The following is a 457294-nucleotide window of genomic DNA, read 5'->3' as shown; positions in this document are numbered from 1 at the left end:
ACGGGATGGTGTCTGGATCGAAATGGAAATTTGCACGCGAATAGTGGCACTTTTCGCGGTGAACTGAGTGGTGCTTCTGGTTCGTTTTCCGGGAAGTTGACGGCAGAAACCGTTATTGCCGGACGTGGTCAAAACGAAAATAATACGACGTTCATCGATTTTAATGCTACCGGCAGTATGCCGTTTATTTATGCCGGTTCAGGAGCAGTGCTTATCACCGCCGATGGAAAAGGGTCTTTCGCTCGCGAGATATTATCGCCGCCGAACGTCAGGGCCAAGGGTGTGACGAAAATTGCGCCGGGGCGTGTCGGATTGATTAACGGCGAATACCGCCCGTTTACCGTTTATATCGATACCGAAGTACCTTTCGATCCGACGTGGAACCAGGTTGCTTCGGATACCTTTTTGGCCAACGCGACCATTGCACATGGCTTAACCCTTCCAGGTATTGGATGCAATGGATACAGCGAATCAACCGTTGTTGTTGGCGATGGCCTCAACAGTGGCAATGTGTTTTTGCCTGTTGATGGTCGAATTTACATTCGATTCACATGGACACCTGTCAATGGTAACGGGTGGATCGAGCCAACTGAGGTCACATGGAAACTGGTGAAAGTTTAATGAAAAATCTACGTATTCTCTACGACAACGCCGCGGACCGCGCGATCTTGACTGCATCGAGTCAGGCTGGCACCTTGGGACCGGCTAACCTGCAACGCGACCACAAGTCTTCCGTGCTGCGCTCGGCGGGTGCTCAGTTGAACATTGTGGCGACCTGGCCGACGGCTGAACTGGTGGCCTGTGTGGCGCTGATCTTCACCAACATGACCAGCAGCGCGCGCATGCGCGTGCGCGGTTATGCCCAGCCGGGCGACGCCGTGCCGGTACTCGACACCGGCAGCATTTTCCCGTGCCCGGCTGCTGTGCACGGTTCTTACCCCTGGGGTGTGTTGCCGCTTGGATGGAATACCTATCAGTGGGGTGGCGTGAACACTTGGCCGCTCGGCGGAGGTTCCGACGGCGTGGCATGGTTCGCCCCTGTGCGCGTGCGTCGCCTAGTGATCGACGTGTCTGCGCCGCAGAGCCCGGAAGGCTACCTGGAAATCTCGCGTCTGGTGGTGGGCAACTACTGGTCACCGCAACATAACGCAGAGTATGGCGCCCAGGTGCAGATGCAGGATAGCAGTGAAAATTACCGCACGGGTGCAGGCAACCTGAAAACCGTGCCGGGTACAACCAGCGACAAGCTGAGCATTAACTTGGCGCACCTGACACCGATGGACCGCGCGCGCTTCATGCGCATCCTGCGCGAGAACGGCAAGGGCAAGGCGATGCTGTTCAGCTTGTTCCCTGAAAATCCGGACCCGCTGCTGGAGCAGGACTACATGCTATATGGCAAGGTCAGCAATATCGAGGCCGTTACTACGCCGTACTTTGAAACTTATTCTGCACCACTACAAATCGAAGGAATTTAAATGGCTGATAAATTTTATGATGGTATGCCTAACGTCAACGAGAAATTGAATGACATGGATCGGGCGTTTGCGGCGGGACCGTACAATGCATTGCCATTGTCCGGGGGGAATATGAAGGGCACGATCTATTCGAATGCCCCGATCGTCACATCTCAATATGTGCAAGCTTGCGCGTATGGCCCAGGCCCAATTGTGAATACTGGTATGAAGACAGGCTGGTGGCGAATCGGGAAGTTTAATTCCGCACAGCAGGGAACGGAGGCATCAATTCGTGTAAGTGGAACCACGTCATACGGCGCTATTGTCGGGATGTCGAACGCCATGGCAACCATTATCCAGCTCCGGGTAGACAACGACAGCAAGATACGCGGTGTTTTCCATAACGAAGGTGGCACGACAAATAACACGGTATCGGAAGTGACCATCGCGGATGATGGTCAGGTATATATCCTGTGCGGCACCTTCTTCTCCCTTGCCGTTTATTGTGAGTCCACCTGCTGGCAGGATTCTGACGTATCGTATTACGGCGTGGCTGCTGAACCCCCGGCCGGAACCTTGGCTAGCTCCATCTTCGGCTTGAAACTTGGTGCGCAGAATACTGTAACCTTCGAGCGGCAGCGGACTACTTTCGATTCTTCGTCAGTTTTGGTTGGTCCAAAACAAATAATTGCCGGAGGGATATCTAGTACTCTTTGGGCAAGCGCTCTTCGGGCGCCGAATGATGGGGCGGCGGGGGGCGCTGGCATATATTATGAGGTGCTCTCCATGGGCGTCGCATCGGTTCCAGGCTATTCCAATGCAGGTAGATTTTTTTGGAGTGCCCGTAGTCATCCGGGGAGCTCTGGAAAAGGATTCCAACTACGTTTGAATGCTGTCGATGCAAGCTTGCCTGACAATGTCACATCAGTTCTGGATATTAATGGCACCGGCGACCTTACCCTGCCAGGCGTTATTACTGCTGGCCCAGTTCTCCCGTTAAGTGCGCATCAGTTAACCCGTAGGACTGTAGAGTTCGGCGAACTTTGCTACGTCGGGCGCGTAGAGACGGGTGTAACTTCCTCGTGTTTTGCCATTCGAGCGTCCAATGGCGCCGGCGGTTGGGGCAACAGTGCTTCGGTTGCATACATAGGGAGAAACTCCACGACATCGCGCTCGATTAGCGCCGCTGGCACCATCAACGCCGGCGGTACCGATTACGCTGAGTATATGTTAAAGGCACCTGGATGCACGGGTATTCTTCCGGGGCAGATTATCGGCATTGATGTTGATGGAAAACTAACCGACCAATGGCAGCGCGCCATTGCCTTTGCTGTCAAATCGACTGATCCTTGTATGGTTGGCGGGGACCGGTGGGCGCGGCATTTGGGGGAGCGGCCAGTGCCTGTTGAACGTCTCATGCCTTCCACGCGTCAAGTGCTGCTCAGTGAGGCTGTTGCTGGCATTGACGCCGTGCTGGAAGTGGTCGATGGCAAGCTGGTTGAGGTTGCGCCTGCCGTGCCGGCCCGCGAAGCGCAATATCGCCAAGAAACAATACCTGGAGATACCGATGAAGAATGGGGCCTTAAATGTGCACCTGGCCTGGCATTTGAGGCGGCTCTGGAAGCGGCGCGCCAGCAGGTTGACCGTATCGCTTTCTGCGGCCAGGTACCTGTGAACGTCTTGGATGCCACGCCGGGGCAGTACATTGTCCCGGTGCAGAAAGGTGAGGGCATCGGCGGCCTGGCCGTGCGCGAGGACGACATGACGTTCCAGCAATACACGCGTGCCATCGGCAAGGTCATCGCCATCGAAGACGATGGCCGTGCTCGTGTAATCGTGAAGGTGGCATAAAGATTGTGCTTGCTATATCCAAACCCGCTTCGGCGGGTTTTTTCATTTCCACCACCTGAAAGGCAACCATGGCCCTCGAAACCACCGCCGCCGGCGGCGCATTGATCAAACTGTTTGGCGTGCCCGTGCTGGCCGGCGCCGCCGCCACGTCGCTGGGCTTCATGTTCATGTGGCCCCGATCCACCAAGGAGGCATTTATTCGTTTTTGTTCCAGCATCATCATTTCCACCTTTCTCGGCCCGGTATTGGTGGCCGTCGTGCTGTCGTGGTGGCCCAGCCTGTTCGACAGCGCGAAGACCGTGGCGGGTTTGTATGGCGGCGACCCGTCCACGGGGTTTTTATTCATCGCCGCCCCAGTGATGGTGGCGGCCGGCTTGCCTGCCTGGTGGGTCCTGGGTGCCTGCGTGCGCTGGTTTGATAAGCGACGCGGCAAGGATATCGGCGAACTGGCGGCCGACGCGGCCGCTGCCGTCAAGGATGTGCGGGGCATGCTGTGACAGGCGCCCAATTGATGCAGATCATGCCGCTGGCCGGTCGCCGCGCTACGCTGTTCCTGGCGCCCTTGAATGCGGCGATGGCCGAATTCAGTATCGACACGCCGCTGCGTAGGGCCTCGTTCCTGGCGCAGGTGGGCCACGAATCGGGACAGTTGCGCTATGTGCGCGAACTGGCCAGCGGTGCGGCCTATGAAGGACGCGCGGACCTGGGCAATGTGATCGCCGGCGATGGTGTGCGTTTCAAGGGGCGCGGCTTGCTGCAGGTGACGGGGCGCGCCAACTATGCGGCGTGCGGTGTGGCGTTGGGCCTGGATTTGCTGGCGGCGCCGCAACTGCTGGAGCAGACGTTTTTCGCTTGCCGCTCGGCGGGCTGGTTCTGGCAATCGCGCGGCTTGAACCGCCTGGCCGACGCGGGTGACCAGGAACGGGTGACGCGCCGCATCAACGGCGGCGTGAACGGCCTGGCCGAGCGTCTGGCCTTGTACCAGGCAGCGCGCAAGGTGCTGGCATGAAGCCGTCATTGAGCATTGTGGCCATGCTGCTGTTGCTGGGGGCAGCCGTGTTTTGCGCCCAGCGCTGGGGTCGCGAAACGGGCCGTGCCGCGTGCGCGGCGCAAGTGCTGGAGGTGCAAGCTGTGTTGCGGCGCCAGAACCAGGCCCTGAATGCGATGCGCGAGGAGGGCGCGCGCCGGTCAGCGCGGGTAGGGCAGGCGCTGGCCACGGCGCAGGCCGGGCAGGCAGATGCGCAAGCGGCTGCGGCGCGTATCCTGGCGCTGCAGCCCGAAGGCGACGCCTGCCGTGCCGCCGAGGCGCTGATCGCCAGCGAAATGCCATGAGGCCGCCGCGTGAAGGTGCCGAAAGGCATGCAGGCGGCCTCGCCAGCAGGCTAGCTACTTTATTGCTGGGGAGCTTGTTGACCGGCTGCGCGGCTTGGGCACCGGCATCGACGCTGGAAGCTTGGCCCGTGAGCGCGCCGTGCATAGCCACGCGCCCCGCCGCGCCCGTCTTGCCGACGGTGCCATCGCACGGCATCTTCGAGCAAGTGCAAGCCTTGCTGGCGCGCGAGCAATTGCGTGCCGCCCATGTACGCCAGCTGGAATCGCTGCTCGATGCTTGCGGCGGCTAAGCGGTTAGCAAAGGCTAACAACGCCTGGCAACGCGTAAAATGCCTGGCAACTAACAAAACTGCTGCGGGCGGAAGGAGGGCTTGGCACCGCTGCTGGCCCAAGAAGCGCAACTGCACGAAGTACGGAGCCGCCGAGATAGTGAGCATCGCAGGCCGCAAATCACGACGGGCAGCAGGTATTGACAGGCACTCCAAGCAGCAGTCACCAGCGGCCTGCCAGTGCCGCCGCCTTTGCCGCCTTCTGGTGCAGGTGCGCGGGGCGGCATGCGAGAAAACGGTGCATCCACGGTCAAATTGACCAATCCCTGGTGATTTTTGCCACAATTTCTGTATACAATCCACCTGGCACGAAGCATGCATGGCTATCTTGGTCGTCCCATCCAAGGAGCTTCGCATGCATCAGCCGTCACCGTCGTGTTCCTGCCGTCCTGTTTCTGTCTTGCTTTTCCCTTTCACCTGCGCCCATCCGGGCCGCGGTAACCCAGGAAGTGGAGCGTAAATGGCCTCTCCCCGTCTGAAATCCATCCACCGCAGCGTGCCCGGCAGTACGCCTGCCGCGCCATCTCCCGTCGATGAAATCCTGCCAGCTGGCAAACTGTTTACCTTGGGCTTGCAGCACGTGCTCGTCATGTATGCGGGCGCCATCGCCGTACCGCTGATCGTCGGGCGCGCCCTCAAGCTGCCGCCCGAGCAGGTGGCGGCGCTGATCAGTGCCGACCTGTTCTGCTGCGGTCTCGTGACCCTGATCCAGTCCCTGGGCATAGGCAAGCATTTCGGCATCCGCCTGCCCGTCATGATGGGCGTCACCTTTGCCGCCGTCAGTCCCATGCTGGCCATGGCGAACAATCCTGCCCTGGGCATCACGGGCATCTTTGGCGCCGTGATCGGCGCCGGCGTCGTCTCGATGCTGATCGCGCCCTTCATCAGTCGATTGCTGGCGCTGTTTCCGCCCGTGGTTACCGGCAGCATCATCGCCGTGATCGGCGTGTCGCTGATGCGCGTGGGCGTGAACTGGGCCATGGGCGGGCCGCCCGCCATGGCGCAGATCGCCGATCCCGCTTTCGTCAAAATGGCCGCGGCCGCCACGGCGGCCGGCTTGCCCGCGCCGGCCGGCCCAGTGCCCATGATCGCCAACCCCGGCTATGGCGCGCTGGACAACATGGGCATCGCCTTCTTCGTGCTGGCCGTCATCTTGTTGGTGGCCAAGTATGGCCGCGGTTTCCTGTCGAATATCGCCGTGTTGATCGGCATCATCGCCGGCACGGCCCTGTCGTTTGCGCTGGGCAAGGCCGATTTCGCCAAGGTGGCCAGCGCCAAGGCTTTTGCCATCGTCACGCCGTTTCAGTTTGGCATGCCGACTTTCGACGTGGTGGCCATCGTCACCATGAGCCTGGTGATGATCGTCGTCATGATCGAGTCGCTGGGCATGTTTTTGGCCTTGGGCGAGATGACTGGCAAGCGCATCGAGCAGGCCGACATCAGCCGCGGCTTGCGCGTCGATGGCCTGGGCACCTTGATCGGGGGTATCTTCAATACCTTCCCGTACACCTCGTTCTCGCAAAACGTGGGCCTGGTGGGCGTGACGGGCGTGCGCAGCCGCTGGGTCTGCGTGGCGGCCGGCGTCATCCTGCTGGTCATGGGTGTGATACCGAAGGTTGCGCAGACGGCCGAAGCCGTGCCGGCGTTCGTGCTAGGCGGGGCGGGGCTGGTAATGTTCGGCATGGTTGCCGCCACGGGCATCCGCATCCTGGCCGGCGTCGACTACAAGAGCAACCGCAACAACCTGTTCATCGTAGCCCTGTCGATCGGCTTCGGCATGCTGCCGCTGGTGGCGGAACAGTACGCGCAGCACATGCCGAAAGCCCTGTCGCCGCTGCTGCACAGCGGCATCCTGCTGGCCGCCATCGTTGCCGTGCTGCTCAATCTGTTCTTCAATGGATTGGTGTCGCAGGAAAAGGCGCAGGAGCAGGCGCGCGAGAACAGCCATGGCAGCGATTGAGGAGTCGCCCCACGCCGTGAACGCGGATTAGCCAGGCGGCAGAATTCTCAGCACCACGCAATTGCGCCCCGCATCCTTGGCGTAGTACAGCGCGGCATCGGCCAGGCGCAGCAGGGCGTCCGGATCGGCGGCACCCGGTGCCGACTGGACCGCGATGCCGACGCTGATCGTTACCTGCAGTGCATCCGCGTTCACGTGGGCGATGCCCAGCTCTTCGATGGCGCGCCGTAGCGCTTCGCCGATCTGGCGCGCTTCGTCCGCCCCGGTGTTTGGCAGCACGATCGAAAATTCTTCGCCGCCGTAGCGCGCCGTCAGGTCGCCCGCGCGCCGCATGCCGGCCGCCAGCGCCTGCGCGACCCGGATCAGGCATGCGTCGCCGGCCTGGTGGCCGTGACGGTCGTTGAAGCGCTTGAAATAGTCGACGTCGAGCATGACGACGGCAAGCGGCTGGCCGACGCGCGTGGCACGCGCACATTCGGCGCGCAGCACGTCGTCGAAATGGCGCCGGTTCGCCAGGCCCGTCAGGCCGTCGGTGATGGACAGGGTCGCCAGCTTGCGGTTGGCGTCCTCCAGCTGTTCCGTGCGTTCGGCAACGCGCCGTTCGAGACTGTCATGCAGCCTGGCGCTGGAAATCGAGATCATCGCCTGCGCGCCAAGCATGCGCAGGAACGCCACGCGTTCTTCCGTGAACGAGGCGTCGGCAAGCCTGTTCTCGAAGTACAGGATGCCGCCGATCTGGCCGCCGTGCCGGATCGGCAGGCACATGACGGCGCGCGGCAGGTGCAACTGCACGTACGGGTCGGCGGCAAAGCGCGAAGCGCCCGTGATGCAGTCTTCGATCACCTCGGCACCGGTGCGCACGACGTAGCGCAGCAGCGATAGCGGGAACTGCGGGTCGCTGGCGGCGCTCAGGTCGAGCTGGCGCGATTGCAAAACGGTGACGCCATCGCCATCGATATTGGCCTCCAGCTGGTAGCTGCCTTCGGACAGCAGCAGCAGGCGCGCCACCTGCGCACCGGCGTTTTCGCATACGATGGCAATGAGGCGTGTCAGCACCTTGCGCAGGCCCACCTCGTTCGACAGGATCTGCGATGCCTTCAGCAGCGACACGAGGTCGAGCGCGGAACTGCCGTGCGTGTGGGAGACAGAATGCCGCTGCGTGCTGCGGCCTTCCATCCTTGACAACAGTACGCCGTGGCGCGCATGCAGCTGCGCCACTTTGCCCTGCGCACCCCACTGGCCGTAATGCGCGATGGCGTCCTGGATAAAGACGCCGGCCACGCGCGCATGTCCCTGGTCGAACCAGCATTCGCCGCACAGTTCATTGCCCAGCGCTTGCATGTTGACGTAGCCGGCCAGGCCTGCCGCGTCGATCGCCTGTTGATAATAACGTGTGGCCAGTTGCAGCTCTTCCCGGTAGCGTGCCATCTCGGCCTGCACCAGCAGGTGTTTGGCTTTGCTGTTGTCCGAGCCTTGTTTGGCCCATTTGGCGAGACTCGCCTGCAGCGTGCCGATCACGGTCAGCATATCGCCCGCATCGGGGCGCGCAGGATCGCGCCGCAAGGCACGGATCAGGATCAGCGCGGCGTAGAAGCTGCACTCGACAACCTTGGCCTGGCCGCGCATGATCTGGGTGACGTTGCCGAGCTGGCCGGCTAGCTGTTCGGCGTCGGCGCCGTCGAACAGGTAGGCGTTGCGTATCTTCCCCTGCAAGAAGTAGGCGCGGTACAGGTGCGAGCCGCCATACTGATCGAGGAAGCGCGCCTCGCTGAAGGCCCCATCGTCGTAGCTGTCGTGGCGGGGCAGGAGACCCATCAGGCACTTGATCGGCTGGATCGCGGCGGCGACGCAGCAATCGGCCATCGCCTGCTGGCCGTTGGCGCGCATCAGCGCCAAGTCATGCTCGATGTCGTGCATCAGGTGTGGCAGGTAGTCGCCGAGGATGAGCCGGTCGGTGGCGCGCACGGCCGCCACCACGCCGACCTGCACGAAATCGGCGATTTCCAGCGCCCAGCCAAACGCTTCTTCGTACAGGGCGTCGGAGCTGCGCAGCGGCTGCGTCCAGTGGTTGCTGAGCGCGCCGAACATCAGGCCCGTGAGCGTGCGCGTCTGCAGGTTGGCACGGCGCCTGGCCAGCGCCATCGCCATCGCGCCGAAGGCGTAGCCGCGCGCGATGTCGCCGCTGTACAGCGCCACCATCATCGCGTAGCCGACATAGGCGACGGCGCTGAAATCGCTGTTCCCCCGCTGTATGGACAGCCGCGTCATCGACACCACCATCAGCGCGCTGAGATCCTGCTGGCCGGCGTAATAGCTGGCCATCCACAGGCCCTGCATCATCTGCATCGCGGCCACCGCGTCCGGCTCGCACATCTCATCGGCCGCCAGCAAGGTGTCGGGCGCCTGCGCGCCGGGCTGCCGCCCGATGTCGGCGAGGATATCGGCGAAGCGCGCCTTCATCTGCGTCACATCGTGCGGAATGTCAATGTGCAGCAGCGCCAGGCCGTCGCGCTGGACGGCAATGGCGTCGAGCAGGCGGCCCTGCAATTGATACTGGTGCGCCTGGATGGCAATGCAGCGCACCTGCAGCAAGGGAATCAGGGTACGGGCGCGCACCTGCGGGTAGATCGCCTCGGCCGCATCGAACTGGCCGCACAAATAGGCCGCTTCGGCCGCGCCCAGCTGCAGGTCGAGCCAGAGGTCGGCGTGGACGCTCCATGCCTGCGCCGACAGCAGGTCGAGACCGGTGCGCATGTGCTCCAGCGTGGACTGGAATGCGGCGGAGCGCCGTGCCTTGACGCCGGCCTGGAGATTGAGCATCGCCAGCTGCGCGCGCTCGTCCGCATCGTTGATCAGCGCGCGGCCGGCATTGAGCTGCTCGACGATCTCGAACAGTGTCTCGTCCCGACGCTCCGGCGTCGCATGCCGCAGGAGCAGGCGGCCGATGAGAAGATGGTTGGCCGCGCGCGCATCGTCGTCAGCGACCAGGTAGGCGGCCTGCTGCACCCGGTCATGCAGGAAGCGGTAACTGACGCCGCTGTTGGCCGCATCGGTGTCGCCACTCACGTATTTATAGCGTTCGTCGAGCGGCTGGATCAAGCCTGCACTGAGCGCCGGCCACAGGTCTTGCTGCGTTTTCCGGGGCGCGCGGTCCACTGCCAGCGCGAGCGTGTCGAGTGCGAAGCGGTTGCCGCACGAGGCGGCCAGTTGCAGCAGGTGCTGCGTCGCGATGGGCAGGCGGCGGATTTTCTCCAGCAGCACCTCGACCACGTTGTCGGTATATCTGGCCTGTTCTATCGCGGGCAAGTCCCAGTCCCAGCAATCGTCGGTGGCCCGGTAGCGCAGCTGGCCCGTCTCATTGAGCGAAGCGAGAAACTGGTTGAGGAAAAACGGATTGCCGGCCGTCTTGCGGTAGCAAATGCTGGTCAGTGGCGCGCAGTCGGTGGCAGCCACGCGCACGGTGGCCGAGACCATTTGCGCGACCTGCGGCTCGGTCAGTGCGCCCAGTGACAGTGTCGACAGACGTACGTCACGGGCGAGCAGCTTGTCGCGCAGTGCGATGAGTGGATGCGCGGGACTCACCTCGTTGTCGCGGTACGCGCCGATGAACAGCATGCAGCTCTTGTCGCACGAGACCATCAGCAGTTCGATCATCCGCAAGGTGGCCGCATCGGCCCATTGCAGATCGTCGAGGAACAGCACCAGCGGATGCCCGGTGCAGGCGAATACTTCGACGAAGCGGGGGAAGAGGCGGTCGAGGCGCAGCTGGGCCTGTGCCGGCGCCGACGCGGGGATCGGGTCCGTGGGGCCGACGATCAACGCCAGTTGGGGAATCAGCTCGACCAGCATGCCGATGCCGCTGCCCAGCGCCTGGTGCAGTTTGGCGGACCACTGGCGCAGCGTTTCCTCGGGCTGGCCGAGCAGCTGGCGCACCAGCCCCTGGAAGGCCTGGATCAGCGAGGCATACGGCACGTCGCGCTGTAGCTGGTCAAATTTGCCGGACAGGAAACAGCCGCGCCGGGCGATGATGGGCTTTTGTACTTCGTTGATGACCGCCGACTTGCCAATGCCCGAATGGCCGGCCACCAGCAGCATCTCGCACCTGCCCGCGGCGCTGCGCTCAAACGCCGCCAGCAGCTCGGCGATGGCATCCTCGCGCCCATGCAGCGTTTGCGGCACGAGGAAGCGGCCGTTGTGGTCGGACAGCTTGAGCGACAGCGCCGGCTCTTGCGCGCGGCAGGCTTCGAGGTCGCTGCGCAAGCCCTGCAAGCTCTGGTAGCGCTGGTCGGCATTTTTTTCCAGCAGCCGCTGGATGATCGGCAGCAGCTGGCCAGGCAGGCTTGCCAGCGCCGGGTGCGACCAGTCGGGACTGCGCGCAATGTGGCAGTGCACGAGTTCCATCTCGTCGCCCGTCTCGAACGGCGCCTGGCCGGCCAGCAGTTCGTAGAAGGTGGCGCCCAGCGCATAGAAATCGGCGCGCCAATCGACCCGCCGGTTCATGCGCCCCGTCTGTTCCGGCGCCATGTAGCGCAGCGTGCCTTCCAGCGTCTGCAGATTGACGATGCCGTGGCTTTCGTACGGCAGTTCGCAGGCGATGCCGAAATCGATCAGTTGCAGCCGCCGCCGCTCGCCATTCCACACCAGGTTGGAGGGATTGATGTCCTTGTGGATCACGCCATGCGTATGGACCTCCTCCAGCGCCGCGCACAGTTGCAGCGCGATGTCGAAAAAGTCGTCCAGCGCCAATGCGGGCTGCGACGGCGTCCTGCGCGCCGCCACCTGCGCGCGCAATACGTGGTCGAGCGCCTGGCCGCCAGTATCCTCGAGGACCATCGTCCAGCACCCGCCGTGCAGCTGCAGCGCCAGCGGATGCGCCACGCCAGGATGGCGGCAGCGGCGCGCGATCGCATACTCGCGCTTGAATTGCGCCAGTTGCTGAAAGGAGGGGAACGGCTGATTGGGTTTCTTGACGATCAGCGCGGCACCATCCGCAGCCCTGGCGCGGTAAACCCGTGAGCGGGCACCGCTGTGTAGCTGTTTGATGATCTCGTGATCGAAAAGGGAGCGCATGGGCTGGGCTAGCAGTACACAGACGGTTGCGGGAGCCGGAAGGCGCACATTTCGGAATATTACTTGATTGTAAGTATTATATCAGCAGGGAACCGTGGGGGAGACGGCGGGTTGATGGGGGGTGTTGTAAAAATGCCAGTGGAGAGGTTAGTGCGGAGGCGGGAACTTATCGTGATGACAGTACGAACTTGCGGCGCATCCCCGTACCGGGTGGGGTATACGCCGCAGTCTTATTTGCACCTTCAGGATCAATTTTTGAGCTATGAAACTCCCAGCGACGGGTCGCTCACGGAATCCTTGCCATTCTCGATTCGCCCTGCGACACGGCGCCGGAAAGTCTTCTGAGTACTGCAGGTAATCGAGAAGTCATACCAGTTGCCGCTGTCGGCCAACGACCAGTTAAGCGTTCTCACCTCGCCGGCGGGTACCTCTACCATCCAGGGACCGTCGCTTCGATATGCTTCTGCCGCTACTATGAATGAGCAGCGCGCGCTGCTTTTGTTGTGCAGTTTGAGCGCGAGTTCAGTAGGGCTGCACGTCATATAGCAGGCCTGAATTTCCGGGCCTCTCGGATCGCCCTGTTCCTTGAGGTCGCCAATAAAGTGGCGGTGGAAGCCGTTGGGGCCGAGCACCCACAGGCGGTACGCTCCCCCATCGGACGCAACTTCCCAACTTCCCTCCAGTGTCTTTCCGGCCTCTACGACATAGCGCCGCGGGATCCGGTCGAGATGCAGCTCGTCATACACATGGAACACCGCGCCGGCCTGGTTGCCGCTGTCGTTGGCAAACACCAGCGTCACTTTTTTTGCGCCTGAGTCGGCGCGGGCCGTCACATGCAGTACATACGGCAGGGCACGCGATGGACGGGTACCACCAGCCTGCACGGGTAACCTCGATGTTGTAGACGCCAACGGTCTCGCCAGCGTGCGGGCAGTGCTCTGGCTTAGTGCCAGCGCGTCGACATCTGCTTTGCTGCCATGCCCGGTGAGCGTTGGCAACGCCCCCGCATTCGGGTTGACAAAATTAAAGCAGGAGGTCAGGTCACCACAGACGGCACGCCGGTAAGCGCTGATCTGTGGCTCGAGGACGCCGAACCGCTTCTCGAGAAATTGCAGCACGGAGGTATGGTCGAAGACCTGCGAGTTGACCCAGCCGCCACGGCTCCACGGTGAAACGACCCACATCGGCACACGCAGTCCTGGCCCATATGGCCGGCCATCAATGCCCGGTTGAAGATTGGTTGCCGGCTTGTGGTTGTGGTACTCGGCCGCGATGTCGGCCTTGCTGAGCGTGGTGGCACCTGCGACGCTGCCGTCAGGATTGACCGATGGTGCGCACGGCGGTGGCAGGTGGTCGAAGAAACCGTCGTTCTCGTCGAAATTGATCAGCAGAACGGTCTTGCTCCATACATCCGGATTCGCCGTGAGCGCATCGAGAACCTGCTGGACATACCAGCCGCCCTGGGCAGGACTGGAACACTCAGGATGCTCGCTGTAGGCCGAAGGTGCAATGATCCATGAAACGGCTGGCAGCTTGCCTTTGTTGATGTCTTCGCGGAAGGTTTCCAGAAAGCCATGGGGCATGGTGTTGTGGAATCCCTTCGCCAACGGGCTGAGGGCGTCGTCGATGCTGGATTCATAGAATGGACCTGCGCGGGTGACATCCTGGGTGATGTCGACTGCGGAAACATGGAGTGGACGGCGACTGGCGGGCAGTTTTTCAATTTCAGCGCGCCAGTGGCGAAAACTCATCATCTCATTGCAACCAAAGTTGTCGATCAGACTCTGGTAGACCTTCCAACGGACCCCGGCCTTTTCCAGGCGGTCTGCATAGGTGGTCCAAGTCCATCCTTCGCTCGAAGGCCCGATGTCATTGCCTCCGTTGTACTGGTTGTTGAGTACAGCGATCTCCACTTTTTTGCCATCGATGGGGCTCCGGCCGTTGGGGCCGTTTGTGCCCGTAAAATAGAATAGCCGGTTTGCAATTGTCCCCGTGTGCATGCCACAGTGATAGTGGTCACAGACGGTAAAGGCATCGGCTAGCGCGCGTTGAAACGGCACTTCCGCTGTATCGAAATATCCCATGGACAAGGGGCCTTTGGCGTCTGGCCAACGATTCATCCGGCCGTGGTCCCACGCTGCCTGCGAGTCGGCCCATGTGTGTGGTGTGCTGCCGGCGCGTTGCGCATTGCCCTTTGTTTCATCAAGGCGGAAGGGAATATACGTTCCGGCAGGTTTTGCCTGAGTATAGGTCTGGTACATGATGTTGTACCCGTTCGGCGATGGTGCTGCGAACCGGTCACCGTATCCCCGAACGCCCTTGAAGGTTCCGAAGTGGCTGTCGAATGAGCGGTTTTCCAACATGATCATGACGACATGTTGAACATCCTTGATCGTCCCGGTGACGTTGTTGGCTTCGATCGCCAGGGCACGACGGATTGCCGGTGGGAATGCGGACAATGCGGCAATAGACGCCATCGTACCGAACGAATTACGCAGGAACGTGCGTTTGGAATTGTTTGTGGACATGGTGGAGTGGCTGCAGGGCGCGATGTTTGGTGGATAGATGATCAGGTGGCAAAGGTTGCTTGGCGAAGCTGACGCGGGCTGGCACGTCTATCCTGGATGCCAATCGGACGATTCGCGTTCATGGCGTCAGGGAGAGGGGGCGCACTGCGATTTCTCGCATGTTGACGGAGTCGTGCCCGGAACCAGGATCGGAGCTGGGGTCGACGCCGAAGTTCCGCCTCCGCCGCCACAGGCTGCGAGTGCGCATAGCAGTGACAATGGCAATACGCGCTGGAAGCGGTCACGCGAAAGGCACAAGGTTGCAAAAGTTTTTTTCATTTGAGTACGCAAAAAGTTGATTGCAAACGCAACGACCTGCCTGGGTGCATCGTGTGATTACCCAGTCTTGGCCACTGTCGCAAGTTTGTTCATGGGTATTTGCTTTGCACCGCAATACCGTTAGCCAGGGAAATGCTGATCAATTCCCTTTCCTGGCGAGGTTGACGTGCCAAATGGTCGAACGGCGAGTCATTCGCCGGGGCAGTTTTTTTTGGGCGGCGTATTCAAGGTCGGAAAAGCTTTTTTGCATGATCAATGGCGGCCTATTGTGATATCGATATTGTCTCAGATCAATGCGTCGTAGGGAATGGCGACCGGTGAAATAATCAATGCTTCCTTAAGAAAACTGAATGAAATCTCTAAATTTCATCCAGGAAGATGAGTGGGTAGACCCGCAGGAAAAATGCCTGACATATGGTAATGAGAATGACGTTTGTTGGGATGTGCAATCAACCGAAATAGAAGCACCGGCTCGCCATGCATATAATTACTGCGTTCTGCATTGGAGTCTATTCTTGCGGCAATCCACAATGTTGATGTAAAGCAGCTCTTTAGCATGGAAACCATCATGGCGCCTCATGCCACTTGACCACTGCGAAGCGCCGGCAGTAGATGAAAAATGACCTGATCCTTCATTTCCTCCACACTTGCGGACCGGTTTGCCGCGTTTGGCAAGGTCTTGCGTCGGTTAATAAGTGGTACTGATTTATCGTCTATCCCGACCAATTCGAGCATTCATTTCCGCAGCAAGGCCATGGATAATTTGGCGCAATATGTTCTGTTGAAAACTTAATATTGCAAATTCCTTTGATTTTCTCCAAAGAAGCGGAGTGCGTCATCTCGATTGCGCTCTTTGCCTCAAGAAGATCGAATCAATTTAGCATGCGCATATAGTTTAAATTTCAATAATTCATAACTTGCATGGTTGATAATGAATCCTATCTCGCATAGAACGCTTGTCAAAACCGCCTGCGCGTCGTAATTTATGGCCTGAGATGCTTGCTGCTCCGGCGGCCCCGTACTTCGTAGAGTTGCGCTTCTGGACCACAACTTCCTTCCGATCGAGGCGATTTTGATAAGAATTGTTAGCCGCTGGCTTTTGCCGGGTTTACTCTCGATTAAGAGAAATGCCAGGGCGAAAAAAAACCACTAACCCCTTGGGAGTTAATGGCTTTTCTGACGTTTCCAAATTCTGTGCGCTGGTGCCCGGAGCCGGAATCGAACCGGCACGCCCTTACAGGCGGGAGATTTTAAGTCTCCAGTGTCTACCAGTTTCACCATCCGGGCAGCGCGGCGAGATTCTAGCACAGGTGATGTGCATCACGCCATCTTGTGCCTGAGCCACGCTGTCCGGTTTATCTACCCGCCGTCAGAACGTCGCCTTGAACTGCACCCCATACGTGCGCGGTTCGTTGACGATGCCCGTCAGGTTGTCGAAATCGATCGCTCCCAGCGACTGGACCTGGTTGGTGATGTTGCGGCCGTATGCGGAGAGCTCGTATTTGTCCCATTTGTAGCCGACGCGCAAGCCGCCTTCGAGCAGTTCCTTGGCCTTGTATTCCTTCGCTTCATACAGGAAGAAGTTGTAGCTGGTGCGGTAGGCCCAGTCCGTGTAGGCGTAGAACTCGCCATTGGCGAGGGGAATGCTGTACTTCAGGGTGAAGTTGGTCTGCCATTCCGGCGCGCGGGGCAGCGGGTTGCCGTCGATGTAGGCCGTACCCTTGAACGGGCCCAGCGGGTCGGTGACGGTGCAGCCGCTGGCCGGGTTGTTTTGCGCATTGCCGCAGCTTTGCACGAACAGCTTCTTGTCCTGGATTTCCGTGTGGTTGTAGCTGCCGCCCAGGGTCATGCTGAGCGAATCGCTGAGGTTAGCCTGGAAATCGAGTTCCACGCCACGGCCCGTGGCCTTGTCGGCGTTGATCAGCTGGTTCATGTTGACAGCGCCGCTGCCGGCCGTCAGTTGCTTGTCCTTGACGCGGTACTGGAACACGGCCAGGCTCAGGCGTGCGCGTTTGTCGAACAGATCCTGCTTGATGCCCGCCTCGACGGACAAGGCTTTCTCGGCGCCCGCAAACGAAGGGCGGTCGGCCAGGCCGTTCAGGCGTCCCTGCATCGACGGCGCGCGGTAGCCGGTGGCGATGCGCGCGTAGGCATTCGTTTCCGGCGTGAGCACATAGGTGCCGCTCAAGTCCCAGCTGACGTTGTGCGACGTGTCGTTGAGGTTGAAGGGGCCGGCCGTGGTCGCTTCCACGCGCTTGGCCGAGAAATCCTTCTTGTCGGTCGTGTAGCGCAGGCCGGCGCGCAGTTTCAGGGCGTCCGAGACCGTGTAGTTGAGCGAGCCGAAGGCCGCGTACGACTTCGAGCTCTGGTTTTGCGTCGCGTAGTTCGGGCTTTGCGGATTGCCGGGCGCCAGGCTGTTGAAGCCGATGCTGTCGATCTGGATATCTTCCTTGAAATAGAACAGGCCGCCTATCCATTGCAGCGGGCCGCGGGCAGACGACTCGGCGCGGAATTCCTGCGAAATCTGCTTGTGGTTGGGGATGACGTCGGCCGTTTCCACGACGAAGGGGATGAAGCCGGGGCCCATCGGCGGCGCGTACACGGCGCCATAGCCGCCGTCGACGTCGGCGCGGCTGAAGAAATCGAGTTTTTCGTAGCCGGTGATCGAATGCAGGGTGACGCCCGGCAAGTCCCATTTCAGGCGCATGCTGCCGCCCTTGGTTTTCAGGTGCTGGCGGTTGATGCCGTCGGTCGGGTAGTTATCGTAATCAAAGCCGTCGACCAGGTCATTGGTGCCCTGTTTCAGGATATTCGCGCGGAACAAAGTGGCCGTGCCATCGAGGTTGCGCGCATGCACGTTGAACAGGGCGCTGAAGTCGCGCGTGGGCTTGACCAGCACCTGCAGACGGGCGGCGCTGTCTTCATAGCCTTCGAAGTCGCGCGTGCCGGTGGGGCGCGGGTTGTGCACGCGCTCGTCGCGGCGTTGCGTCTGGCCGGAAAAGCGCAGGGCGACGGTGTCGCTGACGGGCACGTTGAAGGCGCCTTCCAGGTTCTTCATGCCATCCTTGCCGAAGCCGCCGCTCAGGTAGCCTTCCGTCTTGAAGACGGGCTTGGCGGAATCGAACTTGATCACGCCGGCCGGCGAGTTGCGGCCGAACAGCGTGCCTTGCGGGCCGCGCAGCACCTCGACCTGGTCGACGTCAAACACGGGAAAACCCTTGAGCATGGCGTTTTCCTGTACCACGTCATCCATCACCAGGCCCACCGGTTGCGAGGCGTTCAGGTCGAAGTCGGTATTGCCCAGGCCGCGAATGTAGAAGCGGGGGAAGGTGCGGCCGTAATCCGATTCGACGGACACGCTGGGCGAGCGGCTGTTGAGGAAGCGGATGTCGGCGCCGCCGGCCGTCAGGGTGTCGAGCTTGTCGCCCTTCAGGGTGGCGATGGACATGGGTACATCCTTGATATTTTCCGCGCGCCGCTGTGCCGTCACGATCACCGTTTCCAGCTGGCCAGGACCGGCCTGTGCCGCCGGAGCGGCAGGGGCGTCGGCGGCCGGCGCCGGGATGTTGTCCTGTGCCATCGCCTGCAAGGGGAAGGCGGCAGCGATTGCCAGGGCAATCAGGGTGTGGCGTACTGTGCTGGCATGCGGTGTCATCATGAAACGGCTCCTGTCGGTCGAGGTTGTTGGGGGCATGCAAGCTGGCGCTGGCCAGCTGAACGAAAAATCATGCTAGCACGGAAAGTTTTGGTATTCATGCCATTTTCCAGCGGCGGCTATTCATATCTGTTTCGACTGAATACACGAATAAAATCGTATTTGTCGTCAATATCTGGTGGGTGCATAGTGGAGTGCCGGCAGGCTTGTGCGAGCGCAACAGCGGCCTGGCATGGTGATGGGGTTTCCTGCGGGAGCGCAAACAGAGCGATGGTTTTTGCGGCGCTGACCGTGCCCGGGCACGGGAAATACAACAGCTGCCGCGGATTTTTTTGGAACGGGGCTTGTTGTTGCTGCGCGACAGGGAGGCGCCGCCTGCGACTATCTCCCTGTGCGTGTGACGTGGGGCATGCGTGGCCGCATGCCCGGTCTGGTCAATTAAAACTCTTCCCAGTCGCCGGCCGTCACGGCTTCCGCTTGTACGGAACGGTGTTTTGCCGGTGCGGCCTGGCGCTTGACGGGGCTGCTGGCAGGCGCCGGTACCAGGCGCAGCGGCTTGCGGCTGGCGCGCGCAGGTGCTGGCGCGGGTGCCGCCACATGGCTGTCGTGCGTCTTGAAGATGCTCACGGTTTGTACCAGATGGCTGGCCTGGTCGCGCAGCGATTCGGCCGCCGCCGCCGCCTCTTCCACCAGGGCCGCGTTTTGCTGCGTGACGTTATCCATCTGGGCGACAGCCTGGTTGATCTGCTCGATGCCGGTGGACTGTTCCTGGCTGGCCACCGTGATTTCCGCGATGATGTTGCTGACGCGGGCGACGCTGGCGACCACCTCGGACATCGTCGTGCCCGCTTGCGCTGCCAGCCTGGAGCCCGCATCGACGCGGCTCACGGAATCATCGATCAGCGCCTTGATTTCCTTGGCCGCGCTGGCGCTGCGCTGCGCCAGGCCGCGCACCTCAGTGGCCACGACGGCGAAGCCGCGGCCCTGTTCGCCGGCACGCGCCGCTTCCACTGCCGCATTCAGGGCCAGGATATTGGTCTGGAAGGCGATGCCGTCGATGACGCTGATGATGTCGACAATCTTGCGCGACGACTCGCTGATCAGGTCCATGGTGCCCATCACTTGGCCCACCACGGCGCCACCCTTGCTGGCGACGTCCGATGCGGTCGTGGCCAGCACATTGGCTTCGCGGGCATTTTCCGCATTCTTGCGTACGGTGCTCGTGAGTTCTTCCATCGAGGAAGCGGTTTCTTCCAGTGAACTGGCTTGCTGTTCCGTGCGCAGCGACAGGTCGCCATTGCCGGTGGAGATTTCCTCGGCGGCCAATGAGACCGTGTCGGAATCCTGGCGCACGGAGGATACGACCGTGGTCAGCGACTCCTGCATGCGCTGTAGCGCCGACAGCACGCTGACGCTATCGGTCGGTGCAACACTGAGTTTGCCTGTCAGATCGCCAGCGGCAAGCAGGCTGACGGCGTCGCACAGCTGTTTCGGTTCTGCGCCCAGCGCCTTGAGCAAGCTACGCGTGATGAGCCAGCCAGCCAGGCCCGCCAGCACGATGGACAGCAAGCTGGCGCCGATGAGGATATTCCTGTTGAGAATGTAGTGCTCCTTGTCTTCCTGCAGGATGACGGCGGAGTGCCTGTCCGTCAGGGCGAAATATTCATCGCTGGCGGCGACGAGGGCGGCCAGCAGGGGACGGCATTCCTCGTTCATCTTGACGATGGCTTGTTCGGTTTTCTTTTGCAGCGCCAGGTCGACGATGCCCAGCGCCACGGGAGCATAGCGTTTTTCGATGCTGTCGATCTTGCTGATGATGGCGCGCACCTCGTCCGATACTTCCGGCCGCTGTGCCAGTTGCAGCAGCAGCTGCATGTTCTTGACGACATCGGCATGCGCCTGCAAGACCTGCTTGCGTTCGATTTCCAGGTCTTCCGGCTTGGTGACGAGCACCAGGTTCCTGGCCGCCACGGCGCGCATGTCGATCGCGTCACGCACGCGGTGCGCCGTATTGGCGCGGGCCGTGATGCCGTTGACATACTGGTCAAAGCCGGCGTTGAAGGTGGAGAAACTCCGCACGGACAGGATCGAGATGCCGATGAGGAAAAAGACCAGCAGGCCGAAAGCCAGAGTGAGCTGGGTGCGTACGGTGAATTTATCCATGATGTCTCTCCCAAAATACGTGGTGACGATTAGAAAGGGGGCTTGCGTGGGACCAGTGGCAGGCGCTTGCCTGGCAGCGGGTCGTTCCCTGCGCAGTGCTTTTCTATCCAGGACACGGATTCGTGGTGTGAGGATCGAATTAATTCAAAAAACCGATTTCAATAATTTATTTGTTTTATTTATTAAATTCATTGTTGCACAAAAAATTCAGTAAATCAATGACATTTTGCGTGTCAAAAAACAACTTTTCGACATCGGATACTTGTTCAGACAGGTATCGGCGTACCTTGGTGAAATGTCATCTGCCAGCGGCCATCGCGCCACTTCCACAGCGAACTGCGCAAGCTGGCGCTGGCGGGCAGGGCGCCATTGGCGTGGCGCTGCGAACGGTAGGTAACGAAGGCAACGTCGTCGGCCAGCAAGCGGGCCTGGAAATCGCTGATGCTGCGCGGGCAAAAGTCTTCCGCCGGCAAGTCCGCCAGGGTCGCCGCGCGCGTCCATAGCGTGCCCGAGCTGCCGAATTCGATGAACTCGTCGGCCAGCAATGCCGCCAGCCTGGCGCTGTCGGCGCGCACGGCCTGGCTTTGCAGCGCCGCTTCCAGCGCCTGCAGCTGCGCCGCCAGATCCGCGGCGTCCGGCCCCTCCGGCCCCGTCATCAGATGGGAAACGCGCCGGCGCCCGATACATTCAGGCAGGCGACCTTGTCGCTGGAAAAATACTTGATTTGTCCCAGGCCGATGGCGTAGCAGCCGTCGCTGAGCGGGGAAATGGGGCCGGTGAGTTTTTCACCGTTGATCAAGGTCACCACCCAGGGCGTGGTGGCCGGTTTGCCTGCGTGGGTCAGGGCGTGTTGTACCAGGTCTGACATGCTGCCTCCAAAGAAATGTGGTTGGGCAGATGATAGCAGTGCGCGGCCGTTTTAAGCGTCGGCCAGCAGATTCTTGGGCAGCGCCACCGACGTGAGTTTCCAGCTCCACAGGCCATCGCGCGTCAGGGTCAATTCGCCGATATGGCTTTTGCTGTGGGCGCGCTGCACCACGACGCTGTTCCAGGAGGTGTAGCGCAGTTTGTAGTCGGGCTTGGTGTTGCGCTTGCGGCCGCTGATGTCGCTGACCTTGGCGAGTGGTTTTTCGTAGCGGTCATTGAGCTTCATCAAGGCGACGATGCCTTCGGGCATCAGCATGGTGTCGAGCAAGGGATCGATCACGTCGGGTCTGATGTCGTCGGCCACTTCCGGCGCCGAGAACAGGGCATGCAGTTGCTGCCCGAGACTGCCGCGCAGCTGTGGCAGGTCGATCTGTGCAGCCAGAGCCTGGCTATCCTCGTCCATGGTGGCCGCGCGGATCTTGTCCATGGTGAAATACGGGCTGCCATAGAAGACGCCGGCCAGCGCGACCAGTACCGCTACAGCGAGAAGCATCATTCTTTTCATCTGCGATCTCTCGGATCCCTGGCGACCCGGTGCGCCTGAAGTGTTGGCATTCTACATAATATTTCCCAAAATCAATATGGCGGTTTAGGTAAGTGTTGTTTTAGATCAAGTTTCGTCAGAGTAATTCCGGCGGCAAGGTAATGTCCGCCAGTTTCCAGTCCCAGATGCCATGGCGGCGCAGCAGGAACTGGCTGGCCGCAGAGCCGGCGCCGCTGCGCCGCAGCACCACTTCATTCCACGAGCGGTATGCCATGCCGAAGTCGTGGCGCTTGCCGTCCGCCCCCTGCTTGCCGTGCAGGATCAGCACCGTGATGCCGGGCGGCGAGACGATGGTGTCGAGCATTTCCTTGAAATCGTCTTCATTGGCCGTTTCGCCGGCCGCCCGCAGCTGGCGCGCCACGCTGGCCCGCACGGCGGGCAGGTCGGCCTGCTGCGCCAGGGTTTCCAGGCGCACGGATTTTGCCGCGATGCTGATGCGGTACATGGCGATGTAGGGGCTGACCCAGGTGAAGCCGATGGCGGCAACGCCAAAAATGATCGCGGTGGCGTACTTTCTTTTCATGGTCCGTGTTTTTGTATGAGCTGTGCCGCCGTGATTTTACCCGGCCAGGCATGTCGGATGGTGTAGCATTCGTGCCGGCGCGGACCATCGCGCCGCAATATTGAGGACAACCATGAATATCACTATCAATCAGGTGCTGCAGTCGTATATCGACCCGCTCACCGCCAGCGAGTACGCGGCGCTCGAGCGCAGCCTGCTGGCCGAAGGCTGCCGCGATGCGCTGGTGCTGTGGAACGACGTGCTGATCGACGGGCATAACCGCTACGCCATCTGCCGCCAGCACGGCATCGAATTCAAGACTATCCAGAACACCAGCTTTAGCTCGCTCGACGACGTCATGCTGTGGATGATCGACAATCACCTGGCGCGCCGCAGCGTGTCGGACTTCCAGCGCGGCGTGCTGGCCCTGCGCAAGAAGGAAATCGTCGCCGCGCGCAGCCCGGCACCCGTCAGCGCCCAGGATGCGCCCGACGGCGAAAACGCGCCCAAGCCCCCCATGAGCACGCGCGAAGAGGTGGCCAAGGCGGCGCGGTTGAGCAGCAACCAGATCAGCCAGATCGAGAAGATCCAGAAAGCGGCGTCGCCGGAACTGGTGGAAGCCGTCCGTTCGGGCACGATCTCCATCAATGCGGCGGCCACCGTGGCATCCCTGCCGCCGGAAGAACAGGTGGCAGCCGTCGCCGGTGGTAAAAAACTGCTGCGCCAGGCGGCCAAGGAAATCCGCGAACAGCGCGCCGCCACGCGCACGCCGCGCGAGCCGAAGGTGCATGTATCTCAGGATACGCCGGAGACGGGCAATGAGCCTTGGGCGGACAACGCGGCCCAGGCTCCGTCCGAAGCGGAGCGCCTGCGCGGCGAGATCGCCAGCCTGAAACAGAAGGTGGCGCAGCTGCAGGCGGAAAATGTGGAACTCAACCAGCGGATTGCAACTCTCATCGACGCATCCTGATTATTGGAGTAGTGAATGCCAGCTCGCCGTGCCTTGTTTGCCGCCATCGCCTGCGGCGCCGTCGCCGCTCCTCCCGTGCTGGCCGCGCCCGCCGTTTCTGTCACTGACATGGCCCGCTGGCAGGCGCAGGCCGCCCATGTCAGTATCGCGCGCGACACGTGGGGCGTGCCCCATGTGACGGGCAAGACGGATGCGGATGCCGTCTTTGGCCTGATGTATGCGCAGGCCGAGGACGATTTCCCGCGCGTGGAACTCAATTACATCAACGCCATGGGGCGGCTGGCGGAAGTGGAGGGCGAACGGGAGCTGTACCGCGACCTGCGCATGAAGCTCTTCATCGACCCGCTTGAGCTGCAGGCGCAGTACCGCGCCAGCCCGCCGTGGCTGCGCAAGTTGATGGATGCGTTTGCCGATGGATTGAATTTTTACCTGGCCACGCATCCGCACGTCAAACCCAGACTGATCGCGCATTTTGAGCCGTGGATGGCCTTGAGTTTCAGCGAGGGCAGCATCGGCGGCGATATCGAATCGATCAACCTGGCGCAGTTCGAAGCGTTTTATGGTCAGCAGGCCAGGCCCGCCACCGTGGCGCTGGCCAGCGTGGAAACTGGATTGGAGCCTGAACCGAGCGGCTCGAACGGTTTCGCCATCGCGCCCGCGATCACGAAAAATGGCCATGCGCTCTTGATGATCAACCCGCACACCTCGTTCTACTTCCGTCCCGAAGTGCAAGTCACCAGCGGCGAAGGCTTGAATGCATATGGCGCCGTTACCTGGGGTCAGTTCTTCGTCTACCAGGGTTTTAACGACCGCCTCGGCTGGATGCATACCTCGGGTGGCGGCGACGTCATCGACGAATACCTGGAAAGCATCGTCGACAAGGATGGCGCCTGGTTCTACCGCTATGACGGCGGCCTGCGCGCCTTGAAATCTGTGCCGATTACCTTGCCATATAAACTGGCGAACGGCGGCATGGGCTCGAAAACCATCACCGTCTACTACAGCCATCACGGCCCCATCGTGCGCGCGCTGGATGGTAAATGGGTGGCCGTGCGCCTGATGAACGAACCGTTGAAGGCGCTGACGCAGTCGTACACGCGCACCAAGGCGCGCGATTACGCGGCGTTCTACAAGACGATGGAACTGCGCACGAATTCGTCGAACAATACCGTGTACGCGGATGCGGATGGCAATATCGCCTACTTTCATGGCAATTTCATCCCCGTGCGCGACCCGCGCTTCAACTGGAAGCAGCCCATTGACGGCAGCGACCCGGCCACGGAATGGAAAGGACTGCACACGGTGGCGCAGACCATCACCCTGTTCAATCCGAAGAATGGCTGGATCCAGAACACGAACAACTGGCCGTATTCGGCGGCCGGCGCCAACAGCCCGCGCCAGCACGATTATCCCGCCTACATGTCCGTGTATGGCGAAAACGCGCGCGGCCTGCATGCCGTCAAGGTTTTCCAGAATAAAACAGGTTTTACCCTCGACAGCCTGATCGCCGCCTCGTACGACAGCGAACTGACGGCGTTCGAAGCGCTGCTGCCGCCGCTGTTCGCGGCGTACGATGCGTTGCCGGCCGGTGACGCGCAACAGCTGGCGCTGGCCGACAAGGTGGCCTTGCTTCGCGCCTGGGACTGGTGCTATTCACTGACGTCCACGGCCACCTCGCTGGCCGTGTTCTGGGGCCAGGAGCTGGCCGAGCTGGCAGGGAAACAGGCGCGCGAGCAGGGCGTACCCGTGGTCGATTTTCTGGCGACGGAGAAGGTCACGGCGGCGCAACGGCTGGCTGCCCTGGCGACGGCGGCCGATAAACTGCAGCGCGATTTCGGCAACTGGCAAACGCCCTGGGGCGAGATCAACCGCTTCCAGCGCCTGACGGGCGACGTGGTGCAGCCGTTCGACGATGCGCAAGCCAGCTTGCCCGTGCCTTATGCGTCGGGCAACTGGGGCGCGCTGGCCGCGTATGGACAGAGCAGCAAGAGCACCACGCGCAGGATTTACGGCGAGCGTGGCAACAGCTTTGTCGCGGCCGTGGAATTCGGCCCGCGCATCAAGGCGAAAAGCATCCTTGCCGGTGGCCAGAGCGGCGACCCGACATCGCCGCATTTCAAGGACCAGGCGGCCATGTATGCGCGGGGCGAATTCAAGGAGGTGCTGTTTTATCCCGAAGACGTGGCGAAGCACCTGGAGCGCAGGTACCGGCCCGGGGAGTGAAGTTGGTGAGGTGTCGGATTACGCACGGCGTTGCCGTGCTAATCCGACCTACCTGCCACGGCATACCGTAGGTCGGATTAGCGCAGCGTAATCCGACAATCACCCCCTCAAATCGCATCGAGCGCCGTGCGCAGATCATGCCGCAAATCCTCGATATCCTCGATCCCCACCGACAGCCGGATCAAGCCATCGCCGATGCCCAGCCTTGCCCGCTGTTCGGCCGGGATGCTGGCGTGCGTCATCAGGGCGGGGTGCTCGATCAGGCTTTCCACGCCTCCCAGGCTTTCGGCCAGGGCGAACACCTCGCAGCGTTCCAGGAAGCGGCGCGCGCCGGCCAGATCCGTGTTCAGGTCGATCGAGATGATGCCGCCGAAACCGTCCATCTGGCGCTGCGCCAACGCGTGCTGCGGGTGCGAGGCCAGCCCCGGATAAAACACTTTGTGCACTTCCTTTTGCTGCTCCAGCCACTGCGCCAGGGCCAGGGCGCTTTCGCAATGGCGCTGCATGCGGATGGCCAGGGTTTTCACGCCGCGCAACGCTAAAAAACTGTCGAACGGGCCGGCAATCGCGCCCACCGAGTTTTGCAAAAAGCCCAGCTGTTCGCGCCAATCCGCCTGGCGTTCTTCCGCGCCGACGATGGCGATGCCGCCGATGATGTCCGAGTGGCCGTTCAAATACTTGGTGGTCGAATGGACGACGATGTCGAAGCCGTGTTCCAAAGGGCGCTGCACCAGCGGGCTGGCAAACGTGTTGTCGGCCACGGCGATGATGCCCCGTGCGCGGCAGATGTCGGCGATCGCGCGCAAGTCGGCCAGCTTCAGCATCGGGTTGGTGGGCGTCTCGACCCACACCATCTTCGTTTCCGGGCGCAGCGCGGCCAGCAGGTTCTCGGGATTGGTCAGGTCGGCATAGCTAAATTCGTGACCGGCCGAGCGGCGGCGCACGCGCTCGAATAAACGGTAGGTGCCGCCGTACATATCGTCGCCGGCGACGATATGGCTGCCTGCATCGAGCAATTCCAGCACGGACGAAATGGCGGCCAGGCCCGAGGCGAACGCGAACGCGGCGCTGCCGCCTTCCAGGTCGGCCACGCAGCGCTCGAGCGCCCAGCGCGTGGGATTGTGCGAGCGGCCATAGTCGAGGCCCTTGTGCACGCCGGGGCTGTCCTGTACGAAGGTGGAGGTGGCGTAAATGGGCGGCATGATGGCGCCCGTCGACGGGTCGGGCGACTGGCCGGCGTGGATGACGCGCGTGGCGAGGCGGCTCTTGCGGGTGGTTTCCTGGCTCAAGATAGTGTCCTGCGTAAGTGGTTGAGAAGGTCGAAGCGAGTGATCAGGCCATAGAAGGCGGCATCGTCGGCAACGACGGCCGTCAAGCCCCGGTCCAGGGTGGCGCGCAGGGCGGGCAAGCCGCTTGACGGCGCCAGCGTTTCGATCTGCGTCGTCATGGTGGCGCCCACCAGCGAGGCGAAATGGGCGGCGTCGCCGGAGACGTGCAGCAGCAAGTCCGATTCGTCGATGATGCCGGCCAGTTTTCCGCCGTCGATGACGGGCAGCTGCGCCAGGTCGCTGGCGCGCATGCGGTTGAAGGCCGTGAGCAGGGTGTCGCCCGGGGCCACGCTGACGACGTCGCCCTCGTCGTAGCGGCGTCCGATCAGGTCGCGCAAGTCGCCGGACACGGCGCGCTGCAACAGACCCTGGTCGCGCATCCAGCCATCGTTGTAGACCTTCGACAGGTAGCGCGTCCCCGTGTCGCAGACAAAGGTGACGACGCGCTTCGGCGTCGTCTGCTCGCGGCAGTATTTGAGGGCGGCGGCCAGCAGCGTGCCGGTGGACGAGCCACCTAAAATGCCTTCGGCGCGCAGCAGGGCGCGCGCGGAATCAAAGCTTTCCTGGTCCGTGATGGTGTAGGCCTTGGTGACGCTGTCCATGTCGGCGATAGCCGGGATGAAATCTTCGCCGATGCCTTCGACGGCCCACGAGCCGCTCGTGTCGGCCACTTTGCCCGTGTCGATGTATTCGGTGAGGATGGACCCTTGCGGGTCGGCCAGCACGAATTCGAGCTTCGGCTGCGCCTTGCGGAAGTAGCGGGTCAGGCCCGTCAAGGTGCCGGACGAACCGACGCCGACGACGATGGCGTCGACGTCATGGCCGCTTTGCTCCCAGATTTCGGGCGCCGTCGTCGTTTCGTGGGCCAATGGATTGGCGGGATTGTTGAACTGGTCGGCGAAGAAGGCGCCCGGCAGTTCGCGCGCCAGGCGCGCCGCGTAATCCTGGTAGTACTCGGGATGGCCCTTGCCCACGTCCGAGCGCGTGGTGTGCACTTCCGCGCCCAGGGCTTTCAGGTGCAGCACTTTTTCCGTCGACATCTTGTCGGGTACGACGAGAATCACGCGGTAGCCCTTGATGCGGCCGACCAGCGCCAGGCCGATGCCCGTGTTGCCGGCCGTCGCCTCGACGATGGTGCCGCCCGGCTGCAGGCGGCCGTCCGCTTCGGCCGCCTCGATGATGGACAGTCCGATGCGGTCCTTGATGGAACCGCCGGGATTTTGCGATTCCAGTTTCAGGAACAGCTGGCACAGGCCCGTGTCGAGCCTGGTCACTTCGACCAGCGGGGTATTGCCGATCAGCTTGTATAGCGCTGGCGGCTGGGATGGGGATGGCATTCGATCATTCATGGTGGCTCCTGTCAGAGAAACAACGGCTCCGGATTGTGTCCCGAGCCGCCTTCCGTGCCGCGCAGTGTAGGCGGGCGGACGAGTGCGGCGAACGAATGTTTATATGCTTGCATATGCGCGCTTCGCATATCGGCGGCAAGGTTCGCGATGCGAGTATGCGCCGTTTTTTGCCCGCTTGCCGCGCCAATGGCGCGACTATTAAGCTGCCGCAAGCGCGCCATTGCGATTTATAATCACGCCTCGAAAAGATGCTGAACAGTATCCAGAATAATCAGACAGACAGGGCAGGCGGCAGTGGCAAAACTTTATTTCCGGTATTCCGCGATGAACGCGGGCAAGTCGACGGCCTTGTTGCAGGTCGCGCACAACTATGAAGAGCAGGGCCAGCAGGTGCGCCTGTACACGGCCGCCATCGACAGCCGCTACGGCGTGGGCCGGGTCACCTCGCGCCTGGGCCCGCAGCGCCAGGTCGATATCTTCCATGCCGACACGAATTTCCTCGACGATATTCCCCAGGTCGCCTGTTTGCTGGTGGACGAGGCGCAATTTCTCAGCACGGCCCAGGTGCAGCAGCTGCACCAGCTGGCGCAAGTGAAGGGCGTGCCCGTCATCTGCTACGGCTTGCGCACGGATTTCAAGGGCGAACCGTTCCCCGGCTCGGCCTATCTGCTGGCGCTGGCCGACGATATCGAAGAATTGAAGAATATTTGCACTTGCGGCAAGAAAGCCACGATGAACATCCGCGTGGATGAGCAGGGCCGCCGCATCAAGGAAGGTGAGCAGATCAGTATTGGCGGCAACGAAAGCTACCGCCAGGCGTGCGGGCGCTGTTTCTACTCGTAAATTAATCAGCGACGGGCGCACCCACGTCGGCATCATCCGACAGCGCCAGGTCGCCCCGCTCGAAGGCTGCCAAGATGTCATTGGCGCGCGCCACGTCGTGTTCGCGCACCATGACGCGGGCGCCGCCGATGGCGGCCGCCAGCAGCATGTCGGCCTGCATGTGCTGGTCGTCCGTCAGCAGCACGTCGATGCCGGCCGCTGCCAGGCAGCCGCGGATGACGTGCGCATCCGTGGGGATCATCAGCCGGGCAATCAAAACATAGTCGTCGTGCATCGCGTCTCCTGGCAAGGTGGTATGCGCCATCTTAGCACCGCGCCCGCTTTTACAGCTTGAACACGCTCACCACCTGGTTCAGCTCCTGCGCCTGCTCCTGCAAGGCGTCGGCGGCCGCGGCCGCTTCTTCCACGAGGGCCGCGTTCTGCTGGGTCACCTGGTCCATCTGGGCGATGGCCTGGTTGACTTGCTCGATGCCGCTGCGCTGCTCTTCGCTGGCCTGCGCGATTTCGGCCATGATGGTGCTCACTTGCTGCACGCTGGCCACCACGGTATCCATGGTGGCGCTGGCCTGGCTCACCTGGGCGTGGCCCAGGTCCACCGTGCTGGCGGACGCCTGGATCAGGTCCTTGATGTCTTTTGCCGCTGCCGTCGAGCGCTGCGCCAGGGTGCGCACCTCGGTGGCGACGACGGCAAAGCCGCGTCCCTGCTCGCCGGCCCTGGCCGCTTCCACGGCCGCGTTCAAGGCCAGGATATTCGTCTGGAAGGCAATGCCGTCGATGACGCCGATGATGTCGGCGATCTTGCTTGACGAGCTGCGGATGGCGTCCATGGTGCTGGCCACCTGCGCCACGGCCGCGCCGCCCGTCGCCGCCAGGCTGGACGAGTCGTGCGCCAGCCGGCTTGCCTGCTGGGCGTGATCGACGTTCTGGCGCACGGTGGAACTCAGTTCCTCCATCGAGGCGGCCGTTTCTTCCAGCGAACTGGCTTGCTGTTCCGTGCGGCTCGACAGATCCAGGTTGCCGCTGGCAATTTCACCGGACGCCGTGGCGATTTGCCCGGCGCTGCCGCGCACGTTGCCGACCACTTGCGACAGGTTGTCGCTGATGCGGTTCATGGCCAGCAGCAGGCGGCCGATTTCATCCAGGCTGCTGGTGTCGAGGTGCACCGTCAGGTCGCCGGCGGCGATTTGCGCGGCGGCCGTTTCGGCGGCGGCCAGCGGACGCGACACGAGGGTGCGCACGAGCCAGTACAGCAGCAGGGCGAAGACGAGCAGGGCGATGAAGCCGGAAACGGCCAGCTGGTTGCGCATCTGGCGCGCTTCCGCCGTGATCTCGTCCGTGAACGTGCCGCCCGCGATGATCCATTGCCAATCCTTGAATTGACGGTAATACAGCTGCTTTTCGCGCGCGCTGGCAGCCGTTTCGCCGGGCGCCGTCCACGTGTAGCGCATGGCGCCGTCTTTTTGCGCCAGCATGTCCTGGATGAACAACCGGCCGTCGCTGGCCTTGAAGTCGAGCGCGCTCTTGCCTTCGCTGTTCGGGTGCAGCATCAGGTGGCCGTAATTGGCGCCGGGGGCCGTGTCGACGATATAGATGTAGCCCGTCTGGCCGATCTTGACCTGGCGAATCTTCTCTTTCAGCATGGCCAAATTCTTGCTGATATCGAGGCCGATGAACAGCACGCCCACCACCTTGCCGCCCGCATCGCGCACGGGATCGTATTGCGTGATGTATTGCTTGCCGAACAAGGTGGCCATGCCGACGAAGCGCTGGCCCGCGCGCAGCGGCGCATAGCTGGGGTGGTTGTGGTCGAGCTGGGTGCCGATGGCCCGTTCGCCATCCTGCTTTTTCAGCGAGGTGCTGATGCGCACGAATTCATCGCCATTGGCGGCAAAAATGGTGGCGATCACGCCTGTCTGGGCCGTGTAGCGGTCGACCAGGGCCGTGTCGAGGTTGAGCACCTTGCCGCCGTTGGCCAGCGCGGGCGTGGCCTTGCCAGCGACGGCCACCATGGCGCCCGCGTCGACCGTGAACGGGCCGGGAAATTCGGCCGCGAACAGGCGCGCGAAGCTGGCCGCCTCGTTGACCATGGCCGTATGGAACACTTGCGTGGTCGTCATGACGCTATTGAGTTCGCTAGTGACGGCCGCTTCGGCACGCTGTTCCAGGGCGGTCGAGGTGCGGATGCTGATCAAGGTCGTCAGGCTGGCGAGGATCAGGCTGACGAGGGCAAACGTGAACACGGTAATCTTGCCGCCGACACTCCAGTGGCGGGGGGAGAACGAAATTGTAGGCATAGTTTGAGTCTGGCAAAGGGTAATCAGCTCGGCCATTCCTGGTCATGACATGACACGCGGGGAGGGGATCTGGTGGGGATACTGCTGAAACGGAGGCGCGCCGGCTGTGGGAGCCGCGCACGGGCAAGCTGGATTTCAGGCCGCGATGATAGCATGTTGCTTGCGTTTTGTTACTAAGTGTTTCCCGCAGGAATTAATTTTTCGCGTAAAAACATCATCCACATCAAGAATCGGAAAAACAGCCCATTGACTTTTTTGATTCCAATAAAGCGCTTTGGTCTTCGCCGCTGAGCGGTGATGCAATTTTTGTCACGAATGTTTCACTTTGTAATGAATGAGACGCCATCCTTAATCCGCGTTTAAGCTTCCGGGAAGAAACTGATATTCCTTGGGAGACTGCCAGGCCGTATCCTGTAGAATAATATGCAGACCAGTCGTGTATTCCCCTTACTGTCTTGCTGGCTGGCGCATGAATAGCTGCGCCGCCTGGAATTGATTCAACTAATTTTCGGAGAAGCCGATGAAGAAGCAAATGATGCTGGTCACCCTGGTGCTTGCCCTGTCAGCCAACGCTGGCGCAGCCCAGACGGACAAGAGCGCCGCTCCTCCGCTACCCATGAAGCCGCTGGCCCAGCAAACGCAGGCCGCCTTGTGGGCATCGCGCGTATTGACGCGCGTCCATTACAAGGCCATGCCGCTCGACGACGCCATGTCGGAGAAAATCTTCGACCGCTATTTCAAATCCCTGGACGCGGAAAAACTGTTTTTCGTGCAGGCCGACATCGACCGTTTCGCCCCGCTGCGCACTAAGCTGGACGACGCCATCATCAATGAAGACCTGACGTCGCCGTTTGCCATCTACAACTTGTACCAGCAGCGTTTCGACGAGCGCATGGCGTATGCGCGTGAATTGTTGAAAACCAAGTTCGACTTTGCCGCTGACGAGAGCTACCAGATCGACCGCGAAAAAGCCGCCTGGCCGAAGAATGACGAGGAAGTGCGCGACCTGTGGCGCAAGCGTGTCAAGAACGACTGGCTGCGTTTGAAGCTGGCAGGCAAGGAAGACAAGGCCATCCGTGAAACGCTGGACAAGCGCTATGAAAGCTACACGACCCGTGCGCGCAAGCTCAACAGCGAAGACGTGTTCCAGATTTTCATGAACGCCTACGCCATGTCGATCGAACCGCATACCAATTACCTGGGTCCGCGCGCTTCCGATAACTTCGACATCGCCATGCGGCTGTCGCTCGAAGGCATCGGCGCCGTGCTGCAGACGCGCGACGAATACACGGTCGTGCGCGAAGTCGTGCCTGGCAGCCCGGCCGGCTTGTCGGGCAAGCTGAAAGTCGGCGACCGCATCGTCGGCGTGGGGCAGGGCGAAAGCGGCCCCATCACCGAAGTGCTGGGCATGCGCATCGACGACGTGGTGCAGCTGATCCGCGGCGCCAAGGATTCCGTCGTGCGCCTCGACATCCTGCCGGCCGACGCCGGCCCCGACGCCAAGCACGTGATCGTGCCGCTGGTGCGCAAGAAAATCAGCATGGAAGAGCAGGCGGCGAAGAAATCGATCATCGAAGTGCGCGACAACGGCATCAAGCGCCGTATCGGCGTCATTGCCCTGCCGACGTTCTACCAGGACTTCGAAGCGCGCCGCCGTGGCGACAAGGATTTCAAGAGCGCCACGCGCGACGTCAGCCGTTTGCTGGCCGAGTTGAAGAAGGATAAGGTCGACAACGTCCTGATCGACTTGCGCAACAACGGCGGCGGTTCGCTGAACGAAGCCGTCGAACTGACGGGCCTGTTCATCGACAAGGGCCCTGTCGTGATGCAGCGCAATGCCGAAGGCAAGGTCGACGTGGAAAGCGACACCAATACCGGTCTGGCCTGGGATGGCCCGATGGGCGTGCTGATCAACCGCGGCTCCGCCTCGGCGTCCGAAATTTTCGCCGCCGCCGTGCAGGATTACGGCCGTGGCGTCATCATCGGCGAAGGCAGCTTCGGCAAGGGTACGGTACAGACCTTGTTCAACCTCGACCGCTTCGGCGGCAGCGAGAAAGCCCGCTTCGGCGAGCTGAAGATGACCATCGCCCAGTTCTTCCGCATCAATGGCGGTACCACGCAGTTGCGCGGAGTGACTCCCGACATCAAGCTGCCCGCCATGTCGGACACGGAAAACTTCGGCGAATCGAGCTATGACAATGCCCTGCCATGGGTGGCCATCAAGCCGGCGCCGTACATGCCGACGGGCGACCTGAAGGATATCGTGCCGCTGCTGGACAAGAAACATGAAGCGCGCGTGGCCAAGGACAAGGATTTCCAGTACCTGCTCGATGACATCGCTCTCGTCGTCAAGCAGCGCAAGGAAAACCAGATTTCGCTCAATGAAACCGTGCGCCGCAAGGAGCGCGATGCCCAGGAAGCGCGCGCCAAGGCCCGTGAAAAACGCCTGATCGCGCAGATTTCGAATCCTGCCGACGACCTCGTGGTGATTCCCGATCCGAAAGACGTGCTGAAGGGCGCGAAAGCGGCCAACAAGACGGCCAAGCAGATCGCGGCCGTGAAGGGCGCCTTGCGCACCGACGATGGACTGCAGGGCGACGAGCGGGCCCTGAGTGCCGAGCTGGACGCCGAAACAGCCGCCAAGAGTGCCAAGGACGTGCTGCTGAACGAAGCGGCGCGCATCCTGGCCGACGAAGTGGCGCTGATCAAGGCAGACACCCGCCTGGCATCCAAGGTCTTGCCGTATGCCGCGGATGTGAAGGCGACGCCGGTGGCGGCGACAGCGAAGTAATGAATGCGGGGTCAGACCCGTCGGGTCTGACCCCAGCTTTTGCTTTGGGGTAAACAGTAGTTATTCGTTTCGCGAATTTCTATCATTCCAACAATCAATTGGATTGATATGCCGCGATGCAGCATAATTCACTTGTCTCCTCTATTCTCCTCCAAGAAAATAGATTCAGCCCGCTCCTTGTAGCGGGCTTTTTTTTGCCTCAGATATTGTGCGTGGGCAGTTGTACGTCGGGGTGGGCGGCCAGCAGGGCCGTGATCCAGCCGGCGAACGCCTGCAGCTTGGGCGTGGCCAGGCGGCCTTGCGGCGTCAGCAACGACATGGGCATCGGCGTCGGCGGGCAGTCGGGCAGCACGGCCACCAGCGCGCCGCTGTCGAGGTGCTGGCGCACCTGGTACATGGCCGCCTGCGCCACACCGAGCCCTTGCAGTGCGCAATCGACGCTGGCATCCGCGTCGTTGACGGCGATGGGGCCGGCCATCTGCACGCGCACCACTTCCTTGCCTTGTTGGAAATCCCAGTCGAAGGCGCGTCCCGTGCGGCCCGAATAATGCATGATGCCCTGGTGCTCTGCCAGGTCGGCCAGGGTGTGCGGCGTGCCGTGCCGCGCCAGGTAGGCGGGCGCGGCGCACGTGGCGAAGCGCATCAGGCCGACCTGCTTGCCGATGAAGGCGGAATCCTGCAAGGTGCCCACGCGCAAGGCGCAATCGATGCCTTCCTGCGTCAGGTCAACCAGGCGGTCAGTCAGGCTCAGCTGCAAATGCACGTCGGGATACGCGGCATGGAATTGCGCGATATGGGGAATGATCAGGCGCCGGCCCACGGTATTGGGCAGGTTGATGCGCAGCAAGCCGCGCGGTTTTTTCGCGTCGGGACCACGAAACGCCAGTTCCGCCGTATCGACGGCTTTCAGGATGTCGATGCAGTGGCGAAAGTACTCGGCCCCTTCCGGTGTCAGCGACAGGCGGCGCGTGGTTCGCTGCAGCAATTGCGTGCCCAGATAGGCTTCCAGCTTTTGCAGGGTGGCCGTCAGCGCGGCGCGCGGTAAATTCAATGTTTCGGCCGCCTTGGAAAAACTGTTGGCCTCGACGATGCGCACGAAGGTTTGCATGGCCTTGATCTTGTCCATGGTGATTGTTCATCTTATGTGAAAAGTATGAGTAGATTATGCCCTAATTATCTTTGCCACAGTTTTGCCTAGAATGGCAACATCCCTACCGAACCGAGGAAACAACATGAACAAGGCCTCACCGTCTGCTCCCCACGACATTTCACCCGCCATGGTGCTGCTGCTGGCCATCGCTTCCGGCCTGATCGTGGCCAATCTGTACTACGCGCAAACCCTCGTCGGACCCATCAGCGCCTCGACGGGCCTGTCGGCCAAGGCCGCCGGTCTCATCGTCACCCTGACGCAAGTCGGCTATACCCTGGGCCTGCTGTTTGTCGTGCCTTTGGGTGACTTGCTGGAAAACCGCCGCCTGATCGTCACTGCCTTGCTGGTGACGGCCACGGCTCTCGTGGCGGCGGCCCTCTCGACGGGCGCCATCGTGTTCCTGGCCGCCGCGCTGGCCATCGGGCTCGGTTCCGTGGCGGCGCAAGTGATCGTGCCGTTTGCCGCCCACCTGTCGCAGGAAGCGACGCGCGGCCAGACGGTGGGCAAGGTGGTCAGCGGCTTATTGCTGGGCATCATGCTGGCCCGCCCCGTGGCCTCGCTGGTGGCTGCGCACGCCAGCTGGCACGTGGTGTTTGGCGGTGCCGCCGTGCTGATGGTACTGCTGGCGCTGGTCCTGCGCCGCGCCTTGCCCGTGCGCCAGCCTGTGTCGAGCATGAAATATCCCGCCCTGATGGCTTCGCTGTGGCATCTGCTGCTGGGCACGCCCGTGCTGCGCCGCCGCGCCGCCTATCACGCGGGCCTGTTTGGCGCTTTCAGCCTGTTCTGGACCGTCACGCCGCTGGTGCTGTCCAGCCCCGCGTTCGGCCTGTCGCAAACGGGCATCGCCATCTTTGCCCTGGTGGGCATGGCCGGTGCCGTCGCTTCGCCCATCGCCGGCCGCCTGGCCGATGCGGGCCACACCTTGCCGGCCACTGCCGTTGCGCTGGCGCTGGGCATCGTCGCGTTTGCCTTGCCGATGTTTGCGCCTGAATCGAAACATGTGGCGCTGGGGCTGCTGGTGGTCGCCTCCATTGTGCTCGACATGGGCGTGGCGGCCAATCTGGTGCTGGGTCAGCGCGCCATCTTCAGCCTGGGCGCGGAAGTGCGGGGCCGTCTGAATGGCCTGTATTTCGCGCTGTTCTTCGCCGGCGGCGCGGCCGGCTCGGCCATCGGCGCCTGGGTATATGCCAGCTACGGCTGGCAGGCAACATTGCTGACCGGCATGGCGTTTCCAGGCTTGGCCTTGCTGGTGTGGCTGGGAGAATTTATACCGCAGGCCGCGCGCCGCACGGCTTGAAACCCTGATGGGGCCTCATTATCACTGATGAGTATTTCTATCATCATGAAGATAAAGTGGCGTGATATGCCGCAATGCCGCAAGATGCACTTGTCTCCTCTATCTCCTCCAAGGAAATAGATTCAGCCCGCTTCCGTAGCGGGCTTTTTTTTTGCCTGTTCAGATCAAATCACCACCAGATCGAGCGCGCGCATGAAGTTCGCCGCCTGCGCATGCGTGATGACGGCGCCTTTCAGCAGCGCCGCTTCGCTCAATTTGAAACCGTCGATATCGGCGCCGCGCAAGTCCGCGCCCTGGAACTTCGCCAGTTTGATGGTGGCATTGCGCAGGCTGCCGCCTTCGAAGACGGCTTCGCGAAAGTCGCAGCCGGCCAAGTAGGCATCGGAAAAATCCAGCTGTTTTAATGTCGCCTTGCGGAACGAGAAGCCGCGCAAGTCGGCGCCCACCAGCAGGCTGTCTTCGAAGGTGAGACCCAGGTGGGCCACTTCCTCGAAAGACGCGCCCGTCAGCTTGCAGCCGCGGTAGGTGGCCGAGGCCAGCTTGGCGCGCCGCCATTTCGTGTTGTTCAGGTCGCAGCCTTCGAAACTGGCGTCGACGGCGTCGACGGATTCGAAATCGGCGCTGCCGGCGCGGCAGCGGCGCCAGGTGCTGCGTGCCAGTTTGCTGGCGAACAAGCTGGTGTCGGCAAAGGTGCAGCGCTCGAAGGTGCAGCCTTGCAAATCGAGGCGCGACAGGTCTTCGCCGTCGAACGCGCAATCGATGAAGTGGCGTACCGGCAAGGCCAGTTGCTGTTCCATGCCGGTGCGGTCCAGGGTCATGCCAGTTACTGCGGTGTCGTGTGTTGCCATCCGTCTAATTCCTAAAGTAAAAAACAGGGGAGGGATGGCGCGGCGGGAAAAATGCACGAACCAGAACACCTCCCCGGCTGGTGGTACAGCCAAGGGTCAGCGCCGTGGGTCCGCGTGGGCGGGAGCATGCCGGACTGTGCCGGGCACTTACCGGGTTACCAACCGGTGCGCTCATTTTCGATCAGCCTGCATTGTAACGGCTTGACTACACACTTGCCAGTTCTTGCGAAGCCGGGTTAGTATCGTTGCAGGCACACGCATTGTGCCAACGTCGCTCGGACGGATCCGGGCGCTTACGTATAGAGATACCATGACCGACAGCCAAGCTCCGCGCAGCTTTTCGCGCATCAATCGCCTTCCCCCCTACGTTTTCAATATCACCGCCGAACTCAAGATGGCCGCGCGCCGCCGTGGCGAGGACATCATCGACATGTCGATGGGCAATCCCGATGGCGCCACGCCGGCCCACATCGTGGACAAGCTGGTCGAGACGGTGAAACGCCCAGACACGCACGGTTATTCCGCGTCAAAAGGCATCCCCCGCTTGCGCCGCGCCATTGCGCACTGGTACAAGAAGCGCTATGAGGTCGACATCGACCCGGACAGCGAAGCCATCGTCACCATCGGCTCGAAAGAGGGCCTGGCCCACTTGATGCTGGCGACGCTCGACCGTGGCGACACGGTGCTGGTGCCCAATCCCAGCTACCCGATCCACATCTGGGGCGCCGTGATCGCGGGCGCCGATATCCGCTCAGTGCGCATGGGGCCGGGCGTGGACTTCTTTGCTGAACTCGAACGGGCGATCCGCGAAAGCTACCCGAAACCGAAGATGATGGTGCTGGGTTTCCCGTCCAACCCCACGGCGCAATGCGTGGAGCTGGAATTTTTTGAAAGAGTCGTCGCGCTGGCGAAGCAGCACAATATTCTGGTGGTGCATGACCTGGCGTATGCCGACATCACTTTTGATGGCTGGAAGGCGCCGTCCATCATGCAAGTGCCCGGCGCGCGCGACGTGGCCGTCGAGTTTTTCACCATGTCGAAAAGCTACAACATGGCGGGCTGGCGCATCGGCTTCATGGTGGGCAACGCGGAACTGGTGGCGGCCCTGGCGCGCATCAAGAGCTACCACGACTACGGCAGTTTCACGCCCGTGCAAGTGGCGGCCATTGCCGCGCTGGAAGGCGACCAGAGCTGTGTGACGGACATCTGCGCCCAGTACCAGCGCCGCCGCGACGTGCTGGTGAAAGGCTTGCATGAAGCGGGCTGGATGGTGGAGAAACCGAAGGCGTCGATGTATATCTGGGCGCATATCCCGGAAGCGTATCGCCACCTGGGTTCGCTGGAGTTCGCCAAGCTGCTGCTGCAAAAGGCCAAGGTCAGTGTGTCGCCCGGCATCGGTTTCGGCGAATATGGCGATGAATACGTGCGCTTCGCCCTGATCGAAAACGAGGCGCGCGTGCGGCAGGCGCTGCGGGGCATCAAGAATATGTTGCGTTCTGGCGACGGGAAAACGGAAGCGGCAGCATAAAAGTTGCCGTGTGGAATGCTTCGTTGCCCCTAATATCACTATCGCGTATTTCTGACATCACGAATATAAAGTGGTTTTATATGCTGCGACGCGGCATCATTCATCTGTCTCCTCTATCTCCTCCAAGGAAATAGATTCAGCCCGCTCCCGCAGCGGGCTTTTTTTTGCGCGTCCCCATCGCCGCTGTCCACCGCCGGCAACACCAGCGGCCCGCCGCCAGATCATAGGGCCAGACCTTGCCCCTGCAAGAAGATCAGGTCGCCGCAAAAGCTGCAAAAATGACATTGTTGAGTGCTAGTATTTCGACTCGCCTGCCGATGCGGGCAGCTCGTCACCACTCTCCAATCATATCGGGAATCATCATGACCTCATTCATCAAGCCATTGTCCATTGCCGCCGTCGTGGGTACCTTGTTCGCCAGCGTCGTTCCTGCCAGCCCGGCTTCGGCGGCGGGCGCCGTCAAGCCCACCATCGTCTTGGTCCATGGCGCGTTTGCCGATGCATCGAGCTGGGACGGCGTCGCCGCCATCCTGGCAAAAGACGGCTACACCGTCATCGGCGCGGCCAATCATCTGCGCAGCGTCAAGAGTGACGCCGATTCCGTGGCCCGCGTCGTCAACAGCGTGCCTGGCTCCGTCGTGCTGGTGGGGCACTCCTACGGCGGTTCGGTGATCAGCGCGGCTGCCCAGGCAGGCGGCAACGTCAAGGCGCTGGTCTACGTGGCGGCTTTTGCGCCCGATGCCGGCGAGACGGCCGCTGGCCTGTCGGGCAAATATCCGGGCGGCACCTTGGGTACGGCCTTGGCCAAGCCCGTACCGCTGGCCGATGGCAGTAACGACCTGTTTATCGAGCAAGCCAAGTTCCACGACCAGTTCGCCGCCGATTTGCCGGCGGCCAAGGCGCGCCTGATGGCGGTCGGCCAGCGTCCGATCACGGATGCGGCGCTGAACGAAGCCTCGCCTGCGCCAGCTTGGAAGGGTATCCCGTCCTGGTTTGTCTACGGCAAGGCGGACAAGAATATTCCCGCAGAAGCGCTGGCCTTCATGGCCAAGCGTGCCAACGCGAAGAAAACCGTCGTGATCGACGGCGCTTCCCACGTGGTGATGAGCTCGCATCCGGCGGAAGTGGCCAAGCTGATCGAGGAAGCGGCTGGCAGCGTCAAGTAATCAACCAGGGCGTCACGCCAAGATATTGATGGGGCTTATCTTGCTCATCACAACACATGATTGGCGTGATATGCCGCAATGCGTCAAGATGCATCTGTCTCCTCTACTTCCTCACAGGAATTAGATTTAGCCCGCTCCCGCAGCGGGCTTTTTTTTGCGGCTATGTCACCGTCAGATGTGGGAATCCTCCCAGCGTTGCTCTCAATAACGTTTCTGGCGAGCGGATGCGCCTGGCATCGAGTATCCAGCGCCACCCCAGATAATTTGGCAGGTAGCGCGTCGCCACGCCGTGAAACGGACCCAGCCATTGCCGCAAACGGCTGTGATAGGCGTTGACGTTCTGCACGTGGGCGGCGCCCTGTACGCGGATGCCTGCGCGCAAGTTGACGGCCTGGTGGCTGATGCCAGCCTCCCTGGCAAAGGCCCGATAGGCGGCATGGCCATCGGTGACCAGCAGCACGTCCTTGTCGATGACAGGTAACAGGCAATGATGCAACTGCGCCTTGGTCAGCGCCCCTTTGCCCGTGATGAAGTCCAGGGTCTGGCCCGTGCGGTCGCGCGCCACCAGGATGCAGACCTGCTCATTGGAAATGCCGCGCTGGCGGGCATGGCCGCCTCGGCGGCGTGGCGGACGCGTCATGTTTCTCGATCCCTTTTCCGATTCCAGCAGATATAACTCGTCGGCTTCGGCGATGCCGTGCAGGCCATGCGGCCGATCCGTCTTTGCCAACGATAAAAACCGGTGGCGCCAGCGAAACGTGGTGTTGCGGTGTACGCCCAGTTGGCGCGCCGCCTTGCGCACGGAATCCGATGCCAGCAGGCAATCGGCGTAGTCGAGCCACAGCGCCTTGTGGCGCAAGCGGGCCAGCGGCGTGCCCGTCAAGGCATTGAAGGTACGCCCGCAGGGAACGCAGCGGTAGCGCTGCAGGCCGTGTGTATGGCCATGCCGGTGCAAGTGCGCCGATTGGCAGGCGGGACAGGCCAATCGCGGCTGCGCCACACTTTCCAGCAGCGCGACGGTCGCGTCGTGTGGCGCGTTGCCACGCAGCAGGGCAATGCCTGCCTGCCGCTGGCGTCGGTTCAACTGCGCAAACTGCGCGATAAAGCTGATCCATTCGGCTAGCTGCATGATCTGCTCCCTGCGTGGTGAGTATGCAGAGTCAGACAGCACAAGCAAGGGAAGATTCCGGCATTTCCCCTATTTGCCGATGACATAGCCTTTTTTTTGGCCCGACGTTTGTCAGTGTTCCCCGGTACCGGTAAACCGCCGCACGGCCACCTCCCACTGCTGCATCAGGCTGGCCGCCTGGTCGCGTCCGATGGTGGGCAAAAATGTCCTGTCGGCGCGCCAGTGCGACGCCAGTTCATCGGTGCCTTGATACAGGCCGATGGCCAGGCCCGCCAGGTAGGCGGCGCCCAATGCCGTCGTTTCGATCACTTGCGGGCGCACGACGGGGATGCCCAGCAAGTCGGCCTGGAATTGCAGCAGCAGGTTGTTGGCGCAGGCGCCGCCGTCCACGCGCAGTTCCGTGATCGGCGCTTGCGCGTCGCGCGTCATGGCGCCCAGCAGGGCGGCGCTCTGGAAGGCGATCGCTTCCAATGCCGCGCGGGCGATGTGGCCCACCGTGCTGCCACGGCTCAGGCCCAGGATGGCGCCTTTCGCCGACGGCACCCAGTACGGCGCACCGAGTCCCGTAAACGACGGTACGAAGACGACGCCGCCCGAATCGGGCACGGAGGCGGCCAGGCCTTCCGCTTCGCCCGCGTGGCCGATGGCACCGAGGCCGTCGCGCAGCCATTGCACCACGGCGCCGCCGATGAAGACGCTGCCTTCGAGCGCATATGTCGGTTGCGCGCCCACCTGGCAGGCGGCCGTGCTGATCAGGCCATGCTGCGATTGCGCGCACTGTTCGCCAGTATTGAGCAACAGGAAGCAGCCCGTGCCATAGGTATTCTTGGCCATGCCCGGCTTGAAACAGGTCTGGCCGAACAGCGCCGCCTGCTGGTCGCCGGCGATGCCGCCGATGATGACAGGGCTGCCCAGTACGTCCGCATCCGTTTCGCCATATACGTGGCTCGATGGGTGGACGGATGGCAGCAGGCTGGCGGGAATGCCCAGCCAGTCGAGCAGCTGGGCATCCCAGCAGCCTTCATGCAGGTTCCACAGCATGGTGCGCGAAGCGTTGCTGACGTCGCTCACGTGCAGGCGGCCGCCCGTCATTTTCCACGCCAGCCACGTATCGATGGTGCCGAAGGCCAGTTCGCCGCGCATGGCCCGCGCGCGCACGCCGGGTACGGCGTCGAGTATCCAGCGCAGCTTGGTGCCGGAAAAATACGGGTCGAGCACCAGGCCCGTTTTCGCGTGGATGGCGCCGGCCAGGCCGCGCGCGCGCAAATCCTCGCACAGCGCTTCCGTGCGGCGGTCTTGCCAGACGATGGCGTTGTACACGGGTTCGCCCGTGGCGCGGTCCCATACCACCGTCGTTTCGCGCTGGTTGGTGATGCCCAGCGCACCGAGCTCATCGGCCTGCAAGCCTGTCTTGGCCAGCACTTCACGGCAGGTCGCCAACTGGCTATGCCAGATTTCCATGGGATCGTGTTCGATCCAGCCCGGCTGCGGGAATAACTGGCGAAACTCGCGCTGTGCCACGGCGACGATGGCGCCTGCTTCATCGAACACCATGCTGCGCGAGCTCGAAGTGCCCTGGTCGAGGGCCAGCAAATACGTCATGCCGCCACCTCCTGCGCCAGATGCACCGCCAGCCACTGCTGCAGGCGCGCCACGTCGGCCGGCGTGCAGCGCAATCCCAGCTTGCTGCGCCGCCACAGGATGTCGTCGCTGCTCCTGGCCCATTCCACCTCGATCAGATAGCACGCTTCGGCTTCGTACAGGCCGGGCGCCAGCTGCGCGCCCAGGTCGGCCATCGAGGCGGCGCCCGTCAGCAGGCGCGTGGCGCGGCTGCCGTAGGCGCGCGCATAGCGGCGCGCCAGCGCGGGCGGCAGCCATGCGTGGTCGCGCTGGAAGCGGGCGAGGAAACCATCGAAATCATGGCTGTCCACCAGGCGGTTCGCCTGCTGCAAGTCGCCGCCGGGCAGGGGCGCCTCGGCCGTCCACGCCGCGGCGGTATTGTCCAGCAGGGGCGCCAGCAAGCCCAATGCTTCCTCGGCCAGCTTGCGGTAGGTGGTGATCTTGCCGCCCCAGATATTGAGCAGCGGCGCGCCCGTCGCCGCCTTGCCGCGCGCCACTTCCAGCAGGTAGTCGCGCGTGATGGCCGACGCGTTCTGCGCGCTGTCGTCGAGCAGCGGGCGCACGCCCGAATACGTCCACACGACGTCGGCGGGGCCGATCTCGCGCTTGAAATAGCGGTTCGCAGCCTGGCACAGGTAATCGATTTCCATCTGGCTGATTTTGACCTGGCTGACCTCTCCCTTGTATTCCTCGTCCGTGGTGCCGATCAGGGTGAAGTCATCCTGGTAGGGAATGGCGAAGATGATGCGCTGGTCCGGGTTCTGGAAGATGTAGGCATGCGGATGCTCGAACAGGCGCGGCACGATGATGTGGCTGCCTTTGATCAGCCGCAGCCCCTGCGTCTTGCCGCCGCCGGCCGCACCGGCAAATTGCGCCGTCCACGGTCCCGCCGCGTTGACGATGGCGCGTGCGCGCAGCGTCTTGCGCTGGCCATCCTCGGCTTGCAGGGTGGCTTGCCAGTCGCCGCCATCGCGGCGCGCATCGACGCAGGCCGTGCGCGTGAGGATATGCGCGCCGTGTTCCTGCGCATCGAGCGCATTGAGCACCACCAGGCGCGCATCGTCGACCCAGCCGTCGGAGTACACGAAGCCCTTGCGGTAGCCAGCCTTCAGCGGCGCGCCCGCCGCGTGCTTGTCCAGCGCGATGCCTTGCGAGGCGGGCAAAAAAGCCCGCTTGGCCAGGTGGTCGTACAGGAACAGGCCCGCGCGTATCATCCAGGCGGGGCGCTGGGCGGCGTCGTGCGGCATGACGAAGCGCATCGGCCACATGATGTGGGGCGCGGCGCGCAGCAGCACTTCGCGTTCCTGCAGCGCCTTGCGCACCAGCTTGAATTCATAGTATTCGAGGTAGCGCAGGCCGCCGTGTATCAGCTTGGTGGACGCGGACGAGGTGTGCTGCGCCAGATCGTGCTGTTCGCACAGCACCACGCGCAAGCCGCGGCCGGCCGCGTCGCGCGCGATGCCGGCGCCATTGATGCCGCCGCCGACGACCAGCAGGTCGCAGTCGGCGGGTAGGGAGGAAAAGCGGGAAGCGGACATGGAAGACTCGTCTGGTAAAAGTAAAAGAAAATTAAATGCCGTATCAGGCGAGCAGCGACAGCACGGGCGGCAGCACGAGGGCCAGGCCGGCGATCAGCAGCAACACGAAGACGGCGCGGCGCACGTGTTCGATGGGCAGGCGCGAAGGGTGGCGGCGCGCCAGCCACGTCAAGCCCATCACCAGCGGCAAGGCCTCGAGCGTCAGCCAGAATGCCGTCATGCTGAACTGGCCATGCGCCAGCACGAGGGCCAGGCGCAGCACGGCATTCGCGGCGAACAGCACGATCAGCGAATGGCGGATCATGTCGGCCGGCCATGGCTGGCGGTACAGGTGGTAGACCATGGGCGGGCCGGCGCTGGCGAACAGGCCACCCATCACGCCGGACACGCCGCTGAAGAACAGGAACGAGGGCAGGCTTGACTGCTGCGCACGCGCGCTGGCGCGCAGCACCAGCATAAAGGCGCAGATGACGATGGCGCAGCCGAGCAGGAAGCGCAGCACGCTCACCTGCTGCGCGCTGAACCAGCCCAGCAAAGCCACGCCCGCGCCCACGCCCAGCTGGCTGACGGCCAGCGAGGGGCCGAACACGGGCCAGGCCAGCTGCGGGCGCGTGCGGCCAAACGTGATGGCCGCGTTGACCAGCACCAGCACGCTGACCACGTTGGCGACGTCGCCCAGGCTGGCCAGGTGCAGCACGGCCGTCAGGCCCAGCAGGATCAGGCCAAACGCAAATCCCGTCAGGTTCTGCGCCACGCTGGCCAGCGCCACGCAGGCCAGGAACAGCAGGTGCGACGCCACGCTCATGCCAGGCTCATTTCGCCAGCGACAGGTAGAAGTCCTGCTGCGCGCAGCCGCGCCGCACGAAGACGGGCGGCTGGCCCAGCGGCGCATCGACTTCCACGCACTGGCCGCCGTCGAATGCCGTGCCGCTCCACAGGTGGATCCAGGCATCGCCTTGCGGCAGGTAGGCGCTCCAGCGCGCGGCGCCGGCCGCGTGCACGGGCGCCACCAGCAGGTCGGGGCCGAACAGGTACTGGTCCTGGATGGCGTAGGTGGCGCGGTCGTGTTCATAGTGCAGGAACAGTGGGCGCTGCAGCGGCAGGCCGCGCGCCACGGCCTCTTCGGCCAGGGCGCGGATGGTGGGCGCCAGCGCCACGTGCAGTCGCGTCATGCGGGCGAAGTGGCGGAACACGTTTTCATCCTGGTAGAACTGGAAGTTTTCGTCGGGACGGTTGCCTTCGTGCGTGCGCATCATCGATGTGAATACGGCCATCTCCGTCCAGCGCTGGAACAGTTCCGCCGTGCGCAGGTTGCCGAACAAGCTCGTATAGCCGCCGATATCGCTGTGGTGGTAGGCGTTGCCCAGGAGGCCAGACGACAGGGCGCCGCAGATCACCGTCTGCAAACCGTCATGGCGGCTGAAGTCGACCGACTGGTCGCCCGCCCACAGCAGCGGGCAGTGCGCCTGCACGCCCGTGTAGCCGGCGCGCATGAAGAAGGTGGCGTCGCCCGTCTTGCCGGCCCGTTCGATGGCGCGCGCATTGACCTCGGCCCACAGGGTCGGCCACGCGTTGTGCATCAGGCGCGCGTCGGCGCCATTGTGCAGGCGCAGGTCGATCGGCAGGTATTCGCCGAAATCGGCCATCCAGCCGGACAGGCCGAAGTCGAGCATCTCCTGGCGCAGGATGCGTTCCTCGAACCACAGCGCGGCGGCCGGATTGGTGAAGTCGACGACGCCGCAATCGAATTCGCCGAAGTCCACCAGGTAGGCGCCGCCATCGATGGCGGTCGCCAAAAAGCCCTGCTGCAGCGCTTCCTGGTACAGGGTGCCGTCGTTGCACAGATAGGGATTGACGTAGCCGAGGAAGCGGATGTCCTGCCTGGCCAGGTCGGCGATCCAGTTCTTCAGGTCGGGGTAGCGCTGCGGCTGCCAGCGCCAGTCCCAGAACAAGCGTTTGCCGAACGAGGTCTGGCGCAAGCCGACCCAGTCTTCGCACCACAGGGCGCTGACGGGCAAGCCGTGTTCCTGCGCCTGTGCGAGGATGGAGCGCGCGTGCTCTTCGCCGCCTTTCAGGCCCAGCATGGCGCCATTCTGCAGCCATGCTGGCAGCTGCGGCTGGCGGCCGAAGCGCTGCGAGACGACGCCGACCAGGTCGACGAAGGTGTCGGCCAGCATGAATTCCAGGCGCTCTGGCATGGCCCAGAATTGCAGTTCGTGGAAATCGGGCTGGCGGAAATCGAAGTCCGCATACGCCGTCGTTTCCGCATGCAGGCAATAGCGCTGCGAAGAGATGAAGCTCGGTTGCGGATAATTCGTGTGGTAGTAGTCGCCGCCCGACTTGGACGTCACGTCCGCCTGCCATGTCAAATGCGTCGACTTGTCGCGGCCCACGCCCGGCTCCGACGTCCACAGGGGGAAGTGGCGGCCGCGCAGGTCGAAGTACGACATCTGCTCGCCGCAGCCCCAGACATGTTCGTCCTGTTCCGCCGGCAAGCGCAGCCACAGCCGGTTCCAGCCCGGCGCCGCGTAGCGCACCACCAGGTGCACGCCATGCGGCGTCGCTTGCACGGCCAGCACCAGTTGCGGTGCGTCGCCCGCATGGCGCGCAAAGCTCAGGGTGGCGGCGTCGTCCTCCTGCGTGACGGCCAGCGCGCGCAGGGCATTGCGCTCCTCGACGTAATCCTCGATCTCGAAATTACCTCGGTACATTTCCATGCTTTCGCGGCCCTGGCCGACGAACACGCATGGAGCAGCGGCACTGTGGCGCAGCAGCAAGCGGCCGGCGCAGCGCAGGGCGACGCTGTCATTTTCCTGGTGTAGTGTGTACTGCATGACGATCAACTCCTGTGAAAACCGGCCGCCGCATGGCGGGGCATGCGGGCGGGCCGGCGGTGCATCAACAATTAAGTACTAATTAAAAAACGAGGAACATGCCGGCGGTCAGCTCGACGGGACTGTAGCCGAAGTAGTTATTGTCCCCCCGGAACTGCAATACGCCCAGCTTGGCGTGGCTGTTGTTGGCGATGCGCGTGGCATAGGCATAGAACGACAGGGTAGGCTGGAAGTTGTACAGGTAGCCCAGCGAGTAGGCGGTCGACTTCGGTTTGCCCACGCCGTCGCCCGTGTTCGCGCCGAACGCGCCCCTGGCGTTGGCGCCGTCATAGCTGATGTGCGCCAGGCTGCCTTCGATGCGGTGCTTGCCGATGTCGTACGCGCCCGACACGCCGAAGGCGTCGGCCGCGTAGCCGCCCGCGTTCGACACGCGGTAGGAGGTGTAGGAGCCGCCCAAGGTAAAGTCGTTCCACTTGTAGCGCGCGCCGACGATGTCCGTGACCTGGTTGCGCTTGATGAAGTTCGGCGTGCCGGCCGTGCTGATGTCGTTGCTCTGCTGGTAATCCATGTGCGCATAGCCGAGGAACAGATCGCCCTTTTTGTACAGCACGTTGGCGGCCCAGCTGCGGCCATCGTTTTCCAGGTCGGTGGCGGAAGACGCCTGCTGGCCGGCCGAATACGATACCTCGGCCGAGATATTGTTCCAGGTGGGGCTGCGGTAGCGCAGCGCGTTGCCGTAGAACAGGGCCGTGCCCGAGTTGTTGCCGGCCAGGCTAGTCGTCTTGCTGGCGTTGCCCGTCACGGGGTCTTTCAGGTAGCGGCCCAGCGATTCGGGGCGCGTGAGCGAGAACAGGGCGCTGAAATCGTTGGCGCCATAGTTGTGCGCCGAGGCCAGGTCGGCACCCAGCGAAACCCAGAATGGCGCCATGTACATGGTGCCGCCTTCGATCGAGCCCCAGGTGGTCGAGGCAAAGCCGACGGTGGAGCCGCGGTTGAACAGCACGGACGAGGTGGTGTTGTTTTGCGTGCCGCCGCCCGCATTGCCGTTGAACAGGTTCAAACCCGTCTCGACGCCGAAGATGGCCTTGTATTCATCGCTGAAGACCCAGGCGCCCGTCAGGCCCAGACGGCTGGCCATCTCGCCCTGGTTCAGGCGATGGTTCGTCAGCTGGCGCCCGCTGGCATCCTTGCCGCGCGAGACCGTGTAGCCGATGTCGCCACGGCCGTACAGTTTCCAGTTGAAGCCGGTGACGGGTTTCACGGATGCCGCCGCTGGCGCTGCTGCCATGGCTGCGGCAGGTGCCGCTGCGGGTGCAGGCTGGGCCGCCTTCGCTTCCATCTGCGCTACCCGGTCCTGCAATTGGGCCAGCATGGCTTTCATGTCGCTCAGTTCGTCGGCGCGCGCGTTAGCGCTAACAAATGACGCCGAGAAAAGGGCGCCCGTGATGGCCGCGGCCAATGTGGTCTTGCGTAATGTCGTTTGCATGATCCTGTCTCCTGTGTTTTTATAGGTGTATTGTTGCTGATCCCTGCCTTGCCTACATTAAATAATCAAATCCCTCCCATGCACAAATATTTGATATCGAGGAAGTCGTCCATGCCGTAGTGCGAGCCTTCGCGGCCCATGCCCGAATGCTTGACGCCGCCGAATGGCGCCATTTCATTGGCGATCATGCCCGTGTTGATGCCGACCATGCCCACTTCCAGTTCTTCCGCCACGCGCCAGACCCTGCCCAGATCGCGGCTGTAGAAATAGCCGGCCAGGCCGAATTGCGTGGCATTGGCCATGGCGACGACTTCGTCTTCGCTGCCGAAGCGGAACAGGGGCGCCAGCGGGGCGAAGGTTTCCTCTGTGGCCACCAGCATGTCGCTGTTCGCTTCCAATACCACGCTGGGCTCGAAAAAGCTGCCGCCCAGCGCGTGGCGCTTGCCGCCGATGGCCAGCTTGCCGCCCTTGGACAGCGCGTCGGCGATATGCTGCTCGATCTTGCGCACGGCGTTTTCATCGATCAGCGGGCCTTGCGTGACGCCAGCGTCCAGGCCATTGCCCAGTTTCAGCTCGGCCACCTTGGCCACCAGGCGGGCGGCGAAGTCATCGTAGATGCTGTCCTGTACGTAGATGCGGTTGGCGCACACGCAGGTCTGGCCGCTGTTGCGGTATTTCGACATCAGCACGCCTTCGACGGCCGCGTCGATGTCGGCATCGTCGAAGACGATGAAGGGCGCGTTGCCGCCCAGTTCCAGCGACAGCTTCTTGATCGTGCCGGACGCTTCGCGCGACAGCCAGGCGCCCACTTCCGTCGATCCCGTAAACGTGATCTTGCGTACCAGGTCGTTGTGGCACAGTTCCGTGCCGATCGCTTGCGCCGCGCCCGTCACCACATTGAACACGCCGGGCGGCACGCCGGCGCGCAGCGCCAGTTCGCCCAGGGCCAGGGCCGACAGCGGCGTTTGCGACGCCGGTTTCAAGACCATGGCGCAGCCGGCCGCCAGGGCGGGGCCGGCCTTGCGCGTGATCATGCCGTTCGGGAAATTCCACGGCGTGATGGCCGCGCACACGCCGATCGGCTGCTTGATGACGACGATGCGCTTGTCGTTCGACGGCGGCGCGATGACGTCGCCATACGCGCGCTTGCCTTCCTCGGCAAACCACTCCAGGTAGGCCGCGTTCGAGACGATCTCGCCCTTCGCTTCGGCCAGCGACTTGCCTTGCTCGCTGGTGAGTATCAGCGCCAGGTCGTCGGCATGCTGCAAAATCAAGGCGTGCCAGGCGCGCAGCACCGTGGCGCGCGCCTTCACGGTCTGCTTGCGCCACAGCCGGAAGGCCGCATGCGAGGCGGCGATGGCGCGCCGCGTCTCGGCCGCACCCATGCGCGGCACGGTGGCGATGACTGCGCCCGTGGCCGGGTTGGTGACATCGATGGTGGCGCCGTCATCGGCGTCGCACCAGACGCCATCGATCAGGCATTGCTGTTTCAACAGGCTTGCGTCTTGCAGGTTCAACATGGGGTTCTCCTTGAATGGGTGATGCGGCTTAACCCGCGACAGATACTTGCGCGAGTCCCGCGTCGACGATGATGTTCTGGCCCGTGATGCCGTCCGAATCGTCGGCCGCGAGGAACAGGGCCGTGCGCGCCACGTGGCCTGCATCGAGCCGGTATTTCAGGCATTGCAGTTCGATGAAACGCCGGTCTTCTTCCGGATCGCGCCACAGGGCGGCCTGGCGATCCGTGGCGATGGCGCCCGGGGCGATGGCGTTGACGCGGATATTCTGTTCGCCCAGTTCGCGCGCCAGGGTGCGCGACAGGCCCGCGATGCCGGCCTTGGAGGTGGTGTAGCCGACCAGGTTGGGGCGCCCGCGCATCCATGAAATGGAGCCGAGGTTGATGATGGCGCCGCCGCCGGCGGCCGCCATGCCGGGCGCCACCTGCTGGATGGCGAACACATGGTGCTTGAGGTTCAGGGCCAGGCAGTTGTCCCAGTACTCGGGCGTCAGTTCGGCCAGGCTGTGGCGGTCGTCGCGGCCCGCGTTATTGAGCAGCACGCGGATGGCGCCGAAGCGCGCCTCGACGTCGGCCAGGCTGGCCTGGTAGGCGGCGATGTCGCGGATGTCGCTGTACACAAAATAGGGCGCATGGCGGCACAGGGGCGCCAGGCGCGTGGCCAGGGCGGCGCTGGCGTCGCGGTCGATGTCGCAAAAAGCCACTTGCGCGCCTTGCAGGGCGAAGTGTTCGACGAGCGCAGCGCCGATGCCGGAGCCGCCGCCGGAGACGAAGACCACGCGGTCCTGCAGGCTGGGGTAGAGAGTGATGTTGGCGTTCATGCTGTCCTCGGGGGCAAATTGTGGGGATCAATCCCGGTAAAGGGGTTCGGGGCGGCCGGCCACGTCCAGGCGCACGGCAAAGAGGCCGCCGGCCTGCGGCTGGTGCGCCAGTTCGTCGTCGCCTGCGCCTTCGCGCGCGCTGGTGATGTACAGGGTGCGCAGGTCGGCGCCGCCAAAGGCGATCATGGTGGGGCGCGTGACGGGTACGTGCACGACGCCGATGATTTCGCCCTGCGGCGAAAAGCGCAGCACCCGGCCGCCTTCGTATTGCGCGCTCCAGTAGCAGCCTTCGGCGTCCAATGCCGCGCCATCGGGACGGCCGCCATACACGGCTTCTTCACCCTTGACGGGAAGGCGCGCGAATACCTGGCGCTCGCCGACCTGGCCGCTGGCCGCGTCAAACGCGAAACGGTAGATCACGTGGTTCGGCGTGTCGGACTGGAACAGGGCTTTTCCATCTTCTGCGAAGGCCAGGCCGTTGCTGACCTTGACGCCGAAGCCTTGTTCCGGCCCCCAGCCCAGGCGCGTGGCGCCCCGTTCCAGGCAAAACATGGCGGCCAGTTCCGCCGTGCGCGGTTCGTACATGGCGCCGGCCCAGAAACGCCCGGCGCTGTCGCAGCGGCCGTCGTTGAAGCGCATGTCGCGGCTGTCGTACGGTGCATCGGCCAGCTTGTCGAGCAAGCCTTCCTGCGGATAGAAACGGTAGAAACCGTCGCGCAGGGCCGCCACCAGGCCGCCTTTTTCAGCCAGGGCGATGCAGCCCGGCTCGCACGGCACCCACCAGACGCGGTCGAGGTTTGTCGCCGGATCGTAGCGGTGCACACGGCGTCCGGCGATGTCGATCCAATATAAACACTGCTCGGCCACGCTCCACAGCGGGCATTCGCCCAGCTGGGCGCGCGCGTCGAGCACGAGTTCGGCTTGCCATTCACGCATGCTGTTTCTCCTCGATTGCCAGGCGCATGGCGATGTGCAGGCTTTCGCCGGGCGCCAGCAAGCGCATGCCCGTGCCCTGCGCGCCGCGCGCGGCCAGCGCAAACGCGTTATTCGCGTGCGTGACGGGTTCCAGCGCAATGAAGCTGCGCTCGTCGTTGGGCGCGAAGCACACGAGGTGGCCGCAATTGTCGCTGGCCGACAGGTGCACGGCATAGTCTCCGTAATCGAGGCTGGCGCGGCCCGTCCAGCCGCTGTAGCAATTGTCCGCCTGCCAGCCGGCCACCGGCTGCGGCGTGGCGAATGGCGATGCTTGCGCCACGGGGGCCAGACCGGCCGGCAAGTGGTCGTCGCCCATGCTCCACACGCCATCCCACTGCGTCTGCAGGCGCAGGCCAGGTGCCAGCGGAAAGTAGGGGTGAAAACCCAGGCCGGCGGGCATGGTGCGCGCGTCGTCATTACGCACCGATAAAGTCAGGCGCAGGCCGGCTTCGTCGAGCAGCACGGTTTGCTGCACCGTGCAGGCAAATGGCCAGTCCGCGTCGCCGCCATGCACGAGCAGCAGTTCGGCGCTGTGGGCCGTGCGCGCCGCCACATGCCAGGCGCGCTGCCAGCCGAAGCCGTGGATGCTGTGCGGCTCGGGCGGGAAGTTGGCGCGCAGCGCATGCGTCTGTTCCGGCGCCTGCAGCACGGCGTTGCCGATGCGGTTCGAATACGGCGCCAAGGGATAGCAGGCCATCTGCCGCACACCGGCGCTGGCCGGCGCGGCGCGCAGGATGTCGCGCCCGCGCCAGCGGAGCGCCGCCAGCGCTCCACCTGTGGCCGGGTGGACGTCGGCGCGGCAGTCGCCATGCGCGAGGGTGAAGGGAGGCTGGTGGTTCATTTTCAGCCTCAGCCCTTCAAGCCGCCCGAGGTCAGGCCGCTGACGACCTTTTCCTGGAAGATCACGATCAGCACGACGATGGGCACGATGGCCACCACCAGCGCCGCCGAAATGATCGGCCACGGGAAGGCGAACTCGCCCTGGTACAGCTGGATGCCGACGGGCAGGGTGCGGTATGCCACGGCCGAATTCATCGACAGCGCCAGCAGGAACTCGTCCCAGGAATTGACGAACGCGAGGATGGCGGCCGTCGCCACGCCAGGCGCGGCCAGCGGCAGCACGATGCGCCACAGGGCGCTCAGGCGGGTGCAGCCGTCGAGCATGGCCGCGTTCTCGATGTCGCGCGGGATATCCTGGAAAAAGCTCACCATCATCAGCGTGCAAATCGGCAGGTTCAGCACCGTGTACGGCAGCACGAGCGCCCAGTAGGAGTTCAGCAAGCCCAGGCTGCGCATGATCTCGAACAGCGGCACCATCAGGGTCACCAGCGGGAACATCGACACGCCGATGATGGCGGTGAGGATCAACCCGCGGAAGCGCAGGCGCAGGCGGGCGATCGCATAGGCGGCCAGCGCGCTGATGAACAGGCTGAGCAGGGTCGACAGGCCGGCCACGATCAGGCTGTTGGTCAGGAACGTCAGCAGCGGCTGGTCCTGGAAGGCCGAGATGAAATTGCCGATGGTCGGTTCGTGCGGCCAGTAGGTGATCGGCTTTTGCGTCAGTTCGCTCTCGGTTTTCAGTGAGGTGAACAAAATCCACAGGGCGGGGAAGACGCCGTTGAGGATGACGATCGCGGCGGCGAACCAGCGCAGGCGCTTCGATGAAAACAGGCCGCTCATTCTTTGTCTCCTCTTACATATTTCAGATATACGAACGTGGTGGCCATCGACAGCAGGAACATGAACACGGCCAGGGTCGAGCCATAACCCACATCAAGGTAGTCGACCGTATTGGACTGGATATACATGGCCAGGGTCTTGGTTTCGTCGCCAGGGCCAGGCATGTTGTACGGAATATCGAAGGACTGGATGGCCGTCAAGGTGCGGAAGATCAGCGCCACCAGCATCGATGGCACCAAGAGCGGCAGGGTCACTTCCGTAAATTGCTTCCACTTGCTGGCGCCGTCCACCTCGGCCGCTTCATACAGCGAGGCGGGAATGGTTTGCAGGCCGGCCAGCAAAATCAGGGCCATGAACGACGAGGTTTTCCAGATGGTCGTGATGCAGATGGCGGCCATCGTCAGCGCGGGCGAGTTGAACCAGATTTGCGGTTCCCAGCCCAGGCCGGGGATCAGCAGGTCGATGCGGCGGATGATGTCGTTCACCAGGCCGTATTCGCTGTGGAAGAACCAGGCGAAGATCAGGCCGACGAAGGCCAGCGGCAAGGCCCACGGCAGCAGCAGCGCCAGGCGCACGGGCCAGCGGTATTTGAACGGCATGTTGGCCAGCATGGCCAGGCCCAGGCCCGCCACCAGCGCGCCCGGCACGGTGACGACGGTGATGATGACGGTGTTTTTCAGCGACTTCCAGAACAGGCTGTCTTCCAGCGCCATCTTGTAGTTGTCCAGGCCCACGAAACTGGGCAGGCTGCCGCCGGACAGGCGGATGTCGAAAAAGCTGTTGTAGATCAGTTTGCTGACCGGGTAGGCCACGATCAGCAGTAAAAACAGAATCGCCGGCGTCAGCAGGACCCAGGCCAGCGTCGTTTCGCTGGGGTCCGTGATGCGGCTTTTCAGGGTGCGTTGCCTCATGATTTCCTCGTCTGTTGCGGTGTGCGTATGCGTGTGCCGCCCGGGCCGCCGCCGTGGCGGCACGGGCGCATGCGCGGTTAGCGCAGGATGCGCTTGACCCGGTTTTCGATCTCGGCCACGCCGGCCGCCGGCGTCTTCACGCCCGCCATCACGGCATTTGTATTGACGCGCACGGCTTCGGACACTTCGCTGTAGCGGGGCGTGACGGGGCGCGACCGGGCGCTTTGCACGACCGGCAGGGCATCGGCGAACCAGCCATTGACGGCCAGCACTTCCTTGTCCTGGTAGACGGATGGGTAGACGGGCAGGTTGGAGGCCTTGATGGCCAGCTGCTTCGACACTTCCGGGCTCGACAGCCAGCGCACCAGCTTGGCCGACGCTTCCTTGTTCTTCGAGAACGAAGACACGGCCCACTGCCAGCCGCCGATGCACGAGGCCGGTTTGCCGCCCGCCATGGCCGGCAGGCTGACGACTCCGACTTTATCCTTCACGCTGCTGTCGGCGCCATCCTGGAAGTGATTCCAGGCATAGCCCCAGTTGACGGCAAACAAGACGTTGCCGGCCTGGAATTCCTTGCGCGTATCGTCAGTGGCCACTTCGGCGATGTTCTTTTTCGCCACGCCCTGGTCGACCAGCTTGCGCCACATGGCCAGGCCCGCTTCCGCCTTGGGCTTGTCCAGGGTCAGCTTGCCGTTGGTGACCAGTTCGCCACCCTGGCTCCAGTACGGCAACAGGAAGGTGCAGACGGCGCCTTCGATGGCCTTGCCCTGGAAGCTGATGCCTTGCAATTCCGGATTCTTTTCGCCGGCCTGGATGGTGCGCGCCACGGTGGCCAGCTCATCCCAGGTTTTCGGCGCCGCCAGCTTGTACTTGGCCAGCAAGTCCTTGCGGTAGTAGAGGAACATGGCGTCGGCAAAGGCGGGCAGGGCCACGACCTTGTTGTCGACCATATTCGCCTGCTTGTAGGCGGGCAGGTACTGGCCCATGATCTTGTCGCGGTCGGCGCCCAGGTATTTATCCAGGCTTTCGATCCAGCCGGCCGACGCGTACTGGGCCGGGCGGATGATGTCGATCAGGAACACGTCCAGGGTGGTGTCGCCGGCCGACAGCACGGTGTTCAGGTATTTCTGCTGCAATTCGGAGGTGGCGCCGCCCGTTTCCAGGTCGATCTTGACGCCGGGATTGGCGGCCATGAACTTGGCGAACAGTTCGCGCATGACTTCGGGGCGCTCCTGGCCGCCGACAAAGACCTTGACGGTTTGCGCATGAACGCTGGTGGCGAGGACGAAGGTGGCGCCGAGCGCCAGGACGAGGGATTTGATACGCATGATGCTTGTCTCCTGTTTTTTGGAATGGGTATGCCGCTTGTGCGCGGCTTATCGGGATGGCAAAACCGCGCCGCCCTGCGGATCGAACAGATGGAATTTCTCCATGTCCAGCTGTACCGTGACTTGCTGCCCTGGCGCCAGCGCAAACGTGGGCGGCAGGCGTGCCGTCAATTCGCCGCCTTCGCACTGGAAGATGACGAGGGTTTCCGCGCCCAGCGGTTCGACCACCACGACTGTCGCGGCCAGGGCGGCGCTGGCGCTGCCGGCCGCTTCCAGGGTGATGTCTTCCGGGCGGATGCCGAATTCCACGGCGCGGCCATCGAGCTTGCCGCAGGCAGCCTGACGTTCGGCCGGCAGGGCCAGGCGGGCCGCGCCCAGCACGATTTCAGCCTGGCCGGCGCCATTGCGTGCCACCTTGGCGCCGAGGAAGTTCATCGGCGGCGAACCCGTGAAGCCGGCGACAAATTTCGACACGGGTTCGTTGTAGATCTGGTCCGGCGTGCCGACCTGCATGATGTTGCCACCGGACAGTACGACGATGCGTTCGGCCAGGGTCATCGCTTCGACCTGGTCATGCGTGACGTAAATGGTGGTGGCGCCGATGCGCTGGTGCAGCTTCTTGATTTCCGTGCGCATTTCCGAGCGCAGCAGGGCGTCCAGGTTCGACAGCGGTTCATCGAACAGGAACAGCTTGGCCTGGCGCACGATGGCGCGGCCCATGGCCACGCGCTGGCGCTGGCCGCCGGACAGGGCGCGCGGCTTGCGGTCGAGCAAGTGGTCGATTTTCAGGATGGCGGCGGCGGCGCGCACGCGCTGTTCGATTTCCGCCTTCGGAAACTTGCGCAGCTTCAAGCCAAAGCCCAGGTTGTCGAACACGGACTTGTGCGGATACAGCGCATAGTCCTGGAACACCATGGCGATGTCGCGCTCGCGCGGCGGCAAGTCGTTGACGACCTGTCCCTCGATGGAGATGGTGCCGCCCGTGATGGACTCGAGCCCCGCGACCATGCGCATCAGGGTGGATTTTCCACAACCCGAAGGGCCCACGAAGACGACGAATTCGCCTTGCTTGATTTCCAGGTCGATGCCATGAATGACTTCGACGCCGTTGTCGTACTTCTTGACGACCTTTTCCAGTTTTACACCTGACATGCTTGTCTCCAAAAGATGCGAATGACGCGTCTGAGCGCGCTGCGTGCGTTGCAACAGAAATAGATTAGTAGGCGCCCGTGTCGAGGGCTTTCGCCAGCGACGGTTTCAGGGCCGTGATAAAGGCATTGGCCTGGCGCATCATCATGCCCATGTCCGAGGCGATGGCCACGTAGTCATAGCCGTAACTAATGAAAGTGTGCACCATTTCCGGCGAGGGGCCGACAATGCCGATGGGTTTGCCAATGGCGCGGGCGCGGCGGGCCGCGTCAGCAATCGCCGCCTGCACTTCCGGGTGGCCGATATTGCCAATATGGCCCATCGCTGCCGACAGGTCGCCGGGTCCCACGAACAGGGCGTCGACGCCATCGACGGCGGCGATCTCTTCCAGTTGCGCCAGGGCGGCCGGCGTTTCCAGTTGGATAATCGAGAAGACGGCGCCGTTGGCGCGGGTGGCGTAGTCGGGTACGGTGCCATAGCGGCTGGCGCGGTGCATGGCGGCAAAGCCACGCGTGCCGGCAATAGCCTGGCCCGGCTGGGGATAGCGGGTGGCGGCCACGGCGCTACGGGCTTCTGCCGCGTTTTCCACGAACGGGAACATCAGGGTTTGCGCGCCGATGTCGAGCGCGCGCTTGATTTGCACGAGGTCGTTCCAGGCCAGGCGCACGACGGGGCAGGCCGGTGTGCCGCCCACTGCCTGCAGGATCTGGTAGGCGTCCTGGTAGTCGATGGGCACGTGTTCCATGTCCAGCACCAGCCAGTCGAAGCCGGCGCAGCCCATGGCTTCGGCCGTCACGGGCGTGCCGGCCATCAGCCAGCTGCCCAGCGGTACTGCTTTGTCCGCCAGCAAGGCGCGGAAGCGGTTGTCCAGGATATCCATATTTACTTTGTGCTCTCTCTATATGTGTAGGGAAGACGGCGGCGTCAGAAGATTGGCGGCTCGGGCGTGGCGGCGTTGCCCAGCAAAAAGTCCAGGTCGCAGCCCTGGTCGGCCTGCGTCACGTGCTCCATGTACAGCTTGGTGTAGCCGCGCGCATATTTTTGCGCCGGCACCTGCCATTCGGCGCGGCGGCGCGCCAGTTCCTCGTCCGTCACGTCCATGTTCAGGCTGCGTGCGGCGATGTCGAGTTCGATCATGTCGCCGTTGCGCACCAAAGCCAGCGGGCCGCCGACGGCCGCTTCGGGTGTCACGTGCAATACGCAGGTGCCGTAGTGGGTGCCGCTCATGCGCGCGTCGGAGATGCGCACCATGTCGCGAATGCCTTGCTGCAGCAGCTTTTTCGGCACGGGCAGATTGCCCCATTCCGGCATGCCGGGCGCGCCGATGGGGCCGCCGTTGCGCAGGATCAGGACCGTGTTTTCATCGATGTCCAGGTCGGGCGCGTGGATCTGCGCCAGCATCTCCGCGTTCGAGTCGAACACGAGGGCGCGTCCCCGGTGTTTGGCGAACTTCGGATTGGCGGCCGACGGCTTGATGACGGCGCCGCCAGGACACAGGTTGCCGCGCAGCACGGCCAGCGCCGCGCCGTCGGCCACCGGCTGCGACACCTTGCGGATCACGCTGTCGTCGAGGCAGACGGCGTCGGCGATGTTCTCGCCCAGGCTGCGGCCCGTGACCGTCAAGGCCGTCAAATCCAGCTGCTGCGCGATTTCCTTGAGCAGGGCCGGCATGCCGCCCGCATAGAAGAAATCTTCCATCAGCTTGTCGCCGGACGGGAACAGATTGGCGATGACCGGTACTTTTTGCGCCATCGCATCCATTTCATCGAGCGATAGGGCCAGGCCGGCGCGCCCGGCGATGGCGACCAGGTGGATGGCCGCATTGGTCGAGCCGCCGAGCGCCATGTAGGCGGCCACGCCGTTCGACAGCGCGGCGCGGGTGAAGAAGCGCGACGGCTTCAAGTCTTCCCACACCATGCCGACGATGCGCTCGCCGCATTGCGAAGCCATGCGCACGTGATTGGCGTCCATGGCGGGAATGCTGGTGGCGCCGGGCAAGGTAAAGCCCATCGCTTCGACGATGGACGTCATGGTGGACGCCGTGCCCATGGTGTTGCAGGTGCCGGGCGAGCGCGTCATCTTCGCTTCGAGCTTGATCCACTCGGGCTTGGCGATGTCGCCGGCCACGTAGTCGTCCCAGAATTTCTTGGTGTGCGTGCCCGCGCCCACGCTCTGGCCGCGGTAGCGGTCATTGAGCATGGGGCCGGCAGGGCAGAAGATGGCGGGGATATCCATGCTGATGGCGCCCATCAGCATGCCGGGCGTCGTCTTGTCGCAGCCGCCGAGCAGCACGGCGCCGTCGATCGGCAGCGAGCGCAGCAGTTCTTCCGTTTCCATGGCGAGGAAGTTGCGGTAGATCATGGTGGTGGGCTTGACCATCACTTCGCCCAAGGACAGGGCAGGCAGCTCGACGGGGAAACCGCCGGCCAGCAGGATGCCGCGCTTGACGGCTTCGGCCCGTTCGCGCAGGTGCGAGTGGCACGGCGACAGGTCGCTCCAGGTATTGATGATGGCGATGACGGGGCGGTCGAGGAATTCCTCGCGGCGCAAGCCCATCTGCTGCAGGCGCTGGCGGTGGGCGAACGAGCGCATGTCGTCTGGGGCCAGCCAGCGCTGGCTGCGCAGGGATTCCAGCGTGCGGCGGGAAGTAGCGGAGCTCAATGTGTGTCCTTTTCGGTTGCCTGGCGCGCTGCGTATGGCGTTCCAGTGCTGCTGTCTCGGGTCTTGCTTGCCGCCTTTGTTAGCGCTAACATTGCAAGTACAGCGAAATATAATTTGAATCGCAAGGGGCTGTCAACAGATTTAATGCAGGGTGCAGGCGCAAAGCCCTTACACTATCGGCATGATTTCATTGACGCCAAGTTCCAGGGTGGAATTTCTGCGGCCCAGCCGGTGAACCGTAGCGCAGCGGCGTTACGCCGGCATCCCCGTGCGCCCGGCCATGGCATGATGCGTGGTGATTACCGATTTTTGAGAAGGCAGTACCCATGAACGACCCAGTACGCAAGCGGCGCGGCCTCGGCCGCAGCACCGTGTTCGATGTGGCCAAATTGGCACAGACCTCGGCCATTTCCGTGTCGCGCTATTTCAAGGAACCGGACCGCGTGTCGCAGGAAACGCGTGACCGTATCAAGCGCGCCATCGACCAGCTCGGCTATATCCGCAACGAGGCGGCCGGCGGCCTGGCCTCGACCCAGGGCCGCATCGTGGGCGCCATCGTGCCCAGCGTGTCGAACTCCATCTTTGCGGAAACCATCCAGGGCTTGTCGACCACCTTGTCGCAGCACAATTACCAGTTGCTGCTGGCCACCCACGATTACTCGATCGAGACGGAAGAAAAGGTGGTGCGCGCCTTTCTCGGCTGGTCGCCGCGCGCGCTCGTGCTGACGGGCGCCGATCACAGCGCCGCCACGGAAACCTTGCTGGCGGGCTTGCAGATTCCCGTCATTGAAACGTGGGACATCCGCCCCGAGCGGCCGTATCCGCAGATCGGTTTTTCGCATATCGCCACGGGGCGCGACATGACCTTGTATTTGCACGGGCAAGGCTACCGGCGCATCGTCTACGTCGACAGCGGCATCGGCAGCGATTTCCGCGCGCGCAAGCGGGCCCAGGGGTATGAGGAAACCATGCGGCAGCTGGGTTTGCGTCCGGACATCGTGCAAGCGTCGGTGACGGCGCCGCTCGATGCGGGCGGGCAAGTGTTCAGCGAGCAAATGGCGCGTGCCGAGCGGCCCGATGCCCTGTTTTTTGCCAACGACAACATGGCGGCCGGTGCCATCTATGAAGCGGCGCGCCTCGGCATCCGTATTCCCGAGCAATGCGCGGTGGCGGGTTTCGGCGACTTCCCGTTCTCGGAAAAACTCATGCCGGCGCTGACGACGATACGCGTGCCCCGCTATGACATCGGCCGCCTGGCCGCGCAAGCGATCCTGCAGCGCCTGGGCGAAGTGGACGAGGGCGCCGCGCCACCGGCCTTGGCGCCGCTGCCTTACGAGCTGATCGCGCGTGCCAGCGCTTGAGATACCGTGCTTGCCGCAGATATTGATGAATCGTATTTCTATCATCACAACATGCAATTGGCTTGATATGCTGCGATGCGGCATCATGCACCTGTCTCCTCTACTTCCTCACAGGAATTAGATTCAGCCCGCTCCCGCAGCGGGCTTTTTTTTGCCTGTTTTTATGGCATAAAGCTGCGCACGCTTGCTTGCCATCATCGCCATCGTGTTGCTTTTGTGCATGCTAAACTGGGCCTTCCCCAGACCAAGGTTGTTCGATGCTTCCATTATTTCGCCACACGCTGGAGTCCACGCCGATCCTCGCCCTGTTTCTCGTCATCGGCGCCGGTTATGCGCTGGGGCGCATCAGCGTGTTCGGCTTTTCGCTGGGCGTGGGCGGTGTGCTGTTCGCGGGGCTGGCGCTGGGCGCCTTTGCTCCGGGTTCCGTGCCGCCGCCGATGGTCGGCTCCATCGGCTTGCTGCTGTTCCTGTATGGCATTGGCGTGCAGTACGGCGTGCAGTTTTTCGCCGGCTTGCGCGGCGCGGGGCAGAAACATAACCTGATCGCCTTCGTCGCCGTCATGGGTGGCCTGGGCGTGTCGATCTGGGGCGGACAGTGGATCGATATCTCGCTGCGCATGGCCAGCGGTGTGTTTGCCGGCGCCATGACCAGCACGGCCGCCTTGCAGGCGGCGCTGGAAGCGTCGCACGGCAATGGCGATGCGGCCGTCGGCTATGCGGTCGCGTATCCGTTCGGCGTCGTCGGCCCCATGCTGGGCCTGTACCTGGCCGGGCGCATCTTGAAACCCGTGCTGACGCCGCCGCCGGCGCCCATCGTCGTGTCCGAAATTACCATCGACGAAGCCAAACTGGCGGGCGCGGCCCTGTCCGAACTGGCCGATGGCCCCTTGGCGGGCGTGCAAGTGATCGGCGTGCGCCAGGGCCACCAGAACCGCTTGCCCGATCCTGGTCTTGTGCTTGGCGTGGGCGACGCGCTGATGGTGTCGGGCACGGTGGCGGGCGTGGAAGCGGCGCGCACGGCGCTGGGCCATTTGGACCCGGGTCGGCTGATGAAGGACCGCAGCGATTTCGACGGCACGGAAGTGTTCGTGTCAGACGCGGAAATCGTCGGCGTGCCCTTGGGCGAGTTGAACCTGGCAAAAGACTTTCCCCTGCAGATCGCCTTCATCCGCCGCGGCGACGCCATGATTTTGCCGCACCCCTTCCTGACCCTGGAATTTGGCGACAGGGTGATGGCCATCGCGCCGGCCAAACATGCGGCCGACGTGCGCAAGCTGTTCGGCAACTCCATCACGGCCACGGCCGAGTTCAGCTATGTCTCGCTGGGCATGGGCATGGTGCTGGGCGTGCTGCTGGGGTTGGTGCCGATTCCGTTGCCGTGGATAGGCTCGTTCAGCCTGGGCCTGGCCGGCGGGCCGCTGGTGATGGCGCTGATTTTGGGGCGCCTGGGCCGAGTCGGCAAGATCAGCTGGCGCTTGCCGCTGTCGGCCAACCTGGTGATGCGCAACTATGGCTTGACGATTTTCCTCGCTTCCGTCGGCATGGCCTCCGGCTTGCCCTTCGTGCAGCAAGTGGGCGCCGACGGCTTGCCCATGCTGGCGCTCGGTGCCGTGACGGTGCTGGTGGTGGTGGCGCTTGTCGTGATCCTTGGCAAGGTCTTCCTGCGCCTGCCATTCCCTGAACTGCTGGGCATCGCGGCTGGCGCCACCGGCAACCCGGCCGTGCTCGTGTTCGCCAACCGCCTGGCCAAGTCGGACCGGCCGAACCTCGGCTATGCGATGATTTTCCCCAGCATGACCATCGTCAAGATCGTCGCCGTGCAGGTGTTGCTGCACTTGTATGGCTGATGGCGGCTACCATCAATCCCTCGCTGCGCCAGGCCGTTTATTGGTTCCAGCAACGCTGATGCCAAACGACAGCAGCAAGGCGGCAGCGGCAAAGCCTGCGGCAAGCCACAGGTTGGCGGAGAGGCCCAGCCTGTCGACGGCTTGGCCACCGGTCCACGCCCCGAGCGCAATGCCGATATTGAAGACTCCCACGTACAGCGCGGCGACGATCTCCACGGCCCCGGGCGCCGCCTTCATCATCAAGGTCATCAGGCCGACCGATACGCCGCCGTAGGCCAGTCCCCAGGCCAGCAACACCACGCCGCCGCCGATGCCGGAGTCGCCGGCAGCCAGGAACAGCAGTGGCGTGAGCAGCAGGCCGCCCGAGATGGCGATGATGGTGGTCGCCGTGCGCCGCGCCGCGACGACACCGGCCAGGAAGTTTCCAATGATGCCCGTGAAGCCATAGGCAAACAGCAGTGCGCCCAGCCATTGCGCATCGAACCCCGACACGGACAGCAGTAGCGGGCGCACGAAGGTAAAGGCCATGAAATGGCTGCTCACCAGCAGCAGGGTCAGAAGCAGCCCCGCTTGCAACCGCCTGTTGCGCAGCTGTTGGCCGAATTGGCGCAAGGTCGTCGACGCGGCAGCGGGCAGGGCGGGAATGACGGCCAGGTGCAGCGCCAGTACCAAGCCGCTGAACAGCGCCATGACGCCGAAAGCCCAGCGCCATCCTGCAAGGTCGCCGATGTGTGCGCCTAGCGGCACGCCCAGTACGGAAGCGGCCGCCACGCCGCCGAAGATGACCGACGTTGCCAGGCCAACTGAGCGGTCAGGAACCAGGCGGGAAGCGAGGCCGCCGGCGATGGCCCAGATGCCGCCCATGCAGAAACCGACGAGAACACGGGCCGCCAGCATCCACGCCATGTTCTGCGCCAGGGCCGAGGCAATGTTCGCGATCACTAATAGCGTCAGCAAACCGCAGAGTATCTTGCGCCTGTCCAGGCGTCCCGATGCGAGCACGACCAGCGGCGCGAACAAGGCCGCCAGCAATGCGGGCAGCGAGATCATCAGGCCGGCCGTTCCCGTGGAGGTGCCCAGGGTGTCGGCAATCGGCGTCAGCAGGCCGACCGGCAGCATTTCCGTCGTCACGACGGAAAAAGTGGCCATGCCGACAGCGGTGACCGCCAGCCACGGGTGGCGGGCAGAAGTTTCTGCGGCAGCGCAGGAAGACGTACTCATGGTGCATATCCTTATGTGATCAGGCGATAAACGGGTGGGGCCCGCTTGCAATGGAAACACGCCGCAGCGATAATACATACATCGCGTATGAATAAAGTATATATACATACGCAGTGAATGTAAACAATCATACGCTACGTATGTAAGGAGAAAGCAATGGTTCGCCGCACCCGTGTGGAAATGGAAGAAACCCGCGCTTCACTGCTGGCCACCGCCCGCAAAGTGTTCAGCGAGCGCGGTTATGCCGACACTTCCATGGACGACCTCACCGCGCAGGCAGGGCTGACGCGTGGTGCGCTGTATCATCACTTCGGCGACAAGAAGGGTTTGCTGCTGGCGGTGGTGGAGCAGATCGATGCGGAAATGAATGGCCGCCTGCAGACCATCTCCGACAGCGCCGCAGACTTGTGGGAAGGCTTTCGCCATCGTTGCCGTGCCTATCTGGAGATGGCCCTGGAACCGGAAATTCAGCGCATCGTCTTGCGCGATGCAAGGGCGGTCCTGGGCGGCGCTTCCCCGGACTCGCAGCGCCATTGCCTCGAGTCGATGCAAGCGCTTATCCAGCAGCTGATTCAGCAAGGCATCGTGGCCGACGCTTGCCCGCAGGCACTGGCTTCGCTGATCTACGGCAGCCTGGCCGAAGCGGCGTTCTGGATCGCCGACGGCGATGAAGGCAATGCGCGCTTGGTAAAAGCAGTGGCGGCATTGGAATTGCTGTTACGCGGGCTTTTGCTGAAAAGGTAGTCGCGAAAAGTGCTAATCTCGCCAGTAGCGGACATGCCTGCAGAAGTCGATGACGATATTGAGCAGGGTGGGGGAATAGCGTCGAAGCTTATATTGATACGGAGGAAAACTATGCAAGTCACGCGTATCGTTGCAAATTTCCCGGCGTCGGATCCGGGCCTGGCGCGGACGTTTTACGAGGACGTGCTGGGCCTGAGCCTGTTGATGGACCATGGCTGGATCATGACGTATGGTTCGCAAGCCGAGATGAGCGTTCAAGTGAGCTTTGCGACGGAAGGCGGCTCGAACACTGCCGTGCCTGACCTTTCCATTGAAGTCGATGACGTGGATACCGCCTTCGAACGCATGTCCGGAGCAGGGTTTCCTATTGAATATGGCCCTGCCGATGAACCTTGGGGTGTCCGGCGTTTTTTCGTGCGCGACCCTTTCGGCAAGCTCATCAATATCCTGTCGCACACATAGACGCGGCGCCACGGCAGCCAGCCGATTCCACCCGCTTGCCTTGCCGCGCCAGCCATTGTAAAAGGCCTGGCGCCGCTCGCAATCTGTTGTACAATCCTTGAGAACGGTCGTGCTTTTTTGTGCGCTGAGCTTCCTTGCGTGCAGTTATCACGGCAACCGACAAGAACAAGGAGACAGACATGGACTTGCATTACACGGCCGAGGAGATGGCCTTCCGCGACACGGTGCGCGCCTTCCTCGACACCCATTTGCCGGCGGATTTGCAGCGCAAGGTGCGCCAGCATTTGCGCTTGAACCGCGACGATTACGTGCGCTGGCACAAGATTGTCGCGCAGCAGGGCTGGGCCGCGCCGGCCTGGCCCGTCGAATATGGCGGCACGGGCTGGACGTCCGTGCAGCGCCACATCTGGGAAGACGAGTGCGCGCGCGCCGCCACGCCGCCGATCCTGCCATTCGGCGTCAACATGGTGGCGCCCGTCATCATGGCTTTCGCCAGCGCCGAACAAAAAGCACACTACTTGCCGCGCATTTTGAACTGCGACGACTGGTGGTGCCAGGGCTATTCCGAGCCGGGCGCCGGTTCCGACCTAGCCTCGCTGAAAACTACGGCCGAGCGCGACGGCGACCATTACATCGTCAATGGCCAGAAAACCTGGACGACCCTGGGCCAGCACGCGGACATGATCTTTTGCCTGGTGCGCACGGACAGCACGGTGCGCAAGCAGGAAGGCATCAGCTTCTTGCTGATCGACATGAAAACGCCGGGCATTACCGTGCGCCCCATCATCATGCTCGATGAAGAACATGAAGTGAACGAAGTCTTCTTCGACAATGTGCGCGTACCGGTCAGCAATCTGGTTGACCAGGAAAACAAGGGCTGGACGTACGCCAAATACCTGTTGGGCCATGAGCGCACGGGCATCGCCGCCGTCGGCCGCTCCAAGCGCGAGCTGACTTTCCTCAAGCAGCTGGCCATGCAGCAGAACAAGCGCGGCGCGCCGCTGCTGCACGATCCCGCTTTTGCCGCCAAGGTGGCCCATCTGGAAATCGAATTGATGGCGCTGGAAATGACGGTCTTGCGCGTCATCAGCGACGAAGGCAAGGGACCGGGACCGCAGGCGTCGATGCTGAAGGTGCGTGGTTCGGAACTGCAGCAGCAGCTGACGGAACTGATGCTTGAAGCCATCGGTCCGCAAGCCTTGCCTTTCGACCCGGATTTTCTTGACGGCAGCGCGCCGCACGGGGCTGGCGGCGACGACCTAGCCGCGCCGCTGGCCGCGTATTACTTCAATTACCGCAAGACATCGATCTATGGCGGCTCGAATGAAATCCAGAAAAACATCATCACGCAGATGATCCTGGGCCTGTAAGCCAGAAGGAGACGACATGGACTTCCAATTTAATCAGGAACAGCAGCAATTCGCCGACGCGCTCAGGCGCTGGGTCGACAAAGATTACCCGTTTGAAACGCGCAAACAGATCGTCCACTCTGCCACGGGTACGTCCGACCTTGCCTGGGCCACCCTGGCCGAACTGGGCATGACGGCCTTGCCGCTGCCGGCCGGCGCGGGCGGCTTCGACGGCACGGCCGTCGACATGCTGCTGGTGATGCAGGAACTGGGCCGCGGCCTGGTGGTCGAGCCCTATCTGGCCACCGTGCTGGGCGCGCGCTTCTTGAGCCTGGCGGGCGGCCACGATGCTATGCTGGAACAGGTCGCCAGCGGCAGCCTCAAACTCGCGTGTGCGCTGGGCGAGCGCCAGTCGCGCCACGACATGCACGCTATCGCCACCACGGCCAAGGCCAGCGGCGACGGCTTCGTGCTCGACGGCGAGAAAACCGTCGTCATCCACGGCGCCCAGGCGGGCGCCTTGATCGTCTCGGCGCGCAGCAGCGGCGGCCAGAGCGATACGGATGGCATCTCGCTGTTCCTCGTGCCCGCCGACGCGCCCGGTGTCAGCGTGCGCGACTACCGCACCATCGATGGCCAGCGCGCCGCTACCGTCACCCTCGTGCAAGTGGTGCTGGGGCATGAGGCCCTGATCGGCCAAACGGGGCAGGGCTGGCCCGTGCTCGACGCGGCAGTGGATTACGGTGCCGCCTTGCTGTGCGCGGAAGCCGTGGGCGCCATGGACGCCATCTTTGCCGCCACCCTCGAGTACCTGAAGACGCGCCAGCAGTTCGGCGCGCCGATCGGCAAGTTCCAGGCCTTGCAGCACCGCATGGCCGACATGTTCATCCACCTGGAGCAGGCGCGTTCGATGGCCATGCTGGCTGCCGCCAAGGCCGACAGCGACGATGCGGTTGAACGCCGCCGCTCGGTGTCCGCCGCCAAGGCGCGGGTGGGACTGGCCGCCACCTTTGTCGGCCAGCAAGCCGTGCAATTGCATGGCGGCATGGGCGTCACGGACGAATTGCCCGCCGCCCACCATTTCAAGCGCCTCTCCATGATTGCCCTGACCCTGGGCGACGTGGAGCACCATATCGAGCGCTTTATCGCCCAGCCGGGCTTCTTGCCGACGGAGACCGCATGACCGCATCGCCTGCCATCACCCCGAAACACTGGTATTTCGAAGACTTTACGCAAGGCCTGGAAATCGACCTGGGCCAGCGCCATGTGACGGAAAAGGAAATCATCGCCTTCGCCACGGATTTCGATCCGCAGCCATTTCACGTCGACCATGACGCCGCCGAAAAGACCATCTTCAAGGGCGTCATCGCCAGCGGCTGGCATACGTGCGGCATGATGATGCGCCTGGTGGTGGACAATCTGCTCAAGCATTCGTCCAGCATGGGCTCGCCCGGCCTGGACAGCATCCGCTGGCTCAAACCCGTGCGCGCGGGCGACACCTTGCAGCTGACCTACCAGGTCAAGGAAGTGCGCCCGTCCACGTCGAAACCGGACCGCGGCATCGTCATTTCCGTGTGGAGCGTGCGCAACCAGCATGGCGACGTGGTGACAACGGTGGAAGGCATGGGCATGTTCGGCCGCCGTCCTGCCGGAGCGCAGCATGCGTGATATCGCCGGCATCGCCGGTTTTCAAGCGCTGGCGGGGCAGCACGTGGCCGTTTCCGACTGGCTGACCATCACCCAGCAGCGCATCGACACCTTTGCCGACGCCACGGACGACCATCAGTGGATCCACGTCGATACGGAGCGCTGCGCGCGCGAGTCGCCCTATGGCTGCACCGTGGCGCACGGCTTTTTGACGTTATCCCTGCTGCCCGCCATGTTGCAGGGCGCATTGCACATGGCCGGCATCCGCATGGCCATCAACTACGGTTTAAACAAGGTGCGCTTTCCCGCACCCGTGCCCGTCGGCAGCCGCCTGCGCGCGCGGCTCGACATCCTGTCCGTCGACGACTTGCCGGAAGGGGCGCAAGTGAACTGGGCCGTCACCATGGAGCGCGAAGGCGACACGAAACCCGTGTGCGTGGCGGAGTTCCTGATGCGCTGCTATCCCTGAGCGATAAGCCTGGCTCGCCGCGTAGGTCTGAGTAGGTTGGCGTAGGTCGGCGTAGGTCGGCTTAGCCCGCAGGGCGTAAGCCGACGCAGGCAGGCAGGCATGCAGCAGGCGCGCGCCTCCTCTTCACTCCCCCTCCGACGCGCAATACCTGTCCCGCCCCGTATGCTTGGCGCGGTACAGCAGGGCGTCGGCGGCGCGGATCAGGGCGCTCGGGTCCATGCCTTCCGTGGGCATGACGCTGGCCATGCCCAGGCTGACGGTGACGTGCGGGCCGACGCTCGATTTGGCGTGGGGAATCTGCAGCGCGCGCACTTCGTCGAGGATGCGCTGGGCTACCACCTCTGCGCCGTCGCGCGTTTCCTGCGGCAGCAGGATGATGAATTCCTCGCCGCCGTAGCGCGCCAGCAGGTCGGGCGGGCGCACGGCGCAGCGGCGCAGGGCGGCGCTCACCTGTTGCAGGCACAGGTCGCCCGCCTGGTGGCCATACGTGTCGTTGTAATCCTTGAAGTGGTCGATATCGGCCATGATGAGGGCCATCGGCACGCCGTCGCGCGCGCAGCGCCGCCATTCGCTGTCCATCGTGTCGTTGAAGCTGCGCCGGTTGGCCACGCCCGTCAGCGAATCCGTCAGCGACAGTTCGCGCATGGCATCGGCCTGCCGCTTGATGGTCAGCTGGCTGCGCACGCGGGCGCGCACGACGGCCGCGTTGAACGGTTTCGTGATGAAATCGACGGCGCCCGCTTCCAGCGCCCGCGTTTCGTCTTCGGGCTGGTTCAGGGCCGTGACGAAGATGACGGGAATGGCGCTGAGGATGGCCGACTCGCGCAGCGCATTGCAGACGGCATAGCCATCCATGCCGGGCATGACGGCGTCGAGCAGGATCAGGTCAGGTAGTTGATTGTGCGCAATTTCCAGCGCCTTCCCGCCGCTCAGGGCGAACAGCACGTCGTGTTCCTCGCGCAGCAGCTGGTGCAGGATCTGGATGTTTTCCATGGCGTCATCGACGATGAGGATGCGCCCGTTCATGGCAAGGTTGGTCCAGCTCACTTGTTTTCCTCTCGTTTCAGCTGATCGAGCACGAGTTTTTCCGCGGCGGAAAAATTCAGGGTCTCGATCGCGTTGGCCAGCGCCAGGGCCGCTTCCCGGTCTGATTGTTGTAGGGCGGGGTGCAGGACGTGGAACTGGGCCAGCGCCTTCAGGTTATTGTTGCGGATCAAGACCAGCAGCTCGGCCAGGCCGGCGTGCAGGTCGACCGCTGCGCTGCCGGACGCGGCCTGTGCCGGCTGCCCGCGCCGCAGGGGCGAGGGCAGGGTGCGCGCCGCATCGATGACTTCGGCCATCGCCCGTTCCAGCTGTTCCAGCAAGGCGGCCGTGGTGTGCGATTGCCCTGTCTTCAGCGCTTTTTCCGTCTCGGCGGCCAGGCTGGCGACATGGGCGGCGCCCAAGTTGGCCGCCACGCCGCACACGCGGTGCAGCAGCTGCGCCGCCTGCGGCGTCTGGCCGGCGGCCAGCAGGCGCCGTGCTTCCTCGACGGCGTCGCCTTGCGAATTTTCGAAGCGCTTGAGCAGCGCCAGGAAGGCGCCATAGTCGCCGCCGAAGCGGTGCAGGGCGGCCGCCAGGTCGATGCCGGGTATCGAGGCCGGCATTTCCAGCACCTCCGTGGCGGCGCCGCCTGGCTGCGCGGCGCTGCTGCCGCCAGCCTGGTGCGCCGGCACCAGCCGCGTCAGGGTCTCGATCATGTCGTCGACATCGATGGGCTTGGCCACGTGCGCATTCATGCCGCTGGCAATGGCGCGCAGGCGGTCTTCGTCCATGGCATTGGCCGTCATGGCGACGATGGGCAAGTCCGGCAAGCCCAGCGCGCGGATGGCCAGGGTGGCGTCGTAGCCGTTCATGACGGGCATCTGCAAATCCATCAGCACCACGTCCCACGCTTGCGGGCTGTGCGCCAGCATGTCGACGGCCAGCCTGCCGTTGGTGGCCACGGCTACGCGCGCGCCCGAGTGCAGCAGGATGTACTGCGCCACTTCCTGGTTGATTTCATTGTCTTCCACCAGCAGCACGCGCATGCCTTCCAGCAAGCCCGACAGGGGCGAGGACACGGGCAGCATGGATGGCGCGCTGCGGGCATTGCGTCCATCCCGCACGGCGGTGACGGCCGCCAGCAGGCGCGCTGGCGTCGCCGGTTTCGAGACGATGCCGGCCAGCATCAGGCTGTCGGCCAGCCGTTCGAGGTTTTCGCTGTCCTGGTCGGCCACCAGCATGATCACGGGCGGCAGCGCCAGGTGTTCGTCGGTGCGCGCCTCGGTGAGCATGGAAATGCCATCCATGCCCGGCATGGCCGCGTCGAGCAGCACAAGATCGGCCGCCGCTTCGCCGCTGGCCTGAGCGCGCAGCAGGGCCAGGCCGGCCGCGCCGCTGTCGGCGCTGCGGCTGCGCCAGCCCTGCGCCGCGCACCAGTCTTCCAGCATGGCGCGCACGCTGGCGTTGTCGTCGATGATCAGCAGCGACAGCGCCCTGGACGCGCCCTTGCCGTGCGGCTCGGGCGGCGGCGCCACCTTGTCGAAGCGGCAGCGGAAGCGGAAGTCGGAACCCTGGCCCAGCGTGCTTTTCACGCTGAGCTGGCCGCCCATCAATTCCACCATGCGCCGGCAGATGGCCAGCCCCAGCCCCGTGCCGCCGTATTTGCGGCTGGTGCCGCTGTCGCCCTGGGAAAACGCGTCGAAGATGTGTTCCTGCTCGGCCGCGCCGATGCCGATGCCCGTGTCGCGCACGGAAAACTCGAGGGTGGCGCTGGCCGCATCCTCGGCCACCATGGCGATGGCCAGCACCACTTCGCCATGCGAGGTGAACTTGACGGCGTTGCCCATCAGGTTGATGAGGATCTGTTCCACGCGCAGGGCGTCGCCGATCAGTTCGTCGGGCACGCGCGGGTCGAGCACGAACACGGGCTCCACGCCGCGCGCCCAGGCGCTGCTGGCCAGCAGCACGCCGACGCTGCCCAGCATGCGTTCGAGCTGGAAGCGGCGCTGTTCCAGCACCATTTGTCCCGCCTCGATCTTGGAAAAATCGAGCACGTCGTTGACGATATGGAGCAGCGACTGCGTGGCCATCTGGATCTTGCCGACATAGCTGCGCTCGCGCCGTTCCAGCGGCGACTCTTCCAGCAGGCGCGCCAGGCCGATGATGGCGTTCATCGGCGTGCGGATTTCATGGCTCATGTTGGCTACGAATTCGCTCTTCGCCGTGCTGGCCGCCTCGGCCTTGTCGCGCGCGCGCACCATTTGCTCGTTGAGTTCGTGCAGGCGCAATTCCGTGCGCTTGAGTTCGGACACGTCCGAGGCCAGCACGAAGAAGCCGCGCACGCCGCCGCCGTCGTCGAGGTCGGGAATGTAATTGGTCCACGTGTGGCACACCTGGCCCGTCGGATCGAGCAGGTCGCGCTCGAAGCTTTGCGGCCGGCCCGCCAGCACGCCCTCGACGTGGGGCGCGTACACGTCGAACAGTTCCTGCCCCAGCAATTCGCTCATGTGGATGCCGGCCATCTCGGCGCTGCTGCGGCCAAACCATTCATTGTAGAAATTATTGGCGAAGCGGCAGCGCAGATCGGCGCCCCAGTACGACACCATGCCGGGCAGGTTGTCCGTGACGGTGCGGATGAAGCGCTCGCTCTGTTCCAGGCGCAGGGTGGTGGCGTGCAGCACCTCGGTGGCGCGCTTGCGTTCCGTGATGTCGATCGATACCCCCAGCACATGGCTGGCGCGCCCCGCATCGTCGCGCAACACCACTTTGCGCGTGGTGAAGTGGCGCGTCGTGCCGTCGGCCGTGTTGATCGCTTCCTGTTCGATTTCCACCATCTGCCCCGTGGCCAGCAGCTTGCGGTCGGCGCTGACGAAGGCGGACGCCTGCTGCGGCGGGAAGAAATCGTGGTCAGTCTTGCCCAGCAATTGCTCGCGCGAGCGTCCCAGGGTCAGTTCCGCGTGGCGGTTGATCATTTCAAAGCTCAGCTTGTCGGCGCGCTTGACGAAGACCATGGCCGGGATGTTTTCGATGATGGTGCCGAACAGGTGTTTCGAACGGCGAAACTCCGCTTCGCTGCGCTTGCGCTCGCTGATGTCCAGCCACAGCCCCGACACGCCCAGCAATTGCTGCTCGGGGCCGAAGATCGGGTGAAACGAGACGATCCAGTGACTCGGATGCTCGCGCTGCCGCCCGCCATGGCCTTGTAATTCGAGGTCGACGATGGGCGTTCCCGTATCCAGCACCTGGCGCACGCAGCGTTCGACCTGCACGCGCACGGCGTCGTCGAACTGCATGGCGCCCACGGGCTGGCCCAGATGCTGCGCCACGCTGGCCCCGCTGATGGCGGCCAGGTAGTGGTTGATCATGACGATGCGCAAGTCCAGGTCCACGAACAGCATGCCGATGGGCGCCGTCGCGTACACGGTTTCCAGCAGGCGCGTGGATTTTTCCAGGGCCAGCGTGCGTTCGGCCACCAGGCTTTCGAGCTGCGTGCGGTGGCGCCGCAAGTCGCGTTCCAGCGCGCCCAGGGCGCCTGCCATGTCGGCCGATTCGCGGTCCGCATGGCGGTTCGAGAGCAGGGGCTTGCCCTGCGCCAGCGCGTGGATCTGCTGTGTCAGTTCCTGCAGGGTGCGGGCCAGGCGGCCGCCCACGCGCCAGGCCAGGGCAAAGCCGGCACCGAGCAGCAGGGCCAGGATGAGGGAACCAGTGACCACGGAACCCAGCAGGGCTTCGGCCACCGTGCTGGTGCGCATGGTAACGGCCACCGTCCAGGCGTCGTCGGGCGCGCGGCGAAAGCCCGTATACACGTCGAGGCCTTCCAGGGTGGTATGGCGCAGCACGCCTTCGCGCGCCTGGCGTATCTGCTCGAGCAGGGACGCCGAGCTGCGCCGGCCCACATAGCGCTGCGGCGCCAGGGTGCGCGCCACGTTGATGCCGTCGGCATTGACGATCGCCGCGCCCAAGTAGGCGGGCAGGTGCAGCTCGCGCAGCAGCAAGGGCAGGTAGTCGGGCGGGTATAGGGCCGTCAGCACATAGGCGGGCCCCTTGTCACGCGGCAAGGGCAGGTTCAGGGCCAGACGCGGCACCTCGTCCGGCGCCATCAGCAAACTGGTCAGCCGGGGCTTGCCGGAGTCGCGCGTGCGCTCCATGCTGGCGGCCCATTTCTGCGGCAAGGGAGGCGGTGCCTGACCGGCTGGCAGGGCTGTATTGACCAGCTGGCGTCCCTTGGTGTCGGAGACGATGAAGGCGCTGACGGCCAGGCCCGGCTGCAGCAGGCTGCCGGCCAAGGCACGCAGGGCGCCGATGTCGTCGGCTTGCAGGGCTGGCGAAGCGGCCAGGATGCGCGCGGCCATCTGCGCGCCGCTCAAGTCGCGTTCGACGGCGGCCGTGACGGCCCGCGCCGCCTGCGCCGTTTCGCTGACGACATGGTCGCGTTCGCGCGTGTAGCTTTGCGCCACGAGCAGGAGAAACACGAGGGCCGTCGGAATGACCCAGGCAAGCACCAGCCATGAAATTCTTGAGCGTATCGAAGGCAAATCTTGCACCCGGAAAGCTCCCAGAATGGATGAGTCGACAGGCAGGCTCACGCTGGCGCTGGCTGACCTTGAATGAAAAGATGCTAGACGAAATTGATTGTTCTGACAAGCCTAGTTTCTGGAATGGAAAAAAGGTTGCGCAAGGCATACAGAAGAGGGTGACGCCCATCCCGCCATGGCGGCGGGATGGCAAGGCAGCTTACGGGACGACGGTCAGTACGTCGACATCGATTTCCGGGCTTTCCATGAAATCTTTTTCCACTTCGCCACGGATTTCCACGCGGGTCCTGGCGTCGATCTTGCGGTTCATGAAGACCTTGTCGTCGATGTCCACGCGGATTTCCGCCGTGCCGTCTGAGAAGGTATATTTCTCGTTGCCCACTTTGCGCAGCAGGTTGCCGCGCAGCACAACAGCCTGGTCGTCGACGGGATTTTTCAGGATGGCGGCCACATTGGCGGGCGCGGCCGGGCCGGTCGTCGGTCCCACATATTGGGCTTGCGCGCTGCCGGCCAGCGCGGCGCAGGCGGCCAGGGAGACGATGAGTGTGCGGTGCAGTGACATGGTATTCCTTCGATAGTGACTGGTGGCTCAGAAAAATACGGCGGTGCGGGGAATGATAGCACCGGCATTGCCATAGGGCATGTTCGCCCGGACGCTGCCCGTGCTGGCCACGCCATCGTCGAGTTTGCTGTCGATCTGCTCGGCATAGCTTTCGGGCAGGTTGTCGAAACGGATGCCGTTGCCGGCCCGGCCGCCCACTTCGTCGTTGTACAGGTAGACGGCGCCGCCCTGGGCGCTGGTCATGAATTGTGAGGTGCCGTTGAACGAGCCTGTGATGAAGCCGCCCAGCGCCAGGTGCTGCGGCGCCAAGGTGAATTCGCGCGGCTGGCCGTCGCCGATCTGGCCATCGCCATTGCCGTTGCCGGCCGAATTGGGCACATGCACGGTGCCCTGGATATCGTCGCCGGGCAGGGCGCGGAACTTGTCCTGATAGGCGTTGACGGCGGCCGTCAGCGCATTCGACTGCTGGATGATGTTTTTCACCTTGGCGCTGTCGATCAAGCCTTGTCCCTTGAGCACGCCACCGAGCAGCAAGCCGATGATGACCAGGACGATGGCGATTTCTACGAGCGTAAAGCCGTGCTGGCGGCGTGGGAGCATGGGATTTCCTTGGAAAAAAGTGCTGGTGCCTGGTGTGGCGTCTTCAGAATGGCAGTTTACTGCAAATGGCGCCGCGCGCGCATGGCCTGGCTTTCTTTTTGGCCAGTTCATCGAGCTTGCGCGCAAGGAAAGCGAGCTCGTGCGGGTCGCTGATCTGGCCGCTGGCGATCAGCCCGCCGATCACGAGGCGGGCGCTGTCGAGCTGGTCCATGTCTTCCAGGATGAACGCTTCCATTTCGCGCACCCACGGCGGCACGTGCGGCCCCGTCGCCAGCTGGCGCAGCGCACGCGCATAGCCGAGCGCCAGCGGCAGGTCGTGCAGCTGGTGCTTCGCCACCAGCACCGCCTGCGCCATCGCGGGCCAGCGCTGCTGCGGGTTGGCCGCGAAGCTGGCGGCGACAAAGGCCAGCATGCGCCGCGCGCGCTGCGGATCGGCCACGCCCGCGTAGACTTCGCTGGCGGCCACCAGCGCGTAGCGGCTGCGCGGGTCGAGCGTTTGCGCCGTTTCCAGCCAGCCGGCCAGGCGGTCATAGTCGAGCGCGCGCCACGGCAGGCTGACGCCGGGCTGGTCCTCGAACGACTGCAGGTACAGCAGCATGGCCTTCGACATGGCCAGCGGTTCGCCCAGGCTGGCCAGGCGCGCCACGCCAGGTGGCGGCGCGGCGGGCAGGGGCCGCGCCTGTGCGGGGGCGTGCTGCTGCGCCAGGCGCCAGCCCAGCTGCAGCAGCAGGCAGGCCGCCAGCAGCCAGCACAGGGGGCGCGGCACGCTGGTCCAGGGACGCTGGGCGGCGGCCATCAGATGTTCCTGCGGTAAAAGTCGCACAGCGCGCAACTGGCCAGCAAGGCCACATAGATGGCCGTTTGCGCCGCCACGCCGGCCAGGGCTTGCCAGTCGCCGGTCGCGTACAGCAGCCATTCCGTGCGCGTAAAGGCGTCGAGGCGGGGCAGCAGCAAGGCCAGCATGTCGATGGCGCCGGCCGTGGCCCGCTGCGGCCATGACTCGCCCGCTTGGGGGCCGTGCGCCAGCAGTTGCAGGCTGCCCAGCATGCGCGCCAGCACATAGAAGCCGCCCGTGGCGGCCAGCGCGGGCAAGGCCTGCTGCAGGCTGGCCGCGCACAGCAGGCTGAAGGCGGCGACGATCCACAGTTCACCCAGCAGGGACAGCGCCCACAGCGCGCTTTGCGCGGGTGCGGCGAACAGCGCCATCATCAGGCCGAACAGCACGGCGGGCACGGCCGCCAGCGCCCCGTAGCCCAGCAGTTTGCCCAGCAGGTAGGCCGCGCGCGGCATGGGTAGCGCCAGCAGCAATTCGAGGCCCCGGTCGGCCGCTTCGCGCGCCATGCTGGTGATGATGAACGTGGCCAGCAGGAAGACGCTGGCCAGGCGCAATGCGGCGGCCAGCAGGGACGTTTGCACGGCGCCGCTTTCCGTCAGCGCCAGTTGCTGCAGGAAGCCGGCCAGGCCGGCGCAAGCGCAGGCCACCAGCACGAACAGCCACGGCAGGCGGCTGCGCAGCGCTTCGAGCAGCGTGTAGCGGGCGATGGTGAACGAGGGCAAGAGCATGCGCATCAGCGGGGCAGCCTTTGCGCCGCCACCATGCGGTTGAACAGGATGTTGGGCGACAGCCAGACGATGATATCGTCGAACTCGCCGCCCGGCTGCTGCGGGCCGCTGGCGGCGCGGCTGATGAAGGTGGTGGCGTTCGATGCATTGTTGCGCTCGTCGACATTGTTGCCGAAAGGCACAGCCTGGCGCTGGCCCTGCACGCCCGTGGCGCCGAAACCGTTTTTCCCATGCGACATGATCATGGCGGGGATGTCCCGCAAGGCCGTCGCCTGCAGCAGCGCGCCGCCGTTGCGCGTGACGATGCTGATGTCGCGCGGCGTGCCCAGGTTGAACTGCTGCTCGCTGTCGCTGAAGGCCGGCGTGACGCTGTAACGGAACAGATTGTTCCAGCTGTCACCCTGGCGCAGCCCCAGGGTGGCCCAGGGCAGGAAGCCCGCGCGTTTTTCGCCCGTGCAGCGCGTGCCGCGCCGGTCTTCCAGGCCGCTCATTGCGGAAATGGCGGGACACGGCAGATAGCCGTAGCGCAGCGCGTAGCCCGTCAGCGCTTCCTTCGCTTCATTCAGCGCCTGCTGCGTCTCGGCCACCTTGCGCTGTTCCAGTTGCACCGTCAACGGCGTGACCAGGCCGCCTATCATCAGGCCGACGATGACGAGCACGATGGCGATCTCGATCAGGGAAAAGCCGCCCGGGCGGCGCGGATGGCGGGCGCTCATGGCAGGTTGCGCGCGGCGCGCATGCGTTGGTACAGGGTAGGCAAGGTAATCCAGGTCAGCATGTCGTCAAAGGCGCCACCGGGCAGCGTGGCAAGGTCGGTGGCGGGGCGGGTGATGAAGCTGCGGCTGGCGCTGTCGTTGGCCGCTTCATCGATATTGCCGCGCGCCGTATTGATCTGCGGCACGCCGCTGGCGGCCGTGCCATAGTGATCCTTGCCTTGCGAGAACAGCACGACGGGCAGGCACTGGGCGCTGACGTCGCACTGCTCCTGTCCCGCCACGAAGGAGATGGCGCCGCGGCCGTCGCGCGTGAGCACGACTCTGTTGGCGACGGCGGAAAAGGAGACGATGGGCGCGCGCGCCATTTCCGGCGTGACGCTGTAGCGCAGCAGCTTGCCCCAGGCATCCACGCCATCCACGCCCAGCGCGACCCACGGCAAAAAGCCGCTGCACTCGGTATCGTTGGCGCAGTCGGCGGCCCGTTCGCGCCCGTCGAGGGCGGAGGCGGCCGGACGGGGCAGGCGGCCATTGGCCGCCGCAAAGCCCAGCAAGGCGTCGCGCGCCTGCGCCAGGGCGGCCAGGGTGCGCTGCTGGCGTTCGGCTTCGCCCGTGTTGCGCCCGAATGCGCTGATCAGCAGGCTGGCCGTGCCCAGGCCCAGCACGGCCACCAGCAGCAGCAGGGCGGCGCCGCGCTGGCGACGAAGTTGACGATGCGCTTGGCGCGGCGTCATGGCGGCGCCTCGGTGACCGTGCCGCTGGCCGGATCGTAGCGCTGGCCCGGTTTGAGCAGCAGCACCTGGCCGTTCGACAGGCGCAAGGTCAGGGTGCCTGGCTGGCCACGCGCGAGATGGTTGTGCGGCTCGTTCTGCGCTTCCTGGTTCAGCCAGACGGTGGTGCGGCCGCTGCTGCGCTGTACCACGCCATTCAATTCCACGGGCGGGGCGGGCGGCGGCGGTGGCGGCGGGGACGGCGGTGCCGCCAGGGCCGGATCGGGCGCCGGCGGGCCGTAGCGCTGCGCGTCGAGCTGGGCGCGCTGCTCGGGCGACAGGAACAAGCGCCCCAGTTGCGGTGGCTGCGCCTGGGCCGTGAGCGCGGCGCCAGCCAGCAGCGCACACAGGACGAGGGTGCGCTTCATGGCCGCCCCGGCACGGGCGTGCTGCCCAGGGTCAGCCACAGCAGCTCGCATTCGGCGCCCAAGGTGGGCGCCGCCCCGCTCGCACCGCCGCTGCCTGGCCCGGCGCCGGCCGTGGCATGGCGCTTGAGCGAGCAATCCTGCACGGCGAAATAGCCGGCCTGGCGCAAATCGTCCAGCAGGTTCAGCAAATCCATCTCGTGCAGCAAATCCATCTGCAGGCGCATGCGGCTGCCGCGCAAATGATATTGCCCCATCACCATGGGCAATGGCACTTGCAGCCCTTGCTGCGGGCTGATGTCATAGCTGATCGGCAGCAGTTTGCGCTGTTCCTGGCTGCGGCGGATGGCGTCGATCCAGGCGAGGCGGTTTTCCTCGCCGATCAGGCCGCGCTGGCGCAAGGCGAGGAATCGCGGTTCATAGGCGCGGATTTCCTGCTTCTCCGCTTCCACGTGGTTGAACAGCATGGCGGCCGCCGAACGCGTGCGCTGGGCCAGGTCCAGCTGCTGCGCCTCGCGCTCGCGGTAGGCGATGCTCAGGCTCAGCAGCACCAGGCTGGCCAGCATGGTCAGGGTAAAGCACAGCAGGGCGCGGCGTATCAGGTGCAGTTCGCCCAGCCACGCGGGCAGGGCGCGCGCGGGCGTGCTGGTCCGCTGCATGCCGGGCAGGGGCGGCTGCTTGACGGGGCCGCTCATGGCTGCCACGCCAGCAAGAGGGTGAAGCGGGCCTGGCTGGCTGGCGCCGGCACGGCGCTCTTGCCGGACAGGGCCGCGCTGGGGCGCAGGTCGAGCGGCGTTTCCTCGATCGTCACCTGCAAGCCCGGCTGGCGCGCCAGGGTTTGCGCGAAGGCCGTGATGGCGGCCAGGGCCGCGCGGTAATCGTTGTTCGGCATGGCCACGTCCGCTTCCAGGCGCAGCGCCTGCGGCGGCGCGACGGGAATGCCGGCCAGGGCGCTGCCGGTCGGCCCGCCCGTACTTTGCTGCTGTTGCTGCTGTTGCGGCGGCTGATTGCCGGCTACGCGCGCCGGTGCCTGGCCCGCATGCCAGTGCAGCTGGCCGAGCGCCACCTGCGGCGCCTGGTCCAGCGCGGCGCTCAGCATGCCCAGCAGCCGGCCCGGCTCCGGCGCCTGGCGGGCGATCATGTGACCGAGGGTCACGGCCACTTTCATGTTCTGCGTCTTGGCCGGCGCCGGCGGCTGGGTCGACATGACGCTGCGGTAGCGCTCCTGGTAGGACGCCGTTTCCTGCGCCAGGCGCTGGATGGCGGCCCCGTCGGCTATGCCGCCGAGCAAGTTAATCGCGCACCACAGGGCTGCCGACGCGCCGATCAGCGTGCTGGCGCCATACAGCGTCTTGCGCGCGCGCTGGAAGTGGTAGTAGCGGGCCAGCGCGCCTGGCGGATAGTGGCTGGACGGCGGATGCTTGCCCAACAAGGTCAGCAGCAATTCATCGGCCAGCGCCGGTGTCTTGCGCAAGCCCACTCTTTCGGCGGCCAGTTGCAGGTCGATGAAGTGGTAAGCCACTTCGACGCCGTTGTCGCACAGCAGTTCGAGCTTGGCGATCTGCGCGGCCGGCGCCAGGATGACGGTATTCAGGACGTCGCCGCGCGCCAGCATGCGCGTGCTGGTGAGAAATTGCCGTGTCTTTTCCGTTTCCAGCGCAATATTCACGGCCACGCCGTCGAGCGCGATGGTGGCCGTCTGGCGCGAAAAGCGCAGTTGGCCCTTTTCATAGTAGCTTTGCCGCAAGCCGCCCGACTGCTGCGTCACGAGCAGCAAGTGTTCATGCGCGATCGACAGCTTTTTGACCAGCGCGATACTGAGCAGGCTGGTCGAATAGATGCCAGCCACGGGCACGCGCAGGTGCTCGAGCGCCTCCGTCCACGGCTGCAGCAAGGATGGGTTGGTCAGGGCGAAGAACAGCACCTGGTCGTCGTGGCGGCCCGTGCTTTCACGGCCCAGCAGGGTGCTGCCCCGGTAGGGCGTATCGCGGTGCAATTGCTGCTTGCGCCGCTCCAGCAGCGCTCGGCCCGCCTTGCCGCGCACGTGGGGCAGCAGCTGGCGCTGGAAATCCTCTTCGATCAAGTCCGTCAGCAGGTAGGCGGGCACGTCGAGGCGGTGCGCCTGCGGGTCTTCCAGCCACGCGGCGAAACCGTCCAGCCCGGCCGCGCTGGCGGGAAAGGCCTGGCCCTGGCCCAGCACGCCGTGGTCCCAGTCGTAGGCGCACAGGGCGTCGCTGGTGATGTAGAGTAATTGTTTGCGGAACACGGCGGCCTCAGGTCTTGATTGTACTGATGGTGTCGTAGATCGGCCCCAGCACCGACAGCATGATCCAGCCCAGCAGCAGGCCCAGGATGACCGTCATGGTCGGCTCGATCATGGCTTGCACTTTTTCAATCAATTCCTTCACTTCGCGGTTGTAAAAGTAACTGACATTGCGCAAGGCCGTGTCCAGCGATCCCGTGGCCTCGCCCACCTTCAGCATGCGGATCACGAGCGGCGGGAAGATGCCCGTGTGCTGGAACGCGGCCGTCACGCCATAACCCTCGCTGATCAGCTGCGCGGCGCGGCGCAGGCCCGCCGCCACCACCTGGTTGCCGGCGATGCCTTCGGACAGGCGGATGCATTCGAGTATCGTGATGCCGGAAGCATACATCAGGGCGAAAAACGTGGCGAAGCGGGCCAGGATGATCTTGTGCAGCACAGGTCCGACCAGCCACAGCCGCAGCTTCAAGCCATCCCAGGCATAGCGGGCCGCCTCGCTGCGGCGGATGAGCGCGCGCAGCCCGAAGAACAGCAGCACGGGCAAGGCCAGCAGCACATACCAGTAATTGATGAAGACATTCGACACGGCAATCAGCACGCGCGTGTGAAGCGGCAGCTCGCCGCCCATGTTGCGAATGAACGCCGTCAGTTGAGGCACCAGATAGATCATCAGGAAAAACGTCACGGCCGCCACGACGATGGCCACGATGACCGGGTACATGATGATCTTGCGCGTCTGCGAGGCCAGCTCGTCCTGCCATTTCAGACTTTCCGACAGGTTCTTGAAGACTTCGGCGATCTTGCCGCTCTGTTCGCCCGCCAGTATCAGGCTGGTGAACGTGGCGTCGAAGATGTCGCCATGCTGGGCCAGCGCGCCCGACAGGGGCAGGCCGCCTTCGATGCTTTCGATCAGATCCGTGACGACTTCGCGCAGGCGTGGGTGGTCCGTGCTTTCGCGCAAGTCGTTCAAGCCATCCAGGATGGGCACGCCCGCGCCCGTCAATTGCTCCATGTGGAAGCAGAAATTGATCAGGTCGCGGCGGTGGATGACCCGCTTGCCCAGCAGCACCAGATACTGGCCCGTGATCTTGCAGTCGATCAAGTCGAGCTGCATGCGGTGCAGGCGCGCTTCCAGGTCCGGCACGTTGGCCGCCTCCATGCTGCCGGGAATCAATGTGCCGGCGGCATCCATGGCGCGGTAGACATATTGCGCCATCAGGCCAGCCTTTCCGTCAGGTCGACCACGCGGCCCACTTCTTCCAGCGTGGTGACGCCTTCCATCACGCGGCGCATGCCGTCGTCGACGAGGCCCTTGAAGCCGCCCGCGCGCGCCGCATTCTTCAATTCGCGCGAACTGGCGCGGCGCGCCGTCAATTCATCGAGTTCGGCCGTCATCTTGAGGATTTCCATGATGGCCAGGCGGCCCTTGTAACCCTGGTGCGCACAGCGCTCGCAACCGACGGCACGGCAGATGGACACGGGCGCATCGGTTGCCGCCAAGCCCAGCAGGCGGCGCTCGACGTCGTCGGCGATCACGGTCTCCTTGCAATGCGGACACAATCGACGCACGAGGCGCTGCGCCACGATGCCGATGATGTTGCCGGCCATGATATCGGGCAGGATGCCGATATCGAGCAGGCGCGAGATGGAGCCGATGGACGAGTTCGTGTGCAGGGTGGAATACACCTGGTGCCCCGTCATGGCGGCGGCAAAGGCCATTTCCGCCGTTTCGCGGTCGCGGATCTCGCCAACTAAAATGATGTCCGGGTCTTGCCGCATCATCGAGCGGATGCCGTCGGCAAAGCCCAGCTTGACGGATTCGTTGACGGAGGTCTGGCGTATCATGTTCATCGGATACTCGACCGGGTCTTCCAAGGTCATGATGTTGACGCTTTCCGTATTGATGTGATTGATGATCGAATACAGGGTCGTGGTCTTGCCGCTGCCCGTCGGGCCCGTCACGAGGATCACGCCGTCGGGCCGCGCGATCATCAGTTTCAGCAAGTTCAGTTCCGCCTCGGCCAGGCCCAGGGCGTCTAGCGGCACGATGCCTTTCTGGCGGTCCAGCACGCGCAGCACGAAGTTTTCGCCATGCGTGGTGGGCTGCGCCGACGCGCGGAAGTCGATTTGCCGCCCGGAAAACTTGATGCTGATGCGCCCATCCTGCGGCGCGCGCGCCTCGGCGATATTCATGTTCGACATCACCTTCAGGCGCACGGCCATGGCCGGCCAGTACGATTTGTGCAGGCTGCGGATTTGCCGCAGGATGCCGTCGATACGGTAGCGGATGCGCAGGAACGACTGTTCCGGCTCGAAATGGATGTCCGAGGCGCCGTTTTGCACGGCATCGGCCAGCAGCGCATCGATCAGGCGCACCATGGGCTGGCTGTACTCGTCCGACGGTGAAGCCATGCTCTGATAGCTGACTTCCCCCGTTTCGATTTCGTGCAGGATGCCGTCGATCGACAGTTCAAAGCCATAGTACTGGTCGATGGCGCGCGAAATGTCCGACTCGTTGACGAGCACGGTGGAAATCGTGATGCCCTTGACCAGCATGGCGCTGATCTGGTCGAGCGCGACGATGTTGCTGGTGTCGGCCATGGCCAGGATCAGATTGTCCGCCTGCCGTTCATACACGATGGGGAAGACGCGGTAGCGCTTGGCCACGTCCTTCGGGATCAGTTTCAGGGCGATGGCGTCGACCACCAGGCTCGACAGGTCCGCGCTGACCTGTTTCAGGTTTTCGCTGAGCGCCTCGCGCACGGTGGCTTCCGTAACGAAACCGAGCGTGATCAGCAGCTTGCCCAGCGGTTCGCTGCTGCGCCGCTGCTCGATCAGGGCGATGCGCAGCTGGTCTTCGCTGATCACGCCTTTCTGGATCAGCAATTTGCCCAGCGGAAGTTTTGCCTGTTCTGCCATGTAGTGCTTATTCCTGACGGGGTGTGATGGTGGCCGGCTCGGCCAGTTCGCGCAAGCGCGTTTGCACGACGGCCTGGTCGAACGCGGCCGGCGTGGTTTGCGCCAGGGTCAAGGCGCGCTGGTAATAGGTGGCGGCCAGTTTCGGCTGGTTCAGCCGGTCCAGGCCCACGGCCAGGTTGAAGGCATAGTCGGGATTGCCGGGCGCGGCGCTGTAGGCGCGGAAGAATTGCTGCTGCGCTTCGTTCCAGCGGCGCTGCTTGGCGTACACATTGCCCAGTGCAAACAGCACGGGGCCGCTGTCGGGGGTACGCGCCAGGATGGCTTTCAGTTTTGCTTCGCTCTGCACGACGTCGCCCTGGCGCAGGCCGATCAGGCCGGCCAGCGCTACGCCATCATCAGGATTGATTTCCAGCAAACGCACGTACAGCGACGCCGCCTGCGCGCCCTGGTTCTCGCGCTGGGCCACGGCTGCCAGGCCCAGCAGCGCATCGCGGTTGTTGGCGTCCTGCTGCAGCACGCTTTCATATTGCTGGCGCGCCGCGCCCAGCTGGCCTCCGTTGAAAGCCTGGTAGGCTTGCTGCACGCCGGGGTTGATCTGCGGCGCCGTATCGTTGCGTACTACCTGAATCTGGCTGTTGTCGGGCGCGGCCACCGGTGGCAGGCTGGGCGGAGCAGGCGGCTGCAGTTGCGCCAGCTGGGCGGCCACGGCCGCTTGCGCGGCGGCTTGTATCATCGCCTGCTGTTCCGCTGCGCCGGCCGGCTGGCGCTGTTCGCGCGGCATGTCCTGCGGCAGCGGTGCGGGCGCCGTGGCATCCGGCAGGGCGCCGCCGGCCCCGGGCAGCACCACGATGGGCCCGGCAACGCCGGACGTGCCCGGGGCGTCCGTCAGCGGCATGGGTACGCCGGGCAGGTTGGCGCCCGCGCCGGGGCTGCTGCTGGCGCGCCAGTACCAGTACGCCATGGAGCCGGCCACCAGCAGCAGGATCGCCAGCAGCACGGCCAGGCGCACGGTGGCCGGGTCGACGCTGATGGGACCGGTGGGACCTTTCGGCGGCGGATTGCTGCGGCTGGCGCGTGGCTTGGCGGGCGGCGGTTCCGGACGGGCGCGTGGTGGCTCGGGGGGCGGGCCGGCTTGCGGACCGGGCTGGGCGCTACTCGACTCGGGCTGCGGCGCCGGAGCGTCCGGCAGCGGTTCCAGGCGCAGGGTGCTTGCCGGCTGCACGGGCGGTGGCGCAACCGGCGCGGGACGGGGCGGCGGGGCGTCGGCCGGCGCCAGTTCCAGCACCTGGTCGTAGGCTTCGGACGGCTTTTCCAGTTCCTCGTCGGAAAGGCTGTTCTGCTTGGCGCGCTCGGCTTTCTTGAGCGCCTGCATCAGCAAGCTCATGGGACGTCTCCCTGCAGGCGTGCCTGCGGCTGGACGGCGGGCGCCGGCGGGCCATCCGTGTACGGCTGGCTGTTGAGCGGCGCCTGGCCGGGCAGCAGATAACGGTAGTCGCGGTAATCGCCCTCGACGCTGGCATCCTTGACGACGACGGGGCGCATGAAGATCACCAGTTCCGTCTTGCTGCTTGCTTCATTGCGATAGGTAAACAAATTGCCGACCAGGGGCAGGCTGGACAGGCCCGGCACGCCATCCTTGGCATTGTCGACGGAGTCCTGCATCAGGCCGCCCATCACGGCGATCTGGCCATTGCCCACTTTCATGATCGATTCCAGTTCGCGCGCCTGGATCACGGGCACGCGGTTGCGCACGTTTAGCGCGGCCAGGGCCGGATTCGGGTCCTGCTCATAGCCGACGATGCGCGTGATGGTGGGGCGCACGTTCAGGGTCACTTCATCGCTGTCGGAAATCTGCGGCGTGACGCTCATGACGAAGCCGACGGGCACGGTTTCCAGTTTCGATTCATACGTGGCGGGCGTGGTGATGGTGCCCGTCGAGCTGATCACGGCAGGCGTTACCTTGATGGTAAAGAAGACATTGTTGTCGACCACCTTCAGCATGGCCGTCTGGTTGTTGAGCACGCTGATCTTCGGGCTGGACAGCACTTTTACCTTGCCGAACGACTCGAGCAGCTGGATGGTCGTGCTGAAACTGTCCTTCAGATAATTGAGCACGAAGATACCCGGCGTGGCGCCGGGCGTGACGCCGCTGCTGAGGGCAGTCGTACCCACTTGCTGCTGCCGCAACTGCAAGCTGCCCGTCAGGCGCGACCAGTTGATGCCTTGCTGGTATTCATTGCTCAGGCGCACTTCCATGATGGTCGCCTCGATCAGCACTTGCCGCTTGGCGCTATGCAATACCGCATCGAGGAATTCGGCGATCTTTTCGTGCTGGCGGCCCGTGGCCCGCACGGCGATCAAGCCGCCTTCCACGTTGACGACGACCGACGAGGGGCTGCCCTTGTTGGCCAGTTTCAGCAGCGGCAGGCCGTTCGCGTCGAGCGGCTGGGACGGGGTCGCGTTGCTATTGCCCTGCTGCTGGCCTGGCGCATACTGGCCGCCAGTCTGCATCGGCGCCTGGCTGCCGTATTGATTGCCGGCCTGATTCTGCTGCTGGAAAGGCTGGCCTTGCTGTCCCTGCTGTCCCTGCTGCCCTTGTTGACCGGGCATGCTCGTCAACTGCTGGTTCAGCTGCGCCAGCGGGTCCACCTGCACATCGTTGAGTGTGGTCTCGCGCAGCAGGTCGCGGATATTCTTTTCCAGGCTGTACCAGAAATTATTTTCCGAACGATTCACGACCAGGGTGGTCGAGTTGTTATTGCCGTTGCCGCCGCTGCCTTGCGTGCCGCCGACGGGGTTGCTGGCGCTGTTCGACCCGCCGCCCGCCGTGGAAATTTGCGTGGCGATATTCACGCTGCTGTTGGTGCTGCGCGCCATGTTGACGTAATCGACCTTGTAATTGCGCCATACGGGCGCGTCGGGCAATACCGTCAGGTTCTTGCCATCGATTTCGTAGCGCATATCGACTTGCTTGCCGATACGCGTCAGCAATTGCGGCAGGGTCTGGTTCAGCGCATTCAGGGTGACGCTGCCTTCGATCTGCGGGTGGATGTCGACATTCATGCCCGCGTCGCGCGCCAGCGCAAACAGCAGCGACTGCACGGGCACCTTGTGCACGGTGACGCTGTAGGTTTCCACTTTGGGCGCAGGCAGGGGCGCGGCCAGCGCGCTGCTTTGCTGCACCGGTTCGGGAATGGCGCCGGCTGGGCGGGGCGGGGTATTGATGTGGGCAGGCGACAGCGGCGTTTGATGCGTGGCGCAGCCGGACAGCACGGTGCTGCAGGCGAGGGCGACCCAGGAGGCCAGCACAGGAATAGGGTGTTGATTCATGGAAAGTTCGCCCTTGAAGTCGTGTTGTGCTTTTGTAATTTTACCCAGCATGATCGCCTAAAAGCAATCGGCTGTGCAGGCCAGGAAGGCAATATACCGAAATAAAGTCAGGGGGCGCCACGTCCCGTTTGTGCCGGTGTCACGGCTTTCATTTCCGTGCGGATACTACCTATGTCGTTAAGCAATATTTTCTGTGGCGACGTTGGGGCCAGCCGGGCCCAAACAGCTTCGGCGCTGGCCCGGTCGGCGAAGCTGCCGTAGACGATATCCAGGCGCTCGGCGGCGTTCGCGGACGCCGCGCCGGGCAGGCGAAACACGTGCAGGTCGCGCAAGCCGATGGCTTGCTGCGCCTGCTGCAGGAATGCTTCCGCCGCGGCCGTTTCGGTGGCGGGCAAGCTGGTGATGTGCAGCACCAGTTGCTGCGGTCCTTGCCGCGCCAGCCAGCCGCGCGATTCGGCCAGCTTGCTGTCGAGCAGCGTCGACGGTGCTGGCTGCGCTGGCCGCGGTGTACGTGGGACTGCTGCCTGGCCCGGCATCAGCCATTGCCACAGCAGCGCAGCGGCCAGCAGCAGCATCAGTGCGCTCAAGGCGCCCGCCACCAGCTTGCCCGCATGCCAGGGCGGGCGGTGGAAGGGACTGTCGGCAATGGCCAGGCGCACGTGGCGTGCGCCGATTTCCTGCGCATCGTCCGCAAACGCGGCCAGCAAGGCCTTGTCGGCCAGGATATTGACCCTGCGTACGATGCCTTGCGCCGCGTGCGCCAGCCGGCGCAGGGCGGACGGTGTGAAGACGAGCGGCGCCATGCGGCCGGCGGCGGCCAAGCGGCAGGCCAGATAATCGTTCAGCAAGGCTTGCGGCAGGCGCGGCACGGTAAAACTGTGGGTGATGCGTTCCTTCAGTTGGCGGAACTGGGGCAAGTCCAAGGTGTGCTGCAATTCCGGCTGGCCAAACAGGACGATCTGCAGCAGCTTGTGGCTGGCCGTTTCCAAATTCGTCAGCAGGCGCAGCGCTTCCAGGGTGGCGCCCGGCATGGCTTGCGCTTCTTCGGCCAGCAGTACCACCTGGCGCCCCGCCGCATGCCGGGCGATCAGCTCGCCGTGCAGGGCGCGCAGCACGGCATCGGCGCGGCAACCGTCCAGTTCCAGGCCCAGTTCGGCGGCGATGGCGTGCAGGACTTCGTCCGGCTCCAGGCAGGGATTGAGCAGGTACAGCACGTCGACCTGGGGCGGCAGGCGCTCGGCCAGCATGCGGCACAGCATGGTCTTGCCGCTGCCCACTTCGCCCGTCAGCTTGATGATGCCTTCGCCTTGCGTGACGGCATACAGCAGCGCGTCGAGCAGTTCGCCCCGTGTATTGCCCCTATAAAAAAAGGCCGGGTCCGGCGTGATGCCGAACGGCGCCGTGCGTAAGCCGAAATGGCGCAGATACATGCCGTGCGGCGATGGCGCGTAGTGGCTGGAAACCTGCGTGTCGGCGTTCATGTCGCGATGCAATTGAGGAAAGCCTGCTCCAGGCTGGCGTCTTCCGCGCCGCCATGGCGGGCGCGGCATTCGGCGGGCGTGCCTGTAAACACGATGCGGCCCGCATGCAGGATGGCCATGCGGTCGCACAATTCTTCCACGTCGGCCAGCGCATGCGAAGTGAGCAGGGCGCCACGGCCTTGCGTTCGCGCTTGCCGCAGCACTTGCTTGAATTGCGCGCGCGCTTTCGGGTCGAGTCCACTCATCGGTTCATCCAGCACCAGTTGCCGCTTGCCCGACAGCAGGCACGCGGCCAGCCCCAGTTTCTGCATCATGCCTTTCGAATACTCGCGCGCGGGGCGCAGCAGGGCGTCCGGCGCCAGGTCCAGTGCGCCCGCGACTTGCTGCACGGCTTGCGCATCGGGGCGCACATCGTGCAGGCGCGACAGGTAGCGCAGGAAGTCGCCGCCCGTCAGGTAATACGGCGCCTGGAAACGTTCCGGCAGAAACGACAGCGGCTGGCGCGCGGCGCCGTGCCTGTGCGGCTGGCCGAAAATGGCGATGTCTCCCCGCTCGGGCGCGCAAAAGTCGAGCAGGCATTTCAGCAGGGAAGTCTTGCCCGCGCCATTCACGCCGACCAGGCCGAACAGTTCCCCCGCGCGCACCTGCAGGTCGATGCCGCGCAGCACGGCGCTGCCCGCCAGTTGCAGATGCACGTTGTGGAACTCGATGGCGCAGGCGTTCATAGGGGCAATGGTCGGCAGGAAAGGCGGTGAACGACCGCCATTATTGCCACGGGCGCAGGTGGGCGGCAAGCGTTTCCTTGCAGTGTGTTGAAATGCGCAAAAATCAAACGTTGGAATGTATTTTCTTTAAGAAACAACAGGTTCTGGAATAAAATACCTGCGCGCGCCGCTGGCGTGTATCGTCTGTGGAATTTGTTTGTCGAGGAGTATGCAATGGCAAGGCCAGAGAAAGTCCGGCTCGGTGAAATTTTGGTGCAGCAGAAACTGCTGACGGAAGAACAGTTGGGCCAGGCCTTGACGGAACAGAAGCGTTCGGGACGCAAGCTGGGCCGCGTTTTTGTCGAGCACGGCTTCGTTACGGAAGAGCAGATTTCGGGCGCGCTGGCGCGCCAGCTCGACATTCCCTACATCAATCTGAAGTTTTTCAACATCAATCCCGAACTGGTGCGGCTGCTGCCGGAAACCCAGGCGCGCCGTTTCCGCGCGCTGGTGCTGGAAGACCGCCGCGAGGGTTTGCTGGTCGGCATGTCCGATCCGACCGACCTGTTCGCGTACGATGAAATTTCGCGCCTGGTCAAGCGCCAGATCGAGCTGGCTGTGGTCAATGAGACGGAAGTGCTGGCCGCCATCGACCGCATCTACCGCCGCACGGAAGATATCTCGACCCTGACGCGCGAGCTGGAGCAGGACCTGGGCGACGTGTCCGTCGACTTCGGCGCGCTGGCCGCCAATCCGGGCCTGGAAGAGGCGCCCATCGTCAAGCTGCTGCAATCGGTGTTCGAGGATGCCACGCAGGTGCGCGCTTCGGACATCCACATCGAGCCGCAGGAAGGCCGGCTGCAAATCCGTTTCCGCATCGACGGCGTGCTGCACCTGCAGACGGAAGCGGACAGCAAGATCGCCAGTTCGCTGGCGCTGCGCTTGAAACTGATGTCGGACCTCGATATTTCCGAAAAGCGCTTGCCGCAGGATGGCCGTTTCGCCATCCGCGTGAAAAACCAGCGCATCGACGTGCGTATTTCCACCATGCCCACGCAGTACGGCGAATCCGTCGTGATGCGCTTGCTGAACCAGGGCGGCACGACCTTGCGCCTGGACGCCATCGGCATGCCGCCCAAGCTGGTGCAGCAGTTCCGCGCCATCGTCAGCCGCCCGAACGGCCTCGTGCTGGTAACGGGGCCGACCGGCAGCGGCAAGACGACGACTTTGTACTGCGCCTTGTCCGAACTCAATTCCGTGGAAAAAAAGCTCATCACGGTGGAGGACCCCGTCGAGTACCGCTTGCCTGGCATTAACCAGGTGCAAGTGAACGAGAAGATCGAGCTGAACTTTGCCAGGGTGCTGCGCTCGGCCCTGCGGCAAGATCCCGACATCGTGCTCGTCGGCGAGATGCGCGACCAGGAAACGGCGCAAATCGGCCTGCGCGCCGCCATGACGGGCCACTTGGTGCTGTCGACCCTGCATACGAACGACGCCATCAGCACGCCGCTGCGCCTGATGGACATGGGCGTGCCCCGCTACATGGTGGGCAGCTCGCTGCAAGCCGTGCTGGCGCAGCGCCTGGTGCGCGTGATCTGCGAAAGCTGCAGCACGCCGTACCAGCCCACGCCGAACGAATACGAATGGCTGCGCCTGGAACTGGGCGAGCTGGTCGAGCGCAACCAGTATTTCCACGGCAAGGGCTGTTCGCATTGCAACGGCATGGGTTACCGGGGCCGCACAGGCGTGTACGAATTACTGGAAATCACGCGCGCCGTGGCCGATGCCGCCAACCATGCCGACCCATCGCATTTCATGAAGGTGGCGACGGCGCAGATGGCGGGCGAAACCTTGCGCCGCCACGCCGTGCAACTGGTGGTACAGGGCCGCACGACGGTGATGGAAGCGATGCGCATCAGCAACCAGAGCGAGGATTGAGGTGCCGTTTTTCTCCTACAAGGCACGTAGCGCCAGCGGCGAACTGCTGACCGGCGTGATGGAAGGCGCCGACAGCGGCGCCGTGGCCGACCAGTTGATGGCGGGCGGCAGCACGCCCGTCGATATCAGCGCCACGAAACAGACGGTGACGAAGGCCGGCGCCAACCAGCTGGGCTGGTGGGCCAGGCTGACCGAGAAAAAAGTCACGCCCATGGACGTGCAGCTGTTCAGCCGCCAGCTGTACACCCTGCTCAAGGCGGGTGTGCCCATCATGCGCGGCCTGGCCGGCTTGCAGGAGTCCGCCATCAGCCCAGCGTTCGGACGCATCATCAAGGATGTGCGCGAGTCGCTCGACGCGGGGCGTGAGCTGTCGGCCGCCATGGCGCGCCATCCCACGATCTTCACGCCGTTTTACTTATCGATGGTGCGCGTGGGCGAAATGACGGGGCGCCTCGACGAAGTGTTCCTGCGCCTGTTCAACCACCTGGAATTCGACCGCGACATGCGCGCGCGCGTGAAAACGGCGACGCGCTACCCGACCTTCGTCGTCTTCGCCATGCTCGCCGCCATGATCGTGGTGAATATCTTCGTCATTCCCCAGTTCGAGAAAGTGTTCGCCAGCTTCCACGCGGAACTGCCCCTGATGACGCGCATCCTGATCGGCACGTCGCGCTTCACGGTGACGTACTGGCCCATCCTGCTGATGCTGGGCGTGGGCGGCTTTTTCGGCTGGCGCGCCTGGCTGCGCACGAAAGAGGGCCTATATAAATGGGACCGCGCCAAGCTGCGCCTGCCGATCGCCGGCAAGATCATCCTGAAGGGGACGATGGCCCGCTTTGCGCGCAGCTTTGCCTTGTCGAGCACGAGCGGCGTGCCCATCGTGCAGGCGCTGACGGTGGTGTCGCAAACGGTCGACAATACTTACCTGAGCGCGCGCGTGGAACAGATGCGCGACGGTGTCGAGCGGGGCGAAAGCATCTTGCGCACCTCGGTCGCGGCCGGCGTGTTTACGCCCGTGGTACTGCAGATGATCGCCGTGGGCGAAGAATCCGGTTCGCTCGACGACCTGATGGACGAGATCGCGGACATGTACGAACGCGAAGTCGACTATGAATTGAAGACCCTGTCGGCGCAGATCGAGCCGATCTTGATCGTCTTCCTCGGCGCCATGGTGCTGGTGCTGGCGCTGGGCATCTTCTTGCCGATCTGGGACCTGGGCCGGGCGGCCCTGCACTGATGGCAAAGCCGTTCCGCCAGCGCGGTTTCACCCTGTTCGAGCTGGCGGTGGTGGCGGGCGTGTTCGCCATCCTTGTGGCGGTATTGTTGAACCGGGTCGGCTATTACCAGCAGCAGGCGCAGCAGGTGGCCGTGGCCCAGATGCTCGGCGTCTTGCGCACCAGCTTGCGGGTGCAGGTGCTGCAGCTGTACCTGGCGGACCGGCGCGACAGAATGCCGGCGCTGGCGCGGCAAAACCCGTTCGACTGGCTGATGGATAAACCGGCCAACTACCTGGGCGAGTTCGCGCAGCCGGACCTTGCAAAATTACCGGCAGGGAATTGGTTGTACGACAAAAAAGAACAAAAAATTATCTATTTGTTTAGTAATGGCAATATTTTTCCCACTACAAGGGTTGATTCAGTGAAATTTAAGGTAACCTTGCCGGGTGCGGACGCCGATCTTGACAAGCTCTCCCGGGAGCCCGATATCGTGGTGTGGAAATCGCCGGACTCGGCAGCAAACTGACGCGCTTCCTGGTCCGGTGCGGCGACAGTTTCATGGCGTTGGTTTTAATGTTTTTATTTGATTTTGGAGAGCAGGTATGAATAAGTCTTTACGTAGTATGAAAAGCGGCGCCCAGGCAGGTTTTACCCTGATCGAACTGATCGTCGTCATCGTGATCCTCGGCATCCTGGCGGCGACGGCGATTCCTAAATTCATCGACATGTCGACCGATGCGCGTATTGCCAAGATGAATGCGGCGGTAGGCGCCATGAAGGCGGGTGCGGCGCTGTACCATGCGCAGTGGCTGGTCAAGGGCTCGGTCGATACGCCGAAGGTGCAGATGGAAGGCAAGGAGATCGAGGGTGCATTTGGCTACCCGACAACTGCCAGCATCATCGATGCTGCAGGCTTGACCGATCCTGATTACAAGTTTTCCGGTGGTGTCGTGACGCCTGATGCAACGCGTACAGGGTGCAAGGTTACCTATGTCGCCCCTACTGCCGCAGGTGGCGCGCCGACCATCACGCCTGCTCTGGATATTGCAGATTGTAAATAATTTGCACTGATTTGCAAGGATGGCCAGCTAATGCCCGGCTTTCCTTGCGCACCACCAGCCCAACCCCAGGCGCCAGCCCGTTGGGCTTTTTTACGGGCCATCCATTGCAGCAGCCACCGACAGTTTGTCCGCATCGCCACGCAGTGCCGCCAGGCTCGCTGAGGCGTACGCCTGCGCGCGGCTTTACCTTGATCGAACTGGTGGCCGTGATGGTGATCGCCGGCCTGCTGGCGACCTTTGCCGTCAACCGGTTTTTCCAGCGCGACACTTTTGATGTGCGCAGTGCCAGCGATCAGGTGGCAAGTATCGTGCGCTATGGGCAAAAGCTTGCGGTAGCGCAAAACCGTCCCGTGTATGTCCGCATCAATGCCAAAAGCATGGCCCTGTGTTTCACGCAGGCCTGTGACAGCCCGGCCAGCCGCACCGTGCCACCCACTGGCACGAACAGCGGCAGCAAGGAAACCCTGCTCGCTTGCGGCGGGTGGAGCAACTGGCTGTGCGAAGGATGGCCGTCGTCCGTCACGCTGTCGGACGGCCCCGCCGGCTTTTACTTTGACCCGCTGGGGCGTCCGTATTACACGGTGTATGGCGATTTTCGCGAGATACTGGTGCTGGCCGTGGCGGGTGGCGGGCAGCAATACCAGATCAAGGTATCACCGGAGACCGGCTATGTGTACCGCTAGGCGCCATGCCGCCAGGCGCACCCAGGCCGGCGTGACCTTGATCGAACTGGTGCTTTTCATCGTCATTGTGGGCGTAGCGGTGGTGGGCATCCTCGGCGTGATGGACCTGACGACGCGCAACAGCGTCGACCCGCAGCTGCGCAAGCAGGCGCTGGCCATTGCGGAAGGCATGCTCGACGAAATCGAGGGCGCGCGGTTTACTTTTTGCGCAGTGAACGACCCGGCAGCCGAGACGGCCATCAGTGTGGCCGACTGTGGTGTCGTGGAGGCGCCCGGGATACAGGGTGGTGCAACGCAGCGGCCTTATGACAACGTCAACGATTACGTGGCCAAGGATGGCAGCGCCATCACGTACACCACGGATGTGGCCGGCAATCCTTTTTCATCGCTTGCCAACCAATATGCGGCGACAGTCAGCATGAATTCCGTCGCGCTGAACGGCATCGCGGCACCGAATGTGCTGCATATCCAGGTCAGCGTCGCTTATGGCGACAAGCAGCAGGTCGTGCTCGACGGCTACCGCACGCGCTACGCGCCGAACAGCATCCCATGAATATCTATTTTTCCCGGCGCCGCGCGCGCGGCTTTACCCTGGTGGAGATGATCATCGTGATCGTCATCACCGGCATCATCGGCGGCATGGTGGCCATGTTCATACGCCTGCCCGTGCAAGGTTATGTTGATGCCAATGCCCGCGCCGACCTGGCCGACGTGGCCGATACGGCCGTGCGGCGCATCGCGCGCGACGTGCGTCTTGCGCTGCCCAATAGTGTGCGTGTCAGCACGAATGGCAAGTACCTGGAGCTGCTGCTGACGAAATCCGGCGGCCGCTACCTGTCTGAGGATGATCCGCCAGGCCTCGGGGCCGTACTGGCTTTCAATCCCGTCGGCCCTGGTGTCGATCCCAATCAATTCACTGTCGTCGGAAACGTGCCGGCGATCGCGCCCGGCGACTTTATTGCCGTCTACAATATGGGCGATAACCTGCCGGACGCCTACGGCTGTGCTGTCAACGGCGGCATTTGCAATCTGGCGCAGGTCGCGGCTGTCAGCGGCGCCGTGGTGACCTTGCAGGGCAATCCCTTCCTCGCGCAGTCGCCGCAAAAATTTCCTTCGCCATCGCACCGTTTTCAGGTCGTGACGACGCCTGTCAGCTATGTTTGTGATCCGCAGACCGGTACCCTGACGCGCTATTCCGGCTATACCATCCAGGCAGCGCAGCCGCTCAATGCGGCGGCTGCGCCGCTGTCGACTGCTCCTGTGCGTGCCTTGCTGGCGCAAAAAATCCTGAAGAACACGCTTGGCAGGTCTGGCGTTCCCGCGACGGAAGCAACTCCGCCCGAAGGTTGCTTTACCTATGAAGTACTGAAAAATGTGCCGCGCGGCTTGCTCAGCATCGTGCTGAGCCTCGGCGCGGAAAACAGCAACACGGGAACGCTGCGCCTGGTGCAGCAGGTACAGGTCAGCAATACGCCATGACGACATTTTCCTTGCGCCGCATGCGCGGTTTCAGCCTGGTCACGGCGATTTTCCTGTTGGTGGTGCTGGCGGGTCTGGGCGCCGCGATGGTGAATATTTTTACCCTGCAGCAGGTTGAGTCTGCACTGGACGTGCAGGGCGTGCGCGCCGAGCAGGCCGCCCGTGCAGGTATCGAGTGGGGCGTGTACCGGCAGTTGGTCGATGGACAGTGTGATCCCGTCAAGTCGTTTGCCTTGCCTGCAGGCACCTCGCTGTCTATCTTTTCCGTCAACGTGCAGTGCAGTCGCGGCACCGGTCCCGGCACCTTGACCAGTTGGACCATCACGGCCACCGCTTGCAACCAGCCTGGGCCTGCCGGCTGCCCGAACGCGGGCAATAACCCCGATTACGTCCAGCGCCGCCTGCAAGCCGTGTTGTCGCAGTAAGGTCAACTGCGTGAAAAAAAGATCGCTAATTTATTGTTTTTACACAATAAAGTTGGCTTCATGAATTAAAATTGGCTGGATGCATTAACTGCGCGACAAGATCGGGCAGGCACTTACACTGGATAGTTCGCATGGGTTTATTCGCAAGAGCAAAGAAGTACGATGGCTGGCTGGCCACGGCGTTTGGCCGCGAGGGCGTCAGCGCTGTCGTTGTCGAACGTCCCGCCGGCGGGATGCCGCGCGTGCTGCGTGCCAGCTACCAGGCGGCCGCACGACCGGCGCCGGCCGAGGTGCTGGAAAAACTGGGCAAGGAGCTGCAGGCCCCCTCGCGCCATTGCACCAGCGTGCTGGCTGGCGGCGAATACCAGCTGCTGTCGCTGGAAGCGCCGGCCGTGCCGCGCGAGGAGTTGAAGACGGCCGTGGGCTGGCGCCTGAAGGATATGCTGGACTTTCCGCTGGCCGACGCCACTATCGACGTGTTCGACATTCCCGGCGATCCGAACGGCACCCAGCGGGGCAGCAGCGTGTTTGCCGTCGCCGCGCGCAACAGCGCCGTGTCGCGCCGCCAGGCGCAGTACGCCGAATGCAAGATCGGCCTGTCCGTGATCGATATCCCCGAAATGGCGCAGCGTAATATCGCCACCTTGCTGGAAACGCCGGGACGCGGCATCGCCGTGCTGTTCTTCGATGGCGACGGCGGCTTGCTGACCATGAGTTTCAATGGCGAGCTGTATCAGGCGCGCCGCATCGACGTGACCCTGGCACAATTGCAGTCGCCCGACGCCAGCCAGTACTACGACCGCGTTACCCTGGAACTGCAGCGCTCGTTCGACCACTTCGACCGCCAGTTCCATTTCATTTCGCTGGCCCGCTTGATGCTGATGACGGGCGCCAGCGATGGCTTGCACGCCTACCTGGCCGACAATCTCTACATGCCCGTCGAGCAGCTGGACCTGGCCACCGTGCTGGACTTGTCGCAGGCCGCCGAATTGCGCGATCCCGCCATGCAGGCGCGCTACTTCCTGGCCATCGGGGCTGCCTTGCGCGAGCTTGGCCCGCATCCGGGCAAGCACGAAGGGAAGGGCGCATGAGCCAGCAGATCAATCTGTTCAATCCCCAGTTTGAACTGAAACAACACCATATGTCGGCAAGCACGGCCGGCCTGGGCCTGTGCGCGCTGGCGCTCGTCTTGCTGGTCCTGGGCGTGCTGGCCCGGCAGGCAATGGCCGGCCTGGAACAGCGCGAAGCGGGCGTCAAGGCGGCGCTGGCGCAAGTCGAGGCGAAGCGCGACCAGATTTTGCGCGATTACCCGCCACGCAAGAAAGATCCGGCCCTGGCGCAGGAACTGTCGGCCGTCGAGGCGCAGCGCCAGTTGCTGCAGGACGCTTCAAGCGTGCTGGACAGCGGCAAGCTGGGCAATACCCTCGGCTATGCCGGCTATTTCCGCGCGCTGGCGCAGGCCAGGGTCGAAGGCGTATGGCTGACGGGCGTGAACATAGCCGGCGCCGGCAATGACTTCGGCTTGCAGGGCCGCGCCTTGCACGCGTCGCTGCTGCCTGCGTACATCACGCGCCTGGGCCAGCAGGAGGTACTCAAAGGCAAAACCTTCGGCAGCCTCGACATCAGCCAGCCCGAGCAGCCGGCCGTGGCCGAGGGCAAGGCGGCCAGCCTGCCGTATGTCGCGTTCAGCCTGCAGTCGGCGGAGCGTGCCGCCACGCCGGCCAAACCTGTTGCGGGAGGAACACGCTGATGCTGCCCTTGCTGAAGAAATGGGCCACCGCCTTCGACGCTCTCAGCCTGCGCGAGCGGCTGATGGTATTTGGCGCCGGTGCGGCCGCCATCCTGTTCGTGTTTTATTTCATGAGCCTCAATCCCTTGCTGGCGAAGCACGCAGCGCTGGAAGCGAGCATTGCGCAAAAGCAAAGCCTGTTGACCGCGACGAACAAGGAAATCGAGCTGACCATGCTCGCCCATGCCACCGATCCCGACAAGGAAGCGCGCGCGCGCCTGCTGGCCCTGCAGGCGGAAACGGCATCTCTGGCGCAGGCGCTGCGCGAGAAGCAGCATGGCCTGGTGGCGCCCGAGCGCATGGTTACCTTGCTCGAGCACCTGCTGCGCCGGCACGCGGGATTGCGCCTGGTGTCGCTGAAAACCTTGCCCGGCAGCGCAGTCGGCGCACATCAGGCTGAAACGGCGAACGGCGAGCCGGCAGCCAAGGCGGATGCAGCCAAGGCGCCGGCCCCGGCGCCGTTGCTGCACCAGCATGGCGTGGAAGTGGTGCTGCAGGGCAGCTATGCGGACATGGTGCAATACATGCAGGCGCTGCAAGCGATGCCGACGCGGGTCTTCTGGGGCGCCGCCCACCTCGACGCTGCCAGCTATCCAAGCGCCACCCTGACCCTGACCTTACATACCCTCAGCATGGACGACACATGGATCGCACTCTGACCTTTGGTCCCGCGCTGCTGGCGCCTTTGCTCATGCTGAATCTGGCATGGCCTGGCGCGCAGGCGCAGGCGCTCGATGATCCGACGCGTCCGCCCGCGGCCCTGTGGGCGCCCGCCAGCGCCGCGCCTGTCGTTGCGGCCCGGCCTCAGCTGCAATCGGTGCTCATTTCCACCCAGCCGGGCGGACGCCGCCTGGCCGTCATCGATGGCCAGACGGTCAAGGTCGGCAGCAGGGTGGGCGACGCCGTGGTGACGGAGATCCACGACACGGCAGTGCTGTTGCGGCGTGGCAAATCACTGGAAACCTTCAAGCTGTACCCGAGCAGCAAGACCGATAACAAGGCCGATCGCAAGACCGATAGCAAGACCGGCAGCAAGCAGGAGTAGAAGAAGTGGCCAAGCAACTCAATCAACACAAGGCGAGCATGTTCAAGATCAGTACGATGGCGGCTGTCATCAGCGTCAGCCTGGGCCTGGGCGGCTGCAATGTCGCGCCCGTCAAGCGCGACACCTACAATGCGATCTCCGATGCCGTCAAGGGCGCGGCGGCCACCACGGCGCCAGCGGCCCAGCCCGATGCCGTGGAAGCGGCGCTGCTGCCGCCCGTGGCGGCCCTGGCCCAGCAATTGCCAAAGGCCCGCGCCGCGCTCGACGAGCGCTTCAACGTGGCGTTCAACAATGTGCCGGCGCGCCAGTTCTTCACTTCCATCGTGGCCGGCACGCGCTACAACATGCTGGTCCACCCTGACATCGGCGGCACGATTTCCGCCAACCTGAAGGACGTGACCCTGTTCCAGGCGCTCGATGCCGTGCGCGAACTGTATGGCTACGATTACAAGGTCGAGGGCACGCAGATCTACATCAAGCCCTTGACCATGCAGACGCGTTTGTTTCACGTCAATTACCTGACGGGCGCGCGCCGCGGCAGTTCCAACCTGCGCGTCTCGTCGACGTCCGTGGGTTCGGTGGGCTCGACCAATTCGGGCGGCTCGGGCAATGGCGGCAATAACAACCAGGGCAATAACCAGAATAACGAGCAGAACCAGCAAACCAATGGCGGCCAGGGCGGCCGCACCCTGGACAGCAGCAACCTGACCACCTCGTCGACGGCCGATTTCTGGCCGGAATTGAGAGCGGCGCTGGAAGCCATCGTCGGCAGCAGCGAAGGCGGGCGCCAAGTGGTGCTGAGCCCGCAGTCGGGCGTGATCGTCATCCGCGCCATGCCGGAAGAGTTGCGCAATGTCGACATGTACCTGAAGGCCACGCAATTGTCCGTCGACCGCCAGGTGATACTGGAAGCGAAAATCCTCGAAGTCGAGCTCAACGACAATACGCAGACGGGCATCAACTGGGCCTCGTTCGCCTCGATCAAGAGCGGCCACACGAACCGCATCTCGACCGGCTTCATCCAGCCGGGCGGCACCCTGGCGCCGCTGCCGTTCAACGGCGGCCAGCCGCCCAACATGACCACCGGCAATGGCCTGACGGCCAGCAGCGGCTTTGGCCTCAGTTCGGCGGCCAACGCGGCCGGTTCCATGTTCGGCCTGGCTTTCCAGACGGCCAATTTTGCCGCCATGATTTCCTTCCTGGAATCGCAAGGTTCCGTGCACGTGCTGTCGAGCCCGCGTATCGCCACCATGAACAACCAGAAGGCCGTGCTGAAGATCGGCACGGACGAGTTTTACGTGACGGGCGTGTCGACCACGACGAACACGACGGCCAGCGGCGCGACGACCAGCCCCAACGTGACCTTGCAGCCATTCTTTTCGGGCGTGGTGCTGGACGTGACGCCCCAGATCGATGCGGATGGCAACATCATCCTGCACGTGCATCCGTCCGTGAGCCAGGTGTCGACCATCAGCAAGGAAATCGACCTGGGCAGCGCCGGTTCGCTGAAACTGCCGCTGGCCGCATCGAGCACGTCCGAGATGGACAGCATGGTGCGCAGCCAGGATGGCCGCATCGTCGCCATCGGCGGCCTGATGCGCCAGGCCACGACGGCGGACCGCTCGCAAGTGCCGGGCGCGGGCGATCTTCCCGTGCTGGGCGCGCTGTTCCGCAACACGGGGCAGGTGATCCAGAAGCGCGAGCTGGTGGTGCTGATCAAGCCGACCATCGTTGATGGCGCCAATAGCTGGAACGAGGACTTGCTCGATTCGGGCAAGCGCATCGAGGCGCTCGACCCGCGCCGGCCGTCGGAGCGGCGCTAAATGTACCAGGCCCATTTCGGCTTGCGCGAGGCGCCGTTCGGCCTCACGCCCGATACCAGTTTCTTCTTCAACGGCCCGCAGTCGCAAAAGGCCCTCAATACCCTGCTGGTGGCGGCGCGCAATGGCGAGGGCTTCATCAAGATCACTGGCGAAGTGGGGACTGGTAAAACCTTTTTGTGCCGCAAGTTCATGCAATCGTTGGGGCCGGATTTCGTCACGGCCTACATCCCGAATCCGAACTTGCCGCCCCGTTCGCTGATCCTGGCGCTGGCGGACGACCTCGATGTGCTGCTGGAGAAAGATGCTGATCAGCATCAGTTGCTCAAGTCCCTCAACCTGCGCCTGCTCAACCTGGCGGCGCAAGGCAAGCGCGTGCTGCTGTGTCTGGACGAAGCGCAGGCGATTCCCGTCGACAGCCTCGAAGCGCTGCGCCTGCTGACGAATCTGGAAACGGAAAAGCGCAAGCTGCTGCAAATCGTGCTGTTCGGCCAGCCGGAACTCGACGTCAAGCTGGCCCTGCCGGAAATCCGCCAGCTGGCGCAGCGCATCACCTTTCACTACCACCTGGGTCCGCTGTCGCGCGACGACGTGGATTTCTATGTGGCGCACCGCCTGCGCGTGGCCGGCTTCGATGGCGCGCGCCTGTTCAGCCGTGGCGGCGTGCGCAAGCTGTACCAGGCTTCCGGCGGCATTCCGCGCCTGATCAACATCATGGCGCACAAGGCGCTGATGGTGGCGTATGGCGAAGGGCGGCAGCAGGTCAGCGGGCGCCACGTGGCGCTGGCCGCCAGCGATACCCTGGCCAGCAAGCCGCGCTTCTGGCAGAAGCCCTGGCCATGGCTGGCCGGCGCCGGCGTGCTGGCCGCCGCCTGCGGCGTGAGCTGGACTTTATTGAACCGATGACGAAGATGAGCCTGTAGATGAGCCTGATTAACAAGATGTTGCAAGACCTCGATGCGCGCGGCACCCCCGATGGACGCGGCGACGCGGCCGGCATCCGCTCCGTGCCCGAACGCGAGCGGGGCCTGCCGCGCGCGCTGGTCTTCGGCGGCGCTGCCGGCTTGACGGCCGCCGCCATCGCCCTGGGCTGGGTCTACCTGAAGCGCCCGGCCGTGCCGCCCGTGCTGATCAATGTGGCCAGTACGCCTGTTCTGGCACCGGCACCGTTGCCTGTCGTTGCAACCGCTCCCGTGGTGGCTGCACCAGTTGCGCCCGTCGTGGCGGCTGAACCCGAGCCCGTGTTCCAGGCCGAGGAAGTTGCCCCCGCGGCCGCCAAGGCGCGGCCCGCCGAGTTGCGCCGCATCGTGGAAAAAGCGGCCAAGCCTGCCGCTGCGTCGGTGGTAAAAACGCCAGCACCGGCCGCCAGCGAGCGCATCATCGACGGCAAGCACGTCACTGCCCAGCAGCGCGTGGAGAACGAATACCGGCGCGCGCTGGCCCAGTTGCAGGATGGCCGCGTCTCCGACGCCATGCTGGCCTTACAGCAGACCCTGCAGCTGGACCCGCGCCACCAGGGCGCGCGCGAAACTTTGGTGCGCCTGCTGCTCGAAGCGCAGCGCCCCGACGAGGCGGCCCGCCAGTTGCAGCTGAGCCTGGCATTGGACCCGAAACAGCCGGCGCAAGCGATGATGCTGGCCCGTCTGCAGCTGGACAAGGCCAACGGCGGCGTGGCCGCACTCGATACCCTCACGCGCAGCTTGCCGTATGCGACCGACAACGGCGAATACCACGCCTTCCTGGCCGGCGTGCTGCAGCGCGAACAGCGCTACCGCGAAGCATCGGAACATTATCAGCAGGCCCTGCAGACGGCGCCCGACAACAGCGTCTGGTGGATGGGCCTGGGCATCGCCTTGCAAGCGGACAACCACCCAGCCCAGGCACGCCAGGCGTTCGAGCGGGCCAAGGGCTTGCAAACCCTGTCGCCGCAATTGCAGGCGTTTGTCGAACGCAAATTGGTGCAACTGACGGCGGCTGCGGCGAAGTAACTTTTACCTCAATGAAAGACACCAGCTTGAAACCTCGCAATCTGCTCATCGTCCTGTGCTGCCTGGCCAGCAGCGCCCTGGCCGCACCCGCCAGCCCGCCTGCCAACTACGTGCTGGAAAATACGGAAGTGCGCGACATCCGTGCACAAGCCCTGAAACGCGACTATCAGCTATATGTCGCCTTGCCCGATTCCTATCGGCAGGGAAATAAACGCTATCCGGTGCTGTTCGTCGTGGATGCCAATTACTCGTTCGCCATCGTGCGCAATATCGCGCAGCGCCTGAACAAGCATGCGGGGATGGAAGAAGTCGTGGTGGTCGGCCTGTCGTACGCCAACGGCGATGGCGGGGTGTACAGCCGCCGCCGCGACTACACGCCCACCACGCCGCGCAAGCACGACTACCGCTCGGACATGCCGGGGCGGCAACCGGCGTTTGGCGAAGCGAAGGCGTATGGCCAGTTCATCTCGGGCGAGGTGTTTCCCTTTATCGCCAGTAACTATCGCGTCAACATGCAGCGCAAGGTCTTCATCGGCCATTCCTACGGCAGCCTGCTGGGCCTGCAATTCCTGCTGACGGAACCACGCACCTTCGAGCACTACATCCTCGGCAGCCCGTCGCTGTGGTACGACGCCGGCGTCATGTTCGACCGCGAGCAGGCGTATGCCGCCAGCCACAAGGACTTGCCTGCATCCGTGTTCTTCGGCATCGGCGGCCTGGAAAAGCTGGCGGCGGGCAAGAAGCGTTCGCGTTTGGAGGAAGAGGCCGACATGCTGGCCGACTTGCGCGAGTTCGATGGCAAGCTGAAATCGCACAAGTACCCTGGCCTGAAGACGCGCTTGCGCGTGTTCGAGGATGAAGACCATGCGAGCGTGTTTCCCTTTATTTTGACGCATGGCTTGCGCGCGTATTTGAAGTCTTCAAACTGACGGCTTTGGTGCTGACCGTTTGAATTCGCAGCCACGCAGTGGGCGGGGGTATAATTTCCCCAGTTGAAGGTTGTAAACCAAACGACAATATCCCCATGAAAACTTCTGATGCTGATAAAAAAGCGACTTCGCCACTGAAAATATTGGCGATTTCATTTCTATTGACAAACGCTGTATTCGCCAATGCCCATGCTGAAGGTAATTCATCTGCGGACAAGTCGGGTGACTACGCTGTGGAAATTGACAGCTTGATCAAGGAAACAAGCCCTAGAAGTTTCAATGGGGTGATTCTCATCACGCAACATGGGAAAACAATATACTCAAAAGCCTATGGTTATGCGGATTTTGAAAATAAGGTGCCGTTGAAACTGGACGATAACTTCAGGATCATGTCGAATAGCAAGCAGATCACGGCAGCGTTGATTTTGCGGGAAGTTGAAAAAGGCAGGATCGACTTGCATAGTCCCGTTAGAAAATACTTGCCTGATTTGCCGCAGGCGTGGGCCGACAAAGTGACCGTGCATCAGCTGCTCAACTTTTCGGCAGGAATCACTGAGATTGACCAGCCACTGAGCTTCCAGCCCGGGACGGATTTTTTATACGGCGTGACAACGTACGCCATGCTGGGACATATTTTTGAAAAAACAAGCGGGAAAAAGTATATCGAAGCGGCAAATGACTTGTTCAAAGAGCTGGCAATGGACAATAGTTTTTGCTATGAGGAAGGCAAGAATAATAACGTCATCAATGGGTACGTCAATTCGAAAAATGTATTCGAATTGAAAGTGCATCCGGTTCAGGGGCAAGGCTGGGTTGATTTTATTCCCGCTGGAGGCATTGTTTCAAATGCAAGGGATTTGAATGCATGGGATGAAAAACTTCATAAGGGGAAAATCTTAAAGCCGGAAACCTACAAGCTGATGACAAATTATGACATATCCAGTCAGCACGTCGCTTTCGGTGCTGAAAAAAATGGCTATGGTTATGGTGTCTATGTCAGTGACAAGACGCCGATCAAATACATCGGCCACTCCGGAAAAGGCTTGGGCTTTGCATCAATCAAAATGTATTTCCCTGAAAAAGATGTCGACGTTGTTGTCCTGGAAAATCAGTTCAGCGAAGACAGCGCCCTTCATTACTATTTTGAAATAAAAATAAGAGAAATAGTGATGAATAGCAATCTTTTGAGATAGTAAAGATCACTTCGAATCATCAATTTTGCAGGCTGCCTGCGAAACTTGTCATCAAGGCATTCGCGTATTGCGACCCATGCCAATAAGCGCTACAACCGCGCTTCATCCCCCCACACATGCCGCATGCTGAAGCGCACGCCCGCATCATCTTCGTGCAGCGACGAAACGATGGCGAACTGGCTGTCGCCCGTGTCGCGCGGCGTCATCTGCGATAGCTGGGCGGCGGCCAGCGGCGCGCCCAGCGGGTCGCTGAGCGGGTGGACCTGGCCGGCGCCCCGTTGCGTGACGACGCCCAGTTCGCCGCTGCGCAGGCGCACCAGAGTGCCCGGTGGATATTTGCCCAGCAGGTTGACGAACTGTTCTCCCAGCAGCGGATCGATGGGCACGCCCTGGTCGAGGAAGATGTGCTGCAGCGCCTGGTCGGGCACGATGGAGCGCCGGTAGTTGCGCGCCGAGACGCGGGCGCAATAACGGTCGGCCAGGCCGATCAGCTTGGCATTTTGCAGGATTTCATCGGCCGTGCGCCCCTGCGGGTAGCCGCTGCCATCGTCGTTTTCATGGTGCAAGAGCACACAGCTCAGCCATTCCTCGTCGTCGACACCGGCGCATCGCAACAGTTCCGTGCTTTCCTGCGGATGCTGGCGCACGATGCGCATTTCTTCGTCGTTCAGGGGGCCGCGCCGATCCTGGAAACTGTCGTGGTGGCGCAGCATGCCCACGTTCATCGTCAGCGCGGCCGCGCCGATCAACAGCAATTCATCGTGGGACTTGTGCATGCTGCGTCCTACCAGCATGGCCAGCAGCGCCGTTTCGATGCAGTGGCGCACGGCGTAGCTGCCGGCGATCTGGTTGAGCAGGATGCTGGCCAGGGCGATATCGGCATCGTGCTCAAGCGCGCGCAGCAGTTCGCGCGCGATGTCGCGTACGTCGCGCTCGGCATTGTTTTCGCTGCGCAAGGCCAGCAGCAAGCGTTCCAGGCGCTGCGCCGCCTCGTTGAGCAAGCGCAAGACGGATGGCTGGTCCGGCGCCCCCACGTACAGGCCCAGCTGCATTAGCCGCCCCAGCTGCGCGCCATCCGTGATGATCTGCCCCTTGCGCAATTGCGGGCCGGCACTATGGTCAGCCAGAAACAGATCCCAGGGCAGGGGTTCGCCGGGAACCAGGTCGGCCGGGCCGATGCGACGCTGTACCATGCTTGTCATCCTTTGCCCCGCCGCAGCGAAGCCATGTTCAGTGCTCGGTTATATGCTGCGCAGGCGCTCGAGCGCCAGGCGCAAGGTTTCGTCTTTTTTGGCAAAGCAGAAGCGCACGATGCCCGACTCCTTGCCCTGCGCATAAAACGCGGACACGGGAATGGCGGCCACCTTGATTTGCGTCGTCAGCCATTCAGCGAACTGCGCTTCGCTCTCTTGCGAAATGGCATCGTAGCGCACGCACTGGAAATACGTGCCGTCGGCCGGCAGCAGGGTAAAGCGGCTGCCCGCCAGGCCATCGCGGAACAAGTCGCGCTTGCGCTGGTAGAACGCGGGCAAGTCCAGGTAGGGCTGCGGGTCGGCCATGTAGCCGGCCAGGCCGTGCTGCATCGGCGTGTTGACGGTAAACACGTTGTACTGGTGCACCTTGCGAAACTCCGCCGTCAGTGCGGCCGGGGCGGCTACATAGCCGACTTTCCAGCCTGTCACGTGATACGTCTTGCCGAAGCTGGAGACGATGAAGCTGCGTGCCGCCAGTTCCGGGTTGCGGCTCAATGAGGCGTGCGGCACGCCGTCGTACACCATGTGTTCGTAGACTTCGTCGGACAGTATCAAGATTTGCGTGCCGCGCACGATGTCGGCCAGCGCGGCCACATCGGCGGGGCGCAAGATCGTGCCAGTCGGGTTGTGCGGCGTGTTGATGATGATCAAACGCGTCTTGCTGCTGACGGCAGCGGCCAGCTTGTCCCACGGCACGCTGTAGCCGTGTTCACCCACCTCCATGGAGACGAGCACGGGCACGCCGCCGGCCAGCGCGATGGCGGGCAGATAGCTGTCGTAGGCCGGTTCGATGACGATGACTTCGTCGCCCGGGTGCACGCAGCAGAGGATGGCCGTGGTGAGCGCCTGCGTGGCGCCGGCCGTGACAGTGATTTCCGTGCCGGCATCATAGCTGTGGCCGTACAGGCTGGCGACCTTGGCGGCGATGGCCTCGCGCAAGGGCGCGGCGCCCGTCATCATCGGATACTGGTTGTGGCCTGCGCGCATGGCGTTGCTGACGCGGTCGACCAGTTCAGGCGCGCAATCGAAGTCGGGAAAACCCTGGCCCAGGTTGACGGCGCCATGCTGGGCCGCCAGGCTGGACATGCGGGTAAACACGGTGGTGCCGACAGCAGGCAAGCGGGTGGTCAGGGCGGGAGTCGTGTAGGGCAGGGACGGGCTGTTCATGAACGGTAGGGGCGCGGTGCGGAAAGTGGAATCGTGTCCCATTCTAGCGCAGCGCGCCCCGTTGCGTGCGGGGCTTTAAAGGCTCAGCCTGGCAATGCCCAGCCTTCCGGCACCATGATCTTGAACATGCCGGCCTTGGCCGTCTTGCGGGCCAGTTTCAGCAGCGCCTTGTCCTTGGTGATCAGGATGTCGGCGTTGGCGTCGCGCGCCAGTTCGAGGAATTTCTGGTCATCCTTGTCCGTGCAGACGGGCAGGCGCACGCCGGAGACGGGCGGCGCCACGACCGTGATGTGGGCGTCGAAGCGGGCGGCGGCAACGGCGCGGCTCGCTTCATCGAGGGGCAGATGCTTGTAGTGCAGCACGACCAGATATTCCGCGCGGCAATCTTCGCGCGTAATGGCATGCACGGCGCCGCTTTCCATGGCCGCCAGCAGCCCCGCCCAGCGCGGGTCGTTGAAGACGAACAGGTCGAGGCAAACGTTGGTGTCGAGGACGAGTTTTTGTGGAGCAGGTATCATGTCGGCAATTCTATTCTGTAGTGATAATTTATGTTGATCGTGCTTTCGCCCGCCAAGAGTCTCGACCTGGAGACGCCGCCAACAACCTCGTTGCACAGCACTCCCGATTTTCTCGACCATTCCGCCCAGCTCATAGCCCGCATGCGCCAGTTTTCGCCCGCCGAAGTGGGCAGCCTGATGGGCATTTCCGACGCCTTGTCGGCTCTGAACGTGGCCCGCTACGCGTCCTGGACACCCCAGCTTGACGACGCGCGCCAGGCCATCATGGCCTTCAATGGCGACGTGTATGCCGGTTTCGAGGCGCGCAGTCTGCAGCCGGCCCAGCTCGACTATACCCAGTCGCGCGTGCGCATCCTGTCGGGCCTGTACGGCTTGCTGCGCCCGCTGGACCTGATCCACCCGCACCGCCTGGAAATGGGCACGCGGCTGTCGACCACGCGCGGCAAGGATTTGTATGCGTTCTGGGGTGACACCATCACCAACGGCCTGAATCGCACGGCGAAGGAGCAGGGCGCGAAAGTGCTGGTCAACCTGGCTTCCGAAGAATATTTCAAATCCGTCAAGCCGCGCCAGCTGGACGTGCCCGTCATCGCGCCCGTGTTCGAGGACTGGAAGAACGGCAAATACAAAATCATCTCGTTCTACGCCAAGCGCGCGCGCGGCATGCTGGCTCGCTATGCGGCCGTCAACCAGATCCGCGATCCCGAGCAGCTGAAGCAGTTCGACGTCGATGGTTATGCGTATGTGCCGGAGGCGTCGAACGATACTAACTGGGTGTTTCGGCGTAAAATTGGCAACTGAATGCAACAGACGGCTGGGGTCAGACCCGACGGGTCTGACCCCTTGGCATAAAGAAAAAAACCGGGCTAGCCCGGTTTTTTCTTATCTTACTGCCAGAATTTCCACCACTTGCGTTCCTTGTTCACCCCTTCCGGGCTGAGGAATGCCGTGTTCGGGTAGTTCTTGGTCAGCACGCGCAAGGCATCGTCGCGCAGGTCGGTCAGGCCCAGCTTGTCATACGAGCGGTACATGATGAACAGCGCTTCTTCGATGGCCGGCGAGGCACGGAAGTCGCTGACCGTCGTTTGCGCGCGGTTGGCGGCGGCCAGGTAGGCGCCGCGGCGGTAGTAATAGCGCGCCACGTGTACTTCGTATTTCGCCATGGCATCGATCAGATAGTTCATGCGGGCCAGCGAATCGGGCGCATATTTACTATTCGGGAACTTGTCGACCAGTTGCTTGAAGGCTGCAAACGCTTCGCGCGTGGCTTTCGGATCGCGCTCGGTCGGGTCTTGCTCGTACAGGAAGTTCAGGAAGCTGATCTGGTCGTTAAAGCTGATCAGGCCCCGCAAGTAGTACATATAGTCCACATTGGCGTGGTTCGGATGCAACTTGATGAAGCGTTCGACGGCAGCCAGTGCCTGCGCCTGGTCTCCCGACTTATAATACGCGTAAGCGATCTCCATCTGCGCTTGCAGAGCATAGTTGCCGAAAGGATAGTTAGCCTCCAGCTTCTGGAACAGGCCGATTGCAGCTTCATAGTGCTGCCCGGCCATTTCTTCACGCGCCTCCGAGTATAATTTCGTAACGGACCAGTTTTTGGTCTCATCCACTTTTTCAGGCAACAAGCTGCAAGCGGACATGCCGAGCAGAACGACTGAAGCGACTACCAACGATAATTTTTTTTGCATGACGTTTTGCAAGAAGGTTTTAACCAAGATTTTACAATAGGCTGATTATAGCCGATGGGAATGCTGTGATATTAACTCCGAAGCCTAATTTGGCTGACCCCGCGTTTGACTCCCTTTCTGACCATGCTGCCGAAGAGGCGTTTGACGGCGATTTTGCCGCCGACGACGTCTTCGAGGAAATGGCCCCGATTACATTGGAACTGACGCCGGACGCCTGCGGCCACCGCCTCGATAAAGTCATCTCCAAGCTGGTGCCGCAATACTCGCGCAGCCGCTTGCAATTGTGGCTGGAAGCCGGTTTCGTGACCGTCGATGGAAAAGTTGCCAAACGCAACATGACCGCCTATGGCGACGAAAAGATCGTCATTCTGCCGCAAAGCGCGCCGGAAGACGAGGCTTTTAAGCCGGAAGCGATGGAATTGAACATCGTGCACGAAGATGAGCATATCATCGTCATCAATAAACCGGCCGGACTGGTCGTGCATCCGGGTCCCGGCAACTGGTCGGGCACCTTGCTCAACGGATTGCTGCACCACTGTCCGCAGCTGGCTGGCGTGCCGCGCGCGGGCATCGTGCACCGTCTGGACAAGGATACGAGCGGCCTGATGGTCGTCGGCAAGACACTCGCTTCGCAAACGGACCTCGTGCGCCAGTTGCAGGCGCGCACCGTCAAGCGCGAATATTTCGCGCTCGTGTGGGGCACGCCGAAAATGGCGGGTACCATCGATGCGTCCATCGCGCGCCACCCGCGCGACCGGGTCAAGATGGCCGTCTCGGAAAACTTTACCGCCAAGCCCGCCATCACGCACTATGAATTGATCGGCAGCGGCGAACTCGACCGCCGTCCCGTGAGCCTGATGCAATGCCGCCTGGAAACAGGCCGCACGCACCAGATCCGCGTGCACATGCAGCATCTGGGATTCGCGCTGGTCGGCGACTACGTGTACGGCAAGCAGCACCTGGTGTCCGTCTTCTCGCGCCAGGCATTGCAGGCGCGCCGCCTGGGCCTCGTGCATCCGGGCACCTTGGAAGCGTGCGAGTGGATCGTGCCGCTGGCCGATGATTTCGCCGAGCTGATCGCTACCGCCGGTATTCCCGAGCCGGAACAGGTTTGATGACGTCGCCGTTGCCTTGCCTTATACCCGATTGGCCCGGCTTGCCCGCGAACGTGGGCGCGCTGGCGACCGTGCGCGCGGGCGGTGTCAGTGAAGGGCCGTACGGTGACGGGCAGGGCGGCGGCGGCTTGAACCTGGGCACGCACGTGGGCGACGATCCCGCGCACGTGGCGGCCAACCGCGCGCGGCTGGGTGCCATATTGCCTGCCGAGCCGGCCTGGCTGTCGCAGGTGCATGGCGTGGCCGTGGCCGATGCTGGCAAGCTGGACGGCCATGTGCCGGACGCCGACGCCAGTATCGCCGCCTTGCCTGGCGCCGTGTGCGTGGTGATGACGGCCGATTGCCTGCCGGTGCTGTTCTGCTCAACGGATGGCCTCGTCGTCGGCGCGGCCCATGCGGGCTGGCGCGGCCTGGCCAACGGCGTCTTGCAGCGCACGGTGGAAAGCATGCGGGCGCAGGGCGCGACGGATATCCTCGCCTGGCTGGGGCCGGCCATTGGTCCGCAGCAATTCGAAGTGGGTCAGGACGTGCTGCAAGCGTTCCGCGATGGCGCGCGTGATGATGTTGAACGGCAAGTACTGAGCGCCGCCTTCGTCGCTATCGCTGGCAAGCCGGGCAAATACCTGGCCGACATCTATGCACTGGCGCGTACCATGCTGCTGCGCGATGGCGTGGCGCAAGTGGCGGGAGGGGAATATTGCACCGTCAGCGATGCGGCGCAGTTTTACTCGTACCGGCGCGATGGCGTCACGGGAAGACAGGCCAGCTTGATCTGGCGCAAATAATCTGCACGGCAGACACTTATGTGTCTGCCGTTTTTGTTTTATCGTCTGCTGATGCTTGGGCACGCGCCTTCTGTTCCGCGATGCGCACGGCCTTGCGTTTGCGTCGCCGCGAGCCCGTCAGATAGAATAGGATGGACAGCGGGATGACGCAGTACAGCACGAAGGTCATCACCCCGGCGACGATCGATGGTTCCGTCAGCGCCATGAGGCCAACGACATAGATCCAGGCAACAGCGGTCATGAGCATCATTGGTATTGCCAGTCAGTAAAAGTTTGCATGCAGGTGGCCCGGAAGTAATTATTTATTAATTCTTGAATGGACTTACATATACCTATGAATATGCCCGATCCTCAAATGATGACCAAAGAATGGATGGCGCAGATCAGCAATCCTGAGCAGTGGAAGACGTGGTTCAACATGGTACCGCAGCCCCAGGGCAATCCGATTGCCGGCATTTTGCAGGATGCGGGCGCCAGCATCAAGCCGGAAGCGATCGAGCAACTGAAAAACGCCTACGTAGCCAAGCTGACGGGCTTGTGGACCGACTTTATGGCAGGCAAGGCGCCGGAACTGAAAGACCGCCGCTTCGCCGCGCCCGCCTGGCACGCCAGCCCTTTGTCGGCCTTCAATGCGGCCGCCTACCTGCTGAATGCGGAGTTTCTCAGCGCCATGGCCGATGCCGTGGAAGCGACGCCGCACCAGAAGCAAAAGATTGCGTTTGCCGTGCAGCAAATCGTCGATGCCATGTCGCCGGCCAACTTTCTTGCCACCAATCCCGATGCCCAGCAAACCCTGATCGAGACCAAGGGCGAAAGCCTGACCAAGGGCTTGAGCAATATGCTGGCCGATATGCAGAAGGGCCGCATTTCGCAGTCCGACGAATCGGCCTTCGAAGTGGGCCGCAACGTGGCCACCACGCCAGGCACGGTGGTATTTGAAAACGCCTTGTTCCAGCTGATCCAGTACACGCCGACGACGGCCACGGTACACCAGCGGCCGCTGTTGATGGTGCCGCCGTGCATCAATAAATTCTATATCCTTGACTTGCAGCCGGAAAACTCGCTCGTGCGCTACGCAGTGGAGCAGGGCAATACCGTGTTTCTGATGTCCTGGCGCAATCCCGACATGAGCATGCAGCACCTGACGTGGGACGATTACGTCGAGCAAGGCGTGATCGAGGCGATCAAGGTGACGCAGGAAATCTCCGGCCAGGACAAGCTCAATATGTTCGGCTTTTGCGTGGGCGGCACCATCGTCTCGACGGCGCTGGCCGTGCTCAAGGCGCGCGGCGAGAACCCGGCCGCCAGCCTGACTCTGTTGACCACTTTCCTCGATTTCTGCGACACGGGCGCGCTCGACGTCTTTATCGACGAGCCACAAGTGGCGCTGCGCGAGCAGTCTCTGGCCAAGGGCGGCCTGATGTCGGGCCGCGACCTGGGCAGCACTTTCTCGAGCTTGCGGCCGAACGACCTCGTGTGGAACTACGTGCAGTCGAATTACCTGAAGGGCAAGGAGCCGCCCGCGTTCGACTTGCTGTACTGGAACGGCGACGGCACGGGCTTGCCGGGCCCCATGTTCTGCTGGTATCTGCGCAACACGTACCTGGAAAACAGCCTGAAAGTGCCGGGCAAGCTGACGGTGGCAGGGGAAAAGGTCGACCTGAGCAGCATCGACGCGCCCGCTTTCATCTACGGTTCGCGCGAAGACCATATCGTGCCTTGGGGCGCGGCCTACGCCAGCACGGCCTTGCTGAATCCGAAAAAACCGAAAGCCAACCGCTTTATCCTCGGTGCCTCGGGCCATATCGCCGGCGTGATCAATCCTGCCTCGAAGAAAAAGCGCAGCTACTGGAGCAATGACAAGCCACGCACGGCGAAAGCCAAGCCCTTGACCGCCGAGCAATGGATGGAAGGCGCGACCGAACACGTGGGCAGCTGGTGGCCCGAATGGGCGGCCTTCCTTGCCGAACACGGCGGCACCCAGGTGAAGGCGCCGGGCAAGCCAGGCAACAAGCGCCACGCGGCTATCGAGGCGGCGCCGGGCCGGTATGTTAAAGTCAGAGCGGATTAATTCACAAAGCGTTTTTGCTGGCAAGACCGGCGTAATCTCCGGTCTTGTCAGGAATCTACTTTTAGTTGCGTTGCAATAAATGCGGGAATCTACTACCCTGATGTGCAATGGAGTTGTTTTCCACTCTATAATGCAAAAAGTAGGCAGGTGCGAAAGCGAACCCTGGTTCGCTTTTTTTTCGAATCAACTCAGTATGCGCTGCGGCGCAATAAGTGGAACTTGTGATGAGTAGTGCAAAAAAAAGTATAGACCGCCTGATTAAAAAATATCCCAACCGCCGTCTGTACGACACGCAAACCAGTTCCTACATCACCTTGACGGACGTCAAGCAGCTGGTGTTGGACAATGAGGTGTTTACCGTCGTCGATGCCAAATCCAATGAAGATTTGACGCGCAGCATCTTGCTGCAAATCATTCTGGAAGAGGAGGCGAATGGCGCACCGATGTTCTCGAGCAGCGTGTTGTCGCAGATCATCCGCTACTATGGCCACGCCATGCAGGGCATGATGGGATCCTACCTGGAAAAGAACGTGCAAGCGTTCACCGATATCCAGCACAAATTCACGGGCACCTCGGCCGGCAGCTTCGAAGGTAAGCCATTCAGCCCTGAAATGTGGACCCAGTTCATGAATGTCCAGGGCCCGATGATGCAAGGCATGATGAACAACTACATCGACCAGAGCAAGAGCCTGTTCGTGCAGATGCAGGAGCAGATGCAAAGCCAGAGCAAGAATCTGTTCGGCACGTTCCCGTTTGTTCCGCCTGTCCCGCCAACGGACAAGAAATAGTCTATGCCACACGCTCACCGGGCGATTTGATCGCCCGTGAGTTGTATCGGCGTCATCAAAACAGCATAGTTCTGCCAGCAAGGGGCTGCTCGGGGTACAATAGCCGATTCGCCTCACCATTTTACTAGCTGCCAACTATGTCTGAAATTCACCGTATTCCTGTTCCTTCCGCCCAGCCCGAGGCCATGCTGGCCATGCCAGGTGCGGCGCCGAAAGTGGGCTTTGTCTCGCTCGGCTGCCCGAAAGCGCTGGTCGACTCCGAACAAATCCTGACCCAACTGCGCGCCGAAGGCTACGAAACGGCGAAATCCTACGCTGGCGCCGATCTGGTGATCGTCAATACCTGCGGTTTTATCGATGCCGCCGTACAAGAGTCGCTCGACGCCATCGGCGAAGCGCTGGCTGAAAACGGTAAAGTGATCGTCACCGGCTGTCTGGGCGCCAAGAAAGATGCTGCCGGCGACGACATCATCATGAAGGTACACCCGAAAGTGCTGTCCGTCACGGGCCCGCACGCTTTGGCCGAAGTGATGGATTCCGTCCACTTGCACCTGCCGAAACCGCATGCGCCGTTCCTCGACCTGGTGCCGCCGCAAGGCGTCAAGCTGACGCCGAAGCACTATGCCTACCTGAAAATTTCCGAAGGCTGCAACCACCGCTGCAGCTTCTGCATCATCCCGTCCATGCGCGGCGACCTCGTTTCGCGTCCGATCGGCGAACTGATGATCGAAGCGGAAAACCTGTTCAAGTCCGGCGTCAAGGAATTGCTGGTCATTTCGCAAGACACGTCGGCGTATGGCGTGGACGTGAAATTCCGCTCCGGCTTCTGGAATGGCCGTCCCGTGAAGACCCACATGACGCAGCTGACGGAAGCGCTGGGCGAATTGGCCAAGTCCTACGGCGCCTGGGTGCGTTTGCATTACGTCTATCCATACCCGCACGTGGACCAGATCATCCCGATGATGAGCGGCGGCCACATCCTGCCATACCTCGATATTCCGATGCAGCATGCGCATCCTGACGTCCTGAAACGCATGAAGCGTCCGGCCAGCGGCGAGAAAAACCTCGACCGCATCCAGGCCTGGCGCGCCATCAACCCGGACCTGACGATACGCTCGACCTTCATCGCCGGTTTCCCAGGCGAAACGGAAGCGGAATTCGAATATCTGCTCGACTTCCTCAAGGAAGCGCAGATCGACCGCCTCGGCTGCTTCGCCTATTCGCCTGTCGAAGGCGCGACGGCCAACGCCATCGCCAACCCCGTGCCGGAAGAGCTGCGCGAAGAGCGCCGCGGCCGCGTCATGCTGCTGCAGGAAGAAATCTCCAAGAAACGCCTGCAGGCCAAGGTCGGAAAGACCGTGCGCGTGCTGATCGATGAAGTCACCCGCTCCGGCGGCGTGGGCCGCTCGTCCGCCGATGCGCCGGAAATCGATGGCGTCGTGTATGTGAAGCCGCCATTTGAGCCGCACCGCAAGCTGGCGGTGGGCCAATTCGTCGACGTGACCATCACGTCTGCGGATGCGCATGACTTGTGGGGCGCCGCGGAATAATGCTGTCCTGGTCTGGCCGACAGCGTTGATACTGTTTTGAAAAGAGGGATCGCCAGTTTGGCGGTCCCTTTTTTTTGTGTTGCTTCAGATGGCGCGACGCCGGCGCTGCATCCAGCCGATACCGGCCAGGCCGAGTAGTAACATGGCATAGGTTTCAGGCTCGGGTACCGGGACCAGTACGGGACTGATCGTCAGCTTGGTGTCTGGCGACCAGCGTACGCTGATGCTGCTCGAACCGGGATCAAAAGGATGGTAATAAGTGTAGGCAAAAGAGTCACCCGTCTTCAATCTGCCAAAATAGGTTTCGTCGGGATAGCTGCCGGTGAAATACGCGGAGATATTCAAGCCGCCTGCAGCAGAATACTCCAGTATATCTACTCCACAGCGCATGTAGATATTGCCATTGTTGCAGTCATGGTAGTAGTTCCGGCCATTGAATACCAAGTTGTAGGCTTCGTTTTTCGTGATGACATTGTCGCCATTGGCATTGTTGAAATTAAAGCTCCCTTCCAGCCGCAAGTCGGGGTTCCACGCACCGCCATTCAATTCATCATAAAAACCGGTATAGGAAAAGTTGACCACATTAGGCTTGGCCGGAGCGGCCAGCGCCGTTGTCGTGGCCACAGCCAGGACGCAAGCGAGCACTGCATTTTTCAACATGGGATATCCTTCAGATTGGAATGTATAAAATTAAAATATTAAAAATAAAGCATGCTAATAATACATGATAAATGTGTAGGCATTATTGGATTTATTCTTCCGTTCGCTATACATCTGGCGCCAGTTGTACGGCAGTTTTTGAGCAAAGCCCTTACAATCAATGCGGACCTGCACTGTGCGGTCCGCTTTTTTATTGCCTACGACCCGTTGCCGACGCCATGACCACACCCAAATCTCCGCAGACCGCGCTGATCCACAGCGATTACCAGGCGCCGCAAGGCTTTGCCGCGTTTCCGAACGCCATCCACCATGCATCGACCGTGCTGTTCAAGGACGTCGCGGCCATGCGCTCGGGCGACTGGAAAGAGAAGAACGCCTACACCTACGGCTTGCACGGCACGCCCACCACCTTCACCCTGGAAGCGCGGCTGGCCGAGATCGAAGGGGGACAATACTGCCTGCTGGCGCCGTCGGGCCTGGCGGCCATCGCCATGGCGGACTTTGCGCTGCTGAAAACGGGCGATGACGTTTTATTGCCGGAAAATATATACAACCCGAACCGCGAGCTGGGGCGCTGGCTGTCGCAGGACTTCGGCATCACGGCCCGCTATTACGATCCGCTGATCGGCGCCGGCATCGCCGCCCTGATCCAGCCAAACACCAAACTGATCTGGGCCGAAGCGCCAGGTTCCGTGACGATGGAAGTGCCGGACTTGCCCGCCATCTGTGCGGCCGCCCATGCGCGCGGCGTGCTGGTGGCCCTGGACAACACCTGGTCGGCGGGCCTGGCCCTGCGCGGTTTCGACCTGGGCGTGGATATCATCATGCAGGCGCTGACGAAATACCAGTCGGGCGGCTCTGACGTACTGATGGGTGCGCTCATTACGCGCGAGCGGACGCTGCATGACCGTCTGGCGCAGGCGCACATGCGTCTGGGCATGGGCGTGGGGGCGGACGATGCCTACCTGGTGCTGCGCGGCTTGCCCACCATGAAGCTGCGCTTCGACGCGCACGACGCGGGCGCGCGCACGGTGGCCGCCTGGCTCAAGGGGCGCGGCGAGATCGCCACGGTGCTGCATCCGGCGTTCGCCGATTGCCCGGGCCACGCCATCTGGCAGCGCGATTTCACGGGCGCGGGCGGCCTGTTTTCCGTGCTGTTCGATGCCCGCTACACGGAGGCGCAGACGGACCGCTTCGTCGATGCCTTGCAGTTGTTCAAGATTGGCTACAGCTGGGGTGGTGCGAACAGCCTGGTGATGCCGTACCGCATCGCGGCCATGCGCAAGGGCTGGCAGATGCCGGGACAGCTGGTGCGCCTGAACGTGGGGCTGGAAGATCCGCAGGACTTGATCGCCGATATCGAACGGGCGTTCGCGGCGATGTAGGCGGCAAGCCGTTGGCTTGCCGCGAAGCACCTGTTACATGGGCACGGGCTTGTTGTTGTTCAGGTCGAGGAAGCCGCGCAGCAGGCGGTACGCTTTCCACAGCCAGGCCACGCCCCACACGATGATGGCCAGCGGAATGCCGATCAGCGTGACCCACAGGATGGCGCCGACGACGACCCAGGCCACATACCACCAGAAGGAACGGATCATCCAGCTGTGATGGCTGTACACGAAGGTCCCGGCCGCCTCGTCCCGCTTCACATAATTGATGATGAGGGGAATGAAGGAAAACGCGCCCAGCGAAAACACGAAGCTGGCGCCATGTATCAGGTACAACCACCAGGCCAGGTTTTTGGTCTGCTGGAGTTGGGTATCCAAAATAATATCTTGTGACATGAAAGCTCCCGTCGTTGCTCAATTTTTAATTGTAACAAGCAAAGCGGCGCAGGAGCGCAGTCCATGGAAAAAGGCAGAATACATTGTTGAAACGAGATCGATATCTTACCGTGGCCGCGCGCGCGAGGTCATGGCTGCAGCGCGCCGTGCCAGCCTTGCTGCTGTGTGTCACGGCTGCCCATGCGGCCGGCCCCACCCTGGAGGCGGAGTTCGCCGCCGGCTTGAAGGACGAGGGCCTGGCGGGCGCCGTCTGGAGTGAAGTCTTGCCTGACGGAACAGTCAAAGTCGGCGCGTCCGGCTTGCGCGATGCCGCCAAGAATATACCGATGCAGACCGACACGCGCATGCAGGTGGGCTCCGTGGGCAAGGTGGCGCTGGCGCTGGGCGTCTTGCGCCTGGTCAGCGAAGACAAGCTCACGCTCGACACGCCATTGCAGCAGGTGCTGCCGGAACTGGCGCTGAAAAATCCGTGGCAGGCCAGCGACCCCGTGCGCATCCGCCACCTGCTCGCGCATACGTCGGGTCTCGATAACGTGCGCTTCTGGCAGGCGTTCAGCCTGAACCCGGCGCCGGAGACGCCGCTGGCCGAGGGCTTTGACGGTGGACGCAATCTGCTGCGCGTGCGTGCCCGGCCCGGCAGCCGCTATGCGTACTCGAACATGGGCTATGGCTTGCTGGGCATGGTGATCGAGAAGGTCACGGGCCAGCCGTATGAACGCTACCTCGATGCGCAGCTGCTGCAACCGCTGGGCATGGCGGACAGCACGTTTGCCTATGTTACGCAAATGAGTACGCAAATGAGCACCCAGGCGGGCGCGCATGCGGACCCGCGCCTGGCCATGGGCCACTTCGAGCATGGCGTGGCGCAGCCGGCCGTGCCCCAGTATTTGCGTCCGGCCGCGCAATTTACCACTACAGCGGCCGACATGGGCAAGCTGGCGCAATTCCTGATGGGCGATGGCAAGCTGCAGGGCACGCAGTTCATCGACCTGGCGCTGATGGGCGCCTTGTCCGAACCGGCCGGCACGGATGCGGCGCAGGCGGGCCTGGCAACGGGTCACGGCCTGGCGCTGGCCGTACGCGACCGCCATAACGTGGTGGGTGCCTGCCATCCCGGCACGACTGTCGGTTTTCGCGCCATGCTGTGCATCTACCCGGAGCAGGACAGCGCCTTCTTCGTGGCCTTCAATACGGATGCGGAGCAGGCCGACTATGAGCGCTTCAACCGCCTGCTGCTGCGTGACCTGGAACTGCCGCTGCGCGCGCCGGCCCCGCGCGGCACGCCCGCGCCCACGGTGGAAAACTGGCAGGGCGTCTACGTGCCGTCGCCCAGCCCCATGGCCAGCATGGCCTGGGTCGACGCTGTCTTCGGCTTTACGCGTGTGAAATGGGATGGCGAGTCGCTGTTCCTGATCCCGTTCCAGGGCGAGCCGAAGGAGCTGGAACCGGTGGGCGGCCTGCTGTTCCGCGCCAGCGACCGCAGCACGCCATCGCACGTGCTGATGCAGGAGGATGGCAAGCATGTGCTCAGCGATGGCTTGCGCAGCTATGAGCGCGCGTCGATGCTGCGCATGCTGGTGCTGTGGGGCAGCCTGGCCCTCGGGGCGGCCGGCTTGCTGTACGTGCTGCTGGTGGGCGTGTGGCGGGCCGCGCGGCGCAGCCTGGAACGGAGTGACCATCTGTTCGCGCCTTTGCTGGCCACGCTGGCGCTGCTCTTGCCGCTGCCGTTTTTCTATTTCCAGTCCTACCTGCGACTGGGCGACGTCACCATCGCCAGCGTGCTGCTGGCATTGGCGACGGGCGCGCTGCCGCTGGCGACGGCGTTCGGTTTGGCCCGCTGCTGGCGCAGCCGCGGCACGGCGGCCGAGGCGGGCTCGCTGGCGAAATGGGATTGGGTGGCCTTGCTGGCGGCCTTGCAACTGCTGCTGGTGCTGGCTTGGTGGGGCTTGCTGCCGCTGCGTATGTGGCAGCTGTAGCGGGCGCTTAGCGCCACATTTGCAGCAGCCGGCGCCACCAGCGTTGCGCTGGTTTCGTCTGGCCAGCGCGCCCGGCGCGCTTGGCGCGGTAGCTGGCCGCCGCCATCTGCAGGCCGATGGGGTCCATCGCCGCCATCGCCTCCGCTTCCTGCGGCGACAAGCCATGCTGCAAGGCTTGCGCATGGGGATCGAGCAGGAAGGCGGCACGCAGGGCGTCGTCCGTGTACAGCCTTGCCAGCAAGGTTTCCAGTGCGGGGGAACTCATGCGTTTCGCCCCGCGCGCAAGGCCGCGCGCGCCGATTCCAGCTGGCCCAGCACATGCTCGAACGACGGGTAATTGCCGTCGCGTTCGACTGTCACCGTCAACGGTTGCGGCGCATGGCGCGCCAGCACGGTCAACAGATCGAAGACTTCGGGCGGCACATCGTGCAGATGGTCGTCCAGCAAGCGCTGGCCGCCGCCCGGCGCTTCGATCCAGTGGCCGCCGCTCAGGTGCACGGCGCCGACCCTGTCCAGGGGCAGGCGCAGCAGCAGTTCCTGCGGCGCCTCGCCAGCATTCACGGCATTCGCATACAGGTTGTGCAGGTCGAGCAGCAGCGGCACTTGCGCGCCGTGGATAATCTGCGCCACCCACTCGGCTTCGTCCATGGTGCTGGCAGGCGGCTGGACGAGGGTGGCGATGTTTTCCATCAGCGGCGCGCTGCCGACGATGCGCGTGGCCAGCGCGATATTGGCGATGGCGCCAGCGGCGCTGTGCTGCGTGCGCGGCGGCGCCGCCAGGTGGCCGATCTCGATGCCGCCGGCACGCACGAAACTCAGGTGCTCGGACCACGATTCCGCCTGCACCGCTTGCATCAGGCGCGCCATCGCATGCAGGCGGCGCGGGTCGGCGGGAATCGTCGAGGCCAGCCCCATGCCCACGCCATGCAGGCTGACCGGCACCTGGCGCGCCAGGCTGCGCAAGGCCGAAATGCCGGCGCGCGAGGCGCCGTAATAATCGTCGGCGATCACTTCCAGCACATCGATTCGCGCCAGATTGGACAGGATGCCGGCGGCCAGTTCGCCGCGCCAGCCCAGGCCGACGCGGTCGCGCGTGGCGTCCTGGCTAACTGCCACAGCCGCCGCCACCGCCGCAACCGCCACAGCCGCTGCTGCCGCCGTCACCGCCGCCGCCCGATGACGAGTCGCCCGAGTCGCCCGTGCTGCTGGACGAGGAGTCGCCACCGCCATTTTGCCGGGGCGCCGGATACAGCTCGGCGACATACGCGTACACGGACAAGGGCAGGGCGCCGATGCCGAAGATGGCGGCCAGCAGGGCCATGTCGGCACTGCTGCTGCCCGCCTGCAGGCGCGCCGAGCGCATGTTCAGCCGGCCGAACAGCATGCGCAGGTCGGTCAGCAGCCGCTGCGCGCTCCAGCTGGTCGCCTGGGTGCGCAAGCCGCGCAGCATGAGGAGAAAAATCGCCAGCAGGGCCGCCAGGAACAGCAGATTGTAGTGCTGGCGGCTGATGGCGATGACGGCTTTGACGCCGGCCACCGTCAGCAGCAGCCAGTGCGCGGCCCAGGTGATGCGTTCGCGCCGGCGCAGCAGCGGCGGGCCGACCAGCAATTCCTGCTGCGTCAACGTCTCCTGGTAGGCGCGGCACGATGGCAGCATGTCGGCCTGCACGGCCAGTTCCTTGCTGTGGCCTTGGCGGCCCAGGTACAGCCGCAGCACGTCGCGTTCGATGTCGTGGCTGGCAAAGCGCAGGCTGTCGGCGCTGGCCGTTTCCAGCAGCGGGCCGTCGGCGCGCAGCAAGCCCCGGTCGACCAGCACGATGGCGGCGATTTTCACGGCTTCGAGGGCGCCGCCACGCAAAAAAGCAATGCGGTAGGGATCATCGGCCAGCGACAGCTGGGCGTGCGGATTGCGCAGCTCCTGGCGGATCAGCAGCTCGCGCGCCAGGTAGTACACGAGCGTGCCGAAGATCAGGTAGGCCAGCAGGAACGATGGCCCGCTCCAGTCAAAGGGATTGTAGCCGTTCACCGCATCTGCTCCGCGTGTTCGCGCAGGCGTTCGGTAATCGCCATCAGGCTTGTGAAGGCGGGGAGGGCCTGCCCCGGCGCCAGGCGCGCCGTTTCGCGCGCGGCCGACATGGCTTGCAAGGCAGAGTGCAGGGCCGGGTCGCCCAACTGGTCGACAAACGCTTCGAGCGCCTGCTTGCCGGACTGCGCAGGTTTGCCCTCGAGCTGCGCCAGCGAGGCCGCCGCCGAACGCAGCGGGCCGGCCGCGTCGGCGATGGCGCCGGCCAGCTGTTCTTCATTCAGGCTCAATAGCATATACCGTTCGCGCATGCGCAGCTGCTGGTTCAGCAGCACTTGCCGCAGGCGGCGCAGCACGGCGTCGCGGCTCGTGTGCAGGCTGGCGAAAGGATCAACGCCATGCAGCACCCGGTGGCGCGCGATGATGTCGGCGAACTTGACGGCGAAAGCGTCGGCGGCCTGGGGCAATTCGCTTTCGAGCAGGAACATCACCTGCAAATCGATGGCGGCGTGCGCCAGGCGCAAGGGGCCGCGCAGCGCATCGGCCGATGCGGGCGTAAAGCGCTTGAGCAGCAACAGCAGGTTGACGTCGGAGGTGGCGCGCAGCTGGCCATCGGCGGCCGAGCCAAACAGCACGGCGGCGGCCAGGTCGGCGCCGAAGGCCGTTTGTGCGGCGGCGACGAATATATCGAGGTGGCGTTGTATCTCTTCTGGCAGCGGTGGCGGCATGCGGTGTTCTTTCACGATGGGCTGGCGGGGTGATCACAAGTTTGCAATATAGCAAACTTGTGCCGCCGTGCGCGCACCGCCCGCCAGATAGCGCTAAGCTGGCGCCGGCTCAGCTCAAGACGTTGAGCAAGCCATCGAGTCCGACAAAGTTCAGCGCCACGTCGGCCTGCGAGCGCACCACGGGCTTGGCGCGGAAAGCGACGGACAGGCCGGCGATGCCCATCATTTTCAAGTCGTTGGCGCCGTCGCCCATGACGATGGCCTGCGATGGCGTAATGCCCATCTCTGCGCACACGCGCTCCACCGTGCGCTGTTTTTCCTCGGCGTCGACGATGCCGCCCAGGACTTTGCCCGTCAGCTTGCCGTCGATGATTTCCAGTGCGTTCGCATGCGTGTAGTCGAGGCCCAGGCGCTCCTTCAGGCGTTCGGTGAAGAAGGTGAAACCGCCCGACACCAGCAGGGTTTTCAGGCCGGCCTTTTGCACGGCCGCCAGCATGGCTTCCGCGCCCGGCGACAGCTTCAAACGCTCATCGTAGACGCGCTGCAGGGCCGACGCATCGAGGCCTTCGAGCAGGGCCACGCGCTGTTTCAGGCTGGCGGCAAAATCGAGTTCACCGCGCATGGCCGCTTCCGTGATGGCCGCCACTTGCGGTTTCAATCCCTGCATGTCGGCGATTTCATCGATGCACTCGATGGTGATCAGGGTCGAATCCATGTCCATCGCCACGAGCTTGAATTCGCTGAGTTCACGCTGTCCCATCATGTAGGTGGCGTCCAGCTGCGCCGCCTGCGCCGCCACTTCGATCGTGGGGCGCAACGCGGGCGAATAGGCGATCTGTTCGCAGCGCACGGCGTTCGGACCGAGGCGCGTGACGGACGTCGGCGCGGCCAGCGCGGCGATGCGTTCGAGGCGGGCGCTATCGCCGTCCAGGCCCTGCAGGATCAGATTCATGGTGATGGTCTTGGTATTGGTCATGGGGCAGTCCTGCATTAATTATCGAAATGGTCTACACCGTCAATTGCTTGATGGTGGTCTTGATCTGCGTCACGCGCGCGGCCAGGTCCGGCATGGCGGCCGTGATTTTCAGCTTGTCCTGGCCATGCAGCTTGATATGGCGGTTTTTCTGGATCAGGTCGATGATGCGCATCGGGTCGATCGGTGGCTTGGCCATGAATTGCAGAGTGGCCGCCTCGCCATGCACGTCGATCTTGACGATGCCCACGGTTTTCGCAGCGATGCGCAAGCGGTGCGTCTCGACCAGGGCCTTGACGGCGTCGGGCAGCTTGCCGAAGCGGTCGATCAGCTCCTCCTGGATATCGTCGATCTTCTCCTGCGTGGCGCAGTTGGCCAGGCGCTTGTAGATCGACAGGCGCTCGTGCACGTCGCCGCAGAAGTCGGCCGGCAGCAGGGCCGGCACGTGCAGGTTGATCTCGGTGGTCGACGCCAGCGGCGCGGCCAGGTCCGGCTCCTTGCCCGCTTTCAGCGAGCGCACGGCTTCGTTGAGCATGTCTGAATACAGCTGGAAGCCGATTTCCGTCATCTCGCCCGACTGGCTCTCGCCCAGCACCTCGCCGGCGCCGCGGATTTCCAGGTCGTGCATGGCCAGGTAAAAGCCGCTGCCCAGTTCTTCCATCTGCTGGATGGCGTCCAGGCGGCGCTGCGCCAGTTTCGTGAGGCCTTGCACGTCGTGCACCAGCAGGTAGGCGTAGGCCTGGTGATGCGAGCGTCCCACACGGCCGCGCAGCTGGTGCAGCTGCGCCAGGCCGAACTTGTCGGCGCGGTGCATGATGATGGTGTTCGCCGTCGGCACGTCGATGCCGGTCTCGATGATCGTCGTGCACAGCAGGATATTGAAACGCTGGGCGACGAAGTCGCGCATGACTTTTTCCAGGTCGCGCTCGTGCATCTGGCCATGCGCCACGGCGATGCGCGCCTCGGGCAGCAGTTCCGTCAGCATGGCCAGACGGTTCTGGATGGTTTCCACTTCGTTGTGCAGGAAGTAGATCTGGCCACCGCGTTTGAGTTCGCGCAGGCACGCTTCGCGGATGATGGCTTCGCCCTCGCTGCGCACGAACGTCTTGATGGCCAGGCGCTTTTGCGGCGCCGTGGCGATGATGGAAAAGTCGCGCAAGCCTTCCAGTGCCATGCCCAGTGTGCGCGGGATCGGCGTGGCCGTCAGGGTCAGCACGTCCACTTCCGCACGCAAGGCTTTCAGCGCTTCCTTCTGGCGCACGCCGAACCTGTGTTCCTCGTCGATGATGACGAGACCCAGGCGCGTGAATTTCACGTCGTCGGACAGCAGTTTATGGGTGCCGATGACGATGTCGATGGTGCCGTCGGCCATGCCCTTGAACGCCTGTGTGATTTCCTTGCCGCTACGGAAGCGCGACAATTCCGCGATGCGCACGGGCCAGTCGGCGAAACGGTCGGCAAAGGTTTGCGCATGCTGCTCGGCCAGCAGGGTGGTGGGCGCCAGGATGGCCACCTGCTTGCCACCCATGACGGCGATGAACGCGGCGCGCAGCGCCACTTCCGTCTTGCCGAAGCCGACGTCGCCACAGACGAGGCGGTCCATCGGTTTACCGGAAGTCATGTCCTTGATGACGTTGTGGATGGCCTCGGCCTGGTCCGGCGTTTCATCGAAGCCGAAGCTGTCGGCGAAGCGCTGGTAGTCGTGCGACGAGAATTCGAACGAGTGGCCCTGGCGCAGCGCGCGGCGCGCATACAGGTTGAGCAGCTCGGCGGCCGTGTCGCGCACCTGTTCGGCCGCGCGCTTCTTCGCCTTTTCCCACTGGCCCGAGCCGAGCGAGTGCAGCGGCGCGTCTTCCGGCGACGCGCCCGAATAGCGCGAGATCACATGCAGCTGCGACACGGGCACGTACAGTTTGGTGTCCTTCGCGTATTCCAGGTGCAGGAACTCCGTTTCGCCTTCGCCCAGGTCCATGCTGGTCAGGCCCATGTAGCGCCCGATGCCGTGGTTGATGTGCACGACGGGGTCGCCGATTTTCAGCTCCGACAGGTCGCGCACCATCGATTCGACCTGCGTCACGCCTTCCTGCTTCTTGGTGCCGACCCGGCGGCCGGAACCGGCGTACAACTCCGTTTCGGTGATGAAGGATAAATTTCCATCCGGCGTAAACAGCTCGAAACCCGCATGCAGCGGCGCCACGCCTAACATCAGTTTGGCGTCGGATTGCAAAAAGCCATCGCTGCCTTCGACGGGCGTCAGGTGCAGATCGTATTCGCTGAAGTACTGCTGCAAGGTTTCGCGGCGGCCGTTCGATTCGGCGCAGATCATCACGCGGCGCCCCGATTGCAGCAAATAGCTGCGCAGGTTGGCCAGCGGATCGTCGGCGCGGCGGTTGACGGCGATGTTTGGCACGGGCGCCGACAGTTCGGACGCCAGCGCATCGTTCGACTTGGCGATCGCCAGGCGCGCATACGGCTTGGCCAGGCCGAAGAACTGCTCGTCGGACAGGAACAGCGATTCGGGCGGCAGGATGGGCCGCTCGCGGTCCGCTTTCAGGAAGCGGTAGCGCGACTGGGTATCGGTCCAGAAGCGCCCGATGGCAGCGTCGATTTCTCCCACCAGGGCCAGCGAGGCGTCGGGCGGCAGGTAGTCGAACAGGGTGGCCGTCTGCTCGAAGAACAAGGGCAGGTAGTATTCGATGCCGGCCGAGGCGATGCCGCTGCTGATGTCCTTGTAGACGACCGAGCGCGATGGATCGCCTTCGAACTGTTCGCGCCAGCGGTTGCGGAAGGTGGTGCGCGCCGCTTCGTCCATGGGGAATTCGCGGCCCGGCAGCAGCCGTACTTCATGCACGGGATACAGCGAGCGCTGGGTGTCGGCATCGAACGTGCGGATGGTCTCGATGGTGTCGCCGAACAGGTCCAGGCGGTAGGGCAGGGCGGACCCCATGGGGAACAGGTCGAGCAGGCCGCCGCGTACCGAGTATTCGCCCGGCGACATCACTTGCGAGACATGGCTGTAGCCGGCCAGGGTCAGCTGCGACTTCAATCGCGCTTCATCGAGCTTTTCGCCCTTCTTGAAGAAGAAGGTGTAGGCGGCCAGGAACGATGGCGGCGCCAGGCGCACGAGCGCCGTGGTGGCCGGCACGATCAGCACGTCGCACTGGCGCGTCTGGATTTCGTGCAAGGTGGCCAGGCGCTCGGAGACCAGGTCCTGGTGCGGCGAGAACGCATCGTAGGGCAGGGTTTCCCAGTCCGGCAGCAGATGGCAGCGCAGTTCCTTGCCGCCAAACCACGGGATTTCATCAAGCAGGCGCTGGCCGTCGCTGGCCTGCGCCACCACCACGGCCAGCATCTGGCCCCGCGCTTTCAAGGCCGAAGCGGCCAGCGCCAGGGCATAGGCGTCGGATGAACCATACAGGGCGGGCAGCGCATAGCGGTTGCCGGGCTTGGGGAGGGCTTTTGTTAAGTCTAAGGACATGCAGGCGATGACACTAGTGGCAGAGGCAGTTGAATGGGACAGCTGTGGTGCGCGCCGCGCCGCCAGTGACGGCGCTGACAGGCAGGATTATAGACCATCGCCTATATCTCCGCGCTTGAGAAAACCGTCGCGAGCGGAAGTGATTTGCGGTCGAGAAGCGCAACTGTGCTTTGCACGGGGCCGCCGAGGCAGTGAGCATCGCAGGCCGTAAAGCACGACGCGCAGCAGGTTTTATCATGTGCGCATATTTGCAACGCCGAAGGGAACATGCACCATCGGTATCGTGCCGCCCGCCGATTTGAGGTGGCTCAACTGGTCGTCGAAGAAGATATGCGGCTTGAACACGGCCAGCACGCGCGACTTGTCCATGCCGCCCAGGAAAAACGTCTCGTCGGCCGCCACGCCCCAGCTTTTCAGGGTCGTCACGACTCTCTCGTGCGAAGGCGCGTTGCGCGCCGTGATGATGGCGATGCGCAGGATCTTTTTATAGCCGGGGTCGCGCCGCTGCGCCCTTTCTTCCAGGCGCTGCATCGTGGCCAGCTTCTGGAACAGGCCAGCCAGCGGTCCGGGGCGGTGCGGCGTGCCCACGTTCAGGGTTTCATGGGCGTGGAATTCTTCGACGTCGTTGTTGCGCTTGAAGACGGTTTCCGCTTCGTCGTCGGCGATCACGCCGTCGAAATCGAAGGCCACGCGCAATTCCTCGTCGTCCTCGTCGTCTTCCGTGCGCGATGGCAGCACCAGGCCGGCCGGGTAGTCGCAGGCCAGGGCGCTGCGCACGTCGCCTTCATTCGCGCTGAGGAACAGCGAGGCGTTGAAGGCGGGCAGGTAGGGGTAGGGCGACTTGCCCGTCATGAAGGCGGCGCGTGAAATGTCCAGGCCGTAGTGGGCGATCGAGTGCATGACGCGCAAGCCGGTTTCCGGCGAATTGCGCGAAAACAGCACCACTTCCACGGGCGACTGGCGCGGATAGTGCTTGTTGATGTTCAGGAAACGGCGGATGAAGGGGAAGGCCACGCCGCGCGGCAGGACCGTGTCGATATGCGTTTCCTGGTACTTGCGGTACTCCTCTGGGCCGTTGTCGAGGTAGACCTGGTGCGATTCGGCCAGGTCGAACAGGGCGCTGGAAGCGACCCCGATCACCAGTTTGTGTTCGATAGGATAAGCCATGGTCTGCCTGTTGTTTGCTTGTTGCTCATCTTATACGACTATCAACTGCGTAGCCAATAGTGAGGCACGGGGATTTTTTGCACCAAAGCGGGGCGCCCTGTCATTTTTTTTGACCGATGTGCAATACGCGCCACAGTAAAGAAATAAATCTTGTCTTGTATCAAGTATTTGACAGCCAGCACGCTTGTTTTCCACTATGCTTCCACTTATGAAATCTCGCCAATTGTAACGAAGCGTACGCCTTATCCCCGCCACCTTTATACAAGTGTCAGCTGTTTTACTCGAACATGCCAGCCCCGACTTCGCCAGCAGTCTTCGTGACTTTATAAAGGACCTCGCCATGTTTAAGAATTTACTGATCAAATGGAAGCTGGCGACGCTTGTCGCCGTGATGATGACGGCCTTGCTGGTGGTGGGCGTCAGCGGCTATTCGGGCATCGCCACCGTCGGGCGCGCCGTCAATGAAATCGGCGTGGTGCGCCTGCCGTCGATCCAGGGCCTGATGATGATGAGCGAAGGCCAGACGGCCGTCGCCGCCGCCACCCTGACGGCCGCCATGTATGAAAACAATTACCAGGCACAGGACAAGTTCGCGGAAGCGCTGCAATTGCGCACCAAGGCATGGACGAATATCGAGGCGGGCCGCAAGCTGTACGAGCCGCTGCCGCAAACCCCCGAGGAAGCCGTGCTGTGGCAGCGCTTCCAGGGCGAGTGGGCGGCCTGGAAGGGCGATGACGACAAGGTGCGCGCCATCCTGCGCCAGCTGGCCGACAACCGCGACGAGCCGCGGCAGAAAGAGTTGTTCGCGGCGTTCTACAAGCAGTACCAGGATTCGCGTGCGCTGTTCGGCAAGGCCGAAGGCACGCTCAACGAAATCATCAAGCTCAATAACGGCGTGGCCGATGCCAGCGTCAAGGATGGCAGCGCGGCCGTGATCCGCTCGGAAAGCCTGATGGTCATCCTCGGCTTGCTGGCCTCCGCGCTGGGCATCGGCTGCGCCGCCTACATCACGCGCGCCATCACCCAGCCGATCAATGCGGCCGTGAAAGTGGCGCAGACGGTGGCTTCGGGCGACCTGACGAGCCAGATCGAGGTGCACACGACGGAAGAAACGGGCCAGCTGCTGCGGGCGCTGAAAGACATGAATTCCAGCCTGGTCAGCATCGTCGGCCAGGTGCGCAGCGGCACGGAGACCATCGCCACGGCGTCGTCGGAAATTGCCAGCGGCAACCTGGACCTGTCCTCACGCACGGAAGAGCAAGCCAGTTCGCTGGAAGAGACGGCGTCGTCGATGGAAGAACTGACGTCGACCGTGCGGCAGAACGCCGACAACGCCCAGCAGGCGAACCAGCTGGCGCTGAACGCCTCGGGCGTGGCGGTCAAGGGCGGCGCCGTGGTGGGCAAGGTGGTCGAGACCATGGACGCCATCAATGATTCGTCGCGCAAGATCGTCGACATCATTTCCGTCATCGACGGCATCGCCTTCCAGACGAATATCCTGGCGCTCAACGCCGCCGTGGAAGCGGCGCGCGCGGGCGAGCAGGGACGCGGTTTCGCCGTCGTGGCGACGGAAGTGCGCAATTTGGCGCAACGTTCGGCGGCGGCAGCGAAGGAAATCAAGACCCTGATCGGCGACTCCGTCGTGGCCGTCGACACGGGCAGCAAGCTGGTGGCCGAGGCGGGCAGCACGATGGCTGAAATCGTCTCCAGCGTGCAGCGCGTGACGGACATCATGGCGGAAATCAGCCTGGCGACGCAGGAGCAAAGCTCGGGCATCGACCAGATCAACCAGGCCATCGGCCAGATGGACCAGGTGACGCAGCAAAACGCGGCCCTGGTGGAAGAGGCGGCCGCGGCGGCCGAATCGCTGCAGGAGCAATCGGGCCAGCTGGCCCAGGTGGTCAGCGTCTTCAAGCTCGATGGCGCGCAGGCGCCTGCCGCGCACGAAAACACAAACGCAAAGCCGGCCGCGCCGCGCACCGTGGCGGCCAGCGCCGCGCTGAAGCGTCCGGCACCGGGACAAGCTTCGCGCCCAGCCGCAGGCCGCCCGGCCCTGCACGCCGTGCCGTCCCAGCGCCAGGGCGCGCCGCGCGACGACGAGTGGGAAGTGTTTTGATCGATTGACGGCGCCCGCAGGCGCTACCGGACGGCCGCCTTGCGCGGCCGTTTTTACATGCGCGCACTGCGGTTACTACTTACTAAAAAAACAGCGTTATTAAAATAGCTGTTTTGCCATCTAAGCAAATCTTTGCAAAACTTAACGCGACATTGCTTGTGAGATAACTCACACTGCCAGCCGTACCGCCCTTGTTCCCGCCTCGGCCACATCCCGGCTGACCCTTCCGCCTGCTGCGTCCGGCCATACCTGGCAGGCGGCAGCCATTGCCGTCAGCCTTGCATGCGAGCCCGGCACGATGACCGATGTACCACACAGAAGGATGCGAATAAAGATGGCAAATATGAAAATCGGCACGCGCTTGCGCTGTGCCTTTGCATTGTTGACCTTGCTGCTGCTGGCGACCGCCGTGCTGGGCATGCTGCGCCTGTCCAGCCTGGAACTGCGCATGCGCGACGTGATCGATGACAAATATCCGAAAACCGTGCTGGCCAACGACATCATCAAGAATGTCAACATCATCGCGCGCTCCTCGCGCAACCTGCTTTTGATGACGGAACCGCAGCAGCTGGCGCAGGAACGCGCCACCATCGCGAGGGCGGGCGGCGACACGGAAAAAGGACTGGCGCAGCTGGAAAAGGCGGTGCAGTCGCCGCAGGGCCGCGAGCTGATGGCGGCCGTGACGCAGGCGCGTGCCGCGTTCAACGGCGGGCGCGACAAGGTACTGGCCCTGCTGGACGAGGGCGCGCGCGATGAAGCGACCGGTTTGCTGCTCGGTACGGTGCGCGGCGAGCAGTTGCGCTACATGGCGGCGCTGGAAAGCCTGATCGCGTACCAGCATGCGCTGATGGAGGAGGCGGGCGACCAGGTGCATCACGAATATACGACGGCGCGCAACATGATGCTGGCGCTGAGCGCGCTGGCCGTGCTCTTTTCGCTCGTCACCGCCTGGCTGGTCACGCGCAGCATCGTCGATCCGCTGCGCCATGCCTTGAACGTGGCGCAGACCGTGGCCGCCGGCGACCTGACGTCGGCCTTTGGCCGTCACGGCGGCGATGAAACGGGCAAGCTGCTCGACGCGCTGTGCATCATGAACGGCAACCTGCTCGACATCGTGCAGCGCGTGCGCAGCGGCACCGACACCATCGCCACGGCCTCGTCGCAGATCGCGGCCGGCAATATCGACCTGTCCTCGCGCACCGAGGAGCAGGCCAGCTCGCTCGAACAGACCGCGTCGGCCATGGAGGAACTGAGTTCCACGGTGCAGCAGAACGCGGACAATGCCCGCCATGCGAGCGTGCTGGCCGTCGAGGCGGCGAACATCGCCGGCGCCGGCGGGCAAGCCGTGGGCCAGGTGATCCATACGATGGACGCCATCAGCGCCTCGTCTGCGCAGATCGCCGACATCATCGGCGTGATCGACATGCTGGCCTTCCAGACGAATATCCTGGCCCTGAACGCAGCCGTGGAAGCGGCGCGTGCGGGCGAGCAGGGGCGCGGCTTTGCCGTCGTGGCAACGGAAGTGCGCAACCTGGCGCAGCGCAGCGCGGCGGCGGCGCGCGATATCCGCGCCCTGATCGCCACCTCGACGCAGCAGGTGGACGCGGGCGCGGCGCTGGTTGCGCAAGCCGGCGCCACGATGCAGGAAGTGGTGGCGGCCGTGGGGCGCGTGAGCCAGATGGTGGCCGACATCACGGCGGCCAGCGCCGAGCAAAGCACGGGCATCGGCCAGGTCAGCCAGGCGGTCGTGCAGATGGATGAAGTGACGCAGCAGAACGCGGCCCTGGTGGAAGAAGCGGCGGCCGCGTCGCAATCGCTGGAAGGCGAGGCGGCGAATCTGCTGCAGGTGGTCAGCGTGTTTCGCCTGCGCCAGGGGCCGGCGGTTCTGGCGGGCCGCCCTGCGCCTGCCGTGCCGCGCCTGCTGGCTTAGTGGCGCGCCTGGCAAGGTTCTGGCACGGCGCGCTGGCGCTGCTGTGCCGGGCGCCGGCGCGCAGCCGGGAGTTGCAGGGGCGCCTGGACAGGGCCATCGTCGGCGGCGAATTCTGCTTTCATTACCAGGGCAAGTTCGATACGGCGCGGCTGCGCCTGGTCGGCCTGGAAGCGCTGCTGCGCTGGAACCATCCGCGCCACGGCCTCGTCTACCCGAACGAATTCATCGGCCTGGCCGAGCGGACGAACGTCATCGCCGCGCTGGGCAACTGGGGCATCGACGCCGCTTGCCGCCAGCTGGCGCAGTGGCGCGCGCAGGGCCTGCCGGTGGTGCCGGTCGCGGTGAATGTCTCGGCGCGCCAGCTGTGCCAGCCGCAGTTACCCGATTTTGTGCTGGGCTGCCTGCGGCGTCACGCCATTCCGCCCGGCCTGCTGGAGCTGGAAGTGACGGAAAGCTGCTGCATCGACGACATGGCGCAGGCGACGCAGGGATTGCGCCGGCTGCGCGCGCTGGGCCTGTCCATTTCGCTCGACGATTACGGCACCGGCCATTCTGGCCTGAGCCATGTCAGGCTGCTGCCGATTCATACCATCAAGATTGACCGCTCCTTCATCCACGACCTGGGCAGCGGTGGCAGCGCAGATTGTGACACTGTCATCGTCGCCTCGACCCTGGCGCTGGCGCGGGGACTGGGCTTGCAGGCGCTGGCCGAGGGCGTGGAAAACGGTGAACAGCTGGCGCAGCTGCGGCGGCTGGGCTGCCCCCAGGTACAGGGCTTTTACCTGCACCGCCCGGAGCCCGCGGCCGACGTGGCCGCGCTGCTGGCCGCTGGCGCGCCGGCCGGCCCTGTAACAGTGCCGAAACATGGCGCCATGCGGCATGGCGCGGATGCTCAGTAGAATATGGCCACTGCAAGCCGCGTGCTTTAACACCTACTCCCCCACGCAAGAATGATAAACAGTCCTGCCCCGGCCTATGTCTTCGGCCCGTTTCGCCTTTTGCCGCTGGAGCGCGTGCTGTTCGAGGGCGAACGCGCGCTGCGCCTGGGCAGCCGGGCCATGGACTTGCTGCTGGCCCTGCTGGAGCGCGCCGGCGACATCGTCGACAAGCATGAACTGGTGGCCATCGTCTGGCCCAATGCCGTGGTCGACGACGCGACCTTGCGCGTGCATCTGGCGGCGCTGCGCAAGGCGCTCGGTGACGGCCGCGATGGCCAGCGCTACATCACCACCATTCCCGGGCGCGGCTACGGCTTCCTGGCGCCGCTGGCGCACACGGGCCGGCCGGCGCCCGGTGCGGCCGGCGCCGAGCCGCGGCACAACCTGCCCGTCATGCTCACGCGCATGCTGGGCCGCGCCGAGGTGCTGCAGACGATGGCCAACCAGCTGCTGCAATTGCGCCTGCTGTGCATTGCCGGCCCGGGCGGCATCGGCAAGACCACGCTGGCCGTCGTCCTGGCCACGCGCGTGCTGCGCCGCTATGCCGACGGCGTGTGTTTCGTCGACCTGTCGCCGCTGGACGAGGGGCGCCTGGTGCCGCTGGCGCTGGCCACGGCGCTGGGCGTGGCCGTGGCGGCCGACGACGCCATGCCGGTGCTGCTGGCCTACCTGCGCCCGCGCCACATGCTGATCGTGCTCGATAACTGCGAGCACGTGATCGGCGCGGCCGCCGCGCTGGCCGACGCCTTGCTCAAGGGTGCGCCGCTGCTGCACGTGCTGGCCACCAGCCGCGAGCCGCTGCGCCTCACCAGCGAGCAGTTGCAGCGCCTGCCCGCGCTGGAATTGCCGCCGGCCGATGCCGTGCCCGATGCGGCGGCAGTGCGCCATTTCGCCGCAGTGCAGCTGTTTTGCGAACGCTGCGCGGCCGTCGACGATGCTTTCGTGCTGGCCGACGCCGACGTGCCCGTGGTGGTGGACATCTGCCGGCGGCTCGATGGCATCCCGCTGGCGCTGGAGTTGGCGGCCGGTCGCATCGGCCATTTCGGCCTGCACGAATTGCGCCGCCAGCTTGATGACCGCTTTCGTTTGCTCACGCGGGGCGCGCGCAACATGCCCTTGCGCCACCAGGCCCTGCGCGCCACCCTGGACTGGAGCTATGGCCTGCTCGACGCGCAAGAGCGCCAGGTGCTGCAGGCGCTGAGCGTGTTCAGGAGCCGCTTCCGCCTCGAGTCGGCCAGCGCCGTGGCCGGATGCGACGTGTTCGACACCCTGGCCGACCTGGCGGCCAAGTCCCTCGTCAGCATCGAGTTTTGCGGCCAGCATGTGTATTACCGGCTGCTCGACACCACGCGTGCCTATGCCGGCGCGTTGCTGTCGGCGGGCGGGGATGCGGGCGCCGTGCTGCTGCGCCATGCGCGCCATTGCCTGGGCCTGGCCCAACGCATCGCGGCCGACTGGGGCAGCATGCCGCCGGCCAGCTGGAGCGCGCGCTACGGCCGCCATGTCGACGACCTGCGCGCCGCCATCGACTGGGCTTTCGGCGAGGAGGGCGACGTGGCGTTGGGCGTGTCCCTGACCCTGGCCGCGCAAACCCTGTTCTACCAGCTGTCGCTGATGGACGAATACCGCGTGCGCGTCGGGCGGGCGCTCGAGCGCATGGCCGCGCGTGGGCTGGACGACCCGGACAGCGAGATGCGGCTGCATGCCTCGCAGGCGCACCTGCTGCTGCATACGCAGGGCATCACCGGCACCATGCTGCGCTCGTTCCAGCACGGTTATGCGCTGGCCATGCGCACGGACGATGGCAGCCGCCGCTGTGAGGCGATTTGCGGCATGTGGATCTGCTGCCTGAAGCTGGCCGATTTCCAGCGCGCCGACAGTTACGCCACCGAGCTTGCCGTCCTGTGCGACGCGCGCGAGGCCCGCGATGACGCGCCGATGCGGCTGGTACTGGCGCGCATGCGCTCCGTGGGCGAGTATGTGCAGGGACGCTACGCGCAGTCGGCGGCGCTGGCGCGCATGGTGCTCGCGCATCCCGAGGGTGCCGCGCAGCTCGGCTTCAACAATGCCTTGCTGGCCGATCACCAGGTGTGCCTGCGCGGCACGCTGGCGCGCTGCCTGTGGATGCAGGGCCGCCCCGACGACGCACTGGCGCTGGCGCGCGAGGCGGTGACGGTGGGCTTCGAGCACAATGGCGTCACGCTGTGCGTGGCGCTGGCCATCAATGCCATTCCCGTCGCCCTGTGGTGCGGGCAGCGGGAACTGGCGCATGCGTGGATTTGCCTGCTGTGCGAGCACGCGGCCCGCTATGGCTTGCTGTACTGGAGCGCCTGGGGCGCCGCCTACCAGCGCCTGCTCGACGGGGGCGAGGCGCTGGCGCAGTTCCCCTGGCCGTCGGTGCGCAGCTGGCCGATACAGGTCGATCTGATGGCCACCCTGCACGACGCGGCCGCCGATAGCCAGGCGCTGCGGCGCGCGCGCATGGGCCTGGCGCCGTGGAGCGCGCCGGAAGTGCTGCGCCGCGACGCGCACCACCGCTGGCGGGCGCTGGCGCAAGATGATACGGCGGGCCTGGAAGCGGTGCGGGTGCAGCTGGAAGAAGCGCTGCGGCTGGCCAGGGGCCAGCAGGCGCCTGGCTGGGAGCTGCGCTGCGCCACCAGCCTGGCGGCCGTGCTGCAGGCGCAAGGCCGCCGCGCCGCCGCGCATGCCGTGCTGGCTCCCGTCCATGCGGGCTACCGGCAGGGGCGTGACACGACGGACGTGATGGCGGCCGCCGCTTTGCTGGCGCAGCTGGCTTGAACGCTATTCGTAGGCGCCCAGCCGGCGCTGTTCGTCCGGGGTAAAGCTGGCGTCGCGCAGCTGCTGCAGGGCAGCCGCATCCTGTGCGCCGCCGGGCAGGCTGGCCTTCTGGGCTTTGAGCGCTTGATAGGCGATGATGCGCTGCTGCCACTGCGATTCTTCGCGGTCCAGTTCCGCCAGGCGCGCGGCCGCCGCCGGCGTGAAGGTGCTGGCACGCAGGCGGTACACTTCATTGTCGCCGCCGCCCTGTGCCCGCAAGGTCCTGACGGAGGCGTCCAGCTGCGCCACCTGCAGAGGCGCATCGCGCGCTGCGCGCTGGGCGGGCGTCATTTTTTGATCGAGCGCCGCCAGTTGCGCCTGGCGCTGCGCTTCATCGAGCGACGTGTCGCCGAGGATGGCCATGCGCGCCACGGCATCGTCGTCGTACGCGTCGCTGGCGCCGAACAGGCCCGCGCTTTCCTCTGGCGTAAAGTAATTGCCGCGCAAGGCCCGCATGGCTTGCAGGCGCGCGCGCGCCGCCAGGGCCGCATCGGCTTGCGCCGGCAACGCCTGTTCCGCGCCGGCCAGCGCCTGCTTGTAGGCCAGGTATGCGCCCAGCAGGCGCTTGGCTTCGCGGGCGGGGACGGGCGCCAGGCGCCGGTCCAGTTCCGCCTCGATCTGGCTGCGGATGGCGGCCAGCGGCTTTTCACCGAGGCCCGCCAGGTAGTAGTCGAACAGGTGCGCCAGTTCCGCGTCGACCACCAGCTTGTCGCCGGTGGCCACCGTCACGTTGCCGTCGGGCCGCGTGCCTTCCATCGAGCGCACGAACGCGAACAGGTCCGGTTCCGCCTTTTCCGGCGGCGGGGCCGGCGCTTCCCCAGGGCGCAGCGCCAGGTACAGGGCCAGGGCCGCCAGACTGCCGCCGATGATCGATTTCGCGTGCATGCGCTTCTCCTTACAGTCCCAGGCCTTGCAGGCGGTTGGCCTGTTGGCGGAAGACGGTGACGGGGTTCGTTTCGAACAGGTTGACGATGCCGACGAACTGGTTGACTTCATCGAGGTGGTTCATGGCGTAGTCGTCGCGGATTACCTTGCCCAGGTGGCTGGAGCAGCTGCTCACCAGGCCATCGTTCTTGGCACCGCCGAAGGCCAGGCTGATGGCTGCCAGTACCGGGTCGCCCACGTCGAGCACGTTCGTGTACGGTTGCGCGCCGCTCCAGGAAAAATAGTGCACGCCTTGTACCTGGTACGCGCCTTCGCCGCAGGCGGAGGTGGGCACACCTTGCGGATGGCGGCTATTAAAAGCGAGCGAGCCGGCCGTGGACAGCGACGCCAGCGAGGCGCCCGCGTTTTGCGGCAATCCCTTGTTGCCCGACAAAATGCCGATCAGGGAGGCGAGCGCATTGCCCAACGCGTTGCTGGTGTTGGGAATGGCGCCGCTGAGGATGTCTGCCACCTTGGAGCCTTTGTTCACGCCGGCCACGCTGGTGACGGACGCCACCAGGTCGGGGCGCACGGAGGCGACATAGCGGGCCGTGGGGCCGCCGTGGCTATGGCCGATCAAATTGACCTTGGCCGCCCCCGTGGCGGCGAGGATTTGCCGCACCTGCGACAGCAGCTGCTCGCCGCGCACTTCCGTGCTGTTGGCGGCCGACACGGTGGTCACATACACTTGTGCGCCGCCGCTGCGCAAGGCGTCGGAGACGCCATAAAAATAGTCGACGGGACCGAGCTTGTCGAAGCCGAACAAGCCGTGCACGAGCACGATCGGGTACTTCGTTTGCGTGTAGCCGGCGGCGCTGGCGCTGCCGGGCAGGATGGCGAGAGTGAACAGCAGGGTGGATAGCAGTTGCCAAAAGCGAGTCTTCATTTTGTCTCCGTTATTTGAATAATATGGAAATGTCGATGCTGTAGCGATGAACCGTGCGCTCCTTACATTCTCGATGCATTAAAAATAGCGAGCGCTCGGTTTTTTAAATGTAGCACCGCTCGATGTAAATTGCATTTGAATTGCATGATGCAGCGCAATAACTGTGGGTATTTGGCGTGGCTTATGCGCCCATTGCATAGTTGAAAAGTAAAATAGTTGTTTTCCTGAGCTATAATCGGCCCCGCAGCAGCCGTCCCGCCGTCTTGCAGTGCCTTGCCCAGGCATTGCATGGATATCGCTCTTACACCGTTATTTGGGAATGCACTTGTCGACCCATTTTAATTTTGAACAGTTTCAGCAGATGACGCCTTTAAATGGCGAAAACATCTGGGAATATATTCTTGACCGCCACGCGGAACGTATCGGCGTCAAGCGCCGCAAGCCGGCGCTGGAAAATCTTGAGCGCATCTTCGTCGCCACCTTCCGCCTGGCCAATGACGTGGGCTTCCGCGCCATGAGCTTGCGCGACCTGTGCCGCGAGACGGGGCTGTCGATGGGCGGCCTGTATGGCTACATCACCAGCAAGGATCAACTGGCCGAAATGATCGAGGACGTGGTGCGCCACGCCACGCAAGCCTTGCCGCTGCTGTTCGTCGACGTGAAGTCGCCGCTGGACCGCCTCGAAGCGATGATACGCTCGTCGATCTACCTGTCCGAAGTGCTGCAGCCGTGGTTTTATTTTGTCTTCATGGATTCGCGCGTGCTGCAGGTCGAGCAGCGCAGCATGGCGAAGAATTCGGAACTGTATGTGCAGACCCTGATCGCCGCCACCATCGCCGAAATCGAACCGAAGCCGCAGGGCGATCCCACCTTGCTGGCCGCGCACTGCCTGGCCCTGTTCCAGGACTGGTACGTGAAACGCTGGAAGTACCGCGCAGCGAAGGTCAATGTCGACGATTTCGCCGATAGCGTCGTCAGTACGGCGCGCGGGTATTTGAGCATGGTCAAGGCGCCGTAAAAACGCCGCCGACGGCGACTTGTCGGGTTACGCCGTTCCGGCTAACCCGACCTACTGATCAGTTCGTGGTTTCCACGGGCAGCGTCTCCGGCACGGCTGCCGGATCCGTCGGCGTCTCCACGTCCATATCCAGCGTCTTGATCCCGTTCATGTCGATGAATTCGTCATATAGCCACTCGCCATCGACCTGGCTCAGGCCATCCGGCACGGCGCGCGTGACTTGCGGGCGCGTCGACAGGGCCGTGCGCATGTAGTCGATCCAGATCGGCATGGCCAGGGTGGCGCCGAATTCGCGTCCGCCCAGGGACTTGGGCTCGTCGTAGCCCATCCACGCCACGGCCACGATGCCGCCGCTGTAGCCGGCGAACCAGCCGTCGACGGCGTCGCTGGTGGTGCCCGTCTTGCCGGCGATGTCAGTCCGGACCAGTTTTTTCGTTGCCGCCGCGCCCGTGCCCGTGCGCGCCACTTCGCGCAGCATGCTGTCCATCACGAAGGCGTTGCGCGGGTCCAGCGCCAGGGTCTTGTCGTCGTTCGGCGCGGGCGGCTTGGTCTGCATCAGGATGGCGCCCTTGGCATCGACGATGCGGTCGATCAGGTAAGGTTCCACCTGGTGGCCGCCATTGGCGAACAGGGCGTAGGCGCCCGCCATCTGCACGGGCGTGACGGAACCCGTGCCCAGCGCCATGGTCAGATTGTTCGGCTGGCGGGCCGGGTCGAAGCCGAATTTTTCCATGAAGTCGTGCGTGTACGACACGCCCAGCGCGCGCAGGATGCGCACCGAGGCCACGTTCTTCGATTGCGCCAGCGCATAGCGCATGGTGATGGGGCCGTCGAACTTGAAGTCGTCGTTCTGCGGCGCCCACACCTTGCCGCCCGCCTGCATTTCCAAAGGCACGTCATTGATCAGGGTGGCCGGCGAAAAGCCTTTTTCCAGCGCCGCCGAATACACGAACGGTTTCATGGCCGAACCGGGCTGGCGCCACGCTTGCGTCACGTGATTGAACTTTTGCAGGTTGTAATCGAAGCCGCCCACCATGGCGTGGTAGGCGCCCGTGTCCGCGTCGAGCGACACAAACGCGGCGGCCACCAGCGGCACTTGCGTGATGGCCCAGTTGTCCTTGCCATCCCTGGTGATGCGGATCACGGCGCCCGGGCGCAGCTTGATGCCGGCGCTCGCTTTGGCGGACAGGGCGGGGGCGGCAAAGCGCAAGCCATCGCCTGTGATCGTCTTGGCGTCGCCGTCGCCCGTGTCGGCCACCACCTTGCCGCTGGCCACGTCCGTGACGACGGCGGCGATCAGGCCGTCGCTGTCCGGGCGTTTTTGCAGCGCTGCATCGATGGCATCGTCGCGCTGCTCCGGGTCGGCCGGCATATCGATGAAGGTTTCCGGGCCGCGGTAGCCGTGGCGCTGGTCGTAGGCGATGACGTTGCGGCGCGTCGAAGCATAGGCCGCGTCCTGATCCGCTTTCAGGATCGTCGTGTAGACGCTGATGCCCTTGGTGTAGCTGTCTTCCTTGAACTGCGCATAGACGGCCTGGCGCGCCAGTTCGGCCACGTATTCGGCGTGCGTATCGAAACCCTGCTTGCCGCGGCTATTGATATGCAGCGGCTGGGCCAGCGCTTGCTGGTACTGGCCTTCGCTGATGTAATCGAGTTCGCGCATGCGTTTCAAGACCAGCCGCTGGCGCGCGTGCGCCTTTTTCGGATTGCTGATCGGGTTGTGGCGCGAGGGGTTTTGCGGCAAGCCGGCCAGCATGGCCATTTCCGCGATCGACAGTTCGGACAAGGGCTTGCCGAAGTAGGTCTGCGCCGCGCTGCCGAAGCCGAACGAGCGCTGGCCCAGGTACATCTGGTTCATGTACAGCTCGAGAATCTGGTCTTTCGACAGGGCCGATTCGATTTTCAGGGCCAGCATGATTTCATTGAGCTTGCGCGAGGCGACTTTTTCGCGCGTCAGGAAGAAATTGCGCGCCACCTGCATGGTGATGGTGGAGCCGCCGCCGTGGCCGAAGCCGTGGCGCAGGTTCGACAGCACGGCGCCGCCGGCCCGCACGAAGTCGATGCCGTGGTGTTCATAGAAGCGGCCATCCTCGATGGCCAGCAGAGCCTTCTTCATCATTTCCGGCACTTGCGCAATCGGCACGAAGTCGCGGTGTTCTTCGCCGAATTCGCCGATCAGCACATTGTCGGCCGTGTACACGCGCAGCGGTATCTTCGGCTGGTAATCGGTAATGACGTCCAGTTCGGGCAGGCGGGGGCGCACGTACAGGAACAGGTAGGCGGCCAGCAGCAAGGCGGCGGCCAGCGCGGCGCAGCTGGCGATGATGATAGCGCGCATGGTGGCGCGGCGGGAAGGCCAGGGGAATCCGGTTCGTTTGGCAATCAAGGCAGTCTCACGTGGGCGTGCAAGGCACGGTGGCAGCGATTATAGACCAATGCGCCAGCCGTTCCGGCGCGGGCGGGGTGCCAGGGCTGGCCGCCGGGACCGGGAGCAAAAAACCTTTTCATCGAAACGCGGCTGTGCGATAGTCTCGGCTTCAAGAAAATAGCCCGGGCGTCAATCCGGGCTGTTTATTTTTAAAAATTAAGGAAATATCCATGGCAAAAGATGCAACACCGAGCGTCGTGAAGCCGTACATTCCGGCCGATGCGAAGCTGCCCGAGATGACCTTCCGCGCGCTATTCATGGGCGTCATCCTGGGGATGGTCTTTGGCGCCTCCTCGCTGTACCTGGTGCTGAAAGTGGGCCTGACCGTCAGCGCGTCGATTCCCGTCGCCGTGATCGCCATCACCCTGTTCGGCCTGGCCAAGAAGGTGGGCGGCAAGGATTCGTCGATCCTGGAAAACAGCATCACGCAAACGGCCGGTTCGGCCGGCGAATCGCTGGCCTTCGGCCTGGGCGTGACCATGCCGGCCATTTTGATCCTCGGCTTCGACCTGGAAATCTCGCGGGTCATGCTGGTCGGTATCCTCGGCGGCTTGCTGGGCATCCTGATGATGATTCCGATGCGCCGCACGATGATCGTCGACCAGCACAAGGAACTCAAATTCCCCGAAGGTACGGCGTGCGCCGAAGTGCTCAAGGCGGCCGCCACGGAAGAATCGCGCATCGCCGCCGGCGAAAGCATCGAGAAGGATTCGGCCGCCGCGCTGGACGCGAAGCGCCGCGCCAAGATCATCTTCGGCGGTTTTGCCGTCGGCTTGCTGTACAAGGTGTTCAATATTTCGTTCAAGGGCTGGAAGGATACGCCGGGCGTGGAATTTGCCGCGCCGCTCAAGGGCGGCTCCATCGGCGCCGAGATTTCCCCTGAATTGCTGGGCGTGGGCTACATCATCGGCCCGCGCATCGCCGCCACGATGGCGGCCGGCGGCGTGCTGTCCTACCTGCTTTTGATCCCGATGATCAAGTTCTTCGGCGACAGCCTGACCACCGTGCTCTCGCCTGGCACCAAGTTGATCAGCGAAATGGGCGCGGACGACGTGCGCAGCGCCTATGTGCTGTACATCGGTGCGGGCGCCGTGGCCGCCGGCGGCCTGATTTCGCTGGTGCGCGCCATGCCCATGATCTGGCGCAGCCTGTCGGCCGGCCTGAAAGGCATCGGCAAGGGCGTCAAGAGCAATTCCACCTTGCGCACGGACCAGGATATCCCCCTGAAATGGGTCGTCATCGGCTGCCTGTCCATCATCGCCGTGATCACCTTCGCCACGCCGCTGCACATGAATTTCCTCGGCGCGCTGCTGATCCTCGTCTTCGGCTTCCTGTTCGCCACCGTCTCGTCGCGCCTGACGGGCGAAATCGGCTCGTCGTCGAACCCGATCTCCGGCATGGCCGTGGCCACCTTGCTGTTTACCTGCCTGATCTTCCTGATCATGGGCTGGACGGGCGGGCGTTACTATGTGACGGCCCTGTCGGTGGGCGCCATCGTCTGCATCGCCGCCAGCAATGCGGGCACCACGTCGCAAGACTTGAAAACCGGCTACCTGGTGGGCGCCACGCCGCGCCTGCAGCAGTACGCGATCCTGGCGGGCGCGCTGTCGTCCGCGCTGATCCTCGGTCCGATTCTGCTGAAACTGAACGAAGCGAGCACCGTCTACGTGCCGGCCGCGCAAGTGGCGCCCGGCCTGACGGTCGACGCGTCTAAGCTGACGGTGACGGGCGAGCTGCACGGCCCGCAAGCCGATACCGACCACAATACGTATAAAGTCTGGCAAAAGACGGACACCGTGGGTGGCCCGGCCGGCAAGTATTTCGTCAAGGAAGATGGCCAGCTGGCTTACCTGGTCGATCCGGGCATTAACGGCCATTACAGCAAGCGTCCGGACGGTTCGGAAGTGAAGAAATACGATGCGCCGAAGGCCGTGCTGATGTCCTACATCATCAAGGGCATCCTCGACCAGCAACTGCCCTGGACCCTGGTGCTGTTCGGCGTGATGATCGCCGTGGTGCTGGAAATGGCCGGTATCCCGTCGCTGGCGTTTTCCGTCGGCGTGTATCTGCCGCTGTCATCGACCTTGCCGATCTTCGTCGGCGGCCTGGTGCGCTGGCTGGCGGACCGCCGCAACAACAAGCTGGAACACAATGCGAAACTGAACGAGGAAGAGCGCCAGTTGGCGGGCGACCGCAGCTCGGGCGTTCTGCTGGCCTCCGGCTACATCGCCGGCGGCGCGCTGGCCGGCATCATCATCGCCATCACGGCCGGCGTGCTCACGCACTTCGACCAGATGATGGCCGACTGGGCCGAGCACGGCAACCCGTTCTACGCGGGCCTGCACTCGGACGCGCTGTCGCTGCTGCCGTATGCCGTCATCATCGTGCTGCTGTATATCGTGGCGCGCGAGAAAAAGGCGGACCGCCCGCAGGCTTGATGTTGTAGCCAACCCAATGAGAACCGCCCGGTGTCATGACGATCCGGGCGGTTTTTTTTTGCCCGTCGCCGGCCGGCTTAGGTATTTTTGTTATAAAAATGGAATCAAATATCGCCAGGTGGTGTATTGTTGTTGCTGTTTAAAATACAACAATCTGGAGTTCTCCTCATGTCCCCACTGCGACGCGGTTTTATCTCTTTTGCCTTGCTGGCAGCCAGTCCGGCCCTGCATGCCACGCCTTTTCCCGTCGAGGCCATGTTTGAGGCGGAAAGTACGGCGCCTGGCGCGCCATGGGTGCTGGAAAGCCAGGGCGGCAACGTGGTTTCCGGCGGCGGCTATCTGAGTACGCCGGCTGACCTGGCGCGTGCCGAGTCTCCAGGCGCGGCGACGCAATTGTCGTACAGCGTGGCCGTGCCCCGCGATGGCAACTATACGATCTGGCTGCGCGTGCTGGCGCCGGCGGCGAACGCCGCGTCCTTGTACCTGGCGGTCGACAATGGCGCCTATGCCAGTGCATCCGTGCCGTTCACCACCGGCCAGCCACCGAAGTGGACCTGGCTGCCCGTCACCCGCTGGCTCGCGGCGGGCGAGCGCGAACTGAAACTCCAGTACCGCGAGGGCGGCCTGGGGATCGATTGCTTGCTGGTCACGGCGCTGGCCGATTTTGTCCCGCAAGGCTATGGCGTGTATCCGCTGCCCACCGTGCTGCCGCCCGCCGGCGAGCATCCGCGCGTGTTTGCCCGGGTGGGGGACCTGGCCGCGATACGTAGCCGTTTCGAGTCCGGCGCGCAGGAAATGGTGCAGCATCGCGCTGTCCTGAACGGGTTTGTCGCGGCACCGGCGGTGGTGGCGTTGCCCGTGTTCGTGCCTGGCGGCCCGGCCAGGAGCAATCACCAGGTCGATGCCGTGAGCGCGATCAAGGCGAAGGCGCTGTACTCTCTGCTGTACGAACGCGGCGGTTCGGCGGCGCAGGCGCAGCGGGGCCGGGAAGCCGTGCAGATGCTGCTCGACTACCTGGCGGCCGTGCAGTTTGCGCCTGGTTACAATCACCCGAACGAGAAAGGCGATATCATCCTGGCCAGCGCCATGGTGTATGACTGGTGCTTCCATCTGATGAGCGCGCAGCAGCGCGCGTATGTCGTCGCGCGTTTTACGCAGCTGGCGGCCACGATGGAAATCGGCTTTCCGCCATCGCGGCAAGGCCCCGTCGTCGGCCATGGCAGCGACAACCAGCTGCTGCGCGACCAGCTGTCGGCCGCCATCGCCTTTTATGACGAGGCGCCGCTGGTCTACAACATCGTTGCCGGGCGCTTCTTTGCCGACTATATCGCGCCGCGTAACTATGCCTACGCGGCGCAAGCGTATCACCAGGGTGCGTCGTATGGCACGGTGCGTTTCCTGGCGGATATGTACGCCGCATGGATATTCCGGCGCATGGGCGCCGCGCCCGTGTTCGATCCCGTACAGCAGATGACGCCATATCACTGGCTGTACACGCGCCGCCCCGACGGACAATGGATGCGTGATGGCGACGTCTATCACTCCTCCTACACCAACAGCAGGGAGTATTGGAGCGAACCGCTGGCCTTCATGCTGCCCGCCACCTACTACAACAATCCCACCTTGAAGCATGAGTATTTGAAGCAGTCGCTGCAGCCGTCGACCAGCTTTATCCACCCGAAGGACAGCATCTGGCCTATCCTGCTGGGCAATACGGCCATGGGCAGCACGCCGAGCCCGGTGGCATTGCCCTTGACCAAATATTTTCCGGATCCCGCCGGCCTGATGATCGCCCGCACGGGGTGGACCGATGGCATACATGTGGAGTCAGGCAATGTCGTGGCGACGATGAAGCTCGGCGGCGACTGGTTCGGCAACCACGAGCATTATGACGCCGGGCATTTTCAGATTTACTACAAGGGCGGCCTGGCCATCGATTCCGGTATTTATAGCGGCAGGGATGTGGCCGATCCCAGCATCCCCCTGGAATACGGCAGTGCGCACGACATGAATTATCACAAGCGCAGCATCGCGCACAACACCATGCTGGTGCATGACCCGGACGAGAATTTCGACGGCTATGCCAATGATGGCGGGCAGCGCTTTCCGGGCGACGAGCCGTCATCCGTGGCGGAACTGGCCAATGGCTACAAGGTGGCCACTGTCCTGCGCCAGCAGCAGGTCGGCGGCGCGGCCGGGGCGCCCGACTTCAGCTACATCAAGGGCGACCTGACTGCCGCGTACAGCAGCAAGGTGCGCCAGTTCCAGCGCTCATTCGTGTTCTTGAATCTCAAGAATACGGATCACCCGGCGGCCCTGATCGTGTTCGACAAAGTCAGCGCCAGCGACGCGGGGTTCAAGAAGACCTGGCTGCTGCACAGCCAGTTTGAGCCGCAAATCAGCGGCGACACGGTGCTTATCCAGCGCACGGACTGGGATTACAACAGCACCTTGCAGTACAACGGCAAGCTGATCAACCGCACCTTGCTGCCGGCGAATGCGTTGCTGGCCAAGGTCGGCGGCAGCGGCAATGAATTCAGCGTCGGCGGCACGAACTATCCTATCCAGCCTGAAGCCGATTATTCGACCGAGGAAGCAGGCGCGTGGCGGCTGGAAGTGTCGCCGCCGGGCGGGAACGAAACGGATGTGTTCCTGAACGTGATGCAGGTGATGGATGCCAGCAGCACGCTGCCTGCGCTGCCGACGACGGCCATCGATTCGGCCCTGCTGGCTGGCGTGAAAATCCAGGACCGCGTGGTGCTGTTTTCCAAAAGCGGCTTGCCGCTGGGCGGGACCGTCACCGTCGAGTTGCCGGCGCACAGCGCATCCATGCAGGTGCTGGTGGCGGATTTGCAGGCGGGAAGCTGGACGGTGAGCAAGCGTGGCACGGATGGCCCCATCGAAGATGAGGTGAGTGACGGCGGCGGCACCCTGTATTTTGTTGCGAATGGGGGCGGTGTGTACGACCTGCAGCGCAAGTAGTCGCTGGCGTGTCACTGCCTCACCGGCCGTGCCGCCAGCTGTGCCGCTGTGGCGTAGATCGTCACGTCGTCGAACGCGAGCCGGCCCAGGTGCGCATAAAACGCCAGCGCCGGTATCAGCCACGACGCCGCGTCGCCCACTATCCCGTTGACGCGCAGGCCGGCCGCGTCGAATTCCCGGTGAAAGTAGTCGCGCAGGTCGGCGCGGCCGGGATGGTCGATGCGGCGCTGGGCGACTGCCGAATCGAACGGGCGCACGGGCACGTCCCAGCGTCGGCCGTCATGGTCCAGGCAGGCCAGCAGCTGTGTATCGTCTTCCCATACGCGCACGGGAAAGGTGTCGCCCATGGCGTCTTCCAGCGCGTGATAGAACGTCACCGGTCCCATGGAAATGCCGAGGCCCAGCACCTTCGCCTGATCGCAGCCGATGAAGCGCTGCCAGGGCGAGTCCATGCCGAAGATCGAGGGCGCGTGGTGGTGTGCCTCGGTAAGGTGAACGGCATGGCGGCCCCACGCGGACACGGAGTGAGTAGGGTGGATGCTGCGCCGGACACCGGCGCTGGCCAGGAAGGCTTCGGGCAGGCGGCCCATGTGCGTGCCATGGCGGCGCGGGTCGAACACATAGTCGGACATGGCGCAGGTGGCGCGCACCGTGCCGCCGGGCAGATAATAGGTGGGCAGCAGCAGGGTGCCTTGCGGGCCGACGGCGTCCTGCAGGGCATGTACGACGGCCGGTGCGCCGCCTTCCACGTAGCCGAGGCTTTTCAGCGAAGAATGGATGAACAGCGTATCTCCGTGCGCGATGCCCAGCCGCGCCAGATCGGCGGCCAATCCGGCACGCGTCACGTGGGGCGCACTGTGGCGCACGCGCCGGGCGCTGGCGGCGCGGCGCCATGCTTCCAGTGCGGCCCTGGCGGCGCGCTTGGCCTCGTCAAGCATCTCCGATTTCCATTTCCAGCAGGTTGGCATCGATGCAGAACTTGGCCGCCCAGTTCAGGTAAGCCCATGTCCCGTAGTCGCCATCGACGGGAAACGAGCCCTTGACGCCGCCGCGCGCATGCGCGGGACCGTCGATGCTGATGGAGCGCCGCACGAAACGGTTCAGGCGGCGCCCTGCGTCGAGGTAGCGCCGCTCGCCCGTGAGCTGGTACAGCAGGAACAGACAATGGGCGTTTTGCGCGGAACCTGTGAGGCAGGCGTAGCCGGCCCCCGGCTGGAAGTCCGGGCCGAGGCGACCCGCCAGATAGCCGTCGTCCCTCACGGCCTTGGCGACGCTCGTGCCGGTGCGCGCGGCGGCGTCCAGCAGGCCGGCGCGCGCCGAAAAGCGGTGCGCTTCGAGCAGGCCGCGCAAGGCGTAGCCGATGGTATGGGTCAGCGGCAGCAGCGGGTTGTCCAGGCAGTTCGAGGCGAACCAGCCGTTGGGGCGCTGCTTGGTCAACGCCCAGTCGACCTGGCGCAGGCCGGCCGCGCCATAACCGTGGCCCGGTGCGACGCGGTCCGCTTCAAACAGGCCCCACGCCACGTGCGTTTCGTAGGCCTTGTCGCCGGCGCTGGCGAAGGGCGTCGGATGGCGGCGCCAGCAGCCGTCGGCATCCTGGCTGTCGCGCAGCCACGTTGCCGCGCGGTGCATGGCGTCCTGGTAGGCTTCGCCGTACGCTGCCACGCCGGCGGCCAGGCCCAGCAAAATCTGCCCCGTGTTGAAGGTGACGGGCACGCGCGGCGTGGAGTCGATCTTGCCGCCCTGGAAACCGCCTTCGGGGAACTGGATGGCCACGCACCAATCGAGCATGCGGCGCGCCCGCCCGTGAAGGGCATCGTCGCCCGTGCGCTGCGCCAGGGCGATGACCGTGGGGATGATGTAGCCGGTGGTCTCCGGGTAGGAACTCGACCAGCCTGTCAGCAGGCTGTAGTCGCGCGCGACGCCGCCGTCCTTTGAGCTGGAATGGTCTTGCGCCGCGCACAGCCAGGCCGTGCAAGCCTTGACGATGGCTTGCGGCCCGGGGTCAAGGGCGGGCAGGCCGCGCCGGTCCGACAGCCGCTCCATGCGCGCCGCGGCCGGCAGGCTTGCCTGCGGCGCCAGTGTGTTCCGTATTTTCGTGAGCAAGGTGCGCATGGCAGTGACGGCGTAGTGGTGGGCTCCGGCTACTGTAGCGCCGGCAGCCGGCACGGCTATTGACTTGCCGCAAGGATCAGCCGCCGCATCGCCGCCGCCGGAATTGACGCATAATGGACGCCTCACCACCGTTGACGAGGCCCGCCATGAACAATGTCACGCTTGAGTACTCGATCGTCACCAATCCCGATTCCTTTGTCGGCTTCAAGTATTACGTCAAGGCGGGGCAAGCATTCGATGCCGATGATTTCGCCTATTCCTACAAGCTGAAACGCTCGGACCTGGACCCCGACAGCGTGCTGGCCACGCGCGAGGCGGCGGAAAATCTTCGGCCGGGCGAGTGGCTGACGGTGTCGCATTCGATTGCGGCGTAGCGATACGCTGTGTGTTTTTACTTTAACTTTACCGGCCTGCCAGGGACCTATGCATCTGACTCTTTCAGCATTTCCTGATATTTTCATTGTTCCAACCTTGCCTGAACACGCCGAAGCGCTGGCCGCCTTGGTGGCGCAAAACCGTGAGCCCCTGCAAGCTTATCTGCCCGCCGTGGTGCAGCTGGACTCGTTCGGCGAGGCGCAGGCCTATCTGCAGGCCGCTGCCGCGCGCGTGGCCAGCGGCGAAGTCCTGGAATGGCATGTTTTCTCCGGCACGGCCTTGTGCGGCAGCATCCGCCTGAAAGACATCGACACAGTGGACCGGAAAGCGAAAATTGGCTACTACCTCGGACACCAGTTCCAGGGCCGGGGCATCGCCAGCGCCGCGGTGCGCGCCGTCCTCGCGCATGCGTTTGGCGCGCTGCAGTTGCACCGCATCGAATTGGAGTGCGCGGCCGGCAATCACGCCAGCATCGCGCTGGCCGAGCGGCTGGGATTTGCGCATGAAGGCGTGCTGCGGCAGGGAGAACTGTTAAATGGCGTATTTGTCGACCTGCATGTCTTTGGTTTGCTGCAGCCGGACTTTGTGTCGGAAGGCGCAGCGTTGCCTATTTAATGGCGCTTCCAAATTGTAAAATTGCGAGAGCGTTAATCATTTCCCACGTAAAATAGAGTGGATATAAGGTTAGCGTCTGTAATAAAATGGATGATCGATAAGAGAGCATGTGAAGAAAAATTGTTGAATGTAATTGTCCGATATTTAAAGGAATAAATGATACGTATCCTTTCTGTCTTAATGTTAATGTCGGCAATTGTTGGATGTGCGACCTCCAGTACCGGACCAGTTGCAGCTGGGCCTGATACCTTTGTTGTTTCTCGTCAAGCTGGCGCATTTCCGAGTGGAAGGGAGCCACTTCTGGCAGAAGCCCTTGTAGAGGCAAATGCCAAATGTGCGACTGTCGGGAAAGCAATGAAATTGTTATCGATCGTTGAAAACCCCGGGCCTTATGTCTTCGGGAATTACCCGAAGGCTACCGTTATATTTTCGTGTACGTAATTAAAAATAAACTCAATGGGATATTGTTTGGTATGAAGAAATCTGTTTTTGTCTCTTTTTCCTTGTTGGCCGCGTTATCCGGCTGCGCGACGCAGTTAGATGTTGGTGCGGAAAAAGTACGTATAGTAACGGCTACTCAAAAAGAGTATTGTGAATCGTTGGGCATCGTTAGTACAGATCAACAACTTGGACTCAATAAAGCGTCCAATTCGATGAATAAGGCAATTAATGAAGTTGCACGACGGGGTGGGAATGCGATATTTTTGGTTTCGACGGGAACGAGCGGTTTGGATGGCGTAGCAGTCACTGCTGAAGCTTTGCGCTGCAAAAGTCGCTAGTTGCTTCTATTTTAAGTCTGAATGACCTGCCGATACCACCAAGGCTTGATTTTTCTACTACTGCCCGAGTCAGGCCGTAGCGATAGCAGCAATGCACAGTATATGGCCACACGGACCGATGACTTTTACATTCTTGCTTACCTCGATTGATTCATTGTCGAGTCATTTTTTCGTTATTGCCTCAGGTGGGTGGGGCTGGGGCAAACCACACCCGCAGCTCATCCTCGGCCCTCCGCGCCGTTGCCTGCGTCAAGGTCAGCACGATGATCTTTTCCCGCGCCGGGCGGTGGTCATCGCCGACGGCCAGTTCGATGGCTTGCTCGAAGCTCGTGTAGCCGTGGCCGAATTCACGCGGGCATTGCTGCACGATGCGCGCCGCCTTGTCGGCGTTTCTGTCCGCCAGGTTGACGATGGGATTGCCGTCATGGAATGGCTGGCCGGCTAGATGCCGAACACTTTCAATATCGCGTCCGTAACACCCTCGAACCAGCTGCCCACCTTGCCCGGCTGCTTGCCATGGCGCGGGGTTTCTTCGTACAGGTAGACGCCGTTGCCGCCATCGAAGCGGTCGTTGAGCAGCGCCTGCTGGCCGCGCAGATAGGGGATGAAGGTTTCGCTGCGCAGGGTCGAGTACAGCACGTCGGTGCTGAAACCCAGAGTGGCGGACTGGCTGATGGAGCGTCCCTGGCCGGCCCGTTCCAGGCGCACGCCGCGGCAGCCGCGCACGATCAGGGTGACGGGGCCGCGAAAGACGATGAAGCGCAGCTGCAGGGTGAGCCAGGCGTGCAGGCTGCCCAGGCGCCAGTGGCTGCTGATCGCCAAAGGCTGACCCGCATCGGCAATCAATCCGACCAGGCCCCGCGGCTGGAATACCAATGCGCTGCCGGCCGGCAGGTGGAGGATCGCCACTTCCAGCAGCGGGTCGTCGCTGGCGGATATCGTCACGGATGCCGGCTCGCTGCTTTCCAGCCGGGTCAGCGCCACCATGCCGGCGGCCAGGCTGGTGAACGGGAAGCGCCAGTCCAGCAGCCATTGCGTGCGCTTGGTGCTGCTGACGGGCGACGATTGCAGGTATTCGGGATGGATCAGCATCCGCTGGCCAGGCTGCAGCAGCAATGCTTGCGAGACGGCGGAAATGCGCGATTCGCCCTGCGGCGGCAGGGGCAGGGAGGTGCCATTGATCTGCAGCTCGCGCGCGATCGACAGCGGCGGCAAACGGGCAGCAATGGGCGCCAGCACGAAGTAAAAGAAGGCCTTGATCGCCACGGGCAGCAAGATGGCCGACAGCACCAGCAGGGCGGCCGTGGGCGCCACGTCCATGACGGGTGCGCGCCAGCGGGCGATCCAGTTGCGCGCCAGTTGCGTTTCGCCGGCCGCGATGGCCTGTTGCACGGGCGCCAGCGCACCGGCCAAGGCTTGCTCGTCGATGGCAAATGGCACCGGACGGGCGGCGTTGCCGGTACGTCCGTGCTGCGTTACCCAGGCCTGGTAGGCTTGCAGGTTGATCTCGCGCAAGCGCTGGCCTTGCGCTTCAAGCTGCGACAGCTGCGCATAGGCGTCGCTGCCGGGCAGGCGCGCCGCCAGCGGGTGCCGCGCTTCCAGTTCCCGGCGCTGGCGCAGATTGGCTTGCAGCGCGGCATACGCGCGCACATGTTCCGCGTGCAGGCGCGCCAGCGTCTGCCGCGCATCTTCGCCGTTGACCGCCGCTTGCAGGGCCGTCAGATAGCGGGCTTCCTGCGCCAGTACTTCGATCTCCACGCGCCGCGTGGCTTCTTCCTGCGCGTGCAGGGCCAGGGTGTGCGTGTCGGGCAGGGGAAGCGTAAACAGCGACGGTTGCTGCCGCGCGCGCAAGGTGGTCAGTTGCGCCTGCACTTGGGCCAGGCGCGTGGCGATGGCCGCTTGCGAGGCCTTTTGCAAGGCGTTGACACGGGCCGTGGCGGCAGCGGCCAGGCCGGCGGTGTGGCTATCGGCGCCATCGGCGGCCAGCCTCAGTGCGGCCATGGCCTCGCTGCCGGCGCTGTAGGCGCGCCATTCGGCCAGCAGCATGCGTCCGGCCAGCAGGATGACGATGAACAGCGCGAACTGCAGCGCGTGGCGCAGCAGGAAGCGCAGGATAGCCGTCAGCAGCTGGCGCAAGGAGATACCGTCTTAGGCGGCCGCGCTATCGGCGTCGGCGCAGCATTTTTTGTACTTCTTGCCGCTGCCGCAGTGGCACGGGTCGTTGCGGCCCGTCTTCGGCAGTTCGCGCAAGACCGTGGCGCCGGGCTGGCTTTGTTTCAGGTGGCGCTGGCGCGCCCAGGCCGCGTTGATGGCGATGACGGCGGGAATCACGCCATCCATGGCTGTTTCAGCCGCATCGTCATCGAGTTCGCTGGCCGTGGCCAGGTGCTGGAACGGCGCCAGGTATTGCGGATGGCTGACGGCCAGGGCCGCCCACTGGGGCTTGTCCAGGCTCGTGCCAAGCACAAAACCGGCGCACCAGGCGGGCACGCTCCATTCGGGGCCGCACACATAGATGGGCTCGAAGCTGTCCGGGTCCTTTGCCAGCCATTCGACCATGTAGGCGTGGTGGCGCTGCGCCAGGCTGGCCGCCCGTTCGCTGGCCTCGTCCTGTGCTGGCAAGACGCTGCCGGTCGCCTTGTCCCACACCCACGGCAGCCACTGTTCCGGCGCGATCTGTTTCGGGCTCAGGGCGACGGCCGTGAGAAAACCTTCCAGCATCGATACATCCATGGCGCGGTTTTCCAGCGCAGGCGCGGCCAGCAGGGTGTCGAGTTCGGCGTATTCGTCGTCGGAGAGGGGCGTGGTGGTGGAGATGCTGGACATAATATTCTTTGGTGATGTGGGTGGAGTGGCCGGCGGCCCTGGCCGTATTGTACCGCCCGGCCGGGCAAAAACCGGCGCTGGAATGAAAAACGGCGGCCCGCAGGCCGCCGTTGTCAGCTAAGGCAGTAGCTTACTTCACGCCGTGCATCAGTTTGTTGATCAGCGGTGCGATCAGGAACAGCACGACACCGGCGCCCAGCAGGGACCAGAAGCCGAAGGTGTAGCCGGACAGGGCCGACTGCACCGACATGCCGCTGGTGCCGCTGACGTGGCTGGCGAAGATGCCCGACAGGTTGTTGCCGATACCGGTCGACAGGAACCAGCCGCCCATGCCCAGGCCGACCAGGCGCACTGGCGCCAGCTTGGTGACCATCGACAGGCCGATAGGCGACAGGCACAGCTCGCCGATCGATTGCAGCACGTACACGGTGGTCAGGGTCCAGAACGGGATCTTGTTATCGGCGCCAACCAGGCTCGACAGAGCGAAGATCAGCAGGCCGAAGGCCAGCGCATTGCCCAGCAAGCCCAGGCCGAATTTGCGCGGAATCGAAGGATTGACGTTGTGGCGCGCCAGGAAAACCCAGATGGCGGCGATGATCGGCGCGAAGACGATGATGGCGACCGAATTGACGGTCTGGAAGTAGGCGGTCGGGAAGATCCAGAAGCCCAGGTCGCGGTTGACGATCTTGTCGGCCAGGAAGGTAAACGAGCTGCCTGCCTGTTCGAAGAACATCCAGAACAGGATGTTGAAGACAAAGATCAGCAGCATGGCGATGACGCGGTCACGCGCAACTTTACCGTTGCGTATGCCTTCGATCATCAGCATCACGGCCAGGCCGACGAACAGCACGGTCAGGACGATTTGCAGCTTTTCAGCGCCGACGGTCAGCAGGAAGTACATCAGCGGGATCACGCACAGGGAACCGACGGCCACCCAGACGACGCGCATCGGGTTGCCGGAACCGGCTTCCGGAGCGCCGATGCCTTTCAGGGCGCGGCGGCCGATGGCGAACCATACCAGGCTAATCAGCATGCCGAAACCGGAGGCCATGAAGACCATCTTGTACGACGGCATGGCGCTGGTGCCGAAGATCGACTCGGCCAGCCACTGGGTGAAGACAGGGGCAACCATGGCGCCCATGTTGATACCCATGTAGAAGATCGTGAAGCCGCTGTCGCGGCGCGGATCGGCTGTCGTGTACAGCTTGCCGACCATGGTCGAGATGTTCGGCTTGAACATGCCGTTACCGACGATCATGGTGGCCAGGCCCAGGTTGAAGATGTCCTGGTTTGGTACCGAGATGCAGAACAGGCCGGCAGCCATGAAGACGGCGCCCAGCAGGATCGAGCGCTGGTAACCGATGACACGGTCGGCGATGTAGCCGCCGAACAGGGCGCCGGCGTACACCAGCGCGAGGAAGGAACCGTAGGTAAGGTTGGCCGCTGCCTGTCCCGAACCGTCGCCAGCGTGGAACTGGGCCACGATGTACAGGACCAGCGCCCAGCGAACTCCGTAGAACGCGAAGCGTTCCCAGAATTCAGTCATGAACAACATCCACAATGGGCTTGGATGGCCCATAATCTGCTTGAACTCGGGAATAACGGCTTCCTTGTTGGGCGTAGTCGCACCGCTCATGCGGTTCCTCCTGAAAAATTATTATAGTCAATCGATACAACAAACTTATGGAAGTCTGCGGGCGGCGGGGACTCTCATGAAGAACCTCACGCACGGGAATTCCAATAGGCTGGCATTCTAATCTACAAATTGCGCTGAGCGAAGGTTTCGATTCGCATTAGCAAGAATGACTGTTTCATATTAGTCAAACCGGTTTGCAGGCAAGGGCGGGCCCGGCGATTTTGCGGCGGCACAGCACAACTTGCCTGACTTGTCGTATATTAAGGCTGCAAGACCTTCGAGCATCGATTTTTAAAGGGATTTTTCGCATTATGGAACACGACGTTATCGATACTCTGGTTTCACCGGAAGGCCGCCTGGACGTGCTCTCCAAGACTGAAGTCAACAAACTGCTCGACACCAGCCAGGGGGGCCTGTACAACACCTTCCGCCGCTGCGCGCTGGCGGTCTTGAATTGCGGCAGCACCATCGACGATGGCCGCGCCCTGCTGGAGCGCTACCAGTCGTTTGAAATCTCGATCATCCAGCGCGAGCGCGGCATCAAGCTCGACATCAAGGGCGCGCCGGCCATCGCCTTTGTCGACGGCAAGATGATCAAGGGCATCCACGAGCACCTGTTTGCCGTGCTGCGCGACATCATCTTCGTCAGCGATGAAGTGACGGGCAACCCGAAATTCGACTTGCAGAGCACGGAAGGCGTGACGGACGCCGTCTTCCACATCCTGCGCAACGCCAACGTGCTGCAAACCCAGCTCAACCCGAACCTGGTCGTGTGCTGGGGCGGGCACTCGATCAACCGCGCCGAATACAACTATTCGAAGGAAGTGGGCTACCAGCTGGGCTTGCGCGGCCTCGACATCTGTACCGGCTGCGGCCCCGGCGCCATGAAGGGCCCCATGAAGGGCGCCACCATCGGCCACGCCAAGCAGCGCCTGCACAATGGCCGCTACCTGGGCATCACCGAGCCGGGCATCATCGCGGCCGAGTCGCCGAACCCCATCGTCAATGACCTCGTCATCATGCCGGACATCGAAAAGCGCCTGGAAGCGTTCGTGCGCGCCGGCCACGGCATCGTGGTGTTCCCCGGCGGCGCGGGCACGGCCGAAGAGATTCTGTATATCCTCGGCATCCTGCTGCATCCGGACAATGCCGAGATTCCTTTCCCGCTGATCTTCACGGGCCCGGAAACGTCGCGCGAATACTTCGTGCAAATCAACCAGTTCATCCACGACACCCTGGGCCCGGAAGCGCAGCAGCGCTACAAGATCATCATCGACGACCCGGAACTGGTGGCGCGCGAAATGCTCGAAGGCATCCGCCAGGTGCGCGAATTCCGCAAGGCGCACAGCGACGCGTATTACTTCAATTGGCTGTTGAAGATAGACCACGAGTTCCAGAAACCGTTCCAGCCCACGCATGAAAACATGCGCAACCTGAGCCTGCACAAGAACCAGCCCACGCACTTGCTTGCAGCCCAGCTGCGCCGCGCGTTTTCGGGCGTGGTGGCGGGCAACGTCAAGGATGACGGCATCCGCTCGATCGAAAAGTACGGCAACTTCGAGATCCACGGCGACAAATCCATCGCCGGCCCCATGGATGCGCTGCTCGCTTCATTCGTGGCGCAGCACCGCATGAAACTGGCGGGTACGGCTTACGTGCCGTGCTACACCGTGGTCCAGTAAACAGTCTTGAAACCACCGCGCCGCCCGTCCCCTGCGTTTGCAAGGGGCGGGCGGCGCCTTTACATTGATGCCCCCATCTTGTTCCTTCGCCGCCACAGGCAATCAAATCGCTTGCGTCATCGATTCGTGGGTGCTATCTTTGGAACCGGTTCCAAAATAAAAATATGCAAGTCAACAGGTAGTGGAGAACAAGCTTGGATTCAGTACACGGCAATAAAAAAACAGTGTCCGGCGAGCCGGCGCGGCCCGTGACCATCGCCCAGGTGGCGCGCGAGGCGGGCGTGTCGAAGACCAGCGTGTCGCGCTTTCTCGGCGGCGAACTCGATGCGCTGTCCGAGAACATCCGCCAGCAGATCACCAGCACCATCGCGCGCCTCGGCTATCAGCCGAACCAGATGGCGCGCGGCCTCAAGCGGGGACGCACGCGTTTGATCGGCATGGTCGTGGCGGACATGCTCAATCCCTACACGGTGGCCGTGCTGCAAGGCGTGGAAGCGGCTTGCCAGCAGCATGGCTATACCTTGATTTTATGTAATACCGGCAATGACGAACAGCGCGAACGCCAGTCGCTTGCCGCGCTGCGCTCGTACAGCGTGGAAGGGCTGATCGTCAACACGCAGGGACGCAATATCGAGTCGTCCGACTTGCAGCAGGCGGGCATGCCCATCGTGCTCGTCGACCGCCGCATCGAGGGCGCCGATTTCGACCTGGTGGGCCTGGACAATGTGCAGGCGGGCCGGCTGGCCACGGCGCACCTGATCGAGCAGGGTTTCGACGCCATCGCCTTCGTTGCGCCGCCCTTGACTGGCGTCAGTTCGCGCCTGATGCGCGCCGACGGTTTCCAGTCCGTGATGGCCGAGCATCCGGGCTGCGTGGGCGAAGTACTGGCGGTGGACCTGGACGACCGGCCCTCCATCGATGCGCAGGTGCGTCTATGCCTGGCGCAATGGCGCGGCCGCCGGGTGGCGCTGCTGGCCTCGAACGGCATGGTGGCGCTGGAACTGGCACTGATGCTGCAGCGCCTCGCATTGCGCATGCCGCAGGACGTGGGCTTGCTGGGCTTTGACGAATTGCCATGGTCGCCGCTGGCGGGCCTGAGCACGATCGAGCAGCAGACATACGAGATCGGGTTTTCGGCGATGACGTGCATGCTGTCGCGCCTGCAGGGCGAGCAGTGCCCGCCGCGTGAGGTGCTGTTGCCGGGCAAGCTGATTGTGCGCAACTCCACCCGGGGCGGCGACTGACGGGGAAGAGGGCCTTGCCCTTTTTTTTGGGAAGGTTATGGAACCGGTTTCATAGATTGTATTCAGCCAGGAAAGGGGCATGGATAGACAGGCAGGGCAATGGTTGGCAGGAGCTTGAAATAAGTTGAAACGACACGGCAAGAGACGAAATAAATCGTCCATTTGACAATATTCCCGGAAGTGCCTCGACGAGGCCGGTACCGGGATCACAGGAGACTGAAGCATGAAGATGACGACACTGTTTTACGCGAAATTCGTGGCCTGCGCGCTGGCAGCAACATGCGCCTTCGGTGCGGCGGCCGACGCCGGCGCCCAGACGCTTGGCGACCTGATCAAGAAAGGCAAGCTGACCATCGGCGTGGTCAGCGGCACGCCGCCGTTTGGCAGCATCGACGCCAAGGGCGTGCCCGTCGGCTATGACGTCGACGTCGCCAACCTGATCGGCAAATACCTGAACCTGCCCGTGGAAATCGTCCCGCTGACGGCGCCGTCGCGCGTGCCGTCGCTGGAATCTGGCAAGGTCGACTTCCTCGTGGCGACCCTGGCGCCCACGCCGGAACGGGCCAAGACCCTGATGTTCACCATGCCCTACAGCGCGTTCGAGCTGGCCATCGTCGCCCCGGTCGGCGGAAAATTCAAGGCCCTGGCCGACTTGAAGGGCAAGAAGGTGGGCGTGACGCGCGGCACCACGAATGACACGGCGCTGAGCCGCATGGCGCCGGCCGGCACCAGCATCGTGCGTTTCGAGGATGACGCCACCGTCACCCAGGCCTTGCTCAGCAAGCAGGTCGACGCCGTCTCGATTCCCAGCACAATGGCGCTCGACATCATCAAGACGCGCGGCGCGGGCAAGATCGAGGTCCGCTTCTCGTACTCGCTGCAACCGAACTCGATGGCCGTGCGCCGCGGCGACTTCGAGCTGCACCAGTGGCTCAACAACTTCATCTACTACGTCAAGCTGAACGGCGAACTCGATGCCATCGCGCGCAAGTGGAGCGGCGCGCCGCTGCCGGCGCTGCCGACCTTCTGATACCGCAACCCGCACAGCGATAGTGCTCGTCCGCACGGCGCGCCGCCATGGTGGCGCGGCCGGGGACGCGCACGTAGAAAGGAGTTGAGTATGCCGTATGAATTTCATTTCGAACTCGTCATGCAATCGCTGGACCGCCTGTTGTGGGGCGCGGCGCTGACGATACGCCTGAGCGCCCTGTCCATGGTGCTGGGGCTGGCGGTGGGCGTGTGCGCCGCCGTCATCCTGAAGAACGGTCCCGCCTATGCCCGCGCGGTGGTGCGCGCCTATGTCGAGATCATCCGCAGCACGCCGTTCCTGGTGCAGCTGTTCATCATCTACTTCGGCTTGCCGTCGCTGGGCCTGCAGCTCGACGCGAACGGCGCCGCGCTCGTCGCCATGACGGTCAACCTGGGCGCCTATGCGGCGGAAATCGTGCGGGCCGGCATTGGCGCCGTGCATCCGTCACAGCTCGAGGCGGCCCAAGCCTTGGGCATGACGCGCTGGCAGGTGATGCGTCACGTGGTGCTGCTGCCGGCGCTGGAAAAAGTGTATCCGGCGCTGGCCAGCCAGTTCACCCTGATGATGCTGGCCTCGAGCGTCGTGTCGGCCATTTCCGCCGAAGAGCTGACTGCCGCCGCGCACCTGCTCGACTCGGAAACCTTCCGCAGCTTCGAGATCTACATCGTCGTGATGGTGCTGTACATCGTGCTGGCCCTGCTGTTCCGCTTCAGCTTCTGGGTGCTGGGCCAGATCGTTTTCAAACGCCGCCGCCGTCTGGGCGCGGTGCGCATGGGAGCATGACATGATCAGTGATTTTTCCTGGGATAACCTGCAATTCCTGCTCGAGGCCACGCGCTGGACCATCGGCCTGTCGCTGATCGTCTTCATCACGGGCGGCATCGCCGGCTTCGCGGTGGCGCTGCTGCGCACGGCGCGCAGCCCCTTCCTGCGTTTCATCAGCGCCCTGTACATCCAGCTGGTCCAGGGCACGCCCGTGCTGATCGTGCTGTTCCTGACCTATTACGGGCTGGCCCTGTTCGGCTACAAGCTGTCGCCGGTCATCGCGGCCGGTGCGGCGATGACGATCTTTGCCAGCGCCTACCTGGGCGAGATCTGGCGCGGCTGCATCGAAGGCGTGCAGCGGCAGCAGTGGGAAGCATCGGCCGCGCTGGCGCTGAACCGCTACCAGCAGCTGCGCTACGTCATCCTGCCGCAGGCGCTGCGCCATTCGCTGCCGCCGACCGTGGGCTTCATGGTGCAGATCATCAAGAACACGTCGATCACCTCGATCATCGGCGTGGTGGAACTGACGCGGGCAGGGCAACTGGTCAGCAATGCGACCTTCCTGCCGTTCATCGTCTTCCCCATCGTCGCCCTGATCTACTTCGCGATGTGCTATCCGCTGTCGCGCTACAGCCATTCACTGGAAAGGAAATTCCATGCCCATCGTTGAAATCGACAATATCAGCAAGAGCTTCGGCGCCAACCACGTGCTCAAGGGCGTGTCGTTCGCCGTCGAGCGGGGCCAGGTGATCGCCGTGATCGGCCGCAGCGGCTCCGGCAAGAGCACCATGCTGCGCTGTATCAACGGCCTGGAAACCATCGACAGCGGCAGCATCGTCGTGGCCGGCCACACGCTGACGGCGCGCCAGGAACACCTGCTCGACTTGCGCAAGGATGTCGGCATGGTCTTCCAGAGCTACAACCTGTTCCCGCATCTGACCGTGGAAGAAAACGTCATGCTGGCGCCGCGCATCGTCAAGAAGGTGCCCGATGCGCAGGGCCGCGCCACGGCGCTGCGCGTGCTCAAGCAGGTGGGCCTGGATCACAAGCGCGAAGCCTATCCCGAGCAGCTGTCGGGCGGCCAGCAGCAGCGCGTGGCGATCGCCCGTTCGCTGGCGATGGAGCCGCAAGTGATGCTGTTCGACGAAGTGACGTCGGCGCTCGACCCGGAACTGACGCAGGAAGTACTGAAGGTGATGGAAGAGCTGGCGCAGGCGGGTATGACGATGCTCCTGGTGACGCACGAGATGGAGTTCGCCCGGCGCATGGCCGACGTCACCGTCTTCATGCACCAGGGATTGGTGTGGGAAAGCGGGCCGTCGGAAGCCTTCTTCAGCAACCCGCAAACGCCCGAAGCGCGCCAGTTCGTCGGCGCGGGAGCGATCAAGTGAGCCCCGTCCTGGTGGCGGCGTCGGCCTACGGCGCAAGCAGGGTAAGGCAGCTGGGGCAGAGCCATTTCATCGACGTGGTGGCCGATGCGGGCGGCGCCGGCATCGAGATCCGCCGCGAACTGTTCACGTCCGACTTGCCGGACCTGGCGCGCATGGGCGCGGCGGTGGCTGCGCGCGGCCTGTACTGCGTGTATTCCACGCCCATCGAATTGTGGGATGCGGACGGGCGGTTGCAGCACGAACTGCTGCGGCAGATGCTGGACGAGGCGGCGCGCCTGGGCGCGCGCTACCTGAAGGTGTCGCTGGGCCATTACCCGGCCGCGCCTGACTTGCCGGACTTGAAGGCCCAGCTGGAGGCCGCGCCCGTGGCGCTGCTGGTGGAAAACGACCAGACGGCGCATGGCGGCAAACTGGCGACGATGGCGCGCTTTCTGGCGGCGGCGCACGACATCGGGCTGCCCGTGGGGCTGACCTTCGACATCGGCAACTGGCGCTGGGTGGGCGAGGACGCGCAGCAGGCGGCGCGCCTGCTGGCGCCGTACGTGCGCTATGTGCACTGCAAGGCCGTCCTGGACGACGGGGGGCGGCTGTCCGCCTGCGCCGTTTCCGACGCCGATCCGGCCTGGCGCACCGTCTTCGCGCACTTTACGCCGGGCGTGCAGCGGGCCATCGAATTCCCGCTCGAGGGCGCCGACCTGGTGGCCGAAACGGGCCGCTATATTCAGATACTGGAGGCTGCATGATGAAGCTTGACGTTGTTACCTACGGCGAGGCGATGGCGATGTTCGTTGCCGAGCAAACGGGCGATCTGGCGACCGTGGCGCACTTTACGCGCCGCCTGGCCGGCGCCGAGACGAATGTCGCCATCGGCCTGGCGCGCCTGGGTTTGAAAGTCGGCTGGCTGAGCCGCGTGGGCGACGACTCGTTCGGCCGCTTCATCCGCGCCAGCGTGCAGGCCGAGGGCGTCGATTGCAGCCGCGTCGTTGCCGTCGCCGGCCAGTCCAGCGGTTTCCTGCTCAAGGAAAAGGCCGAGAACGGCGCCGATCCGCTGGTCGAATACTTCCGCAAGGGTTCCGCCGCCAGCCGGCTGGCGCCCGAACACTTCGACCCCGCCTATTTCCTGTCAGCGCGCCACTTGCACGCCACGGGCGTGGCTGCGGCGCTGTCCGAGACCAGCCTGGCGTTCGCCGGCCAGGCGCTTGACTTCATGCGCGCCAACGGCCGCACCGTGTCGTTCGACCCGAACTTGCGGCCCTCGCTGTGGCCGTCGCAAGCCGTCATGGTGGAACAGATCAACCGTCTTGCCGCCAAGGCGGACTGGGTGCTGCCCGGCCTGGGGGAGGGAAAAATTCTCACCGGCCACGACTTGCCGCACGACGTCGCCGGCTTTTATCTGCAGCAGGGCGCGCGTCTCGTGGTCATCAAGCTGGGCGCCGAGGGCGCCTATTACCGCACGGCCGAGGGCGACAGCGGCATGGTGCCGGGCGAGCGCGTGGCCAACGTGGTCGACACGGTGGGCGCCGGCGACGGCTTCGCGGCCGGCCTGGTCAGCGCCTTGCTGGAAGGCTTGCCGCTGGCGCAGGCGGTAGGGCGCGGCAACCGGGTCGGCGCCTTCGCCATCCAGGTGGCCGGCGACATGGAAGGCTTGCCGACCCGCGCCCAGCTCGACGCGCTGGTCCCATCTTGAACCGAACAGGGGAAACACTCGTGAAAAAACATGTGGTTGTCTATAAAAAGCTGGCCGAGCCGCTGCTGGCGCGCCTGCGGGCCGAATGCGAGGTGACGTACTTCGAAGCGATCGACGCGGGCAACCGCGCCGCATTTGCCGCCGCCATCCGCGGTGCGCACGGTTTGCTGGGCGCCAGCGTGCGCCTGGACCGCGAACTGCTGGACCCGGCCGCCAATCTGCGCATCATTTCCACCATTTCCGTGGGCGTCGACCAGTTCGACGTCGATTACCTGCGCGAACGGGGCATCTTGCTGGCCAATACGCCGGACGTGCTGACGGAAACGACTGCCGACACGATCTTTGCGCTGATCCTTGCCAGCGCGCGGCGCGTCGTCGAACTGGCTGAATTCGTCAAGGCCGGACGCTGGACGCGCAGCGTGGGCGAGAGCCAGTACGGCGTCAACGTGCACGGCAAGACCATCGGCATGCTGGGCATGGGCCGCATCGGCCGCGCCGTCGCCCGCCGGGCCGCGCTGGGCTTCGGCATGCAAGTGCTGTACGTGAATGGCGAAGCTGTGCCCGAGGTGGAGGCGTCGCTGGGCGCGCGACAGGTGGCGCTTGACGACTTGCTGGCCGGCTCCGATTTCGTCTGCGTCGTGCTGCCGCTGACGGCGCAGACGGAACGCATGATGGGCCGGCGCGAGTTCGCGCTGATGCGCCCCGGCGCCATCTTCATCAACGGCTCGCGCGGGCGCATCGTCGACGAGGCGGCGCTGATCGAGGCGCTGCGGCAGGGCACCATCCACGGCGCCGGTCTGGACGTGTTCGAGCGCGAACCGCTGGCGCCGGACAATCCGCTGCCGGGCATGGCCAACGTGGTGGCGCTGCCGCATATCGGCTCGGCCACGCATGAAACGCGCTACGCCATGGCGCAGCAAGCCGTGGACAACCTGCTGGCCGGCCTGCGCGGCGAGCGTCCGCGCTACCTGGTCGGCTAAGAGCAGTATCAATAAAAAATAGACAGGGAAAGAAATGAAGAACAAGGTAGCAAGGGCAATGATCATCGGCGCAGGCGCTTGCGGCGGCCTGTGTAGCGCGCAGTCGAACGTGACCATGTATGGCATCGCGGACCTGGGCGTGGTGTCCGAGAACGGTGGCCCCGGCGGCAGGGTACTCAAGGTGACGAGCGGCATCGCCAACGGTTCGCGGCTCGGTTTCAAGGGCAGTGAAGACCTGGGCGGCGGCACGACGGCGATATTTACCTTCGATGCGGGCATCCTGGCCGACACGGGCGCATCGGCCCAGGGCGGCCTGCTGTTCGGACGCCAGGCTTTCGTCGGCTTGAGCAGCGCGGCGGGTACGCTGCGGCTGGGCCGCCAGTACACGTTCATCGACAGCAGCCTCGGGGCGCTGGACCCGTTTTACCTGGGTTTCGCGGGCAGGATAAGCAATGTCTTCACGGCCGGCTACATCAGCCGGGTCGACAACAGCATCACCTACAGCTCGCCCGTGCGCGGCGGCCTTTCCGGCGAACTGGCGTACGGCTTCGGCGAAGTGCCGGGCGACGCCTCGGCCAAACGCTACGCGGGCGCGGCGGCCACCTATGCCAGCGGGCCGCTGTATGTGCGCATGGCGCACCAGGACGCCAATACGCTGTCGACCGCGCTGGTGGCGGGCAGGGCGAGGAACACGGTGCTGGGCGCCACCTGGGACTTCGGCGTGGTCAAGGCGCATGGCGCCGTTGCCGTCAGCAAGAGCACGGCGGGCGCCGCCACCACGGTCGACAGCGCGGACCTGATGCTGGGCGCCACGGTGCCTGTCGGGCCGCACAGAGTCCTGTTCTCCTACGTGCGGCGCGACGACAGGCGCGCCGCCAACGGTGACGCTACCCAGATCGGCATCGGCTACACCTATGCGCTGTCGAAACGCAGCACCTTGTATGCGGCCTACGCGCACATCGACAACCGCAACGGCGCCGCCTATGTGGTGGGCAACGCCACCGACAACGGCACCGGCAACCAGGCCTGGAACCTCGGCCTGCGCCACACTTTTTAAGGGGAGAATCGAATGAAGAAAACCGGATGGATACTGGTCGGCGCCAGCACCGTGGCGCGCGAATGGATGGTCGACGCGATCCGCCAGCAGGGCGACGCCGAAGTGCTGGCCGTGGTCAGCCGCGATGCCGCGCGCGGCGCCGCCTTTGCCGAACAGTTCGGCATCGCCGCCAGCTACACGGACCTCGATGCGGCGCTCGCGCATCCGGGGGCGGACGCGGTGTACATCAGCACCACCAACGAGCTGCACATGGCGCAGACCTTGCAGGCGGCGCGCGCGGGCAAGCACGTGCTGTGCGAAAAGCCGCTGGCGCTGAGCCTGGAAGACGCGCGCCGCATGGTGGACGGCTGCGCCGAAGCGGGCGTGGTGCTGGGGATTAACCATCACCTGCGCAACGCGGCCAGCCACGGCAAGGTGCGCGAGCTGATACGCGCCGGCGAGATCGGCCAGCCCCTGTATGGCCGCGTGCTGCACGCGAACAACCTGCCGCAGCATTTGCGCGGCTGGCGCCTGGACGCGCCCGAGTCGGGCGGCGTCACGCTCGACATGTTCGTGCACGATGTCGATACCTTGCGCTTCCTGCTCGACGCGGAACCGCGCCACGTCACGGCTTGCGCCACCAGCGGCGGCATGACGGTGGCCGGGCTGGAAGAGGGGCTGATGGCCGTCATCGAGTTCGACAACGGCGCCCTGGTGCAGGTGCACGACGCGTTCAACGCGCCGCATTCGCTGTCCGGAGTGGAAATCATCGGCACCAAGGGCACCATCTTCGCCACCGGCGTGATGACGCAGCGCCCCGTCGGCACCATCAGCCTGACGCGCGACGGCGGCAGCATCGATATCCCCGTCGAGCATGAAAACCTGTACGTGCGCTCGGTGCGCGCCTTCCAGCGCGCCATGCGCGGCGAAGGACAGCCGGCCGCCACCGGTGACGACGGCATGCGCGCGCTGGCCACGGCATTGGCGGCGCAGCAGGCCAGCCGCAGCCACCAGCGCGTGACCCTGGCCGGCTGACACGGCCGCAGACGTAAAAGAGCCGCCTGATCGCAAAATCAGGCGGCTTTTTATCGGCTTGCGTCCGTGATTACTCTTCGCGGCGCAGATGAGGGAACAGAAGGACGTCGCGGATGTTCGGCGAATCCGTGATGATCATCATCAGGCGGTCGATGCCGATGCCGCAGCCGCCGGCTGGCGGCATGCCGTATTCCAGCGCGCGGATGTAGTCGGCGTCGTAGAACATCGCCTCTTCATCGCCGGCGTCCTTGGCGGCCACTTGTGCCAGGAAGCGGGCCGACTGGTCTTCCGCATCGTTCAACTCGGAGAATCCGTTGGCGATCTCGCGGCCGACCATGAACAGCTCGAAGCGTTCGGTGATGCCGGCCACCGTGTCGGACGCGCGCGCCAGTGGCGACACTTCGACCGGGTAGTCGATGATGTAGGTCGGTTCCCACAGCTGCGCTTCAGCCGTTTCTTCGAACAGCGCCAGTTGCAGCGCGCCCAGACCGGCCGTGGCGAACGGCTTGACGCCGAATTTCTTCAGCTCTTCCTTGATGAAGTCCGCATCGTTCAGCTGCTCCGGCGTGTAGCCCGGCGCGTACTTGTTGATCGCTTCGACGATAGTCAGGCGGTGGAACGGTTTTGCCAGGTCCAGCTCGCGGCCGCCGTAGGTCAGGGTGGCGGTGCCGTGCGCGTCGATGGCGGCCTGGCGGATGACGGCTTCCGTGAAATCCATCAGCCATTTGTAGTCGGTGTAGGCCGCGTAGAATTCCATCATCGTGAATTCAGGATTGTGACGGATCGACACGCCTTCGTTGCGGAAGTTGCGGTTGATCTCGAACACGCGGTCGAAGCCGCCCACGACCAGGCGCTTCAGGTACAGCTCGGGCGCGATGCGCAGGAACATCTGCATGTCGAGCGCATTGTGGTGCGTGATGAACGGCTTGGCCGCCGCGCCGCCAGGAATGGTGTGCAGCATCGGCGTTTCCACTTCCATGAATTCGTTCTTTTCCATGAAGCGGCGGATCGACGAGATGGCGGCGGTACGCGCCTTGAAGGTGCGGCGCGTCTCTTCGTTCATGATCAGGTCGACGTAGCGCTGGCGGTACTTCGTTTCCTGGTCGGCCAAGCCGTGGAATTTGTCCGGCAGCGGGCGCAGCGACTTGGTGATCAGACGCAGTTCCGTGACCTTGATGGTCAGCTCGTCCGTCTTGGTCTTGAACAGGGTGCCTTGCACGCCCAGGATATCGCCCAGGTCATAATGGTGCAGGGCGGCCATGGCCGCTTCGCCGGTGAGGTCCAAGGTGGCGTAGATCTGGATGCGGCCATCGGCTTTCGGGCCGGATGCGTCTTGCAGGGTGGCGAAGGCGGCTTTCTTGCCAGCTTCGCGCTTGAGCATCATGCGGCCGGCCAGCACCACGTGTACGGGGTTTTCTTCCAGCTCTTCGCGCGTCTTGCCGCCGTATTGCGCGTGCAGATCGGCCGCCTTGTGCTCAGGGCGGAAATCGTTCGGGAAGGCGACACCTTGTTCGCGCAGTGCTGCCAGCTTGACGCGGCGCTCGGCGATGATCTTGTTTTCATCGGGGGCGGCGGCTTGTTCTTGGATATCCGTAGTCATGGTGTTCTTCGTTGGTGATTATTGATGATGTGGTGCCAGCGCTGGCGCCACGCTGGCAAACAGTGCGTCGACGTCGAGCGAGGAGAAATCCGGCACGATGGCAATGACGTTGTCGAAGGCGGCAAATGCCTCGGCCGGCAGGGTGGTGGTGAGTACCACGACGCGCATGCCGGCACGGCGCGCCGCTTCCACGCCCAGTGGCGCGTCTTCAAAGACGATGCAGTTGTGCGGCAGCGCGCCGGCCAGCAGCGCGCCTTTCAGGAAAACGTCCGGGTGCGGCTTGCCCCGTTCCACGTCGGCGGCGCCGACGATGGCGTCGAAGCGGTGGCGCAGGTCCAGGCCGTCGAGCGTGAACGCGATGTTCTCGGCCGGTGCTGCCGTCCCGACCACCAGCCCCACGCCAGCCTGCCGCGCGCTGGCGATCAGCCGGTCGAAACCGGCGACTGTCGCCAGGTGCGGGCCATACAGTTCGCGGTAGACGATTTCCTTTTCAGCCAGCAGGGTGACGTGGTCGGCATCTTCGCCCAGGTATTTGGCGATGATTTCATGTCCCTGCCGTCCTGCCGTGTCGCGGAAAAAGGCGTCCGCATCCAGCGCATGGCCGTGGCGTTCAAAGAACGCCAGCCACGATGTCGTGTGGAAGGCCATGTTGTCGACGATCGTGCCATCCATGTCGAACAGGAAGGCGCGCTGCGCTGGAGCGGGTGCGTTCATCCTTATACGCCTTGCTTGAGCGAGGCGGAAATGAAGTCGTCGATGTCGCCATCGAGCACGCCCTTGGTATTGCCCGTCTCGAAACCGGTGCGCAAGTCCTTGATGCGGGACTGGTCCAGCACGTAGGAGCGGATCTGGTGACCCCAGCCCACGTCCGTCTTCGAGTCTTCCAGCTTTTGCTGTTCGCTCATGCGCTTGCGCAGTTCATGCTCGTACAGCTTCGCTTTCAGCATTTCCATCGCTTCGGCGCGGTTGCGGTGCTGCGAACGGTCGTTCTGGCACTGCACCACGATACCGGTCGGCGCATGGGTCATGCGGACGGCGGAGTCGGTCTTGTTGATGTGCTGACCGCCGGCGCCCGACGCGCGGTAGGTATCGACGCGGATGTCGGCCGGGTTGACGTCGATCTCGATCGAATCGTCGACTTCCGGATACACGAACAGCGACGTAAACGACGTATGGCGGCCGTTGGCCGAGTCGAACGGCGACTTGCGCACCAGGCGGTGCACGCCCGTTTCCGTGCGCAGGAAGCCGTAGGCGTGATCGCCCTCGACCTTCAGGGTGGCCGTCTTGATGCCGGCGACCTCGCCGTCGGACTGCTCGAGGATTTCGACCTTGAAGCCCTTGCGTTCGCAATAGCGCAGGTACTGGCGCAGCAGCATCGAAGCCCAGTCCTGGGCTTCCGTACCGCCGGCGCCGGCCTGGATGTCGATGAAGCAGTTGTTCGGGTCCATCGGATTGTTGAACATCCGGCGGAATTCCATGCTTTCGATGACCTTGCGGATTTCCTGCACGTCCTGCTCGATCGCTTCGAGCGTGTCGTCGTCGCCTTCTTCGCGGGCCATGTCGAACAGGTCGCGGGTGTCGCGCAGATCGGCATCGGCCTTGGCCAGGGTGAAGACGATGGCTTCCAGCGCCTTCTTCTCTTTACCGAGGTCCTGGGCGCGTTTGGGATCGTTCCAGACGGTAGGATCTTCCAGTTCTTCGTTGACTTGCTCTAGTTTCTCCGACTTGACAGTGAAGTCAAAGATACCTCCGAAGTTCGGCTTCGCGGACCGTCAGGTCGTTGAGCAGGGCGGAGATGATATTGATGCGTTCGGCTTCCATAATGTTCTGGTCTTCTATGGTGAAATCAAACCCTGAATTATACGCGAGCGCGGCGCGTTTCTGATGCCGGCGGTGCCGAATCGATGCCGCACAGGGCAATAAAATCATCATTTCGCTGTATTTGCGACAATATTTTTGCCTTGATAGGGGCTGCCGTGCTGCGTATGATGCTGGCGATATTGTCTTTCCACAGGAATACATCATGCTTCAATCTCCCCGTCTTGCCCTGTTACCGTTGCTGCTGGCCGGCTGCGGCACCTTGCCGCCCGCCGCCACCGGACCGGTCCAGCCGCTGGCCGCGCCGGCCGGCAGCAGCGCCACCCTGGCCCTGCTCGAGACGACGGACTTGCACGCGAATGTGCTCAGTTATGATTACTACAAGCTGCAGGCGGAGCCGTCGATCGGCCTGGAACGCACGGCGGCCCTGATCGCCCAGGCGCGCGCGCAGTTCCCGAACAACCTTTTACTCGACAACGGCGACACCATCCAGGGCACGGCGCTGGCCGACTATCAGGCCCTCGTGAAACCGCTGGCCTGCGACCAGACCCTGGCCATCTACAAGGCTATGAACCTGTTGAAAGTGGACGGCGGCGGCATCGGCAACCACGAATTCAACTATGGCCTGGCGTTCCTGAGCCAGGTGACGGGCAACCGCTTCGACGTCGACAGCGTCGACGCCGGCAAACCGCGCTGCGCTGGCCCCACGTTCCCGCAAGTGCTGGCCAACGTCTACAGCGTCAAGACGGGCCAGCCCCTGTTTGCGCCATACCACATCATAGCCAAGCAGATCACGGCAACCGGCCCCGATGGCAAGCCCGTTACGAGCAGCGTGAAGGTGGGCATCATCAGCTTTGCGCCGCCCACCATCATGGCCTGGGACAAGCGCTGGCTCGAAGGCCGCGTTTACACGCAGGGCGTGCGCGAGACGGCGGAAAAATTCATCCCCGAGATGCGCGCCAAGGGCGCCGAACTGGTGGTGGCGATCTCGCACGGCGGCCTCGATGACAGCCCGTATTCGCCGAGCATGGAAAACGGTAATTACTACCTGTCGCAAGTGCCGGGCGTGGACGCCATGCTGATCGGCCACTCGCACCAGCTGTTCCCGAACGCCGCCAGCACGGTGCCGCAATTTAATTTGCCCGGCGTCGACAAGGTCAAGGGATTGGTCAATGGCGTACCCACGGTGATGGCCAATCTGTGGGGCAAGCACCTGGGCGTGATCGGCCTGCGCCTGCGCCACGACGGCAAGCAGTGGGTCGTCGACAAGAGCGCCACGACGGTGGAAGCGCGCGGCATCCAGAACGCGGACAAGAGTTACGTGCAGCCCGATCCTGCCATCGCCAGACTGGTGGCCGAGGAACATGCGGCGACGATTGCCTACGTGCAGACGCCCGTGGGCAAGACGGACTTCCGCATGTCGACGTATTTTGCCGACGTGGGCGACGTCAGCGCCATCGAGGTGGTGAATCAGGCGCAAGCGGGCTATCTGGCCGCGTATGTGAAGGCGAACTTGCCGCAGTTTGCGCACTTGCCCGTGCTGTCGATGTCGTCGCCGTTCAAGAGCGGTTCGGCCGGCGTGTCCGACTACACGGACGTCAAGGCGGGAAATGTGGCGCTGAATAACGCGGCCGATCTGTATTTGTATCCGAATGCGCTGTACGGCGTGAAGATGAATGGCGCGGACCTGAAAGCCTGGCTGGAACAGTCGGCGCAGCGTTTCAATACCATCGACCCGAACAAGCTGGAAGCGCAGGAATTGGTCAATACGGCCCATCCGAGCTACAACTTCGACGCGATCACGAGCGCGGACGTGTGCTACCAGATCGACGTCACGCAGCTGCCGGGCCAGCGCCTCAAGGGCCTCACGTACAAGGGCAAGCCGGTGGACGCCAGCCAGGAATTTTTGATCGCGACGAATAACTACCGCGCCAGCGGCGGCGGCAATTTCCCTGGCCTCGACGGCAGCAAGACGGTGGTGGCTTCGCCCGACAACAACCGCGAACTGCTGATCGCTTACGTCACGCAGCAGAAAAACCTGACACGCGCGAAAAACGGCTCGGCGCGCAGCTGGCGCTTCGCCAAGGTGGCTACGAAAGGCCCCGTGGTTTTCCACTCGGCGCCAAACGTGATCGACCTGGCGAAAGCGGCCGGCATCGACAACGTCACTCAGCTGAAGGCTGACGACGGCGCTGGCAAGGGCTTTGCGCTGTACCAGCTCGACCTGTCGAAATGATGCTGGCAAACTTGCTGCTGGCCGCCGCGTTGGCGTCGCCCGTTGTGGCCGCGCCCGATCTCACGGCCCGGGCCAAGGTCCTGATGCGCGCGGGAGAATCGACCCAGCCGCAGGCACGCGCCCTGTTCGAGCAGGCCGCGGGGCAGGGCAGCGGCCCGGCCGCATATTACCTGGGCCTGATGCACAAGAACGGCATGGGCGGCCCGCAGGACGGCGCCGCCGCGCTGCGCTGGCTGGAACTGGCCGCGCAACGCGGCGTGGCGCCAGCCATGTTCATCGTGGCGAACATGCTGCTGGACAGCGATGAGGTGCGGGCGCGTTACTGGCTAGACGCCGCCTGCGACCTCGACTACCCGGAAGCGCTGCAGCAGAAATCCGTGGCCCTGGCCGAGGGGCAGATGGGTTATGCGCACAACGAGGAGCAGTCGTTCCTGTATCTGAAGATGGCGACGCATGCGATGGGGCACCGGTCCGCCGAGCCGTAATGATGCGGCTGGGGAATTGCTTATTTTTCTCAAGAAATATTAATTTTCTTAAATAGCGTCCTTCCTTATATTTTATTTCTCTTCATTGTAAATTTATTATCAATCAAGGAATATTCATGGCATTATACTGTAGATATCTTTTTGATAATATTGAATAGAGGAAGCGCATGGCATTCCGGGCAAAGGCAAGGCAATCTTTCCCCCTCGTGAGTCGGAGGGCGCTGGCGAAGAAATGGCGGCATGCGGGCCTGGGCCTGCTGCTGGTGGCGATGGCATCGTCGGCCGTGGCGCAACTGCCGGCGCCGCTCAAAGCCGGGCATCCCAAGTTGTTCCTGACGCAGGCGGGAATTGATGGACTGAAACGGCAATTGCCATACTATCCATCCGCTAAATTTCCTGCAGTTAAAGGCAGCATACAATTCAGTTTGCTGGCAAAGCACAAGGATAGCCAGGATGGCGGTGATCAAGCCATTTTTGGACAGTACCGCGGCACGAATAACACCATCCTCGTCCGTCATGTGGATCACCTGGACACGCCCGGGACGATCAGTCTGCAAATTATGTTTATCGGCAAGCCGACATCTCCGTCGACCACGACAACGATGTCGTCGACCGTCGTTCATCTTAAGGCGGACGCGTGGACCGAGATCAGGGTGGCGTGGGACGCCCAGCTGCATGCGATCGATATCAAGGTTAATGGCCTCCCGGTGCGTGCATTTTGGGGCAAGGCCGACGCTCCGTTCACCGACTGGACGGCGAACGAACAGATATTCGATGTCGGTGCGCGGCGCAATGAAGTCATGAGTAATTTCATCTTGCGCGACGGCCAGGGACAGGAATTGATGCAGCATGCATCGCTCGATACCGGTCTGAGAAAGTCCTGGACCGATTACCGTGATGCCGCCGACATCCGCCTGGCGGACATCCGCAGCTGTGCCACGATCGCACCGACGTCGTCCGACTACCCGAAACCATGCAAGGTGGCGACCGGACATCGTGGAACGATTTATGAAAGCGCGCAATTGCTGTCCATGGCATGGCTGCTAACGGAGCAGGACAAATACAAGCAGGGCCTGCTGACGTATGTCGACATGTTGCTGGCGAGCCCGCTTCCCGCTGGTAATGAATGGTCGATGGGCGGCAGGGTGGCCGCCATGGGCCTCGTCTATGACTGGCTGTTTGATCTGATGGGCAGTGAGAATGTGCCTGCCGCACTGGGTACCGGGTCTTACCGGTCCGCATTGGCGCAGAGGATCAAGGACACGATTGCTGCTGAAAATACGGCAGTTGTGGGCGACCATCTCGTGGCATCCATGTGTGGCAGCAAGCAGCACTTGCGCGACACGAGTACAGTCTTCGATTGCGAGCAGAAACCCATATATGAACACTGGAACCGCACTGATGGACCCTCAGTAGCCCAATACTATGTCAGTGGCCACGCCTTCAGTGCCGTGACAAACATGGCGGTGGGATTGCTGGCCATCGCGGAAGAGTATCCCGAAGTCGTGCCGATGATTGACACGGCGTATGCGCATTTCGACAAGGGCTTCATGGCCGCGCGCGCCGCCATTTCGGCCGATGGCGGCCATCAGATGGGCTTTGCCTATGGCGTGTCGAGCATCCCCGAGCGCTTGTTGCTGTGGCGTACGGCGCTCGATAATTCAAATGGTACGCCGCTGTTGCAGGCGGATTGGCAGGCGCAGCTGCTCTATCCGTATATCTACGGTTTGCGTAGCGACAGTCTTTTTCCTGCCAGCGGAGACAATTATGATTTGCGTGTAGGTAATCCACTGCTCGGACAATTGTCGCGTGGCGTGGCCAGTGCTGGCGATGACGGCGTGGCCTGGTCTTTTTACCGCGAGCAAGTGGGCAAGCGTACTTACTGGAACGACGAGATCCTGGAGCGTTTGTTCTGGCCAGCGGAAGTGGCGGCCGTGCCGATAGCAAGCTTGCCCTTGGCGCGCCATTTTCGCGTGTCGGGCCAGGTAGTGATGCGCGACACGTGGGAGTATGCGAATGCCACTTTGCTGGACTTCAAATCCTCCTCGTTCGCGGCACAGAATCACCAGCACGCCGACCAGAACAGTTTTGCGCTGTATTACAAGGCGCCATTGCTGCTCGATACGGGCTTGTACGATAGCTATGAAAGCGTGCACTGGTGGAATTACTACACACGCAGCGTGGCGCACAACACGATCACGGTCTACGATACGGCGGACGATCAGACTGAGCGTCTCATGACGGGGACGAGCGGCCTGAGCCGCGATGGCGGACAGTGGATGCAAGCGCTGCAACAGAACTATCCGACGATAGACGAGATACAGCCCGGTGGCGTCAATGCCCTCGATGGCATCGTGCGCTATGAAAATACGCCGGAATATACCTATACCAGTGGCAATGCCAGCAAAGCCTATTCGGCAACGCGGCTGGATCGCAACAATGGTTTCGTGCGTCAAGTGCTGTTCCTGCGCCAGCCGGCATTCTGGAGCAAGCCGGTGACGGTGATCTTCGATAGCGTGCGCAGCAAACGCGGCTTGCCGGCCACGTTCTTGCTGCATACGGCGCACGATCCGGCGGCCAATACCGCCAGTACCAGCAATCTGGGGGATGGCCGCTACAAGCTCGGCTACAGCGCGGGACAGCGGCGCATCGCCACCGTGCGCAACGGCGAGGGCATGCTGATCGTGCAAACCGTACTGCCAGAAAATGCTGTCGTGCATAAAGTTGGTGGCCTTGATCATGATGGCACCGTGTGTAGGCAGATGAGTCCGGTCACGGCGAACCAGTCGATGCCCAGCAGCGGCGATTGCCGCTTCATGGTGCGCCGTCGCCAGGCCGATGGCAGCGACCTGTGGTTCAACCACCCACCACAAAAGAGCGAGCAAAAGACCACCAATGAGGATGTGGGTGTCTGGCGTCTGGAAGTCACATCGCCTACCGCGCTCGCCGTGAATGGCCCCGAATATTTCCTGCACACGCTGTTTGTCGCCAACAACGATGGTTCCACAGGCACAGCGCAGCCGCCCGATACGCGGCGCCTGGCGGCCGCGGCCAACACCGAGGCGCTGTTGCTGGGCAGTCAGCTGCAGGTGCTGTTCAACCGCGACGTGGCGCCAGCTGCCCGCATGGACTGGACTTCGCCGTTGGCCGCCGGCGCCATCCTGGCCACGGGCCTGAAACCGGGCGTCCATTATGCGTTGACGTCGGCAGCGGCGGGTAGCGCCTTTGCCAGGAGCCTGGTTGAAACGCAGGAAGGGACAGGCACGCATCTGAGTTCCGACCAGGGCGTGCTCAGTATCGAGTAAGCCGCTTGTCTGCCGGCTGGGTCAAGCCTGATCGTCTTTTTTAGGCTTGACCCGCAGGCTGGCCGCCGCCTCGCCGATAGCGAACGGGTCGCGCGACAAAATGGCGGCGCCCAGGTCGACCAGTTTGGCCGCCGCACCGATGGCGGCCTTTATGTCGGCGATGCGCTTGAGCTGCAGCTTGCCCTTGACGATGGCGCCCTCGATATCGCCGCGTGCCTGCTCCGCGCCTTCGGCCGTCAGGTAAATGCCATACGCGCGAAACAGGGACACCATCTGGTCCAGGTGATTTTCGTATTGTTCCAGCAGTGCGCGCTCGTCCGGCGCCAGAGCCTCCCGTTCGCGGATGCGCAATTCCAGCACCAGGCTCGAAGCCTGCGCCAGGCTGTCGGCGATGGCGTAGCTTTGGTCTTTTGTCAGTTCGGTCAGTTGGGCCATGAGATACTCCTGTGTGCGCGCCGTTTACCAGCGGGCGGGGGCATAGAACGCCGCTTGCCGCTGCAGCGCTTCGACGCCGCGTGAAAACTGCGCCAGTTGCCGTTCCAGTTCGGGTGCCTGCAGGTGGTCGAAATTGGCCCGCAGCGCGGCCACGCTCGCTTGCAGCGCGTCGACGGCGGCGACATATGCGGCGACGATCTTTTCCCTTTCTTGCAATTGCCGGCCTTCCAGGTGCAATCGAGTGCGGATGTAGTTGGCGGCCAGCGGTTCGCGTGGCGCGGCCTTGTCGACGGCGCCGCGCAACAGGTCCAGGTCGCGCAATTCATCCTGCAAACCGGCGCGGTAGCTGCGCTGTGCATACTCCTTGAGCGCATTGCTGACGATGTCGACGGCCTCCTGCTCGTCGAGCAATTCGCGCAAGGCCGATTTCTGCAGGCGCTGCGTGGCCAGGCGGCTCAGGTGCTCGCTCAATTTGACGACCTTCGACAGCTTGCCCGCATCGAGCAGGGGCGCGCCGCCACCTGGCTGCGCCAGGCCGCCCAGCGCATCGCCGAGTCCGGCAATCTCTTCCTTGTAGACGGGCAGCTTGTCATCGGCCAGCGCTGCCATGGTGTGAGCATAGCGCAGCAGGAGGTCGTTCAGGCTGGCGATCGAGGTGCTGGCTTGCGCGATGGCGGCGCAATCGGTGCGCGCCGCCTGTTCGCTCGCTTGCGCATCGAAACGCTCGGCCAGGATCAGGCGTTTGCGCATGGCCTTGTCCATGCAGCTGTGGACGCCGCCCGCCAGCATGGGTTCGAACTGGACCGACATCTTTTGCGTCTGTTCGGCAAACGTGCGCACGGGCGCCAGGTTGGTGGCGCAGCCGCCCAGCAGCAGGCTGGCGATGGCGCCAAGTAGCAGGGGAGAAATGGACGAGTTCGACGGGCGCTGCATATCGCCTCCATGCGGTGGGAGTGGCTGATCGGACCTGCGCGTACGCGCTGGCAAGGGCGACGTTAGCATGCTGGGCAGTGCCAGTATTGCGCCAGATCAGCGTCCTGATGAATCGCCGAGCTCGCCTTTTTCCTGTCGCGTTTTGCCACAGCAGTGTTGCCCGATGGCGCAAGGTGCACCAATTTGCGCCATATTTTCCTTACAAAAGACTGACATCGGGCCCGCAATCTGGTCTTTTTCGCATGTTGCGACGCGTCATATGTAGTTGTTGCTGGGGCATGTTTACTCACCTACAATGATTTATCGATGGGGCGGTTATCCAGCGTACGACAATAAAAATAAGTGGCATTAAAAACGTTGTAACAGAGGAGATGACAATGAATTTGAAACAGAAATTGCTTGTAGCAAGTTTGGTTTTGGGTTTCTCGCAGGCGGCAGTCGCAGCCGACCCCATCAAGATCGGCGTGTCCGGTCCGTTCACGGGCGGTTCCGCGCCGATGGGCGTGTCGATGCGCGACGGCGTCAAGCTGGCCGTCGCTGAAATCAATGCCAAGGGTGGCGTACTGGGCCGTTCGCTGCTGCTGATCGAGCGCGATGACGAAGCGAAGAATGAACGCGGCGTGCAGATCGCCCAAGAGCTCATCAACAAGGAAAAGGTCGCCGCCACCGTCGGCTATATCAATACGGGCGTGGCCCTGGCCTCGCAGCGCTTCTATCAGGAAGCAAAAATTCCCGTCATGAACAATGTGGCGACGGGTTCCATCGTCACCAAGCAATTCGCCGACCAGCCGGAAAACTACGTCTTCCGCAATGCGGCCAATGACACCATCCAGTCCGGCATGATCGTGCATGAGGCGATCGAGAACCGCAAGTTCAAGAAAGTAGCGATCCTGGCCGACTCCACCAACTACGGCCAGCTGGGCCGCGAAGACCTGGAAAAGGCGCTCGACAAGAAGGGCATCAAGCCCGTCGTCGTTGAAAAATACAACATCAAGGACGTCGACATGACGGCCCAGCTGCTGAAAGCCAAGCAGGCGGGTGCGGAAGTCGTGCTGACCTACGGCATCGGCCCGGAACTGGCGCAGATTGCCAACGGCATGGAAAAACTGGGCTGGAAAGTGCCGCTGATCGGCAGCTGGACCCTGGCCATGGGTAACTTCATCGACAACGCGGGCAAGAACGGCAATGGCACGCGCATGCCGCAAACCTTCATCCAGGATGCCAGCACGCCTAAACGCAAGGCCTTCATCGACGCCTACGTGGCCGCCTACAAGCCATCGGGCGGACGCATGCCATCGGCCGTCTCGGCCGCGCAAGGCTACGATTCCATCTACCTGCTGGCAGCCGCCTTCAAGCAGGCAGGCGGCACGGATGGCCCGAAAGTGCGCGCCGCGCTGGAAAACCTGAATGAGAAGGTGGAAGGCGCCGTCACCACCTACAGCAAACCGTTCAGCAAGACCAACCATGAAGCGATCACGGCCGAGCTGACAGTCTTCGGTGAAGTCAAGGACGGCAAAGTCGTCCTCGCGAAATAAGCCTGGCAGACATTCGCCGCGCAGTGGCCAGCCTTGAGGAATCAGGACTGGCCATTTTTTCATCGTTCGTCTTCCGGGGAATACCATGGAAATCTTCCTGCAGCTCGTCTTCAGCGGCATCGCGCTGGGCATGATCTATGCCGTCATCGCCTTCGGCTACCAGCTGACCTTTGCCACTTCCGGCACCCTCAATTTCGGCCAGGGCGAATCCCTGATGCTGGGCGCGCTCGTGGGCCTTTCCCTGGTGGGCACCATCCACGGCGGCCCGTACATGAGCTATCTGTTGATGATCCCCATCGTCATCGTCTTCGGCGCCTTGCAGGGCGTGTTCGTCGAATGGATAGGCGTGCGGCCCGCCATCAAGATCAAGTCCGAATTCGGCTGGATCATGTCGACCATCGCGCTGGCCATCATTTTCAAGAACGTGGCGGAAAACATCTGGGGCAAGGACGACCTGATGTTCCCGTCGCCGCTGTCGGCCGCGCCGTTCCAGGTGTTTGGCGCCAACGTGCAGCAGATGCAGGTGGCCGTCATCGTCGGCGCGCTGGCCATTATGCTGGCCGTCGAAGTGTTCAACCGCAAATCGATCTACGGCAAGGCCGTCGTGGCGACAGCCAACGACCGCGACGCGGCCGGCCTGATGGGCATCAACACGGGCATGGTCATCACGTTTTCCTACGCGCTGTCGTCGGCCACGGCCGCCTTTGCGGGCGTGCTGGTGGCGCCGCTGACCTTGACGGGCGCCACCATGGGCGCGTCGCTGGGCTTGAAAGCGTTTGCCGTGGCCATCATCGGCGGCCTGACCTCGGGCGTGGGTGCCATCGTCGGCGGCCTGATCCTGGGCATCGCGGAAACGACCACCGGCTACTACATCTCCACCGGCTACAAGGAAGTGCCAGGCCTGCTGCTGTTGCTGCTGGTGCTGGCCGTCAAGCCGTCCGGCCTGTTCGGCAAAGCCGCGATCAAGAAAGTCTGAGGACGACATGAACAAGAAAATCACCATGCTGGCGCTGAGCGCGGCGGGACTGGCCGCGCTCGCGCTGTTCCCCATCGTCATCCCGAACCCGTATTACATCCACCTGGCCGAGACCATTCTGATCTACGCCATCCTGCTGTTCGGCCTCGATATCGTCGTCGGCTACACGGGGCAGGTGTCGCTGGGCCACGCAGGCCTGTTCGGCATCGGCTCCTACGTCACGGGCGTGCTGGTGTTCAAGCTGGGCGTGTCGTTCTGGCTGGCCATCCCCGCCAGCATCCTGGGCGCGGCCGTGTTTGGCGCCATCCTGGCCTTGCCGGCCCTGCGCGTGACGGGCCCCTACCTGGCCATGGTGACGCTGGCTTTTGGCACCATCGTGCAAATCCTGATCAATGAAATGAGCTTCCTGACGGAAGGGCCGATGGGCATCAAGATCCACAAGCCCGTCCTGTTCGGCCACAAACTGACGGAAGTGGAGTACTACTACATGGTCGCCGCGCTGCTGGTGATCTCGCTGGTGGTGGTGCACCGCATCTTGAAATCAAACCTGGGCCGCGCGTTCGAAGCCTTGCGCGACAGCCCCATCGCCTCGGACTGCATGGGCGTGTCCGTGTACCGCTACAAGGTGTACGCCTTCGTCATCAGCGCCGGTTTCGCGGGCCTGGCCGGCAGCCTGTATGCGTATTCGGAAGAGTATATTTCGCCCAATACCTACAACTTCGAGCTGACCATATTGTTCCTGCTGGCCGTCATCATGGGCGGACGCAAGACCCGTTCGGGCGCGCTGATCGGCGCTCTGATCGTCGTCATGCTGCCCAGCCTCTTGTCGGACATCGAATTGTTCCGCAAGATCGCCGTCGGCGCCGCCGTGCTGGGCGTGATCGGTTCCGCCTTCATGCTGGCGAAAAAGCGCTCCACCTTGCGCGGCGTGATCGTGCCTCTGGTGGCCACCATCGGCCTGGCCGCGTTTTCCTACAAGCTGGAAAACATGGTCGACTGGCGTTTGACCATCTTCGGTTTGATGACCCTGTTCGTCGTGTACTACCTGCAGGACGGCATCGTGGGTTTCTTGATGAGCTTTATCGGCAAGGGCCGGCGCCATGTGCAGGCCGTCGCTTCCCACGGTGTGGCGCCGTTCGACCACGCACAAGGCGGGCAGCAGGGCGCGACCCTGCTGCGCGTGGATCAGGCCCTGATGCAGTTCGGCGGCCTGAAAGCGCTGAACCAGGTGGATCTGAACGTCACGCAAGGTTCCGTGCACGGCTTGATCGGGCCGAACGGCTCGGGCAAGAGCACGATGATGAACGTGCTCACGGGGATCTACAAGCCGACGGCGGGCAAGGTGGAATTTGCCGGCGCCGTGATCTCCGGGCGCACGCCATCCGAGATCGCCTTGGGCGGCGTGGCGCGCACCTTCCAGAACGTGCAGCTGTTCGGCGAGATGACGGCCACCGAGAACGTGCTGGTGGGCCTGCACAACACCTTCAAGTCGAACGTGCTGGACGTGATGCTGCATACGCCGCGCTACAAGCGCGAAGAGACGGCCGCGCGCGAGCGGGCCGCCAGCATCCTCGAATTCGTGGGCCTGGCCGACCTGGCCAACGAAGAGGCGCGCAATCTGCCGTATGGCAAGCAGCGGCTGCTGGAAATCGGCCGCGCGCTGGGCCTCAACCCGCGTTTGCTTCTGCTCGATGAACCGGCGGCCGGCTTGACGGCGCCCGACATCAAGGAGCTGATGGCCATCATCCGCAAGATCCGCGAGCACGGCATCACCATCATCCTGATCGAGCACCACATGGACGTGGTGATGGCACTGTCGGACGTGGTGACGGTGCTGGACTTCGGCCAGAAGATCGCCGAAGGCGCACCCGCGCTTGTCCAGAGCGACCCGAAAGTGATCGAAGCCTACCTGGGCGGCAGCGCCGAAACCCTGGCGCCAGCGGCGCACTGAGAGGAAGACCATGCTGACCATTAGTAATCTGCACGCCGCCTACGGCAAAGTCGAAGTCCTGCACGGCATTTCGCTCGACGTCCCGAAGGGCAAGCTGGTGACGCTGATCGGCTCGAACGGGGCTGGCAAGACCACCACCATGCGCGCCATTTCCGGCATGCTGAAGCCGAAATCGGGCACCGTCACCCTGGGCGGCAAGGACGTCACGGGCCTCGATTCGCACAAGATCGCGCGCGCGGGCCTGGCCCATTCGCCGGAAGGCCGGAGGGTGTTCGCTTCGATGTCGGTGACGGACAACCTGCTGCTGGGCGCCTTTCCCCGCTTTACACGGGCGCGCCCGAAAGGCGATATCAAGCGCGACCTGGACAAGGCACTGGAGCTGTTCCCCCGCCTGAAGGAGCGGCGCGACCAGTTGGCCGGCACCTTGTCGGGCGGCGAGCAGCAGATGCTGGCCATGGCCCGCGCCGTGATGCTGAACCCGGAAGTGATCCTGCTGGACGAGCCGTCGATGGGCCTGGCGCCGATTCTGGTGGAAGAAGTCTTCCGCATCATCACGCGCTTAAAGGCCGAAGGCGTGACCATGCTGCTGGTCGAGCAATTCGCCGCCGCCGCCCTGAACGTGGCCGATTACGGCTATGTGCTGGAAAACGGCAGCATTTCCGTGCACGGCCCGGCGGAAAGCCTGAAAACCGATCCGAAGGTGATCGCGGCGTATTTGGGGGGAGGGCATTGATGATGGCCTGACAATGCGCTTGCTGCGCATTGTCAAATCCAATACAGCCGTGTGCCTGGCAGGACTTGCCGGCTACGAATTGAGCAGACGATGGCGAATCAATGCTTCCAGGTCACGGCTGGTATGGGCAATCATATGAACATGGACGATATCGTTATGTCCGTACTCGATGATGATACGATTCTGGCCGGCCAACAGTTGGCGGTGAGTCGTCAAGTGAAGGTCTTCAAGTTCAGGAACAAAGCTATCTTTAATGTTCCAATCTTTGAGAGAACTGACTTCAGCCAGAATCTCTTGCGTCACCTTCCTGGCAAAAGCAAGGGATTCGCTCTGCTTCAGATAGGAGCGAATGTCCTGTAAATCGTTCAGGGCGTATTGAGTCCAAATGATTTTCATTTGCGTAATCAGTTGTCGTCGTCTTCAGCTTCCAGAAGGGCCACAACGTCATCATGACCGATGACTTTACCTTGCTCAATCTGCTTGCGGCCGAGAGCAAGGATGCGGAGCATGGCAAGCTGATCTTGGGTCTTTTGATAGCTAACGGGGTCTAGCACAACTGCCTGAACTCTGCCATTTACCGTGATGGCTACCGGGTCATGAGTCTCCAGTACCTGTTTGACCACGTCGCTGGTGTTGGTCTTCAAGTAACTAATTGGCTGAATGTTTAGAAAATTCATACTTCCCTCCATAAGTTGGCAGGCCGATGATAGCTCCGGATGATCAAATTAAGTACTGAATTTAGTTGGTCGCATATTTTCCTTGTTTCTGGCGCAGCCTGTCAGCGTCAGTGTTTCGTCGGCTTTTCCTGCTGCACCAGAATAAACGGGCTGACGACGACGGCCCATAGCGCCGCGTCGGCCGCCTGCCAGTCCAGCGCCTGCTGGTCGGAGACTTTGGCTACCTTGCCATCGGCCATCCATTGCGTGATGGTGGCCTTGTCGTCGTGCGAGATGCGCACGGCGACTTCGACCAGGTCCAGCTCGTTGGCGACCCAGACAACGTTGCCTTGGGCGAAGTGCTTTTCCAGTTCGCTCCAGGCCAGGCGGGCCGTTTCGCTGTTGACTTTGAGGCGCAGTTCGGTGTCTTTTTCAGGATTGGTTTGCATGTGAGATCAGGTTGCGGTGAGTCGGGTGCCGATGCGCGCGGTTTATTTGCCTGGGAGGGCTTCCACGTGCGGTATCGGCGTACCCCGCCATGTTAACCGATAGGCGGTGCCTTTGCGAACATTGCCGACCAGAGCAGGGCGGAAGCAGGCCAGGTTGGTGCCGCCCGCCAGCCGCGTGCTGGGGAAGATGATGCCCATGGAACCGGCCTCGAGCAGGATGGCGGCCAGGTCTTGCGAAGCGATGTAGCTGGCCGGGTCGAGACAGGCCGCATAGCGCTCCTGGCCGCGCAAGTCGTGGAAGCTGGCGGAGAAATCGGCCAGCAGCGACTGGTAGCTGACGCTGTCGGCGAAATAGTCGATTTCCTGGTATTCCACGGTCTTGTGGAAAATGATCTCGGCCAGCGCCGTTTTCATGTCGAAGGCGCAATACCAAGCGCCCCGTTCGCCATCGTTGAAGCGCGCTCCTTCCGGCCGGGCATAGGTGTACGCGGCGTTGATGATGCGAAAGTGCGGCACGCCAAAAACCAGTTCGTCCACGCCAATTCCTGGCGCGCCGCCATACTCGGCCACCAGGCGGGCGTTCGTCGCGTTATCGAGTTCGAACAGCTCGCGCAGGTGATCGTCATCCTCGGCCAGGGGCGCCAGCACGGAGTCTTCCATGTCGGCGAAGCGCGATGGAATCAACCGGCAAGTGTCGATCTGGCGCAGCGCGGCCAGCGGCGGCAGGTGGGTATTCGGGGCTGCAGGCACGATTACAGTCCTCCGCGGCGCGCGTCGAGCAGCTTGCGCACCGTCTGCATGGCCAGCAAGCCGCCGGCCAGCATCTGCGACAGGGGCGTGCGGCCGCCAAACACGGGATTCTTGTTGGGCAAGCTGACCCATTCGTCGGCCAGCTTGTCGCCATACAGGATGTGCAGGGCTTTATAAATGCCCAGCAAGTAGGAAATGCGCGTGATGCGGTCCACTTCCAGCACGCGGTCCGGATGTTTTTTCCACTCGTAATAGGCGCTGCTGGAAAGGCCGCCCAGCAATTCGCGCGCATCGTCGTCGCGCAGTTTCCAGGCGGCGGCCAGTTTGAAAAAGCCTTTCAAGGCCGCCTGCGACAATCGCTCGCGTTCGGCTTTGGCATTCAGGTCGACGAGCACGGCCGGTTCGAAGCGGCTCTTGGGGTAGGCGTAGGCAAGATTCATGATGAACTCCTTTTATGGAATAATATTACTCCTTTTCGGGAATTTGTGCTGTCCTCGTCCAAATGTGCGCGCCTATACCCTTAGCCGTCAAAGAATTGCATGCCAGCATAGGGCGCCGCCCGGCAGGCTGCCAGCCGCTGCGCCAGGCTGCCCGCATGGGCTTCCAGCTGATGGCCGTCGGGATCGAGAAAATACAGGGAATCGCCGTCGCTGCGGTTTTGCTGCCATTCGGGCACGCCGGCGGCGCGCAGGCGGGCGGCAAACGGGGCGAAGTCGGCGGACGCGATGGAGAACGCGTAATGCGTGTAGCCGGGGCTGGCCAGCACAGGCGTGTCTTGCGCGTCAAGCGACAGGCATAGCCACAGCTCCCCGGCCGACAGATACGCGCCCCTGTCCCAGCGCGCATGCAGACGCAGGCCCAAGGTGTTGCGGTAAAAGGCGACGCTGCGCGCCAGGTCGCGCACGGACAGGGTGAGGTGGTTCAGGCCGGTCAGCATGGTGCTGCTTTCAGGTGGTGTTTCGGGGTGTTCCAGCCATCGTTGTACCTAGCAAGAATAAGATCACAAACGTTGCAACACCTGACAGTACCGTAGCGAGCGGAAGGGAGAGGTGGCCGAGAAGCGCAACCGTACTTCTAGTACGGTGAGCATCGCAGGCCGCCTATACCGACGCGCAGTAGGTACTGTCAGGTGTCACTACACAGGTTCGGCGTGCTCCACCATGAGCTGTACTTTTGTCGTGCCATTGTATTCATTCGCATCCAGTCTGAACGCGACCCTCGTGCGTTCGCCCAAGGCATCCGTATGCCCGAACCAGATGGCGTCGAAGCGCACGCCGTTCTTTTCCAGCAGCAGTTTCAAGTGGCGCTCTTTGAGGATGCGCTGGCTGACGACGCGGAACTCGTCGCAGAAGACGGGCGGGGCGAAGCCCTGGCCCCACACTTGGCCATCCATCAGCTCGATGAAGGCCGTCGTGTAATAGGCGTCTTCCAGCGGGCCGTCCGTTTCCACGACCCGTTCCAGCTGTTGCTGGCTGAGCCAGGCCTGGCCCACGGCTTCGAAGGCCTTGGAAAACGCATCGAAGGCGTCGGCGCGGATGGTCAAGCCTGCCGCCATGGCGTGGCCGCCGAACTTGTCGATCAGGCTAGGTGCCCGTTTCGACACGAGGTCGAGCGCGTCGCGCAAGTGGAAGCCGGGGATCGAGCGTCCGGAGCCCTTGATCCAGCCGTCAGCGCCGGGCGCAAACGTGATGGTCGGGCGGTAGAATTTTTCCTTCAGGCGCGAGGCCACGATGCCGATCACGCCCTGGTGCCACGATTCATCGAAGACGCTGATGGTGCTGCTGTTGGCCGGCTCGAAAGCGTCGAGGTGCAGCAGGGCCGTATCCTGCATTTCCGCTTCGATCTCGCGGCGCTTCAGATTGATGTCGTTCAATTGCTGCGCCAGCGCCCAGGCGCGGCCTTCGTCGTCCGTGACCAGGCATTCGATGCCCAGCGACATGTCTTGCAAGCGGCCGGCCGCATTCAGGCGCGGTCCCAGGGCAAAGCCCAGGTCGAACGGCGTGGCGCTGCGCGCTTCGCGGCCCGCCACGCGGAACAGGGCCGCCACACCCGCGTGCATATGGCCCTTGCGCATGCGTTTGAGGCCTTGTGCGACGAGGATGCGGTTGTTGGTATCGAGGCGCACGACGTCGGCCACCGTGCCCAGCGCCACCAGGTCGAGCAGGTTGTCGAGCTTCGGTTGCGTTTGCGCATCAAAGAGGCCGCGCCGGCGCATTTCCGCGCGCAGGGCCAGCAAGACGTAGAACACGACGCCCACGCCCGCCAGATGTTTACTGGGGAAACCGCAGGCGGGCTGGTTCGGGTTGACGATGACGGCTGCGTCGGGCAGGGTGTCGGCCGGCAAATGGTGGTCGGTGACGACCACCTGGATGCCGCGCCGGTTCGCTTCGGCCACGCCATCGATGCTGGCGATGCCGTTGTCGACGGTGATGATGATGTCGGGCGACTTTTCGCGCGCCGTCAGTTCGACGATTTCCGGCGTCAGGCCATAGCCGTATTCAAAGCGGTTGGGCACGATGAAATCGACGTCGGCGCCCATGGCGCGCAAGCCGCGTATGGCCACGGCGCAGGCGGTGGCGCCGTCGCAATCGTAGTCGGCCACGATGACCATGCGTTTCTTGGCGGCAATCGCGTCGGCCAGGAAGACACCGGCCGCGCCAATGTGCAGCAAGCCGGACGGCGGTATCAAGTCTTTCGGCTCGATCGAGAGTTCTTTCGCGTCGGACAGGCCGCGCGACGCGTACAAGCGGGCCAGCACGGGATGGATGCCGCCCTGGCGCAGCAATTCGGATTCGCGGTAGGGGCAGGGACGGGTGGTGATGCGGGTACGGGTCATGATGCTTTCAACTTGTTCAGGGTAATCGCGCGCCAGAATTTGCGCTGCGCATTCTTGCTGGTGGTGCAGTCCAGCCAGGCGTCGCGGTGGCTCAGCACCAGGCGCAGCTGGCCCAGACGGCCATCCTTGAGGGCCGCCAGCAGGGGCGCGAACCAGTCCGCTTCCAGCGCTTGCAACTGCTGCAGCCACATGCCCCATTCCTGCGCCTGCGCCGCTTCGGTCAGGCCGCCCAGCACGACGATCGCGTCCTGTTCGCTTGCCAGCACACTGTTTGGACTGGCATCGCGCTGCGCCGGTTCCGCCAGCGCGGCCAGCCAGCCCGGTGCGTCCTTCGTAAGCAGGCTGGCCGCGCAGCGCGCCGATGCAGGTGCGGCCGTGGCCGTGGCCAGGCTCCCGCCCCAGATCCAGAAGGAATTGATGGCTTTCAAGCCCCGCTCTTCGCGCGCCGCATTGACCGGATGTTCATGCCACAGCATCTGCACTTCGTTTTGCAGGCGGCGCGCGGCGCGCGCATGCTCGCCTTCCGGCATCCACACGGACAGGTCTTGCGTGGTGGCGGCGTCCGGCGTGGCGCACTGCAAGTCGGACCAGGCGTCGGCGCGCATGAACCAGGTGCCCGCGTCGCCATACGCGAGGGGCTGGCCGATCTCGTCGAAATACGGAGCCGCAATGTCGAACAGGGCGCGGCCATCGGCCTCGCTCAGCTTGAGCTGGCGCAAGTCTTCCAGGCTGATATGGCTGCGGGCGATGGCCAGGTGGGCCGGATGCAGCATGAAGTAGCGCGCGCCCGGTTCCGGCACGAGGCCGTAGCCGCGCATGGCCTGGGCGGCAAAGGCCGATTGCGCCGCCTCGCCGTTGGGCGCGGGCGACAGGCTCAAGGCGTGCGCCAGCCACGCTTCGTGCGGCAGCAGGCGGTTGGTGTTGTCAAAAATTTCCAAATTGCAAGTGGAGGTGCGCGACAGCAGCGCCGCCAGCGCGGGCGCCTGCAAGACCTTGAGCAGGTCGGCAGCCAGTTCGGCATTGGGCAAGGCGAAGGGCAGGACGAGGGTAAGTTGATTCATCCCGAGATTGTAGGCGATTGTGGTGGGGGCCGAGAAGGTGCATCTATTTTCAGGCCCCCGATGGCAACACCGCCCGCGCCGGGTATGCGAAAAAATTATAAAAATTTTATTGATATTGATGGAAATTAATTTGCTTTTGAAAAGATACTGGATATAATTGCGACAACTTAAATATTAGAAAGACAATCACCCCCTGCTGCGTGGTTGCGTCGTCTGGCTCCTGTGTCCCTCGAAACTGTATACAAGATCTGCCGGCTTCATTTTTAAACAAGTCCCTTCTTGGAAGCCCACCTATGTATACATTCGCCGCTTTGCACGGCCAGGCTGATCGCGCCCTGGCCCTCCGTATTTCCGCTCCTGCCGCCGCCGTGGCATGCCGTCAGGAGGCCGCATGACTACCTACAACCTGTCGACCACGGTCCACGTCTGCGAAGACATCAACAAGAATTTCGATATCCGCGACCTGCTGATCCAGGCCGGCTACTCGGTGCAAGGCGAACTGAATATCAAGAATTTCACGGTTTTGTTGCCGGACGATACGGAATCGACGGAAAACACGCCGCTGTTCGGCATGCAGGACGCGGACACCGTGTACGTGCGTCCCGGCGACTGGGCCGCCAACTACAATGGCAGCTTCTCGACCATCCAGGTGACGATCGACAAGGGTAATGGCGACATCGTCCAGCTGAGCCTGCAAGTCATTATCGATCCCGTCAATGATGCGCCCGATGCGGCCGACAAGACCTTCACTCTGGTCGACGGTGCCAGCGTCGTGCTGAGCGAAAGCGATTTCGGCTTCCACGACGACGTCGAGCACGACGGCTTCAAGTCCATCGTCATCACCAATACCACCACGGCGGGCCAGGTCTTGCTCAACGGCGTGGCCGTGGCGGTGGGCACGGAAGTCTCCATCGACGATATCCGCGCGGGTCACCTGGTCTTCGTGCCCAGCCAGACCGTGGCCGGCGACTTCGACCTCGGTTTCAAGGTGCGCGATGATGGCGGCACGGAAGGCTGCAATGCGCAAGACCTGAGCCTGGCGCCCCATTACCTGACCTTCAAGGTGCCGATGGCCCACCTCGGCGATTTCGTGTGGGAAGACAAGAACGCCAACGGCGTGCAGGACGCGGGCGAGGCGGGCATCGCCAATGTTGTCGTGCAATTGAAGGATACGGCCGGCAATGTGGTGGCCTCCACCACGACGGACGCCAGCGGCGGCTACCACTTCGATGTCAATCCGGGCACCTATTCGGTGACCGTGGTGGCGCCCGCCGGCTACGTGCCGACGGCAGCGAACCAGGGCGGCGACACGGCCAAGGACAGCAATATCGATGCGGCCGGCAAGATGGCGTCCGTCACCCTGGCGCCGGGCGAAACCAATTTGAGCCTTGATGCGGGCCTGTACCGCACGGCCGAGCTGGGCGACCGGGTCTGGTTCGATACGAACAGGAATGGCGTGCAGGACGCGGGTGAAGCGGGCGCCGCAGGCGTGAAAGTGACCTTGCTCGATGCATCGGGCAACGCCATCGGCAGCCCGCTGCTGACGGATGCGAACGGCAACTACCTGTTCACGAACCTGAAACCGGGCGCCTACAGCGTGCAGTTCGATAAAACCACCTTGCCAGCCGGCTACGCCTTCACGGGCCAGGACCAGGGCGGCGATGACCAGCGCGACTCGGACGCCAATGCCGACGGCCGCACGGCGCAAGTGCTGCTGGCCTCGGGCGACAGCAACCACAGCGTGGACGCCGGCATCGTCGCCTTGCCAGCCACCCTGGGCGACCGGGTCTGGCATGACAGCAACATGAATGGCGTGCAGGATGCGGGCGAAGCGGGCATAGTCGGCGTCACCGTGCAGCTGAAAAACGCGGCCGGCAGCGTGATCGGTTCGACCTTGACGGACGCCACCGGCTATTACAACTTCAATGTCGACCCCGGCACGTATTCGATCGCCGTCGTCGCCCCCGCCGGCTATCTGACGACGGTCAAGGATGCGGGCGGCAACGATGCGCTCGACAGCGACATCAATACGCTGGGCAACAGCGGCCAGGTGACGGTGGCTGCCGGCCAGAACTACAGGGATCTCGATGCCGGCCTGTACAAGACGGCGTCCATCGGCGACCGCGTGTGGTTCGATGCGAACGGCAACGGCACGCAGGATGCGGGCGAGACGGGCGTCTGTGGCGTGAAAGTCAACCTGTACAACGCGCAAGGTGCCGTCGTGGCCAGCGCCACCACGGATGCCAGCGGCAATTATCTGTTCAGCAACCTGGTTCCCGGCAATTACTACCTGGGCTTCGTGCCGCCGGCCGGCTACGGCTTCACCAAGGCGGACATCGGCGGTTACGCCACCGATTCGGACGTCAATCCGGCCACCGGCTTCACCACCACGTGGACCACCCTGAAGTCGGGCGACGTACAGCTGGACTGGGATGCGGGCCTGGTGAAACTGAACACGGCTTCCATCGGCGACCGCGTGTGGGAAGACAGGAACTACAACGGCGTGCAGGAGGCGGGCGAACTGGGCGTGGCGGGCGTGAAAGTCAATCTGCTCAACGCGTACAACCAGGTCATCGCCACGACGACGACGAATGCCAGCGGCAATTACCTGTTCAGCGAACTGGCGGCCGGCGGCTACAAGGTGGAAGTCATCCGTCCATCGGGCTTCTATTACACCAAGGCCAATGTGGGTGTTGACACGGCCGATTCCGACGTCGATGTCAGCACGGGGCGCTCGGGCCTGATCAACCTGGCCGCAGGCCAGAACGACATGAGCTGGGATGCGGGCATCTACCGCAAGGCCAGCCTGGGCGACAAGGTGTGGCGCGACGCCGACCATGATGGCGTGCAGGACTACAACGAGGCGGGCATCGCCAACATCAAGGTGCAGCTGTACTCGGGCAGTGGCGTGCTGCTGGCCACCACCTACACGAATGCCTACGGCAACTACCTGTTCAGCAACCTCGATCCGGGCAGCTATTCGCTCAAATTCGACAAGTCGGGCGTGTATCACGCGGGCTACGCCATGGATACATGGCGCTGGGGCGCGAAGAACGTGGGCACGAACGACAACATCGATTCTGACGTCAACAGCAATGGCACGACGGGCAACGTGGTCTACACGGACATCCTGAAACTGGCGTCGGGCCAGAACGACATGAGCTGGGATGCGGCCATCACGCCCATCGTCATCGACCTCAACGGTGACGGCGTGCACACGATCGCCCGCGCCGACTTCCACGGCAGCTTCGACTTGCTGGGCACGGGCAGCGCCATCCAGACGGGCTGGGTCTCGGCCCAGGACGGCTTGCTGGCCATCGACGGCAATGGCAATGGCAAGATCGATAACATCTCCGAACTGTTCGGCGGCAACGAGAAGGGCACGGGCTTTGCCAAGCTGTCGAGCTATGACTCGAACGGCGACGGCGTGGTCGATGCCCACGATGACAAGTTCGCGGAACTGCGCATCTGGCGCGACGCCAACAGCAACGGCGTGACGGACGACGGCGAATTGATGTCCTTACACGACGCCGGCGTGGCCAGCCTGACGGTCAGCTACACGGAACTGCCGTTCCTCGACGCCAACAGCAATTTGCACCTCGAGCGCAGCAGCGCCACCCTGGCCGACGGCAAGACGGTCGACATGACGGACGTGTATTTCAACGTCGATGCCAAGGATGCGGCCGCCGCCGGCGTGACCTTGCCAAGCATGGCCGACCTGCTGCGCGACGACAGCACGCTCGACGTGGTGCTGGGCCAGGATGGCACGGTCAACACGGTCGCTGCCGCCCAGGCTGCCCCGGCTGCCGAAGCCCATGCCCAGTGCGAGATGGCCGACCTCTTGCGCCGCGCCATGGCCCACGCAAATACCCAGCCCCAGGAAATGGCTGCCTGATGTCCCTTGCCGGCCCGTAATCCTGCCCGGCAATGCCGCACCGGCGCACCCGTCACGGGGCGCCGGCGCTTTCCACGCTTTTTCCACACTTGATAATAGAAATAGGGAAACCAATATGAAACAATCCATGCACCTGTTCGTCCGCGGCGCCATCGCCGCCGCCACGTTCGCCCTGGCCAGCGGCAGCGCCCTGGCCGCCTCCAACCTGCAAGTCGTCGATTCGCACAGCGTCAGCCTGTTTACGGCTACCGGCGGCGCCTTCGGCTCGGGCAGCGCCATCTCGCCAACCTTGTGGGAAGTCAAATACGACAGCAACACCTTCCTGGCGTTTTGCCTCGATCCCCATGTCGCACTGAGCAACAATTCGAACAGCTACAGCAGCGGCGCCTTCGCCGCCAGCGATTCCGTCAAGCGCTTGTATGAAGGCTATTACGCCTCGTCCGTCGCCAGTGTGTCGACCAGCGCCAACAGCGCCGCCGCCTTCCAGTTGGCCCTGTGGGAATTGAATAACGACAACACGAACCTGCTGACGGGCGACCTGCGCTTCAAAAGCCTGAGCAATGCCGTCGTCAGCCAGGCCAACACCATGCTGGGCGTGGCCACGGGCAATGGCGCCATCCAGAACCTGTACAACTACACGAGCTTGAGCAGCGTCAACCCGGCTTCGCAAACCTTGCTGGCTGTGTCGCCGGTGCCGGAAGCGCAGACTTGGGCCATGCTGGTCGCGGGCCTGGGCCTGCTGGGCTTCATGGCGCGCCGCCGCAAGGGCGCTTCCGCGCTGATTTAATTATTGCTCATTAATTATTGCTTATCGCTCATCGCGCAAGCGATAGCGTTCCCGCTGCGGCGCGCCCGACCGGTGCGCCGCAGCGTTTTATTGTGAATCCATTATGACCCCACCCCCCGATACTTCCACCGCTTCCGCCGGCGCGTCCACCGATGCCATCGCCGATGCCATCGTCTTCCTCGCGCGCTTTTTCGGCGTGGCCGTGCAGGCCGAGCGCCTGCGCGCCAGCGTGGCGGCCCAGACCAGCCCGGCCGCCGCCGATTTCCTCGACCAGGCGCTGGCGCAAGCCACCCTGGCCGGCACCGCGTTGCCAGCAGGCACGCCGCGTCGCCCGACGGAAATGCCGGCCTTGCTGCTCAATGGGGAAGGGCAGGCGCTGGTGGTGTTGACTATTGCTGACGGCAAATACGAATGCCACGTGCCCGGCATCGAAGGCAGCGCCTGGCTGGACGCGGCCGCGCTGGCGCGGGAAGTGCCCGACGGACGCTGGGTGGCCGTGCGGCCCGTACTGTTTTTCGACCAGCGCAGCCTGCTCTACAGCATGCCGGTGGCGGGGCGCTGGTTCTGGGATGTCTTCAACCGCAGCCGCTGGGTCTTCCGCTGGGCCTTGCTGGGCACCCTGGTGCTCAATATCATCGGCGCGCTGGTGCCGTTCTATGCGATGGCCGTGTATGACCGCGTGATCCCGAACAATGCCACGTCCAGCCTGTGGGTGCTGACGATCGCCGTCGTGGTGCTGACGGGCTTCGAGCTGGCCCTGCGCCTGCTGCGCGGCGAACTGGTGGAAACGGCGTCGCGCCGCATGGACGTGGCGTTGTCGTCGAACATCTTTGCCCAGTGTTTGCGCCTGCGCGCGGCCAGCCGGCCCGCTTCCGGCGGCACCCTGGCCAATACCGTGCGCGATTTCGAATCCGTGCGCGAATTCTTTGCCTCGACCACCCTGACGACCCTGGGCGACTTGCCGTTCCTGCTGCTGTTCCTGCTGGTGATCGCCCTGGTGGGCGGCTGGCTCGTGCTCGTGCCCCTGGCCGTCATCCCGATTTTGCTGCTGGTGGCCTTTGCTTCGCGCGCGGCCCTGGCGCGCCACGTGGCCGCCTCGATGCAGGAAAGCGCGCAGCGCACGGCGCACCTGTTTGAAACCATGAATGGCCTCGACACCATCAAGGCGCTGGGCGCCGAAGCGTGGAGCCGGCGCAAATGGGAGAGCCTGACGGTGGCCATCGCCGCCAACAGCGTCGAGACGCGCGAAATCGTCAGCCGCGTCAATTACATCAACACGGCCGTGCTGGCCCTGTCCGGCGTGGCCGTGGTGGCCACGGGCGCCTTGCTGATGGGCGAACACCTGCTGACCCTGGGCCAGATCATCGCCGTGAGCATGCTGACAGGCCGCGCGCTGGCGCCCGTGAGCCAGATCGCGGGCCTGATCATGCGCTGGGAGCAGACCAAATTGTCCTACCACGCTCTGAATAAAATCATGGAAGCGCCGACCGATGACGACGCGGCCAGCCTGCAGGCGCCGCCCCTGTCCGGGCGCATCGAGTTTCGCGACGTGGGCTTTGCCTACCCGAATTCGCCGCCGCTGCTCGATAAACTCAACCTGCACATCCGCCCCGGCGAACGGGTCGGCGTGATCGGCAAGCTCGGTTCCGGCAAGAGCACCTTGCTGCGCTTGCTGCTGAACCAGTACGGCCCGCAAAGCGGCAGCGTGCTGTTCGACGACCTGGCCAGCACCCAGCTCGAACCTTTGAGCCTGCGCCGCCAGATCGGCTACGTACCGCAGGACGTGACCCTGTTCCACGGCACCCTGCGCGAAAACATCGAACTGGGACGCAGCCAGCCCGACGACGCCAGTCTGCTCGACGCCATCCGCCTGGCCTGCCTCGACGACATCATCACCCAGCTGCCCAACGGCGTGGCGACGGAAGTGGGCGAGCGGGGCGAACGCCTGTCCGGCGGCCAGCGGCAAGCTGTGGCCATGGCTCGCGCCTTGCTCGCGAAACCGACCATGCTGCTGCTCGATGAGCCGAGCAGCATGTTCGACCCGGCGACCGAGCAGCGCCTGATCGGTCGCCTGCGGTCATTGAAAGACACGACCATCGTGCTGGTCACCCACCGCATGGCCATGCTGGCGCTGGTGGACCGTCTGATCGTCTTCGACAAGGGGCGCATCGTGGCCGACGGCCCGCGCGATGAGGTCATGCGCGTGTTGAACAGCCAGGCGGCCAGGCCTGCGGCGGAACAGGGAGTGGCGGCATGAGCGCCCTGAACGCCCGTCCTTTGCCGGCGGCCCACCCGGACCCGGAACGCGAACCGCAGCGCATTGTTCTTTGCATGCTGGCCCTGATCGCCGTGCTGCTGGTGTTGATCCTGGCCTGGGCCACCTTCGCCCAGCTCGACGTGTCCGTGAATGGCCGTGGCGCCATTACGCCGCCATCGCATTTGCAGGAAGTGCAAAGCCTGGAAGGGGGCATCGTGCGTGAAATGCTCGTGAAACCGGGCCAGCGCGTGCGCCGCGGCGACTTGTTGCTGCGCCTGGACACGGCCCAGTACGAGGCCAATCTGGGCGCCAGCGTGCAAAACCGCCTGGCCGCGCTGGCGGGCAGGGCGCGCCTCGACGCGTTGCTGTCCGGCGGCACGCCCCGGTTTGCGCCGGAATGGCAGCAGGAAGCGCCCGAGCTGATCGCCAAGGAAACGCAGTTGTGGCGCGATGGCCAGCGCGAGTTCGCATCGGCCACGGCGGCCGCGCGCGAAGGCGTGACGCGCCGGCGCGGCGAGCTGGCCGAGGCGCACGGCCGCATCGCGCAACTCGACACGGGCCTCAAGATTGCGCTGGAAAGCCTGTCGATCGAAGAGCGCCTGTTCAAGGAGGGCGCCGGTTCGCGCGGCGATTATCTGAACGCGCAGCAGCGCGTGCAGCAGCAGCGCACGGAACTCGACGGCCTGCGCGCGTCCGTGCCACGCCTGGCGGCCACCCTGGCCGAGGCGCAGGCGCAGGCCGGCGAAGTGGAAGCGCGCATGCGCGGCCAGTGGGGCGCCCAGCGCAGCGAATACGAAACCAAGGCCGGCGCCCTGGCCAGCACCGTCAAGGGGCAGCAAGACCAGGTGAGCCGACGCGACGTGACGGCGCCCGTCGACGGCGTCGTCAACCGCGTGCTGGTGGCGACCGTCGGCGGCGTGGCACAGCCGGCCAAACCTATCCTGGAAATCGTGCCCGCCGATTCGGAAATGCTGATCTCCGTGCGCGTCAAGCCGTCGGACATCGGTTTTATCCACGTGGGGCAGCGTGCATCGGCCAATGTGCTGGCGTATGACGCCACCACGTATGGACGCATGCAGGCGCAGGTGGTGCGCGTGGGCGCCGATGCGATTCCCGATGAACGCAACGAGCCGTATTTCGAGGTGCAGCTGAGTACCGACCGCAGCCAGTTGACGGCGCACGGCAAGGTGCTGCCGATTACGCCCGGCATGCCCGTCGACGTGGGCATCCTGACGGGGCGCCGCTCGGTGCTGCAATATGTGTTCAAGCCCGTGCTGCGCGGCTTGCAGTCTTCCCTGCAGGAGCGGTGATGCGTGCTTTTTTACTTTTCATGGCATTCGCCTGCGCAAACGCGGCCGCCCAACCAGCGCCACCGGCCGCTTTCCAGGCGCAGTCCGTGCGCGGCTTGCCGGCCTTGCTGGCCCGCGCCGTGCCGCGCGATCCGCAGGTGATCGCGGCGCAGGCGGCGCTGGCCACCGCCGAAGCGCGCTACAAGCAGGCCCGCTCGCGTTTGTTCCCGACGGCGGCGCTGCAGGCCACGCGGGGGCGCAGCAACGACCTCGACGGCACCCTGGACGTGGAACGCCGCACGCACCAGGTGGAAGCGAGCGTGCGCTGGAATGTCTACAACGGCGGCGCCGACCGCGCCGAACTCGATGCGGCCGAGCGCGAGATGGCGGGTGCCGCCTTCGACGTGGAGCGCGCACGCGCGGACAGCGCGGAAAAGCTGGCCGAAGCGTATTTCGACATGCAACGCCTGGATCGCAGCCTGCAGCAGTCGCAGGAACGGCTGCGCGACGTGACGCAACTGGTGCTGCAGGTGACGCGCCAGGCGGAGCTGGGCAAAGCGTCGGAAGTGGACCGCGAACTGGCGCAAAGCTCGCAGCTGGACGCGGAACTGGTGCACGACGGCTTGCTGACGGACCAGCAGGCGGCGCGCATCAAGCTCGAAGCGCTGGCCTTCGAGCCGGTGGCGCAGTTTGCCGATTTCGCCTTCGCGCCGCTGCCGGCGCAGGCTTTGGAGAATGCTGATACGCAGCACGCGCAATTGCGCGCCGCGCGCGAGCGGGCGGCGGCGGCCCAGCTGCGCGTGCGCAGCGTGGCGGCCACCCTGGCGCCAAAAGTGGACCTGAATGTCAGCCACCTGTTGAATAACAAGACCACGCCGCCGCCGTCGACCATCCAGCAGCGGGGCTGGTCGGTGGGCGTCTCCTGGGAATTCCCGCTGGGCGGGGGCAGCCTGGCGCAGCGCGACGAGAGCATCAGCCGCGCCCAGGCGGCCGAGGCGGACGTGGCGCGCGCCGAGCAGGGCACGCGCGCCGACCTGGCCAGCATGCTGCCGCGCATCGCCAATGCGCAGCGCACCCTGGCCCTGCTCGACGAGCAGGAAAGAAAGATGGCCTTCGTCGTGCGCGGCGGGACCATCCAATATGAGGCAGGCCGGCGCAACCTGCAGCAGGTCATCCAGACGCGCGACAGCTATTTCACGATACAGCAGCGGCGCAGCGACCAGCTGCACCGTCTGACCGTGGCGCAGATGCGCCAGTACGCGCTGGCGGGGCGGCTGCTGGACGCGTTCGGCCTGGCGCAGGAGGCAAAATAGGGCCGGCGTGCGCGGTTTCACACATGGATCACGCAGACTTGATGCATGAAATGCCCATTATGTGGCACACTGCGCGCTCGCATATCATCGTTGTCGCGGGAGCGCATGAGCATCATCAAACAATTTCCCTTCGAGTGGCAGGTCGGCGTGCGCTATACGCGCGCCGGGAAACGCAGTGGCCGCAACAGCTTCATTTCCTTCATCTCCCTCATTTCCGTGGCCGGCATCGGCCTGGGCGTGGCCGCCCTGATCGTCGTGCTGTCCGTCATGAACGGGTTCCAGAAGGAGGTCACGGACCGCCTGATGTCGGTGCTGGCCCACGTCGAGGTGTTCGATACCAGCGGCTCCATGCCGAACTGGCAGGCGCAGGAGCGCGCCGCCTACGCCAACCCGCAAGTCAAGGCCGTGTCGCCGTTCGTGGAAACCCAGGGCATGCTGCTCAACGACGAAACCATGCGCCCGTCCGTCGTGCGCGGGGTGCTGCCGCAGCAGGAAGCCACCGTCTCGAGCGTGGCGAGCCAGATGAAGCAGGGCAGTTTCAACGATCTGACGCCAGGTTCGTACAACATCGTGCTGGGCATCGACCTGGCCAAGGCGCTCGATGTGAAAGTGGGGCAGAACGTCACCCTGATGCTGGAACGCGAGCCGAGGGCGGGCGATCCGGCCAATGGCATCGTCATGCCGCGCATGCGCGCGCTCAAGGTCGCCGGCATCTTCGAGGCGGGCCACAATGAACTCGATGGCAGCCTGGCCTTCGTCAACATGCAGGATGCGGAGCAGCTGCTGCAGCTCGACGGCCCGTCCGGCCTGCGTTTGCGCCTGCATGACATGAACAAGGCGCCGCAGGTGGCGCGTGAACTCAAAGCGTCGATGCCCGGCCAGCTGTGGATGCGCGACTGGTCGCGCGCCAGTGCCAGCTGGTATGCGCTGGTGCAAAGCCAGAAGAACATGATGTTCATCATCCTCAGCATGATCATCGCCGTGGCCGCGTTCAACCTCGTCTCGACCCTGGTGATGTCGGTCACTGACAAGCAGGCCGATATCGCGATTTTGCGCACCCTGGGCGCCTCGCCATTCTCCATCATGAAGATTTTCATGATCCAGGGCGCGCTGGTCGGCTTGCTGGGCAGTGCCCTGGGCGTGATCGGCGGCGTCGTGCTGGCGCTGAACGTGGGCGTCATCGTGCCTTTCATCGAAGGCATCTTCGGCCTGCACTTCATCTCGAAGGAAATCTACCAGATCAGCGCCGTGCCGTCGGACGTGCACTGGCTGGACGTGGCGCAGATCGGCCTGATCGCCTTTGGCCTGGCGCTGGTGGCGACCATCTACCCGAGCTGGCGCGCCGCGCGTGTCAAGCCGGCCGAGGCGCTGCGGTATGAGTAATTGGCTGATCAACAAACTGCCGGGGTCAGACCCGGCGGGTCAGACCCCTGAGAATTAACGAATCAATGAGCATGTTAAAAAATCTTCCCTTCGAATGGCTGGTCGGCCTGCGCTACACGCGGGCTGGCAAGCGCAGTGGCCGCAACAGTTTTATCTCCTTTATCTCGCTCATTTCCATGGCCGGCATCGGCCTGGGCGTGGCGGCGCTGATCGTCGTGCTGTCCGTGATGAACGGCTTCCAGAAGGAAGTGACGGACCGCATGCTGTCCGTGCTGGCCCACGTGGAAGTGTTCGACAACAGCGGCAGCATGCCGGACTGGCGCGCGGAAGCTGCGCAAGCGTTCAAGAATCCGGCCGTGAAGGGCGCCGCGCCGTTCGTGGAAACGCAGGGCATGCTGCTGCGCGACGATGCGCTGCGCCCCGCCATCGTGCGCGGCGTGCTGCCCGAGGAAGAACCGAACGTTTCCGACGTGGCTGGCCAGACGCGCATGGGCAGCTTCAAGGCGCTGCAGCCGGGCACCTTCAATATCGTGCTGGGCATCGAGCTGGCGCGCGCTTTGCGCGTCAACCTTGGCGAAAAAGTCACCTTGATGCTGGCTCAGGGCCAGGTCACGCCGGCCGGCGTGCTGCCGCGCATGCGCAGCTTTACCGTCAGCGGCATCTTCCAGGCGGGCCACAATGAATTCGATGCGGGCCTGGCCTTCATCAATATCGAAGACGGCCAGCGCTTGCTGCGCCTTGACGGCCCGTCGGGCCTGCGTCTGCGCCTGGCCGACATGAACCAGGCGCCGCAAGTGGCGGCGGAGCTGAAAAAAACCATGCCGGGCGACCTGTGGCTGCGCGACTGGTCCAAGCTGAACGCCAACTGGTTTGCCGCCGTGCAGACGGAAAAGCGCATGATGTTCATCATCCTGACCCTGATCATCGCGGTGGCCGCCTTCAACCTCGTCTCGACCCTGGTGATGACGGTGACGGACAAGCAGGCCGATATCGCGATTCTGCGCACCCTGGGCGCGTCGCCCCGTTCCATCATGAAGATCTTCATGATCCAGGGCGCGCTGGTGGGCATCCTGGGCACGATCCTGGGCGTGGGCGGCGGCGTGCTGGTGGCCATGAACATCGACGTCATCGTGCCCTTCATCGAGCATCTGCTGGGCGTGCAGTTCCTCTCGAAGGACATCTATTTCATCAGCACCGTGCCGTCCGACCTGCGCTGGCCCGACGTCACCAAGATCGGCGTGCTGGCCGTGATCCTCGCCTTTTTGGCGACCCTGTACCCAAGCTGGTGGGCTGCCCGCGTGAAACCTGCGGAAGCCCTGCGCTATGAATAAACCACTGACTACGACCATGACCGATCTGAACAAACCTGCCTCCAACGGCGCTTCCGCCGATTCCGCCGTCCTTTCCTGCCGCGGCCTGGGCAAGACTTTCACGCAGGGCAGCTATAAGGTGCAGGTGCTGGCCGGCATCGATATCGACGTTCACCGTGGCGAACGCGTCGCCATCGTCGGCGCCTCCGGTTCCGGCAAATCGACCCTGCTGCACTTGCTGGGCGGCCTCGATACGCCCACCAGCGGCAAGGTCACCTTGCTGGGCAAGGACTTCGCCAATCTGAGCGAAAAGGCGCGCGGCGACTTGCGCAACGCCTCGCTGGGTTTTGTGTACCAGTTCCACCACCTGCTGCCCGAGTTTTCCGCGCTCGACAACGTCGCCATGCCACTGATGATACGGCGCATGAAGCGCGCACCCGCCACCGAGCTGGCGCAGCAGATCCTCACGCGCGTCAACCTGGCCAAGCGGGTCACGCACACGCCCGGTGAATTGTCGGGCGGCGAGCGCCAGCGCGTGGCCCTGGCCCGCGCCCTCGTCACGCAGCCGGCCTGCGTGCTGGCCGATGAACCGACGGGCAATCTCGATCACGCCACGGCCGAACAGATTTTCGACCTGATGCTGGAACTGTCGCGTACCCTGGGCACGGCCTTCGTCATCGTCACGCACGATATCGAACTGGCCAAGCGCTGCGACCGCGTGCTGCGTCTGACGGACGAAGGGCTGCAACCGTACCAATACTAAGGAGCCGCCATGCTGTGGATCGACACGCACTGCCACCTCGACGCGCATGAATTCGGCAGCGAATCGCTGCAGGTGGCGGCGCGCGCCCAGCAGCAGGGCGTGGGCATGATCGTCATTCCCGCCGTCGAACGGGCCAATTTCGCCATCGTGCGCGACTTGGCGGTAGCGGCGCCCAACGCCTGCTATGCGCTTGGCATCCACCCGATCTACGTGCCGCACGCTACGGATGACGATTTGATCGCGCTGCGCGAGGCCGTGGCGCTGGCCATGAATGACCCGCGTTTTGTCGCCATCGGCGAAATCGGCCTCGATTTCTTCATTCCCATGCTGTGCGAACCGGCCATGCGCGCCAAGCAGGAACACTTCCTGCGCGAGCAGCTGAGAATCGCCCGCGACTTCGACCTGCCCGTGCTCACCCACGTGCGCCGCTCGCAGGATATCGTCCTCAAGCACGCGCGCCAGATCCGTCCGAACGGCGGCATCGCCCATGCGTTCAATGGTAGCTTCCAGCAGGCGCAGGGCTATATCGACCTCGGTTTCAAGCTGGGGTTTGGCGGCGCCATGACCTTTACCCGGGCGCTGCAGATACGCCGCATGGCCACGGAATTGCCACTGGACGCCATCGTGCTGGAGACGGACGCGCCCGATATTTCCCCGGCCTGGATACACCCTGGCCGCAACAGCCCCGAAGAATTGCCGCGCATCGGCGCCGTGCTGGCCGAGCTGCGCGGCCTGGCATTGGCCGACGTGGCCGTTGCCACCAGCGCCAATGCGCGCGCCGTCATGCCCCGACTACCTTTGATGGAATGAGACCACAATGAATAACAAGATCATCCTGGCCGCCTGCCTGTCCGGTGCGTTCGCTCCCGTTATGGCGGCGACCGGCGCCCAGTGCGATGGCTTGCCGCGCCTCGACGTGACCACGCCGGCCGGCTTTTGCGTGGCCGTGCTGGCCGACGGCCTGAAATTCCCCCGCGGCGTGCTGCCGCTGACGAATGGCGATATCCTCGTCACCGACATGACGGGATGGGCGCCGAAGCAGGGTAAATTGTGGCTGTTGCAGCCCAAGGCGGCCGGTGGCGGCTACGAGCGCAAGCTGCTGCTCGACAAGCTCGATCGCCCGAACGGCATCGTGCAGGGACCGGACGGCATGGTCTACGTGGGCGAAGTAGGGCGCATCTTCCGCTTCGACCTGCGCGACACCACCCGCAAGCTCACCGACGTGATCGGCGGCACGGCCAAGACGCCGCGCCTGCCGGGCCTCGGTTTGCACCTGCTGACGAATATGCGCTTCAGCCCCAAGGGCGACCTGTACGTGAACGTGGGCTCGAGCACCGACCATTGCGAGAACGACGGCAAGGCGCCCGATCCAACCAAAGCCTGTCCTTCGGCGGAGGGACTGGAAGCGCTGGGCGCCATCCGCGAATACACGATGGCCTGGCCGGCTGGCACGGTGACAAGCTGGCGCACGCATGCGCGCGGCTTGCGCAATTCGATGGCACTGGCTTTTCACCCTGCGACGGGCGAGCTGTGGCAGGCGGAAAACTCGCGCGACGCCATCCAGGCCGCCATGCCGCAGTTGAAAAGCGACGAGAACCTGCCGCACGAGGAACTCAACCTGATCAAGTCCGACCGGCACTACGGCTGGCCGTACTGCTATGACGACAATGTCGCCAGTCCCGAATATCCGAAGACGGCTTGCGACGCCCAATATGCGGCGCCCGAGCGCCTGCTGCCAGGCCACGCCGCGCCGCTGGGTATGACCTTTTACACGGCCAGCCGCTTCCCGGCGCTGTACAAGAATAGCCTGATCATCGGCTACCACGGCTACCGCAGCAATGGCCACCGCCTGGTGGCCCTGCTGCCCGACAAGGCCGGTGCGCCGCTGGGCAAGTCCGTCGAGTTGATCAGCAACTGGGAGCGCAAGGGCAAGCAGGGCAGGGGCGCGCCCGTCGACGTGAAGCTGGGGCAGGACGGCGATATTTATATGGCTGACGACCATAATGGGCTGGTGCTGAAATTGCATTATACGGCGCCGGGCAAACCATAACTTTCACCGGTCTCGTACGTGTAGGTCGGATTAGCGGGGCAAGGCCGCGCGTAATCCGACATCATTGTTGGCGTTACAGGTGTTGTCGGCTTACGCTTGACCTCGCTCAGTGCAGGGCGGCCGTATCGTCCTACAATCGGCCTGATGTTCCTGTCGACCAGGGACGACGGGAGGCTGGCGTGAAACCTGCATTCATCAATCTGCATGAAAATTACTCGAGCGTGGACGCCGTCGACCAGGCGGCCCTGTTCCGCGAAATCGGCTGGGAAGACTTGATCGGCAAGGACAGCTTTGCCAACACCTGCGCCATCCGCGTCAGCCTGGCCCTGATCAAGGCCGGCGTCCAGGTCAAGGGCCGCATGGCCATCCGCAAGGGACCGTTCAAGGGCGCGCTGATCGAGCCGGGGCAGGCCAAGCTGGCGCACATGCTGGCCAGCCCGTCGATGTTTGGCGCACCCGAAAAATTCGCTGCCGATGCGGCCATCGAAGGCATCGGCCAGCGCCAGGGCATCGTCGCCTTCTTCCGCATTCCCGGCTACCTGGGTGGTGCCGGTGGGCATATCGACATCCTGTTGCCCTCCATCGACGTGAAGATCTGCGGCACCGAATGCTACTGGGATTGTGGCGAGGTCTGGTTCTGGCCAATCCGTTGACGTTTACCTGAATTTCTTCGAGCGTCCGCGCGAGGCCGCATTGTGCGCGCGCAGGATGGAATCGACCCGCTCCGACGCATCGCGCGACAGGTTTTGCGCCACGTCGATATCGGGGAAGAATTCGGGCAGGCGGTAGCTGAGCCACGCATACGCCGAGTAGTAGCGGCAAGTGTCTTCCACCTGCTGCAGATTCTGCGTCCCTCCGCCGTACGCATGCTGGCGCAGGGTGCTGACTTTTCCCTGCGACAGATTCTTCGCCCAGTGTTCCCACGCCGTTTGCAAGGACGGCACCTTGCTCGATATCGGTACCAGCGACAAGGTAAACTTGTCGGCCACGGACAGGGGCAGGGTATCGAGCCAGACGGCGCGTTCCTTCTGGTCTTCCGTAATGCGGGGGAAGAAGAAGCCGTCCGGCACGTCGATATTGTGGATGAAGCGGCGCAGCAGTTTTGACAGCGACAGTTCGCCCGTCACCGATGAAATGCGGTGCAGATGCTCGAGCGACGGCGCCACGGCAAAGCCGCTCGTGTTCAGCGGGTGCAGTTTTTCCTTGAGCAGGGCGCGCATTACTTCATGCGTCTCGTTGTCGTAGCCGGCCACGAGTCCCTCTTCATGCACGCCATAGCGGCCCGCGCGCCCGGCGATCTGGCGCGCCAGCGCGGCCGAAATCTCTTCCTCTTCGCGGCCATTGTATTTGACGCAGGTGGTCATCACGATGCGCGCGATCGGCATGTTCAGTCCCATCGCCAGCGCATCCGTGCCGACAACGATATCGGCCGTGCCGTCGCGGAAGCGCTGCGCCTGCGCGCGCCGCACTTCGGGCGACAGGTTGCCGTAGACGGTGGCCACCGACAGCCCCGTTTCCGTGATCATGTCGCGCCACATCAGCACTTCGCGGCGCGAAAAGGCGATGACGGCGTCGCCGCGGCGCAGGTTGCGCACCTTGCGTACGGCCGTAGGCTCCATCGACAAGGGCGCCATGCGTTTTAATACGTGCACTTCCAGCGGGCATTCGAGGCGCTCGGCCAGCGCCTCGATCGCGCGCCGCGCTTCGGGGGCTCCTACCAGATACACGGTGTGGGCCGGCGCGCCGCACACGGCCGCCGTCCACGCGGCACCCCGATCAGGGTCGGCCAGCATCTGGATTTCATCGATGACGGCTACTTCGACGACGGTTTTCGTGTCCAGCATTTCCACCGTGCTGGCCACGTGCGTGGCGCCGTCGACGACCCGGCGTTCCTCGCCCGTGATCAGGCTCACTGCCAGCGGTTTGCCGTGCGGCGCGGCTTCCTGCAAGCGCTCGTAGTTTTCCAGGGCCAGCAATCGCAAGGGCGCCAGGTAGATGCCGCTCTTTGCCTTGACCAGCGCTTCCATGGCGCGGTGCGTCTTGCCGGAGTTCGTCGGACCCAGCAGCGCGATGAAGCGGCGCGGCAGGCGGCGCGCCATCTCGAACGAGGCCGGATACTCGGCCAGGTTGATGCTCTGGCGCGTGCGCGCCGCGTGCTGTTCTTCCTGCTGGCGCTCGATGGCGTGATTGAAGCGCTGGCGGATGCGGTCGAACACCATGCCCGCCGGCTCCGACGTCTGCATGTCGGCCAAGGTGTGCAGGAAAACCATCGGGTCCGTGTCCACGTCCTCGCTCAGGCCTGCGATATCGGCGACGAAGTCGATCACATGCTGGCGCAGCTCCTCGAACACGGCCGCGCCGGCCCGTTCGCGCACAAGGGCCAGCTTGGCCTCGCGGTCCATTTTGCGCCACTTGGCCGGTCGCGCCAGCACGCCCTGTGCCGGCACCAGCGCATACGGCACCACCAGATGGGCCGCCTTGACTACGCCGGAAAAGCGCACGAAGACGCGGCCTTCCATCTTGACGAGGCGGATATGCTCGGCCAGCTCCCCCAGTTCCGCGACGAGGGTAGCGTCGTTATTGTCGTCGCTGCTGTCGGAGATGTCGGTGGATGTATCGGGAGGAAGCGGGGAGGAAGTCATGTCGTGCCTGGGTGTTGAAGTAAGCGAGGCCGATTATACCGTGCGCCGGGCAAAGATTTTTTGCGGCGCACGGAGTGGCTGTGGCAGGAGCGCTGATTCTTAAAGTGCTGATTCCCCGGCCCGGATAAAAAACTGGCAGGCATTCAGCGCGGCGCTTCCATTGTGTCGAATTCAATTTGCTTGAACACGGAGTGCGATATCTGGTGCTTCGTGTTTTATCATTTTCTTTTCTCTGAATTTTATTCGTCCGGAATTTAGTGAATGTATTTTTATTAAGTTTGTTTTATTCTGTGAATTTTATTATTAAAATTTAACTGCCGATAATGACAAAGAGTAAGTTTCTATTGATATCCATGGTGATGATATTCGTATCACGTGCAGATTGTTTTCTTGCGTCTGCCAGGCAGTGAGTCGTTGTCGTCGCGCTCCCATGCGCCAGCAGCAGCCGGCATGACTGAGCGAACCTTCCCATTCTATCGATTTTATTGCGACCGTATTTTTCATTGCGCGAGAAATTATTCGATAGTACGAAATGAATTGAATTGTCTTGACAATTAATAATGGCGGGCTGATCATGACCTCAGATTTCGCGAGGAGAATTTTCGCATGTTTTCAACATATCGGAAATTGACGGCGATGCGCGGCATTATTATGGATGCTGGTCTGGCTATCGGCCGGGACGCGCCGCGTTTATATGAACGGCTTTGATTTGGCGGTGCTCCAGTATCCGCTGGCGGCCGCAGGACTTTTCACTTCGCGCTGACGCACGGCCAGCTTGCGATGACACCCGACATACTTGTGTATGTGGCCCTGCGCCAGTCGATGGCGCGCGCAGGGATTCATCAGCCATCCAACTTTGGAGAACACCATGAATAAAAAGCTCGCTGCATTTCTTTTTGCGTCCGGCCTTGGTTTGGCGGTGACCGCGACGCCAGCCTTTGCAAGCTGCGCTAGCGCCTGTGCTGCCGAATGGCGTGCTTGCATTGCTGGCGGTACCGCTCAAGCAGAGTGCAACGCCGAACGGTCCGCCTGCCAGCAAACCTGCAATGGACAGTAGCAGTGCTGCGCGCAGTGGCAGCCACTATCGCGGCCTGTTGCCGGTGATGCCGGCAGTCACTGGCGACGATGGCAGTTCAGGCCGCCCGAGCGCGTACGGCGCGTAGCCCCCAGCCGGTGGCGATCAATCCGTCACCGGTTTGCAGCGGCGCCACGGCATCCAGGAACGCGTTGCGCAGGCGTTGCCTGGCGCCGTCGTCCAGGCGGTCGATATCGTAGGTGTCCAGCAGGGCCGTCCACAGTTCGCTCGGCGTGGGCGTCCATGGTACGTCGATGTCGTCGAATTCGACGTCCGCAAACGCGCCATCGAGCAGCCCGCGCCAGCCCGCTTCGGACCCTGTGCGGCGGTCACCAAAGCGCAGCGGCGGCAGCTCGGTGCTGGCGATGGGCTTGAACACGCGCATGAAAACGTCGTTGACTTCGCCCAGCAGGAAAGTGCGGCCGACGATGGCCGCAAAGTGACCATCGGGACGCAGCACGCGGCGCATTTCGCGCACGACTCGTTCGATGTCGTCCATCAGCATCAGCGCCATGTGCGAGACGAGATAATCGACGCTGGCCGATGGCAGTTCCAGCGCCTGGCCGCGGCCATGCAGCAGCCGCACGGAGGCCGGCAGGGCGGCGCGCGCGGCAGCCAGTTCACCCTGGCTCATGTCGACGCCGAGCAGTTGCAGCCGGGGCTGCCGCCTGGCTGCCAGCAAACCCAGCAGATGGCCATCGCCGCAGGCCAGGTCGAGTACGGTCAAGGGCGTGTCCACGGCCGGTATCAGGCTGGTCAACACTTCGTAGGACGAAGCCCAACTCCCGACAGGCGAACTGGCCGGCAGATGGGCAAACGCGGCGCTGGTCGCGCCGACTTGTCTTTGGTGAAAGTCTTGCAAATAGGTTTCGGCCGCTGTCAGTGGGGTCATGCCAGGTCCGCTAAGTCGTGGCGCCCAGGCGCCGGATGGCCATCTTAGCATGGGGGAAGTTTCGCCTGCGGTGGTGCCGGATGGTGTGCTGAACTTCTATCCTTGGCATCATTGCGCCAGATCAGACGGCAAACAGTCGAAAGCGATCACAGTAGCTGAGCCCTTTTCGCAACGAGCTGATTCTGCCTTGATTCTGCCTCCCTATGCGCACCCTGATACTCGGCTTTGCCGCTGGCGCCGCCTGGTTGCAGACGCAGGCAAGCTTGCCTGCGCAGGCGGGCGCGCTGCTGTGGGTAATTGCTGGTGCAGGGTTGACGGCTAGTCTGGCGCTGCGTCGCTACGCGCGCTGGCGCTGCGTTGTTGCGCTCGCCGCTGGCGTAGGCCTCGGCTTTTACTGGGCCGCGTGGCTGGCCCAGGCGGCCATGGCGCCGCAACTGGCGCTGGCTGACGAAGGGCAGGACATTGTTGTTACGGGCACCATCGCCAGCTTGCCCTACCGCTTCGAGCAGGGCGTGCGCTTCAACTTTGCCGTAGAAAAGGCGGTTGGGGCGAAGGTGCCGCCCTTGATCGCCCTGTCCTGGTACGCGGGTTTTCGCGATGCAGTGACGAACGCCGTGGGCGACGTGCAGCCGGGCGAGCGCTGGCGCCTCACGGTGCGGCTGCAGCGTCCGCACGGCAATGCGAATCCCATGGGTTTCGATTACGAGGCGTGGCTGCTGGAGCAGGGCGTGCGCGCCACCGGTTATGTGCGGCCGCAGCCGCGCGCGGACATGCCGAACCTGCGCCTGGCTGCCTTCGTGCCCGGCTTCGGCAACGTGGTGGAGGCCAGCCGCGCAGCCCTGCGCGCGCGCATCGCCCGCAGCCTGGAAGGCAAGCAGTATGCGGGCGTGATCGTGGCGCTGGTGGTGGGCGATCAGCGCGCCATTCCCCAGTCCGACTGGCAAGTGTTCAACCGCACGGGCGTCAGCCATCTGATTTCGATTTCCGGCTTGCACATCACCATGATCGCAGGACTGTTCGCGTTGGGCGCAGGCGCATTGTGGCGCCGCTCATTCTTTACCGACTGGCAGCTGCCCTTGCGGTTGCCGGCGCAAAAAGTGGCGGCGCTGGCCGGTGCGCTGGCGGCCTTTCTTTATGTGCTGCTGGCCGGCTTTGGCGTGCCAGCGCAGCGCACCTTGTATATGTTGCTGGTGGTGGCGCTGGCCTTGTGGCTGGGGCGCATCACCAGCATCGTCCATATCCTGTGCCTGGCGCTGGGCGTCGTCGTGCTGCTCGATCCGTGGGCCGTGCTGTGGCCCGGTTTCTGGCTGTCGTTCGGTGCCGTCGCCACCATGCTGTACGCGACGGCGGGCCGTACCACGGCGCCCATGCCGCCGCAGGCTGGCCGCTGGCGTCGCCTGCGCGGGGCCGTGGCGCTGGGCGCGCGCACGCAATACGTGGTGACGGTGGGGCTGGTGCCGTTGACGATGCTGCTGTTCTCGCAAGTGTCCTTGGTCAGCCCCGTGGCCAATGCGCTGGCCATTCCCGTCATCAGCCTGGTCGTCACGCCTTTGTCGCTGGCGGGCAGCCTGCTGCCTGCGCCTTTGTCCGATGGACTGTTGCTGCTGGCGCACGCCATCGTGCAGATGCTGGCGCAGGTGCTGGAATGGCTGGGCGCGCGCCGCTTTGCCGTGTGGACGGCGCCCGCGCCGCCAACGTGGAGTTTTTGCTGGGCATTGTTTGGCACGGCATGGCTGCTGGCACCACGCGGATGGCCGCACCGCTGGGCCGGCATGCTGGGCTGGCTGCCGCTGCTGACGGCCTTGCCGTCCAGCCCGCCACCTGGCCAGATGTGGATCACGGCCTTTGACGTGGGACAAGGCATGGCTGTGCTGGTGGAAACGCATGGCCACCGTCTGCTGTACGACACGGGACCCGCCTACAGCCTCGATTCCGATGGCGCCAGCAGGGTCATCGTGCCGTATTTGCGCGCACGCGGCATCGCCGAACTTGACGGCGTCATCATTTCCCACAGCGACCTCGATCACGCGGGCGGCGCCATGTCCCTGCTCGAGAACGTGCAGGTGGGCTGGCTGGCCTCGTCGCTGTTCGATGGCCATCCGGCCGTCGAGTTCCAGCGGGAATCGCACCGGCCTTATCTGCACTGCACGGCGGGCCAGAGCTGGACCTGGGAAGGCGTGCACTTCGCCATGCTGCACCCATTGCCCGCCAGCCATACGGACATTGCCCTGAAGCCGAACGCCCGCAGCTGCACCGTGAAAATCACGGTAGGCAAGCACGCGATCCTGCTGGCCGGCGACATCGAAGCGGCGCAGGAGGCGCAATTGCTGGCCCGTTCTGCCGAGGGGGAACTGGCAGCCGACGTGTTGCTCGCACCCCATCATGGCAGCGGTACGTCATCGACGCCGGCATTTTTGAGTGCCGTCCATCCGGCCCTGGCGATTTTCCAGGTGGGACACAGGAATCGCTATAAACATCCGAAGCCGCAAGTGTATGCGCGCTATGGCGACATGGGCATTGCCCGGCTGCGCACGGATGTGACGGGGGCGGCGGTGCTGGAATTCGGGGGCAATATCGATGTGACGCAGTATCGGGCCAGCCGGCCGCGGTATTGGTATTATTAATGCTGTAAGGCAATTTTATGATGTGCCCCTTGGCCGATCACTTTTCCCATTTACTAACTCGTATATTTTTAAAAATGAATAATTATCGCTACCCCCATGAAATGAATGGGCCTGATGCTAAAGGAATTGCACTGTTTCATCGACCGCCAAGCTTTTCGGAATGGATTACTTTGTTGTCCAATAGCGAGAAGAAAAAAACGCCAACTTCATGGAAAATTTCCCTTTCGGTAATGGGATGCTGTTTTTTAGTAATTTTGGTATTACTTTTGGCGCATGAAATGAACTGGTGGAGCCGCGAGCTGCTAAGCAATGCTTCACTTATCTGTTTGCTTATCATGTGGATCACTTGGATAGTAGTAACGTTATGGGATGTTTGGAAGCTGATTCGAAGTTTAACGAGCCCTAGTAAATTTATGGCCCAGCAATTGGACCGGCAGTATTTTAGAGAGCGTGACCTCGTTGCTAGGTTTCGGGCCATTCCGAACGCAGTTTTAATCGGGCAATATAGACGATTGGATGCCTATCTAATTGTGTGGGAGAAGTGGCTCGATATAGCCCGTATCTTTGGTTTGCTGGGAACCGCATTGGTATTGATGTTAAAAGGTGATGCCTTAGGATTGCCTATGGCTGTGAGGCAGTATGCTGAAATTTATGTGTCAGCCACTGTAATAGGCGTACTGTCCGGTGCACTGATTGTTAGAACAGGTATCCGGGACCTTCAACAGATTCTTGCGGCCCTTAAGACCATATCCGCGCAAAAGGAGGGAAAGCGCTCGCGATCAGAGCGGAAGGCAACTTCTGAATCGTGACTTGGAAATCGGTTAATCAGATAGCCATTGCATCCTTTCATCCGGTATCTCCAGCCCCCGCTGCCGCACATATTCGAGAAACAGCCGCGCTCCCTTGGCCATCCTCGACGTGCCGTATACCGCATGGATGCTGGGATCGAGTTCCTTTGACGACGTCAGCCGGTACGCCGTGCAGACCCGGCGCAGGGTGCCGGCGGCCACGGCGGGTTCCGCCAGCCAGCTGGCCAGGCGCACGATGCCGGCGCCTTCCAGGGCGGCCTGGAAAGTGGCGATGCCCGAGGTGAAGCGGAAGCGTGGCTGCACCTGGTAGCGCACGTTGCGTTCGCCGGAAACGAAGTGCCAGTCGCGCAGGATGCGGGGGGCCGAGTGCATGATGATGTCGTGGCCGGCCAGCTCTTCCGGTTCCTCGGGCGCGCCCATGCGGGCTATATAGTCGGGCGAGGCGTACATGTAGCGGCGGTAGTTCCACAGGGGGTAGCCGATCAGCTCGCTCGACTGGGGGAAGGCGCCGCGGATGGCGAAATCGAGCTTTTCCTGGATGGGGTCGATCGATTTGTCCGAGAAATGGATGTCCACCGAGACGTTCGGGTAGTCGCGCGAAAATTGCGCTACCACTTTCGGCAAGAAGCCCAGCGACAAAATTTCCGGCGCCGAGAGGCGCACCCAGCCTTGCGGCGAGTTGCTTAGCTCGGCCAATTGGTCTTCCGCCTCGGCCTGCGTTTCCAGCAAGTGCTTGGCCGACGCGTAATATGTTTCGCCGGCCGTCGTCAGGGTGAACTGCTTTTGCGTGCGCAGGATCAGCTCGGCGCCGATGGCTTCCTCGAGGAACTGGATGGCGCGCGTGACGGCCGACGGCGAGCGCCCCAGCATGCGCGCCGCGTGGATGAAGCTGCGCTTTTCCACCACGGTGCAGAAGGCGCGGATCTCCCACATCAGTTTCATCGACATCGTGACTCCCGGCAAAAGAGGCCAGTAGACCGCATGGGGCGCATTCCGTCAAGCGTTACGCCTGATTGCGTTTTCCGCAATTTGAAGTTGCATCGGAAAAAATCCACGGCGCCTATACTGCCGCTGTCGATCATTCCATATTGCCTATCATGCTGACCATCTCGCTGCTGTGTTTATTTGCCTTCTTTGCCGGCCTCATCGATGCCGCCGTAGGTGGGGGCGGACTGATACAGCTGCCTGCCCTGTTCAACCTGATGCCGAACATGGCCTCGACGTCCTTGCTGGGCACGAATAAACTGGCCTCCGCCTGCGGCACCACGTTTGCCGCCCGCTCGTTTGTCGGCAAGGTGCATATCCCGTGGCTGCTGGTGCTGCCGGCCGTGGCCAGCGCCTTTGTCATGTCCTTCATCGGCGCGGCGGCCGTGTCCTACGTGCCGCAGCAAGTGGTGCGCCCGATGGTGCTGGTGTTGATCATCATCATGGCCATCTACACCTTCATCAAGAAGGATTTCGGCACGACCCGCGAAGCGCGTCCCATCGGTCCGCGCGAACGCATCCTCGCCATCGTCATCGGCGGCGCCATCGGCTTTTATGACGGCCTGTTCGGGCCAGGTACGGGCAGCTTTTTGATTTTCCTGTTCATCCGCGTCTTCGGCTTCGATTTCATCCTTGCCTCGGCCTGCTCGAAGCTGGTGAATATCGCCACCAACGTGGCCGCGCTGGCCTTCTTCATTCCCGCCGGCCACGTGGTGTATGCGGTGGCCGCACCGATGGCCGTATGCAATATCCTGGGCGCGCTGACGGGCACCTGGATCGCCGTGCGTCGCGGCGCCGCCTTCGTGCGCATCCTGTTCCTCGTGCTCCTGGTGCTGCTGATCGTCAAGTTGTCCTACGACATCTTCTTCAAGTAAGTTTTTGAACGATAACAAGCCATGAAAACCATCCAGGGCGTGCTGTGGGACAACGATGGCGTGCTGGTCGATACCGAACAGCTGTTTTACGAAAGCAACCGCGACTTGCTCTTGCCTTACGGCATAGACCTGACGCCAAAGCAATTCTTTGACTGGTTCCTGGACAATAACTACGGCGCCTGGCATGTGCTGCTGGGGCAGGGCCACGAGATCGAACTGGTCGAGCGCCTGCGGGCCGAGCGCACGGTGCTGTTTGCCGAACGCTTGCGCCAGGCGCGCCGGCTGGCCATGCCCGGCATCGGGCAAGTACTGGCGGCGCTGCGTCCGCACGTGGTCATGGGCGTGGTCACCAGTGCTTACGAACAGCATTTCCGGATCAGCCATGCGGCCACGGGCTTGCTGCAGCACTTCGACTTCGTGCTAACGCGTGAAATGTATGGCGAAAGCAAGCCGGCGCCCGACGGCTACGAGCTGGGCTTGCAGCGCCTGGGCCTGGCCGCCGCCGACTGCGTGGCCGTGGAAGACTCGCCGCGCGGCTTGCGCGCCGCCAATGCAGCGGGGCTCGAATGCATCATCGTGCGCAATCACATGAACCGCGAGCATGCATTTGATGGGGCATTCTGTGTAGTCGAATCGATGGCCGAGCTCGGCGAAGTGCTGGCTTCGTTCGTGCCCGGCATGGCGCCGGCGCACGGGCAATTAGAGGCCTTCCTCTGATCCGTCTTGCCGGCATGCCATTACAATTGCCTATCGCATTCACCGGCACCGTCCCACGATGACCCTCCCGCAACTGCACTTTGCCCACGCCAACAGCTATCCTGCCGGCACCTACCGCAAGCTGTTCGGCTTGCTGGGCCGCCACTACACCGTGCAGGCGCTCGACATGCATGCGCACGACCCCGCATACCCCGTCAGCACGGGCTGGCCCGAGCTGGTGCGCGAGTATATCGACGACCTCGAGCGCCGCTACAGCGGCCCCGTGATCCTCGTCGGCCACTCGCTCGGCGGCATGCTCAGCGTGATGGTGGCCAAGCAGCGTCCCGACCTCGTGCGCTGCGTGGTCTTGCTCGATTCGCCCGTGGTGGCGGGCTGGCGCGCCTTGCTGGTGCGGCTGGCGCGCAACACGGCGCTGGGCGAGCGCTTCTCTCCATCACGTTTTTCCGCCAGGCGCCGCAAGCTGTGGCCCGATGCGCAAGCCGCGTATGAGCACTTCGCGGCCAAGGACATGTTCGCCATCTGGGCGCCGCAGGTGTTGCGCGACTACATCGACAGCGGTCTGGTTCCTCATCCGGAAGGGGTGCAGCTGCGCTTTACGCGCGAAGTGGAAACGCAGGTGTATCGCAGCTTGCCGCACCATATCGGCGGCCTCGTCAAGGACGGTTTTCCAGTACCCATCGGTTTTATCGGCGGCACGGAATCGGTGGAATGCCGCCAGGCGGGCTTGACGGCTACGCGCAAGCTGGTCGGCAAGTTTTTCCGCCAGGTGCCGGGCGGCCATCTGTTTCCCATGGAAAACCCCGAGCTGACGGCGCAAGTGGTGCGCGAGATGATCACGGCATTGCTGGCGAAACAATAGAATATCGCCGAGGATTTTCAGGGGATGGGGGCCAACAGCGGTAGATTTTCGCGTAAAATCCTGCCATCCGGGCCGCGCCTGCACCAGATGTGCGGCCCCAGCCATTCCGATATTCTAGAAAGATACCCCTGCGATGACGATTAAAAGCGATAAATGGATACGCCGCATGGCGGAAACAACGGGCATGATCGAGCCGTTCGAACCGGGCCAGGTCAAGGAACGCGACGGCAACCGCATCGTGTCCTACGGCACGTCCAGCTATGGCTATGACATCCGCTGCGCCGACGAGTTCAAGTTGTTCACCAACATCAACACGACCATCGTCGACCCCAAGGATTTTGACGCGAACAATTTCGTCGACGTGTCGGGCAAGGGCTATTGCATCATCCCGCCGAACTCGTTTGCGCTGGCCCGTACCGTGGAATATTTCCGCATTCCCCGCAACGTGCTGACGATTTGCCTGGGCAAGAGTACCTATGCCCGTTGCGGCATCATCGTCAACGTCACCCCGTTCGAACCGGAATGGGAAGGCTATGTGACCTTGGAGTTTTCCAACACGACACCGCTGCCGGCCAAAATCTACGCCAACGAAGGCGTGGCGCAAGTGCTGTTCTTCGAGTCCGATGAAGTGTGCGAAACGTCGTACAAGGACCGTGGCGGCAAATACCAGGGCCAGGTCGGGGTGACATTGCCGAAGACCTGATTGCGGCACAGGGCGGGGTGACCGCCTTCTTTACATGCCTTTACCTGCCTTTACACCGGCCGCACTAGTTCCGCGCCCCATGCCTGCCGTTAACCTTGGTATCGAAACACTGAGGAGGCAGTATGGTAGCGGCAATCGGTTCGGGCGGCGCAGTCGGCGCGGCCGGTAGCGCCAGTGCGGGCAGCGGCTCGCAGATCGCGGTGCTGCAAAAGCAGATCACGGCGGCGCAAAAGCAATTGGCGGAATCGCAGAAGGGCGAGCAGACGGAGGCGTCGCAAAAGCTGCAGCAGCAGCTGGCGCAGCAAATCCAGGCCTTGCAGGCGCAGATTGCTCAGTTGCAAGCGGCGGCCGCACAACAGGCGGCGCAACAGGATGCTCAGACGGCCAGCAGCGCCGAGGCGGCGGCCAGCCCGGCCAGGTCAAGCGCGTCGACCCTGGGCAGCATCATCGATACGCAGGCCTAACAGCACATCCACAAATAAGACGCCAGGCTCGCCGACAGGTCAGCTTGGCGTTTTGACGGGCAACAGCATTTCCACGCACAAGCCGCCACCGCTGCGCAAGCTGGCCCCGATGCGGCCGCCATGGGCGCTGATGACGTGCTGGGCGATGGCCAGGCCCAAGCCGTGGCCATCCGTGCTGTGCTGGGTATTGCTGGCGCGGAAGAATGGTTCAAAGATGCGGGCCAGGTCGGCGCTGGCGACGCCGGGGCCCCGGTCCAGCACGGCGATGCGCAGCCAGCCGGTCTGGCGCGACAGATCCACTTCCACCGTGCCGCCATCGGGGCTGTGCTTGATGGCATTGCGCACCACGTTTTCCACGGCGCGCGCCAGCAATTCGGGCTGGCCCGTGACGCTGGCGTCGGCCATGGCCGCGTCGCCCGCCAGCGCGATGTCCAGCTGGCGCGCCCGCGCTTCATAGCGGGCGTCGTCCACGATGTCGTGCACGAGGTCGGCGATGCCGACGTCTTCGCTGTGCGTGTGCCCGGCCCCGGCTTCCAGCCGCGACAGGGTCAGCAACTCACCGATCAGTTTATCCATGCGTTCGCTTTCGCGTTCGATGCGCTGCATCGAGGCAGCCATCTTTTCCGGCTGCTGGTGCGCCAGGCCGATGGCGGCCTGCAAGCGGGCCAGCGGCGAGCGCAGTTCGTGCGATACGTCATGCAGCAGGCGCGTCTGGCTATCCATGAGGTTGCGCAGGCGGCCCGTCATGCGGTCGAAATCGCGGCCCAGGTCCGTCAATTCATCGCCGCGCTTGCCGTTGGCCTGAAAGCGCGGCGCCAGGTTGCCCTGCGAGGCGGCCTCGAACGCCTGCCGCAGGTCGCGGATGGGGCGCGCAAAATACCAGGCCAGCAGGAAAGAGAACAGCAGGCTGGCGGCGATGGCGGCGCCCAGGGGAATAAAGGTGCGGTAGGGCGTGTCCATGCGCGGGGGCGGGCCGCGGCTGAATTCGCCGCGCGGCGGCGCGCCCGCTTCGTGGGGCTGCGGACCGGGTCCCATGGCGCGCGGGCCGCTCATGGCGACGGCGTTCAGCGTGTCGCGCGCGGCGCCCGCCTCGGCATTGCGGAAGCGTTCGGACGAGGGCAGGAACAGCAGGTAGCGCTTGCCGTCGCTGCCGGCCGCGTCGCGCACGACGGGATGGGCCTGGCCCTCTCCCTGTCCCAGCATGGCGCGCGCCTTGGCCAGCATGGTGGCATGCACTGTGCGGCCCATCAATTCTTGTCCTTTGGCATCGACGGCAAATACGCGCATGCGTTCGAGCTTGCTGAGGAATTGCCGCAAGGCCTGGCTGCCACCCGCTTCCAGGGTGGCGCTGGCGGCCTCGATGATCATTTGCGCGGGCGGACTGGTGTCGATGTCGAGGGCCCGCTCCTGCTGCGCGGCCCGGTTTTTCAGCCAGAAGGTGCCGCCGATGCCGATGGTGGCCGTCACTTGCGCCAGCATGATGCACAGAAAAAACTTCCAGAACAAACGGCCCACGCTTACTCCTTGATCAGCTGGTAGCCGAGGCGGTACACGGTCTGCAGGCAGGAACGGCCGTCGGCCAGGCTGCCGAGTTTGCGGCGCAGGCTGCTCAAGTGCACGTCGATATTGCGGTCGAAGCGGGCCATGGGCCGTCCCAGACCCAGTTCCGACAATTGATTCTTGCTCACGGGCTTGCCCGCATGGCGCACCAGCACTTCCAGCAAATTGAATTCCGTGCTCGTCAGCTCCAGGTGCGCGCCGGCCCAGGAAACGCGGCGCTGTTCGGGCCACATCGTCAGTTGCCCCACGGTCAGCGGCGCCAGGCCTGACGCATCGTGCGGCGCCGCTTGGGCGCGGCGCAGGATGGCGCGGATGCGCGCTGTCAGCTCGCGCGGCGTGCACGGTTTTGTCACGTAATCGTCGGCGCCCAGCTCCAGGCCAACGATGCGGTCCGTATCGTCGCCGCGCGCCGTCAGCATCAGGATGGGCAGGTTGCTGCCGGCGCGGATGCGGCGCAGGGTTTCCAGGCCATTCATGCGCGGCATCATGACGTCGAGGATGGCGATCGCGTACAGGCCCGTCAGCGCTTCGGCCGCGCCGCTTTCGCCGTCATGCACGGCGCGCGCGTCAAAACCTTCCTGCGTCAGGTATTCCTGGAACATGCCGACCAGTTCCACGTCGTCATCGATTAACAAAACCTTGCTCATGCCTGTGCTTTTTTCGGGTGAATATCGTCCGATGATAGCAGTCAACAGGCGCTGTTCAGCGTGGTTTTACCCGCTTTTACACACGTTCGCTTACATTTGCTGCCCTTCCTTTACGTGCTTTTACGCGGCCCTGACGTTGCTTTACACGCCAGGCGCCGACAATCAGGGCTGACCGTTACGAAAGGAAATCCCGATGAAATACCTGAGCATCATGCTATCCCTGTTGCTGTTGTCCGCCTGCAGCATGCCCTTGCTGGCGCTGGCCCAGCCAGGACCGCCGCCCGGCTTGCCGCCGTTTCTGCATGGCATCGAGTTGAACGAAGCACAGCAGGACAAGGTTTTTGCCGCCACCTACGCCCAGGCGCGTCTCGAGCAGCAATTGCTGGCCGTGCTGACGCCGGAACAGCGCCAGCAGGCGCAGCAGCGGCACGACGGCCGCCCGGGCCCGCGCCACCTTGAGCGCGCTGAGTAAGCGGCAGGCGCGAGCATAGGGAGAGCCAGCATGCGCATCCAGGCGCTCTCGCGACGGACCACGCAGGTGTTGTACCTGTGCGCCAGCCTGAGCCCCGCCCTAGCGGGCTTGCCCCATTTGATGGAATATATATGGAATTACATGATCACGGTCTGGCATCCGACCTCGAAATGATGCGCCGGCAGGCGGCTGAACGGCGGCAAGTGCTGCGCTGGCTGCTGGCCGGCGCCGCCACCTTGCCTTTGATCAGTTGCGGCGGCAGCTCGGACGCCAGCGATACGACGGCAGGCAGCAATGCCGGCACCGTCACAATACCGACTGCGGGCGCCTGCACGGTGATCCCCGAAGAAACGGGCGGGCCCTATCCGGCCGATGGCACGAACACGCATGGCGGCAGCATCGTCAACGTGCTGAACCAGTCGGGCGTCGTGCGCGGCGATATCCGCGCCAGTTTCAATGGCGCCACCGGTATGGCAGCGGGCGTGCCACTGACCATCCAATTGCAGTTGCTCAACGCCAGCGGCGGCTGCGTCAGCCTGGCCGGCTACGCCGTATATGTATGGCATTGCGACCGCGACGGTCTGTATTCACTGTATTCGAGCGGCGTCACGGCGCAAAATTACCTGCGCGGCGTGCAGCAAACGGACAGCACTGGCAACCTCAGCTTTACGACCATCTTTCCCGGCTGTTACGCGGGACGCATGCCGCACGTGCATCTTGAGGTCTATCCCAGCCAGGCAAAGGCGGCCTCTGCCTCGAACCGCATCAAGACCTCGCAATTCACGTTCCCGATGGCAACCTTGAACGAAGCCTACGCGGCCAGTGGCTACACGGCCAGCGTGCGCAACCTGGCGCAGATCAGCTATGCGAGCGACAATATTTTCAGCGACGGCACCAGCCTGCAGATGGCCTCGGTGACGGGCAATGCCACCGATGGCTACGTCGCCACCCTGGTGATCGCCGTGAACGGTTAAGTCACCGTCATGAAACCCAGGTCGCGCCGGCTGAAGTTGCCGATGTTCGGGAACACCTCGGCCAGCTGGCTGTCGGCCACGCCGAACCATTTGGCCAGGGTGGCGCCGTACTGGTCGACGGACGTGGTCGGCAGCAGGGCGCCGGAACCGACGTCCAGCGCATGGCCGACGCCCGTGACGGGGAAGGCGCCATAGATGTCGCGGCCCTTCACGGCACCGCCCACGACAAAGTGGTGGGCGCCCCAGCCGTGATCCGTGCCATCGCCGTTGCTGCTGAAGGTGCGGCCGAAGTCCGACGCCGTAAACGTCGTCACCTGGCGCCGCAGATCCACACCCTGCAGGGCTGCCAGGGTTGTGTCGAAGTACGCGAGCGCATGGGCCAGGCGCGCCATCAGGTCGCCATGCAGCACTTTTTGCCGGTCATGCGTGTCGAAGCTGCCCAGGGTCACATAAAACACTTGCCGTTTTGCCCCCAGGGCGCCGCGCCCGCCGATGATGCGCGCCACCGTCTGCAATTGCACGGCCAGCGGATTGACGCCGGACGCGCCCGTGTTCGGATTGATGTAGGGCGGCGGATTGGGCACGCCGCCCGTGCCGGCCGCCAGCATGGCGCCGCTCAGTACGCTCTGGCTGGAAATGGCGCGCTGCACGACGGCCACGTGTTCCTGTTCGATCAGGTCGCTGCCCGCCTCGTTGATGATGGCTTGCAGCGCGCCCGCGCCGCCCGTGCTGCCATACAGGCTGCCGCTCATGCCACGGATGGGCACGGCGCCTGCCTGGCCCACCTGGAACTGGCGCACCTGGCGTCCGCTGAGGAAGACGGTATTGCCCGCAGCGGAAATGGCCGTGAACATGGCATTTGTATTCAGCGAGCCGGCCACGTCGGCCACCCGGCCGCCCCAGCCCACGGTGGCGCCTTCCGGCGAACCCGACTGCCATGTCGATTGCTGGTCGTTGTGCGAAAACAGCTTGGGTGGCAAGGCCACGCTGCCTGCCTTGTACTGCGCCAGGGTGGCCGGCTGGATCAGCGTGCCTACATTGGCCACGATGGCGGCGCGGCCATTGTCGAACAGGCCTTTCAACGGCGCCAGCTGGGGATGCAGGGCGAAGGCGCGGCCCGTTTGCGCGGTGGCGGGCACGATGGGCAAGACGCCGCCCGTCTGGCCCACATCGGGCAGATGGATGGAATCGCCGCCGCCCGTGTTGCGCAGGCGCGTGTATTCAGCCCACGAGGTGGGATCGGTGGCCAGCACCGTGTTGAAGGCGTCGTTGCCGCCTGCCATGAACAGGCAGACCATGGCCTTGTAGTCGCCGGCCGATTGCGCGGCGGCATTGCCCATGGCGGCCAGGTTCAGGGCGAACGGGGCGGCCGTGGTGCCGGCCAGGCTCAGCATGGAGCCGAGGAAGCGGCGGCGGGAAAATGGGGTGTTTTGCATGTGATCGCTCTTACTTTTGTACCAGGTAGGCTGGCGAGGCCATGGTCAGGAAAATGGCCAGCTTGACGCGGTTGGCCTGGGCCGTGGCAACTTGCGTGGCATTGCTGGCCGTGGCCGCAGGGATGCTGACGCCATTGACGGCGGTCAGGATTTGCCCGCGCAGCCTGGCGGGCATGCTGCCATGCATCAGGAGTAGGTTGATGCGGTCGAGCAGGGCGCCCGGGTCGGCGGCCAGCGCCAGTTCGCGCGTATAGTCGGGCTTGATAGCGCGGCCGTCGCCCACGCCGCTGTTGATGGCTTCCTGCATGAAGTTCAGATAGCCGGTCACCGATGGTTCAGCCGTGATCTGCAGTTCCGGCGCCACCAGGCCCGCGCCGGCCAGGGCGGAGTTGGGCGGCGTATAGCCGGGGCGGAAAAAACTGAACACGGAGGATGGATTCAAGGGACTCTGGCCCAGGCCGCTCAAAGGGTCGTCGAGGTAATACAGAGTGTAGCGGCCGCTGGCCGGCTTGGCATCGAAGGCGCGCATCCAGCCAGCCAGGCGCAGCAGCGGTTCGCGCAGCTTGCCCGTGCGTAAGGTGGTGCCGCCTGGGGCCAGCGCTTCCGGATCGAGCAGCACGGCGCGGATGATGGCTTGCATGTCGCCGCGCACGCCGCTGCCATTGTTGGCAAACACGGCTGCCACGCGGCCCACGTAGGCGGCGCTGGGATTGCTGCTGACCAGGCGCTGGATCAGCTGGCGGGCAAAGAATGGCCCCGTATTGGGGTGGTTGAACAAGGTGTCGAGCGCCAGTTTCAGATCGGCCTGGCCGCTGCTGGCGCCGGAGATGCTCTGGCCCAGGAAGCGCTTGTCGCCGCTGGAATGAAAGGCCGCGTAGTTCTGCATCGGCTTCCAGTCACGGTCGGGGTCGGTCGTGCTGGCATAGAAGCGCGCGTCGCTCTGGTCCGGACCGGCCCAGCTCCAGCCCGTAAAGACGCGGGCCAGGCCTGCCACGTCATCGTGCGTGTAGGTGTCGATAGGCTTGCCACCGGACAGTTTCAGGCTGCCATCCGCATTCAACTGGTACAGGCCGATGGTAAACAGCTGCATCACTTCGCGGGCGAAGTTTTCATCGGGCGTACGCGTGGCCGATTCCTTCTGGTTGCGCAGGTGGGACAGGTACAGTCCCATCATCGGATGCAGGGCCACGCCTTCGAGCAGGTTGCGGAAGTTGCCAAAAGCATGCTGGCCCAGCATGTCGTAGTAACTGGCCACGCCACGCACTCTTGGGCGCACGGACTCGTTCTGCATGGAAATGACGAAGATTTCGGAAAGGGCAAAGGCCATGCGCTGGCGCAATTGATCCTCGCCGCGGATGCCCTGCTGCCAGAATGTTTCATACACCCCCGTAAAGCCGACCGCTTGCCCGCCGGCGGCCTGCGTCGCCAGCATGGCGTCGATATATTTCCGGTGCAGGGTTTGCGGCTTGGAAAACTGCGCGCGGAACCACGCTTCGCTGTCGCTGGCGGCCAGCGCATCGATGGCCGCCATATTGGGCCCGAACGTGGCGCGGCCCAGGAAACGCGACGCTTCCTGGCGGGTGAAGGTGACGGCCGTCCGGCTGGCTGGGGGCGTGGTCAGGGGGGGAGGCGGGATGGTATCGCCCGTCGAGCTGTCGGAGGCGTTGTTCGCTGGCGGCACGACCGAGACGTCCGGGTTCTGGATGGAGCCGGTTTTGCTGTCGCCGCCACCGCCGCAGGCGGAAAGCAGGCTGAACAATGTGATGGCCAGTAAACGGCGCAAAGTAGGATCAGTCATTAAGTTTCTTTCAGGCAATCAAATTCTAGCCCGTTAATTGTAGGCCTTAGCTACCAAAATCCTGTTTTCAATTAACTATTTACGTGTTGGCCACGTTTTCAGTTGCCGGACGTTGGCATGATGTTGTGGTTGTTTTTGATGCTGTAGAGCGAACTTTACTGTTTGAAAATAAAAAATATTTTTTGCCGATCGCAGCCATTGTGGCGGATAGGCGACGTAATAAATTTCATCGAATTAAGCTTGTTTGAAAGCTCATGGACAGAGCGAAAACAGCTTCGCCGGAAACCATGGTTTTTACGCTATCGGCGAAACGCCGTTCGCCGCTACCCGCTCCTCTCCCTTGTCCTTGCTGGCACGGCCCTTGCGATAACAGGGCATGGGCCGCGTGCCTTCCCTTGTTGCCGGAGCCTGCCATGACCAGCCGTCTGCTCGCCTATCGTCCCGAAATGGAATTGCCTGAAGCGCCGGGCATGCTGCCTTTGCAGCAGGAAGATGAACTGGCACTGGCGGCGCAGTTGCTGGAATTGCAGGCGCCGGCCCAGTTCGATGGCTTTTTGGCGCGCCAGCTGGGCGCCACGGCGGCGGGGCAGCAAGTGCGCGGCACGCCGTTCGAAGGGCCGCTGCGCCAGTTGCTGGGCAAGGTGGTGGCGCCCCTGCTGCCCCTGCATGGCGGTTCGCCGCAGGCGCTCAAGCGGCGCGCGGCCGGCATCTTCGGCATGGAACTGGAAGGATTGAGCCCGGAAGACAAGGAATTCGAACTGGCGCGCCAGGTCGTGCACCTGATCGATGCCGTCAATACGGCGCTGGCGCAGGACGGCGGCACGGACGCGCGCACGCCCAGGGCGAGGGTCGAAACGGCCTTGCTGCAAGTGGCACGCAGCGTGGCGCCAGGCTTGCTCAGGCAGGCGGCGCAAACGCCGGGGCCGGACGGTGGCCGCTGGCGCCGCGAGGGCGGGCACATCGTCGTGCTCGATTGTTAACCGGACGGCCATCTGTCCGGCGCTGTAGTGTCAACTGAGGTGTCAACTGAGGTGTCAACCAAGGTGCTAACTTTTAGGAGCTCATCATGCATGACTTAGATCGTACGACCCTGGAATACGGGCAGGAGATGTCCGGCTTTGAAGCGGAACAGTTCGAGTTTGGCCAGGGCGAGTGGAGCGGCGAGGGGGGCGCGAACGCCATGTTTTCCGAGACCGAGGAGATGGAACTGGCGAATGAACTGCTGTCAGTCAGCAATGAAGCGGAACTGGAACAGTTTCTCGGCAATTTCCTGCGCAAGGCCGCCTCGGTGGCGGGCGGCATCATCAAGTCGCCCGTGGGACAAGCGATCGGCGGCGTGCTCAAGGGCGTAGCGAAAAAAGCCATCCCCCTGGCCGGCGGCGCCATCGGCGGTTATTTCGGCGGCCCGCTGGGGGCCAAGATCGGCAGCGGCCTCGCTTCGGCCGCCGGCAACGCGCTGGGGCTGGAAGCGGAAGCGTCGTCGAATGAAGACCGCGAATTCGAGGGCGCCAAGCAGTTCGTGCGCCTGGCCGCCGACACCGTCAACCGCGCCGCGCAGGCACGCGGTGCGGGCGACCCGCGCGCCATCGCCCAGGCGGCCGCCAGCGCGGCGGCGCGCCAGTTCGCGCCCGGCCTGCTGGGACGCCCCGGCAGCCAGGTGGCCACGCAGGGCGGCAGCGGCGCCGGTGCGGGCGGCGGCATGACGCAGGGGGGCGGACGCGGCCAGGGCCAGGGCGGCATGCGCCCGGCCAGCGGGCGCTGGGCGCGCCAGGGCCACAAAATCGTCCTGTACGGCGTCTGACATCATGGCCATCGGCGCTTACGCAGCCTGGATGCTGGCGCAGGAGGCGCGCTCGCTGCTGACGCGGCTGGCGCGGCTGGAACCGTTCGCGCTGATCGAGCCGACGGTGCTGGCGGCCGCCCTGATGCCCAGCGCCCAGTCGGCCATCGAAAGCCAGCTGGTGCAGGGCCGGCGCGCCTTGCGGCGCATGGTGGCCCAGTTTCAGTGGTGGCTGCGGCGCGAGCACGCCGACGGCGCCAGCATGGCCACGGCCGCCGAGGCACAGCGCCGCTTCACCTTCCTGCGCCTGAAATTCAATGCCGCGCTGACCCAGTTCGACCTGTTCAACGAAGTCATCACGCAGCGCAGCGAGCACAAGACGGGTGTGTGGCTGGCCGGCCTCGACATCGTTGCCGCCGACGCGCTGGCGCTGCCCGGCAATGTGTACCAGGCGCCGCCCGTGATCTGCTACCTGGACCGGGGGCCGGGCGCGGCCATCCGCCGCGCACGCACGCGCCTGCCGGGTGGCGGCGACAATCCCGTCGCCATCATCCGCCTGCCGCGCGAACGCATGATCGGCAGCAGCATCGCCTCGTCGCTCGTGCACGAGGTAGGCCACCAGGGCGCGGCGCTGCTGGACCTGGTGGCGTCCTTGCGGCCCGTGCTGCAAGCCATGCAGCACGGCGGCAGCGGTGCCGTGCACGTGTGGCAGCTGTGGGAACGGTGGATTTCCGAGATCGTGGCCGATTTCTGGTCGCTGGCGCGGGTCGGCGTGGCCGCCACCCTGGGCCTGATCGGCGTGGTCAGCCTGCCGCGCGTGTTTGTCTTCCGCCTCAATATCGACGATCCGCACCCGGTGCCATGGCTGCGGGTACGCCTGAGCTGCGCCATGGGGCGGGCCCTGTATCCGCATCCGCAGTGGGACCGCCTGGAGCAGCTGTGGCTGTCGTACTACCCGCTGGCTGGTCTGCCGCCGGCCCGGCAGCGGCTGCTGGAACAGTTGCAGGCCAGCATGGCGGCCCTCGTGGGCTTGCTGGTGCAGCACCGGCCGCCGGCCTTGCGCGGCGGCTCGCTGGCCGAAGCCATGGCCGTGCGCACGCGCCAACCGGCCATGCTGGCGCAGCTGTTGCGCAGCTGGACCCTGGCGCCGGCGCAGATGTACCAAGCCGCGCCGACCCTGGTCTTCGCCGTGCTGGGCCAGGCGCGCGCCAGCGGCACCTTGAGCCCGGAAGACGAAAGCGAGCTGCTGGGGCGTTTGCTGACCCACTGGGCCCTGCGCAGCACCCTGGACACGTCGGAGCTGTGCGCCGATGTCGTGCGGCATGGCCGCCAGTCCGGCAGGCCGCTGCCGCCCCTGGCATCCCGTTTGATTATCCATTGAGGAGAATGACATGAGCAGCAAGATGAGCAGCAATATGGGTGGCAAGAACAGGGGGGCGGGCCAGGCGGGTCCGAAACACCACGGCGGCAGCATCGCTGTCACCGTGCACGAGCAGGACAGCGGGGCCATGGTCGTCAATGCCGCCATCAGCCTGTACCGGGGAGCCGAGGCGGACTGCCATCTGTTCAATGCCGCCACCTGGGTACCCGACCCCGCCATGCTGGTGGGCGTGCGCTGGACGGACGGGCGTGGCGGCACCGTGTTTACCGACCTGGCGACGGGCAGCTACGTGGGGGTGTATGGCAATTTCCCCTCCACGCCGCCCCAGTGCGTGACGGTGCAGGCCGACTGCAGCGCCGTGCTGTGCTTCACGCCCCAACTCAATCCGCAGGTGACGCTGGCGTTTGAAACGGCCGACTGCCATCCCAGCGACTGCCATTTCGGCAGGGTGGGCGACCGCGCCGTGGCCACTATCTCGTTTGACGGCGACCAAAGCGCCGACGGGCGAGATCAGGTGCAAGTGCTGGCCGCCGCGCCATGGGTACCCCTGCGCGGCACGCCGAACTCCTTTTCCACCCCGGTGCGGCGCGCCGGCATGCATCGTTTCATGGGGCAGATGATGCTGTCGCAGCGGCCCGAACTGCGCAGCGCCTTGCCCGTGCCGGAAGGGCTGAGCCCGAACGCCATGCTGGCGCTGGATGCGGAATACGAGACGGAAGAGCGCCAGCCGCAACCGATTTCGGGCAATGTGGGCGTGTCGCTGACGCGCACGGAAACGGAGCCGACGGAAGACTTGCCGCTGTGGACCCTGATACGCAACAGCACCGAGGCGATGTCGTTTACAAATTACCTGCATTTCATGGACAGCCTGTTTTGCGGCGACCTGGCCAGCGTGCGCGGCTTCGAGCAGGAACGCTTCGTCAAAAAGACGGAGATGTTCCAGCAGCTCAAGCAGCGCCGCGCGCTGCCGTTTTCCGATGCCGATTCCTACCGCGTGCTGAAAGTGGCGACGGAAGCGTTCGTGATGGTCAATTGCGGCGTGCTGAACCAGCCGCTGGCCTTCAATCCGGCCGAAGACAACGCTTACCTGGACCGGCGCGACATCCCCCAGGGGCGTGACCTGGAAACCGTGCTGCGCAATGACTACCTGGAAAACATCGACGGCTTCCAGACCTTGCCCTACCTGGCCGTGATCCGCCGCAAGCTGCCCGACATTCCCATCAGCATCCCGCGCGGCCAGGAAGGCGAAGTGGACCTGTGCTTTGGCATCATCCAGGAAAAGCTGGCCAATCCTTGCCTGCTGGAACTGATCTGGTCGTACTGGCATGAAGAGGGCATGCTGGTGCAAACCATGAACGCCATCGCGCAACGCTTCCAGAACCTGCGCGCGCCGGGCAACCATCTCGATCCCCTGTCGAACACGGAAATCGATATGCTGCGTCCGCTGAATAATTTGCTGTGGGGATACACGCAGGATGAACAGCATCGGCTGACCGTGATGCGCCGGAACTATGAGTATGACCATCACTACGGTGTGCGCCTGGACGGCAAGGCAGTGCAGCACTTCCGGCCAGCCGATAGCCGCTCCAAATTCCTGGAAGCGTTCCACCACTTGCTGCGCCTGCTGACTTCGTTCTACAAGCAGGATGACGATACCACCGTGAAGGCCGACGCCTTCCCCGTGCTCAATGCCTTGAAAGAAATCCACCTGATCCTGTCGCAGGGCGCGCATAACCAGTTCGGCGACTTGCCGTCGACGGCGCGCATCGAGATGCTGATGCAGCAGTGGATGCTGGCGCGTCCCGAATTCCGTGAATTTTTACCGACGCGCGTGATGGTCGCGTATCCGGAACCGTGGATGGACAGGGTTGACGCCATGAAGAAACTGCAGGGCTGGACGGATACCAGCGTGATGCATTTCCGTAACCTGGCCATCTTTGGCGAGCAATTGCTCCTCTCCGTGCGCTACGGCAACTGGAGCGACATCTATGAGCCGACCCAGGCGTTCAACTGGGCGCGTTTCTGGCGCCCGCAAGTGCAGGGCTATATCCACGGCTACCGTGCCGCCACCGGGGTCGACCTGTCCGTCGACAGCAGCGACCCGGTGGTCGAATCGACGATGCCCTCGGTGTTGTTGCGCCAGCGCCTGAGCCAGCAGCTGCGCAGCGTCTAGGGCGGGAGCGGGGCGCGTGCATGCTCGACTTTACCAGTGCCCTGTATCTGGGCATGCGCCATCCGGCGGCCGCGCTGGCGCCGTGGAGCAGCCTGACCCTGGGCCAGCCGGCGGCGCTGCAGGAGCCGCCCGGCGCGCTGGCCCTGGCTGCGGATCTGGCGGCTCTGCAAGGCTGCGAGGCGGCCTGCGTGCTGCCGTCGACCCTGCACCTGTTCTGGGACCTGTTCGGCATGCTGGCTGCCGAGCGCCTGGTGATCCTTGTCGATGGCGGCAGTTACGCCATCGCGCGCTGGGGCGCCGAGCGGGCGCAGGCCCTGGGCTTGCCGCAGCAAGTGTTTCCCAGCGGCGAGATGGCGGCGCTGCGGCAACTGGTGGCGGCCTGGGGCAGGCAAGGGCGGCGTCCATTGATACTGGCCGATGGCTATGTGCTGGGCAGCGAACAGGTCTTGCCGCTGGCCGGCTATGCGACGCTGGCGCGCCAGGGCGGCGGTTATCTGCTGCTCGACGACACGCAAGTGCTGGGCGTGGCAGGTACACAGGGCGGCGGTTCGGCGCGGCTGCATGGCTTGCATGGGGAATCGCTGATCATCGGCGCCTCGCTGGCCAAGGGATTTGGCGTGCCGCTGGCCGTGCTGGCCGGCAGCCGCAAGCTGCTGCGGCGCTTCGCGGCGCACAGCCAGACGCGCGTGCATGCCAGTCCGCCTTCGGCGGCCGTGCTGGCGGCGGCGCGGCGGGCGCTGGCGCTCAACGCGCGCCATGGCGACACCTTGCGCGCCAGGCTGGCGGACAGGGTGGCGCAATGGCGGGCGGGGATGGCGGCGGCTGGCATCGCTTGCCGGGGCGGCAGCTTCCCCGTGCAGCGCCTGCCCGGGCGCGCCCATTTGCAGCTAGCCTTGCGCGCCGCGGGCGTGCTGGCGCTGGCGCAAGCGGGGGACGGTCCCGGCGCGCTGACTTTTCTGCTGCGGGCCGACCAGACGCCCCGGCAACTGGAACAGGCGATGAACTTGCTTGAACATCATACGAGGAGGCGATATGAACGAAGCGTTTGAAATGCTGCCCTTTGGGGGACAGGCGGGAGCGGCCGGCGAGCAGGAGTGGCTGGGGGAATGGTCGCAGGAGTGGTCGCAGGAGTGGTCGCAAGAGGGGGAGGAAGAGGGCGAGTGGGAAGGTGAATGGGAGAGCGAATGGGAAGGCGAGCGTGCGCGCCCTGGCGGTGGACGCGGCGCCATGCGCGGTGGCGGCCTGCGTGCGAGGCCGCCGCTGCGGGGCCCGCGCCGTCCCGCGCCGCCACGCTACCAGGGCCAGGGGCGCCGGCCACCCCGGTATCCGCCGCCGCCCTTGCCGTATCCGCCACGCTACCGGGGCTGGGGCGGCTATGGCGCCATCTATCCCACCATTTATCCGGCGCCGTATCCCGTGTTCGGCGGCCAGCAGGAGCCGGCGCCGTATCAGGATACGGGCCAATATCAAGACCAAGACCAGGGGCAGGATCAAGGAGCGGATCAAAACCCGGACCAGGATGACGGCCAGATGCAGGGCGAAGTGCCGCCCATCCTGGCGTCCACCCTGGGCCGCGTACCGGGCGCGGCCGCCTTGCGCTACCAGGCGGTGGGCGCGATTCCGCAGGCCGTCAACGATGCGAACGCCACGGGGCCGGGCCTGTATGTGATCGAGTTTGACACCAAGGATGGCCGGCGCGCCTACAGCGGCCAGACCGACGATTTGCGGCGGCGCCTGAAACAGCACCATCTGTGCGGCAAGATGATGGGCATCGACATGAGCGCGCATGACGTCTATGTGGCGCCGCTATCGTCGGCCGCTCAGCGGCGCATTCTGGAAAAGGGTATCCACAGCGACATGTTTACCCACCGGCGCGGCGTGTTGACGAACCAGCGGCGCGAACTGGAAATGGCCGTGCTGGGCGAAATGTGGGGCTGACGATGACAGTAGCTTGACGACTGCGAAGGAGAGCATCATGCACCAACTCGAATGTGAATGCGGGCAATGCCGGCAGCGGGCCGGCGCCGCGTTTGAAGTGCTGGAATTCGGCCGGGAGTGGCCGGGCAAGGGCCGCGCGGCGGCCGTCTTCAGCGAAGAGGAAGAACTGCAGCTGGCCATGGAGTTGCTGGAAGTGGCCAGCGAGGAGGAACTGGAGCAGTTTCTCGGCAATGTCTTCAAGAGCGTGTGGAAGGGCGTCAAGAAAGTGGGCGCTACCATCGCCAAGGTGGCCAAGCCGCTGGGCGGCGCCTTGAAGGCCGTGGCCAAGACGGCCTTGCCCTTTGTCGGCGGCGCCCTCGGTTCGATGATCCCGATACCGGGTGTGGGCACGGCGCTCGGGTCGGCCCTGGGGCGCGCGGCCAGCAATGCGCTGGAGCTGGAAATGGAGAACGCGGCGCCGGCCGACCGTGAACTGGAGCTGGCGCGCCGCTTCGTGCGCATCGCGGGACAGGCGGCGCGTCTGGCCGGTGACAGCGATGGCAGCACGCGCGCCGTGGAAAGCGCGCTGACGCGGGCCCTGCACCAGCAATTGCCGCACTTCCGCTCGCCTGCGCCGCAGCAGGAAGATGAAAGCGGACGCTGGCGCCGGCGCGGCAACCGCATCGTCGTCATGGGCGACTGGCAATAGCGCGGCAAGATGATCATCGATTGCCACTGCCATGCGGGTCCGGGAGACGGTTTGAGCGGGCCGTGGGACAGCGATGCGCCGCTGCAGGCCTACTTGCGCCGCGCCCAGACGGCCGGTATCGCCCGCAGCGTGCTGTTCGCCGCCTTCCACTCCGATTACGCCATCGCCAACCATGGCGTGGCGCGCCTGGTGGCGTCCGATCCGCAGCGTTTCTACGGTTTTGCCTTCGTGCATGCGCGGCGCGACCGTGGCCGCATCCAGGACATGGTGCGCACGGCCGTCGAGCGTTACGGTTTTGTCGGCATCAAGGCGCACCGGCTTGACTCTCGCATCAGTGGCGAACTGTGCGAGGCGGCGCGCTTCTTCGGCTTGCCCGTGCTGTACGACCCGGCCGGCGAGGTGGCCGTGGCCGAGCTGCTGGCGCAGCAGTATCCCGACGTCAATTTCATCCTGCCGCACCTGGGCAGCTTTGGCGACGACTGGGCGGCGCAGCTGGCGCTGATCGACCACCTTGTGCGCCATCCGAATATCCATACGGACAGCTCGGGCGTGCGCCGCTTCGACTTGCTGCAGCAGGCCGTGCGCCGCGCGGGGCCGCACAAGGTCCTGTTCGGCTCGGACGGTCCGTGGCTGCATCCGGGACTGGAATTGCACAAGATCGAGTTGCTGGGATTGCCGCCGCTCGATGCGGCGTTGATCACGGGCGGCAATTTTTTGCGGCTGGCGCGGCTGGCGTGAGGCAGATCAAAAGGCAGCCGGCGGTGTCGCGGCAGTAGCGGCTTGCTCCGCGCAGGTAGCCGCCTTGCGGCGTATCTGCAGGGCGCGGTCGGTCACGCCCAGGCGGGCGGCCGCGCGCTGGTTATTGCCGTGTTCCTCGGCCAGCACCAGGCGGATGGCCACGTCGGTGGCGCAACGCGTGATGTGCGACAGCTTGCAGCCCTGGGCCAGGGCCCGCCGCACGGCCGCTTCGAAATACTGGTCAGGCCAGTGCGGTGCCAGCAGCTGTTCGTTTGGCGGCAGGGCGCCGATGGTGATGGGGCCGGGGCCGCAATGGCGGTGCCAGATGCGCGTGACGGTCTGGCGCAACTCGCGCACATTGCCCGGATAGTCGCGCAGCAGCAGGTATTCGCGCACGGCCGCGTCCAGCGCGGGCGGAGGGCGCTGCGCCAGCTCGGCGAGGAAATGCCGGGCCAGCGGCAGGATGTCGTCCTGGCGCTCGCGCAGGGGTGGCGTCTGGCAACGCCAGCCGGCGATGCGGTAATACAGGTCGGCGCGAAAGGCGCCGCGCGCCACCTCATGTTCCAGTTCGCGGTTGGTGGCGCAGACGAGGCGAAACTGGGTCGGTTGCCAGGTATTGCCGCCCACGCGCTTGTATTTGCGCTCCTGGATGGCGCGCAGCAGCTGCGCCTGCAAGGGCAGCGGCAGTTCGCCCACTTCGTCGAGAAACAGCACGCCGCCGTCGGCCAGGGCGAAAGCGCCATCGCGCGCGGCCGCCGCGCCCGTAAAAGCGCCCCGTTCATGGCCGAACAGTTCGCTGCCAGCGAGGTCCGGCGACAGGGTGGTGCAGTCGAGGATGGTGAAGTCGCCGCTGCAGTTGCCGAGGCGGTGGACCAGTTGCGCCAGTAAATCCTTGCCCGTGCCCGTCTCGCCCGTGATCAGCATCGACGCCTGGCTGAAGGCGGCCATTTCCACCACCTGGTGCAGCAAGGCGGTCCAGGCCGCGCTCTCGCCCACCAGCTGCTGGCGCACGGCGCCGGACGCCAGCAGCTGCGCCACGGCCTGCCAGCGCTGCAGGCGCGCCAGCACCTGGCCCGCATCGATGCTACCGGCCGGCCACAGCAGCACATCGAGCGCGCCAGCCGCCAGCAGGGCGCGCTTTTGCGCGCAGCTGGGGGGCTGGCCGCAGGCGGCAATGGCCATCACGGAGGCATGGCGGCACAGTGCTGGCAGCGCTTGCAGCAGCGCGGCATTGGCCTCGGCAAACAGGACGATGCCCGCCCCATCCTCCTCGCCATCGTGCCGCCGGGCTACAGTTACCTGAGCCTGCTTCAAGGCCGTCATCAGCAAGGCGCCACTGCCAGCCGCCGCCTGCTGCACGATTTCCAGCCACACCTTGAGCGTCATATGCCAGCCATCACGAGGGCACGAGTGGCCCATCTTAGAAGCCCGATACCCCAGCCGTTTGATCTGGCGCAAGCGTGCGCGGTAGTGCATAAAATGAAAAACGCCGCCTGATTTGCATCAGGCGGCGCTATTTAATGAAGTTCAACGAACGTCAACGTCTTTAGACGTTCTCATCCAATTTCACGCAATCAACAAAATATCCGCGCTTGCCATCGACTTCGCGTTTCACGAGACCATGCACATCCGTTTCGAAGCCTGGGAAGCGCTCGTTGAAGTCGCGTGCGAAGCGCAGGTAGTCGACGATGGTCTTGTTGAAGCGCTCGCCCGGGATCAGGAGCGGGATGCCCGGTGGATACGGCGTCAGCAGGATGGACGTGATGCGGCCTTCCAGTTCGTCGATGGCCACGCGCTCGATTTCGCGGTGCGCCATCTTGGCGAAGGCGTCCGACGGCTTCATGGCCGGAATCATGTCCGACAGATACATTTCCGTCGTCAGACGCGCCACGTCGTAGGCCTTGTAGAAATCGTGGATCTGCTGGCACAGGTCGCGCAAACCCATTTTTTCGTAGCGTGGGTTGGCCGCCGCGAATTCCGGCAGGATGCGCCACATCGGCTGGTTCTTGTCGTAGTCGTCCTTGAACTGCTGCAACGCGGTCAGCAGGGTATTCCAGCGGCCCTTGGTGATGCCGATCGTAAACATGATGAAGAACGAGTACAGGCCGCATTTTTCAATGATGACGCCGTGCTCGGCCAGGTACTTGGTGACGATGGACGCGGGGATGCCCGTGTCGCCGAACTGGCCGTCCAGCGACAGGCCCGGGTTGACGATGGTCGCCTTGATCGGGTCGAGCATGTTGAAGCCGGGAGCGAGGTCGCCGAAGCCGTGCCAGTCATCCTCGGCGCGTATCATCCAGTCTTCCTGCTGGCCCATGCCTTCGTCGTTGAAGCTGGACGGACCCCAGACCTGGAACCACCAGTCCTGGCCCCATTCCTGGTCGATCTTCTTCATGGCGCGGCGGAAATCGAGCGCTTCCATGATCGACTCTTCCACCAGGGCCGTCCCGCCTGGCGCTTCCATCATGGCCGCGGCCACGTCGCACGAGGCGATGATGGAATACTGCGGCGACGTCGAGGTGTGCATCAGGTAAGCCTCGTTGAAGGCGTCCTGGTCCAGCTTGACCGTGTCCGATTCGCGCACGAGGATTTGCGATGCCTGCGACAGGCCGGCCAGCAATTTGTGCGTGGACTGGGTCGAGAAGATCATCGATTCCTTGGCGCGCGGACGGTCCTTGCCGATGGCGTGCATATTCTTGTAGAAATCGTGGAAGGTGGCGTGCGGCAGCCATGCTTCGTCGAAGTGCAGGGTGTCGATCTTGCCGTCCAGCATTTCGCGCAGGGTTTCCACGTTGTAGATCACGCCATCGTAGGTCGATTGCGTGATGGTCAGAATGCGCGGCTTCTTGTTCTTCGCTTCGCGTGCGAACGGGTTCGCCTCGATCTTGCGGGCAATGCTTTCCGGCGTGAATTCATGCAGCGGGATAGGGCCGATGATGCCCAGGTGATTGCGTGTCGGCATCAGGAACACGGGAATGGCGCCGCACATGATGATCGAATGCAGGATCGACTTGTGGCAATTGCGGTCGACGACGACGATGTCGCCTGGCGCCACGGTCGAGTGCCACACCATCTTGTTCGAGGTCGACGTGCCGTTGGTGACGAAATAGCAATGGTCGGCATTGAAGATGCGCGCCGCATTGCGCTCGGACGCGGCGACAGGACCCGTATGGTCGAGCAGCTGGCCCAGTTCTTCGACGGCGTTGCAGACGTCGGCGCGCAGCATGTTTTCACCGAAGAACTGGTGGAACATCTGGCCGATCGGCGACTTCAGGAAAGCCACGCCGCCCGAGTGGCCGGGGCAGTGCCACGAGTAGGAACCGTCGTTGGCGTAGTGCACCAGCGCGCGGAAGAACGGCGGCGACAGGCCGTCCAGATAGGATTTCGCTTCGCGGATGATGTGGCGCGCGACGAATTCCGGCGTATCTTCGAACATGTGGATGAAACCATGCAGTTCGCGCAGGATATCGTTGGGGATATGGCGCGAGGTGCGCGTTTCGCCGTACAGATAGATGGGGATGTCGGCGTTCTTGTAGCGGATTTCCTCGACAAAGGCGCGCAGCGATTTCAAGGCGTGGTCGGTTTCCTCGATGGAACCGCCGCCGAATTCTTCATCGTCGATCGACAGCACGAAGGCTGACGCGCGCGATTGTTGCTGGGCAAATTGCGACAAATCGCCGTAGCTGGTCACGCCCAGCACTTCCATGCCTTCTTTTTCCATTGCGGCGGCAAGGGCGCGAATGCCCAGGCCGGACGTATTTTCAGAACGGAAATCCTCGTCAATGATGACGATAGGGAAACGAAATTTCATGCATGTCTCCAAAAAAGCAAGCCGCCCCTGACAGATGTGAAGGGGCGGACTAGGGCGCGACCTCAGGCGGTGATACAAGCCGGCAGCCGCAGAAAAAAAATAAGAACGGGATTCTCGCAGAAATGCGGCCTCTGCGGGAAAAAAATATCGTAGTAAAGCGTCACAAACGTACGCTAGCGTGACGCATGGGTGTGACAGGGGTATTACAGCAACATTCTGGCCATAATTCTCAACCTTATCAGGCTTTGCGTTCCAGCGTGACAAAGGCGTAAGGCAGGCCGGATTTCTCCGAAACATGCTCTTCGCGCGCGGTCTCTTGCCACACGGCATGGTCAACGGCGGGGAAAAACGCGTCGCAGTCAAATGTCTGGCCGATTTCCGTGATGAGCAAACGCTGTGTCAGGGGGAGTGACTGCTTGTAGATCTCGGCGCCGCCGATGACATAGGCTTCCGCGCCATCGAGCAGGGCGATGGCCGCTTCCACTGATGGCACCGCTTCCACGCCTTCATGGCGCCACTCCGGATTGCGCGTGATGACGATGTTGCGGCGGTTCGGCAGCGGACGGCCGATGGAATCGAAGGTCTTGCGGCCCATGAGGACGGGGTGGCCCGTCGTCAAGCGCTTGAAGTGCGCCATGTCTTCCGGCAATTTCCACGGCAGGGTGTTGTCGATGCCGATGCCGCCTTGCTGGTCGGTGGCGACGATGATGGTCAGATGGCTCATTGGTTCTGTCAAAGTGGTGGGGGCGATGCCCGATGCCCGTCATTATCGTTGAAATTGCCCGCTGCCTCCAGATGCGCACGCATGGCGCCGGCCAGCGGTCCCGGCGCCTCCAGCGGAATCATGTGGCCGGTGTTCTCTTTCAGCAGGTGCAGGGTGGCCTGCGGCAAGCGGGCGGCCATGGCGCGCAGGTCGTCGGGATTGACGAGCTTGTCGTCTTCGGCACCCACGATCAGCACGGGAAAATCGAGTTCCGGCAAGCGCGCCATCAGGTCCGGGCGGGCTATGGTGGTGATGAATTGCGCCAGCAGCACGTCCTTGCCCAGGTCCAGACCCATCTGCTGGATCAGGCCCGTGATGCCGGTGTCCTGTAAGTGCGCGGGATGCAGCAGTTCGCGCAGGCGCTGGCGCGTGATGCCCGCATAGGCATTGCGTTCGAGCATGGCGACGATGCGCTGGCGCGCTTCGATTTCCGCCGGCAGCAAACCTTTGGCGGAATTGGCGATCAAAGTAAGGGACTGGACACGCTGCGGGTGCGCCAGCGCGTATTCGAGCGCCAGATAGGCGCCCAGCGAAAAGCCCACCAGATGGGCCTGTTGGGCGCTGTGGCTGGCGATCAGTGCCTGCATCTGCGTGCGCGTGCGCGCCTCGTGCAGGGGCACGTGCCGCAAATCAAAGGCGCCGCCCAGGGCTGGGGCCAGGCGCGACCACAGGCGTTCGTCGCACAGGGTGCCGGGGATGCAGTCGAGCCGTATCTTGGTATTGTTCAAGGGCAAGCTTGGTTGGGAAAATTTTTGTCGAGCGGCATTATCCGTCATTTTGCGTATTGGGGCAGCGGCATGGTATTTTCTGCATGGCATTATTTTCAATAGTGCGCGGCTGGCAAGCAGCCACTTTATGGTAGGCTCATGGCTCATCAAGCCAGGGTACCGGCGACGTGACCTGAAACACCGAATGCAACCCACTAATTATACAAAGAGGAAACACCATGGCGATCAGTTTGCAAAAAGGCGGCAATGTCAATCTGAGCAAGGAAGCTCCTGGCTTGAAGAAAATCGTGATTGGCCTGGGCTGGGACCCGCGCGCCACCGATGGCGCCGCATTCGACCTGGACGGCAGCGCCTTCCTGCTGAAAACGGATGGCAAGGCCCGTTCTGATGCCGATTTCATTTTCTATAACAACCTGAAGTCGGCCGACGGCTCCATCGTCCACGCGGGCGACAACACGACGGGCGGCGGCGATGGCGATGACGAGAAAATCGCCGTCGACCTGGCCAACGTGCCTGCCGACATCGACAAGATCGCCGTGGCCGTCACCATCCACGACGCGGAAAACCGCAAGCAGAACTTCGGCATGGTCGGCAAGGCCTACATCCGCTGCCTGAACGGCGACAACGGCGCGGAAATCGCCCGCTACGACCTGTCGGAAGACGGCTCGACGGAAGCGGCCATGATCTTCGGTGAAGTCTACCGTGCCGGCAGCGAATGGAAATTCAAGGCGATTGGCCAGGGCTTCAAAGGCGGCCTGGGCCCTCTGGCCCGCTCGTTCGGTATTAATGCTTAACAACCAGTTGTTTGCGTAAATGTACCGGGTGGCACCGCTGCCCGGTTCTGTCTTTCCCATCTTTCTCCCTGACTCCATGGAAAACCTGATCAAGGGGCAGCGCCTGGCGCTGTCCGGCCTCGTCACGGGCAATATTGTGCAACTGGGTCTGGCCAGCGCCGGCGTGACGCTGGATTTCGCCTGTTTCGGCCTCGACGCCGCTGGCAAGCTGTCCGACGACCGCTACATGACTTTCTTTAACCAGCCGCGCACGCCGTGCGGCGGCGTGGAAACTGCGGCGCCGTCCGGCGATGCGGCCGGTTTCAGCTATCAGCTCGACCGTTTGCCTGCGTCCATCGAGCGCCTGGTCGTCACGGCCGCCATCGATGGCGACGCCACCATGGCGCAGCTGGGCAGTGGCTACCTGCGGCTGCTCGACGGCGGCAGAGAATTGGCCCGATACACGTATGCGGACGCTGATTTTGCGCAAGAAAAAGCCGTCATGCTGGGCGAGTTCTACCGCAAGGATGGCGGCTGGCGCTTCATGGCCGTGGGCCAGGGTTTCAATGGCGGCCTCGATGCGCTGGTCGCGCATTTCGGCGGCGAAGTGGCGCCGGCGGTAGCGGAACCGGCGCCCAAGATTTCCCTGTCCAAAATTTCGCTGACCAAGGCGGGCCAGACGCACAAGGTGTCGCTGGAAAAGGGCGCGGGCGCGCCGAAGAAACTCATCGTCAAGGCGACCTGGGTCGATAACGGCGATGGCGACGACGATAACGACGACCTCGATTTGCGTGTCGGCATCCTCTTGCCGAATGGCCAGATGCGCTTCATCCAGGCGCCGGACACGGCAGGCAGCTTCGACGCCATGCCCTACGTGCGCCACCTGGGCGACGTGGCGGGCGCGGCGGGCAAGGGGCCGGCCACGGAAACGGTGGAAGTCAACCCCGCGCTGGCGCAGCATTACGGCGGCACGGTGGGCCTCGTCTTCAGCGTGTATTCGGCGGTGGCCAATGGCGCCGTCTCGGTCGCGTCCATGCGGCCGAAGATGGTCATGCAATATGGCGAGCAGATCGTCGAGTGCGCGTTCGACTTCCGCCTGTCCAAGGCGGCCGACGATGATTCCGTCTACACCTATGTGATCGGCATGGCGCGCATCACGAACGACAGCATCATCCTCGAGCCGTCCGGCAAGACGTCGGAGCCGGGCAGCGAAGCGACGCCGTGGCTGAGCTGGCAGGGCGAGAACCTGCAGCTGGCCTTCAACGGTCCCGTCGTCTTCAAGGGCGAGGACAAGGAAGACGAAGATGACTGCAATGCCGATAATCCGCGCCGCTACATCGCCTAGGAGACACTGATGGAAACCTTGTCCAAGGGACAGCGCTTGCCGCTGGCCAATCTCGTTCCCGATGGCGTGCTGCAGATCGGCGTGGCCGCGCAGGGGCTGGCGCTCGACGTGGCCTGCTTCGGCCTCGACGCCAGCGGGAAACTGTCCGACGAACGCTACATGACCTTTTTCAACCAGCCGCGCACGCCGTGCGGCGGCGTGGAAGCGCGTGCCGGCAGCGGCGGCGACACGACGGAGTTTGCCTTGCAGCTGGCGCGCTTGCCGACCGGCATAGACCGCCTCGTCGTGACGGCGTCCATCGATGGCGGTGGCGTGATGTCGCAGCTGCAAGCTGGCCACGTGCGCCTGCAGGCGGGCGGACGCGAACTGGCCCGCTTTGCCTTTGCCGGTGCGGATTTCGCACAGGAAAAAGCCGTCATGCTGGCAGAGATCTACCGCAAGGATGGCGGCTGGCGCTGCATGGCCGTGGGACAAGGTTTTAATGGCGGACTCGATGCGCTGGTGCGCCACTTCGGCGGTGAAGTCGAGCAGGCTGCCCCCGCAGCGGCTTCGGCTGTCATGCAGGCGAAGATCAACCTGGAAAAGCGCGTGGAACGCGAAGCGCCGCAACTGGTCAGCCTCGTCAAGCAGGCGGGCGTGTCCCTGCAAAAAGTGGGACTGCTTGATCACCGCGCCAAGGTGTGTCTGTGCCTCGATATTTCCGGCTCCATGGGACGGCTGTATAAAGAGGGGCTGGTGCAGCGCTTTGCCGAGCGCATCCTGGCCCTGGGCTGCAAGTTCGACGACGATGGCGAGATCGATGTTTTCCTGTTCGGCAAGAACGTCCACCATCCGGCGCCCATGGCCTTGAGCAACTGCAATACCTATGTGAGCCAGGCGATACAGCGCCATCCGCTCGAAGGCGATACGCGCTATGGCGCCGCCATGCAGGCAATCCGCGCGTTTTATTTCCCCGACAAGGCCGGCGGCGAGCGCACGCGGCCCGTCGCGGCCGAGTTGCCCGTGTACGTGATGTTCGTCACCGATGGCGGCACGAGCGATCAGGCGACGACGGAGAAGCAATTGCGCTGGGCCAGCAATGAACCCATCTTCTGGCAATTCATGGGCATCGGCAAGGGACGCAAGTCGAAAAGCAAGTTTCTTTCCGCCTTTGCCGATTCCGATTTCCCGTTTCTGGAAAAACTCGACGAATTGCAGGGACGCCTGGTCGACAATGCCAATTACTTTTCCGTCAGCTCGCCCGACGAGCACAGCGATGCGGAACTGTATGACTTGTTGATGACGGAATATCCGGGCTGGCTGAAACTGGCGCGCGGCAATGGCTTGCTGAGGTAGTGGCCATCGGATGAGGCTGTATGACCACAAGTGCAAGAGATTTGTAAATTGAAGTAAATAACAATGGTTCGCATTTGCTTTGCGTAATGGAGTCGTGGCATGCTTGAACTGTGCCCACACCTGTGCCCTCACGCCACGGCGTAGCGCCTCATCCGTAGCGTCTCCATTATTTTTTAAGCAAATGCATAAAATCCTCTTTCACTGTCTGGCGGGCGGCAGCCTGCTCGTCTCCGGCGCCGCTGTCCAGGCCCAAACCACGACTACCAGCGGCGACACCGTCGTTAAGCCCGCACCGGCCAAGGCGCCCGCCGCCGAGTCTACGCCTTCCGTCAGTGTGACGGCCGAACGCCCCACAGGCCGTATCGACCGCCAAGTCTACGACGTCAAGTCCGACGTGGGCAGCAGCAACGGCACGGCGGCCGATGCCCTGAATAATGTGCCTTCCGTGGCCGTCGATCCCGATGGTTCCGTATCCTTGCGCGGCAGCAGCAATGTGCAGATATTGATCGACGGTAAACCGTCGGCCATGCTGCAGGGCGACTCGCGCGGCGCCACCCTGAATGCCATGGCGGCCGACGATATCGAATCCGTGGAAGTGATCAACAATCCCGGCGCCCAGTTCGGCAACGAGGCCGGTGGCGGCCCGATCCTGAACCTGGTGATGCGGCGCAACCGCAAGCCGGGCGGCTTTGCCACCGTCAACGCGAACGCGGGCATCGCGGGGCGCTACAACAGTGCCGTGTCCGGCACCTACAACGAAGGCCCGTGGGGCTATCAGGGCGGCATCAATGTGCGCCATGACGGCCGCAATTCCGTGGGCGAGGTCAGCCGCGAGCGCCTGGAACGCGGCACTGGCGCCTTCGCCCCCAGCAGCCAGCAATCCACCAACAATGGCTTGAACGACTCGCTGGGCTTGCACGGCACCGTCAATTACAACCTGAACGCCAACGACACCCTGGCCGCCAGCGTGTCGTATAACGGGCGCAGCAACGACCAGCGCTCGCTCGACCGCTACATCAATGGCGACAGCACGGGCAGCACCATCGGCGACTATGTGCGCAGCACCGTGCGCAATGGCGACAGCCGCAACTACAGCTGGGGCGCGCGCTACGACCACAAGGGCGAATTGCCGGGCGAAACCCTTAAAATCGACTTGCGCGTGTCGTCGTCGACCAACGAGAGCGACAGCGATTACGCGAATATCTACGCGGTGGCGCCCGTCAACACCTTCGACAGCCGCGCACGCCAGCACAGCGAAACGGGCAACCGCATCGTCGACTTCAGCGGCGACTACGAGCGTCCGCTGGCGGGCGGCACGGCCAAGCTCGGCTACAAGGTGGCTGACAACAAGAGCAGCTTCGACACTTTATATACGGACATCAACCCGGCCAGCCTGGCGGAAATCGTCAACCCCATGCGCAGCAACCGTTTCGAGCTCGACGAGCGCACTGTGGCCCTGTATGGCTCCTACCAGATGCGCCTGACCGAACGCTGGGGCGCGCTGGCCGGCTTGCGCGCCGAATACGCGGACTTGAACGTGCGCCAGATCACGAGCGGCATCGAGGCCAGCAACAATTACGTCAACTACATTCCCAGCCTGTTCGCCACCTACAAGGTCAGCGACGAGAGCAACTTGCGCTTCAGCTATGCGCACCGCATCCGCCGCCCGAATGCGGGCGACCTGAATCCGTACGTGGTCTACCGCGACGAGTTCAATGTGTCGGCCGGCAACCCCAAGCTGAAACCCACGCAGACGGATTCGTTCGAGATCGGCTATGAAACGAAGATCGCTGGCCTGGAAAGCAGCTTGCGCGCCTATCACCGCCGCGACACGGACGCCATCGTCGATTATCGCTACTTTATCAGCGACAATGTGCTCTTGACCACGCGGGAAAACGGCGAGGGCAGCCATTCGAGCGGGCTCGAGTTCAGCGTCAGCGGCAAACTGACGCCGTCGCTGACCCTGAACACGAGCGGCAACCTGGCGCGCAGCCAGCAGACGAGTTCCGACGACCTGGGCAACCGCAGCACGCGCACGGCGAACGCCCTGAGCGGCCGCGCGCGCCTCAATTACCAGTTCAACACCGCCAACCAGCTGCAGCTGGCCCTGCAAATGCAGGGCAAGATGCTGTCCGGGCAGGGCTACCGCTCGCCGAACAATACCCTGAATGTGAGCTGGCGCCACACGGTGACGCCGCAGCTGAGCCTGGTCATGAATGTGACCGATGTGTTCAGCAGCAACAAGATGGAAACCGTCATCAACAGCGCTTCCTTGCGCGAGACGAGCACGCGGCGCTTCGATGGACGCATGATTTATGTGGGGCTGTCGTACCGCCTGGGCGGCGCCACGTCGGCGGCGAAAGAGGGCGAGCGCGAACCGCGCTTCGGTCCGCCGGGCGGACGCGGGCCAGGCGGGCCAGGCGGTCCCGGTCCGGGCGGCCCCGGTGGCGAACCGGGCTAAGCAGCTTTGGCGATTTCCTTGAGGAAGTCGACAAAGCTGTCCGCGTGGCGTTCAAAATGCCATGCGCCTGCGCCGTGCTCGGCCGTGTAGACGGGCGCGTCGCCATTTTCAATGGCAGATAGATCCAGGCAATACGGATCGGCGCCCGCATCGGCAATCACCACGTAGTGGGCCGGCCAACCGGCGATGACTTCCTGGTCAACCGGATTGTACGAGTAGCCGTGCTGTGCCTTGAGCAGCTCTGCCGCGCCGTACAGGTTCAAGCCCTGGAAGTAGCGCTTGCTGTCGATATACACGCGCAGCGGAGAGTAGCGGGCCAGGAAGCGCCGGTACTGTTCCGGCAAAGCCCAGCGCTGGTCGATGGCGGCCAGGTCGGCATTATCCGCAATGACCAGCCAGTTCGATGGGCGCGCCAGGTCCTGGTCCTTCTTGCGTTCGGCCGCCAGTTTTTTTTCCAGTTTCGCTGCCGCTTTTTCCAGTGGGGAGCGAGGGTCTTCCAAAGACGCATGCGTGGCCGGTGGCGCAAACCCCGCACCGTCCGGATAGCCATCGCGCTGCCAGGCCAGCACATCGTCGAGGGGCAGGCTCTCGGCTTTCCAGTAGTCGGGAACGGCCGACAAGCCGGCGTCAAATGGCTGGCGGCTCAGCACGGCCAGGCTTTTCACGGCCTTGGCCCTGACTTGTAGCGGTTGCGAGTCCGAGAGAGCCAGCGCCACCACGGTCTCGTAAGCATCCTTGCCCTGGCTTTTCAGCAAGCCGTCGATGCCCCAGTAGGCCAGTTGCGGCATGGTCACGGCCCAGCTGAAAAATTCCTGCAATTCCTGCGCTTGTATCAGGTCCGCCATGGTGTGTACCAATGAGGTGCGCCAGTGCAGCAGCTGGCCGTCGCGCGCGTAAGCGCTCAATATGTCAAGCACGGCCAGCCGGTCGGTCTCGCCGTGTTTCTTGATCAGCCTATCCTTGAGCGTGGCGAACTTGACGCCGTCGGTTTCGTCGAACAGTTTGCGGTGCAGTGCTGCCAGTGGTGTGATCGCCATCGTCTTCCTGATTAATTTGTCTGCTGACTTCGGTTGAATGGATACTGTCCCTGACGGCCGCCAGTAGAAATTCTGGACAATGCCGGACAGGTCAAATAATATTTTTATTGTAATATGTTGCCTGCTTCCATGATGGCATGTTCGATCAAATGATGAAATTGTATTTCAAGACCAGTGCATTTTTATGCTGTCTGCTGGCTATCGTCTATTTGTTCTTGATGCGCAAGACCTTCCCCATGGCCAGTGATGGCAGTGGGCCCAATGGCGATGCGTTAATTGCCTTTTTCATCTTCGTTATCGCATGCATACTGCATGTCCATACTTTCATTCTGGCGATTTTTCTATACAGGAATAATAAGAATGGCACCAGGATCGCATTGGGCATGCTGGCTGCAAGTGCGCTTTTATTGTCATCGCATGAAATCAGATCCATCGCCAAAAGACAGCTGTCCGATTATCGATACAATTCCAGTGCGACCACCAAAACTTTCAAAGCGATCAGTTCAGGGACGCCTGCCGAGTTTTTCAGCTATTTCGATCAGATCCCGGACCGGGAAAAAACGTGGCGCTATGTGCGTGACCTGATGGCAGACTTGGCCAAGGCAGGCAGGATCGATCTGCTTGAAGCACTGGAGATAAAAGGTTTTCCTGTCGTGGAGGCCGGTCACGAGCAGGACTGGACTGACGTGGTGTACGCGGCTGTTTACAGCGAAACGCTGTCACCGGAACAACGTCTGAAGGTGCTGGAATGGCTGTTTTCCAGGGCAGAATCTTTTGAATTCTCCCTGAAACAGTCCAGGCATGCGTTTTTCTCGATTGAGAATTTTTCAAATGCGTTCAAGGATATCAATAATCCGAGTACCAGGAAAGTCTTTGATCTCCTGGTACGCCACGACGCCGACTTCAGGGGCAGCAATACCGGATATGTGCTCTGGTATTCGACCCGCTTCGGGAACCTCGATCACGTCAAGTTTTTAGTTGCCCAAAAAGTCGACCCCAATTACGTTGACGGGAACTGGCATACAACCGCCCTGGACGAAGCCATCGATAAAAAGGACCAGGCTATTGTTCAGGAACTTTTGAAGGCCGGCGCAAAGAAGGCGAGTGAGTTGAAAAGCGCGGTTCAATAATATGAACTGATCCGCGCGTTACGCTACCCGGCTCAGACGGCCATCGCGGCCTTGATGGGCGCGTGGTGTTCATAGCCTTCCAGCGAGAAGTCGGACGGTTCGATCTTTTCCAGCCATTCCGGCTCGTACTTGCCCGTCTTGGCGTAATCGGGTACGCGCTCGGAAATGACAAACTTGGGCGCCGGGAACGGCGTGCGCTTCAATTGCTCTTCCACCATGTCGAGGTGGTTTTCATAGATGTGCGCGTCGCCGATGAAGTAGGTGAACCAGCGCGGCGTGTAGCCCGTCAGGCGCGCCACCAGATGCAGCAGGGCTGCGCCTTCGGCGATGTTGAACGGCGTGCCCAGGCCGATGTCGTTGCTGCGCACATATAAGCACAGCGAGATTTCGCGCGTGCTGGCGTTCGGGATGAACTGGTACAGCAAATGGCAGGCGGGCAGGGCGACGGCATCGAGCACGGCCGGGTTCCAGCCGTGGAACAGGATGCGCCGGCTGCCCGGGTTCGTCATGATGGTGTCCAGGCATTCGCGCAACTGGTCGACGGCCTTGTACAGCAGCACTTTTTGCACGCCATCTTCGACGATGGGAGCAACGAGCGTAAAACCGTTCGCTTGCGCGTCGGCGATTTGCGCGGGCTGCGCCGCATCCAGCAGTTTATACGCAGGCCACTGGCGCCATTGCACGCCGTACACGGGGCCGAGGTCATCCTCGCCTTCGCGGTAGGGGTTGGCCAGCCACTGCGCGTTTTCATTGGCGTTCTGGTCCCAGACCTTGCAGCCCAGCGCGCGGAACTCGGCCGCGTTGCGCGAAGCGCGCAGGAAGGCGCACAATTCGCCGATCACGGATTTGAAAGCCAGTTTCTTGGTCGTCACGGCAGGGAAGTTGCCGTTGGCCAAGTCGAAACGCATCATGGCGCCCGGCACGCTCAGGGTGCGGATGCCCGTGCGGTTGTCTTGCCAGCTGCCCGTTTCGAGCACGGTCTTGATCAAATCTTGGTATTGCTGCATGTATTTCTCCAACGGTAAGGATGGTGATTGTAACGCAGGCGCGACAGGCGGGCTGCGGGTCACGTACATAATTACGCTGCTGTCTTACCTGCAAACATGACTCTGTGGTAATTTGTGTGTCCTTAAAGAAATACACAGAAACGGCAGACGCTGCACCATGTTCTTGCGACAATTTGTAAACAATAATAACGGCGCCATGGTGGAGATGAGCAGGGGCGATTTTCTCAAGGCCAACTTGCGCCTGATCCTCGCCTGGCCCCTGCTGGGACTGGTCCTGTGCGCGGTGCTGTGGACGGCCACCTTGCTGCAGCTGGAAGCGGAAAAGAAGGTGGCGCAGCAGCAGGCGCTCGACAGCGTGTCGTCGCTGTCGAAAGCGTATGGCCAGTATCTGCTGCGCACCCTGGAGCAGATGGACCAGCTGACCTTGCAGCTCAAGTATGAATGGGAAAATTCGCGCGGCCAGCTGCGGCTCGACCAATTGAAGACGCAGGGCATGTATGCCTTGCCGCAATTTGCCATCGTCGCCATCCTCGACCGCAAGGGGCATCCCGTGACGGCCACGGCGCCGCTGCAGCGCCTGCGGGTCAACGAGCGCAGCGATTTCCTGCTGCGCCACTGGCGCAGCAATTCCAGCGCCCTGCGCATCGCGCTGGGGCGGGCCAATGCCGCCAATGTGAACGATCAGGCTACGGTGCCCGGCGCCGACGAAAGCCTCGTGCATTTCACGCGCCGGCTGGAAGACGAGGATGGCAATTTCGACGGCGTGCTGCTGATCTCGATTCATTCCGGCTATTTTTCCGAATTCTATAACAGCGTCAGTTTCGGCAAGTTCGGCATGTCGGCCATGGTGGGCGAGGAGGGCGAGCTGTTCAGCACACGTCTCGGCTCGCGCGTGCTGCCGGCCCAAAGCGCCCAGGGCACGCCGTTTCTCGACACCAGCTTCCTGGAAACGGAGAGCGGCGCCCTGCATTCGGGCGGCAGGATCGCTTTTTCCGACAAGCAAAGCCGCTACGTAGGATGGCAGGCGCTGAAAGCCTATCCGTTCACGGCCGTGGTCGGATTGTCGGACGGTGAAATGCTGCACCCCTACGAGGAAACGCGCACGATATATATCGGTATCGCCCTGGCCGTCACCATGCTGCTGCTGGCCTTTACCGCCATCGCCACCATGCTGTCGCTGCGCCTGGCGTGGCGCCACCATCAGTCCGAAGGCGTGCGCAATGCCTACCGCATGGCTACCGAAGGCACGAGCGACGGCTTTTATATTATTGCCGCCCTGCGCGGCGCGGACGGCAGCATCCTCGATTTCGAGATGGTCGACTGCAACGAGCCGGGCGCCGGCTATTTTGGCGTGCGGCGCGAACAATTGCTGGGCATGCGCCTGCAGTCGCGCGCCCATGAGCCGTATTTCCGCGACCTGATCCATAATTACCGGGCCGCCATGGTTTCCGGTTTTTCCGAGGAAGAGATCGAGCTGCCGGAAGGCAACCCCTTCAAGCTGCGCTGGATACGCCGGCGCGTGGTGCGCAGCGGCGACCGCCTGGCCGTCACCCTGCAAGACATCAGCACGGCCAAGGAGCACGAGCACGACTTGCGCCGCCTGGCCAACGAGGATGGCTTGACGGGCTTGCCCAACCGCTACTGGCTGCAGCAATTCCTGCCCGGCGCCCTGGGCCGGGCCGCCATCGCGCGGCGCATGCTGGCGCTGCTGTTCATCGACCTCGACGGCTTCAAGGATATCAACGATACGCAGGGCCACGCCGAGGGAGATAAAGTGCTGCGCGCCGCCTCCTTGCGCCTGAAGGCCGTGCTGCGGCCGGGCGACCACGTGGTGCGCCTGGGCGGCGACGAATTCGTCGTCGTGCTCGACCCCGTGGAAGACGACAGCCGCGCCGAGCAGGTGGCGCAGCGCATCGCCATCGCCTTCGACGAGCCGTTCTACCTGGGCAGCGAGCGCCACAAGATGGGCGCCTCGATCGGCATCAGCCTGTATCCGCGCGATGGCGCCGAAACGGACGTGCTGCTGAAGAACGCCGACATCGCCATGTATGCCGTCAAAGTGGCGGGCAAGGGCCATCACCGCTTCTTCCAGCCCGAACTGTTCGAAACCATCCGCAGCCGCCGCGAACTCGAGCAAAGCCTGGTGGCGGCGCTGGAGCTGGACCAGTTCCTCGTCGTCTACCAGCCGCGGGTCGACGCCATGAGCGGGCAGCTGTGCAGCATGGAGGCGCTCGTGCGCTGGCACCATCCGCAGCACGGCATGGTGCCGCCGCTGGAATTCATCCCCGTGGCCGAGAGCAGCGGCCTGATTTCGCAGCTGGGCGAAGTCGTCATCGAGAAGGTGTGCCTGCAGATGGCGCGCTGGCAGGCGAGCGGGCTGGAACTGGTGCCCGTGTCGATCAACGTCTCGGCGCGCCAGTTCGGCCGTGGCGACGTGCACCAGGTGCTGGCGTCCGCGCTGGCGCGCCACCGCATCGATGCGCGCCTGATCGAGGTGGAAATCACGGAATCGGCCATGATGGATGAACAGAACCGCGCCGTGGAGCAGCTGTCGGCCATCCGCGCGCTGGGCGTGCGCCTGCTGGTCGACGATTTCGGCACCGGATACTCGTCGCTGTCGCAGCTGCAGAAGTTTGCCATGGATGGCTTGAAGATCGACCGCGCCTTCACCATGGAGCTGGGCCGCTCGGAGCAGGGCGAAGTCTTCGTGCGCGCCATCCTGTCGATGGCGCATGCGCTGGGCATGAGCGTGGTGGCCGAAGGGGTGGAGACGCGCGAGCAGCTCGACATCCTGCGCACGCTGCAATGCAACGAAGTGCAGGGCTATTTCATCTCGCGCCCCGTACCCGCCGAACAGATGCTGGCGCTGATGCATCAGCGCTTTCTGATACCGCTTCCAGCCCCGGCGCTGGCCCTGTAGAACGGCGTGATGGGTGTGGAAAACAACGCTGTTTCATAAAAAGAGCGAACGTTCGCTTTTTTCTAAAAAATATTATATGCTTCGCTCATGCCGTCAGTGAATTGGAGTTCACGGCGGCAAGAAAAGTGCAAGACGGGGCGGCTTGAGATGCCCGCGACAGTGTGCCGAAGACCTTCATATAATAAAGAGAGACTAACTTGAAACATAAATATCTGCCCCTCCTGATCGTTGCCGCGTTCGCCGGCATCTCCTCCACCGCACAAGCATCGGGCTACCGTTTTGGCTCGCAAAGCGTTTCCGCGCAAGGCTCGGCTGATGCCAGCGGCGCGGAAGCGGCCGACGCATCGACCATTTTCTACAACCCGGCCGGCATGTCGCGCCTGGAAGGCACGCAATTCCTGGGCGGCGGCACCCTGGTGGTACCGCATTCGACCTACCAGGACACGGGTTCGAAGACTTTCACCGGCCGCAATCCGGGCGGCACGACCAAGGACTATGCGCCGGACGCCGTCTTCGCGCCAGCCCTGTATGCGAGCAAGAAGCTCAATGATCAATGGACCGTCGGCATGGGCCTGTTCGTGCCGTACGGCGCCAAGCTCGATTACGGCAATGACTGGAGCGGCCGCTATGCGATCACCAACATCAAGCTCGAAGCGATCGCCCTCAATCCTTCCGTTTCCTTCAAGGTCAATGAACACCATTCCTTCGGTTTCGGCGTCACCGCTGAACACATGAAGGCGGAACTGGGCCAGGCGGTCGACGTGCCGGGTTCCGTGGCCTTCCTGGCCCAGCACGCGCCAGCCGCGTCGCAAGCCTTCTTGGCCAATATCGCCAAGACGCAGGGCCTGGCCGCCGCGCAGGCAGCCGGCGCCGCGCTGAAGGGCGCCAAGGACGGCCATGCATCGATGGATGGCGACGACTGGGGCTTCGGCTTCAACCTCGGTTATTTGTACCAGATGAATGAAGGCACGCGTTTCGGTATTTCCTACCGTTCGTCGATTTCGCACAAGCTGAAAGGCGACACGATCTGGGACTTCTCGCAAGTGTCGGACAACGCCGCCGTCAATACCTTCATCGCCAAGGCATCGAACAAGGTCAATTCCAAGGCGCTGGTGGAAGTGCGCACGCCGGAAACCCTGTCGATCAACGCCTTCCATCAGATGGATGACCGTTGGGCCTTGATGGGCGACGTCACCTGGACCCGCACTTCGCGCCTGCAGAACCTGGACATCCAGTTCCCGCCGACGGCCGAAGGCGCCGAGCGCATCCGCCAGCAGTGGAAGAACACCTACCGCGTCTCGCTGGGCACCAACTACAAGTACAGCGAAAACCTGCTGCTGCGCGCCGGTATCGCCCACGACCAGGCGCCAGTGCGCAGCGCCGAGCTGCGTCATCCAGCGCTGCCGGACAGCGACCGCATGCAGTACTCGATCGGCGCGAACTGGAAGCTGAACGCCAATTCCTCGCTCGACCTGGCTTACAGCTTCATCGACTTCAAGGATGCCAACGTCAACTACAAGAATGACTGCTCGCCGGTGACCCCTGGCTGCACCGGCAACGGTGAAACCACCAAGGGCCTGTTCAAGACCCGCATGCAGTTGATCGGTCTCGCTTACAACTACAAGTTCTAAGCAGGTAGTGGCGGCCAACCCGGCCGCCATGAAATGAAAAAAGCGCCTTCGGGCGCTTTTTTTTTTTGGTCACCATTGTGGTGGCGTCGGGTTACGCGCTGCGGGCTAACCCGACCTACGCCGCTCAGGCTTTGATGCGCATGGCCTGGTCCAGCAGGGTCAAGGCCAGCCGCACGGTGTCGTCGGGCAGGTCCAGCAAGTTATCCCCTACATACCATTCCACCACGCTGTGGCCGGGCAGGGCGGCGTGGCTGGCGCGGCCGAACAGCCAGATGCCGTGGTCTTCCGCCACCTGGTTGCGGATCGCGATGGCCCGCTCGCGCGAGACTGGCAAGTGCAGGTGCAGCATGTTGGCTTGCGGGGCGGCGGGATTGACGGCAATCGATGGAAAATCGCGCAGCAGCGCGTACAGCCACTGCGTGCGCGCAAAATACTGCGGCATGGCGGCGAGGCGCGCGTCGAACTGCATGGCGGCGGCCACCACGTAGGGCGTGCGGTGCACGATATTGCCACCCTGGCGGCGGAACCACTCGCGCGCCCGTTCGACAAACGGGCGGCTGCCGGCCAGCACGGCGCCGCCGAGGCCGCCGATGCCCTTGTACAGCGACACGTAGACGGAATCGAAGCCGCCGCAGATGGCGGGCAGGGACTGGCCAAAACCCGCTTGCGCTTCCCACAGGCGCGCGCCATCCATGTGCAAATGGATGTTCTGCTCGCGGCAGTGCCGCTTGATGTCGTTCAATGCGTCCCACGACGGGCACTGGCCGCCGATTTCGCGCATCGGCAGCTCGACCTGCGCGGCGCCCAAGGCATCGGGCACGGCGCGCAGGTCGTCCACCGTCCACGGACGGTGCGGGTCGCCCAGTATCAGACCTTTGAAGTGGTCGAGCAATTCGTGGTTGCCGCGCTCGTGGCGCAGGATGTGCGAGGTCGGGTGCAGCGCCACCAGGCGCGAGCCCCGGTCCTGGCACGCCAGGCGCAAGGCGGTGACCTGCGTCATGGTGCCCGTGATGCAGAACACGGCCGCCTCGAAACCGAGCAGGCTGGCGATCTTGTTCTCGAACTGTTCGATCAGCGCGCCTTCGCCATAGGTGTCGTGTGCAACAGCGTTGGCGTCGCACCAGGCGGCCATGGCGGTAAAGGTGGCCGCTGGCGTTGGCTGGCGGTGGCCCGGCAGGACGGTATGGCAGCGCTGGCGCAGCTCAAGCTCGTTCACGGTGTTTTCCTCACAAGGTGGCCGTGGCCAGTTTCGCGCCAAAGCCGATGAACATGGCGCCCACGCCGCCACCCATGCCGGCCGACAGGCGGCGACGGCGGCGGAAGGTGTCGGCCAGGCGGGCGCCGACAAAGATGATGGCCGTCAGATAGCTAAAGCTGATCACCTGGCAAATCAGGCCCAGGCCGACGAAGGACAGCACGGGATTCGGGAAGGCCGGATCGACGAATTGGATGAAGAACGAGATGAAGAACAAAATGGCTTTCGGATTCATCAGGCTGATGATCAGCGCCTTGCGGAATGGATCGCTTTCTTTCACGGGCGCTGGCGCGGCAGGCGCTTCACCGTCGGCCGGCGCGGGCGCGCGCAGCTTGCGCCAGCAGCCGATCAGCATTTGCAGGCCGATCCAGCCCAGGTAGGCCGCGCCGATGTATTTCACCACGTAGAAGAGGGCAGGGCTGGCTTTCAGCAGGGAGGCCACGCCGCAGGCCGACAGCACCATCAATATCAGGTCGCCGGCGAAGATGCCGAAGGCGCCCTGGTAGGCGGTGCGCACGCCGCGCTGGGCCGCGACCGACAGCACATACATGGAATTGGGGCCGGGCAGGATGACGATGAAAATCGTCCCCAGTAAAAAGGTCCAGAAATCGGTGATGCCCAGGTTGGCGTGGAAAAGTGCGTTCATGATGGTTCTGTTTAATTGAGTTGTACGTGATGGAATTGCAGGGCCGCCAGATTCGCATAGATGCCACCCAATGCGACCAGTGACGCGTGCGTGCCTGTCTCGACGATCTTGCCGTCTTCCATGACGATGATGCGGTCGGCCCGCTGGACGGTGGCCAGGCGGTGCGCGATGATGACCGTGGTGCGTCCCACCATCGCCGCTTCCAGCGCCTTTTGCACCAGGCGTTCCGATTCCGCGTCCAGCGCGCTCGTCGCTTCATCGAGCAGCAGCAGCGGCGGGTTTTTCAGCAGGGCGCGAGCGATGGCGATGCGCTGGCGCTGGCCGCCGGACAGGCGCACGCCCCGTTCGCCGAGGAACGATTTGTAGCCGTTCGGCAGGCGCTCGATGAATTCGTGGGCGGCCGCCATTTTCGCGGCCGCGATCACTTCCGCGTCGCTGGCGCCGGCGCGGCCATAGCGGATGTTTTCCATGGCGTCGGCCGAGAAGATCACGGTATCCTGCGGCACGATGCCGATGGCGTCGCGCAGGGTGTGCAGGTCCAGCTGCTTGATATCGACGCCATCGAGGCGGATGCTGCCGCTTTGCGGATCATAGAAGCGCAGGAACAGCTGGAACAGCGTGGTCTTGCCGGCGCCGGACGGGCCGACGACGGCCACCGTTTCGCCAGCGCGGATGTCGAGGCTGACGTGGTCGAGCGCGTGGGTATCGGGACGCGACGGGTACGAGAACATCACGTCGTCGAGCGACAGCGCGGCGCCGGTGGCGGCGCGCGCGGGCAGCGGCAGCGGCGTGGCCGGGGATTCGATTTCCGATTTGACGGCCATCAGTTCCAGCAGGCGCTCGGTGGCGCCGGCCGCGCGCTGGGCTTCGCCCATCACCTCGGACAGGGCGCCGATGGCGCCGGCCACGATGGAGGCGTACAGGATGAACTGGCCCAGGTCTCCGCCCGTCATCGAGCCTTCCAGCACGGCGCGCGCGCCCAGCCACAGCACGAACACGATGGTGCCGAAGACGAGCAGGATGGCGATCATGGTGAGCAGGGCGCGGGCGCGGATGCGGCGCATGGCCGTCATGAAAGCGCCTTCGACGGAGTCGCCGAAGCGCTTCGATTCGATTTTCTCGTGCGTGAATGCCTGCACGGTGGGCATGGCGTTGAGGATTTCGCCGGCCATGGCCGACGCGTCGGCGATGCGGTCCTGCGAGTCGCGCGACAGCTTGCGCACACGGCGGCCAAAGACGATGATGGGCACGACGACGAGGATCAGCAGGCCGATGATGATGCCGGCCAGCTTGGCGCTGGTGACGAACAGCATCACCAGGCCGCCGAGGAACAGCAGCACATTGCGCAGCGCCATCGAGATGCTGGTGCCGACGACGGCCTGGATCAGGGTCGTGTCGGTGGTGATGCGCGACAGGACTTCGCCCGTCTGCGTCGTTTCAAAGAAGGCGGGGCTTTGCGTGACCACGTGGCGGTACACGGCGCTGCGGATGTCGGCCGTGACCCGCTCGCCCAGCCACGACACAGTATAGAAGCGCGCGGCCGTGGCCAGCGCCAGGATGGACGCCACGCCGAACAGGGCGAGGAAGACCAGGTCGACGTGCTGGATGCTGCTTGAACCGGCCGCGCCGCCGAAACCGAGGTCTATCATCTGCTTGAAAGCGGCAGGAATGGCCAGGGTCGAGGCGGCGGCCACCACCAGCGCGATACCGGCCAGGAAGAACTGCTTGCGGTACGGCGTCAGGAAAGGCATCAAGCCCTTGAAGGCGGCCAGGCTGCCTTTTTTCAGTTCGCGGCTGGTGCCGGTGTCGGGCGTGGGTGCGGTGCTTGCGGCGGTTGTTGAACTGGTGCTGCCTGTTTCTGTGCTGGTTGTCATTGTTTTTCGCTTTGATTTACATATTCGGTAGTGCTTATAACTTCATCGGCTGGACATAGCCCGTCATCTCCAGGTAGGCGCGGCCCACCGGCTGGCCGTCGCGCTCCACCGTCACGGCGCCTTCCCAGTACACGGCCCCCGTCGAGCGGCGCGAATCGAGTTCCTGGTCCGGCTGCAGCGGCTTGATGTGCCAGCGCGTGGGGCCAGTGCGGATCTCGGTGGCGACCGGGTATTCTGCCTGCGTGCGGGGCGAGCGCCACAGCTGCGTGGGCGTGAAATCGACGTCGCCAGGCGCGAACTGCGTCATCTTACCGGAGGCATCGCGCCATGTCGCGTGCGCCCATAGTTTAGCACCTGTCTTGCTGCGGATCTGGAAGGCCATCAGGGCGCCGCCGTCATCGAGGTTGGCGCCTATCCAGTTCCAGCCGCTGGCGTCCGCATCGAGCACCTGGCTCGACCACTCGTGATCGAGCCAGGTGGTGCCCGTCACGGCTTCCGGCTTGGCGCCCGCGCGCGCGATCGTGCCCGTCGTGCGCAGCTGCGGCTCGCTGTAGTAGTAACTCGATTGCGCGGGCCGCGCGCCCTTGCGCGAATAGCCGTTCTCGCCCTGCAGCAGCACGGGCTGAGTGGGGGCGAGGGTCAGCTGCAAGTTGAATTCGCGCGCGGCCAGGCTGACCCGGTAGCTGCCGTCCGCCTGCCGCCGCATGCGCCAGTCGTCGAGTTTGACGTCCGTGTCGCCGACCTTGGCGTAGGCCAGGCCGAAGCCCTCGCGCGCGCTTTTCTCGTCGTGCAGCAGCTTGCCCACCTTCGGGTCGGACAGGGCCGCATGGCCGATGATCAGCTGTTTCGGTGCAAACGCGCTGGGGTTGTCCGCGTCGGTGGCCGTGGCGCTGCGAAAGAAGGTTACCTGGTAGCCCAGCTGCTCGCCGCCGGCGGTTTTTACCCAGCCCGTGGCATACCACCATTCCGTTTTATAGGCGGGATGGGCGCCGAAGTCGTGCGGCAGGCGCAGGGTCTGGCCGGCCGGCAGCGGCGTGACGGGGGCGAAGGCGGGTGGCGCGGCCAACGCAGGCAAGGCCAGCGCAAGCAACAAGATGAAAGTATGGCGCATTACCAGTCCTCCCTGACGGCGCGGATGGGGCCAGCGGACAGTGCCTGGCGGCCCGCGATCAGCGCCGTGGCGGCGGCTGCCGTCAGCAGAGCGCCGGCCACGGTGGCGATCAAGGGCCACGGCAGGTGCAGCTGCATGGTCCAGTGGAACGATTGCGGATTGACGATGAAGACGAGCACAAAGCTGATCAACAGGCCCAGGACAAAACCGGTGGCGATGCCCAGCGCCGTCAGCGCGCCGCCTTCGAGCGCCAGGATGGACAAGATCTGGCCGCGTGTCACACCCACATGGCGCAGCATGCCGAATTCGCGCGCGCGCGCCAGGGTTTGTGCGGAAAACGTGGCGGCCACGCCGAACAGGCCAATGACGATGGCGATGGCTTCCAGCAGATACGTGACGGCGAAGCTGCGGTCGAAAATCTGCAGGCTCAGGGCGCGGATGGCCGACGGGTTCGATACTTCCAGGCTGGCGCCGAACGGCAGCGCTTTCAGATGCTGTTGCAGCGCGTCGCCCGTGGCGTCCTTGGCCAGCCACAGGGCCGCATCGCTCACGTCATTGTCGCCGGTCAGGGCGCGGTAATCGCCGAGCGGCATCTGGATGGCGCCGGACGAGCGCGCATAGTCGCGCCAGATGCCGGCAACAAAGAACTGGTGCAAGCCGCCCGCCAGCGGCAGGGCGATCTGTTGGCCAGGTTTGACGTTGTACAGGTCGGCTGCCGCCTCGGATAGCCACACGGGTTTCGCGCCATTGGGCACGGGCAGGGTGTCGCCCACCAGCACCATGCTCTTGCCCGGGTCTTGCAAATTGATGGGGCGCGCCAGCAGCGCCACGTTCGGCCGGTCGGGCGCCAGAGACAGCGAACGCACGCGCTGGAAATCCACCCTGGCCACCTCGGGCAAGGCGGTGATGCTGGCCTGTTCGCGCGGGTTCAAGCCTGCCGTGCCGCCGCTGGCGGCCGTGCGCGCATACACGTCGGCCGGCAAGATCTGCAGCAGCCAGTCGTCGACGGAGACGCGGAAACTCGACACCATGATGGCCATCGCCACCATCAGGCTAAAGCTCGACAGCACGCCACCGAGGGCGATGCCGGCCTGGCCCGAGGCGTTTGCCAGGCGGGCCAGGGTCAGGCTGCGCACGGGCGCATGTTTGCTCGTTTCCGTGCGCAGCCAGGCGCGTTGCAGGAAACGGAAGACGACGGCGGCCAGCTGCGGCATCAGGGCGATGGCGCCGATCAGCAGCAGCGCGATGGACAGGTAGCCGAACAGGGGCAGCTCGAACACGGGCGGCAGGAACGTCAGGGCGCCGGCCAGCAGCAAACAAGCCAGGGCCGGCCAGGTCTTGGCCAGGCGCGTCGTCACGACTTCCTCGCTGCCCGATTTCAGTGCAATGGCGGGGGCGGCGCGGGCCGCTTCCAGCGCGGGCGCGGCGCAGCCCAGCAAGGCGACGCCGAGGCCCAGGGCGAAGTAGACGAAGGCGGCGACGGGCGTGAACTGTACCTGCGGCTGCACGCCCGCGAAATAGCCGGCGCCCAGGTCGCCGCCGAAGAAGCGCAGGGCCACGGCGGCCATGGCGTAACCGCCGGCGATGCCGAGAGCCGCACCGACGACGCCGAGGCTGGCGCCTTCCAGCAGCACCTGGCGCAGCAACTGGCCCCGCTCCATGCCCAGTACGCGCAGCAGCGCGAATTGGCCGCGGCGGCGGATGACGGACAGGGCCTGCGTGGAAAAGACCAAAAAGGCGCCCGTAAACAGGGCGACGAGGGCCAGCACCGTCAGGTTGACGCGGTAGGCGCGGCTCAGGTTATTGTTGCGGCTATTCTGGTTTTCATCGTTGGGCTGGCCCACCTGGAAACGCCCCGGATACTGCGCTTCCAGTGTGCGCGCCAGATCCGCCTGGAAGGCGTCGCGGTTCACGCCCTGGCGCAGTTTCAAGTCGATGCGCGACAGCTTGCCCAGCTTATTGAAGCGCCACTGCGCCGCGCCGACATCCATCACGGCGATGCGCTGGCCGGCGCGCGCGCGCTGCAGCGAACCGGCCACGCGCAGGGACACCGTGCCCGTGCCCGATTGCAGGGCGACCTGGCCGCCTTCGGCCACGTCGAGCCAGCGCAAGGCGGCCGGCGACAGAAAGACGGCGTCGTCGGCCAAGGTGTCGAAAGGCTGGCCTTCGGCCGGCGCGCCGATCAGATCGGGCGAGATGAAGCCGGCGCGGAAGACGTCGAGCGCCAGGATGTGCAGCGGGCCGCCGTCCTTCTTGCCGGCCACGCCGGCTTGCAGTTCCAGCACGGGCGAGGCCACGGCCACGCCGTCGCGCTGCGCCAGCCACGGGTAGATGGCTTCATCGAACAGCGCTTCGCGCCCGGCCACTTGGACGTCGGCCTGGCCGGACAGGCTTTTGACGGCCGTGGAAAATTCATTGAAGGCAGCCGCGTTGATCAGATGGATGGCAAAGCCCAGCGACACGCCGATGGCGATGGCCAGGATGGCGACGAGGGCGCGCACGGGGTGAAAGCGCCATTCGCCCAGCAGCAGCCAGCGCGACAGCAGGCGCGTCGTCGCCGGGCTTTCCACCTGCGCACTCAATTCAGGCATTCGACGGCCAGGCGTTCGCCAGCGCGCCGCGCTTTCAATTGCGCCGCGTCGCGGGTTTTATCGCCCGCGCCGCCGGCGTCCTGTGCCGCCCATTTCTGCTCCAGGCGCAGCTGCGCGCAATGCTTGTCGCGCGCCTCCAGCTGTTTTGCGGCCCGTTCACGGGCCTGGTCTTCGAGCTTCTCGCGCTGCTTGCGCGCCGCTTCCATCTGGCTGGCCACCCGTTCCTGGCGCGTGGCCGCGCCCTTGTCGACGGCGGGCGGCGGCGAGGGAACTTCCAGTATCTGCAGCTGCCCGCCCGTGCAGGGCGTGGCGCTGTAGCTGGTCTGGCCATCCTGCACGCATTTGTAGACGTCCTGCGCACTGGCGGAACCGGCCAGCAAGACCATGGCACATAGCAGGAGGGACGGCGATTTCACAATATCTTCCCCGGATTCATGATGTTCTGCGGGTCCAGCGCCTGTTTGACAGCGCGCATCAGCTGCAGTTCCAGCGGCGACTTGTAGCGGGCCAGGTCGTCCTTCTTCAGCGCGCCGATGCCGTGTTCGGCCGAAATCGAACCGCCGAAACCATGGACCTGGTCGTGCACGATGCGGTTGATCGCATCCTGGTTGGCCAGGAAGTCGAGGTCCGTCATGCCGGCGGGCGGCGCCACGTTGTAGTGCAGGTTGCCGTCGCCCAGGTGGCCGAAGCACACGAGCTGGCAGCCGGGGAAGGCCGTTGCCAGGGCCGCATCCGTGACGGCGATGAAGTCGGCGATGCAGGAAATCGGCAGCGAGATATCGTGCTTGATGTTCTTGCCCGCCTGCGCCTGCGCCAATGGGATGTGTTCGCGCAGCTGCCATAGCCCCTCGGACTGCGCCACGGAACTGGCGACGACGGCGTCCTCGATCAACTCATCCTCCAGGGCCGCGCCGATGCTCGTTTCCAGCAATTCCACGGCGTGCGCCTCGGACTGGCTGCTCGACAATTCGAGCAGCACATATTGCCCATGCTGCTCCGCGAAAGGACGCGGCAGTTGCGGGAACTGTTCCGCCACCAGCTGCAGACAATACTGCGACATCAATTCAAAGCCTGTCAGGCTGGCGCCGCAATGGTCCTGCATCAGCGAGAGCAGGCGCAGCGCGTGGGCGGGCGAAGGCATGGCGGCCAGCGCCGTGATGCAGGCTTTCGGCTGCGGGTACAGTTTCATGACGGCGCCCGTGATGACGCCCAGGGTACCTTCCGCGCCGATGTACAGGTCGCGCAGATCGTAGCCCGTATTGTCCTTGCGCAGGCCGCGCAAGCCGCTCCAGATCTCGCCCTGCGGCGTGACCACTTCCAGGCCCAGGCACAGCTCGCGCGTATTCCCGTAACGCAGCACGGCCGTGCCGCCCGCGTTCGTCGCCAAATTCCCCCCGATGGTGCAGCTGCCTTCGGCCGCCAGCGACAGGGGGAACAGACAGCCGGCGGCGCTGGCCGCTTCCTGGATGGTTTGCAAAATGCAGCCCGCATCGACCGTGATGGTACGGTTGACGGGATCGAGCGCGCGGATGCTGTTCAGGCGCGCCAGCGACAGCACGACGGCCGTGCCGGCGGCGTCCGGAATGCTGCCCAGCACCAGGCCCGTATTGCCGCCCTGCGGCACGACGGGCACCTGCCATTGCGCGCAGGCGCGCAGCACGCCGGCCACCTGTTCTACGGTGGCGGGGCGCAGCACGGCCAGGGCCTTGCCCGTAAACCGGTCGCGCCAGTCGGTGAGGAAGGGTGCCGTGTCGGCGTCGTTGGTGAGTACATAAGTGTCGCCCAGCAGGTCGCGGCAGGCGGCGAGGAAATCTGTTTGGTCAGTCATTTCTTGATGCTCACTTTATTCACTTTTTCCAGCAGCTCTTTGGCCATGCGCTTGGCCGCCTTCTTATAGGGGCGCAGATACAGCACGGCGCAGACAAAATAGATGCAGACGATGGCTGCCTCGCCCCAGGCCATCATGGCCGAGGTGGCGTTCGTGTCGCTGTAGCCGCGCACCACGCCTTCCGTGAAGTACAGCAGGATCACCATCGACGACCATTGCAGGGTATAGACGTCGCGCTTGATGACGCCGTACAGTGGGATGAGCAGGGGCGCGGCCTTCAGGACGACCCAGGAGCCGCCCGGCTGCAGCGGGGCGACGACGGTTTCCCACAGCACGCACCAGACGATCAGCGTGACGAGGCTGGCGATGGCGCCCCAGTGAAAATACTTGTGCAGTACGCCGTGCATCATGCGCCTGCCAGTTTCGCGGCGGTTTCCGCCAGGCGCCGGCCCAGGGCGATGGCCAATCGCTTTTCATCGTCGCTCAGGGTCTTGTCGCCGTCGATGCCCGACCAGTGCGTGGCGCCATACGGCGAGCCGCCCGTGGACGTCGTCATCAGTTCGGGATGCGTGTAGGGCAGGCCCATGACCAGCATGCCATGGTGGAAGAGGGGGATCATCATCGACAGCAGGGTCGATTCCTGGCCGCCGTGCAGGCTGCCCGTGGACGTGAATACGCAGGCGGGCTTGCCGGACAGGCTGCCGGCCAGCCAGTCGCTGGCCGTGCCATCCCAGAAGTACTTCATGGCAGCGGCCATGTTGCCGAAGCGCGTGGGCGAGCCCAGGGCCAGGCCCGCGCATTCCTGCAAGTCTTCCAGTTCCACATAGGGCGCGCCATCGGGCGGCACTTCGGGCGCCGTTGCTTCGGCCACCGTCGAGACGGCGGGCACGGTGCGCAGGCGCGCATCGCAACCGGGCACGCTTTCCACTCCCTGGGCTATCAGCTCGGCCAACTGGCGCGTGGCGCCATGGCGTGAATAAAACAATACGAGAATAATCAGATTGGTTGGCTTCATCATTGGTATTATAGGGCGCTTTACAGCCTGATACGACTGCTGTCATGGCGCCGTTCTGATTTTGCACATGTTTTCAAAATATATATTCCCGTTCTTTCAATACCTGTGGCGCACCCTGCACATCGGTGCCGACATTGTGCGCGGCCTGACGTGGTCCGAAACGCGCGACCTGCTGCAGTTCGCGCGCCGCCGCGTGCGCGAGGAAAGCCTGCCGCAAGTGGCCGGCAGCCTGACGTTCGCCACCGTGTTCGCGCTGGTGCCGCTGCTCACACTGGCCCTGGCGATCTTCACCACCTTCCCCCTGTTTAATACCTTCCGCCACGCGCTGGAAGATTATTTCGTGCAAAGCGTGATGCCCAAGGGGATATCGAACACCATCCTCGATTATCTGACCACGTTCGCCTCGAAGGCCACGCGCCTGTCGGCCATCGGCGCGGGCGCCCTGATCGTCACGTCGGTGGGCATGATGGGCTTGATCGAGCGCGTCTTCAACCGGATCTGGCGCGTGCGCCAGGAGCGCCGCTGGACCAAACGTCTACTGGTTTACTGGGCCATCGTCACCCTGGGGCCGCTGCTGGTGGGCGTGTCGCTGACGGTGACCTCGCGCCTCTTCATGGCCACCAGCGGCGTGGTGGGCGCCGTGCCTTTCATCGGCGCCGTGTTTTATACGCTGGTGTCGATCGGCCTGACCATGCTGGCGTTTACCCTGCTGTACATCGCCGTGCCGAACCGCGACGTGGACTGGCGCGACGCGGCCTGGGGCGGCTTGCTGGCCGCGCTGGCGTTCGAGGTGGCCAAGCGCGGCTTCGGCGAATTCATCCAGGAATTCCCCACGTATTCGCGCATCTACGGCGCGCTGGCCGCCTTGCCGCTGTTCCTCGTGTGGATATACCTGAGCTGGATGATTACCCTGGTGGGCGCCTTGCTGGTGGCCGCCTTGCCCGTCGTAAAATATGAACGCTGGTGGTACGAAGCGGCGCCGGGCAGCGAGTTCGTCGACGCCGTCGCCATCCTGAAAGTGCTGCACCAGGCTTGCCACTGCGCCGATTCGGCCCTGGTGGGCGCGGCCGAGATCCGCCGCAGCACGCGCCTGGGTTTCGAAGAAATGGAAACCCTGCTCGACAAGATGGTGCAGCAGGGCTGGGTGGGACGAGTCAACGTGGATGGCGCCGTGCGCGTGCAGTGGGGCAAGCGCGTGGCCGACAGTTCCGACCACTGGGTCTTGCTGGGCAACGTCAACCGCATCAGCCTGGCCGATGTCTATCGTTTATTCGTCTTCGGCGGCATGCGCGTGAACTCCGGCTATCCGGCCGGTTCCACGAATGAACGCGACATCAAGGCGGCCGAAGAAGCGGCCGCGCTGGCGGCGCAGGTGGAAAACGCCGTGGAGCAGGGCTTGGGCTTGAGTCTGGCGCAGCATTTTGGGGAGGTGCGCTGCGCGTGACGGGCCCCGGCCGCGTGCTTCCTTGCCGGCCTATGCCCCGCACGATAGGGCGAGCATGTCATAAACTGGTCACCGAAGGCCGGTAAGCTTTCCTCTTCATTCATCTTGTTGAGGAAGCAAATATGCGTTGTCATTTGAGCGGTTTGAATGTGTGCCGCGGCCTGGCCATCGTGGTGGTCAGCGGCGTGCTCGCTGCCTGCGGCGGCAGTTCCTCTGCCGCTCCTGAGGCTGCGCCCAAGGACGGGGAAGGCCTGCCGCACCAGCTTGCCGGCTGGGCAGCGTTGCCTGACACGGCGCGCTGGCCAGGGCCGGTTACGGGACAGTTCACAGCCGCAGTGCTGGGCGTCACCCCGCCGTTTGCCAGTGGCGTGCCGATTCCCGGCTTTTCCGCGCTGCTCAGGAATGACGACGGCAGCTGGACTGCCATGGCCGACAATGGCTATGGCGCCAAGGGCAATTCGGCCGATTTCGTGCTCGGCCTGTATAACGCCAGCATCAACTTCCGCACGGCCGCTGACGCCAGCAAGACGCCTGGCAGCATCAAGCTCAACAGCTTCCTGGCCTTCAACGACGCCAAGGGTTTCTTAAACGATGGCAAGGGCGTCGATCTGAAAATCACGGCCGACTACGTCAACTACCCCAGCAACACCACCGGCGGCCTGGTCTTTGCCGACAGCGGTATCGCCGTGGATGCGCGCATTCGCGCTGGCCGCTTGCTGACCGGTTTTGATTTCGACATCGAGTCGCTCGCGCGCGCTGCCGACGGTACTTACTTCGTAGGCGAGGAATTCGGCCCCTATATCCTGCACTTCGACAAAAACGGTACGCTGATGGGCGACCCGGTTCCCCATCCTTTCCTGCGCAGCCCGGCCAACCCGGAAGTGCTGGGCAAGGGCGCCAGCATCACCTTGTCAGGCAGCCGCGGCTTCGAAAGCCTGGCCTACAACGCCGACCGCAGCCTGCTCTACGCGGTGCCGGAAGCGGCGCCAAGCGACCCGTCGCTGCGGCCCGTCGCAGCCGATGAGCGCTACCTGAACATCTTCGAGTTCGACCCCGGCACCATGCGCTACACGGGCAAGAACCTCGTGTACCGCAAGGATGGTGCGGTCAAGGACAATGGCGTCGTGATCGGCGACATGACCAATGTCGGCGGCAGCAAGTTCGTGCTGATCGAACGCGATGGCTTCTGGGGCGCCAAGGCCGTGATCAAGCGCCTGTACCTGGTGGACTTGAAAGAAAAAGACGCTGACGGCGCGCTCAAGAAAACGCTGTTGGTGGACTTGCTGAACATCTCCGACCCCAAAGGCATAGGCGGGCAGGTGAGCAATATGCCCGTGGGTAAGTTCAGCATGCCTTTCGACTCGGTGGAGAGCGTCGAAGTACTCGACGCCCAGACGCTGGTCGTGGCAATCGACACGAACTACCCGGGTGAAGACGGCCGCAAGCCAGGCAAACCGGACGACACCGAAGTCATTACCCTGCGTTTTGACAAGGCGATATTTGATCGTTCCGCCAAATAAAGACGACGGGCCGGCAATCCCTCATAGCAGGACCGGCCGCAAGGCCGCCTGCAGCGCCACTGCCTTGAACGCTTCCGCATCTTGCGCCCGCACCAAGCCCAGATAATACGTATCCTCACCGCCGTGCATGTTCACCAGGCGCAGCTGGTGCGGCGCCAGGTGGGCGGCAATGGCGGCCAGTCCCTCGGCCATGGCGTCGCCGTCTTGCTGGTCCGCCCAGCGGAAGTCCCGCAGCGCGGGCAGGCCGATATGCTGGCCGATGAGGGCGATCTGTTCGACCGATTTCCAGTCCAGGGTGGTGCCGTGGCCCAGCGTATCGGCGGCTGTCGACCACAGCAGGAAAAAGCAGGCCGCTTCGGGCGAGTCGCCTTCGTATTCCTCTTCCGGGTCGTCCTCCGCTAGCGCTTCCAGCGTGATGTCCACGCAGCGCGCGGCCAGGTCCGCATCGCCTTGTAAGAGCAGGGCGGCCATGCTGCGCAATTGCCCGCGGTCGGCCTTGGCCAGGATTTGCGCCGGCGTGAAGCTGCGGCGCTTGGCCGGTTTCTTTTTGCCCAGTCCCATGGCTTCGCTGAGCTGCGCCGTGATGTTGGCCTTGAAGTTCTCCACGGTGTCGAACTGTTCCAGCAGCTGGCCCGTGAAATCCATGCTCCAGGCCATGCCATCTTTCACCACATATAAAAAGTCGCTTTGCACGGCTACGCCGCGCAGATGGTGGGCCGGTGGGTACAGCGGCGTGAAAGCCGGTTTTCCATCGAGGGTCAGCATGCAGGCGAGGCCTTGCGCATCGATGGCGAAGATCCGGTTCTTGCGCAGCTTCGGTGGCGACGAGGTGGTGGCGCAATCGATGGCTTCGTACTGGCACGGCGCCAGCAGCTCGCCCTGGTTATTCGCCAGGCCAAACAGGAAGCGCCCGTCGATGCGCTGGCTGACGATGGCGATCTTTTTCTTCGTGCCGAAATCCTGCACGGAGCTGTAGGCTGGCGGCACCACGACCTTGCCCATCTTGTCGACCACGCCATACACATTGCGTTTGTTGTCATCGTCAGCCTGGTCTGTCTGGCGCTTGATGTCGATCAAGCCATCTTCGCGCAGGCATATGTTATCCACCCTGTCGATGAGCAGCGCGCCGTCGGGCAGGCGCAGCAGGCGGCTGGCGCCGTCCGGATCGATTCTCTGCAGCAGGTGGGGGCTGATCACGTACAGGGCACCGGGGGCGGGCGGCAGCACCAGCGTGCCATTCAAGTCCATGACGCCGTGCGCGTCGGGCGCGTCCGCCGTGGCAAAGGTGATCCAGCCATCGTCCGCATAATAAACGCCCAGGTCCACATAGCGCTGCGACAGCGGCACGATCCAGCGGCCATACGGCGTGACCAGGCCGGTGACGTCCGGTTCGCCGGCGGTGCTCACTTCATAGCACAGCGCGTCTTCTTCCCAGCCCACCACTTCCAGGCCTTGCAGGAACGGCAGTTCGTCCGCGCCCAGTTCCTCGACATCGGCCAGCTGCGCGCTGGCAGTGGCCGACCAGTAGCCGCTGGCCGGCGATGCGGCGCCGATGGTCAGCAACGGCGCCAGCGCGTCCCGGTCGCCGCGCAGCAGGGCGGAGTGCAGCATTTGCGCTTCGGCGCGCAGGGCGTCGAGCGCGACGGTGTAGTCCGGCGTGCCGATATCGTGCGCGATCAGCTGCACGCCATCGAGGATCAGCCACGGCTGGCCGCCCGCCAGCAGGGCGCTGATGGCGCCGCGCGCGACGATGGCGGCCGCGTCGCGTGGCCTGTCCATCAGGGCGGACAACGCTTGCCAGCTGGCCTGCGCCTGCGCCATTGGCGCGGCCAGTACGCAGGGGCAGTCTTCGCCATCGCCGTAGATGGGCCAGGCGACAGCTTGCGTGCCGGCGCCGACGAGCAGCTTGAACAGCGTAGGTACGTCCAGCCGCCACTCGGCCAGGCCCGTGATTGCGTCGGTATCGAAGCCGGCCTGGCCGGGTAAAAAGGCGGTGCTGAACAGGGCTGCGGTATTGATCATGTCTCTTCGTTAAAAATGTTGGGGGATCAGGGCGACGGCGGCATGAGCCAGTGCGCCAGCGCGCCGCGCTCTAGGCCCAGCTGCTTGGCCGCGGCGGCTGCCTCGAAGGCCCACAGGCCGTAGTAGCCGCCCAGTCCCTGCGCGCGCAAATGGCCGTTGAACCAGTCCTCGTGGACCAGCGCACCGTGCCAGCTGGCCAGGTAGTGGCGCAAGTGCTCGAGCTGTTGCGCCGGGTCTTCTGCGTCCAGGCAGTCGTACAGGGCGGTATACGGCTCGGCGAAATACCATTCGTCGACGGCGGGACGCTGCGGGTCGACAGCCGACAGCAGCGCTTCGTACACGCCGTCTTCGCCATCGAAGGCCGTTTGCAGGGCGGCCAGGCGCATGGTCAGGTCGCGGCGGCCGAACAGCAGGGTAGCGCCCAGCAGCTGCAGGGTGCGCGCGTAATCGGTCAACTGTTCGAAGTCGAAGGCGGGCAAGGTATCGTCATCGTAGGCCGCAGCCAGGGCCGCGCGCGCCGTCTCGCAGGCGGCGACGGCCGCTTCCAGCGCTCGCTCCACTTCCGGCAAGGGCAAGCCTGCCGTGTAGCGCAGCGAGAATACCTGGTAAGCCGTGCTGGCGGCCGCGCATGCCCAGTAGGCCGCGTCGCCGCCGTCGTCTTCCGCCTGCGTCTGTGCGCGTGCGTAGGCGGCCAGCAAGGCGTCGAGGTAGGCGAGGTTGCGGGCAAAATCGAACGGTGCGGGCGGCGTCTGGCGCGGCGTGCAAGGCCAGGGCGTGGACGAAACCGGGCAGGCGTCGGCGCAAGCGCGCTGGATGGCCCAGTCGGCGAACACTTGCTGCAAATATTGCGCCGTCTCGTCGTCGTGCGCGATGGCGCCCGCGCCTACCAGGGTCGTGCCCAGCAAGGTGTAGCCGGGAAAGCGGCTGCTTTCGTAGGCGATGGTGGTTACGCTCTGGATGGCCTTGCCGTCACTGAGGTCGCGCACGCGGAAGTACACATCGTCCCAGCCGGCCAGCGGTGGCGCTGGCGGTTCATTCGGCAAGGTGGTCCAGCGGCCGTCGGCCTGTTCTTCATAGGCGTCGAGCAGTTCATCGATGCCACCGGGGCGGTCGATGCGGTTGTTGGCGTCGTATTGCAGTCCCAGTTCGGCCGCGAATGCCGCCGCGTGGCGGCCCGCGAAGACCAGGTATTGCGCGTTCAGGGTGCCGACCAGGAGGTCCGTTTGCTGGCCTGCCACGGCCAGCGCCTGCGGCAGCCGGTACCAGTGGTGGCCGGGGATGCCCGCCATGGGGCCGTTTTCGTCCGCTTGCGGGTTGGCGCAGCGCAGCTGTTCCAGCCAGTTGTAGCGTTCGTGCCGCGCCGCTTCCGTGCCGCTGCCGCGGCCAGTCAATTCATCGAACAGGGTATTCAACAACATGTGCATCTATCCTAAAAAAAAGCGTTCATGCCGCTGCCGTTTGCGCAAACGCAAACAGTGCGTCGAGCACGGCGTCGGGCTGCTCGGCCATCAATTCGTGCCCGCTGTCGACCTGCACCACGGTGCCATGCGCTATTGACGTGGTCAGCAGCCGGGTCGATTTGGGCGGCGTCATCATGTCGCGCGCGCCGAAAATGAATAAAGTGGGGCAGTGTACCGAAGCGGCGGCGATTTCGCCGTTCGCGTAGGCATTGCATGCATAAAAATCCGTATGAAACACGTGATCGGGGTTGAGGGCGGCGATGCGCTGTTTCAGGCGCCGCGCGCCGCCCATGGCATAGAAGCCGGGGCCGGGGAACGACGGCTTTTGCGCGATCGACGAGTGCGACCAGATATTGACCATGTCGATGGCCGCCTGTTCGTCGTTCAATGACGTTTCCAGCAGCGCCGGCGAGACCTTCATCGGATAGGTGGAGCCCAGCATGGCCAGGTGGCTGACCCGATCGGGCGCGAGGAATGCCGCTTCCAGCGCGATTAATGAGCCCATGCTGTGGCCGATCAGCATGGCCTTGGCCGCGCCGGCAGCGTCCAGCACGGCCAGTATCCAGCGCGCCAGCTCTTCAACGCTGCTTTTCGCCGCGCCCAGGCTGCGCCCGTGGCCTGGCAAGTCGACGGCCAGCACGTTCCAGCCATGGTGGGCAAAATAGCGCGTTTGCAGCGCCCACACGGAGTGGTCGTTCTGCGCGCCGTGGATGAAGACGGCCGTGGGCTGATGTGGGTTAAAAGCCTTGCCGCCCGTGTAGCAGTAGGCGACGGTATTGTCGATGGTGAACAGCATCTCAGGCGCCTTTCTGCGACAGTTTCAGGCCACGGGCCAGGTCTTCGATCAAATCGTCCGCGTCTTCCAGTCCCACGGACAAGCGCATGGTGCCCTGCGTGATGCCCGCCTGGGCCAGCTGGTCGTCGGGCACGCGGAAGTGCGTGGTGGAGGCGGGATGGATGACGAGCGACTTGGCGTCGCCCACATTGGCCAGGTGCGAGAAGATCTTCAGGCTGTCAACAAAGCGCTGGCCGGCCGCACGGTCGCCGCGCAGGCGGAACGTGAACACGCCGCCCGCGCCTTTCGGCAGCAGGGTTTTCGCCAGTTCGTAATCGGGGTGCGAGGGCAGCTCCGGATAGGACACGGATTCCACGGCCGGATTGGCCAGCAGGAAATCGATCACCTTGCGCGTGTTGGCCACGTGGCGGTCCATGCGCAGGCCCAGGGTTTCGATGCCCTGCAGGATGGCGAAGGCATTGTGCGGGCTCATGACGGCGCCGAAATCGCGCAAGCCTTCGCGCCGCGCGCGCAGGGCGAACGGTGCCACCGTCGATTCCTCGGCGAAGACCATGCCGTGGAAGCCTTCATACGGTTCGCACAGTTCGGCGAAACGGCCCGTCTTGTCGTACGCCGTTTGCCAGTCAAAGGTGCCGCCATCGACGAGCAAGCCGCCGATGGCCGTGCCGTGCCCGCACAGGAATTTGGTGGCCGAGTGGAACACCAGGTCGGCGCCATGCTCGAAAGGGCGCAGCAGATACGGCGTGGTAAATGTCGAATCGAGCATCAGCGGCAAGTGGTGTTCGTGCGCCAGGGCGGCAATCCGGGGGATGTCCAGCACGTCGAGACCTGGATTGCCCAGGGTTTCCGCGAACAGTATCTTGGTATTCGGGCGGATGGCGGCGCGCCAAGAGTCCACGTCGCGCGGGTCGACAAAGGTCGTCTCGATGCCGAAGCGTTTCAGTGTGTAGGCCAGCAGGTTGTGCGAGCCGCCGTACAGGGCGCGCGAGGCAACGATGTGCGAACCGGCGCCGGCGATGGTGGACAGGCCCAGGTGCATGGCGGCCTGGCCGCTGGCCGTGGCGATGCCGGCCACGCCCCCTTCCAGTGCGGCGATGCGCTCTTCCAGCACGGCGTTCGTGGGATTCGAGATGCGCGAGTAGACGTGGCCGGCCCGCTCCATATTGAATAGCGAAGCCGCATGTTCCGAACTCTTGAGGGCAAACGAGGACGTGAAATGGATGGGCGTGGCGCGTGCGCCCGTGGCCGGATCGGGCGCGGCGCCCGCATGCAGGGATAAAGTATCGAAACCGGGGTATTTCGGGCCGCTCATGGTGTCTCCGCCAAGTTTTTATAGTGGCAAGATCGTAACCTGATTTGCAGCGGAGCAAAAGGGCTCCTGTGCAGGGCGCATGGCGCCGTGCTGGCGGGCAGGGCGTGTAACCTGAAGTGTAAAAAAAGTGACCGGCAAGGCAGGGCGGTGGTAGGATACCGGATCAGTGATATTCGGGCTGTTTGACCTGTGCGCGTGCGCCGCGCCGCAGGGAAGGCGGCTACGTGCCAGCGAATTCCTGGGCTTCAGGCGAACTCTCATCGCAAGTCCACCAGGAAAGATTTTATGCCCGCAATATCGTTCGACGGCTCCCTTGCCGTTCCCGGACTCTCTATCGTCGACGGCCTGTGCCAGGCAGGCTGGCTCATGCAAGAGCATTTTATCTCCCCTGAACTGAGCCGCCAGCTGGCCGCCGAATGCGTGCAATCCATGCTCAGCGGCAAGATGAAAGGTGCCGGCGTGGGCAGCGGTCATGCGCCGCTGCTGCAGCCCGATATCCGCGGCGACCATATCGAATGGCTGGAAATAGGCCGTTCCGAGGCGTGCGACCGCTACCTGGCACACATGGAAACGCTGCGCTGCATGCTCAACCGCGAGCTGTTCCTGGGGCTGGAAGAATACGAAAGCCATTTCGCGCTGTACGCGCCGGGCGCCTTTTACCGGGCCCATCTTGACCGTTTCCGCGACGACGACAAGCGCACCGTGTCCGTCGTGCTGTACCTGAACGACGACTGGCTGCCCGAGCACGGCGGCGCGCTGCGTCTGCATCCGCAAGGCGCGCCCGTGGTGGACATCCTGCCGCAAGCGGGCCGCATGGCCATGTTCATGTCGGGCGAGATGCTGCACGAAGTGCTGCCGACGGCGCGCCAGCGCCTCTCCATCGCAGGGTGGTTCCGCCGCCGCGCGTGATGGAAGGTGGCGCGCAATCCCCCTCGATTTGATTGCGCGCAAGGCTGGATTTTTCCGCAGGCATAGGCTACAGTCGCAGTAAGGGCTAGAATAACTAAAATACCAATCACGCGGACAGGACGGCCAATATGAAAGTATCTGAAATTCTCCAAGTCAAGGGCAATATTCTCTACACGGTCACGCCTGACCAGCCCCTGCTTGACGCGGCCAATACCATGGCTGAAAAAGACATCGGTTCGCTGGTGGTCATGGAATTTGGCGACCTGGTCGGCATGCTGACCTTCCGCGAAGTGTTGAACGCGCTGCATGAAAACGCGGGCCAGATCGGCGGCGGCACCGTGCGCAAGCACATGGATGACCACCCGATCACCGTCACCCCCGACACGGAAGTCAACGAAGTGCGCCGCATCATGCTGGAAAAACATGCGCGCTACCTGCCCGTCATGAACGCCAAGACCCTGCTGGGCGTCATCTCCTTCTACGACGTGGCGCGCGCCGTGCTCGAAGCGCAAAGCTTTGAAAACCAGATGCTCAAAGCGTATATCCGCGACTGGCCTGCCGAAACGACGGACTGATATCAGCATGCTGTAAAAACGACGCCGGCAACTGCCGGCGTTTTGCATTGGCTATCCAGGGTGGCGCCTACGCCGCTCCCTGCAGCGCCTCGTTGTTCAGCCAGGTGCCCAGCGCCGTGGCCGTCATGGGGCGGGCGAACAGAAAGCCTTGCGCCATCGGGCAGCCCAGCGCCTGCAAGATTTGCGCTTGCCGCTCGTCTTCCACGCCTTCCGCGATCACGGCCAGGCCCAGGTTGCGGCCCAGCTGGATGACCATCTCGGCGATGCTGCTGCCGCGCGCGGAACCGGTGATTTCCGTCACAAACGCACGGTCGATTTTCAAGCGGTCGACCTGCAGGCGCTGCAAATAGGACAGCGACGAAAAGCCCGTGCCGAAGTCGTCGATGGCGATGCTCACGCCCGTCTGCTTGATCTGCCACAGCATCTTGATCAGCAGGTCCGGCTCTTCCATGGCCATCGATTCCGTGATTTCCAGCTCGATGAATTCGGGCGGCGCCTGCGTCTCTTCGAGTGCCGCGCGCAGCATTTCCAGGAACAGCGGGTGGCGGAACTGCACTTGCGACACGTTGACGGACATGACGAAGTTGCGGTGGCCCTGCTCGCGCAGCAGCACCAGTTCGCGGCAGGCCGTGCGCAGCACCCATTCGCCGAGGTCGATGATGATGCCCGAATACTCGGCGATCGGGATGAAGCGGTCGGGCGAGATGAACTTGCCGTCCGGCGTCTGCCAGCGCAGCAGCGCTTCCGCGCCCACGGGGCGGCGCGTCGTTAGGTCGATCTGCGGCTGGTAGACGACAAACAGCTGGTCCTGGCTGAAAGCCGTGCGCAGCGCGTGCATCATGCGCACCCGTTCGCGGATTTCGATGCCCATGCTGCGCGAGAAATAGAAGTGGCCGGCGCGCTGCTGGCTTTTTGCCCGCTTCAGGGCGATATCGGCATCCTTGAGCGCATCGGCGCCCGTGCCCGTATGTTCACCGAGCCGCACGAGGCCCAGGGTGGCCGACAGCTGCACGTCTTGCCCATCGATGCAGAACGGCGGCTGGAACAGGGCCAGGATATTGTTCGGGTTGACTTGCGACGAGTCGCCCAGCACGCAAAAGATGTCGCCGCCCAGGCGCGCCACCGTCAGCTGGGGGCCCAGCTGGGTTTGCAACCGGCCCGCCACGGCGATCAGCAGGGTGTCGCCGAACTGGTGTCCCAGCGCGTCGTTGGTCTCGGCAAAGTGGTCGAGGTCGACCAGCGACAAGGTGGCGTCGTCGCGCGCGGGGCCGGACAAGGTGGCGTCGAGGATTTCCACCAGGCGCGTGCGGTTGGGCAGCTTCGACAACTGGTCGTAGAAGGCGGCATTGTGCAGGTGCGACACCAGCTCGACATTGTCCAGGCCCACGGCAACGTTGCTGCAGAAGACTTCCAGCAGGCTTTCATCGATGGCGGAAAGAGGGCGTGGCAGCACCAGGTAGGCGGCCGCATCGCGGCTGGCCTTGCCCGCGAAGTACAGGGTGGCGTAGTCGTGCGCATACACATTGCGCCGCTGCGCCAGCGTGTGCTCGATGGCGGCCATGACGCGGGGGTTTTGCAAGCCGCACAGGGCGCTGTGCGGCAGGCTGGAAAAGCTGCCCGTGCAGGCCGAGACGAGCAGCTCCTTGCTGCCATTGTCCTGCAAGTTCTGCACGCACAGCACGCCGTCGGCGCGGATGCCCAGCAGGTCGGCGATCTGCGCCAGCACGCCGGCCGAGAAATTCTGCACGCCGTGCAGCGCCATCAGCTGCGTGCTGGCGTGGACGATACGGTCCAGGCCGCGCCGGCTGCTGTTGATCGAACGGATCTGCTCGTATGAGCGGATGGCCGCCGTCACCGTCGTAAACAGCTTGATGCGCGTCAGTTCGGACTTGGTCTTGTAATCGTTGATGTCGAAATCGCGGATGGCGTCGATTTCCGGCGCATAGCCTGGCTGGCCCGTGCGCAGGATGATGCGCACGTCCGTCATTTTCAGGGTTTCGCGGATGTAGCGCACCAGGTGCAGGCCCGCGTCATCCTGTTCCATCACCACGTCGAGCAGGATGACGGCGATGTCGTCTTCGTGCCTGAGCAGTTCGCGCGCCTGGCCGGCTGAATACGCATGCACGAATTCCAGCGGGCGGTGCTGCATTTCCAGGTTGCCGAGGGCGAAAGTGGTGGTGGAGTGGACGTCTTCATCGTCGTCGATGATCATCACCCGCCAGACGCTGCGCGGTGCGGCCGTCAGGGGCGCAGCCGGTTGCTCATCGAGGAATACCAGGTCGTCGTGATCGTCCTTGTTGGCGTCAAGGGGGATGATCGGTGCGGGCATGTATAGCTTCTCCAGGATGACTCGATGTTTATACGAGCGCGTCGCAAAAGCCCATGGCGTTGTTGCGTTGCCTTGCCGTACTTGCGTACTGTCTTCGACAACGACGCCTAGCCCTGGGCATTTGTGACGTGCTCTCGGCGCAGCCCAAATCGGTTTGATAACCAGTATTGTGTGGCGCGCTTTGATCCAAGTATATAGCTATTTAATAAGCAAAATGTTTTTTTAAATCTATTCTGTGGAGCAATATTTCTTGTTTTGCATTATTGCAACTCATATTTGGTGTTTTTGTGTGAAAAAATACACGGGATTAAAAAATGGCGATTTGGGCGGGGGAATATCGGGCCTCGGTGTGGCATTAGCGGCATGGCATGCCCCGCAGGCTGGTAGAATTGAGTTTTCCAGTCCTCACACTTCCTACTATGTCCGGCAATTCTTTTGGCAAGCTGTTTACTGTTACCACTTTCGGCGAATCGCATGGTCCGGCCATCGGCTGCGTGATCGATGGCTGTCCGCCGGGATTGATCCTGTCGGAAGCCGATATCCAGCCCGAGCTGGACCGCCGCAAGCCGGGCACGTCGCGCCACGTGACGCAGCGCCAGGAATCCGATACGGTCGAGATCCTCTCCGGCGTGTACCAGGGCGTGACGACGGGTACGCCCATCGCGCTGCTGATCCGCAATGAAGACCAGCGCAGCAAGGATTACGGCAATATCGCGGAAAGTTTCCGCCCCGGCCACGCCGACTATACGTACTGGCACAAGTACGGCGTGCGCGATCCACGCGGCGGCGGGCGCTCGTCGGCGCGCCTGACGGCGCCCGTGGTGGGCGCGGCGGCGATTGCCAAGAAATGGCTGCTGCAGCAATACGGCACCACGTTCAAGGGTTGCATGAGTCAGCTGGGCGACATTCCCGTGCCATTCCAGTCTTGGGAACACGTGCATGCGAATCCGTTCTTTGCCGCCAGCGGCGACGCGGATCTGATCGCGCGCATGGAAGAAGCGATGGACCAGTTGCGCCGCGATGGCGATTCCATCGGCGCGCGCATCGACGTGATCGCGCAAAACGTGCCCGTCGGCCTGGGTCAGCCCATCTACGACAAGCTCGATGCGGACATCGCCTATGCCATGATGGGTATCAATGCGGTGAAAGGTGTGGAAATCGGCGCCGGTTTCGATTCGGTGGCACAGAAGGGTTCAGAGCATGGCGACGAACTGACGCCGGAAGGCTTTATCGGCAATAACGCCGGCGGCGTACTGGGCGGTATTTCGACGGGGCAAGATATCAGCGTCTCGATCGCCATCAAGCCGACGTCGTCGATCCGCACGCCGCGCCGCTCGATCGATAAAGAAGGCAATCCCGTGATGGTGGAAACGTTCGGCCGCCACGACCCGTGCGTGGGCATCCGCGCCACGCCGATCGCCGAAGCCATGCTGGCGCTGGTGCTGATCGACCACGCCCTGATGCACCGCGCGCAATGCGGCGATGTGTCGGTGAGTACGCCGAAGTTGAAGTAAGTTGAATGTTCTGGTGTCGGATTACGGGCCTGCGGCCCTAATCCGACCTACGGCCTATGCCATGCGTAGCGGCAAAATGTAGGTCGGATTAGCGGGGCATCGCCCCGCGTAATCCGACAACATCGTTGGCGCTTCCGGTCACGCCACCTTATTCGCCACCAATTCCAGCTGGTGCCGCATCTCCACCGATTGCACCAGCAAAGCCCGGATATCGTTGATCAGGTTGAATTCCGTCTGGTTCAATTGGATCGGCGGGAAGCTGTCGTCCCAGTCGCCATATAAAAATCCCGTGGGATGGCCGTTGGCCGACAGCGGCAGCACGACGAAGCTGCGCGCTTCCGACAACGTCGCTTTCCACCATTGCGGCAGTTTGGCGGCAAATTTCGGGTCGCGCGCATTGTCGATGAAGATCACGCGGTCGCTATTGAGGGCCGCGTGGAAGACGTTCGGTTCATACGCGTCGCCAAACACCATCAAATCCTGCAAGTCGGCCATGCCTTCGCCCATGCTGATGCGCGCCGAATACAGATGATCCCTGTGGTTGCGCACGAACGCCACCGAGCGCGAAAAATCGAAGCCCTGGTGCAGCGTTTCGAGCGCCATCGAGACCATCTGTCCCGGGCTGGCGCTGCCGATGGCGCTGCGCAGGTCGGCCAAGCCGCCGATCAATACGCGGTTGCCTTCGGCGCGCATGCGCGTCGACGCCAGTTGGCGCGCGCGCCGTTCGGCCGGTTTCGACAGGGGCGCGATCGACAGGTCGGCCGCCGCCATCGCCTTGGCCTTGTCCACGGCCACCACGAGGTCGGTCGCCGTGATGCCCAGTGTGCCCGCATAATCGTCGATCAGCGCATGCACCTGCGCCGCGCCAGCCGCGTCGTCATGCCACAGCGAGTCGGCGCAGCGCGCCGCCATCGTCGACAGGCCCGCCATCCAGTCGGCGCCGCTGACGGGAGAGTTGTCCGGCGACGGGTCCATCGGACGCATGCCGTTGATCAGGTGCTGCGGCAAGCCCCAGTGGGCGGCCGTGGCATAGCCCACTTCGGGCAGCGACAGCCCTAAAATTTCGCGCGCGGCGGCAGCCTCGTTGCCGGGACCCGCATGCGCCTGCATGCGCGCCCAGAAGTCCGTCATGTAGAACGTCACCATCATGCGGCCCAGGGTGTGCAGCATCGAGCAGACGACGGCCTGCTCCGCCTGCAGGCTGCCAGCGCTGGTGGCCACCTGCTGCGCCACCATCCCGGCCAGCACGGCCTTTTCCATTTCCACATGGGCGCTGACGGAATCGGGCGACGCCTGCGAAAGCTCTTCGATCAGCTTCAGGCCCAGCGCCAGATGGCCGATGGCGTCGATGCCCAGCACCAGCACGGCCTTCGACACCGTGTTGACCCGCTGGCCGAAGGCCGAATACATGCCGCTGTTGGCCAAGCGCAGCACCTTGTGTGTGAGGACAGGGTCGGACAGCACCGTTTGCGTGATGTCGAATTCGTGGTCGTCCTCGCCGCGCATGGCGCCGAGGATGGCGCTGATGGCTTTCGCGAAGCCGGGCATGTCGCCCTGCTGGCGCGTGCGCGCCCACAGCAGGTCGAGGGTGTTCTTGCCCAGCTGTGTCGGTACCGTGAAATGACCTGGATTCATTGCACCCCTCCGCGCGGTTCATTGGCAGACGGCACAGGCACCAGCGCCGCATAGGTTTTGTCGCTCAAGGCCGCTAGCGCGGCATGGGCCGGCATCGGTTTGCCCGTCAGGTAGCCTTGCACGTACTGGCAGCCGCGCGACTCGATGAAATGCATCTGCTCTTCGGTTTCCACGCCTTCGGCCACCACGGACAAATTCAAATGCTTGGCCAGGTCGAGAATGGTGTTGCAGATGGCCGCATCCTTGCTTGATGCGGGCAAGTCCTTGATGAAGGTGCGGTCGATCTTCAGCACGGAAATGGGGAAGCGCTTCAGATACGCGAGCGAAGAATAGCCGGTGCCGAAATCGTCGATGGCGATGCGCGCGCGGCGCTCCGTCATCTTGACGAGGATGGTTTCCGCATGCACGGGGTCGATCATCAAGGTGCCTTCCGTGATTTCCAGCACCAGGTGTTCGCCCGAGAGTCCCGAAAACGCGATCGCGTCATCGAGCACGTCGAGGAATTTGTCGTTGCGGAACTGGCGCGGGCTGATATTGACGGAGATGTACAGCGGCCGCTTGGCCACTTCCTGGAATTGCTTGAGCTGCACGCAGGCCGCCTTCAATGCCCAGGCACCGAGCAGATTGATCAGGCCATTGGCTTCGGCAATCGGGATGAAGCGCACGGGCGGCACCAGGCCCAGGGTCGGATGCTTCCAGCGCATCAGGGTTTCGAAGCCCTGGATTTGCCGCGTGTGCGCATCGACGATGGGCTGGTAAAAGAGCAGGAATTCGCCTTCGCGCACGGCTTGGAACATGGCCGCTTCCAGCGAGATGTCGTGTTCCGACGGGCCGTTCAAACGCGGGCTGTAGACCAGGCAGCGGGCCTTGCCCGTTTCCTTGGCGCGCGACATGGCCGCATCGGCCAGCGCCACCAGGCGCACTTCATCTTCCGCGTGCAGCGGATAGATCGACACGCCCACGGAGGCGCCCACGTAGATCGTGTGGCCGTCGACTTCGAATGGCGCCTGCAGGGTGGCCAGCAGGCGGCCCGTCACCAGCTTGATCTGCGCGTCCGTGGCGCTGCCGGGCAGCACGGCGACGAATTCATCGCCGCCCACGCGCGCCAGCGTGTCGCTGTCGCGCAGGGTCTTGCGCAGGCGCGCGGCGGCCAGGCGCAGCACGGCGTCGCCGACGGGGTGGCCCAGGCCATCGTTGACCTTTTTAAAGCCATCGAGGCCGATGGTGGCGACGGAAAAGCCCTGGCCCGAACGGGCGGCCTGGGCGATCACCATGCGGATGCGGTCCGACAGCAGCAAACGGTTCGGCAAGCCGGTCAGCGCATCGTGCGTGGCCATATGGCGCAGCCGTTCTTCCGTATTGTGCTGGGCCGACGTGTCGCGCCCGACCACCAGCAATTCGGCCACACCGGCCGCGTTCATATAAGAAGACAGGCGCAGCTCGAACCAGATTTCCTGGTCCGGCGTTTGCAGGCGCACTTCCAGGCGGCCCGGTTCTTCCAGCGCGTCTTCCAGCGCAGCCTGCAGCGCCGCGCGCGACGCTTCGGTGGCCAGCGGCAGCAGCAAGTGGCCGGTCAGGCCCGATGGCGCGCCAAACAGGGTGGCCGCGCGCTTGCTGGCGAACAGGATCAGGCCGTCCGTATCGAGCCGGAACACGACGTCGCCTGCCTCTTCCATGAGGTTGTCCAACTCGTGGCGGGCCTCGCGGTGGGCGGCGGATGGGGTACTGGAAAACATCGTGCTGGCTTTTACCTTTTTATTATCAGTGCCGGCGCTCGCTGCAGGGCAGGGCGCCAACGGAAAGAGTGCGTCGTGCGTGACGCGCGCCATAGGGGCCGAAAGAGCGGCTATCGGAACGCGATCCACACGAAATGTATCATTGAAAAGCACCCGATTACATGAAATAGAGCAACATTGCTTCAGGTTTTGTAAATATTCCTGCCTTCCATGAAAAAAATCATGCTACGCGACACACACAGGCATTTTCATTCCCCATGGAAACATTTATCTGCGCTTGCTTCCACTGGCGCGCTTGCCCCGCCATGCGCTTTACGCTAGTCTGGCTGGCAGGCGGTGTTGACGGTGCGCCAGCGACGGCAAGGGCGCCATGATAACAAATCGCGGGAGACCCCCATGAATGCTTTTGACACGCATGAAGTTTTCAACCAGGCTACGCCGTTCGAAAACGTCAATCTGTTTGCCTGCGACCCGGCGCTGATCGAAGCGCTGCTGCGCGAGGGCGGCGGCGCGGCGCTGCAGGAGCTCGACGCGCTGGGCGAGAAGCTGGGCCGCGCCGAGACCTATGCGCTGGCGCGCCTGGCCAATATCCATGCGCCCGAGTTGCAGCAGTTCGACCGGGCCGGGCGCCGCATCGACGAAGTGCTGTTCCATCCGGCCTGGCATGAACTGATGGCCATCCTCGTGGGCGCGGGGGCGCACGCTTCGCCGTGGGCCGCGCCCGGTTCCGGTGCCCAGGTGGCGCGCGCGGCCGCCTATCTATTAGTGGGGCAGGTGGAAAATGGCACGCAGTGTCCCGTGACGATGACGTATGCCTCGGTGCCGGCCTTGCGCCAGGCGCTGGATCTGCCGCAGATCGCGCAGCGCTGGCTGCCGAAAATCCTCTCGCGCGACTACGATCCCCGCTCCCTGCCCGTGGAGCGGAAGCGGGGCGCCCTGGTCGGCATGGGCATGACGGAAAAGCAGGGCGGCTCGGACGTGCGCAGCAATACCACGCGCGCCGTGCCCGTGCAGGCGGCCGAGGCGCAAGCCCTGTTCGGCGGCGAGGCTGATGGCGTCTGGCGCATCGTCGGCCACAAATGGTTTTTTTCGGCGCCCCAGTGCGACGCCCATCTGATCCTGGCGCAGGCGGATGAGGGCGGATTGTCGTGCTTCTTCCTGCCCCGCTACCTGCCCGACGGCAGCCGCAATGCCATCCGCGTGCAGCGTCTGAAAGATAAATTGGGCAACCGCTCGAATGCGTCTTCGGAAGTGGAATTTACGAATGCCTACGGCTGGCTCGTGGGCCAGCCGGGGCGGGGCATACCCACGATTCTGGAAATGGCCAGCCATACGCGTCTCGATTGCGTGCTGGGCAGTGCCGGCATCATGCGCGCCGCCTTGACGCAGGCGCTGCACCATGCGCGCCAGCGGGCCGTGTTCGGCAAGCCGCTGGCCGAGCAGCCGCTGATGCAAAACGTGCTGGCCGACCTGGCGCTCGAATCGGAAGCGGCCACGGCCTTTGCGCTGCGCCTGGCCCGCTGTTTCGATGAAAAGGACGACCCGCGGCAAGCGATGCTGGCGCGCGTGCTCACGCCGGCCGGCAAATACTGGATCTGCAAGCGCGGTCCCGGCTTCGGCTTCGAGGCCATGGAGGTGCTGGGCGGCACCGGTTATGTGGAAGAGGCGCCGCTGGCGCGCCTGTACCGCGAACTGCCCGTCAACTCGATCTGGGAAGGCTCGGGCAATGTGATGTGCCTCGACGTCTTGCGCGCCTTCGGCAAGTCGCCGGCCGCGCGCGACGCCCTGGCGGCCGAGCTGGCGCTGGCCGGCGATGATGACGCCGCCTTTGTTGCCTACCGCGCGCGGCTGCTGGACGACCTGGACGGGCCGCAAACGGATGAGTTTAGCGCCAGGCAATTGTCCGAACGCATCGTGCTGGCCGTGCAGGCGGCCTTGCTGCTGCGCCATGCGCCGCCGTTTGTTGCGCAAGCATTCCTGCAATCGCGGCTGGTGCAGGCGCCGGGCGGCGCGTATGGCCGCTTGCCGGTTGGTACCGATTGCACGGCCATCCTGGCGCGCGCGCTGCGCGAGTATTGATTTCAATAAAACCGATTATTTCGAAAATTCCGGCCACAGGCGGGCTGCGGGCTGGGATAATGCCGCAATCCATCATTTTATCGATACACAGCGCGCTTGCGGCCATGCTTGCCGCCGCGCCAGACAGTAGAGAAAGAAAAACAATATGAAACAAGACCCACGCTTTCCGAATTTGTTCATTACCGATCACCCTTTGATCCAGCACAAACTGAGCCACATGCGCGAGCACGACACGTCGACGCGCACCTTCCGCGAATTGCTCAAGGAAATCACTCTGCTGATGGGCTATGAAATCACGCGCGACCTGCCGCTGACTACGCGCGAAATCAAGACCCCGCTCGTCACCATCGACGCGCCTGTTATCGCCGGCAAGAAACTGGCCATCGTGCCCATCCTGCGCGCCGGCATCGGCATGAGCGATGGCTTGCTGAACCTGGTGCCATCGGCACGCGTCGGCCACATCGGCGTGTACCGCGACCCGGCCACGCACATGCCCGTGGAATACCTGGTGCGCCTGCCGGACCTGAATGAGCGCACCTTCATCCTGTGCGACCCGATGGTAGCGACCGGCAATTCGGCCGTGTACGCCGTCGACGTGCTGAAAAAACGCGGCGTGACGGACGAGCAGATCATCTTCCTGGCCCTGGTGGCCGCACCGGAAGGCGTGACCGTGTTCCAAAACGCGCATCCGAACGTCAAGATGTTCTGCGCCGCGCTCGATTCGCACCTGGATGACCACGCCTATATCGTGCCGGGCCTGGGCGACGCCGGCGACCGCATCTTCGGCACCAAGTAAGCAGCGTCAGGCGAGTATTGCGATGGCAACCTTGATCGACCCGGACTTTCGCGCGCGTTTGCGTGCCCTGAATGAAAAATATGCGGCTGGCGTGCCGGCCCTGTTGCAGGCGATCACGCAGGCAAGCAGCCGCTGCGACAGCGAAGGCCCCCGTTTGGAACCGTTGACGGAGCTGCACCGCGCGCTGCATGCGGTGGCCGGCTCGGCCGCCACCTTCGGCTTTGCCGCGCTGGGCCAGGAATGCCGGCGCATCGAACAGCTGGTGCGCGCCATGCTCAATGCCCCTGCGCAAGCAGTGGCGGAATGGCCCGGCGTGCGGGCGCAAGTGACGGCGCTGCTGGGCTGGGCGGGACGCGATGCGGCGGCCACCGATTTCATTGCGTGAGCGACAGCACTATAGAGATGTGGTTGCAATGATTCATTTGATACAACGCAAAGCACCCGCGTCGAAGATTAGGATATAGTGTCTCCATGCCGCTGGTACAGGGCGCCGCAAGACGGGGATTTGGCTATTAAAGTAGTGTTCGTAAGTTTATTTTGCGAAAGAATGGTTTTTCTCAGTTTTGTTGGTATAATTGGGCATCGTTGGATTCGAGGTAGTAGTGCAGTTTGTCTGTCATTTCTTTCTTGCTTCAAACGATATAACGGGCGCAAGCCCAACTTAACTGAAATAGGAAATTGTAATGGCAACTGGCATCGTAAAATGGTTCAATGATTCGAAGGGTTTCGGCTTTATTACCCCTGACGAAGGCGGCGAAGATCTGTTCGCTCACTTCTCGGCTATCCAGTCGAACGGCTTCAAGTCCCTGCAAGAGAACCAACGCGTTTCTTTTGAAGTGACCGCTGGCCCTAAAGGCAAGCAAGCTTCGAACATTCAGCCAATCTAATACGCTGGATCAAACGAAATAAAGAAATCCTCGGTCTCCGAGGATTTTTTTTCGCCTAAATTTCCGTGAAGTTGCGGTTTTGCGAGTGTTTTATGGGCTACGCGGCTCTTTTCAGCGTGCTTGCCATCACTGGTAGGTCGGCTTAGCGCTTGCGCGTAAGCCGACAAGAGTGGCGTTGGCAAGATGTGTGGGCTGGTGTCGGCTTACGCTGCGCTAAGCCGACCTACGCTTGCCAATGCTGATCCGGGAGTTGTTGTTTCCTCATGCGTCACGACGCCGGACAAAACCGTCGCGAGTGGAAGGAAGAGGTGGCCGAGAAGCGCAACCGTACTCTAGTACGGTGAGCATCACAGGCCGCCTATGCCGACGCGCAGCAGGTTTGGTCCCGCGTCTTCAAATAGCCCGTTCGCGCCAGTAGTCGGGTTGCGAATAACTGTGCCTTAAAAAATCCACGAACGCCCGTATGCGCAGCGGCAAGTGGCGGCGCTGGGCGAACACGGCGTAAATGTCATTGCCCGGGGCGGCGAACTGGTCCAGCACCGTCACCAGCTGGCCCGAGGCGATCTCGGCGCCCACTTCCCACATCGAGCGCCACGCCAGGCCCTTGCCGGCTAGGGCCCAGTCGTGCAGCACTTCGCCATCGTTGCAGACCATATTGCCCGCCACCTTTAAAATGATGTTCTTGCCATTTTCGCGGAAGGTCCAGCCCCGCTGGCTGCCTTCGCTGCTGATCGCCAGGCAATTGTGTTTCGCCAGGTCGGCCGGGATACGGGGCGTGCCCGCCCGTTTCAAATAGGCGGGCGAGCCGACGAGCACGCGCTGGTTGTCCGCCAGCTTGGTGCTTACCAATGAAGAATCGGACAGGCTGGCGATGCGGATGGCCACGTCGATGCCTTCGCCGATCAGGTCGACGAGGCGGTCGTTCAGGTTCAGCGACACCGTCACGTCGCGGTGCTCGGCGACAAACGAGGGAATCAGTGGTGCCACGTGCTGGCGTCCGAAGCCGGCCGGCGCGGAAATGAGCAGATGGCCGCTGGCCTTCACGCTGCGTTCGGCCACGGCCGCTTCCGCCTCTTCCAGTTCACCGAGGATGCGCTGGCAATCTTCGAGGAAGGCGGCGCCTTCATTCGTCAATGCCAGCTTGCGCGTCGTGCGCTGCAGCAATTTGACGCCCAGGCGCTGCTCCAGCGCATCGAGGCGCCGGCCTATCATGGCTGGCGCGATGCCTTCCGCGCGCGCGGCGGCCGACAGGCTGCCCTTGGCCACCACTTCCACGAACGTTGATATCTGTCTGAACTGCCCCATGCCGTGCTCCCGCGATGCCATCACTTGTGATAAAAACGCATAGATGAAGTGATTTTTAATCTCGTTTCCATGCCTTATAGTGCAATACTATAGAACAAACGCGCCGCCCGGCAGAGTGTTTTTGCGCCTCTGTCCAGCTTGTCCGCGCAGTCGTTCAGCTTATACTTGGATCACCAGATTACCTTTGCTTATATTGACTAAAAACCGGAGAACTTCATGACGCAGAACACGATCGCACTTCCAGAAGGCATGCAAATCACGGGTGATATCCAGCCCGGTTACGAACAGATCTTGACGCCGGCCGCGCTGGCGCTGGTGGCCAAGCTGACGCGTGAATTCGAGCCGCGCCGCCAGCAATTGCTGGCCGTGCGCGTGGAGCGGGCCAAGCGCCTCGACGCGGGCGAGCGTCCTGATTTCTTGCCAGAAACCGCGCACATCCGCGAAGGCGACTGGAAGATCGCGCCGATCCCGAAGGCGCTCGAATGCCGCCGTGTGGAAATCACGGGCCCCGTCGAGCGCAAGATGGTCATCAACGCCTTCAATTCGGGCGCGGACAGCTATATGACGGACTTCGAGGATTCGAACACGCCGAACTGGGACAACCAGATCACGGGCCAGATCAATATGTTCGATGCCGTGCGCAAGACGATTTCGCTCGAGCAAAATGGCAAGTCGTACAAGCTGAACGACAAGATCGCGACACTCGTCGTGCGTCCGCGCGGATGGCACCTCGATGAAAAGCACGTGCTGGTCGACGGCAAGCGTATTTCCGGCGGCATTTTCGATTTCGCCCTGTTCATGTTCCATAACGCTAAGGAACAACTGGCGCGCGGCGCCGGCCCGTATTTCTACCTGCCGAAGATGGAATCGCACCTGGAAGCGCGCCTGTGGAACGATATTTTCGTCATGACGCAAAATGAATTGGGCTTGCCGCAAGGCACGATCAAGGCGACCGTGCTGATCGAAACCATTTTGGCCGCGTTTGAAATGGATGAAATCCTATACGAGCTGAAAGAGCACAGCTCGGGCCTGAACGCGGGCCGCTGGGATTACATCTTCTCGTGCATCAAGAAATTCAAGCTGGACAAGGATTTCTGCCTGGCCGACCGCGCGAAAGTGACCATGACGGCACCGTTCATGCGCGCCTATGCCTTGCTGTTGCTGAAAACTTGCCACAAGCGTGGCGCGCCAGCTATCGGTGGCATGGCAGCCTTGATCCCTATCAAGAACGATCCGGAAAAGAACGATATCGCCATGGGCGGCGTGCGCAACGACAAGGCGCGCGATGCCACCGACGGCTACGACGGCGGCTGGGTGGCCCATCCGGGCCTGGTGGAACTGGCCATGGGCGAGTTCACCAAAGTGCTCGGCGACAAGCCGAACCAGATCGAGAAACAGCGTCCCGACATCGACGTGAAAGCGTCGGACCTGCTGAATTTCCAGCCGGAAGCGCCGATCACGGAAGCGGGCTTGCGCTACAACATCAACGTCGGCATCCACTACCTGGGCAGCTGGCTGGCTGGCAATGGTTGTGTGCCTATCCACAACCTGATGGAAGATGCGGCCACGGCCGAGATCAGCCGCTCGCAAGTGTGGCAGTGGATACGCTCCAGCAAGGGTGTGCTGGAAGATGGCCGCAAGGTGACGGCCGAGATGGTGCGCGCCATGATTCCGGAAGAGCTGGCCAAGGTGCAGCGCGATGCGCCAGGCGGCAACGGCCTGACCTATGTGCGTGCCGGCCAGATTTTCGAGGAAATGTCGACGTCGGAATCGTTCGCCGAATTTCTGACCTTGCCGCTGTACGAGGAAATCTGATCCTGATCAAATAGATCAATAAAAATCCCGGCGGTGCCTGATGGCGCCGCCGGGATTTTTCTTTTTGGAAGCAGAAGCTTAAAAGCTGTTCTTCCACATCCGTAGCGCGGCAAACGCTTCCACGGGCGAAGCATCGGTGGCCAGCTTGCCTTCCACCTTCAGGCTGGTCAAAATCGCCGGTTCGCGGTAGCGCAGGAAGGGATTCGTGGCCTTTTCCAGGGCAATGGTCGACGGCACGGTGGCTAAACCTTGTTGGCGCTTTTCCGTGTCGATGGCGATGCGTTCCTGCAGGGCCACATTGCCCGGCTCGACGGCGTTGGCAAAGCGCAAATTGGACAAGGTGTACTCATGCGCGCAAAATACCTCGGTATCGTCGGGCAGGGCGGCCAGCTTGCCCAGCGAATCGGCCATCTGGCCCGGCGTGCCTTCGAACAGGCGGCCGCAGCCGCCCGCAAACAGGGTGTCGCCGGAAAACAGCCACGGTGCGCCGCTGCGCTCGTCACGCTGGCGCACGTAGGCGATATGCCCCTTCGTATGGCCGGGCACGTCGATGACGTTCATCTGCAAACCCAGCTCGGGCACATGGGCGACATCGCCTTCGGCAAGCGGTTCCGTGATGGCTGTGATAGCCTCATTGCGCGGGCCGAAGACGGGGACGGCGAAATGCTGCAACAATTCAGGCACGCCACCCGTGTGGTCGGCGTGGTGATGCGTGAGTAAAATGGCGGACAAGGTCAACTGATGGGCTTGCAGCGCATCGAGGATGGCCGTCGCATCGCCGGGATCGACCACGGCGGCGTGGCGGCCGTCGTGGATCAGCCACAGGTAATTGTCGGCAAAGGCGGGCACGGCAAGTACCGATAGAGCGTGTTCAGGGGAGTGTGTCATGAGCAAAAGAGAAAACTGAATGGACAGTGTGGCATCCGAAAAATCCATTATAGCGCTTGACGGCTGGCTGCAGACGCCGGCCGGTCTGTACGTGCGCGCCTGGGAGCAGCAATGCCTCGACAGCCTGACCGTCGATATCTTCGGTTTTAATGCCGTGCAGATCGGCTTGCCCCAGCTCGACGCGCTGGCCGCCAACCGCATGCCGAACAAATGGCTGCTCGATGCGCGCCTGCCTCCGCGTCCGCCGCAAGAGAAGCGCCTGACCCTCGTGTCGGCCTTCGATGAGTTGCCGTTCGATTCGCAAAGCCTGGACCTGGTGGTCTTGCCGCACGTACTCGAATTTGCCGCCGAGCCGCACCAGGTCTTGCGCGAAGTCGAGCGCGTGCTGATCCCGGAAGGGAGAGTGATCGTCTGCGGCTTCAATCCGGCCAGCCTGTGGGGCATGCGCCAGGGGGTGGGGCGGGTCACGGGGCGCCACTACCTGCCGCAAGCCGGCGAGCTGATCTCTATGCCGCGCATGAAAGACTGGTTAAAATTGCTCAACATGGGCGTCAGTCAAAGCTACTTCGGCTGCTACGCACCTGCCTGCAGGACAGAAAAATGGCTGCGCCGTAACGCTTTCATGGACAAGGCGGGTGCGCGCTGGTGGCCATATCTGGGCGCAGTGTATATAGTGCAGGCGATCAAGCGCGTCAAAGGGATGCGTTTGATCGGTCCGGCGTGGACCAAGAAACCGGCGACGGCGCCCGCAGGCGCACCGGTCACGAATAAAAGGCGGGAACAGCAAGATGGATAAGGTTGAGATTTACGCCGATGGCGCATGCAAGGGCAACCCCGGCACAGGCGGTTGGGGTGCGCTGATGGTGGCCGATGGCGCCAAGAAAGAAATTTATGGCGGGGAACTGAATACGACGAATAACCGCATGGAATTGAAAGCCGTGATCGAAGCCTTGACGGCGCTCAAACGTCCGTGCCAGGTGGTGTTGTATACCGATAGCCAGTATGTCCAGAAGGGCATCAGCGAATGGATCCACGGCTGGAAGGCGCGCGGCTGGAAAACGGCGGCCAAGGCGCCCGTGAAAAACGTCGACCTGTGGCAGGCGCTCGACATCGCCCAGGCCGTGCACGAAGTGGAATGGCGCTGGGTGCGCGGCCATAATGGCCATCCGGGCAACGAGCGGGCCGATCAACTGGCCAACTTGGGCGTGGAAACGGTACGTGCCTGAGAACTAAATTTCTGCCCTGCAGCAGCGGGCGGGACGTAACCGGAGGGCACAGGTTTGCTATACTGTGCCCTTCGCTTTTTGCTTTTAAGACTGAATTCACCATGCGTCAAATTGTTCTCGATACTGAAACCACCGGCCTGAACCCGCGTACGGGCGACCGCATCCTGGAGATCGGGGCGGTCGAGCTGAACAACCGCATGTTGACGGGGAATAATTTCCACCATTACATCAATCCCGAGCGCGACTCGGAAGAGGGCGCGTTGGCCGTCCACGGATTGACGACGGAATTCCTCAGCGACAAACCGAAATTCGCGGAAATCGCCGACGAGTTCCGTGCCTACATCGCCGGCGCCGAGCTGATCATCCACAACGCCCCGTTCGACATCGGCTTCCTGAACGCGGAATTCAAGCGCCTGAACCTGCCGCCAGTCCACGAGCAAGTGGTTGGCGTGATCGACACCCTGGTGCAGGCGAAGGAAATGCATCCGGGCAAGCGCAACTCGCTTGACGCCCTGTGCGACCGCTATGGCGTCTCGAACGCTCACCGCAAGCTGCACGGCGCGCTGCTCGACTCGGAATTGCTGGCCGACGTCTACCTGGCCATGACGCGCGGGCAAAACAGCCTGAGCATGGAAGAAGAAGTGGAAGTGGCCGCCGACGGCGCCGTGCTGGAAATCGTGCCCCTGGCCGAAGTCATCTTCCAGAGCGCCACGGCCGACGAACTCGCCGCCCACGAAGCCACCATCGCCGGCCTCGACAAGGCCGCCAAAGGCCAGTGCATCTGGACCGCCGTCACGTCGCCGCCAGCGGCCGCCTGAGAAAAAGCGGGGCTAGGTAAATTTCCTCTTGCCAGCCCTTGCAGATGCCGCAACACCTATGCGATAATTCGCCTCGCTTCGGGAGGTTAGCTCAGGGGTAGAGCACTGCATTCACACTGCAGGGGTCGCAAGTTCGAAACTTGCACTTCCCACCAAGAATATCAGGTGAAATCAATCACTTACACGTAAAGCCGATCTTTAAAAAGGTCGGCTTTTTTGTTGAGTGTAATTTTTCAGTGTAATTTACTTTGCGACGACCAACAGCGATAGCTTATTCAACGCTTCGCGCTGCGCATCCACCTGCAGGTGCGCATAGCGCTGAGTCGTCTGTATATTCGCGTGACCCAGAATCTTGCTGATCGTGTAAAGGTCAACTCCCAGCCCCAACATGATGCTGGCGCATGAATGCCGAAGATCGTGAAAATTCACATGCGGCATGCCCGCCTTCACGCGTGCGCGGCGCCAGGAAGATTGCACTCCGTACAATGTCATTTCCAGCGGAAAGTATTTAAGCCAAGGCCGAAGCGCCGGGATGATTGGTATGACGCGCATGCGCAGCGTCTTCGTATTGCTTGCAGGGAACGTTATAGTGTCGTGGCCAATATGCGAGCTTTCCATCTGGAACAGTTCGCCACGCCGGGCACCAGTCAGAAGTGCTGCCCATATTGCCGCTTGGGCAATAGGTGTACAAAACGAAGCAATTTTTTTGACCTGCTCGACTGTCAGAAAAACTTCGCGCTTGTTGTTAACGGCTACCGACTCGATCCGTAGGCCGTAGTTTTCCGGAATTAGCCGCTGGCGCCAAGCCAGGTGGAGGCCTTTTTTTGCGCACGCCAATGATCTATTGATTGTCGCCGGAGCGTAGGCGGGCACCAGCTTTCCGGTTTTCCTGTGGGGGATAAGCTTGCTCATGTCCTTGATGACGTGGTCGGCAAATTCTTGCGCCTGGCTCGCCTTGTATCGTTCCGCCCAGGCGCCCAGTCGCTTGGCATGGTGTTTTGCCGTATCCGCGCTGCGAAGGGTCTGAGAATGCTCGACAAACAGCGCGAGAACTGCTGTCATTGGTATATCGCCCGGAATGTGCACTTGCTTTTGCTTCGGCGCGCGCGCCACTGCCGCACGGAGCTCAGCCTCGATCAGCTTGGCATCACTCGCAGTTGAACCGTCCGGCAACTCTCTGTGAATTCTTTTGCCATCGACCATGATTCCGACGTGGAGTTTACCCTTGCTGTCTTTCCAGACTGACATATTTGATTTCCCTTTAACCAGCTCTTGCATTCTTCAAGGTCGTAGCGCTTGGACCGCGCGCCGACCGGTGTATATGGCAATCCTGCCTGCTCGAGGCGGCGGATCGTTGATTCGCTGACGCCGAGTGCGGCGCAGATCTGCTGCCTGTTCAATTCCCCGGATGTGCTGACGGGCTTCTTGCCTGCGGCTTTGTCCAGCGCCGCCACCAGTTCGGCAATGTGGCGCATCTCGACTTCGCTCATGTTCATGGCGCGCTCCCGACCGCGTCGTCGTCGGCATGCCCGCTGCCGCCGCAGGCAGGGCAATCCAGTTCGCCGCCCTCCAGCTCCTTCACGCGGGCTTCTGCTTTCTCAGCGCGCTCCTTCATTTTTACAGACAGGCGCTCGCATTCATCGGCTTCGGCCTCTGCCATTCCAATCTTGTGCATGGCAGAGTTCCGGATTGCGTTAAGGGAGCCGACAAACCCATGATATGGGCCTATTCGGTACGCGCTCTCGCAGGCAGTCATCAAATCATCCAGGCCCATGCTTCCCGCCGCTGCCGGCCGCCGCGCCGGCAGCGGCGAGTGTTTCGGCTTTGCCGCTTGCTTGGCGCGGATCGCCTCGACCTTCGTCCAGATCCTGGCCAGCTCGGTGTCGCCGGCGGCGTGCATGTCCAGGCCTTGTGCCAAGCACAGGGCGGCCAGCGTGACCATGACGCCGCCGACTTCCTGTGCGCGCTCGCCGACCGGGCGGCCGTACACATAGTCGACCAGCTGATGCGCCTCTTTGGCCGTGCAGCCGCTCGCCTGCACCAGTTCCAGGGATTCTTCCAGGAAGCGGTGATTGCGCTCGGCACCATCGGCTGAGATTTCGGCGCCGAAGCACGCCATCATCCAGGGCTGCACGCGGCTCTGGAATGAATCGGTGGGCGCCGCCAGCTGCTCTTGTGCTGGAGCCGCCGGTGCGGCCGCCAGCATGGCGCGATATGCCGGCGCCATCGTCGCCAACATGCCAGCCAACGCATTGACGGTCGTGCCCGGCGCCATGTTCATCCGCATCAAGACGAGCGGCGCCGCTTGGCGTGCTAGGTCGATGTCCGCAAGCGTTGCGGTTGGCCAGGATGCGATTGCGGCGCCAGCAATGATCTCAGGCGTCGGCTCAACCGGTACCAACTTCCAGCCATCCGGTACGGCCAGGTGTTGCAGCGCTGCGGCGACCGAAGAGGGCGCAGCTTGCTCCAGCGCGTCATTTCTATCGTTGTTGATCATTCTGCATGCTCCAAAAAGGTTATCTCGCTGGGCTGGCGCGGTGTCGCGTCACCCATCAGGTAAATCACGGAAGACACGCCGCCACCAAGCACTTGGGTGCTCATGCCGCGCAAGTGGTGCTGCTTACCCTCGAACAGCACTGTCTGGCAGGTGTGGATCGCGCGCAGCACGGCCCGGTCCAGCTTGTATGCCGCCTCGGCCGGGGTCTCCGGCGCTGGCGCTAGGTTGCGGCTGCTCATTGCGCCGCCTGCTCGCGACGGCCCCATACCCAGTACGGGCCATCTTCGGAGTCGTGAATGGACAGCGTGAACCAGCCATCACCGGCAGGCGGCGCCGGGTTCCAGTCGGAGACGTCCGTTCCTGCCTGGCCGAAGTAGGCGATATGGGCTGGATGCGTATCATCCTCGGATTCCAGGCTAGAGTAGGTAGTGTCCAGGCCCTGGGCAGCGAGCCACGCGCGATATTCCTCCTCTTGATCTTCATCGAACTCCGGCATATCTGGATGCCTATACCATCCTTCGGCATCGCGCACGACCGGCGCCCATTCAATTATCTTTTTCACATTCACCTTTCAGGTTGTCGTAGCCAAGACGCCCGCCAGGGTCGCTGCCACGTAAATAAGGATCAGGGCCGCCGCCACGCGCGCGGCGCTGGGGCTGCGCTCGCTGTTCGGCACTTCGTCGTTGTCGGTCATGCCGCCTCCGTTGTTGCAGCTTCGTCGGCAGGTGGCGGATACAGCGCCCGGAAGGCATGCAAGTCATCGCCATGCACGCGGAAGCCTTCCTCTCCGAACACAAAGCGCCCTGGCCAGCGACCGCCTGGAAAGCTGAAGTCGATATAAGCCCGCATGCCGCCTCCATATGCCGCCTCCAAGTGCCACCCATAGACGTACACCTCGGTCACATGGCAACTTGGCAACTTGGCAGCTTGGCCTCGACCAGTTCTTGCAGTGCCGCGCCCGCCGCCGCATTCGCGCGCTGCCGGGCGAAGTGGCGGGCCATGCAGGCTTCGCAGCAATACGGATCGCCGGCAGTGCTGAGCGTCAATTCTTCCGTGTCCCGATTTGCCCAGTTGCCGCAGCCGTGGCGGCGGCATTCGAACCGCCACCCGGCTTCGATCAGCGCCTGGGCCGGCACAGGGCCAGGCGCATACTGGTCGTATTCCGGTTTGCGCACGCATGAATCGACGCCATCCCACTCGCAGCCGATTTCATTGCCGCCTTCCCGGCGCGCCGCCGCGCTACTGGTGGCGTAGCGAATCACCGTCATGTCGTCGCCGTCGCTGACCTGGTAAGCCTTCAGGCGCTTCATGGCGTCACCCGCTTGAATGTGATCGCCCAGCACCACGGATTGGCATCCCAGTCGCCGCCGGTCGACTCCCAAAGGTCGCGCCAGGCCGTGCGCTCGGTTGCGCGCCCACTGGCGCCAGATCCTTTGCACACGATGTCGTAGCGGTCCTGCGCCTCAGCCAGCGCATCCATGTCGATGCCCTCGGCCACAATGTCGGCGTCGCTGATATCCTGCAGGCGCTCGACGCGCACCGATATGATCTCCAGCAGGATCCGACAGGCCGCGCGAGGCATGAAAATAGAGGGGCGCATGTACCAGCCGGGCAGCGCGCCGCCGCGCCCGGCTGCCAGCGGCACTCCCGGGAAATCGGCATCGTACTGGTACGTGCGGTCGCATTCGGCCGTCATGTCGATGAAGTGCCATTCGTCGCGGCCCTTCTTCTTGCTGTAGCGAGTTACCCAGCGGCCGTAGGCAAAGAAGGTTTCGCGCACCCAGATTTGATCGCGATGCGCGCCGTGCGGGCATGCGTCGCCAGCCATGCCGTGGGCGCCAGGCGCGCGCGTATCCGCTACGCTCACCATCGACTGGAACGCGTTGCAAGGCCACTGGTAATCGCCCGGGCGATGCGGTACTGGTTCTGGCTGCGGCTTCATGATCCGCCGCGTCTGCGTCTTGCTGCCGTCGAGCAGGGCACGCACCATGGCGCCGTTCATGAGGATGGGGTGCTCTTTCACGTCGGACCTCCTTTCAGTAAGTCGTGAATCCGGATGGCCAGCGGATTAACGGTAGGCTGCTCGCCGGAGGCTTGAACTGCCTTGACGTGATCATCGTGCGGTCTCACCACTTCGGCCAGCAGCACCCGTGCTGCGGCAAGCTTTTCTTCCAGGCCCTTGGCGTAAGCACTCATGCTGCGCGCGTTCCAGCCGCCGTCAAGCGCTTCGTCGGACAGGCCGTCGAGTGCGTTCCAGCAGGCGACCAGGCGCTGCGCGTTGGCCTGATGGTCAAACCCTTCCATCGGCATCGCGGCGAAGACCTGTTGCTGGGCCGAGCCGTTCGCGTATTCCATTAGCGGACCACCATGTGCTGACGCAAATTTGCCCAGAGTGAGCAGTCCTGGCGTGCGTGATATTGCGCTCATGCTGTCGCTCCTGGAGCAGCCAGTACCGTGCGATTGCCATTCGACGCCATGCCGCTCACCACGCCCAGCGTCTCCATTGCTTCCAGCAGGTTGCCGGCCCGGTTGAAGCCGATACGTAAGTGGCGCTGCACCAGTGATACAGATGCGCGGCGATGTGTGCGTACGACCTCGACGGCCTGGTCGTACAGCGGATCGCTTGCGCTGCCGTCTCCAGGCGGGACGGTGCCGGGCGCCTGGCCATTCAACTCCAGCACCACGCGTTGCTCGCGCACTGGTTCGTGGCCTTTGGCCGGCGCCGCGTCAACGGCTGGGCGCGCCGCTGGCGCCACGGCGTCCACTTCACCGCCCAGCGCATCGACCAGGTCGACCAGCATCTTGGCCAGCTCGCCCGTCATCAGGGCAAAATCGCTGTCGAAGCGCTCTTCATTATTTTTCGTGCCCGATTCCCGCTCCGTGATCACGTCCAGCGCCTTGACGCTCTTGATGGCCAGGCTCTCGTCCAGCACGAAGCTGATTTTGTCGCTCCAGGTCATGGCCAGGCGCGTGCACTGCTTGCCGGCGGCAATGTGGCGGCGGATATCGTCCGCTTCCAGGGTGTGGCGCTTGTACGCCACCTGCGCCTTGCTTTCGCCGGTGGCGCGCATGATCGCATCCTGGTCGACCGTGAAGCCTGCCGGGGATTCGTCCGCTTGCAGCCATTCCGTCATGGCGCCGACCGGCGAGCGCTGAACGCGCAGGCTTTCCAGCGGCAGCTTGTCGACGGATTTCAGCAGCAGTTTGATCACTTCATCCGCCTTGGCCGGGCTGGCCGCATCCACCACAAGCCAGCCATTCACCGGATCGATCCACACGGCCGTGGTGCTGAGAATGGCGAACGCGCGCGGCAGCAGCTCGTCGGTGACGCGCTCCTTCAATTCCTTCATGGCCTTCTTGCCGGGCGCGAAGCCCTGGGCTTCTTCCATTTCCAGCGCGCGGGCGGCGGCCACTTGGTTGATCACGGTCGACGGCAGCAGCTTCTTCTCGGTTTTCAGCTGCAGCAGGAACTGGCTGCCGACGGCGTGCACGAGCGGCTGATCGGCGCCGCGTGGCGCGGCCCAGCCCTGGCGCACCAAGTCCATGCTGGTGGCGGGCGTGAACTGCTGCGGCGCCAGCGCCTGCTCGAGCACGGCGGCCGTCATGGCCCAACGGGTGGGAAGGCGGTAAATCTGGAGGTTTTTGAAAAACATGGCGGCTGCTCGCTTAATCGTTGTAAGGGAATGTGGTGTCGAAGTCCTCGGCTTCCGCGTCCGCGTCGATGATCAGGCGCGTCTTGGCCGTGTACATCTGGAACAGCCGCTTTTCAAAATTGAAGAGCGGGCCGACGAAAATCTTGTTTTTGATATCGTCCCCAGCCAGGCTCAGGCCCCACACCTCGCCGTCGCCACGAATCCGCAAATGGACTGCGCAAGAGGTATGCCGTTCCTGATCAGGGTCTTCATCGATCGAGATATCGATGTAGCCGTCGTGCCGGTCGCTACGGTTGATGTTCAGCGTGAATTTTTCGCCATGCAGTTGGTGTGCGTTCCACGCGTCTTTCTTGCTTTCGATGAATTCATCCAGCAGCTCTTGCAGAGTGATCGTGGCCGGCGCTGGCGCCAGCATCTCGGCAATATCTTTGTCCAGCTTCTCGGTGAATTCAGTGGACATGACTGCGCCGACGCGCTTCTTGATGACGTCGCCCACCAATTGGCGGTACGACGGCAGGTCTAACGTGTCCAGGTCGACTTCGATCAGGGTGCCAATCTTGGCCTTGAGCGCTTTGCCGAAGTCGCTGTAATCGCGCAGGTGCTCGATGATGCCGGCGGTGACGGCCGCGCCGATCTGCTTTTGTATAGCTTCCTCGATGGCCCCGGACGCGACTACCTTGTCAAATGCTGCGGCGACTGCCTCTTTCAGTTGGTCCATGATCTTCCTCTTTGCTGCCGCTGGCTTTCATGTGAATGCCAGCAGCTGGTTAATTACGTTGTCCAGGTCCTGCCTGGTGTATTTGGTCAAAATCCGGGACAGGATCACGTCGATGGTCGTGCTGTACAGCGCCTCGAACTCGATCTCGTCCATTTGCGAAAATGAAATGCTTTTCGCCTCCAGGCGCACCTCGCCCTTGAGGTTCACCGTTGATTCGAAGAAACCGGCCAGGATCGCTATGTCTTTCCGGAAGCGCTCCTTGTTCTTCGCTACTGGCTGGCCCTGGTAAGTCAGGCCGCCGCGCGGCTCCCACTGATCAAAGGCAAAAGTCACCAGGGCAAAGTATTTTTTGTGAAACTGGTAGTTCCGCACCTTCTTGAAGTCCGCATGCATAAGCGCGCCGGCCTTCATCTTCTGGATGAAGTCGGCCGCCGCCTCGTCATGCGGCACGAGGATGTTGGCCATTTTCATGAGCACAATTTCTGTCAAGGCGGTGCTCCTACGGGCTGAGATTTGACATTCATTTAGTTGCTCCTTTGCATGATTGGCGATATAGTCAAAACTTTAATTAGGCTTTCTATGAGCACCTCTTACACGCAGCTCTCCAGTACCGAGGTACTTGTTTCCGACCTTGTCTACAGTTTTGAGTCACCCCGACAGGCTGAGGCCTTCGTGCTGTGCCTTTCTAGTGGCAGCCTTGGTGGCTGCCTTGCTGTGTGCCATGGCCTGACGCGGCAACGGCCGGCAACTGATCATGAAATGGGTAACCCTGAGCCGGAGGAGGACGACGGTCCATCACCAATGTGATTAGCCAGGCTCGGCAGCCAAGTCGGCCACGTCGATAACAATGCCGCGGCAATACGGTTCGCCGCCTTCCACGATTTCGAACGTGGCATGCGGCACGTCGGTGCGGTAGGTCCAGCTGTAGCCGTCTTCCTTGCCCCACAGGGCATCCACGGCGCGCACCTGCGGCGCCCGGGCGAAATAGTCCTTTAGTGCATCGTCGTCGTGCTGAATATCCTCGCGGAACGGCAGCAAGCCCTTGGCGTCGAGCAGTGCGATGGTCGGCGCGCCGCGCTCGTCGTCCACGAAACCGCGGAACTCCATCAGGTCGTCGCTGGCGCCAAAGATCACGATCAGGCCGGCCGCCTTGGCCTGCAGTTTTTCTTCCTTGGCCATTTCCTTGCCGTACTCGCGCCCCGTCAGCAGCCCGGCCAGCAGCTCCTTGCTCAGCTTGACCGGCGCCTGTTCGACGGCCGGCGTGCCCATGTTCGTGTACGGGTGCTTGTCGGCATGCGGCTTGATGTGCGCGTAAAAGTGCTTGCCGACGGATTCGGCGCCAGCGAAGGCTGCGTATTCGGTGGCCGAGACGTTCGCGTAGTGATAAACGTCCGCCGGCGCGCCCTTGCGGAAGAACTGCACGGCCAGGGTCTCGGTTGCCGGGCAGTGGCCGATGGCGGCGATCTGCGAGGACTGGATGGCTTGCAGGGTGATTTGTGGTGCTGCGACTGCTGTGTTCATGGGTTTCTCCAGGTGGTGGGCGGGGCGGTGTTTTATGCGGCTTCGGCGACCAGGTCGGCGCGCGCGGTGGCAAAGTCGAACTTGGCCAGACGCTCGATGGCCTCGGCCGACGTCAGGCCGAACTGGTCGAACAGCGCATCGAGGATGTCGCTGTCGGATGGGTAGAGGTCATCGGCTGCGGCGTCGAGCAGGTCGAGTGCTGGCGCTGGGCAGTTCGGTGCCGGCACTGGCGCTGCGGCGGACGGCGCGCGGCGGGCGGCAATAGGGGCGGTAGGTTTCGGCGCCGCCACTTGGGCGACCGGCTCGACGGCGCGCTCGGCAGCGATCTGCGATGCTTGCTCTGCCAGCTGGCGCTGCGTGTCGGCTGCCGCGCGCTCGCGCTCCGCTTGCGCCGCCTCAGATGCCAAGCGGTCCGATTCCACCTGGGCCAGGCGGATCGTCTCGGCGGCTGCCTTTTCTGCCTTGACGCGCTCCTCTTCCCGGATCCGGGCGCGCTCGGCTTCGGCCTTCGCTTCCTCGGCGCGCTTGTGGTCCGCGATGCGGCTGGTAATGACCAGCTGGAAGTCATCCATCGGCTTGCCGATGATGTTGGCCATGTCCATGAACAGGAAACCGTAGGTAGCGGCATGCTCGCGGCACCAGGCCTGCTTGGCGCGGTAGTCGGCGGCCTGGGCGTTGGCGGCGATCTTGGCGTTGGCCAGCGTGGTGCTGACGGCATCGCGCAGGCTGCCCAAGGTGCGCTTACCCTTCATCGCACTGGCGAAATCCGGCTGTTGCTGCTGCAGGCGCAGCGGCGTGATTTCGGTTTCGAGCGCGGCAATGTGGGCGGTAAAGGCGTGCCGGCCTTCGTTCAGGATGGTTTCCTTAATCTGTTCTTTGCGGGTCTTGACCAGCTTTTCCAGCTCCAGGCGCTTGGCGCGGAACTGTGCCTTGATGTGGTCGACCGTGCGCATCACTTCGTCGATGGTTGCGGTCTGCGCCAGGGCGGCCGCCTTGGCCAGTTCCAGCTTATCTTCCGCCTCGCCGCAATACTTGACGGTGTTTTCGGCATTGGCGAAGTCTTCGTCGGTTTCCAGCTTGGTGTTGATTTTGGCAATGAACTTCTCGGCGGCCGCCTTATACGCAACCAGGTTGCTGCTGACGACCTTGCCTTCGGTCTGGACGACCAAGGCGGGCAGGGCGGCGATCGGCTCAGCGGCCGGCTTCTCGGCAATGTCGACCTGCGTGTAATTGGAGACGTCGATATCGAACTGCTCCCAGCCGGCAACGATGCGCGCGAACCATGCGGTATCCGGATACACCCACATCCAGGTCATGTTCGATTCGGTGCCGTCCGAGGTCATGAACAGCCACTTCTCGGCGCCGGTCACCATCAGCTGCTGCTGCACCTGCGGCTGGTGCTCGTCCGGCAACACTTCGGCGCGCACCGATGCCGCCAGCTCCGCATTCCATTGCTTGTGCTCGAAGCCGATGGTCTCGGCCATGTTCAGGCCGTCGCAAGAGGCGCTCTCGCGGCCCAGCGACAGTGTGGCCGGGTAGAGCTCGTCGCCGATGATGCGCTCGGCGAACGGGCGCGCAAGCGCTTCGACTTCGTGGCCATAGTCCAGGATGTTTTCCTGTGCCCAGTCGCTGAACTCCTTGGCCAGGCCTGTGGCCTTCATGCGCACCAGTTCGCTGCGGGTGACTTTTTTCGACAGGCCGAGCATCGCTGCCGCCTCGCTGGCGCCGTGGTGGTCGAAGCGAAAGGCGTGCCAGTCATCGCTGCCCTGGAGCAGGTTGTGGATTTCTCGGGTGAGAGTATTTTCGCGTTGCATGATGTGTCCTCGATGATTTATTGTTGGATGTGGCGATTAGTCGTTTTCGCGCGACCAGCTGTCGATGGTTATTTTTTGCGCTTCGGTGAATGTGGCGCGAGTGCTCAGGAAGGCGATCAGCTGATCCGGCGTTTTCTTCTTGGAGAGGATGATCTGGCGCCATTCAGGCGTCTTTTCCTTGAAAAGCTCATCGGTGCATTCGGGCAACAGATCTTGCGTGCCTCTGGCGTTGGCGCTCGTTGCTGGAGGTGTGATATCGACCGGTTCGCGGTAGTCAGCTTCCAGTTCGTCCGGCGTGTAGACGCCAAGGATTACGCCTGGCGCATACTGGCGCGCCCACTTTTTCACCGCGAGGTAACTCAGCTGCTGTTTCGGGTCGTCGGCCCAGAGAGTGGAGTTGCGGGTGCGCGCCTGCGCAAGCAGCAGGTCCAACACCTTGACCTTGCCGGTGGCGCGGATCGTGGCCGAAACACGGACGCCCAAACCAATTTCGTCGGACAAATACCATGCCGGGGCACGATATTCACCCTTGTCGTTCTTCTTGATCTCGTACTTGCCAATGACGTTTTCCCACTGGCCGTAGTACTCGTAGTCGAAGTCGTCCTGGGTCAGGATGCCGGAGGCCGTGATCGCAGCATGGACCAGTTGCGCCTCATACCCGATATTGCCGTTGATGAAGTGGGTCTTCTGCGCCACTGCGAAGGGATTCATCTGCCAGGAAATCGCCTGCATAATGACCGCTAGGCAGTCGCCCGGGGAATTGCGGTATGCCGGCGGCAAAGTTGCTTTGCCCGATGCCATGATGTCGGCCAGGCGGACCATGCTATCCATGTGGGCGACGTCCAGGATCATCTGGCCAGCGGTGCGGGGTGCCAGCGCGCCTGCGGACTGCGTTGTCTGCGTGGCGTTGCGGCTTTCTTGGGTAACTGCGTTCATGACTTTTTCCTTGTGAGTTTTATGATTTCTGCCTTCAGCAGTGCCAGGCGGACGGCGTAGACGATGGCGTGGCCTGCATGCCAGTTGCGCAGGGCCTGGCTGGCCACGTCCATCACGGCTTGGCTGACGACGTCCACTGCGCCTCCCGGTGGGCGCGGCCCAGCTGCTTCGCGCGCGCGGCGGATGCGTCCAGGTCGATCAGCGCTTCGATCTGCGCGGTGATCAGTTCCTTGCGCATTTCTTCGAGGCCGGCCAGCTCGCGGCACACGCCGGCCAGGCGCATCTTGTTCATGCGTTGCTGGTGCTGCGCCTGGTAGTGGCGGTGGGCGGCCAGCAGGCGGCGGAAGAGGGCGATCACGGCCGCACCATCGCAGTCACGCCCAGGGCGCCGTCGTCGTAGGCCGCATCGATCAGTGCGGCCAAGTTGCCGATGGCCGCGAAGTGCGCGACATCCTCGGCACGCGGGCCGGTGCGGATGGTGATGATGTAGCTCATGTCCTGCTCCTCTGGTTAATGTGTTGTTGGCGACCCGAGAAAATCCGTTGGGGGTGTGATTCCTGCGGCTGTTGGGCCACCAACAAAGCAAGGGGCTGGGCGCTACTCCAGCCGTCAGTTGGCTATGTCGTGGTAACGCGACCCGAAACTGACTTACTGCGAGGGAGCTTTCCCTCGGGTGCGTGTCTGCTTCCCACGCCGCCCTTGCTTTGTTGGCCGCCGGTTACGCCGGCGAAACGGGCCAGGGCGACTGGCCGGGGTGAAATCAGGCTGCCGACACCTGCGAAGGGCGGAAGCGCTGGCTTTGCGTCGAGCCGTCCAGCAGCACTTCCAGGAAGTCTCCACGGACGCCCGGATGCGTCTGCACGAACTTGCCCGGGCGCGGCAGCGGCTCGGTTTTCGTGCCCTTCACATTCACCTTCTGATCTTTTTTGAAATTCGACATGCTGTATTTCCTTCAAGGTTGGTTGTGGCGCCGGGCTTCCCCGGGCGCCTGATCCTCACGAAGATCAATCGGAGCATGCTGATCCCACAGGGCATTTATCCGGCCCGCCGGCCTGTTCCGCCTTGAACTACGGCGCGGGCGACCGCTGATCTTGTTTGGCCAGCTCGACCAAGTGGCCGAGCTCTTTGCCGTAGAAGGTGTTACAGGGCGAGGCCATGCGCGCATCCGTCAGAGCCATGGCATGCGCCACACTTTTGTTGCGGGCGCGGACCTTGTTGCGGTACGTGCCGTCTGTGAAGCGAATCGTCACGTCGAAGTGAAAGCGCGGGGCCGGTGCTGCGGCCGTGGCCTGGGCCAGCTCAGCCTGCAGCTGGGTGGCATCGTGGTCGCGGGCGCTCATGGCGATCAGCCGCGCGCCGGGATTGCGATTGCCGGGATCACTTCGCCGTGAGCGACGAGGACCGCTTCAAGTGCTGCGAGCTCTGCTGGGGACATGTCGGACTCCTGTGTTTGCTTTCGATGAATGAATAATAGCAAAGCTATTTTAATAGCGCAATAGCATTGCTAGTAAAAATCAAGATTTTTGGCAACGGAGAGCGAAAGGCGAAAAAAAGCCCCTAATCGTCGGGGCTGGCTTGCGTGATTTAGAAGGGCAGTTCTGAGGGAGGCTGTCGTAAGTAAGTCCGCCAAGCGATCTCTTCAGCGTTTATCAGGTGGATTAGCGGCGCGATGTCGAAGGTGGCGTAGCTTCGCGAAAAGCCGCCGACGCGTGGCGACAGCAACAAAATAGGGAGGGTAGGGAAGAACCGCTGTGCATGAAGCAGAGCGGCTGGGCCGGTGGCCGGCCATGTATCCTCTAGCTTGACCTGGACCACTGCCAAACGAATTTGCTTGATCTTGATGATGGCGGCGCATACTTGCATAAATGCATTATGCAGTAAGAGCAGGTGTCCGGGACTATGAATGAAGAAGGTGCGATGCAAAGTCCATTAACAATCCTGCTCGTTCTAGCTCGCCAGTACTTTTATCATGACAGCGAAGGTGGTTGGTACATCGCACCAATCTTAATGGCCTCGGCGGCTCCACCAGGTAGTAACTTGGCCTTAGTGAGAATGTACTTTGGGAATTTAGTTAGCAAGTAAGTTTCTCTAAACCATTGTCGAAAAACAGGAAGTGCAGCATCGGGGTAAGCATTTGGCGTTTGGGGATTACTGAAAGCTTGGGGGTAGTAATCTGGGTAATTGTGTTCGTATAATATGCGTTGACCAAATGAGCCTTCAAGATTGTTTTCCTTCCAATATTTCGCCCATGCCAGCCCAACGCTTATATCTGGTAAGGTTTTATCATTTACTGTAAGGTCAGCTGAAATCAAATCGACAACAAGGCCGGTCGTTTCCTTGAAGATGGTGAAATAACCAACTGGCGCGCTATCTTTAAGAAGTGAAACCCTGTCATTATAATACTTCCATTTATCGCTGGGGACGTAATGTAGTGCATCATAAATGAATGTTCTAAGCCCAAAAGCAGCAAATCTACGATAGTTTTCAAGTGCTGTTGCGCTATCAGCTTTTGATTCAAAAGCATAGTACTCAAGGAATGCCATGCACACTATGTCGGGATACGCATAATGCACAACTCCATTTTGAATGCTCTCTAAGTGCAATTTGGGTTCATTGAAACCCTTGGAATTTAAGTACTGCTTGAAAAACGAAATGCGGTCTTTACCTAGGACCACATCGCTCCAGTGCTCTTCCCATTCTTTTGTTATGTTCTGAATGGCGTTACGAGCAATCCCAGTAATTCCTGAAAGTCCGCGTTGGGTTAAATAGGGGATGCCATTGTCTAACACGCCCATTTCAATCCCGTTGACATCGCGCTGAATTTCGATGCCGAGATCGAGTGGAATCTGTTTCTGGGTGGCCACCTGGCCTGGGATATTCATCGTTAAGTCCTTGTTTTTATAGATATTTATAGTGGCCACCTCGCGACTGCGGAAATGGCATATTTATAAATTATATATAAAATTGCTTACAAGAAATCTAACGAATTGTTGCGCTACCTCACCCGCCACATACTCGCCGTCGGCGGCGCGATGCCCGTGAGTCTGCCTTTGTGGCGGGAATCTAGTTCGTGAGCTTGACGCCATGATCAGGTGAGGCGATACCTTCCTGCTTGCCCATCCGATAGAAGTGAATTTTGCGCGGGTAGCCCATGAGGCAGGCATCCGCATCGGCGAATGCGGACATGAGGCGCAATATTCCGTTCGTCGATTGGCTATCCGTCTTGTGGTTCCAGGTGACTTTGATTTTACCGGTGTCGCTACCGAGTTCCCATTTTGCGAATTCGGCCATCATCTTTCGCACGTCCTGGGCGGCCGCCTTGTTGCAAGGTGCTGCAATGGCCGCGATTGGCAGGGCCAGCATAGCCGCAAAGAAAATTGATTTTAGGATCATGGCGTCAGGCGGTATGTTTGTTCGTATTGCGTCTGCATAAGTTGGCAGGCATCTTGGGCAATTTTCGCTTCACTCGAACCGGCCGGTAACGCTGTGGCGCGGCTGCGGCACAATTCAACCGCATCCTTGGCGGCAGATTTCTCTTGGGCGACCACTTGCTGTTGGCTTGGAACTGCGCCTTCCGGCTCTCGGTGAACTGATCCATAAACGAAGAACAGCAGGGCTACCAAAGCCGCAGCGCCACCTGGGAAAAGGACCTGCTGTAAAGCACCCCCTTTGGTCGGATTCCTGCCGGGCGGGTTGCTCATAAGCGATCCTTGAAATTCCGTGGTTCGAAGCGCACTACACGGCCGACGACGTTGCAGTCGCTTGTTCGGCAAGGCTCTTGATGGAATTCGGGATTCTCCGATGTCAGATACCATTCGCGGCGCTCATACTTCAAACGCTTCACAACCGACTCGCCTTTGTAGTTCAAAGCGAAAACGCCTCCATTTACCCGGTTTTTGTCCTTGACGTTCACTACGGCAATGTCGCCCTCGTACATCATCGGGACCATACTGTCGCCTTTGATCTTGATGGCCAAGAGGGCGTTAGGGGTAAGGTCATTCTCTTCTAACCATTGGCGAGGGACGTGTAAATGTCCGCCATCCTCAAAAGTATGATCTGCCTCAAACCCGGTAATGCCAGCGCGCAGATGCTCAGGCACCATGCGAATACGGACCATCACCGGAGCCATTTCTTCATCATCGGTTACTGGGCTGGCACCTGGCACACCCTGAGCGCCGACTGACGCGCCGGTATGGGATGCCGCTGCTGCAATTTCTTCAGCGATGGTTGGACTAATTTCTTCGACGTTCACGCCCAGGCCCCGCGCAAAGGCGGTAGCCGCTTTGATATTGAGTGGGCGGCGTGCAGCCACGTACTGCCAGACCATGCCTTGAGAGCCGATCTCGAATTTCGCGCCAAATTCAGCCTGAGAAATCTTTGGCTCGCGCGCGTCAAAGAGTGACTTTAGTCGCTGCGCGTCTTCAATCTGCCAATTTTCTAAGGCCTTGGGTTCTTTTTTCATAAGCGGAGTATAGCGATGCTATTTAAGAGCGCAACGAGCTATGCTATTGACTTTCATACTAGCAATGCTATTATTGCGACATGAACCTCAAAAACTACCTCATCGAGTCAGGCACGAAGAAGGCTGAATTTGCTCGTGCAATCAACGTTTCCCCAGCGCTGCTGCACCAGTGGATTGAAAACATCCGTCCGGTTGCTATTCAGCACTGCCCAGCCATCGAGGGGGAGACGGGTGGCAAGGTGACCCGTCAAGAGCTTCGGCCTGATGACTGGCAAAAGATTTGGCCGGAGCTAGTTGCTGTCGACCCAGGCCACGCCGGCCGCCAGCCTCCTACCGCCAATGCCATCTTTGACACCGTGCCTTTGCGGGCCGCTGTCGGCATCGACGTGGGCGCGAAGCCATGATCCGCCTTCCAATTTCCCCGCCTCGTCCGGCGGCCGACTTCGTGCGCATCCCGCTGGTCGAGTCGCGCCAGCTGCCGCCAGGAGCGCCGCTCGATGAATGCCTCAAGCCACTGAAGGAGTCAACGTGAAGTTAAAACCTAATGCGCACCGGTTGCATCACTTTGTCCGGGATCTCAGATCGTATTTCGCCATGTTCTTTGCAAAAGAAGACAGTTTTCATTCCGCTTCGTTGAAGTTGAAGAAATGTTTTTACGCCGGCAGCCATGCAGTTTGCGCACAGGTATACCGGTTTGTCCGAAGGATCGAGCGATACCTTGGATCGGTACATGACTGCACCATGAGTGTTTTGATGCAACTCGTACTGATCAAGGTCTGCAGCTTTCTCTTCCATTTTTCGCAGCTTCTCTTTCAGCTGACGTTCGCTCTCGGCCAGCGCGTATTGCTTATCCAGGAGCGCCAGACACTGATTTTGGACATCCATCATCCGATCATTCATATCCCCGATGACTTTGGTCACTAAACGGTCATCGCGCTCGGACAGCAACCCTTTCGCCGCATCGGCTGCCAGCTTTAGAGAGGCCAATGCTCCCGCGAGAGTTGGTAGTTCCATGGGAAATTCCTTCAAATTGTTGTTATGGAGATAGCAATGTAGCACGAAGGAATTTCCCGGCCATTTTCGCTGTACCCAAACCCTGTAACACCGACCACCAGGAGAAAACCATGAAACAGAAGCAAAAACGTACCGCGCTCGTCAAGGGCTACATCACCGAAGACAACAAAGATGCCTTGCAAGCCGCATGCACTTCGATGCGCAAGTCGGTCAGCGACGTGCTGAACGAATGCACGATCGTGATCATCCGCAATCACCTGGACGCCAGGCCGAAACGGAATGATACGCCGCCGTTTTCGAGCGGGGCTAGACCCAAATCACGGGAAAAGTTGGGCCCACTCCAGCCGCAGCGCCCCAGCTTCGGCCTGGTCCCGCGCGTCGTGCGGATGCGGGTTTAACGGCATGGAGGCAGCTATTGAATAAACCAGCCGAGGTCACTGCCGAGGAAAAGGAGCTGGTTTTCCAGCGCTCGATGATTTACCGCCAGGCTGAGAAAGACCTGCAGGGCGCCAAGGACGGGAAGGGGGAAGGCGCGGCGAAGGCCGCGCACAAGGAAGCGCGCCAGAAATGGCGCGATGCCACCGACAGAGTGGCGAAGAAATACGAGGTGCCGCGGCGCGAGCCGCCATAACGAACCCGCACCCGACAGCTACAGCATCACATGACCGGAATCTGCCACTTTAATCACCATCAATTAGGAATATGACATGACGCAAACAACTGCAATTACGCCGTATGGCTCGCTGAACAACGCCGATGGCAACAACAACTTGCTCGACACCCTCCTGGCCAAAGGCCCAAAGAACGACGCCGCTCTGGCCCGCGCGCTGGAAGTGGCGCCACCAGTGATTTCCAAGATTCGCCACGGCCGCCTGCCGATCGGCGCCTCGCTGCTGATCCGCATGCACGAGGTGTTCGACGTGTCGATCTGCGAGCTCAAGCGCATCGCGCGCGCCGAGGTGGCGGCTTGACCTGGTCGACTACGCAGCCCGAGCCTGGCGCCAACGCGGCGCTTGGCGAAGACGGCGTCCAGTAGAAAGGGCATGCCGAGTGCGAACTGCCGGTCGATCCCGGCCACGTCCGGACGCGCCAGCACTACGAAGCAATGCTGCAGGAGCTGCAAGGCCAGAAATGAAAAAAGCCCGCTTGCAGGCGGGCTTCCTTGAAACAACAAAAATTCGCGAAAGAATTTATGACCGAAATTGTACAACACAAAGGCATCACGATAGCGAATACGCTGATCGCGATCGATAAAGAAGGCCGCTTTTGCCTCAACGACTTGCACAGGGCAGCTGGTGCGGAAAGCCGCCATCAACCTGCATTCTTCTTCCGTCGCCCGGAAATCCAGGAGCTGGAAGCGGAATTAAACTCTGCGCCGGTGCAGAGTTTGCCAACCATCACTTCCCAGGGCCGCAACGGCGGCACCTACGTGTGCAAGGAGCTGGTGTACGCCTACGCCATGTGGATTAGCCCCAAGTTCCACCTGGAAGTAATCCGCACCTTCGACGCCGTGGTCACCGGCCAGGCACCGGCCGCGCCCAAGCCCAGCGCAATCTCGCCCGCCAAGGAATTCCGCGCCATCTTCGGCATTGCGCGCCTGATCGGCCTCGACAAGAACGCCGCGGCGATCAGCGCAAACCAGGGTACGGCCGCCCTGACCGGCGTCAATATGCTGCAGCTGATGGAGCGCACGCACCTGGCCACGCCCAGCCAGGAGATTTACTACACGCCGACGGAGTTGGGCAGCCGCTTCGTCAAGAGCGCCAGGGCTTTCAACCAGCTTCTGGTCGAGGCCGGCCTGCAAGAGAGTATCGCAGGCCATTGGGTGCCGACGGAGAAGGGCCGCGCGCATGCTTTCGTGGCGGATACCGGTAAGGCGCACGGAAGCGGCACACCCATCCAGCAAGTGAAGTGGCGCGACTCGGTACTTGCGGAGGTGGCATTGTGACTGGCCAAAATGACAATATCCCGCGCCCGACTTTTGGCGTAAACAAGACGAAACGCCGCCGTTCTGGCGTCACGCTTCCTAAGCAAGGCTCCCGCTCGTACGCACTGCTGCAGGCCTTGCTGCACGGGCCCGGCACTTTCTACCAAATCTGCGAGCGCGCGGGCTTCGATATCGAAGAAGCGGGCATGGAGCATCGCTTGCGCATGATTTTCTCGCGCTTCATCCAGGGCAATGTGCGCCAGGTGGGCATTCGCTACGTGCTGAAAGATGCATCGCGCGCGGCGATGCTCGGCGTCGAACCAGAACAGCCAGGCCAGGCGGCCACGCCACACTTTCGCGGTACGGTGGGCGCAATGCCTGTCGTGGTCATTCGCCGGCCAGCTGCGGAGGTGCGCTCATGAATTTCGATCCGGAGAGCATGCTGAGAAAGGATCTCACTAAATTTGACAGGTTAAGGGAGCGACCAATGGAGGCATACAGTTCGCGCTTCAGTGGTGAGTTTCAGCAAGTCATCAATTCTTTGCTCGAGATCGGTGGCAAACAGTCGCTCGTAAATTGTAGTTGGATCTTCCTCCCCATCAGATCTTACATTCCTGAATACAAGCGCCACTTCTTCAAGCGCATGTGGCAACGCTGTGATGTGGAAGACAATTTCTGCGTATGGAACCTCCATTATCGGAATCGTTTTTATAGATTCTCGCAAATCAATCAAAACACTTTGATTAAAACCATGGAAGTAGTGAACGTTGCTGTCTCTGCTTTGGCGAAGCATTTCGTCCGCCAAATCATAAATCCTCGACAGCAGCGCGTCTACTATGTCGACCCTTCGTCTATCGTCACGCACTTGCCTTTCCTTGGCAACTTTCAAAGCCTGCTTGGTCTGAGCATCGGCAATGTAAAAAGCCCCAAGAATCGCAGCGATCGATCCTATCGCCTGCACCCATCCGGACCAATCGGACTTCGTGAGTTCGTAGTGGTTTCCCAAAATGACGATATCGACAACGCCAAAAATTACCAAAAGTACGACCGTGAGGTATGGGTATTTCATGCGTTTGCCGAAAGTTGTTTGAAAGGAATCTTAGCATGAAGCGCGATTCCTTCACTACGGCCATGCCTATTACTTTCGGTTCGGTATGCAGCGGTCTTGAGGCTGCCAGCGTCGCCTGGGGGCCGCTCGACTGGCGCGCCGCCTGGCTGGCCGAGATCGAGCCATTCCCTTGCGCCGTGCTGGCGCACCACTATCCGGACGTACCAAATCTGGGCGACATGACCAAGGTCGCCGCCTTGATCCGCGACGGCTTCGTGCCTGCGCCTGACGTGTTTTGCGGCGGCACGCCGTGCCAAGCGTTCTCGATTGCGGGCCTGCGCAATTCGCTCGACGACGAACGCGGCAACCTTTCCCTTGTTTTTTGCGAGATTGCAGATGAAATTGACGCACGACGCGCAGCAGCTGGACTTCTTCCAGCCGTTGTCTTCTGGGAAAACGTCCCTGGAGTCCTCTCCACAAAAGATAATGCCTTCGGCTGCTTCCTTGCTGGCCTTGCCGGTGAAGATGATCCAATCGAACCGCCAGGGGGCAAATGGGCGTACGCTGGTTGTGTGTATGGCCCCGCGCGAACAGTCGCGTGGCGGACCCTTGACGCCCAATATTTCGGAGTGGCCCAACGACGCCGTCGTGTGTTCGTTGTCGCAAGTGCTGGAGAAGGGTTCGATCCCGGAACGGTACTTTTTGAGTTCGACGGCGTGCGCCGGGATTCTCCGCCGAGCAGAGAATCGCCGCAAGACATTGCCGGTACAGTTAGAGCGAGCGCTGCGCGCCGTGGCGGAGTGCAGGACGAATGCGGCCTCGGGTTGCAGCCAGTCAGTACCGAGGATATTGGCGGAGCACCACAGGGCGACGGGGAAGACCTTGCTTTCGGTGCTGCCTTAGCCGCTCCGGTGGCACGTAGCATTGAGCGTCCGCGCGGCGATGGCCTGGACACGCTCATCGCTGGAACGCTGCAGGCTAATGGCAAGGCCGCCGGCAGCGCGACCCAGCAGGATGCCGAGGCCGGCATGCTTATCCCTATGGCTTTCGGTGGCAACAACCAAGCAGGTGAAATTTATGTTGCCACCGCTTGTCGCGCGCATGCCGGGCCTCACTTCGATTTTGAGAGCGAGACGTTCCTGGTGCTGGCCGCGCCCATCGCCTTCAGCAGCAAGGACTACGGCGGCGACGCCAGCTACGACCTGTCACCCACGCTACGTGCTGGAAACCACGCCCGCAGTCATGCCAACGCCGGCAGCCCGCCGGCTATCGCCTTCGACGCGCGCCAGGACTGCGTGAGTAGTACCAGCGTCTTTGGTGCTCTGGGCACGTCCCGCCCGCAAGCGCAGGCGGTCTGCATCACCGGCGACATCACGCACACTCTTAAAGCCGAAGGCTTCGATGCCAGCGAGGATGGCACTGGGCGCGGGCAGCCAATTGTGGCTGCATTCGCCGAGAACAGCCGCGCCGAAATCCGCCTGGAAGGCGGCGACGGCAGCCGCACCGACGCGCTGTCGACCGGCGGCGGTAAGCCCGGCCAAGGTACGCCAATGGTGCTGACTGGCATGGCAGTCCGCCGCCTCACGCCCCGCGAGTGCGAGCGCCTTCAAGATTTCCCCGACGACTACACCCTCACTCCGTTCGGCCGCGCTATCCGCGCGGAAAAGCTTGATCAGGACTGGATCAAGTACCTGATGCGCGGCGGCGTGATGGCACGCGAGCAGATTGCGCGCGCGGCAGCTGACGGGCCGCGCTACAAGGCCATCGGCAACAGCTGGGCCGTGTCGAACGTGGCATGGCTCGGCCGCCGGATTGATGCTGCTATGCGCGCCAACTTCGCGCATGAGCGCGAGATTGCGAGGGTGGCGTGAATATTAAAAATTTATTTGTGGTCGGCGGCTACTGCCGCAGCGAAGTTGGTAGCCAAAGCCTGAATGATGGCAGCCAATACTTCGGAGTTGTTTATGCCGGGGAACTGCCTGTTGTGAAGGTCTACAGCAATTTTCAACTGTTTTGCGGTGATCTCTGTTGCTGCCTCAAGTTGCGATTTTTCAACGACGCTGAGTGTGTGCATAAAACCTCCTTAATTGCGGGAAGGAAATAATATCATGATAACTAACCCTGCTCAGACTATTCGCCATCATCTGGCGAATCAAGCCGCGCCCGCTTATTCGTTGATCCGCAAGGTCTGCGCTTGCGGTAAGGCCAGCACCGCCAAGCAGTTGGCCCAGCACGGCAAATGCGCCACCTGCGCGCTTGCCGCCGTCCGTGCCGCGATCATGCCTGGCGACTTCGCCAAGCTGCAGCACATGCTGGGCGCCGTACAGGGCAAGCGGAAGAATCGCTGGGGCTATCGCAACTACTATTGCGCGAACATTTCCGGCGCTGCGCGGGAGGCGATGCAGCGCCTGGCCGATGCAGGCCTGGTCATTGCCGGCCACGAAAGCGAGACGCAGGCCTACTTCCACGCGACCCGCCTGGGTTGCAAGGCTGCTGGCCTCGACGCCGCTGGCATCAAGCGCGCGATGGAGGATTAATGATGGTTAAATTGATCGGTCGTGCCCAATTCAACTTTGAGCGTCGCGTAGTGTTGGGAAATTTCTTCCACTCTTCTGCCGATTTCGTCCTGGGTGAGTTGAAGCCTCAGTTCGGCATGCTGGACATTGTTCCTCACGCTCTCGAAATCCCTGTCGAAAGCTTCGATCCAGATGATCAGCATCGACAAATCTTGAGTCAAATTCAGCAGCGCAGTAGTGGCACTCGCACTTCCTACATCGTGCACTGGAATGGCGCGAAGTGCCTTGACGATATCATTCGTAGCCGACTCTTGATATTCAACAAATCGACGGAAAGGGTCATAAGGCTTTTCACTAAAAACCCGCCCAATACAGTCGGCATTATCCCGCGCTACCAGGCAAATGGCGAGGAATGCAGATTTCTTTCGAGCATGCTCGCGGTCCTGAATAGTCGTTGCAGTACGGAGAGCATGCTGCGCCTGTCGCTCGCCAAAGAAATATGTGGCGAACAGCGCCACCACCGTGCCAATGGCTTGCACCCACGATGCGGCGTCCGCAGAGGCCGGTCCCTTTTTAGGATCTACGATAACTGCGCTCAACGCCACAATCATAAATGTAAAGATAATAACAATAATGGACGCAAAAAACCATTGCGCAGCTTCCTTCTTCCAAGGGGCGATCATTTGTTCTCCGGTGCGCATCTAGCCGAGATGTCTCATGCTGCGATGTATTGTCAAAAGGCAATATTATCATGAGCCTGATCCACTTGATTTCACTTTCAGGCGGTAAGGACAGCACAGCTACCGCTATTCTCGCGCTGGAACAGCACGGTATGGCCGCGTGCCGCTTCGTCATGGCCGATACGGGCAACGAGCATGAGAGCACGCTGGAATATGCACTGGACTACTTGCCAGCGGCCCTTGGCATCAAGGTCGACGTGGTGCGTGCTGATTTCGCTGATGAATTCGCCACTAAGCGCGCCAACCTGGCGCGCATCGCGGCCGGCGAACCGGAGTCTGCCGTGTATGGGAAGCGCAAGTTCATGTATCACTGGACGGCCGAGGCCGCACAGCGTGCGCTTGAGCTGCTGCACCCATCTGGAAACCCATACCTGGACCTTTGCATGGTGCGGGGTGGCTTCCCATCGCGCAAACGGCAGTTTTGCACGGAATACCTCAAGACCAAGCCGTTGACGGAGTTCGCAATGGATTTGATCGATCGTGAATGCGATGCGATCTGGTCCTGGCAGGGCGTGCGGATCGACGAAAGCCAGTCGCGCCGCGAGCGTCTGCAAGGCACTGGTGCGTGCGTCAAGCACTTCGAAGTGGTTGGCGGTGGCCTGTTCACTTACCGGCCAATCTTGCGCTGGAACGTCGGTGACGTGTTCGAGGCACATCGGCTGGCCGGCATCGAGCCAAATCCGCTCTACAAGCAAGGGATGTCGCGCGTCGGCTGCATGCCTTGCATCAACTGCAGCAAAGGGGAGCTGCACGAGGTGTCACGCCGGTTCCCTCAGCACATCGCTCGAATCGCGGAATGGGAGGCTCTGGTTTCGGAAGTTTGCCGACCGCGCTCGCCCGTATCGTTTTTCCACATGGGCACCAAGGCGCATGCTGGCCAGGCATCGACTATCGAAGCAGTGGTTGAGTGGTCGAAGACGAGCCGCGGCGGCAAACAATTTTCACTGCTCACAGCGTTGGACGAGCCAACGGCGTGCAGCTCTGCTTACGGACTTTGCGAATGATGAAGAATATAACCAGCGACAAATGGCCCGGCAAGCGCGCCTCACCGGTCACCACGACCATCATGGATACGGTTTATGCCAACGGCGCCGTGCAGCCGCAGCTGCTCTCGGAGGGCGAACTATGAACAACTTGCTTTGCCCTGTCCTCGGGAAATTAGGCATTTGCCTTTATCCCCACGCGCCCGGCGTAATTGGTCGCAATAATTTGCGCAACCGCAATCACTTCATCCTTTCCATGGGGGCCTGCGTTGCTCCTGAATTTAACAAGCACCTCATGCGCGAGCTGGAGTTGTTGAAGCGCAAGGCCGGCTGCTTCGTTGTTCAAATTAGTTTGTGCTGGGCTTGCGGCGGTGATTGTCATGTCGATCCCTTGGTTAGCGAAAAGGCATCATAACATGATGCGCCGTTCACCCATGAAGCCAGGCAAGCCCCTGGCGCGCACGCCATTCAAGCGTATCTCGCCCATGCCCAGCACCGGCATGCTCTCCGTACAGTCGCACCAGCGCACGGCGCCGAAGCGCAAGGCCGGCTTGAAGTCGAAAGGCCCTGTCTCGACGCCGATCCGGCGCGCCGCGCGCGGACAGGACTGCACCCTGCGCCTGGCCGTCTGCAACTTCGACCCTGACACCACCGTGCTCTGCCATTCAAACTTCTTGGCGGACGGGAAGGGCATGGGCCTGAAGGCACCGGACACGGTCGCTGCGTTTGGTTGCAGCGCGTGCCACGACGTGCTCGACGGCCGGCGCCGGCGCCCGGTTGATCTGCCGCTGGCCGGCCTGGAGGCTGCCTTTCGCGCGGCCGTCGGCACTACACATGAAATTTTACGGTCGATGGGCCTGCTTGATGTAGCGCCCAGTGACCAAAAACAAAAAATGGAACACAAATGACGCGAATTATCTTCCGTAAATTCGTGCTTGGCGGCATGCCCGGCACCTTGGGCTTCCCGCTGGTGGCTGCGCTGTTCGGCGCGGCGCGTGCGCAGGAGGCTCGGCCTTGAACTACTTCGAGCACCATATTGGCGACTATGACAAGAATACCTCGCACCTTTCCGCCTGCGAGGACGGGATCTATTGCCGCATGATTCGGCGCTACCTCGACAAGGAAATGCCACTCGATCCGGACATCGAGGAAATAAAACGTGTCGTTCGCGCACGCAGCCGTGAAGAAAAAAAGGCGGTTGACGTCGTTCTCAAAGAGTTTTTTTCTCTCGCTGCCGATGGCTGGCACCACAAAACGTGTGACGAAATTATCTTCGCATTCCAGGCCGGCGAGCCAGAGCGCGAGGCGAAGAAGGCGAACGAGGAAACACGCATGAGGCGACATAGAGACGAGCGTGCAGCCCTGTTTGCCCAGCTTACGGCTGCTGGGCAGCACGCTGCTTGGAATATCGGAATCAAGGAACTCCGGGCGATGGCGAGTGCGTTGCAGGCCCCGAAAATCCCGGAACCTGAAACGCCACCTGTAACGGCACCTGCAACGCCTGCAACGGCTACCCAAACACCAATACCCAATCACCAAACACCAATATATAAAACCTTGTCGGAGAAAATCCCCGACTCGGCGATTCCAACGGTGCCTGTGGTCGATATCAAGGAAGCCAGGGAAAAACGCAAGCACAGCGCTGACGACGAGAAGTGCGCACGTTGGCTGTTCGGCCGGGTGCTGGCGAACAACGACTCCGCCAGGCAGCCGAACTTCGACACCTGGGCTGACGACGTGCGGCTGCTACGAGAGCGGGACAAGCGCACCCACGCGGAAATCTGCGAGCTTTTCCAATGGGCCCAGGGAGATGCGTTCTGGTGCTCGAACATCCTCTCGCCGGCAAAGTTGCGCGAGAAGTGGGATCAACTGACGATGAAACGAACGCCTTTGGGCGGAAAGACGGCACAGCATGGAAACTTTGGCAAGCAGGATTACCACAAGGGCGTTGGGGCAGATGGCACCTTTTGAAGGCAAGAAGCGCTTCGTCAGCGCGAAGATCGAGCGCTGCCCAATGCACGGCGAGTACACGGCAATGCTGATTCGCGGCGCCTGGTCCGGCTGCCCGGACTGCATGAACGTCGAAGACCAGGTGCGCGAGGCCGAGCAGCGCGCCGCCTGGCGCCAGGAACTTAAGGCGCGCGAATGGAGCGCAAAGCTCGGCCGTGCTGCTATTCCCGAGCGTTTTGCTGATCGCCGCCTCGAATCGTACCGGCCGGACTGCTCAGGCGCCGAGCGCGCGCTGGCCGTAGCCACCCGGTACGCCGAGAACTTCGAAGACGCCCGGGCCATTGGCGCATGCCTGATCTTCGCCGGGGATGTCGGTACCGGCAAGACGCACTTGGCCGTGGGCATTGCCCACCACATCATGGCGCAAGGGCGCCAGGCGGTCTTCACGTCGGTGATGCGCGCGGTGCGCTCCGTCAAGGAAACCTACGCCAAGGGCGCCGGGCGCACCGAGGCGCAGGCCATCCGCGACCTGGTCGATCCTGATCTGCTGATCCTCGACGAGGTGGGCGTGCAGCACGGTAGCGACACGGAAAAGCTGATCCTCTTCGAGATCATCAACGGCCGCTATGAGGCGGCGCGCCCGACCATCGTCATCAGCAATCTGGACGCTGCCGGCCTGGAGCAGTTCCTGGGTGCGCGGGCGTTTGACCGACTGCGCGAGGGCGGCGGCAGGCTGGTGGTCTTCGATTGGGAGTCGCACAGGGGGAAGCGCCCGAGCGTCCAGGCTGCGAATGCCGCTCAGGATTTGCCTGAGGCACCGCCGCACTGCGCAAGGGCCATGGCCGCTACGAAGTGACGTACCCATCAGAAAAAACGGCTTAAAAGGCTTTAAATGAAAAATCAAGAAAACAAAATCGCAGCAAACAAACGCCTGGCCGAGCTGCTGGGCTGGTCCAACATCGTCGAGGTGGGCGGCGCTCTGGTCGGCACGCCGCCGGCTGGCGCCGCCGCAAGTCGCGGCCAGGCCATGGTGCCGGACTGGATGGGCGGCTGGGCGGCGGCCGCGCCGCTGCTTGTGCAGTTTGAGATCCGGCTGATGCCGATGTCGGTCGGCGTCGATGCCAGCGGCTTCCTGGAGTGGTACCGGTTCTATCCGGACAGGGACGCAGCTGCGCGCGCAGCAATCGTCAAGGCGGTCACTCATCGCCTAGAGAAAGCGCAATGATGGCCCGTGGCTTGCAGGCACTGGGACGCCTCAAGGTCGGCGCCATGAACAAGACCGAAGCCGCGTATGCGCAGACGCTGGAGCTGCGCAAGGCCGCCGGCGAGGTGGCCTGGTACAAGTTCGAAGGCCTGAAATTCCGCCTGGCCGACAACACGTTTTATACGCCCGACTTCGCCGTGCAGCTGGCCGACGGCGCGCTGGAGGCGCACGAAGTGAAAGGGCATTGGCAAGAGGATGCACGCGCGAAGATCAAGATCGCGGCCGACATGTATCCGCTGCGCTTCGTTGCCGTCCAAGTGCTGCCGAAGAAGGCGGGCGGCGGCGGGAAAGTAGAGGAATTTTGATTGTGGTTCTAAATCGGATTAGACGTCCGAAGTATCAGTGTCTATTCGAAGTGATTTTGGATATTTTTGACGCCTAAAATAAAGCAACGTAGCAGACATACATACATAAAGACCCCCTGTTATATATACCGAAAGTAATTCTGGCTGCGGACTTGAAGCCATGAAATTTTTAATTTCATCCGGGAAAAATAAAGAAAGTAAAATTGCTGCGAGTCCAATTATTAGGACAATCCATAAAAATGGTATGGGATTGATTATGGAGGAAATCGCCTTTATGTTGTTTGGATAATCAGTCTGACGTTTTCCGTTAATTCCTTTAGGGATTCCTTTAATTGTGCCGATTATTCTCGTATTGATGTCCTCACTAGTGTGCAGTAATTCAATTACTGCGCCGTCGTCAGTGTCTAAAAAGGAAAATACTAATTCTACTTCGTTTGATTTTGTGGTGGATAGCGAACACTTTAAATCGTTCGCAGTCCGTGAAACTTGTAAAATCGTAGCTGATAAAATTGTTCCTTTGTTGTCTGTTACAATCTTGAGTGGATCGGATGATGCTATATGATCTCCATCAATTGTTTTTTCTCCTGAATTCCAAAGTGTAATAATCGATCGCGTCAGCCTTGGTATATTTCGACCATTGTAATCAACTTTTATTCCCGTGGGTAAATTAGACCCGGCTAATCCCAATAGTCTTTTTCCTGAACAGTGGAATGTAAGTGCAGTTCTTTGTCGTGTGAGGAAAAACGTTGCTATTGCTGCCGCTAGGCCTACAATTCCTATCAAAGATCCAACCCAACCAGGAGCGAGAAGACTCAGTATGTTATTTACCCAAGCTGTAAAATTTGTCATATCGTATTTCTTTATGATTTAAGTTTTATATGGAAAAAGTTATTATGATGGCCCATTAATATTTTATGATTTAACACAATGGGTCAGATTTTAGCTCTCTTGTAAGTGCTATTTTGATGTGCATTCTAGTATTTCTTGGAAAGATTTTTTTGTTAGTTTCTATCGTACAACATTTCGCAGGTGGCGGTATTGATAGTTGGTATTATTTTTATTGTGACCGCAGCTTAAAATATGTAATTCGACTAATACCATGTGCTGCTGCAAGGCCGTCATGGGTGTTAACATCTGCCAATACAACGAAAGGCAATTATGGGTTTTACAGACCGCTACATCGCATCGATAGGTTCGAGCAACCTCATGGACGACGCGCAGCACCACCAGACGGACCCGCTGGCCGCTGCAGCGCTTGCCGGCGACATTGGCGCGCTGCTTTGTCGCGTGAAGTACGCCGACGGTACGCTCAACCGCATGTTCGAGGGCAGCCAGCAGAACCTGGCCCAGCTGCTGCGCATCTGGACCGCCGAAGTGATCAAGCGCGGCCGGTTCCGCCGCTGGGTGCCAGAAAATACAGCCTGGGATGCGGCAGCGGCGCAAGCGCTTTACCGGCGCGTAGCCGAGAAGTCGCTGGCGCACTGGCTCGACGGCACGTGCAAAGGCTGCAGCGGCACTGGTGTCAAGGTGCTGCTGGGGAATGGACTGTGCACGTCGTGCAAAGGAACCGGCGTCGCGGCAGTGTACGGCGTGGCCGGCCTGGAGCTGGAGCGCGTCAAGGATATGGTCAGCGAGCTGAGCTCCATTCACGACAGTCATTCTGGCCGGGCGGGCGGTCTGTTACGCGGCGGAGACATGTAGCGCAAGTTTTCTTTAAGCCTGTGTTTACAAACAGTATTTCTGCGGTATACTTCAATCCTCAGTTCAAGAAAATTCTTCCGGAAATCGTAATGTGCGCATCGCGCCACCGATAGCTGGAACTCGCGACAGTACCCGGACCCAGCGCCGTACCTGCACGCCTTGAATTTGCCGCTCACCACGCGCTATAGTCGTGGGAGCAAACAAATAAGCCACCTCATGGGTGGCTTTCCCATTTCTAGGCCTGCTTGTTGCGCCGGCGCGTCATGAAGCCCAATAGGCCGAGGCCGGCCAGCATCATGGCGTACGTTTCTGGCTCTGGAATCGGATTGACGCCGCCAAAACCGTCCACGTACGCATAGCCGGTATGGCCGCTGAAATAGCAGTCTGCTGCTGCTACCGAGAGCGTGAAGTCGTGGCCGGACAGGCTGGAATCGATTGTGAGGCGTTCGACTTGCCATAGAGGCGTGTAGTAATAATTGCCAAACGTTTCAAATCGTGTGTCAACGCCGCCACCGCCATTACCGGCATTGTAAAAACGGCTGACCAATTCAGTGCCCGTGGTGTCATCGCGCAGCGAGATGAATAGCGCTGCTGATTCGTTATCGGCGTGGCCGCCGTTTTCAAGCACGGCCTTCCATGTAAAGAAAATATTGGATTCGGTGTAGTTGCTGACCGATTGGCTGATCACCGAAGCGTAGCCGCCACTGTTCCTATCCTCGACTCGGTACGAATATTTTCCAGCGTACACGGTCGAGCCCAGATCGGAGCCAATGATCGGGTCAACCGTGCCGGCCGCGATGATGTCCGAGCGCGTAGCGGGGCCACTGTAAAGGCTGCCTCCAGGTAGAAGCTTGCCGGGATTGAGGGAGGCGTTGAGCGTGTTGCCGCGGTACCCTTCACCGGTGGTCCAGCCGGTCGCGTTGCCGTTTTCGAAGCCACCATTTTTGAAATTGTCCGCTTGCACAGCGGCGCTGGCGAGCCAGAGCGCCAGTGTCGCCCAATAAAATTTTCGGTTCATGGTTTTCCTGTGGAATAAGTTAGGTCGGGCAAATGCCCGGAGCCAAACAGAGCAGGAAGCGTGCCATTTTACTAAGTCGCTGAATTTAAATGAAAATCGCCTGAGCTTGCTGTTTTACGAGGTACGAGTGTAAAAAAACTCGACAGCCGCAACAACCAGCATAGCGACGTGAATGACAGCTTTCGAGGTTGCTTTGTCCGAAACCACCCATCCGCCACACTACCTGGCACGCGACTACCTGGAGAGCCGCGCACCGGCGCCAGATCGGCTACCCACGCGGGAAGAGGTGCGCCGCGAGCTGGGCTGGACATTGATTGCTGTGGAGCACCAGACGCAGGCCGAGGATGACGAACGAAACTGAACTGGCCGGATGCGCGCGCGAGTATGCCGTCGCAGGCCTGAAAAGGAGGTGCGCCGTGAAGTAGCGATCCAGCAACCAAATAGATCAATCAGTCGGGCGCCGCCGCGAGGCTGCGCGCCAAACCGACGCTGGGACGCTGTCACCCAGCACCAACAATCCAACGTGATATCTCAGCTACCATCTTCGCAATCGCGCAAAGTTGAGCTGTGCGCTGTATGTAGAGCCAGAAAAAATCGTATTTGGTCATAGAGGCCTCATTGGTTGTTTGTTCAATCATGAGGGAAATGCAAATACGATTCCTCTGGTGGGTTTTCCAAAACGCGGGTGTAGCTCAATGGCAGAGCGGAAGCCTTCCAAGCTTTCCACGAGGGTTCGATTCCCTTCACCCGCTCCAGTTTCCCTTGCCCGGCATGCCGGGTTTCGCCGCCGGTCGCATCGCTGCGCTGGTGGCTTTTCTATTTAAGGTGCCGTATGTTCGATATCGACTTCCGCCGGATGATCATCACCATCACTCTGGCGGGTGCGGTAATCGGCGGCGCCATCGTCGCACTCGTGTTGCTGGCCTGGCCCTGGTTATGGGCGATGGCCAAGCCGGCGTTGCACACCTTGACCACCTGACACTTGCGACTGCCAGCGCGCTCCAGTGGCAGAGCTTGAAGAAACGGGCGCAGCTCACCGACGTAGCAAAGATCCAGAGGAATCCAGCCGCGATGCACCGCGGCGCCTGCTGGGGGCGGGCGGTGACACAACGAAAGCCGAAATGCAGAAAACCCAGCACTCATCAAACAACGGCGTGCTCTGCGCGCCTGCAGGCTGGGATCAGGCCGAGCTGCCATGCAACGCGCTGCCGATCACGCGCACGCACGTGGGAGATCTGCCTGCCGTGGTGTCGTACTGGCGGCCAGATGCTGCTGAACTGGCGGCGTTGAATGCTGGCGGCGCCGTTCGGCTGTGGGTGGTGGGCGCAACGATGCCGCCCGTGATGCTCGACGTCGACGGCGCGAGCTAATTTAGGATACTTCGCCACGCTACATTCCAAATCCATTCGAAGAACGGACGCAGATAGTAGGCGAACTTAGCAAGGTCAGTGGCGACGGCCAGAATGCGGCGGAAGTTGAGGTAAATTCGTTTCATGTGGTTTCTCCTTTGAGGTTTGGACAGTGGGTGCCGCGCGCCTACCCGTTAAAGTGCGCAACTGCTCGGCAAGGGCATTGCGGGATAGGCCTGCGTCTCGCCTATAGTGTGGGTTAGGAGCAGCAAGCGATGAAGAAAAAGCAATTCGCCACACCTGGCGCTCGTCCATTCCCTCCGGAGTCCTTTGCCGACCCGCTGAGCGGCCGCTACTTGCCGGCACCCGAGGTGCTCAAGTGGGTGCGCTCAACCATCCTCACCGAACGCGGCGCGCTCTACAACGAAGACCACGCCCACTTGGAATGTGCCGATGTGCATTTCATGTGGGCACCGATGGGCTTCGTGAAGGCTGGCCGCACTGTGCTGGGCCAGTGCGAGGAAGTGACGTTCCGCTGTGGGCCGTGGCAGAAGGGCCGCCAGCAACAGCAGATGGCCGACTGGTTCGGCGCGGTGCCGGACTTCCTCATTACCCTGGACGCATCGTATTGCCTGACCTGCAGCGACGCCGAATTCTGTGCGCTGCTCGAGCACGAGCTTTATCACATCGCCCAAGAGATGGATGACTTCGGCGCGCCGGCCTTCAACAAGTACGGGCTGCCGAAGCTGTGCATGCGCTCGCACGACGTCGAAGAGTTTGTCGGCGTGGTCCGGCGCTACGGCGCAGGCGAGGACGTGCAGCGCATGATTGACGCAGCAAAGACCCCGCCAGAAGTGGCGAAAATCAACATAGCGAGGGCGTGCGGAACGTGTCTTCTAAAGGCTGCGTAGCCTTTACGTTGCTTTACAGGAAACTAAAACATGGCCGCACTCAAGGACGAGGTGAAGCTGTACGTCGTCACCGCGCTGGCCTGTTTCGACTCGCCGACGCAGGTTTCGATAGCAGTAAAAGAGGAATTTGGCCTCGATGTGAGCCGCCAGCAGGTGTCCTGCTACGACCCGAACACGTACGTGGGCCGCAACCTGAGCCTGAAATGGCGCACGATCTTCGAAGAGACGCGCGCCAAGTTCCGCGCCACTGCCGAGGAAATCCCGATCGCCAGCAAGGCATTTCGCCTGCGCGGCCTGGCCCGGCTGGCACAGAAGGCCGAGAGCATGCGCAACTTGCCGTTGGTGGCCAGTCTCTACGAGCAGGCCGCCAAGGAAGTGGGCGACATTTACGTGAACAAGGGCAAGGCCGAACCGAACGACCAGCTGCCAACACCCGTGCAAATCATCATCGGCGTCAAGGATGGGGCGCGAAAGAACGATGACCCAACTTGACCTTAATATCCCGCAGGCTGCATTCCTGAACCTGCCGCATAAGTACAAGGCTTATGTTGCTGGTTTCGGCTCCGGTAAGACCTTTGTGGGGTGCGTCGGCATCTGCATGCACTTCTGGCAGTGGCCAGGCATCAGCCAGGGTTACTTCGCGCCGACTTATCCGCAGATTCGCGACATCTTCTATCCCACGATGGACGAGGTGGCCTATGCGATGGGCTTGCGCATCAAGGTGAAGCAGGGTGACCACGAGGTCGAGGTCTACGAAGGGCGCCTATATCGCGGCACCGTCATCTGCCGCTCGATGGAGAAGCCGGAAACTATCGTGGGCTTCAAGATTGGCCACGCGCTGATCGATGAGCTTGACGTGATGCCGATGCTCAAGGCGCAGACGGCCTGGCGCAAGATCATCGCGCGGATGCGCTACAACGTGCCGGGCCTGCTTAACGGCATCGACGTGACCACCACGCCGGAGGGCTTCAAGTTCGTCTATCAGCAGTTCGTGAAGGCGGTGCGCGACAAGCCCGCGCTGGCGACGCTGTACGGTCTGATCCAGGCCAGCACCTTCGACAACGAGCTCAACCTGCCAGCCGATTACATCCCGTCGCTGTTGGCCAGCTACCCGCCGGCGCTGATCGATGCGTATTTGCGTGGCAAATTCACCAACTTGACCAGCGGCTCGGTTTATCCGGACTTCGACCGCTTCAAGAACCGCACAACGCAGATCATCCTGCCTGGCGAGCCGCTGCAGGTAGGCCTCGACTTCAACGTGCTGAACATGACGGCGTGCATCAACGTGGTCCGCGAGGGCCAGCCGATGACACTGGCCGAGCGTGTGAAAGTGCGCGATACGCCGGCCATGGCCAGGATCCTGACGGAGGACTTCAAGGATAAAGGCCACCAGGTGAAGATTTTCCCGGATGCGTCCGGCCAGAACACCAGCAGCAAGAACGCCAGCGAGTCCGACCTGTCCATTTTGCGCCAGGCGGGCTTCCTGCTCGAAGTGAACCACTCAAACCCTGCAGTCAAGGACCGGGTCAACGCCTACAACGGCATGATCCTGAACGCCCAGGGCGAGCGCCGCTGGAAGATCAACACCGACCAGTGCCCGACGACTACCGAGGCGCTGGAGCAGCAGGTATGGGGTGCTGACGGCCAGCCGGACAAGAAGTCTGGCCACGACCATCCGAATGACGCAAACGGGTACTTCCTCGTGAAGCGCTACCCGATCGTGAAGAGCACGACGACGACCGCGCCGCTGCGCATGTAATAACAAGGATTTCCATGACCGACGCCGTACGCAAACAATCAGCCGAAGCCGCGAAGCTGAATGAGGATTGTGGCCTGGTTGCCGCGCTGCTGGGTGGCACCAAGACGATGCGGGCGGCTGGCAAGAAGTATTTGCCGCAGTGGCCAGGCGAGGACAGCGAGAGCTACGACCTTCGCCTGGCTGTGGCCACGCTGTTCCCGGCCTATGCTCGTACCATTGATGTGCTGTCGGCCAAGCCGTTCAGCAAGCCGGTAACGCTGGGCGAGGACGTGCCGGAACGGCTCAAGCCTTGGTTGCAAAACGTCGACCTGGCCGGACGCGACCTGCACAGCTTTCTGTCCGAGATCACCCAGGAGGCGATGGGCTACGGATTCTCGGGCATCCTGGTCGACTTCCCGAAGGCTGGCAACCTGGTCACGAAGGCAGACGAGCAGGCCGCTGGCGTGCGTCCGTACTTCGTTCAGGTGCACGTGCAAAACATCCTGGGCTGGCTGCCGAAGAATGCCACCAGCCTGGAAGGCTTGACCCAGCTGCGTTTGCTGGAGAGCGTGTCCGAGCCGGATGGCGACTTCGACACCAGGGAAATCGAGCAGGTGCGCGTCCTCGGGCGCGGCACCTGGCAGACCTGGCGCCAGCGAGAAACGGCTGGCAAAAAGGATTGGGTGCTGCATGAGGAGGGCGCCACCACACTGAAGCGCATCGCATTCGTGCCCGTCTACGGCAAGCGCCTGGGCTACATGCAGGCCACGCCGCCGCTGCTCGAGCTGGCGCACAGCAACGTCGAGCATTGGCAGAGCAAGAGCGACCAGCAGAACATCCTGCACGTCGCGCGCGTGCCGATCCTGTTTGCCAAGATGCTGGGCGAGGGCGGCATTACGGTCGGCGCCGGCAGCGCGGTCAAGTCGGAATCGCCCGAAGGCGACCTGAAGTTCGTGGAGCACGGCGGCAAGGCCATCGAGGCCGGCCGCCTGTCGATTCTCGATCTGGAAGACCGCATGCGCCAGGCGGGCGCCGAGCTTTTGGTGATCAAGCCAGGCAACGTGACCGAATCGCAGACCCTGGCCGACAACGAGCAGGGCGCATGCGCGCTCCAGAAGATTGCGGGCAACGTCGAAGACGCAGGCGACCAGGCGCTGCAGTTCATGGCTGAATGGGTGGGGGAGGCCGAAGGCGGCCACATCACCATTTTCAAGGACTTCGGTGCCGCCTCGCTGGCCGAGGCCAGTGCCGAGTTGCTGTTCAAGAGCGTGGCCAATAACCGGATTTCCGGTGAAACCTATTTCAACGAACTACAGCGCCGCGGCATCGTGTCGCCAGACCTGAAGTGGGAGGACGAGCAGGAGCGTATCCAGTCATCCCCGCCTGACCTGGTGGCGGCATAGATGGGCGCGCTCGAAGAGTGGCTTGCTGAGATGTTCCTCGTGCACTCCCTGAACCTGCTGCGTTTCTCGGCTGGTACGCAGGATAAGATCCTGGCCCTGATGGGCACCATGTCAAAGGAGCTCACGGCAAAATTGAACGAGGGCGAGATATCGACCTACGGCAAGCAACGCCTGGGTGTGCTGTTGCGTGAATCGAATGCGTTGATTTCTTCGCATTACACGGGCATGCAGGCCGAAATGGCCCGCGACCTGACCGGCATGGTGCGCATTGAGGCCGATTACACGGCCAAGGTGCTGACGCAGGGCCTCAAGATTGAGCTGGGCGCCAAGCTGCCGCCTGCCACTTACCTCGAAAAGCTCGTCGGCGACACGCTGATCAAGGGCGCGTCGTCAGCGGACTGGTGGAAACGCCAGGCGCTCGATACGCAGTTCCGGTTCGCCAGCCAAGTGCGGCTCGGCGCGGCGCAGGGCGAAACGACGTCGCAGATCGTGTCGCGCGTGCTGGGCAAGAGCGCGAAGGCGGCCGATTCGCTGGCCAACAAGCCGGCATTGCCTGCCACGCCTCCAATGCCCGATGCGAAGGCGCCGCCCGCCGGGCCGGCAACGAAGCCGAGTGCGCCGCCAGCTGATCCGGCCGCCAAGCCTCCCGGTGCCGCGCCGGATCCTGTTGCGCCGGGCGAGCAAGGCATCTTGAAAGCGTCAGCCGCAAACGCGCGCGCGCTGGTGCACAGTTCGGTGCAGGCCGTGGCCAACGCCGCTCGGCTGGCCTCGTTTAAGCAGAATGCGGACCTGATCGAGTGCCTGGTTTGGCTGTCGACGCTTGATTCGCATACCTGCCTGCTGTGCGCCATGCGCGACCTGCACGAGTACTCGCTGCACGATCAGGAACCGATCAACCACACGCACGAGTGGGCGGGCGGGCCTGGCGCCATTCATTTCAGCTGCCGCTGCGTGCTCAGCACGCGGACCAAGTCATTCAAGGACCTGGGCATTGAGCTGGACGAGCCGGGCGACAGCACGCGGCCCAGCGACGGCGGGGCGGTCAGCAGCAAGATGAACTTCAAGGACTTCCTGGCCAGCAAGGATAAGGCATGGCGGGCTGAGTACTTGGGCCCCGGCCGTGCTGAGATGTACGAGGCGGGCAAGATCACGCTGAATGACCTGATGAACCTCAAGGGGCGCAAGCTGACACTTGAGGAACTGCAGGCGAAATATAAATAAAGATCGCAGGTCGTGACTCAAGACAAGGGGACGTAATGGAGTCAGGTGGAATGATCAATATTTGTGTGATGTGGGGATCTTTCGCTCAACAGCAACTCGGTCAACTCCCTTCGGCGACGAGTGGGTCTTGCGCCGGGGCATGGCACCCGAATACAGCCCTTACGTTTTCGGCGCAAGAGCAGTATGACCAGAACATGGTCACCGATCCAGAAATGATGCGGCGATATCGCCCGATGTTTCGATGATTTAGACCGCTCAGGCGTTTTCTTATTACCAATGAAGGCCGCCCGTGCAACCAGGCGGCTTTTTTTATGCCGCAAGCGAGGACGCATGGAAATTGCACTGCAAGTCGCGGCTGCCGTATGGGGCGCGTGGATCGCCCTCAACCTGCTGATGGTGACTCTCGCGGTGACCATCCTGCCGGTTCAGCAGGTGCACTTCGACGGATTCCGGGCGCGGCTGCCGACCTCATTGCCGACGCTGCTGGCGCCGGCTGAGATCGCCGCTGTCGTGGCACACGAGCATGGTCACGGCCATCACCTGCATACCTGGACCAACCTGGTGCTGCGATGCCTGCTTTTGACTCCCGGACCGCAGCGCCGGCGCCGACAGGAACTCGAAGCCGACGACTATGCTGTTGCGCGCGGGCACGGCGCCCACTTGGCCAGCGCGCTGCGCAAACTGTCGAGCCATCCCGATGATGTATCGAGAGCCGAGCGTCTGGAGCGCATGTAGCACAAACGAATTCACCGACCGCCCTTGAGACGGTTTTTTATTGCCGCAAGCGGACGCAACGCGGCGCACGGCCGGAAGGCCACTGATAGGGCGGATGCCCGGAAAGAACGACCATGCCATTCAAATACAACGCAGACGGAACCATTGCGATCGACGGCGAGAAGAAACTGCCGATCTTCATTCACCCCAACGGTACCGAAGCGCCATTCGATGCGGATACCACGCTGGGAACGATCACCCGCCTGAACGGTGAGGCCAAGACCCATCGCGAGGCGAAGGAGGTTGCCGAGCAGCGCCTGAAGTCGTTCGACGGCATCGAAGACGGCGTGGCCGCCTTGGCTGCACTGAACACGGTGAAGAGCCTGAGCTCCGGCGAATTGAAGACGGCGGCTCAAGTCAAAGAAATCCAAGACGCGGCTGCCAAGACCGCGCAAGAGCAGGTTGCGGCGCAGGCCAAGGCAAGCGCCACACAGCTGCAGGAACTGACAGCGCAACTGGAAAAGCGCACCAGCGAACTGAATACCCACATGATCGGCGGCGGCTTTTCCAGCTCGAAGCTGTTCACTGACGACAAGCACCCGCTGCGTCTGGCCATCCCACCCGAAATGGCCAAGGCGTATTTCGGCAACAACTTCAAAGTCGAGGACGGCAAGACCGTTCCGTATGACGCCGCCGGCAACAAGATCTTCTCGCCGACCCGCCCGGGCGAAATCGCCGACTTCGATGAAGGCCTGGCGCAGTTGGTACAAGCCTGCCCGTTCAAGGATCAGATCCTCAAGGGTTCCGGCGCATCAGGTGGTGGTGCGACGGGCGGTGGTGCAGGCGCTGGCGCAGGCAAATCCATGACGCGCGCCGCTTTTGATGCAGCGACGCCGGCCGCCAAGGCGGAATTCGCCAAGGGCGGCGGTGCCGTTACAGATTAATCACTGCCGACATTGAGCAAACCTTTTCTATTTCCGCAGTATTGCAACGCATAGCCAACGCCTGGATGGGGGTTGGTGCTTTGGGCTGGATGGCCTGTCTGTTTTAAAAAATTCCAAATCACCAACTTTTAAAGGCTTTACCATGAAGAAAACCCTGCTGTCGGTCATGGCCCTGTGCGCTATGACTATGTCTCTGACCGCGTCGGCGGCCACAGCGATTGCCCATAAGGCCGTCGAGATGCTGGTGGCCGTGCTGGCAAAAGCTGATTTCACCGGTCGCCTGCTGGTCGAACTGGCATATCGCTATATCTCCAACTATGCTGCGCGCACCGGCCTGATCCTCGGCGCCAACTCGCTGAACGGCCTGGTCACCACCATCTACAGTGCTTCGGACCAGGTTGCACGCGAGCTGGTCGGCTTCATCCCGGCAGTTTCCGCAGATATGAACTTTACCCGGGCGGCGGTCGGCCAAGAGGTTACGTCGCCAGTCGCGCCTGCCGCGACTGCTACCGATATCGCCCCAGCCGTGACTCCGCCGAATGACGGCGACCAGAACATGGGAAAAAAAGGCGTGGTAATCACCAAGGCGCGCCGCGTGCCGATCCGCTGGAATGGCGAAGAGCAACTTGCCCTGGATAACAACGGCGCTAGCTATAACGTGATCCTGCGTGATCAGATTTCTCAGGCCATGCGTACCTTGGTGAACGAAGTCGAGAGCGATCTGGCAGCGCTGTATGTCAAAGCGTCCCGCGCGTGCGGCACTGCCAACGTCGCACCGTTCGCCACTGCTGGCGACCTGACCGACACCGCTGGCGCGCTGCGCATCCTGGAAGAGAACGGTGCCCAAGGCCTGGACTTCCAGCTGGTGCTGGGCTCGGCCGCGATGGTCAACCTGCGCGGCAAACAATCTGGCCTGTTCAAGGTGAACGAGGCCGGCCGAGAAGATATGTTGCGTAACGGCATGACTGACCGCCTGCAGGGCTTTGCACTGCGCAACAGCTCGGGCATCAAACTGCATTCCAAAGGCACCGCCGCTGCCGCAACTACCAATGCCACTGGCTATGCTGTTGGCGCCACTGTCATCACCCTGGCAGCAGCTGGTACTGGCACTTCACTGGCTGGCGATACCATCATCTTCGCTGGCGATACCAACCAGTACGTCGTGTCGAGCGGCGATGGCGATGTCTCGAACGGCGGCACGATCACCCTCGCAGCGCCAGGTCTGCTGAAGGCCATTCCGGCTGCGGCCACCGCTATCACCGTAGCCGCTTCCGGCTTCCGCAACATGTTCTTCGCCCGTTCGGCCATCCAACTGGCTACGCGCGCACCGGCGCTGCCGAAGCAGGGTGACTCGGCCGTTGATCGCATGCTGGTCACCGACCCGCTGACCAATCTCACCTTCGAGATCAGCATGTACGCCCAGTACCGCCAGATGCAGTACGAAGTGGCGCTGGCATGGGGCTGCGGCTCGGTCAAGGATGAATTCATCGGCATCCTGCACGGCTAACCATCAACCCGGCCCGGCTAGCACTGCTGTGCTGCCGGGCCTCACCTGGAATACATCATGGACACCATCAAAATCGTATCGACGGACCCGCGCACGCAGGGCCCGTTCGTCGTGATCAACAAATCCGACTTCAACCCAGACGTGCACGAGCTGTACGGCGACGACAACGACCTGGGCGCGCCAACCGAGCGTACGCCAACCATCGCCGAACTGCTGGCGGCGCGCGATCAGCTGCTGGAACGCGAGCGCGAACTGGCCACCGAGAAGGACCGCGTGGCCGAGCAGGCCCGGGCCAACGAGCTCGAAGCGCATCGCTTGCGCGACGAAGCGGTAAGCCTCCAGCTCGCCAAGGATGCCGCCGTTGCACAGTCGCAAGTTGCATCGGCCACGGCCACCGCCACGGCCGAAAAGCCAGCCAAAGCCGCCAAGGCGTAATCCCTGGCCATCACCGCCCCGCACGCCGGGGCGCCACATAAACCGCACTCCCGAAAGCCAATATGCCAACCATCACCGCCGGCGGCACGCCGCAAACCATCATCTTGCCCGTGGGCCAAGTCTTGAACGTCGTCGGCGGCGCCGGAACGGCTGGCGTGGCGTATCTCCTTGATCCAGTGCTGGGTGGCACGAATTCGCTGCAATCGTGGACGATTGGCGTTGGCGCGCTTGCGCCCATCGGGCCGTACGCGGACCAGCAGCGCTTCCTGGTGACTTGTTCCTCAGGGAGTGTTGATGTGAGCTTAGGTAACGCCGTGCTGGGCGCGCCGCGCGTTGTAAAAAATGTGGCTGGACTTGCTGACAGTGCTGGCACGCTGCTGCCAGCAACGGGCCCGGCCGGAGTATTGAATTTCAATCCCGCTCGAATGCGAAAATGGTGCGCCGCTAAAGCGCGCGTGCTGTCAAAGGCCGGCCGTGGCGTCGTCGCCCTGATGGGCGATTCTCGTACTACTGGATTCGGCGCGGCAGGTACCGCCAATTTTGTCGGGGCCCGGGCAAAGAATAGGGCTGCGCAGCTTGCCGCATTTTTGAATGCGCAAGGCCTGCCAGCTCATACAGACAGTTTCTTCTGCGATGGCAATATCAATTCGGTGGGCGCGACTGCGCCCCAATACGATCCACGCATCACCATGGGGGCGGGCTGGACCAACAGTGGCGCTTTCAACGTCGTGCAGTGGACGGGTTTTGGCATCGCGTTCTCGAACCTGACAACGTTGAATGCAATGACGTTTACTCCTGACAACCCAACTGACACGGCGGATGTCTATTACTTGACGCGCCCTGGCTTCGGCTCATTCACGATCAGCGTGGGCGGCAATGTTATTAAGACCATAGATGCCAACGTGGCGCAGAGCATCAAGAAGGAGACCGTGACGTTTCCGCGCGGTGCGAATACCATCACGTTCACGCCCGTGGCGCTGGGCTCTGGCGTGTTCGTTTATGGCTGCGATTGCTATGACTCGACGATGCCAAAGATTTCGGTTTGGACTCTCGGAAACTCGGGTGGCGGAGTGGCCAACCTGATCTACAACACCTATCCATGGGAGGGCACCCAGCCATTCAAGCTTGGCGTGATGACACCCGACGTCGTCATTCTCGATATCGGCGTCAACGATGCGAACAGTGCGATGGTCCTGGCCACGTACTCGCAGCGCCTTACCACCATTGTGGATAACGTGCAGACAGGCGGGAGCAATTGCATTCTCAGCACATTCCTACCAGCGAGCCTGGCTTCCTGGCCAAGAGCGGCGCCGCCTCTGGTCCAGCCGTACTGGGATGCAATCACTAGCGTTGCGCTGGCAAAGGGCCTGCCGCTTATTGATCATGCATCACGTTTCGGCTCGTATGAGCTTGCAAACCCGCTTGGCTTGTATGCAGACACCTTGCATCAGAATGGTGTGGCGATGGCAGATCAAGCCCAGATTGATGGCGCAGTGTTGCTGGCGGCATAAGAAAAAGCCTGCTTCTGAAGACCTCTGTGCAGCAAGTGGCTGTTATTAATAAGGGTATCCATGCTCATCACTGAAACCGGCGCCGGCCTGCCTGATGCCGAATCCTACGCCAGCATCGCCGCGGCAGACGCGCGTTGCGCCAGCTTGGGCAGGACCGCCTGGGCGGCGCTGGCCGAGGCTGATAAAGAGATCGCCTTGCGCAAGTCGACTCTGTTCATGGCCACTTACCGCACGCGCTGGGCCGGCCGCCGCGTCTATCAGAAACAGGCGCTGGACTGGCCGCGCTACAACGTGGTAGTCGACGGCTTCACCGTGCCGAGCACCGGCGTGCCGGCGGACGTGGTCAATGCCTGCATCGACCTAGCCGTGCGCGCTGGCAGCGGCGAGGATCTTCTGCCGGACCTCGACACCGGTTCGAACGCGATCAAGAAAGACAAGACCGGGCCGCTGGAAACGGAGTACTTCCAGAACACCACGGATGCGCGCGAGCGCTTCGTGGCGGTGGACGCGCTCCTGGCGCCTTACTTCGGCTCGGCCGGCGGTGGCAATTCGATTAAGGTGGTGCGAGCATGATGGATGCAGACGACACAAACGATCTGATCAACCTGATTTGCGGCCGCAAGCTGGGCGAGGGCACTTTCCGCACCGTGTTTGAATGCGCCCTGGACAAGACCCGCGTCGTGAAGCATGACAGCGGTAGCAATTTCAGCAACATCAATGAATGGCAGCTGTCGAATGAGCTGGCCGCTACGTCGCTGGCCAGCTGGATAGCGCCGGTGTACTGGCTCAGCCCACGCGGGCTTTGGCTGATACAGGCAAAGACGACGCCTATCACACTTGATCAGCTGCCGGAAAAAATTCCGGCCATCTTCGCCGATACCAAGGTCGAAAACTGGGGGCTGTTTGAAGGTCGCCCGGTCTGTCACGATTACGGTAATCACCGTGCATTCGTCCTGGCCGGCAAGGCAGGCATGCGAATGAGAGCCGCGAACTGGATTGGAACGACATGACCGAGTACACCAAGACGGCCGCGCGCGCCGACCAGTCCCTGCGCCGCAAGGGCGGCATTGTGGTGCTGCGCCAGGTCGTCACCGGCGAGTACGATCCAGGCCTGGGCACGGCACCCAGCACGACCACCGACTACGAAGGCACGGGCGTCAAGATCAACTACGAGGCCGAAAACATCGACGGCACGCTGATCCAGGTGGGCGACCAGCAACTACTGCTGTCGCCGCTGCAGCGCAACGGCTTGCCGATGCCGAAGCCTACGACCGCCGACTTAGTGCTGTTTGGCGGCGCCAGCTACACGGTCAAGGCCGTCGAAACCACAGCGCCGGTCGACGTGGCCGTGCTGCACACGCTGCAACTCAGGGGGCTTTGATGGCAAGTATGTCGTTTTCCATGCAGATTGCCGAATTCATCGCCAAGACAAAAGGCAATGTGGACTTGGTCACACGCGCCATCACCATGAAGGTCGACAATAAGGTGATGCAGCGCTCGCCGGTCGGTGACGCCAAGTTCTGGAAGCACAAGCCGCCACCTGGTTACACCGGCGGCCGCTTCCGTGCCAACTGGCAGCTTTCCATCGGCTCGCCCGCCGCCGGCGTGCGCGACCTGATCGACAAAGACGGCAGCGCTACAATCGCCGCGCACGGCAGCACGATCAGCGCGGCAAAGGCGGGCGACGTGATCTACCTCGTGAACAATCTTCCTTATGCAAAAAGAATCGAGGAGGGCTGGTCGCGCCAGGCACCCGTGGGCGTGGTGATGCTGACGGTTGTGGAGTTCCGCACAATTGTGGATAACGCGGTGAACGGCGTGCGCGACGGCACCACCGCTAGCGAGTTCGCCCAAGGCTATTCGAGCTATAAATTATGAGTCAATCAACAATACGCGCTGCGCTGGAGGTGGCCCTGGCCAGCCTCGCGCCAGCCATCGATACGGTATGGCAGAACGTGCCGTACACGCCGGTCACCGGCCGGCCATATCAGGCCGCCTACCTGCTGCCGGCGGAACCGGCCAATCATTCCATGGGCGACGGCTCGCGCCAAGAGCGTGGCATCTTCCAGGTCAGCTTGCTGTATCCGCCGGGGCAGGGCACTGCGGCCGCCGGCGCCCGCGCTGAAATGATCAGGGAGCTGTTCCGCCGCGGCGCAAGCTTCATGAAGGGCAATGTGACCGTGCAGATTGAGCGCACGCCTGAAATAGCCGACGGCCGAGAGGACGGCGACCGCTGGATGGTCCCTGTCAAAATTCGCTGGTTCTGCAACCTGTAACCCGCATCACCCACACAGATCGCCTCGGCGGTCTTTTTTTTCGACCAAAGAAAGGCAATCCACACCATGACCACTGCAAACGGCATCGACAGCCTGCTCGTTATCGGCAAGCAAACAGCGGAAGGCACGAAGGCGCTGGCCGCCGCCGGCCGCCTCTATCCGCGCGTGACCGCGACGTTCGACACGGACGCCGACAAGTACTCGAGCAACGAGATCGACCCCAGCCAGCAGCAAAGCGACACCCGCCTGGGCAACTTCCGCACCTCTGGCGCCATCAAGGGCGAGGCCTCGTGTGGCACCTACGCGGTGCTGCTGGCCGCGCTGCTGCGTCGCGACTTCACCGCCGGCGGCGTCACCACGGCACAGAACACCATCGCATCGGGAGCGACGGGGCTGACGCGCAGTGCCGGTTCCTGGCTCGCCGACGGCCACCGTGCCGGTACTGTCGTGCGCATCGGCGGCTTCCTGACCACCGGTATCGCCAACAACGGCAAGAATTTCTTCGTCACGTCGGTGACAGCACTGAAATTGTCGGGCCAGTTCATGGACGGCAGCGCCATGACGGTGAAGGTCGAAGGCGATCCGGTGACCGTGACCGCGACCGGCAAGCGCAGCTTCACGCCGCTGACCGGCCACACCACGGACTGGTTCACTGCGGAAGTACAGGATCCGGGCATCGCCGTGAATCGCTGCTTCATCGACCAGTTGGTCAGCAAGGTCGATATCGCCGTGCAGCCGAACGGCATCACGAGCATGGACTTCACCCTGATGGGTAAGCTGGAAGGCGCGACCACGCCAGCGGCGTACTTCGCAGCCCCGGCCGCCACGTCCGGTACCGGCAAGTTCTCCGGCGCCACCGCGATGCTGTCGGTTGCCGGCATCCCATCGCAAATCTGCACGGGGATGTCCCTGTCGCTGGATGGCCAGGTCAAGATCGATCCGGTGATCGGCTCGAAGTTCGCCACGGCCGCCTCGCGCGGCAAGGTGGTGGGCTCGGGCCAGTTCACGGTGCTGATGCAGGATTCGGCATACATCGATTACTTCAAGCAGGAAGTCGAGCTGCCGCTGGCCTACGCCATGGCCGCCAGCACGGCACCGCTGGCCGAAGTCATGGCCATCGCCATGGGCCGCATCAAGATCACCTCTGCCAAGGTCGATGATGGCGAGAAAAACAAGATCGTCACTTGCGCCTTCGACATCCTGCGTTACCAAGGCGCCGACGCGCAGCACGAAGCAACCACCGTGGCCTTCCAGGACACGAGCCTGTAACCCATATACCCGGCCTCGCGCCGGGTTTCCTTTTTGGCGCAAGCCAAACCTAGCACCGACCGGTCGCTGTCGCCTTCGTGGGCGCGGTGACCGGCACGGGCACTTGTTAAAACCCACGAAAGGCACTACCAATGAATACCACCCAAGCAATCCTGAACACCGCACAAACCCTGGCAGTCGCTGGCTTCGACATCGCCAACCTGTCCGCACCTGCCGCGCGTGTGACCTTTGACGTGCCCGTGATCTTCGACGCCGACGGCGAGCCCGTGGCCGGCCTCAAGATCGTCGGCAAAAATTCCGACGAGTACCGCAAGGAAAGCCACGCCGTGCGTGCCGAGGGCTATCGCAAGTCCGCCAAGCGCAAGACTGCCATTGACGCCTCGACCGATGAAGGCTCTAACCAGCTGGTGAACGTTATCGATGACAACCAGAAGCGCCTGGCGCTGGCCGTTGTCGTTGACTGGTACGGCTTCACCAGCAATGGCGCGCCTGCCGCGTTCGACAAGGACATGATCGCCGCTGCCTACGACAAGTACCCGACCTGGCAGGACCGCGTTACGACCGCCCTGGAAAACGACGCCAATTTTTTGAAGGTTTGACCCAGGCCCTGCTGCTGTACGCCGATCACCTGTTTGATCGAGCGGCAGCGGCAGGCGACGGCAACGCCAAGGGGGACCACTTGGATACCGCCCGGCAAAACCCTCTGTACCGGGAGCCCGACGCGCCGACGGTACCGGTGTTGCCGCCAGAGCTGGCGTACATCTGGACCTGGTTCACTCAGCTGAACCAGAAACGCCAGTGCGGTATGGCAGTGAATTCGCTGACCAGTGCCGAGATATTGGGCTGGCAGGCGCGCCACGGTGTCCGCTTCGATCCGTTCGAAGAGGTAATCATCGATCGCCTCGACGCGCTATTCATTTATCACCAAAACAAGAAGGACAAATAAAAATGCCTGATATCGCCGAGCTTGGTCTTTCTATTGATACCCGTCAGCTGGAGCAGGGCGCCCAGGCAATGGACCGCCTCGGCGTCGCCAGTGAGAGTGTCGAGAAGAAGGTCGACAGCGCGACGTCGGCCATTGATAAGCTTGGGAAGGCGAGCGCTGACGCCAAGGGGAAAACTGCCGAAGGCGCGGCGGCCGTCGATGCCGTCGGCGATGCCGGTGCACGCGTGGTGCAAAAGGTTGATGCAGCGACGGCTTCTATTGACGCAATGGGCGTCACCACCACCCGTATTCGCACTGTCTTCCTTGGTGGCAGCAACACGCTTAATGGGTTCATGGGCGCATCGATGGGTGTCTGGCGTAGCAGCGAAGCCGCCGCCAATGGAATTGATAGTCTCGGCAACTCCGCCGAACGCACCTGGAAGAAGCAGGCTGATTACAACGGTGCCATGAACGATACTGCTCGTATCATGCGGCAGGCCGCCGATGCTGCGCGCACCCTGGAAGAGTCCAACCATTCCCTGCTTGTATCCCTGCAGCGCGAGATTGATACCTTTGGAATGGCGCGCGGCGAGCTGGAGCGCTATCGCGCGGCCGAGTTGGGCTTGGGCAGCGCGGCTCAAATCAAGGCTGCGGCATTGGGCAATAGCATTGATGCCATGCACCGCGAGGAGCGGGCTGCTCGCGATGCCGCCGGAGCCCAGGATCGGGCCGCCCAGGCTGGCGACCGCTTTATTAAAAACCTCCACGACCAGGTAGCCACGCTGGGCATGACGACCCAGCAGCTGCAAGCATACCGCGCCGCTCAGCTGGGCGTTTCCGATGCGGCGGCGCCACTGATCAACAAGTTGGCCGAAACTGGCGAGGGCGCCAAGAAAGCCGGCGGGCACATGGAGGGCTTTAGCTTCCAGTCCGCCAGCGCAAAACGTGAGTTGCTCGTGCTCGCCCACGAATTGAGTCAAGGGCAATTCAGCCGTTTCGGCGGTTCGATGATGGTATTGGGCGAGCAAACTGGCGCCGCAGGCTTGCTGTTCAGTAGTACTGGCCTGGCCGTGCTGGGCTTTGCAGCCGCGCTGGGCACGGTGGCGTACGCAATGATCAAAGGCGCCAGCACGCAGCGAGAAATGAACAATGCCCTGATCTCGACCAACAACTACGCAGGAGTTACCAGCGACAAGCTGAATGAACTGGCGCATGCCGCGACTGCGGTGCACGGGAGTATTGGCGAGGCGAAGAAGGTTGTAACGGAATTGGCCGGCACTGGCAAGTTCACGGGCGACCAGATCGCATACATCACCGATGCTGTCATTGCGTTGGAGACTGCGACGGGCGAATCCGTCAAAAAGACCATTAAGGAGTTCGAGTCCCTGGCGGTTCAGTCGACAGGCAGCACCAATCGCGCCACCGAGGTGATTACCCGCGCAACCGTCAAACTGGATGATACCTATCACTTTTTGACGCTTTCCGTCTATGAGGCAATCCGCGCCTTGGAAAAAGACGGCGATGCAAAAGGTGCGTCTGCCGTCGCTACAGCGGCTTTCGCAAAGGCGACCAAGGATGGTGCAGACCAGATGATTGCCAACCTTGGTGGTGTGGCGCGCGCCTGGCATGGCGTAAAGGAAGCAATCGGCGGCGCTATGGATGCCATCGGAAGCTACGGCGCCAAGGCCACGCCAGCGGCCGATGTAAAAAAATACAGTTTTCGTCTGTCGGAATTTGATAAGGGGCTGGCCGATAGTAATCTGCGCTTGGGGCGGGCACCTGATGCAATTACGCCTGAACTTCAGGCCGCCCGCACGCAGATTGTTCTTGGTCTGACGGACGCGGTGGATAAATTGAACAAGGCCGACGCTGTCGCGCTTGCCCAGGGTGAAGTCGCGACCAAGAATTCGCGTGCTGTTCATGCTGCTGCGATGATCCATGCGGAAGATATCCGCCTGCAGAAGAAGGGGATGGGTGAGCTTGCGGTCGCCTTGGATGCATACCAGTCGAATATTGATGCCATTCGAGCTGCCGACCCAAATTCACCTCTTATTACCCCTGACGCGATTGCCGCTGGTATTGCTGCTCGGAAAAAAGCACATACCGATCAGGCCAAGCCGAAATCTGACCAGGTCGAAAACACCGAGCTTGCCGATCAAATCAAGCAGTACGCGAAAGAAGCTGCGACTGCAAAGGCGCACTACGACGCGCTCGGTCGGCTCGATGATATGTATCTGAAGGGTGGTGAATTGTCGGTCCAGCAGGCATATGAGAACAAGCGCAGCTACGCCCTTAAAACTTATGAGGCTGAAGTGGATGCATACGACCTCCAAATCAGCGCGCTGCAAGGCCACCATAATGCGACCAAGGTTGAGGCCGCCAAGCATCAGAAGGAGTTGAACGAGATCCTGGGCAAACGCGATGCTGCCGAAAAGGCCTTCTTCGACGCGAGTTTCAGTCGGGACGAAGAGGAGCGCCTGCGCCAGGCGGCGATCGCAACCGCCGCATCAGATGCAACAAACAAGGAAATCGCGGCTATTAATGCCCAGGTCGCGGCCGTTGAGGAGCAAATTCGGGCATACAACTTGTTGCCAGCGCAAAAGACCGCAATGGCTGTCGCAGACCTTCAAGAGCAAAAGGCTGCCCTTGCTAGTTTCGAGGGCAATGAGAAGGTCATTGAAGGTATCAATCGCAAGATTGACGCGTTGAACCGCCTTGGCATTGTGCAAGGGAAGGCTTCGACGCAAGAGCAGGGCGGCGACGTGGCCAAGGCCAAGGAGCTGCTGGACATCCTGACAGCTGTCGACACTGCAACTAAGTCGGCAGCGCAAGGCATGACGGCCTCGTTCGGCGCTGTCGGCACTGCCATCGGCGGACTGACGACGGCATTGTCTGGCTATGCCGTGCAGCAGCAGGCCATCACTGCACAATTGGCCGCCTCTACCAGGGACGCGCATGGTGATCCGACCAAGATCGCCAAGGCTCAAGCCACAGCAGCCCAGCAGGGCGCGCAAGCGCAGATCAAGTCTTATGGCGACATGGCCAGCGCCGCCAAGGGCTTCTTCAAGGAAAACAGCACCGGTTACAAGGTGATGGAAACTGCAGAAAGAGCATTTCGTGCTTACGAAATGGCGATGGCCATCGAAAGTAATCTGATGAAAAGCGGCTTACTTACAGCGTTTACAGGTTTGTTCATCGCGTCGAAAGCAACAGAAACGACCGTGGAGACAGGGTCGACGTTAAATTCAGTGGCCAATGCCGGTATGCAGGCCTCCGCTTGGGCTGTGACCGCAGTGGTCAAAGCCATCGCATCGTTACCGTTTCCTATGAACCTGGTTGCCGGCGCCGCTACGTTGGCTGCCGTGGTGGCCGTCGGGGCGAAAGTTGTTGGTGGCCTGGGTGGTGGCGGAAGCGCGAGCGCTTCCGAGCAACGCCAGGCCGCCAACGGCACCGGCACGGTGCTGGGCGATCCCACGGCGAAATCCGAATCGATTGCTAAATCACTATCGCTCATCGCTGATAACACCTTTCGTGATCTGGCGATCAGCAGTGGCATGCTCAGCGCGCTGCGCAACATCGAGTCTGGCATTGGCGGACTGGGCGGGCTGCTGGCGCAAACGCCGGGTGTGACGAACAAGCTCGACCCTGCAACGAATAGCGGCTTGGCAGATTTCAGCGCGAAAACACTTTCCACGTTCCCGTTGACTGCGATTGTCGACAAGCTGACCGGTGGCTTCCTGTCCAAGATCAGCAACAGCGTGGTCAATGGCATATTCGGTGGCAAGGTGACTGCGCTTGATACCGGCATCACGGCGGGCAAGGCAACCTTGGGCCAGGTTGAGAGAAGCGGTTTGTCAGTGGGTCAGTTCACCGATATCAAGAAAGATGGCGGCCTTTTCCGCAAGGATAAGTACAGCAGCCCTGTTACAGCACTGGGCGCGGAGGTGGACGATCAATTTACGAAAATTGTCCTTGGTATGCGCGACACGATCACGTCCGCTGCCGACGCTCTTGGAACAGGAGGCGATGCGTTCAAAATGCGGTTGAATGCATTTGTTGTCGATCTCGGCAAAATTAGTTTCAAAGACTTGAACGCGGAGCAGCAACAGAAGGCCCTGGAAACTGCGTTTTCGAAAATGGGTGACAAGATGGCGGAGGCCGGTGTCGCGGGGCTGCAATCCTTCCGGGCCGTCGGCGAGGGATACCTTGAAACCCTAGTTCGTGTCGCCAACGACTACGCCACCATCGACGCCGTGCTGGGGTCGTTTAACAAGACCTTCGGTGCGGTAGGGATTTCCTCGATCGCTGCCAGGGAGGAACTGCTCAAGATGTCGGGCGGGCTGGATAAATTCACGTCCCAAGGCGCTTTCTTCCTGGAGAATTTCTTCACGGACAAAGAAAAGGCCGACACCCTGCGCAAGAGCGTGAATACCGTGCTGACCCCATTGAACAAGGGCACGGAGATTACGACTGTAGAAGAGTTCAAAAAATTGGCCTTGGCGCAGGATCTGACTACGGAAGCTGGCCAGAAAACCTACACCTCGATGATGGCGGTTTCGCAGGCATTCATCGAGCTGACGCGCTACGGTGACGAATTCGGCGTGGTGGCGAAGACGGCGAGCGAGATCGACAGCGAACGCAAGGACTTGCAAAAGCAGCTGAACGAGCTGACGAAAAGCGAAACGGAACTGCTGGCTATCCAGCGCTCCAGCCTGGCTGCCGTCAATCGTGCGCTGTTCGACCAGATCCAGGCGGCCAAGGCAGTCATTACCGCCAAGGATGCGCTGGCCAAGGCCTACGACACCGAGGCGGCAGCGGCCAAGACGGCGCTGGACAAGTCGAAGTCGTGGGTGACCACGCTCAACGGCTTGAACGCCAGCATGGCCTTGGGCAACCAGTCCACCCTGACGCCGGAGCAGAAATACGCCGAGGCGCGCGCCCAGTTCGAGAAAACCCTAGCGGCGGCCAATGCCGGCGACGCGACGGCGCAGTCCGGCCTGTCGGCTGCCGAGCAGGCTTTCCTGACGGCCTCCCAGGTGGTCAACGCCTCGGATGCTCGCTACGCGGCAGATTACGCCCGCGTGGTGGCGGCCAACAACGAGGCGCTGAAATGGGCCTCGGCGCAGGTCGACGTGCAGCAGGCCAGCCTGGATGCCCTCAAGGCCCAGGTGTCGGGCCTGATCACCATCAACGACAGCGTGCTGACGGTGGCGCAAGCCATTGCCAACCTGCATGCGGCGATGGGCACGGCGAACGGCCTGGGTGTGCAGTTCGACGGCTCCCATGCCGGCGGGCTGGCCAATGTGCCGTTTGACGGCTACGCGGCCGAGCTGCACCGCGGTGAAGTGGTGGTCGACGCACCAGCGGCAGCGGCCATGCGCCGTTACTTCGGTGGCGCGCCGAGCCAGGGCGGTGGCAACACCGATGCCCTGGTAGCCGAGATCAAGGGCCTGCGGGAAGAGGTCAAAGGGTTGCGCGCCGATCAGGCCAAGCAAACCGGCGCCGTCATGCAGGCTACCGTCGAATCGAACGACCATGCGGCCAAAACGGTCGTCGCCGGCATCGACAAATCCGCCAAGGCATCCGCCTGGGCGAAACAAGTGGAGTATTCCGAATGACCGATGCGCAATTTTTGGCGTGGCTGAGAAGTCCGCGAGCCATCCACATGGTACTGATCGAGGCGCAAGTGAATGTGGGTGGCAGCGAGGTCACACGTTATATTGCCTCGCGGCCGTATGTCACGGGCCCAACGGATGTGCCGGCCAACACCGTGTATCTTCCGCTGGCCACTGGCGGCTTGGCCTTCACCGAACAGGTCAGCCTGACCGGTGAGGCCGGACTGTCTGGCGGCGATATCGAGCTGGCCAACGCTGACGGCAAGCTCGACAGCTGGCTCGGCGACGTGTGGCGCAATCGTCCGGTCAAGGCTTTGGCCGGCGATCCGCGCTGGCCGCGCAGCGACTTTCGCCTGGTGTTTGACGGCATCATTGCTGACATCGGCAGCTCGCGCCGGGAAACGCTCAACCTGTCCCTGCGCGACAAGCTGCAGCGCCTGGATACGCCGATTGCCGAGGCCAAGCTGGGCGGCACCTCGCCAAACAAGGACGCGACCCTGCCGATCCCGTTCGGTGAATGCCACAACGTCACGCCGCTGCTGACCGATCCGGTCACCATGGAATATGGCTTCCTGGGCGCCGTCGAGTCGAGCTTCGAGGTGCGCACCAACGGCAAGCCGATTGCCGTCGCGCTCAACGACCAGGCCGGGCGCTTCAACCTGACCACTCCGCCGTATTCGGCGGCGATCACTGTCAGCGTGCAGGGCGACAAGGGCGGCGGCTACGCGCCGCGCATCGCGCCGCTGGTGCAGCGCATTGCCACCGCGTATGGCAAGGCAGCGGATCGCTTCACCTTGGCGGACCTCGACCTGGCCAACCTGGCCGCCTTCGATGCCGCACACCCGCAGTTGGTGGGCCTGTACGTTGCGGACCGGACGAACCAGGCGCAGGCCATCCAGCAGCTGGCGGCCAGCGTGGGCGCCCAGGCGCTCATGTCGCGCACCGGCCAACTGCGCCTCGTGCAGATCGCGCTGCCGGCCGCCGGCGTGCCGGTACCAATCGGCCCCGAGAAAATGCGGGTGGGCTCGTTGCACGTCGTGCAGCGCCTGCCGGTCGTGGCGGCCGTCAAAATCGCATTCGACCGCAACTACACGGTGCAGGCCAGTCTGACCACCAGCATCCCGGCCGCGCACGCCGAGCTGTACGCGACGGAGTGGCTGACGGAAACGGCTGTCGATGCTGCGGTAAAAGCGCGGTACCGGCTGACGGACGACCCGCCGCAGATTGAAACCTGCCTCAAAACGAACGCGGACGCGCAAGCGGAAGCGGCACGGCGCTTGGCCCTGAACAAGGTGCAGCGCACGATTTACGAATTTGATGGGGAGCCTGAGATGATGATGTTGGAACTGGGGCAGCCCGTGGTGCTGCGCGATGATCGTTTCGGCCTGCGGGACGGCGTGCCTGGTGTGGTGGTGCTGCTGTCACACCAATGGCTGGCCGGGCGCGTGACGGTGGGGGTGCTGGTATGACGGCCATCGGTGGTGCGCGCGATACGCTGCTGCAGGCCTCGGGGGAGCGCTTCAGCACGACGGCCGACGGCAAGGCGATCCTGCTGGCTGGCAGCACGCCGGTATTTCGCGTGAACAGTGCCGGCGCCGGTGCGCCAGGCTCGATTGCCATTACCGCCAAGCCAGTGAACGTGGTGGGCGATATCGTGTTTTCGGTATCCGCCGGCACGCAGATCACCGTCAACGGGAATGTTGCCACGGTCAATTTTGCCAGCATGACCACGGATACAGCCCTGGTGCAAGCCACCATCCGTGAATTCGGCGTCGATTACGTCGCCAACTACATGATCAGCAAGGTCTTCGACGGCGTCGCCGGTGAGACGGGCCTGTCCGGGCTGAATACGGGCCAGGCCTTCGCCTACAAGCGCGCTGATGCCGCGCCAGGTGATTCGCCGGGTGACGTGATCTTCACCTTTGCCACGGCCAGTATCACGACGCCGGCCGGCAATGACCTGGCCAATGGCTGGTCGAAGAATATCCCGGCCGGCACGGCGCCGCTGTACGTGCGCGTGGCCGCCGCCAGTTCGCGCAATGCCACGGACAGCATCGCCGCCAATGAGTGGGCGGGGGCGGTGCAGTTGGCCAAGGACGGTGCCGACGGATTGAACGTGGCGCCCGTGCGCATCTACCAGCGCGGTGCCACCAACATCGCGCCGGCGCTGCCGAGCGCGGCATGCACGTTCACCTTTGCCACGGGCGCGCTCACGGGCCTGAACAATGGCTGGTCGACGCAGGTGCCAACAGCCGGCGGCGCTTATCTGTTCACCTCCGGCGCCACGGCCGCTTCGCGCACCGCGACCGACGACATCGCGCCCGGCGAATGGGCCGCCGCTGCACGCCTGGCTGCCGACGGCGCGGCTGGCCAGCGTGGCACAGTCACCGTGACGGCGCCGGGCTATTCCACCTGGTCGGATGCCTCGGCCGTCTATGAGCTGGGCCACGCCGGCTACGGCGCGCCGATCAACCGCGACGTGGTCACGCTGTACGACGCGACGCATGCGGTGACGAAGTATTTTGATAATGGGGCTTGGCTGGCCCTGGGTACGGTACTGAACGGCAATCTGCTGGTGGATGGATCTGTGGCGGCCAAAGCGTTGTCAGTGGATAACCTGGCGGCAATAAACGCGAACCTGGGCAATGTGACAGCAGGCGATTTGTACGGTACGACGCTGCACGGAGGCGCCGGCTATCCCACAAAAGCACCTGGCTGGCCGGCCACCGGCAACTTTGGCGTTGGATATCACCTCAGCGCTGACGGACTGTTTATAGGGAACCCGCAGAACGGCCAATATTTTAGTGTTGGGTCTAACGGCGATGTTTATGCTCCCGGATTCAACGTGGTAGCAGGTCTGGCGACTTTTAATGGCACGCTGGCTGCAGCAACAGGCACTTTTAGCCTGATCCGCAGTCCAGCGCGCGCTGCCACTGGCACCGGCGCCGGGTATGACATTACTAGTTCAGGTTTCTCATTTTTCAATTCCGCCAATACATTGAAGCTGAAAATGGGTGACGCATGATGGCGGCGCTGCAGCTTTTCAACGATAACGGCACCAAGAACTGGGATTCCCGGACCGTTGCCGGCGGCATCATTGCCGACGTCCGCCAATATGCCAGCACCGAAACTGCAGTGTTGACCTATCCCATTTTTGCCGGCCGCTCGGTCGAAATCGTGCCTTTATTGCTGTGGGTTGAAGCGGGCACGATGGGCGTCGTGGCCGATACGGCACTGGGCTATCCACGCGTCACCGTATCCGTTGCCAGCACGACCAGGCGGTTTGCCGTGGAGGTGTATTAATGTCCTTTGTTCAAATCGTCAATGACACCGATGAGCTGGTGATCTCCGATCGCGGCATCACCTACGGCTACATCGGGCGTGCGCAACTGTTTGGGGTGGCGCAGGCCGGGGGCGGCACCATCACGAAAACCCCAGGGCAGAGCGTCTATACCATCGATTGGGCCGGCGATATTATCGTCGCCCTGCCGGTTAAGGCGAACGGCACCACGGCGCTGCGCAATATCAGCAAATCCGGCAACACTTGGACCATCAACGTGCACAAGGGAAACGGCGCTTTCGATGCCAATGGCTTTGATATCCAGGAGGTGACCGAGGTGTATGTGTTCGGCGCCCCGGTGCTGGTGCCCGGTTTCACCGCAGCCTTGTATGGCGACGACACCAGTGTTTGCGCCGATCTCACACGGCAGCCGCTGACATACCGTGCGCGTCTCAATATCGCGGCGGGATCATTGTCCTGGGACATGCCTTCAGGCGTGGCGATACCTGCCATCGTGGGCACGCCGATGGATTACAACGTGACCTCTGTTCGGGACGGCGCCTTTTACATCATCAGGAACCAAGCGCGCGGCTGGCAGCTGGTGGCCGGCACTGTTCAACGCAATATTTTCCAGAACCGCTGGCGGCGTGAAGACGGCGGCGCTTCTGCGGTCGACACCATCCGACAAATCTCCGCCATTCTCATCGATGCAAGTGGCCTTGCCTGAAAGTTATCATGCCTATTCTTAAATCCATTACCTTGCCCAACCATGCTGTTGGCGAATTTCACGTGGCCCGGCGCCTGGAGGTCGATTTTGTCAAATCGATTGCCATGCTGTCGGTGCTGAGCTATCCGAACGAAACAGCGTATCTTGCCGGCACCGGGCCGATTTACACCACTCCTGTCCTGGTGCCAGCGACGGCATGTGCCGCGCCATTGTTGGCCTCGGCTGAGGCCTGGCTTACCGGTGCTGCGGATAGCATCTTTGCGGGCGGCGTGATCACGGCGGACCAGGCGCAAGGTCTGGAGGCGATGAAATTGCGCCAGTGGGACCAGATCAAGGTGGCGCGCGATGCGGCGCTCGCTGGCGGTATGGCGTTCGATGGCAGCGTGTTCGACAGCGACCCGGTGTCGATCTCGCGCATCACCGGCGCCGCCATGCTGGCCATGATGGCGGTCTCTGCCGCCACGCCGTACAAGGTGACATGGGTATTGGCCGATAACACGACACGCGAGCTCGATGCCGCCGAAACGATGGCACTGGGCGCGGCGGCCGGCGCGCACGTGCAAGCCGTCATCGACCAGGGCCAGGCGTTGCGCGGCGAGCTGGAGGCCGCCACCACGATAGGGCAGGTCGCCGCTGTGGCTTGGCCTATTCGTGTCCTGCAGGAGCTTTGATGGCCAACCTTCGCATCGTCTACGACAACGCCGCCGATCGGGCCGCGCTGACCGCATCGAGCCAAACCGGAGAGCTGGGCCCGGCCAACCTGCAGCTCGACGACAAGTACGACGTGCATCGCTCGCTCGGCCTGGCCCTGACCATCACCGCCACCTGGCCCTCGCCCGAGATCGCCGGCTGCGTGGCGCTGCCATTCTGTAACCTGACGCCGACGGCGACGATTCGCGTGCGCGGCTACGTCGAGCCAGGGGATGCTGTGCCCGATTTCGATACCGGCGCCGTGCCAGCGTGCGAGTACGCCCGGCTGGGCATGTGGGACTGGGGCGCGCTGCCGCTGGGCGTGAACGCCTTCAGCTATGGCGGCGGCACGTATGCGCGCTGCTGGCTCCCGATGGTCAGCATCAAGAAACTGGTCATTGACCTGGCGGACCCAGACAATCCGGCGGGCTATATCGAGGCCGCGCGCCTGGTGGTCGGTCCCTACTGGAGTCCGGAGCAAAACGCCTCCTACGGTGCTGGCGTCACGTCATTCGATACCAGCACCCAGAACCGCACCGGCGCCGGCAGCCAGACTGTCGAGCGAGGCGCGATGTATCGCAAGCTGTCGCTCGCGCTCGAGCATATGACGCCGCTGGACCGGGCCGAGCTGTGGCGCATTGTGCGGGGCAATGGCCTGACGCTCCCTGTACTGGTCAGCCTGTATCCGGACAGCGACGATGGCGAGCTCGAGCAGGCGCACCAGGTGTATGGCCGCCTCGCCAGCAATTCCGCCATCACTACCCCGTATTACCAGGCATACGCCACCAACATCGAAATCGAGGAACTGTAATGGCCGACTTTTTTTACTATGGTCAAAAGGATGTGATCCGGCGCCTGAATGAGCTGGCCGGACGCGGCGCCGTGGTGGCGTCGTATGCGCCAGCCGTGGGTATGTCGCCGCTTGGTGGCCCGAATGGCTATATGACGCCCGCATGGTTGGACCCCAGCATTCCAATTACAACATCATTTCCGGTGACGGTGGGCATAACCAGCAAATATGGTTATGCCTATCTCGGACAAAATCCGCCGACTGGCCTCTGGTATCGGATTGCCACATTTGCTGCGGATGGCAGCAGCAATGCGCAGCATCTGCGTATTGATGGGGTGTTGAATGATGGCTGGGCGGCAAATGCCAGCTCCCCTTTCGTGCTCATGCTGGGCGTTCGAGGCGGGTTTTACTATGACTCGACCTTTAATGGAGTAGTCCCGATCAACGCCAGAATACAGGTGTTCCAGCTGGTAAATGGGACGTTTGAGGTGTACTTGAACTTCCGGGCTGGCACTTTTGGGGCGGCTTCGTTTAGCCTTCTAGGCTATAACGCAACCACTTACGCGCAGCCTGCCTCAGCGACCGCGATGCCCGCTGGAACACTGGTCTATGACTCAGGCAACGCTGCTGTATATCCGCCACGCATTCGAGGGATTTCCTCAGCCGGCCTGTATTCAGGCACGCAAAACGCAGTGCAGATCAACAACGGCTTATTTATTGGTGACTGGACGACGGGCGGGTCTTATATTTTGAACTGCCCAGTTGGCTCTGCAGCAGGCAGTGTGAACAGCGTCATTTCTTCGGGCATCGGCGGACTGGTCGGCACCTACTCGGCTGGCAGTATCGGTTGGTACGTGTCCGGTGGAAACGGAGCCTTGCCAGGCAAAGAAGGCTACCGGTATATCCTTCGGGCTTACGACAAAAACTCCAACACGACCTCAGCGGACATAGCAAGGTTTGGCGGGAATGGCCTAGTCTATCTTCAACTCTTAAAAGCAGGTAGTACAGATACCTCTGTGTTGCGTCACAATATCTGCCGAGGTGCTGCGCAAGGTGATGAGATTTTATATGTTGGGCGTGATGGGCAGAATCCAAGTCTGGTGGTGTTGGCGTCTGCGGGAACCCAAAATTGGGGCGGTCAACGTGCGGTATTGTACGTTGGTTCTAATAGTACTACGGGGCGTAGTGCTATGGCCGAGGGTACGCTCAATGCATCGGGCAACGACTATGCTGAGTACACTCGTAAGTGCCTGGGTTGCGGTATTGTTTCTCCGGGAGCGCTGATTGGCATCACTGCTGATAATGAAATAACTGACAAGTGGGCCGATGCCGTCCTGTTTTCGATCAAATCGACCGCGCCCTCGTTCGTTGGTGGCGACTCCTGGGCAAGCGTCATCGGGTCGCGCCCGTCGCCCCAGGCAGGGCCAACGCCGACCCAGCCCCTGCGTCGCGCCGATGTGGCCATGCAGCAGCAAGTGCCCGGCACCAATCCACCGGAATATGAGGACGTGGTAACCGAGCCCGGCGACAGCGATGAGGCATGGGCCGAAAAACAGGCTGCCTTCGCAGCTGCGCTGGCCGCACATGAACTTGCCCTGTTGCAGGATGCCGAGTCAATGGCCGCCTTCGACGCGGCTCTGGAAGTCGAGCGCCAGAAGGTCGACCGCATCGCCATCGCCGGCCGCGTGCCGGTGAACGTGCTGGGCGCCCAGCCGGGCGACTACATCGTGCCGGTCCAGGACGGTGCCGGCATCAAGGGTATTCCCATCCACAAGGCAGACCTCACGCATTCGCAGTATCTGGAGGCCGTCGGGCGTGTTATCTCGATTGAACCGGACGGCAGGGCCTATGTGATGGTCAAGGTCGTGTAGCAAAAAAACGCATTCACCACAAACCCGCTTCGGCGGGTTTTTTCATTTCCACCACCTGAAAGGCACTACATGGCCATCGAAACGACCGCCGCCGGCGGCGCACTGATCAAAATTTTTGGCATCCCGGTCTTGGCCGGCGCTGCTGCAACCTCACTGGGATTCATGTTCATGTGGCCAAAAACAGCCAAGGAAGCGGGCGTGCGCTTCTTCGTCACCATTCTCTTTTCCGCCCTGATGGGCCCAGCCCTGGTCGTGGTCGTGCGCAACTGGATGCCGGGCCTGTTCGACAGCGCGCGCGCCGTCGCCGTGCTGTACGGCAGCGACCCGGCGCTGGGCTTCCTGTTCATCGCCGCGCCGCTCATGGTCGCTGCTGGCTTGCCCGCCTGGTGGGTGCTGGGCGCCACGGTGCGCTGGTTCGACAAGCGCCGCGACAAGGACATCGGTGAGTTGGCGCGCGACATGGCCGCCACTGTCAAGGACGTGCGGGGTGGCCTGTGAGCGCCATTACGCTGGAACAGCTGCTGTCCATCATGCCGCTGGCTCGCCTGCGCGCGGCTGCCTTCCTGGCGCCGCTGAACGCGGCCATGGTGGAATTCGGGATCACGACGCCGGCGCGCCAGGCCTCGTTCCTGTCTCAGGTCGGGCACGAGTCTGGTCAGCTGCGCTATGTGCGTGAGCTGGCCAGCGGCCAGGCCTACGAGGGGCGCGCCGACCTGGGCAACACGCAACGTGGCGACGGCGTGCGCTTCCGTGGGCGTGGCCTGCTGCAGGTGACGGGCCGCGCGAACTACGCCGCCTGCGGCAAGGCGCTGGGCCTGGATCTGCTGGCCCAGCCTGAGCTGCTCGAGCAGACCGTCAACGCCTGCCGTTCGGCCGGCTGGTTCTGGCAGACGCGCGGCCTGAATGCCTTGGCCGATGCTGGCGACCAGGAGCGAGTGACGCGCCGCATCAATGGCGGCGTGAACGGCCTGGCCGAGCGCCTGGCTTTGTATCGAGAAGCACGCAAGGTGCTGGTGTGATCGCGCTGGCCAAGCTGGCGAGCGTGGTGCCTGGCTGGCTTTACGGCGCTATGCTGGTGTGCCTGCTCGCCGGCGTCGGCATGCTGCACCAGCGCGCGCAGGGCAACGCCCAGGGGAGGGCTGCAGTGCAGGCGCTGTGGGATGCCGACAGGAAGACCCGCGCGGCAGCGGAAACGAAGGCGGTGGCGCAGCGCGCCGCCGAGAATCTGGCGCAAGCCCGACAACAGGCCGCCACCGCGCTGGCCATCAAGAAAGTCTACGATGACGAAATCAACCATGTTCGCGCTCGTCTTGCTGCTGCTGAGCGCATGCGCAAGCCCGCCTTCTGTGCAAGTGGTGGACCTGCCGCCCCGGCCGGTGGCAGTGGCGCCGAAGGAGGCGCTACAACCGATCCCGCCAGCTGGCTACTTCCTGACGCGGTGGCGCGAGATATTCAAGCCTTGATCCTGCAGACAGAGGAAGTGGCTGCGACAGGCCGCGCATGCCATAGTTTCGTGCGTGAAAATGGCATGGCGCCATAGAAAGGATGGCTGATTGTCGCTGCGCTAACAGCGGCAATCAGCCGGTACCTGGCGAGTAGGCTTGGATTGCCTCATGGGAGGAATTCGACTTTATCACTAGGAGGTACACATTTTGGCACTACCCATCATCCCCTGGATCGGCGGCAAACGACGCTTGGCCGACCGTATCATCCCGCAATTTCCGCCGCACACTTGCTACGTCGAGGTTTTCGCCGGCGGCGCCGCCCTGTACTTCATGCGGCCGCCGGCCGAAGTCGAGGTGCTGAACGACGTGAACGGTGAGCTGATCAACCTTTACCGCGTCGTAAAAAATCACCTGGAGGAATTCGTGCGCCAGTTCAAGTGGGCGCTGTCGAGCCGTGAGGTGTTTAAGTGGCTGCAGGACACGCCACCGCATACCCTGACGGATCTGCAGCGCGCGGCGCGCTTCTTCTATCTGCAGCAGCATGCCTTCGGCGGTAAGGTCGACGGGCAGAGCTGGGGCACTGCCACCACCGCGCCGCCGCTCAACCTGCTACGCATCGAGGAGAACTTGTCGGCCGCGCACCTGCGCTTGTCTGGCGCTTACATCGAGAACCTGGACTGGTATAAGTGCATGGAGCGTTACGACCGGCCGCACACGTTGTTTTACCTGGACCCACCATACTGGGAGATGGCTGGGTATGGCGTGGAATTTGAGTTCGCCCAGTACGAGAAGATGGCCGAGTTGATGGCCCGGCTGAAAGGCAAGGCCATCTTGAGCTTGAATGACCATCCCGACATCCGGCGTGTGTTCGCGCGCTTCCAGATGGACACGACCGGCATCCAGTACAACGTCGGCGGTGGAGGTAAGGCGGTGGAGCGTAGGGAGCTGATTATTTACAGTTGGGATCGGGATGCAGAGCCAGCTGGCCTATTCTAAGTAGTTCTACAATCAGGCGCCAGTGGCTAGGACGGCGAGATCGTGCTGGCGCTGGCGCGGGATTAGCCGCATGGTTGGAAATATGAGGGGGACTATAGGCGATTATTTTTTTGGATGTACTTGACTTAATTTTATTTTTTAGGGGAAAATGTCAATGTAAATATATTTTAATTTTAATCTTTGGATTGTAGGAGTTGCCTTGGAAGATTCGGCTGATAAGCTTCGGAGAAATCTGGTTGTGTTATGTGTTTCGATAATGATTTATACTTTTTTAAGGCCGAAATTTTCTGATAAGGGAGGTCTCGGGTTTGATCTTAGAGATATAAATTTATCAAGGGCCTGGATTTCTATTATTTTTGTATTATTATATGTTTTTCTGAGATTTTTTCATAGCGATGAAGCTGTGGCGGATAGAAAGAAATTGTGGAAAGAGTTTCGTATACATGTGAGAGAAACGATCTTATCAAGTCTCAATAAAGATTTGTCGAGATTTGCAAAGAAAAATGTGGTGCGCTATTTTGATATTAATCTTGTTAAAAATGCTCTGGATATATCCGGGACATTGGGATTTGACAATGATGAAAATTGCAAATTTTTAAATTTTGGCGGTTGTGATTTTACGGAAAGCACAGGATTTAAATTGTCTGGCGGTTCTGTTATATTTACAACTTGCTATATGATAAAATCAAATAATCATAAAAGTACTTTTAATAATAAATTTGATTTCAAGTTTAATTTTTTTAATAAGATAATTGTTGTGGTGAAAGCCTTGCGTAAAATGCATCCGTTGGGGAAGGCATTTGTGGATGTGATGCTTCCATATGTGTTGGCGATCTTTGGTTTTTATTTTTGCATTATAAATTTCTTTACTCTGTACTTTAAAAGTTAGGGAATTTCATTTGAGTCCTCGTGGGCTCGAGCGGCTCTGTACAAGATGGTGTAGCGTGATAATGCTTAAGAAAATAGAGCACTAGCTAGCATTCATAAGAAATGATGGTTTAGCTGCATGGTTGTCATTGAGAAAATCTTGCATACTCAATTTTCTTGTTTGTGAAAAGGTAAATGTATGTGCGCCGACTACACCCCCAGCCGCAAAGAGCAGATCGAAGACCGCTTCGGTATTCGACCGCCCGAACTCGACTTGCCGCCCGAGGCCTGGCCAGGCTACATGGCGCCCATCCTGCGTGCCTCCTATGAAGCGCATGGCGAGCTGGAGATCGCTCCCGCCATGTTCGGCATGGTGCCCCATTGGGCCGACCACAAGCTGGCCCGCCAGACGTACAACGCCCGCACCGAGACGGTGGCCAGCAAGCCATCCTTCCGCAGTGCCTGGAAGCGCAAGCAGTTCTGCATTATCCCGGCGGCCAACTTCTTCGAACCCAACTACGAAACCGGCAAGCCTGTGCGCTGGCGCATCGAGCGCGCCGACGGCGGCCCTGTGGCCATTGCCGGCATTTGGGAATACCGGCCGGCAGATCAGCTGCTGTCGTTTTCGATGCTGACGATCAACGCCGACGGGCACCTGCTGATGCAGCGCTTCCACAAACCCGACGATGAAAAGCGCATGGTGATGATCCTCGACCCGGACCAGTACCAGGGCTGGCTGGACGGCTCGCTGGTGTCGGAGGAGGACGTTTATCGGCAGTATCCTGCAGAGCTGCTCGTTGCGCAGCCCGATCCGATGCAGCCGCGAACCCGTGCGAATGCGCCTGCGCCAGTTACGCCTGTGGAGCAGGGCGGGCTCTTCTAGTTACAAATTTCGACTTCTCGTTGTTCATTTTCGCCAATATACTGTATATATGTACAGTATTTTTTGGAGTTCGTGATGAAGGTATGGGCGAAGCGACGGCGAGAGGGCGGGGCGGCGCTGGGAGCGCCCGCGCCGGTAGTCGAGGGCGCCATGCTATTGGAACTGCTGGTGGTCGAAGTCACGCTGGAGGGGAATCGACGCCCGTCAAAAGTGGCGCGCCTGCAGACGATAGGCGCGCCGCGCATTCTGGCGCAGCTTGCCAGGCCCAAGCTGGTGCGGGCACAGGGGTGGAATCTGGTGCTGAGCGGCATTGAGGCAACGAGGGATGAGTCTGGCCACGCCCGCGAGGTCGCCCAGACCTGGGTGTGTAAGCTTTTCGTGCCGGAGCACGCCGTCGGATTCCGTATCAAGGAACTATATCGATCGGGAGTAGCGCTGCCGAAAAAACTTGCGCGCGAGAGCAGTGGCTCGCGTGGGTTGCTGGCTGTGGCCGACGACTACTCAAATGTGCTACAGCGGCACACCACTTGCGCCGAGCTGCGCAGGCACCAGATTTCCACCTTTCCGGAGGGGCGTTTGATAGACTGTCACATCGAGTGGATGTCGGAAGAGTCGTTCGAACTGGGAGGCTTGCAGTTGCGGGAAGCATTTGAGAGCCGGCCCGAGCAATTGGAGCGAGGCGGGTGGATGATCGACATCGATTTCAAGGAACGCGAGCTGTCGAAGAGCGAGGCGCGCATCCTGCGATAAAGTCATTCCAGCACATCTTTTAGGCTTATCCCAGCTTTCACGCAATGATTGCCTGATGACGACCAGCCAGCTACGCGCTGCGCCTGGTCGACCAGTACGATGACCTGGCAGCCAGCCGCTGTGCTGCCGTAATTCAGCTGCAGATATTCGCCGAGGTGCTGATAGCTGGCAGGCGTGCTGTAGCGGGCGGCGAGGGCGAAGCTGTTCATGCCAATAACGCTGGGTTGCGTGGTCACTCGCGGAAATGCCGCACCGCAACCTTGCTGCGTCAGCGCGGCGAACAGAAGTGCACCATATATTGGGTAAGATGTGGACACCGATCCGCCAAGGACGTTATATTTAAACCATTATGGCAAGGTGTGCCGGTTGGTGCTTGAGGCGCGTCACCTCGCGAGCTGCGAAATTTCAGTGTAATTTTCAGTGTAATCCAGTGCAATTCAGGCGGCGTCACTGGAGCCCATTCGGTGAACTCTCCCTATGAGAGCACTGCGCAGACAGATGCGCAATGGCATTCACACTGCAGGGGTCGCAAGTTCGAAACTTGCACTTCCCACCAAAAATTTTAGTTTGTATTCAAAGACCTGGGATTTCATATCTTGTCTGAATAGGAACTTGGGGCAAATCTGGGGCAATGGGTTGTTAACCCGCTGTCCAGCCCCAAATGATACGGCCGCTTCCTGCGGCCGTTTTCACGTCAAGCGAGTACACACGCTTAGCTTGCGGGCGCTTCCTCTCGACGGAATTGTTAAGCTAAACCAGCGCCAGACCTATTTGTTGCCAGCGCCAGCGGGTGCATTGCTGCGCCCTCCGCCAGATGGCTTGCCCGTTGCACTTGGCCACCCTCCGCCATTTCCTTGCCCACGGCCACCGCCAGCTGCCCCGCCACCTTTACCGCCACCGTCCTGGGAGCCACCACTACGGCCTCCGTTATTACCGCTACCTTTGCTCATTTTTATCTCCTTTCCGGATCACTGTGAATCGCCACGAGTCTGCTGGACACCCGCTAGCCTTTCTCGGAATGCAGCTCATTTCTTGTCGTCTTTGTTGCTTGCCGCTTCACATCACGGACATGCGGCATTCGCGAGGCCTCCGGTGTTGCAAGCGTTGAGATAGCCTTGCGCCACTGCGGGCGTCAATTTGCCGCCCGTCTGTGCGTTTATGAATGCTGTGCGACAAGCGCTTTGACCGTTGCTCCCTGGGACAATCGTTTGAGCGTTCATGCGTTGAACATAGGTGACGGGGTCGACGCCACAGAGCAGGGCGTTGCTTTGCGCGACAAACGCTCCGGCAGCGTTCTGGACGATATTGGTCGCTTGTTCGCAGTTGTTGGCCTGAGTGCGCACTGTCAGGTGGAGAGGTACGGGCGGGTTCACGCCATTTGGCTGGAGGCCAAAGGTCAAGTGAACGTCGGGTTGCGCGGCCGTCAATTCACACACTTGCAGGTTTTGCGTAGCAGGGCTGAGGCTTTTGCAGAGGCCGCTGGTGGCGGCATTGCCATAAAACGCCAGCGATGGGCATCGATTGGGAACCTGCGCCAAAGCACAGGAGGAGGCGGACAACAGCGAAACGATCATTGCGGCATGACGCATATGGGATTTCATCTTGTTCCTTTCGACTTGGTTGAATGGTTGAGTCTGCTATCTCAAATTGAGCTCTGGCGAGTAGATCCAGGATGTAAGAAATACAAATCCTATATGTTTCTACTGAAGAAAAACTATTCAAATGTAATAATATTAATTTTTTGAAAATATCGTTGATGTGCATCAGTGGTGTCCCGTTCCAACTGAGGACAAGTACGTTTTCCAGCTATCGGGGATGTTATCTGCTGATGCGATAGCGCTCTTGATCCTTTCCTTGGGCGGAAAAATTATCTATCCGGCTGCCGTGCGATCGTCCCGATTCCGGCTCAGGAAGTACGGATCGTCTTCGGTCAAGTGTTGCAGGGCGTCAAAAAGCGCCGTGATTTGCGCGTTCAGCTGTGACAGTACCTCGGTTTGCTGGCGCTGGGCGTGTTCCAGGCGGCGCAGCGATTGTTTGTGCTGGGGAATGATGGAAAGGGCTGAGCGGGCGTGTTCGATTAGCTGGCATTGTCCCTCTCGCTGGAGCGCGGTCCCCGCGCAGGGAACGAGGGAGGTGAGTGAGAGGCTGGTGCAGTGTTCGGATTTGACATACCGTCTCACCGATTTCCCGGTTGAACCCATCGATCTTTTGCCGGGCTACAGCACGCTGGGACGTTGCCTTCGTATGCCGATCATGCAACTGACGGCAGGTTGCGGCATGATTGCTGCGGTATTCCTGCAGGCGTGTCAGGATCGGTCGCCGCTGAACGGCGCGCGTCAAGCGTCGGTGATCGGCGTTGAGCAACCGCAGGTTCGCATGCCGGCTTAACATCACTGGCATGCCCGCTGCTTCCGCAGGTAGGGCAGCCCAGTTCGCCGTTGCTCGGCTCGGCACCATCGTTCATGAAGACAAGGCCGCCCGACGTCGAGGCGTTCAACTGGCCAGCGGCGCGCGCGGTCGCGACGGCCTGCTGCGTTTCTGGCGAGAGGTCGCTGAAAAGTGGATTGATCCGCGCTTCCCTCAGCGACTCTCCTCAAAGCATTTGCCGACAGGCACCCGGCGGCGTGCCGATGACGCGCTTGAAAGCACGACTGAACGCGGCTTGAGATGTATAGCCAAGGCGTCGGGCGACGACGTCGATGGATACTCTTTCGTGAGTGAGCAATTGTGTGGCAAGACGCATTCTCAATTCCGTGGCATAGCGCAGGGGCGGCACTCCGATGGTGGTTTCAAAGCGTCGCGCGAAGACTGAGCGGGAGATATGACACTCCGCAGCCAACTGTGCAACTGTCCACTCACGACCAGGCTGGCGGTGCAGCGCCAATATGGCACGAGCAAGGCGCGGATCACGCAAGGCGGCGAGGAGACCAGAAGCGTTTTCACAACCGGATTCAATCCAGCCGCGCACGATCATTGCTGCCGCGACCTCCGCCAGGCGAGCCAGAATGCCTGCAAAGCCAATACGGCCGGCGCAGATTTCACGCTTCATTGAATCAAGAACAGGCAGTAACCCCGGATAGCCTTGCGCTTGCGTGTCAGCCACCATGACGGTTGGCATCAGCTTGCCGATCCCTTGCATCCCGCCGAGATCGAATTCCATGCAGCCGTAAAAAATAACCGCACTGGGCACGGGGTGCGTACTGGGACATGTGTCTACTCCGCTAACGGATTCACCAAGGGGCGCGGCATCGAACTTTGCGATGTCCTGAAATGCAATACCCGCATCCGATAGAAGCTGATGTCTCCGACCGTGAGGCAGGAACGCCGCGCTACCGGCGGACAGCTGATGCAACTCACCATCATCCGTACATATGAAGGCAGTGCCAACGGCCAGGAAGTGGAAGTAGGCGTGGCCTGGCTTGTCTTCAAAGCCTATGCCGAAAGCTGGGCCGGTCTGAATGCGGCGGTACTGGACTCCACGCAGGCGCATGCCTGTCAATAGTTCACTGACGAGATTAGATGATGGAGAAATTTGACTTTGCTTGCTCATTTTAGGTGTTTCGATCAAAACATCAGGATTTACCATCATAGATCATCCTGGATTTTACCTCTAGACTTTCGACTCTGATTGTTTTAGGGATTGTAGAGATGAACAACGATGTTTTTGCTACCGGGCAAACGCCCAACGCGAACGATGCGTCTGTTTTAGAGCCAGCGGCAGCAGCATGGATGGCAGTGTTTTCACTGGCAATGGGGGTTTTCGGTTTACTGACGGCGGAGTACCTGCCAGCCAGTCTATTGACCCCGATGGCCTTCGATCTTGGCGTATCGGAGGCACTAGCTGGCCAGGCAGTGACGGTGACGGCCGTCGTGGCCATGTTCGCCGGGCTGTTGGTGCCAGGTCTCACGCGTCATTTTGACCGGCGTGTCGTCTTGTTGGCTTTCACGGTGCTGATGATCGCCTCCAACCTGCTGGTGGCGTTGTCCTCAAGCTTGACAGTATTGTTGGTGATGCGCATTCTTCTGGGCGTCGCGTTAGGTGGCTTTTGGAGCATGGCGGCAGCCGTGGCTATGCGGCTGGTGCCGGCAAAGTTGGTGCCGCGAGCGCTCTCCATCATATTCAGCGGCATCGCCATCGGGACGGTCGTTTCCGTACCGTTGGGCAGCTACTTGGGGGGGCTATATGGCTGGCGCAGTGCATTTATAGCAGCCGCGGCTGTCGGAGGGCTAACACTTGTGTTTCAATTGTTCACGCTGCCCCGTATGGCGCCGCGCACGATGATGCGCACCACATCGGTACTGGGACTGCTCCGTCGCCCGGGGATTGGGATCGGGATGCTGGGCTGCGTACTTGCCCATACCGGGCAATATGCATTGTTCACCTATATTCGCCCCGCTCTTGAAAGCGTTGTCCAAATAGATGTAAACGGTTTGTCTCTGATGCTCCTGGGTTTTGGTGTCGCCAACTTCGTTGGCACGCTGCTGGCCGGCTGGCTAATGGAGCGTAGCCTGCGTGCTACTTTAGTGCTCATGCCTGCGCTGGTGGGCTTGGCAGCATTCGCCATGATCTTGCTGCCAGTCCAAGGAACAGGCCTGATGCTTTTGGTCGCTCTGTGGGGCCTGGCGTTCGGCGGCGTACCTGTCGCCTGGTCCAACTGGGTAGCCCGTGCCGTCCCTGATCAAGCGGAGACAGCTGGTGGCATGGTCGTCGCTGCGGTGCAATCTTCAATAGCTGCCGGCGCTGCATTGGGTGGCATGATGTTCGGGTTTGGTGGAGTGACAGGCGTTTTCATTATTGCTGGCGTTGTGATGCTGCTCGCTGCTCTCGTTATCGCTTTAAGAGTTCGGGTCGAATTGCCGCAGTGAACCGCCCCGAGTTCGCTAGACGCTCTTCAGGCGATCAAAATCCTGCTTTTCGCAATTGAGCGGGTTGGAAGGCTCATGATGACCAGTCCACTGTGAGCGTGCAAAGTCCCCGATCTGGCTGAGCGCACGAAGTAGATGACCGGCTAGTTTATCGTAGCCAACTATGCCGTCATAGCGCTCAAAAGCAGGCGCTCTGCTGTTGCCTCGCCCAGCTATGCCATCCTTCGCCGGCAGTTATGGCTAGGGAAGGCCTGCTTTTGCTCGCTCATACGGCCGTTGAATCGTTCAACCATGCCGTTCGTTTGCGGATGCCGGGACGGTGCCAGGTGGTGTTCGATGCTCATACCTGCTTGGCCAATTCTGTTCCAGCAAACTGAAAACCTTGGACGTTGGCAAAGATCGGATCCTTAAGTTCCGGCAACTCGTGATAAGGGAGCGCGGTTTCAGTGCTTTTCGATAGAAAAAGGCGCCACCGCCGACCAGAATAATATTTTTAATGTCAGCAGCGCCTTGCGGAAGCGATCGATTGATGATTTCCTTATCTATGACGGTCTCCTTTTGATAATTGCCGCGACAAGATGACTGTTCAGGGCGGTGGGCTGAGTCGTTAATATGCGCCTTCCGGCATCAAGCCATGCTGCGGCAATTGCTTGAGTATGTTAATTACCCACGGCCCGATCCGGGATGATCCATTGGAAGTCCGTGAGGGTGAAGGGCGCAAGGCATGAGCTCTTGGGGTTGAGCGAGGCGCGCAGGTTCGGGCATTGCGGATTTTGATAGCTGGCCACGCCCGGTGTCATGGCTTTAAAGCTGCTGGGCCAGCCTGCGTTGGCGTGGCAGGTGTAGCAGCTGGTGCCGACCGGGTGCGTCACCAGTTCGATGTACGGGTTGGTGGCGACGGGGAGCAGGTCCGGGTTGCCTTTTTCCGGGATGCCGTAGGCTTCCGTCAGCAGATAGTGTTTCCATGGTCCCGTGGCCTGGATGTCGGCCGGGCGGTTGGCGGCATACGGCATGCTGTCGGGGCGGTCCGACCACCACACGCTTTGCAAGCCCCAGCTTGGGATTTCCTTGGTATTGATGTGCATGGCGACCGTGACCAGGTAGTCGCCGGCGCCGAAGGGCTGGCCGTTCAGCCAGTAGCTGGCGGCGTTGATGATGGCCTTGTCGGCTTCATCGAAGCTGGCCCAGTCGGCCGCACTCACCTTGTGGTGGTAGAAGTCCTGCAAACCGTATACCTTGGCGGCTTTGGTGATGACGGGCCATGGCGTGGTGGTATCGTGCTGGTACAGGCCGTGCAGGTAGCTGACCTTGGCCATCTGGCCCACCTGCTTGCCGTCCGGGTCGATGGCAATGGCCGTACGCCACTTTTCGTAGCCCGCATAACCGGTATATTTGGCACTGAAGTCGTCGTGCCACACGGGCAATGCGGTCAAGCCCTGGGCTTTTACGGGCCAATACATGTGCTTGGTCACGACATAGCTGGCTGGCGCATTCAGATTGTGCACGCGCTTGGCTGGATCGTCCTTGCTGTACAAGGCATCGAGCGTGCTTTGCTTGTAGACGGGCTGTTTCGGGTCGCGGATGAAATCGAGCGCCTCCTTGCTCAGCGATTCCGTCGCGATCATGATATCGCCGTTGAAGGCGAAGTGGATGCCGTCGCGGATGCTGATTTTGACTTTTCCCCCTTCCGTCGTGCGGACTATGGCGCCAGGATATGCGGTGATGACCTGTTCCGGGATGCGGTAAAACGGTGTGTTTTGCACGTTGACGGGAGTCAAAGTGCTCGCCCCCAGGCGGCCCATGCGGCGCTTGGCTGGCTTCACCTCCGCCGTGGCGGCTGCCGCATCGCCGTTCAACGCTGCGGTGTCGGCGAACGCGTCAGTGCCGTTGGGCCAGGTGTACCAGACCGGCCAGTCCAGGCCGGCGGCTGGCTGCATGATGCCGGCCCACAAACGCCAGCCGTGCGCGCGCACGACGGCGTTGTCGCCTGTCTTTACGGCCGTCTGCAGCGCGCGGGTTTCTGCCGGTTCCAGATAGCCATAGCCTTTGGGGAAGGGCTGGTAGGCGGGTGTGCCGGCGGCTGCGGTGGCGCAGAACAAGACGGCGAGGCTGGCGGACACTAACTTGGGAGCGGACATGAGTGCACCTGTTTAAGTTGAGTTATTGAAAGACATAGTATCCGCAAATAATTGATGAAATCTCAATAATTGTCACCGCTGATTGCCCTGGCGAACGACACCGTGTATGGTCTCGCAAGCCCGGCGCCTGGCTGGTGCCGCCGGGCGTTTGATTGCCTCATCTGAATGACATACACATGAAAAATACCAACAAGGCCACCCTGACCGGGCTGGGCGCCATTCTGCTGTGGAGCGCCATTATCGGGCTGATCCGCAGTGTCACTGACCTGCTGGGACCCACGGGCGGGGCGGCGATGATGTACAGCGTGGCGTCAGTGTTCCTGCTGCTGTCCGTGGGTTATCCGAGGCTGAGCGAATTTCCGCGGCGCTACCTGGTCTGGGGCAGCGTGCTGTTCGTTACCTATGAGCTGTGCCTGGCGCTATCGATAGGCTATGCGGGCACGGCGCGCCAGGCCATCGAGGTGGGCATGGTGAATTACCTGTGGCCGACCTTCACCATTGTCGCGGCCATCGTGTTCAACGGGCAAAAGAGCAATTTCCTCATCGTGCCTGGTTTCCTGCTGTCCGTCGCCGGCATCTGCCGGGTGCTGGGCGGCGAGCAGGGCTTTGACGTGGCCGACACCGTGGCCAATGTGCGGAGCAGCCCGCTCAGCTATGGCCTGGCCTTCGCGGGCGCGCTGATCTGGGCCGCGTATTGCACCGTGACGGCGCGCCTTGCGCAGGGCAAGAATGGCGTGACCCTGTTCTTCATCCTCGTTTCCATCAGCTTGTGGGTCAAGTATTTGCTGCAAGGGAGCGGCCACATGGCGTTCACTGCCGAGGCCGTCACTTATCTGGTCCTGGCCGCCGGCGCCATGGGCTTTGGCTACGCCGCCTGGAACGTGGGTATTTTGCACGGTAACGTCACTATCCTCGCTGGCGCCTCGTATTTCATCCCCGTGCTGTCCGCCGCGCTGTCGTCGCTGCTGCTGCGCACGCCGCTGTCGCTGGCTTTCTGGCAGGGCGCGGCGATGGTGTGCGGCGGCGCCATCCTGTGCTGGCTGGCGACGCGGGCGGGACGTGCGAGGCCGGTCATCAGCTAGCACTAGCCGAAACACGCCGCCGCGCAACCGGCCAGGCGGTGCGGGCGGGGCTATTGACGCCCGCGCCATGCGGGCAGGATCAAGGTATCGCCATCAGAAAGTCCTGCAGCCCGGACCGGGAGCGAGTCCCCACGACTTGCCGAAGCTGCCCCGCTTGCACGCTTCAAGCGTGAGATTGGGCCTGGATTTGCCGCTGCATTGCCGCGCGGACCAGCAAGGGGCGTGGCCTTGCTGGTCCGCGGCGGCATCCTTCTCTGCCTTGGTGGTGGCCGGGCTGGCCGCCGCATTTTCCTTGGGTGTTTCCTTCTCCTGCTTGGCGGCACCCGCCATGGAAACCGCCGAGATCAAGGCGACAAGGCAAAACAGACGTTGCAGTTTCATATAAACCTCCTGGTTGGATGAGAAATGTCAAACACACTGTTGTACTGCTGGGAAAGAACGGCGATTCAATTTTCCATGGCTTCTGGCGGGCTCGCCTTGTCCGGCGGGGGAATGTTGGTGCGGTCCTGATTCCGGTAGGCGATGGGCCTGATCTGCGTCCCATCCGAGCGCGTCACCACCAGGTCGGTCAGCAATTGCCATTGCCATACACGCGCCGTTTCCTTGAAGATCAGCTGTTCCGAATATTCGACGCTGGTCTCTTCCGTGCGGCCGCTTAGCTGCGTTAATGAAAATGTGTTGGTCATGGAAAGGGATGCCGAGGCGGTGGGACCTTCGAACACGGCACCGACCTCGACATTCGTGGTGATCGACGTCGACCGTTCGAAGGTCGTGGATTCTTCTTTGGTCACGCCGACGCGGTAGGTTGTCGTCGTGGTGCCGCCCCCGGTCGGCGATAACACGTTGTAGCAAAAGTAATACGGCTGGGCGGCGATGAAATAGAAGGGTGACGTGTATGGCTGGTCGGGTACGTTGCTGGCGTCACCGGGGATGGCGGTAAACGGGACGATCACGACTGGGCTCAAGCCGGCCTTCAGCTTGTGGTTGACCACAATTGCCGGGTCCAGCTCCGGCCGTGGCGGGCCGGGAAAATCAAATGGTTCCACGTCGAGGCAGGCCATGGGCAGGCGCAAGTAAAATGCCGGCAAGCTGCCATAGGTATACGCCAGCGGCGACAAAAGGACGTATCCATCCTGAACATCCTTCCATTTGTCCGGGCGCGCCTTCGGCGCTTCCACGCTGCCGCTGCCTTGCCATCCGTGTTCTTGCCATACGCGGATCTTGTCGACGGAAATGCACAGGTCTTTTCTCACGCACCAATACTTGCTTCTGTCCGGTTCCCTGGCGTTAAAGCAGATGCCAAGCGCGTAATAGCCATCGGGCGCAATGGGCTGCCAATAGCAGATGTCCCGGGGGTTTTTGGAGCCTCTGTCATTGACCAGAAAACGGAACCCCGTCGGATGCGCCAATGCGGGACCTAGGGCGGACGGCGGCGCTTCCGGGCACGGTGACAGGTAAAACATGGGAGATGCCCGGGGCGGCTGATACGGCGGAGCCAGTCTGGTGGACACGGCGATGTCGCCGACAGGCAGGCAATTCGCATCGCGCTGCCCGCTGCCCGTGAAATGGTAAAGGCCGATCCACGGCATGTTGTTCAGGTCGGGGGGGAACGTGCTCAGGTCCAGTTGGCTCCATACTTCGGTGAACTCATCCGGCTTGGCCAAAGTCAAACAAATTTCACCGTAGCGCACCGCCGTCTTTGTCCAGTCCCTGTCGCGCACCGCCTTGACGATGGCGGCGTTCGCCTTTTCATTGTACGGAGCCAGGGCGGGGGCGAGGGTGGCATCGTTGTTGTCGTTACGCATGGGTGCAGAACTCCGTCGAGAGTAGGAACTGGTCCCGCAGCTGTCGCGGGCGGGTAGGGAACTTGATTCTCCATCCCCGGTTCATGCCGACTTGACACCCTGTTTCACTTTTTCAAAAATATTATTTTGAGGAAAGATCATTCCGGACTGTGCCTGAACTGTTCCCGAATTGTTCACGAAAATCGCGCGGCGACATGCCATACGCGCGGCTGAACGCGCGTGAGAAATCGGAGGCGCTGTTGAAGCCCAGTCCCAGCCCGATCTGCGTCACGGCAAGATGGCGCATGCTGGTCAGTTCATGTGCCGCGTCGCGCAGGCGGCAATGGCGGATGTAGGCGGCCAGGCCCCCCTGGGATTCAAACAGGCGGTAGATGGTCGAGCGCGCGACGGGAAACGCCCGCATCACGCCGTCCGGCGTCAGGTGTTCCTCGTGCAGGTTCGCCTGGATATAGTGTTCGATCTGTCCCTGCAGCGCGGCGCGGGCGACAGCGCGCCCATGCTCTTCCAGGCGCTGCTGCTTGGCAAATGCGGCAATGATCAGCCGGGCGCACGTGCGTAGCGTCTGCTCTTGCTGGTCTGCCGGCAGCGCTGGCAGGCGCTGGCATAGGATATTCAGGTAAGCCGGCAGCATGCGCGTCAGTGGCGTGGTATAGCCGACGATGCGGCCATGAATGGCTTCGGCGTCGGGCAGGTGCGCGCTGACCGCGGCACGGGGCAGGAAGAAGGCCAGTACATGCGCCCGCGTCGGCCGCACCATGCGCATCGGCTGGTTCATGTCCAGGGCCAGTATGCCTGGCGTGTATTGCAGCGCTTTTGCGCTGGGGCGCGCCGTGCTGGTCTCGATAATGCCCTGCACGGCGATGTGAAAGACGAAATCGCGCATGCTGTCGGTGGAGATGCGCTCATTGCTGCGCAGCTGGGTAACCGCGTCCGTGCGGCTATCCAGATATGCCATGTCCGGCAGCAAGTACGTGTCGAGTTCTGCGTGAAAACCATTGCCCAGCTGCTGGCGCCTTACCTGGAGGTCAAGGAACCGGCCCAGATAATCGCGCCAGGCCAGTAGCTGCAGTTCCTTGTGCTCGCTGGCGACGCTGAAGTGCTGCCGCGTCAGCCCGCTGACGGGCGGCGTGCGGGCATGCCTGATGTCACGCGCGGCAAGTAGGTCGCGCATCGCCGTGGAATATTCCTGGCTCAATGGTGGTGGCTCCAGCGCTAGAGGGTAGCTGTTGCCGGCAGCTTGTCAGCCAGCACCATGATCTTGCCGGGATTGGACCTGGCCGTCAAGACACGTCGCCAGCCGCTAATGCGACAGCACCGAATCGCGCGACTTATGTCCGAGGTAAGGCAGCAAGCTGATGAGGCCAAGCACGGCCAGCGCGACACCGACCCACAGCGGCGAGCGCAAGCCGTAGCCGGCGGCGATGCCGAGGCCGCCGAGCCATGAGCCGGCGCCCAGGCCGATATTGATGACGGACGTGTGCACCGTGTTGACCAGCGGCCCCGGATGGGCGGTTTTCATCACGCGGGCGATGATGGCGGGATTCATCGACATGCCGACCAGGCCCGTGACGACCAGCAAGGCGACGCTGATGGTCTTGTCGTGCGCAAAGACGGCGAACAGCGCCAGGCTGATGCTCAGGATGACCATGCCCCAGACCATGATGACGGTGGTATAGCGGTCCGCATAACGGCCGACCACGCCATTGCCCACTACATTGGCGATGCCGTAGACGCCCAGCAGCCAGGGGATAGCGGAGGCCGGGAAACCGGTAACTTCCGTCAGGATGGCCGCGAAGTAGCTGAACGCCGCGAAAATCGCGCCGATGATGAGGCCGCTGCTGGCATACGCCGCCCACAGGTGGCGGTTGCGGAACTCTGCCAGTTCATTGCCGAGGCTGACGACTTCGGATGGCTTGGTGCGCGGCACCAGCACGGTGATGAGCGCCAGGCACATCAGTGCGAGCAGCACCACCAGCCAGAAGCTGGCGCGCCATCCCAGGTGCTGGTCGATGAGCGTGGCGACCGGCACGCCCACCACCGAAGCGAGCATGAGGCCGCCGATCACGACGGCGGCGGCGCGTCCGCGCGCGTTGGGGCTGACGATATCGGCGCAGATCGCCAGGGACAGGCCAAAGCAGGTGGCGGCGGCCACGCCCGTGACCACCCGCGCGACGGCCAGGATGTCATAGCTGGTGGCGGAGGCGGCGACGGATTGGGCCAGGACATAAAAGCCCAGCAGCCACAGCAGCCCCTGCTTGTTCGGCACGCGCAGCTTGAGCAGGACGATGGTGCTCAGCGGCCCGCCGATGACCATGCCCATGGCGTAGAGGGAGATCAGATAGCCGATCCGTGTCACCGGTTCGTCCATGGCCAGGGCCAGTGACGGCATCATGCCCGCCACCATGAATTCGGAGGTGGTTAACGAAAAGATCGTCAACCCCAGAATGTAAACAACCAGCGGCATAGCAATATCCTTCGAGAGTAATAACAAAAAACACTAGCCAGGGATGGCGCGCGCGCCGGCCGCATGCGGCCCTTGCACGCGCCATGCCCTGGTCAGGTGTTGCAAGATGTAAAGACGCTGTCCGGAATGTCGCCGACAGACAGGTTGGGAAAGTCGCGTACCGAACGGTGCTGCGGGTCATTGCCTGTGACCATGCGCAGCAGGCGGTTGCCATCGGCCTCCAGGTAAAACACCGATGGCGGCTTGCCCGCTGGCTCGACTACCCAGGCATCCGCCTCCCGGCCCAGTACGCTGTGGCGGCCGTCGTGACGGGCGCCGCCGTCCAGCAGCACCGCCTGCGGCAGGAACAGCGCCTGAAACGGCGTCACCTCGTCGGCCAGCGCCGTTCCCTGCAGCTGCGCGCCAGTTGCCTGCGCCTGCCGTGCATAAGCCACTTTCTGCTTGCGGCTTTGTTCACGCCGGGCGTCGCCGATTTCCGACATCCACAGCAGGTGTCCATGTTCCTTTTCCGGCCAGGGGTTGAACAGGCCATCGATGCGGCAGATGTTGCGCGCATAGTCGAACCAGCAATAGCCGGACGTGATCTGGTCGTCCTCCTGCATCGGCGTCCAGTAGGAAACATAGGCGCTGCTCCATTGCATCGGCAGCAGCGGCGGGGAGACGTGTGTCGGCATGGTATCTCCCTAGCGGCCCAGCGCGTAGCCTAGGCTGGCCATCAGCGCTTCCTGCAGCGATGGCAAGTCCTTGCGGCGGGCGTCGAAGCTGGCGGTCAGCTCTGCATTGCTCAGGTCGATACGCTCGCCTACGGTTTCAAACCACAGGCGGCTGGCGTTGGCGTGGTCCTTGAACAATTGCATCAGAGGCACGGCGCGGGCGTTGAAGCTGTCCAGGGCGGCGGCCGTGCCAGCTTCGGTGTTGAGGATTTTGACCAGCAGCAGGGCCGCCACCACCGCCATGGTGGTGCCATGGCCGATGGAAAAATGCCCCGATTGCAGCGCATCGCCGAGCAGGACGAACTTGCCGTCGCAGGCCCGGTCGCGGCTGAGGGTCATGAAGTTGCGCCAGCCCTGGCCCGGTTGGCTCTGCAGCCCATGTTCGCCGAGCTCGGCTTTGAACGTCTTGGCGATATATGCGGCGGCGTCGCGCTCGGACAGCGCTTCCAGGCCGGCCCTGGCGTACGTTTCTTCGCTGCATTCGACGATAAAGGTGCTCATCGTGTCCGAGTATTTGTAGGCATGGCCGATGAAAATGCCTTGCTCATTGCTGCGGAACACCAGGTTCATCTGGTCGAACAGCTGGGTGGTGCCGTACCAGATGTATTTGTTGCGGCCGAAATCGATGTGCGGCACCAACGCTGGCGGCAACTCCAGCGATTTGTAATTGACGCCATTCGCTACCACCACCAGGTCGTACTCGGCTTCCAGCTGCGCCCGGGGCGCCGGCGGCGTTTCATAGCTGATCGCGATGCCGGCCGCCACGCACTTGGCGCGCAGCGCCTGCACCAGGGCCTGGCGTCCCACGCCGCACAAGGTCACGCCGGTGCTCATCAGGTTGGGCTGGTCGTGGTGCACGAGCTTGAATTCTTCCAGGAACTGCGGATTGAGCCGTTCCGGCTGCTCCAGGTAAGAGAGCGGATTGGCGGGATGGCGCGGCGGGCGTCCCGGCAGCACCACGCCCCAGCCCAGCACTTCTTCCGGGGTGTTTTTTTCCGTGATGCTGATATTCCAGCCGGGCTGTGCTTGTTTCATCTGACTGGCGAAGAGCAGTCCTGCGGGGCCTGCGCCGATAACGAGAATGTTCATTAATTTACCCTTCCAAGTTTGTACCAAACGTTTTGTTTCTTCTGGATTTGCTGCAATTCATCGTAAGGAACCGATGTGAAGTACAGTTTCTCCGCCATGTCTGGCGGATAAACACGGGGGAATTTCTTGTGCATGTAGCGCGTGTAGCGCGTCTGCAGGAAGAAAATCAGATTCGGATTGCTCAGCGCTTCATAGTTGGCGATCGCCATGTCCTGCATGGCGTCCGCCTGCACCTTGCGCTGCTGCGTGAACTCGGACAGGGCAGGGCCCAGGGCATTGCCGTGCTTTTCCAGCAGGGAAACGAAGACGTGGACGTCTTCCAGCGCCATGTTCATGCCTTGTCCGAGGAAGGGGGCGGTGGCATGCGCCGCATCGCCGATCAGCAGGATACTGGACTTGTAGTGGAAGGTGCTGGAACGGACATTGATGAGGTCGTTGCTGGGCAGCGCCATGAACTGGTCGATCATCTCCTTGCGGCGGTCCGGCGGCAGGTTGCCGAAGTAGCGGCTGAAGAAGTCGGCCATGGCTTCGCGGTTGAGCGTGCCCAGGCTGGGCGTGCCCGTGTAAGGCAGGCACAGGGCGAAGCTGATGCTGCCGTCCGGAATGGTGGCCGCGCGGCCGGCAAACAGACCCTTGGAATCCATGCCGAAGAAGTACAGCAAATCCTTCCTGAAACCCAGATCCGCCGCATTCGGCAAGACCAGCGTCTTGTAGCCGTGGCGGAAGTAGCTTTGCCGGAACTCGAAACGGCGCATGCCGCTTTGCATGGCGCGCCGCACGGCCGAGTGGGCGCCGTCGGCGCCAATAACCAGGTCGCCATGCAGCTGCTGCACGGCGCCGTCCGGGCCCTGGATCAGCACGATCTTTCTTTCCAGGTCGACATCCAGGCATTTATGCTCAAAGTAATATTTCACCTCGTGCTTGGCGGCATGCCGGTTCAGCAGGCGCTGGAAGGCGGTGCGGTCGAGCGACAGGGGGAACAGGCCTTCGAGCGGAGTCAGCTCGCGTATGCGGTGCCGGCCGCCCACGCTGAACGCCATGCCGACGATGGGTTCGCCGCACTGGTCGAGTTCCTGCTTGCTGATGCCCGCTCCCAGGACGGCCTTGATGCCGCGCACCGTCATGCTCACGCCGATGGCGCGCGAGTTGACCGGGTCGGCGTTTGCCGCGTTTTCCAGCAGCGGATCGCCGCGCTTTTCGACAACGTGGACATCGTGTCCCCGTTGCGCCAGATAAATGGCGCTGAGGCTACCTGCCAGGCCTCCGCCGACGATAATGATTTTATGCATTTCAAGCCTCTCTTGACATCTTTCCCCGAGATAAATCGGTAAGTTGCTGATTAAAAAATTCCAACATCTCTATCGGCGCCATGCCGATGGCATCGCTCTCAAGGCCGCGCGCGTACTGCGCCAGCGCCAGGCATTTCTGCGCCAGCATGTCGCAGCCCAGGCTGTAGTCGCTGCTGACCCGGCTGCTGACCGGCTCTGGCACGGGTGGTCCCGCATGGCGGCCGGGCACGCCGGACGGCATGTTCATCAGGGCGGCCGACAGGGGACGCAACAGGCCGGTCATGATGTCGATCGATGCATTCATCAGGCGCGAGCGGCGCAGGCTGCCCAGCGGCCGCTGCGCGAAATGGTGCGCCATCATCAAAAAGGTCAATTCGTAGCAGCCTTGATACAGCTGCATCAGCGCGCGCGCCTTCCGGTCGGTCACCACGGTGCAGTCCGCACGCGCTTCCAGCACGGGATTCTTCAGCGCCGGCAGCGCCGGCTCGAACGGTTTGCCGCAGGCTGAAAACTTGCCGGCCACGGCGCGCAGCCGCTGGAAGTGCGACGAGGCGAAATGCGGCGAATCGACGGCCACGCCTTCCCCCTGTTCGGTGACGAAGTCGATGGCAAACAGCGCGCTGTCGCGGTCCGATACTTCCAGCTGGTAGCCGGGATAGGCGCGGTTGGTCAGTTCTTTCAGGAACAAATGATGTTCGCCGCCGCGCTTGCCGCCGCCGCTTTCGAACAGGCCGGGCAAGTCGGCAACGGCCTGGCGGATCGCGATATAGAAGGTGGCGATGGATTTGCCTGGCGTGGGGATGTAGTCGGGCCATTCGAAACGCACGAAACGGGCCAGCACGTGTTCGGAAAATGGCTCGAACGCAAATTCCGTGTCCAGGCCGAAACGCTTGCGCGCCAACTGGCCCATCACCGGGGTGCCGCTATAAAACGGTTCGCCTAGCGCCATCAGCACATTGTTGACCAATAAATAGTGAATCATTTCTTCATGGGCGATCTCCAGCAGCGCGCCGCGCGTGCCGCTGTTGCGGCGCCGGTCTTCGGCGCCGCAGGCCAGTTCCAGCTCGGCCGGCAGCCAGCGGCCTGCCTGCACCAGCGCCGCCCCCTGCGCATAGTTGGGAATCGAATACGCGGCATACAGGTACTGCAGCATCAGCGACAGTTCCAGGTCGATGGCCTTTTTCAGCTCCTCGATCAGCTCGGCCTTGCTGCCGATGACAGGCGGCACCGCCGCTTCCGGCACCGCCGCCTTGGCCTTTGCCTCGACCTGCGTCAGGTATTTCAGGAACAGGCGCGACTTTGGCAGCGACAGTTCGCGGGTGCTGGGCATGTAATAGCTCTTGTCGCGGTTCCGCGGATCGCACATCTGCCACATCAGGCGCGAATAGGTTTCGCACTTGCACTGGTCCGCCAGGCTGAAGACCTTGTCCGACATGAATGGATACACGAGCTCGTAATAGCTCATCACATGCCGGTAGAGGAAGGCGTAGTCGACCTGTTCGGCCGGTACGTCGTCGAGGTCCCAGTCGTCGGGCAGTACGCGCACGCCGAGGTATTGCTTATCCTTGCCTGCCCCCAGCACGATCCTGGTCGCGCCCGGCTGGCGCCCCGTCAGGGTCAGCGCCGTGTAGCCATCTCCGAGCGGCGACGGCTGCCGCTCCACGGCCAGCAGCGCGCCGTCCTCGGCCTGCGCCGGCAGGGACGCGGGCGCCGCCAGCTCGCCGCGGAAGCGGCTTTGTACGGTGATCGTCTGCGGAAATTGCTCGTGCTTGTTGCGGTTCGGCGCTTCCAGGTACAGCTGGTTGCTGTCCGATTGCAGTACCCAGTCGGCTTCGTCCCACTGCGCCTGCGCGCTGCCCAGGCTGAGCGAACCCGTGGCCGCGCCAGCGTGCTGCAGCGGCACGTCGAAGATGCCGTGATGGCGCCAGTAGTCGCGGTACAACTGCTCGGGTATCCGCGCCAGCAAGGTGCCGGCGCCGTCCTGCAGCAGCAGGTCGCCGAGCGCCTGCTTGTCGCCCAGGGCATGCGTGGGATGCTGTTCCGAGACGGCGCGCGGGTCGCGCGTGGTGAAGGGAATGGCGGTCGGCATGTTGAACGCGACGCGGTCCGCATGCATTTTCACCAGCACCGGTCCCAGGCTGGCCTGGCGCGGCTGCAGCAGGCGGCCGGCCGGATAGCTTGCCAGTTCGTCGCGCCGCCAGAGGCCGATGCTGCCGGCCAGGTCGTAGAACACGGGCGAATCGGGTTTGAGCGGCGTCGACATATTGAACAGCGCATATTGCACCGTCAGGCCCAGTACCGCGTCGTCGTCCAGGGCTTGCCGCAAGGCCTGCATGCTGGCCGGCAGCGGCAGATCCCCATTGAACAGGAAATGCGGATCTTGCTTGGCCACCGAAAACTGGAACAGCCTGGCGCGGCCGAATTCCTCGTCCAGGAAATGCCCGCTGCGTTCCGTGACATGGCCGCTGCCGAGCCAGCGTACCGAGTGCGCCTGCGCGATATCGGCTGTGAACAAGGTGGGCGTGTTCGGCGTGGCCAGCTTGTCGCTCAAGGTGAACTGGCCGGCGTAGATCAGCGTGGTGTCCGGCTGTGCCGGGTTGTTGTCGATCCACCTGGCGCGGTTGAACGTCGTGCGCAGGTACTCGTTGTAGTGCCCCCACAGGGCCAGCTTGGCGCCCACCAGCGCGTCCTGCGTATCGACCTCGCCATCGCGCAGCTGGACACCCGTGATCCGCGCGTTTTCCCACGAGAAATGATTATTGCCGCAAAAGTTGTAGCCTGCCGCCTGGCTGAAGACGCCGTCCGGATCGGGCTTGCCCTCTGCATTGAAGCGGGGGGCAAGCTGTTTCAGGTGTGCATGGAATTCGGACGGTGGCCGGCTCAGGTCGACGGCCTCGCCCGCCATCGATACCGCATTCGTGGCGATATCGATGTTGCCGTGCGTATTGCGATTCCCCGTCGGCACATTGGCGCGGGCAAATCCCCGAAAATGCAGGCGGGGGAAGTCAAGTAGGCTCATGCGCGCTCGGTCGAGGAAGTGATGAAGGTATCGTTGGCGGCCGCGACCTCGTCCAGTTGAGCTAACCGTTGCAGCAACAGACCGCTGGCGTGCTGGGCGCTGATCAGGCTGCCTTCCATCCAGCCGCAATGAGCGGTATAGGCATCCGAGCAGGAAATGATGCCGTCCCGGTGCAGCAGCACGGCCGGGTGTTCGGCTTCCGGTTCCACGCAAAACTCGACGCCATGCGGCCAGAACTTGTGGAAGTGCGCCTTGATCCGCGGCAGCGGCTGGCCATCGAGCGGCAGGACTTCTTCCAGGTGGCTGCGGACACGCTCCAGGTACACGTCTTCACCGAGTTCCAGGCTGTCGCGCCAGTAGGTGGCGCTTTTGCTGTCGGTATAGAACAGCACATATTTGTCGCTCTTGAAGTAGATCTTGCGCAGGGGATTTGCCGCCATCAGCACCTTGTCGGTCAGCCCAAGCGCGTCCCACCAGGCCGTGTCGAACGTGAAGAAACCCTTGAACAGGGGCAGCGAGTCGTACTGAAACGGGCTCCATGCGGCCGGGAAATCCAGGTTCAGGCGCGGCATGGCGGACGGCGGGATGGCCATCACCAGATGACGTGTGCGGTGCATCTGCGTGTCGCCATGGTGGCCGAAGGCGAGCACATGGTCGGCGCCCGATTTTTCAACAGACAGCAAGCGATGTTCGAGCTGGAATTCCACGCCGGCGACCTGGGCCTGGTGCTGCAACTGGCACAGCAGCGCGTGGTAGCCGTCGGTGGCGTAGTGCCACTGGTTGGTGGCGTTTTCCGTGAAGTGCTGCGTTTCCGGGTGTTTCTTGATGATGTCGTAGGCCATGGCCGCCGACACCATCGGCAGCAGCAAGGCGTCATAGCCGGTCGCCTTGATGATGTGGCTGGCCTTGGCGGCGCCCAGGTAATGGCTGACGAAATCGAAGAAGGAGAGGTTAGGATGCTCTGTCAGCCTCGGACTCAGCTCATCCAGCGTCGCCTTCAGCTCGTCCAGCACGCTATCGTGGGAGATGACCTCGGTGAACGGGTAGACCGCATGCGGCAGACCGCTGCCCTGCATCAGTTGCTGGAAATGCGGATGCAGCTGCGGCGAATAGCGGGCGGCGCCCAGTTCGGCGATTTCCTCGCCATCTATCTTCCGCGACTGGATGCGGCCGCCCACGGTGGCATTCAGGTCGAATACCCGGATGCGCAGCTTCCTGTCGGCGGCGGCGCCGATCAGGCGGTTGGCGCAAGTCAAGCCGCCTATGCCGGCGCCAACGATGCAAATGTCAGAATACGTGCTCATACGAAATTCCTTTTTAACGTTCATTAATCAAAAGGCTGCAAAATCGCCAGCAAAAGTTGCCCCTGCACGTGTACGCAAGGGATGGGACGCTGCGTGTTACGGCACTTGGCGAGCGTTATCAGCTGGGGAATGAAGAGCCTGGCGAAAACTGGCGTTGTGTCTGGAATGGTTGAGTTTTGGCAGCAGAGTTTCTGTTTCAAATCAAAGATGGCACCGACATTAGCCCAGGCATCGGGCTGTCAATTTGATAAATATCAATGTAGTTGCCGTCTGCCAAGCGTGCGCTGATATCGCGGAAATGTTGCTACGCTGCTCGCAAACGGGAGGCGCCATGTCCGACTTCATCGAACTGTTGCAATGGCCTGCCATGGCCGCTTCGCTGCTGGCGGCATGGCTCGTGGGGTCGCGCGCGGCCGCGCGGCGCTTTGCCGGCTTCTGGGTTTTCCTGTTCAGCAATGTGCTGTGGGTCTGCTGGGGCTGGCATGACGGGGCCTGGGCCCTGATCGTCCTGAATGTCTGCCTGGCGTTGACGAACGTGCGCGGCATCGTCAAAAACGAGTGAGCGGGACAGGATTTGCTCGAATATATTTCTGTTTATATATTTGTTTCCATGGGTGCATACATGGATTGCGGGCCTGCTTGCATCTATTTCCTTGCGGAAAACCGCCATATTCTCCCGTCTGCTTCAGATATTTGCTGTCTTATATAAGATTCGACGCCATCGGATACACAAACAGCGGCAGGACAGTCTAAAATACGTGGTGGGCAAGCACGGCGTCACCGCCGGCACACTAGCCGTCCAAAGCAAGGCTAACCGTCCTGTGTTTGGAATGAAGAAAGTTAACCACCAGGCATCACCGCATACAAGGGAATGAACATGGCAACACAAAAATCCAAAATCATCTACACGCTGACTGACGAGGCGCCGCTGCTCGCGACGTATTCCCTGCTGCCAATCATCAAAAAATTCACCGCGCCGGCCGGCGTGGACGTGGTGTCCAGCGATATTTCGGTGGCGGCACGTGTACTGGCCGAATTTCCAGAATTCCTGACGGACGCGCAAAAAGTCCCGAACACCCTGGCTGAACTGGGCAAATTGACCCAGAATCCGGACACCAACATCATCAAGCTGCCGAACATCAGCGCCTCGCAAGGCCAGCTGATCGCTTGCGTGCGCGAATTGCAAGGCCGCGGCTACAAGCTGCCGGACTACCCGGAAGACGCGAAGACGGACGAAGAAAAAGCCTTGAAGGCCCGTTACGGCAAATGCATCGGCAGCTCGGTCAACCCGGTCCTGCGTGAAGGCAATTCCGACCGCCGCGCACCGAAGGCCGTCAAAGAGTATGCGCGCAAGCACCCGCACTCGATGGGCGAGTGGAGCCAATCGTCGCAAACCCACGTCTCGCACATGCACCATGGCGACTTCTACCATGGCGAAAAATCGCTGACCCTGGAAAAGGCCCGCGACGTCAAGATGGAACTGGTCACGGCCTCGGGCAAGACCATCGTGCTGAAACCGAAGGTTTCCCTGCAAGCGGGCGAAATCATCGACAGCATGTTCATGAGCAAGAAAGCGCTGCTGGAGTTCTACGAGAAGGAAATCGACGACGCGTTCAAGACGGGCGTGATGTTCTCGCTGCACGTCAAGGCCACCATGATGAAGGTGTCGCACCCGATCGTCTTCGGCCACTGCGTGCGCATCTTCTACAAGGACGCGTTCGCCAAGCACGCCGAGCTGTTCGACAAACTGGGCGTGAATGTCAACAATGGCATGAGCAACCTGTACGACAAGATCGACACGCTGCCAGCGTCGCAAAAGGATGAAATCCTCAAGGACCTGCACGCCTGCCACGCGCACCGTCCGGAACTGGCCATGGTCGATTCGGCCAAGGGCATCACCAACTTCCATTCGCCGAACGACATCATCGTCGACGCGTCGATGCCAGCCATGATCCGTATCGGCGGCAAGATGTGGGGCGCCGATGGCCGTCCGAAAGACGTCAAGGCAGTCATGCCGGAATCGACTTTTGCGCGCATCTACCAGGAAATGATCGGCTTCTGCAAATGGCATGGCAACTTCGATCCGAAGACCATGGGCACCGTGCCGAACGTGGGCCTGATGGCGCAGCAAGCGGAAGAATACGGTTCGCACGACAAGACGTTTGAAGTGCCGGAAGGCGGCATCGCCAACATCACCGACCTGGAAACGGGCGAAGTGCTGCTGACGCAAACGGTGGAAGAGGGCGATATCTGGCGCATGTGCCAGGTCAAGGACGCGCCGATCCGCGACTGGGTCAAGCTGGCCGTCACGCGCGCGCGCAACTCGGGCATGCCTGCCGTGTTCTGGCTCGATTCCTACCGTCCGCACGAAAACGAAGTCATCAAGAAGGTACAGGTTTACCTGAAGGATCACGACACCAAGGGCCTGGACATCCAGATCATGTCGCAAACGCGCGCCATGCGCTACACCCTGGAACGCGCCTTCCGCGGCCTGGACACCATCTCGGTGACCGGCAACATCCTGCGCGATTACCTGACCGATCTGTTCCCGATCCTGGAACTGGGCACGTCCGCCAAGATGCTGTCGATCGTGCCTTTGATGGCCGGTGGCGGCATGTATGAAACGGGCGCCGGCGGTTCGGCTCCTAAGCACGTCAAGCAGCTGGTGGAAGAAAACCATCTGCGCTGGGATTCGTTGGGCGAGTTCCTGGCCCTGGCCGTGTCGCTGGAAGACATGGGCATCAAGACGGGCAATGCGAAGGCCAAAATCCTCGCGAAAACCCTCGATGAAGCCACCGGCAAGCTGCTGGACAACAACAAGTCGCCATCGCCACGTACCGGCGAACTGGACAACCGCGGCAGCCATTTCTACCTGGCCATGTACTGGGCGCAAGCTCTGGCGGCGCAGAAGGACGATGCGGAACTGGCAGCGCATTTTGCGCCAGTGGCCAAAGCCCTGGCCGACAACGAAGAAAAGATCGTTGCCGAGCTGAAGGCAGTACAAGGCAAGGAAACGGATATCGGCGGCTACTACCTGCCAGATCCAGCGAAGACGGAAGCGGTCATGCGTCCTAGCGCCAGCCTGAATGCGGTATTGGACAGCATCTGATGCAGTCCTGACAGGCGGCAGGTTCTTTGCTGCCTGACATAAAAAACGCCGCCGGAAGCGATTCCGGCGGCGTTTTTCATTTCTCCTCAGTGCCTATTTGTAGGGTTTGTAGACCTCGGTGCTGCCATTGCTCTTGACCAGCAAGACGTCATACGCATCCTTGCGCGGTCCTTCCATGCCAGGCGAACCCATCGGCATTGCCGGCACGGCCAGGCCTTTCGCCTTGGGTTTTTCGCGCAGCAACTGCTTGATCTCGCTGGCCGGTACATGGCCTTCGATGGCGTAGCCGTTCACGAGGCCCGTGTGGCAGGAACCGAGCGCGTCGGGAATGCCGGCCAGCTTGCGGTATTGCGCCGGCATCTCGACATTTTTCGCGCGCACCGTAAAGCCGTTCGTTTCCAGGTGCTTGATCCATGCGGAACAGCAGCCGCACGAGGCGCTCTTGTAGACTTCAATGACGGGCAGGGCCGCCATGGCGAACGTGGGCAGGCCCAGCATGGCGGCGAAGGCGCCGCGCACTAATAAATGTTTGATCATGTGTTGCTTTCAGACGAAGTAGGTCTATCGTGGCCACCTGGGTGGCCTGCTTTTATTTAAGCGGAAAGCGGTCTAGGAGGCCGGCGTAAGCCGTCGGGAATGAATCCCGTCAGCAGGGTGGCATTGGCTACGGCGGCGTGTTCCGCGCCGTTGAGCACGGCGGCAGGCAGGGGGAAATAGGGCGGCATCAGCGCGCCCAGGCAAAAGCTGGAACAGGCGCCGCACGCGGGGTGCTTGGCAGGGGACTTGCTGTTTTCTGATGTGCTGGCGCTGTCCGGGATGGTGGATGATTGCGCATCGTGATGCTGGCAGGCGGCCGTCATGGCGGCGGCAGGCGAGGCAGCGAGCGGCGCACACAGCCGCGTGGCGCCCGCAGCGGCCGCTTGCAGCGGCACCGCCGTGATCAACAGCAGGATCAGCCATGTTTTGAAGAGTCTCAGCATCGCGGGAAAGTATAGCATGGGGGCACTGTCGCCAGGAGCGGCATCCGCTAGCGCGAGGCGGCGGCCAGCACCTTCGACGCGTACATGGCCCGGTCCGCATGGCGCAGCAGCAGCTGCATGGTATCGCCGTCTTCCGGATAGTGGGCCACGCCGATGCTGACGGCGATCTGCAATTGCTGTCCGTTGCCCAGGTGTAGCGGCGCGGCCAGGGCCGCGTGGATCTTTTGCTCGATCAGGCTGACATCGGCCGGCGTGACATTGCTTTCCAGAAGCACGACGAATTCATCGCCGCCCATCCTGGCCAAGGTGTCGGTTTCGCGCATGCAATCGCGCAGACGGTTCGCCACCGTTTGCAGCAGCAGGTCGCCACAGGCATGGCCGTGGTCGTCGTTGACGCGCTTGAAGTTGTTCAAGTCCAGGAACAGCAGCGACAGCCGGCCTTCCTGGCGGTGCGCGCGCGCGAATGCCGTGTGCAGGCGGTCGTGGAACAGGCGGCGGTTCGGCAGGCGGGTCAGTTCATCGTGCATGGCCATGAATTGCATTTGCGTCTGCAACTGCCGGCGCTCGATGGCGGTGGCAAGTTGCTTGGCAACAAACTGCAGCAAATCCTGGTCTTGCTCCGTGCCGATGGCGGCGTCCTGGCCGCCTTGCAAGGCCAGCGCGCCGATGCTGCCCATGGAGCAATACAGCGGCACGGCAAGCCAGTACGAGGACAGGGCGCCGGCCGCCGTTTGCAGCGCAGCCGGCAGGCCGGCCAGTTGTCCCGCCTGCAGCAGCAGGGGGCGGCCGCTGCGCAGCACTTCATCGCACAGCAGGCTGGCCAGGGACGATGTCGGTTGCGGCGCGCTGTCGTCGGCATGGCAGGTCATCAAAGGTTGGGCGCCGTGTTCGTCATGCAGCAGCAAGGTCAGGCTACGCGTGGGCAAGTGTTCGCCGATGATGTGCTGGATACGGTGCAGCAAGGCGGGCAAGTCTTGCGTTGCCTGCATGGCTTCGGAAATGGCGTACAGCGCGGCTTGCTTTGCCTGCGTCTGTTTCAGCAGGGTAATGTCGCGCGCCACCGCCACGCGCAGCTGGTCGGCGGCGGACCAGCGGGCCGTCCACATGATGTGCGCCAGGCTGCCATCCTTGCGCAGGTAGCGGTTTTCAAAATGCGTCTGCGCATGGCCATCCATGATGGCACGCGCGGCGGCCAGGGTGCGGGCGCGGTCGGCGGGAGCGACCAGGTCGAGCATCTGCTTGCCGACCATTTCCTGCTGCGTGTAGCCGAAGATGCGTTCGCAGGCGGCGCTGACGAAGACGAAGCGCCCGTCCACGTCGACCATGCACACGGCGTCGAGCAACAAGTCGGTAAAGCTGGCCAGCGGCGCGCGCAGAATCTTGTGTTCCATACGATACATTTTGAGACATTCCCGGCGGTGAATCAACTTGTTGCGGGGCGGCTGGGTCATCCGTATGAAAATGTTTCATTTCCCCGACACTCATGCTTTGCCGTTTCTTGCCGTTATAGCAGTATTGCCACGCAGTACTTGCCACCACGTCAGATAACGTGACACAAGGCTTGCCTGGCGCCAGGTGATTGCAAAAAAACTAACCATATCGAACTTTTATGATGCCCCTACTCGCCACTTGCAAGGTTACAGCGCCATGACCTCCATTTCTCCACTGTCAAACTGGAATAGCGCCCCGTCAGGGGCTTCCTCCGCCACGCCGAACCGCACGCAGGCGGCATCGCCGTCGTCCCCATCCACGCCGTCTTCCATCGTTGCCCTCAGTCCGGAGAGCGTGAACGACAGCAAACCGGCCGCGCTCGTGAAGCCGCCGATGGTGTGGGAAAGCGCGACACGCAACAAGGTCAGCGACGCGATGACGAAGAGTTTTTCCTCGTATGCGTTTGGCGGCCGCTTCAGCGGCCTGGGCGCTGCCATGCTGGGACAGGCCAAATTGGGCAACTACAATTTCTCGCAGGCGATGCGTCAGCCGCCGCCGAGCGCCACGCCGAATGTCTATGCGGCGTCCGGTATCGCGCCGGGCAGCCTGCATGGCAATGGCGAAGACCGGGTTTCCCTCAGCATCACGACCAAGAGCGGCGTGGAAGTCAAGCTGTCGCTCGACAGCCAGGGCGACGGCCTGGCCGTGAGCATGACGACCAGTGGCGACCTCAGCGACGCTGAGGCGAGCGCCCTGGGCGAGCTGGCGAAGGGCTTCCAGGACGCCATCGACGGCATGGGACAAAGTACGCCGAAAATCAAGCTGGAAGGCTTGATGCAGTTCGACCAGCAGCAGCTGGCCTCGGTGAAACTGCATGCGGAAGTCAAGGTGCGCGGCGAGCCGGAAAGTATTCAAACCCTGGATTTCCAGGCCGATGGCGCCGAGCGCAAGGTCAGCTTCAGCGGCGTGGCCGGCAGCCTGGACCTGAAGGTCGACGCCAGCGCGCTCAATACCCTGGGCAGCAAGGAAAAGCAGGCGAAGGCGCTGGGCAGCTACATGAAGCAATTCGACCAGGCGGCGTCGCGCGGCCATGGCGACGCGGGCCTGGTGGCCATGCTCAAGGATAGCTTTACGGCCTTGCACAGCAATACCGCCGCGCCGCAGGTGGCCACGGACAGTCCCGAGACGGGCAAGTGGCGCCTGGCGGCCGAAGACAAGTCCATCCTGACGGGGCTGGCCGATTTCAGCGCCTCCGTGTCGCAGGCCGTGAAATTCAGCAATCCCATGCGCAGTTCGGAAAAGGATGGCTTCAATTATGACGTGTCGCAAAAGACGCTGCAGGCCGGCGCCAGCCAGGATGAGCGTTCGGTCAGGCAGCAGCAGCAATCGAAGCTGAGCGCCAGTTTCCATGAGACGCTCGTCCCCGGCGTGCCGCTGCGCTTGCTGGACAATACGGAGTCGCAGAACTATACCTACCACCAGATCGAAGATACGGCCAGCAGCGACGCGCAGGTGGCCTACAAGGATGGCAAGATGGTCAAGGCGAGCTTGCGGCAGGAGGGCAACCAGTCCGAGCATGTCATGAAGTATTTCCTGGGCAAGCTGGAATCGGACAAGACCACGCCAGGTAACTATTCCGTGCTGCGCGATTTACTGCCTGTGCTGGGGCCGTACAAGACGGGCGAACTGGGCATGACTCCCGAGAAAAAGGCGGAGCAGCGCCAGCAGGCGATGCTGACCTTGAGCGACGACGTCCTGCTGCAATCGTATGCGGGCCAGAGCATCGGCCTGTGGCGAACCGATGTGCAGCCGGAAGAGAATGTGGCCGCCACCGCTTAGCAATAGCGCGCTGAATGCAAAAAGCCCGTCTGCGAAGACGGGCTTTTTGTTGCCGATTGCAAAATACTGCGCAAGCCTATGCCTTGGCCTTGTTTTGCTTGATCCAGTAGCCGATGCCCAGCGCGGCGAGCCACACGGGGATCAGGTAGACGGAGATGCGCAGGCCCGGCGTCAAATACATGATCACCAGGATGCCGGCCAGGAAGACCAGGCACAGGTAGTTGGTGAACGGGTAGCCCAGGCTCTGGAACAGGGTCGTCTTGCCCTCGGCCTTCTTCTGCGCGCGGAAGCGCAAATGGATCCAGCTGATCATGGCCCAGTTGATGATCAGCGCGGAGACCACGAGGCCCATCAGCACCTCGAACGCTTCGCCCGGCATGAAGTAATTGACCACCACGCAGGCGCCCGTCGCCAGCGCGGACACGCCCAGCGCCGCCAGCGGCACGCCGCGGCGGTTCAGGCGCAACAGCGCGCGCGGCGCATTGCCTTGCTTGGCCAGGCCGAACAGCATGCGCGTGTTGCAGTACACGCCGCTGTTGTACACGGACAGGGCGGCCGTGAGCACCACCACGTTCAGGGCCGTGGCCACCAGGTTGCTGTCGAGCGCATGGAAGATCAGCACGAAGGGGCTGCCGCCGGTGACGACGTTTTGCCATGGGTACAGCGACAGCAAAATGCCCAGCGCGCCGATATAGAAAATCAGGATGCGGTAGATGGCCTGGTTGGTGGCGCGCGGGATCGTCGTGCTCGGGTCATCCGCCTCGGCCGCCGTGATGCCGACCAGTTCCAGGCCGCCGAACGAGAACATGATGACGGCCATGGCCATCACCAGTCCCTGCCAGCCATTCGGGAAGAAGCCGCCGTGCTGCCACAAGTTCGCCACCGACGCCTGCGGGCCCGCGTCGCCGGAGGCCAGCAAATACGCGCCGAAGACGATCATGCCGATGATGGCGACCACCTTGATGATGGCGAACCAGAATTCCATCTCGCCGAAGGCCTTCACATTGAGCAGGCTGATGGCGTTGATGGCGCAAAAGAAGATGAGGGCCGAGACCCAGGTCGGCACGCCCGGCCACCAGTACTGCACGTAGATGCCGACGGCCGTCAGTTCGGCCATGCTGACGAGCACATACAGCACCCAGTAATTCCAGCCCGACAGGAAGCCGGGCAGGTGGCCGCAGTATTTGTCGGCGAAATAGCTGAACGAACCGGCGACGGGTTCGTCGACCACCATCTCGCCCAGCTGGCGCATGATCAAAAAGGCGATGACACCGGCGATGCCATAGCCGAGCAGCACCGAAGGTCCGGCCATCTTGATGGTTTGCGCGATGCCCAGAAACAGGCCGGTGCCGATGGCGCCGCCCAGGGCGATGAGCTGGATGTGGCGGCTTTTCAGGCCGCGCTTGAGCTCTTGTGGTTCGGTAATCCCGACTGCCGTCATATGTTTTATCCTGTTTTTACGGGGCTGAGGTCGCTGATTCTAAAGCATGGACGGGCAAAGCAGGAGCGAAATGCATGTTGCACTGCGGAGGCGCAAGAAAAGCCCCGCATCTTCGCCGAACGGTGCGCAAAACGGCCGCCCAGGCGTCTGCTTTTACGCGCCGGCCGCGACGATGGCCGGTTCGTACACGGCCAGGAACTCGGGCGGCAGGCGGCGCGCGCGGCCGCTGCTCAGTTCGATGCAGATCAAGTCCCAGCGTCCGCGCACGACGGTGGCGCCGTCGCCGTCGCGCACCAGCTGGAAGCGCCGCTCCATGCTGGAACGGCCATCGCTGGCGCACAGCCAGGTGGCCAGGGTCAGCGCTTCGCCGGCCCGCGTCGGCAGCAGGTAGTCGTATTCGCCGCGGCGTATTGCCATGGCCCGGTCCAGGCGCCGGTAATCGTCGAGGTCCAGCCCCAGGGTGGCCGAATGGTGCCAGGCGATATGCTCGCACCAGCGCACATAGACGGCGTTGTTCGTGTGCTGCAAGCCGTCGATGTCGTCCGGTTCCGGCGTGACGGGCAGAGTGTGGGCGTGCGGATAATCCCAGTTCAAGTGCGTTCCTTTCGATACGGTGGCGGCTGATTGTACGTGCTTACGCTGCGTCCTGTCTGCGGCGCACGCATGGAAAAGCGCTGTTTTATCCCTTGATGTATGATGCATCATAATTTTTTGAATCTGAAAACCACTATGAACGATCCCCTGGACAGCCTGGTGCACGTCAATCTGGGCAAGTCCGTGTATGCGACGCTGCGCGATGCGCTGGCGGCGGGGCGCTTCCAGCCCAACGACCGGCTGCGCATCCGCGAACTGGCGCTGCAGCTGGGCACGAGCGTGACGCCCGTGCGCGACGCCATGCTGCAACTGGTGCAGGAAGAGGCGCTGGTGCTGCGCTCGCCGCGCGACTTTCGCGTGCCCGTGCTCAGCGTGGCGCGCTACCTGGAAATCCGCGCGCTGCGCCTGGAGCTGGAAGGCTTGGGCGCGTTCGAGGCGGCGCAGCGCATCGACGACGCCACCCTGGCCGACCTCGAGCGCCTGCTGCAGGCGAACGAAGAGGCCATCGCGCGCCACGACTTGCCGGCGGCCCTGCAATGCAACCAGGCGTTTCACCTGGGCCTGGCGCAGGCGGCCGGCATGCCGACATTGAAACGCTTCGTCGACCATCTGTGGATGCAGACGGCGCCGCTGATCGCCGCCGGCTACGCGAGCTTTTCGCCCGACATGCGGGTGGGCCACCACCACGCCATCATCAGCGCGCTGCGCCAGCGCGACGGCGCGGCCGCACAGCGCGCGATCGAACAGGACATTCTCGACGGCGGGACGCAGATGCTCGCGTATGTGATGCGGCAGGAGCGCATGCACGCCGGGGCAACACAGAAAGAAAAGGACGAGGAAGAACATGAAGCACAAGACTGAACAGAAAATTGAACAGAAAACCGCCATCGTCACCGGTGCCAGCCGCGGCATCGGTCATGCGGTGGCCGAGCGCTTCCGCAGCCTGGGCTGGCGGGTCATCACCGTCTCGCGCAGCCCGATTCCCGGCGGCTGTCCGCGCAGCCAGGAGCACAACACGCATGTGTGCATGGATTTGTCGGACCTGAGCCAGATCGGGCAGATGGTCGACACCCTGCGCCCCATGCTGGGCGACTCCAAATTGCACGCGCTGGTAAACAATGCGGGCGTGTCGCCGAAGGGGCCGGGCGGTTCGCGCGTCAATTCGCTGACCACCGACATGCAGACGTGGCAGGAAATGTACAACACGAATTTCTTTGCGCCGCTGGCCCTGACGCGCGGCTTTGCGCAGGAATTGTCGAACGCGCATGGCTCCGTCGTGAACCTGTGTTCGATCGCCGGCTACCGCGTGCACCCATTTGCCGGTTCCGCCTACGCCAGTTCGAAGGCGGCGCTGGCATCGCTGACGCGCGAAATGGCCAACGACATGGCGCCGCTGAACGTACGCGTGAACGCCATCGCGCCGGGAGAGATCGACACGGCCATCCTGTCGCCGGGCACCTCGCACATCGTCGACACGCAAATCCCGTTGCGCCGCCTGGGCACGACTGCCGAAGTGGCGGATTTGGTGGAGTTCCTGTGCAGCGAGCGCGCCTCGTACATCACGGGCGCGGAAATTCCCATCGACGGCGGCCAGCGCATTTAAGGAGGAGGAGGAGCATGACAAAACATATCGGCATCGTCGGCTGTTCAGCCGAAGGCGCGGCCCTGTGCTACCGCACGATCTGCGAAGAGGGCGCGCATGCGCTGGGAGCGTATGAACACCCGGAAGTATCGATGCACACGCAGCCGCTGGCGCGCTACGTGGAGTGCCTGAACGGGGGCGACCTGGCCGGCGTGGCCGAGCTGATGCTGGCGTCGGCGCACAAACTGCACGCGGCCGGCGCCGAGTTCCTGATCTGTCCCGACAACACCATCCACCAGGCGTTCGAACTGATGGCGCCCCGTTCGCCGCTGCCGTGGCTGCATATCGCCGACGTCGTCGCCGCCGAAGCGGCCGCGCGTGGCTTCCAGAAAGTGGGCTTGACGGGCACGCGCTGGCTGGTCGACAGCGCCGTGTATCCGGACAAGCTGGGCGCGCGCGGCATCGGGTGCGTGCGGCCCGGCGAGGACGAACGCAGCGAGATCAACCGTATCATCATGGAAGAACTGGTGCCGGGCGTGATCAAGGAGGACAGCGTGGCGCGCTTCCAGGCCATCATTGGCGGCTTGCGCGAGCAGGGTTGCGACGCCGTCATCCTCGGCTGCACGGAAATCCCGCTGATCATCAGCGACGCCAATTCGCCGCTGCCGACCCTGGACTCCACGCGGCTGCTGGCGCGCGCCGCCTTGCGCCGGGCGCTGGAAACCTAGCGTTCCAGCTGCGCCTGCAGCGCGGCCACCACGAGCGCGTGGTCGTCGGCTTGCGCCAGGCCGGACACGGTCACCGTGCCCACCAGTCCCACGCCGCGTATCAGCAGGGGGAAAGCGCCGCCGTGGCCCGCGTACTCGATGTCATCGAGGTATTTCACGTCTTCAAAGGTGCTGCCGCGGCTTTTATACGAGATGCCCATGTAGTAGGAGCTGCGGCAAAAGCGCTGCACCGTGTTGTTCTTGCGGCGTATCCAGTCCGCCTGGTCGGCCGTGGCGCCCGTCATGGCGTGGTGGAACAGCACTTGGCCATTGCGCGTGATGTTGACGGTGACGGCCTTGCCCCGCTTGCGCACTTCTTCGACGATCCACAGGCCCACGGCCAGCGCGGCATCGTTGTCGAAGCGTTCGAATTGCAGGGATTCTTCCTGTTGCGCCAGGGTTTGCAGCAAATCGGCGTAATGATCCATCGTGAAAGAGGGCGGTAGTGGCTGGAAGCGCTACTGTAGCGCACCACGGGACAGCCGCGCGCGCTTTTTGTGTGGCGCGGCTAAAATAGGCAACATGAACCTGTCCCTGTTCGCCGATGAAGAGCAAATCCCGGCCGGCCCCGTGCCGCTGGTGCCGGGCTCGTCCGCGTCCATCCTGCTGCGCGGTTTTGCGCTGCCTTATCTGGACGAGGTGCTGCCGGCGCTGGACGCCATCGTGCTGGCCGCGCCCCTGCGCCACATGGCCACGCCGGGCGGCTTGCGCATGTCGGTCGCCATGAGCAATTGCGGCCCTCTTGGCTGGGTCACGGATGGGCGCGGCTACCGCTACGCGCGCCTCGATCCGGCCAGCGGTTTGCCTTGGCCGCCGATGCCCCCCGTATTCCTGCGCCTGGCGCAGGAGGCGGCGCTGGCCGCCGGCTATCCTGGTTTTGTTCCCGACGCCTGCCTGGTCAACCGCTACGCGCCCGGAGCGCGCATGGCCTTGCACCAGGACCGCGATGAATGCGATTTCAACGCGCCCATCGTTTCCGTCTCGCTCGGTTTACCCGCTATTTTCCTGTTCGGCGGCGCCGAGCGGGCCGACAAGGCGGCGCGCATCGGCCTGCTGCATGGCGACGTGGTGGTATGGGGCGGCGCCGACCGCCTGCGCTTCCACGGCGTGGCGCCGCTGAAGGAAGGCGAACACGCGGTGCTGGGCGCGCAGCGCATCAATTTGACGTTTCGCAAGGCTGCCTGAGCTGGCGCCATGGCGTACCTGGCTTGCGTACGTACTGGGCATGCACGTAGCGCCACGGAATGGCCAGGTAGACGAGCACGACGAACGATATTTCAAACACATATTGCATGGTGGCGGGATCTACCCCGCCGTGCAGCCATTGCGGCAGCGGCACGAGCAGCAGCCACAGGGTCTTCCACAGCGCTTCCCACAGCAACACGGGCAGCATCTGCAGCGGATAGCGCAAACCCAGCAAACACAGCAATGAAAACGCGGCCAGCATGCAGTTCACGGTGCCGCGCATCAGTTCCCACGGCGCGTGCGGCGTGACGATGCCGGGCCACAGCACGCTGCCGAGGCCCAGGACGACCAGCAGATACATGGCGCGCAGCGCATACAGACGGGCGGTCGATACGGTATTCATGGTGCGGTCTCCTGGTCATGGGGGGGCGATGAAGGGCTTTATTCGACTTCCTTGAGGATGGTTTCCAGGCTGCCCAGGCGCGCCTGGATCTGCGCCACGGATGCGCTCAAGGCGGCCAGCGACGCTGCCGTTTCCACCTGTGCGGCGGCCATCGACTTGGCCAGCTCCTGGTAGGCGCCGTCCTGCGCCAGCCTGGCGCGCGCCTGCACGATGCCGGACGTGTATTTGAGGGCGAAGATGATGACGGCGGCCGTGCAGGGGAAGAAGAAGGCGGCAAAAAAGATATTTTCAGACATGATGACCTCTACAGTTCAGGATTGATCCGGGTTGGGAGTGAGCGAGGATGCCGCCGCGGCGATGCTGGCCGGCGTCAGCCGCAATTCAAAAGGGCTGGCCTCGAAGTAATTGAGTGCCTTGCCGTCATGCGACAGCTCCAGCTGGCTGGTGACCAGTCCCGCGTGTTCCAGCTTTTGCAGGTGCAAATGCAGCAGGGGCCGGCTGATGCCCAGGTCGCGCGCCAGCTGGCTGATGTAATTGCGCCCGCCGCTGGCCAGCGCCGCGATGATGCGCAGCCGGTGCGGGTTGTCGAGCGCCGCCAGCATGAGCAGCAAGCGCTCGCCCGTCAGTGGTGTGTTGATATCTGTCATGTGTCAACATTATCTGACATGTGTTAGCTAGTCAAGAAAAATCATGCTCACGTTTTAATGCAAGATACTTGCAAATATGGCGGCTTTTCTCCATGATATGCAACTTGTTTGCATATGGAGCCATGACCATGAAGCGCGATTCAATTTCCTCTCCCTTGCCCGACGTGGCGGCCGGCCCCCATCTGGGCAGTCCCTTGCCGCTCGAGTGGGTGGGCATGCAGGGCATCGCCTTGTCCTTGTGGCTGGAAGAGGGCGGGCAGGCGCAGCAAGTGCATGCCTGGGCCGATGTGCAAGTCGATTTGCTCGATCCGACAGTCAAGGGCATCCATATGTCACGCCTGTATCTGCTGCTCGATGCGTTTGCGGCCGCGCAGCCGCTCGATGCGGGCGCGCTGGCCGCCGTGTTGCGGCGCATGGTGGACAGCCACGCCGATTGCGGTAGCACGCAGGCGCGCCTGGCGCTGGCGTTTCCCGTGCTGCGGCGCCAGCCGGCGCTGCTGACGGCGGGGCTGGCGGGCTGGAAATCGTATCCCGTGCGCCTGCAGGCCAGCTGCTCGCCGCAGGGCTTCACGTTGTCGCTGACGGTGGAGGTCGGCTACTCGGCGACCTGCCCCTGTTCGGCGGCGTTGGCGCGGCAACTGCTTGCCGATGCCTTTGCGGCGCGGTTTGGCGCGGGCGAGATCGATGGCGCGGCCGCGCGCGCCTGGCTGCAGGAACACGCGAGCCTGGCCACGCCGCACAGCCAGCGCAGCACGGCGACGGTCACCGTACCATTGACGCAGCAGGCGGAGCTGGACTTGTTTCCCCTAATCGACCTGGTGGAGGCGGCGCTGGCGACGCCGCTGCAGACGGCCGTGAAACGGGCCGACGAGCAGGCGTTCGCGCGCTTGAATGGTGCTAATCTGATGTATGTGGAAGACGCGGCCCGCCGCGTGCAGGCGGCGCTGGCGCCATACTGTGCGCAGGCGCGTGTTACCGTACGGCATATGGAGAGCCTGCATCCGCACGATGCCGTGGCGCAAGCGGGCAAGCTTGCCTGAGCTTTTCACTCAACCACCGTGGAGGTAGACAGCATGCCGGAGAAAATCGCGCAGGAGCCTGACGAAGACAGCCTGGAAGAGCAAGTGGAGCGAGAGCGGCGCGAGCATGCGCTGATCGACGAGGAAAAGCTCGGTATGGACGAGCTGGAAGAGGAGCGGCTGAAGAGGGAACACCAGCCTGGCGCACCGGCAGGGCGCTAGCGTCAAGGCAATGTTATCAGCGCTGGCCTCGCGCCGTGCTGCCCGGTACAATTTCGCTTTGTCCTACTCCCCCAACCCCGGAGGCTCATGAAATATCGCGCATTCTTCCAGTTCATCCTCGGCCTGACAGGCGCCGTACTGGCCGCCTCGCAAACCCAGGCCGCCACCATCTGCACGGCCATGGCCGACGCCAAAACAGGCACGGTCTTGCTGCAAGAGGGTAATTGTCTCGACAGAGTCACGCCCGCATCCACGTTCAAGATCGCGCTCAGCCTGATGGGCTATGACGCCGGCTTCCTCAAGGACGAGCACAAGCCCAGCCTGCCATATCGCCAGGGCTATGTGGACTGGGGCGGCGAGGCCTGGCGCCAGGATACGGACCCGTCGCGCTGGATGCAGTATTCCGTCGTCTGGTATTCGCAGCAGATCACGCAGGCGCTGGGCGCCGAGCGTTTCCAGAAATACGCGAAGGCTTTGCGCTATGGCAATGCGGACGTGTCGGGCGACAAGGGCAAGGATAATAGCCTGGAACGCTCGTGGATCAGCTCCTCGCTGAAAATTTCGCCGCTCGAGCAGCTGGGTTTCCTGCGCAAGCTGGTCAACGATCAGTTGCCCGTGTCCAAACAGGCGATGGAGCAGACGCGGCGCCTGACGCGCCTGGCCGACGTGGACGGCTGGCAAGTGCATGGCAAGACGGGCGCTGCCTTCCCGCGCAAGGCCGACGGCAGCTTCGACGAGGCGCATGGCTACGGCTGGTTCGTGGGCTGGGCCAGCAAGGGCGAACGCAGCATCGTGTTCGCGCGCCTGGTGCAGGACGAGCAGAAGGGCCAGCAGTCGGCAGGCCTGCGCACGCGCGAAGCGATGCTGAAAGAATTGCCGGCCCTGCTGGAGCAGGCGCAGAAGTGACGGCCAGCATCGTTGCCGCCACCTTCATCGCTTCCGAAGGCGAGTACCTGGAAGCCGTCATCGAAGTGGGCGGCCAGCGCCTGCACGTGATGGACGAGTTCGGCGGTGCGCAGCTGGCCGCCGGCACGCAAGTCCAGCTCGAACTGTGGCCCATGCCCGGCGAGCTTGACGATTGGGACGCCATTTTTCGTGCCAACCCTGGCCGGGAGCAGGGCCTGCGCCGGCTTGACGGCTGGCGCTACCTGGCGCTGGGCGTCGTGACCCAGGTCGACCCCGTCATCTGCGATTGCGGCTTGCTGCAATTGGAAAACCCGTTTACGACGCATGATGCGCGCTGCGTGGGCGCGTATGTCGGCGTCACTGTGGTGCGCCTCGATGCTTGCCTGGCGTAAATTCCGGCCCGCTTTGTTGCCCGCCCTATATACTTGCTGAAACGGATTTTCCGGCATCAGACAAGGTTACAGGCATGGCATCAGGCATGGAGCAGTTTCAGGAAAAAGCAAGGCAGGCATGGATGTGGACGCGCGCGCAGGCATTGCGGGTGGGAAGCGCGGCGTGGATGAGGGCGGTGGCGTTGTATCGGCGTGGTCACGCGCACTTGATGACCTTGCCGCCCGTGCGGCGCGCGCTGGTGCTGGGGCTCTGGTCTTTCCTGGCCGTGCTGGCGCTGCTGACCTTGTACATGCTGCTGCTGATCCCCCTGACGCCGAGCATCCACGACTTGCGCCAGGCGCGCGCGGCCGCGCCGAGCACCATGGTCAGCGCCGATGGCAAGGAACTGGCCCGCTTCGACCAGGGCTTGCAGGAACGGGTCACGTTAAAACAGATTTCGCCGAACGTGATCAGCGCCTTGATCTCGACGGAAGACCACCGTTTCTACCAACACCACGGCGTCGATTTCACGCGCACGGCGGGCGCCATCCTGCACACGGCGAGCGGCAACCCCCAGGGCGGTTCCACCATCACGCAGCAGCTCGCGCGCAATATGTTCCCCGAAGAAATCGGCCGCTCGCGCAACCTGAACCGCAAGCTGAAGGAGCTGATCACGGCCCTCAAGATCGAGGCCACGTACAGCAAGACGGAAATCCTCGAAGCGTACCTGAACACCGTCCCCTTCCTGTACAACACCTACGGCATCGAGATGGCGGCCCGCACTTATTTCGACAAGCCCGCGTCGCGCCTCGATATCCTCGAAAGCGCCACCCTGGTCGGCATGCTCAAGGGCACGAATTACTACAATCCCGTCGGCAATCCAGAACGCTCGCTGCAGCGCCGCAACGTGGTGCTGGGGCAGATGCGCAAGCACGACGTCATCGACGAGGCGCGCTACAAGCAGCTGGTGAAACGGCCGCTGCGCCTGCATTTCGAGCGCCAGAGCGAGCGGGCGCAATCGGACAGCCATTTCACGGCCTATGTGCGCAAGTGGCTGATCGAGTGGGCTGACGAAAACGATTACAACCTGGAACTCGATGCCCTGGTGGTGCACACCACGCTCGATTACGATCTGCAGCAGGCGGCCGAGCGCGCCGTCGAGCGCCAGGCGAATGCCTTGCAGGCGATCGCCGACGTGGAATGGAGCCGCGCCGGCGTGCCGTCGTCCACCTCGACGGGCATGTACGCGGGCATGCAGGGCGGCAGCGTGGCGTTTGATTATTTCTGGAAATCGCATCCTGGCTTGCTCGACAGTTTCGTGCGCGAATCGGCCGACTACCGCAAGCTGACGGCCGCCGGCGGCACGCCGGATGAAGCGCTGGAAAGACTCAAGGGCGACCGCGCCTTCATGGCAGCCCTGCGCAAGTCGAAGACGCGCCTGGAAGCGGGCTTTACGGCCATGGACCCGGCCACGGGCGCTGTGCGCGCCTGGGTAGGCAGCCGCGACTTTGCGCGCGAACAGTTCGACCACGTGTCGCAGGCGGCGCGCCAGCCCGGCTCCACCTTCAAACCCATCGTGTACGGCGCGGCGCTGGAAAAAGGCTTGAGCCCTGAACACGTCTACCGCGACGCCGTGATGGATATCAAGGCGGCCGACGGCACGAAATGGCGTCCGACGGACATGAGCGGCACGACGGGGCGGGACATGACCATGCGCGACGGCCTCGTCTACTCGAAAAACACGATCACGGCGCAAGTGATGCAGGACGTCGGCTTGCCGCCGATCATCAAGCTGGCGCGCGCGCTCGGTATCCGCGACAGCAAGCTGGAAAAAGTGCCGTCCTTGGCGCTGGGCACCAGTCCCGTCACCTTGCTGGAAATGGTCAACGCCTACGCCAGCATCGCGGCCCAGGGCGAAGCGCGCCTGCCGTTTGTCGTCACGCATATCACGGACCGCGAAGGCAAGGTCATCGCCCGTTTCGGCGAAGACAAGCCCAAGCGCGCCATGCAGGCCGAATCGGCGGCCACCCTGACGGACATGATGCGCGGCGTGATCGACCGCGGCACGGGCACGGCCATCCGCAGCCGTTTCGGCATCCGCTCCGACGTGGCCGGCAAGAGCGGCACGACGCAAAACAATGCGGACGGCTGGTTCATTCTGATGCATCCGGAACTGGTGGGCGGCGCCTGGGTCGGATTCAACGACGCCAGGGTCACCATGCGCAGCAACTACTGGGGCCAGGGCGGCCACAACGCCGTGCTGGTGGTGGGCGACTTCTTCAAGACGGCGCTCGACACGGGCAAGCTGTCGCGTGACGCGATCTTCCCCGGCGGCAAGCCGCCACCGCCGCTGCGCCACGTGGAGCCGGTCGAGGAACCGCAGGATGAACCGGTGGAAGAGCCCGGAGATTTGCTGCAAGAGGGCGCGCCGCCGGCGCCGCTGGCCATGCCGGCCGAAGGCGATGGCGGGCAGGAATCGCATGGCAAGGCGGTGCCGGAGCCTGCTCCTGCGCCCGCGCCAGCTCCCGTACCGCAGCCGGTGCCGGCACCGCAGGGATAAGCGCCGCCGCCGCGGTGAATTCAACCATCGTACAGATTAATCATGACCTCACCGAAGCCCACGCTGCGCCTGATACTCGGTGACCAGCTCAATGCCCAGCACCGCTGGTTCACCGAAGTCGATGACGCCACCATCTATGTCTTGATGGAGGTGCGGCAGGAAACCGATTATGTGCTGCACCATGCGCAGAAAATCCTGGCGATCTTCGCTGCCATGCGCGAACTGGCGCGCCAGCTGCGCCAGCGTGGTCACACCGTGCATTACATCGCCATCGACGAGGTGGCAAGCACGCGCTCGATACCGGAGAATGTCGAAGCGCTGATTCTTCGCTATGACGCTTGCGCCTTCGAATACCAGGCGCCAGACGAGTGGCGCCTCGACCAGCAGTTGTACCAGGCCGGGCGCCGCTCGCGCATTCCATGGCGGATGGTCGACAGCGACCATTTCTATACGGCCCGCCACGAGGCAGCCGATATTTTCGCCGGACGCAAGCAATGGCTGATGGAGTTCTTCTACCGTCAGATGCGCAGCACGCACCAAGTGCTGATGGAGGACGCGAAAAAACCCGTCGGCGGGCAGTGGAACTTCGATCACGATAACCGCAAGCCCTGGCGCGGCACGCCCGCCGAGCCGCCAGACCCGCGCAGCGTGCATGACCATTCTCGGCTATGGGAAAGCATCGTCGCGGCCGGCGTGAAAAGCTTCGGCGCGCCGCGTGCGGACCGGCTGGCGTGGGCGCTGAACCGGGATGAGGCGCTGCAGCAGCTCGATGCCTTCATCGAGCGGGCCTTGCCGCATTTTGGCGACTTCCAGGATGCGATGAGCGTCAAGGCGTGGCGCTTGTTTCATTCCCTGCTGTCGTTCGCGCTGAACGTGAAAATGCTTAATCCGCGCGAAGTCGTCGCCAGGGCGCAAGCGGCTTATCACGCCGGCCATGCCCCCTTGGCTGCGGTCGAGGGCTTTATACGCCAGATCCTGGGTTGGCGCGAATATGTGCGCGGTGTGTATTGGGCCCAGATGCCTGGGTATGCCGAAAAGAATTTCTTTGGCCATGCGCGCCCGCTGCCGTCATGGTTCTGGGATGGCAAGACGAAGATGCATTGCCTGTCGCGGGCGATTACCCAGTCGCTGGAACAGGCGCATGCGCATCACATCCAGCGCCTGATGGTGATCGGCAATTTCTCGCTGCTGGCCGGCCTCGATCCGGCCAAGGTGCATGGCTGGTACCTGGGCATTTATATCGATGCCTTCGAATGGGTGGAACTGCCCAACACCGCCGGCATGAGCCAGTTCGCCGATGGCGGGCTGCTGGCCACCAAGCCGTATGTCTCCAGCGCCGCGTATATCGACCGCATGGGTGATTATTGCAAAGGCTGCCATTACGATAAAAAGGCGCGCATCGGCGAGCGCGCCTGTCCCTTCAATGCCCTGTACTGGGATTTTTTCCATCGCAACGCGGACACATTGGAGCGCAATCCCCGCATAGGCATGGCGTATCGCCAGCTGGAGAAAATGGACGAGGCGACAATCGCGGCTTTCCGGCAGCAGGCTGCCACGATGCTGGCCAGGCTCGATTCCCTGTAACGCCAGGCAATATAGCCCGCGACCTGCTCGGAGGGTATTGCGCCCGACCCCGCTTTCAGCAGGGTGGCATGAAGAAACTGTAGCAGAGAAGGTGGCAAAAACTGCCGCGTGGCGCCGGCAGCCTGGCTACCATTTGGGTTGACGCGACCAGCGCAGCACCGTGGCAAGCCTGATTCTCACCGTATGCTCATCTCCCGTTTCATGCTCCAGCCACAGGATGCCGTCTTCGATGCTGATCCAGGCATCGACTATTCGGGTGTCGAACGGCATCGCCGTATCTTTGATGTCAATCTTCATTCGTCCAGACTCCACATTGAGCGACCTCAATACCCGCGTCGTTCGCTGCGTAAACTCGATGACGTATGAAGTGCTTGTTTTTTTACTCATCAGGAATGCTCACCCAAAATGCTTTGAATATTTTTTTTAATATTACTACATAAACATTTATCCTTGCGCACGAAGGCGAACACGTCAATAAGCTATCAATAGAAAATTTCTATAAGGAAACATTAATTACCTCAATAGATTTAATTAAGTCTGGAACAGTGTTATTTTTTCGTGCATAAAAAACATTTCATGGTTAATTATTTCTTGATGGAATATAGATTTATTTTTTTATAATATTAAATATCTTGTATTGCATGTATTGATATAAATCAATGTTCTTTTGGGTGTTAGCTTGAGGATATATTCTTGCTGCTAGGATATGAGATCAACTTTGTCTACAGTGAGTGATGCATGTCCGATGGAAATGAAAATTTCTCATTAGAAATTAATTGTGTGAATACTGCATCGGCATTTCATGCGCTGTATATCAGATATCGTATCCGCATAAGAAATTTGGTAAGTCAGTCCATTCCTCGCGAGGAAGATATCGATGACATGGTTCAGCTTATATTTTTCAATGTTTTTCTATGGTTTAAAAGAGGTTGTGGGTGTTCGATGTTTTATCCAAAGTTATATTCAATGGCCATGCGCTGTATAAGGTCTGATTATCGTGGTGACGGGGAAATTAAATCAAGTTCGCTTGATTTAATTGATGATACGGATTATTCCATTGGTGCATTGAAAATGGTTCATGAAGATAGTCCGGAAGAGATATGCAGTGCAATGGAAACGGGGATGGAAATTATTCGATTAATCGCCAATTTGCCGGCGCCCTTGAAAAAGGCATTATTGTTGCGCGAGGATGAAGGTATGCGCTATGACGAGATTGCAATAAGGATGGGATGCCCGATGGGAACTGTACGAAGCCGTATCCACAGAGTAAGGGCAGAGATACGCAAGATACTGGAAAAAGATCAATGAGGGGGGCTGCCGAACTACGGTAGTCCCGAAGCGGGAGGTTACGGTGCCTGTTCCATACTTGACATGAATTTACATGGTAAATAAAAATTACATCGGTGGCCTCGTGCAGTTGGAGCTTGATCATCCCAGGCGGATCGACGCATTGACCGCACAAAAAATAGATGTGGCGATTATTTTCCAGGAAATGCTTGGCACCGCTGTGGCGGCAAAATACTTGCACACAAATGGCGTGTCGCTAGCTGTCGCTTTGCGCGTATTGGTATGCGAGCGCAGAAAAGATCCATCGCCGCCAAAAATGATCGGAATTGAAAAACGCTAGGTCCCTCGTCGGCCGACCAGGCCCATTGCGGGCCAGACCGTATCGCGTCTGAAGCCCGCCCAGGCGCGCCATCACGGCGCCGTCAAGTCCTGGCGCTGGAATTCAATGCGGTTTTCCTGGTAGTCCCACTTGGTGTAGGGGCCGAACACGCGCCGGTTTTCCTTGCTGTCGGCATTCGACAGTTCGCGCTTCATGCGCCGCACGAGGGCGGGGTCCGTGAGCGGCGCGGTGGTGGCGGCGAATACGTCATGCCGCACGCTCTGTTTCGCGTCGGCGCCGCGCGAAATGATGGTGAGCTTGCGCGTGGCGGGATCGAAGTACAGGCGCATGGCGAAGGTATTCATGTCCTGCAGATACAGGCCGTCGTCGCGCTGCTGGGCATAGAAATAATCGCCGCAGACGGCTTTCGGTTCGCGTTTCCACTCGCAGGACAGGACGATCATCAGATGCCGCTCATCGAGTTGCTTGACCAAAATGCGTCCCTTGGAATAGCCCCAGGTGCTGGCCGGCACGGTCGCCGACGAGGCAAGATTGTATTCGCCCACCAGCTTGGTCAATGGAAGGGGAGCTTGCGCCGACGCGCTGATGCAGAGCGTCAAGGCGGCAGCCGCTGCGGCGCCGCGTATGCAGGAAAATGGAGTCATGATGGCCATAAAGAAAAGTTGCCACATTATAGATGGCAACTTTCTAATACGGCCACGCGCTAGCGCGGCGCGCCGGCCTTACTTCAGCTTGCTCAATTCCGCGATGTCGATCTTGACGACCTTGTCGCCCACGGCGGCGACCAGCGTCTTGAAGTGCGGCGTCGCTTCATGCGCCGTGTGGCCTGCCTTGTCGGTCCATTCTTCCAGCATGATGAAGCGCGTGGGAATCTTGTTGTCGAGGTGCAGTTCGTAGCGCAGGCAGGCGCTTTCCGCGCGGCTCGGTGCTACGACGGATTCCAGGGCGGCGCGCACGGCGTCGATATGTTGGGCTTGGGCATCGATGGTGGCGACGATGATCAGGGTCATGGTGGTCCTTGTGGTTGGGGTTCCGCAGCTTAGCGCATCTGGCGCTTCCTTGCCGGTTGGCCACCATGGACTGCGCCGCACCGGCGTGCGGCGCAGTTGGCACTCATCAGGCCGCTTGCAGCGCGCCGATCTGCTCGAAAGCGCCCGTCAATGCATGCGCCCTGGCTGCGTCGCTGACCTTGACGCCTTCGGCGCGCACGATCTCGATCTGCGTGATGCCGAGGAAACCGAGGAAGGCGCGCAGATGGCTTTCCTGGTGTTCCAGGCTGGCCATCGGCGTGTCGGCGCCGTAGTAGCCGCCGCGCGTCGAGGCGATGATCACGCGCTTGCTGCCCAGCAAACCTTCGGGACCGTTGGCGCCGTACTGGAAGGTCTTGCCTGGCACGGCCAGCGCGTCGAGCCACGACTTGAGCTGGCTGGGGATGGCGAAGTTGTACATGGGCGCGCCGATGACGATGACGTCGGCGGCCAGCACTTGCTCGAGCGCGCCGACCAGCGCCGCGCCGTCGGTGTCGCTGGGCGCGGCCGTAAATTGCGGCAACGGTTGCGCAGCCAGGTCGCGGTAGTGGACGGTGGCGCCAGGCGCGGCCGCTTGCAGGCGGGCGGCGATGGCGGCGGACAACTGGCGGCTGATGGAATGCTCGCCGAGGATGCTCGAATCGATATGCAGGATGTTCATATGGGCCTTCTTGGGTGGTATGATCGGGTGGTATGTTTTTGTAACCGAGGTAAATATAGTGACTATCAAATGAACGCGCAAGAAGGCACTTTTTCCACACTGGGGCACACGGATGTGACTATTGGCGACGCCGCCGCGCAAGGGGCGGAACTGGAGCGGCGCATGCGCGACGAGGGCGGCCATGCGGGCGTGGCCGCTTCCTGCCGCCCGATCACGGACATCCTCACGCGCGTGGGCGACAAATGGAGCGTGATGGTGGTGATCTTGCTGGGCAATGGCACCAAGCGCTTCAACGAGATGCGCCGCCTGATCGGCGGCATTTCGCAGCGCATGCTGACGTTGACCCTGCGCGGGCTCGAGCGCGATGGCCTCGTGACGCGCACCGTGTTTCCCACCGTGCCGCCGCGCGTCGACTACGCCCTGACGGACCTGGGCCGCTCGCTATTAGTCCCCATCAGCGCGCTGGGCGCCTGGGCGCATGGCCACCGCGACGCCATCGATGCGGCGCGGCTGGCGTTCGATGCCAGGGTCGATGCGAACGCAGCGCAGGACAGTTAAGCCAGTTCGATGACTGCCAGCATGTCGTTGCCATCGGCATCCATGCCTTTTTCCACGAAGCCCATGCTGGCATAGAATTTTTGAGCGTTGGCATTGCCCGGCTTGTAGCAAATCTCGATGCTGCGCGCATCCGGTCGGGCGCGGATTTCCGCCAGCGCCAGGGCGAGCGCAGCCCTCCCATGGCCTTGTCCCTGGCGCCGGTGGTCGACCATGAAGCGCCAGATCTGATAGTGGCCGGGCGGATCGTCGTCGTCAGGCGAGACGAACATCAGGAAACCGATCACCTCCTCGAGGCAATACACGGCGCGCGTATGCATGGTGGCGGGGTAAAAGCTGGCCTGCGCGATCGAATAGTCGTTGCTGGCCAGATAGTCGCGCTGCTGGGGCAGCAGGGGCAGTTCGCTGATGATGTCGAAATTGTCGGCCGTGACGGGGCGCAGGCTGATGGTCATGTTCAAAGGCATTGGAAAGGTAGGGCGTACGAGTATGCGGAAAACTTACTCAAAAGGCAATGCTGTTCCACCGCCCGCGCCAGGCAGCGGTGGAACAATAATGGCATGGCCGCCATCGGCATTTACCGGGCTGCCACTGCCTCCGTCCCCGCCTGCGGCGTCTGCCAGCCGCCGCCCAGCGCCCGGTAGGTGGCGACGGCAGCGCGCGCCGATGCCGTTTGCGCCTGTTCGCGTGCGTCCGCTGCGCGCAGCAGCCGGGAGTCGGCCTGCAGCACGTCAAGGCGGCTGACCACACCTTTCTCGTAGGCGGCCAGCGCGGCGGCGCGGGCGCGCTCTAGCGCATGCACGCCTTGCGCCAGCAAGCTGGCCTGTTCTTCGTGGCGCAGCAGGGCCGAGCCGGCGTTTTCCACGTCTTCGGCGGCGTGCAGCGCCGCGAGCCGGTAGGCCGCCAGCAGTTCGGCTTCCTGGCCACGGGAAGCTTCGATCTGCGCGTCGATGCGGCCGAAATCGAACAGGCGCCAGCGCAGGCCCAGTATGCCGGCGGCCTGGCCGGAGCCGCTGCCGAACAGGGCGCCGCCGGCCGTGGCGCTGCCAAACAGCGCGCCCAGGCTCAGTTTCGGGTAATACTCGGCGACGGCCGCGCCGGTGCGCGCGCTGGCGGCGGCCAGGCGCCGTTCGGCGGCGATCAGGTCGGGCCGGCGCCGCAGCAGTTCGCCCGGCGAGCCGCCGGCCGTGATGCGCGGCGCGCGCGCCATCACGCCGGCGGCTGCCATGTCATCGCCATAAGTGCCGGGCGCCGCGCCCAGCATGACGTCGAGCGCATGCAGCGCCACTTCGCGTGCCGTGTCCAGGCCGGGCACGACGGCGCGCGCCTGCGCCAGCGACGCTTCGGCCTGCCGCAGCGCCGGCTCGTTCGCCAATCCCTTGTCATATAACAGCGTGGCCAGTTCCAGCAGCGCCGCGTCCGTGCCGACCTGCCGGCGCGCCAGGTCGAGCCGGGCCTGCAGCCCCTGGATCGTCAGGTACAGGTCGGCCGTTTGCGCCGCTACGGACAGCCGCGTGGCGGCCCATCCCGCTTCGCTGGCTGCGTAATCGGCGCGCGCCGCTTCGCGTTCGCGGCGCAGGCCGCCAAACAGGTCGAGTTCCCACGATGCTTGCAGGTTCAATTCGCGCGCGCTGCCGGCGCGTTCATAGCCTGGCGTGGTGTTCAAGACTTGGCCCAGCGGCGTTTGCACGGACTGGTAGGCGCGCGCCGCCTGGCCGCCAAGGCTGGCCGACGGCAGCAGCGCGGCGTCGGCCGCACCGATGGCCGCGCGCGCCTGGCTGACCCTGGCCTGCGCTTGCGCCAGGTCGAGGTTTTGCGCCAGCGCCACCGTCACCAGGCGGGTCAGGCGCGGATCGCCGAAGGCCGTCCACCACTGCCGCAGTTCGGCAGAGTCAGCGTCCTGGCGCGCGCCGAGCGCCGCCTGGTGCAGGTATTGCGCCGCTTGCGGCAGCTCGGGCCGGTGGTAATCGTTGCCGACGGTGCAGCCGGTGGCGGCCAGGCCGGCAGCGATCAGCAGACAGGGGAGGCGCAGGCGTGGCAGTGGCATGGTGGTCTTCCAGTTCAAAAGAGAATAATGTGTGACTATAATACATTTTGGTCACTTATTGTGCATTCCGGCGCGGCGCGTTAAGCTGTCGCCATGAATTCCACCACACCCGACACACCCAGCCCAGCACGCGGCCCCGCCGGCCACGACGTGCGCGACCAGATCGTTGCCGCCGCCACCGATTACTTCAGCCGCTACGGCTATGAAAAGACGACTGTCTCCGACCTGGCCAGGGCAATCGGCTTTTCCAAGGCCTATATCTACAAGTTCTTCGAATCGAAGCAAGCGATCGGCGAGCATATCTGCGGCAACTGCCTGCACCAGATCGAGACCGAGGTGAAGGCGGCTGTCGCGGCGGCCGGGCGGCCGCCAGAGCAGCTGCGGCGCATGTTCAAGGCCAGCGTCGAGGCCAGCTTGCGGCTGTTTTTCCAGGACCGCAAGCTGTACGACATCGCCGCATCGGCCGCCACCGAACGCTGGCCGGCCGTGCAGGCCTACGAGCTGGCGATGGGCGCCTTGCTGCAGGATATCTTGCAGCAGGGGCGCAAGACGGGCGACTTCGAACGCAAGACGCCGCTCGACGAAACGGCCAGCGCCATCTACCTGGTGATGCGCCCCTACGTCAATCCCTTGCTGCTGCAACACAGCGTCGACAGCAGCGAAACGGCCGTGGTGCAGCTGTCCAGTCTGGTGTTGCGCAGTTTGTCGCCATAGCCGCTTCAATGATAAGTGACGATTGACTTAATTGGTCACTAGTACCAGAATGGGGGCTCTGATCACTCATTCATGGAATTCCTATGCGCTGGCGCCGCCTCGCTTCATCTGTTGTCATTTCCACTTTACCCCTGGTGTTGAGCGCCTGCGCCGACAAGGCGCAGGCCGATCCGCGCACGGCCACGCCGCTGGTGCGCGCCGTCACGGTGCAGGGCGCCGAGGCGGGCACGCGCAGCTTCACGGGCGTGGTCGCGCCGCGCGTGCAGAGCGATCTCGGTTTTCGCGTGGCCGGCAAGGTGCGCGAACGGCTGGTCGACGCCGGCCAGGCCGTGCGCCGTGGCCAGCCATTGATGCGCCTCGACGCCGACGACTTGCAACTGCTGGCGCAGGCGCGCCACGAAACAGTCATCGCCGACCGCGCCCGCGCGCGCCAGGCGGCGGATGAAGAAGCGCGCTACCGCGACTTGCGCGGCACGGGCGCCATCTCGGCATCCAGCTACGACCAGGTAAAGGCGGCGGCTGACGCGGCCGCCGCCCAGCTCAAGGCGTCCGAAGCCCAGGCCGGGGTGGCGCGCAATGCGCTGCAGTACGCGGTGCTGCTGGCCGACGCCGACGGCGTCGTGATGGACACCCTGGCCGAACCGGGCCAGGTGGTCGCGGCCGGGCAGGTGGTGGTGCGCCTGGCCCATGACGGCCGGCGCGAAGCGGCGATCCAGCTGCCTGAAACCTTGCGTCCCGCGCTCGGCTCCACGGGCCAGGCTACCCTGTTCGGCAGGCCGGGTGCCGGCGTGCCGGCCACCTTGCGCCAACTGTCGCAGACGGCGGACCGGCAAACGCGCACTTTCGAGGCGCGCTATGTGCTCGACGCGGCGCTGTCAAGCGCGCCGTTGGGTGCCACCGTCACCTTACGCCTGCCCGGCGCGCATGCTGGCGCCGCCAGCGTGCAAGTACCGCTGGCGGCGCTGCATGACGCGGGCAAGGGGCAGGGCGTGTGGGTGATCGGCGGCGCGCCGTCGCAGGTCAGCTGGCGGCCCGTCAGGTTGCTGCGGCTGCACGAGGATGGTGCCGACGTGGATGGCGTGAAGGCGGGCGAACGCATCGTCGCGCTGGGCGCCCATCTGCTGCGCCAGGGCGAGCAGGTCAGGGTCGAACAGGTGCCAGTGGCCGCCGCCGCGGGAGTGCGTCCATGAGCGCGGCCGGCTTCAACCTGTCCGCGCTGGCCGTGCGCGAACGTTCCGTCACCCTGTTCCTGATCTGTCTCATTTCGCTGGCCGGTCTGCTGTCGTTCTTCAAGCTGGGTCGCGCGGAAGACCCTGCGTTCACGGTCAAGGTGATGACTATCGTCACCGCTTGGCCCGGCGCCAGCGCGCGCGAAATGCAGGACCAGGTGGCCGAGAAGATCGAAAAGCGCCTGCAGGAGCTGCGCTGGTACGAACGGGCCGAGACCTATACCACGCCGGGCCTGGCCTTCACGACACTGACCCTGCTCGACGGCACGCCGCCCGAGCAGGTGCAGGCCGAGTTTTACCAGGCGCGCAAGAAGGCCGGCGACGAGGCGGCCAATTTGCCGGCCGGCGTGATCGGCCCCATGATCAATGACGAATACGCCGACGTCACCTTTGCCCTGTATGCGCTGAAGGCCAAGGGCGAGCCGCAGCGCCTTCTGGTGCGCGAGGCGGAAACCCTGCGCCAGCGGCTGCTGCACGTGCCGGGCGTGAAAAAGGTCAATATCATCGGCGAGCAGGCCGAACGCATCTACGTGGAGTTTTCGCAGGAGCGCCTGGCCACCCTGGGCGTGCGGGCGCAGGACGTGTTCGCCGCGCTGAACGGCCAGAATGCCTTGAGCCCGGCCGGCTCGGTCGAGACGCGCGGGCCGCAGGTATTCATCCGCCTCGACGGCGCGCTCGACGCGTTGCAAAAGATCCGCGATACACCTGTGGCGTCGCAGGGGCGCACCCTGGCCCTGTCCGATATCGCCACCGTGCGCCGTGGCCAGGAAGATCCGGCCAGTTTCATGGTGCGCAATGGCGGCGAACCGGCGCTGCTCTTGGGCGTGGTCATGCGCGACGGCTGGAACGGGCTGGATCTGGGCAAGGCGCTGGACGGGGAAGTGACGGCCATCGGCGCCGCCATGCCGCTGGGTATGAGCCTGGCCAAGGTCACCGACCAGGCAGTCAATATCGGCGCGGCCGTCGACGAATTCATGCTCAAGTTCCTCGCCGCGCTGCTGGTGGTGATGCTGGTGTGCTTTATCAGCATGGGCTGGCGGGTCGGCATCGTGGTGGCTGCCGCCGTGCCATTGACCCTGGCCGTGGTGTTCATCGTGATGGCGGCCACTGGCAAGAACTTCGACCGCATCACCCTCGGTTCATTGATCCTGGGCCTGGGCCTGCTGGTGGATGACGCGATCATCGCCATCGAAATGATGGTCGTGAAGATGGAAGAGGGTTACAGCCGCATCGCCGCCTCCGCTTATGCCTGGAGCCACACGGCCGCGCCGATGCTGGCCGGCACCCTGGTCACGGCCGTGGGCTTCATGCCGAACGGCTTTGCCCGCTCCAGCGCCGGCGAATACACGAGCAATATGTTCTGGATCGTCGGCATCGCCCTGATCGCCTCGTGGGTGGTGGCGGTGGTGTTCACTCCCTACCTGGGCGTGAAGCTGCTGCCTGAACTCAAACACGTCGCCGGCGGCCATGATGCGCTGTACGACACGCCGCGCTACCACCGTTTTCGCCGGCTGCTGGGGCGCGTGATCGCCCGCAAATGGCTGGTGTTCTGCACCGTGATCGGCTTGTTCGTGCTGGCCGTGCTGGGCATGGCCGTCGTCAAGAAGCAGTTTTTCCCGATATCGGACCGTCCTGAAGTGCTGATCGAAGTGCAGCTGCCCTACGGCAGCGCGATCGGGCAGACCAGCGGCGCGGCGGCCAAGGTGGAAGCGTGGCTGGCGCACCAGAGCGAGGCGAAGATCGTCACGGCCTATGTGGGCCAGGGCGCGCCGCGCTTTTACCTGGCGATGGGACCGGAATTGCTCGACCCGTCGTTTGCCAAGATCGTCGTGCGCACCGACAGCCAGCAGGCGCGCGACGCGTTGAAACAGCGCTTGCGCGTGGCCGTCGCCGCCGGGCTGGCGCCCGAGGCCAGGGTGCGCGTCACGCAACTGGTGTTCGGCCCTTACTCGCCTTTCCCCGTCGCTTACCGGGTCAGCGGCCCCGATCCCGAGGTGTTGCGCGGCGTCGCCGGCCAGGTGCAAGCCGTGATGCAGGCCAGCCCCTTGATGCGTACCGTGAATACGGACTGGGGCACGCGTACGCCGACCCTGCATTTCAGCCTGCAGCAGGAGCGCTTGCAGGCGATGGGCCTGACGTCGGCCGCGGTGGCGCAGCAGCTGCAGTTCCTGCTCAGCGGCGTGCCCGTTACGGCCGTGCGCGAAGATATCCGCACGGTGCAGGTGGTGGCGCGCGCGGCCGGCGACGTGCGGCTGGACCCGGCGCGCATCGCCGACCTGACCCTAGCCGGCGCGAATGGCGAGCGCATCGCGCTGTCGCAGGTTGGCAGCGTCGAGGTGCGCTCGGAAGAACCGGTGATGCGCCGGCGCGACCGCCAGCCGACGATTACCGTACGCGGCGACATCGCCGACGGCATGCAGCCGCCCGACGTCTCGGGCGCCATCACGGCGCAGCTGCAAACGGTCATCGACAAGCTGCCGGCCGGCTACCGCATCGAGCAGGCCGGCTCCATCGAGGAATCGGCCAAGGCCACGCAAGCCATGCTGCCGCTGTTCCCCATCATGCTGGCATTGACCTTGCTGATGATCATCCTGCAGGTACGTTCGATCTCGGCGATGGTGATGGTGTTCCTGACCAGCCCATTGGGCCTGATCGGCGTGGTGCCTACCTTGCTGCTGTTCCAGCAGCCGTTCGGCATCAATGCGCTGGTCGGCCTGATCGCGCTGTCGGGCATTTTGATGCGCAATACCCTGATCCTGATCGGCCAGATCCACCAGAACGAGGCGGCCGGCCTGGCGCCGTTCGACGCCGTGGTGGAAGCGACCGTGCAGCGCGCGCGTCCCGTGATCCTCACGGCGCTGGCGGCCATTCTGGCGTTTATCCCGCTGACCCATTCGGTATTCTGGGGTACTTTGGCCTATACCCTGATCGGCGGCACGTTTGCCGGCACGGTACTGACTTTGGTGTTCTTGCCCGCCATGTATGCGATCTGGTTCCGGATACGGCCGCAGGCAAGGGCTGCGCCGCAGGTTTAATCTGGCGCGGCAGGATCGGCAGCGGCGTGCGCCAGGCGTGCGCGCCGCAGTTCGGCCCACTCGATCAGCGCCTGCATCGACGGTCCCAGCGCATGGCCGATCTCGCTCAATGCATATTCCACCCTGGGCGGTACCTGCGCATAGACCTTGCGCACGACGATACCGTCCTTTTCCAGCTGCTTGAGCTGCTGGATCAGCATTTTCTGGTTGACTTCCTCAATCAGGCGCTCCAGGTCGGAAAAGCGCAACGGTGCCTTGGCCGCAAACAGCTGGCACAGGATGATGATCTTCCATTTGCCTTCGAGTACGCGCAAGGTCTCGGTGGTGGCGTCGGCCCAGTCTCGGCGATTTTGCGGATCGCCACAATTCCATTCCCGTTGTTTTGTCATGATATGTGGGTTACTTACTTTTTGGTGGGTACTTCCCATTATTGCATAAGGCTCCTAAAATCACAGCAGATTGGACGATCAACGACACGGAGCTCATGAACATGAAGATAGGAATTATTGGAACGGGAAATATCGGCGCAACCCTGGCGCGCAAGCTGCTGTCCGCCGGCCATGAGGTGAAGATAGCCAATTCCGGCGGCGTCAAAGGCGTGCAAAGCGTGGCCGACGACATCGGCGCTGTGCCGGCCGATGTGCATGGCGCCGTCGATGGCGTGGACGTGGTGGTGCTGGCCATACCGCTGCCGGCCATGGCCAGCCTGCCTGCCGGCCTGTTCGACGGGGTGCCGCCGCAGGTCACCGTGATCGACACCAGTAATTATTACCCTGGCATGCGTGACGCGGCGATTGCGCAGATCGATGCGGGCATGGCCGAAAGCGTCTGGGTGTCGGCCCAGCTGGGGCGTCCGGTGGTCAAGGCCTTCAACAATGTGCTCGCGCATACGCTGGCCGCGTTGGGCCAGCCCGCAGGCACGCCGGGCCGCCTCGCCATTGCCGTCGCCGGAGATGACCCGATGGCCATGCAGGCGGCGATGACCTTGGTGGAGCAGGCCGGATTTGACGCGGTCGATGGCGGCACCTTGGCGCAGTCCTGGCGCCAGCAGCCCTGCACCCCCGCCTACTGTTGCGACCTTGAGGCGCCCGCCATGGCCAGGGCGCTTGCCGCGGCGGTTCCCGGCAAGGCGGCCGCGATACGCGACCGGATGCCGGCGCAGTTCGCCAAGCTGGGCGCGCATGCCAGCCATGACGACATCGTCGCCATGAACCGGCAACTGAACGTCTAGGCTCCGGCGGCATCCTGCCGGTAGCGTGCCGGCGGCAGTTCGAACTGGTTCTTGAAGAAGCGGGTGAACGCGCTTTGCGAGGAAAAGCCCAGGCGGTCGCCGATTTCCGCCACGCTCAGGCTTGTTTCGCGCAGCAAACGGCGCGATTCGCGGCTCTTGGCGCGCAGTTCCAGTGCGCGGAACGAGGTCTGCTCCTGCTGCAGCTGGCGCTGCAGGGTCCAGCGGTTCATCGCCAGGCCGTCGCACAGGGCCGGTAGCAGCGAGGCGCTATCGGCGTCGCCCGCGCCTTGCCGGCCCAGCAGATCGATGATGGCTTGCTCCACGCGGGCCGAAAACAGCTGCGCCCCCTGCAGCTGCTGCAATTGCCCCTGCGCGTGCCGCAGCGCGTGCGGCGCCAGCATGGCGTTGAACTGGGCGAAGGGCCGGTTCAGCGCCGGTGCGTCGAACGTCAATGTATTGCGCGCCTGGCCAAAGGTGGCGGCGGCGCCGAAGCACTCGGAAATGGCCGGCGCGAACCATGGCGCCTTGCCCTGGAATCCGGCACGGAAGGCGGTGGGCGCGCCATCGTCGTAGGCGCGCGCCACCAGCGACAGCATGCGGAAATTGGCCAGCGCCTGCATGGCGCCGCCCGACGGGCAGAACTCGGACAGGTATTCGATCTCGATGCGCGTGCCATTTTCGCTCATCAGCATGAAATCGAATTCGCCGATCAATCCCCGCAAGTGCAGCAGCTCGTGCAGCGCGCTGCGCAGGGTGGGGCGGTTGAAGCAGACGTGGGCGATGCCCGAGTAATGCGCGAACCAGTGCGTTACGTCGAGGTCGAGCAAGCCGCGGTGCTGCGGCAGTTGTTGGGCGTAGGCCGTCATGCGGCGGTGCCGCTCGGCGTTGATGCGGCCGCCCGGTTCGTCCAGCTGCGCCGGCGTGATGCCCGTGCGCTGAAAAAACTCGGCGGGGTCGTGGCCATCGGCCTGCATGGCGCGCGCGCATTGCTGCGCGATCCGGTTCGAAACCGTACGCGTGTCGGGTTTGTGCAAGGCTGTCTCCTGCTTATCCTGCTTGTTGTAGTAATTTTTCACAAATATTAGCACTTTGTAGGAGATTGTTGGTTGTTGTGCCATCTAACCAAAAATTGTTCTCGCGGGTATAAAACGCGTGCTGCGCGGTCAAGAAACTCACGCATTCTCACGCTATATTGTTTTCGGCCGGCCTTGCTGCCGCGCCTTGATACCTACAAAAACAGTCTTGGAGATAATGATGAATTGCACTTTGAAACCGATGGCCCGCATGGTCGCCGGCTGCGTCGCCACGCTTGCCCTGGCCGCCTGCGGCAATAACGGCAGCGTGGAATACAAGCAGCCCGTGTTCGGCGCCACCACCTACAGCCAGATCCAGGTCGACGGCTATGCCTTCAAGGACATGAACCGCAACGGCAAGATCGATCGATACGAAGACTGGCGCCTGCCGGCCGAGGTGCGCGCCGACGATCTGCTGTCGCACATGAGCCTCGATGAAAAAGCGGGGCTGATGATGCACGGTACGGCGCCCACAGTGGCCGACCCCACCGGCATCGGCCAGGGCGGCGCGTATGACTTGACGGCCCTGCAGGACCTGATCGTCAAGCAGTACGTCAACACATTCATTACGCGCATGGCGGGCGACTCGGCCAATATGGCGGCCCAGTACAACAAGGTGCAGGCCCTGAGCGAAACGTCGCGCCACGGCATCCCGGTGTCCATCAGCACGGACCCGCGCCACCATTTCCAGTACACGGTGGGCGCCAGCGCCGGCACCAAGGGCTTCTCGCAATGGCCTGAAACCCTGGGCCTGGCCGCCATCGGCGACGATGCGCTGGTGCGCCGCTTCGGCGACATCGCGCGCCAGGAATACCTGGCCGTCGGCATCACGCAGGCCCTGTCGCCGCAGGCCGACCTGGCCACCGAGCCGCGCTGGTCGCGCATCAACGGCACCTTTGGCGAAGACGCGGACCTGGCCAAGCGCATGGTGCAGCACTATATCGAGGGCTTCCAGGATGGGAACACGGGCTTGCATGACGGCAGCGTGGTGGCCGTCGTCAAGCACTGGGTCGGCTACGGCGCCACGAAAGAGGGCTACGACGGCCACAATTACTATGGCCGCTACATGACCTACCCGGGAAATAATTTCGCCTACCACGTGAAACCGTTCGAGGGCGCCTTCACGGCCAAGGCGGCTTCCGTCATGCCGACCTACGCTCTACCGGACGGCAATATCACGATCGACGGCATCACCCTGGAACAAGTGGCGGCCGGCTTCAGCAAGACCATGCTGACGGATCTGCTGCGCGGCAAATACGGTTTTGAAGGCGTGATCCTGTCCGACTGGGGCATCACGTCGGACTGCGACGCCAACTGCCGCAACGGCACGGCGCCTGGCGTCGCGCCTTCCTTCATGGGCTTCGGCACGCCGTGGGGCATGGAAGACGCCACCAAGGCCGAGCGTTATGTAAAAGCCGTGACGGCGGGGATGGACCAGTTTGGCGGCGTGACGGAAGCGCCATACCTGACGCAAGCCGTGCAGCGCGGCCAACTGACGGAAGCGCGCATCAACGCCTCGGCGCGCCGTATCCTGATCCAGAAATTCAAGCAGGGCCTGTTCGAGCATCCGTTCGTCGATGCGGCCAAGGCGGCCACCACGGTGGGCAAGGCGGATTTCGTCGATGCTGGCCTGGACGCTCAGCGCCGCTCGCTGGTCCTGCTGGAAAACAAGGACAAGGTCTTGCCGCTGGCGGCCACCGTCAAGAAGGTCTACCTGTACGGCATCGATGCGGCCGTGGCCAGGCAATATGGCTACACGGTGGTCGCCACGCCGCAGGAAGCGGACGTGGCCCTGCTGCGCGTGGCCGCGCCGTATGAAATCCTGCACCCGAACTACATCTTCGGCAGCATGCAGCACGAAGGACGCTTGAACTATGTCGACGGCGACGCCGACTACGAGGCGATCAAGAACGCGGCGAAATTGGCGCCGAAGACGGTGGTCACCGTGTACCTGGACCGCCCGGCCATCCTCGGCAACGTGCAGGACAAGGCCAGCGCCATCGTCGCCAACTTCGGTGTCAGCGATGGCGCGCTGTTCGATGTCCTGACGGGCAAGGCCAAGCCGCAAGGCAAGCTGCCGTTCGAGTTGCCATCGTCGATGGCCGAAGTGCAGGTGCAGAAATCGGACGTGCCGTATGACACGGCGCATCCGCTGTACAAGTTCGGTTACGGACTGGCCTACTAAACGCCGTTCAACGTACGGTAATCCAGCTGCGCTCTTGCATGGAGCGCAGCGCCGCGGCTACCAGCCGGTCCACCTCGTAGCCGTCGCGGAAGGTGGGCCAGACCGGCTGGCCGCCCGCGATGGCCTGCAAAAAGTCGCGCGCTTCAATGACGATCTGCTCGTTGTAGCCGGTGCCGTGCCCGGCGCCCTGGCTGAACGCCAGGTAGTCGGGGTGGGCGGGTCCCATCAGCAGGCGCTGGAAACCCTGGCGCTGCGCGGGGCGGCCGGCGTCGTACAGCCATAATGCATTCTGGTCTTCTTGGTCGAAGGCGAGGGCGCCTTTCGTCCCCGTGATGCGGTAGGTGTAACCCATCTTGCGTCCGGCCGCCACGCGGCTGAAGGTCAGGGCGCCCAGCGCGCCGCTGGCAAAGCGCAGCATCACATTTCCCTGGTCGTCATTCTCCACCGCTTCCATGCCAGCCGGCCCTTGCCGTTGCGCGTGCACGGTATTCATGTCCGCCACCAGCGAGTCGATGGGGCCGCCCAGGCGCAGGGCCAGGTTGAGCAGGTGCGAGCCCACGTCGGCCAGCGCACCTGCCCTGGTGGCCGTCGCCTCGCGCGTGCGCCACGAGGCAGGCGCGCGCGGGTCGTGCAGATAGTCTTCCACGTGTTCGGCGGCGACGTGGATGATCTCGCCGATTTCGCCCGATTCGATGATCTGTCGCGCCAGTTGGCTGGCCGGCGTGCGGATGTAGTTGTAGCCGACCATGTTGGCCACGCCCGCCGCTTCGGCCGCCTGCGCCAGCTGCAGGGATTCCGCGGCCGTCATGCCCAGTGGCTTTTCGCAGAACACGGGTTTGCCCAGGGCTAGCGCGGCCAGCACGATGTCCTTGTGCGTGGCCGGCGGCGTGGCGACGATGATGGCGTCGATGGCGCGATCATTGACCAGCGTGCGCCAGTCGCCCGTGGAGCGGTTCCAGCCCAGTTCCTGCGCGCTGCGGGCCGCGCCTTCCGCACTGCTGGTGCTGATGCACTCGCATACGGGGTTCAAGGCCGTGGGAAAAATGCCGCGCACGGCCTTGTAGGCGATGGTGTGGGCCTTGCCCATGTAGCCGGCGCCGATCAGGCCGATGTTGATGTCTTGCATAGGGAGTCTCCGAGGATGTCGCGATAGGGGATCAAGCTTGCTGGCGCCAGGCATGGCTGTCCAGGGCGTCGAGGAAGCGGGCGGCGGGCCAGTCCTGTGCCAGCGCTTCGTGCATGAGCTGCTGCTGCGTGGGCGGTGCCATGCCGCCTATGGGCTGGTCGCGATCGAGGTTGCTGGGGAAGGCATAGCCCTCGGCGCAGGCTGCAATCGCGTGGCCGATGCCGTCGCCGGACAGGGCACCCTGGTCGCGCAGCGCCTGCAGTGCCGGATACAGCGCGGCGCTCATGGCGCGGCGGTCCAGCGCTTCCATGGCGCGCCCGAACGGCGACGACACTTGCAGCAAATTCGCCATGCGGCGGATGTCGGACGAACGGTTATGGCCCGCCGCATGGAACAGGGCGGGATTGAAGAAGACGGCGTCGCCCTGGGAGAGCGGCAGTTGCACGCAATGCCGGGCGAAATAATCGCGGAAGGGCGGTTGCTGCCAGGCGAGGAAACCGGCCTGGTAGCGCTGCGAATACGGCAGGTACAGGGTGGGACCGGATTCGACCGGCATGTCGCAGTGGGCGACGGCACCCTGCAAGGTCAATAAGGCCGACATCTGGTGCACGGGAGCGGGATAGGCGGCACAACTGACGGCGCTCTGGAAGCCCAGGTGATAGTCGCGGTGCGGCGCCTGGGCCGCGCCGCCCGGGTTGACGACGTTCACTTGTGCCGTCATCTGGTAGGCGAGTCCCAGCCACGCCTCCGCTATCCACGCAAACACGGGATTGGCGTAGTAGCGCGCAAAGGCTTCGGGCGCGCGCAGACACAGTTTTTGCTGGGCGTTCCAGATGCGGTCGTTCGCGCCCGGTTTGGCGAAATGGTCGCCGCCCGCCTGGCCGCTCGCGTGCTGTTCGGCGATCAGTGCGCGAAAGACACTGCTGACCTGTTCCAGCGTCGCCGTGTCGTCGACGGCGCGCTGGAACACGATGACGCCGGGGCCATCCATCAGCGCCTTGCCCCATTCTGCCTGCAGCGCGCGCAGCGACGCGGTACTGGTGGCCAGCGCACGCACCCTGTCGCAATCGTAGACGAGGATATTGTCTTCCACCGCGGTGGCGTGCGGATAGTCAGCCAGCACAGTGCATTGGCTGACGGTGTGGATGAAATCATCGAGCTGGCAGTCTTGCGGCGACAGCCAGAAGGGGGCGGGCGGCGCGGCGTCTTGGGTGGTCATGCGGTGTCTCCTGAGTTTTACGTTGTAGAATCAGTATAGGGATGAAAATCGGCATTTTTCATCAGAAAATCCATCAAAAAACCATCAATGGAATGGACATGGCATGACGCATCCGTTTCCCGTCAAGGTCGTGGCGCTGCAGGCCGGCGTCAGCGTGGCGACCGTCGACCGCGTGATCAAGCAGCGCGGGGGCGTGCACGCGAATACCGTGCGCCGCGTGATGCAGGCGCTCGATGAACTGGCGCGGCAAAGCACGCAGGTGGGTCTGGCCGGCAGGAAGTTCATGCTCGACGTGCTGATGGTGGCGCCGCGCCGCTTTACGGACGCCGTGCGCGCCGCACTGGAAGCGGAACTGCCGTCCTTGCATCCGGCCGTGCTGCGCTCGCGTTTTCACCTGCATGAAACCCTGGAAGTGGACGGCATCGTCGACCAGCTGGAGCGCATCCGCAAGAACGGCAGCCACGGCGTGCTGCTGAAGGCGCCGGACTTGCCGCTCGTGGCCGAGGCAGTAAACCGGCTGGCGGCGGCCGGCATTCCCGTGGTGACCCTGGTGACGGACTTGCCAGCTTCCGTGCGCCGCGGCTACGTGGGCATGGATAACCGCGCGGCGGGCGAGACGGCCGCGTGCCTGATCGGCCGGTGGCTGGGCGCGGGCCAACGGCCCAGGAAACAGCAAGTGCTGGTGACCCTGAGCAGCAACCGTTTTCATGGCGAGGAAGAGCGCGAGATCGGCTTTCGCCGCGCGCTGCGCGAACGGCACCGCCATTTATCCATCGTCGAAGTGAGCGAAGGCCACGGCATCGACGGCGCCACGGGCGCGCTGGTGCGTGAAGCACTGGCTACGCATCCAGGCATCGCCGCCGTGTATTCGATCGGCGGCGGCAATACCGCCATCGTGCAGGCATTCGCGCAGGCGGGCCGGCCTTGCCAGGTCTTCATCGGCCACGACCTCGATGCGGACAACGTGGCGCTGCTCAAGTCGGGCGCCATCCACGCCGTGCTGCACCATGACCTGGGCCAGGACATGCGCCGCGCCTGCCAAGAGATACTGCGGGCGCAGGGCGCGCTGCCGGCCCTGGCGCAGGTGCCGCCCTTGTCCGCCATCCAGATCGTCACGCCATGGAACCTGCCCGCGCTGAACGGGGTGAATTGACAGTTACCCGGGGCTGGCCGATACTCGCCGCTTCGCTCATCGTTCACCTCAGGAAGGAATCCCCCGATGTCCGTCACTCCGCAATTGTGCAAGACCGTGCTGGTAGCCGCACTCTCCATCGCGTTTACCATGCCCGCCATGGCCGCCGTCCCTGCAGCTGCCGCCGCTTCATCGGCCTGGGTCGAGACCAGCAACCGCAACGCGGCCATCGTGCTGGCGGCGCAGGCGCAGTTCTCGCCCGAAGACGCGTCCGACACAGGCCTGGCCCAATACGACGGCCTGGCTGCCGACCTGGGGCCGAACATCACCGAGCGCCACGTGGCGGCCATGCAGAAGGCGCGCGCGCAATTGCAGCAAAAGCTGGAACTGGAACGCGACGAGCGCATACGCCAGGACCTGGAAATCCTGATCGGCGCCGTCGACCAGGAGATCATGGGCACGCAGTTGGAAGCCAAATACACCCTGCCGTGGGTCGATGTGCCGCAAATGGTCTTTGGCAGCATGCAAAGCCTGCTGCAGGAGCAGCGCCCGGCCGCGCGCCGGGCCAAGGCGCTCGAGCGCCTGCAACGCTACGTGGGCCAGTTCCCGGGCAGCACGCCGATCACGGCGCAGGCAAAGGCGCGCTTCACGGAAAAGATCGGCCAGCCTGGCCTGGCGGGACCCGTGCGCCTGCAGGTGGAGCAGTCGCTGGAAAATGTGCCGACGTATATCGCCGGCATCCGCAAGCTGTTTGCCGACATGAAGATCAAGGGTGCGGAGAGCGCACTGGCGGCCATGGAGCAGCAGCTGAACGAGTATGCGGCATGGGAAAAGCAAGTGGTGCTGCCCCTGTCACGCACGGATTTCCGCATGGCGCCCGAGCTGTATGCATTCCGCCTGAAACAGGTGGGCATCGACATCGAGCCGCGCGCGCTGGTCGAACGGGCGCAGGTGGCTTACCTGGAAACGCGCGCCGCCATGCAGGCGCTGGCGCCCGTGGTGGCGGCCAAGCTGGCCTTGAAGGGCGTCGACGGCACGGACTACCGCCAGGTGATGCGCGCGCTGAAGGCCGATTCCATCCCCAACGAGCAGCTCGAAGCGCACTACAAGGGTGTCAATACGCAGCTGGAACAGCGCATCGCCCGGCAGCGCGTGGTCGATATTCCTGCGCGCGCCATGACCATGCGCCTGGCGTCCGCCGCCGAATCGGCGGCCCAGCCGGCGCCGCATATGCGTCCGCCTCCGCTGATCGGCAATACGGGCGAGCACGGACAGTTCGTCCTCCCCGTCAGCAATCCGGCCGCCAGCGGCAAGGGCGAGGCGTATGACGATTTCAATTTCGCGGGCGCCGCCTGGACCCTGAGCGCGCACGAAGGCCGCCCTGGCCACGAGCTGCAGTTCAGCGCCATGGTGGAGCGGGGCGTGTCGCAGGCGCGCAGCCTGTACGCGTTCAACAGCGTCAACGTGGAAGGCTGGGCGCTGTACGCGGAAGCGGAGATGATTCCGTACGAGCCGGCCGAAGGCCAGTTCATCGCGCTGCAATTCCGCATGCTGCGCGCGGCGCGCGCCATGCTCGACCCGATGCTGAACCTGGGGCAGGTCACGCGCGAGGAAGCGGGGCGCATCCTGACGGACGAAGTGATGCTGTCGAAACCGATGGCGCGCCAGGAGCTGGACCGCTATACCTTCAACATGCCGGGCCAGGCGGGCAGCTATTTCTATGGCTATACGCGCATCCTGCAACTGCGCGCGGAAACGGAGCTGGCGCTGGGCGACAAATTCGACCGCCTGGCGTTCAACAACTTCCTGCTGGGACAGGGCTTGCTGCCGCCGGAGCTGCTGGCCAAGGCCGTGCGCGAGCACTTCATTCCGGAGCAGAGAAAAGCCAGGGGCTGACGCCAAGGCATGGGAGCGGCAGGGAAGGGGAATTTTGCCGCTCCTCTCCTCGGGCCAGTCGTATAATGACGCTCATTGTGCCGGTCCACCCAGGAGTTCCACTTGCAGCTACCGATCCGTTATCCGAACATGCCGCAACTGCTGCTGAAGGCCCGCGACAGCCTGCTCCAGCATTTCCGCCCCATCCTCAATCACTTCGGCGTGACGGAGCAGCAGTGGCGCATCATGCGCGCGCTGAATGAAAGCCCGACCCTGGAACCGCGCGAGCTGTGCGAGATCTGCCAGATTTCGAGCCCCAGCATGAGCGGCATCCTGGCGCGCATGGAAGAGATCGGCCTGATCGGGCGCAGCAAGTTCGAAGGCGACCAGCGCCGCCGCAAGGTGCACCTGTCCGAAGCGGGCGCCAGTTTGCTGATGCAGATGGGGAAGCTGATCGACCTGCAATATGCGCATCTGGAAGCGGCTTACGGCAAGCAAGTGTTCGAAGACATGCGCCGCGCCCTGGAAGCGTTTATTGCTCTTGAAACCCTGCCGGTGGCGCCCGCCATCCTGCGCTGAGCGGCAACCCCGCTCCCATCTTTCCCTTTCCGTACGGCCATCAGGCGCGTGTTTTTCAGCATGCGCCGCCGCTGCTTTTCCCATGCCTGTTCCTGTGATTTCCCCGTGCTGCGGGGCTTGCGTCGTCACGCCTGCCGGATTTGCTATAAGACTAAGCCTTACGGTCAATCACTTACATGTGAGTAAATAAGCGTATAATTTGCTTCACTTGATCCAGATCAAGAAGAACAGCGGACGCTCCCCTCGCGGGAGGGAACTGCAACGCGGCGCCACGCCCGTATTTCGCCAGATAAAACAGCAAAGTCAGGAAAAAAATGAACACACCATGCATGCGCGCTGCGGCGCTCGCCGTCTCCACGCTCGTCGGCGCAAACGTTTGCGCCCAAAGCAATATCACCATCTACGGCGTGGTCGACGCGGCCACCGCGTACGCGAGCAACCAGGGCGGCAAGTCGACTACCTATATGCGCAGCGGCAGCTTGTCCGCCAGCAAGATCGGTTTCCAGGGCGTGGAAGACCTGGGCGGCGACCTGAAGGCGCTGTTCCTGCTGGAAAACGGCTTTGAAAGCGATACAGGCGCGCAAAGTTCGGCCAGCGCCCTGTTCAACCGCCAGGCCTATGTGGGCTTGCAATCGGCAGCCTACGGCACCGTGACGGCGGGCCGCCAGTACACGCCGTACTACCTGCTCGTGGGTTCCCTGGCGTCGAGCAACGTCTTGACGGGCGCCACCGGCGCCCACCCGGGCGACATCGACGGCCTCGACACGACCGTGCGCATCAGCAATTCCGTCACCTACAGCATGCCCGCCTGGCGTGGCTTGCAGGCCAGCGCGCAATACGGCTTTGGCGAAGCGGCCGACGGCAATGCCGTGGGCAGCAGCTTCAGCGCCGCCGTCAAGTACAGCACGTCGCCAGCCGAATTCGCGCTCGGCTACCTGAAACTGAAAAATGGGCAGAACGGCGCCGGCTGGAGCGATAACGCATCGGGCAGCTTCGGCATCTCGGCCCTCAACCAGGGCTACGCCTCGGCGGAAAGCATAACGTTCATCGCCGCCAGCGCGCGCTACACCATGGGCAAGTGGATGGTGGGCGCGAATGCCAGCAACGTTCAATACCAGGCGGGCAGCCGCTCGGCCTTCCGCGACACGGCCATCTTCAATACGGCCGGCCTGATCTCGAGCTACCAGCTGACGCCACAGTGGTTCCTGTCCGCCGGCTACAGCGACACCTTCGCCAGCCACGCCAACGGCATCGCCGATCGCGCGCGCTACCGCCAGCTGTCGTTCGAACAGAATTACGCGCTGTCCAAGCGCACGGCGATCTATCTGATCGAAGCGCGCCAGCTGGCGCGCGGCCAGACCCTGGGCCAGGACGGCGCGATCGTCAACGCCGTCGCCTCGGTCGGCGATTCGCAAAACGGCACGCCGTCGTCGAACGGCGGGCAGACGGTGGTGATGGTCGGTCTCAAGCATTCTTTCTGAACGGTTGCTGAACTCACGGGAGCTTCAATTGGACGCTACACATAATAAGGAGGGCCGCGGCCCCCTGAATCCCGGCCGCCGCATGGTGCTGGCCGGCCTGCTGTCGGCTTCGGCCGCGGCGCTGATTCCCTGGGCGCTGGCCGAACCGGTCGCCAATGCGGAGCAGGGCGCCTTCCTCGGCGTGTCGGCCATGCTGGTGGGACGGCAAGTGCTCGACCCCGTGCTGGCCACACGCCTGTATGACGCGCTAGTGGCGCAGGACGCCGCCTTCCCCGCGAAGGTGCGCGCGCTGCTGGCGCTGATCAATGCGCAGGGTTTGCAGGCTGCCGGCCTGCAGGAAGCGCTCGACGCGCTCGACCCGGCCCAGTCGCCGCTGGCGGCCTTGCCGCGCCAGATCGCCAGCGCCTGGTATCTGGGCATCGTGGGCACGGGCGAGGCGGCCGTCTGCGTCGCCTACGAGCAGGCCTTGAACGCGGCCGTCGTCGCCGACGTGCTCAAACCTCCCACGTATTCCTACGGCGCCTACGGCAGCTGGGCCAGAAAACCAATTTAAGGAGCCATCATGGCTGAAGAACTCTCCGCCGATTACCTCGTGATCGGCTCCGGCATCATCGGTTCCCTGGCCGCGCGCAAGCTGGCGCTGGCCGGCGCCTCGGTGCTGATCCTGGAAGCGGGCCCGCGCGTGTCGCGCGGCGAAATCGTCGCCCGTTTCCGCAACACGACGCGCCGCAGCGACTGGATGTCGCCATATCCATCGGTGGCCACGGCGCCGCACCCGATCTACCAGCCGAAGGACAACGGCTACCTGGTGCAGGCCGGCCCGTACCCATACCCGGCCGAATACATCCGCCAGTTCGGCGGCACTTCGTGGCACTGGGCCGCGCAAGCGTGGCGCAACGTGCCGAACGACTTCCGCATCCATACCCTGTATGGCGTGGGCGTCGACTGGCCGATCAGCTATGAAGACCTGGAGCCGTTCTACCAGGAAGCGGAAGAGATCATGGGCGTTTCGGGTGCCGAGAACACGGGTTCGCCGCGCAAGCAGCCATTCCCAATGGACTCCGTGACGGAACCGTACGCCATGCGCCGCATCCGCGAGCGCCTCGACCCGTCGTTCAAGGTGGTTGGCAACACGGTGGCGCGCAACAGTGTCAGCTACGATGGCCGCCCGGCCTGCTGCGGCAATAACAGCTGCCAGCCGATCTGCCCCATCGACGCGCAATACCATGGCGGCATCGCCGCGCTGCAGGCGGAAGCAGCGGGCGTCAAGATCGTCTGCAACGCCAACGTCTACAAGCTGGAGCACGATGCGCAGGGCCGCATCACGGCCGCCCTGTACTACGACGTCGACAAGAAGAGCCGCCGGGTCACGGCCAAGACCTTCATCCTGGCCGCCAACGGCATCGAAAGCCCCCGCTTGCTGCTCGTTTCCGCCTCGGACAAATACCCGAACGGCCTGGCCAACAGCAGCGACATGGTGGGCCGCAACCTGATGGACCACCCGAGCACCTCGATCACCTTCGACGCCGATGAAGACCTGTGGCTGGGCCGGGGCCCGCAAAGCCCCAATTCCATCAATACCATGCGCGATGGCGATTTCCGCAGCCAGCATTCGCCGTACCGCCTGGACTTCACGAACATCTCGCGCGTGGATGGCGCCACCAGGGAATTGATCGGCAAGGGGGTGTTTGGCGATGCATTCGAACAGCAGCTGCGTTTCCGCTCGGCCCGTGAAATGAGCTTGAAAAACGTGCTGGAAGTGCTGCCGAATCCGGAAAACCGCATCGCCCTCAGCAGCGAGAAGGATGCCATGGGCATTCCCAAGCCGCAGGCGCATTACGCGATCGACGAGTACACGAAGCGTGGACACGAACGCTCGAAGCAGGATTTCGAGCGCATCGCCAAACTGATGGGCGGCACCAATCTGCGCCATAGCAAGGAAGGCGTGTTCGCCAACAACCAGCACATCTGCGGCACCCTGTCGATGGGCTCCGACCCGGCCAAGGCCGTGTGCGACCAGTGGGGCCGCACTTTCGACCACGCCAACCTGTTCCTGTGCAGCACGGGCGTGCTGCCCACGTCCGGCACCTGCAATTCGACGGAAAACGGCCTGGCCGTGGCCCTGCGCACCGTCAAGCATATCCTCGACGAACAACAGGGAGGCACGGCATGATGGCGATCTTCAGACTGGCGGCCGGCGCCGCCTTGCTGTCCCTGGCCTTGCCCGTGCTGGCGGCGCAAGCGCCGGGCGCGGACGTGCAGGCGATCGAACGCGGCCGCTACCTGGCCACGGCCGGCGACTGCATCGCCTGCCACAGCGTGCCTGGCGGGAAGCCGATGGCGGGCGGCCTGGCCCTGGCCACGCCGCTGGGCGCCATCGTCGCCACCAACATCACGCCGTCGACAACGCATGGCATCGGCAACTACACGCTGGCGCAGTTTTCCGCCGCCGTGCGCCACGGCGTGCGGGCCGACGGCGCCAATCTGTACCCGGCCATGCCCTACACGGCCTACGCCAAGGTGACGGATGACGACACGGCCGCCCTGTACGCCTACTTCATGCATGGCGTGGCGGCAGTGGACACGGCGCCGGCGCAAAAGACGGACTTGCCATTCCCGTTCAATATCCGTTTGTCGATGGCGGGCTGGAATCTGCTCTTCCTCGATAAAAAACCGTTCGTGGCCGATGCGTCGAAAAGCATGGAGTGGAACCGTGGCGCCTACCTGGCGCAAGGTCTGGCCCACTGCACCACGTGCCACACGCCGCGCAACGCCCTGATGGCCGAGCAGCTGTCGAAGGAGCTGGGCGGCGCCGACCTGGGCACCTGGTATGCGCCGAACATCACGTCGGACGTCAACAGCGGCGTGGGAGGCTGGAGCCAGCAGGAACTGGCCGGCTACCTGCGCACGGGCCGCGCCGCGCACCGGGGCCAGGCGGCAGGCCCGATGGCCGAGGCCATCGACCATAGCCTCAAGCACCTGAGCGACGCGGACTTGAACGCCATCGCGCACTACATCAAGAGCGTGCCTGCCATCCGCGACAAGGCGGACGTGAAACCGGTGACGCAATGGGGCCAGGCTGGCGACGAGTTGAGCAGCATCCGCGGCGTGCCGCTGCCGCAAAACCTGAACACGATGTCGGGTGCGCAGCTCTACGATGCGCAGTGCGCCAGCTGCCACCAGGCGAAGGGCGAGGGCAGTTTCGACGGCAGCTTGCCGCCGCTGTTCCACAACTCGGCGACGGGCCGCGGCAACAGCAACAACCTGGTGATGGCGATACTCGATGGCGTGGAGCGCCAGGACGGCAAGGGTAGCCATGCCGGCCACCTGATGCCCGCGTTTCGCCAGACTCTGTCGGACGAGCAGATCGTCACCCTCGGCAATTACGTGCAGCGGATGTACGGCAATCCCGCCATCAAGGTGACGGCGGAGCAGGTGACGACCTTGCGCAATGGCGGCGCACCGTCGAACCTGATCGGCCTGGCCCGCGCGGGCATCATCGTCGGCGTGCTGGTGCTGCTTGCTTTGCTGCTGTGGTGGCGGGGACGCAGACGCAAGGAAACATCAGCAGCGTAAAAATACACCCTGAAGCAAAGGCTGGGGTCAGACCCGAGAGGGTCTGACCCCTTTTTTTTTACGCAGGAGTTTGCAACTGGTTTGCATCTGTGGGGATTATGTACTATCATTAGTTACATGAGGCGCGACAGCAAACTATCATCGATCCTCCATGTGCTGCTGCACATGGCCCATGCGGGACGCCCGATGACGTCCGAGGAACTCTCCGGCTACCTGGATACGAACCCCGTGCTGGTGCGGCGCGTGATGGCTGGCCTGCGCGAGCGCGGCTACGTGGCGTCGGACAAGGGCCATGGCGGCGGCTGGCGCATCGTCTGCGACCTGCACAAGGTGACCCTGCAAGACATCTACGTGGCCGTGGGTTCGCCCACCATCTTCGCCATGGGCAACCGTGTCGATCAGCCGGGCTGTTTGGTCGAGCAGGTTGTCAACCAGTCGCTGGCCGGCGCCTTCGATGAAGCCGAGGCGCTGCTGATCCAGCGCTTTGGCGCCGTCACCCTGGCCGACCTGGCCGACCGTTTCAGCCAACAATACGCCACCCACAAAGGAGCACCACATGCACATTCCTGAATCGCCTGGCATCCCGTTCGATGCCATCATCGTCGGCGGCAGCTACGCGGGCCTGTCCGCCGCCACGCAATTGGCGCGCGCCCGCCGCCGCGTGCTGGTGATCGACGGCGGCCAGCGCCGCAACCGCTACGCCAGCCATTCCCACGGTTTCCTGACCCAGGACGGCAGCGGCACGGCCGCCATCGCGGCCGAGGGCAAGGCGCAGCTGATGGCGTATGCCAGCGTCACCTGGCGGGACGGCATGGCCGTGCAGGCCGCGGCCAGCAGCGATGGCGATGGCTTCGATGTGACCCTGGCGGACGGCCATGTCGTGCACGGCCGCCGCCTCGTGCTGGCCACCGGCGTGATCGATGAACTGCCGCCCGTCGATGGCCTGGCCGAGCGCTGGGGCGGCAGCGTCTTTCACTGCCCGTATTGCCACGGCTATGAACTGGAGCAGGGCGCCATCGGCGTGCTGGCCACCGGCCCCTTGTCCATGCACCATGCGCTGATGCTGCCCGACTGGGGCACGGTCACTTTTTTCCTCAATGGCGCGTTCGAGCCCGATGCGGCGCAGCTGGCGCAACTGGCGGCACGCGGCGTAACTTTGGTGCGCACGCCCGTGGCGCGGATCGACGGCGTGGCCGACGTAGTCACGGCCGACGGCAGCCGCCACGCGATGGCCGGCCTGTTCGTGGCGACCCGCACGCGCCTGGCCAGTTCCCTGGCCGGCGAATTGGGCTGCGTGCTGGAAGAGGGGCCCATGGGGCCGTTCGTGCGCACCGACGAGCAAAAGGCCAGCAGCGTGCCCGGCGTTTTTTGCTGCGGCGACGCGGGCCGCATGGCGGGCAGCGTGGCGTTCGCCGTGGCTGATGGCGCCATGGCCGGCGTGGCGGCGCACCGCTCGCTGATGTTCGGACTCGATCAGGCGGCAAAACCGCCATCGATCTTCAGCCCCGCGCCCGTGACGAACGCCGCTTCCGCGCTGGCCAGGTAAGCGACCATGCCGGCGATTTCATCGGCCGTGCCGTGGCGGGGCAGGGCCATCAGGCCGTGCATCAGGTCGGCGAAGTCGCCCGTCGGCGGGTTCATGTCCGTGGCGACGGGGCCCGGTTCCACGTTATTGATGGTGATGCCACGCGGGCCCAGGTCGCGCGACAGGCCTTGCGTCAGGCCGCTCAGCGCCGATTTGCTCATGGCGTAGGCGGCCGCGCCGCCGAACGGCATGCGGTGCGCATTCGTGCTGCCGATATTGATGATGCGCCCGCCCGTTGGCATGTGCGCTACGGCCGCCTTGATGGCGACGAACACGGCGCGCACGTTGACGTTCAAGGTCTTGTCGAAGTCTTCCAGCGAAAAGTCGTCGATGGCGCCGGGCAGGAACACGCCCGCATTGTTGACGAGGATGTCGACACGGCCAAACTGCGCCGCCACCTTGGCGATGGCGGCCGTCAGGGCGGTGGCGTCGGCCGCATCGGCCTGCACGCCCAAGGCCTTGCCGCCGGCCGCTTCCACTTTGGCGGCCAGCGCCTGTGCTTCGGCGGCGGAACTTTGATAGGTGAAGACGACGTTGGCGCCCTGGCTGGCAAGGCGGCGCACGATGGCGGCGCCGATGCCGCGCGAGCCGCCCGTTACAAACGCGATCTTATCTTGCAGTGGCAGGGAGGTGCTGGTGGTGGCTTGGGTTTGCATGATGTGCTTTCTGAGTGAGGAGTCGAGGAATTCAGTATCTGCCTTTCATTCCTGGCGCGCTAGCCATCAATCCCTACAATCACTTTCAACCATTGGTATTAAATGAGCTGGTAGAATAGGGGCATGGAAGCCCTCAATCACTTGCAATCGTTCGTGCTGTCTGCCGAGCTGGGCAGCTTTTCGGCCGCCGCGCGCCGCCTGGGGCTGACGCCGGCGGCCGTCAGCAAGAATGTGGCGCGGCTGGAAGCGAGCCTGGGGCTGCGGCTGTTCCAGCGCAGCACGCGTCGTTTGACCCTGACGGAAGGGGGCGAACGCTTCCTGCAGCAGATAGGCGGCGCCCTGTCCACCTTGCGCGAAGCCATTGCCGGCGTGGCCGAAGAGGGCGGCCAGCCGGCCGGCATACTGAAAATCAGCATGGCACCATCGTTCGGGCGCAGCTACGTGGTGCCCCTGCTGGGCGACTTCATCGCCCGCTACCCCGGTGTCATCCCCGACTGCCATTTCGACAACCGGCAAGTGGACTTGATCGGCGAAGGTTTTGACGTGGCCATCGGCGGTGGCATCGAATTGACGCCGGGCGTGGTGGCGCGCGAACTGGGCCACGCCCACATCGTCGCCACGGCATCGCCCGCTTTCATGCGGGGCAAGGCCATGCCCACGCACCCTTCGGATCTGGCCCAGTTCGACGGCGTGGCGCGCCGCTCGGCCGGTAGCGGCCGATTGCGCAGCTGGATACTGCGCGATGGCGCGGGCGGCGAAGGCGTGGCCGAATGCCGCCCGCGCGCCATCTTCGACGATCCGGAAGCGATGGCGCAGGCGGCCATCCTCGGTGTCGGCGTGGCGCTGCTGCCCATGCCGCATGCGCTGGCCCATTTGCGCAGCGGAGCCCTGGTCCGGCTGCTGCCCGGCTGGCATGCCGATTCCGGCCCACTGTCCGTGTACTATCCGAGCAAGAAACTGCTGCCCGCAAAGACGCGTGTGTTCGTCGATTTCCTGCTGGAGCAATTCCGCCAGCGCGATTTCGCCGCGCAGATGCGGCCCGATTAAACAATGAAAAATTCTCATGCCTGACAACTACAGCCTGTTTTACACCTTCGATGGCGGTCAGCCAGCCCGCTTCCAGGAAGCGCGCGTCTTTGGCACGACCGTGTGGACGGCCAGCGGCGCGGCCATGACCTGGGGCGAGGAGACGCGCACGCAGTATGCGAGCATAGCGGAAGCGCAGGCCGCCTATCTGTCCCATTGCGATGCAGCTGTCGCCGGTGGCCATACCCTGGCGCGCACCATGCTCATCGATCCGGCCATCTTTGATTTCGCTCTGCTGCGAATACTGGTAGCGGATGCCGCCCGCCTGGCATTTGGGGCCGTGCGCCGTGCCCATCCCGGCCAGCACATCGACGCTTTCGCGCTGGTCAGCGACGACAGTGCCATGACCATCGGGCCGGCGGCCAACAGCCGCGAAGCGCTGGCCGCCTCGGAGTACGGTGAAGAGATGTTGTGGAATCCGGCGGAATGGGCGTTTGAGGACGGGGTCGCGTATTTCGACAGCGCCTACCGATTGCTGCTGCAGGCGCACCGCGATTTGCCGTTCGACGTCGATTTCGACACCTTCCGCACCGGCGTGTTCGACGCCTGCATCGCGGCGCTGGCGCAGCTCGATGCCGAAGGCTGTTTTGGTGCGGGCGCGCAGCGCGACGATTGCGTGCTGCTGTTCGAGGTCAGCGACAGCGAAGCAGTGGAAGGCGCGATGGAACGATTGAATCCACCGGCCGTGGTGGCGCGTTTCGAGCGCTGGATGGTCAGTTGCGCAGAGCAAGGGTGAATAAAATGTCCAAAACCAAAAAGATATTTTTTGTATCCGTATTGGCGATTGCAATATTCATCGATGTACATTTTTCAACTGGCTGCGGAAAGTTAAGCCCTGAATTTTCATGGGGCTGGGTGGTTGCAGGCACATTTCTTCAGTTGTATGGCGCGCATAAGCTCTTCCGCACGTTAAGAAGTGATACTGTGGCCGGCATCGATATTGTCCCTGATGATTACGTCAGAGATGGTTTTTTTCGTTCAAAATGGTTTTATATCGTCTTTATAATCTTCTTTGGCTGCATGGTTTTCTCTTACGGGGTAAGCCATCCCGATTCACGCACTGCCTTCAAACCTGGCATGAAAATAAGCAGCTGCCCTGGATGAGCCCTTTGAGTTGTGGAAACGCGCAAGATTTTTTCTTATGGCCGAATTTTCCTTGCAGGAATTGATCTTGGAGGTAAGGATAAAATGTTAGATATCGCCACTACATATTTGATTGTTTCAGCGCCAGTCAATGTGGGGGAAATTCACGGGGACTGCTTGCGAAGTATTGATACTGTTCATGGCACAGCGATTTATCGCGGAATGGATCGAGATCCGTGGCGCAGTCTCGATACTGCTTTCTTTGCCAAAAGGCTTGGCTATGAACTGGTGAACTTGCGGCGAAAAATCGGACTCGCTGCCAACAAGATATATAGTTGTGGAATATGCCGTGATTTATCCGAGGTCCAAACTATTCTATCTTTGTCGGAAAGTGGGCGGGAAAAAGATGATCTGATATGGATTGATAATTCTGGCAGTATCCCACCCGATGATGCCAGGTTTTTTGGGCTACGATTTTTATGTGGATGGCTTTGGTCCGTTAATTCGGCTGGCATGTTCGAGCAACCGGAGATTTTTTGAGGCTTCGCTTGGGAATGTGAGCCAGCATGGTCTTTTTCCTGGTATGAAGAATATCGTTGAGTATGTGAGTTCTTATCTTGAAAATTGTGAGATGGTGGGGCTGGAGTTTGTGGAGCCTCGGCGGATTTCTGATCAGGGAATATTCCGCATCTTTGGCATAGGTGGCGATTTGTGATGCGATGTTTTTTGACGACTACCTCCAACGCAATGCCTGCTGCAAAGCCGAATTACGCCGCCACCAGCCTGAGCCGCGTAATCTCCGCCGGCGCGCCGATGCGTTTCGGCGGGCCCCAGTAACCGGTGCCGCGGCTCACATAAATCCACAAGCGGCCTTGCCGGTGCAGGCCCGCCACATACGGCTGCTGCAGCGGCACGAACAGATTCCAGGGCCAGAATTGTCCGCCGTGCGTGTGGCCCGACAGTTGCAGATCGTAGCCGGCCGCTTCGGCCCCGGGCGCGCTGCGCGGCTGGTGCGCCAGCAGAATGCGGGGGATATCGGCGGGTGCGCCGGAGATGGCCGCTTGCGGGTCGCTTTTCTGGGCAGGGTCGAAACTGGCCGCGTTGAAATCGGTGACGCCGGCCAGGGCCAGGCGTGCGCCGTCGTGTTCGAGCACCGTGTGCTCGTTCATCAGTACGCGCAAGCCCAGGCGGCGGAACTCCGCCACCCACGGCGCGGCGCCCGAATAGTATTCGTGGTTGCCCGTCACGAGGAAGACGCCATGGCGCGCGCGCAGCTCGCCCAGCGGCGCCGTGTGGCTGGCCAGTTGCGCCACCGTGCCGTCGACCACGTCGCCCGTGATGGCGATGATGTCGGCCCGCAGGCCGTTGGCGCGCGCGACAATGGCTTCCACGTAGGCGCGCTTGATGGTGGCGCCCACGTGGATGTCGCTCAGTTGCACGATGGTCAAACCCTGCAAGGCGGCCGGTAGGCCGGCGATGGGCACGTCGACCTCGCGCACGCGCGCCACCCTGCGGGCGTTGAGGTAGCCGACGGCGGTGGCCAGCAGCGCCAGAACGAGGACGGCCACGGCGGACGCCTGCGCGTGCGGTCGGGTGGCGGGAATCAGCATCAGCAGCTCGCGCAGCACCGTGAGCACGAACAGCGAGGAAAAAAAGCCCATGCACAGCGAGCCGGCCCAGCTCAAGCGGTCGGCCAGGCGCCCATCGTTGGTGACGGCGCGGGCGAAGATGGTCATCGGCATCAGCATGGTCGAGGCCAGTAAGACGGCGCCGCCCAGCAGCCAGCCGGCCAGGCCGACGGGCAGGGCAGGCAGCAGCAGCCAGCCCAGCAGGGCGTGCAGGGCGCCCAGTATCATGGTGATGCGCAGCAGCGGCGTGCGGGTTTTCATGTCATGGTTCCAGAGGTGAGGCGGCCGCCGATTATAGCGGACGCCCTGGCAACACGCAGCCGCCACCGCGCTCACGGTGCGATATGCAATCCCAGCATGGCCAGCTTGCCAAAATCGACGGGCTTGGCGAAGTGTTCGTTGAAACCCGACGCCAGGGCCGCCTGCCGGTCGTGTTCCTGGCCATAGCCGGTCAGCGCGACGAGCAGGAATTGCTGCGGTATCGGCAGCTGGCGCATTTTGATGGCCACGTCGTAGCCGCTCATGTCGGGCAGGCCGATGTCGAGAAAGACGATGTCGGGCTTGAATTCCAGGGTGCGCTCGGTCGCTTGCGTGCCCGTGTAGGCCGTGCGCACCGTGTGGCCGTACATTTCCAGCAGTTCGGCCAGGGTGTCGGCCGCATCGCAGTTGTCGTCGACGACGAGGATGCGCTGGCTGCCGCCGGCGGCCGCCTCCGGCGCTGGCGCGGCCGGCTGCGGCAGGTTGGCGTCGAGCGGCAGGATGACTTCGAAGGTGCTGCCCAGTCCCACGCCGGGGCTGTGCACGCTGACCTGGCCGCCGTGCAAGGTCACCAGGTTGCGCACCAGCGACAGGCCGATACCCAGGCCGTCCTGCACCCGGTCGGGCGAGTGGCCGCTCTGCTCGAACAGGCCGAAGATGCTGTCGATGCTGGCGGCGGCGATGCCGATGCCGTTGTCGCTCAGGCGGATGCGCACGTTGTCGCCTTCGCGCACGGCGGTGATGGCGATGCGCCCGCCCGGCGCCGTGAACTTGGCCGCGTTGAGCAGCAGGTTGGCGACGATCTGCGACAGGCGCACGGCGTCGCCGCAGACCCACAGCTCTTCCTTGGGCAGGTTCACGTCCAGCGCATGGCCGCGCGCTTCGACGCTGTGCGAGCTCGTCTCCAGCGCGCTGCGGATGACGCTGGCCAGGCTCACGCTTTCCCATTGCAGCGAGATTTTGCCCTGCGAGATGCGCGACACGTCGAGCAGGTCGTCTACCAGGCGCACCAGGTGGTCGGTGTGGCGGCCGATGGTGCGGCGTGCGTTGTCCTGCACGGCCGGCACGACGGGGTCGAGCTTGCACAGCAGGGCCAGTGCCGTGCGGATGGGGCCCAGCGGGTTGCGCAATTCGTGCGCCAGGGTGGCCAGAAATTCATCCTTGCGGCGGTCCACGTCACGCAGCGCGCGCTCGACCCGTCCCAGCCGCAGCAGCGCCTTGACGTTGGCGATCAGTTCATCGGCCTCGATCGGCTCGACCAGGTAATTGTCGGCGCCGCCATCGAGGGCGCGGATCTTGTCGGCCGTGCCGATGCAGGAAGCGGACGTCTGCAGCACCAGGATGGTGTTCGTCTCGGCGCCGCCCTTCAGCTGGCGGCACACTTCCAGGCCGTTGATGTCGGGCAGCTTGACGTCGAGGAGGATCAGGTTGGGGCGGTCCTGGCGGGCGCGCAGCAGCGCGTCGCCCCCATTCGAGGCTTCGATGACCTTGAAGCCGGCGCGTTTGAGGATGCGCGATTTGGCGTAGCGTGCGCCGTCGCTGTCATCGACGTTCAGGATCAGAGCATCGCTGTTGTTATCCGGTAGCATGCGCATTGTCCCATGTGGTTGTGCCTTGCGGCGGAGCCGGCTCTTGCCGGTGATGTGTATTGCCGATCAGCGCGCGCAGGGTCGCCAGCAATTGCTGGCGCGACAGCGGCTTGATGTAGTAGGCCTCGGCGCCCAGGGCCAGTCCCTTGCGCACGTCGTCGATCTCGGTGGCGACGATGACAGGTACCTGGCGCCGCAGCGGGTCGTTTTTCAGCTCGGCCAGCCAATGCCAGGCCGTTTCGCCGTGCAGCAGGATGTCGAGGATGACGGCGGCGGGGCGCTGCTGTTCCCAGCGCTCCTGCGCCTCGCGCACGCTGCGCGCGGGAACGACGCGAAATTCGCTGCCGGCCAAAAATTTTTCATACAGCAGGCGCACGGGCGGATTGTCTTCCACCACGAGCACGCCGATGCGCTGGTCGTTGCCATTGTCGTTGGCCGGCGCGCTGGGCGGCAGGCTGCCTTCGGGCGCATGGTAGCTGGTGGGCAGGACGACGGAAAACAGCGAACCGTGGCCCGGTGTGCTTTCCACGGACACCGTGCCATTGAGCAGGGTGGCCAGGTTGCGGCACAGGGGCAGGCCCAGGCCCGTGCCCTTGACCTTGCGCTGCATGTGGTTTTCCACCTGGCTGAATTCCTCGAAGATCAGCTGCACGTCTTCGGCATCGATGCCCAGGCCCGTGTCGGAGACGGAAAAGCGGATGGCGTCCTGCTCCGGCAAGGGCGTGGCACTGACGACGATGGCGCCGGCCTCGGTGAATTTGAGGGCGTTGGAGATGAAGTTGCGCAGGATTTGCGACAGCTTGCCTTCATCCGTGTGGATGTGCAGCGCCGGGTCGGGGTCGATGAAGGTCAAGGTGAGGGTATCGGACACCAGCAGCGGACGCAGCATGCCGCGCAGGGCGCTGAACAGGTCGGCCACATGGAAGCTGTTGGCGTGCACGTCGACCTTGCCCGCCTCGATCTTGGCCAGGTCCAGCAGGTCGTTGACCAGGTCGCTCAGACTGACTGCGCTTTGCAGGATGAACATCACCTGCTTTTCCTGTTCCTCCGACAGCTCGCCGTCGATGCGGTCGAGCAGCAGCTTGGACAGGGCGCGGATGGAGCTGAGCGGGGTGCGGAATTCATGGCTCATGTTCGACAGGAAGCGCGATTTCATCTGGTCGGCGCGGCGCAGGTGGTCGGCTTTTTCGTCGAGTTCCGCGAACAGCGCCACCACGCCCCGGTTGGTGTCTTCCAGTTCGCGCGTCAGCTGCAGCAGGTCGTCCTGGCGCGTCTTCAGTTCGGCCAGGGTGGTCAAAAGTTCGCGGTTCTGCTGCTGCACTTCGGACAGCGTGATATCCGAAGGCAGCGCCTGCAGGCTGCCGGACAGCGTGCCGATCATGCTCCCGTCGAGCAGGCGCGCGTCGCGCGGGAACAGCTTGTGCAGCGTGATCTGCGTGCCTTCGCCGGGCGTGCTGTGGATATGGCAGCGGTCCATCAGGCGCTGGGCGCCCAGGATGCCCAGGCCCATGCCCGTCGGCGAGCGGTAGGTGCCGGCCAGTATCTTGTCGAGCTGTGCGATGCCGGGACCCTGGTCCTCGATGCGGATGCTGAGCACCTGCGGCGCCGTCTGGCCGTCGATGGCGAAATGCACCTTGCCGCTGCCGGCGTAGTTGTAGACGTTGCGCGCCAGTTCCGACACGGCCGTGGCGATGCGCACCTGGTCCTGCACGCCGAAGCCGCACAGGGCGGCGATCTGCCGCGCGCGCTGGCGTGCGCCCACCACATCGAGTTCGCTGCCGATATGGGCCGTCAATATGCGTTGCGTCATGCTGTTTCGCTCCTTTCCTCGGTGACGGCCTGGCATTCCTCATGTTCGCGCAGCACCACCACCGTGACGTCGTCGCGCCCGCGCGCAAAATCGCGGTACAGCACGGCGGCGACGAGGCTGGGGTGGCATTGCGCCAGGCCCGGATACTGTTCCAGGTCCCAGCGCGTGTGCAAGCCGTCCGAGTGCATGATCAAGGTCGTGCCCAGCTGCCATGGATAGCAGAACTCCTGCACCTTGCGCAGGTTGCTGCCGACGATGCCGTTATGCGACAGCAGATGCCGGCGCTGCTGCGCATCGAAGGCGCAGGCGGCGATATTGCCCACGCCCGCATAGCGCAATTCGCGGCGCGCGCTGTCGATATGCGCCACCGCCATGGCCGCGCCGCGCGTCGTGCGCAGGGCGCCGTGGGCCAGTTCGATGAAGGGCGCGGGCAGGGGCGGCAAGCCGGGCGTGTCGGTTTCCAGCAAGGCGCTGGCGCGTTCCGAGGCGCGCGCCGCCAGCGGGCCGTGGCCCAGGCCATCGGCCACCATCAGGCTCAGTTCATGGCCTTCGCAGACCACGTTCCAGGCGTCGCCGCACACCTGTTCCGAGGCCAGCGGCAGGCACACGGCGCCGATGCGCCAGTTCGGATGGGCGGGGATGGCGCTGCTGGCGTGCTGCCCCCAGACCACCACCATCAGCACCGTGCCCTTGCCAGGCGCCGTGTACAGGTCGAATTCCTGGCCCAGGCGGCGTATCGCGCCCAGCCCCACGCCATAGGTGCCCGTGGTGGAATGGCCATCCTGCATGTGCTGGCGTACATTGGCCATGCCGGGGCCGTTGTCGATGGCCAGTACTTCGATGCCGCTGGTGCCGCCGCGCAGCACCTTGCGCAGCAGGATTTCGCCGCGCTGCGCGTGCTTGACGATGTTGGTCGCCGCTTCGCTGATGATGATGGCCAGCTGGCCCGTGCGCACGTCATCGAAGCCGATGCGGCGCGCCAGCTCGTTGCCGGCGCGGCGGGCCGCGGCGATCTCGCTCGGTTCGCCGATGGGAAAACTTCTTTGCCTGAGAATGTCAGGCTGTGGTTCCTGGTGGTTCAAAACAGCTTCCATTTCGCGATGGTGACGGTGGTGCCCGCGCCGGGCGCCGTGTCGATGTGAAATGCGTCGGCCAGGCGCTTGGCGCCGCCCAGCCCCAGTCCCAGCCCGCCGCCGCTGGTGTAGCCATCGGTCAGCGCCAGGGGAATATCGTCGATGCCCGGTCCCGCATCGACAAAGCGCAGCTCCAGTCCCTGACGCGCGCCATCGCAGACGCGCGCGATGCGCGCTTCGCCGCCGCCGCCGTAGCGCAGGGTGTTGCGCGCCAGCTCGCTGGCCGCCGTGATGATCTTGGTCTGTTCGATCAGGCCAAACCCCATGGCGACCATGCTGTCGCGTACCTGCTTGCGCAAGCGCACGACGTCTTCGTCGCTATGCAGGGGCAGGATCTGCTGCGTCTGCGGCCCTCCCGTCTGCGTCCGCTCCTGTGCCTGCGCGCCTAGCATGGCGCCCCCGTCATGCGCATGCGCCGCCCCGTTCCAGCATCTTGATGCCCAGCTCCACGTTGAGCGCCGTGCTCACGCCTTCCAGGGTCAGCCCCAGTTCCACCAGGGTGATGGCGACGGCTGGCTGCATGCCGACGACGACGGTGCGCGCGTCGAGGATTTTCGCCATCGCCGCCGTGTTGCTGATCATGCGGCCGATGAAGGAGTCCACGATGTCAAGCGCGGAAATGTCGATCAGCACGCCCGTGGCGCGGTCCGTCACGATGCGGGTAGTCAGGTCGTCCTGCAAGGTCATCGCCAGGCGGTCGTGCATGTCCACCTGGATCGTCACCAGCAGCAGCCGGCCCATGCGTAAAATGGGGATTCTTTCCATAGGCTCCTCAGTGTGCTTGCTGCTGGTAGCTGATGCTGGAGCCCGTGCGTTTCAGGGCCACGACGAAGGCGTCGGCCAAGGTGGCCTTGGTCATCACGTCTTCCAGGTTGACGCCCAGGTGCACGATGGTTTGTGCGATCTGCGGGCGGATGCCGCTGATGATGCAGTCGGCGCCCATCAGGCGCGCGGCGGCGATGGTTTTCAGCAGGTGCTGCGCCACCAGGGTGTCGACGGTCGGCACGCCCGTGATGTCGATGATGGCGATCAGGGCACCCGTATCGACGATCTTTTGCAGCAGGCTCTCCATCACCACCTGCGTGCGTGCGCTGTCGAGGGTACCGATCAGGGGCAGGGCCAGCACGTTTTGCCACAGCTGCACGACGGGCGTGGACAGTTCCAGCAATTCCTGCTGCTGGCGCAGAATCACCTGTTCGCGCGCCTTCTGGTAGATGGCGATGGTCAGCAGGCCCAGCTCGTCGAACAGTTTGCTGGTGCTGACGATGGCGTCGCCCAGCTGCTCCGGCTGCGCCGTGATCGCCTTGCGCAGGTAGCCGAACAGCGGCTCTTTCAAGGCGAACATGAAGCTGGCCGTGTCGATCGGCGAATAGCCCTGGCGCACGCGCGACTGCGATATTTCCGCGATCAGCTGGCGCGTATCGTCCCAGGCGCCGCCTTCGATGTCGAACGAGTCGCCGCTTTCCAGCGCGCCCGCCAGCAGCGGTAGCAATTGCGATGCCTGCTGGCGCAGCTCGTTTTCCGCGATCTTGTCGCGCCGCACCAGGCGGGCGATCAGGCCGGCCATCCAGCCGTCCAGCAGTTCCGTGTGGTGTTCGTTGATGATGCCGGCCAGTTGCTGCGCCTGGCCCGTGCCCGTCTTGGCAGTGTCCGTCTTCATTCTCATGCTCATCCTTGGCTGGAGTGGAGGGTGCGGCACGGCTGCAAACGGGCCCGCGCTGTGATGAGCAAATTATAGGCAGGCATCGCGGAAGCTTGTGTTCTGTGCCGCACATAGTGGCGCATGTCGATTTACATTCCTCCAGGAAACGTCGAAGCTTTAAAGATACATGTAATTTGCATGTTTATGCCAATTCCGCTACACTGGCTGCACTCAACAAGAGAAAAACGCCATGAATATCGACAAATTCAAACAGCAGCATCTGGCCATCCTGGCCGCCATCGACGACTTGCGCCAGCTGGCGCGCGGCGGTGTGGCCGCGCAGGCGCAGGCGATTGCCGAACAGATCATCGCCATGAGCGGCTTGATCAAGCTGCACCTGGCCGTCGAGCAGCGCTACCTGTATCCGGCCGCGCAAGCGTCCGGCGTGGCCAAGGTGGCCCAGCTGGGGCGCCAGTACGAAAACGAAATGCACGGCATCGCCGGCGCTTACCTCGATTTCGCCGGCCGCTGGAATACGCCCGTGCGCCTGGAAGCCGAACCGGAAGCCTTCCGCAGCGAAGCCAATACCGTGCTGCACGCGCTGTTCCAGCGCATGCGCCGCGAAGACCATGAGTTATATCCAGCTGTAGAGACGCTGGCCTGAGACCGCTTACCCATATCCACACAGGAGTTTTACATGCTGACCCAAGAACAACGCGCCATCATCACGGCCACCGTCCCCATCCTCGAGCAGGGCGGCGAAGCGCTGACGCGCCACTTCTACAAGAATCTGTTCCGCGACCATCCGGAAGTGCTGCCGTACTTTAACCAGGCGCACCAGCACAGCGGCGACCAGCAGCGCGCGCTAGCCAATGGCGTGCTGATGTATGCCAAGCATATCGATCAACTGGATGCGCTGGGCGACCTCGTGTCGACCATCGTCAACAAGCATGTGGCCTTGCAGATTCGCGCCGAGCACTATCCGCTCGTGGGTGCCAGCCTGCTGCAGGCGATCCGCGAAGTGCTGGGCGCAGAGGTCGCCAGCGATGCCGTCATCGATGCCTGGGGCGCGGCCTACGGCCAGCTGGCCGACATCCTGGCCGGCGAAGAAGGGCGCATCTACAAGGCGCAGGCGGCCGCACCGGGCGGCTGGAGCGGCGCGCGCGACTTTACCGTGCGCAGCAAGACAGTGGAAAGCGGCGAGATCACATCCTTCCTGCTGGCGCCCGTTGATGGCCAGCCCGTGCTCGACTTCGCGCCAGGCCAGTACATCGGCGTGGTGGCCACCGTCGATGGCGTGCCCATGCGCCGCCAGTACTCGCTGTCGGCCGCCAGCAATGGCCAGACCTACCGCATCAGCGTCAAGCGCGAAGCGGGCGGCAAGGTGTCGAACCATTTCCACGACCATGTGCAGGCGGGCGACACTGTGCAGCTGACGCCGCCATCGGGCGACTTCGTGCTGAAAGACAGCGACAAGCCGCTGGTGCTGATCAGCGGCGGCGTGGGCATCACGCCGACCTTGGCCATGCTGACGGCGGCCCTGCGCGGCAAGCGTCCCGTGCACTTCATCCACGCGGCGCGCAACCACGGCGTGCATGCGTTTCGCGCGCAGATCGACGAGCTGGCCGCGCAACATCCGCAGCTGCAGCGCTATTACTGCTATGCGGAACATGGTGGCGAACACGATGCACCGGATGCCGTCGGCTTGCTGAATAAAGAGCAGCTGAATGACTGGCTGCCGGCCTCGCGCGATGTCGATGCCTATTTCCTGGGACCGCAGCCATTCATGCGGGCCGTCAAGCAATACTTGCGCGAACTGGGCGTGCCGGAACAGCAGACGCACCATGAATTCTTCGGACCGGCTGCCGCCTTGAACTGATTTTTCTGCCTGCCTTATGTTGTCCCCGCGAGAAAAAACGCTGCCGTAAGGGGCGGGTAAGCCTCGCGCTGTACTGTGAATCCAAGCTCGCACAAAAGAGCACGCTTTTACATAACAGGAGGCAACACAATGCATGACGATCTGGTTCAAAAAATCAAGAGCGACCCCAGCTATCATCAGCTGGTCAAGGTGCGTTCCCGCTTCGGCTGGGCACTGACGGGCCTGATGATGCTCGTGTACTACGGCTACATCCTGCTCATCGCCTTCAACAAGGAATTCCTGGCCACGAAAACGGGCGCCGGCGTGATGACCTGGGGCATGCCGATCGGCCTGTTCGTCATCGTGTTTACCGTACTGGTTACCGGCATCTATGTGCGCCGCGCCAACAAGCAATTCGACGACCTGAGCAACGCCATCCAGGCACGGGTGCAGGCATGAGCGCCGCCAAGCATGCGCTGCGCGGAGCGTCCTGTCTGAGCGCCTTGGCCTTGCTGGGTGCCAGCAACGCCGTGTTCGCGGCCGGCGCCGACCTGGGCCAGGCCGTCAAGCAACCGACCAACTGGACGGCGATCATCATGTTCGCCGCCTTCGTCATCTTCACCCTGTTCGTCACCAAGTGGGCGGCCGCGAAGACCAAGTCGGCCTCCGATTTCTACACGGCCGGCGGCGGCATCACGGGCTTCCAGAACGGCCTGGCCATCGCGGGCGACTATATGTCGGCCGCCTCGTTTCTCGGCATTTCCGCCGCCGTCTTCCTGAACGGCTACGATGGCCTGATCTACGCCATCGGCTTTCTCGTCGGCTGGCCTGTCATCACCTTTTTGATGGCCGAGCGCCTGCGCAATCTGGGCCGCTTCACCTTTGCCGACGTGGCCGCCTATCGCTTCAAGCAGGCGCCGATCCGCATCTTTTCCGCGTCCGGCACCCTCGTCGTCGTGGCGTTCTACCTGATCGCGCAGATGGTGGGCGCGGGCCAGCTGATCAAGCTGCTGTTCGGCCTCGAATACTGGATCGCCGTCGTCCTGGTCGGTACCTTGATGATGATCTACGTGCTGTTCGGCGGCATGACGGCCACCACCTGGGTACAGATCATCAAGGCCGTGATGCTGCTGGGCGGCGCCACCTTCATGGCCGTGGCCGTGCTGGCGCAATTCAACTTCAGCCCGGAAGCGCTGTTCGCCAAGTCGGTCGACGTGCACGCCACCAAGGAAGCCATCATGGGCCCTGGTTCCTTCATCAAGGACCCGATCTCGGCCATCTCGTTCGGCATGGCGCTGATGTTCGGCACGGCCGGTTTGCCGCACATTTTGATGCGTTTCTTCACGGTGCCGAGCGCCAAGGAAGCGCGCAAATCCGTGTTCTGGGCCACCACCTGGATCGCCTATTTCTACATCCTGACCTTCATCATCGGCTTTGGCGCCATCGTGCTGGTGAGCACCAATCCCGAGTTCAAGGATGCGGCAGGCAAGCTGCTGGGCGGTAACAACATGGCGGCCGTGCACCTGGCCAAGGCCGTGGGCGGCAACGTCTTCCTCGGCTTCATGTCGGCGGTCGCGTTTGCCACGATTCTGGCCGTCGTGGCGGGCTTGACCCTGTCGGGCGCGTCGGCCGTGTCGCACGATCTGTATGCCACCGTCATCAAGAAGGGCAAGGCCACGGGCGCCAATGAACTGAAAGTGTCGCGCGTGACGACGATCGTGCTGGGCATCATCGCCGTGGTGCTCGGCATCGCCTTTGAAAAGCAGAACATCGCCTTCATGGTCTCGCTGGCTTTCGCGATTGCCGCCTCGGCCAACTTCCCCGTGCTGTTCATGTCGGTGCTGTGGAAGGATTGCACGACGCGGGGCGCCACCATCGGCGGCTTCCTCGGCTTGACCACGGCCGTCGCGCTGACGGTGGTGTCGAAGTCCGTGTGGGTCGACGTGCTCGGCCATGGCGAAGCGCTGTTTCCTTACGCCTCGCCGGCGCTGTTCTCGATGACGGCCGGCTTCGTCGGCATCTGGCTGTTCTCGGTGCTCGACAAGAGCCCGCGCGCGCGCATCGACCGCGCCGGCTACGAAGCGCAGCAAATGCGTTCGGAGACGGGCATCGGCGCGGCAGGCGCCAGCGCGCATTGATGTTTTAGATAGTCGCTGCAGGAAACAATGCCCGGTTCGCCGGGCATTGTTGTTTTTGGCGTGCTTACTTTGCCACGCGCAGGGGGATCACGCCGGCCGCCAGCGCGGGCGCGCCCGGCGTCGCTTCGAGTATCGACGCCAGGGTCACCGTGTCGAGCACGGCCAGGAAGGCGGCCGTGGCCTGGCCCAGCTTGGCTTTCAGCAGGCAATCGGGTGTCAGCGGGCAGGTATTGTTTTCTTTGTTGAAACATTCCGCCATGAAAAAATCGTTTTCCGTCTCGCGCACGACGGTGCCGATATTGATCTCGGCCGGATCGCGCGCCAGGCGCAGGCCGCCATTGCGCCCACGCACCGTTTCCACGATGCCGGACAGGCCCAGCTGGTGCACCACCTTCATCAAATGATTTTTCGAGATGGCATGCAGGTCGGCGATGTCCTGGATGGTGACGAGGCGGTCGCGGTGCACGCCCAGGTACATCAGGGTGCGCAGGGTGTAGTCGGTATAGGCAGTCAGTCGCATGGGAGTAGAGAGTAAACACCCGACAAAGCTACTGCGCATCGCGATTTGCGGCCTGCGATGCTCACTGTGCATCCGCACAGCTGCGCTTCTCGGCCACAACTCTCATCCGCTCGCTACGTTTTTGTCAGGTGTGTGAAAGATGTGGATTACATCCTTGTTTCATCCGCAGCATACAGGAGAGCGCCGGCCGTGTGTGTTGCGCCGTCACTTTTCCGCTTCGAAAGACAAAAGTTGATTGCCTTTCGCTTAAATGCGTAGTAAATTTTCATATTGTTGCCCTGGTAAATAGCTCGTAAGCCCTTGTTGGCCCTTTGAGTAGGATTTTTTTTGATGGAAATCAAGAGGATGGTGAAGCAATAAGGTAAATTTACTACAAATTCGACGATGGGCGTTTCCCGGGCCGGGAAGCGCGAACTACGCAATCTGTGCGGTGCCGCCGTGGCCGCCCCAGGAAATACATACCATGCAAATGAATGAAGTGAAAGACGAGCTGCTGAGCAGCGATATCCGCCAGCTGGGCCGTCTGCTGGGCGACGCCATCCGCAACCATCTGGGCGACCCCGCCTTCGAGCGCATCGAACATGTGCGCCAGCTGGCCATCCGTTTCCGCCGCGACAATGATGAAGCGGCGCGTGCGCAGCTGTCGGACGCGCTGCAAGCGCTGTCGCAAGAAGAAACCACGCAATTGACGCGCGCTTTCAGCTATTTCTCGCTGCTGGCCAATATTGCGGAAGACCAGCATCACATCCGCCGCACGCGCGCCCACTTGATCGCCGGCTCGCCGCCGCGCCAGGGTAGCCTCAGCCATGCCGTCGGCAACGTGTTTGACGCGGGCAAGGCAGATGCATTGGAAACCTTCTTTGAAGATGCGTTCGTCAGCCCCGTCTTCACGGCGCATCCGACGGAAGTGCAGCGCAAGAGCATCCAGAATTGCCAGATGGCCATTGCCCGCCTGTTGAGCGAGCGCGACCGCGTGCAGATGACACCGGAAGAGGCGGAACAGAACGAAGAAGCGCTGGGCCGCGGCATCGTGACCTTGTGGCAGACCCGTTTGCTGCGCACGAGCAAGTTGTCCGTCATGGATGAAGTGGCCAATGGCCTGTCGTTCTACGACCACACGATTTTGCGCGAATTACCGAAACTGTATTCTTCGCTGGAAACCATGCTGGCCCAGCGCGACGCCCGCTGGGAAGATGCGGAATTACCGAATTTCATGAAGGTCGGCAGCTGGATAGGCGGCGACCGCGACGGCAACCCCTTCGTCACGGCCGACATCCTGCGCAGCACCCTGCAAACGCAGGCCGACAAGGTGCTCGACTTTTACCTCGGCGAATTGCGCAAGCTCGCTTCGCAACTGTCGCTGGCGCAAATATTGAACGCTTGCAGCGAGCCGCTGCGCGCGCTGGCCGAACGTTCGGCCGATGCCTCGCCGCACCGCGTCGACGAGCCGTACCGCCGTGCCCTGCATGGCATCCATGCGCGCCTGGAAAACACGCGCGTGGTTCTTTCCGGCAAGGGCAAGCAAGCCGACGGCGTGCAGCCTTACGCCGCGGCTGCCGAACTGCTGGCCGACCTGGATGTGGTCCAGCATTCGCTTGTCAGCAATGGCTTGCGCGCACTGGCACGGGGCCGCTTGCGCCAGCTGCGCCGCGCCGTCAAGGTGTTTGGTTTCTCGCTGGCGCCGCTCGACTTGCGCCAGAATTCCGACGTGCATGAGCGTGTCGTGGGCGAACTATTCGCGGGCGCCCAGCCGGGCCTCGTCTACCTGGACCTCGACGAAGAGCAGCGCATCAGCTTGCTGCTGGCCGAACTGGAATCGCCGCGCCTGCTGACGTCGCCGTATGCGCAATACTCGGAAGAAACCACGTCCGAACTCGACATCTTCCGCGCCGTGCGCGAAGCCCACGTCAAGTACGGCAAAGAATCTGTGCCGAACTGCATCATCTCGAAGGCGGCCAGCGTGTCGGACTTGCTGGAAGTGGCCTTGCTGCTGAAAGAAGTGGGCTTGCTGCGCCAGGACAGCCGCGAAGCGGACGTCAACATCATTCCCCTGTTTGAAACGATCGACGACTTGCGCGCCGGGCCCGCCATCATGGCGCGCGCGTTCGGCTTGCCGTTCTACCGCGGCTTGCTCGAGTCGCGCGCGGACCAGCAGGAAGTCATGCTTGGCTATTCGGACAGCAACAAGGACGGCGGCTTTTTGACGTCCGGCTGGGAACTCTACAAGGCCGAGATCGAGTTGGTGACGGTCTTCAAGGAATATCAGATCAAGCTGCGCCTGTTCCACGGCCGCGGTGGTTCCGTGGGACGCGGCGGTGGACCCAGCTATGAAGCCATCCTGGCCCAGCCGGCAGGCGCCGTGCAGGGACAGATACGGCTGACGGAGCAGGGCGAAGTCATCACAGCCAAGTATGCGAACCCGGAAGTGGGGCGCCGCAACCTGGAAGTGCTGGTGGCCGCCACCATCCAGTCGACCCTGCTGCCGCAGGCCCAGCTGCAACCGAAGGCTTCTGCCGGCGCGGGCCATCTGGCCGCGATGGAAGAGCTGTCCGGCACGGCCCTGAACGCCTACCGCGACCTCGTCTACGGCACGGATGGATTTGAACAGTATTTCTGGGAATCGACGGTGATCGCGGAAATTGCCGCCCTGAACATCGGCAGCCGTCCCGCTTCGCGCAAGAAATCCACGTCCATCGAGGATTTGCGCGCCATTCCGTGGGTCTTGAGCTGGGCGCAATGCCGTTTGATGCTGCCGGGCTGGTTCGGTTTCGGTTCCGCCGTGCAAGCCTACCTGGCCGCCCATCCCGCCGATGGCGCGGACGTGCTGCGCGGCATGTACACGGACTGGCCTTTCTTCACGTCCTTGCTGTCGAACATGGATATGGTGCTGGCCAAGAGCGACATCGCCATTGCCGGCAAGTATGCGGAACTGGTCAAGGACAAGGCCTTGCGCGATGCCATTTTTACCCGCATCCGCGCCGAGTACGCGGCCACCCTGGACGCCTTGAAACTGATCACGGGCCAGGAAGAGTTGCAGCAAGCCAATCCGCTGATGCAGCGTTCGATACGCAACCGTTTCCCCTATATCGACCCGCTCAATCACGTGCAGGTGGAGCTGCTGAAGCGTTTCCGCGAGGGCAAGCAGGATGCGGCAGCGCGCACGGGAATCCATTTGTCGATCAATGGTATCGCGGCGGGCTTGCGGAATAGCGGTTAATTTTTAGGGCAGAGCCGCCGAAAATCCGGGGTCAGACCCGCCGGGTCTGACCCCAGCAGTTGCACTTTGGGTGGCTTTACGAACTCAGCAGAAAACATCAAGGAGACAGCATGACCATCAAAGTTGCCATCAATGGCTATGGCCGCATCGGCCGCAACGTCTTGCGCGCGTTTTATGAAGGCGGCAAGCAACAGGATATCGAGATCGTCGCCATCAACGACCTGGGCGACGCCAAGTCGAATGCGCATTTGACGCGCTACGACACGGTGCACGGCAAGTTTCCCGGCGTCGTCACCATCGACGGCGACAATATGCTCGTCAATGGCGACCGCATCCGCGTCTTCGCGCAGCGCGACCCGGCCCTGATTCCGTGGGGCGAGCTCGGTGTCGACGTGGTGCTCGAATGCACGGGTTTCTTCACGACCAAGGAAAAAGCGTCGGCCCACCTGAAGGGCGGGGCGAAAAAAGTCATCATTTCCGCGCCGGGTGGCAAGGACGTGGACGCCACCATCGTGTTCGGCGTCAACCAGCACGTGCTGAAAGCCACGGACACGGTCATCTCGAATGCCTCGTGCACGACGAATTGCCTGGCGCCACTGGTCAAACCTATCAACGACGCCATCGGCATCGAATCGGGCTTGATGACCACCGTGCACGCCTACACGAACGACCAGGTGCTGTCCGACGTGATGCATGAGGACTTGCGCCGCGCCCGTTCGGCCACGCATTCGATGATTCCCACCAAGACGGGCGCGGCTGCCGCCGTCGGCCTGGTCTTGCCGGAACTCAATGGCAAGCTCGATGGTTTCGCCATCCGCGTGCCGACGATCAACGTCTCGCTGGTCGACCTGTCGTTCATCGCCAAGCGCGATACGACGGTGGAAGAGGTGAATGCCTTGCTGAAAACGGCGTCGGAAGGCGCGCTGAAGGGCATCCTGACTTACCAGACGGAACCGCTTGTTTCCATCGATTTCAACCACAACCCGGCCTCGTCGAATTTCGATTCGACCCTGACCAAGGTTTCGGGCCGCCTCGTGAAAGTGTCGTCGTGGTACGACAACGAGTGGGGCTTCTCGAACCGCATGCTCGACACGACGGTCGCCCTGATGGCGGCCAGGTAAGAACGTAGTACCGCTGATCCAGCGCACCAGGACGGCCGGCCCACAAGGCTGGCCCTTGTAGCAACTTATTTTAGAAAGCAGCAACCATGACCATGCAAGTACAGCAACGCGCCACCAAGATCGTTTCCACCATCGGCCCCGCTTCGAACGATATCGATACCCTGGTCCGCATGTTCAAGGCCGGCGTCGACGTCGTGCGCCTGAACTTTTCGCATGGCAAGGCGCAAGACCATATCGACCGCGCCCGCATGGTGCGTGAAGCGGCTGCCCTGTGCGGCCGCGAAGTGGCCATCATGGCCGACTTGCAAGGCCCGAAAATTCGCGTCGGCAAGTTTGAAGAAGGCAAGATTTTCCTGGAAAACGGCGCCAAGTTCATCCTCGACGCGAAATGGGGCGAGAACGGCGAACTGGGCAACATCGAGCGCTGCGGCCTCGACTACAAGGAATTGCCGCGCGACTTGCGCACGGCCGATGTGCTGCTGCTCAACGATGGCCTGATCGTGCTGACGGTCGACAAAGTCGTCGGCAGCGAAATCCATACGACCGTCAAGATTGGCGGGGAGTTGTCGAACAACAAGGGTATCAACCGCCAGGGCGGCGGCTTGTCGGCGCCGGCCCTGACGGCGAAAGACATGGAAGACGTGAAAACGGCGATGAGCTTCCAGGCCGATTACGTGGCCGTGTCCTTTCCGAAAAACGCCACCGACATGGTCATGGCGCGCCAGCTGGCCAATATCGCCGGCGAAGCATGGGACCACAAGCCGATGATGATCGCCAAGATCGAGCGCGCGGAAGCCATTCCTGCGCTGCAGGAAATTCTCGACGCTTCCGACGGCATCATGGTGGCCCGTGGCGACCTGGCCGTGGAAGTGGGCAATGCGGCCGTGCCGGCCTTGCAAAAGCGCATGATCAAGATGGCGCGCGCATCGAACAAGCTGGCGATTACGGCCACGCAGATGATGGAATCGATGATCGTCAACGCCGTGCCGACCCGCGCGGAAGTGTCCGACGTGGCCAATGCCGTGCTCGATGGCACGGATGCCGTCATGACGTCGGCAGAAACGGCGTCGGGCCGTTACCCGATCGAAACGGTGGAGGCGATGGCCGCCATCTGCCTGGATGCGGAAAAGTGGGATACCTGCAAGCTGGACGCCGATTTCCTCAACGCCACCTTCTCGCGCATCGACCAGTCGATCGCGTATGGCGCCCTGTTTACGGCCCATCACCTGCGCGTGAAAGCCATCGCCACCCTGACGGAATCGGGCTCCACAGCCTTGTGGATGAGCCGCTGCAACATCGACATCCCGATCGTCGCCCTGACCCCGAGCGTGGGCACGCGCCGCAAGCTGGCCCTGTACCGCAACGTCAGTACCCTGGAACTGACGTCCGGCACGGACCGCGACAAGGTCTTGCAGCAGGCGGAAGATTTGTTGGTCGAACATAAAGTCGTGGCCAAGGGCGACACCGTCGTGCTGACCTGGGGCGAGCCGATGGGCAAGGTTGGCGGCACGAATGCGCTGAAAATCATGAAGATCGGCCAGCACTGATCGTATTACGACCCTATCCACCGCAAAGCAGATGTCCAATCTGCCATTGCGGTGGCCGCATTTCCGTGTCAGCATGGTTTTCTGTCCTTCCAGGGCACCTCCGGAGTTCATGATGACCGAGTACCTGCCTGCCTTGATCTGGTCGCTGTCGGCCTTCGCCTGCCTCTTCATCGCCAAACGCCGCGCCTTACGAATAACGGCCATCCGTGCCGTTCTGGTGACTTTCCTGGGGCCGTTTGCCATTCCCTTCGTACTGGCCGCAAGGCCCGAGGTGCACGGCTAAGCGTGTGGCCTGCGCGCATTCCTCTTTGCTATATTCAAACTTTTAGCTAGAGGAATGCCCATGAAGCGTAGCGCCACCTTGCTCCTGATGACTATTTTCCCCCTGTGCGCGGCCACGTTCGCTTCGGCGGCCGAGCCTGTGCAGCGCTTGCAACGCGCCACGGGGCTGTGGAAGGTGACGCCCGCCACCTCGCCATTTTCCTGGGAAATCTGCGTCGACCACGCGCGCGACCGCCTGATCGACGACGACCTGTGGTCCGGCTTCGAGCAGGAATGCAAGATCGAGTCGCAAAGCCGCCAGGGCGACAGTTACCAATTTACGTCCAGCTGCCCGGACGCCAGGCTGGCCGGCACCTTCAAGGGAGACCTGGCCAAGGCATATACCTTGAGTGCCGACACCACCGTGCAAGTCAATGGCAAGAGCGAGGTGCAGCGCACGGAACTGGCGGCCGTGTTTCAGGGCGCTTGTCCGGCGGGGCTGGCGCCGGGCGCGAAGAAAATGCGCGGCGGCATGGTGATGAAGAGCTTGTATACCGACCGCTAGAAGATTGCAGCCACGCTGAAACAACAGTTTCCTGGGATAGGCGGGCGCCGGCATTGACGCCGGAGGCAATGATTTGTGATAATGAGAATTATTATCAATTAGCCGCGCCTTGCCTTGCGCGCATCGGAGTCCCAGTGAACATTGCGCAGTCCAGCGAGTCGATAGCCGGCATCTACAGCAGCCACCACGGCTGGCTGATGCGCTGGCTGCGCGCCAAGCTGCAGTGCGCCGACCATGCGGCCGACCTGGCGCACGATACCTTCGTGCGCCTGCTGATGGCGCCGCCGGAGAACCGGCAAAGCTTGCGCGAGCCGCGCGCCTACCTGACGACCGTGGCGCAGCGCCTGCTGATCGACCATTACCGGCGCCTCTCGCTGGAGCAGGCCTGGCTGGAAACGCTGGCGCAGCAACCTGAATTGCTGATGCAATCGCCGGAAGAGCGGCTGCTCGTGCGTGAAGCTCTGCAGCGCATCGATGCCATGCTCGACGGCTTGCCGCCGCTCGTGCGCAGCGCCTTCCTGCTGGCCCATGTCGATGGCCTCGGCTACGGGGAAATCGCCCGGCGCCTGGCCGTGAGCGAGCGTAGCATCAAGCGCTATATGGTGCAGGCGTTCGAGCGCTGCATTCTGTTGATCCTGTGAACGTGGCCATCGATCCCCGCGCGGCCCGGGCGGCGGCGCAATGGCTGGTGCGCCTGCACGGGGGCGCTTTGACTTCCGACGAGCAGCAAGCGTTCCAGGCCTGGCGCGCCAGCGATCCCACGCATGAACTGGCGTGGCAGCGGGCCGAGCTGGTGTGCAGCACCCTGGCCAGCGTGCCGCCCGCTCTGCGCCAGACGGCGGACGCGGCGCCGCATTCGCCGCAGCGGCGCGCCGTGCTTTACGGCTTGGCCGGGCTGATCGCGGCCGGGCCGGCCCTGTGGCTGGCCAGCCAGTCGGCACCGTGGCAAGCGTGGCGCGCCGGCATCCGCACGGCCAGGGGCGAAATCCGCCACATGACATTACCCGACGGCACGCAACTGGTGCTCAATACGGACACGGCCATCGACGTGCGCTTTGACGGCACGGCACGGCTGGTGGACTTGCATGCAGGGGAAATCCATGTTGCCACGGCGCACGACGCAGCCGTGCCCGCGCGCCCCTTCCTCGTGCGCAGCAGCAATGGCGCTGTGCGCGCGCTGGGCACGCACTTCAGCGTGCGCCAGCGCGGTACCATGCTGGCGCCGCGCACCGAGGTCAGCGTCAGCGAGGGCGCCGTCGAGATCGCGCCATCGCAAGCGCCCGACGCCTTGCGCAGGATCGATGCGGGGCGGCAGGGCAGTTTCGATGACGTGGCCGTTTCCGCCTTGACGCCGCTGGCATCGCATGCGGACGCCTGGCTGCGGGGCGTGCTGATCGCCGAACGCATGCCGCTGGGCGAGTTGCTGGAACAGGTGGCGCGCTATCGCTATGGGGTGCTGCGCTGCGATCCCGCGCTGGCGGCCCTGCCCGTGGACGGCATCTTCCAGTTGAACGCCCCCGACAACATCCTGCTCTTGCTGCAGCGCTCCTTGCCGATCCGGCTGGCGTACCGCACGCGCTACTGGATCAGCGTCGAGGCGGCTTGAGCTTGTCGGCTTACGCGTGGCGGGTCTTGTAGGTCGGCTTAGCCCGCAGGGCGTAAGCCGACAGGCAACGTTGGCTGGTCTTGTCGGCTTACGCGCGGCTGTGCCCCGCTAAGCCGACCTACGGTTTGTGCGGATATGAGCAGCTTGGTGTGCTTGTGTAGGTCGGCTTAGCCCGCAGGGCGTAAGCCGACAGGCAACGTTGGCTGGTACGCGCGGCTGCGCCCCGTTAAGCCGACCTACGATGTTCCGCCAAGCCGACGCGCGCCGCTTATTTTGCATTTCCCCTGTCCCTTTTTCCGGATTGCTTCGTCATACAAGGTAGAGAACGAACAATCCGAACCATCGAAAGGGTCCACATGGCTTTGCAGCACCGTAACTTTACCGCAGCACGCATGACGCTCCATCCCACCACCGGCGCCGTGCGCGCCGCGCTGGTCCTGTTGCTTGCCGTGGGCGCGGCCGGCGCCGGCTTGCCGCACATGGCGGTGGCGGCCGAGGCCAGCCCGGCCGCCAACGTGCGCGAGTACAACATTCCCGCCGGCAGCTTGCGCGATGCCTTACCCGCGTTTGCCATCGCCGCCGGAATCAACCTGTCCACCCAGGGTGTGGCGCTCGACGGCTTGGTGACGCGGGGTTTGCAGGGGCGCCATGGCGTCACGGCCGGCTTGCAAAAACTGCTGCAGGGCAGCGGCCTGGAAGCGGCGGATGGTGGCAACGGCAATTACCTGCTGCGCAAGATCAATACCAGCACGGCCGATGGGGGACTTGCCAGCATGCCGGCCGTTGTCGTCAGCGCCGAGGCGGACCGCGCCACGGAAGGCACGGGGCTGTATACGGCCCGTAATATATCGACGGCCACGGGCTTGAACCTGTCGCAGCGCCACACGCCGCAAACGGTCAGCGTTATTTCGCGCCAGCAAATGGAAGATTTCGATTTGACCACCTTGCAGGACGTGGCGCGCGCCACGCCCGGCATCTATGGCAAGACGCAAGGCGTGTCCGACCAGGAAACCACGTATTTCGCGCGCGGCTTCGCCTTGAGCCACGTCAACGTTGATGGTTTGCCGTTGGATGTCACGGGTTTTAACGAGCGCAACGTCTCGGCCGACATGCTGATGTACGACAGGGTGGAAGTGGTGCGCGGCGCCACGGGCTTGATGGAAGGGGCGGGCGCGCCGTCGGGCAGCATCAATATGATACGCAAGCGCCCCACGGCCACGCCCTTGCTGAACGCCTCGGCTCACCTGGGCAGCTGGAAGGACCGGCAATTGACGGTCGACGCCAGCAATGCGCTGAATGCGTCGGGCAGCGTGCGGGGCAGGGTGGCGGCCAGCTGGCGCGACAGCGACAGTTTCGTCGACGTGGTCAACAACAAGAACAGCACCGTGTATGCGATCGTCGAGGCGGACCTGACGCCGTCGACCACGGCCGGCATCGGTTTTTCGCGCCAGCACAGCCGCACGGACGGCGTGTTTGTCGGCTTGCCGACCTTGCTTGACGGCCGTCACATGGATTTGCCCCGGTCGACCTTCTTGAACAATGCCGACTCGTTCCAGAAACGCGACAATAACGTCCTCTTCGCCGACATGGAAACGCGGCTCGACAAGGGCTGGCGCAGCCGCTTCGCCATCACGCGCATCGACGCCTCGTCCAGCACGCGCAATACCACCAACAGCCGCATCGATGGCGAAATATACAAGCTGAACCAGTCGGAAACGGGCTGGAAGTACAACACGGAGCAAGTCGTGGCCGACTGGCGCCTGAGCGGCCCCGTCACCTGGTTCGGCCGCAAGCACGACGTGATCGTCGGCGCCAGCTACCGCCACGACGATTCGGACGCGGGCCAGAGCTGGGAAGGCGCTGCCACGCGCGTGATCGATATCCGCCAGTGGAATCCCTACGCCTACCCGATGCGCGGCGCGCCGTTCGAGCCCTACAACTGGGGCCGCAAGACGGACGAGAAGGGTGTGTATGCGGCCGGCAACTTCAGCCTGGCCGATCCGCTGCGCCTGGTGCTGGGCGGGCGCTTCGGTTGGTATGCGCAGGATGTGACGGGCTGGTATGCCACCAATCCGACCTGGCGCCGCGGCCTGACGGAAAATGCGAAATTCACGCCGTACGCAGGCCTCGTCTACGATGTGGACCGGCATCACTCCGTGTATGCGAGCGGCACGCAGATTTTCGAGCCGCAAAGTTCGCTGGACGTGCGCGGCAACACCTTGCCGCCGTTGAGCGGCACCAACCTGGAAGTGGGCGTCAAGGGCGAGTATTTCGGCGGCCGGCTCAATGCCAGCGGCGCGCTGTTTCGCATCAAGCAGAATAATCGCGCCATGGCCGATGAGCTTAATTGTCCCACGGGCGGCGCCATCTACTGCGCCCGTGCGGCCGGGCAGGTGCGGAGCGAAGGCGTCGATCTGCAATTGTCGGGCTCGCCATTGCCGGGCTGGCAGATCGCGGGCGGCTACACCTATGTACTGGCCAAGTACACGCAGGACAGCGTGGCGGCGAATATCGGCCAGCGCATCGCCACGGACGAACCGAAGCAGCTGTTCAAGCTGATGACGAACGTACAGCTGGGTGGCAGCCTGGCGCAATGGAATGTGGGCGCCTCCGTCTACGCGCAGGACAAGATTGAGCGCCGCGACACGGCTTACCTTACGCGGCAGGGCGGCTACGCCATCGTCGGGCTGACGGCCGGTTACCGCATCAGCGAGCAGCTGCAGCTGCGCCTGAATATCGACAACGTGCTCGACCGCCGCTATTACCAGGCGCTCGGCTATGCGTGGTCGGGCGGGCTGGAGCGTTACGGCGCGCCGCGCAGCGTGCTGCTGTCCTTGCACTACAAGATGTAGCCGTTGCGCCAGCAGAGCGCGTCCCTTGCGGCGCCTCTGCTACACTGCCGCCGTCTTTATCTTTTCACTTTGCCATGACCGCTACTCCTGTCCTCACCCCCCTGAAAAGCGCTTTCCAGCAATCGCGCACCGAGAATAACATCGAGCTGATCCTGCCCGAACTGCTGGCCGCGCAATTGCACGTCGTTATCGGTGGGCAGAGCGAGCAGATCGACCTGTTCCTCGTGCCGTCGCCCAATCCCGAACGCCAGTGCGTGACGGTGGCGGAAGACCTGGCCTTCCTGGCCGGCATCGCGTTTCCGAAGATTCCCGTGACGGGTGCGCAATTGGTCGCCTCGATTCCCGCCGAGATCGAAATCGTGATCTTGCACGGCGATGGCGCCAATTACCTGACGCGCGAGCAACTGGCATGGTTCCGCGGCATGCTGGGGCAGAACGCCTGAGCGCAATAAAAAAAGCATGGCCGTCAACGCTGCCCTGACCCTGCGTCCCGTGTGCACGGCCAACGCCGAGGCCGTCATCGGGCTGCCGCTGCATGCGGCGCAACGCGATTTTATTGCCAGCAATGCCGAGTCGCTGGCGCTGGCCGCCAGCCATGCCAACATGCACGCGCGCGCCATCTATGCCGGCGACGAACTGATCGGCTTTGCCATGTATGCGCTGCCGGGCAGTGCGGGGCGGCAGGATACGCATGTGCTGTACCGCCTGATGATCGCGGCGCCGTGGCAGGGCCAGGGATTTGCCCGGGCGGCCCTGGCCCTGCTGCTGGCCGAGATGCGCGCGCGCGGCGCGGGCAGGGTGGTGCTCTACTATGTACCCGCCAATGCGCGTGCCCGGCAACTGTACGCGCAGGCCGGTTTCGTCGAGATGGGACTCGACGGCGATGGCGAGATGATGGCCGAGCGCCTGCTTTCCTGAGCCTGTCGCATCGCAGCCGCAGAATAGTTTTCTTCTGGCAACTATATTGCTGAAGTCCTATGAATATTTTCGCAAAGCAACTATACTCATGGCTCTTTAAAAAATCATCGTCACGCTGGCGGCCAGACATCCGCGCCAGAGTTCGTACGCATTCCGCCTGTTCTCTCTGAACGGGCACCTTTCCCCCGCGCGGCAGGCGCGGGCGTGATGACCGAGCCTTGCCCTGGTCGACTGCTACCGTTGTCATTTCCGCTGTATTGCCGCTTTAGTAAAAAGCCTGGCGACGGCGCGCGGTGTGCCGTCATGTTTTGCGACGTTAGGTTTCACTCTCTTATGCCACGACAGTATGTTTAGTTCCATCTTTGCCGTATCGACCGATACCACGCAGTACATTTATGGCACGCACAATGCCTGGCTGGTGCTGTTTTCCATCGGTATCGCCATCTTTGCCTCGTTCATGGCGCTGCAGATCGCCGGCATGGCGCGCAGCAGCGAGCGCGGCTTTCAGCGCCAGACGGCCATCATCACGGGCGCCATCGCGCTCGGTGGCGGCATCTGGTCGATGCACTTCATCGGCATGCTGGCCTTCGACATCTGCACGCGGGTGTCCTTCGACCCTGGCCTGACCCTGCTGTCGATGCTGCCCGGCATGGCCGCTTCGTGGGTGGCGCTGCACTTGCTGGCGCGTCCGAGCATCAACTGGCGGCAACTGGTGGTGGGCGGCGTGCTCGTCGGCGTGGGCATCGGCTCCATGCATTACAGCGGCATGGCCGCCATGCAGACGTCTCTGGCCCTGCGCTACGAACCCTGGCTGTTCGCCCTGTCGCTGCTCGTGGCCGTGACCTTGGCCATGCTGGCGCTGTGGGTACGCTTCGGCCTGAGCGCCATGCGCCAGCGCCTGAGCCCATTGGCCTCCTTGCTGCTCAGCAGCGTGGTGATGGGCCTGGCCATTTCCGGCATGCACTACACAGGCATGCTGGCCGCGCGTTTTTCCGGCACGCCCACGGCAGGCGAGAACACGATCACGGTGCAAGCTTCGTTCGTGGCCCTGGCCGTGGCCCTGATCACTGTCACCCTGACCGTCTTCGTGGCCGCCGCGAACGGCTTGCTGCGCTACCGCCAGCTGCTGCGCCACGCCAGCGTCAGCGAATCGCGCCTGCGCGCCATCGTCGATACGGCGGCCGATGGCTTGATCACCATCGATGGCCAGGGCAAGGTGCGCTCCTTCAATCCCGCCGCGGAAAGCCTGTTCGGCTGGCGCGAAGCGGAAATCGTGGGGCGCGACGCCAGCGTGCTGCTGCAGCCGGCCGACGCGGCCGAATACGAAGGCTATCTGCGCGACTACCTGGAAACGGGCGCCTCGCGCATCCTCGACAGCGGACGCGAACTCGATGGCCGCCACAAGGATGGCGCCGTGCTGCCCATGCGCGTGGCGATCGGCAAGATCGATACGCCGGGCCAGCCCCTGTTCGTGGCATTTGTCACGGACATGCGCTCGTCGCGCAGCATGGAGCAGGCGCTCAAGGACAGCGAGCGCCAGTACCGCACCCTGATCCGCAATATCCCCGGCGTGTCCTTCCACTGCAGCTTCGCGCCCGAATGGAAGATGATCTTCATCAGCGACGCCGTCTTCAATCTGACGGGCTGGCTGCCGCAGGACTTCGCCGAAGGGCGGGTCAGGCTGTTCGACCTCGTGCATCCAGACGACCGCCAGCGCGTCAACGACACCTGCGTGCAGGCGGCCGGCGAACGGCGCGATTTCGAGAACGTCTACCGCATGATCCACCGCGACGGGCGCGAGCGCTGGGTGCGCGAAAGCAGCGGCCCCGTGCTCGATAACGACGGCGTGGTGCGCTGGATCGACGGCGTCATCCTCGATATCACGGAAAGCGAATTGCGCAACGCGGAATACGAGGGCAAGGTGACGGCGATCTCGCGTGCGACGGCCGTCGCGGAGTTCGACCTGCAGGGACGCATCCTGGCGGCCAACCAGAACTTCCTCGACCTGGTCGGCTACCAGCTCGACGACGTGCTGGGCCTGCACCACAGCATCTTCTGCGAGCCGGGCTATGTGATCTCGCCCGACTACAGCGCGTTCTGGCAGCAACTGGCGCAGGGTGAATTCAATACGGGCGAGTACAAGCGCATCGGCAAGCATGGCAAGGAAGTGTGGATACAGGCTTCGTACAACCCGATCTTCAACACGGACGGCAAGCCGTTCAAGGTGGTCAAGCTGGCCACCGACGTGAGCGAGCGGCGCGCCATGCAGGAAAACCTGCGCGCGGCGAAAGACCGCGCCGAGCTGGCCGCCGAATCGAAGACCAGTTTCCTGGCCAACATGAGCCATGAAATCCGCACGCCGATGAACGCCATCATCGGCTTTACGGAAGTGCTGCTGGGGACCGCCCTGGACAGCCTGCAGCGCCGCCACCTGGGCACGGTGCGCCAGTCGGCCCGTTCGCTGCTCGAGCTGCTCAACGACATCCTCGATATGGCCAAGCTGGAAAAAGGCGCGACCGAGCTGGAACTGGTGGACTTTTCGCTGCCGGACCTGGTCGACCACGTGGCCGCGTCCCTGCGCATCACGGCGCATGCGCGCGACCTCGTGCTGCATGTCGATGTCGATCCCGGCATGGGCCAGTTCTTCCTGGGCGACGCGCGCCGGGTGCAGCAGGTGCTGACGAATCTGATCGGCAACGCCGTCAAGTTCACGGAAGTGGGCCATGTGCGCGTGGCCGTCGGCATGCAGGGCGAGCAGGTGCATATCGCCGTGCACGACACGGGCATCGGCATCCCGGCCGACCGCCTGGACAAGATCTTCGCGCCCTTTACGCAAGCCGATTCCTCGATGAGCCGCCGCTTTGGCGGCACGGGCCTGGGCACGACGATTTCGCTGCAGCTGGTCGAGCTGATGGGGGGCACCATCACGGTGGAAAGCACCCTGGGCGTGGGCAGCGTGTTCCACGTGCTGCTGCCGCTGGCGCCGGGCAAGGCCGTGTCGCGCCGCAGCGAGCAGCCCGTGGTGGCCTTGCCGCCGCTGCGCATCCTGGCGGCCGACGACGTGCCGCAGAACGTCGAGCTGCTCCTGATCAGCCTGGGCGCGGCCGGCCACCAGGTGATCGCCGCCAGCGATGGCGAGAGCGCCGTGCGCGAGTTCAGCAAGGGCAGCTTCGATGTCGTCCTGATGGACGTGCAGATGCCGCGCATGGATGGCCTGGAAGCGACGCGTCTGATCCGTGTGTACGAGCGCGAGCAGGGTTTGAAGGCGACGCCCATCATCGCCCTGACGGCCAGCGTGCTGGAACAGGACCGGCGCGCGGCGCAGACGGCAGGCATGAACGGTTTTGCTTCGAAGCCGCTGGAAATGCACAAGCTGACGGCGGAAATCGCCCGCCTGCTCGATATCGCCGTGTCCATGCCGCCGCCGGCGGCCGGCGCGGCGGCGCGTGCGGCCGCCGGCCAGGTCGACTGGCAGCGCGGCATCGCCCTGTGGGGCGGCCGCGAAGCTTTGCAGCGGGCGATTGGCCGCTTCGTGCAGGCCAATGGCGACTGCGCCGCCATGCTGGCGGCCGAACTGGAACGCGGCGGCAGCAGCGTGGCCGGCCATTTGCTGCACCGTATCAAGGGCGCTGCGGGCAACCTGTGCCTGGTGCAGGTCGAAAGCCTGCTGGGCCGCATCGAACAGGCGATCGCGCGCCAGCTGCCGGCGACCGAATTGCTGGTGCAGCTGGCCGCCTCCTTCATGGCGCTGGCCGGCGAACTGGAAGAATCGGGCATGCCGGCCGTGGCAGTGGGTACGCCGGCTGCCGGCGCGCCACTCGATGCCGACGCCGCTGGCGCCTTGCTGCGGCAAGCCATCGCCAGCCTGGAAGGCGGGCAGCTCGACGACGCCCTGATGGCGCAGATCGCGGCCATGCTGGCGCCGCACGGCCAGCAGCAGCGACTGCAGGCGCTGGCCAGCGCCATCGACGACTTTGAATTTGCGCGCGCCGCGGGCGTGCTGCGCCAACTGCTGGCGTGGCTGGAAACGCCTATGCTTGCCGACCTTTCCTGATATTGGGCTTACGATGACCTTACACGAAGACAAACCGATCCTGCTGCTGGTCGACGATGAAGCGACGAATCTGCAGGTGCTGCGCCAGATCCTGCAGGACGATTACCGCCTGCTGTACGCCAAGGATGGCGAGAAGGCGCTGGAGCTGGCGCAGAACAACCCCGTCGAACTGATCCTGCTCGACATCATGATGCCCGCGATGACAGGCTATGAAGTGTGCCGCCAATTGAAAGCCATGCCGGCGACGGCGCCCATTCCCGTCATCTTCGTCACCGCCCTGTGCGACGTGAAGGATGAGGCGGACGGTTTTGACGCGGGCGCCGTCGATTACATCACCAAGCCGGTCAGCCCGCCCATCGTGCGCGCCCGCGTGCGCACGCACCTGTCGCTGGTGGACGCCGAGGAATTGCGCCGCTCGCGCCTGCAGGTGATCCAGACCCTGGGCCAGGCCGCCGAATACAAGGATAACGAGACGGGCATGCACGTCATCCGCATGAGCTATTACGCGCGCCAGCTGGCGCTCGCGGCCGGCTACAGCGCGGGCAGGGCGGAAGACCTATTGAATGCGGCGCCCATGCACGACGTGGGCAAGATCGGCATCCCCGACGCCATCCTGCAAAAGCCGGGCAAGCTCGATGCGGACGAGTGGCAAGTCATGCGCCGCCACGCGGAAATCGGCGCGGCCATCATCGGCGAGCACGCGAGCGGCTTGCTGAAAATGGCGCGCACCATCGCCCTGACGCACCACGAAAAATGGGACGGCAGCGGCTATCCGCAAGGCTTGAAGGGCGAGGAAATCCCGCATGAAGGCCGCATCGTCGCCATCGCCGACGTCTTCGACGCCCTCACCAGCGAACGCCCGTACAAGCGCGCCTGGACCATCGACGAAGCCATCGCCACCATGCAGCGCGACAGCGGCACGCACTTCGATCCTGAGCTGCTGGCGCTGTTCGTCGAGCAGCTGCCGGCCATGCTGGAGATCAAGGACAAGTGGCGCGAGCCGGTGTGATGCTGGGAGCACGGCAACAACGTTGTCGGATTACGGCTCCGCCTAATCCGACCTACGGTTGCCAGCCCAGGCATTGGCACCAGTCGGGTAGGTCGGCTTAGCGCGGAGCGCGTAAGCCGACATCACTATGGGCGTGGCCAATAATGTTGTCGGACTACCGCCTGCGGCCTCGGCGGCTTCGCCTAATCCGACCTACGGTTGTTAATCCGCCAGCCGCAAAATCCGCCGTATCTCCAGAATCGCCTGCGGGCTTTCCTGCACGCTGTGCCACGAGGGGATGACTTTTTCCGACTGTGCGCCGTCGAGGTGGGCGCTGGCGTAGGGCACGACGCCGTCGCTCGATTCCGCCAGCGGCAGGTCTGGCGTGTCGTTGCCCATGATGGAGTAGTAGCGCACGTTCGGGCTGATGGGCAGGTCGGCTACCAGGCGCACGAACGGGTCCTTGTCGCTGAGGTTATCGATGCTGTTGGGGATGCGCAGCGGCTCGCTGCTGCCCGTGTCGAGCTGCGCCAGGCTGCCGGCCGCGTCGGACAACTGGTCGAGCATGGTGATGGGCAGCGTGACGAGGTTGGCGATCCAGCGCGCCACCTTGTGGTTGGCGAACGAGGTGCCGCGGTGCGGCGCGGCGATGAAGATGGCGCGGTTTACCTGCGGCATGGCCGTGAAATTCAGATAGGGGGCCAGTCCCGCACGGACTTTTTCCGCCTTCTTGCCCTTCAAATTGTATTCTTCCGTGATGGCGTCGAGCAGGGTGTTGCTGGCATCGGAAACCATCAGGCGCGCCAGTACGCCGCCCATGCTGTGGCCGATCAAGACCATGTCGTTGGCCGCGTCGGCCTTGGCGGCAGGGTCAAATTGCGCCAGGGTCGCGTTCAGCGCCTTGCGGATGGCGGCGTTGTTGGCGGCCAGCGGCGCATTGCTCGGGTAGTACACCTGCCAGATCTGGTAGCGGCGGCGCAGCTGTTCGTCGCCCATCAGTTCATTCGCCACGTTGATCCACGCTTCCGGGCTGCTGGCCAGGCCGTGCAGCATGACGATGGTGCGCTTGTTCGGATCGTAGGGCTGCATCAGGTGCACCTGCGGGCGCGAGATGCCGTCGGCGCTGCCGAACAGGGTGCGCAACGCCTGCACGCCGAAGCCGGAGCGGGCCAGCCACAGGCCATAGCCGGCCGTGAAGTTGGCCGCCACGGGAAGTTCCTGTCCCGCCATGCGCGTCGATTCGCTGCGCGTCGGATCGACCAGCATCACCAGCAGCTGTTGCGTGGCCAATACCTCCTGCAGGCTGTTGCCGTCGAAGCGGATCAGCGCCGTGACGACGGGGAAACGCGTTTCCTGGTAGGGCACATACTCGCCTTTCGGCGCCCGGGGCTTGGGCATGACGGCCACCAGGTCGGCGCCGAAGCCGTCGCGCCGGTACACATTGCGCAGGCCGGAAAACGACAGCGAGGTGGCCGGCAGCAGTTCGTCGGGCAGGGTGCCGTCATCGGGCAGGCGCAGGGCAGACAGTTCGCTGTCGATCTGCCAGCCGGCGACGCGGATCACATTGCCGTCCGGGCGGTATTCGCCACGGTGGCGGAACAGATTGCCGACGGCCTTTTGCACGGCATAGTTGTAGTAGTCGCGGATTTGCGTCTGGCGTTCCTCGAAGGCGCGCTGGCCCGGCGTGCGGGTTGTGTAGAACAGGTAGGCATACGCGTAGCGGGCCGATTCGAGCCAGGCGGCCAGCGTTTCGGCACTCGGGTGGCCGCCCTGTTTTTCTTCCGCCAGCGCGCTTTCCAGCCACAATTCGGACAGGGTGGCCAGGCGCTGTTCGTCGCTGAGCAGCTCGGAGCGGGCCAGGTCGGCGCGGCAGCTGCCCGTATTGGCTTCGCAGGCGGCGATGTCGCTGCCGATGATGCGCAGCACCTCGCTGGCCGAGGCGCTCAGTTTGCCCGTGGTGAGGATGTCGCCGCGCCGCTGCTGCAGATAGTCGGCCGGTGAAATGGAGCTGACGGTGACGGCGGCGCAGCCGCTCAGCAGCGCCGCCGCGCACAGCAGGGCGCCCAGGCGCAGGCGCCGCATCAGCGTGGCCCGCATGTCAGAACGAGTAGACCAGGGTCAGCGAGGTTTGCGTATCCGTGTTCTTCTTGTCGTCCGGCACGCGCGTGTCGTTGCGGGCGCTGAAGGCGGCCTTCATCTGCATGGTGCCGTTGATTTTCGTGCTGAGGGCTGTTTCGGCGATCGAGTGGGTGTTCGAGGTGCCCCGTTCCACGCTGACCGTCTGCGTGAACATGGCCGACTGGCTGATCTTCCACTTCATGGCGGCCGCGCCGCGCACCGTCAGGCCGTGTTCCGATTCGCCCGCGTCGTTGGTGCCGCTGAAATAGCCAGGGCCGAATTCCACGTCGACGCTTTTGTCTGTCGACTGGTACCAGCGCGAGCCATGACCGACGGCCAGGGTCGAGTACTTGGTGTAGGCGCCGAACTTGTCGTTCACGTGTGAGGCCAGCACGAACAGCTTTTCATGGTCGGCCATCAGCTTGTAGGCCGCCTTGGCGGAGGCGGAAAAGCGTTCGGCCGAGCGTTCGCGCACTTTCTCGCCATCGTCATTCGTCGTTTCGTCTTCCTTGAAATAGCCGCTGAAGATGTACTGGTTGCTCCAGTCATCGAGTTCCTGGCGCGCGTCGATCTTGCCCGTGACGGAAGTGCCGACTGTGTTGCCCGAGGTGGTGATGGCGCCCAGTTCGGCGGAAGTGCTCCAGCTGCCGATGGGGATTTCATCGAACAGCATGCTTTGTTTGGTATCTGCTGCGGCGGCGCTGCCGCAAGTGATGGCCATGGCCAGCGCCAGTGCGAGAGAGTGGGTCGATTTCATGGCTGTATCGGTTTGTGGCGCGCGCCAGGCGCGCCTGATGTTCGTTAGTGGCAGTGATGGTTTGCAGGCCGCGGCAAGCCGGGAGGCGCCGATAAAAAATGCGCGCGTGGGCGCGGCCAAACATTGTCGAGGCTGTATTGTACCCGACCCTGTGATCGCGCGTCGCACGCGGCGGGGCTGGCAAGTGGCGCGCGCCTGGCGTATGCTGCGCCTATTTGCTGCCTGATCTTTACAAGGAATTCCCCGTGCGCTGCCTGGTCATCGAAGACGAAGCCGAAACTTCCCGCTATATCTGTGCTGGCCTGCGCGAGGCGGGCCACGACGTTACCGCCTGCGACAATGGCATCGACGGCATGCGCCTGGCCTGCGGCGAAGACTGGGACGCGCTGGTGCTCGACCGCCTGCTGCCCGGCGAGATCGATGGCCTGGCCATCGTCGCGCGCCTGCGCGGCATGGGCCGCAACACGCCCGTGCTGGTGCTGTCGGCCCTGTCGAGCGTCGACGAGCGCGTGCGCGGCTTGCGCAGCGGCGGCGACGATTACCTGTCAAAACCGTTCGCCATCGACGAACTGCTGGCGCGCATCGAGGCGCTGCTGCGCCGCGCCGCGCCCGTGCCCGAATCGACGCAGCTGCAGGTGGCCGACCTGGTACTCGACATGCGCACCATGCGCGTGACGCGCGCCAACCGGCAGATCGCACTGCAGCCGCGCGAATTCCGCTTGCTCGAATACCTGATGCGCCACCAGGGCCAGTCCGTCACGCGCGCCATGCTGCTCGAAGCCGTGTGGGACTACCATTTCGACCCGCAGACGAACGTCATCGACGTGCAGGTGAGCCGCTTGCGCACCAAGGTGGACAAGGAATTTTCGCCGCCGCTGATCCATACGGTGCGCGGCGTCGGCTACACCTTGGGCGTGATCGACAGTGCGTAATTTGCACCGTTCGATCGCGGCCCGCCTGGCGCTCGGCTATGGCGTGCTGGTGGTCGTGTCGATCA

At 62.8% G+C, this 457294-nt stretch carries 425 protein-coding genes, 3 tRNA genes and 1 pseudogene (2 of these 429 cut by a window edge); 235 read left to right on the top strand and 194 right to left on the bottom strand.

What is annotated here, in order from left to right:
* From OPV09_RS19000 to OPV09_RS18965, 8 genes are all read left to right on the top strand, one after another.
* Positions 1-621: the 3' end of a hypothetical protein gene (locus OPV09_RS19000; protein ID WP_338679109.1), read on the top strand. Its footprint begins 1974 nt before the window's first position; 621 of the gene's 2595 nt are visible here — the last part of the coding sequence; its start codon lies beyond the left edge, outside the window; the stop codon is at positions 619-621.
* Positions 621-1475, top strand: coding sequence for a hypothetical protein (locus OPV09_RS18995; RefSeq protein WP_072453212.1), 855 nt, complete (start codon positions 621-623; stop codon positions 1473-1475). Before OPV09_RS19000 ends, OPV09_RS18995 begins: the two co-directional genes overlap by 1 nt.
* Positions 1476-3305, top strand: a complete 1830-nt coding sequence (locus OPV09_RS18990) for a hypothetical protein (protein WP_219327189.1) — start codon at positions 1476-1478, stop codon at positions 3303-3305. It begins immediately after the preceding gene.
* 68 nt (positions 3306-3373) lie between these two features.
* A complete protein-coding gene (locus OPV09_RS18985) occupies positions 3374-3802 on the top strand; it encodes a hypothetical protein (RefSeq protein WP_331776196.1) in 429 nt (142 codons plus the stop codon).
* A gap of 14 nt (positions 3803-3816) precedes the next feature.
* Positions 3817-4314: a glycoside hydrolase family 19 protein gene (locus tag OPV09_RS18980; RefSeq protein WP_034751859.1), complete on the top strand. Its 498-nt coding sequence runs from the start codon at positions 3817-3819 to the stop codon at positions 4312-4314.
* Positions 4311-4637 carry a hypothetical protein gene (locus OPV09_RS18975; protein ID WP_319991221.1) on the top strand — a complete coding sequence of 109 codons (327 nt, stop codon included), beginning with the start codon at positions 4311-4313 and terminating at the stop codon, positions 4635-4637. Before OPV09_RS18980 ends, OPV09_RS18975 begins: the two co-directional genes overlap by 4 nt.
* A gap of 128 nt (positions 4638-4765) precedes the next feature.
* Complete coding sequence (locus tag OPV09_RS18970; RefSeq protein ID WP_161781485.1) at positions 4766-4927, top strand: hypothetical protein; 162 nt, start codon at positions 4766-4768, stop codon at positions 4925-4927.
* A gap of 499 nt (positions 4928-5426) precedes the next feature.
* Positions 5427-6926, top strand: coding sequence for a nucleobase:cation symporter-2 family protein (locus tag OPV09_RS18965; RefSeq protein ID WP_338679106.1), 1500 nt, complete (start codon positions 5427-5429; stop codon positions 6924-6926).
* A gap of 27 nt (positions 6927-6953) precedes the next feature.
* Here OPV09_RS18965 and OPV09_RS18960 read toward each other — a convergent pair whose 3' ends face one another.
* From OPV09_RS18960 to OPV09_RS18940, 5 genes are all read right to left on the bottom strand, one after another.
* Complete coding sequence (locus tag OPV09_RS18960) at positions 6954-11996, bottom strand: diguanylate cyclase domain-containing protein (RefSeq protein WP_338679105.1); 5043 nt, start codon at positions 11994-11996, stop codon at positions 6954-6956.
* A gap of 260 nt (positions 11997-12256) precedes the next feature.
* Positions 12257-14524: a phosphocholine-specific phospholipase C gene (locus tag OPV09_RS18955; RefSeq protein ID WP_072453218.1), complete on the bottom strand. Its 2268-nt coding sequence runs from the start codon at positions 14522-14524 to the stop codon at positions 12257-12259.
* Between the two features lie 1518 nt (positions 14525-16042).
* Positions 16043-16129: transfer RNA gene (locus OPV09_RS18950), tRNA-Leu, on the bottom strand.
* Between the two features lie 82 nt (positions 16130-16211).
* Positions 16212-18497, bottom strand: coding sequence for a TonB-dependent receptor (locus OPV09_RS18945; RefSeq protein ID WP_338682313.1), 2286 nt, complete (start codon positions 18495-18497; stop codon positions 16212-16214).
* Positions 18498-18935: 438 nt separating this feature from the next.
* Positions 18936-20660 carry a methyl-accepting chemotaxis protein gene (locus OPV09_RS18940; protein ID WP_338679104.1) on the bottom strand — a complete coding sequence of 575 codons (1725 nt, stop codon included), beginning with the start codon at positions 20658-20660 and terminating at the stop codon, positions 18936-18938.
* Here OPV09_RS18940 and OPV09_RS18935 point away from each other — a divergent pair.
* Complete coding sequence (locus OPV09_RS18935) at positions 20659-20874, top strand: hypothetical protein (RefSeq protein WP_128142762.1); 216 nt, start codon at positions 20659-20661, stop codon at positions 20872-20874. The two genes, OPV09_RS18940 and OPV09_RS18935, sit on opposite strands and share 2 nt — an antisense overlap.
* A gap of 52 nt (positions 20875-20926) precedes the next feature.
* Here OPV09_RS18935 and OPV09_RS18930 read toward each other — a convergent pair whose 3' ends face one another.
* The 4 genes from OPV09_RS18930 to OPV09_RS18915 form a co-directional block, all read right to left on the bottom strand.
* Positions 20927-21316, bottom strand: coding sequence for a nuclear transport factor 2 family protein (locus OPV09_RS18930; RefSeq protein ID WP_338679103.1), 390 nt, complete (start codon positions 21314-21316; stop codon positions 20927-20929).
* On the bottom strand, positions 21316-21528 hold the full coding sequence (locus OPV09_RS18925) for a hypothetical protein (RefSeq protein ID WP_034755154.1): 213 nt from the start codon (positions 21526-21528) through the stop codon (positions 21316-21318). Before OPV09_RS18925 ends, OPV09_RS18930 begins: the two co-directional genes overlap by 1 nt.
* A gap of 51 nt (positions 21529-21579) precedes the next feature.
* Entirely contained in the window at positions 21580-22083 is a 504-nt protein-coding gene (locus OPV09_RS18920) for a DUF2939 domain-containing protein (protein WP_338679102.1), read from the bottom strand.
* A gap of 124 nt (positions 22084-22207) precedes the next feature.
* The gene (locus OPV09_RS18915) at positions 22208-22654 is read right to left on the bottom strand and encodes a DUF2939 domain-containing protein (RefSeq protein ID WP_319991278.1); all 447 of its coding nucleotides are present in this window, start codon (positions 22652-22654) and stop codon (positions 22208-22210) included.
* A gap of 112 nt (positions 22655-22766) precedes the next feature.
* Here OPV09_RS18915 and OPV09_RS18910 point away from each other — a divergent pair, with 112 nt between their 5' ends.
* Together OPV09_RS18910 and OPV09_RS18905 are read left to right on the top strand one after the other, a co-directional pair.
* Complete coding sequence (locus OPV09_RS18910) at positions 22767-23603, top strand: hypothetical protein (RefSeq protein WP_331776255.1); 837 nt, start codon at positions 22767-22769, stop codon at positions 23601-23603.
* Positions 23604-23618: 15 nt separating this feature from the next.
* The gene (locus OPV09_RS18905) at positions 23619-25826 is read left to right on the top strand and encodes a penicillin acylase family protein (RefSeq protein WP_338679101.1); all 2208 of its coding nucleotides are present in this window, start codon (positions 23619-23621) and stop codon (positions 25824-25826) included.
* Positions 25827-25933: 107 nt separating this feature from the next.
* Here the strand turns inward: OPV09_RS18905 and OPV09_RS18900 are convergent, their stop codons facing one another.
* Both OPV09_RS18900 and OPV09_RS18895 read right to left on the bottom strand, forming a co-directional pair.
* Positions 25934-27115, bottom strand: coding sequence for a PLP-dependent aspartate aminotransferase family protein (locus OPV09_RS18900; RefSeq protein WP_338679100.1), 1182 nt, complete (start codon positions 27113-27115; stop codon positions 25934-25936).
* Positions 27112-28503: a pyridoxal-phosphate dependent enzyme gene (locus OPV09_RS18895; RefSeq protein ID WP_425323996.1), complete on the bottom strand. Its 1392-nt coding sequence runs from the start codon at positions 28501-28503 to the stop codon at positions 27112-27114. The genes OPV09_RS18900 and OPV09_RS18895 overlap by 4 nt, the downstream gene beginning before the upstream one ends.
* Positions 28504-28797: 294 nt before the next feature.
* On the opposite strand from OPV09_RS18895, the gene OPV09_RS18890 reads away from it, so the two are divergent.
* On the top strand, positions 28798-29346 hold the full coding sequence (locus OPV09_RS18890; protein WP_034755172.1) for a thymidine kinase: 549 nt from the start codon (positions 28798-28800) through the stop codon (positions 29344-29346).
* A 1-nt stretch (position 29347) separates the two neighbouring features.
* Here OPV09_RS18890 and OPV09_RS18885 read toward each other — a convergent pair whose 3' ends face one another.
* The gene (locus OPV09_RS18885; RefSeq protein ID WP_034755175.1) at positions 29348-29620 is read right to left on the bottom strand and encodes a putative signal transducing protein; all 273 of its coding nucleotides are present in this window, start codon (positions 29618-29620) and stop codon (positions 29348-29350) included.
* Between the two features lie 49 nt (positions 29621-29669).
* Positions 29670-31640: a methyl-accepting chemotaxis protein gene (locus tag OPV09_RS18880; protein WP_338679099.1), complete on the bottom strand. Its 1971-nt coding sequence runs from the start codon at positions 31638-31640 to the stop codon at positions 29670-29672.
* Positions 31641-32160: 520 nt separating this feature from the next.
* Between OPV09_RS18880 and OPV09_RS18875 the strand changes: the two genes are divergently transcribed.
* On the top strand, positions 32161-34431 hold the full coding sequence (locus OPV09_RS18875) for a carboxy terminal-processing peptidase (RefSeq protein ID WP_338679098.1): 2271 nt from the start codon (positions 32161-32163) through the stop codon (positions 34429-34431).
* Between the two features lie 199 nt (positions 34432-34630).
* Here OPV09_RS18875 and OPV09_RS18870 read toward each other — a convergent pair whose 3' ends face one another.
* Complete coding sequence (locus OPV09_RS18870) at positions 34631-35557, bottom strand: LysR family transcriptional regulator (RefSeq protein ID WP_338679097.1); 927 nt, start codon at positions 35555-35557, stop codon at positions 34631-34633.
* A 106-nt stretch (positions 35558-35663) separates the two neighbouring features.
* Between OPV09_RS18870 and OPV09_RS18865 the strand changes: the two genes are divergently transcribed.
* On the top strand, positions 35664-36878 hold the full coding sequence (locus OPV09_RS18865; RefSeq protein ID WP_034755187.1) for an MFS transporter: 1215 nt from the start codon (positions 35664-35666) through the stop codon (positions 36876-36878).
* 164 nt (positions 36879-37042) lie between these two features.
* Here the strand turns inward: OPV09_RS18865 and OPV09_RS18860 are convergent, their stop codons facing one another.
* The gene (locus tag OPV09_RS18860) at positions 37043-37726 is read right to left on the bottom strand and encodes a pentapeptide repeat-containing protein (protein WP_374106817.1); all 684 of its coding nucleotides are present in this window, start codon (positions 37724-37726) and stop codon (positions 37043-37045) included.
* Positions 37727-38036: 310 nt separating this feature from the next.
* Here OPV09_RS18860 and alaC point away from each other — a divergent pair, with 310 nt between their 5' ends.
* Both alaC and OPV09_RS18850 read left to right on the top strand, forming a co-directional pair.
* A complete protein-coding gene (gene alaC, locus OPV09_RS18855) occupies positions 38037-39254 on the top strand; it encodes an alanine transaminase (RefSeq protein WP_034755193.1) in 1218 nt (405 codons plus the stop codon).
* A 362-nt stretch (positions 39255-39616) separates the two neighbouring features.
* Positions 39617-40420, top strand: coding sequence for an alpha/beta hydrolase (locus tag OPV09_RS18850; protein ID WP_338679096.1), 804 nt, complete (start codon positions 39617-39619; stop codon positions 40418-40420).
* A 160-nt stretch (positions 40421-40580) separates the two neighbouring features.
* Here OPV09_RS18850 and OPV09_RS18845 read toward each other — a convergent pair whose 3' ends face one another.
* The 16 genes from OPV09_RS18845 to araD form a co-directional block, all read right to left on the bottom strand.
* A complete protein-coding gene (locus tag OPV09_RS18845) occupies positions 40581-41549 on the bottom strand; it encodes an IS1595 family transposase (protein ID WP_338679095.1) in 969 nt (322 codons plus the stop codon).
* Positions 41550-41660: 111 nt separating this feature from the next.
* The gene (glpK, locus tag OPV09_RS18840) at positions 41661-43151 is read right to left on the bottom strand and encodes a glycerol kinase GlpK (protein WP_338679094.1); all 1491 of its coding nucleotides are present in this window, start codon (positions 43149-43151) and stop codon (positions 41661-41663) included.
* Positions 43148-44707 carry a glycerol-3-phosphate dehydrogenase gene (gene glpD, locus OPV09_RS18835; protein ID WP_338679093.1) on the bottom strand — a complete coding sequence of 520 codons (1560 nt, stop codon included), beginning with the start codon at positions 44705-44707 and terminating at the stop codon, positions 43148-43150. The genes glpK and glpD overlap by 4 nt, the downstream gene beginning before the upstream one ends.
* Before the next feature lie 43 nt (positions 44708-44750).
* Complete coding sequence (locus OPV09_RS18830) at positions 44751-45512, bottom strand: TSUP family transporter (protein WP_338679092.1); 762 nt, start codon at positions 45510-45512, stop codon at positions 44751-44753.
* 7 nt (positions 45513-45519) lie between these two features.
* The gene (locus tag OPV09_RS18825; protein WP_338679091.1) at positions 45520-47541 is read right to left on the bottom strand and encodes an alpha-glucosidase; all 2022 of its coding nucleotides are present in this window, start codon (positions 47539-47541) and stop codon (positions 45520-45522) included.
* A gap of 82 nt (positions 47542-47623) precedes the next feature.
* Complete coding sequence (locus OPV09_RS18820) at positions 47624-49027, bottom strand: porin (RefSeq protein ID WP_338679090.1); 1404 nt, start codon at positions 49025-49027, stop codon at positions 47624-47626.
* A gap of 65 nt (positions 49028-49092) precedes the next feature.
* Entirely contained in the window at positions 49093-50547 is a 1455-nt protein-coding gene (locus OPV09_RS18815; protein WP_338679089.1) for an NAD-dependent succinate-semialdehyde dehydrogenase, read from the bottom strand.
* A 28-nt stretch (positions 50548-50575) separates the two neighbouring features.
* A complete protein-coding gene (locus tag OPV09_RS18810) occupies positions 50576-51364 on the bottom strand; it encodes an SDR family oxidoreductase (protein ID WP_338679088.1) in 789 nt (262 codons plus the stop codon).
* A 27-nt stretch (positions 51365-51391) separates the two neighbouring features.
* Positions 51392-52300, bottom strand: coding sequence for an SMP-30/gluconolactonase/LRE family protein (locus tag OPV09_RS18805; RefSeq protein WP_338679087.1), 909 nt, complete (start codon positions 52298-52300; stop codon positions 51392-51394).
* Positions 52293-53180, bottom strand: a complete 888-nt coding sequence (locus tag OPV09_RS18800; protein ID WP_338679086.1) for an aldose 1-epimerase — start codon at positions 53178-53180, stop codon at positions 52293-52295. Before OPV09_RS18800 ends, OPV09_RS18805 begins: the two co-directional genes overlap by 8 nt.
* Positions 53181-53188: 8 nt before the next feature.
* Entirely contained in the window at positions 53189-54019 is an 831-nt protein-coding gene (locus tag OPV09_RS18795; protein ID WP_034755232.1) for a carbohydrate ABC transporter permease, read from the bottom strand.
* Positions 54016-54930, bottom strand: coding sequence for a carbohydrate ABC transporter permease (locus OPV09_RS18790; RefSeq protein ID WP_034755235.1), 915 nt, complete (start codon positions 54928-54930; stop codon positions 54016-54018). The genes OPV09_RS18795 and OPV09_RS18790 overlap by 4 nt, the downstream gene beginning before the upstream one ends.
* A 77-nt stretch (positions 54931-55007) precedes the next feature.
* On the bottom strand, positions 55008-56258 hold the full coding sequence (locus OPV09_RS18785; RefSeq protein WP_338679085.1) for an ABC transporter substrate-binding protein: 1251 nt from the start codon (positions 56256-56258) through the stop codon (positions 55008-55010).
* A 48-nt stretch (positions 56259-56306) separates the two neighbouring features.
* A complete protein-coding gene (locus OPV09_RS18780) occupies positions 56307-57410 on the bottom strand; it encodes a sn-glycerol-3-phosphate ABC transporter ATP-binding protein UgpC (RefSeq protein ID WP_338679084.1) in 1104 nt (367 codons plus the stop codon).
* A 64-nt stretch (positions 57411-57474) separates the two neighbouring features.
* Complete coding sequence (locus tag OPV09_RS18775) at positions 57475-58287, bottom strand: HpcH/HpaI aldolase family protein (RefSeq protein WP_338679083.1); 813 nt, start codon at positions 58285-58287, stop codon at positions 57475-57477.
* Between the two features lie 44 nt (positions 58288-58331).
* On the bottom strand, positions 58332-59999 hold the full coding sequence (gene araD, locus OPV09_RS18770) for an L-arabinonate dehydratase (protein ID WP_374106898.1): 1668 nt from the start codon (positions 59997-59999) through the stop codon (positions 58332-58334).
* 395 nt (positions 60000-60394) lie between these two features.
* Between araD and OPV09_RS18765 the strand changes: the two genes are divergently transcribed.
* Positions 60395-61429, top strand: coding sequence for a LacI family DNA-binding transcriptional regulator (locus tag OPV09_RS18765; RefSeq protein ID WP_338679082.1), 1035 nt, complete (start codon positions 60395-60397; stop codon positions 61427-61429).
* A 123-nt stretch (positions 61430-61552) separates the two neighbouring features.
* Here OPV09_RS18765 and OPV09_RS18760 read toward each other — a convergent pair whose 3' ends face one another.
* Positions 61553-61696, bottom strand: a complete 144-nt coding sequence (locus OPV09_RS18760; RefSeq protein ID WP_175560450.1) for a hypothetical protein — start codon at positions 61694-61696, stop codon at positions 61553-61555.
* Here OPV09_RS18760 and OPV09_RS18755 point away from each other — a divergent pair.
* Complete coding sequence (locus tag OPV09_RS18755; RefSeq protein ID WP_338679081.1) at positions 61687-63276, top strand: aspartate:alanine exchanger family transporter; 1590 nt, start codon at positions 61687-61689, stop codon at positions 63274-63276. The two genes, OPV09_RS18760 and OPV09_RS18755, sit on opposite strands and share 10 nt — an antisense overlap.
* Before the next feature lie 12 nt (positions 63277-63288).
* Here the strand turns inward: OPV09_RS18755 and OPV09_RS18750 are convergent, their stop codons facing one another.
* Positions 63289-64497 carry an MFS transporter gene (locus tag OPV09_RS18750; RefSeq protein WP_338679080.1) on the bottom strand — a complete coding sequence of 403 codons (1209 nt, stop codon included), beginning with the start codon at positions 64495-64497 and terminating at the stop codon, positions 63289-63291.
* Between the two features lie 156 nt (positions 64498-64653).
* Here OPV09_RS18750 and OPV09_RS18745 point away from each other — a divergent pair, with 156 nt between their 5' ends.
* The 6 genes from OPV09_RS18745 (at position 64654) to OPV09_RS18720 (ending at position 69168) form a co-directional block, all read left to right on the top strand.
* Positions 64654-65241: a helix-turn-helix domain-containing protein gene (locus OPV09_RS18745; RefSeq protein WP_338679079.1), complete on the top strand. Its 588-nt coding sequence runs from the start codon at positions 64654-64656 to the stop codon at positions 65239-65241.
* Positions 65242-65352: 111 nt separating this feature from the next.
* Complete coding sequence (locus OPV09_RS18740; RefSeq protein WP_338679078.1) at positions 65353-65703, top strand: VOC family protein; 351 nt, start codon at positions 65353-65355, stop codon at positions 65701-65703.
* Between the two features lie 179 nt (positions 65704-65882).
* On the top strand, positions 65883-67073 hold the full coding sequence (locus OPV09_RS18735) for an acyl-CoA dehydrogenase family protein (RefSeq protein WP_338679077.1): 1191 nt from the start codon (positions 65883-65885) through the stop codon (positions 67071-67073).
* Positions 67074-67089: 16 nt separating this feature from the next.
* Positions 67090-68235 carry an acyl-CoA dehydrogenase family protein gene (locus OPV09_RS18730; protein ID WP_338679076.1) on the top strand — a complete coding sequence of 382 codons (1146 nt, stop codon included), beginning with the start codon at positions 67090-67092 and terminating at the stop codon, positions 68233-68235.
* Entirely contained in the window at positions 68232-68720 is a 489-nt protein-coding gene (locus OPV09_RS18725; protein WP_338679075.1) for a MaoC family dehydratase, read from the top strand. Before OPV09_RS18730 ends, OPV09_RS18725 begins: the two co-directional genes overlap by 4 nt.
* Entirely contained in the window at positions 68713-69168 is a 456-nt protein-coding gene (locus OPV09_RS18720; RefSeq protein WP_034755282.1) for a MaoC family dehydratase, read from the top strand. The genes OPV09_RS18725 and OPV09_RS18720 overlap by 8 nt, the downstream gene beginning before the upstream one ends.
* 123 nt (positions 69169-69291) lie before the next feature.
* Here the strand turns inward: OPV09_RS18720 and OPV09_RS18715 are convergent, their stop codons facing one another.
* The 17 genes from OPV09_RS18715 to OPV09_RS18635 all read right to left on the bottom strand — a co-directional run bounded on the left by OPV09_RS18715 (position 69292) and on the right by OPV09_RS18635 (position 90017).
* The gene (locus tag OPV09_RS18715; protein WP_338679074.1) at positions 69292-70215 is read right to left on the bottom strand and encodes a diguanylate cyclase domain-containing protein; all 924 of its coding nucleotides are present in this window, start codon (positions 70213-70215) and stop codon (positions 69292-69294) included.
* Positions 70212-74693, bottom strand: a complete 4482-nt coding sequence (locus OPV09_RS18710; RefSeq protein ID WP_338679073.1) for a PAS domain-containing protein — start codon at positions 74691-74693, stop codon at positions 70212-70214. The genes OPV09_RS18715 and OPV09_RS18710 overlap by 4 nt, the downstream gene beginning before the upstream one ends.
* 232 nt (positions 74694-74925) lie before the next feature.
* Positions 74926-75288: a YgiW/YdeI family stress tolerance OB fold protein gene (locus tag OPV09_RS18705; RefSeq protein ID WP_072453269.1), complete on the bottom strand. Its 363-nt coding sequence runs from the start codon at positions 75286-75288 to the stop codon at positions 74926-74928.
* A 27-nt stretch (positions 75289-75315) separates the two neighbouring features.
* A complete protein-coding gene (locus tag OPV09_RS18700; protein ID WP_034755294.1) occupies positions 75316-75888 on the bottom strand; it encodes a prepilin-type N-terminal cleavage/methylation domain-containing protein in 573 nt (190 codons plus the stop codon).
* Between the two features lie 43 nt (positions 75889-75931).
* Positions 75932-76684, bottom strand: a complete 753-nt coding sequence (locus tag OPV09_RS18695; protein ID WP_338679072.1) for a hypothetical protein — start codon at positions 76682-76684, stop codon at positions 75932-75934.
* Positions 76684-77457, bottom strand: coding sequence for an ABC transporter permease (locus OPV09_RS18690; RefSeq protein WP_338679071.1), 774 nt, complete (start codon positions 77455-77457; stop codon positions 76684-76686). Before OPV09_RS18690 ends, OPV09_RS18695 begins: the two co-directional genes overlap by 1 nt.
* On the bottom strand, positions 77457-78167 hold the full coding sequence (locus OPV09_RS18685) for a type II secretion system protein (RefSeq protein ID WP_338679070.1): 711 nt from the start codon (positions 78165-78167) through the stop codon (positions 77457-77459). Before OPV09_RS18685 ends, OPV09_RS18690 begins: the two co-directional genes overlap by 1 nt.
* Entirely contained in the window at positions 78164-78898 is a 735-nt protein-coding gene (locus tag OPV09_RS18680; protein ID WP_338679069.1) for a hypothetical protein, read from the bottom strand. Before OPV09_RS18680 ends, OPV09_RS18685 begins: the two co-directional genes overlap by 4 nt.
* On the bottom strand, positions 78895-79302 hold the full coding sequence (locus OPV09_RS18675) for a hypothetical protein (protein WP_319991309.1): 408 nt from the start codon (positions 79300-79302) through the stop codon (positions 78895-78897). The genes OPV09_RS18680 and OPV09_RS18675 overlap by 4 nt, the downstream gene beginning before the upstream one ends.
* Positions 79299-79994, bottom strand: coding sequence for a hypothetical protein (locus OPV09_RS18670; RefSeq protein ID WP_338679068.1), 696 nt, complete (start codon positions 79992-79994; stop codon positions 79299-79301). The genes OPV09_RS18675 and OPV09_RS18670 overlap by 4 nt, the downstream gene beginning before the upstream one ends.
* Positions 79991-81565 (bottom strand): hypothetical protein, encoded by a 1575-nt coding sequence (locus OPV09_RS18665; protein ID WP_338679067.1) that lies wholly within the window; start codon positions 81563-81565, stop codon positions 79991-79993. Before OPV09_RS18665 ends, OPV09_RS18670 begins: the two co-directional genes overlap by 4 nt.
* Positions 81566-81572: 7 nt before the next feature.
* Positions 81573-82778, bottom strand: coding sequence for a type II secretion system F family protein (locus OPV09_RS18660; protein WP_034755309.1), 1206 nt, complete (start codon positions 82776-82778; stop codon positions 81573-81575).
* Positions 82778-84481, bottom strand: coding sequence for a GspE/PulE family protein (locus tag OPV09_RS18655; protein ID WP_034755312.1), 1704 nt, complete (start codon positions 84479-84481; stop codon positions 82778-82780). The genes OPV09_RS18660 and OPV09_RS18655 overlap by 1 nt, the downstream gene beginning before the upstream one ends.
* Before the next feature lie 7 nt (positions 84482-84488).
* Complete coding sequence (locus OPV09_RS18650; RefSeq protein ID WP_070304940.1) at positions 84489-85865, bottom strand: tetratricopeptide repeat protein; 1377 nt, start codon at positions 85863-85865, stop codon at positions 84489-84491.
* Positions 85862-87811 (bottom strand): pilus (MSHA type) biogenesis protein MshL, encoded by a 1950-nt coding sequence (gene mshL, locus OPV09_RS18645; protein WP_338679066.1) that lies wholly within the window; start codon positions 87809-87811, stop codon positions 85862-85864. The genes OPV09_RS18650 and mshL (OPV09_RS18645) overlap by 4 nt, the downstream gene beginning before the upstream one ends.
* 107 nt (positions 87812-87918) lie before the next feature.
* Positions 87919-89292, bottom strand: a complete 1374-nt coding sequence (locus OPV09_RS18640; RefSeq protein ID WP_338679065.1) for an ExeA family protein — start codon at positions 89290-89292, stop codon at positions 87919-87921.
* A complete protein-coding gene (locus OPV09_RS18635; RefSeq protein WP_338679064.1) occupies positions 89289-90017 on the bottom strand; it encodes an ABC transporter ATP-binding protein in 729 nt (242 codons plus the stop codon). The genes OPV09_RS18640 and OPV09_RS18635 overlap by 4 nt, the downstream gene beginning before the upstream one ends.
* A gap of 213 nt (positions 90018-90230) precedes the next feature.
* Here OPV09_RS18635 and OPV09_RS18630 point away from each other — a divergent pair, with 213 nt between their 5' ends.
* From OPV09_RS18630 to OPV09_RS18550, 17 genes are all read left to right on the top strand, one after another.
* Positions 90231-91934: a GspE/PulE family protein gene (locus OPV09_RS18630; protein WP_070305056.1), complete on the top strand. Its 1704-nt coding sequence runs from the start codon at positions 90231-90233 to the stop codon at positions 91932-91934.
* A 1-nt stretch (position 91935) separates the two neighbouring features.
* On the top strand, positions 91936-93171 hold the full coding sequence (locus tag OPV09_RS18625) for a type II secretion system F family protein (RefSeq protein ID WP_070305054.1): 1236 nt from the start codon (positions 91936-91938) through the stop codon (positions 93169-93171).
* Positions 93171-93677 (top strand): type II secretion system protein, encoded by a 507-nt coding sequence (locus OPV09_RS18620; protein WP_051991622.1) that lies wholly within the window; start codon positions 93171-93173, stop codon positions 93675-93677. The genes OPV09_RS18625 and OPV09_RS18620 overlap by 1 nt, the downstream gene beginning before the upstream one ends.
* Before the next feature lie 76 nt (positions 93678-93753).
* Entirely contained in the window at positions 93754-94212 is a 459-nt protein-coding gene (locus OPV09_RS18615; protein WP_319991317.1) for a type II secretion system protein, read from the top strand.
* 143 nt (positions 94213-94355) lie between these two features.
* Positions 94356-94895, top strand: coding sequence for a prepilin-type N-terminal cleavage/methylation domain-containing protein (locus OPV09_RS18610; RefSeq protein ID WP_319991318.1), 540 nt, complete (start codon positions 94356-94358; stop codon positions 94893-94895).
* Positions 94882-95448 (top strand): type II secretion system protein, encoded by a 567-nt coding sequence (locus OPV09_RS18605; RefSeq protein ID WP_338679062.1) that lies wholly within the window; start codon positions 94882-94884, stop codon positions 95446-95448. The genes OPV09_RS18610 and OPV09_RS18605 overlap by 14 nt, the downstream gene beginning before the upstream one ends.
* The gene (locus OPV09_RS18600) at positions 95445-96374 is read left to right on the top strand and encodes a prepilin-type N-terminal cleavage/methylation domain-containing protein (RefSeq protein WP_338679061.1); all 930 of its coding nucleotides are present in this window, start codon (positions 95445-95447) and stop codon (positions 96372-96374) included. Before OPV09_RS18605 ends, OPV09_RS18600 begins: the two co-directional genes overlap by 4 nt.
* Positions 96371-96799, top strand: coding sequence for an agglutinin biogenesis protein MshP (locus OPV09_RS18595; RefSeq protein ID WP_319991321.1), 429 nt, complete (start codon positions 96371-96373; stop codon positions 96797-96799). Before OPV09_RS18600 ends, OPV09_RS18595 begins: the two co-directional genes overlap by 4 nt.
* 131 nt (positions 96800-96930) lie before the next feature.
* Entirely contained in the window at positions 96931-97890 is a 960-nt protein-coding gene (locus OPV09_RS18590) for an agglutinin biogenesis protein MshI (RefSeq protein ID WP_338679060.1), read from the top strand.
* Positions 97887-98549, top strand: coding sequence for an MSHA biogenesis protein MshI (locus tag OPV09_RS18585; RefSeq protein WP_338679059.1), 663 nt, complete (start codon positions 97887-97889; stop codon positions 98547-98549). Before OPV09_RS18590 ends, OPV09_RS18585 begins: the two co-directional genes overlap by 4 nt.
* A complete protein-coding gene (gspM, locus tag OPV09_RS18580) occupies positions 98549-99247 on the top strand; it encodes a type II secretion system protein GspM (protein WP_338679058.1) in 699 nt (232 codons plus the stop codon). Before OPV09_RS18585 ends, gspM begins: the two co-directional genes overlap by 1 nt.
* A complete protein-coding gene (locus OPV09_RS18575) occupies positions 99232-99633 on the top strand; it encodes an MSHA biogenesis protein MshK (protein ID WP_219329954.1) in 402 nt (133 codons plus the stop codon). Before gspM ends, OPV09_RS18575 begins: the two co-directional genes overlap by 16 nt.
* A 38-nt stretch (positions 99634-99671) precedes the next feature.
* On the top strand, positions 99672-101456 hold the full coding sequence (mshL, locus tag OPV09_RS18570; protein ID WP_034756218.1) for a pilus (MSHA type) biogenesis protein MshL: 1785 nt from the start codon (positions 99672-99674) through the stop codon (positions 101454-101456).
* On the top strand, positions 101457-102359 hold the full coding sequence (locus tag OPV09_RS18565; RefSeq protein WP_034755331.1) for an ExeA family protein: 903 nt from the start codon (positions 101457-101459) through the stop codon (positions 102357-102359).
* Between the two features lie 17 nt (positions 102360-102376).
* Positions 102377-103441, top strand: coding sequence for a tetratricopeptide repeat protein (locus tag OPV09_RS18560; protein ID WP_338679057.1), 1065 nt, complete (start codon positions 102377-102379; stop codon positions 103439-103441).
* A gap of 26 nt (positions 103442-103467) precedes the next feature.
* Positions 103468-104370, top strand: a complete 903-nt coding sequence (locus OPV09_RS18555; RefSeq protein WP_331776308.1) for an alpha/beta hydrolase — start codon at positions 103468-103470, stop codon at positions 104368-104370.
* 95 nt (positions 104371-104465) lie between these two features.
* Positions 104466-105563, top strand: coding sequence for a serine hydrolase domain-containing protein (locus OPV09_RS18550; RefSeq protein ID WP_338679056.1), 1098 nt, complete (start codon positions 104466-104468; stop codon positions 105561-105563).
* Between the two features lie 89 nt (positions 105564-105652).
* Here OPV09_RS18550 and OPV09_RS18545 read toward each other — a convergent pair whose 3' ends face one another.
* The 3 genes from OPV09_RS18545 to OPV09_RS18535 all read right to left on the bottom strand — a co-directional run bounded on the left by OPV09_RS18545 (position 105653) and on the right by OPV09_RS18535 (position 108501).
* Positions 105653-106756, bottom strand: coding sequence for an HD-GYP domain-containing protein (locus OPV09_RS18545; protein ID WP_034755334.1), 1104 nt, complete (start codon positions 106754-106756; stop codon positions 105653-105655).
* Positions 106757-106804: 48 nt separating this feature from the next.
* Entirely contained in the window at positions 106805-107983 is a 1179-nt protein-coding gene (locus tag OPV09_RS18540; RefSeq protein WP_338682311.1) for a pyridoxal phosphate-dependent aminotransferase, read from the bottom strand.
* An 83-nt stretch (positions 107984-108066) separates the two neighbouring features.
* Positions 108067-108501 (bottom strand): putative toxin-antitoxin system toxin component, PIN family, encoded by a 435-nt coding sequence (locus OPV09_RS18535; RefSeq protein ID WP_034755336.1) that lies wholly within the window; start codon positions 108499-108501, stop codon positions 108067-108069.
* A gap of 30 nt (positions 108502-108531) precedes the next feature.
* Here OPV09_RS18535 and yaaA point away from each other — a divergent pair, with 30 nt between their 5' ends.
* Complete coding sequence (yaaA, locus tag OPV09_RS18530) at positions 108532-109302, top strand: peroxide stress protein YaaA (protein ID WP_338679055.1); 771 nt, start codon at positions 108532-108534, stop codon at positions 109300-109302.
* Between the two features lie 86 nt (positions 109303-109388).
* Here yaaA and OPV09_RS18525 read toward each other — a convergent pair whose 3' ends face one another.
* Positions 109389-110192: an outer membrane protein assembly factor BamD gene (locus OPV09_RS18525; RefSeq protein WP_034755339.1), complete on the bottom strand. Its 804-nt coding sequence runs from the start codon at positions 110190-110192 to the stop codon at positions 109389-109391.
* An 89-nt stretch (positions 110193-110281) separates the two neighbouring features.
* Here OPV09_RS18525 and OPV09_RS18520 point away from each other — a divergent pair, with 89 nt between their 5' ends.
* Both OPV09_RS18520 and pgeF read left to right on the top strand, forming a co-directional pair.
* Positions 110282-111307 (top strand): RluA family pseudouridine synthase, encoded by a 1026-nt coding sequence (locus OPV09_RS18520; RefSeq protein WP_034755341.1) that lies wholly within the window; start codon positions 110282-110284, stop codon positions 111305-111307.
* Positions 111307-112092: a peptidoglycan editing factor PgeF gene (gene pgeF / locus OPV09_RS18515; protein ID WP_338679054.1), complete on the top strand. Its 786-nt coding sequence runs from the start codon at positions 111307-111309 to the stop codon at positions 112090-112092. Before OPV09_RS18520 ends, pgeF begins: the two co-directional genes overlap by 1 nt.
* A 16-nt stretch (positions 112093-112108) precedes the next feature.
* Here pgeF and OPV09_RS18510 read toward each other — a convergent pair whose 3' ends face one another.
* Complete coding sequence (locus tag OPV09_RS18510; protein WP_319991331.1) at positions 112109-112342, bottom strand: hypothetical protein; 234 nt, start codon at positions 112340-112342, stop codon at positions 112109-112111.
* Between the two features lie 105 nt (positions 112343-112447).
* On the opposite strand from OPV09_RS18510, the gene phaC reads away from it, so the two are divergent.
* The 3 genes from phaC to rimO all read left to right on the top strand — a co-directional run bounded on the left by phaC (position 112448) and on the right by rimO (position 116501).
* Positions 112448-114163 carry a class I poly(R)-hydroxyalkanoic acid synthase gene (phaC, locus tag OPV09_RS18505; protein ID WP_338679053.1) on the top strand — a complete coding sequence of 572 codons (1716 nt, stop codon included), beginning with the start codon at positions 112448-112450 and terminating at the stop codon, positions 114161-114163.
* Positions 114164-114387: 224 nt separating this feature from the next.
* Positions 114388-114951: a polyhydroxyalkanoate synthesis repressor PhaR gene (gene phaR / locus OPV09_RS18500; RefSeq protein ID WP_010399000.1), complete on the top strand. Its 564-nt coding sequence runs from the start codon at positions 114388-114390 to the stop codon at positions 114949-114951.
* Between the two features lie 194 nt (positions 114952-115145).
* Entirely contained in the window at positions 115146-116501 is a 1356-nt protein-coding gene (gene rimO, locus OPV09_RS18495; protein WP_128143344.1) for a 30S ribosomal protein S12 methylthiotransferase RimO, read from the top strand.
* 84 nt (positions 116502-116585) lie between these two features.
* Here the strand turns inward: rimO and OPV09_RS18490 are convergent, their stop codons facing one another.
* Positions 116586-117161: a PEP-CTERM sorting domain-containing protein gene (locus OPV09_RS18490; RefSeq protein ID WP_338679052.1), complete on the bottom strand. Its 576-nt coding sequence runs from the start codon at positions 117159-117161 to the stop codon at positions 116586-116588.
* 218 nt (positions 117162-117379) lie between these two features.
* Here OPV09_RS18490 and OPV09_RS18485 point away from each other — a divergent pair, with 218 nt between their 5' ends.
* Entirely contained in the window at positions 117380-118546 is a 1167-nt protein-coding gene (locus tag OPV09_RS18485; protein ID WP_338679051.1) for a cystathionine beta-lyase, read from the top strand.
* A gap of 33 nt (positions 118547-118579) precedes the next feature.
* On the opposite strand, the gene OPV09_RS18480 is transcribed toward OPV09_RS18485, so the two are convergent.
* Positions 118580-118942, bottom strand: coding sequence for a DUF4870 family protein (locus tag OPV09_RS18480; protein WP_034755352.1), 363 nt, complete (start codon positions 118940-118942; stop codon positions 118580-118582).
* An 86-nt stretch (positions 118943-119028) separates the two neighbouring features.
* Between OPV09_RS18480 and OPV09_RS18475 the strand changes: the two genes are divergently transcribed.
* Positions 119029-120918: a serine hydrolase domain-containing protein gene (locus OPV09_RS18475; RefSeq protein WP_338679050.1), complete on the top strand. Its 1890-nt coding sequence runs from the start codon at positions 119029-119031 to the stop codon at positions 120916-120918.
* 7 nt (positions 120919-120925) lie between these two features.
* On the opposite strand, the gene OPV09_RS18470 is transcribed toward OPV09_RS18475, so the two are convergent.
* The 7 genes from OPV09_RS18470 to OPV09_RS18440 all read right to left on the bottom strand — a co-directional run bounded on the left by OPV09_RS18470 (position 120926) and on the right by OPV09_RS18440 (position 129287).
* A complete protein-coding gene (locus tag OPV09_RS18470; protein ID WP_338679049.1) occupies positions 120926-121183 on the bottom strand; it encodes a hypothetical protein in 258 nt (85 codons plus the stop codon).
* Positions 121180-122034, bottom strand: coding sequence for a DUF692 domain-containing protein (locus OPV09_RS18465; protein ID WP_338679048.1), 855 nt, complete (start codon positions 122032-122034; stop codon positions 121180-121182). The genes OPV09_RS18470 and OPV09_RS18465 overlap by 4 nt, the downstream gene beginning before the upstream one ends.
* The gene (locus tag OPV09_RS18460) at positions 122024-122944 is read right to left on the bottom strand and encodes a TIGR04222 domain-containing membrane protein (protein ID WP_338679047.1); all 921 of its coding nucleotides are present in this window, start codon (positions 122942-122944) and stop codon (positions 122024-122026) included. The genes OPV09_RS18465 and OPV09_RS18460 overlap by 11 nt, the downstream gene beginning before the upstream one ends.
* A complete protein-coding gene (locus tag OPV09_RS18455; RefSeq protein WP_338679046.1) occupies positions 122941-123669 on the bottom strand; it encodes a nucleotidyltransferase domain-containing protein in 729 nt (242 codons plus the stop codon). Before OPV09_RS18455 ends, OPV09_RS18460 begins: the two co-directional genes overlap by 4 nt.
* Before the next feature lie 109 nt (positions 123670-123778).
* Positions 123779-124621 carry a phosphoserine phosphatase SerB gene (serB, locus tag OPV09_RS18450; RefSeq protein WP_070305064.1) on the bottom strand — a complete coding sequence of 281 codons (843 nt, stop codon included), beginning with the start codon at positions 124619-124621 and terminating at the stop codon, positions 123779-123781.
* Positions 124622-124676: 55 nt separating this feature from the next.
* Positions 124677-128120 (bottom strand): transcription-repair coupling factor, encoded by a 3444-nt coding sequence (gene mfd, locus OPV09_RS18445; protein ID WP_338679045.1) that lies wholly within the window; start codon positions 128118-128120, stop codon positions 124677-124679.
* Between the two features lie 234 nt (positions 128121-128354).
* A complete protein-coding gene (locus OPV09_RS18440) occupies positions 128355-129287 on the bottom strand; it encodes a 5'-nucleotidase (RefSeq protein WP_219329934.1) in 933 nt (310 codons plus the stop codon).
* Between the two features lie 340 nt (positions 129288-129627).
* Between OPV09_RS18440 and OPV09_RS18435 the strand changes: the two genes are divergently transcribed.
* The 4 genes from OPV09_RS18435 to OPV09_RS18420 all read left to right on the top strand — a co-directional run bounded on the left by OPV09_RS18435 (position 129628) and on the right by OPV09_RS18420 (position 137070).
* Entirely contained in the window at positions 129628-131403 is a 1776-nt protein-coding gene (locus tag OPV09_RS18435; protein ID WP_338679044.1) for a methyl-accepting chemotaxis protein, read from the top strand.
* Between the two features lie 334 nt (positions 131404-131737).
* Positions 131738-133333 (top strand): methyl-accepting chemotaxis protein, encoded by a 1596-nt coding sequence (locus OPV09_RS18430; RefSeq protein WP_338679043.1) that lies wholly within the window; start codon positions 131738-131740, stop codon positions 133331-133333.
* Entirely contained in the window at positions 133333-134232 is a 900-nt protein-coding gene (locus tag OPV09_RS18425; RefSeq protein WP_338679042.1) for an EAL domain-containing protein, read from the top strand. Before OPV09_RS18430 ends, OPV09_RS18425 begins: the two co-directional genes overlap by 1 nt.
* Positions 134233-134283: 51 nt before the next feature.
* A complete protein-coding gene (locus OPV09_RS18420; protein WP_338679041.1) occupies positions 134284-137070 on the top strand; it encodes an ATP-binding protein in 2787 nt (928 codons plus the stop codon).
* Between the two features lie 3 nt (positions 137071-137073).
* Here OPV09_RS18420 and OPV09_RS18415 read toward each other — a convergent pair whose 3' ends face one another.
* Positions 137074-137994 (bottom strand): lipase secretion chaperone, encoded by a 921-nt coding sequence (locus tag OPV09_RS18415; protein ID WP_338679040.1) that lies wholly within the window; start codon positions 137992-137994, stop codon positions 137074-137076.
* A 10-nt stretch (positions 137995-138004) separates the two neighbouring features.
* Positions 138005-138919 (bottom strand): triacylglycerol lipase, encoded by a 915-nt coding sequence (locus OPV09_RS18410; RefSeq protein ID WP_331776326.1) that lies wholly within the window; start codon positions 138917-138919, stop codon positions 138005-138007.
* Between the two features lie 361 nt (positions 138920-139280).
* On the opposite strand from OPV09_RS18410, the gene OPV09_RS18405 reads away from it, so the two are divergent.
* Positions 139281-139937 (top strand): TetR/AcrR family transcriptional regulator, encoded by a 657-nt coding sequence (locus OPV09_RS18405; protein ID WP_034756249.1) that lies wholly within the window; start codon positions 139281-139283, stop codon positions 139935-139937.
* Positions 139938-139995: 58 nt separating this feature from the next.
* Here the strand turns inward: OPV09_RS18405 and OPV09_RS18400 are convergent, their stop codons facing one another.
* Positions 139996-142275, bottom strand: a complete 2280-nt coding sequence (locus OPV09_RS18400) for a PBP1A family penicillin-binding protein (protein ID WP_338679039.1) — start codon at positions 142273-142275, stop codon at positions 139996-139998.
* 260 nt (positions 142276-142535) lie between these two features.
* Here OPV09_RS18400 and OPV09_RS18395 point away from each other — a divergent pair, with 260 nt between their 5' ends.
* Together OPV09_RS18395 and OPV09_RS18390 are read left to right on the top strand one after the other, a co-directional pair.
* On the top strand, positions 142536-144803 hold the full coding sequence (locus OPV09_RS18395) for an OPT family oligopeptide transporter (RefSeq protein WP_058049920.1): 2268 nt from the start codon (positions 142536-142538) through the stop codon (positions 144801-144803).
* A 168-nt stretch (positions 144804-144971) separates the two neighbouring features.
* Positions 144972-147785, top strand: coding sequence for a heparinase II/III domain-containing protein (locus tag OPV09_RS18390; RefSeq protein ID WP_338679038.1), 2814 nt, complete (start codon positions 144972-144974; stop codon positions 147783-147785).
* A gap of 11 nt (positions 147786-147796) precedes the next feature.
* Here OPV09_RS18390 and OPV09_RS18385 read toward each other — a convergent pair whose 3' ends face one another.
* Entirely contained in the window at positions 147797-148723 is a 927-nt protein-coding gene (locus OPV09_RS18385; protein WP_338679037.1) for an AAC(3) family N-acetyltransferase, read from the bottom strand.
* Positions 148716-149897 (bottom strand): hypothetical protein, encoded by a 1182-nt coding sequence (locus OPV09_RS18380; RefSeq protein ID WP_338679036.1) that lies wholly within the window; start codon positions 149895-149897, stop codon positions 148716-148718. Before OPV09_RS18380 ends, OPV09_RS18385 begins: the two co-directional genes overlap by 8 nt.
* A gap of 146 nt (positions 149898-150043) precedes the next feature.
* Here OPV09_RS18380 and OPV09_RS18375 point away from each other — a divergent pair, with 146 nt between their 5' ends.
* The 3 genes from OPV09_RS18375 (at position 150044) to OPV09_RS18365 (ending at position 151666) form a co-directional block, all read left to right on the top strand.
* The gene (locus OPV09_RS18375) at positions 150044-150271 is read left to right on the top strand and encodes a hypothetical protein (protein ID WP_338679035.1); all 228 of its coding nucleotides are present in this window, start codon (positions 150044-150046) and stop codon (positions 150269-150271) included.
* A 97-nt stretch (positions 150272-150368) separates the two neighbouring features.
* Positions 150369-150887: a GNAT family protein gene (locus OPV09_RS18370; RefSeq protein ID WP_338679034.1), complete on the top strand. Its 519-nt coding sequence runs from the start codon at positions 150369-150371 to the stop codon at positions 150885-150887.
* A gap of 473 nt (positions 150888-151360) precedes the next feature.
* Positions 151361-151666 carry a hypothetical protein gene (locus tag OPV09_RS18365; protein WP_128142854.1) on the top strand — a complete coding sequence of 102 codons (306 nt, stop codon included), beginning with the start codon at positions 151361-151363 and terminating at the stop codon, positions 151664-151666.
* 181 nt (positions 151667-151847) lie between these two features.
* Here the strand turns inward: OPV09_RS18365 and OPV09_RS18360 are convergent, their stop codons facing one another.
* The 4 genes from OPV09_RS18360 to OPV09_RS18345 form a co-directional block, all read right to left on the bottom strand.
* Positions 151848-152033 carry a hypothetical protein gene (locus OPV09_RS18360; protein ID WP_338679033.1) on the bottom strand — a complete coding sequence of 62 codons (186 nt, stop codon included), beginning with the start codon at positions 152031-152033 and terminating at the stop codon, positions 151848-151850.
* Between the two features lie 74 nt (positions 152034-152107).
* Entirely contained in the window at positions 152108-153802 is a 1695-nt protein-coding gene (locus OPV09_RS18355) for a hypothetical protein (RefSeq protein WP_338679032.1), read from the bottom strand.
* A gap of 12 nt (positions 153803-153814) precedes the next feature.
* On the bottom strand, positions 153815-154492 hold the full coding sequence (locus tag OPV09_RS18350; protein ID WP_338679031.1) for a UPF0149 family protein: 678 nt from the start codon (positions 154490-154492) through the stop codon (positions 153815-153817).
* A 130-nt stretch (positions 154493-154622) separates the two neighbouring features.
* Positions 154623-156128, bottom strand: coding sequence for a peptide MFS transporter (locus tag OPV09_RS18345; RefSeq protein ID WP_034755379.1), 1506 nt, complete (start codon positions 156126-156128; stop codon positions 154623-154625).
* Between the two features lie 311 nt (positions 156129-156439).
* Here OPV09_RS18345 and ppnN point away from each other — a divergent pair, with 311 nt between their 5' ends.
* The 11 genes from ppnN (at position 156440) to OPV09_RS18290 (ending at position 166978) form a co-directional block, all read left to right on the top strand.
* A complete protein-coding gene (ppnN, locus tag OPV09_RS18340) occupies positions 156440-157810 on the top strand; it encodes a nucleotide 5'-monophosphate nucleosidase PpnN (protein WP_046683005.1) in 1371 nt (456 codons plus the stop codon).
* A gap of 194 nt (positions 157811-158004) precedes the next feature.
* On the top strand, positions 158005-159054 hold the full coding sequence (locus OPV09_RS18335; RefSeq protein ID WP_338679030.1) for a LacI family DNA-binding transcriptional regulator: 1050 nt from the start codon (positions 158005-158007) through the stop codon (positions 159052-159054).
* A gap of 223 nt (positions 159055-159277) precedes the next feature.
* Positions 159278-160084 (top strand): transporter substrate-binding domain-containing protein, encoded by an 807-nt coding sequence (locus OPV09_RS18330; protein WP_338679029.1) that lies wholly within the window; start codon positions 159278-159280, stop codon positions 160082-160084.
* A 90-nt stretch (positions 160085-160174) separates the two neighbouring features.
* Positions 160175-160867, top strand: a complete 693-nt coding sequence (locus OPV09_RS18325) for an amino acid ABC transporter permease (protein ID WP_128142858.1) — start codon at positions 160175-160177, stop codon at positions 160865-160867.
* A 1-nt stretch (position 160868) separates the two neighbouring features.
* Positions 160869-161519, top strand: a complete 651-nt coding sequence (locus OPV09_RS18320; protein ID WP_034755387.1) for an amino acid ABC transporter permease — start codon at positions 160869-160871, stop codon at positions 161517-161519.
* Positions 161506-162240 carry an amino acid ABC transporter ATP-binding protein gene (locus tag OPV09_RS18315; RefSeq protein ID WP_034755389.1) on the top strand — a complete coding sequence of 245 codons (735 nt, stop codon included), beginning with the start codon at positions 161506-161508 and terminating at the stop codon, positions 162238-162240. Before OPV09_RS18320 ends, OPV09_RS18315 begins: the two co-directional genes overlap by 14 nt.
* Positions 162237-162983, top strand: coding sequence for a sugar phosphate isomerase/epimerase (locus OPV09_RS18310; protein WP_338679028.1), 747 nt, complete (start codon positions 162237-162239; stop codon positions 162981-162983). The genes OPV09_RS18315 and OPV09_RS18310 overlap by 4 nt, the downstream gene beginning before the upstream one ends.
* A complete protein-coding gene (locus tag OPV09_RS18305; protein ID WP_338679027.1) occupies positions 162980-163927 on the top strand; it encodes a sugar kinase in 948 nt (315 codons plus the stop codon). The genes OPV09_RS18310 and OPV09_RS18305 overlap by 4 nt, the downstream gene beginning before the upstream one ends.
* Positions 163928-163947: 20 nt before the next feature.
* The gene (locus tag OPV09_RS18300) at positions 163948-164907 is read left to right on the top strand and encodes a D-glycerate dehydrogenase (protein ID WP_338679026.1); all 960 of its coding nucleotides are present in this window, start codon (positions 163948-163950) and stop codon (positions 164905-164907) included.
* 58 nt (positions 164908-164965) lie between these two features.
* Positions 164966-165964 (top strand): porin, encoded by a 999-nt coding sequence (locus tag OPV09_RS18295; RefSeq protein ID WP_338679025.1) that lies wholly within the window; start codon positions 164966-164968, stop codon positions 165962-165964.
* Between the two features lie 12 nt (positions 165965-165976).
* Entirely contained in the window at positions 165977-166978 is a 1002-nt protein-coding gene (locus OPV09_RS18290) for a Gfo/Idh/MocA family oxidoreductase (RefSeq protein ID WP_338679024.1), read from the top strand.
* A gap of 70 nt (positions 166979-167048) precedes the next feature.
* On the opposite strand, the gene lysS is transcribed toward OPV09_RS18290, so the two are convergent.
* The 4 genes from lysS to OPV09_RS18270 all read right to left on the bottom strand — a co-directional run bounded on the left by lysS (position 167049) and on the right by OPV09_RS18270 (position 170510).
* Positions 167049-168578, bottom strand: coding sequence for a lysine--tRNA ligase (gene lysS / locus OPV09_RS18285; RefSeq protein ID WP_034755402.1), 1530 nt, complete (start codon positions 168576-168578; stop codon positions 167049-167051).
* An 18-nt stretch (positions 168579-168596) separates the two neighbouring features.
* Positions 168597-169292 (bottom strand): HAD family phosphatase, encoded by a 696-nt coding sequence (locus tag OPV09_RS18280; protein ID WP_331776339.1) that lies wholly within the window; start codon positions 169290-169292, stop codon positions 168597-168599.
* 2 nt (positions 169293-169294) lie between these two features.
* A protein-coding gene (prfB, locus tag OPV09_RS18275) for a peptide chain release factor 2 (RefSeq protein WP_115057524.1) occupies positions 169295-170399 on the bottom strand; the annotation gives its coding sequence in 2 pieces (ribosomal slippage) (positions 169295-170317 and positions 170319-170399; 1104 coding nt in all).
* The gene (locus OPV09_RS18270; protein ID WP_338682418.1) at positions 170316-170510 is read right to left on the bottom strand and encodes a hypothetical protein; all 195 of its coding nucleotides are present in this window, start codon (positions 170508-170510) and stop codon (positions 170316-170318) included. Before OPV09_RS18270 ends, prfB begins: the two co-directional genes overlap by 84 nt.
* A gap of 91 nt (positions 170511-170601) precedes the next feature.
* Between OPV09_RS18270 and OPV09_RS18265 the strand changes: the two genes are divergently transcribed.
* From OPV09_RS18265 to OPV09_RS18255, 3 genes are all read left to right on the top strand, one after another.
* Positions 170602-172632 carry a bifunctional 2',3'-cyclic-nucleotide 2'-phosphodiesterase/3'-nucleotidase gene (locus OPV09_RS18265; protein ID WP_338679023.1) on the top strand — a complete coding sequence of 677 codons (2031 nt, stop codon included), beginning with the start codon at positions 170602-170604 and terminating at the stop codon, positions 172630-172632.
* Complete coding sequence (locus OPV09_RS18260) at positions 172629-173117, top strand: hypothetical protein (RefSeq protein ID WP_338679022.1); 489 nt, start codon at positions 172629-172631, stop codon at positions 173115-173117. Before OPV09_RS18265 ends, OPV09_RS18260 begins: the two co-directional genes overlap by 4 nt.
* A 167-nt stretch (positions 173118-173284) precedes the next feature.
* Positions 173285-176422, top strand: coding sequence for a heparinase II/III domain-containing protein (locus OPV09_RS18255; RefSeq protein ID WP_338679021.1), 3138 nt, complete (start codon positions 173285-173287; stop codon positions 176420-176422).
* 21 nt (positions 176423-176443) lie between these two features.
* Here OPV09_RS18255 and OPV09_RS18250 read toward each other — a convergent pair whose 3' ends face one another.
* Both OPV09_RS18250 and OPV09_RS18245 read right to left on the bottom strand, forming a co-directional pair.
* Positions 176444-176857: a hypothetical protein gene (locus OPV09_RS18250; protein WP_338679020.1), complete on the bottom strand. Its 414-nt coding sequence runs from the start codon at positions 176855-176857 to the stop codon at positions 176444-176446.
* A 24-nt stretch (positions 176858-176881) separates the two neighbouring features.
* Positions 176882-177790 (bottom strand): hypothetical protein, encoded by a 909-nt coding sequence (locus OPV09_RS18245; protein WP_319991361.1) that lies wholly within the window; start codon positions 177788-177790, stop codon positions 176882-176884.
* A gap of 377 nt (positions 177791-178167) precedes the next feature.
* On the opposite strand from OPV09_RS18245, the gene OPV09_RS18240 reads away from it, so the two are divergent.
* From OPV09_RS18240 to OPV09_RS18225, 4 genes are all read left to right on the top strand, one after another.
* Positions 178168-179325: an ABC transporter substrate-binding protein gene (locus OPV09_RS18240; RefSeq protein ID WP_072453321.1), complete on the top strand. Its 1158-nt coding sequence runs from the start codon at positions 178168-178170 to the stop codon at positions 179323-179325.
* Between the two features lie 85 nt (positions 179326-179410).
* The gene (locus tag OPV09_RS18235; protein WP_010398938.1) at positions 179411-180301 is read left to right on the top strand and encodes a branched-chain amino acid ABC transporter permease; all 891 of its coding nucleotides are present in this window, start codon (positions 179411-179413) and stop codon (positions 180299-180301) included.
* Positions 180302-180308: 7 nt separating this feature from the next.
* Positions 180309-182252 carry an ABC transporter permease subunit gene (locus OPV09_RS18230; protein WP_034755420.1) on the top strand — a complete coding sequence of 648 codons (1944 nt, stop codon included), beginning with the start codon at positions 180309-180311 and terminating at the stop codon, positions 182250-182252.
* A 10-nt stretch (positions 182253-182262) separates the two neighbouring features.
* Positions 182263-182985, top strand: a complete 723-nt coding sequence (locus OPV09_RS18225; RefSeq protein ID WP_046682988.1) for an ABC transporter ATP-binding protein — start codon at positions 182263-182265, stop codon at positions 182983-182985.
* A gap of 72 nt (positions 182986-183057) precedes the next feature.
* On the opposite strand, the gene OPV09_RS18220 is transcribed toward OPV09_RS18225, so the two are convergent.
* From OPV09_RS18220 to OPV09_RS18185, 8 genes are all read right to left on the bottom strand, one after another.
* Positions 183058-183381: a type II toxin-antitoxin system RelE/ParE family toxin gene (locus tag OPV09_RS18220; RefSeq protein WP_338679019.1), complete on the bottom strand. Its 324-nt coding sequence runs from the start codon at positions 183379-183381 to the stop codon at positions 183058-183060.
* Between the two features lie 8 nt (positions 183382-183389).
* Complete coding sequence (locus OPV09_RS18215; protein ID WP_034756273.1) at positions 183390-183662, bottom strand: type II toxin-antitoxin system Phd/YefM family antitoxin; 273 nt, start codon at positions 183660-183662, stop codon at positions 183390-183392.
* Positions 183663-183769: 107 nt separating this feature from the next.
* Positions 183770-184090: a DUF2288 domain-containing protein gene (locus tag OPV09_RS18210; RefSeq protein ID WP_070304968.1), complete on the bottom strand. Its 321-nt coding sequence runs from the start codon at positions 184088-184090 to the stop codon at positions 183770-183772.
* 42 nt (positions 184091-184132) lie between these two features.
* Entirely contained in the window at positions 184133-184840 is a 708-nt protein-coding gene (locus OPV09_RS18205) for an RES family NAD+ phosphorylase (RefSeq protein ID WP_034755430.1), read from the bottom strand.
* 2 nt (positions 184841-184842) lie between these two features.
* Complete coding sequence (locus OPV09_RS18200) at positions 184843-185280, bottom strand: MbcA/ParS/Xre antitoxin family protein (protein WP_034755432.1); 438 nt, start codon at positions 185278-185280, stop codon at positions 184843-184845.
* A gap of 80 nt (positions 185281-185360) precedes the next feature.
* Positions 185361-185777, bottom strand: coding sequence for a fosfomycin resistance glutathione transferase (gene fos / locus OPV09_RS18195; protein WP_338679018.1), 417 nt, complete (start codon positions 185775-185777; stop codon positions 185361-185363).
* 198 nt (positions 185778-185975) lie between these two features.
* The gene (gene recJ / locus OPV09_RS18190) at positions 185976-187676 is read right to left on the bottom strand and encodes a single-stranded-DNA-specific exonuclease RecJ (RefSeq protein WP_338679017.1); all 1701 of its coding nucleotides are present in this window, start codon (positions 187674-187676) and stop codon (positions 185976-185978) included.
* A complete protein-coding gene (locus OPV09_RS18185) occupies positions 187673-188737 on the bottom strand; it encodes a hypothetical protein (RefSeq protein WP_338679016.1) in 1065 nt (354 codons plus the stop codon). Before OPV09_RS18185 ends, recJ begins: the two co-directional genes overlap by 4 nt.
* A gap of 391 nt (positions 188738-189128) precedes the next feature.
* On the opposite strand from OPV09_RS18185, the gene OPV09_RS18180 reads away from it, so the two are divergent.
* The 11 genes from OPV09_RS18180 to OPV09_RS18130 all read left to right on the top strand — a co-directional run bounded on the left by OPV09_RS18180 (position 189129) and on the right by OPV09_RS18130 (position 204437).
* Positions 189129-192632: an SdrD B-like domain-containing protein gene (locus OPV09_RS18180; RefSeq protein ID WP_338679015.1), complete on the top strand. Its 3504-nt coding sequence runs from the start codon at positions 189129-189131 to the stop codon at positions 192630-192632.
* A gap of 115 nt (positions 192633-192747) precedes the next feature.
* Entirely contained in the window at positions 192748-193419 is a 672-nt protein-coding gene (locus OPV09_RS18175) for a PEP-CTERM sorting domain-containing protein (RefSeq protein WP_034755450.1), read from the top strand.
* Positions 193420-193522: 103 nt separating this feature from the next.
* Positions 193523-195676, top strand: a complete 2154-nt coding sequence (locus OPV09_RS18170) for a type I secretion system permease/ATPase (RefSeq protein WP_034755452.1) — start codon at positions 193523-193525, stop codon at positions 195674-195676.
* Positions 195673-196986: an HlyD family type I secretion periplasmic adaptor subunit gene (locus OPV09_RS18165; RefSeq protein ID WP_034755455.1), complete on the top strand. Its 1314-nt coding sequence runs from the start codon at positions 195673-195675 to the stop codon at positions 196984-196986. The genes OPV09_RS18170 and OPV09_RS18165 overlap by 4 nt, the downstream gene beginning before the upstream one ends.
* A complete protein-coding gene (locus tag OPV09_RS18160; protein ID WP_338679014.1) occupies positions 196986-198278 on the top strand; it encodes a TolC family protein in 1293 nt (430 codons plus the stop codon). The genes OPV09_RS18165 and OPV09_RS18160 overlap by 1 nt, the downstream gene beginning before the upstream one ends.
* Before the next feature lie 105 nt (positions 198279-198383).
* Entirely contained in the window at positions 198384-199661 is a 1278-nt protein-coding gene (locus tag OPV09_RS18155; RefSeq protein WP_034755457.1) for a lipoprotein-releasing ABC transporter permease subunit, read from the top strand.
* A 65-nt stretch (positions 199662-199726) separates the two neighbouring features.
* Positions 199727-200992 (top strand): lipoprotein-releasing ABC transporter permease subunit, encoded by a 1266-nt coding sequence (locus OPV09_RS18150; RefSeq protein ID WP_046682975.1) that lies wholly within the window; start codon positions 199727-199729, stop codon positions 200990-200992.
* A gap of 16 nt (positions 200993-201008) precedes the next feature.
* Positions 201009-201734, top strand: coding sequence for a lipoprotein-releasing ABC transporter ATP-binding protein LolD (gene lolD / locus OPV09_RS18145; protein WP_034788536.1), 726 nt, complete (start codon positions 201009-201011; stop codon positions 201732-201734).
* A 12-nt stretch (positions 201735-201746) separates the two neighbouring features.
* Positions 201747-202544, top strand: a complete 798-nt coding sequence (locus OPV09_RS18140) for a TatD family hydrolase (protein ID WP_219329967.1) — start codon at positions 201747-201749, stop codon at positions 202542-202544.
* 7 nt (positions 202545-202551) lie between these two features.
* Entirely contained in the window at positions 202552-203784 is a 1233-nt protein-coding gene (locus OPV09_RS18135; protein WP_219329898.1) for a PQQ-dependent sugar dehydrogenase, read from the top strand.
* Positions 203785-203963: 179 nt separating this feature from the next.
* Positions 203964-204437 carry a T6SS effector amidase Tae4 family protein gene (locus OPV09_RS18130; RefSeq protein WP_219329897.1) on the top strand — a complete coding sequence of 158 codons (474 nt, stop codon included), beginning with the start codon at positions 203964-203966 and terminating at the stop codon, positions 204435-204437.
* A 3-nt stretch (positions 204438-204440) separates the two neighbouring features.
* On the opposite strand, the gene OPV09_RS18125 is transcribed toward OPV09_RS18130, so the two are convergent.
* The 3 genes from OPV09_RS18125 to OPV09_RS18115 form a co-directional block, all read right to left on the bottom strand.
* Positions 204441-206426, bottom strand: coding sequence for a helicase-related protein (locus tag OPV09_RS18125; protein ID WP_219329896.1), 1986 nt, complete (start codon positions 206424-206426; stop codon positions 204441-204443).
* Positions 206427-207116: 690 nt separating this feature from the next.
* On the bottom strand, positions 207117-207410 hold the full coding sequence (locus OPV09_RS18120; protein WP_219329895.1) for a hypothetical protein: 294 nt from the start codon (positions 207408-207410) through the stop codon (positions 207117-207119).
* 149 nt (positions 207411-207559) lie between these two features.
* On the bottom strand, positions 207560-208393 hold the full coding sequence (locus OPV09_RS18115; RefSeq protein WP_219329894.1) for a class I SAM-dependent methyltransferase: 834 nt from the start codon (positions 208391-208393) through the stop codon (positions 207560-207562).
* A 203-nt stretch (positions 208394-208596) separates the two neighbouring features.
* Here OPV09_RS18115 and OPV09_RS18110 point away from each other — a divergent pair, with 203 nt between their 5' ends.
* Positions 208597-211017 (top strand): DNA internalization-related competence protein ComEC/Rec2, encoded by a 2421-nt coding sequence (locus OPV09_RS18110; protein ID WP_338679013.1) that lies wholly within the window; start codon positions 208597-208599, stop codon positions 211015-211017.
* Positions 211018-211046: 29 nt separating this feature from the next.
* On the top strand, positions 211047-211826 hold the full coding sequence (locus OPV09_RS18105) for a hypothetical protein (protein WP_338679012.1): 780 nt from the start codon (positions 211047-211049) through the stop codon (positions 211824-211826).
* Positions 211827-211838: 12 nt separating this feature from the next.
* Here the strand turns inward: OPV09_RS18105 and OPV09_RS18100 are convergent, their stop codons facing one another.
* On the bottom strand, positions 211839-212774 hold the full coding sequence (locus OPV09_RS18100; protein ID WP_338679011.1) for a LysR family transcriptional regulator: 936 nt from the start codon (positions 212772-212774) through the stop codon (positions 211839-211841).
* Positions 212775-212923: 149 nt separating this feature from the next.
* Here OPV09_RS18100 and OPV09_RS18095 point away from each other — a divergent pair, with 149 nt between their 5' ends.
* The 5 genes from OPV09_RS18095 (at position 212924) to OPV09_RS18075 (ending at position 216428) form a co-directional block, all read left to right on the top strand.
* On the top strand, positions 212924-213685 hold the full coding sequence (locus tag OPV09_RS18095; RefSeq protein WP_034756294.1) for a sulfite exporter TauE/SafE family protein: 762 nt from the start codon (positions 212924-212926) through the stop codon (positions 213683-213685).
* 21 nt (positions 213686-213706) lie between these two features.
* The gene (locus OPV09_RS18090) at positions 213707-214402 is read left to right on the top strand and encodes an HAD family hydrolase (RefSeq protein ID WP_034755481.1); all 696 of its coding nucleotides are present in this window, start codon (positions 213707-213709) and stop codon (positions 214400-214402) included.
* A gap of 58 nt (positions 214403-214460) precedes the next feature.
* The gene (locus OPV09_RS18085) at positions 214461-215261 is read left to right on the top strand and encodes an alpha/beta fold hydrolase (protein ID WP_070302763.1); all 801 of its coding nucleotides are present in this window, start codon (positions 214461-214463) and stop codon (positions 215259-215261) included.
* A gap of 133 nt (positions 215262-215394) precedes the next feature.
* Complete coding sequence (gene dcd, locus OPV09_RS18080; protein ID WP_034755486.1) at positions 215395-215964, top strand: dCTP deaminase; 570 nt, start codon at positions 215395-215397, stop codon at positions 215962-215964.
* A gap of 122 nt (positions 215965-216086) precedes the next feature.
* Entirely contained in the window at positions 216087-216428 is a 342-nt protein-coding gene (locus tag OPV09_RS18075; RefSeq protein WP_338679010.1) for a FlxA-like family protein, read from the top strand.
* A gap of 39 nt (positions 216429-216467) precedes the next feature.
* On the opposite strand, the gene OPV09_RS18070 is transcribed toward OPV09_RS18075, so the two are convergent.
* Positions 216468-217943, bottom strand: a complete 1476-nt coding sequence (locus OPV09_RS18070; protein WP_338679009.1) for a sensor histidine kinase — start codon at positions 217941-217943, stop codon at positions 216468-216470.
* Positions 217944-217945: 2 nt separating this feature from the next.
* Positions 217946-218635 carry a response regulator transcription factor gene (locus OPV09_RS18065; protein WP_034755491.1) on the bottom strand — a complete coding sequence of 230 codons (690 nt, stop codon included), beginning with the start codon at positions 218633-218635 and terminating at the stop codon, positions 217946-217948.
* A gap of 193 nt (positions 218636-218828) precedes the next feature.
* Here OPV09_RS18065 and OPV09_RS18060 point away from each other — a divergent pair, with 193 nt between their 5' ends.
* Together OPV09_RS18060 and OPV09_RS18055 are read left to right on the top strand one after the other, a co-directional pair.
* Positions 218829-219107: a hypothetical protein gene (locus OPV09_RS18060; RefSeq protein ID WP_338679008.1), complete on the top strand. Its 279-nt coding sequence runs from the start codon at positions 218829-218831 to the stop codon at positions 219105-219107.
* A 131-nt stretch (positions 219108-219238) separates the two neighbouring features.
* A complete protein-coding gene (locus OPV09_RS18055; protein WP_338679007.1) occupies positions 219239-220081 on the top strand; it encodes an intradiol ring-cleavage dioxygenase in 843 nt (280 codons plus the stop codon).
* Here the strand turns inward: OPV09_RS18055 and OPV09_RS18050 are convergent.
* Both OPV09_RS18050 and OPV09_RS18045 read right to left on the bottom strand, forming a co-directional pair.
* Complete coding sequence (locus OPV09_RS18050) at positions 220078-221517, bottom strand: DUF1501 domain-containing protein (protein ID WP_034755498.1); 1440 nt, start codon at positions 221515-221517, stop codon at positions 220078-220080. The genes OPV09_RS18055 and OPV09_RS18050 overlap by 4 nt on opposite strands.
* 10 nt (positions 221518-221527) lie before the next feature.
* Positions 221528-223315: a DUF1800 domain-containing protein gene (locus OPV09_RS18045; protein WP_338679006.1), complete on the bottom strand. Its 1788-nt coding sequence runs from the start codon at positions 223313-223315 to the stop codon at positions 221528-221530.
* Positions 223316-223728: 413 nt separating this feature from the next.
* On the opposite strand from OPV09_RS18045, the gene OPV09_RS18040 reads away from it, so the two are divergent.
* From OPV09_RS18040 to OPV09_RS18005, 8 genes are all read left to right on the top strand, one after another.
* Positions 223729-224295 (top strand): hypothetical protein, encoded by a 567-nt coding sequence (locus OPV09_RS18040; protein ID WP_152546519.1) that lies wholly within the window; start codon positions 223729-223731, stop codon positions 224293-224295.
* 86 nt (positions 224296-224381) lie between these two features.
* The gene (locus OPV09_RS18035; protein ID WP_083292652.1) at positions 224382-225116 is read left to right on the top strand and encodes a hypothetical protein; all 735 of its coding nucleotides are present in this window, start codon (positions 224382-224384) and stop codon (positions 225114-225116) included.
* Positions 225117-225120: 4 nt separating this feature from the next.
* On the top strand, positions 225121-226476 hold the full coding sequence (locus tag OPV09_RS18030; protein ID WP_034755504.1) for a hypothetical protein: 1356 nt from the start codon (positions 225121-225123) through the stop codon (positions 226474-226476).
* Positions 226477-226486: 10 nt separating this feature from the next.
* Positions 226487-228649 carry a hypothetical protein gene (locus OPV09_RS18025; protein WP_051991661.1) on the top strand — a complete coding sequence of 721 codons (2163 nt, stop codon included), beginning with the start codon at positions 226487-226489 and terminating at the stop codon, positions 228647-228649.
* Positions 228650-228669: 20 nt separating this feature from the next.
* A complete protein-coding gene (locus OPV09_RS18020) occupies positions 228670-229698 on the top strand; it encodes an aminotransferase class I/II-fold pyridoxal phosphate-dependent enzyme (RefSeq protein ID WP_338679005.1) in 1029 nt (342 codons plus the stop codon).
* Positions 229682-230587 (top strand): GIY-YIG nuclease family protein, encoded by a 906-nt coding sequence (locus tag OPV09_RS18015; RefSeq protein WP_338679004.1) that lies wholly within the window; start codon positions 229682-229684, stop codon positions 230585-230587. The genes OPV09_RS18020 and OPV09_RS18015 overlap by 17 nt, the downstream gene beginning before the upstream one ends.
* 37 nt (positions 230588-230624) lie before the next feature.
* Positions 230625-231275, top strand: coding sequence for a hypothetical protein (locus OPV09_RS18010; protein ID WP_219328897.1), 651 nt, complete (start codon positions 230625-230627; stop codon positions 231273-231275).
* A 9-nt stretch (positions 231276-231284) separates the two neighbouring features.
* Positions 231285-232013: an amidohydrolase family protein gene (locus tag OPV09_RS18005; protein ID WP_219328896.1), complete on the top strand. Its 729-nt coding sequence runs from the start codon at positions 231285-231287 to the stop codon at positions 232011-232013.
* Positions 232014-232019: 6 nt separating this feature from the next.
* On the opposite strand, the gene OPV09_RS18000 is transcribed toward OPV09_RS18005, so the two are convergent.
* From OPV09_RS18000 to OPV09_RS17985, 4 genes are all read right to left on the bottom strand, one after another.
* Positions 232020-233399: a sigma-54-dependent transcriptional regulator gene (locus tag OPV09_RS18000; RefSeq protein ID WP_338679003.1), complete on the bottom strand. Its 1380-nt coding sequence runs from the start codon at positions 233397-233399 to the stop codon at positions 232020-232022.
* 160 nt (positions 233400-233559) lie between these two features.
* Positions 233560-235824 (bottom strand): arginine/lysine/ornithine decarboxylase, encoded by a 2265-nt coding sequence (locus OPV09_RS17995; RefSeq protein ID WP_034755510.1) that lies wholly within the window; start codon positions 235822-235824, stop codon positions 233560-233562.
* A gap of 238 nt (positions 235825-236062) precedes the next feature.
* Complete coding sequence (locus tag OPV09_RS17990; RefSeq protein WP_338679002.1) at positions 236063-236548, bottom strand: dihydrofolate reductase; 486 nt, start codon at positions 236546-236548, stop codon at positions 236063-236065.
* Between the two features lie 8 nt (positions 236549-236556).
* On the bottom strand, positions 236557-237315 hold the full coding sequence (locus OPV09_RS17985; protein WP_338679001.1) for an alpha/beta fold hydrolase: 759 nt from the start codon (positions 237313-237315) through the stop codon (positions 236557-236559).
* 218 nt (positions 237316-237533) lie between these two features.
* Between OPV09_RS17985 and OPV09_RS17980 the strand changes: the two genes are divergently transcribed.
* The 4 genes from OPV09_RS17980 to OPV09_RS17965 all read left to right on the top strand — a co-directional run bounded on the left by OPV09_RS17980 (position 237534) and on the right by OPV09_RS17965 (position 243229).
* Positions 237534-238109 (top strand): TerD family protein, encoded by a 576-nt coding sequence (locus OPV09_RS17980; RefSeq protein ID WP_034755514.1) that lies wholly within the window; start codon positions 237534-237536, stop codon positions 238107-238109.
* Positions 238110-238185: 76 nt separating this feature from the next.
* Positions 238186-239433, top strand: coding sequence for a TerD family protein (locus OPV09_RS17975; RefSeq protein ID WP_338679000.1), 1248 nt, complete (start codon positions 238186-238188; stop codon positions 239431-239433).
* Between the two features lie 9 nt (positions 239434-239442).
* Entirely contained in the window at positions 239443-240768 is a 1326-nt protein-coding gene (locus OPV09_RS17970; protein ID WP_338678999.1) for a VWA domain-containing protein, read from the top strand.
* 181 nt (positions 240769-240949) lie between these two features.
* Positions 240950-243229 (top strand): TonB-dependent receptor domain-containing protein, encoded by a 2280-nt coding sequence (locus OPV09_RS17965; RefSeq protein ID WP_338678998.1) that lies wholly within the window; start codon positions 240950-240952, stop codon positions 243227-243229.
* Here OPV09_RS17965 and OPV09_RS17960 read toward each other — a convergent pair.
* On the bottom strand, positions 243226-244266 hold the full coding sequence (locus OPV09_RS17960) for an SMI1/KNR4 family protein (RefSeq protein WP_051991669.1): 1041 nt from the start codon (positions 244264-244266) through the stop codon (positions 243226-243228). The two genes, OPV09_RS17965 and OPV09_RS17960, sit on opposite strands and share 4 nt — an antisense overlap.
* A gap of 137 nt (positions 244267-244403) precedes the next feature.
* Here OPV09_RS17960 and OPV09_RS17955 point away from each other — a divergent pair, with 137 nt between their 5' ends.
* Positions 244404-245396 carry an ankyrin repeat domain-containing protein gene (locus tag OPV09_RS17955; RefSeq protein ID WP_338678997.1) on the top strand — a complete coding sequence of 331 codons (993 nt, stop codon included), beginning with the start codon at positions 244404-244406 and terminating at the stop codon, positions 245394-245396.
* A 32-nt stretch (positions 245397-245428) separates the two neighbouring features.
* Here the strand turns inward: OPV09_RS17955 and OPV09_RS17950 are convergent, their stop codons facing one another.
* Positions 245429-246403 (bottom strand): thymidylate synthase, encoded by a 975-nt coding sequence (locus OPV09_RS17950; RefSeq protein WP_338678996.1) that lies wholly within the window; start codon positions 246401-246403, stop codon positions 245429-245431.
* Between the two features lie 157 nt (positions 246404-246560).
* Between OPV09_RS17950 and OPV09_RS17945 the strand changes: the two genes are divergently transcribed.
* Both OPV09_RS17945 and OPV09_RS17940 read left to right on the top strand, forming a co-directional pair.
* On the top strand, positions 246561-249323 hold the full coding sequence (locus tag OPV09_RS17945; protein WP_338678995.1) for a bifunctional diguanylate cyclase/phosphodiesterase: 2763 nt from the start codon (positions 246561-246563) through the stop codon (positions 249321-249323).
* Positions 249324-249520: 197 nt separating this feature from the next.
* Positions 249521-250954, top strand: a complete 1434-nt coding sequence (locus tag OPV09_RS17940; protein WP_338678994.1) for an OmpP1/FadL family transporter — start codon at positions 249521-249523, stop codon at positions 250952-250954.
* Positions 250955-251078: 124 nt separating this feature from the next.
* Here the strand turns inward: OPV09_RS17940 and OPV09_RS17935 are convergent, their stop codons facing one another.
* From OPV09_RS17935 to wrbA, 9 genes are read right to left on the bottom strand one after another with little or no spacing between them, the layout of a single operon-like run.
* Positions 251079-252170 carry a threonine aldolase family protein gene (locus OPV09_RS17935; protein ID WP_338678993.1) on the bottom strand — a complete coding sequence of 364 codons (1092 nt, stop codon included), beginning with the start codon at positions 252168-252170 and terminating at the stop codon, positions 251079-251081.
* Between the two features lie 10 nt (positions 252171-252180).
* Entirely contained in the window at positions 252181-252855 is a 675-nt protein-coding gene (leuE, locus tag OPV09_RS17930) for a leucine efflux protein LeuE (RefSeq protein ID WP_072453360.1), read from the bottom strand.
* Positions 252856-252866: 11 nt separating this feature from the next.
* Complete coding sequence (locus OPV09_RS17925; RefSeq protein WP_219328886.1) at positions 252867-254729, bottom strand: ABC transporter transmembrane domain-containing protein; 1863 nt, start codon at positions 254727-254729, stop codon at positions 252867-252869.
* 34 nt (positions 254730-254763) lie between these two features.
* On the bottom strand, positions 254764-255840 hold the full coding sequence (locus tag OPV09_RS17920; protein WP_338678992.1) for a carotenoid 1,2-hydratase: 1077 nt from the start codon (positions 255838-255840) through the stop codon (positions 254764-254766).
* Positions 255840-258431 carry an FtsX-like permease family protein gene (locus OPV09_RS17915; protein WP_338678991.1) on the bottom strand — a complete coding sequence of 864 codons (2592 nt, stop codon included), beginning with the start codon at positions 258429-258431 and terminating at the stop codon, positions 255840-255842. Before OPV09_RS17915 ends, OPV09_RS17920 begins: the two co-directional genes overlap by 1 nt.
* Positions 258419-258847: a DUF4124 domain-containing protein gene (locus tag OPV09_RS17910; RefSeq protein WP_338678990.1), complete on the bottom strand. Its 429-nt coding sequence runs from the start codon at positions 258845-258847 to the stop codon at positions 258419-258421. The genes OPV09_RS17915 and OPV09_RS17910 overlap by 13 nt, the downstream gene beginning before the upstream one ends.
* Complete coding sequence (locus OPV09_RS17905; RefSeq protein ID WP_338678989.1) at positions 258844-260259, bottom strand: FAD-binding oxidoreductase; 1416 nt, start codon at positions 260257-260259, stop codon at positions 258844-258846. The genes OPV09_RS17910 and OPV09_RS17905 overlap by 4 nt, the downstream gene beginning before the upstream one ends.
* Entirely contained in the window at positions 260256-260666 is a 411-nt protein-coding gene (locus OPV09_RS17900; protein WP_425324057.1) for a DUF2069 domain-containing protein, read from the bottom strand. Before OPV09_RS17900 ends, OPV09_RS17905 begins: the two co-directional genes overlap by 4 nt.
* On the bottom strand, positions 260666-261274 hold the full coding sequence (wrbA, locus tag OPV09_RS17895) for an NAD(P)H:quinone oxidoreductase (RefSeq protein ID WP_338682310.1): 609 nt from the start codon (positions 261272-261274) through the stop codon (positions 260666-260668). The genes OPV09_RS17900 and wrbA overlap by 1 nt, the downstream gene beginning before the upstream one ends.
* A gap of 67 nt (positions 261275-261341) precedes the next feature.
* Between wrbA and OPV09_RS17890 the strand changes: the two genes are divergently transcribed.
* On the top strand, positions 261342-262718 hold the full coding sequence (locus OPV09_RS17890) for a YihY family inner membrane protein (RefSeq protein ID WP_338678987.1): 1377 nt from the start codon (positions 261342-261344) through the stop codon (positions 262716-262718).
* A 122-nt stretch (positions 262719-262840) separates the two neighbouring features.
* Positions 262841-264238, top strand: coding sequence for an esterase-like activity of phytase family protein (locus OPV09_RS17885; protein ID WP_338678986.1), 1398 nt, complete (start codon positions 262841-262843; stop codon positions 264236-264238).
* A 21-nt stretch (positions 264239-264259) separates the two neighbouring features.
* Here the strand turns inward: OPV09_RS17885 and OPV09_RS17880 are convergent, their stop codons facing one another.
* Genes OPV09_RS17880 through OPV09_RS17865 form a run of 4 tightly spaced genes read right to left on the bottom strand, consistent with a single transcriptional unit; the run spans position 264260 to position 269828 of the window.
* Positions 264260-266260, bottom strand: coding sequence for a WG repeat-containing protein (locus tag OPV09_RS17880; RefSeq protein WP_338678985.1), 2001 nt, complete (start codon positions 266258-266260; stop codon positions 264260-264262).
* Positions 266261-266286: 26 nt separating this feature from the next.
* On the bottom strand, positions 266287-267678 hold the full coding sequence (locus OPV09_RS17875; protein WP_338678984.1) for a PoNe immunity protein domain-containing protein: 1392 nt from the start codon (positions 267676-267678) through the stop codon (positions 266287-266289).
* A gap of 25 nt (positions 267679-267703) precedes the next feature.
* Positions 267704-268516, bottom strand: coding sequence for an alpha/beta fold hydrolase (locus tag OPV09_RS17870; protein WP_034755550.1), 813 nt, complete (start codon positions 268514-268516; stop codon positions 267704-267706).
* Position 268517: 1 nt separating this feature from the next.
* The gene (locus OPV09_RS17865) at positions 268518-269828 is read right to left on the bottom strand and encodes an O-acetylhomoserine aminocarboxypropyltransferase (protein ID WP_338678983.1); all 1311 of its coding nucleotides are present in this window, start codon (positions 269826-269828) and stop codon (positions 268518-268520) included.
* Positions 269829-270113: 285 nt separating this feature from the next.
* Between OPV09_RS17865 and OPV09_RS17860 the strand changes: the two genes are divergently transcribed.
* Both OPV09_RS17860 and OPV09_RS17855 read left to right on the top strand, forming a co-directional pair.
* The gene (locus OPV09_RS17860) at positions 270114-270737 is read left to right on the top strand and encodes a 2OG-Fe(II) oxygenase (protein WP_072453371.1); all 624 of its coding nucleotides are present in this window, start codon (positions 270114-270116) and stop codon (positions 270735-270737) included.
* A gap of 128 nt (positions 270738-270865) precedes the next feature.
* On the top strand, positions 270866-271312 hold the full coding sequence (locus OPV09_RS17855; RefSeq protein ID WP_010398828.1) for a CBS domain-containing protein: 447 nt from the start codon (positions 270866-270868) through the stop codon (positions 271310-271312).
* A gap of 67 nt (positions 271313-271379) precedes the next feature.
* Here the strand turns inward: OPV09_RS17855 and OPV09_RS17850 are convergent, their stop codons facing one another.
* The gene (locus OPV09_RS17850) at positions 271380-273641 is read right to left on the bottom strand and encodes a putative bifunctional diguanylate cyclase/phosphodiesterase (RefSeq protein ID WP_338678982.1); all 2262 of its coding nucleotides are present in this window, start codon (positions 273639-273641) and stop codon (positions 271380-271382) included.
* 419 nt (positions 273642-274060) lie between these two features.
* Here OPV09_RS17850 and aroC point away from each other — a divergent pair, with 419 nt between their 5' ends.
* A complete protein-coding gene (gene aroC, locus OPV09_RS17845) occupies positions 274061-275155 on the top strand; it encodes a chorismate synthase (protein ID WP_046682932.1) in 1095 nt (364 codons plus the stop codon).
* Positions 275156-275293: 138 nt separating this feature from the next.
* On the opposite strand, the gene OPV09_RS17840 is transcribed toward aroC, so the two are convergent.
* Positions 275294-276790, bottom strand: coding sequence for an HDOD domain-containing protein (locus OPV09_RS17840; protein ID WP_070302727.1), 1497 nt, complete (start codon positions 276788-276790; stop codon positions 275294-275296).
* Positions 276787-278526 carry a putative bifunctional diguanylate cyclase/phosphodiesterase gene (locus tag OPV09_RS17835; protein ID WP_034756356.1) on the bottom strand — a complete coding sequence of 580 codons (1740 nt, stop codon included), beginning with the start codon at positions 278524-278526 and terminating at the stop codon, positions 276787-276789. Before OPV09_RS17835 ends, OPV09_RS17840 begins: the two co-directional genes overlap by 4 nt.
* A gap of 396 nt (positions 278527-278922) precedes the next feature.
* Between OPV09_RS17835 and OPV09_RS17830 the strand changes: the two genes are divergently transcribed.
* From OPV09_RS17830 to OPV09_RS17815, 4 genes are all read left to right on the top strand, one after another.
* On the top strand, positions 278923-280605 hold the full coding sequence (locus tag OPV09_RS17830; RefSeq protein WP_338678981.1) for an isovaleryl-CoA dehydrogenase: 1683 nt from the start codon (positions 278923-278925) through the stop codon (positions 280603-280605).
* Between the two features lie 145 nt (positions 280606-280750).
* Entirely contained in the window at positions 280751-281401 is a 651-nt protein-coding gene (gene upp / locus OPV09_RS17825; protein WP_046682928.1) for a uracil phosphoribosyltransferase, read from the top strand.
* Between the two features lie 22 nt (positions 281402-281423).
* Positions 281424-281786: an Hpt domain-containing protein gene (locus OPV09_RS17820; protein WP_338678980.1), complete on the top strand. Its 363-nt coding sequence runs from the start codon at positions 281424-281426 to the stop codon at positions 281784-281786.
* Between the two features lie 298 nt (positions 281787-282084).
* On the top strand, positions 282085-282288 hold the full coding sequence (locus OPV09_RS17815) for a cold-shock protein (protein WP_010398811.1): 204 nt from the start codon (positions 282085-282087) through the stop codon (positions 282286-282288).
* A gap of 393 nt (positions 282289-282681) precedes the next feature.
* Here the strand turns inward: OPV09_RS17815 and OPV09_RS17810 are convergent, their stop codons facing one another.
* Entirely contained in the window at positions 282682-283593 is a 912-nt protein-coding gene (locus tag OPV09_RS17810) for a LysR family transcriptional regulator (RefSeq protein ID WP_034755572.1), read from the bottom strand.
* A gap of 216 nt (positions 283594-283809) precedes the next feature.
* Here OPV09_RS17810 and aceB point away from each other — a divergent pair, with 216 nt between their 5' ends.
* Entirely contained in the window at positions 283810-285408 is a 1599-nt protein-coding gene (gene aceB, locus OPV09_RS17805) for a malate synthase A (protein ID WP_338678979.1), read from the top strand.
* Positions 285409-285486: 78 nt separating this feature from the next.
* On the opposite strand, the gene gloB is transcribed toward aceB, so the two are convergent.
* Positions 285487-286296, bottom strand: coding sequence for a hydroxyacylglutathione hydrolase (gene gloB, locus OPV09_RS17800; RefSeq protein ID WP_338678978.1), 810 nt, complete (start codon positions 286294-286296; stop codon positions 285487-285489).
* A gap of 19 nt (positions 286297-286315) precedes the next feature.
* Here gloB and OPV09_RS17795 point away from each other — a divergent pair, with 19 nt between their 5' ends.
* From OPV09_RS17795 to OPV09_RS17780, 4 genes are all read left to right on the top strand, one after another.
* Positions 286316-287092, top strand: a complete 777-nt coding sequence (locus OPV09_RS17795) for a class I SAM-dependent methyltransferase (RefSeq protein ID WP_219328870.1) — start codon at positions 286316-286318, stop codon at positions 287090-287092.
* Entirely contained in the window at positions 287085-287522 is a 438-nt protein-coding gene (gene rnhA / locus OPV09_RS17790) for a ribonuclease HI (RefSeq protein ID WP_034755581.1), read from the top strand. The genes OPV09_RS17795 and rnhA overlap by 8 nt, the downstream gene beginning before the upstream one ends.
* A gap of 101 nt (positions 287523-287623) precedes the next feature.
* Complete coding sequence (gene dnaQ, locus OPV09_RS17785) at positions 287624-288340, top strand: DNA polymerase III subunit epsilon (RefSeq protein ID WP_034755584.1); 717 nt, start codon at positions 287624-287626, stop codon at positions 288338-288340.
* 80 nt (positions 288341-288420) lie between these two features.
* A tRNA-Val gene (locus OPV09_RS17780) sits at positions 288421-288495 on the top strand.
* 88 nt (positions 288496-288583) lie between these two features.
* Here the strand turns inward: OPV09_RS17780 and OPV09_RS17775 are convergent.
* The 25 genes and pseudogenes from OPV09_RS17775 to OPV09_RS17655 form a co-directional block, all read right to left on the bottom strand.
* On the bottom strand, positions 288584-289543 hold the full coding sequence (locus OPV09_RS17775) for a site-specific integrase (RefSeq protein WP_338678977.1): 960 nt from the start codon (positions 289541-289543) through the stop codon (positions 288584-288586).
* Complete coding sequence (locus OPV09_RS17770) at positions 289477-289836, bottom strand: hypothetical protein (protein WP_338678976.1); 360 nt, start codon at positions 289834-289836, stop codon at positions 289477-289479. Before OPV09_RS17770 ends, OPV09_RS17775 begins: the two co-directional genes overlap by 67 nt.
* Positions 289833-290837 (bottom strand): hypothetical protein, encoded by a 1005-nt coding sequence (locus tag OPV09_RS17765; protein ID WP_338678975.1) that lies wholly within the window; start codon positions 290835-290837, stop codon positions 289833-289835. Before OPV09_RS17765 ends, OPV09_RS17770 begins: the two co-directional genes overlap by 4 nt.
* Entirely contained in the window at positions 290834-291076 is a 243-nt protein-coding gene (locus OPV09_RS17760; protein ID WP_338678974.1) for a hypothetical protein, read from the bottom strand. The genes OPV09_RS17765 and OPV09_RS17760 overlap by 4 nt, the downstream gene beginning before the upstream one ends.
* Positions 291073-291405 carry a hypothetical protein gene (locus tag OPV09_RS17755; protein WP_338678973.1) on the bottom strand — a complete coding sequence of 111 codons (333 nt, stop codon included), beginning with the start codon at positions 291403-291405 and terminating at the stop codon, positions 291073-291075. Before OPV09_RS17755 ends, OPV09_RS17760 begins: the two co-directional genes overlap by 4 nt.
* A gap of 3 nt (positions 291406-291408) precedes the next feature.
* Positions 291409-291531 carry a hypothetical protein gene (locus OPV09_RS17750; protein WP_338678972.1) on the bottom strand — a complete coding sequence of 41 codons (123 nt, stop codon included), beginning with the start codon at positions 291529-291531 and terminating at the stop codon, positions 291409-291411.
* Positions 291528-291686: a hypothetical protein gene (locus OPV09_RS17745; protein WP_338678971.1), complete on the bottom strand. Its 159-nt coding sequence runs from the start codon at positions 291684-291686 to the stop codon at positions 291528-291530. The genes OPV09_RS17750 and OPV09_RS17745 overlap by 4 nt, the downstream gene beginning before the upstream one ends.
* Before the next feature lie 50 nt (positions 291687-291736).
* Positions 291737-292147, bottom strand: a complete 411-nt coding sequence (locus OPV09_RS17740) for a hypothetical protein (RefSeq protein ID WP_338678970.1) — start codon at positions 292145-292147, stop codon at positions 291737-291739.
* Positions 292144-292860 (bottom strand): hypothetical protein, encoded by a 717-nt coding sequence (locus OPV09_RS17735; RefSeq protein WP_338678969.1) that lies wholly within the window; start codon positions 292858-292860, stop codon positions 292144-292146. The genes OPV09_RS17740 and OPV09_RS17735 overlap by 4 nt, the downstream gene beginning before the upstream one ends.
* Positions 292857-293264: a hypothetical protein gene (locus OPV09_RS17730; protein WP_338678968.1), complete on the bottom strand. Its 408-nt coding sequence runs from the start codon at positions 293262-293264 to the stop codon at positions 292857-292859. The genes OPV09_RS17735 and OPV09_RS17730 overlap by 4 nt, the downstream gene beginning before the upstream one ends.
* The gene (locus OPV09_RS17725; protein WP_338682309.1) at positions 293261-293518 is read right to left on the bottom strand and encodes a DNA translocase FtsK; all 258 of its coding nucleotides are present in this window, start codon (positions 293516-293518) and stop codon (positions 293261-293263) included. The genes OPV09_RS17730 and OPV09_RS17725 overlap by 4 nt, the downstream gene beginning before the upstream one ends.
* A 75-nt stretch (positions 293519-293593) precedes the next feature.
* Positions 293594-294490: pseudogene (locus OPV09_RS17720) on the bottom strand (recombination-associated protein RdgC); the annotation flags it as partial.
* Positions 294491-294503: 13 nt separating this feature from the next.
* Complete coding sequence (locus OPV09_RS17715; RefSeq protein WP_338678967.1) at positions 294504-295208, bottom strand: hypothetical protein; 705 nt, start codon at positions 295206-295208, stop codon at positions 294504-294506.
* Positions 295209-295235: 27 nt separating this feature from the next.
* Positions 295236-295697, bottom strand: coding sequence for a DUF1367 family protein (locus tag OPV09_RS17710; protein WP_338678966.1), 462 nt, complete (start codon positions 295695-295697; stop codon positions 295236-295238).
* Between the two features lie 318 nt (positions 295698-296015).
* The gene (locus tag OPV09_RS17705; protein ID WP_338678965.1) at positions 296016-296729 is read right to left on the bottom strand and encodes a KTSC domain-containing protein; all 714 of its coding nucleotides are present in this window, start codon (positions 296727-296729) and stop codon (positions 296016-296018) included.
* A 32-nt stretch (positions 296730-296761) separates the two neighbouring features.
* Positions 296762-298543, bottom strand: a complete 1782-nt coding sequence (locus OPV09_RS17700; protein WP_338678964.1) for a YqaJ viral recombinase family protein — start codon at positions 298541-298543, stop codon at positions 296762-296764.
* 36 nt (positions 298544-298579) lie between these two features.
* Positions 298580-299479 carry a RecT family recombinase gene (locus OPV09_RS17695; protein ID WP_338678963.1) on the bottom strand — a complete coding sequence of 300 codons (900 nt, stop codon included), beginning with the start codon at positions 299477-299479 and terminating at the stop codon, positions 298580-298582.
* 112 nt (positions 299480-299591) lie between these two features.
* Positions 299592-299837, bottom strand: coding sequence for a hypothetical protein (locus OPV09_RS17690; protein WP_338678962.1), 246 nt, complete (start codon positions 299835-299837; stop codon positions 299592-299594).
* Positions 299834-299974, bottom strand: coding sequence for a hypothetical protein (locus tag OPV09_RS17685; RefSeq protein ID WP_338678961.1), 141 nt, complete (start codon positions 299972-299974; stop codon positions 299834-299836). Before OPV09_RS17685 ends, OPV09_RS17690 begins: the two co-directional genes overlap by 4 nt.
* A 265-nt stretch (positions 299975-300239) precedes the next feature.
* Positions 300240-300419 (bottom strand): hypothetical protein, encoded by a 180-nt coding sequence (locus tag OPV09_RS17680; RefSeq protein WP_139089466.1) that lies wholly within the window; start codon positions 300417-300419, stop codon positions 300240-300242.
* A 127-nt stretch (positions 300420-300546) separates the two neighbouring features.
* The gene (locus tag OPV09_RS17675) at positions 300547-300819 is read right to left on the bottom strand and encodes a hypothetical protein (protein ID WP_338678960.1); all 273 of its coding nucleotides are present in this window, start codon (positions 300817-300819) and stop codon (positions 300547-300549) included.
* 627 nt (positions 300820-301446) lie between these two features.
* Positions 301447-302361: a hypothetical protein gene (locus OPV09_RS17670; RefSeq protein ID WP_338678959.1), complete on the bottom strand. Its 915-nt coding sequence runs from the start codon at positions 302359-302361 to the stop codon at positions 301447-301449.
* A gap of 181 nt (positions 302362-302542) precedes the next feature.
* Positions 302543-302872: a hypothetical protein gene (locus OPV09_RS17665; RefSeq protein WP_338678958.1), complete on the bottom strand. Its 330-nt coding sequence runs from the start codon at positions 302870-302872 to the stop codon at positions 302543-302545.
* Positions 302869-303180, bottom strand: coding sequence for a hypothetical protein (locus OPV09_RS17660; RefSeq protein WP_338678957.1), 312 nt, complete (start codon positions 303178-303180; stop codon positions 302869-302871). The genes OPV09_RS17665 and OPV09_RS17660 overlap by 4 nt, the downstream gene beginning before the upstream one ends.
* A complete protein-coding gene (locus tag OPV09_RS17655; RefSeq protein ID WP_338678956.1) occupies positions 303177-303941 on the bottom strand; it encodes a S24 family peptidase in 765 nt (254 codons plus the stop codon). The genes OPV09_RS17660 and OPV09_RS17655 overlap by 4 nt, the downstream gene beginning before the upstream one ends.
* Positions 303942-304021: 80 nt before the next feature.
* Between OPV09_RS17655 and OPV09_RS17650 the strand changes: the two genes are divergently transcribed.
* Both OPV09_RS17650 and OPV09_RS17645 read left to right on the top strand, forming a co-directional pair.
* Positions 304022-304345 carry a transcriptional regulator gene (locus OPV09_RS17650; protein ID WP_338678955.1) on the top strand — a complete coding sequence of 108 codons (324 nt, stop codon included), beginning with the start codon at positions 304022-304024 and terminating at the stop codon, positions 304343-304345.
* A complete protein-coding gene (locus OPV09_RS17645) occupies positions 304342-304473 on the top strand; it encodes a hypothetical protein (protein ID WP_338678954.1) in 132 nt (43 codons plus the stop codon). The genes OPV09_RS17650 and OPV09_RS17645 overlap by 4 nt, the downstream gene beginning before the upstream one ends.
* Positions 304474-304475: 2 nt before the next feature.
* Here OPV09_RS17645 and OPV09_RS17640 read toward each other — a convergent pair whose 3' ends face one another.
* The gene (locus OPV09_RS17640) at positions 304476-304955 is read right to left on the bottom strand and encodes a hypothetical protein (RefSeq protein WP_338678953.1); all 480 of its coding nucleotides are present in this window, start codon (positions 304953-304955) and stop codon (positions 304476-304478) included.
* Positions 304956-305065: 110 nt separating this feature from the next.
* Here OPV09_RS17640 and OPV09_RS17635 point away from each other — a divergent pair, with 110 nt between their 5' ends.
* The 5 genes from OPV09_RS17635 to OPV09_RS17615 all read left to right on the top strand — a co-directional run bounded on the left by OPV09_RS17635 (position 305066) and on the right by OPV09_RS17615 (position 307304).
* A complete protein-coding gene (locus tag OPV09_RS17635; protein WP_338678952.1) occupies positions 305066-305353 on the top strand; it encodes a hypothetical protein in 288 nt (95 codons plus the stop codon).
* A gap of 17 nt (positions 305354-305370) precedes the next feature.
* Positions 305371-305586, top strand: a complete 216-nt coding sequence (locus OPV09_RS17630) for a hypothetical protein (protein ID WP_338678951.1) — start codon at positions 305371-305373, stop codon at positions 305584-305586.
* Between the two features lie 76 nt (positions 305587-305662).
* Positions 305663-305926 (top strand): helix-turn-helix transcriptional regulator, encoded by a 264-nt coding sequence (locus OPV09_RS17625; protein ID WP_338678950.1) that lies wholly within the window; start codon positions 305663-305665, stop codon positions 305924-305926.
* A gap of 191 nt (positions 305927-306117) precedes the next feature.
* Positions 306118-306903 (top strand): KilA-N domain-containing protein, encoded by a 786-nt coding sequence (locus OPV09_RS17620; protein ID WP_338678949.1) that lies wholly within the window; start codon positions 306118-306120, stop codon positions 306901-306903.
* Positions 306900-307304, top strand: a complete 405-nt coding sequence (locus OPV09_RS17615) for a hypothetical protein (RefSeq protein WP_338678948.1) — start codon at positions 306900-306902, stop codon at positions 307302-307304. The genes OPV09_RS17620 and OPV09_RS17615 overlap by 4 nt, the downstream gene beginning before the upstream one ends.
* A 50-nt stretch (positions 307305-307354) precedes the next feature.
* Here the strand turns inward: OPV09_RS17615 and OPV09_RS17610 are convergent, their stop codons facing one another.
* Positions 307355-307951, bottom strand: a complete 597-nt coding sequence (locus tag OPV09_RS17610) for a hypothetical protein (RefSeq protein ID WP_338678947.1) — start codon at positions 307949-307951, stop codon at positions 307355-307357.
* A gap of 35 nt (positions 307952-307986) precedes the next feature.
* Here OPV09_RS17610 and OPV09_RS17605 point away from each other — a divergent pair, with 35 nt between their 5' ends.
* Positions 307987-309801 carry a DNA cytosine methyltransferase gene (locus tag OPV09_RS17605; RefSeq protein ID WP_338678946.1) on the top strand — a complete coding sequence of 605 codons (1815 nt, stop codon included), beginning with the start codon at positions 307987-307989 and terminating at the stop codon, positions 309799-309801.
* An 11-nt stretch (positions 309802-309812) separates the two neighbouring features.
* On the opposite strand, the gene OPV09_RS17600 is transcribed toward OPV09_RS17605, so the two are convergent.
* Positions 309813-310004: a hypothetical protein gene (locus tag OPV09_RS17600; protein ID WP_338678945.1), complete on the bottom strand. Its 192-nt coding sequence runs from the start codon at positions 310002-310004 to the stop codon at positions 309813-309815.
* Positions 310005-310038: 34 nt separating this feature from the next.
* Here OPV09_RS17600 and OPV09_RS17595 point away from each other — a divergent pair, with 34 nt between their 5' ends.
* The gene (locus OPV09_RS17595; RefSeq protein WP_338678944.1) at positions 310039-310467 is read left to right on the top strand and encodes a hypothetical protein; all 429 of its coding nucleotides are present in this window, start codon (positions 310039-310041) and stop codon (positions 310465-310467) included.
* On the opposite strand, the gene OPV09_RS17590 is transcribed toward OPV09_RS17595, so the two are convergent.
* The gene (locus tag OPV09_RS17590) at positions 310464-311129 is read right to left on the bottom strand and encodes a hypothetical protein (RefSeq protein ID WP_338678943.1); all 666 of its coding nucleotides are present in this window, start codon (positions 311127-311129) and stop codon (positions 310464-310466) included. The genes OPV09_RS17595 and OPV09_RS17590 overlap by 4 nt on opposite strands.
* A gap of 68 nt (positions 311130-311197) precedes the next feature.
* On the opposite strand from OPV09_RS17590, the gene OPV09_RS17585 reads away from it, so the two are divergent.
* A complete protein-coding gene (locus tag OPV09_RS17585) occupies positions 311198-312190 on the top strand; it encodes a phosphoadenosine phosphosulfate reductase family protein (RefSeq protein WP_338678942.1) in 993 nt (330 codons plus the stop codon).
* A complete protein-coding gene (locus OPV09_RS17580; protein ID WP_338678941.1) occupies positions 312187-312315 on the top strand; it encodes a hypothetical protein in 129 nt (42 codons plus the stop codon). Before OPV09_RS17585 ends, OPV09_RS17580 begins: the two co-directional genes overlap by 4 nt.
* A 29-nt stretch (positions 312316-312344) precedes the next feature.
* On the opposite strand, the gene OPV09_RS17575 is transcribed toward OPV09_RS17580, so the two are convergent.
* Positions 312345-312551, bottom strand: coding sequence for a hypothetical protein (locus OPV09_RS17575; RefSeq protein WP_338678940.1), 207 nt, complete (start codon positions 312549-312551; stop codon positions 312345-312347).
* Positions 312552-312585: 34 nt separating this feature from the next.
* On the opposite strand from OPV09_RS17575, the gene OPV09_RS17570 reads away from it, so the two are divergent.
* The 5 genes from OPV09_RS17570 to OPV09_RS17550 all read left to right on the top strand — a co-directional run bounded on the left by OPV09_RS17570 (position 312586) and on the right by OPV09_RS17550 (position 315688).
* Positions 312586-313077, top strand: a complete 492-nt coding sequence (locus OPV09_RS17570; protein WP_338678939.1) for a nuclease domain-containing protein — start codon at positions 312586-312588, stop codon at positions 313075-313077.
* A 106-nt stretch (positions 313078-313183) separates the two neighbouring features.
* On the top strand, positions 313184-314140 hold the full coding sequence (locus OPV09_RS17565) for a YdaU family protein (protein WP_338678938.1): 957 nt from the start codon (positions 313184-313186) through the stop codon (positions 314138-314140).
* Positions 314127-314975, top strand: coding sequence for an ATP-binding protein (locus tag OPV09_RS17560; RefSeq protein WP_338678937.1), 849 nt, complete (start codon positions 314127-314129; stop codon positions 314973-314975). The genes OPV09_RS17565 and OPV09_RS17560 overlap by 14 nt, the downstream gene beginning before the upstream one ends.
* 36 nt (positions 314976-315011) lie before the next feature.
* The gene (locus tag OPV09_RS17555) at positions 315012-315344 is read left to right on the top strand and encodes a hypothetical protein (protein WP_338678936.1); all 333 of its coding nucleotides are present in this window, start codon (positions 315012-315014) and stop codon (positions 315342-315344) included.
* Positions 315341-315688, top strand: coding sequence for a DUF1064 domain-containing protein (locus OPV09_RS17550; protein ID WP_338678935.1), 348 nt, complete (start codon positions 315341-315343; stop codon positions 315686-315688). Before OPV09_RS17555 ends, OPV09_RS17550 begins: the two co-directional genes overlap by 4 nt.
* A gap of 18 nt (positions 315689-315706) precedes the next feature.
* Here the strand turns inward: OPV09_RS17550 and OPV09_RS17545 are convergent, their stop codons facing one another.
* Positions 315707-316537 carry a hypothetical protein gene (locus tag OPV09_RS17545; protein WP_338678934.1) on the bottom strand — a complete coding sequence of 277 codons (831 nt, stop codon included), beginning with the start codon at positions 316535-316537 and terminating at the stop codon, positions 315707-315709.
* Positions 316538-316894: 357 nt separating this feature from the next.
* On the opposite strand from OPV09_RS17545, the gene OPV09_RS17540 reads away from it, so the two are divergent.
* Positions 316895-317389 carry a hypothetical protein gene (locus OPV09_RS17540; RefSeq protein ID WP_338678933.1) on the top strand — a complete coding sequence of 165 codons (495 nt, stop codon included), beginning with the start codon at positions 316895-316897 and terminating at the stop codon, positions 317387-317389.
* Between the two features lie 235 nt (positions 317390-317624).
* Here the strand turns inward: OPV09_RS17540 and OPV09_RS17535 are convergent, their stop codons facing one another.
* Positions 317625-318407 carry a PEP-CTERM sorting domain-containing protein gene (locus tag OPV09_RS17535; RefSeq protein WP_338678932.1) on the bottom strand — a complete coding sequence of 261 codons (783 nt, stop codon included), beginning with the start codon at positions 318405-318407 and terminating at the stop codon, positions 317625-317627.
* Positions 318408-318579: 172 nt separating this feature from the next.
* On the opposite strand from OPV09_RS17535, the gene OPV09_RS17530 reads away from it, so the two are divergent.
* From OPV09_RS17530 to OPV09_RS17350, 37 genes are all read left to right on the top strand, one after another.
* Positions 318580-318768: a hypothetical protein gene (locus tag OPV09_RS17530; RefSeq protein ID WP_338678931.1), complete on the top strand. Its 189-nt coding sequence runs from the start codon at positions 318580-318582 to the stop codon at positions 318766-318768.
* 320 nt (positions 318769-319088) lie between these two features.
* Positions 319089-319162, top strand: a tRNA-Gly gene (locus OPV09_RS17525).
* Between the two features lie 77 nt (positions 319163-319239).
* Positions 319240-319386 (top strand): hypothetical protein, encoded by a 147-nt coding sequence (locus OPV09_RS17520; RefSeq protein WP_338678930.1) that lies wholly within the window; start codon positions 319240-319242, stop codon positions 319384-319386.
* Positions 319387-319528: 142 nt separating this feature from the next.
* Positions 319529-319777, top strand: a complete 249-nt coding sequence (locus OPV09_RS17515; protein WP_338678929.1) for a hypothetical protein — start codon at positions 319529-319531, stop codon at positions 319775-319777.
* Between the two features lie 254 nt (positions 319778-320031).
* Complete coding sequence (locus tag OPV09_RS17510) at positions 320032-320667, top strand: putative metallopeptidase (protein ID WP_338678928.1); 636 nt, start codon at positions 320032-320034, stop codon at positions 320665-320667.
* A gap of 30 nt (positions 320668-320697) precedes the next feature.
* Positions 320698-321159: a DUF2280 domain-containing protein gene (locus OPV09_RS17505; RefSeq protein WP_139089442.1), complete on the top strand. Its 462-nt coding sequence runs from the start codon at positions 320698-320700 to the stop codon at positions 321157-321159.
* Positions 321146-322426, top strand: coding sequence for a terminase large subunit domain-containing protein (locus OPV09_RS17500; RefSeq protein WP_338678927.1), 1281 nt, complete (start codon positions 321146-321148; stop codon positions 322424-322426). The genes OPV09_RS17505 and OPV09_RS17500 overlap by 14 nt, the downstream gene beginning before the upstream one ends.
* 14 nt (positions 322427-322440) lie before the next feature.
* Entirely contained in the window at positions 322441-323808 is a 1368-nt protein-coding gene (locus tag OPV09_RS17495) for a DUF4055 domain-containing protein (protein WP_338678926.1), read from the top strand.
* The gene (locus tag OPV09_RS17490) at positions 323809-325029 is read left to right on the top strand and encodes a hypothetical protein (RefSeq protein ID WP_338678925.1); all 1221 of its coding nucleotides are present in this window, start codon (positions 323809-323811) and stop codon (positions 325027-325029) included.
* A gap of 330 nt (positions 325030-325359) precedes the next feature.
* Positions 325360-325764 carry a hypothetical protein gene (locus tag OPV09_RS17485; protein WP_338678924.1) on the top strand — a complete coding sequence of 135 codons (405 nt, stop codon included), beginning with the start codon at positions 325360-325362 and terminating at the stop codon, positions 325762-325764.
* 113 nt (positions 325765-325877) lie between these two features.
* Entirely contained in the window at positions 325878-326687 is an 810-nt protein-coding gene (locus tag OPV09_RS17480; protein WP_338678923.1) for a DUF6651 domain-containing protein, read from the top strand.
* A 142-nt stretch (positions 326688-326829) separates the two neighbouring features.
* Positions 326830-328194 (top strand): P22 coat - protein 5 family protein, encoded by a 1365-nt coding sequence (locus tag OPV09_RS17475; RefSeq protein ID WP_338678922.1) that lies wholly within the window; start codon positions 326830-326832, stop codon positions 328192-328194.
* A gap of 57 nt (positions 328195-328251) precedes the next feature.
* Entirely contained in the window at positions 328252-328629 is a 378-nt protein-coding gene (locus OPV09_RS17470; RefSeq protein ID WP_338678921.1) for a hypothetical protein, read from the top strand.
* Between the two features lie 62 nt (positions 328630-328691).
* Positions 328692-330140: an SGNH/GDSL hydrolase family protein gene (locus tag OPV09_RS17465; protein WP_338678920.1), complete on the top strand. Its 1449-nt coding sequence runs from the start codon at positions 328692-328694 to the stop codon at positions 330138-330140.
* Positions 330141-330200: 60 nt separating this feature from the next.
* Positions 330201-330713, top strand: a complete 513-nt coding sequence (locus OPV09_RS17460; protein WP_338678919.1) for a DnaT-like ssDNA-binding protein — start codon at positions 330201-330203, stop codon at positions 330711-330713.
* Positions 330710-331150 (top strand): hypothetical protein, encoded by a 441-nt coding sequence (locus OPV09_RS17455; protein ID WP_338678918.1) that lies wholly within the window; start codon positions 330710-330712, stop codon positions 331148-331150. The genes OPV09_RS17460 and OPV09_RS17455 overlap by 4 nt, the downstream gene beginning before the upstream one ends.
* A complete protein-coding gene (locus OPV09_RS17450; protein ID WP_338678917.1) occupies positions 331147-331521 on the top strand; it encodes a hypothetical protein in 375 nt (124 codons plus the stop codon). The genes OPV09_RS17455 and OPV09_RS17450 overlap by 4 nt, the downstream gene beginning before the upstream one ends.
* A gap of 20 nt (positions 331522-331541) precedes the next feature.
* On the top strand, positions 331542-332018 hold the full coding sequence (locus OPV09_RS17445; RefSeq protein ID WP_338678916.1) for an HK97 gp10 family phage protein: 477 nt from the start codon (positions 331542-331544) through the stop codon (positions 332016-332018).
* Positions 332015-332416 (top strand): DUF4128 domain-containing protein, encoded by a 402-nt coding sequence (locus OPV09_RS17440; RefSeq protein WP_338678915.1) that lies wholly within the window; start codon positions 332015-332017, stop codon positions 332414-332416. Before OPV09_RS17445 ends, OPV09_RS17440 begins: the two co-directional genes overlap by 4 nt.
* 66 nt (positions 332417-332482) lie before the next feature.
* Positions 332483-333685, top strand: a complete 1203-nt coding sequence (locus tag OPV09_RS17435; RefSeq protein ID WP_338678914.1) for a phage tail tube protein — start codon at positions 332483-332485, stop codon at positions 333683-333685.
* Positions 333686-333816: 131 nt separating this feature from the next.
* On the top strand, positions 333817-334284 hold the full coding sequence (locus OPV09_RS17430) for a hypothetical protein (protein WP_338678913.1): 468 nt from the start codon (positions 333817-333819) through the stop codon (positions 334282-334284).
* Positions 334281-334631, top strand: a complete 351-nt coding sequence (locus OPV09_RS17425; RefSeq protein ID WP_338678912.1) for a phage tail assembly chaperone — start codon at positions 334281-334283, stop codon at positions 334629-334631. The genes OPV09_RS17430 and OPV09_RS17425 overlap by 4 nt, the downstream gene beginning before the upstream one ends.
* Before the next feature lie 2 nt (positions 334632-334633).
* Positions 334634-340228: a phage tail length tape measure family protein gene (locus OPV09_RS17420; RefSeq protein WP_338678911.1), complete on the top strand. Its 5595-nt coding sequence runs from the start codon at positions 334634-334636 to the stop codon at positions 340226-340228.
* On the top strand, positions 340225-341694 hold the full coding sequence (locus tag OPV09_RS17415; protein WP_338678910.1) for a hypothetical protein: 1470 nt from the start codon (positions 340225-340227) through the stop codon (positions 341692-341694). Before OPV09_RS17420 ends, OPV09_RS17415 begins: the two co-directional genes overlap by 4 nt.
* On the top strand, positions 341691-343250 hold the full coding sequence (locus tag OPV09_RS17410; protein ID WP_338678909.1) for a hypothetical protein: 1560 nt from the start codon (positions 341691-341693) through the stop codon (positions 343248-343250). Before OPV09_RS17415 ends, OPV09_RS17410 begins: the two co-directional genes overlap by 4 nt.
* On the top strand, positions 343247-343528 hold the full coding sequence (locus OPV09_RS17405) for a hypothetical protein (RefSeq protein WP_338678908.1): 282 nt from the start codon (positions 343247-343249) through the stop codon (positions 343526-343528). The genes OPV09_RS17410 and OPV09_RS17405 overlap by 4 nt, the downstream gene beginning before the upstream one ends.
* Positions 343528-344232 carry a hypothetical protein gene (locus OPV09_RS17400; RefSeq protein WP_338678907.1) on the top strand — a complete coding sequence of 235 codons (705 nt, stop codon included), beginning with the start codon at positions 343528-343530 and terminating at the stop codon, positions 344230-344232. The genes OPV09_RS17405 and OPV09_RS17400 overlap by 1 nt, the downstream gene beginning before the upstream one ends.
* A gap of 8 nt (positions 344233-344240) precedes the next feature.
* Positions 344241-344903 carry a DUF4376 domain-containing protein gene (locus tag OPV09_RS17395; RefSeq protein WP_338678906.1) on the top strand — a complete coding sequence of 221 codons (663 nt, stop codon included), beginning with the start codon at positions 344241-344243 and terminating at the stop codon, positions 344901-344903.
* Positions 344903-345733, top strand: coding sequence for a hypothetical protein (locus tag OPV09_RS17390; RefSeq protein ID WP_338678905.1), 831 nt, complete (start codon positions 344903-344905; stop codon positions 345731-345733). The genes OPV09_RS17395 and OPV09_RS17390 overlap by 1 nt, the downstream gene beginning before the upstream one ends.
* Positions 345733-347583 (top strand): hypothetical protein, encoded by a 1851-nt coding sequence (locus OPV09_RS17385; RefSeq protein WP_338678904.1) that lies wholly within the window; start codon positions 345733-345735, stop codon positions 347581-347583. The genes OPV09_RS17390 and OPV09_RS17385 overlap by 1 nt, the downstream gene beginning before the upstream one ends.
* 168 nt (positions 347584-347751) lie before the next feature.
* Positions 347752-348081, top strand: a complete 330-nt coding sequence (locus OPV09_RS17380; RefSeq protein ID WP_223278734.1) for a hypothetical protein — start codon at positions 347752-347754, stop codon at positions 348079-348081.
* Positions 348078-348602, top strand: a complete 525-nt coding sequence (locus tag OPV09_RS17375) for a glycoside hydrolase family 19 protein (RefSeq protein WP_338678903.1) — start codon at positions 348078-348080, stop codon at positions 348600-348602. The genes OPV09_RS17380 and OPV09_RS17375 overlap by 4 nt, the downstream gene beginning before the upstream one ends.
* Positions 348599-349123 (top strand): hypothetical protein, encoded by a 525-nt coding sequence (locus OPV09_RS17370; protein WP_338678902.1) that lies wholly within the window; start codon positions 348599-348601, stop codon positions 349121-349123. The genes OPV09_RS17375 and OPV09_RS17370 overlap by 4 nt, the downstream gene beginning before the upstream one ends.
* 112 nt (positions 349124-349235) lie before the next feature.
* Positions 349236-350024 (top strand): DNA adenine methylase, encoded by a 789-nt coding sequence (locus OPV09_RS17365; RefSeq protein WP_338678901.1) that lies wholly within the window; start codon positions 349236-349238, stop codon positions 350022-350024.
* Between the two features lie 199 nt (positions 350025-350223).
* Positions 350224-350913: a hypothetical protein gene (locus tag OPV09_RS17360; RefSeq protein ID WP_338678900.1), complete on the top strand. Its 690-nt coding sequence runs from the start codon at positions 350224-350226 to the stop codon at positions 350911-350913.
* A gap of 177 nt (positions 350914-351090) precedes the next feature.
* Positions 351091-351774, top strand: a complete 684-nt coding sequence (locus OPV09_RS17355; protein WP_338678899.1) for an SOS response-associated peptidase — start codon at positions 351091-351093, stop codon at positions 351772-351774.
* A gap of 75 nt (positions 351775-351849) precedes the next feature.
* Positions 351850-352524, top strand: a complete 675-nt coding sequence (locus OPV09_RS17350; protein ID WP_338678898.1) for a hypothetical protein — start codon at positions 351850-351852, stop codon at positions 352522-352524.
* 2 nt (positions 352525-352526) lie between these two features.
* Here OPV09_RS17350 and OPV09_RS17345 read toward each other — a convergent pair whose 3' ends face one another.
* Both OPV09_RS17345 and OPV09_RS17340 read right to left on the bottom strand, forming a co-directional pair.
* The gene (locus OPV09_RS17345; RefSeq protein WP_338678897.1) at positions 352527-352733 is read right to left on the bottom strand and encodes a hypothetical protein; all 207 of its coding nucleotides are present in this window, start codon (positions 352731-352733) and stop codon (positions 352527-352529) included.
* 852 nt (positions 352734-353585) lie between these two features.
* Complete coding sequence (locus OPV09_RS17340; RefSeq protein WP_319991413.1) at positions 353586-354125, bottom strand: hypothetical protein; 540 nt, start codon at positions 354123-354125, stop codon at positions 353586-353588.
* Positions 354126-354687: 562 nt separating this feature from the next.
* Here OPV09_RS17340 and OPV09_RS17335 point away from each other — a divergent pair.
* Positions 354688-354912, top strand: coding sequence for a hypothetical protein (locus OPV09_RS17335; RefSeq protein WP_338678896.1), 225 nt, complete (start codon positions 354688-354690; stop codon positions 354910-354912).
* A gap of 205 nt (positions 354913-355117) precedes the next feature.
* Here OPV09_RS17335 and OPV09_RS17330 read toward each other — a convergent pair whose 3' ends face one another.
* Complete coding sequence (locus tag OPV09_RS17330) at positions 355118-356113, bottom strand: AraC family transcriptional regulator (protein ID WP_338678895.1); 996 nt, start codon at positions 356111-356113, stop codon at positions 355118-355120.
* A gap of 59 nt (positions 356114-356172) precedes the next feature.
* Here OPV09_RS17330 and OPV09_RS17325 point away from each other — a divergent pair, with 59 nt between their 5' ends.
* Complete coding sequence (locus OPV09_RS17325) at positions 356173-357390, top strand: MFS transporter (protein WP_425323995.1); 1218 nt, start codon at positions 356173-356175, stop codon at positions 357388-357390.
* 659 nt (positions 357391-358049) lie between these two features.
* On the opposite strand, the gene OPV09_RS17315 is transcribed toward OPV09_RS17325, so the two are convergent.
* Positions 358050-359528, bottom strand: a complete 1479-nt coding sequence (locus OPV09_RS17315) for a hypothetical protein (RefSeq protein ID WP_338678894.1) — start codon at positions 359526-359528, stop codon at positions 358050-358052.
* 176 nt (positions 359529-359704) lie between these two features.
* Here OPV09_RS17315 and yddG point away from each other — a divergent pair, with 176 nt between their 5' ends.
* On the top strand, positions 359705-360610 hold the full coding sequence (gene yddG / locus OPV09_RS17310) for an aromatic amino acid DMT transporter YddG (protein WP_338678893.1): 906 nt from the start codon (positions 359705-359707) through the stop codon (positions 360608-360610).
* A gap of 93 nt (positions 360611-360703) precedes the next feature.
* Here the strand turns inward: yddG and OPV09_RS17305 are convergent, their stop codons facing one another.
* The 9 genes from OPV09_RS17305 to OPV09_RS17265 all read right to left on the bottom strand — a co-directional run bounded on the left by OPV09_RS17305 (position 360704) and on the right by OPV09_RS17265 (position 372293).
* Positions 360704-360991: a hypothetical protein gene (locus OPV09_RS17305; RefSeq protein ID WP_034755607.1), complete on the bottom strand. Its 288-nt coding sequence runs from the start codon at positions 360989-360991 to the stop codon at positions 360704-360706.
* A gap of 65 nt (positions 360992-361056) precedes the next feature.
* Positions 361057-362415 (bottom strand): Vps62-related protein, encoded by a 1359-nt coding sequence (locus tag OPV09_RS17300; protein ID WP_338678892.1) that lies wholly within the window; start codon positions 362413-362415, stop codon positions 361057-361059.
* Between the two features lie 121 nt (positions 362416-362536).
* Positions 362537-363586 carry a helix-turn-helix domain-containing protein gene (locus OPV09_RS17295; RefSeq protein ID WP_081368119.1) on the bottom strand — a complete coding sequence of 350 codons (1050 nt, stop codon included), beginning with the start codon at positions 363584-363586 and terminating at the stop codon, positions 362537-362539.
* A 129-nt stretch (positions 363587-363715) separates the two neighbouring features.
* Entirely contained in the window at positions 363716-364879 is a 1164-nt protein-coding gene (locus tag OPV09_RS17290) for an MFS transporter (protein ID WP_072453407.1), read from the bottom strand.
* A 92-nt stretch (positions 364880-364971) separates the two neighbouring features.
* Positions 364972-365553, bottom strand: coding sequence for a violacein biosynthesis enzyme VioE (gene vioE / locus OPV09_RS17285; protein WP_034755615.1), 582 nt, complete (start codon positions 365551-365553; stop codon positions 364972-364974).
* A 9-nt stretch (positions 365554-365562) separates the two neighbouring features.
* Positions 365563-366627, bottom strand: coding sequence for a tryptophan hydroxylase (locus OPV09_RS17280; RefSeq protein ID WP_338678891.1), 1065 nt, complete (start codon positions 366625-366627; stop codon positions 365563-365565).
* Between the two features lie 53 nt (positions 366628-366680).
* The gene (locus OPV09_RS17275) at positions 366681-367970 is read right to left on the bottom strand and encodes an NAD(P)/FAD-dependent oxidoreductase (protein ID WP_338678890.1); all 1290 of its coding nucleotides are present in this window, start codon (positions 367968-367970) and stop codon (positions 366681-366683) included.
* Between the two features lies 1 nt (position 367971).
* Positions 367972-370989, bottom strand: coding sequence for an iminophenyl-pyruvate dimer synthase VioB (gene vioB, locus OPV09_RS17270; protein WP_338678889.1), 3018 nt, complete (start codon positions 370987-370989; stop codon positions 367972-367974).
* Positions 370986-372293, bottom strand: a complete 1308-nt coding sequence (locus tag OPV09_RS17265; protein WP_219328762.1) for an FAD-dependent oxidoreductase — start codon at positions 372291-372293, stop codon at positions 370986-370988. The genes vioB and OPV09_RS17265 overlap by 4 nt, the downstream gene beginning before the upstream one ends.
* Positions 372294-372624: 331 nt before the next feature.
* Here OPV09_RS17265 and OPV09_RS17260 point away from each other — a divergent pair, with 331 nt between their 5' ends.
* Both OPV09_RS17260 and OPV09_RS17255 read left to right on the top strand, forming a co-directional pair.
* Complete coding sequence (locus OPV09_RS17260; protein WP_046682912.1) at positions 372625-372855, top strand: hypothetical protein; 231 nt, start codon at positions 372625-372627, stop codon at positions 372853-372855.
* 315 nt (positions 372856-373170) lie between these two features.
* Positions 373171-375402 carry an NADP-dependent isocitrate dehydrogenase gene (locus tag OPV09_RS17255; protein WP_331776403.1) on the top strand — a complete coding sequence of 744 codons (2232 nt, stop codon included), beginning with the start codon at positions 373171-373173 and terminating at the stop codon, positions 375400-375402.
* A 93-nt stretch (positions 375403-375495) separates the two neighbouring features.
* Here OPV09_RS17255 and OPV09_RS17250 read toward each other — a convergent pair whose 3' ends face one another.
* Genes OPV09_RS17250 through OPV09_RS17240 form a run of 3 tightly spaced genes read right to left on the bottom strand, consistent with a single transcriptional unit; the run spans position 375496 to position 377773 of the window.
* On the bottom strand, positions 375496-375939 hold the full coding sequence (locus OPV09_RS17250; protein WP_319991426.1) for a DUF411 domain-containing protein: 444 nt from the start codon (positions 375937-375939) through the stop codon (positions 375496-375498).
* 56 nt (positions 375940-375995) lie between these two features.
* Positions 375996-376382, bottom strand: coding sequence for a hypothetical protein (locus OPV09_RS17245; protein ID WP_319991427.1), 387 nt, complete (start codon positions 376380-376382; stop codon positions 375996-375998).
* A 47-nt stretch (positions 376383-376429) separates the two neighbouring features.
* Positions 376430-377773: a sensor domain-containing protein gene (locus OPV09_RS17240; RefSeq protein WP_338678888.1), complete on the bottom strand. Its 1344-nt coding sequence runs from the start codon at positions 377771-377773 to the stop codon at positions 376430-376432.
* A gap of 256 nt (positions 377774-378029) precedes the next feature.
* Here OPV09_RS17240 and OPV09_RS17235 point away from each other — a divergent pair, with 256 nt between their 5' ends.
* Complete coding sequence (locus tag OPV09_RS17235) at positions 378030-379652, top strand: hypothetical protein (protein ID WP_338678887.1); 1623 nt, start codon at positions 378030-378032, stop codon at positions 379650-379652.
* 76 nt (positions 379653-379728) lie between these two features.
* Here OPV09_RS17235 and OPV09_RS17230 read toward each other — a convergent pair whose 3' ends face one another.
* Positions 379729-381093 carry an amino acid permease gene (locus tag OPV09_RS17230; RefSeq protein WP_034755636.1) on the bottom strand — a complete coding sequence of 455 codons (1365 nt, stop codon included), beginning with the start codon at positions 381091-381093 and terminating at the stop codon, positions 379729-379731.
* Between the two features lie 153 nt (positions 381094-381246).
* The gene (locus tag OPV09_RS17225) at positions 381247-381687 is read right to left on the bottom strand and encodes a thioesterase family protein (protein WP_338678886.1); all 441 of its coding nucleotides are present in this window, start codon (positions 381685-381687) and stop codon (positions 381247-381249) included.
* A 135-nt stretch (positions 381688-381822) separates the two neighbouring features.
* On the opposite strand from OPV09_RS17225, the gene OPV09_RS17220 reads away from it, so the two are divergent.
* The 3 genes from OPV09_RS17220 to OPV09_RS17210 are packed head-to-tail and all read left to right on the top strand — an operon-like array spanning position 381823 to position 383997.
* Positions 381823-382548 (top strand): GntR family transcriptional regulator, encoded by a 726-nt coding sequence (locus OPV09_RS17220; protein WP_338678885.1) that lies wholly within the window; start codon positions 381823-381825, stop codon positions 382546-382548.
* The gene (locus tag OPV09_RS17215) at positions 382532-383290 is read left to right on the top strand and encodes an SDR family NAD(P)-dependent oxidoreductase (RefSeq protein WP_034755644.1); all 759 of its coding nucleotides are present in this window, start codon (positions 382532-382534) and stop codon (positions 383288-383290) included. The genes OPV09_RS17220 and OPV09_RS17215 overlap by 17 nt, the downstream gene beginning before the upstream one ends.
* A 14-nt stretch (positions 383291-383304) precedes the next feature.
* Positions 383305-383997, top strand: a complete 693-nt coding sequence (locus OPV09_RS17210; RefSeq protein ID WP_338678884.1) for an aspartate/glutamate racemase family protein — start codon at positions 383305-383307, stop codon at positions 383995-383997.
* Here the strand turns inward: OPV09_RS17210 and OPV09_RS17205 are convergent.
* Positions 383994-384464: a heme-degrading domain-containing protein gene (locus tag OPV09_RS17205; RefSeq protein ID WP_046682905.1), complete on the bottom strand. Its 471-nt coding sequence runs from the start codon at positions 384462-384464 to the stop codon at positions 383994-383996. The genes OPV09_RS17210 and OPV09_RS17205 overlap by 4 nt on opposite strands.
* Positions 384465-384558: 94 nt before the next feature.
* Here OPV09_RS17205 and alkB point away from each other — a divergent pair, with 94 nt between their 5' ends.
* A complete protein-coding gene (gene alkB, locus OPV09_RS17200) occupies positions 384559-385221 on the top strand; it encodes a DNA oxidative demethylase AlkB (RefSeq protein ID WP_070302704.1) in 663 nt (220 codons plus the stop codon).
* Here alkB and OPV09_RS17195 read toward each other — a convergent pair.
* The 3 genes from OPV09_RS17195 to OPV09_RS17185 are packed head-to-tail and all read right to left on the bottom strand — an operon-like array spanning position 385193 to position 386271.
* Complete coding sequence (locus tag OPV09_RS17195; protein ID WP_034755659.1) at positions 385193-385624, bottom strand: hypothetical protein; 432 nt, start codon at positions 385622-385624, stop codon at positions 385193-385195. The two genes, alkB and OPV09_RS17195, sit on opposite strands and share 29 nt — an antisense overlap.
* Before the next feature lie 38 nt (positions 385625-385662).
* Positions 385663-385920, bottom strand: coding sequence for a hypothetical protein (locus OPV09_RS17190; RefSeq protein ID WP_046682902.1), 258 nt, complete (start codon positions 385918-385920; stop codon positions 385663-385665).
* Between the two features lie 15 nt (positions 385921-385935).
* Entirely contained in the window at positions 385936-386271 is a 336-nt protein-coding gene (locus tag OPV09_RS17185) for an ArsR/SmtB family transcription factor (RefSeq protein ID WP_034755664.1), read from the bottom strand.
* Positions 386272-386393: 122 nt separating this feature from the next.
* Between OPV09_RS17185 and folE2 the strand changes: the two genes are divergently transcribed.
* The 6 genes from folE2 to OPV09_RS17155 all read left to right on the top strand — a co-directional run bounded on the left by folE2 (position 386394) and on the right by OPV09_RS17155 (position 392934).
* Positions 386394-387311: a GTP cyclohydrolase FolE2 gene (gene folE2, locus OPV09_RS17180; RefSeq protein ID WP_338678883.1), complete on the top strand. Its 918-nt coding sequence runs from the start codon at positions 386394-386396 to the stop codon at positions 387309-387311.
* Positions 387312-387344: 33 nt separating this feature from the next.
* Positions 387345-387512, top strand: coding sequence for a hypothetical protein (locus tag OPV09_RS17175; protein ID WP_161781517.1), 168 nt, complete (start codon positions 387345-387347; stop codon positions 387510-387512).
* Between the two features lie 87 nt (positions 387513-387599).
* Positions 387600-388418, top strand: a complete 819-nt coding sequence (blaOXA, locus tag OPV09_RS17170) for a class D beta-lactamase (protein WP_219328756.1) — start codon at positions 387600-387602, stop codon at positions 388416-388418.
* A complete protein-coding gene (locus OPV09_RS17165; RefSeq protein ID WP_338678882.1) occupies positions 388415-388810 on the top strand; it encodes a hypothetical protein in 396 nt (131 codons plus the stop codon). Before blaOXA ends, OPV09_RS17165 begins: the two co-directional genes overlap by 4 nt.
* Before the next feature lie 209 nt (positions 388811-389019).
* Entirely contained in the window at positions 389020-391350 is a 2331-nt protein-coding gene (locus OPV09_RS17160; protein ID WP_338678881.1) for a penicillin-binding protein 1A, read from the top strand.
* A 42-nt stretch (positions 391351-391392) separates the two neighbouring features.
* Positions 391393-392934, top strand: a complete 1542-nt coding sequence (locus OPV09_RS17155; RefSeq protein WP_338678880.1) for a cryptochrome/photolyase family protein — start codon at positions 391393-391395, stop codon at positions 392932-392934.
* Between the two features lie 126 nt (positions 392935-393060).
* On the opposite strand, the gene OPV09_RS17150 is transcribed toward OPV09_RS17155, so the two are convergent.
* The gene (locus tag OPV09_RS17150; RefSeq protein WP_181878101.1) at positions 393061-393231 is read right to left on the bottom strand and encodes a hypothetical protein; all 171 of its coding nucleotides are present in this window, start codon (positions 393229-393231) and stop codon (positions 393061-393063) included.
* Positions 393232-393672: 441 nt separating this feature from the next.
* On the opposite strand from OPV09_RS17150, the gene OPV09_RS17145 reads away from it, so the two are divergent.
* Complete coding sequence (locus OPV09_RS17145; RefSeq protein WP_331776411.1) at positions 393673-394242, top strand: sigma-70 family RNA polymerase sigma factor; 570 nt, start codon at positions 393673-393675, stop codon at positions 394240-394242.
* 73 nt (positions 394243-394315) lie between these two features.
* Positions 394316-394561 (top strand): hypothetical protein, encoded by a 246-nt coding sequence (locus OPV09_RS17140; RefSeq protein WP_070302697.1) that lies wholly within the window; start codon positions 394316-394318, stop codon positions 394559-394561.
* A gap of 71 nt (positions 394562-394632) precedes the next feature.
* Here the strand turns inward: OPV09_RS17140 and OPV09_RS17135 are convergent, their stop codons facing one another.
* The 3 genes from OPV09_RS17135 to OPV09_RS17125 all read right to left on the bottom strand — a co-directional run bounded on the left by OPV09_RS17135 (position 394633) and on the right by OPV09_RS17125 (position 396250).
* Positions 394633-395205, bottom strand: coding sequence for a hypothetical protein (locus OPV09_RS17135; RefSeq protein ID WP_338678879.1), 573 nt, complete (start codon positions 395203-395205; stop codon positions 394633-394635).
* A gap of 78 nt (positions 395206-395283) precedes the next feature.
* On the bottom strand, positions 395284-395571 hold the full coding sequence (locus tag OPV09_RS17130; RefSeq protein ID WP_338678878.1) for a putative quinol monooxygenase: 288 nt from the start codon (positions 395569-395571) through the stop codon (positions 395284-395286).
* 106 nt (positions 395572-395677) lie between these two features.
* The gene (locus OPV09_RS17125) at positions 395678-396250 is read right to left on the bottom strand and encodes an FMN-dependent NADH-azoreductase (RefSeq protein ID WP_338678877.1); all 573 of its coding nucleotides are present in this window, start codon (positions 396248-396250) and stop codon (positions 395678-395680) included.
* 162 nt (positions 396251-396412) lie between these two features.
* Between OPV09_RS17125 and OPV09_RS17120 the strand changes: the two genes are divergently transcribed.
* A complete protein-coding gene (locus OPV09_RS17120) occupies positions 396413-396808 on the top strand; it encodes a winged helix-turn-helix transcriptional regulator (protein ID WP_034755682.1) in 396 nt (131 codons plus the stop codon).
* Here the strand turns inward: OPV09_RS17120 and OPV09_RS17115 are convergent.
* Positions 396805-397260, bottom strand: coding sequence for a GNAT family N-acetyltransferase (locus tag OPV09_RS17115; protein ID WP_338678876.1), 456 nt, complete (start codon positions 397258-397260; stop codon positions 396805-396807). The two genes, OPV09_RS17120 and OPV09_RS17115, sit on opposite strands and share 4 nt — an antisense overlap.
* A 122-nt stretch (positions 397261-397382) precedes the next feature.
* Positions 397383-398852, bottom strand: coding sequence for an efflux transporter outer membrane subunit (locus tag OPV09_RS17110; protein ID WP_338678875.1), 1470 nt, complete (start codon positions 398850-398852; stop codon positions 397383-397385).
* Between the two features lie 93 nt (positions 398853-398945).
* Here OPV09_RS17110 and OPV09_RS17105 point away from each other — a divergent pair, with 93 nt between their 5' ends.
* From OPV09_RS17105 to OPV09_RS17095, 3 genes are all read left to right on the top strand, one after another.
* Entirely contained in the window at positions 398946-399566 is a 621-nt protein-coding gene (locus OPV09_RS17105; protein WP_331776415.1) for a TetR/AcrR family transcriptional regulator, read from the top strand.
* A gap of 83 nt (positions 399567-399649) precedes the next feature.
* The gene (locus tag OPV09_RS17100; RefSeq protein WP_338678874.1) at positions 399650-400756 is read left to right on the top strand and encodes an efflux RND transporter periplasmic adaptor subunit; all 1107 of its coding nucleotides are present in this window, start codon (positions 399650-399652) and stop codon (positions 400754-400756) included.
* The gene (locus tag OPV09_RS17095) at positions 400753-403830 is read left to right on the top strand and encodes an efflux RND transporter permease subunit (protein WP_338678873.1); all 3078 of its coding nucleotides are present in this window, start codon (positions 400753-400755) and stop codon (positions 403828-403830) included. Before OPV09_RS17100 ends, OPV09_RS17095 begins: the two co-directional genes overlap by 4 nt.
* On the opposite strand, the gene OPV09_RS17090 is transcribed toward OPV09_RS17095, so the two are convergent.
* Positions 403827-404219 carry a winged helix-turn-helix transcriptional regulator gene (locus OPV09_RS17090; RefSeq protein WP_034755697.1) on the bottom strand — a complete coding sequence of 131 codons (393 nt, stop codon included), beginning with the start codon at positions 404217-404219 and terminating at the stop codon, positions 403827-403829. The genes OPV09_RS17095 and OPV09_RS17090 overlap by 4 nt on opposite strands.
* A 5-nt stretch (positions 404220-404224) precedes the next feature.
* Here OPV09_RS17090 and OPV09_RS17085 point away from each other — a divergent pair, with 5 nt between their 5' ends.
* Positions 404225-405061 carry an NAD(P)-binding domain-containing protein gene (locus tag OPV09_RS17085; protein ID WP_072453431.1) on the top strand — a complete coding sequence of 279 codons (837 nt, stop codon included), beginning with the start codon at positions 404225-404227 and terminating at the stop codon, positions 405059-405061.
* Here the strand turns inward: OPV09_RS17085 and OPV09_RS17080 are convergent.
* Positions 405058-406095 carry a helix-turn-helix transcriptional regulator gene (locus OPV09_RS17080; protein WP_338678872.1) on the bottom strand — a complete coding sequence of 346 codons (1038 nt, stop codon included), beginning with the start codon at positions 406093-406095 and terminating at the stop codon, positions 405058-405060. The genes OPV09_RS17085 and OPV09_RS17080 overlap by 4 nt on opposite strands.
* 217 nt (positions 406096-406312) lie before the next feature.
* Here OPV09_RS17080 and OPV09_RS17075 point away from each other — a divergent pair, with 217 nt between their 5' ends.
* Positions 406313-408319, top strand: a complete 2007-nt coding sequence (locus OPV09_RS17075) for a glycoside hydrolase family 3 protein (RefSeq protein ID WP_338678871.1) — start codon at positions 406313-406315, stop codon at positions 408317-408319.
* A gap of 7 nt (positions 408320-408326) precedes the next feature.
* Here the strand turns inward: OPV09_RS17075 and OPV09_RS17070 are convergent, their stop codons facing one another.
* Positions 408327-409445: a Gfo/Idh/MocA family oxidoreductase gene (locus OPV09_RS17070; protein ID WP_338678870.1), complete on the bottom strand. Its 1119-nt coding sequence runs from the start codon at positions 409443-409445 to the stop codon at positions 408327-408329.
* 31 nt (positions 409446-409476) lie between these two features.
* Positions 409477-410664, bottom strand: coding sequence for a phytanoyl-CoA dioxygenase family protein (locus OPV09_RS17065; RefSeq protein ID WP_338678869.1), 1188 nt, complete (start codon positions 410662-410664; stop codon positions 409477-409479).
* A 103-nt stretch (positions 410665-410767) separates the two neighbouring features.
* Between OPV09_RS17065 and OPV09_RS17060 the strand changes: the two genes are divergently transcribed.
* From OPV09_RS17060 to OPV09_RS17020, 9 genes are all read left to right on the top strand, one after another.
* The gene (locus tag OPV09_RS17060; RefSeq protein WP_338678868.1) at positions 410768-411817 is read left to right on the top strand and encodes a LacI family DNA-binding transcriptional regulator; all 1050 of its coding nucleotides are present in this window, start codon (positions 410768-410770) and stop codon (positions 411815-411817) included.
* A gap of 66 nt (positions 411818-411883) precedes the next feature.
* Positions 411884-413692 (top strand): DUF885 domain-containing protein, encoded by a 1809-nt coding sequence (locus tag OPV09_RS17055; RefSeq protein WP_338678867.1) that lies wholly within the window; start codon positions 411884-411886, stop codon positions 413690-413692.
* A gap of 102 nt (positions 413693-413794) precedes the next feature.
* The gene (gene hpaR / locus OPV09_RS17050) at positions 413795-414250 is read left to right on the top strand and encodes a homoprotocatechuate degradation operon regulator HpaR (protein ID WP_223278727.1); all 456 of its coding nucleotides are present in this window, start codon (positions 413795-413797) and stop codon (positions 414248-414250) included.
* A 314-nt stretch (positions 414251-414564) separates the two neighbouring features.
* Positions 414565-415731: a porin gene (locus OPV09_RS17045; protein WP_338678866.1), complete on the top strand. Its 1167-nt coding sequence runs from the start codon at positions 414565-414567 to the stop codon at positions 415729-415731.
* Between the two features lie 28 nt (positions 415732-415759).
* Positions 415760-416284 (top strand): sugar dehydrogenase complex small subunit, encoded by a 525-nt coding sequence (locus OPV09_RS17040; protein WP_331776424.1) that lies wholly within the window; start codon positions 415760-415762, stop codon positions 416282-416284.
* Positions 416285-416293: 9 nt separating this feature from the next.
* Positions 416294-417904 carry a GMC family oxidoreductase gene (locus OPV09_RS17035; RefSeq protein ID WP_338678865.1) on the top strand — a complete coding sequence of 537 codons (1611 nt, stop codon included), beginning with the start codon at positions 416294-416296 and terminating at the stop codon, positions 417902-417904.
* Positions 417901-419307, top strand: coding sequence for a cytochrome c (locus OPV09_RS17030; protein WP_338678864.1), 1407 nt, complete (start codon positions 417901-417903; stop codon positions 419305-419307). The genes OPV09_RS17035 and OPV09_RS17030 overlap by 4 nt, the downstream gene beginning before the upstream one ends.
* A gap of 117 nt (positions 419308-419424) precedes the next feature.
* Positions 419425-419877, top strand: a complete 453-nt coding sequence (locus tag OPV09_RS17025) for an Rrf2 family transcriptional regulator (protein WP_331776427.1) — start codon at positions 419425-419427, stop codon at positions 419875-419877.
* Positions 419864-420853 (top strand): NAD(P)/FAD-dependent oxidoreductase, encoded by a 990-nt coding sequence (locus tag OPV09_RS17020; protein ID WP_338678863.1) that lies wholly within the window; start codon positions 419864-419866, stop codon positions 420851-420853. The genes OPV09_RS17025 and OPV09_RS17020 overlap by 14 nt, the downstream gene beginning before the upstream one ends.
* Here OPV09_RS17020 and OPV09_RS17015 read toward each other — a convergent pair.
* Complete coding sequence (locus OPV09_RS17015; RefSeq protein WP_338678862.1) at positions 420781-421548, bottom strand: SDR family oxidoreductase; 768 nt, start codon at positions 421546-421548, stop codon at positions 420781-420783. The two genes, OPV09_RS17020 and OPV09_RS17015, sit on opposite strands and share 73 nt — an antisense overlap.
* Positions 421549-421671: 123 nt before the next feature.
* On the opposite strand from OPV09_RS17015, the gene OPV09_RS17010 reads away from it, so the two are divergent.
* Genes OPV09_RS17010 through OPV09_RS16995 form a run of 4 tightly spaced genes read left to right on the top strand, consistent with a single transcriptional unit; the run spans position 421672 to position 424257 of the window.
* Complete coding sequence (locus OPV09_RS17010) at positions 421672-422595, top strand: LysR family transcriptional regulator (RefSeq protein WP_338678861.1); 924 nt, start codon at positions 421672-421674, stop codon at positions 422593-422595.
* Between the two features lie 16 nt (positions 422596-422611).
* Positions 422612-423370, top strand: coding sequence for a DUF4303 domain-containing protein (locus OPV09_RS17005; RefSeq protein ID WP_338678860.1), 759 nt, complete (start codon positions 422612-422614; stop codon positions 423368-423370).
* A gap of 5 nt (positions 423371-423375) precedes the next feature.
* Positions 423376-423738 carry a hypothetical protein gene (locus OPV09_RS17000; RefSeq protein WP_338678859.1) on the top strand — a complete coding sequence of 121 codons (363 nt, stop codon included), beginning with the start codon at positions 423376-423378 and terminating at the stop codon, positions 423736-423738.
* Positions 423739-423750: 12 nt separating this feature from the next.
* Entirely contained in the window at positions 423751-424257 is a 507-nt protein-coding gene (locus tag OPV09_RS16995) for a hypothetical protein (protein ID WP_338678858.1), read from the top strand.
* A 227-nt stretch (positions 424258-424484) separates the two neighbouring features.
* Here OPV09_RS16995 and OPV09_RS16990 read toward each other — a convergent pair whose 3' ends face one another.
* From OPV09_RS16990 to OPV09_RS16960, 7 genes are all read right to left on the bottom strand, one after another.
* Positions 424485-425606 (bottom strand): metallophosphoesterase, encoded by a 1122-nt coding sequence (locus OPV09_RS16990; protein WP_338678857.1) that lies wholly within the window; start codon positions 425604-425606, stop codon positions 424485-424487.
* Positions 425607-425677: 71 nt separating this feature from the next.
* Positions 425678-427192 (bottom strand): ATP-binding response regulator, encoded by a 1515-nt coding sequence (locus OPV09_RS16985; RefSeq protein ID WP_338678856.1) that lies wholly within the window; start codon positions 427190-427192, stop codon positions 425678-425680.
* Entirely contained in the window at positions 427179-429002 is a 1824-nt protein-coding gene (locus OPV09_RS16980) for an ATP-binding protein (RefSeq protein WP_338678855.1), read from the bottom strand. The genes OPV09_RS16985 and OPV09_RS16980 overlap by 14 nt, the downstream gene beginning before the upstream one ends.
* Positions 428999-430084: an ATP-binding SpoIIE family protein phosphatase gene (locus OPV09_RS16975; RefSeq protein WP_338678854.1), complete on the bottom strand. Its 1086-nt coding sequence runs from the start codon at positions 430082-430084 to the stop codon at positions 428999-429001. The genes OPV09_RS16980 and OPV09_RS16975 overlap by 4 nt, the downstream gene beginning before the upstream one ends.
* Complete coding sequence (locus OPV09_RS16970; RefSeq protein WP_070302665.1) at positions 430081-430527, bottom strand: ATP-binding protein; 447 nt, start codon at positions 430525-430527, stop codon at positions 430081-430083. The genes OPV09_RS16975 and OPV09_RS16970 overlap by 4 nt, the downstream gene beginning before the upstream one ends.
* 10 nt (positions 430528-430537) lie before the next feature.
* The gene (locus tag OPV09_RS16965) at positions 430538-430900 is read right to left on the bottom strand and encodes an STAS domain-containing protein (protein WP_034755734.1); all 363 of its coding nucleotides are present in this window, start codon (positions 430898-430900) and stop codon (positions 430538-430540) included.
* Between the two features lie 7 nt (positions 430901-430907).
* Positions 430908-431795, bottom strand: coding sequence for an STAS domain-containing protein (locus OPV09_RS16960; protein ID WP_338678853.1), 888 nt, complete (start codon positions 431793-431795; stop codon positions 430908-430910).
* Positions 431796-432027: 232 nt separating this feature from the next.
* On the opposite strand from OPV09_RS16960, the gene OPV09_RS16955 reads away from it, so the two are divergent.
* From OPV09_RS16955 to OPV09_RS16940, 4 genes are all read left to right on the top strand, one after another.
* Positions 432028-432441: a hemerythrin domain-containing protein gene (locus OPV09_RS16955; RefSeq protein WP_070302663.1), complete on the top strand. Its 414-nt coding sequence runs from the start codon at positions 432028-432030 to the stop codon at positions 432439-432441.
* A 33-nt stretch (positions 432442-432474) separates the two neighbouring features.
* Entirely contained in the window at positions 432475-433656 is a 1182-nt protein-coding gene (gene hmpA / locus OPV09_RS16950; RefSeq protein WP_338678852.1) for an NO-inducible flavohemoprotein, read from the top strand.
* Positions 433657-433785: 129 nt separating this feature from the next.
* A complete protein-coding gene (locus OPV09_RS16945) occupies positions 433786-434094 on the top strand; it encodes a DUF485 domain-containing protein (RefSeq protein WP_034755744.1) in 309 nt (102 codons plus the stop codon).
* Positions 434091-435773, top strand: a complete 1683-nt coding sequence (locus OPV09_RS16940; protein ID WP_319991465.1) for a cation acetate symporter — start codon at positions 434091-434093, stop codon at positions 435771-435773. Before OPV09_RS16945 ends, OPV09_RS16940 begins: the two co-directional genes overlap by 4 nt.
* A 64-nt stretch (positions 435774-435837) precedes the next feature.
* Here the strand turns inward: OPV09_RS16940 and OPV09_RS16935 are convergent, their stop codons facing one another.
* A complete protein-coding gene (locus OPV09_RS16935) occupies positions 435838-436293 on the bottom strand; it encodes an RrF2 family transcriptional regulator (protein ID WP_070291511.1) in 456 nt (151 codons plus the stop codon).
* Between the two features lie 463 nt (positions 436294-436756).
* Between OPV09_RS16935 and ppc the strand changes: the two genes are divergently transcribed.
* The 12 genes from ppc to OPV09_RS16875 all read left to right on the top strand — a co-directional run bounded on the left by ppc (position 436757) and on the right by OPV09_RS16875 (position 453443).
* On the top strand, positions 436757-439510 hold the full coding sequence (gene ppc / locus OPV09_RS16930; protein ID WP_338678851.1) for a phosphoenolpyruvate carboxylase: 2754 nt from the start codon (positions 436757-436759) through the stop codon (positions 439508-439510).
* A gap of 110 nt (positions 439511-439620) precedes the next feature.
* The gene (gene gap, locus OPV09_RS16925; protein ID WP_338678850.1) at positions 439621-440631 is read left to right on the top strand and encodes a type I glyceraldehyde-3-phosphate dehydrogenase; all 1011 of its coding nucleotides are present in this window, start codon (positions 439621-439623) and stop codon (positions 440629-440631) included.
* A gap of 86 nt (positions 440632-440717) precedes the next feature.
* Entirely contained in the window at positions 440718-442178 is a 1461-nt protein-coding gene (pyk, locus tag OPV09_RS16920; RefSeq protein WP_080698726.1) for a pyruvate kinase, read from the top strand.
* Positions 442179-442287: 109 nt separating this feature from the next.
* Positions 442288-442461 carry a hypothetical protein gene (locus tag OPV09_RS16915; protein ID WP_338678849.1) on the top strand — a complete coding sequence of 58 codons (174 nt, stop codon included), beginning with the start codon at positions 442288-442290 and terminating at the stop codon, positions 442459-442461.
* Between the two features lie 60 nt (positions 442462-442521).
* On the top strand, positions 442522-443004 hold the full coding sequence (locus tag OPV09_RS16910) for a DUF3617 domain-containing protein (protein WP_338678848.1): 483 nt from the start codon (positions 442522-442524) through the stop codon (positions 443002-443004).
* A 68-nt stretch (positions 443005-443072) separates the two neighbouring features.
* Positions 443073-443645: a sigma-70 family RNA polymerase sigma factor gene (locus tag OPV09_RS16905; protein ID WP_083292641.1), complete on the top strand. Its 573-nt coding sequence runs from the start codon at positions 443073-443075 to the stop codon at positions 443643-443645.
* Positions 443646-443647: 2 nt separating this feature from the next.
* Positions 443648-444610, top strand: coding sequence for a FecR domain-containing protein (locus tag OPV09_RS16900; RefSeq protein WP_338678847.1), 963 nt, complete (start codon positions 443648-443650; stop codon positions 444608-444610).
* Positions 444611-445002: 392 nt separating this feature from the next.
* The gene (locus OPV09_RS16895) at positions 445003-447462 is read left to right on the top strand and encodes a TonB-dependent siderophore receptor (protein ID WP_338678846.1); all 2460 of its coding nucleotides are present in this window, start codon (positions 445003-445005) and stop codon (positions 447460-447462) included.
* Between the two features lie 74 nt (positions 447463-447536).
* Positions 447537-447905 carry a hypothetical protein gene (locus tag OPV09_RS16890; protein WP_331776441.1) on the top strand — a complete coding sequence of 123 codons (369 nt, stop codon included), beginning with the start codon at positions 447537-447539 and terminating at the stop codon, positions 447903-447905.
* 16 nt (positions 447906-447921) lie between these two features.
* Complete coding sequence (locus OPV09_RS16885; RefSeq protein ID WP_338678845.1) at positions 447922-448380, top strand: GNAT family N-acetyltransferase; 459 nt, start codon at positions 447922-447924, stop codon at positions 448378-448380.
* A 346-nt stretch (positions 448381-448726) separates the two neighbouring features.
* The gene (locus OPV09_RS16880) at positions 448727-452434 is read left to right on the top strand and encodes a PAS domain S-box protein (protein WP_338678844.1); all 3708 of its coding nucleotides are present in this window, start codon (positions 448727-448729) and stop codon (positions 452432-452434) included.
* Positions 452435-452447: 13 nt separating this feature from the next.
* Positions 452448-453443: an HD domain-containing phosphohydrolase gene (locus tag OPV09_RS16875; protein ID WP_331776444.1), complete on the top strand. Its 996-nt coding sequence runs from the start codon at positions 452448-452450 to the stop codon at positions 453441-453443.
* A gap of 201 nt (positions 453444-453644) precedes the next feature.
* Here OPV09_RS16875 and OPV09_RS16870 read toward each other — a convergent pair whose 3' ends face one another.
* Both OPV09_RS16870 and OPV09_RS16865 read right to left on the bottom strand, forming a co-directional pair.
* Positions 453645-455519, bottom strand: a complete 1875-nt coding sequence (locus tag OPV09_RS16870; RefSeq protein ID WP_081368004.1) for an esterase/lipase family protein — start codon at positions 455517-455519, stop codon at positions 453645-453647.
* Between the two features lies 1 nt (position 455520).
* On the bottom strand, positions 455521-456297 hold the full coding sequence (locus OPV09_RS16865) for a DUF481 domain-containing protein (protein ID WP_034755788.1): 777 nt from the start codon (positions 456295-456297) through the stop codon (positions 455521-455523).
* A 245-nt stretch (positions 456298-456542) separates the two neighbouring features.
* Between OPV09_RS16865 and OPV09_RS16860 the strand changes: the two genes are divergently transcribed.
* Together OPV09_RS16860 and OPV09_RS16855 are read left to right on the top strand one after the other, a co-directional pair.
* Positions 456543-457229: a winged helix-turn-helix domain-containing protein gene (locus tag OPV09_RS16860; RefSeq protein WP_034755791.1), complete on the top strand. Its 687-nt coding sequence runs from the start codon at positions 456543-456545 to the stop codon at positions 457227-457229.
* Positions 457222-457294: the 5' end (the start) of a sensor histidine kinase gene (locus OPV09_RS16855; RefSeq protein WP_425323994.1), read on the top strand. The gene runs 1280 nt beyond the window's last position; 73 of the gene's 1353 nt are visible here — the first part of the coding sequence; the start codon lies at positions 457222-457224; its stop codon lies off the right edge, out of view. Before OPV09_RS16860 ends, OPV09_RS16855 begins: the two co-directional genes overlap by 8 nt.

This window comes from Janthinobacterium sp. TB1-E2 (assembly GCF_036885605.1).
GTDB classification, from domain to species: domain Bacteria; phylum Pseudomonadota; class Gammaproteobacteria; order Burkholderiales; family Burkholderiaceae_D; genus Janthinobacterium; species Janthinobacterium aestuarii.
This window is presented reverse-complemented; position numbering and strand designations above follow the sequence as displayed.

Coding starts and splice junctions, on each gene's coding strand:
- OPV09_RS18995 (WP_072453212.1), top strand. CDS start 621: ATGAAAAATCTACGTATTCTCTACGACAACGCCGCGGACCGCGCGATC.
- OPV09_RS18990 (WP_219327189.1), top strand. CDS start 1,476: ATGGCTGATAAATTTTATGATGGTATGCCTAACGTCAACGAGAAATTG.
- OPV09_RS18985 (WP_331776196.1), top strand. CDS start 3,374: ATGGCCCTCGAAACCACCGCCGCCGGCGGCGCATTGATCAAACTGTTT.
- OPV09_RS18980 (WP_034751859.1), top strand. CDS start 3,817: ATGCAGATCATGCCGCTGGCCGGTCGCCGCGCTACGCTGTTCCTGGCG.
- OPV09_RS18975 (WP_319991221.1), top strand. CDS start 4,311: ATGAAGCCGTCATTGAGCATTGTGGCCATGCTGCTGTTGCTGGGGGCA.
- OPV09_RS18965 (WP_338679106.1), top strand. CDS start 5,427: ATGGCCTCTCCCCGTCTGAAATCCATCCACCGCAGCGTGCCCGGCAGT.
- OPV09_RS18960 (WP_338679105.1), bottom strand. CDS start 11,996: ATGCGCTCCCTTTTCGATCACGAGATCATCAAACAGCTACACAGCGGT.
- OPV09_RS18955 (WP_072453218.1), bottom strand. CDS start 14,524: ATGTCCACAAACAATTCCAAACGCACGTTCCTGCGTAATTCGTTCGGT.
- OPV09_RS18945 (WP_338682313.1), bottom strand. CDS start 18,497: ATGACACCGCATGCCAGCACAGTACGCCACACCCTGATTGCCCTGGCA.
- OPV09_RS18935 (WP_128142762.1), top strand. CDS start 20,659: ATGATGTCTCTCCCAAAATACGTGGTGACGATTAGAAAGGGGGCTTGC.
- OPV09_RS18940 (WP_338679104.1), bottom strand. CDS start 20,660: ATGGATAAATTCACCGTACGCACCCAGCTCACTCTGGCTTTCGGCCTG.
- OPV09_RS18930 (WP_338679103.1), bottom strand. CDS start 21,316: ATGACGGGGCCGGAGGGGCCGGACGCCGCGGATCTGGCGGCGCAGCTG.
- OPV09_RS18925 (WP_034755154.1), bottom strand. CDS start 21,528: ATGTCAGACCTGGTACAACACGCCCTGACCCACGCAGGCAAACCGGCC.
- OPV09_RS18920 (WP_338679102.1), bottom strand. CDS start 22,083: ATGATGCTTCTCGCTGTAGCGGTACTGGTCGCGCTGGCCGGCGTCTTC.
- OPV09_RS18915 (WP_319991278.1), bottom strand. CDS start 22,654: ATGAAAAGAAAGTACGCCACCGCGATCATTTTTGGCGTTGCCGCCATC.
- OPV09_RS18910 (WP_331776255.1), top strand. CDS start 22,767: ATGAATATCACTATCAATCAGGTGCTGCAGTCGTATATCGACCCGCTC.
- OPV09_RS18905 (WP_338679101.1), top strand. CDS start 23,619: ATGCCAGCTCGCCGTGCCTTGTTTGCCGCCATCGCCTGCGGCGCCGTC.
- OPV09_RS18895 (WP_425323996.1), bottom strand. CDS start 28,503: ATGAATGATCGAATGCCATCCCCATCCCAGCCGCCAGCGCTATACAAG.
- OPV09_RS18885 (WP_034755175.1), bottom strand. CDS start 29,620: ATGCACGACGACTATGTTTTGATTGCCCGGCTGATGATCCCCACGGAT.
- OPV09_RS18880 (WP_338679099.1), bottom strand. CDS start 31,640: ATGCCTACAATTTCGTTCTCCCCCCGCCACTGGAGTGTCGGCGGCAAG.
- OPV09_RS18875 (WP_338679098.1), top strand. CDS start 32,161: ATGAAGAAGCAAATGATGCTGGTCACCCTGGTGCTTGCCCTGTCAGCC.
- OPV09_RS18870 (WP_338679097.1), bottom strand. CDS start 35,557: ATGGACAAGATCAAGGCCATGCAAACCTTCGTGCGCATCGTCGAGGCC.
- OPV09_RS18865 (WP_034755187.1), top strand. CDS start 35,664: ATGAACAAGGCCTCACCGTCTGCTCCCCACGACATTTCACCCGCCATG.
- OPV09_RS18860 (WP_374106817.1), bottom strand. CDS start 37,726: ATGGCAACACACGACACCGCAGTAACTGGCATGACCCTGGACCGCACC.
- alaC (WP_034755193.1), top strand. CDS start 38,037: ATGACCGACAGCCAAGCTCCGCGCAGCTTTTCGCGCATCAATCGCCTT.
- OPV09_RS18850 (WP_338679096.1), top strand. CDS start 39,617: ATGACCTCATTCATCAAGCCATTGTCCATTGCCGCCGTCGTGGGTACC.
- OPV09_RS18845 (WP_338679095.1), bottom strand. CDS start 41,549: ATGCAGCTAGCCGAATGGATCAGCTTTATCGCGCAGTTTGCGCAGTTG.
- glpK (WP_338679094.1), bottom strand. CDS start 43,151: ATGACGTATTTGCTGGCCCTCGACCAGGGCACTTCGAGCTCGCGCAGC.
- glpD (WP_338679093.1), bottom strand. CDS start 44,707: ATGTCCGCTTCCCGCTTTTCCTCCCTACCCGCCGACTGCGACCTGCTG.
- OPV09_RS18830 (WP_338679092.1), bottom strand. CDS start 45,512: ATGAGCGTGGCGTCGCACCTGCTGTTCCTGGCCTGCGTGGCGCTGGCC.
- OPV09_RS18825 (WP_338679091.1), bottom strand. CDS start 47,541: ATGCAGTACACACTACACCAGGAAAATGACAGCGTCGCCCTGCGCTGC.
- OPV09_RS18820 (WP_338679090.1), bottom strand. CDS start 49,027: ATGCAAACGACATTACGCAAGACCACATTGGCCGCGGCCATCACGGGC.
- OPV09_RS18815 (WP_338679089.1), bottom strand. CDS start 50,547: ATGTTGAACCTGCAAGACGCAAGCCTGTTGAAACAGCAATGCCTGATC.
- OPV09_RS18810 (WP_338679088.1), bottom strand. CDS start 51,364: ATGAACGCCAACATCACTCTCTACCCCAGCCTGCAGGACCGCGTGGTC.
- OPV09_RS18805 (WP_338679087.1), bottom strand. CDS start 52,300: ATGCGTGAATGGCAAGCCGAACTCGTGCTCGACGCGCGCGCCCAGCTG.
- OPV09_RS18800 (WP_338679086.1), bottom strand. CDS start 53,180: ATGAACCACCAGCCTCCCTTCACCCTCGCGCATGGCGACTGCCGCGCC.
- OPV09_RS18795 (WP_034755232.1), bottom strand. CDS start 54,019: ATGAGCGGCCTGTTTTCATCGAAGCGCCTGCGCTGGTTCGCCGCCGCG.
- OPV09_RS18790 (WP_034755235.1), bottom strand. CDS start 54,930: ATGAGGCAACGCACCCTGAAAAGCCGCATCACGGACCCCAGCGAAACG.
- OPV09_RS18785 (WP_338679085.1), bottom strand. CDS start 56,258: ATGCGTATCAAATCCCTCGTCCTGGCGCTCGGCGCCACCTTCGTCCTC.
- OPV09_RS18780 (WP_338679084.1), bottom strand. CDS start 57,410: ATGTCAGGTGTAAAACTGGAAAAGGTCGTCAAGAAGTACGACAACGGC.
- OPV09_RS18775 (WP_338679083.1), bottom strand. CDS start 58,287: ATGGATATCCTGGACAACCGCTTCCGCGCCTTGCTGGCGGACAAAGCA.
- araD (WP_374106898.1), bottom strand. CDS start 59,999: ATGCGCTCGTTCGCCCACCGCCAGCGCCTGCAGCAGATGGGCTTGCGC.
- OPV09_RS18765 (WP_338679082.1), top strand. CDS start 60,395: ATGAACGACCCAGTACGCAAGCGGCGCGGCCTCGGCCGCAGCACCGTG.
- OPV09_RS18755 (WP_338679081.1), top strand. CDS start 61,687: ATGCTTCCATTATTTCGCCACACGCTGGAGTCCACGCCGATCCTCGCC.
- OPV09_RS18760 (WP_175560450.1), bottom strand. CDS start 61,696: ATGGAAGCATCGAACAACCTTGGTCTGGGGAAGGCCCAGTTTAGCATG.
- OPV09_RS18750 (WP_338679080.1), bottom strand. CDS start 64,497: ATGAGTACGTCTTCCTGCGCTGCCGCAGAAACTTCTGCCCGCCACCCG.
- OPV09_RS18745 (WP_338679079.1), top strand. CDS start 64,654: ATGGTTCGCCGCACCCGTGTGGAAATGGAAGAAACCCGCGCTTCACTG.
- OPV09_RS18740 (WP_338679078.1), top strand. CDS start 65,353: ATGCAAGTCACGCGTATCGTTGCAAATTTCCCGGCGTCGGATCCGGGC.
- OPV09_RS18735 (WP_338679077.1), top strand. CDS start 65,883: ATGGACTTGCATTACACGGCCGAGGAGATGGCCTTCCGCGACACGGTG.
- OPV09_RS18730 (WP_338679076.1), top strand. CDS start 67,090: ATGGACTTCCAATTTAATCAGGAACAGCAGCAATTCGCCGACGCGCTC.
- OPV09_RS18725 (WP_338679075.1), top strand. CDS start 68,232: ATGACCGCATCGCCTGCCATCACCCCGAAACACTGGTATTTCGAAGAC.
- OPV09_RS18720 (WP_034755282.1), top strand. CDS start 68,713: ATGCGTGATATCGCCGGCATCGCCGGTTTTCAAGCGCTGGCGGGGCAG.
- OPV09_RS18705 (WP_072453269.1), bottom strand. CDS start 75,288: ATGTCACTGCACCGCACACTCATCGTCTCCCTGGCCGCCTGCGCCGCG.
- OPV09_RS18700 (WP_034755294.1), bottom strand. CDS start 75,888: ATGCTCCCACGCCGCCAGCACGGCTTTACGCTCGTAGAAATCGCCATC.
- OPV09_RS18695 (WP_338679072.1), bottom strand. CDS start 76,684: ATGGCCGCCGCCCAGCGTCCCTGGACCAGCGTGCCGCGCCCCCTGTGC.
- OPV09_RS18690 (WP_338679071.1), bottom strand. CDS start 77,457: ATGCGCATGCTCTTGCCCTCGTTCACCATCGCCCGCTACACGCTGCTC.
- OPV09_RS18685 (WP_338679070.1), bottom strand. CDS start 78,167: ATGAGCGCCCGCCATCCGCGCCGCCCGGGCGGCTTTTCCCTGATCGAG.
- OPV09_RS18680 (WP_338679069.1), bottom strand. CDS start 78,898: ATGACGCCGCGCCAAGCGCATCGTCAACTTCGTCGCCAGCGCGGCGCC.
- OPV09_RS18675 (WP_319991309.1), bottom strand. CDS start 79,302: ATGAAGCGCACCCTCGTCCTGTGTGCGCTGCTGGCTGGCGCCGCGCTC.
- OPV09_RS18670 (WP_338679068.1), bottom strand. CDS start 79,994: ATGAGCGGCCCCGTCAAGCAGCCGCCCCTGCCCGGCATGCAGCGGACC.
- OPV09_RS18660 (WP_034755309.1), bottom strand. CDS start 82,778: ATGGCGCAATATGTCTACCGCGCCATGGATGCCGCCGGCACATTGATT.
- OPV09_RS18655 (WP_034755312.1), bottom strand. CDS start 84,481: ATGGCAGAACAGGCAAAACTTCCGCTGGGCAAATTGCTGATCCAGAAA.
- OPV09_RS18650 (WP_070304940.1), bottom strand. CDS start 85,865: ATGAGCTTGCTGATGCAGGCGCTCAAGAAAGCCGAGCGCGCCAAGCAG.
- mshL (WP_338679066.1), bottom strand. CDS start 87,811: ATGAATCAACACCCTATTCCTGTGCTGGCCTCCTGGGTCGCCCTCGCC.
- OPV09_RS18640 (WP_338679065.1), bottom strand. CDS start 89,292: ATGAACGCCGACACGCAGGTTTCCAGCCACTACGCGCCATCGCCGCAC.
- OPV09_RS18635 (WP_338679064.1), bottom strand. CDS start 90,017: ATGAACGCCTGCGCCATCGAGTTCCACAACGTGCATCTGCAACTGGCG.
- OPV09_RS18630 (WP_070305056.1), top strand. CDS start 90,231: ATGGCAAGGCCAGAGAAAGTCCGGCTCGGTGAAATTTTGGTGCAGCAG.
- OPV09_RS18620 (WP_051991622.1), top strand. CDS start 93,171: ATGGCAAAGCCGTTCCGCCAGCGCGGTTTCACCCTGTTCGAGCTGGCG.
- OPV09_RS18615 (WP_319991317.1), top strand. CDS start 93,754: ATGAATAAGTCTTTACGTAGTATGAAAAGCGGCGCCCAGGCAGGTTTT.
- OPV09_RS18605 (WP_338679062.1), top strand. CDS start 94,882: ATGTGTACCGCTAGGCGCCATGCCGCCAGGCGCACCCAGGCCGGCGTG.
- OPV09_RS18600 (WP_338679061.1), top strand. CDS start 95,445: ATGAATATCTATTTTTCCCGGCGCCGCGCGCGCGGCTTTACCCTGGTG.
- OPV09_RS18595 (WP_319991321.1), top strand. CDS start 96,371: ATGACGACATTTTCCTTGCGCCGCATGCGCGGTTTCAGCCTGGTCACG.
- OPV09_RS18590 (WP_338679060.1), top strand. CDS start 96,931: ATGGGTTTATTCGCAAGAGCAAAGAAGTACGATGGCTGGCTGGCCACG.
- OPV09_RS18585 (WP_338679059.1), top strand. CDS start 97,887: ATGAGCCAGCAGATCAATCTGTTCAATCCCCAGTTTGAACTGAAACAA.
- gspM (WP_338679058.1), top strand. CDS start 98,549: ATGCTGCCCTTGCTGAAGAAATGGGCCACCGCCTTCGACGCTCTCAGC.
- OPV09_RS18575 (WP_219329954.1), top strand. CDS start 99,232: ATGGATCGCACTCTGACCTTTGGTCCCGCGCTGCTGGCGCCTTTGCTC.
- mshL (WP_034756218.1), top strand. CDS start 99,672: ATGTTCAAGATCAGTACGATGGCGGCTGTCATCAGCGTCAGCCTGGGC.
- OPV09_RS18565 (WP_034755331.1), top strand. CDS start 101,457: ATGTACCAGGCCCATTTCGGCTTGCGCGAGGCGCCGTTCGGCCTCACG.
- OPV09_RS18560 (WP_338679057.1), top strand. CDS start 102,377: ATGAGCCTGATTAACAAGATGTTGCAAGACCTCGATGCGCGCGGCACC.
- OPV09_RS18550 (WP_338679056.1), top strand. CDS start 104,466: ATGAAAACTTCTGATGCTGATAAAAAAGCGACTTCGCCACTGAAAATA.
- OPV09_RS18545 (WP_034755334.1), bottom strand. CDS start 106,756: ATGGTACAGCGTCGCATCGGCCCGGCCGACCTGGTTCCCGGCGAACCC.
- OPV09_RS18540 (WP_338682311.1), bottom strand. CDS start 107,983: ATGAACAGCCCGTCCCTGCCCTACACGACTCCCGCCCTGACCACCCGC.
- OPV09_RS18535 (WP_034755336.1), bottom strand. CDS start 108,501: ATGATACCTGCTCCACAAAAACTCGTCCTCGACACCAACGTTTGCCTC.
- yaaA (WP_338679055.1), top strand. CDS start 108,532: ATGTTGATCGTGCTTTCGCCCGCCAAGAGTCTCGACCTGGAGACGCCG.
- OPV09_RS18525 (WP_034755339.1), bottom strand. CDS start 110,192: ATGCAAAAAAAATTATCGTTGGTAGTCGCTTCAGTCGTTCTGCTCGGC.
- pgeF (WP_338679054.1), top strand. CDS start 111,307: ATGACGTCGCCGTTGCCTTGCCTTATACCCGATTGGCCCGGCTTGCCC.
- OPV09_RS18510 (WP_319991331.1), bottom strand. CDS start 112,342: ATGATGCTCATGACCGCTGTTGCCTGGATCTATGTCGTTGGCCTCATG.
- phaC (WP_338679053.1), top strand. CDS start 112,448: ATGATGACCAAAGAATGGATGGCGCAGATCAGCAATCCTGAGCAGTGG.
- phaR (WP_010399000.1), top strand. CDS start 114,388: ATGAGTAGTGCAAAAAAAAGTATAGACCGCCTGATTAAAAAATATCCC.
- rimO (WP_128143344.1), top strand. CDS start 115,146: ATGCCAGGTGCGGCGCCGAAAGTGGGCTTTGTCTCGCTCGGCTGCCCG.
- OPV09_RS18490 (WP_338679052.1), bottom strand. CDS start 117,161: ATGTTGAAAAATGCAGTGCTCGCTTGCGTCCTGGCTGTGGCCACGACA.
- OPV09_RS18485 (WP_338679051.1), top strand. CDS start 117,380: ATGACCACACCCAAATCTCCGCAGACCGCGCTGATCCACAGCGATTAC.
- OPV09_RS18480 (WP_034755352.1), bottom strand. CDS start 118,942: ATGTCACAAGATATTATTTTGGATACCCAACTCCAGCAGACCAAAAAC.
- OPV09_RS18470 (WP_338679049.1), bottom strand. CDS start 121,183: ATGAGTTCCCCCGCACTGGAAACCTTGCTGGCAAGGCTGTACACGGAC.
- OPV09_RS18455 (WP_338679046.1), bottom strand. CDS start 123,669: ATGCCGCCACCGCTGCCAGAAGAGATACAACGCCACCTCGATATATTC.
- serB (WP_070305064.1), bottom strand. CDS start 124,621: ATGAATCTGATCCTGCAGGGCCTGGACGGCGATAGCGCCCGCCTCGAA.
- mfd (WP_338679045.1), bottom strand. CDS start 128,120: ATGTCCTTAGACTTAACAAAAGCCCTCCCCAAGCCCGGCAACCGCTAT.
- OPV09_RS18440 (WP_219329934.1), bottom strand. CDS start 129,287: ATGGCTTATCCTATCGAACACAAACTGGTGATCGGGGTCGCTTCCAGC.
- OPV09_RS18435 (WP_338679044.1), top strand. CDS start 129,628: ATGTTTAAGAATTTACTGATCAAATGGAAGCTGGCGACGCTTGTCGCC.
- OPV09_RS18430 (WP_338679043.1), top strand. CDS start 131,738: ATGGCAAATATGAAAATCGGCACGCGCTTGCGCTGTGCCTTTGCATTG.
- OPV09_RS18420 (WP_338679041.1), top strand. CDS start 134,284: ATGATAAACAGTCCTGCCCCGGCCTATGTCTTCGGCCCGTTTCGCCTT.
- OPV09_RS18415 (WP_338679040.1), bottom strand. CDS start 137,994: ATGCACGCGAAATCGATCATCGGCGGCAGTCTGGCGGCCCTGGCCCTG.
- OPV09_RS18410 (WP_331776326.1), bottom strand. CDS start 138,919: ATGAAGACTCGCTTTTGGCAACTGCTATCCACCCTGCTGTTCACTCTC.
- OPV09_RS18405 (WP_034756249.1), top strand. CDS start 139,281: ATGACGCCTTTAAATGGCGAAAACATCTGGGAATATATTCTTGACCGC.
- OPV09_RS18400 (WP_338679039.1), bottom strand. CDS start 142,275: ATGCGCGCTATCATCATCGCCAGCTGCGCCGCGCTGGCCGCCGCCTTG.
- OPV09_RS18395 (WP_058049920.1), top strand. CDS start 142,536: ATGGCAAAAGATGCAACACCGAGCGTCGTGAAGCCGTACATTCCGGCC.
- OPV09_RS18390 (WP_338679038.1), top strand. CDS start 144,972: ATGTCCCCACTGCGACGCGGTTTTATCTCTTTTGCCTTGCTGGCAGCC.
- OPV09_RS18385 (WP_338679037.1), bottom strand. CDS start 148,723: ATGCTTGACGAGGCCAAGCGCGCCGCCAGGGCCGCACTGGAAGCATGG.
- OPV09_RS18380 (WP_338679036.1), bottom strand. CDS start 149,897: ATGCGCACCTTGCTCACGAAAATACGGAACACACTGGCGCCGCAGGCA.
- OPV09_RS18375 (WP_338679035.1), top strand. CDS start 150,044: ATGAACAATGTCACGCTTGAGTACTCGATCGTCACCAATCCCGATTCC.
- OPV09_RS18365 (WP_128142854.1), top strand. CDS start 151,361: ATGAAGAAATCTGTTTTTGTCTCTTTTTCCTTGTTGGCCGCGTTATCC.
- OPV09_RS18350 (WP_338679031.1), bottom strand. CDS start 154,492: ATGTCCAGCATCTCCACCACCACGCCCCTCTCCGACGACGAATACGCC.
- OPV09_RS18345 (WP_034755379.1), bottom strand. CDS start 156,128: ATGAGCGGTGCGACTACGCCCAACAAGGAAGCCGTTATTCCCGAGTTC.
- ppnN (WP_046683005.1), top strand. CDS start 156,440: ATGGAACACGACGTTATCGATACTCTGGTTTCACCGGAAGGCCGCCTG.
- OPV09_RS18330 (WP_338679029.1), top strand. CDS start 159,278: ATGAAGATGACGACACTGTTTTACGCGAAATTCGTGGCCTGCGCGCTG.
- OPV09_RS18325 (WP_128142858.1), top strand. CDS start 160,175: ATGCCGTATGAATTTCATTTCGAACTCGTCATGCAATCGCTGGACCGC.
- OPV09_RS18320 (WP_034755387.1), top strand. CDS start 160,869: ATGATCAGTGATTTTTCCTGGGATAACCTGCAATTCCTGCTCGAGGCC.
- OPV09_RS18315 (WP_034755389.1), top strand. CDS start 161,506: ATGCCCATCGTTGAAATCGACAATATCAGCAAGAGCTTCGGCGCCAAC.
- OPV09_RS18305 (WP_338679027.1), top strand. CDS start 162,980: ATGATGAAGCTTGACGTTGTTACCTACGGCGAGGCGATGGCGATGTTC.
- OPV09_RS18295 (WP_338679025.1), top strand. CDS start 164,966: ATGATCATCGGCGCAGGCGCTTGCGGCGGCCTGTGTAGCGCGCAGTCG.
- OPV09_RS18290 (WP_338679024.1), top strand. CDS start 165,977: ATGAAGAAAACCGGATGGATACTGGTCGGCGCCAGCACCGTGGCGCGC.
- lysS (WP_034755402.1), bottom strand. CDS start 168,578: ATGACTACGGATATCCAAGAACAAGCCGCCGCCCCCGATGAAAACAAG.
- OPV09_RS18280 (WP_331776339.1), bottom strand. CDS start 169,292: ATGAACGCACCCGCTCCAGCGCAGCGCGCCTTCCTGTTCGACATGGAT.
- OPV09_RS18270 (WP_338682418.1), bottom strand. CDS start 170,510: ATGATGATTTTATTGCCCTGTGCGGCATCGATTCGGCACCGCCGGCAT.
- OPV09_RS18265 (WP_338679023.1), top strand. CDS start 170,602: ATGCTTCAATCTCCCCGTCTTGCCCTGTTACCGTTGCTGCTGGCCGGC.
- OPV09_RS18260 (WP_338679022.1), top strand. CDS start 172,629: ATGATGCTGGCAAACTTGCTGCTGGCCGCCGCGTTGGCGTCGCCCGTT.
- OPV09_RS18255 (WP_338679021.1), top strand. CDS start 173,285: ATGGCATTCCGGGCAAAGGCAAGGCAATCTTTCCCCCTCGTGAGTCGG.
- OPV09_RS18250 (WP_338679020.1), bottom strand. CDS start 176,857: ATGGCCCAACTGACCGAACTGACAAAAGACCAAAGCTACGCCATCGCC.
- OPV09_RS18245 (WP_319991361.1), bottom strand. CDS start 177,790: ATGCAGCGCCCGTCGAACTCGTCCATTTCTCCCCTGCTACTTGGCGCC.
- OPV09_RS18240 (WP_072453321.1), top strand. CDS start 178,168: ATGAATTTGAAACAGAAATTGCTTGTAGCAAGTTTGGTTTTGGGTTTC.
- OPV09_RS18235 (WP_010398938.1), top strand. CDS start 179,411: ATGGAAATCTTCCTGCAGCTCGTCTTCAGCGGCATCGCGCTGGGCATG.
- OPV09_RS18230 (WP_034755420.1), top strand. CDS start 180,309: ATGAACAAGAAAATCACCATGCTGGCGCTGAGCGCGGCGGGACTGGCC.
- OPV09_RS18225 (WP_046682988.1), top strand. CDS start 182,263: ATGCTGACCATTAGTAATCTGCACGCCGCCTACGGCAAAGTCGAAGTC.
- OPV09_RS18220 (WP_338679019.1), bottom strand. CDS start 183,381: ATGAAAATCATTTGGACTCAATACGCCCTGAACGATTTACAGGACATT.
- OPV09_RS18215 (WP_034756273.1), bottom strand. CDS start 183,662: ATGAATTTTCTAAACATTCAGCCAATTAGTTACTTGAAGACCAACACC.
- OPV09_RS18210 (WP_070304968.1), bottom strand. CDS start 184,090: ATGCAAACCAATCCTGAAAAAGACACCGAACTGCGCCTCAAAGTCAAC.
- OPV09_RS18200 (WP_034755432.1), bottom strand. CDS start 185,280: ATGAATCTTGCCTACGCCTACCCCAAGAGCCGCTTCGAACCGGCCGTG.
- fos (WP_338679018.1), bottom strand. CDS start 185,777: ATGCTGACCGGCCTGAACCACCTCACCCTGTCCGTGCGCGACCTGGCG.
- recJ (WP_338679017.1), bottom strand. CDS start 187,676: ATGACCCGTACCCGCATCACCACCCGTCCCTGCCCCTACCGCGAATCC.
- OPV09_RS18185 (WP_338679016.1), bottom strand. CDS start 188,737: ATGAATCAACTTACCCTCGTCCTGCCCTTCGCCTTGCCCAATGCCGAA.
- OPV09_RS18180 (WP_338679015.1), top strand. CDS start 189,129: ATGACTACCTACAACCTGTCGACCACGGTCCACGTCTGCGAAGACATC.
- OPV09_RS18175 (WP_034755450.1), top strand. CDS start 192,748: ATGAAACAATCCATGCACCTGTTCGTCCGCGGCGCCATCGCCGCCGCC.
- OPV09_RS18170 (WP_034755452.1), top strand. CDS start 193,523: ATGACCCCACCCCCCGATACTTCCACCGCTTCCGCCGGCGCGTCCACC.
- OPV09_RS18165 (WP_034755455.1), top strand. CDS start 195,673: ATGAGCGCCCTGAACGCCCGTCCTTTGCCGGCGGCCCACCCGGACCCG.
- OPV09_RS18160 (WP_338679014.1), top strand. CDS start 196,986: ATGCGTGCTTTTTTACTTTTCATGGCATTCGCCTGCGCAAACGCGGCC.
- OPV09_RS18155 (WP_034755457.1), top strand. CDS start 198,384: ATGAGCATCATCAAACAATTTCCCTTCGAGTGGCAGGTCGGCGTGCGC.
- OPV09_RS18150 (WP_046682975.1), top strand. CDS start 199,727: ATGAGCATGTTAAAAAATCTTCCCTTCGAATGGCTGGTCGGCCTGCGC.
- lolD (WP_034788536.1), top strand. CDS start 201,009: ATGACCGATCTGAACAAACCTGCCTCCAACGGCGCTTCCGCCGATTCC.
- OPV09_RS18135 (WP_219329898.1), top strand. CDS start 202,552: ATGAATAACAAGATCATCCTGGCCGCCTGCCTGTCCGGTGCGTTCGCT.
- OPV09_RS18125 (WP_219329896.1), bottom strand. CDS start 206,426: ATGACTTCCTCCCCGCTTCCTCCCGATACATCCACCGACATCTCCGAC.
- OPV09_RS18120 (WP_219329895.1), bottom strand. CDS start 207,410: ATGCAAGCACGCCATTCGGCAGCACAGGCGCTAGCGCAGCTTGCAAAG.
- OPV09_RS18115 (WP_219329894.1), bottom strand. CDS start 208,393: ATGACCCCACTGACAGCGGCCGAAACCTATTTGCAAGACTTTCACCAA.
- OPV09_RS18110 (WP_338679013.1), top strand. CDS start 208,597: ATGCGCACCCTGATACTCGGCTTTGCCGCTGGCGCCGCCTGGTTGCAG.
- OPV09_RS18100 (WP_338679011.1), bottom strand. CDS start 212,774: ATGTCGATGAAACTGATGTGGGAGATCCGCGCCTTCTGCACCGTGGTG.
- OPV09_RS18095 (WP_034756294.1), top strand. CDS start 212,924: ATGCTGACCATCTCGCTGCTGTGTTTATTTGCCTTCTTTGCCGGCCTC.
- OPV09_RS18090 (WP_034755481.1), top strand. CDS start 213,707: ATGAAAACCATCCAGGGCGTGCTGTGGGACAACGATGGCGTGCTGGTC.
- OPV09_RS18085 (WP_070302763.1), top strand. CDS start 214,461: ATGACCCTCCCGCAACTGCACTTTGCCCACGCCAACAGCTATCCTGCC.
- dcd (WP_034755486.1), top strand. CDS start 215,395: ATGACGATTAAAAGCGATAAATGGATACGCCGCATGGCGGAAACAACG.
- OPV09_RS18075 (WP_338679010.1), top strand. CDS start 216,087: ATGGTAGCGGCAATCGGTTCGGGCGGCGCAGTCGGCGCGGCCGGTAGC.
- OPV09_RS18065 (WP_034755491.1), bottom strand. CDS start 218,635: ATGAGCAAGGTTTTGTTAATCGATGACGACGTGGAACTGGTCGGCATG.
- OPV09_RS18060 (WP_338679008.1), top strand. CDS start 218,829: ATGAAATACCTGAGCATCATGCTATCCCTGTTGCTGTTGTCCGCCTGC.
- OPV09_RS18055 (WP_338679007.1), top strand. CDS start 219,239: ATGGAATTACATGATCACGGTCTGGCATCCGACCTCGAAATGATGCGC.
- OPV09_RS18050 (WP_034755498.1), bottom strand. CDS start 221,517: ATGCAAAACACCCCATTTTCCCGCCGCCGCTTCCTCGGCTCCATGCTG.
- OPV09_RS18045 (WP_338679006.1), bottom strand. CDS start 223,315: ATGACTGATCCTACTTTGCGCCGTTTACTGGCCATCACATTGTTCAGC.
- OPV09_RS18040 (WP_152546519.1), top strand. CDS start 223,729: ATGACCAGCCGTCTGCTCGCCTATCGTCCCGAAATGGAATTGCCTGAA.
- OPV09_RS18035 (WP_083292652.1), top strand. CDS start 224,382: ATGCATGACTTAGATCGTACGACCCTGGAATACGGGCAGGAGATGTCC.
- OPV09_RS18030 (WP_034755504.1), top strand. CDS start 225,121: ATGGCCATCGGCGCTTACGCAGCCTGGATGCTGGCGCAGGAGGCGCGC.
- OPV09_RS18025 (WP_051991661.1), top strand. CDS start 226,487: ATGAGCAGCAAGATGAGCAGCAATATGGGTGGCAAGAACAGGGGGGCG.
- OPV09_RS18020 (WP_338679005.1), top strand. CDS start 228,670: ATGCTCGACTTTACCAGTGCCCTGTATCTGGGCATGCGCCATCCGGCG.
- OPV09_RS18015 (WP_338679004.1), top strand. CDS start 229,682: ATGAACGAAGCGTTTGAAATGCTGCCCTTTGGGGGACAGGCGGGAGCG.
- OPV09_RS18010 (WP_219328897.1), top strand. CDS start 230,625: ATGCACCAACTCGAATGTGAATGCGGGCAATGCCGGCAGCGGGCCGGC.
- OPV09_RS18005 (WP_219328896.1), top strand. CDS start 231,285: ATGATCATCGATTGCCACTGCCATGCGGGTCCGGGAGACGGTTTGAGC.
- OPV09_RS18000 (WP_338679003.1), bottom strand. CDS start 233,399: ATGACGCTCAAGGTGTGGCTGGAAATCGTGCAGCAGGCGGCGGCTGGC.
- OPV09_RS17995 (WP_034755510.1), bottom strand. CDS start 235,824: ATGAAATTTCGTTTCCCTATCGTCATCATTGACGAGGATTTCCGTTCT.
- OPV09_RS17990 (WP_338679002.1), bottom strand. CDS start 236,548: ATGAGCCATCTGACCATCATCGTCGCCACCGACCAGCAAGGCGGCATC.
- OPV09_RS17980 (WP_034755514.1), top strand. CDS start 237,534: ATGGCGATCAGTTTGCAAAAAGGCGGCAATGTCAATCTGAGCAAGGAA.
- OPV09_RS17975 (WP_338679000.1), top strand. CDS start 238,186: ATGGAAAACCTGATCAAGGGGCAGCGCCTGGCGCTGTCCGGCCTCGTC.
- OPV09_RS17970 (WP_338678999.1), top strand. CDS start 239,443: ATGGAAACCTTGTCCAAGGGACAGCGCTTGCCGCTGGCCAATCTCGTT.
- OPV09_RS17965 (WP_338678998.1), top strand. CDS start 240,950: ATGCATAAAATCCTCTTTCACTGTCTGGCGGGCGGCAGCCTGCTCGTC.
- OPV09_RS17960 (WP_051991669.1), bottom strand. CDS start 244,266: ATGGCGATCACACCACTGGCAGCACTGCACCGCAAACTGTTCGACGAA.
- OPV09_RS17955 (WP_338678997.1), top strand. CDS start 244,404: ATGTTCGATCAAATGATGAAATTGTATTTCAAGACCAGTGCATTTTTA.
- OPV09_RS17950 (WP_338678996.1), bottom strand. CDS start 246,403: ATGCAGCAATACCAAGATTTGATCAAGACCGTGCTCGAAACGGGCAGC.
- OPV09_RS17945 (WP_338678995.1), top strand. CDS start 246,561: ATGTTCTTGCGACAATTTGTAAACAATAATAACGGCGCCATGGTGGAG.
- leuE (WP_072453360.1), bottom strand. CDS start 252,855: ATGAACGCACTTTTCCACGCCAACCTGGGCATCACCGATTTCTGGACC.
- OPV09_RS17925 (WP_219328886.1), bottom strand. CDS start 254,729: ATGACAACCAGCACAGAAACAGGCAGCACCAGTTCAACAACCGCCGCA.
- OPV09_RS17920 (WP_338678992.1), bottom strand. CDS start 255,840: ATGCGCCATACTTTCATCTTGTTGCTTGCGCTGGCCTTGCCTGCGTTG.
- OPV09_RS17915 (WP_338678991.1), bottom strand. CDS start 258,431: ATGCCTGAATTGAGTGCGCAGGTGGAAAGCCCGGCGACGACGCGCCTG.
- OPV09_RS17905 (WP_338678989.1), bottom strand. CDS start 260,259: ATGACTGACCAAACAGATTTCCTCGCCGCCTGCCGCGACCTGCTGGGC.
- OPV09_RS17900 (WP_425324057.1), bottom strand. CDS start 260,666: ATGCACGGCGTACTGCACAAGTATTTTCACTGGGGCGCCATCGCCAGC.
- wrbA (WP_338682310.1), bottom strand. CDS start 261,274: ATGAAGCCAACCAATCTGATTATTCTCGTATTGTTTTATTCACGCCAT.
- OPV09_RS17890 (WP_338678987.1), top strand. CDS start 261,342: ATGTTTTCAAAATATATATTCCCGTTCTTTCAATACCTGTGGCGCACC.
- OPV09_RS17885 (WP_338678986.1), top strand. CDS start 262,841: ATGCGTTGTCATTTGAGCGGTTTGAATGTGTGCCGCGGCCTGGCCATC.
- OPV09_RS17880 (WP_338678985.1), bottom strand. CDS start 266,260: ATGATCAATACCGCAGCCCTGTTCAGCACCGCCTTTTTACCCGGCCAG.
- OPV09_RS17875 (WP_338678984.1), bottom strand. CDS start 267,678: ATGTTGTTGAATACCCTGTTCGATGAATTGACTGGCCGCGGCAGCGGC.
- OPV09_RS17870 (WP_034755550.1), bottom strand. CDS start 268,516: ATGCTGTTCACCATCGACAATACCGTCGCCTACTGCTACACGGGCGGC.
- OPV09_RS17865 (WP_338678983.1), bottom strand. CDS start 269,828: ATGAGCGGCCCGAAATACCCCGGTTTCGATACTTTATCCCTGCATGCG.
- OPV09_RS17860 (WP_072453371.1), top strand. CDS start 270,114: ATGCCCGCAATATCGTTCGACGGCTCCCTTGCCGTTCCCGGACTCTCT.
- OPV09_RS17855 (WP_010398828.1), top strand. CDS start 270,866: ATGAAAGTATCTGAAATTCTCCAAGTCAAGGGCAATATTCTCTACACG.
- OPV09_RS17850 (WP_338678982.1), bottom strand. CDS start 273,641: ATGCCCGCACCGATCATCCCCCTTGACGCCAACAAGGACGATCACGAC.
- aroC (WP_046682932.1), top strand. CDS start 274,061: ATGTCCGGCAATTCTTTTGGCAAGCTGTTTACTGTTACCACTTTCGGC.
- OPV09_RS17840 (WP_070302727.1), bottom strand. CDS start 276,790: ATGAATCCAGGTCATTTCACGGTACCGACACAGCTGGGCAAGAACACC.
- OPV09_RS17835 (WP_034756356.1), bottom strand. CDS start 278,526: ATGTTTTCCAGTACCCCATCCGCCGCCCACCGCGAGGCCCGCCACGAG.
- OPV09_RS17830 (WP_338678981.1), top strand. CDS start 278,923: ATGAATGCTTTTGACACGCATGAAGTTTTCAACCAGGCTACGCCGTTC.
- upp (WP_046682928.1), top strand. CDS start 280,751: ATGAAACAAGACCCACGCTTTCCGAATTTGTTCATTACCGATCACCCT.
- OPV09_RS17820 (WP_338678980.1), top strand. CDS start 281,424: ATGGCAACCTTGATCGACCCGGACTTTCGCGCGCGTTTGCGTGCCCTG.
- OPV09_RS17815 (WP_010398811.1), top strand. CDS start 282,085: ATGGCAACTGGCATCGTAAAATGGTTCAATGATTCGAAGGGTTTCGGC.
- OPV09_RS17810 (WP_034755572.1), bottom strand. CDS start 283,593: ATGGGGCAGTTCAGACAGATATCAACGTTCGTGGAAGTGGTGGCCAAG.
- aceB (WP_338678979.1), top strand. CDS start 283,810: ATGACGCAGAACACGATCGCACTTCCAGAAGGCATGCAAATCACGGGT.
- gloB (WP_338678978.1), bottom strand. CDS start 286,296: ATGACACACTCCCCTGAACACGCTCTATCGGTACTTGCCGTGCCCGCC.
- OPV09_RS17795 (WP_219328870.1), top strand. CDS start 286,316: ATGGACAGTGTGGCATCCGAAAAATCCATTATAGCGCTTGACGGCTGG.
- rnhA (WP_034755581.1), top strand. CDS start 287,085: ATGGATAAGGTTGAGATTTACGCCGATGGCGCATGCAAGGGCAACCCC.
- dnaQ (WP_034755584.1), top strand. CDS start 287,624: ATGCGTCAAATTGTTCTCGATACTGAAACCACCGGCCTGAACCCGCGT.
- OPV09_RS17775 (WP_338678977.1), bottom strand. CDS start 289,543: ATGGTCGATGGCAAAAGAATTCACAGAGAGTTGCCGGACGGTTCAACT.
- OPV09_RS17770 (WP_338678976.1), bottom strand. CDS start 289,836: ATGAACATGAGCGAAGTCGAGATGCGCCACATTGCCGAACTGGTGGCG.
- OPV09_RS17765 (WP_338678975.1), bottom strand. CDS start 290,837: ATGATCAACAACGATAGAAATGACGCGCTGGAGCAAGCTGCGCCCTCT.
- OPV09_RS17760 (WP_338678974.1), bottom strand. CDS start 291,076: ATGAGCAGCCGCAACCTAGCGCCAGCGCCGGAGACCCCGGCCGAGGCG.
- OPV09_RS17750 (WP_338678972.1), bottom strand. CDS start 291,531: ATGACCGACAACGACGAAGTGCCGAACAGCGAGCGCAGCCCCAGCGCC.
- OPV09_RS17745 (WP_338678971.1), bottom strand. CDS start 291,686: ATGCGGGCTTATATCGACTTCAGCTTTCCAGGCGGTCGCTGGCCAGGG.
- OPV09_RS17740 (WP_338678970.1), bottom strand. CDS start 292,147: ATGAAGCGCCTGAAGGCTTACCAGGTCAGCGACGGCGACGACATGACG.
- OPV09_RS17730 (WP_338678968.1), bottom strand. CDS start 293,264: ATGAGCGCAATATCACGCACGCCAGGACTGCTCACTCTGGGCAAATTT.
- OPV09_RS17715 (WP_338678967.1), bottom strand. CDS start 295,208: ATGGACCAACTGAAAGAGGCAGTCGCCGCAGCATTTGACAAGGTAGTC.
- OPV09_RS17705 (WP_338678965.1), bottom strand. CDS start 296,729: ATGAACACAGCAGTCGCAGCACCACAAATCACCCTGCAAGCCATCCAG.
- OPV09_RS17700 (WP_338678964.1), bottom strand. CDS start 298,543: ATGCAACGCGAAAATACTCTCACCCGAGAAATCCACAACCTGCTCCAG.
- OPV09_RS17695 (WP_338678963.1), bottom strand. CDS start 299,479: ATGAACGCAGTTACCCAAGAAAGCCGCAACGCCACGCAGACAACGCAG.
- OPV09_RS17685 (WP_338678961.1), bottom strand. CDS start 299,974: ATGAGCTACATCATCACCATCCGCACCGGCCCGCGTGCCGAGGATGTC.
- OPV09_RS17680 (WP_139089466.1), bottom strand. CDS start 300,419: ATGTCGAATTTCAAAAAAGATCAGAAGGTGAATGTGAAGGGCACGAAA.
- OPV09_RS17675 (WP_338678960.1), bottom strand. CDS start 300,819: ATGAGCGCCCGCGACCACGATGCCACCCAGCTGCAGGCTGAGCTGGCC.
- OPV09_RS17670 (WP_338678959.1), bottom strand. CDS start 302,361: ATGAATATCCCAGGCCAGGTGGCCACCCAGAAACAGATTCCACTCGAT.
- OPV09_RS17665 (WP_338678958.1), bottom strand. CDS start 302,872: ATGATCCTAAAATCAATTTTCTTTGCGGCTATGCTGGCCCTGCCAATC.
- OPV09_RS17660 (WP_338678957.1), bottom strand. CDS start 303,180: ATGAGCAACCCGCCCGGCAGGAATCCGACCAAAGGGGGTGCTTTACAG.
- OPV09_RS17655 (WP_338678956.1), bottom strand. CDS start 303,941: ATGAAAAAAGAACCCAAGGCCTTAGAAAATTGGCAGATTGAAGACGCG.
- OPV09_RS17650 (WP_338678955.1), top strand. CDS start 304,022: ATGAACCTCAAAAACTACCTCATCGAGTCAGGCACGAAGAAGGCTGAA.
- OPV09_RS17645 (WP_338678954.1), top strand. CDS start 304,342: ATGATCCGCCTTCCAATTTCCCCGCCTCGTCCGGCGGCCGACTTCGTG.
- OPV09_RS17640 (WP_338678953.1), bottom strand. CDS start 304,955: ATGGAACTACCAACTCTCGCGGGAGCATTGGCCTCTCTAAAGCTGGCA.
- OPV09_RS17635 (WP_338678952.1), top strand. CDS start 305,066: ATGAAACAGAAGCAAAAACGTACCGCGCTCGTCAAGGGCTACATCACC.
- OPV09_RS17625 (WP_338678950.1), top strand. CDS start 305,663: ATGACGCAAACAACTGCAATTACGCCGTATGGCTCGCTGAACAACGCC.
- OPV09_RS17610 (WP_338678947.1), bottom strand. CDS start 307,951: ATGAAATACCCATACCTCACGGTCGTACTTTTGGTAATTTTTGGCGTT.
- OPV09_RS17605 (WP_338678946.1), top strand. CDS start 307,987: ATGAAGCGCGATTCCTTCACTACGGCCATGCCTATTACTTTCGGTTCG.
- OPV09_RS17600 (WP_338678945.1), bottom strand. CDS start 310,004: ATGCACACACTCAGCGTCGTTGAAAAATCGCAACTTGAGGCAGCAACA.
- OPV09_RS17595 (WP_338678944.1), top strand. CDS start 310,039: ATGATAACTAACCCTGCTCAGACTATTCGCCATCATCTGGCGAATCAA.
- OPV09_RS17590 (WP_338678943.1), bottom strand. CDS start 311,129: ATGATCGCCCCTTGGAAGAAGGAAGCTGCGCAATGGTTTTTTGCGTCC.
- OPV09_RS17585 (WP_338678942.1), top strand. CDS start 311,198: ATGAGCCTGATCCACTTGATTTCACTTTCAGGCGGTAAGGACAGCACA.
- OPV09_RS17580 (WP_338678941.1), top strand. CDS start 312,187: ATGATGAAGAATATAACCAGCGACAAATGGCCCGGCAAGCGCGCCTCA.
- OPV09_RS17575 (WP_338678940.1), bottom strand. CDS start 312,551: ATGACAATCACCGCCGCAAGCCCAGCACAAACTAATTTGAACAACGAA.
- OPV09_RS17570 (WP_338678939.1), top strand. CDS start 312,586: ATGATGCGCCGTTCACCCATGAAGCCAGGCAAGCCCCTGGCGCGCACG.
- OPV09_RS17560 (WP_338678937.1), top strand. CDS start 314,127: ATGGCACCTTTTGAAGGCAAGAAGCGCTTCGTCAGCGCGAAGATCGAG.
- OPV09_RS17555 (WP_338678936.1), top strand. CDS start 315,012: ATGAAAAATCAAGAAAACAAAATCGCAGCAAACAAACGCCTGGCCGAG.
- OPV09_RS17550 (WP_338678935.1), top strand. CDS start 315,341: ATGATGGCCCGTGGCTTGCAGGCACTGGGACGCCTCAAGGTCGGCGCC.
- OPV09_RS17545 (WP_338678934.1), bottom strand. CDS start 316,537: ATGACAAATTTTACAGCTTGGGTAAATAACATACTGAGTCTTCTCGCT.
- OPV09_RS17540 (WP_338678933.1), top strand. CDS start 316,895: ATGGACGACGCGCAGCACCACCAGACGGACCCGCTGGCCGCTGCAGCG.
- OPV09_RS17535 (WP_338678932.1), bottom strand. CDS start 318,407: ATGAACCGAAAATTTTATTGGGCGACACTGGCGCTCTGGCTCGCCAGC.
- OPV09_RS17530 (WP_338678931.1), top strand. CDS start 318,580: ATGACAGCTTTCGAGGTTGCTTTGTCCGAAACCACCCATCCGCCACAC.
- OPV09_RS17520 (WP_338678930.1), top strand. CDS start 319,240: ATGTTCGATATCGACTTCCGCCGGATGATCATCACCATCACTCTGGCG.
- OPV09_RS17515 (WP_338678929.1), top strand. CDS start 319,529: ATGCAGAAAACCCAGCACTCATCAAACAACGGCGTGCTCTGCGCGCCT.
- OPV09_RS17510 (WP_338678928.1), top strand. CDS start 320,032: ATGAAGAAAAAGCAATTCGCCACACCTGGCGCTCGTCCATTCCCTCCG.
- OPV09_RS17505 (WP_139089442.1), top strand. CDS start 320,698: ATGGCCGCACTCAAGGACGAGGTGAAGCTGTACGTCGTCACCGCGCTG.
- OPV09_RS17500 (WP_338678927.1), top strand. CDS start 321,146: ATGACCCAACTTGACCTTAATATCCCGCAGGCTGCATTCCTGAACCTG.
- OPV09_RS17495 (WP_338678926.1), top strand. CDS start 322,441: ATGACCGACGCCGTACGCAAACAATCAGCCGAAGCCGCGAAGCTGAAT.
- OPV09_RS17490 (WP_338678925.1), top strand. CDS start 323,809: ATGGGCGCGCTCGAAGAGTGGCTTGCTGAGATGTTCCTCGTGCACTCC.
- OPV09_RS17485 (WP_338678924.1), top strand. CDS start 325,360: ATGGAAATTGCACTGCAAGTCGCGGCTGCCGTATGGGGCGCGTGGATC.
- OPV09_RS17480 (WP_338678923.1), top strand. CDS start 325,878: ATGCCATTCAAATACAACGCAGACGGAACCATTGCGATCGACGGCGAG.
- OPV09_RS17475 (WP_338678922.1), top strand. CDS start 326,830: ATGAAGAAAACCCTGCTGTCGGTCATGGCCCTGTGCGCTATGACTATG.
- OPV09_RS17470 (WP_338678921.1), top strand. CDS start 328,252: ATGGACACCATCAAAATCGTATCGACGGACCCGCGCACGCAGGGCCCG.
- OPV09_RS17465 (WP_338678920.1), top strand. CDS start 328,692: ATGCCAACCATCACCGCCGGCGGCACGCCGCAAACCATCATCTTGCCC.
- OPV09_RS17460 (WP_338678919.1), top strand. CDS start 330,201: ATGCTCATCACTGAAACCGGCGCCGGCCTGCCTGATGCCGAATCCTAC.
- OPV09_RS17455 (WP_338678918.1), top strand. CDS start 330,710: ATGATGGATGCAGACGACACAAACGATCTGATCAACCTGATTTGCGGC.
- OPV09_RS17450 (WP_338678917.1), top strand. CDS start 331,147: ATGACCGAGTACACCAAGACGGCCGCGCGCGCCGACCAGTCCCTGCGC.
- OPV09_RS17445 (WP_338678916.1), top strand. CDS start 331,542: ATGCAGATTGCCGAATTCATCGCCAAGACAAAAGGCAATGTGGACTTG.
- OPV09_RS17440 (WP_338678915.1), top strand. CDS start 332,015: ATGAGTCAATCAACAATACGCGCTGCGCTGGAGGTGGCCCTGGCCAGC.
- OPV09_RS17435 (WP_338678914.1), top strand. CDS start 332,483: ATGACCACTGCAAACGGCATCGACAGCCTGCTCGTTATCGGCAAGCAA.
- OPV09_RS17430 (WP_338678913.1), top strand. CDS start 333,817: ATGAATACCACCCAAGCAATCCTGAACACCGCACAAACCCTGGCAGTC.
- OPV09_RS17420 (WP_338678911.1), top strand. CDS start 334,634: ATGCCTGATATCGCCGAGCTTGGTCTTTCTATTGATACCCGTCAGCTG.
- OPV09_RS17415 (WP_338678910.1), top strand. CDS start 340,225: ATGACCGATGCGCAATTTTTGGCGTGGCTGAGAAGTCCGCGAGCCATC.
- OPV09_RS17410 (WP_338678909.1), top strand. CDS start 341,691: ATGACGGCCATCGGTGGTGCGCGCGATACGCTGCTGCAGGCCTCGGGG.
- OPV09_RS17405 (WP_338678908.1), top strand. CDS start 343,247: ATGATGGCGGCGCTGCAGCTTTTCAACGATAACGGCACCAAGAACTGG.
- OPV09_RS17400 (WP_338678907.1), top strand. CDS start 343,528: ATGTCCTTTGTTCAAATCGTCAATGACACCGATGAGCTGGTGATCTCC.
- OPV09_RS17395 (WP_338678906.1), top strand. CDS start 344,241: ATGCCTATTCTTAAATCCATTACCTTGCCCAACCATGCTGTTGGCGAA.
- OPV09_RS17390 (WP_338678905.1), top strand. CDS start 344,903: ATGGCCAACCTTCGCATCGTCTACGACAACGCCGCCGATCGGGCCGCG.
- OPV09_RS17385 (WP_338678904.1), top strand. CDS start 345,733: ATGGCCGACTTTTTTTACTATGGTCAAAAGGATGTGATCCGGCGCCTG.
- OPV09_RS17380 (WP_223278734.1), top strand. CDS start 347,752: ATGTGGCCAAAAACAGCCAAGGAAGCGGGCGTGCGCTTCTTCGTCACC.
- OPV09_RS17355 (WP_338678899.1), top strand. CDS start 351,091: ATGTGCGCCGACTACACCCCCAGCCGCAAAGAGCAGATCGAAGACCGC.
- OPV09_RS17350 (WP_338678898.1), top strand. CDS start 351,850: ATGAAGGTATGGGCGAAGCGACGGCGAGAGGGCGGGGCGGCGCTGGGA.
- OPV09_RS17345 (WP_338678897.1), bottom strand. CDS start 352,733: ATGAACAGCTTCGCCCTCGCCGCCCGCTACAGCACGCCTGCCAGCTAT.
- OPV09_RS17340 (WP_319991413.1), bottom strand. CDS start 354,125: ATGAAATCCCATATGCGTCATGCCGCAATGATCGTTTCGCTGTTGTCC.
- OPV09_RS17330 (WP_338678895.1), bottom strand. CDS start 356,113: ATGATGGTAAATCCTGATGTTTTGATCGAAACACCTAAAATGAGCAAG.
- OPV09_RS17325 (WP_425323995.1), top strand. CDS start 356,173: ATGAACAACGATGTTTTTGCTACCGGGCAAACGCCCAACGCGAACGAT.
- OPV09_RS17315 (WP_338678894.1), bottom strand. CDS start 359,528: ATGTCCGCTCCCAAGTTAGTGTCCGCCAGCCTCGCCGTCTTGTTCTGC.
- yddG (WP_338678893.1), top strand. CDS start 359,705: ATGAAAAATACCAACAAGGCCACCCTGACCGGGCTGGGCGCCATTCTG.
- OPV09_RS17305 (WP_034755607.1), bottom strand. CDS start 360,991: ATGAAACTGCAACGTCTGTTTTGCCTTGTCGCCTTGATCTCGGCGGTT.
- OPV09_RS17300 (WP_338678892.1), bottom strand. CDS start 362,415: ATGCGTAACGACAACAACGATGCCACCCTCGCCCCCGCCCTGGCTCCG.
- OPV09_RS17295 (WP_081368119.1), bottom strand. CDS start 363,586: ATGCGCGACCTACTTGCCGCGCGTGACATCAGGCATGCCCGCACGCCG.
- OPV09_RS17290 (WP_072453407.1), bottom strand. CDS start 364,879: ATGCCGCTGGTTGTTTACATTCTGGGGTTGACGATCTTTTCGTTAACC.
- vioE (WP_034755615.1), bottom strand. CDS start 365,553: ATGCCGACACACGTCTCCCCGCCGCTGCTGCCGATGCAATGGAGCAGC.
- OPV09_RS17280 (WP_338678891.1), bottom strand. CDS start 366,627: ATGAAACAAGCACAGCCCGGCTGGAATATCAGCATCACGGAAAAAAAC.
- OPV09_RS17275 (WP_338678890.1), bottom strand. CDS start 367,970: ATGCATAAAATCATTATCGTCGGCGGAGGCCTGGCAGGTAGCCTCAGC.
- vioB (WP_338678889.1), bottom strand. CDS start 370,989: ATGAGCCTACTTGACTTCCCCCGCCTGCATTTTCGGGGATTTGCCCGC.
- OPV09_RS17265 (WP_219328762.1), bottom strand. CDS start 372,293: ATGAGCACGTATTCTGACATTTGCATCGTTGGCGCCGGCATAGGCGGC.
- OPV09_RS17260 (WP_046682912.1), top strand. CDS start 372,625: ATGTCCGACTTCATCGAACTGTTGCAATGGCCTGCCATGGCCGCTTCG.
- OPV09_RS17255 (WP_331776403.1), top strand. CDS start 373,171: ATGGCAACACAAAAATCCAAAATCATCTACACGCTGACTGACGAGGCG.
- OPV09_RS17250 (WP_319991426.1), bottom strand. CDS start 375,939: ATGATCAAACATTTATTAGTGCGCGGCGCCTTCGCCGCCATGCTGGGC.
- OPV09_RS17245 (WP_319991427.1), bottom strand. CDS start 376,382: ATGCTGAGACTCTTCAAAACATGGCTGATCCTGCTGTTGATCACGGCG.
- OPV09_RS17240 (WP_338678888.1), bottom strand. CDS start 377,773: ATGGAACACAAGATTCTGCGCGCGCCGCTGGCCAGCTTTACCGACTTG.
- OPV09_RS17235 (WP_338678887.1), top strand. CDS start 378,030: ATGACCTCCATTTCTCCACTGTCAAACTGGAATAGCGCCCCGTCAGGG.
- OPV09_RS17230 (WP_034755636.1), bottom strand. CDS start 381,093: ATGACGGCAGTCGGGATTACCGAACCACAAGAGCTCAAGCGCGGCCTG.
- OPV09_RS17220 (WP_338678885.1), top strand. CDS start 381,823: ATGAACGATCCCCTGGACAGCCTGGTGCACGTCAATCTGGGCAAGTCC.
- OPV09_RS17215 (WP_034755644.1), top strand. CDS start 382,532: ATGAAGCACAAGACTGAACAGAAAATTGAACAGAAAACCGCCATCGTC.
- OPV09_RS17210 (WP_338678884.1), top strand. CDS start 383,305: ATGACAAAACATATCGGCATCGTCGGCTGTTCAGCCGAAGGCGCGGCC.
- OPV09_RS17205 (WP_046682905.1), bottom strand. CDS start 384,464: ATGGATCATTACGCCGATTTGCTGCAAACCCTGGCGCAACAGGAAGAA.
- alkB (WP_070302704.1), top strand. CDS start 384,559: ATGAACCTGTCCCTGTTCGCCGATGAAGAGCAAATCCCGGCCGGCCCC.
- OPV09_RS17195 (WP_034755659.1), bottom strand. CDS start 385,624: ATGAATACCGTATCGACCGCCCGTCTGTATGCGCTGCGCGCCATGTAT.
- OPV09_RS17190 (WP_046682902.1), bottom strand. CDS start 385,920: ATGTCTGAAAATATCTTTTTTGCCGCCTTCTTCTTCCCCTGCACGGCC.
- OPV09_RS17185 (WP_034755664.1), bottom strand. CDS start 386,271: ATGACAGATATCAACACACCACTGACGGGCGAGCGCTTGCTGCTCATG.
- folE2 (WP_338678883.1), top strand. CDS start 386,394: ATGACCATGAAGCGCGATTCAATTTCCTCTCCCTTGCCCGACGTGGCG.
- OPV09_RS17175 (WP_161781517.1), top strand. CDS start 387,345: ATGCCGGAGAAAATCGCGCAGGAGCCTGACGAAGACAGCCTGGAAGAG.
- blaOXA (WP_219328756.1), top strand. CDS start 387,600: ATGAAATATCGCGCATTCTTCCAGTTCATCCTCGGCCTGACAGGCGCC.
- OPV09_RS17160 (WP_338678881.1), top strand. CDS start 389,020: ATGACCTTGCCGCCCGTGCGGCGCGCGCTGGTGCTGGGGCTCTGGTCT.
- OPV09_RS17155 (WP_338678880.1), top strand. CDS start 391,393: ATGACCTCACCGAAGCCCACGCTGCGCCTGATACTCGGTGACCAGCTC.
- OPV09_RS17150 (WP_181878101.1), bottom strand. CDS start 393,231: ATGAAGATTGACATCAAAGATACGGCGATGCCGTTCGACACCCGAATA.
- OPV09_RS17145 (WP_331776411.1), top strand. CDS start 393,673: ATGTCCGATGGAAATGAAAATTTCTCATTAGAAATTAATTGTGTGAAT.
- OPV09_RS17140 (WP_070302697.1), top strand. CDS start 394,316: ATGGTAAATAAAAATTACATCGGTGGCCTCGTGCAGTTGGAGCTTGAT.
- OPV09_RS17135 (WP_338678879.1), bottom strand. CDS start 395,205: ATGACTCCATTTTCCTGCATACGCGGCGCCGCAGCGGCTGCCGCCTTG.
- OPV09_RS17130 (WP_338678878.1), bottom strand. CDS start 395,571: ATGACCCTGATCATCGTCGCCACCATCGATGCCCAAGCCCAACATATC.
- OPV09_RS17125 (WP_338678877.1), bottom strand. CDS start 396,250: ATGAACATCCTGCATATCGATTCGAGCATCCTCGGCGAGCATTCCATC.
- OPV09_RS17120 (WP_034755682.1), top strand. CDS start 396,413: ATGCGCGACGAGGGCGGCCATGCGGGCGTGGCCGCTTCCTGCCGCCCG.
- OPV09_RS17115 (WP_338678876.1), bottom strand. CDS start 397,260: ATGACCATCAGCCTGCGCCCCGTCACGGCCGACAATTTCGACATCATC.
- OPV09_RS17110 (WP_338678875.1), bottom strand. CDS start 398,852: ATGCCACTGCCACGCCTGCGCCTCCCCTGTCTGCTGATCGCTGCCGGC.
- OPV09_RS17105 (WP_331776415.1), top strand. CDS start 398,946: ATGAATTCCACCACACCCGACACACCCAGCCCAGCACGCGGCCCCGCC.
- OPV09_RS17100 (WP_338678874.1), top strand. CDS start 399,650: ATGCGCTGGCGCCGCCTCGCTTCATCTGTTGTCATTTCCACTTTACCC.
- OPV09_RS17095 (WP_338678873.1), top strand. CDS start 400,753: ATGAGCGCGGCCGGCTTCAACCTGTCCGCGCTGGCCGTGCGCGAACGT.
- OPV09_RS17090 (WP_034755697.1), bottom strand. CDS start 404,219: ATGACAAAACAACGGGAATGGAATTGTGGCGATCCGCAAAATCGCCGA.
- OPV09_RS17075 (WP_338678871.1), top strand. CDS start 406,313: ATGATGAATTGCACTTTGAAACCGATGGCCCGCATGGTCGCCGGCTGC.
- OPV09_RS17070 (WP_338678870.1), bottom strand. CDS start 409,445: ATGCAAGACATCAACATCGGCCTGATCGGCGCCGGCTACATGGGCAAG.
- OPV09_RS17065 (WP_338678869.1), bottom strand. CDS start 410,664: ATGACCACCCAAGACGCCGCGCCGCCCGCCCCCTTCTGGCTGTCGCCG.
- OPV09_RS17060 (WP_338678868.1), top strand. CDS start 410,768: ATGACGCATCCGTTTCCCGTCAAGGTCGTGGCGCTGCAGGCCGGCGTC.
- OPV09_RS17055 (WP_338678867.1), top strand. CDS start 411,884: ATGTCCGTCACTCCGCAATTGTGCAAGACCGTGCTGGTAGCCGCACTC.
- OPV09_RS17045 (WP_338678866.1), top strand. CDS start 414,565: ATGAACACACCATGCATGCGCGCTGCGGCGCTCGCCGTCTCCACGCTC.
- OPV09_RS17035 (WP_338678865.1), top strand. CDS start 416,294: ATGGCTGAAGAACTCTCCGCCGATTACCTCGTGATCGGCTCCGGCATC.
- OPV09_RS17030 (WP_338678864.1), top strand. CDS start 417,901: ATGATGGCGATCTTCAGACTGGCGGCCGGCGCCGCCTTGCTGTCCCTG.
- OPV09_RS17025 (WP_331776427.1), top strand. CDS start 419,425: ATGAGGCGCGACAGCAAACTATCATCGATCCTCCATGTGCTGCTGCAC.
- OPV09_RS17020 (WP_338678863.1), top strand. CDS start 419,864: ATGCACATTCCTGAATCGCCTGGCATCCCGTTCGATGCCATCATCGTC.
- OPV09_RS17015 (WP_338678862.1), bottom strand. CDS start 421,548: ATGCAAACCCAAGCCACCACCAGCACCTCCCTGCCACTGCAAGATAAG.
- OPV09_RS17010 (WP_338678861.1), top strand. CDS start 421,672: ATGGAAGCCCTCAATCACTTGCAATCGTTCGTGCTGTCTGCCGAGCTG.
- OPV09_RS17005 (WP_338678860.1), top strand. CDS start 422,612: ATGCCTGACAACTACAGCCTGTTTTACACCTTCGATGGCGGTCAGCCA.
- OPV09_RS17000 (WP_338678859.1), top strand. CDS start 423,376: ATGTCCAAAACCAAAAAGATATTTTTTGTATCCGTATTGGCGATTGCA.
- OPV09_RS16990 (WP_338678857.1), bottom strand. CDS start 425,606: ATGAAAACCCGCACGCCGCTGCTGCGCATCACCATGATACTGGGCGCC.
- OPV09_RS16985 (WP_338678856.1), bottom strand. CDS start 427,192: ATGCTACCGGATAACAACAGCGATGCTCTGATCCTGAACGTCGATGAC.
- OPV09_RS16980 (WP_338678855.1), bottom strand. CDS start 429,002: ATGACGCAACGCATATTGACGGCCCATATCGGCAGCGAACTCGATGTG.
- OPV09_RS16970 (WP_070302665.1), bottom strand. CDS start 430,527: ATGCTAGGCGCGCAGGCACAGGAGCGGACGCAGACGGGAGGGCCGCAG.
- OPV09_RS16965 (WP_034755734.1), bottom strand. CDS start 430,900: ATGGAAAGAATCCCCATTTTACGCATGGGCCGGCTGCTGCTGGTGACG.
- OPV09_RS16960 (WP_338678853.1), bottom strand. CDS start 431,795: ATGAAGACGGACACTGCCAAGACGGGCACGGGCCAGGCGCAGCAACTG.
- OPV09_RS16955 (WP_070302663.1), top strand. CDS start 432,028: ATGAATATCGACAAATTCAAACAGCAGCATCTGGCCATCCTGGCCGCC.
- hmpA (WP_338678852.1), top strand. CDS start 432,475: ATGCTGACCCAAGAACAACGCGCCATCATCACGGCCACCGTCCCCATC.
- OPV09_RS16945 (WP_034755744.1), top strand. CDS start 433,786: ATGCATGACGATCTGGTTCAAAAAATCAAGAGCGACCCCAGCTATCAT.
- OPV09_RS16940 (WP_319991465.1), top strand. CDS start 434,091: ATGAGCGCCGCCAAGCATGCGCTGCGCGGAGCGTCCTGTCTGAGCGCC.
- OPV09_RS16935 (WP_070291511.1), bottom strand. CDS start 436,293: ATGCGACTGACTGCCTATACCGACTACACCCTGCGCACCCTGATGTAC.
- ppc (WP_338678851.1), top strand. CDS start 436,757: ATGCAAATGAATGAAGTGAAAGACGAGCTGCTGAGCAGCGATATCCGC.
- gap (WP_338678850.1), top strand. CDS start 439,621: ATGACCATCAAAGTTGCCATCAATGGCTATGGCCGCATCGGCCGCAAC.
- pyk (WP_080698726.1), top strand. CDS start 440,718: ATGACCATGCAAGTACAGCAACGCGCCACCAAGATCGTTTCCACCATC.
- OPV09_RS16915 (WP_338678849.1), top strand. CDS start 442,288: ATGATGACCGAGTACCTGCCTGCCTTGATCTGGTCGCTGTCGGCCTTC.
- OPV09_RS16910 (WP_338678848.1), top strand. CDS start 442,522: ATGAAGCGTAGCGCCACCTTGCTCCTGATGACTATTTTCCCCCTGTGC.
- OPV09_RS16905 (WP_083292641.1), top strand. CDS start 443,073: ATGATTTGTGATAATGAGAATTATTATCAATTAGCCGCGCCTTGCCTT.
- OPV09_RS16895 (WP_338678846.1), top strand. CDS start 445,003: ATGACGCTCCATCCCACCACCGGCGCCGTGCGCGCCGCGCTGGTCCTG.
- OPV09_RS16890 (WP_331776441.1), top strand. CDS start 447,537: ATGACCGCTACTCCTGTCCTCACCCCCCTGAAAAGCGCTTTCCAGCAA.
- OPV09_RS16885 (WP_338678845.1), top strand. CDS start 447,922: ATGGCCGTCAACGCTGCCCTGACCCTGCGTCCCGTGTGCACGGCCAAC.
- OPV09_RS16880 (WP_338678844.1), top strand. CDS start 448,727: ATGTTTAGTTCCATCTTTGCCGTATCGACCGATACCACGCAGTACATT.
- OPV09_RS16875 (WP_331776444.1), top strand. CDS start 452,448: ATGACCTTACACGAAGACAAACCGATCCTGCTGCTGGTCGACGATGAA.
- OPV09_RS16870 (WP_081368004.1), bottom strand. CDS start 455,519: ATGCGGGCCACGCTGATGCGGCGCCTGCGCCTGGGCGCCCTGCTGTGC.
- OPV09_RS16865 (WP_034755788.1), bottom strand. CDS start 456,297: ATGAAATCGACCCACTCTCTCGCACTGGCGCTGGCCATGGCCATCACT.